This window comes from Streptomyces sp. NPDC005863 (assembly GCF_042871345.1).
Taxonomy (GTDB): domain Bacteria; phylum Actinomycetota; class Actinomycetes; order Streptomycetales; family Streptomycetaceae; genus Streptomyces.
Genome location: NZ_JBIAII010000003.1, coordinates 113110 through 569310, shown reverse-complemented (window position 1 = coordinate 569310; position 456201 = coordinate 113110). Strand labels below are relative to the sequence as shown.

Genomic DNA, 456201 nt, shown 5'->3' with positions numbered 1-456201 from the left:
ACGCGGTTGGCGGCCACCGTCCTCAGCTCGTCCAGGACCAGCGCGGTGGCCGGGATCCGCAGATGCTCCTTGAGGACGTACGCCGACACCTGGCGCCGCGACGCGGGGTCGAGGGCGCGGCCCGTCACCTTGCCGTGGCAGAGGAAGTTCAGGACGAGCCCCGGCATCATCGCGATGCCGAGCCCCTCGGCGACCAGGCTCTGCACCACCAGGTTGTCGTCGGTCGTGAAGGCGATGTCGGGCGCGAAACCGAGCTCGGCGCACTCGTGCAGGAAGTTGGCGCGACAGCGCGGGCACCCCGCGATCCACCGCTCCTCCGCCAGCTCGGCGAGCTTGACCGAACGCTGGCGCGCCATCCGGTGCCCGGCGGGCAGCAGCACGGTCAGCTGGTCCTCCATCAGCGGGATCTCCGCCAGCTCCTCCGGCACCTCGTCGTGCAGCCCTGGATAGGTGAAGGCCAGCGTGATGTCGCACTCGCCGCGCACCACGCGCCGCAGCGACTCGGGCGGCTCGTCCTCCAGGAGCTCCACGCGCACCCCCGGGTGGCCCGAGGCGAGCCGGGCCAGCGCCTCGGGGATGAGGGTCGCGTTGGCGCTGGGGAAGGCGCAGACGCGCACCCGGCCCGAGCGCAGCCGCGTGATCGCGTTCATCTGCTGCTGGGCGGCGGAGATGTCGTCCAGGATGATCCCGGCGTGCCGGGAGAGCGCCTCGCCGGCCTCCGTCAGCCGCATGCGGCGCCCGACGCGGGTGAACAGCGGGGTGCCGACGGACCGCTCCAGGGCCTTCATCTGCTGCGTGATCGCCGGCTGGGTGTAGCCGAGCGAGCGGGCGGCCGCCGAGTACGAACCGGAGCGGACCACCTCGTGGAACGTCTTGATGTGCCGTGAATCGAACACCGCTGAATCATAAGCAGATGTTGGAGGCGCGGAACAAGGCCGGGTCCGGGCTTTTGCCTCCGGGGCACGGGGCCGCCTAGGGCCTGTCCGGCGGTTCTTGTCGCGGGCGCGGGGCCTGCCACGCCGACCTGCGGCGTTGTCGTCGGTTGCCAACGCTCCGCGTTGTCGCCCTCCTCCGCCTTGCATCTCGACGCGCCAGACCCCGCTCACCGGCACGAAGACGTGCGGGCCACCCGTATGCGACCTGATCCGCCGGACAGGCCCTAGTCGCGCACCCCCACCCGCTGGAGCAGTCCCCACGTGAACTCCGCCGCGCAGTCCCGGAGTTCACCGTTCGCGTCCGGCGCCCGGAAGGCCAGGCCCCACCGCGTCGGTGCCGTCCCCTCCAGGGGCCGTGCGGGGGCGAAGGCGTGCGCGGCCTCGTCGATCGTGCAGGACCAGGGGGTCAGGTCGTCGAGCGTACGGAGCCGGGGCGCCGGAACGCCCGGCGCGCGGACCAGGTACTCGTTCCATACCGCGCCGTTCGGCGCGAGGAGCGCCTCGAAGCGCAGGTCGGGCCAGAGCGGCACCGGCCAGCGCAGCGCCTCGCACTCCAGGTCGCCGATGGTGCGGCGGACGGTCGTCTCGGGGACGCCGAGCACCGAGCGGTAGCGGGACGCGGCGCCCCGGGAGCGCGGGGAGCGGGCCATCGCCTGCCAGCGGCGGTTGGCCTCGCGCATGTCGGCGACGGAGACGCCCAGGTCACGGCGGGCGCCGTCGACCAGGCCGGGGTTGTGGTCGGCCATCCGGCGCAGCAGGACGAGCTGGAAGTCGAGCGGGGTGAAGGGGCCGGGGGCGCGGGACGGGCTAGCGGGCATGCGTCCCATCGTCGCGCACCACGCGCTCTCCCGGGCGGCGCCCGTCGGGCAGGAACAGCACCGAGTTCACGTACCGCGGGTGGCGCGGCGTGAGCGCCCGGCGCAGCAGGCCCTGCGCCACGACGTACGACGTGTCGCACTGGTGCGCCTCCAGGTCGAAGGAGGCCAGCGGCAGCCAGGTGCGGTGCGGCAGGACCCAGCCGCGGTAGCGGTGGTGGCGGGTCAGGAGCTCCACGATGGGGGCGATCGGCTGGATCCGGGACTCCAGCTCGATGAAGAGCGCGGGACGGTCGCGGGCGATCAGCTCGTGCGCGCCGCGCAGCACCGGCAGCTCGTTCCCGTCCACGTCGATCTTGATGAAGCCGACGTCGCGCAGGCCGAGCCCGTCCAGCGTCACGCACGGCACGTCGACGGCGGTGTCGTGGATGTCGCGGCGCACCAGCGACGAGACGCCGCGCCGCCCCTGGTCGCCGCGGGGCAGCCAGAGCCGGGCCGTCCCCGGCCGGTCCGTCGCCGCGCCCTGGACCACCCGGACGTTGCCGGGCGTGCTGGCGGCGAGCAGCCGCGCGAGGTGCGGCACCGGCTCCACGGTCACCACGTGCCGGGCGCGCGGGGCGAGCCTGCGCGACCACGGGCCGTACCAGCCGCCGACGTCGACGGCGGTCCCGCAGCCCGGCGGGCAGAGGTCGTCGAGCCGGGCCAGCTCGAGCTCGAAGCGGGGGTAGACGAGCCGGGCCAGGGCGGCGATCAGCCGGTCGGGCAGGTAGGGCGCGAGGCGGGCGGCGAGCGTCGGGGACGTCCCCTCACCCTCGACGAGCCTGCCGGCGGGCGCAGTCACGGGGACATCCGCCGGAGCAGCTGCTCGTGCTCGTCGTCCCCCACCTGCTCGCCGGAGGAGGGCAGCAGCTGCGGTATGCCGTCGACGACCGGATAGCGGCGGCGCAGCCGCGGGTTGTACAGCGCCTCCTCCGGTACGAGGGGGTCGGCCGGGGTCAGCAGGTGCAGCGGGCCCTTGTCCAGCGGGCACGCGAGGATCTTCAGCAGCGGGTCGTCGGGGTTCATCCGCTGGTCAACTCCTTGGGGGCGGGGGTGGGGTGGGGGGCGCTCCCGTCGTGCTTGGGCATGGCGAGGAGCACGCAGACGGCGAGGACCGTGCCCGCGATCCGCAGGCCGAGCCGCAGCGGTTCGTGCGGCAGCGCCTCACCGAACGCCAGCGTGCCGAGCACCGCGGTGAACAGCGAGGTCACCGTCGTGCACACCGGCACGATCAGCGAGGCCCGGCAGCGTTGCAGCGCCGCCTGCGACATGACCAGGCCGAACGCGCCCGTGAAGAGCAGCAGATAGGGGTAGGGCGAGCGCAGCAGGCCGCCGAGCGCGCCGCCGATGTCCTCGGTCGTCAGATAGCTGGAGACGCCCTTGATGGCCAGCGAGCTCACCCCGTACAGGAGGCCCACCGCGACGCCGTACTCGACGCCCGCCGTCGGCATCCGGTGCCGGTGCCTGGCGCGGCGCTCCGCGGAGCCGTACAGCCAGACGCCCGCCGCGAGCGAGGGCAGGCAGACGGTGAGGATCAGCGGTACGGGCGCGCTGTGGCTGACCGAGTCGCTGTCCTCGCTGAGCGAGAGGACCACCATGAGCAGCGCGAGCAGGATCGCGCCGACGGCGTACCGCTCGCGGCCCGAGGTCCGCTCGCCGAGCAGGACGGAGGAGAGCAGCAGGAGCAGGACGAGGCCGGAGACGAAGATGCCCTGGGCTGCGGCGATCGGCAGGGTGCGGTACACGGCGAGCTGGGCGCCGAAGCCCGCGGCCAGGGCGAGCGAGCCGCCGATCCACAGCGGACTGCCGAGGACCTGCCGCAGCAGCCGGGCGGGCCTGCGGACGCTGACCGACGGCATGGCCGTCAACGCCCGCTTCTCCAGGACGAATCCGGTGCTGTAGAGCAGGTTCGCGCAGAGGGCCGCGGCCACGCCCCACCACACGGGCTCAGACCTTCCGGGCGTGCAGCAGGAGGATCGAGGCGGCGCTGGGCACGGCGCAGGCCAGCCGGTCCAGGGCCCGCAGGGGGCGCGGCACGCCGTGGAAGGGGGCGCCCGTCAGGCCGACGACCTCGAAGCCGGCGGCGGCGACGAACGCGCGCAGGGCGCGGGCCGTGTACAGCCGCAGATGCCCGACGACCTCCTTGCCGGGGCGGCCGTGCACGGCGCGCAGGCTCACCTCGGAGAAGACGGGCTGCACGCCGGCGAGGAGCAGGCCGCGGTTGTACCAGGCGGCCAGGTTGGGGGTGGAGAGCATGAGGTGGCCGCCGGGGGCGAGGACGCGGCGCAGCTCGTCGAGGGCGCTGTCCGGGTCGACGAGGTGCTCGACGACCTCGCTGAACAGGACGGCGTCGGCGGCGCCGTCGGCGAACGGCAGCCCCCCGTCGGTGAGTTCGCCCCGTACGACGTACGGCAGCCGGGCGTGCGCGCGCCGCAGCGCGTCCTGCGACCAGTCCACGCCGACGACCCGGTGCCCGGCGAGGAGCGGCGCCGCGGTGGCCGCGGCGGTGCCGTCGCCGCAGCCGATGTCGAGCACGGTCGCGGTACGGGAGGTGGCGGGGCCGAGGGCGGCGGCGAGGACGCGGGCCTGCCGCAGACTGCGGGCGTCGCCGGAGGCCACGGGCACGGCGGGGTTCTCGTAGAAGTCCCGGAGCCGCGCGGGCGGCGCGGGCCGCGCGGCGGTCGTGGTTCGGGCGGTGGCGGTCACGTGCGGCCCCCATGGGTCTCGCGGGCTTCGGTGTGGTCCGTCGGGTGTTCGGTCGCCTGCTCCGTCGCGCGTTCGGTGGCGTGCAGATACTGCTCGAAGAGGTCCCGCAGACGCGCCCCGTCGCCGTGGCTGAGCAGCGTTCTGGACCAGCGCAGGACCAGGTGCAGCCGGCCGGCCGTCGACGCGGTGGTCACGGTGAGGCCGCGGGGCAGCCGGGCCGGTGCGGAGAACCACACGGCGTGGGCGCGGCCCGCGTCGCCGAAGTCCAGCGCGTACGGGACACGGCCGATGTTGCTCAGGAGCGTGGTGGACGTCCAGGGCGCGGCGGCCCGGCGCAGGCCACGGGTGACGGCGGCCCGGAGGACGACCGGGAGGACCGGCGCGGTCAAGAGGGCGGCGCCGCGGCCGAGTTGGGGCCGGGGGAGCGCCTTGAGGGCGCGGGTGCGGTCGGAGGTCCGGCGCAGCAGCCGGTGAATCAGTGCGGGAGTCCAGTCGTCCTCGCTCAACTCATCGGCCCCGAAGGGGACTTCCACGAGCCGGGTGCCGTTGCCGATGGGCATGGTGGCGTCGCGGGGCCGGTCGTCGACGGGCATGGTGATGCGGAAGGGGCGGGGGCGGGCGCCGTGTTCGCGGTTCCAGTGGGCGATCATCAGCGCGGTGGCGACCATGAGCTGGTCGTTCACGGTGAAGGGCGAGCCCTTGGGCCGGCGCGGTACGGGAAGCTCGGCGACGAGCATGCCGTTGCCGGGCGAGGGCTCGGGAGCCCCCCGCGCGACCCGCGCGGGCGGCGCCCACCCCGAGGCGACGTCGGAGACAGGCTCGGCCGCGACGGCCTGCCCCCCGACGGCCCCCCGCGACGGCGGAGCGGCGGCCGAGTTGTCCCGCCCCCCGTAGAGCTCGGCGGCGGTGGCAAGAACCCGTAGGCAGGCGGGCCCGTCGAGAGCGGTGTGATTGATGGTGAGCAGCAGAACACAGCCGGCGGCGACCTCGCGGGGGCGGTCGGACGGGGCGGGGTGGCTGGGGAGCCCGTCGGTGGTCCCGTTGGTGGGTGTGGGTGTGGGTGTGGGTGTGGGTGCGGGTGCGGGTGCGGCCGTGGCGCGGGCAGGCGTTTGCCCGCCGGAGTCGGCGTGCACGGCGGTGTGGTCCGTGGGCCCGGCGGTGGGTGTGGGTTCGGGTGCGGCCGTCTCGTCGGTGGGCGTTCGGCCGTCCGCCCCGCCGGACGCGGTCTCGCCGGGCGGCCCGTCGAGGGGCGTGTGCTCGGCCGTCCCGTGCTCGGGTGACGTTCCGTCCCCCCGTTCCCGCGAGCCCGTTCCCCGTTCTGTGGGCGGGACTTGGGGCGCTCCGCCCCCGTAAGGCGGGTCCGGCCGACCCCGGCTCCCCTCCCCGGACGGGGCCCGCGTCCGGATCACCTCAAGTCGTATCGGTGGGGACGCCGTCAGGGGCGGGGCCTCGGTCAGGGCGCGTTCGCGGGCCCGTTTGAGGGCGTCCGGGGTCACGGGCGGGAACGTCACCACCTCCGTGTCCGGGGCCTCCGTCAGCTCCCACTCGTAGCGGCGGCGGTACCAGGCGCCCCGCGCCTCCCGCATCAGGATGCGGGGGTGGCGGCGCAGGGCCTCCGTGAACGCGGCCCGCAGGCGGTCCGGGTCCGGGGTGCCCGGCAGGTGCACCTCGATGTGCACGGTCTCCGGCTCCTCCTCCTGGAGGCAGTGCCGGGAGACCTCGTCGACGACGGGGAACGGCACGCGGGCGGGCGGTCGCCCGGGGCCGTCCGCGCGTCGAGCCGGGTGTTCCAGTGCGGTCATCGCTGGGAGCCTTCTCCTGTCGTGGTCGGACGCCTGCGCCGGGCGAAGCGCACCGTTCTGCGGCCCGGCGGCGCCGGATCCGGCTGGGCCGACGCGGGACCCCGGGCCGAGACCGTCGGGCCCGCGTCACGGCGCGGCGCGTCCGGCGACACCTCCGGCGGGACCTCGGGCCCGCCCCGGGTACGGCGCGGCAGCGGAGGCGTCGCCGAGTCGGGAGCGCCGTGCGGAACGCCCCCCGGCTCCGGCGCGTGCGGCGGCGGATACGGCGGACCGAACTCCAACGTGTCGCCGGCCCGCGGCCGTCCCTCCCGTACCGACACCGTCACCAGCGCCGCGAACAGCGCGACGAGGGCGAGGAGTTGCGCCGCGCCCGAGAACGCCCCCTCGTCCGCGGCGACCGCCTCGCCCGCACCCGTCGCCGCCGCGATCCCCGCCCCCGCCATCGCCAGGAACGCGATCGGCACCAGGAGCGCGTGCCGCCACCGGGCGAGCAGCGCGAGCGCCGGGACCAGCAGGGCGAAGGGCCCCGCGATCACCACCGCCACCAGCGTGAGCGCCACCGTGCCGAGGATCAGGCCGGGAGCGGGCGGGGCGGGCGGCGGCGCGTCGTCGTCCGTGTCGCGGCGCCACAGCACGACCATGGCGACCAGGGCCAACAGGGCGACGACGGCCAGGATCAGGCCGATCTCGTAGATCTGCGACGGCTCGTAGCTCAGCTCGACCGTGCCGCCCGCCCCCTTCGGCACCAGCCAGCCCTGCTGCCAGCCGTCGAGCCGCACCGAGGTCAGCTCCTTGCCGTCCAGGGTCGCCTTCCACCCGTCGTTCACGTTCTCGTACGTCGTGAGGTACGAGGCCGCACCCGCGCCCACCGACACCTCGCGGCGGTCGCCCAGCCAGTCCTCGACCTTCAGGTCGCGCGAGGTCGTGTCGACCGCGTCCGGCGTGCCGAGCGTCAGCGACGCGTCCGTGACGGCGAGCGGACCCGCGTCACCCGTCTCCAGACTGTGCGCCCCCGCGCCGAGTTGTATCCCGGAGTCCTTCTCGCCCCGCTGGCAGAGCGTGATGTCGACCGGACGCCGCTCGGTGAGGTCGCGGACCTTCCCCTTCGCGCTCGTCCCGTACAGCTCGCCGTCGACCGACATGACGGGCCCCTGGCCGCAGGGCAGCGAGAAGCGCTCGTCGGCGTCCGGCCGCGGGGTGCGGTACTGGTCGAGGGCGGGGACGTACACCTCGGTGAGGCCCACCGGCAGCTGCAGGTCGGTGTCGGCGACGGGGTTGTGCACCGTCAGCGGGGCCGTCTCCGTGATGGTGATGTCCATCCGGTCCGTGGTGATCGGCGTGAAGCGCGCGTTGCCGTTCTCGTCCACGCCCGCCGTCGCCGCGCCGTCCGGCGAGCTGATCTCGATCTTCTCGGGACGGGTGGACAGGCCGCCCGCCGCGGGCAGCACGATCTCACCCACCGGCTGCTTGTCGGGCCACTTGAGGTGGATCACCGGCCGGTCGGCGGAGCCGGCGATCCACGCCGTCGTCAGGTCGCCGTCCGTGAGGTTGCGCGGCGAGAGCCCGCTGCCCAACCGCGCGGTGGAGTCGGCGGTGGCGATGATCTGCCGCTCCTGCTCGGGCGCCACCTTGTAGAGCAGCTCGTCGAGTTCGGCGCCCGGCACGGCCACCGCGCTCGCCTTGAACCGGTAGGCGCCGTCACCCGTCGTCGTGAAGCGCCGGTGCAGGCCCGACTCGACGTTCACCGGCGAGAGGGCGCTCGGGTCGGTGGAGCGGTGCATCGAGTAGGTGGTCGACCGGGCGTCCGTGGACTTGTCCGCGTCCGTGGGGAGCTTGAGGAGCCGGGTGACGGTCACGTCCGGGATGCTGATCTCCGAGAAGCCGGCGCCGGTCAGACCGGGCCGTGCCTCCTGGGTGTCCACAATGGTGATCTTGATCCACTTGGTGGCGCCCGCGTGCGCCCTGATCCGCTGGGCCATGCCGTTGGGCTGCAGATTGCTGGTCGTGCTGCCGTGCTCCGTCTCCACGCGGACCCGGGTGGCCGCGGCCCGCACCCCGTTCTGCGGCAGCGGCGTGACGCGGAAGGAGGACGGCACGTCGACCGCGTCGTTGAACTCGGCCTTGATCCATTCCCCGTCCGCCGAACCGGAGTTGCCCTCGACCCAGGCCGTGGCCGGATTGCCGTCGAAGGCGTTCACCGGGTCGTACTGCGGCAGATGGAAGAGCCAGTTGCCGTAGCTGGACGCGGAGACCGAACGGGCGCCGCGCAGCTCCGCCGTCGTCTGGTGCTCGATGCCCTTGGTCGGCAGGATCTGGTGCGGCTCGTCGCCGGGGTCCTGCTGCGCGTCGACCGCGTTCCGCTCGGAACGCGTGTACGTGTACGAGGTGTTGGTGTTGACCAGGCCGAAGCGGGTGTCGGCGCGGCGCAGCCCGTCACCGACCGCCTGCAGCCCCGGCGTGCCGATGCCCGGGTGGTTGTCGCCGGTCAGGACGGTCGGCCGGTCCCGCATCGACGGGTCGGCGGAGAGCGGGAGCAGCGACTCGGGGCCGCCGCTGACGACGGCCGTGTTGGACACCGGCTTCAGGCCGGCCTGTCCTGGCCGCTCGGAGCCCTTGCCGGGCGCGTAGATCTCCACGGCGCGCTCGCGCGGGTAGAGCCCCTCGATCTGGAGCGGGGTGTCCTCAGGGATCGTCCCCTCGGTCGTCGTCGGGCCGAGGCCCGTCACCCGGTTGAAGCCGGACTCCTCCAGGGTGCGCTTGACGGTCGAGGAGGGGACGTGGCCGACCTGGTCGGGGTCGAGGTCGTTGCGTACGACGACGTAGTGCAGCCCGGCACGCGACAAGTAGTCGCGCAGTCCCGGCACTTGGCCGCCGGTCAGCAGCGCCTGCTCGACGGCGTCCATCGCGCGCCGGTTGCCCGGCGTGCCGAACGGCACGTAGTCGCGCTGCGCCCAGCGGGAGTCGGCGAGCACGTCCAGGGGCTGGTCGATGGGCGAGCCCCAGGTGTAGATGCCGTGCGCGGTCGCGGGCACGACGAGGGCGCGGGAGTCGGGGGAGTACTTCTCCAGCCAGTCGGCCGTCGCCTGCCAGTACGTCGGCAGCTTCTTGAACGAACCGGACTGCAGGATCGAGCCGTTGAGGTACGGCCAGGCCAGGCCCGGCAGCACCAGGACCGCCGCGATCAGCGGCACGTACCGGCGGCCGCGCACCCGGCGGGCGCCGCGCGTCTGGGCGGCCACCCCCACCAGGTGCATCAGGCCGAGCACCAGCGCGAGGGCGAGCCCGCTCTGGAACTTGTAGACGTTGCGGAAGGGCACGAGCCCGCCGTCCAGCCAGGACCGGACGGTCCCGTGGAAGGGCGCCCCGAACGCCCCGCCGTACCCGGCGAGCGTCACCAGGACGACGGACAGCACCGTCAGGACCAGCCAGCGCCGCTCCGGCAGATCGCGCCGGGCGAGCCCGGCGAGGCCGAGCGCGGCGGCGAGCGCGGAGCAGAGGACGGCCACGACGGCCGTCGCCACCGTCCAGCCCGCGGGCAGCCAGGCCTCGCCGAAGTGCAGGTACGCGACCCAGTTGCCGGCGCCGCGCAGCATCTCGGTGGCCGACATGGTGCCCGTGGTGGTGGCCGCGTTCTCCACGTACGGCAGGAAGTTCTCGCCGTAGATGCCGAGCATCAGCAGCGGTACGACCCACCAGGCGGTGGCGAGGACGACGCCCGGCACCCACCAGAGGATCAGCTTCCGCTTGCGCGGCCCGTTCGGTCTGGAGAGCAGATACAGGCCCACGGGCAGCAGGGACGCGAGCGTCGCCGCCGCGTTCACGCCGCCCATGAACGGGATGATCAGCGCCGACCGGCAGGCGGCGAGCCGCGCGCTGATCCGCCGGTCGGTCAGCGGCAGCAGCACCCACGGCAGCACCGCGCCGGGCAGCGCGGCCGCCGACGTCGACCCGACCACCACGGTGAACGTCGGCCACAGCGCGTACACCACCGCGCCAAGCAGCCTGCTCGGACGGCTGCCGACCCCGAGCCGTTCGGCCAGGCGCATCGCGCCCCAGAACGCCGCCGTCACGATCAGCGAGAGCCACAGCCGCTCGGCCAGCCAGACCGGCACGTGAAGGAGCTTGGCCAGGCCGTAGTAGGGCAGCATCGGGAAGGCGTAGCCGGCGTACTGGTCCTGGATCCCGCCGAAGCCGCCCCGGTCGTGCCAGAGCTGGCCGAGATCGGAGAGGAACTGCCAGGGGTCGACGGTGACACCGAGCTTGGTGTCGAACGTCATCCGCCCCGGGTGCACCGCGAGGAACGCCACGAACACCACGGCCCAGAACCCCAGCAACCAGCGCCGCGAACGCGGCCCCCGCGCGGGTTCAGGGGCATCGGTCGTGGGCCGGACGGCCGCCGGGGGTGGGGCCTGGACCGTGGTCATGGACACCGCCTGAGGATGAGGAGGAGGTTCCAGGTCGCGACCTCGCGCACACCCGGCACCTTGGTGATCGCCCCGGCCAGGAACGGCCAGTAGCGGGAGCGCGCCGAGACGACGTCCACGTCGGTGCGCTCCCGCACCTGGCGCAGGGTCGCTCCGACGTGGTGCGCGAAGAGGTTCTCGCCGAGGGTGTGCTTGGCGGGCCTGCCGGTGCGCCGCTCGTAGCGGGCGCGGGCCCGCTCGGCGCCCAGGTAGTGCCAGGGCGCCCACTCGTGGCCGCCCCACGGCGAGAGCCAGTTGGTGAACGAGACGTAGATCAGCCCGCCGCTCCCGGTGACCCGGATCAGCTCGCTCAGGAACGTCTGGGGGTCGTCGACGTGCTCCAGGACGTTCGAGGAGAACGTGACGTCGGCGACGCCGTCCGCGAGCGGCAGCAGATACCCGTCGGCCACCACCGAACCCTCGGGCGGCTTGCTCCCCAACTCGGCCGGATCCGGCTCGAAGAGGAAGCACTGCGCGCCGCGCCGCCGGAACTCCTCGGTGAAGTAGCCGCCACCGCCGCCGACGTCGACGACGACCCGACCTTCGACCGGGCCGTACGCCTCGACCTGGTCGGCGGCGTCACGGGCGAGGAGCGTGTAGCACCGCTCGGGCTCCCGCTGCTCGCGCAGGAAGGCCCGGAAGAGGGTGGCGGAACGGCGCAGCGACGGATCCTTCACGCAGCCCCCTGGGGCGTCGGGGGCCCAGGTGTCGCCCGGTGTGCGGCGGCCGCCTCGGCGGCCACCGCCTGGAACTGCCGCACCGTGTTGCCCCAGCGGAACCGGGTGGCCCGCTCGCCGGCGGCCTTGCCGAGCGATCTGCGGCGCTCGGCGCTGAGCGCCAGCGTGCACCAGGCGGCGGCGAAGGAGCTCTCGCCCCGCGCGAGCAGCCCGGTCACGCCGTCCTCGACGGAGTCGCGCACGCCGGGCACGTCGAAGCCGATCGACGGCGTGGAGCGGGTCGCCGCCTCGGTGATGACGAGCCCCCAGCCCTCCACGGCCGACGGGTGGAGCAGCATCCAGGCCTCGCAGAGCAGCCGGTGCTTCTCCGCTTCGGAGACGTGGCCCCTGAACTCGACGCCGGGGCCCGCGAGTTGTTCGAGCCGCCGGCGCTCGGGGCCGTCGCCCACGATCACGAGCCGGCCGCCCGTGACGGGCCGGACGCGCTCCCACAGCCGCAGCAGCAGATCGATCCGCTTGTACTCGACGAGCCGGCCCATCGCCAGGAACAGCGGCTCGTCGGAGCGGGCGTGCAGCGGCCCCGGCTCCTCGACGCCGTTGTGCACGATGCGGATGCGCTCCCGCTCCACGCCGATGCCGCGCAACGCCGTGGCCGTCGACGGCGAGACGGCCACCAGCAGATTGCCGCGCTGGGCGCCCGCGAGGGCCCAGTGTTCGAGGCGCCGGCCGAGCCGGGCGGCGGGGGCGAGGGCGCCCTGGAACCGCATCCCCCACAGATCGGTGTGGACGTGGTTGACCAGGCAGAGGGTGGGCCCGCGGTGCCACAGCGGGGCCAGGTACGGCATGCCGTTGCAGACCTCGACGAGCAGGTCGCAGTCGCCGATCTGCCGGCTGAACGCGGTGCGTGCGCGCAGGTAGTGGCCCTTGTCGCTGCCCGCGGAGACCACCCGGTAGTCGCGGTAGGCGGCGGGGCCGCCGCACAACAGGGTGACCTGGTGGCCGAGGCCGCTGAGCCCCTCGGCGAGCCGGTCGACGAGGAGTTCGGAACCGCCCGCGGCCGGGTTGCCGAGGTCGCGGTGGGCGAGGAAGACGATCCGGCGCGGGTGTGGGGGAGACGCCGGGAGGTGCTCCGCGCGGCGTGGGGCGGCCGCGCGCAGCGAGGACGGTACGTGCTGGGGCATACGTGCTCCAACTCGTCTCAGGGTGCGGAACTGTGGGGGGTCCGGTCGGTGGAACGGTGCTGCGGGGTACTGCCGGGCGATGCGGGGTGTGCGGGGCGTGCCGGGTGTGCGGACGTGCCGGGTGGAGCGGTCCGGGCCGCGGGGGTGCGGGACCGTGCCGGTGGTACGGGGTGGTGCGCGGACTGTGCTTGGTGGTGCGGGGACCGTGCTCGGGCGGTGCGGGGGCCGTGCGCGGGTGGGGTGGACAGTTTTCGCCGCCCGGTACCGCGCGGCTACTCACCGAAGTGACAATTTCCGGGCTTTCGGGAGCTGACGCCTCATCACATCGTGCTGGACTGCAGGGCGGTCGGTGACGTACCAGCATGCGGACTGCCCGGCTCCGCCGATCCGCCCGGCCCTGAGGGACCGTGTGCCCCGTCCCCGCGCCGCCCGCGCACGACGAGTACGATTCCGGCCACCGCGAGCACACCGCCCAGCACGGCGGCGCCCACGGGCAGCGTCTCGCCGACCAGTTCCAGCCTGCTGCTGTCGTCGTCGGCCAGGTTCACCTGCTCCTTCTGGGTGGCCGGGGTGAACGCGATCCGTTCGCTGTCGAGCAGCACCGTCGCGTCCTTGTCCGAGCCCGGCGCGCGCAGCGTCTTGCGGGGACCGATCGCGGCGTAGATGATCCGGCCGGTGCGCTGATCGGCGACGAGCTCGATGCCGTGGTTGGCGTAGTACTCGTCCGCGATGACCTGACTCGTCTTCGGCTGACCGACCATGGTCCCCGGCACCTGGCGCGTCCCGGTCTTCGTCGCCTTCACCGTCGCCGTGAAGCGGTACCCCTCGTAGCCCTGGATCTTCTTCGTGCCCCGGTAGGTGAGCGGCACGGTCGCGCCGAGGGTGTTGTCCCACCAGCGGTAGGACCGCTTCTCCACGTCAAAGGGGAACTTCAGGTAGGCCTCGCCCTCGAAGTACGGCTTCTCGCCGCAGCAGTGCACCGGCGCGTTCGTCTTCCGGTCGGTGACCCAGCGTTCCATCGTCCACTGGAGCGAGTCGTGCGGGTCCGCCGCGGGCAGCGACTTGTCCGGATCCACTGAGGTGGACACGTCCCACACCGCGCGCCCGCTGTCCTCGCTGTCCTTGACGTCGCCCCGCACCTGCCGCGTGATGGTGAGGTTCTTGTCGTGGACGGTCTTGATCTTGTCGGTGTCGAAGTAGCTTCCCTTGCCCTTGAAGACGGTGACGGTGTCGATGTCGACCGGCGTGCGCTTCGCGCGCGGCTCGACGTACCAGGCCAGCATCGGTGCCAGGACCAGAAGGAACGCGCCGAGCCCGAGGAGGATCAGCGACAGGGGAGAGGCGGTGCGGCGCATGGGGTCACTCCTGGGCTGAGGGCGGGAGAGTGTTACCGAGCCGTATGGGCCGGGAACCGTAGGCGCACCCTTGACGAAGTGTCAATGCATTGCTGAGACTGGGCACTTGCCGGGCCGGGCCGGCATCAGCAGGGCGACCAGGGCGGTGCGGCGACGTCGCGCGCCCCGGCCGGGGGACCGCGTGACCAGGGTGGGGACGACCTCCGACAGAGAGGCTGACCCTCGCAATGCACCGACTGCTCGCCGCTTCACTCGCCGTCGCCGCCGGAGCGCTCATCGCCGTCGGGGCGGCCCTCGGCATCGTCGCGCTCCTGGACGCCACCCCGGACCAGCCCAACACCCCACTGGTGCACTACGAGGCACCGGCGCAGGGGCAGTGAGCCGCCGTGGCCGCGACCGGCATCCAGCCCGCAGAGACCGCAGCCCCCGCCATGTCCGCCGACGAGGACCCGGCCCGCCCCGCCGCCCGCTCCGCCTGGCGTGACGTACCGCCGCGCCAGGTGCGGGAGTTCGCCGCGCTCGCCCTGGAGGAGGTGCCCGCCCTCGCCCAGGACATCCTGCGCGAGATCCGCGCCGAGTACCCCGGCCTGCCCGTCGTCCTCGACGACTCCGGCGAGCCGATGGCGCTGATCGGCATCCGGCGCGCCCTGGAGGGCTTCGTCCAGCAGCTCGCATCACAGGAGGGGCGGCCGCGCTACCACCTGGAGGTCTTCCAGGAGTTCGGCCGGGGCGAGGGACTGCACGGCCGCAGCCTCGACTCGCTCCAGGCCATCTACCGCCTGGGCGTACGGCTCGCCTGGCGGCGTCTCGCCGAGATCGGCCAGCAGATCGAGATCCCGCCCCCGGCCATGTACGAACTCGCCGAGTCGGGCTTCGAGTACCTGGACGGACTCGTCGACCAGTCCGTACGCGGTTACGCGGAGGCCGCCGCCCGCGAGGCCGGTGAACGCCTGCGCCTGCAACGGAAGTTGCTGGAGCTGCTGCTCTCCGAACGGCGCTCCGACACCGGCGCAGGACCCGCGCACGCCACCGGCACGGGCGCGGGCCCGGCCCGCGGCGCCGGCCCCGCCTCCCACGGCAACCTCGGCGAACGCGCTGCCCGCGTCGGCTGGCAGCTGCCCGAACGCGTCGCCGTCGGCGTCCTGCTGCGCCCCGCGCGGGAGGCCGTGCCGCCCGCCGTCGGCCAGGGCGTCCTGCTCGACATGGAGGCCGAGCAGCCCCGCATGGTCGTACCCGACCCCGAGGCGGCGGGACGGCCCGAGCTGTTGCGCCGCGCGATGACCGGCTGGTCCGGCGCGATCGGTCCGCCGGTGGCGCTGGCCGACGCCGCGAAGTCGCTGCGCTGGGCGGAGGCGGCGGTCCGGCTGATGGAGCGCGGTCTGTTGCCCGCCGGTGAGGTGCTGCACTGCACGGAGCACACCGAGGCGCTGGTGCTCCTGCAGCCCGAGGAGCTCATCGAGGATCTGACCCGTCGCTGTCTGGCCCCGCTCGACCACTGCGGCCCCGCCCACGGCCGCCGCCTCGCCGAGACGCTCCTGGCCTGGCTGGAGACGCGCGGCGGCGCCCCGGAGGTGGCCGCGCGCCTTGGCGTCCACCCCCAGACCGTCCGCTACCGCCTCCGCCAGATCAGGGAACTCTGGGGTGACGAGATTGACGACCCGGATCGCCGGTTCGAGCTGGAACTGGTGCTGCGGGCCCGCCGGTTGAGGGGCCTGCTCGGCCGGGCCTGAGCCCGGACCGTTCGATTCCGCACACAACCTTCACAGCGCCGACTTCCTCTCGCGCCGACGCGGCACTTAGCCTCCATGCCTCATGGACTACTGCCACCCGTGCCGCAGGCACCTCAACGGCGCCCTCGCCTGCCCGGGGTGCGGCACCCCGGCCGAAGCGTGCCGGGAGTATGCGCGGTCCGTCGCGGTGTCGCCCCAGGAGCCGGACGCGTACGACGACGGGTTCGAGGAGTCGTCCCCGCGCACGCGCGGCCGCCGCAAGGAGCGCAGCCGCAGGGCGCACCGGCGCAGGCGCCGCAAGGTCCTCTTCGTCACCGCGGGCCTGGCACTCGCGGCGGGCGGCCTGAGCCTCGCGGAGCTGGGCACGGAGGGCGCGTCGGAGGACCCGGCGGCGGCGTCGGCGCCGGACGCCGGGGCGACGGAGACCTCACCGACGGGCTCCGCGAGCCCCGGCGCGGGCGCCGTGGGCGGCGCGACGGCGGAGGACGCGTCGGATGTGACGCCGGACCCGTCGGGCACGGCGACGGAGAAGACGGCGCGAAAGCCCAAGAAGGAGCGGAAGGAGCGGGAGGAGGCGGCGGAGGCCAAGAACCCCCACGAGGACAAGGCCGACACGACGGACACAAAGAACACCGCAAAGCCCCCACCCCCCGAGACCTCCCCCACCACCCCACCACCCGCCCCGCCCCACACATCCCGCCCCACCCCACCTCAGGACCCAACCCCCACCCCCACAAGAACCTGCGACCGCTTCCTGTGGTGGTGCACGTAACCCCGTGCGGGCAAGCCCCCTAAGGACCGCGAGGAACGCCGCGAGCAACCACACACATCCGGCGGAGGCCCCGAGAGACCAGCCCCCTCAGGGGCGCGGGGAACGGCGCGAGCAACCACACGCAACCGGCAGAAGAGACGCTAGGCTCAGCCCCCCTTCAGGGGCGCGGGGAACGGCGCGAGCAACCACAGGCAACCGGCAGGAGAGACGCCAGGCCAGCCCCCCCAGGGGCGCGGGGAACTGCGCGAGCACCACACACAACCCGCAGAGGCCCCGAAGGACCAGCCCCCTGAGGACCGCGGGGAACGGCGCGAGCAACCACACACAACCGGCAGAAGCCCCGAGAGACCAGCCCCCTCAGGGGCGCGGGGAACGGCGCGAGCAACCACACGCAACCCGCAGAGGCCCCGAGAGACCAGCCCCCTGAGGACCGCGGGGAACGGCGCGACCAGCCACAACCCACCCGCAGAGGCCCCGCTCAACCAGCGGAGCGCCTACTCGCCGACCATCCTCCGCAGCAGCCCCCGCAAAACCACCCGCTCCTCACGCGACAACTCCGCCAACGGCTCCCGCGCGAAGTCCAGCGACTCCCGCAGACTGCGGGCCACGGAGAGACCCTCATCCGTCGGCGCCGCCAGCTTCACCCGCCGGTCACCCGCGTCGGGCCGCCGCTCGACGAGGCCGCGCGCCTCGAGCCGGTCGACGATCCCCGTGATGTTCGACGGCTCACACTTCAGTTTCTGCGCGATGCGACGCATGGGCATCGGTTCGAGGGAGAGCAGACCCAGTACGCGGGCCTGCGCCCCGGTCAACGCGTGCCCGGCGGCAGCCTCCTCGTACTCCTCGTGGTAGCGCGCCACGACCGAGCCGATCAGCTCGACGACTTCGAGCGTCAGCGGGTCGGCGCGGGACGTGCGGGCACGTGCGCTGCGGGTGGCCATGACGACCAGGCTACCCGGTTGCTTGACATCATGAAATATTCAGGAGCATGGTTGTTTCACAACCTGAAGCATTTTCCGTACGCCCGATGCCGTAGGCAGCAGGCGGTAGGCAGTAGGAGGACACCCCCTCATGTCCGTCACCCCCGAACAGCTCCCCTCGGTCAGCCGTGAGTGGCACCTCGTGCGCCGCCCCGACGGCTGGCCCGTGCCGGAGGACTTCGCGCTGCGCGAGGCCCCCGTGGAGGCCCCGGCCGAGGGCCGCGTCCTGGTCCGCAACCTGCACTTCTCCGTGGACCCGTACATGCGGGGCCGGATGAACGACGTGAAGTCGTACGTCCCGCCGTTCCAGCTCGACCGCCCCATGGAGGGCGGCGCGGTCGGCGAGGTCGTCGCCTCGAACGCCGAGGGCTACGCGGTGGGCGACCACGTCCTGCACTTCGCGGGCTGGCGCGAGTACGCCTCCGTACCCGCCCAGCACGCCACCAAGGTCGACCCGCAGGCCGCGCCGCTCTCCGCCTACCTCGGCGTGCTCGGCATGACGGGCCTGACGGCGTACGCCGGCCTCCTGGAGGTCGCCTCCTTCAAGGAGGGCGACGCGGTCTTCGTCTCCGGCGCGGCCGGTGCCGTGGGCGGCCAGGTCGGCCAGATCGCCAAGCTGAAGGGCGCCTCGCGCGTCGTCGGCTCGGCGGGCTCCGACGGCAAGGTCAAGCTCCTGATCGAGGAGTACGGCTTCGACGCCGCCTTCAACTACAAGGACCCCAAGCCGGTCGCCGAGCAGCTCAAGGACGCCGCTCCCGACGGGATCGACGTGTACTTCGACAACGTCGGCGGCGAGCACCTGGAAGCCGCCATCAGCCGGATGAACGTGCACGGCCGCGCCACCATCTGCGGCATGATCGCCGGCTACAACGACACCGAGCCGACCCCGGCCCCGCGCAACCTCGCCCTGGTCATCGGCAAGCGCCTGCGGCTGCAGGGCATGCTCGTGCAGGACCACAACGACCTGCAGCCGCAGTTCGTGCGCGAGGTGGGCGGCTGGATCCGCTCCGGCGAGCTCAAGTACCGCGAGACGGTCGTCGAGGGAGTCGAGAACGGCGTGGAGGCCTTCCTCGGCATGCTCCGCGGCGAGAACACCGGAAAGATGATCGTCTCCCTCGGCTGAGCCCGGTCTCGGCTGAGCCCGGTTCTCTCGGCCGAGCCCGGCCGGGCTCCCCGGGACTCTTCCGGCATCCGATAACCTGATTCCACAAACCGTGGTTGTGGGCGCGCACCACGTCACATCTCAGGAGGAACAGACACATATGTCCATCCAGAAGATCGACGTCAAGTACACCGCCGTGGCCACCGCGGAGAACGGCCGTGACGGCCGTGTGGCCAGCGACGACGGCAAGCTCGACGTCGTCGTGAACCCGCCGAAGGAGATGGGCGGCAGCGGCGCGGGCACCAACCCCGAGCAGCTCTTCGCGGCCGGCTACAGCGCCTGCTTCCAGGGCGCCCTCGGCGTGGTCGCCCGCAAGGAGAACGCCGACATCTCCGGCTCGACGGTGACCGCCAAGGTCGGCATCGGCCAGAACGAGGCCGGCGGCTTCGGCCTGGAGGTCGCGATCACCGCCTCCATCCCGAACGTGGACGCGGCCACCGCGCAGTCCCTGATCGAGAAGGCGCACCAGGTGTGCCCCTACTCGAACGCCACGCGCGGCAACATCAAGGTCGAGCTCGCGGTCGCCTGACCCCGCTCGCCGTACGACGGAGGGCCGCACCCCGGCGGGGGTGCGGCCCTCCGTCGTGGTCGAGCCGGCCGCCTCAGCCCGTCGCGAGCGCCGCCGCGTGCACCGCCCGGGCCAGCCGCTCGTTCTCCGGCGCGGCGCCGCCGGGGAACACGTACCGCCGCCGCGTATACCCGTAGGCCAGGCCGCTGCGCGGGTCCGCGAACGCCTGCGAGCCGCCCAGGCCGCTGTGCCCGATGGCGCCCGCCCCGAGGAACGGATACACGGCCTCCGACGTGGCCTGGAAGCCGACCGCGTAGGCCTTGTGGGCCCGCAGGACCAGGTCGAACCCGGCCGACTGCACCTGACCGAACTCCGCGACCGTGTCCGCCGTCAGGAGCGCCGCGCGCCCCTCGACACCGGTGACCGCCGCCGCGTACATCCCGGCCAGGCCGCGCGCCGAGCCCACGCCGCCCGCCGACGCCGGGCCCTTGGCGCGCACCGCGCGGGAGTTGGGCAGGGACTGAGGGTCCGTGGGCCGCGCGGCGTTGCGGTTGAAGGCGATGGCGTTCAGGCTCTGCGGCCCGGTCTGCGACGCCGCCAGGATCTCCCGCTGCTCGGGCGTCGGGTCCATCGGCAGCACGGAGTGGAAGCGGCCCTCGTGCTCCTCGGGCAGGCCCAGGTGGAGGGCGAGGCCGTACGGCGCGCGCACCCGCTCCTCGTACAGCTCCTGGAGGGTCCGGCCGGTGGCGCGGAACACCACCTCGCCGCTGAGCGCCCCGATGGACAGGGCGTGGTAGCCGAAGGCGGTGCCGGGCCGCCAGTACGGGCGCTGCGCCGCGAGCCGCTCGGCGATCACCCGGTCGTCGGCGAGCTCCTCGGGGGAGAAGCCGGAGTCGGCGCCCACCACGCCCGCCCGGTGCGCGAGCAGGTCGCGCAGGGTGACGCCCGCCTTGCCGTGGGCGGCGAACTCCGGCCAGTAGTGGGCGACCGCGCGGTCCAGGTCGAGCGTGCCGTCCTGGACGAGCAGGGCGACGACGAGGTGCGCGGCGCCCTTGGTGGACGAGTACACCCCGTACAGCGTGTCGCCGTCGGTGTCCGGGCCCACCCACAGGTCGACGACCCTGCGACCCGCGACGTACGCGGCCAGCTGACCCGCGTAGCGCGGCTCCTGGGAGGCGAGGACGGCGGTGAACTCCTCGCGCACGGCCTCGTATCCGTCGGCGACGGTGCCCTGCACACGCACTTCACGGGTCATGCGGAACGGCCTCCGGGGCGGGTCGGGACATCGTCGACATGATCAACCCGCCCGCCCCGCCGGGTATTTCCCACCGCCGCGACCGGCTTTGTGCCCCGACCGCGACAGGCCGGTCACCCGCCCCGCGCGGACCCTCGCCCACCTGCGCCTGCGGACCCCCGCCCACCTGCGGCTAAGGTGTGCCGCATGCGCGATCTGGGTGTGGGTTTCGGCTACTTGATCAAGGGGCAGCGCTGGGTCGCCCAGCACGGCAGGCAGTACGGGTGGGGGCTGCTGCCCGGCCTCATCACCCTCCTCCTCTACGCGGCCGCGCTGGTCGCGCTCGCCCTGTGGGGCGCCGACCTCGTCGGCTGGGCCACGCCCTTCGCCGACGACTGGTCCTCGCCCTGGGCCGGCCTCTTCCGCGGGTTCCTCACCGCCCTGCTCTTCGCCCTCGCGCTGCTGCTCTCCGTCCTCACCTTCACCGCGATGACGCTCCTGATCGGCCAGCCCTTCTACGAGTCGCTGTCCGAGAAGGTCGACATCGCCGAGTCCGGCCACGCCCCCGAGTCGGGGCTGCCGCTCTGGCGCGACCTGTGGATCTCCGGGCGGGACAGCCTGCGCATCGTCGTGCGCGCGGCGCTGTGGGGCGTGCTGCTCTTCGCGCTCGGCTTCCTCCCGGTGGTGGGCCAGACGGTGGTCCCGGTGATCGGCTTCTGCGTGACGGGGTTCTTCCTGGTCGAGGAGCTCACGGCGGTCGCGCTGCAGCGCCGGGGTGTCCAACTGCGCGAGCGGCTGCGGCTGTTGCGCGCCCGCAAGACGCTCGCCTGGGGGTTCGGGGCGCCGCTCGCCGTCGCCTTCCTGGTGCCGTTCGTCGCGGTGTTCCTGATGCCGGGCGCGGTCGCGGGGGCGACGCTGATGGCACGGGACCTGCTGGGCGAGGACGGCACGGACGGCGACGGCGGCGGTCGCACACCGGGTGCGGATCAGGACGACGACGCGGCCACCCGGAGGATCCCCCGCACCTGAGCGATGATGTCGAGCCGGTTTTGCACGAACTCGGGATCGGTGACCTCACCCGTCGCCGGGTCGGTGTTGCCCGCGCCGAACTGCAGGACGGGCGTGTGCACATGGCCGCCCGGCAGCCGGTCGTGCAGCCCGAGCCGGTCGCGCAGCAGCGTCGCGCGGTAGGCGATCTCGTTCGACAGGTAGTTCCCGCCGCCGCCCTCGCGCGCGGTCGACCCCTCGGTGGGCCCGTCGGGCCGGACCACGGGCTCGGTGCCGCCCGCCGGGATCTCGGTCACCGACGTGTTGTCGTACACCGGGAAGCGCCCGGTCCGTGCTTCCGTGATCGCCTTGTACGGGAGGGTCGTCGACGTCCACTGGGGCTGCGTGGCGGGATCGGTGACCGGGGCGGTCTCGGTGCGCGACACGTTGTCGTTGTCGGGGAAGCCGCCGCGCCAGGCGCCGTTGGTCCGCTCGACGTCGAACTTGCCGACGCGTCCTTGGCTGATGGTGGTGAACAGGTCGACGTGCGGCAGGTGGGGCCGCAGCGCCCGCTCGACGGCGCCGTCGGCGAAGTCCTGCCAGCGTACGGGGAACGTCATCGCCTCGATGCGGGCGGGCCCGTCGGCGGTACGGATCGTGGTGCCGTCCAGGGCGAGCGCGGTGGCGCCCGAGGGGTTGCTGATGCGGACGTCCCGGTCGAGGGTGAACGGGTCGAAACCGGTGACGAGGATGCGCTTGACGTGCTTCCCGCCGCGGTACGAGACGGTGTCCTGCCCCCGCGACGACCGCTCCAACGCACCGATGATCGTGGCACGTTGGGGTGCGGTGAGCGTGAACCGGGTGGGCTCCCACCCGCGTAGCTCCCGCGTCATCCCGAGCCGGGCCCAGTACAACGGCCGGTCGTCGTCCCGGCTGAGCGCGTCCCGTCCCCCGGCGGGCCCGCGCCCCTGCGCCCGGTCGACGGCACGCCGCCACAGCGCCGCGCCTTCGCGTACGACGAGCCGCCGCGCCTGGTCGTAGGAGCGGGCGGTGCCGAGCGCGCGCTCCAACTCGGGCGCCACGGAGTCGAACCCGCTGCGCCGCAGGATCTCCTGCGGAGCGGCACGGTCGAGGCGGGCCTCTTCGGTGGTGGGGGCGGCGGGGCCGGGGGCGGGGCGGCCAGGGGCGGGGCGGCCGGGGGCCGGGGACGCGGCGGAGGCGGACGCCGGGAGCCCGAGCCCGGCGAGCAGGGCGGCGACGCCGAGGGCACCAAGTCGTATGTGCACGCGAGTCCTTCCGTGACGGGTGAGGTGGCGGAAGTATCGCGGGAGGGGTGGGGGTAGCGCCATGGGGGAGGGTTGGGGGGGAGGTTCCGAGGGCGCGCGGACGGGTGGACGGCTTTGGGGAGGCGGCAAGGGGATGGGTAAGACCGGGCCCGTCCGCGTAAATCGGTTGCCGGTCGCGCCCGGCTGACGGAACGCTCGGCCCATGCACCCGTTCCCGGCCACCGCCGCCCTCCTGCCCACCGCCCCCGCCCTCCGTTTGGCGCCGGCACAGCAGCAGGCCGGCCGATCGCGGAGGCCGATGCCCGCGCACGCATGAGCGCGGTCCTGGTCGCGGGGCTCCTCGCCGGGTACGGCATCGCCATGCCGGTCGGCGCCGTCGGGACCTACCTCGAGGCCCTCACCGCGCGCACGACCCTGCGCACCGGCGCCTGCGCCGCTCTGGGCGTCGCGACCGCCGATGGCCTCTACGCGCTCGTCGCGGCGGTCGGCGGCGCGTCGCTGACCGGTGTGGTCGAGCCGTTCCTGACGCCGCTGCGCGAGGCTTCGGTCCTGGTACTAGTGGTCCTGGCGACGTGGGGCGCGGCGACGGCGATCCGCCGCTACCGCGCACACGACGACATCGCCGCGAGGACCGACACGCTTCCCGGCCCCGCCCGAGCGTACGGGGCCCTGCTCGGCCTGACGCTCCTGAACCCCGCCACGGTCGTCTACTTCGCCGCGCTGGTCCTCGGCAGCCGGGCGACCGCTTCGCTGACGCACCTGGAACAGGGAGCGTTCGCGCTGGCCGCGTTCACGGCGTCAACAAGCTGGCAACTGCTGCTAGCGACCGGCGGCGCACTCCTGAGCCACACCTTGACCGGCCGCAGGGGCCGCCTACTCACGGCCCTCACGTCGAGCGCGCTGATCGCGGGGCTGGCGGCGCATTTGCTGGTGAGTTGAGGGAGGGGGAGGGGGTGCGGGGACGGTGTTGGCGGTGCCCGCGTCCGGCGCCTACGGGCCGGGGCCGACGGCGCCTGCGGTCGGCTGCCCGGCCACCCGCTCGGTGAGCCGCGCGATCACGCGGCACGCGATGCGCCGCGGGCCTGGCGGCGCATCTGCTGGCGCCCTGAGGACAGGGGAGGGCCGGGGCGCGGACGGTGTTGGCGGCGCTCAGCGCCTACGGCCTGTGAAGCGACGGCGCCTGCGGTCAGTTACCTGGCCACCTGTTCGGTCAGCCGCGCGATGACGCGGCGCGGAGCTGGAGGTGCCCAGCGCCCACGGTCCGGGAGCCGTCAGTGCCGTCAGTGCCGTCAGTGCCGACGGAGCCGTCCAGCCGTCAGGGCCGACGGCGCCTGCGGTCGGCTGCCCGGCCACTCGCTGGGTCAGTCATGCGATGACGCGGCGCGGGGCCGGCGGAGACCAGCGCCCACGGCCCGTGAGCCGACGGAGCCGTCAGCACCGGCGGAGCGACGGAGCCGCAGGTCGACGGAGCCCTCAGCCCACCGCCTCGGGTCGGCTACCCAGCCCACGCGCCTCCGGTCGGCTACCCAGCCCCCCGCCCCGTCAGCCGCGCGACAACGCGGCGCGCTATGCGGGCCATCACCGGGTTCGTCCGGTGGTAGTACGACAGTTCCATGAGGGCGATCGTCAGGGCCCAGCCCCGTCCCCGTGCCCACATCGCGTCGTCCGTCGCCGGGCCGAGCGTCGCGCGGAAGGACTCTCGGGCCTCGGCGTTCATCAGGTACCACGGGGAGATCAGGTCGACGGCCGGATCCCCCGTACCCATGCATCCGAAGTCGATGACCGCGCCGAGCCGGCCCCGCTCGACGAGGACGTTGCCCGGTTGTAGATCGCCGTGCACCCACACGGGCGGACCCGGCCACGCCGGGGCGCCGAGCGCGGTCTCCCACACCGCCGTCGCGGCGGGCCCGTCCACGGCGTCGCCCAGCGCGGCGAGCACCGCGCGTGTCTCGTCGTCGCGCTCCGCCAGCGGGCCGCTCCGATAGGCCGCCGGCGCCCCGGCCGGGTCCACCGCGCGCAGAGCGGTCACGAACTCCGCGACGTCCCTCCCGAACCGCACGGGCTCGGCGAGCTCCCGGTCCGGATCGGGCGTCCCACCCTCCAGCCACCGGAAGACGGACCACGGGTACGGGTACCCCTCGCCCGGCCGCCCCTTCCCCAGCGGTACGGGAATCGCGACGGGCAGCGCGGGCGCGAGCCGGGGCAGCCAAGCCTGCTCCCGCTCCACGTCCCGCGCCGCGCCCGCGACCCGCGGCAGCCGCACCACCATGTCCGCACCCAGCCGGTACATGGCGTTGGACGTCCCCGCGGAGTCCACGCGCGCCACGTCGAGCCCGCCCCACGCCGGGAACTGCGCCCCGACCAGCCGCCGCACCAGGCCCTCGTCGATGTCGGCCTCGTCGGCGTGCATCCTGCCCGTACTCATGGATCCCCCCATCGCTCAGTGCTGCCCCAACTCCACGTCGACCGCGCCCCGCAGCAACTCGTGGGCCCGGTCGAGCGGCAGCGACTCGCTCAGCCACCGCTCGCTCAACCCCTCGACCAGCGCGGTCAGCCGCTCGGCCGCGGCCTCCGCGTCGACCCCGGCACGGGCCTGCCCGGCGGCCACGGCCCGCCGTACGAGGTGCGCCAGGTCCTCGGCCCACTCCCGGGTGGCGGCGGCCAGCTGCTCGCGCAGGTCCGGGTCGAAGACGGCGGTGGCGCGCAGCTCGCCCCAGGCCGCGCTGTTCTCCCGTACGCGGGGGGTGTCCTGGAGCTCCAGGAGCAGCAGGTCGGTGAGCTGGGCGCGCGGATCGTGGTCCGGGGCGGTGTCGAGGGCCGGGTCGGTGTAGCGGACGGCGCGGCGGCCGATGAACTCCAGCGTGCGGCGGAGCAGCCCCGCACGGTCCTTGAAGTGGTAGTAGATCAGCGCGGTCGAGACGCCGGCCTCGGCGGACACTTCCTCCACCCGCAGCCCGCGCACGCCACGCCGCGCGATGAGCCGGGCGGCGGCTTCGAGGATCTGGGTGGGCCTGTCCGGCATCGCATACTCCACTGCCTGAGGAAACCGCCCGCGGAAAGACGGTGACGGTCGACGTGTCCGATGCCCGATCATGCCTTACGCTCGTACTGACCAAATTTTCAGTCAAGGTCAGTCAAGGGGATCGATCATGTCGTTCACGTTCACGCGGATGTCCAGGCGCCGGGCCGTGGGGATCGGGGGCCTCGCCGCCCTCGGCGTGACGCTGAGCGCCTGCGGGGGCGGGGGTATCGGCGGGCGGGGGAGGAGGGACCGCGCCGAGCCGGCCGCCGCGACCCCCGGCGGCGGCCGCCGCATGCCCGAGGAGTCGGCGCCGCACGAGCTGACGTACATGTCCTGGCCGACCCGCCGCATCTGGAGCTCGGACGTGCACGCCGTCCGCGAGGACATCGCGCGGATCGCCCGGACGATCGCCGAGTTCGAACCGGTGACCCTGCTGGCGAACGAGCGGGACGTGGCGGCGGCCCGGTGCGCCTGCGGCTCGGGCGTGACGGTCGTGCCGGTCCCGGTGGACGACCTGTGGATGCGGGACACCGGACCGAGCTTCGTCCTCGGCCCGGACGGCATCGCGGGCGTCGACCTCAACTTCAACGGCTGGGGCGACAAGCAGCAGCACGACCGCGACGGAGAGGTCGCGCGGGAGATCCTCGCGGACCGGCACTTCGCCAGGATCGAGGCGCCGCTCGTCGGGGAGGGCGGCGCGATCGAGGTCGACGGGGCGGGCACGCTGCTCGCGACCGAGAGCTCGCTGGTCAACGAGAACCGCAACCCCGGAAAGTCCCGCGCCGACATCGAGCGCGAGCTGAAGAGGCTCTTCGGCGCCACCGAGGTCCTCTGGGTGGACGGTGTCCGGGGCGAGGACATCACGGACTGCCACATCGACGCGCTGGCCCGGTTCACCGAACCCGGTGTGGTCCTCATGAGCACGCCGAGCCAGGCGGCGCCCGATGACGTCTGGTCGAAGGCGTACGCACAGGCGCGCGAGACCCTGGGCGCGGCGGAGGACGCCCGGGGCAAGCGCCTCGACCTCGTCTCCCTGCCCGAGCCGTCCGACATCGGCCGCCGCGGCGACGACTTCCTCGCGACCTACGTGAACTACTACGTGGCCAATGGCGCCGTGATCATGCCCCGCTTCGGCGACAGGAGGGCGGACGACGAGGCGGCGTCGATCGTGCGGGACCTGTACCCGGGCCGCAGGGTCGTCCAGGTCCCTGTGGACGCCCTGGGCGAGGGCGGCGGCGGCATCCACTGCGCGACCCAGCAGCTGCCGAAGAAGGGCTGAAGTGCGCCGAGGTGTGTGAGTGTGCTTCCGAGGAGCGCGGCACCCACCCGCGCCGTCACCCCGCCCGCCTACACCCCGCCGACCCGGCACAGAGCAGCCGGGACAGCCCACCCGGCGCAGAGCAGTCGGCGCAGGACAGCCGGCGCAGAACAGGAGCAGAGACCATGTGGCCGAGACACCGACCGCTGACGGACTCGCCCTCTCCGCACCGGGATTGACGCTGCGGCCGTGGCGCCCCGGCGACGCCCCCGCACTCCTCGCGGCCCACCGCCACCCGGACCTGCGCCGCTGGATCACGACGAACCTGGCGAGCACGGCCGACGCGCGCCGCTGGATCGACGAGCAGGGCGCGGCGTGGTCCGCGGGCACCCGGTTCAACTTCGCCGTGACCATGACCATGACCGAGGCGGGGGACCGGGGTGCGGGCGGCGATGACGTGGCCGGACGCCTCGTCGGCGAGGTGCTGCTCAAGGTCGTGCCCGACAGCGCGCGGCCCGGTGCCGCCGCGGAGGTGGGCTACTGGACCGTGCCCGAGGCCCGGGGCAAGGGCGTGGCCCCGCGCGCCCTGGAAGCCCTCTCGCGCTGGGCGCTCGCCGCACCGCACCTGACGCCGGCCGGCCGCCTTGAACTCCTCCACACCGTCGCCAATACGAGCTCCTGCCGTACGGCCCTGAAGTGCGGGTACGTCCTGGACTCCGTACTGTCGCCGTTCCCGCCCGACTACCCGGGTGAGGGCCACCTCCACGTCCGCACGAACGATGCGGCCCGAGCGCGGCTCGCCTAGCCCACTTTTCCCGCCGCCACGCGCAGCGCCGCCAGGAACGGGGACGTCGCGGGGGTCGGGGTCAGGGTTCTGGGGGTCGCCGCGTACACCGCGCGGGCGGGGAGGCCCTCGTCCCGTACGGGGACCAGGGTGATGTCCGGTCGTACGCCCTCCGCCGCGAGTGCGGGGACCAGGGTCACGCCGAGGCCCGCCGCGACGTAGCCCTGTTTGGCCGTCCACTCCGCGACGACGTGGGCGATGCGCGGGCGGAAGCCGTGGCGGAGTGCCGGGTCGAGGAGGGCGCGCTCGCCGTTGCGGGTGCCCGACACCCAGTCCTCGGCGGCGAGTTGAGGCAGGGACACTTCCGGCTCGGTCGACAGCGCGTGGCCCGCGGGCAGGGCGACGTACAACTCCTCGTCGAGCAGATGGTGCAGGTCGTACGCCTCGCCGGGCCGCGCGCCGCCCGTCGACGACACCACCGCCAGGTCGAGTTCGCCCTCCGCCAGGCGGGCCAGGAGGGCGGGCGTCAGGCCCTCCTCGCGGGTCAGGACCACGCCCGGGTGACGGGCCCGGAACCCGGCGATGGCCCGCGGCACCAGCCCCGCGTCCGCCGTCGCGAACGCCCCGACCCGCAGCGGCCCGCCCGACGCGTCCCGCAGGGCCGCCAACTCCCGCCCCACGGTGCTCAGTCGGGACAGGATGTCCTGCGCGTGCGGGAGCAGCGCCCGGCCCTGCGCGGTCGGCCGTACCCCGCGCGGCAACCGGTCGAAGAGCGGCGCCCCGCCCAGCGCCGCCTCCAGCGCGGAGATCTGCCGCGACACCGCGGACTGCGTCCACCCCAGCTCCCGCGCGGCCACGGTGAAGGAACCGTGCCGGGCCACGTCGAGGAACGTGCGGAGCCAGACGGTCGACAGTTCCGGGGGTGCCGGGTTCGGGGGTGAGGGGGCCGGGGGTGTGGTGGTGGGCCCGTGTGTGGCATGCGGGTTCGGCATGGCCCGCATGCTAGACATTCGCTTGTCGCATGACGGCGCCGGGCCTAGCGTCGACCGCATGGAAAAGATCGCATTCCTCGGCCTCGGCCACATGGGCGAGCCGATGGCCCGTCAACTCCTGGCGGCCGAGCACCCGTTGACCGTCTGGAACCGTACCCCGGAGAAGGCGGAGCGCCTCGTCGAAGCGGGCGCCACGGCCGCCGCGAGCCCCGCCGAGGCGGTGCGCGACGCCGACGTCGTCATCACGATGCTCGCGGGCCCCGACGCCGTACGCGAGGTCGCCGACGCCGTCCTTCCCGCGCTGCGCGCCGGCTCGTACTGGGTGGAGATGTCGACCGTCGGGCCCGAGACCGTGCGGGAGTTGGCGGACCGCGTCCCGGCCGGTGTCACCCTCGTCGACGCCCCCGTCATGGGCAGCACGGACAAGGCGGCCGAGGGGAGGCTCGGCATCCTCGCGGGCGGCGACGCGGCGGCCGTCGAGCACGTGCTCGCCCGCTTCGGTCCGGTCACCCGTACCGGGGTGCTCGGCTCCGGCGCCGCGCTCAAGCTCGTCGTGAACACGGCGGTCCTCGGGGGCGTGGCCCTGGTCGCCGAGGCCATGAAGCTCGCGGACTCCCTGGAGCTCGCGGAGGACACGGCGCGGGAGGCGTTGGCGGCGGGGCCGCTCGGTGGTGCGGTTGCCCGGGCCTTCGCGAAGGGTGTGCACTTCGCCAATGACTTGGCGGTCAAGGACGTCGCCCTCGCGACGGGGGTCGCGGGGCTCCCGGTGATGGAGGCGGTGCTTGACCATTTCAGGTCGGCGTGTACGGATCCGGCGGTGGCCACGGAGGACATCTCCCGAGCGGTCCCCCACATCCGGGCCCGGCCCTCCACGTGACGGTGGCCCCGGTGCGGGGTGGCTCGGCGCGCTGCCGGTTGCGGCCCGGTGGGGGCTGGTCGCGCAGTTCCCCGCGCCCCTAAACGGGCATCGCCCGTGAGGGGGTGGTTTCTTCGGCTGCGGCCCGGTGGGGGCTGGTCGCGCAGTTCCCCGCGCCCCTAAAACGGCACCTCCGGCGCGGCCCACGCCGCTGCCCCGTAAGGGGGTGGTTTCTTAAGGCTGCGGCCGGTGGGGGTTGATCGCGCAGTTCCCCGCGCCCCTAAAACGGCACCTCCGGCGCTGCCCACCCCACCGCCCCGTAAGGGACGCGGAGAACGGCACGAGCAACCCCCACGGGCCAGCAGGGAGACTGTCAGGGACGGCGGGGGATAGGGGCGCGGGGAACTGCGCAAGAAAACCCACCGGCCCGCACGCCAAAGACGGACCTCAGCCCCCAGATAAGGGGCGCGGGGAACTGCGCAAAGAACCCCCACCCGCCTAGTGCACGTCACCCTCCACGTCCAGCAACCGCAGAAAGTCCCGAAATGCCCCCGCCATATCCACCGAGCCGGGGTCCAAAAGCCACTGGTACTGCAACCCGTCCATCACCGCCGCAAGCAACACCGCCGCCGCCTCCGGCGTAAGCCCCCCCGGCAACCGCTCCCCGTACTCCGCCCGCAAAACCGCCGAGAAAGCACCCCGCACCGCCGCATACCGCCCCGCGAAGAAGCCCCGCGCCGGATGCCCCTCCGTCACGCTCTCGCCGAGCAACGCGGCGAACGTCTGCACGAGTCCGGGCCGCATCGCGTTGTACTCCACCAGTGAGCCGAGCAGATCGAGCCGCCACTCGCCGCCCGGCACCGCGTCCCACTGGTCGCGGGCCTCCAGGACGGCGACCAGCAGCGCCTCCTTCGTGGGGAAGTAGTGCAGCAGGCCCTGCTGGGTGAGCCCCACCCGCTCCGCGACCGCCCCGAGGCTCGCGCCCCGGTACCCGCGCTCGGCGATCACCTCGAACGCCGCCCGCAGAATCTCCGCGCGCCGCTCCTCGCCCCTGGCCGTCGCCACCATGGCCGTGCCCCTTCCGTACGTCCTCGCCCGGAGGACCGTACGACATGTTTAGGTAACGGGACCATAACAAAACCTACTCCTCTACAGGTTCAGCCCGCACGATGGAAGGGCGCGCCCGCCCCACAGACGCGGACCGGAACCAAACCGAACCGAACCGAACGGAAACGAGGAGGCACCCCATGGCGGGACCCGAACCCACCGAAGACGACCACGCCCGCACCCGACGCGACGCCGCCGTCGACGCCGCCCTCGCCGCGCTCGACCTGGACGCCAAGGCCCGCCTGCTCGGCGGCCGCACCATGTGGTCGCTGCACGCCCTGCCCGAGATCGGCCTGCGGCCCCTCGTGATGTCGGACGGCCCGATCGGCGTGCGCGGCGTCCGCTGGACCGCCGACGACCCGTCCGTCGCCCTGCCGTCCCCGACCGCGCTCGCCGCCACCTGGGACCAGGACCTGGCCCACCGCGTGGGCGCGCTGCTCGCGCAGGAGGCCCGCCGCAAGGGCGTCCACGTGCTCCTCGCCCCCACCGTCAACCTCCACCGCTCCCCGCTCGGCGGCCGGCACTTCGAGGCGTACAGCGAGGACCCGTATCTGACGGGCGTCATCGGCACCGGCTATGTGCGAGGCGTGCAGTCCGGCGGCGTCGGCACCACCGTCAAGCACTTCGTCGCCAACGACGCCGAGACCGACCGCTTCACCGTCGACAACAAGGTCTCCGCGCGCGCCCTGCGCGAGCTGTACCTGGCGCCCTTCGAGGCGATCGTCGCGAACGCCCGCCCCTGGGGCATCATGACCGCCTACAACCAGGTCAACGGCGTGACGATGACCGAGCACCACCAACTCGTCCAGGGCGTCCTGCGCGGCGAATGGGGCTTCGACGGCGTCAACGTCTCCGACTGGATGGCCGCCCGCTCCACCGTCGGCGCCGTCGAGGGCGGCCTCGACCTCGCGATGCCGGGCCCCGGGACCGTGTACGGCGCACCGCTCGCCGCCGCCGTCCGCGCGGGCGAGGTCGCCGAGGAGAGCGTCGACGCGGCCGTCCGCAACGTCCTGCGCCTCGCCGCCCGCACCGGCGCCCTCGACGGCGCCGAGCCGGCCGTCGCCCCGCGCGACCTGCCCGCCGCCATCGACGGCGAGGCGCTGGCCCGCGAGGTCGCCCGCCGCGCCTTCGTCCTCGTGCGCAACGAGAACCGGACCCTGCCCCTCACCGGCACTGGTGGAAGGGAAACAGACACCCCCACCGTCGCCCTCAGCGGCGCCGCCGCCCGTGACGCCCGCATCCTCGGCGGCGGCTCCGCTACCGTCTTCCCCGCGCACGTCGTCTCCCCGCTCGACGGCCTGACCGCCGCCCTGCCCGAGGGCGCCCTCTCGTACTCCGTCGGCGCCGACCCCAGCGACGAACTCGCCCCCGCAGGGCAGGGGTTCGCGCTCCACGCGGTCTGCCGCGACGCCGACGGCGCCGTCCTCGGCGAGGGCCGCCTCCCCTCCGGCCAGGTCCAGTGGATCGGCGACGACCTGCCCGAGGGCGTCACCCACGAGACCCTGGCGAGCGTCGAGGTGCGCGGCACCTTCACCCCGCGCGAGAGCGGCGACCACGCGTTCGGGACGCGCGGCCTCGGCGCCTTCACGCTCACCGTCGACGGCGAGACGCTCTATGACGACGTCCAGCGGATGGAGTCCGGGGCCGACCCCTTCGAGGCGTTCTTCGGCGCGCCCGTCGAGCGCGGCAAGGTGACGCTCACCGCGGGCAGGACCGTCGAGGTCTCCCTGCGCCACACCCGCGGCAAGGAGTCCGCGGCGCCACTGCCGGCCGTCATGTTCTCCCTCGTCCACCTCGGCCCGCGGCGCGACCCCGACGAGCTGATCGCCGAGGCCGTCGAGGCCGCCGGTGCCGCCGACACCGCCGTCGTGGTCGTCTCCACCACCGAACGCGTCGAGTCCGAGGGCTTCGACCGGCGTGACCTGCGGCTGCCGGGGCGCCAGGACGACCTGGTGCGCGCCGTGGCCGCGGCCAACCCCAGGGCCGTCGTGGTCGTCAACTCCGGTGCCCCGGTGGAACTTCCGTGGCGCGACGAGGTCGCCGCGATCCTGCTCGGCTGGTTCCCGGGACAGGAGGGCGGCGCCGCGCTCGCGGACGTCCTGCTCGGCGTCGAGGAGCCGGGCGGCCGGCTCCCCACCACCTGGGGCGACCTCGCGTCCGCCCCCGTCAGCCAGGTCACCCCCGAGGACGGCGAACTCGCGTACTCCGAAGGCGTGTTCATCGGCTACGCGGCCTGGGAGAAGGCGGGCGCCACACCCTCGTACCCCTTCGGCCACGGCCTCGGCTACACCGACTGGACGTACGAGTCGCTGCACGTCGAGGGCACCACCGTCACTGTCCGCGTCCGCAACTCCGGGGAGCGCGCGGGCCGCGAGGTCGTCCAGGTCTATCTGGCCCCCGCCCACCAGGACGGCACCCGCCCGGCCCGCCGCCTCGCGGGCTTCGCACTCGCCCAGGCGGCACCCGGCGAGACGGCCGAGGTGACCGTCGAACTCCCGCGCCGCGCCTTCGAGACCTGGGACGAGACCGCCGGCGCGTGGGCCTACCGGGAAGGCCGGTACGAGGTGGAGGCCGCCCACTCCCTCACGGACCGCCGCCTGAGCGAGACGGTGGTCGCCTGACGCCCGGCCGGACCACCGCCCCCCATGGGACTCACGTCACGGAGAAGCCGTACACCGTCTCCGACGCGAACACCTCACCCGGCCGCAGCACCGTGGAGGGAAACCCGGCCCGGTTCGGGGAGTCGGGAAAGCGCTGCGTCTCCAGCGCGATCCCCGCGCAGGGCGCGAACGGCAGGTCCGGCGCGAAGTGGTCGCCCGTGTAGAGCTGGAGCCCCGGTTCGGTCGTCGAGACCGTCAGGACCCGGCCCGAGCCCGGGTCGCGCAGCGCAGCCACCTCGACCGGCGCCGCCGTGACCCCCTTGTCCAGCGCGTAGTTGTGGTCGTAGCCGGGCCCGGCGCCGGCCGCCGCGCGGAAGTCGTACCGCGTCCCCGCCACGTCCTCGTACGCCCCGGTCGGAATCCCGTCGGCGTCCGTGGGCGTGATCCGGGACGCGGCGATCCGCACCTCGTGGCCGAGCGCGTCGCTCCCGCCGTCCGCGCCCGCCAGGTTCCAGTACGTGTGGTTGGTGAGGTTCACGACGGTCGGGGCGTCGGTGGTCGCCTCGTAGGCGATCCGCAGCGCGCCCGCCTCATCCAGCGTGTACGTCGCCGCGACCGCGAGCCGCCCGGGGTAGCCCTCCTCGCCGTCGGGGGAGACCCGCGAGAGCCGCACCCCGTGTCCACCGGCGGGCTCCGCGTCCCACACGTGCTGGTCGAAGCCGCGCTCGCCGCCGTGCAGGGCGTTGGGCCCGTTGTTGCGCGCGAGCCGGAAGGTCCGCCCTTCGAGCGTGAAGGAGCCGCCCGCGATCCGGTTCGCGTACCGCCCCACCAGCGCCCCGAAGTAGGGCCCCGGGTGCGCCAGATACCCCTCCAGGCCCCCGAACCCCAGCGCCACCGGTGTCGCCCCGCCGGATCCGTCCGGAACCTCCGCCGACTGCACGATCCCGCCGTACGTCAGGACGCGCACCCGCACCCCGCCCCGTTCCAGGGTCCAGCGGTGGACGGGCGTGCCGTCGGGGAGCGTCCCGAAGAGTTCACTGCGCATGATCGAGACCCTACGCCGGGCCGGTCGCGCCCGGCCCGGACGAGGGAGCTACGACGCCGACTTGCGCGCCGTCACCTTGCGGTAGGCGATCTCGGCGAGCCTCGCCTGGCCGTTCTTGCTCGGGTGGAACCAGTCCCAGTGGCTCAACTGGTCGCCGTCGAAGCGGTAGTCGAAGACCGCACCGCCGTCGTACCGGCACCGCCGGTCCTGGTCACAGACCTCTTCCAGGACGTCGTTGTACGCGACCACGCGGTCCCGCACCCTCGCCCGCCGCTCGGTCGCCGCGGCGTCCAGGTCATCGGGGTCGGACAGCATCGAGGCGCAGATGCCCAGCTTCCACACCTGCTTGCCCAGCGGGTTGGTCCGCCCCTGCGACCAGAGCCGCTTCAGGTCCGGCACCGACGCCACGTACACCTGGGCCTTCGGCAGCTCGCGGCGCAGGGCCCGCATCGCCCGCTCGAAGTCGGCGCGGAAGTCGGCGACCGGCGTCATCGAGGAGACCGAGTGGCGGCAGGCGTCGTTGGCGCCCGTCATCACCGTGACCAGCTCCGGCCGCTCGGCGGCGGCCTGTTCGACCTGCCGGGTCAGATCCGCCATCCGGGCCCCGGTCTTCGCGTGGTTCCAACTGTGCGAGGAGGCCCGTGTCTTCCCGAGCAGCCGGGTCGCCAGGCTGTCGACCTCGTTGTCGGTGCCGGTCGCCCAGGACGCCTCGGGGCAGTCGGAGAGCACCGAGCAGGCGTCGAAGCCACGGGTGATGGAGTCGCCGACGGCGGCCACCGAGCGGGGCGAGGTGTCCCAGACGGGGGTGGGTGAGGGGGAGGGCTTGGCGTGGCCGGGCGAACCCGGCGCCGGCGAGTTGCCGCCCTGCGCGTCACACGCGGTGAGCGCCCCGCCGCACAGAAGGGCCGCGGTCGCGAACGCGACCACGGCACGCGAGCGGCGCCTGCGACTGTGCATCCCTGCTCCCCTCGGTCGTTCAACGTGACGTCGTGCGCGCGGCCGGGGTTGCGCCCCGCCGGGTGAATGGTCGGCGTTTCCTGGCCTTCGGACCGACGGTACGTCACACTCCTTGCGCCGCCGCACGGTAGCCTCGGCCCCGTAGCCGCCGGGCCTGTCGCTGTCACGGCAGCGACAGGGCGGGTGTCCACCCGGTGGCGCCCCGCTGCAGTGGTTCCGCTAAATTACATCACGTCACATCTGTCCCCTTTTCCCAGGTTTATCTAGTATTTGGGAAAACTGCTCGGCACGGGCGCGAGGCCGCTGGGGAAGGCGAACCTCGACCCACACTGGAGGTCCCGGTGACGACACGTGGAGTTCTGTACGTGCACTCCGCTCCGCGCGCGCTGTGCCCACACGTCGAGTGGGCCGTCGCGGGCGTGCTCGGCGCGCGCGTGAGCCTCGACTGGATCAGGCAGCCCGCGGCGCCGGGCACCTGGAGATCCGAATTCTCCTGGCAGGGCTCGGTGGGCACCGCCTCCAAGCTCGCCTCCGCCCTGCGTGGCTGGGACCTGCTGCGCTTCGAGGTCACGGCCGAACCCTGCGCGAGCGCCGAGGGCGAGCGGTACAGCGCCACGCCCGAGCTCGGCATCTACCACGCCGTCACCGGCATCCACGGCGACATCCTGATCCCCGAGGACCGGCTGCGCGCCGCGCTCGCCCGCTCGCAGCGCGGCGAGAGCGACCTGGAGGCCGAGCTCGCCAAGCTCCTCGGCAAGCCCTGGGACGACGAGCTGGAACCCTTCCGGTACGCGGGTGAGGGCGCGCCCGTGCGGTGGCTCCACCAGGTGGTCTGACGCCCGCCTGCTCGCAGGCAATGCGAAGGGGCCCCACCGGGTGGTGGGGCCCCTTCGCGTGCGTGCGGGTGGACTCAGACGGTCCGGAACGCCAGGACGACGTTGTGGCCGCCGAAGCCGAACGAGTCGTTCAGCGCCGCGATCCGGCCCTCAGGCAGCGCACGGGCCTCGTCCCGGATGACGTCCGCGTCGACCTCGGGGTCGAGGTTCTCGATGTTGATCGTCGGCGGGGCCATGCGGTGCTTGAGCGCGAGGACCGTGGCCACGGTCTCCACGCCGCCCGCGCCACCGAGCAGGTGACCCGTCATCGACTTGGTGCTGGCGATCGCCATGTGGTCCACGTCGTCGCCGAACGCCTTGCGCAGCGCCTTGATCTCCGCGACGTCACCCTGCGGCGTCGAGGTCGCGTGCGCGTTCACGTGCACGATCTCGGCGGGCTTGAGGTCGGTCGTGTCGATCAGGTTCTGCAGCGCCGCGGCGATGCCGTTGCCGGACGGCTCGGGCTGCGTGATGTGGTGGGCGTCGGCCGAGATGCCCTGGCCGACGGCCTCCGCGTAGATCTTGGCGCCGCGGGCCTTGGCGTGCTCCTGCGACTCGAGGACGACGACGCCGGCGCCCTCGCCGAGCACGAAGCCGTTGCGGTCCGCGTCGTAGGGGCGCGAGGCACCCTGCGGGTCGTCGTTGTTCTTGGACATCGCCATCATGTTGCCGAACGCGACGATCGGCAGCGGGTGGATCGCCGCCTCCGTGCCGCCCGCGACGACGACGTCGGCGCGGCCGGTGCGGATCATCTCGATCGCGTAGCCGATGGCCTCCGCGCCCGAGGCGCAGGCCGACACCGGGGTGTGGACGCCCGCGTGGGCGCCCAGCTCGATGCCGACGTTGGCCGCCGGGGAGTTGGGCATCAGCATCGGCACGGTGTGCGGGGAGACGCGGCGTACGCCCTTCTCCTTGAGCACGTCGTACTGGTCGAGCAGCGTGGTCACGCCGCCGATGCCGGAGGCGATGACGGCGCCCAGACGGTGCGGGTCCACCGAGGTGTCCTCGCCCGCCTTCGCGGTGAAGCCGGCGTCCGCCCAGGCCTCCTTGGCCGCGATCAGCGCGAACTGCGCCGACCGGTCCAGCTTGCGGGCCTGCGGGCGGGGGATGATCTCGCCGGGCTCGACGGCGATCTGGCCGGCGATGCGGACGGGCAGCTCGGCTGCCCAGTCCTGCTCCAGCGCGCTGACGCCGGAGCGGCCCGCGAGCAGGCCCTCCCACGTCGACGCTGCGTCGCCACCCAGCGGTGTGGTTGCGCCGATACCGGTGACGACCACGGTGCGATTGGTCGAGTTCACAGGAAAATTCTCCACGGTGTTGAGGGGATCAGCGGCGCCACCGCCGGGTGGCGACAGAGCACGGGGCAGATCAGCCCTGGTGCTCGAGGATGTACTTGGTCGCGTCGCCGACCGTCTTGAGGTTCTTGACGTCGTCGTCGGGAATCTTGACGTCGAAGCGCTCTTCGGCGGCGACGACGACCTCGACCATGGACAGCGAGTCGACGTCCAGGTCGTCGGTGAAGGACTTGTCCATCTGGACGTCCTCGACCGGGATGCCGGCGATCTCGTTCACGATCTCCGCGAGACCGGCGACGATCTCTTCCTGAGTGGCGGCCATGTCGGCGCTCCTTCTTGTGTATCCAGAGGGTGTGGCGCCCGCCGCAGGAGCGGCAGGGTGGTTTACAGCCGTACGGACCGGATGGTCCGGACGGAGTGCCTAGGGGAGGGTAACGACCGTGGCGGCGTACACGAGACCCGCCCCGAAGCCGATGACGAGCGCGGTGTCGCCGCTCTTCGCCTCGCCGGTCGCCAGGAGCCGCTCCATTGCGAGCGGGATCGAGGCGGCCGAGGTGTTGCCGGTGGTGCGCACGTCACGGGCGACCGTGACGTGTTCCGGCAGTTTCAGAGTCTTCACCATCGAGTCGATGATCCGCTCGTTGGCCTGGTGCGGAATGAAGACATCCAGGTCGTCCGCGGTGATTCCGGCCGCGTCCAGCGCCTGCTGGGCGACCTTCGCCATCTCGAACACGGCCCAGCGGAAGACCGCCTGGCCCTCCTGCGTGATGGCCGGGAACTTGTCGAGCGTGCCGTTGCGGTACGCCTCCCAGCTCTCGGTCTGCTTGATCGTCCCGGCCTTGTCGCCCTCCGAGCCCCAGACCGTCGGGCCGATCTTCGGCTCCTTGGAGGGGCCGACGATCACGGCGCCCGCGCCGTCACCGAAGAGGAACGCCGTCGCCCGGTCGCTCAGGTCGGTGAGGTCGCTCAGCCGCTCCACGCCGATCACCAGGACGTACTCGGCGGAACCCTCGACGACCATGCCCTTGGCGAGGGTCAGGCCGTAGCCGAAGCCGGCGCAGCCCGCGGAGATGTCGAACGCGGCGGGCCTGCCCGCGCCGATCTTGTCCGCGATCTCGGTCGCGATGGCGGGGGTCTGCTTGAAGTGCGAGACGGTGGAGACGACCACGGCACCGATCTGCTCGGGCGTGATGCCGGCGTCGGCGATCGCCTTGCCGGAGGCCTCCACGGACATCGCGGCCACGGTCTCCTCCTCGGAGGCCCAGTGGCGGGTCGCGATGCCGGAGCGGGAACGGATCCACTCGTCCGACGAGTCGATCGTCTCGAGGATGACCTCGTTCGGCACGACGCGCGTGGGACGGTAGCCGCCGACACCCATGATCCGTGCGTACGGGTGGCCCTGGCCGGCCTTGATCTTCGACATGCGCTACGGCTCCTTGTCGCTCTCGGCTAGGAATGCTCGGCGACGAGCTCGCGGGCCGCGTCGAGGTCATCGGGGGTCTTCACCGCGAGCGTCTTGACGCCCGGCAGCGCGCGCTTGGCGAGACCGGTCAGGGTGCCGCCGGGGCACACCTCGATCAGCGCCGTCACGCCCATCTCCTTGAAGGTCTCCATGCACAGGTCCCAGCGGACCGGGTTGGCGACCTGACCGACCAGGCGCGTGATCACGTCGGCGCCGGCGTCGACCGCCCTGCCGTCGCGGTTCGAGACGTACGGGAATCGCGGGTCGCCGAGGTCGAGGCCCTTGGCGGCCTCCTCCAGCTGGGCCACCGCGGGAGCCATGTGCTCGGTGTGGAACGCGCCCGCGACCTTGAGGGCGACAACCTTGCGGACGCCCTCGGGCTTGTCCTCCGCGAGGGCGGCGAGCTGCTCCAGGGTGCCCGCGGCCACGATCTGGCCCGCGCCGTTCACGTTCGCCGGGGTCAGGCCCAGCTTCTCCAGGTGCGGGACGGTGACCTCGGGGGAGCCGCCGAGCAGCGCGGCCATGCCGGTCTCGGTGACGGCGGCGGCCTCGGCCATGGCCAGGCCGCGCTTGCGCACGAGCTTCAGGGCGGCGTCGTCGGTGAGCACACCCGTGTACGCGGCGGCGGTGATCTCGCCGACGCTGTGTCCGGCGACGGCGCCGGGCGTGATGTCACCGAGTGCCGCGGCGGAGAGCAGACCGGCGGCCACCAGCAGCGGCTGGGCCACGGCGGTGTCGCGGATCGCGTCCGCGTCGGCCTGGGTGCCGTAGTGGGCGAGGTCGAGCCCGATGGCGTCGGACCAGGCGGCGATGCGGTCCGCAGCACCGGGGAGGTCGAGCCAGGGGGTCAGGAAGCCGGGCGTCTGAGCGCCTTGGCCGGGAGCGACGAGTACGAGCACTCTTACACTCTCTCTTGTGGACGGTGGGGCCCGCCCGTGGGGACAGGGACGAAGAACAGCCGGGGTAATTGTAGGAGGCCGACAAAACCCCTACGACTGGGGATCCCCGTCGGCCAGCCGCCCCAGGATCAGCGCGATGCGCAGCGTGAACGCGGAGCGCACATCGGAAGGCGACCAGCCGGTGACGTCAGTCACACGTCGGAGCCGGTAGCGCACGGTGTTGGGGTGGACGAAGAGCATCCGGGCCGCCCCTTCGAGGCTGCTCGCCTGTTCCAGATAGACGCTGAGCGTCTCCAGGAGCGCGGAGCCCGCCTCCTCCAGCGGTCTGTAGATCTCCTCCACCAGCTGGTCGCGCGCTGCGGGATCCCCGGCCATCGCGCGCTCCGGCAGCACATCGTCCGCGAGGACGGGGCGCGGCGCGTCCTGCCAGGCGGCGCAGGCCTTGAGCCCGGCGGCCGCGGCCTGCGCGGAACGGGTCGCGGCGAGCAGGTCGGGCACGATCGGGCCGGCCACCACGGGCCCGGCCGCGTACGGCCCGATCAGGGACTTCGCCACGTGCAGGGGATTGTCGTTGCCACCCGCGATGACGACCAGGCGGTCGCCGAGCACACCCGTCAGGACCTGCAGCTTCGCGTGCCGGGCGGCGCGGCGGATGGCCTCGACGGTGAGTTCGCTGTCGCCGTCGGGTGCGGTCCCGAGGATGACGCAGACGTGCTCGGGGGAGTTCCAGCCGAGGGCGGCCGCGCGGGAGACGGCGCCCTCGTCGGCCTCGCCGGACAGCACCGCGTTGACGACGAGCGATTCGAGCCGGGCGTCCCAGGCACCGCGTGCCTCGGCGGCCTGTGCGTACACCTGAGCGGTGGCGAAGGCGATCTCACGCGCGTAGACGAGGAGCGCCTCGCGCAGCACGGACTCGTCCCCGGGGGCCGCCACCTCGTCGATCGCGGACTCCATCACCTCGATCGTGGTGCGCACCATCTCCACGGTCTGGCGCAGGGTGATGGCCCTGGTCAGCTCGCGCGGCGCGGTCCCGAAGACGTCGGTGGAGATGGCCTGGGGCGCGTCCGGGTGCCGGAACCACTCGGTGAACGCGGCGATGCCGGCCTGCGCGACGAGACCGATCCAGGAGCGGTTCTCCGGCGGCATCGCCCGGTACCAGGACAGCGTCTCGTCCATGCGCGCGATGGCCTGCGCCGCGAGACTCCCGGACGACTTCTCCAGACGCTTCAGCGTCGCGGCGTGGGCGTGGGCCCGCCGGGCGTCCTGAGCGGACTGCCGGTGCGGCTCCTGACGGAACTCCTGGGGGAACTCCTGGTGGGATTCGTTCGCTGAAGGTTCGGGCACGGGACAAGACTGCCTCATCGGGACGGGGACATGCGGTGCCGGGGCCCGGACAGGGCCTACCGTGGGGTGCGTGATCGACGTACGGCGCTCCGACGACCGGTACCGCGGCGGGGAGACCGCGGCCGGCATCGCGTCCTTCCACGCCCTCTCCTTCGGGCCGCACTACGACCCGGACAACCTCCGCTTCGGCGCGATCCTCGCCTGCAACGAAGAGCACCTCACGCCCGGCTCCGGCTTCGACGAACACCCGCACAGCCACACGGAGATCGTGACGTGGGTCGCCGAGGGCGAGCTGACCCACCGCGACTCCACGGGCCACGCGACGGTGGTGCGCCGCGGCGACGTGCAGCACCTCTCCGCCGCGGGCGGCGTGCGCCACGTGGAGCGCAACGACGGCCCGGCGCCGCTCGTCTTCGTCCAGATGTGGCTGGCCCCGCGCACCCCGGGCGGCGACCCGTCCTACGAGGTGGTCCGCGGCATCGCCGACTCCACCCCGTACGCGGTTCCCGGCGCGGGGGCGCTGCTCCACGTCCGCAGGCCGGCGGCGGGGGAGCAGCTCGGCATCCCGGACGCGCCCTTCGTGTACGTGCACGTGGTGCGCGGCGCCCTGGACCTGGCCGGCGAGCGCCTCGGTCCGGGGGACTCGGCGCGGATCACCGGGGAGCGGGGCCTGGAAGCGGTGGCGGCGGACGCCGCGGAACTCCTGCTCTGGGAGATGACGGACACCGCGTAGCGGACACCGTGCAGGGGTGGGGCGGGGCTTCTGGCGCAGGGGTACGGGGCGCAGCTTTTCGTATACGGGTACGGGGCGGGCGCTCAGCCGCGCAGTTCGGCGAGCACCGCGTCGGTGAACGGCGGCCACACCTCGGCGGCCCACGGTCCGAAGGGCCGGTCGGTGAGGGCGACGCAGGCGGCCCCCGCGTCGGGGTCGACCCACAGGAACGTGCCCGCCTGCCCGAAGTGCCCGAACGTCCGAGGCGAGGACGAACTCCCCGTCCAGTGCGGCGACTTGGCGTCCCGGATCTCGAACCCGAGCCCCCAGTCGTTGGGGTTCTGGTGCCCGTACCCCGGCAGGACGCCCTTCAGCCCCGGGTACGTCACGCTCATCGCCGCCGCCACGGTCCGTACGTCGAGCAGCCGCGGCGCCTGCACCTCCGCCGCGAACCGCACGAGGTCGTCGACGGTCGACACCCCGTCCTTCGCGGGCGACAGGTCCCCTTCGAGCGAGGTGGACGTCATGCCCAGCGGCTCGAGGACCGCCTGGCGCAGATACTCCGCGAAGGGAATGTCCGTCGCCTTGGCGATGTGGTCGCCGAGCACCTCGAACCCGGCGTTCGAGTAGAGCCGCCGCGTGCCCGGCGCCGACGTCGTCCGGTGCTCGTCGAACGCGAGCCCGCTGGTGTGCGCGAGCAGATGCCGCACCGTCGAACCCTCGGGCCCGGCCGGCTCGTCGAGCTCGACGGCGCCTTCCTCGTACGCGACGAGGGCCGCGTACGCCGCGAGGAGCTTGGTGACCGAGGCGAGGGAGAACCGCCGGTCGGTGGGGCCGTGTGCCCCGACCTGCGTGCCGTCCGCACGGACGACGGCGGCGGCAGCGGTGGGGACCGGCCAGTTTTCGATCAACGCCAGGCTTCGCATGGGGCCGAGCCTATGCGCCCTACAGGGTCAGCCGCATCGAGGGGTCGGGCTTGCGCACGAAGCCGAGCGCCACGTAGAGCGGCTCCGCCTCGGCCGAGGCGTTGAGGTCCACCTGACCCGTGCCCCGCGCGCGGAACCAGTCGAGCAGCGCCTCCATGCAGGCCCGCGCGTGCCCCTTGCGCCGCTGGTCCGGGTCGGTGGCGACGCTGAAGACATGGCCGACCCGGCCGTGCGCGTTGCCCACCCGCCCGATCCGGTACTCGATCGTCCCGACCACCAGCGCCGCCAGCCCGCCTGGCCGCTCCGGGTGATCGACGACGAACGCCGCGAAGTCCCCCTCCGGCTCCCGCAGCCTGCGCCGCAGGGTCACCAGGGACTCGGCGTGCCAGCTGGTGTCGGACTCGGCCCCGGAACGGGCGGCGAAGACCGAGTCGATCATCACCTGCCGCAGTCTGATCAGTTCTTCGGCATCCTCTGGCGTGGCACGGCGTACAAGGCTCATGTCCCGGACGGTAGTGACCACGGGCTGAGACGTCTCGCGATTTTCCCCGGATCTGCTTGCTTGGAGTCCACTCCAAGGTTTTAGCGTGAGGGCCATGACGGTGATGGAGACCAGGACGACGGTGACGGAGACCGGGACGACGGTGACAGGTATGCCGGCGACGGTGACGGAGGCCGGAGCAGCGCCCACCCGCCCCGCCGACCGCGTGGACGTCTGCGCCTCGGTGGTCGCCGGGCATCCGAGTCCGGACGGCCAGGACCACTACACGATCAGCGAGGTCGCCGCCCACACCGGCCTGAGCGCCTACACGCTCCGGTGGTACGAGCGGATCGGCCTGATGCCGCACATCGACCGCTCCCACACGGGCCAGCGCCGCTACCGCAACCGCGACCTGGACTGGCTCGCCTTCGTCGGCAAGCTGCGGCTGACCGGGATGCCCGTGGCGGACATGGTCCGTTACGCGGAACTGGTGCGCGCGGGCGAGCACACCTTCGCCGACCGGCAGGAACTCCTGGAGCAGACCCGGCGGGACGTCCGCGACCGCATCGCGGAGCTGCAGGGCACCCTCGCCGTCCTTGACTACAAGATCGACGTGTACGCGGGCGCCGGCAGGGTGACGGAGCGGGCGGTGTCGGACAGGCTCGCGTCGGAACGGGCCGCGGAGCGTGCGGCGTCGGAGCGGGCGGCGTCCTAGCGGGCCACGTCCTAGCAGGCCGCGTCCCAGCGGGCGGCGTGGGAGCGGATGGCGGCGGCTACTGCTCGCCCGGCGTGACCAGTCCCGACTCATAGGCGAAGATCACCGCCTGGGCCCGGTCCCGCAGGTCCAACTTGCTGAGCACCCGGCCGACATGGGTCTTCACCGTCTGCTCGGCGAGCACCAGATGTTCGGCGATCTCCTTGTTGGACAGGCCACGCGCGATCAGCGCGAGCACCTCCGTCTCACGCTCCGTCAGACCACCGAGACGCAGCGACTGGTGGCGCGGGGCGGTCCGCTGCTTGGCGAAGCCGGCGATCAGCCGACGGGTCACCGAGGGCGCGAGCAGCGCGTCGCCGGCCGCCACCACCCGTACCGCCGAGATGAGATCGGCGGGCGGCGCGTCCTTGAGCAGGAACCCGGAGGCTCCGGCGCGCAACGCCTCGTACACGTAGTCGTCCACGTCGAAGGTGGTGAGCATCAGGACCTTCGGCCGGTGCACCACACCGGGCGGCGGGTCCAACAGGGCGCGGGCGGCGGAGAGTCCGTCCAGCTCCGGCATGCGGACGTCCATCAGCACCACGTCGGGGTGAGCGCCGCGGCTGAGCTCGATGCCCTTCTTGCCGTTCGGCGCCTCGCCCACCACGTCGATGTCGCTCTGCGCCGCGAGCAGCGCGGCGAACCCCGCCCGCACCATGGACTGGTCGTCGACGATGATCACGCGAATGGTCATGCGGTGCCGGAGCCCTTCGGGACGAGGGGAAGTCGGGCGGCCACCCGGAAACCGCCGTCGGGAAGCGGGCCGGCGTCGACCGTGCCGCCGACCAACCGTACGCGCTCGCGCATGCCCACGAGGCCGTGACCGGTGCCCCCGCTCTCCACCAGCGGACCGGGTGACTCCGTCGGCGGGCCGTTGACCACGAGGACCAGCAGATGCGTGGAGTCGAGCGTCACGGTGATCTCGGTGCGTGCGCCCGGCGCGTGACGCATCACGTTCGACAACGCCTCCTGGACGATGCGGTACGCGGACAGGTCCACGGCGGGCGTCACCTCGGCCAGCTGCCGCAGGATCGCCAACTCGGGGCGTGACAGGTCGATCGGTATGCCCGCGCGCGCTGTCGCCTCGACCAGGTGGGGCAGGCGGTCGAGGCCCGGCTGCGGTGCCCGCTCGCCGTGCGCGTCCTCGCTGCGGAGCACCGCGAGCAGCCGCCGCATCTCGGTCAGCGACTCCCGCGCACTGGTCGCGATGGCCCCGAACTCCTCCTGGGCCGAGGCGGGCAGGCCCCGTAGCCGGTAGGGCGCGGAGTCGGCCTGCACGGTGATCACCGACATGTGGTGCGCCACGACGTCGTGCAACTCCCTTGCGATGCGGGCCCGTTCCTCGAGCAGGGTGCGCCGGGCGCGCTCGGCCTCGCTGATGGTCTCCTGCTCGACGAGTCTGCGCCGGGCTTCCGCGCGCTCCCGCAGCAGCGTGCCGAGCAGTAGCACGACCCCGCTCAGCACGGTCAGGACCAGACCGGTGTCCTGGCTGGCGTCGCCGCGGAACGCGCCGAGCACCAGCCCGGCGACGACGGTGACCAGCCAGACCCCGAGGAGCGTGCGCCTGCCCTCCCGCAGGGCCAGCGCACAGCAGAGGACCAGGTATCCCACGATGGTCACGGCGGTCCACGGGGCGAGGTGGCCGGGGTCGGCGGCCATCGTCACGACGGCCCCCGCCACGTCCGCGACGAGCACGATCCACCAGGCCCGCAGCGGCCGGGTGACCGCGAGGAGCAGCGGCGCGGACTGGGCGACCCCCAGCGCGCCGGCCATGGCGCCGTTGACGCCGTAGTCGTGGGTGAGCACCCGGACGGTGACCGGGATGAGGATGGCGATGAAACCGGCCGCGACCAGGACGGGCAGCCTCCGCACCCAGCGACGCGGGTCGTGCGCGAGCAGCGGGTCGGTCGACGGCGTGGGTTCCCACAGCGCTGTCCCCGTCGCACGCAGCCCGTCGCGGACGGTCGCGGCGGCACGGCGGAGGGGCCCCGGGTGTCCGTCCGGCTCGGGCGCGGGACGGCGGGGCTCTGCGGCGGAAGATGTCGATGCGCTGCTCATGGCCCGATCAGCGTAGGGTCGGGGCCCTCGCCGGCACGTCATACCGGGGAGCCGGAATCCGGCTCATACCCGGGTATGACTTCCGCTCGCGGGTATCACCAGCAGCCCCAGAATTCACACACGTACCACTGGGCTCAGACCTCACCCCAGTCCCCAGACCTGAGACCTCAGAGCTCCGCGAGCAGCTCGGCCTTCTTCATCGTGAACTCGTCGTCCGTGAGCAGCCCCGACTGATGGAGTTCGCCCAGGTGGCGGATGCGGTCCGCGATGTCCGCCGGATCGCGGCGCACGGACGGCGGCGCGGAGACGCTCGCGGCGACCCCGTCACCGTGCGCGGCCGGGCCCGACGCCCGCACCGCCGCGAGGACCGACGCGGCGAACGGCAGCGACTCGTGGACCGGCCCGTAACCGAGCCCGAAGACCACGGCCGCGGGGTCCTGGTCGGCCTGGCCGGGCTGCGCCACGGGGGTCTCACGGCGCAGCAGCCGCAGATGTCCCTCGAACACCTCCGGGGAGCGCCATTCGATGCCGTTCAGGTCCGTGACGAGGAAGCTCTGGTCCCCGGCCTTCCACTTCGCCGACGACGCGCCCGTCCAGAACCAGCGGAACGACACCGTCTTGCCGTCGAAGGAGGCCTTCCCGTCGTACGCCTTGAACTGCAGCGGAGCCTCCGGCGGGGCCACCAGGTACCCGTCCGCGGGCTCGCCGTCGTCCGCGGTGATCCGCGCCCGCAGCTCGTCCGCGTAGTACTCGGCGAGCGTCTCCCGCTCGGCGGGCAGCACGAGACGGTACGGGTCGCAGCCGTCCTTGAGCTGCCCCGCCGCCGCCTCCATCAGCGGATCGGCGCCCGGTCTCGGCACGGCATGCAGGACCACGGTCCCGCGTTTGCCGGGAGAGAGTGTCACCGCCGCGATCGCCTCATGCGGGATGCGCCGTTCACCGAGGGCCTGGAAGAGCTTCGGTGTGCGGATTCCCCGTTCGAAGCGGATGAGCACGGAGTCGGACTGAAACTCCCAGGCGGCATGAAATCCGGCCAGTACGTCACCCATGCGGCTCATCGTAGGCGGCACGAGCTCCTCCGTCCCTCCTGCTGCGGGCCGCTGTTTCATCGATTTCTACGCGCGTCAGGCCGCCGCCATGCCGGAAAAACCCTTCCGGCAGGCGTTGTCGTCGCTCGCGCATCGCACCCCGTCGTACGAGCCGGTACCGATTTCTGCGAAGTTGCGCAGGCTCTCCGTGCCCGGCTCGAAATAGCCGGTGTGCCCCCGCGCGCCGGCCGCGGAGAGCCTGCGCGCGCCGAAGCCGCCGGACACCGGGTCGGCGCCGTGGCCGAGCCCGCCGAATTCCATGTTCGGGACATCCTGGATCCAGTCGTCGCCGTCCCGGGTGGCCCAGATCCGGGCCCCCGTACCCAGCTGCGAGGCCGTGTCGGCGCGCATGCCGGGGCTGCCGGCCACGGCGATGTCGGTGACACGGTCGGGCAGCGTCCGCGCGGCCACACCGCACACCACGGAGCCGTAGCTGTGGCAGTACAGCGCGACCGGGGTGCGGCCGGGCAGGCCGCGCACCATGGCCTCGAGCCGCGTGGCCCCGTCCTCGGCCCGCATGGCCGTGGCCGCGTCGACGCCGATCCCGGCGGGCGCGGTGTAGTCGGCCCAGGCGATCACGGCGGTACGCGCGCGGGGGGCCACGGCGTGCTCCTCGCGGTAGAGCGACTTCGCCATGCCCACCGGAGCGGAGTACTTCTTGAACGTCCGCTCGAACGTCAGCACGTTGGTGTCGACGCCGGGGACGATCACCGAGACGCGGCGGGCCTTGTCGAGGTCTCCGAAGACCTCTGCCATCCGCCCGGATCCCATGGGGTCGAACGCGATGACCTGGCGTCCCGGACGCATCATGACCCCGAACCGCTTCATCCGGCGCTCGGCCTCCTGCTTCCCCAGCGGGGAGAGGCGGTCGTCGTGCATGCGCCGACGCTCGATCGTGCGGGCCTTCCCCAGGGCGATGCGGTTCGCGCGGTACCTGAGGTCGGCGGGAGCGCCGTTCATGTTGCCGACCGCAAGGGGATAGCGCGCGGCGAGCCGGTGGCGCTGCTGCGTGTCGAGCGAGGCGAAGAAGCGCGCCAGCCGGCCGGCCGGAGCGTCGGCGTCGGGCAGCGCGCGCTTGCCGATGTGCCCGTGCTCCCACGCGGAGCGCGAGGCCTCGACCGGGGAGGCGTCACCCTGGTTGTGCCGCACGGCGGTCCAGCCGGTGGTGGCGAGCATGACGAACACGACGGCGAGCGCAAGCAGAGCGCGCCAGGCGTTGAGTTGAGGCGATGAGTCGAAGGAAGTCACTACGGAACACCCTAGGAGAACCGTGATGTTTACCGTGCATCGCGTGAGGCAGATCACGTTTCTTGACGGGTAATTGAGGCAAAGCGGACGCACATTGGGTCCGCCGTCACGCTCCGTAGGTAACGGTCGCACGTATGAGGCAGAGGTGACAGTAACTCAGGGTGCGCCTCATATCGCTCAATGCGCGGAAGCGCCCCGCGGGTTGGGTGACGCTTCCGCACCCGTGTGCGATTGGGGTGCGTGCCAGTCCGCCGCCAACGCGGGCCCCAGATGGTCGAGATAGGTCTCCGTGAGGTCGCGGATCGACTCGACGCTGGCGTCCTGGCCCGCCCCCCAGAGCCGCCCGGTGACCCGCATGACGCCACTGAAGGCGGCCACCGCCACGCGCGGGCGGGGGTCCGTGTCGAGGTCGAGCCCCTCGCGCTCGGCGATCACACGGGCGACCACGTCCTCCGTCTCGATGGAGCGCCGCAGGTGCACGGCGAGCAAGGAGGGGGTCGACTCGATCATCTGGTAAGTGCGCATGTGCAGTTCGACCGGGACGACCTCCTCGATCGACTGGCCCATCGCCTGCCAGGCGCCGAGGACCGCGCCGCGCAGCGCCGTCATCGGGTCCTCGTGGGCCGGCCGGTCGCGCACCGCCTGCACGAACCGCGCCTCCACCATCTCCTGGACGGCGAAGGCGGCCTCCTGCTTGTTGGCGAAGTACCGGAAGAACGTGCGCTGGGACACGTCGACGGCCTCGGCGATCTCGTCGACGGTCGTCTCCTCGTACCCCTTGGTCGTGAAGAGTTCGAGTGCCACGCGCAGGAGTGCGTCCCGGGTGCGCTGCTTCTTGCGCTCGCGCAGGCCGGGACCGGTGGACCCGGAGGGGGCGCCCTCCAGGGTCTCCGACCGTGCCGCCGCGGCGTCGGTCGCTTGCCGCGTGGTCTTCACGCCATGGTCCTCTTTCCTGCCGTTTGCCCAGTTCACCATACCTGTGAGCCACGTGACAGTTACCGACTTGTGAAATGGTTTGTCAACTGTCAGAGGCTGTCACTAATCTCGAACGCATGACTAGTCAGACCACCGTCGACAAGGCGGACGAGGCGCCGGAGCCCGTCTCCGCTCCGGCCCCGGCCAAGGGGCTCCGCGGCCACCCCTGGCTGACGCTCTTCGCCGTCGCGATCGGCGTGATGATGGTCGCCCTGGACGGCACCATCGTGGCGATCGCCAACCCGGCCATCCAGAAGGACCTGGGCGCCACCTTCGCGGACGTCCAATGGATCACCAACGGCTACTTCCTCGCGCTCGCCGTCGCGCTGATCACCGCGGGCAAGCTGGGCGACCGCTTCGGCCACCGGCAGACCTTCCTCATAGGCGTGGTCGGCTTCGCCGCCGCCTCCGGGGCCATCGGACTGTCCGACAGCATCGCGCTGGTCGTCACCTTCCGCGTGCTCCAGGGCCTCTTCGGCGCCCTGCTGATGCCCGCCGCGCTCGGCCTGCTGCGCGCCACCTTCCCGGCCGAGAAGCTCAACATGGCCATCGGCATCTGGGGCATGGTGATCGGCGCCTCCACGGCCGGCGGCCCGATCCTCGGCGGCCTCCTCGTCCAGCACGTCAGCTGGCAGTCCGTCTTCTTCATCAACGTGCCGGTCGGCGTCATCGCCCTCGTCCTCGGCCTGGTGATCCTCCGCGACCACCGCGCGGAGAACGCGCCGAAGTCCTTCGACGTCGTCGGCATCGTCCTGCTCTCGGCGGCCATGTTCTGCCTGGTCTGGGCCCTCATCAAGGCGCCCGCGTGGGGCTGGGGCGACGGCATGACGTGGACCTTCATCGGCGCCTCGGTGCTGAGCTTCGCGCTCTTCGCAGTGTGGGAGTCCAAGGTCGCGGAACCGCTCATCCCGCTGGCGCTGTTCCGCTCCGTGGCGCTGTCGGCCGGCGTCGTGCTGATGGTGCTCATGGCCATCGCCTTCATGGGCGGGCTCTTCTTCGTCACCTTCTACCTGCAGAACGTGCACGGCATGAGCCCCGTCGACAGCGGTCTGCACCTGCTGCCGCTCACCGGCATGATGATCGTCGGCTCCCCGCTGGCGGGCGCGATGATCACCAAGATGGGCCCGCGCATCCCGCTCGCGGGCGGCATGCTCTGCACGGCCGTCGCCATGTACGGCATGTCCACGCTGGAGGCGGGCACCGGCAGCGGCCTCATGTCGCTCTGGTTCGCGCTCCTCGGCCTCGGCCTCGCGCCCGTCATGGTCGGCGCCACGGAGGTCATCGTGGGCAACGCCCCGATGGAGCTGTCCGGCGTCGCCGGCGGTCTCCAGCAGGCCGCGATGCAGATCGGCGGCAGCCTCGGCACCGCCGTCCTCGGCGCCGTCATGGCGTCGAAGGTCGACAGCGAGCTGCCCGACAAGTGGGCCGAGGCGAAGCTTCCGCCGCTCAGCGAGGCCCAGCTCGACAAGGCCGCGGAGGCCGTCCAGGTCGGTGTGGCGCCGGTGCCGCCGAAGGCGACGCCGTCCGTCGCCGAGCAGATCACCTCGGTCGCGCACGACACCTTCATGTCGGGCATGGGCCTGGCCTGCCTGGTCGCCACCGGCGTCGCGGTGGTCGCCGTCTTCGTCGCGTTCCTGACCAAGCGCGGCGTCAACGCCGAGGCGGGCGCGGGCGTGGGCCACATCTGAGCCACCGGACGCCGATGTCAGGGAAAGCCCCTCAGGGACAACCTGGGGGGCTTTCGCCTATCAGGGTGAGGCGCGGGCGTACCCCTTCCGACGGCCCGGCGGGCGGGTCCACAGTGCAGGAAGAAGATCCGCACGAGCACGGCACGGGCCACCGCGTCGAGCGACGTGCGGACAACTGCGCCACGCCACACGGGGGTTGAAGAAATGCCTACGACCATGCGTACGCCCACGTCCACGTCCACGCCCATGCCCGCGCCCAAGTCCACGCACAAGTCCGTGCCCATCAAGACGATCACGACCGTCGCGGCGGCCGCACTCGCCGCGGTCGTCCTCACCCCCGCCCACGCGGGAGCCACCGCCCCGCCGACACTCCGCGGCTGCGCCACGGGCGAGCTCTGCCTCTGGGAGCAGGCCGACTTCCGGGGCGCCCGGCATGTGTACGAGCTGGCGGACATCGACATCGAGAGCTGCGTCGCGCTGCCGGAGGGGGGCAGCGCGGAAGCCCTCGCCAACCGCACGGGACGGCCGGTCACCGTGTACCAGTCGGCGGAGTGCGCCGAGACCGGCGAGTTCAACACCTACCCCGGCAGCGGGACATGGGCCCCCGCATCGCCTTATCGGGTACGGGCGTTCAAGGTCTGGGAGCGTTAGGGCCTTTCGTCTGGCTCAGGCCGGGCTCGCGGGCCCTGGCACCGCGCCTCGCCGCGTTGTCGTCGGTTGCCATGGCTCCGCCATGCCGCCCTCCTCCGCCTTGCGATGCACGGCACCAGACCCCGCTCCCTGATCCAGCCTGAGCCAGACGAAAGACCCTAGATGGCCCCGGACCGCAAACGCCGGAGGGCGACGGGGCCCAAGGCCTGCCGCCGCCCTCCGGACGAGACACCCGCACATGACGCGCGACCTCACGCGTCACACGGTTCGCTACGCGTCGCCCCCGGCCGCGCCCGGGTCGGCGGCCGTGACGTCGAGGAGCTGGTAGCGGTCGATCGCCTGCTTCAGGACGGAGCGGTCGACCTTGCCCTCACGGGCCAGCTCGGTCAGCACACCGACCACGATCGACTGCGCGTCGATGTGGAAGAAGCGGCGGGCCGCACCGCGCGTGTCCGCGAAGCCGAAGCCGTCCGCACCCAGCGACTGGTACGTGCCGGGCACCCAGCGGGAGATCTGGTCCGGGACGCTCCGCATCCAGTCGGAGACGGCCACGAACGGTCCCTCGGCGCCGGACAGCTTGCGCGTGACGTACGGGACGCGCTGCTCCTCCTCGGGGTGCAGGAGGTTGTGCCGCTCCACCTCCACCGCGTCGCGGCGCAGTTCGTTCCAGGAGGTCGCCGACCAGACGTCCGCCTTCACGTTCCACTCGGCGGCCAGGATCTGCTGGGCCTCGACCGCCCACGGCACCGCCACGCCGGACGCGATGATCTGGGCCGGAACGGCGCCCTGCGCACCGGACTTGAGCCGGTAGATGCCCTTGAGGATGCCCTCGACGTCCACGTCGTCCGGCTCGGCCGGGTGCTGGATCGGCTCGTTGTAGACGGTGAGGTAGTAGAAGACGTCCTCGCTGTCGGGGCCGTACATCCGGCGCAGGCCGTCCTTGACGATGTGCGCGATCTCGTAGCCGAAGGCCGGGTCATAGGCGACGCAGGCCGGGTTGGTCGAGGCGAGCAGCTGCGAGTGACCGTCCGCGTGCTGCAGGCCCTCGCCGGTCAGCGTGGTGCGGCCCGCGGTGGCGCCGAGCACGAAACCGCGCGCGAGCTGGTCGGCCATCTGCCAGAACTGGTCGCCGGTGCGCTGGAAACCGAACATCGAGTAGAAGACGTACACCGGGATCAGCGGCTCGCCGTGGGTGGCGTACGCCGACCCGGCGGCGATGAGGGACGCCGTGCAGCCCGCCTCGGAGATGCCGTCGTGCAGCATCTGACCGGTCGGCGACTCCTTGTAGGCGAGCAGGAGTTCGCGGTCCACGGCCTCGTACTGCTGGCCGAGCGGGTTGTAGATCTTCGCGCTCGGGAAGAACGCGTCCATGCCGAACGTGCGGTACTCATCGGGCGCGATCAGTACGAACCGCTTGCCGATCTCCTTGTCCCGCATGAGGTCCTTGAGGATGCGGACGAACGCCATGGTGGTGGCGATCGACTGCTGACCCGAGCCCTTCTTCGCGGCCGCGTACGCCTTGTCCTCAGGCAGCGGAAGCGGCTTGGCGCGCACGACACGGGTCGGGACATAACCGCCGAGGCCCAGCCGGCGGTCGTGCATGTACTGGATCTCTTCGGAGTCGCGGCCCGGGTGGTAGTACGGCGGGGCGCCGTCCTCCAGCTGCTTGTCCGTGATCGGGATGTGCAGACGGTCGCGGAAGCCCTTGAGGTCGTCGACCGTCAGTTTCTTCATCTGGTGCGTGGCGTTGCGGCCCTCGAAGTTCGGGCCGAGGGTCCAGCCCTTGACCGTCTGGGCGAGGATCACCGTCGGCTGGCCCTTGTGGGCCTTGGCCGCGGAGAACGCCGCGTAGATCTTCTTGTGGTCGTGACCGCCGCGGCCCAGGTGCAGGATCTGGTCGTCGGTCATGTTCTCGACCATGGACCGCAGCCGCTGGTCCTCGCCGAAGAAGTGGTCGCGGATGTAGGCGCCGGTCTCGGTGGCGTAGGTCTGGAACTGCCCGTCGGGCGTCGTGTTCAGCTTGTTGACCAGGATGCCGTCGCGGTCCTGCGCGAGCAGCGGATCCCAGCTGCGGTCCCAGACCAGCTTGATGACGTTCCAGCCGGCGCCGCGGAACTGCGACTCCAGCTCCTGGATGATCTTGCCGTTGCCACGCACCGGGCCGTCCAGGCGCTGCAGGTTGCAGTTGACGACGAAGGTGAGGTTGTCCAGGCCCTCGCGCGCGGCGATGGAGAGCTGGCCGAGCGACTCGGGCTCGTCCATCTCGCCGTCGCCGAGGAACGCCCAGACGTGCGACTTGGAGGTGTCGGCGATGGAGCGCGCCTCCATGTAGCGGTTCATCCGCGCCTGGAAGATCGCGCCGAGCGGGCCGAGACCCATGGAGACGGTCGGGAACTCCCAGAAGTCCGGCATCAGCCGCGGGTGCGGATACGAGGAGAGGCCGTTGGGCGCCTTGGACTTCTCCTGGCGGAACGCGTCGAGCTGCGGCTCGCTGAGCCTGTCGAGGAGGAAGGCGCGGGCGTAGATGCCGGGGGACGCGTGCCCCTGGAAGAAGATCTGGTCGCCGCCGTCGCCCTCGTCCTTGCCGCGGAAGAAGTGGTTGAAGCCCACGTCGTAGAGGGAGGCGGAGGAGGCGAAGGTGGCGATGTGGCCGCCGACGCCGATGCCGGGACGCTGGGCGCGGGAGACCATGACCGCGGCGTTCCAGCGGGTCGCGTTCAGGACCTTGCGCTCGATCTCCTCGTTGCCGGGGAAGAACGGCTCGTCCTTGGTGGCGATCGTGTTGACGTAGTCCGTACTGCGCATCTCGGGCACGGCGACGCGCTTCTCGCGTGCGCGCTCGATCAGCCGGAGCATCAGATAGCGGGCCCGCTCACGGCCGCGTTCGTCGACCGCGGCATCGAGGGAGTCGAGCCACTCCTGGGTCTCTTCGGGATCGAAGTCCGGGACCTGACTCGGCAGGCCGCCAATGATGATCGGGTTGCGATCGGATCCGGAAGCCACGCTGTTCCTTCGCTGTCGGGGCTTTCGCCTGGGGTTCTGCCTGGCCGTGCACCGCTCCCCATCGTGTACCTCGTGAAGGCGCACGTCATGTCTACCGATAGGTAACCGAGACGTTCATCCGGCGACCCTGGGGTAGGCTCGGCCCAAATCGCAACGATACGCCCATCCTGCCTAGCCGCTTCGCAGAGCCGTTCGGTCTCGTACGGATGTGGCGACAGTTGCGGCGACACGGTCGGGAACGTCACCGTTTCGGCGGTCTCGACGGCTGGGTACTTGCGCGATCCGTCCCGCCCGTGTGGACTACGGCCAACGCCCCGCGCACGCGCGTGGCTGACAGGCATTCCCAAAAACATGATCAGGAGGCAATCCGTGAGCGCGACCGCGGACCACGCGGAGACGAACCTGGCCGTAAGGCTTGGTTTCCAGCCCGACCAGGTGGTCCAGGAGATCGGCTACGACGACGACGTCGACCAGGAGCTCCGCGAGGCCATCGAGGAGGCCACTGGCACAGAGCTCGTCGACGAGGAGTACGACGACGTGGCTGATGCCGTGGTGCTCTGGTTCCGTGAGGACGACGGGGACCTGACTGATGCGTTGGTGGATGCCATCGCGTACATGGAGGAGGGCGGCCAGATTCTGCTGCTGACTCCGAAGACCGGTCGTGACGGGTACGTCGAGCCGAGCGAGATCGGCGAAGCGGCCACCACCGCCGGCCTGTCCCAGACGAAGAGCACGAACGCCGGCAAGGACTGGAGCGGCACTCGCCTGGTCACGCCGAAGGCGGCCGCCAAGAAGCGCTAGGCCGCGGGCCGAGAGAGCGCCGGGCCCGCACGGCCCATGAGCGGCACTGAGCCGGAGAACGATCGTGAGGCCCCCACCGACCGGTGTCGGCGGGGGCCTCACGCGTGCGCGGGGGCGGAGATCGCCGGACGTAGGGTGTATGTCACCCGATCGGCCCCACCCGAGGGGCCCCGTCGAAGGGATGCGTAGTCATGGCGCTCGCTGGAATCGCGACCGGCACCAAGGCCCCGGAATTCGAGCTCAAGGACAACCACGGCCGGACCGTGCGGCTCGCCGACTTCCGCGGCGAGAAGAACGTGGTGCTGCTCTTCTACCCGTTCGCGTTCACCGGCGTCTGCACCGGCGAGCTGTGCGCGCTCCGCGACGAGCTGCCGACATTCGTCAACGACGACACCCAGCTGCTCGCCGTCTCCAACGACTCCATCCACACGCTGCGCGTCTTCGCCGAGCAGGAGGGCCTCGAGTACCCGCTGGTCTCCGACTTCTGGCCGCACGGCGAGGTCAGCCGCGCCTACGGCGTCTTCGACGAGGAGAAGGGCTGCGCGGTGCGCGGGACCTTCATCATCGACAAGGAGGGCGTGGTGCGCTGGAGTGTCGTCAACGACCTGCCCGACGCGCGTGACCTGAGCGAGTACGTCACCGCGCTCGAAACGCTCTGAGCGAACTTCGATTCCGCGCGCGGCCGGGAACCGGTCACTAGGATCCAGACGTTGATCCGATGGCAACGCAACGCTTGGGGCTCCCCGCCCCTGGACACCAATTGGGAGGACTCGTGGGAGTCAGCCTCAGCAAGGGCGGCAACGTATCGCTGAGCAAGGAGGCACCCGGCCTGACCGCTGTTCTGGTCGGCCTGGGCTGGGACGTCCGCACCACCACCGGTACGGACTTCGACCTCGACGCCAGCGCGATCCTGACGAACGCGGAGGGCAAGGTCAGCAGTGACCAGAACTTCGTCTTCTTCAACAACCTGAAGAGCCCCGACGGTTCCGTCGAGCACACCGGTGACAACACCACCGGTGAGGGCGAGGGCGACGACGAGGCGATCAAGGTCGACCTGGCCGCGGTCCCCGCCGACGTGGAGAAGATCGTTTTCCCGGTCTCCATCTACGACGCCGAGACCCGCCAGCAGTCCTTCGGCCAGGTGCGCAACGCGTTCATCCGCGTCGTGAACCAGGCGGGCGGCGCCGAGATCGCGCGGTACGACCTCTCCGAGGACGCCTCGACGGAGACCGCGATGGTCTTCGGCGAGCTGTACCGCCACGGCGCCGAGTGGAAGTTCCGCGCGGTCGGCCAGGGTTACGCCTCGGGCCTGCGCGGCATCGCGCAGGACTTCGGCGTCAACGTCTGAGCCGAGCGCATCCCGCTCTCCGTCCGGCGCCGCACCCACACGAGTGCGGCGCCGGACGCGCTCATCACCCAGGGCCCCCGCCACCGCGGGGCCCGGGGGTTTCCGGCACCCCGGAGCCCCTGCTCTCGTCACCTCGGGGAGGACCATCACCATGGGCGTCACACTCGCCAAGGGAGGCAACGTCTCCCTCTCCAAGGCCGCACCCAACCTCACCCAGGTCCTCGTCGGCCTCGGCTGGGACGCGCGCTCCACCACCGGCGCCCCCTTCGACCTCGACGCCAGCGCCTTGCTGTGCAACGCGGGCCGGGTCCTCGGCGACGAGTGGTTCGTCTTCTACAACAACCTCACCAGTCCCGACGGTTCCGTCGAGCACACCGGTGACAACCTCACGGGTGAGGGGGACGGCGACGACGAGTCGCTGCTGATCGACCTCTCCAAGGTGCCCGCCAACTGCGACAAGATCATCTTTCCCGTCTCGATCCATGAGGCGGACAACAGGGGGCAGACGTTCGGCCAGGTCAGCAACGCGTTCATCCGCGTCGTGAACCAGGCGGACGGTCAGGAGCTCGCGCGCTACGACCTCAGCGAGGACGCCTCGACGGAGACCGCGATGATCTTCGGAGAGGTGTACAGGTACGGGGGCGAGTGGAAGTTCCGTGCAGTCGGACAGGGGTACGCGTCAGGACTGCGCGGCATCGCTCTAGACTTCGGGGTCAACGTTTCGTAAAGCCGGGGACCGGCGCGGGGGAGACCGCTAAACGGGAGCCCGTACATACACGATTGGGTAGCCAGTGCTTCTGAAAACCTTCGGCTGGTCGTTCGCGGTCACCGCGATCGGCTTGGTCGCCGCGGTGCTCTACGGGGGGTGGACCGGCTTCGGCGTCGTGGCGATCCTGTCCATCCTCGAGATCTCGCTGTCCTTCGACAACGCGGTGGTCAACGCCGGGATCCTGAAGAAGATGAGTGCCTTCTGGCAGAAGATCTTCCTCACGGTCGGCGTGCTGATCGCGGTCTTCGGCATGCGGCTCGTCTTCCCGGTCGTGATCGTCGCCATCAGCGCCAAGATCGGCCCGATCGAGGCGGTCCGGCTCGCTCTCAACGAGAAGGACCACTACCAGCAGCTGGTCACCGACGCGCACCCGTCGATCGCCGCCTTCGGTGGCATGTTCCTGTTGATGATCTTCCTCGACTTCATCTTCGAGGACCGGGACATCAAGTGGCTGAACTGGCTGGAGCGTCCGCTCGCCAAGCTCGGCAAGGTCGACATGCTGTCGGTCTGCATCGCGCTCGTCGTGCTCCTGATCTCCGCGATGACCGTCGCCACCCACGCCCACCAGCACGGCGGCGCGCATGTGGACAAGGCGCAGACGGTCCTCATCTCCGGCATCGCCGGTCTGATCACGTACCTCGTGGTCGGCGGACTCTCCGGCTACTTCGAGAACAAGCTGGAGGAGGACGAGGAGCGCGAGCACGAGGAGGAGGAAGAGGCCAAGCGGACCGGCAAGAAGGTTCCCGCGGTCGTGATGGCCGGCAAGGCCGCCTTCTTCATGTTCCTCTACCTCGAGGTCCTGGACGCGTCCTTCTCCTTCGACGGCGTCATCGGCGCCTTCGCGATCACGAACGACATCGTTCTGATGGCGCTCGGCCTCGGCATCGGCGCCATGTACGTCCGGTCCCTGACCGTCTACCTGGTCCGCCAGGGCACCCTCGACGACTACGTCTACCTGGAGCACGGCGCGCACTACGCGATCGGTGCCCTCGCCGTGATCCTCCTGGTCACCATCCAGTACGAGATCCACGAGGTCATCACCGGCTCCGTGGGTGTCATCCTGATCGCCTGGTCCTTCGTCTCGTCCGTGATCCGCAACAAGCGGATGGCGGCGGCCGAGGGGCAGGGGAGCTCCGGTGAGAAGAGCGAGGTCTCGTCCGGGGTCTGACACCGGCTGATTCCCTCGCCGAGCTGTCCTGTTCCGGTTCCCGGAGTGTGACGGCGGCCAGGGTGAGGAACGCTCTGTGCGGGGCGGCCGTCGAGGAGATGTCCTCATGGCCGCCCCGTCGGTATTCGTAGTGGCACGAGGGCACTTGGGGGCGGGAATGTCCTTCTGGGACGGTCTGTGGCGTGGGCGTTCGATGGACTTCGAATCGGGCAGCGCCGCCACCAACTCCATCGAACTGACCAAACGGCACCCGACGGTCTCGCTCTCCAAGCAGGGCGCGGCCACCGGCAACCTGCGCGTCAACCTCTCCTGGCAGATGCGCACGTCCGACATCATCGGCAAGCCGAGCAGGGGCAGCGGCCTGCTGCGCCACCCCTTCAAACTCTTCCAGCCCGACGTGGTGCAGGCGCACACGCAGGGCGTGGTCAACGTCGACCTGGACATAGGCTGCCTGTACGAGCTGGTGGACGGCACCAAGGGCGTCGTCCAGCCCCTCGGCAGCTTCTTCGGGGACCTGAACGCCCCGCCGTTCGTGAAGCTCAGCGGCGACGACCGGTTCGGCTCCCCGTCCGGCGAGACGATCTACATCAACCTCGACCACCGCGAGTCCATCAAGCGGCTGCTGGTCTTCGCGTACATCTACGACCAGACGCCGGCGTTCGACCGTACGCACGCGAAGGTCACGCTCTACCCCAGCAACGGCCCGCGGATCGAGATCGACCTGGACGAGCGCCAGCCGCAGGCCCGGTCCTGCGCGGTGTTCACCGTGGAGAACGTCAAGGACGAGCTGGTCGTGCGCCGCGAGGTCAAGTTCGTCTACGGCTTCCAGGCCGAGCTCGACCGGCTGTACGGCTGGGGGCTCCAGTGGGGCCGGGGCTACAAGTCCAAGGTGGGCTGAGCGGGAGCCCCCGGTTCGGCCCCGGAGCTCCCGGCCCGGCCATCAGCGGGGCAGGAACTGCGGTCCCTGCGGGGGCAGCCGGAAGTTCGGGTCCGGCATCGGGGTCACCGGCTGCGGATAGCCGTACGACGGCTGCGCGACCGGGGCCGGCTGCACGATCGGGGTGGGCTGCGTGGGCGCCGCGGGCGGATAGCCGTACGCGGGCTGGGGCGCCGGGTGCCGGGGCGGCTCGGGCGGATAGCCGTAGGCGGGCTGCGGGGCCGAGGGCGGGGCGTGCTGGGCGGCGGACGGCTGCCCCGACGGCTGGTGCGGCATCGGCTGCTGCGGCGGCAGCGGGAAGGAGGCCGAGGGGGAGGGCTCGGGAGCGGCGGCGTCCGAGTCGTCCACGGAGATGCCGAAGTCGGAGGCGAGCCCCTCCAGGCCGTTGGAGTACCCCTCGCCGAGCGCGCGGAACTTCCACCCCTCGCCGCGGCGGTAGAGCTCCCCGCAGATCAGCGCCGTCTCCTCGCCGGTCTGCGGAGTGATGTCGAAGTAGGCGAGCGGCTCGCCGTCGGCGAGGGCGGCGTCGTACAGCAGGATCCGCAGCGCGGGCACGTGCTCGAAGGCGATGCCCTCCGCCGACGCGACGAGCAGCACCCGGTTCACCGCCGGGTCCAGGCCCGCCAGGTCCGTCTGGATCGTGTCCGTCAGGCCCTCGGCGACCCGCTTCTTGCCGAGCCGCCAGACCTGGCCCGCCGGATGGCGCGGCTGGTTGTAGAAGACGAAGTCCTCGTCCGAGCGGACCCGGCCGTCGCCGCCGAGCAGCAGCGCCGACGCGTCGACGTCGGGGACACCCTGCCCGGGGGTCCAGCGGAGCACGGCGCGGACGGCCGAGGCTTCGAGAGGGACGTTCGACCCCTTCAACATCGCGTGCGTCATGCGGTCATCCTGCCTTTCCCCGCGCGGGTGCGACAACGCGGGGGGTTTGTGGCCCCGACCGCGTCACCGGGCTCCTGACCTGCGGGTGGTGCGAGCGTGCGACGGTTGTGTGGTGAGCATGTGTGACATGGCCGGGTTACCTGAAGTTCATGCCCGCGGGGAACCCCCGGCACCCGTCTCTACGTACTATTACCGGCCACATCAAAACGGCCCACGTCGACAGACAGACGAGGCAAGGAGTCACATGCGTCATTTCGGGCACATCGCCCCTGAGGTGCGGCAGCGCCTCTTCCACCGGGAGCCGTGTGCCTTCACCGCGGACTCCCCGCCCCAGCTGCTCGCGTCCGCGCTGGGCGCCACGCTCTACAGTCCTGCCACCCGCCCCCGGCTCGCCGACGACATCATGAAACAGGCCGGACGTGGCGTGATCTCGATGGTCCTCTGCCTGGAGGACTCCATCGACGACGCCGAGGTCGCCGACGCCGAGGAGAACCTGGTCCGGCAGTTCGCCGACCTGGCCGCGCGGGACGTGGAGCCGCCGCTGCTCTTCATCCGGGTGCGCGCCGCCGAACAGATACCCGACCTGGTCCGCAGGCTCGGCACGGGCGTGCGGCTGCTCTCCGGGTTCGTGCTGCCCAAGTTCACCGAGGAGCGGGGCGTTCCGTTCCTGGAGGCGATGGTGGCCGCCGAGGCCGACCTGCCACCAGGGCTCGAAAAAACCGGTCGCCGGCTCTTCGCCATGCCCGTCCTGGAATCGCCCGAGCTGCTGCACCTGGAGAGCCGCGCGGAGACCCTCGCCGGCATCTCCCGCACCGTCGACAAGTACCGCGACCGCGTCCTCGCGCTGCGCCTCGGCGTCACCGACTTCTGCTCGGCGTACGGGCTGCGCAGACCGCCGGACATGACCGCCTACGACGTACAGATCGTCGCCGCCGTCATCGCCGACGTCGTCAACGTCCTGGGCAGGGCCGACGGCACGGGGTTCACCGTGACCGGACCGGTCTGGGAGTACTTCCGCGTCCAGGAGCGGATGTTCAAGCCGCAGCTGCGCCGCAGCCCCTTCCTGGAGGGCCGGGCCGACGAGCTGCGCCAGGCCCTCATCGAACACGACATGGACGGCCTGCTGCGCGAGATCGAACTCGACCGCGCCAACGGTCTGCAGGGCAAGACCTGCATCCACCCCTCCCACGTCCTGCCCGTGCATGCGCTCTCGGTGGTCAGCCACGAGGAGTTCAGCGACGCCGAGGACATCCTGCGCCCGGAGCGCGGCGGCGGCGGGGTCCTGCGCTCCTCGTACACGAACAAGATGAACGAGGTGAAGCCGCACCGCGCCTGGGCCGAGCGGACCCTGCGCCGCGCCGAGGTCTTCGGCGTGGCCAAGGAGGACATCGGCTTCGTGGAGTTGCTCACCGCCGGAATCCCCGGCTGATGAACCGGGATCCCCGGCTGACGAACATCGAGAAGGCACGCAAGGAGCATGACGTACGTGACTGAAGACGCGACGCCGGGGATACCGGGGATACCGGAGGCACCGGGGATACCGGGGATGCCCGAGACACGGGAGAGGCCCGTGTGGTCGGGGACCTGGGTCGCCGAGCGGCTCGGGGTCGGACTCGACGGCGATGAGGCGCTGCACGGCATGCTCGGCCTCGCGCTGCGCCGCAACCCCAAGCGGGCCCACCTCCTGGTGTCGAACGTCCTGGGCAAGCACGTGCCGCAGCGCCCGTCGGTCGTGTACGCGGCCGGGCACGGTCTCGGCGTGCGGGTGCGGGAGCTGCTCGGCGACGACGAGGCCCGGCGCGCCGTCGTCCTCGGCTACGCGGAGACCGCCACCGGCCTCGGCCACGCGGTCGCCGACGGCCTCGTCCTCGCGCCCTGCCTGCACTCCACCCGGCGCCCCGTCGAGGGCGTCGAGCGCGCGGGCGGCTTCGAGGAGTCCCACTCGCACGCCACGTCGCACCTGCTGCTGCCCGAGGACCCGCGGCTGCTCGCCGGGGACGGGCCGCTGGTCCTCGTCGACGACGAGTTCTCCACCGGCAACACGGTCCTGAACACCATTCGCGCCCTGCACGCCCGTTTCCCGCGCGAGCGGTACGTGATCGTGGCGCTGGTCGACATGCGCTCACCCGAGGACCGCGGCCGCCTCGACGCCTTCGCCCGCGAGATCGGCGCGCGCGTCGACCTCGTCGCCACGGCGTCCGGGACCGTGCGGCTGCCCTACGGTGTCCTGGCGAAGGGGCAGGCGCTGGTCGCCGAGTACGAGGGAGCCGCGGTTCCCCGGCCGCGTGCCGAGCCCGGGACCGTCGACCGGGTGGACCTCGGCTGGCCCGCGGGGGTGCCCGACGGCGGCCGGCACGGCTTCACGCCCGCACACCGGCGGGCCCTGGAGGCGGCGCTGCCCGGCATGGCGGCGAAGGTCGCGGCGGCGCTGCCGCAGGGCGCGCGGCGGGTGCTCGTCCTCGGCTTCGAGGAGCTGATGTACGCGCCGCTCGCGCTCGGCGTGGAACTGGAGCGCCGCACGGAGGCGGAGGTGCGGTTCTCCACCACGACCCGCTCGCCCGTGCTCGCCGTCGACGACCCCGGCTACGCGATCCGCACGCGCCTCACCTTCCCCGCGCACGACGCGCCCGCCGACGGCCCCGGCACGCGGTACGCGTACAACGTCGCGGGCGGCGGCTTCGACGCGGTCGTCGCGGTCGTCGACTCGGTCGCGGACACCCCTGAACTGCACGCGTCCGACGGCCTGTTGGCCCGGCTGGCCGCGCACACCGGACACGTCCTGCTGGCCGTCGTCCCCTCGTACGTCCCCGAAAGGCCCGCCATGCTGCCCGAGCCACTCCGTGGCCCCGCCTTCTCCTCGTACGCGCCCGAAGACGTCGGCTGGCTGCTCCAGGACCTCTCGGACGTGACGCTCGAAGCGCCCACGGAGGAGCGCGAGGAGGCGATCCAGAGCGGCGGCGCGCACTACGCCGAGTCGCTGCCGGTCGAGTACCAGCCGAGCGAGCGCTACCAGGAGCTGTTCCGCGCCGCCCTCGACACGTCCGCCGTCCGTATCGCCCAGGCCGTCGGCACGGTCACCGAGATCGTGCTCGCCGAGCGGTCGCCGCGCCCCGTCCTGGTGTCGCTGGCCCGCGCGGGCACGCCCGTCGGCGTCCTGATGCGCCGCTGGGCCGCCCACCGGCACGGCCTGGACCTGCCGCACTACGCGGTGTCGATCGTCCGCGGCCGCGGCATCGACGCCAACGCGCTGCGCTGGCTCGCCGCCCACCACGACCCCGCCGACGTCGTCTTCGTCGACGGCTGGACCGGCAAGGGCGCGATCACCCGTGAACTGGCCGACGCCGTCCGGGAGTTCGAGGCTTCCGGCGGTCCCGTCGGGTTCAGCGCGGAGATCGCCGTGCTCGCCGACCCCGGGTCGTGCGTGCGGACCTACGGCACCCGCGAGGACTTCCTCATCCCCTCCGCCTGCCTCAACTCGACGGTGTCCGGGCTGATTTCGCGTACGGTGCTCCGCGCCGACCTGGTCGGCAGGGACGACTTCCACGGCGCGAAGTTCTACCGCGAACTCGTCGGCTCCGATGTGTCCCGCGCCTTCGTCGACGCCGTCGCGGCCCACTTCGACGAGGCGGGCGACGCGGTGGACGCGCGGGCCAAGGAGCTCCTGTCCGCCGACCGGGCGCCGACCTGGGAGGGCTGGGCCGCCGTGGAGCGCATCAGCGAGGAGTACGGCATCCACGACGTCAACCTCGTCAAGCCGGGCGTCGGCGAGACGACCCGGGTGCTGCTGCGCCGGGTGCCGTGGAAGGTCCTGGCCCGCGCGGGCGCCGGGCCGGACCTCGACCACGTACGGCTGCTCGCCGAGCAGCGGGGCGTGCCCGTCGAGGAGGTCGCCGAACTCCCGTACACCTGCGTGGGGTTGATCCACCCCCGGTACACGCGGGGCGCGACGGGGGCGGACGGCAGGGCCGTCGCCGCTGCGGACGGGGCGGGGGTGGCCCAGTGACGCAGCTCGTCGCCAGCGACCTCGACCGCACCCTCATCTACTCCGCCGCCGCGCTCGGCCTGACCGTGCCGGACGCCGAGGCGCCGCGCCTGCTCTGCGTCGAGGTGTACGAGGGCAAGCCGCTGTCGTACGTCACCGAGACCGCCGCCGGGCTCCTCGACGAGCTGGCCCGCACCGCCCTCTTCGTGCCGACCACGACCCGCACCCGCGAACAGTACGGGCGCATCCATCTCCCGGGCCCCGCACCGCGGTTCGCGATCTGCGCCAACGGCGGGCACCTGCTCGTCGACGGCGTCAGCGACCCCGGCTGGCGGGCGGCCGTCGACCGCAGGCTCGCCGCGGAGTGCGCCTCGCTCGACGAGGTCCGCGCCCACCTGGTGCGCACCGCGGACCCGGCCTGGCTGCTCAAGGAGCGCGTCGCCGAGGACCTCTTCGCGTACCTCGTCGTCGAGCGGGCGCTGCTGCCCGCGCGGTGGGTCGAGGAACTCGCCGCGTGGACCGGGCCGCGCGGCTGGACGGTCTCGTTGCAGGGCCGCAAGCTCTACGCCGTACCGAAACCGCTCACCAAGAGCGCGGCGGTACGGGAGGTCGCGCGGCGGACCGGCGCCGAGGAGATCCTCGCCGCGGGCGACTCGCTCCTCGACGCGGACCTGCTGCTCGCCGCCGACCGCTCCTGGCGCCCGGGCCACGGCGAGCTGGCCGACACGGGCTTCACGGCGCCGGGCCTGACGGCGCTCGCGCGGCGCGGGGTCGCAGCGGGGGAGGAGATCGCCGGGGCGTTCCTCGCGGCGGGGCGTGCGGCTAGCCTGGGCGCATGCCTCGATACGAATACCGCTGCCGCTCCTGCGGCGACACCTTTGAACTGAGCCGCCCGATGGCCGAGTCGGCCGCGCCCGCGGCGTGCCCGGCCGGCCACGAGGACACGGTGAAGCTCCTGTCGACCGTGTCCGTCGCCGGCACCACCTCGGCGCCGGCCCCTGGCGGGGGCGGCGCCGGTGGGGGCGGCGGCGGTTGCTGTGGCGGGGGTTGCTGCGGCTGAGGCGGTGCGGCTGAAGGCGGTACGGGTCCGGCGGGTACGGGGCCTGCGGGTGCGGGTCAGTCCTCCATGCGGACCGGCATCAGCAGCGAGAGGGTGCTCTCGTCGTCGGGGCGGCGGATCGTGATCGGCGCCGTGGGGGCACCCAGCTCCAGAATCAGCCGGTCCCGGGCCCCGGCGCCCAGCGCGGCCAGCGCGTCCAGCAGGAACGCACGGTTCACCGCGACGCGGTCCGGGGCGTCGTCGGCGTCGGTGCAGAGGGTCACCGCGCCGCCGTCCCCCATCCTCAGCACGCTGAGGTCACCCGCTTCGGCGTCGACGGCACGGACGGGACCGGTCTCCAGGGCCCTTCGGAAGGCCGGCACGTCGAGGATCGCGCGGCGTTCGCCGGGCTCGGGCAGAAGACGTCGGTAGTCGGGGAAGTCGTGGTCGAGGCAGTGACCGGCCGCCTGCCTGTCCCCGGCCTCCAGGGTCACGCGGCCCCCCTCGACGGAGAGCCGCACGGACCCCTCGCCGTCCGAAAGGGCCCGCATGGCGTCGGCGAGCGCAGTGGGCACGATGATCTGCACTCGGCTCCCGTCGTGGCCCGTGACCGCGGCGTGCGCGACGGCCATGCGGTACCGGTCGGTGGCCACGGCGTGCAGGGTACCGCCCTCGATGTCGAACAGGACCCCGCCGAGCATCGGCAGCTCCGGGTCGGTGCTCGCCGCGAACCGGACGGAGTCCAGCGCGGCCGCCAACTCGGGTGCGGCGAGGGACAGTCGGGCAGTGACGGTGCGGAGCGAGGTCATGGCGTTCTCCCTGTGATCGGGCAGTGCGTGCTCTCTGTGGTCGAGCAGCGCTTGGAGGGTGGAGAACTCCCTGCGGGCCTCGGACAGCCCCCGTTCGAGATGGCGCAGGTGCGCCCCGAGCAGTTTCCGTACCAGATCGGTGTCCGCGCCGGACCAACTGGCCAGCACCAGCCGGGTGTCCGCCAGCGGCATCCCGGTCCGGCGCAGACCGGCGAGGAGCCGGGCCTCTTCCAGTTGCTCGGGCGCGTACCAGCGGTATCCGCTCACCGGATCCACCCAGGCCGGGACCAGCACACCGGCGCGGTCGTAGAACCGCAGGGCGCTCACGCCCAGACCGCTGTCGCGGGCCATGTCCCCAATGCTGCGCATGTCGTTCTCCACACCCGGCACTCTGGTCCCTCGACAAAGTCGAGGGTCAACCCGTCGCCGACCCCCTCGCCGTCGCCGGCGCCCTCGACGCCCCCCTCGCCATCCCTGCCGGGTGGACCTCCCGTCAGCGGACCACCGTGCCGGGACCCGCGCCCAACAGGCCCAGTTCGGCTCGTGTGGGGGCGCCCTCCCAGTCGCCGGAGGAGGCCACCGCGAACGCGCCCGTGGTGACCGCGCGGTCCAGGCGGGCCGCCACGTCCGCACCGTCGAGCAGGGCCGACAGATATCCGGCGACGAACGCGTCACCGGCCCCCACCGCGTCCACGGCCCGCACCTCGCGGGCGTGCGCGCGCAGTTCGGCGTCGGCCGTGTGGGCGACGGCGCCGTCCGCGCCGAGTTTGACCACGACTTCGCGTACGCCCTGCGCGATGAGGGACTTCTCCGGGGCGTCGGCCGGGGCGTCGGCCGGGGCCGGGTCCGGGAGGCACAGCGGGAGTTCGTCGTCGGAGGCGATGAGCACGTCGACGTACGGGATCCAGGTGCGCAGTTCGGCGGCCGCCTCCTGCGAACTCCACAGCCGGGAGCGGAAGTTGACGTCCAGGCACACCTCGGTGCCGTGCTCGCGGGCCAGCCGCAGCGCGCGGCGGCAGGCGTCGCGGGCCGAGGGGCCGAGCGCCGGGGTGATGCCGGTCAGATGCAGGACGCGCGGCGGGCGGGCGCCCGCGAAGGCGGCCTCGACCGTGTCCGCGCCGAGCCGCGAACCCGCCGAGTGCGCACGGTAGTAGTGCACCCGGGTCACCTCGGGCAGCCGCGGCTCGAAGAGGATCAGGCCGGTCGGGGCCCCGGCGTCCCGGGTCGCGGCGCTCACGTCGACGCCCTCCGCGCGCAGGGTGCGCAGGACCAGCTCACCGGCCTCGTCGTCGCCGACCGCGCCCGCCCAGCGGACGGGGTGGCCGAGGCGTGCCAGGCCGATGGCCACGTTGCTCTCGGCGCCGGCGACGGACACGTTCATCGTGCCGCCCAGCTTCAGCGGGCCGCTGCCGCGCAGGGCGACCATGGACTCGCCGAGGGTGAGGACGGGGGCGGGGGCGGGGACGGGGGTGGGGGTGCTCATCGGCGTACCGCTTGTGCGGGGGCGGCCGTTTCCGCGAGGTCGACCGCTTGTGCGGGGGCGGCCGTCTCCGCGCGTCCTGCCGTCTCCGCGACCCGTACGAACTCCGCCGCCCGGGTGCGCAGCGCGTTCAGGTCGCCGCCGTCCGCCGCGTCGCCGATCAGCGGCGAACCGACGCCCACGGCCACCGCGCCCAGCGCCAGATACTCCGCGGCGGCCACCGCGTCCACGCCGCCGACCGGGACGAACGCCGTGTCGGGGAAGGGCGCGCGCAGCGCCTTGAGGTACGCGGGGCCGCCCATCGCCGACGCCGGGAAGATCTTCAGCGCCGTCACCCCGGCCGCCTCGGCCGCGATGACGTCGGTCGGCGTCAGGACGCCCCCGAGCACCGGGAGACCGATCCGTACGGCTTCGTCGACGCCCGCGCCGAGCCCCGGCGTGACGATGAGGTTGGCGCCCGCGTCGGCGGCCCGCCGCGCGTCGTCCGCGGTGAGGACCGTGCCCGCGCCGAGCCAGGCGTCCGGACCCAGCTCGGCCCGCGCCCGGCGCAGCACGCCCAGGGCGTCGGCCCCGCTGAGGGACACCTCGACGAGCGGAACGCCGGACTCCACCAGCGTCATGACCGTGCGGAATGAGGCGTCCGGATCCGTGCCGCGCACGATGGCGACGAGGCGCCGCGTCCGGAGAGCCGTGGAAAAGTCGCGCATGCCCCCCAGATTCGCACAGTGGTTCAAGCCGGTGGGGGTGGGGGTTTCGGCCACGGGAGGGTGGACGGTACGGGCCGTCTGTCTTCTGTCGTCCGCCCCGGGGCCCGGCGGCCCGGCACGCACGGACAGCGCCTACGCGCGGGGAGCGGGTCGTCCCCGACGAGAACTCGGCGAGGGCTCGACCAGGACTCGGCCAGTGCTCGCTCGGCCGGCGGTCGGGCAGCGGTCGGCCCGGACCCCGTCAGGCCCCCTGCCCCCGCTCCTCCCGTATCCGCGCCACCACGCCCGCCACGGCCGTGCGGACCGCCTCGGTCTCGGTCAGGAAGTGCCAGTAGTCGGGGTGGCGGCCTTCCAGGGAGGCCACCGCGCGGTCCAGGCGCGCCACGGACTCGTCCAGCGGGCGGGCGTGGCGCGGCTCCGGGGTCTGGCGGCCCGCCATCGCGAGCCGCTGCGCGTCCCGGATCGCGAACCGCGTGCGCTCGATCTCCTGCTGCGGATCCTTCGCCACCGCGTTCAGCCGCTGCAGCCGGTCGCCGGCCGCCGAGACCGCCTCGTCCGTGGAGTTCAGCAGCGCGCGGACCGTGGAGAGCAGCGCGGTGGCGTCCGGCCAGCGCTGCTCGTCGCGTGCCCGCTGCGCTTCCTTCAGCTTGGCCTCGGCCTGGCGCACGCTGTCCGCCGCCTGGTCGGGGACGTGCTGAAGGTCCTGCCAGCAGGCGGCGGAGAACCGGCGCCGCAGCTCGCTGAGGACCGGCTCGACCTGCCCGCTGCGGGTGGTCAGCGCCTGGGCGCGGGTGCGCAGCGACACCAGGCGCCGGTCGATCTCGGCGGCGCGCTCGGGCAGCCGCTCGGCCTCGGTGCGCACGGCATCGGCGTCGCGAAGGACCCGGTCGGCGCGCTGCAGCGTCTCCGGTACGCCGTGCCGGCCGGCCCCCTGGTTGAGCTTGGTCAGCTCAGGGCCGAGGGCGGCGAGCCGGGCGGCGAGGTCGTCGGCCTTGAGCCCGGCCGCCCGTACGGAGTCGAGGGCGTTGCTCGCGGCGAGCAGGGTCTGGCGGGCCCGCTCCACGGCCGGGGCGAGCCGCGCCAGCTGGGTCTCGGCCTTGTCGAGCAGCGGGCCGAGGCCCTGCCGGAACCGCTCGAGTTCCTGCTGGACCCGGCCCAGCTCGTCCTTGGCCGCGGTGAGCTCGGTCTTCGCGCGGGCGGCGACGGAGGAGTCCAGGTCGTCCCGGTCGAGGTCGTGGGCGTCGACGGCGCTGATGTACTGGTGGCTGACCTCGTCGATACGGCGCCCGAGCGCCTCGAAGTCCGCGACGGTGCGCTGCGCGGCGGGCGAGGAGTCGACGGCGACGATGGTCTCGACGGAGATGCGCAGGTCGCGCTGGGCGGTGTCCAGTTCGTAGAAGGCGGCGGCAGCGGCGTCCTTGGCGGCCTGCGCCTCGGCGCGCAGGCTCTCGCCGCGCCCGCCGAACCAGCGCCGCGTGCCGCCCCCGGCGAAGGCGGCGGGGACGGTGGCGGCGAGCAGTGGCAGGGAGAGGGTGACGGCGGTGACGAGGGTGAGGAGGTCGCGGAGGGGCCCACGCTCGTGGCGGCGCGTGATTCCGCTGCCGCTTGTGCGGCTCCGACGGCTCGTGCGGCTCCGACGGCTGCTGCCGCTCCGACTGGTCCCGCCGCTCCGACTGCGCGGCCGGCCCTGGTCCGTACCCCCTGCCACAGCCCGCGCGGCGGCTCCCGCCCCTACCTCTGTCCCGTTACCTGCCTCTGCCTCTGCCTCTGTTTCTGTCCCTGTCTGAGGTCGGTCCGGCGTGTACGGCTGCGAAGGTGTCGCCGTCACTATCCCTCTCCCGTGCTGTGCGCCCTGCCCGGTGTCACATTCTCCCACCGGTTGAGGACGAATACACGGGCCGGTCAGTTCGCGGTGTGCACCTTGACGCTGCCGTCGGCGCTGCGGACGTTCACGCGGTGGGGGCTGTGGTCGTCGCGGGGGACCGAGACGTCGACGGAGCCGTCGTGGCTCTCGGTCCGCACGTCGTACGCGACCTGGGTCCCGCCCTTCCTGCCGGGCACCGCTATGTCGACGGAGCCGTCCTTGCTGTGCGCGTCGATCCGGTCGGGCACGGTGACCAGCTCCAGGTGGACGGAGCCGTCCTTGGAGTCGACGGCCACCTTTCGCGAGCGGACGCCGTCGGCGCGGATGGACCCGTCGGAGCTGCGCAGGTCGAGCGGTCCTTCGGCACCCTTGACGGAGATGGAACCGTCGGAGCTGTGCAGGTCGAGGGGCCCGCCGGCGTCCTTGACGCTGACCGAGCCGTCCTTCGTACGTACCTTCAGCGCTTCCCGGAACCCGGCCGCGGTGACCTGGCCGTCCTGGCTCTCGACGGTCACGGTGACGCCGCGGGGCACCTCGACGCGGTGCCTGGCCGAGCAGTCGGTGATGAGCCCGGAGCAGTTCATGTCGAGCGTGAGCCGGTTCCCGTCCATCTTCCAGGTGACCGTGGGGTCACCGCCGAGCACGGTCTTGCCCTTGAACCACCGGGTCACCCGCACGCCCTTGGCGTCACCGTCGGCCGGGACGAGTTCCAGCGCGGAGTCGTTGGAGTCGACGGTCAGGGTCTTCCCCGACAGGGCGAAGGTCCGGTGCTCCGGGTCGGTGTCCTCCCCGGCGTCGGCACCGCACGCCCCGGCGAGCAGCGCGACGACGACCACCCCACCCGTGGCGACGAGGACACGCGCCGGGCGGGGCGTGCGTGGGCGGCGGGTGCGGATGGTCATGACGGCTCCCCCTGGCTGTGATCTTGTGCGTCTCCGTCAGAGCGTACGGAGTCGCTCCGAGGGGGAGGATCCGGACGGCCACCGGATCGGGGGTGGGGTTAACCCCCGAAGGGGCCCGACTCTTCCGGCCAGCCCGGCTCTCCCGGCTTGGGACGGGCTCGGGACTGGCTCGGCCCGGATCGGGTTTGCGGGGCACTGCCTGCGGCAAGGTAGGCTGTCGACTCGTTCCCGGGCGCGTAGCTCAGGGGTAGAGCGCCTCCCTTACAAGGAGGATGTCGGCGGTTCGAAACCGTCCGCGCCCACCGGGTATGAACGTCAGCGGAGCCCCTTGCCGAGATCGGTAAGGGGCTCCGCTGCGATCGTTTAGGAGTCTTTGAGGAGATCAACCCTCCGGTAGATCTCCCGCGCCAATCGCCCAAGCCGAGTGCGCCGGCGAGGATCTGCCCACGCGCCGTCACTCGTCGGCCGCTCGTGCGGGAGGGCGGGTGGACGGCTGTCGAGGAGCTCGCCATATGACCAGGGTGCCGTCGGTCATCCGCCGCGGCATGTCGATCTCGCGTCCGGGCATCCGTGCGGTGAGCGCTGGGAGGCTGCCGTGATCATCGCCCTGTACGGAGGGACTGCCTACAAGGACATGCCGCTTTGGGGTTGGCTCGTGGTCATCGCCGCGTTCGCCGTGGTCCTCTTCACCATGGCCAGGCGGCGTTAGTCGAGCACGCCAAGTGGGGTGTCAGGTCGGCAGTGCGCACACGCCGCGGCCCGGCACGCGGCCGACACCTGCCGCGCTTGGTCGGCGGTGGCGCCGCGGGTGTGCTTGACCGCCATGTGGCAGCCGCTGCGGCGCCGGTTGGCCCGAGGGCCTATGCGTGGTCGACCAGTGGCTGAGGGGAATGATCGGCAGCCCGCCGCGAATACCGGACTCGATGGTCGGCCGGTGACGCTCAACGCGGTGAAGTTCGACGAGTCCTGCTGATCAGTCCTGAACCGGTCCAGGCGGGCGTGCGTGGTGTGAGCAGGTCGGACCGCCCCAGGCAAGGGGGTTCTCCGAGTACCTGGATCACCAGGGACTCCCGGACGTCCCGGGCGCCTGTCAGCCTGTCGATTCGGAAGCGCCGACAACGCATCTCGGCACATTCTTCCGCGACAGAAGGGGACGGAGACCAATGGCGGGCCAGCAATTCACGTCGCACACAGAGCTTTTCGATCTGAGGGGCAAGTACGCCCTTGTCACCGGCGGCACCAGAGGAATCGGGATGATGATCGCGCGCGGTCTTCTCCAGGCGGGCGCCCGTGTCGTCATCAGCTCACGCAACGAGGACGCGTGCGCGCAGGCGCAAGATCTGCTGTCCGAATTCGGCGACGTCCGAGCAATTCCCGCCGACCTGTCCAAGCGCGACGAGTGCCGGCGCCTCGCCGATCTCGTCGAGGCCGACTCGGAGCGCCTGGACATCCTCGTCAACAACGCGGGAGCGATGTGGCGCGAGCCGCTGGCGACGTTCCCGGACGAGGCCTGGGACACCGTGATCGACCTCAACCTCAAGTCGCCGTTCTGGCTGGTGCAGGCCCTGCTCCCCGCACTGCGCCGGGCGGGCACCACCGACGATCCCGCGCGGATCATCAACATCGGGAGTATCGCCGCCATCCACGTCGCCCAGGCGCCCAACTACTCGTACGCCAGCAGCAAGGCGGCACTCCATCAACTCACCAGAGTGCTGGCCAGGGAGCTGGGCCCGCAGCACGTCACGGTGAACGCGGTGGCGCCGGGCGTGTTTCCGTCGCGGATGATGACGGCCACGATCGACGCCGTCGGCGACACGATCGCGGCGGCGACCCCGCTGCGCCGGCTCGGCCGGGACGACGACATGGCGGGTACCGCCGTGTTTCTCGCCAGCCGGGCCGGGGCCTACCTCACGGGTGCCGTCATCCCGGTGGACGGCGGCACCGCGACGACCGCGACGGGCACCCCGCAGCTCGCGTGACGGGCTTACGGTGAGGGGATGGCCACGATGGATCCGCGCACCGAGATCAGGGAGTTCCTCAGCTCGCGGCGCGCCCGCATCACACCCGAGCGGGCGGGCCTGCCCGCGTACGGCCGCAACCGTCGCGTCAAAGGGCTGCGCCGCGAGGAAGTGGCGCTCCTGGCCGGGGTATCGGTCGACTATTACGTGCGCCTGGAGCGCGGTAGCCTCGCCGGTGCCTCCGACGGCGTGCTCGAGGCGTTGGCCTCCGCCTTGCAACTCGACGAGGCCGAGCGCGACCACCTCTTCCACCTCGCACGTCAGTCCGGCGCGCCCGGCGGCCCACGTCGGCGCAAGCCTGCCGTGGCGGTGCGCTCGTCGTTGCAGCAGGTGCTCGACGCGATCTCCGATGCGCCGGCCTGGATCGCTGACGGACGCTATGACGTACTCGCCATGAACCAACTCGCTCGCGCGCTGTATTCACCGATGCTGGCCGACCCGCGACGGCCCGCGAACACAGCGCGATTCGTCTACTTGAACCCCGAGGTGGCCGGAGAGTTCTTTGTCGACCGCGACCGGATCACCGGTGACGTCGCGGCGAAGCTCCGGATGGAAGCCGGCCGAAATCCGCACGACGAGGGGTTGATCGCTCTGGTCGGCGAACTGTCCACGCGCAGTGAGCTGTTCCGGCAGCGATGGGCGTCTCGGGACGTACGGCTGCACCGGTCCGGCCGCAAGCGGCTGCGCCATCCGGTCGTGGGCCGGCTCGACTTGGACGTCGAGTCCTTGGAACTGCCCGCCGAACCCGGCCTGCACCTCATCGTCTACACCGCGCCCGCGGGCACACCGACCGCCGACAATCTGGCGCTCCTGGCGTCGTGGGCGGCGACGCAGCAGCCGCTGGTGACCGAGTTCGAAGCGCACGACGGATAGCCCATCCGCTCGCACCCGCTCACACCCGCTCGCACCGGGCAGCGACCGGGCAGCGACCGCCGGATTCACGGCGGCGAGGGCGTCAGTGGCGAGGGCGTCAGTGGCAAGGGGGTCAACGGTCAGCGGCCCGACCCCGGGTGGGTCCTGCGGTAGCGGCGGTCCCAGCGTTCCTGGCGTTCCTTGCGCAGGCGGTAGTCGCGGTACGTCTTGGGGTATCCGCCGCCCCCGCTCCCGCCACCGCCTCCCGCGCCGCCGGCTCCCGCCCCGCCGGCTCCTCCCGCGCTGCCGCCCGACGCTCCGGCGCCGCTGCCCGCGGAGGCGTTCTTCTTGGCGGCCGAACCGCCGCCGTCGTAGAAGCGGACGAGGTAGAACGCGAGTGCTGCCGCCGCCAGCCACAGCAGCGGCTGGTCGAAACCCAGGCCGAAGAGGGCCAGGATCGCGACGACTATCAGGACGTTCATGGCTGCACCTCCCTGGCTCGAACTTTCTCGAACTGGCTCGCATGGCTCGAACGGCTCGCATGGCTCGAACGGAGCTCTTGTGCGCGGCTGGTAGGGAGTCAACGCCCGCCGTCCACGGCTGTCAATGGCTCGCGGGAAGAGAGCTCTCCGGTGTCTCGTGCACGTGTTTGAGGCGGGCTCTCGCCGTGACGGCGTCCGGGCCCGAGACCTGTTCCCAGTAACCGTGGCAGGTCACGAAGACCGCCAACTCCCTTTCTCGCCTGCGGAGTTTCTCGACCTCCGCCTGCTCGTCCGGGGTCCACCCCGGGGAGGCGGGACGCTCTACTTTGCGCCAGCCGCCGGTGTCGCTGAAGCCGTCGAGGGGCTCCACGGACCAGGGCAGGCGTTTGAGCAGGGCCAGGAGTACGGAGCGGACCTGGTGCAGCTCCTCCTGGCCGGCGAGGAGGTCACTTGGGAAGTCATGGGCTGGGGTGACGGGCACGTCGTAATGGTACTCCTGTTCGAATTAGGTGTGCGAGAGGAACACGGGGCCGTGTGGGAGGGGGGTGGCGGCGCCCTCGCCGGGGCGGGGTCCGCGGTGGGAGGCTGGAGGCATGTGCCGAAGCATCAAGACGCTCCGTCCGCCCGCCATCCCCGAGGACGCCACCGAGGAGGAGATCCGGGCCGCCGCGCTGCAGTACGTGCGCAAGGTGTCCGGCTTCCGCGCCCCGGCCGCGCACAACCGCGAGGTGTTCGACCACGCGGTGAACGCGGTGACCGAGGCGACGGCGGAACTCCTCGCGGGACTCGAAGTACGGGGGGCCAAGGCGGCGTCGTAGGGCGGGGCGTTGTACCGCCGGGGCCGTCGGGGCTGCCGAGGCCTGCCGGGGGCGCCGGGATTGCCGGGACCGCCGAGGCTGCCGGGACCGCTGGGGTCCGCTGGTCGGCCGGCTGCTGGGGCCGGCCCACCAGGCGTAACCGGTCGGCAGCTACGGCCGCCCCATCGGCAACGCAAGAGCTGGGCCAGGCGTCTACGGACGCCCTCGGGCGCCGGGCGCCCGCGCGCGTCTACGAACGACGCCGTCGGACGCGCGGGCGCGAAGCGGGCCATGACGAAGAGGATGCCGCCGCCCTTCGCCAGCACCGCGCCGAGCGCCTTCGGGCGCCGAGCGCCCGAGGTCCCCACGCGCACCCCGCCCCGGCCTGCCGCAAACGCCCGGACTCACGCCCGCCCAACACAACGCAGGCGCCGGGCCCGCACCCGTTCAGCCCGCCCTACGCGCCCGACTCGCGCCCGCTGATGTCGCCGCGAGCGTCCGACACGCCTGCTCAGCCCGCCGCTGGCATAGGCCCACCCCCGCTCGGCCCCGCCACAGGCGCCGGGCCTGCACCCGCTCGACCCGCCCGCAGGCGCGGAAGTTGCACCCACCCAGCCCGCCGCAGGCGCAGGGCCCCCCTACCCGGCCCCGCCGTAGCCCCCGCCCAGCCGGCCGCAGGCCCCCGTAGCCCCCCGCTAGGCCCGCCGCAGGCGCAGACGCAGCGCCGCACCCCCTCAGCTGGCCGCAGGCCTCCGTACCAAGAACGCCGCCCCCGCGCCCGCCGCGAACAACGCCAGCAGGGAGACGCCTGTGGCCAGCCATGTCGCTCCCAGCCACTGGCCGCCGAAGTAGCCGAGCGCCACGCTGTAGCCCGCCCAGGCCACGCCGGCCAGGGCCGACCACGGGAGGAACTCGCGGACCTTGCGGTGGGCCGCGCCCGCGCCGAGCGAGACGATCGAGCGGCCGGCGGGCGCGAAGCGGGCGATGACGACGAGGACGCCGCCGCCCTTCGCCAGTGCCGTGCCGAGTCGTTCCTGCGCGCTGGTCAGGCGGCGGGAACGGGCGATCGCGCGGTCGAGGCGTTCGCCGCCGCGCCACGCGAGGCGGTAGGCGACCATGTCGCCGAGGACGGAGGCCGTGGCCGCGCACAGGGTCAGGACCAGGATGTCGGGGACCGCGCGCGGCACGTGACCCGTCCCCGTTCCCGCCGCGGCCGCGGCCGTCGCGGACATGATCACGATGACGCCGCTCGGCAGCACCGGCACGAACACGTCGAACAGGACGGACAGGGCGACGACCGCGTAGATCCACGGACTCCCCGTCAACGCCCCCACAAGCTCAAGCACCGTAACTCCCCGTTACTCCCCGGTCGGCAGCGCGTTGCCGCTGATGTGTCGCGGAGTACGGCAGGGGCGGCCTGATGACAGCTGTACAGCGTACGCCGCGCGCGCGGCGGGAGATCCATTGGGGGCACGGATGTTCCCTACATCACGTTCACCCGGCTGCCTCCCCCGATGAGGCGTACGGCCCCGAAGTCCCGTACGAACAAGGGGTCTGGCGCGCGCACAAGCCAGTACGCACAAGCCAGTACGGCAAGTCAGTACCCAACTCACGTGTCAGCGACACGAAGGACGGAGCGGGCCATGGTGGCAGGAACGGCGGCAGGAATGGCGGCCGGTGCCGTCGCGGCGGTGGTCCTGGCCGCGGGCGGCACCCCGATCGACGCCACGGGGCCGGGGCTGGGACCGGAGCCGGGGCCGGGGTCCTCACGGATGCGGGTCGAGGCGCGGTTCGCACCGCCGACCGCCTTCGTCCCCTCGGCCGCGATCACGTACGACATGGACCTGGTCCCCGCGGGCTCCTGGATCCAGGTCACCCAGACCGGCCCACCCGGACCCGAGCGATCCGGCCCCGGGCGATCGGGCGGAGCCAAGGCGGCGACCACCGTCACCCTGCGGGTCAACGGCATGAAACCCGGCCACGCGTACGGCGTCCACGTCCACCAGAAGCCGTGCGGCGCCGCACCCGAGGACGCCGGCGGCCACTATCAGCACCGCGTCGACCCGGTGCAGCCGTCGAAGGACCCGGACTACGTCAATCCGCACAACGAGGTGTGGCTGGACTTCACCGCCGCGCCGGACGGTTCGGGCGAGGCGCGGGCGCGGCACCGCTGGGGGTTCCGGCCCGGCGAGGCCGGCTCCGTGGTCCTGCACGACGCGCCGGGCGGCGCGGGCGACCGGGCCGCCTGCTTCACGGTGCCGTTCGAACCCCGGGGCGAGGCGCGGCAGGGCGCCTGACTCCCCCCATATGCGACGGCGCCCCCTCCCTCGTACGTACGAAATTCGTCGTACGTACGAGGAAGAGGGCGCCCTCCGCCTGCGGGCCAGGCCTCCGCGTACAGCCCGGCCCGCCGTGTCAGGCCACGACCGGCGCGCGCTCGGAGTCGGCACCCTTGCCGCCACCGCCACCGCCACCGCCACCATCCGCGCCACCGGCCCCGCTCTCGGCCCGCGAGGCGAAGAACCGGTCAAGGCCGAACGCGCCGGGCCCGGTGAAGACGATGAGCAGCATCGCCCAGCAGAAGATCGCCGCGGCCTCGCCGCCGTTCTGCATGGGCCACAGGGCCTCCGGCTGGTGGACCTTGAAGTAGGCGTAGGCCATCGAGCCGGACGAGATGAACGCGGCGGCGCGGGTGCCGAGGCCCAGCAGGACCAGCGCGCCGCCGACGAGCTGGATGGCGGCCGCGTACCAGCCGGGCCAGGTGCCGGCCTCGATCGTGCCGCCGGTGCCCGGCGCGCCGCCGAGGACGCCGAAGAGCGAGGCGGCGCCGTGGCAGGCGAAGAGCAGGCCGATCACTATGCGGAACAGCCCGAGGGCGTAGGGCTGGGCGCTGTTGAGACGTCCAGTCATGGTGGGGGACTCCTTCGGTTGGGGGACGGTAACCGAGCGGAGGCCCAAGATTAGGGGAACCTAATTAGTGCTTGCAAGTTCAACATTCGGTCATCCGGAGATTCCGCTTCGGCTCTGGTCCGGTCCCGGCAGTGGCCCGGGGAGCGGCCGGACGGCCCCCGTGGCGGTCCGCAGTACGGCCCGCGCCACCGCGTCCGCGTCCGAGAGCGTGACCGAGTCGACCCCGGGCCTGGCACCGGCCGCGGTCACCCAGTGCACCCCTTCCGTGGGCACGCCGAACGCGAACCTCCGTGCGTGCGGGCGTCCCTGACGGTCGATCAGGCGGTACGGGCGCGGTGTCACGTCCACGCCTCCGGTTTCGTAGCCGTCGACCCGGTGGGGGCGGCACGCGCCCTCCGCCAGAAGCCCTCCGAGCAGCGCGTCCGCGGTGCGGCGCACGTCGGGCTCGGGCAGCCGGGCCTCGATCAGCGTGCCGACCCGCACGGCGGAGTCCGGTACGTCGGGGGAGTGCGCGAGGAACGCGCCGTCCTCGGTCCGCACGGTCAGGCGCGGGCCGACCACCTCCAGGACGCCCGCCTCGATCAGTGCCGTCATCTCCTCGATGCGGCGGCGCGGCGGGCCGATGGAGAGGAAGGCGTTGAGCGGCGTGTACCAGCGGTCGAGGTGGTCGCGGCGCGAGACGCCGGACAGGCCGCCGTGGTCGACGATCCCGCGGAGTTCGTTGCGCAGATCGCGCAGGACGTCGAGCGCGGCCTTCAGCGGGCCCGCGACGTTGCCGAGCGCGGCCTGTGCGGCGTCCTCGCGCAGCCGATCCAGCAGCCAGGTGCGGTGGGCGTCCGGCGAGGTGAAGGGGTGGTCCGGGTGCGGCCGGGAGAGCCGGTCCCAGCACCAGCGGTCGGCCTCGGTGACCCCGAACTCGCCCAGGACGACGGCCTCTTGAGGGCTGCGGTGGTCCGTGGCGAGAAACCGCTCACGGAAGTCACGGCCCCCGCGCCCGGCCCGGTCCCGGCCCTCCAACAGCGCCCAGTAATAGACGGTCTCCACCTCCTTCGCGATCAACGGCCATATCTCGGCGAGGAAGTCCGGGGCGTCACCGCTGTCCGCCCGCTTGCGGAAGCGGGCCACGACGTCGCCGGTGAGGACGGCCGGCTCGTGCCGCCCGTACGGGCCCTTCGCGTTGTCGCCCCGCGCCTGGTACGGGACGCCGCGCCGCGACCCGGCGTACAGCCGCGGCTCCCGCCCCGACGGCTCGTAGCGCAGGCCGCCCCCGGGTTCCCGCAGGTACCGGCCGCCGCGGCCGTCGGTCAGCAGCGCCATGTGGTCGAAGAAGGTGAGGCCGAGGCCGCGCAGCAGTACGGGTTCGCCGGGGGCGACGACCGACAGGTCCAGGTCGGCGGGGTTGGCCGGCGGGAAGTGGCGCAGGCCGTGCCGCGCCGCGTGGTCCGCCAGGCGCCGCTGTGCGTCGTCGGCGGCCGTCGGCAGATGACCCTGTGCGAGCACGACCGCCGCGAGCGCCGCCAGTTCGAGGCCGTTGTCGAGTACGAGGGTCTGCAGCCCGTCGGCCGTCTCGTCGAGCCGCAGGGCGCGCGCCGCGTGGACCCGGACGCGCACCGTGCCGGGAGCGCGGCGCACCGCTTCGGCGAAGACCCACTCCAGGTAGCGGCCGTAGCAGGCGCGGGTCGGATAGTCGTCGGGTCCGAGCCCGGGGGCGTGCCCGGCGGCGGCCCACTCGTGGAGGCTCGGACCCGGGCGTATCGGGCCGGAACAGTCGACGCTCGTGTCCGTGAAGAGGGTCACCTGGCAGGCGACCGTGTTCATCAGGAGCTCGGCGGGCTGCCCCGTCCGCCAGACGCGGCCCGCGCCCGGCGGGGAGGGGTCGACGACATGGACCGTCAGGGATGTCCCTGCCGGGATGAGTTCGACGGCGGACGCGCAGAGCCGTTCGAGCACGCTGGTGCCGCGAGGACCCGCGCCGACCAGGGCGATCGCGGGCGCGTCCGGGGCGGTCCCGGGCTGCGCGGGCGGGTGGGACGCGGGTACAGGGGCAGACAAAAGCGTGACTCCCGGGGCATAGAGAACGCTGGAACCAGACGGTCCGCAACATCATGCCGTCGAGATCCCCGGAGGCGTACCCCGGGCGGAAGATTCCATTCCGCGAGCCGGATCCGGAGCGGGGCGGGAGCCGGAGCCGGAGCCGGCCGGGGCAGGAGTCCGGGGGCCCACCGAGCCCTCGACCCTTGTTTCCCGGCACGCCTCACGTGACCCCCGGGGTACCCCTCACGTGACCCCCGGGGTACCCCTCACGTGACCCCCGGGGTACCCCTCACGTGACCCCCGGGGTACCCCTCACGTAACCCCCGGGGTACCCCTCACGCGAGTTCCCGCGCCTCCGCCGTCTCAAGCCGTACGCCCTCGCCCCGCACAGCCCGCGCCTGATCGAGCCGGAGCCGGGCCGAACGGCCGTGCAGCGTCAGGGTCATGAGCTGGTTGCCGAACCACGGGCCTCCCGTCCGGCGCCAGGCGATGCCCGCGTGCGACACCCCGCCGTGCCGTGCGAACCGCCGGCCGAGGGCGCGCCCCGCCCGGCTCCAGCCGAACCGGAAGCCGAACTTGATCGAGGCGGGGATGGAGTTGTGGACCGGCGAACAGGTCAGCTGGAACACCCGGGCGTCGGGCCCCTCGCCGCTCACCGGCCAGCTCGGCTCGGCGACGTAGGCGTGGTGGACGTCCCCGGAGAGCACGCACACCGTCGCGGGGGCCCGCGGGCCCGAGCCCGCCTCCGCGATCAGCGAGGTGAGCGCCTCGAAGGAGGCGGGGAACGCGGCCCAGTGCTCCAGGTCGGAGCGCCGGCGCAGGTCCTCGCCGAACCGGGACCACCGGGCGCCGCGCTCACCGCGGCAGAGCGCGGCGTTCCAGCCCTCGGCGTCATGGATGAGGTGGGGCAGGAGCCAGGGCAGCGAGGTGCCGATGAGGAGGTGGTCGTACCCGCCCGGATCCGCGAGGGCCTGCTCGCGCAGCCAGCGGGCCTCATCGGCGTCGAGGATGGCGCGCCGGTCCTCGTCCAGGACGCGCGCCGCACGGGTGTCGACCATCAGCAGGCGCACCCGTCCGAAGTCCCGCCGGTAGCTCCAGCGGGCGGCGGCCGCGTCCGCGTCGGAGGACGCGGCGAAGGCCCGCAACGCGTCCGTGCCGTCCGGCGCCGCGGTGACGGCGGCGTAGACCTCGTCGCGCGCCAGCTCGTCGGGCGGCAGATTGCCGATGTGCTGGTACACCCAGTACGACATCAGGCCGCTGAGTATCCGCTCGCGCCACCACGGCGTGGCCCGCATCTCGGCGACCCAGGACGCACTGGTGTTCCAATCGTCGATCACGTCGTGATCATCGAAGATCATGCAGCTGGGGACGGTCGACAGGAGCCAGCGGACCTCCGGGTCGAGCCACGATTCGTAGTAGAGGTGGGTGTACTCCTCGTAGTCCGCGACCTGGGCGCCCGGGGGCTCGGAGAGGTCACGGCGGGACGCGATCCAGCGCTCGGTGGCCTTGGAGGTCTGGTCCGCGTACACCTGGTCGCCCAGGAGCACCAGCACGTCCGGGCGCTCGGTGTCCGGGGCGGCGGCGATGCGCGCGGCGAGGGTGTCCAGGGCGTCCGGGCCCACGGGGTCGGCCTCGTCGGAGGGCGGCGCGGCCCAGCGGCAGGAGCCGAAGGTGACGCGCAGCGCCTCGTCACTGCCGTGTACGGGCGTACGGATCGTGCTCGGTGGGAACGGCGAGTCCGGCGGCGGCCAGACGGCGGCCCGCGCGCTCTCGCCGAGCCACACCTCGTACGCCGTCGTGGTGCCGGGGGTCAGCCCGGTGACCGGGACGAGCGCGTAGTGGTGGCCCGCGACCTGGAAGGTCCGCGCGGTGCCGCGCGCGCCGTCCGCGCACCGCACCTCGGCGGTGCAGGGCCGGTCGGTCTCGACCCAGACGGTCGCCGTCGACCCCTCGACGTACCTCAGCAGCGGACCCAGGCGCAGCCGTGCCACAGATGATCACCTTCCTCCGTCGCCCCGTAGGGTACGGAACGACGGAGGAGACCGGAACGGTTCCAGGATTTCCCCGGAGGTCCCTTACGGGTCGGGTGGACCCCTACGGGACGGGTGGACCCCTACGGGTCGGGCGGACCCTTACGGGTGGGTGCGGTCAGCAGCCGTTGAGGATCGAGGACAGCGCGCTCTTCTCCTCGGTGTTCACGTTGAGCTTGTAGTGGTGCTTCACGTCCACCCACATCCGGGCGTAGTAGCAGTGGTACGAGGCGGACGGCGGCAGCCACTCCGCCGGGTCCTGGTCGCCCTTGGCCTGGTTCACGTTGTCGGTGACGGCGATCAGCTGGGGCTGGGTCAGGTCGTTGGCGAAGCCCTCGCGCTGCGCGGTGGTCCAGCTGCTCGCCCCGGACTTCCACGCCTCGGAGAGCGGTACGACGTGGTCGATGTCCAGGTCGGAGGCGACGGTCCAGGTGGCGCCGTCGTAGGCGGACTTCCAGGTGCCGGAGGTGGCGGCGCAGCTGGAGTCCTGCTCGACGCCGGTGCCGTCCCGCTTGAGCACGACCTCGCGGGTGTTGCAGGCGCCGGACTGGGTGCTCCAGTGCGGGAACTTGTCGCGGCTGTAGCCGTCGGAGGAGCCCTCGGTCTTGACGGTGAGTTCGCCGAGGTAGGCGCGGGCCGTGGCGGCGCTGACCGGGGCCGGAGGAGCGGCCTGGGCGGGGGAGCCGGTGAGGAGGGCGGTGGCGGAGGCCAGGGCGACGGCCGCGGCGGCGAAGGCGGGACGACGGAAGGCGGAGCGGGACGTGGACCGGGGCGCGGGGCCGGACGTGGACCGGGGCGCGGGGCTGGTGTGTCGACGCGCGTAGACGACGGACATGCGAACTCCCTTGATGTGGAGGGAAGTTGACCGGTGGGGCGGTCATGGTTGCGGGTCGGGGTGTCCGGTGGATGTGCAGCTGGTGACAGGGTCGCGTCAAACAGGTGCGGAATTCAATGGTTTCGACGTCTTGCGGTGTGCGTTTCTGGTGCTCCGTCAGGCGGTGGACTTGGCACGGCAGTTGCGGTTCAGGTGACCCGGGTCATATCGACGCGCCACTTCGACGCGCCGCTTCCGCGCCGTCCACACGTTTCGCCGTCCGCACGTTTCACCGGGGCGGAAAGGCCCTGGCCGGGGGAGGCCGGAGGTCGCGTACCATGGACGGCGCAGAAGGGGAGTAGCTCTTCGCCGGACCGTCGACATACTGCTCAGCTCGTCTGAGCCGGCGCCCGGAGGCAGGCCCCATGGGGCAGGCCAGCGAGACCTTCGGCAAAGCAGTGCCCGGCGCGCGCATCCGCGTGCGTCGGAGGCGTACATCCGTGTGCGTCCGTTCGCGCTGCCGTGCCGAGGTGTCGTACGCGAAGCGGCGGAACACTCTCGGTGGGGCGGCCCCGACCGATTGAGGAACCTTGATCAGCATCAGCGTGACGGCGCTCGTCTTCGGCGTCGTCTTCCTGGCCGAACTGCCCGACAAGACGGCGCTCGCCGGGCTCGTCCTGGGTACGCGCTACCGCGCCTCGTACGTCTTCGCCGGTGTGGCGGCCGCCTTCGCCGTCCATGTGGTGCTCGCCGTGGCGGCGGGCAGCGTCCTGACCCTGCTGCCCCAGCAACTGGTGCAGGCGCTGACCGGCGTGCTTTTCCTGGCCGGCGCCGCGGTGCTCCTGCTCAAGGGCGGCGACGACGAGGAAGAGGTCAGGCAGCCGTCCGACCAGAGCTTCTGGAAGGTCTCCGGGGCGGGCTTCATGCTCATCCTGATCGCCGAGTTCGGCGATCTGACCCAGATCATGACCGCCAACCTGGCGGCCCGCTACGACGACCCGCTCTCCGTCGGCCTCGGTGCGGTGCTGGCCCTGTGGGCGGTCGCCGGCCTCGGCATCGTCGGCGGAAGGGCGCTGATGAAGCGGGTGCCGCTGGCGCTCATCACGAAGATCGCGGCCCTGCTGATGCTGGGGCTCGGCGTGTGGAGCCTGTACGAGGCGATCGCGTGACGGTGGCGGTGGCTTGGCGGTGCAGGGTTGCTCAGGGGGGGGCGGCTCAGCGGTGGCGGGTGGCTTGGCGGTGCAGGGTTGCTCAGGGACGGCGGGTGGCTCAGCGGTGGTGGGTGACTCAGTGGTGGCGGGTGGCCCGGAGGGCGGTGCGCGGCTGGACTCGCGCGGTCCCTTTTGTGCTGCTTGGCCGGTCTGACCTGCGGCGTTGGCTTTTGCCGCCCACGTTTTGTACCGTGCAGGAACAAAGTGGCTCCGCCCGTACTCCCTGACCGGCGGGCGGGGTCGCCTTGATCTTCCGCCGCCGCCGCGCACTGGAGCCCCCGATGACGGCCACGACCGCCGACCCCGTCGCACCCGTTCTGACCGCCGGGGCCGTCCTCCTCGACATGGACGGCACCCTCGTCAACTCCGACGCCGTCGTCGAGCGCTGCTGGCGGCGCTGGTCCGACCGGCACGGGCTCGACTTCGACGAGGTCATCAAGGTCGTCCACGGCCGACAGGGCTACGCGTCGATGGCCGTACTGCTGCCGGACCGGCCGATGGCCGAGAACCACGCGGAGAACCGCGAGATGCTCGCCGCGGAGACCTCCGACATGGAGGGCGTCGTGCCGGTGCCGGGCGCGCCCGTGTTCCTGGCCGCCCTTGCCGAACTGGGCCTGCCGCACGCGCTGGTGACCTCCGCCGACGTGCCTCTCTCCGCCGGCCGGATGGCCGCGGCCGGGCTCGCGCTGCCGGACGTACGGGTGACCGCGGAGAGCGTGGGCGCCAGCAAGCCGGACCCCGAGGGGTTCCTCAAGGGAGCGGCGGCGCTCGGCGTCGACCCCGCGGACTGCGTGGTCTTCGAGGACTCCGAGGCGGGCATACGGGCAGGTCAGGCGGCCGGCATGCGGGTCGTGGGCGTCGGCCCCCGGGCCGCGGAGTTCGGCCCCACGGTGCACGTCGAGGATCTTTCGGGGGTACGGGTCGCTGACGCGGGTGACGGGACGATCCGCCTGACGTTCTGACGTTCTGACGTTCTGACGTTCTGAGGTTCTGACGCTCTGAGGTACGTGATTCTGGGGTCCGTGGCGTTCTGAGGTGCCGGAACGTCAGGGTTCCGTCGTCTCCGCCTCCAGGCTGCGGCGCGTCTGTCGGCCGTACGCGCCCGGGGTGTCGTCCATGAGGCCGCGCGCCCACTGATAGCGGAGGACCGCCGCGGTGACCTCGGAGGTGTACGAGCCGTCCCGCTCGCCGACGTACAGGTACAACTGGGCCAGCCTGCCCTGCAGTTCCTCGACCTGCGGCCCCCTGTCGCCCTGACGCAGCGTCGAGTCGGGCGCCCGGCGCGAGGACGGTGACGACGTCGGCGTACGCGGACCCACCGACCCGGTCGCACGCGCCGTGGACGGTGGCGGCGACGACGGCGAACGGGGAGCCGAGCGCACGGCCGTCGAGGAGGACGACGTCGGGCTCGGTGGCGCGGACGGCGAGTGCGTGGGGGAGCCGGACGCCTTCGCCGAGGGCGGCGCGGGCTTCGTCGGGTCCGCGTACGCCGACGCGGGGTCGCCCGGGAGGGCCCGGTCCCGGGTCGGCCCGTCGGTGGCCGAGGAGAGGAGCCCGACCGCGAAGACGGTGGCGGCGGTCAGGGCGGCGACGGCGCCCGCTCCGGCGAGCAGCAGGCCGGCCGCGCGACGTCTTCGGGCGGGTTCGAGGTGGTCGCCGGGTCTTTCGTGGGTCTCGGGGTCCGGGAGGCCGAGGCCGAGGCCGTCGCCGTACGGCTGCCGTGCGGGCTCCGCGTCCGGGCCCGGGAGGGGTCTTCGACGGAGCGGGGGCGGTGGGGGCGCGGCCCCGGTCGGGTCCGGTGACGAGGCCGCCGAGGTCTCGGGGTCGGGCAGCGACACGTAGGGCCGTATCCGCAGCGGATCGAAGTCCTCGGCGACGGCGGCCTCGGCGGACCGGACGCGGGCGCGGGCCTGTGCTCGCGCGCGGTCGTCGCGTTCGCGGTCTGTTTGGCGGTTCCGGTCGCGGTCCGGCTCGCGGCCCCGGCCACCGCCGCCACCCTGCCCCTGCCCCTGCCCCTGCCCCAGCCCCCGCCCGTCCTCCCGCCCCCGCTCGCTCTCCCGACCTGCGTCTCGTTCGTTTTCTCCGGCCACCGGCCGTCCCTCCCTCCGATGTCCCGCCCGCCCCATGAGCTCCAGCGATTATGCAGACCCCCGCTTCAACAGGCCATAACCGGAGACACGGCCCAGGATGGAGAGGGACGGGAACGGAACCTCCAGGAGGTGTCCATGACGCATGACGTCGGCGCCCACCCGGCCGCACCGGAGCCCGAGCCCACGCCGGCTTCGGACGCGGAGCCGCGATCCGACCCCGCCCAGGACACGTACACGGGCGCGCACACGGGCGCGGGCCCGCACACGAGCTCGCCGCCGGGACCGGGAGCAGGCCCCGGCGGCAATGGCCACCCCCCGGGCAGCGTGCTCGTGTCCATCGGCGCCCTGCTGCTCGGCATGCTGCTCGCCGCCCTCGACCAGACCATCGTCTCCACCGCGCTGCCGACGATCGTCAGCGATCTCGGCGGCATGGACCACCTGTCCTGGGTCGTGACCGCGTACATGCTGGCCGCCACGGCCGCGACCCCGCTCTGGGGCAAACTCGGCGACCAGTACGGCCGCAAGAAGCTGTTCCTCACCGCGATCGTGATCTTCCTGGCCGGCTCCGCGCTGTGCGGCATGGCGCAGAACATGCCGCAGCTCATCGGCTTCCGCGCGCTGCAGGGACTCGGCGGCGGCGGACTCATGGTGCTGTCCATGGCGATCGTCGGAGACCTCGTCTCCCCGCGCGAACGCGGCAAGTACCAGGGCCTGTTCGGCGCGGTCTTCGGCGCGACGAGCGTCCTCGGCCCGCTGCTCGGCGGCCTCTTCACCGAACATCTCAGCTGGCGCTGGGTCTTCTACGTGAACCTGCCCATCGGCGCCATCGCCCTGCTGGTCATCATCACCACGCTGCACATCCCCGTGCGCGACACCCGGCACACCATCGACTACCTCGGCACCTTCCTCATCGCGTCCGTCGCCACCTGCCTGGTCCTGGTCGCCTCGCTCGGCGGCACCACGTGGGCCTGGGGATCGCCGCAGATCATCGGGCTCGCGGTGCTCGGCGTGCTCCTCGCCGTCGCGTTCGTGGCGGTGGAACGCAAGGCCGCGGAGCCGGTGCTCCCGCTGAAACTGTTCCGCATCCGCACCTTCGCCCTCTCCGCGGTCATCAGCTTCATCGTGGGCTTCGCGATGTTCGGGGCGATGACGTACCTGCCGACGTTCCTGCAGGTCGTGCAGGGCGTCACCCCGACCATGTCGGGCGTGCACATGCTGCCGATGGTGGCCGGCATGCTCCTGTCCACCACGGCGTCCGGCCAGATCGTCAGCCGCACCGGACGGTGGAAGGTCTTCCCCGTGACGGGCACGGCCGTCACCGCGCTCGGACTGCTCCTGCTGCACCAGTTGGACGAGCACAGCGGCACCTGGGAGATGAGCGCGTACTTCTTCGTCTTCGGCCTGGGCCTCGGCCTGGTCATGCAGGTGCTCGTCCTCATCGTGCAGAACGCGGTGAGCTACGAGGACCTGGGCGTCGCCACCTCGGGCGCGACTTTCTTCCGCTCCATCGGCGCCTCCTTCGGCGTCGCGGTCTTCGGCACCGTCTTCACCAACCGGCTCGGCGACAAACTCACCGACGCCCTCGCCGGACAGCGGCTGCCGCCCGGCCTGAGCGTGGGCACGCTGGAGGCCGACCCGCGCGGCATCTCCCGCCTCCCCGCCGACCTGCGCCCCAGCGCCCTGCACGCATACGCGTCGTCGATCACCGACGTCTTCCTGTACGCCACGCCGGTCGCCCTCGCCGCGTTCGTCCTCGCCTGGTTTCTGCGCGAGGACAAGCTGCGCGTCTCGGTGACGGCGCCCGACACCACGCAGACGCTGGCCAGCAACCCCGTGGAACGCTCGTCGTACGACGAGTGCGCGCGGGCGCTCTCGGTGCTCGGGACGCGTGAGGGCCGGCGGGAGATCTACGAGCGGATCACGGAGCGGGCCGGCTACGACCTGCTGCCCGCCTCCAGCTGGCTGCTCCTGCGCATCGCCCGGCACGGCTCCGTGGAACCCGGCGTGCTCGCGGAGCGCACCACGGTGCCGCTCACCGTCGTGACGGCGGCCGCACGCCAGGTCGAGGAGCGCCGCCTCGCCCGGCGCACGGGCCTGGAGATGGTGCTGACCGAGTACGGCCGCGAGGTCGCGGGCAAGCTCGCCGCGGCCCGCGAGGAGTCCCTGTCGGAGCTGCTCGGCGACTGGTGGGGCCCCGACCGCCCGACCGACCTGGTCCAGCTGGTCGGGGAACTCAGCGCGGAGCTGTGCGGTTCGGAGTCGGAGCGGCCGCGTGATGGCGCGACGGCGGTACGGCCGGTACGGGCGGCCTGAGCGCGCGCACGATCATGCGCGCACTCGATCATGCGCGCACTCGATGGTGCGGTGCTCAGAGCTGCTTGCCGTACCAATGCTCGGCGTACTGCCGCTCGGAATACGGCTCGATCTCCACGTAGCCGTGCCGGGTGTAGAGCGCACGGGCCTCCACCAGATCGGTACGGGTGTCGAGCACGATCCGCCCCGCCCCGAGCGCGCGGGCCGCGTCCTCGGCGGCGGCGAGGAGACGCGGGGCCCCACCCTTGCCGCGCATGTCCGCCCGTACGAAGACGCGCTTGAGCTCGGCGGTGGGGGTGGAGGTGCGGGCGCCGGTGCTGGTGCTGGTGCCGTCGTCGAGCAGCCGCACCCCCGCCGTGCCGACGGGCTCGCCCCCGTACCGCGCGACCAGCAACACCCCACGGGGCGGGGCGAGATCGCCCCCAGTCTCCGCCGCGATCTCGCGCTCCAGCTCCTCGGGGTCGGTGTCGCGCCCCTGATGCAGCTGGTACCAGCGGTCGCTGACCTCGGTGTAGTACGGACGCCAGAGCGCGGCGGCGATGTCCGAGTCGAACGGCTCGGGACGGACGGTCCAGACGGGACCGGACGCGACCTGGGACGGCCCTCGGACGGCATCGATGGCGGCATCATGCATGCCGCCATCTGATCGCGCGGGCCGATGCGGGGGCAACCGAATTGCCGCCTGCGCAGGGCTACCGCCCGTGAACGCGCCCGCCGCAAGCGCCCTACCGCAGCAACCGGAAGGCGGGGCAGGTGTCCGGGTCGTCCTCCGCGTAGAGAGAGGTGCGTCCGTCGCGCTCGGCGATCGACAGGGAGTCGAGGGTGTCCCCACCCAGGAAGCGCTCCGGTGCGGTGAAGGAGACGGACAGGTGGGCGAACTCGGTGGCGGAGGTGCCGCCCTGCACCACGGACCAGGTGCCGGACCCGTCGAAGGCCTCGCCGAGCTCGCTCCGGTACCAGTCACCGGTCGGCCAGTCGCGCACGGTGACCTTGCCGCCGCCCGGCTCGCTCTCCGACGCCTCCGGCGCCTTCAGGGTGAGCGTCACGCCCTCCGCGTCGCCCTCGCCCCGGTAGGTGCCGGCGAGTTCCCCGGAGGTCGCGCCGACCACCTGCGCCCCCACGCAGCCCTCGGCGGCACCGGACGCCGACGAACAGCCCGGCAGGCAGGCCAACAGAGCCACCGCGGCGGCGGCCGCGGACAGACGTGCTCGGAACATTCGGCTCACACTACCGAGGTGTTCGCCGACCTCGCAGGTAGGTGCGGCCTACTGGGACGGCCGGTCCAGGGGGTTCCCGCCCATGTAGTAAAAGGGGGCCTGCACCATATTCACCAGGGGTTCGATGCCACCGTGCGTATGCGGTGGCGGCGGCGGGTCCGCGGCGAGAGCGGTGGCGGGCGCGGAGAGCACGGCGGTAACCGCAACTGCTCCGAACAGCACAGAGATCAGACGACGCATGGGGCACCTTTCTCTTCTTCTAAGAGATGGACGCCTGCCGCCTGCTCGGCGATGACGGGCGTGCCGCCAAGCACGCCCGGTCGGTGATCCGGATCGGTACAGGCCCTAACGGGACCGAGATCTCACCCATGCGAGCAGCTGAAGCCCGCGTCACCCAGTGGGCATGGGCACCGCGACGCTGGAGGCCGATCGTAAGTCGCTGCCCTCTTTGCTCTTGGTCGCCAACGAGCTGGACAAGGAACTTCGATCCCGGTACCCGCGCGAGGCCGCTTCCCGCGACTTCCACGAACGCATCTTGACCATCATGCGAGGTCGAGTAGCACAGAACCCCCGTTCTGAATCCGCCTGCTTCTCACGAGCCGCTTGGCCCTGCATACACATACGTCTCCCCGCTCCGCAAGCCTTGGGCACGAGACACATGGTGTGAGACCGATGCAAGCTACCCCTTGCTGGACTCGGCCTTGTTGGGCGACCGTGAATGGCCAGGTCGAGGAGTCGTCGGCGGCATCCAAACACACCTGAGCCTTGACCGCTCAATCGTATGAGTATTTTTGATCTTGTCGCGCAGCGAGACACAGGCGATGAATATGGGCGCTGTGCATATGACTTGTGGGCGTGCACCTGAACATGAAACGAGGGAGTCGCATGCTGACCGTCTACAGCGCCTTGGCAGCTGGCCTCTGGGTGCTTGTACTTGGTTTGTCGATCATGACAGCTGGTGCAGGAGGGCGCGACACACTGACACTCTCGGAGCGGATGGCGCTCCCGGCTACAAGAAGTTTGGCCAAGCGTAGGGGCGATACTCTCGCCGAGAAGGTTGACAGCCTTGATGCGTCAATACGGCTGAGCCCGCAAGCTCAGAGGTACCTGCAACACGAAGACTTGCTTGCCATGGTCGAGATGTGGGGCATGGGCGTCAGATGGGTGCCAACAGGTTGCCTGGGCTTGGCCACGGGGGGGCTGCTGGCACTGCGGGTCAGCAGAAGTGAACTTGGCGTTTGGACGGACTCGCTCGCGCAATTTGTGTTCGTAGCAATCGCCTTTCTGACGATGCTTGTATTGCTTTGGACGAGCACACCCCAGAAGTCACGTTGGACGACGTGGCCTATGTCCGGTAATGCTCGCAGAGCTTTCATCACCCTACTCACTGAAATCCCGGGAAATGCAGACGTAAGTGATCTCGTGTTTCGCCAACCGCAGGCGCCTGCTGTTCGCGACCTAGAGAACCTCGCGTACTCCATGGAGCACTATGCACTGAAGAGGGCCTTGCCGAATACTCGGAATCCGATGATCGAGGTCGTGAGGATCTTCGGGTCGGCAGCTCAGGACGTCAGGTCACTTCGGGATGCCGTGGAGATCGATCGAGAGGGTGGGCGTGATCACGCGTTGCGTGAAGTCCGACGCATGATCGAGGTCCTGGCATCAGGTTCCGTCAGGGCTTTGGCGGCACCGATGGAGGACCCGTCCGCACTGCTCCAGCAGACTATGCAGCGCAGCTACCGTGCGCGTCGCGGCGTGTTCGTCGCTCTCTTCACCGTGGTTGCTTGCCTACTGGCTGTGGTACTCATCAGAGCTGAGCTCCCTGAGCCTGCGGCCGTTGTAATCGCCGCGGTTCTCGGGCTCTGGGTTCAGCAATTGAGGCTTACGGGCGACGCGGCGTAAGTCAGCGGGACGTGCACGCCCACTAATTTCAGTAGGGCCCGAGAGTGAGAGCTCTCCCTCATCGCACTCGTGGAAGCCTCGTCAGGATTCGCTCCCTCACCTGACTACGGAACATGCCCTCACGCCCACTGGGCGTGAGGGCACGCTCTGCCCGAGAGCTATTCGCCCTTCGGTGCCGCCATCTGGACGACCTCGAAGGACCACACCGTGGAGCCGCTCGCCGCCGGCTTCGGGCGGTCGCCGCCCGCGTCGCCGCCCTGGTGGGCCGCCTTCATCGGGCCCTCCATCCATGCCTGGAAGGCCGCCTCGTCGCGCCAGCGGGTGTAGACGAGGTACTGGTCGGTGCCCTCGATCGGGCGGAGCAGTTCGAACCACTCGAAGCCGTCGGAGTTCTCCACCGCACCCGCGCGGGACGCGAAACGCTTCTCCAGGACTTCGCGTTGCTCGTCGGGGACGGTGAGGGCGTTGATCTTCACGATGCTCATGCGGTCATCCTGCCGTACGGGCCGGGCGGGCCGGACATGCAGGGGCGCCGGGGCGGTGTGCGCCCCGGCGCCTTTCGTACAGGCCGTGTCAGGTGATTACAGGCGGAGCAGGCGTTCCGCCGTCTCGCGGTAGTCGCGCAGGGCGAGGCGGAGCTGTTCCGTGTCGCCGGTGGGGCCCGCCTCGGCGGTGGTCCTGGCGCCTCCGGGGGGCGGGGGCTCGCCGGGGACACCCTCCGCGGGGAGTGTCTCCCAGGAGGTGCGCAGGGTGCGGCGGCGCTCGGTGAGCAGGTGTGTCAGGTCGGCGATCGCTTCCTCCAGGACGCCGTCGGCGCTCTCGACGGCCGCGCGCGGACTGTCCACGAAGCCGTTGACCGCGTTCTGCAGGCGCAGCGTCAGCTTGTCGCGCGCGTCGGGCGGATAGAGGCTCGATACGGCGGAGGGGGCGGAGGGGGCGGAGTGCGTGGCGGGGGAGGGGGGGACGGAGTGCTCGGCGGGGGAGGAGGAGTGGGCGGCGGGGGCGGACGGCTCAGCCATGCTGAACTCCCTTCTGGGTGATGCCGGTCGAGCGCTTGGTGGTGTCGTGCCGGTCGGTGTGCGCGGTGTCGGCGTCGTGCCGCTGCTCGGCGACCAGGGCGTCGAAGAGGGCGCGCGCCTCGATCATGGCGGCACGCATCTCCTCGGTGCCGGTCGCGGCGTCGGTGTCGGTGCCGGAGAGGGTGGAGCCGAGGGTGCCGGTCCTGCCCTCCTCGGGGCCCGTCGTGCCGAGGGCCACGCGGTGCACCTTGCGGTAGCCGTGGACGTGGTAGGCGTGGTGCACGGAGAGCGCGTCGACCTGCTCCTCGTAGTGCCCCGCGTCCGGGAAGCCGCGGGCGCCGGCCAGCTCGGCGATCAGCCGGTCGGCCTCGACCACGGCCTCACGCGGCGAGTCGACGAAGCGCTCCTGGGCGACGGTCCAACGGGCCGCGTACTGCTCGCGCGCGGCGGGCTGCAAGGGGCGCGTGCGCAGCGCACCGTGCCGCTTCACCCGCTCGCCGAGGTCGCGTTCCGCGGCTTTCGTGTCGCCGTCGTGCCGGGCGACCGCGCGGTCGTACTCGGGCCCGAAGCGGCGCTTGAGGCCGCGCGTACCGCCCGCGCCCCGCTTGCCGTTCATCACGGCGACCGCGCCGACGGCGAGGACGGCGACGACGACCACGATCAGAGCGATGATCAGGACTGTGGACATGAGTGGGTGCCTTCTCGCTCGGGGATCGGCCTCGGGCGCGAAGCCCGGTGGGCCTCGGCACCCGTACGTCGAATCGGGTTGCCCGGAATCGGTCCCCCAAACAGCCGCCGGGCAGGGGCATTCCCCCGCCGGGAGCGGTGTCGTGCAGGGGATCAGGCCGAGCGGAGGGCCCGGCGGCGGCGTGCGCAGCGCCTCGTGGCAGGGGGCATTGTCGCAGGAGACCGTGCGCCTGGTCCGGGAGCCGCCTAGGATGCGGCAGCGCGCGACACACCAAATACGCTCGCCTCGGCGCGAGTTGAAGGAGCTGCCACGTGCTGGAGCTGACCATGGCCGCGGTGAGCGGGGCGGAGACGGGCGCGGGGGCGACCGCGGGCATGCTCATGGCCGAGACGCCGAGCGAGCCGGGCGCCGTCCTGTGCGTCGGGCGTGACCGGAACGTGTGCCGTCTCGTGACCCCCGACGACTGGCTCTTCGTCTCCCGTACCCACCTGGAGTTCCGCTGCGGGTCCGACGGCGCGTGGTCCGTGCGCTGGCTGCGCGGCTCGAACCCCGACCCGGCGTCCGAGGTCCGGGTGGTCTCCGGGGGCACGGCGCGGGCCCTCTCGTACGGAGGGTCCGCGCCGCTCGCCCGGGGCGGCTCCGGCGAGGTCGTCATCCAGGACCGGGCGGGGCCGCGCAGTGTGAACGTCGGCTATTTCCACGAGGGTTGAGCGTCCTGGGCGGTGTGGCCGTGTCGGGCGGCTTCGGCTGTGTCAGGTGGCCTCGGCCGGGTCGGTTCGGGTCAGGCGAGTACGCGGGCCAGCGCGAAGCCGTCGTATCCCTTCGTGCCCACCGTCTGTACGGCCGTGGCGCTCAGCCTGGGGTGCTCCGCCATGAGCTCCAGCGCGGCCCGGGTGCCGCGTACGGCGGGGTCGGTGCTCGAGCCGTCGGCGACGGCGCCGCCGCGTACGACGTTGTCGAGGACGATCAGGCTGCCCGGCCGGGTGAGTTTGAGCGACCACTCCAGGTAGTGCGCGTTGTTGGCCTTGTCGGCGTCGATGAAGACGAAGTCGAAGGGCTCGGGGTTCGCGGCGTGCTCGGCGCCCAGTTCCGTGAGCGAGTCGAGCGCGGGGCCCACGCGGACCTCGGCGGTCTTGTCGAACCCGGCGCGGGCGAGGTTGGCGCGGGCCACGTCCGCGTGTTCCGGGCTGTATTCGAGGGTGACGAGCCGGCCGTCGGCGGGCAGGGCGCGGGCCAGCCAGATGGTGCTGTAGCCGCCGAGGGTGCCGATCTCCAGGATGCGGCGCGCGCCCTGGATCTGGGCGAGGAGGTGGAGGAGTTTGCCCTGGTTGGGGGCGACGTTGATCTGTGGCAGGCCGGCGGTGTCGCTGTCGCGGAGGGCGGCGGTGAGGGTGTCGTCGGCGGGGGCGAGGAGGTCGGTGAAGTAGGCGTCGACGGTGGTCCACTGTTGCGGGTTCACGCGGGGCGTTCCCTTCGACGGTTTAGTTAGTCTCGCTAAAGAGTGTATCGCCGTGTGCGGGGTCTTGGCAGACGGCTTTGCGCGGTTACCGGTGGCCCGGAGCCTTTGTCCGCGGGGCGGCGGGTTGTTCGCGCAGTTCCCCGCGCCCCTTGTCTCGTGCCTGAGGTCGTTTCTTGTCTGCGGGTCGTGGGGGTTTTTGCGCAGTTCCCCGCGCCCCTTGACTCGTGCCGCGGTCGTTCCTTGCCTGCGGGGCGGTGGGGTTTTTGCGCAGTTCCCCGCGCCCCTGTATCTCGCGTCCCTGGCAGGTTTCCTGCGGGGCGGTGGGTTGCTTGCGCCGTTTCCCGCGTCTCTTGGCGGCGCCTTCGCCGCGGTCCATGCCAGTGCCCCGTAAGGGGCGCGGGGAACTGCGCGGTCAGCCACCACCGGCCCGCACCCGGGAGCACACCGTCTGCCGCCGGTCGGAAAACCGGTGGCAGGTCCGGCTCGACCGTGGCGAAGATCGCGGCATGGCCAACTTTCTGGAGACCGACCGGCTCGTCCTGCGCGCGTTCACGGCTGCCGACATCGACCACCTGCTCGCCCTGGACAACGACCCCGAGGTCATGCGCTTCATCAATGGTGGCCGCCCCACAAGTCGGGAGGCCATCGAGACGCGGACCCTCCCGCGGCTCCTGCACGACCACCCGTGCTGGGAGACCCGCGGTTTCTGGGCCGCGCAGGAGAAGCCCACCGGCACCTTCCTGGGCTGGTTCGAGTTCCGGCCGTTGGAGGAGCACAGCCCCGCCGTGGTCGAACTCGGTTACCGGTTGAACCGGGCGACATGGGGGCGCGGCTATGCCACCGAGGGGTCCCGGGCCCTGGTCCACAAGGGGTTCGCGGAACTGGAGGTCGAGCGGGTCACCGCGAACGCCATGGCCGTCAACACCCGCTCCCGTCGCGTGATGGAGAAATCGGGCCTGTCCTTCGTCCGGAGCTTCACCGGGGACTGGCCGGAGGCGATCGAGGGCTCCGAGCACGGTGAAGTCGAGTACGAACTCACCCGGACCGAGTGGGAGCAGCACCGATAGACATCGGCGGTCCAATCAGCGCCCAGCGCGAAGGCGCCGCCAAGGGGCGCGGGGAACCGCGCGACCAACCCCCACCGCCCCGCACCCGGGAAACGACCCTTCCGCTACACCGCCGGAGGCGACCCCGGCAACGGCCTGCGGGCCGATTCCGTCATGTACCAGACCGCGATGCCGCCCACCACCGCCGCCGCCATCATGTAATACGCGGGCATCATCTTGTCGCCCGTCGCGCCGATCAGCGCCGTCACGACCAGCGGTGTCGTACCGCCGAAGACCGAGACGGAGATGTTGAAGCCGATGGAGAGGGAGCCGTAGCGGACCTTCGTCGGGAAGAGCGCCGGCAGGGTCGACGGCATCGACGCCGTGAAGCAGACCAGGAGCAGGCCGAGCGCGCCGAGGCCGAGCCCGATCGCCCACAGCGAGCCCTCGCGGATCAGGAGCAGGGCGGGTACGGAGAGCAGGAGGAAGCCCGCGCAGCCCGCCGCGATCACCGGGCGGCGGCCGACCCGGTCCGTGAGTCCGCCCATGAACGGCTGGACGCACATCATCAGCGCCATCACGCCCAGGATGACAAGCAGCCCGTGCGTCTCGTCGTACTTGAGCTCGCTGGTCAGATAGCTCGGCATGTACGACAGGAGCATGTAGTCCGTGACGTTGAAGACCAGGACCAGGCCCATGCAGAGCAGCAGGGCCTTCCACTGGCCCGTGACCATGTCGCGCAGGCGGACCTTCGCGCGGGACTGCTCGTCCTTGTGGGCCTTTTCGAGCTGCGCGGCGAACGCCGGGGTCTCCTCCAGCCTCATCCGGAGGTAGAGGCCGATCAGGCCCATCGGGCCCGCGATCAGGAACGGGATGCGCCAGCCCCAGGAGAGGAGTGCGTCGGTCGAGAGCAGGGCCGTCATCAGGGTGACCAGGCCCGCGCCGCCGATGTAGCCCGCCAGCGTGCCGAACTCCAGCCAGCTGCCGAGGAAGCCCCGCTTCTTGTCGGGGGCGTACTCGGCGATGAACGTGGAGGCACCCGCGTACTCGCCGCCCGTGGAGAAGCCCTGCACCAGACGGGCGAGGAGCAGCAGGACCGGCGCCCAGACACCGATCACCGCGTACGAGGGGATCAGGCCGATCGCGAACGTGCCCGCCGCCATCATGATCATGGTGACCGCGAGGACCTTCTGGCGGCCCACGCGGTCGCCGAGCGGGCCGAAGACCATGCCGCCGAGCGGCCGGATCAGGAAGGCCGCGGCGAACGCGCCGAAGGTGGAGAGCAGCTGCGCCGTCGGGTTGCCCGAGGGGAAGAAGACCTTGCCCAGCGTTACGGCGATGTAGCTGTAGACGCCGAAGTCGAACCACTCCATCGCGTTGCCGAGGGCCGCCGCCTTCACCGCGCGCCTGACCATCGCCGGGTCGGTGACGGTCACCTCCCCGGGGCCGTACGCGGACTCCGCGGATCCCGACGACCCCGATGAGCCGGCGGCCCCCGAGGATCCCGAGGGCTTCGGTGGCTCCGCGGACCTCGAGGAACCGGGCTTCCGTAGTGCGGGGGTGGCGCTCGCCAAGGGTTCGCTCGCCTGCTCTCGATCGACGACATGGGCGGGGCCGCACCCGGTCACCGGCGCGGCCCGAAAAGCGACCATAGGTGCAAGGGCCATCATTACGGTCGGTGTCCGGTCGGCCGCACAGCGCGCAGAAAGTGCTTCTGTCCAGGTCAAACGACGTTTCCGCAGGTGGCAGGGGTGCGGCCCGGCTGTGATCTATGTCGCGGCCCGGGCCGGGAACCGCGCACCGGAGGTTCGGAGACCAGCCCCGCGGAAAGGCCGGCGACCGCCCCTGTTGAGCCAGGGAGCCGAAAAGCCGATGGAAAACGGTGTGGCCGCCAGGTGAAGTGGCGGTTGCGTGCGTCTCACAACAGGGCGCGGTCCGTACGAGCCGACGACTGAAGGCCGTGCCGGAACGTGCCGCACACATGACGGACCGGGCGGGAGGCCGACGGGGCGTGGTGGACGTCGAGCAGAGCGGAACGCACACGGCACCGGGCACAACCCTGGGAGCGGGGCAGGCCGGTGGCCCCGAGGCGCGGGTCGGAGCCGCCCGCGTCGCTCTCTGGCTGATCGCCGCCTTCCTCGCGGTCCGGCAGGTCATCGACGTGCTGCGGACGCCCGCGGGGGAGCGGTTCACCGATCTGGAGAGGTGGATCGGGCCGGACGGCGTCCTGCACGTCAACGGCTCCTTCTACGACGCGGACAAGTTCACCGGGCCGCCCTTCGCCGGCCTCGTCCTCAAACCGCTCGCGCGCACCGGGGAACAGGCGCTCGGCTGGGTCTGGACCTTCGGCACCCTCGGCCTGGTCGTCGTCCTGGGCCTCGTCGCCGCCCGCGCCCTGCCGCAGCCCGTCACCCGGCGCACCTCGCTGCTCGCCGCCCCCGTGGCGATCAGCCTGCTCATCCTGTCGCTGCCGGTGCGCAACACCCTGCACCTCGGCCAGACCAGCATCCTGCCGGTCCTGCTCGTCCTGCTCGGGCTCTTCGCGGTCCGCGGCGAACGGTCCTGCGGCGCCCTCATCGGCGTCGGCGCCGCCCTGCAGCCGACCGCGCTGCTCTTCGCCGCGCTGTTCTGGTGCACCGGCCGCAAGAAGGCCGCCGCGTCGACCGGCGCCGCCTTCGCCGCCTGCACCGTGCTCGCCTGGGCCGCGACGCCGGGCGACTCGTCCACGTACTGGTTCCACCACCTCGCGGGCGCCGGCCTGGGCGGGCGCGCGGACGCCACCGCCAACCAGTCGCTGCACGGCATGCTGCTCCGCCTGGGCCTGCAGGGCCCGCTGGAGACCGGCCTCTTCCTGGCCCTGAGCGCCGCCGTCATCTCCGTGGGCCTGCGCCGCGCCGTGCGCTACGCCCGGGACGGGCAGCTGCTCCTCGCCGTCGCCATCACCGGCTGCGTGGCGGTCGCGGTGTCCCCGACGACGTGGCAGCACCAGCTCCTGTGGGTGCTCTTCGCGGTGGTCGGCCGGGTCGGCACGCGCAGCTCCGACCGTTACGTGTGGCCGGTGGCCGTCGTCCTGGTGTCGACGCTGCCCGCCACGATGATGCTGCCGAACATGCCGGTCACCGAGCCGGTCCGGGACGACGTCGTGCTGATCGCGGCGCTCGCCGCGGCCGCCGTCGTGCCGTTCCTGTCCCGCGCGCACCCGCGCTACCGGCGGCCCGTCCCCACCGAGTACGCCGCGCCCGTGCCGGCCCGCTGGAGCAGGGTGCCGCTGGTGCCGTTCTGGCGGCGCGTCCTGACCCGCCCGAACCTGCTGCTCGAACTGCTCCTGATCCGCGTCGGCTACTCCGCGTACCAGCAGGTCAGGCTCGCGGCGACGGGCGGCACGATCTCCGGGGGGCGGGACGCCGCCGAGCGGCACGGCGCGCAGGTGCACGCGGTCGAGCGGTTCCTGCACATCGACGTGGAGCACTGGTTCAACCATCTGACCGCGCGGACCGGCTGGATGGAGGAGTTCTTCGACTTCTACTACACGTCGTTCCACTTCGTGGTGCCGCTGACCGTCCTCGGCGTCCTGTACGTGCGCAGGCCCGCCGACTACCGCTGGGCGCGCTCCGCGCTCGGGTTCGCCACGGTCCTCGCGCTCATCGGCTTCTGGGCCTACCCGCTCGCCCCGCCGCGGCTGATGCCGGGGCTCGGCTTCATCGACACGGTGCACGGCGTGCAGGACTTCACCCGGCCCGACTACGGCACGCTGACCGAACTCACCAACCAGTACGCGGCGATGCCCTCGCTGCACTTCGGCTGGTCCCTGTGGTGCGGCCTGGTCATCGCGGTCGTGGCGCCCCGGTGGTGGATGAAGGCGCTCGGCCTGCTCCACCCGTTCTTCACGGTCTGCGCGATCGTGGGCACCGGCAACCACTGGGTGCTCGACGCGGTGGGCGGCGCGGCCGTGGTGGGCGCGGGCTTCGGCCTCACCTACGCGCTGTCCGGACCCCGCGTGCGGCAGCCGCTGAAGGTGGCGACGGGCGGCGAGGCCCCTGCCGGTGCCGCCCCTGCCCGCGACCCCCTCAAGGGCACGTCGAGTGGCGGCCCGTGGAGCGGCGGTAGCCCGAGCTGATCTCGTACGTGCCGGGCGCGGGCACCGAGAGGCGGGTGAACTCGCCCTTCGGCGTCAGGCAGGCCCCCTCGGCCCGCAGCCACGGCGAGTACACCAGGCGCAGCGTCACCGAGCCCCGCTTCGGCACCCGCACCACCACGTTCGACCCCGTGGAGCGCACGACGGCCGCGGGCTCGGAGACCAGCGGCACCGCGTTCCGCACCCGGAAGATCTGCCAGTACGGGTCCCGCCAGACCGGCTCAAGCCACTTCGGCCCGCCCGCCACCAGCGCCGCCTCGTCCTCGGCGAAGCCGTCCGGTTTGCCCGCGGGCAGCACCACGTACCCGACGGCCCACTTGTCGAGCCACGCGCGGTAGGTGCCCGGCGAGAACGAGCCGTCGTAGAAGAGCCGGCCGCGCTCGATGTCGAGCTGACGGTTCCAGCCACGCGCCATGTTCACGTACGGGGCGAGCGCGGTGGCCTCGCGGTGGTTGCGGGTCGGCACCACCTCGACCCGGGTGCGGTTGGCCTCAAGACGCTCCAGCTCCCGCACCACGCCCTGGGTGTCGACCGCCCACTTCGGCACCTTCGTCGACACCACGAGGTCGTCGACGGTCTTCTGCGTCACCCACGCCGAGGACAGCACGAGCGTCACCGTCAGCGCGATCCTGCGGGCCCGGGTGAGGCCGGGGACGAGCAGCGCGGCGAGCAGCAGCGCGGGGCCGACCAGCTCGGCGAGCCGCTCCACGTTGGTGCCGATCGGAGAGGGGATGAGATACGTCAGGACGGTCCCGACGGCGTACACGCCCGCGCCCCACCGCACCACCCGCCACTCGCGCGGCCCGCCCAGGATGAGGGCCAGGCTGAAAAGGACCGGCGGGAAGATCCGGTCGAAGGGCATCAGATGCTCGCCGGTGAAGGGGAACAGCACCGTGGTCGCCGCCACGACGACGAAGGGCGGCAGGACCAGCGCCGCCGCGCGTGCCCAGTCGCGTACGAAGAAGTAGCCCGCGCCCGCCACCACCAGGAACAGCCCCGCGACGGGCGAGCCCATGGTGGCGAGGGCCGCGCACACCACCGCGACGACCACCCGCCGCCGGCGCACCAGCGCCAGACAGGCCGCGAGCCCGAAGGCGAGACCGAGCGCGAACGTGGTGCGCCCGGAGGCCACGTTGCACCAGATCGCGAGCGAGGCGAGCACCGCGGGCCACAGCGGCCTGCGGATGCCGGACCGGTCGATCAGCGCGGCGACCAGCCAGGCGCCCGCGACCCCGGACAGCACCGTCACCGTCCGCACGCCGAGCGCGGCCATCAGATACGGCGAGATCAGGCTGTAGTTGGCGGTGTGCATGCCGCCGTACCAGAACAGGTTGTACGCGGCCGTACCGTGCTCGGAGGCGAACCGCGCCCAGGCCTGCTGCGCCGCGAGGTCGCCGCCGCCCGTCGCGAGGAAGGCCACCCACACCGCGTACAGGGGAAGCGTGGGGACGGTGGCGAGGAGCGGGACGCGGTGACGGCGCAGGAAGGGACGCGGCGGCGCGTTCCGTCCGGCGGTCGCGCGGTCGGACGGCGTGAGCGTTACGTCGGCAGAGACCACGGCCACCGTTTCCGTTCGAGTCCTGGGGAGGCAAGGTTCACTTCTCAGGACGCTTCCTGCAACGGAAACGTTGGTTTCGTACACGTGATTGACCTGATGCCGCGCTTCCTCCGGGGGAGGCAGGGGCGGGGGCGTGAGAGGGATCGCCCCTGCCTCCCTGGAGGCGGGTCAGCCGCCGCGCTGATGTGTCCACCGGCCGCTGACCCGGCGTCCCTCAGGTGCTGACCTGCAGTTCCTTGATGCCGTTGAGCCAGGCGGAGCGCAGCCTGCGCGGGTCGCCGGTCAGGTGCAGACCGGGCATGGCGTCGGCGATCGCGTTGAAGATGAGGTTGATCTCCAGGACCGCGAGGGACTTGCCGAGGCAGAAATGCGGTCCACCGCCGCCGAAACCGAGGTGCGGATTCGGGTCACGGGTGATGTCGAACCGCTCCGGCGATTCGAACACGTCGGGGTCGTTGTTGGCCGACGAGTAGAAGATGCCGACGCGATCGCCCCGCTTGATCCGGGCGCCGCCGAGCTCGGTGTCCTCGGTGGCCGTGCGCTGGAAGGAGACGACCGGGGTCGCCCAGCGCACGATCTCCTCGGCCGTCGTCGCGGGGCGCTCGCGTTTGAAGAGCTCCCACTGGTCCGGATGGGTGAGGAAGGCGTGCATGCCGTGGGTGATGGCGTTGCGGGTGGTCTCGTTGCCGGCCACCGCGAGCAGGATCACGAAGAACCCGAACTCGTCGCCGGAGAGGTTGCCCTCGTCCTCGGCCGCCACCAGTTGGCTGACGATGTCCTTGGCGGGGCACTCCTTGCGGGCCGCGGCGAGGTTCATCGCGTACGCCACGATCTCCATCGCCGCCTCGGCGCCGACCTCCTCGGTGATCGCGTACTCCGGATCGTCGTACGCCGCCATCTTGTTGGACCAGTCGAAGATCTTGGAGCGGTCCTCCTGCGGCACGCCGATCAGCTCGGCGATGGCCTGGAGCGGCAGTTCGACGGCCACGTTCGTGACGAAGTCGAAGGAGCCGTCGGGGGCCGCGCCGGCGAGGGCCGCGTCGACGATGGAGCCGGCGCGGGCGCGCAGCGCGTCCTCCAGGGAGCGGATGGCGCGGGGGGTGAAGCCGCGCTGGACGATCTGGCGGACCCGGGTGTGCTCGGGCGGGTCCATGTTGAGCATGATGAGCTTCTGGACATCGATCTGGTCCCGGGTGATCGTCTCGTTGAAGCGGATGATCGCGGTGTTGAGGTTGGAGGAGAACAACTCCGGGTGCGTGGAGACGTACTTGACGTCCTCGTGCCGCGTGACGGCCCAGTAGCCCGCGTCGTCGTAGCCGGAGATGCGGGGCGGCTGGGTGATCCAGCGCACCGGCTCCGTCTGCCGCAGCCGGGCGAACTCCGGCAGCGGCACGCGGCTTTGCAGCAGGTCGGGGTCGGTGAAGTCGAACCCGTCGGGCAGCGCTGGACAGGTCATCGGCAACTCCAGGCGGTGAACTGAGTTCTGACGGACCATCAGGCAGTGGCTCGAAAGGTAGTAACGGGTTCTACAAGAGGCAAGGGCCTGGACCGGACGATTACGCGCGAGTCCCGCGCAAGGTGCGTGCAAGACCCTTGCGGCGCATGGGTCCGGCTCAGCAGACTGCTGCACAGAACTAGAACGCGTACTAGTTCCACTCGCGAGCCGCCGGGACGGCTCGCGGGACGTGGAGGGAGAGGACGAGCCCATGGCCGCGGAACCCGTCATCGTCGAAGCAGTACGCACGCCCATCGGCAAGCGCGCGGGCGCGCTCGCCAATCTCCACCCCGCCTATCTGCTCGGCGAGACCTATCGCGAACTCCTCGGCCGTACCGGCATCCACGCCGACTGCGTCGAACAGATCGTCGGCGGTACGGTGACGCACGCCGGCGAGCAGTCCATGAACCCGGCGCGCACCGCCTGGCTCACCATGGGACTGCCGTACGAGACCGCGGCGACCACCGTGGACTGCCAGTGCGGCTCCTCGCAGCAGGCGAGCCACATGGTCGCCAACATGGTCGCGGCCGGCGTCATCGACGTCGGGATCAGCTGCGGCGTCGAGGCGATGTCGCGGGTGCCGCTCGGCTCGGGGTCCAAGCACGGGCCCGGCAAGCCGTTCCCCGAGGAGTGGAACGTCGACCTGCCCAACCAGTTCGAGGCCGCCGAGCGCATCGCCCGCAAGCGCGGCCTCACCCGCGAGAACGTCGACTCCCTCGGCCTCATCTCGCAGGAGCGGGCGGCCGTCGCCTGGGCGGAGGAACGCTTCAAGCGCGAGACGTTCGCCGTGCAGGTGCCCACCACGGAGGAGGAACAGGGCGCCGGGCAGGGCATGTGGCGGCTCGTCGACCGCGACGAGGGGCTGCGCGACACCACGATGGAGGCGCTCGGCGGCCTCAAGCCGGTCATGCCGACCGCCGTGCACACGGCGGGCAACTCCTCGCAGATCTCGGACGGGGCGGCGGCCATCATGTGGGCGTCCAAGCGGATGGCGCGCGCCCTGAAGCTGAGGCCGCGGGCGCGGATCGTCGCGCAGGCGCTGGTCGGCGCGGACCCGCACTTCCACCTCGACGGGCCCGTCGACGCGACGCGGGCGGTGCTGGGCAAGGCGGGGATGTCCCTGAAGGACATCGACATCGTCGAGATCAACGAGGCGTTCGCCTCTGTGGTGTTGAGCTGGGCGCAGGTCTTCGGGCAGGACCTGGAGAAGGTGAACGTGAACGGCGGGGCGATTGCGTTGGGCCATCCCGTGGGCGCGACCGGGGCGCGGCTCATCACCACGGCGCTGCACGAACTGGAGCGCAGGGACAAGGAGTTCGCGCTGGTGACGATGTGTGCGGGGGGTGCGGTGGCGACGGGGACGATTTTGCAGCGGCTGTAGTCCGTGAGGTGGGCGTCTCACGTGGCTCGGTCTGTCACCGGCTTCGCCGAGTTCGTCCTCAAGCGCCGGACGGGCTGAATCTGTCCCGGGCTGTGGTCGGGCGGCGGGTTCGTGGTGGGCGTCTCACGTGGCTCGGTCTGTCACCGGCTTCGCCGAGTTCGTCCTCAAGCGCCGGACGGGCTGAATCTGTCCCGGTCCGTCGTTGGGTGCGGTCGTCCAGGGGCGTACGTACACCCCCCGTCGGGGGGCATGTCGGATGTCGTGGTGGGGCGTGGGTTCGTAGCGTCTTCGTATGACCAACTCGACTTGTCGCCATGGCCGTTCCGTACGACGAGGGGGCGCCGTTCTCCTCGCCCTCGTGCTCGGGGGGCTTGCTGTTGCGCCCGCCGGGCAGGCCGCGCAGGCCGCGCAGGCCGCGCAGGCCGCGCAGAGGGAAGGGCAAGGTGCCGTCGTCGTGCGGGGCGGGGGGCGGGGTGTGTTGCTGCGTGTTGTTCCCGTCGCCGATCTCAGCCGTGCCCAGGTCGTCGCCTTCCTCAAGGAGGGGGAGATCGGTACGGCCACCGTGCGGTACGGGGTGACGGCGTACCGTCTCACCTATCGCACCGTCGACACCCAGGGACGGCCCACCACCGCCACCGGCCTCCTCGTGCTGCCGAAGAGCCCCGGCGCCCGGCCTCTCGGGCTCGTCTCCGACACCCACGGCACCATGGTCCACCGCGACTACGCGCCCTCCGTGACCGAGGACTTCGGGCGGCTGACCCCCTATCTGCACGCCGCCGCGGGCAAGGCCGTCGCCGCCCCGGACTACCTCGGGCTCGGGCGCGGGCCCGGCCGTCACCCGTACATGGACACGCACTCCGCGGTGACCGCGTCCGAGGACATGCTGCGGGCCGCGCGCAGCGCCGCGCACCGGCAGGGGCGGACCCTCTCCGGTGACCTGTACCTCACCGGGTTCTCGCAGGGCGGGCAGGTGGCGATGGCGCTGGGCCGGCAGATGCGGGACAGGAGGGACGGGTTCACCGTGCGGGCCGTCGCTCCGGTCAGCGGGCCCTACGATCTGGCCGGCGAGGAGATGCCGGCCCTCCTCGACGGTCGGGTCAACGGCACGAGCGGCGTCTTCTACCTCTCGTACTTCCTGGTGGCCCAGAACCGTCTGCACCCGGTCTACCGGGATCCCGCCGAGGTGTTCCGCGCCCCCTACGCGGACCGGGTCGAGCAGCTCTTCGACGGGCGGCACGGGGAGGAGGACGTCGTCGAGGCGCTGCCCCGGTCGGTGAAGGAACTGGTCACGCCCGCCTTCTACGAGCGGCTGCGGCACCCGGCGGGCGGCCTGAAGGAGGCCCTGACCGTGAACGACGGGTCCTGCGACTGGAAGCCCGCGGCTCCCGTACGGCTCTACGCGGCGCGCGGCGACACCGACGTGCCCATCGGAAACGCCCGCAGTTGCGCGGCCGACCTCGCCCGGCACGGCGTGCGCGCCCCGGTCATGGACCAGGGCGACGTGCCGCACATGCGGTCGGTCCCGGTGGCGGCACCGAAGATCGCGCGGTGGTTCGCGGCGGTGCGCTGAGAGCCGAAAGAGGCGGCAACCCCTGAGTGAGGGGTTGCCGCCTCTTTCAGCGGCTCAGCGGCTCAGACGCTCAGCGGATATGCGGCTGCGGCTCAGTACCAGCCGTTCGCCTGCCAGTGGTTCCAGGCGCCGACCGGGCTGCCGTAGCGCTCGTTCATGTACTTCAGACCCCACTCGATCTGCGTCTCGGGGTTGGTCTTCCAGTCCGCGCCCGCGGAGGCCATCTTCGAGCCGGGCAGGGCCTGGACCAGGCCGTAGGCGCCGGACGCGGAGTTGGTCGCGCTCGCGTTCCAGCCGCTCTCGTGCGAGACGATCTTGTCGAACGCGGCGAACTGCGCGGGGTCGGCGATCTTCTTCTTGGCGATCGCCTTGGCGGAGGTCGGCGCGGCGGCGGGGGCGGCGGCCGGGGCGGCCGCCTTCGTGGTGGTCGGGGTGGCTGCCTGGGCCGGGGCCGCGGCGAAGACCATGCCGGAGGCGGCTGCGGCGACGAGGCCGCCGGTGAGGGCCTTCTTCGGGGAAGCGATGCGGCGGATGAGCGAGGCGGACACGGAGGACCTTCCGGTGGGGGACGGGGAGTCGCGGTGCACGCCATGGAACGTGGGGGACATGCGGCGGCGCCGCGTCCCCGGGGGGCGTCGGCGCCGTGCGACTCCTCCACAGAAACAGCCGCCCCCGGGTGAGTGCAATGTCCGTATTTACTAGTGGAAATCGCATCCGCGCCGAACGTCCGTCGTGTGACCTGTCTCTCAATGCGCAGGTCGGAGGCGGTTTTGATGTGGGCACACCAAGACGCGCGGTCTACGCCCCCGCTTCGTAGAGGACGAAAGACCTGTGGGCCGCCTCACGCCGAAGGGACCTCGAAGTGACGCGCGGCGACCGGCCGTTTACGGCTTCGGGGCGGTGAATGTGACGGGCGCCTCGAAGGCCGCCCGGCGCGTGGCCCGGCGCAGCGCCTTGAGGACGGCGGGACCGAGCGCGAGGCTCAGCAGCACGGTGACGACGGCGCGCGGCAGGTCCCAGCCGAGCGAGGTCGCCAGGCAGTACGCGACGAAGCGGCCGAGGTTGTCCGCCACCGGGTCGCCCGGCACGAAGGAGACGCCGGTGGCCAGGCCGCCCAGGTAGGGCCAGCCCTGGAGGTTCATCACCGTGCCGTACAACACCGAGGACACCGCCCCGTAGACCGCGAGCAGCCACAGCTCACGCCGTCCGCGCAGGGTGTCGGGGCCCGGCAGCAGCCCCGCGCCCATGCAGACCCAGCCCATCGACAGCATCTGGAACGGCATCCACGGCCCGACCCCGCCGGTCAGCAGCGCCGACGCGAACATCGACACCGCGCCGAGCACGAACCCGAAACCCGGCCCCAGCACCCGCCCGCTCAGCACCATCAGGAAGAACATCGGCTCGATGCCCGCCGTCCCTGCACCGAGCGGCCGCAGTGCGGCGCCCGCCGCGGCGAGGACGCCGAGCATCGCGATGGCCTTGGCGTCGAGGCCGACGTCCGCGATCGTCGCCACCACCACGGCGAGCAGCAGCGGGAGCAGCGCCGCGAACAGCCAGGGCGCGTCCTGCGCGTGGTCGCTGAGCCCGGAGCCGCCGCCCGCGAGCAGCGGCCACCCGAAAGCGACCACGCCGACCGCGCTGACCAGCGCGAGCGCGGCGATCGAGCGGCGGCCAAGGCGGATGGGCCGAGCCTGGCGCTGGGTCTTCGCGGCGGCCGTCACGACGGGCCCGTCCCGTCCGCGTCCAGCGCCTGCCGCACCTGCGTCACGGTCAGCCACTCCTGCGGCGCCAGGATCTTCGTGACCTGCGGCGCGAACGACGGCGACGACACCACGATCTGCTCGGTCGGGCCGTCCGCGACCACCTCGCCGTCCGCGAGGATCACCACGCGGTGCGCGATCTCGGCGGCCAGCTCCACGTCGTGCGTGGCGAGCACCAGCGCGTGCCCCGTGGCGGCGAGGTCGCGCAGGACGGTGACCAGGCGGGCCTTGGCCGCGTAGTCGAGGCCGCGGGTCGGCTCGTCCAGGAGGAGCAGGGGCGGCCGCGCGGTGAGGACGATCGACAGGGCGAGCGCGAGGCGCTGGCCCTCGGAGAGGTCACGGGGGTGGGTGTCGTCCGCGATGCCGGGCAGCAGCTCGCTGACCAGGTCCCGGCAGGTCCCCGGCGTCGCGTCGGCGTCGTGGTCGGCGGCCGCGCACTCGGCGGCCACCGTGTCCGCGTACAGCAGGTCGCGCGGCTCCTGGGGGACCAGGCCGACGTGCCGGATCAGCCGGCGCGGGGGCGTGCGGTGCGGGACCGCGCCGCCGACGCGGACCGTGCCGGAGGTGGGTTCGAGCAGGCCGACCAGGGTGGACAGGAGTGTGGACTTGCCCGCGCCGTTGCGGCCCATCAGGGCGACGGTCTCGCCGGGGGTCACGGTGAGGTCGACGCGGCGCAGCGCCTCGACGCGTCCGCGCCGCACGGCGAGACGGTCGACGACGCCGGCGGCCGCCGCCCCCTCGGACGCGCCGCCGAAGACCGCACGGCCCCCGGCTGCACGGTCCTCGGCCGTACGGTCTCCGGACGCAGGGTCCTCGCCCGTACGGTTCCTGCGCGGCCGGGACCACCGCCCGGACCTCTTCTCCGCCCTCTTCTCCGCGGCCCCGTGGGCCCGCTCCGGTGGGGTCTCCCGGGGCGGCCGGGGCGGCCGGGCCTCGGCGAGCCGCTCCCGGAGGGCGCCCGCCCCGCGCCGCGCGTCGCGCACGGTCAGCGGCAGCGGCGACCAGCCCGCGAGTCGGCCGAGCGCGACCACCGGGGGGAAGACGGGGGAGCGGGCCATCAGCGCGGCCGGGTCGCCGAGCACCGGAGGCTCGCCCGGCGCGGCGAGCAGCAGCACCTGGTCCGCGTACTGCACCACCCGCTCCAGGCGGTGCTCGGCCATCAGGACCGTGGTGCCCAGGTCGTGGACGAGCCGTTGCAGCACCGCGAGGACCTCTTCGGCGGCGGCCGGGTCGAGCGCGGACGTCGGCTCGTCGAGGACCAGGACCCGCGGGTGCGGGGTGAGCACGGAGCCGATGGCGACGCGCTGCCGCTGGCCGCCGGACAGGGTCGCGATGGGACGCTCGCGCAGGTCGGCGAGGCCCAGCAGGTCCAGGGTCTCCTCGACGCGGCGGCGCATCACGTCCGGGGCGAGGCCCAGCGACTCCATGCCGTAGGCCAGCTCGTCCTCGACGGTGTCCGTCACGAAGTGGGCGAGGGGGTCCTGGCCCACGGTGCCGACGACGTCGGCGAGTTCGCGCGGTTTGTGGGTACGGGTGTCGCGGCCCGCCACGGTCACGCGGCCGCGCAGGGTGCCGCCGGTGAAGTGCGGCACGAGCCCGCTCACGGTGCCGAGCAGGGTGGACTTGCCGACCCCGGACGGCCCGACGAGCAGGACCAGTTCGCCCTCGGGCACGGTGAGGTCGACCCCGCGGACGGTGGGCCCGGACGCCCCCTCGTAACACACCGAGACGTCCTCGAAGCGGATCATGAGGTCTCCTCGGGGGAAGCGGGGGAGGCGGGCGGAGCGGAAGAGGAGGCGGAGGGGGGTACGGGGGCGGCGGCCTCGTGCGGGGGTGGCGTGCGCCAGGCGGCGGAGGAGGGTTTCTCCGCGGGGTTGGGCTCGCGCGGGTCGGCGGGCGCGGACTCCGCCCCGCTCGCCGCACCGGCCGACCCCGTCGCAGTCGCCCCGGCCCGCTCACTCGCCGCTTCGTGCGGGGGTGGCGTGCGCCAGGCGGCGGGCGAGGGCTTCTCCGCGGGGGCGGGCTTCCGCGGGTCGGCGGGCGCGGGCTCCGACCCGTTCGCCGTCTCGTGCGGGGGTGGCGTGCGCCAGGCGGCGGGGGAGGGCTTCTCCGCCGGGGCGGGCTCCCGCGGGTCGGTGGGCGCGGACACCGAACCGTTCGCCGCTTCGTGCGGGGGTGGCGTCCGCCATGCGGCGGGCGAGGGCTTCTCCGCCGGGTTGGGCTCCCGCAGGCCGGCGGGCGCGGACTCCGACCCGCTCGTCGCCCCGGCCGGCCCCGTCGCAGTCGCCCCGGCCGACCCCCTCGCAGTCGCCCCGGCCCGCCCCCTCGCCGCCCCACCCCGCCCCGTCCCCGTCCCCGTCCCCGTCCCCTCGGACGGTGCCGGTGCCGCGAGCGCCGGCAGTAGTCCGAGCAGTACCGCGGCCGCCGGCCACAGCGGCAGGGTCGGTGTGACCAGCGGTACGACACCGGGCTGCAGCGCGGCCGGGTCGTATGAGGCGGCCCAGATCATCAGCCCCGCCACCGCGGCCCCCGACCCGGCGACCAGCCAGGCGCGCACGCCCCACGGGTCGGGCCGGTAGCGGGTGCGCACCGAGCGGCGGCCGCCGAGCCGCAGTCCCGCGAGCGCGGCGAGCAGGCCGGCGAGCAGTACGGGAAGGCCGTAGGTGGTGCCTTGCGCGGTCAGCAGTCCGTACGTCCCGACGCAGACGCCCATCAGACCGCCGAGGGTCAGCACCGCCGTGGCCCTGCGCACCCCGGCGGGGACCGGCACGACGCGGCCGAAGCCCCGCGCGTCCATCGCCGCCGCCAGCGCCACCGATCGCTCCAAGGCGCCCTCCAAGACCGGAAGGCCGACCTGCAGCAGCCCGCGGATGCCGCTGTCGGGACGGCCGCGCAGCCGCCGGGCGGCCCGCAGCCGCTGCACGTCCGTGATGAGGTTCGGCGCGAAGGTCATCGCCACGACGACGGCGACCCCCACCTCGTACAGCGCGCCCGGCAGCGACTTGAGCAGCCGGGCCGGGCTCGCCAGCGCGTTCGCGGCGCCGACACAGATCAGCAGCCCGGCGAGCCGGATGCCGTCGTAGAGCGCGAAGGTCAGGCCCTCGGCCGTGACCCGGCCGCCGATGCGTACGCCCTTGGCCCAGTCGGGCAGCGGCACCTCGGGCAGCGTGACGAGCGTGTGCGTGCCGGGGATCGGTGAGCCGAGCACGACCGCGAAGACCAGCCGGATCGCGATGACCACGAGCCCCAGCTTCACGAACGCGCCGTACGACTTCGCCCACGGCGCCGACGTCCGCCGCGCCGCCACCACATAGCCCGCGACGCCGATCAGCAGCCCGATGAGCAGCGGATTGGTGGTGCGGGACGCGGCGGTGCCGAGGCCGATGGCCCACACCCACCAGGCGCCCGGGTGCAGCGCGTTGCTCCGGTGCGCCTCGGGGGCGAGGCGGCGGCGCAGCGCTCCGGGCGCGCGCCCGCCGTGGTCGTCCGTCATGAGGCCGTCCGTGTCCGTCGTCCGTGCCGCGTCAGCCGCGCCGGCGCCGGGCCTGCCAGAGGGCGGCGCCGCCCAGCAGTGCGACGGCGACGACCCCGGCGATCAGGCCGAACGAGGGCCCGCCGGCGTCATCGTCCCGTCCGGAGAGTGCGTCGGCCGACTCCTTCTTGCCGGTGCCGGCCCCGGCGACCTGCTCGCCGCAGCCCGACTTCGGGTAGCCGTCGATGGCGCAGAGCAGCGCCTTGCTGTCGTAGCGCAGCGGCTCGGCGACCGAGGCGAGCGCCTCCGCGCTGGTGGCGTCCTCGCCGACCCGGGCGCAGGCGGTACGCGGCTTCGGCGGGGTCTCGCCGTCGGGGGCGTCGCCCGCCGTGCCGAAGTCGACGACGAGGGCGACGCGCTTGCGGCCGTCCTTGGCCGGGGTCTTCGCGCAGATGTCCCGGAAGCCGGCGGCCCCGCGCGGCTTCGCGGCGTCCTTGGAGTCCTCGGAGACCGCGAAGCGGAAGCCCTGCACGGCGCCGTCCTCGGGCCGCGCGGTGCCGGGGCCCTGACTCGCGTACGTCCACCCGGCGCCGTCCCGGTCCCAGAACGACCAGTAGCGGTAGCCGGCGGCCTGGGCGGGCGCGACGGCGAGGACGCCGAGGAGCGCGGCGAGGACGGTCCCGAGGGTCAGGGCGGCGCGGGCGCGCCGCCCGGCTCGCGCCGGGCGCCCGCGCCGCTCGCGGCCTCGCGTCACGGCTGCTTCTTCTTGCGGTTGCCGCTGTACAGGAAGCCGATGCCGATGCCGGCGACCAGGCCGACGCCGATGATCCACCAGACGCTGACGCCGCCGTCGTCGTCCTTCTTCTTGTCGTCCTCGTCCGAGGCGGTGGCGGAGTCCGACGCGCCCTGCGGGGCGGGGCCCTGCGCGTTCAGCTGCTTGACGAGGTCGGCGCCGCCGAAGTCGCGGGCGTCGAGGCCGGTCGCGTGCGCGGCGAAGATCAGCTGGGCGTACGCGGCGGGGCCCGACTCCTTCGCCCAGTCCGCGGAGTTCTCCGTCAGCCACTGGGCGGACTTCTCGGCCCGCTCCTTCTGCCCGGCGGCGGCGAGGGCGACCACGGCGTCCGCGGTGTTGCCGACGTCCGGCTGGTCGGTGGCGCCCGGCATCGAGGACATCAGGTGGTCCTCGGTCTTGCCGAGGGTCTTCAGGAGGTAGCCGGTGCCGTTGCTCGCGGCCTGCGCGGCGGTGTCGGGCTCCGCGCACTTCGGGGCGCCGGACGCGTTCTTCTTGGCGGGCGTCACGACCAGGCCCCGGCCGAGGCTGCCGAGCACGCCGGCCGCGGTGGCGTCGGCGTTCGGCGAGAGCTTGCCGGACTTGGCGTCGGCGAGGCCGAAGGCGCCGCCGTCCTTGCCGCAGTCCATCGCGAGCTTCGGCAGCGCGTCGTAGGGGGACTTGCCGTCGTGGGACTTGGCGGAGGCTGGGTTGCGGCCGGCCGCGACGAGCGCGCCGACGACGATGCCGGTGGAGTTCGCGTCGGAGGGCAGGCCCGGGTTGTAGCCCCAGCCGCCGTCCTTGTTCTGCACCGACGTCAGCCACTGGACGCTCTTCTTCACCGTCTTGTCCTGGCCGCCGAGGGCGGCGAGGGCCTGCACGGCGGCGGCGGTGGAGTTGCTGTCGACCTGGGTCTTGGAGCCGCACGGCTCGGTGGCGTCCGCGCGGAACGGCGCGAAGCCGCCGCTCGCGCACTGCTGCCCGGTCAGCCAGTCGACGGCCTTGGCGGCGGGCTGCACGCCCTCGGTGTGCTGGGCGAGCAGGGCGTACGACTGGCGGAAGACGCCGTCGAACTTGGGGTCCTTCGTGCCGTAGAGGCCCGAGGGGAGCGCGGTCGAGGGCGACGGGGAGGGGGCCGCGACGGCGGCCGGTGCGGCGGCCGAGCCCAGCACGGCGACGGCGGCCAGGACCGCGGCGCTGCGACGAACGTTCATGATGGGGCGGGTTGCCTCTCCCTGCGGGGAGCGGGGCGCACGGCACCGTGCGGGCACGGCCTCCGGGCGGCTCCGGCTCCGTATACCTCGACGGTGCCGCTCACCGGGGTCCGGTGACGCGAGCCGGTCACGTTCCGCGCCGGGCATTCCGGCTCACCACGTTGCGTGGTTCACGGATTGGGGTCTCCCCTGCTCGAGCGGAGCCGAGAGCTTGGGGAAGGGTCAGCGCCGGAATTGCACCGGCTTCCCCCTGCGCGGACGTGAGGACGACTTCCTCACTCTACCGGCCGGTCCGCGCGCCCTTCGGGTCACACCGCCACGAACGCGACCGGATCGCTCCCGGCCACGGCCTCCGCGCGCCCCAGCTTCACCAGGCGCCGGACGTGGGCCTCCGCCTCCGACACGGCGATGTTGCGCGAGCCGTAGGGGATCTGTGCCCAGGGCCGGTTCCACTCCATGCGTTCGGCGAGCTGCCAGGGGGTGAGGGGCTCGGCGAGCAGGGTGAGCAGGCCCGTCAGGCGCTCCTCGTGGTGGTCGAGGAGTTCGCGGACCCGGCCGGGGGCGTCGGTGAACGCGTGCTGGTGGGCGGGGAGCACCTCGGCGGGGGCGAGCCGGCCGACCCGTTCCAGGGAGTCGAGGTAGTCGCCGAGGGGGTCGGTCACCAGGTGGTCGTCGGGGTCCTCGTACAGGCCGATGTGCGGGGTGATGCCGGGCAGCAGGTGGTCGCCGGAGAAGAGCCTGCCGTTGCCCCGCAGGCCCGCCGGGTGGTCCTCCTCCAGGTGCAGGCAGACGTGGCCCGGGGTGTGGCCCGGTGTCCAGATCGCCCGCAGGCGCCGGCCCGGCAGGGCGAGCAGCTCGCCGGGCGTGATGTCCCGGTCGGGCAGCGCGGGGTCGAGGCCGGGCAGTCCGCGCGGCCTGCCCTCCTCGCGGGCGCGGATCAGCGGGGCGACGTGGTCGGCGGGGGCGCCCGCGGCGGTGAGCTTGGCCGCCATGTAGCCGTACCAGCGCTCGGGCGGGTTGGCGCGCGTGCGGCGTACGACGGAGGCGTCCGCCTCGTGCATCGCGATCCAGGCGCCCGAGGCCTCCCGGACCTTCGCGGAGAGCCCGTGGTGGTCGGGGTGGTGGTGGGTGATGACGACGCCGTGCACCTCGGCGACGGCGGTCCCGCAGGCGGCGAGCCCGGCGGTGAGGGTGGACCAGGAGGCCGGGTCGTCCCAGCCGGTGTCGATCAGGACCGGGCCCGCGTCGGTGTCCAGGAGGTGGACCAGGGTGTGGCCGAGGGGGTTGTCGGGGATCGGGACCTTGATGCTCCGGACGCCGCCGCCGTGCTCGATCACCGGCGGGCCGCTCGCCTGCGTGCCGCTCACCTGCGTCATGGGCGCCTCGTCTCTGTCGCTGGTGCCGCCACTATAACTAGAACTGGTTTCAATGGTCGCCCAAGTCGACAGACGTGGAAGCGAGTTGGCCCTTCCGTCCGTGGACTCCTCCAACTAGAACTGGTATCAGTTCTGAAACGGTGTCAGGAAGCGCTCCGCAGGAGGCAGTCAGCCATGACCGAGCTCGTGGAACACGGACAGCTGTTCATCGGCGGGGAGTTGGTGGACCCGCTCGGCAAGGGCGTCATCGACGTCGTCTCCCCGCACACCGAAGAGGTCTTCGCCCGCGTGCCGCACGCGGCGCCCGCCGACGTGGACCGCGCCGTCGCCGCCGCCCGGGCCGCCTTCGAGCACGGCCCCTGGCCCCGGATGACGCCGGACGAGCGCATCGAGGTCGTCACGAAGATCAAGGACGGCTTCGCGGTACGCCACGAGGAGATCGCCCGCGTCATCAGCTCCGAGAACGGCACCCCGTACACCTCCAGCGTGATGGTGCAGGCTCTCGCCGCGATGATGGTGTGGGACGCGGCGATCACCGTGGCCCGCGACTTCCGGTACGAGGAGGCGCGCGACGGTGTGCTCGGCCGCATCCTCGTGCGGCGCGAACCGGTGGGCGTCGTCGCGGCCGTCGTGCCGTGGAACGTCCCGCAGTTCACCGCCGCCGCCAAACTCGCGCCCGCCCTGCTCGCCGGCTGCCCGGTGATCCTCAAGACCTCGCCGGAGGCGCCGCTCGACGCGTACATCCTCGCCGAGCTCGCCGCCGAGGCCGGGCTGCCGGAGGGGGTGCTCTCGGTCATCAGCGCCGACCGCGAGGTCAGCGAGTACCTCGTCGGGCACCCGGACGTCGACAAGGTCTCCTTCACCGGGTCGGTCGCCGCGGGCAAGCGCGTCATGGAGGTCGCCGCCCGCAATCTGACGCGCGTGACGCTGGAGCTCGGCGGCAAGTCGGCCGCCGTCGTGCTGCCGGACGCCGACGCGGCGGCCGCCGTCGCGGGCATCGTGCCGTTCGCCTGGATGGTCAACGGCCAGGCCTGCGTGGCCCAGACGCGCATCCTGGTGCCACGGACCCGCTACGACGAGTTCGCCGAGGCCTTCGCCGCCGCCGCGTCCGCGCTCAAGGTCGGCGACCCGCTCGACCCCGCCACCGAACTCGGCCCGCTCGTCGCCGAGCGGCAGCGCCAACGCTCCCTCGACTACATCCGCATCGGCCAGGAGGAGGGCGCCAAGATCCTTGCGGGCGGCGGCCGCCCGGCCGGCATCGACCGCGGCTGGTACGTCGAGCCGACCCTCTTCGGCGACGTCGACAACTCCATGCGGATCGCCCGCGAGGAGATCTTCGGCCCCGTCATCTGCCTGCTCCCGTACGGCGACGAGAGCGAGGCCGTACGGATCGCCAACGACTCCGACTACGGGCTCAGCGGCAGCGTCTGGACCGCCGATGTGGAGCGCGGCATCGACATCGCACGCCGGGTCCGCACCGGCACGTACTCCGTGAACACCTTCAGCCTCGACATGCTCGGGCCCTTCGGCGGCTACAAGAACTCCGGCCTGGGGCGGGAGTTCGGCCCCGAGGGGTACGGCGAGTACTTCGAGCACAAGATGATCCACCTCCCGGCCGGTCATGAGGGGACGGGTGCCTGATGGGTGACCGCTGGCACGTCGAGGTCGACCGGTCGGTGTGCATCGGCTCCGGCATGTGCGTGCTCACCGCGCCCGGCCGCTTCGAGCTGGACACCGCCCGCCAGTCGCACCCCGCGGACGCCGAGACCGACGCCAACGAGAAGGTCCTGAAGGCCGCGGAGGGCTGCCCCGTCGAGGCCATCACCCTCACGCTCGCCGACGGCGGGGAGGTCGTGTTCCCGCCGGAGGATTAGGGCCCGCCCGCCGGACGCCCGTCGTCACCACCACATCGTCAACCACCGTGCACCCGCGCCCCTTTCAGCCGATGGGGGCGCGGGTGTCGCCATTTGTCCTACCCCTCGATACTCTGGGCTCTCGAACATGAGCGAACGTGACTTTACGCATGCGTTCCGCACGGCCATCCGATGACACTCGTGACTGTTCCGCCCCCCGGCGCCCTGGAAATCTCTCTGCCACGCCGAGCAGAGAGGGGACACCATGGACAAGCGGTACGAGGTCTACTGTCTCGCCGACAGACACTTCTACGAGACCCCGGACCGACTCTCGTCCACGGGCCCCGCGAGCGCCCCGGAATTCTCCGCGGCCCGCCGCCCCGTCCCCGCCGGCTGGCGTGCCGGCCGCATGGGTGACTGGCTCTCCCTCGTCCCGGTCGACGACAGCGGAGCCTCGCTCCCCGCCCCCCAGCAGGGCTGGAAGATCCACGTCTCCGCCACCCTGGAGAACGCGGACCGCGTCGCGGAGATCGTCCGGGACTACTGCGTGCCCCGCACGATCCCCTTCAAGTTCGTGCCGGCCAAGCACCTGCTGCACCTGCGCAACAGCAAGTACGCCGGGCGCGACCACAGCGGCAAGGCCGTCACCGTCTACCCGGCCGACGAGAAGCAACTGCAGGAGATCGTCACCGAGTTGGGCGAACTCCTCGACGGCTTCGAGGGCCCGTACATCCTCACCGACCTGCGCTGGCGGCAGGGCCCGCTCTACGTCAGGTACGGCGCGTTCACCCGCCGCATGGTCGACAACGGCAGGGGCACCCTGGTCCCCGCCATCGAGAACGGCGCGGGAGAGCTCGTCCCCGACCCGCGCGACCCGGCCTTCAAGGTCCCCGAGTGGCTGACGCTGCCCGCCTTCCTCGAACCGGCGCTCGAGGCCCGCAACACGTCGACCGTCGCCGACCTGCCGTACCGCATCGAGAAGGCCCTGCACTTCTCCAACGGCGGCGGCGTCTACGCGGGCACCGACACCCGCGACGGCAGCAAGGTCGTCCTCAAGGAAGGCCGTCCGCACGCGGGACTCGCCGCCGACGGCGCCGACGCCGTGGCCCGGCTCGAGCGCGAGAAGGACGCCCTGGAGAAGCTCTCCGGACTCGGCGTGGCCCCCGAGGTGCGCGACTGGTTCCTCCTGGACGGCCACCGCTTCCTCGTCATGGACTTTCTGGAGGGCTCCACCCTCAACTCCTTCTTCGCCCACCGGCACCCGCTGTGCACCAGCGATCCGGACCCGGCCGAGATATCCGAGTACACGGCCTGGGCGCTGCGCATGCACCGCGCCGTCGAGGAGGCCGTCGCCGCCGTGCACGAGCGGGGCGTCGTCTTCAACGACCTGCACCTCTTCAACATCATGGTCGCGCCCGACGAACAGAGCGTGCGACTCCTCGACTTCGAGGCCGCGACCGCCGTGGGCGACGCGGGACGGCAGGTCGTCGCGCACCCCGGGTTCCTCGCCCCGCCGGACCGCACCGGCACGGACGTCGACCACTACGCCCTGGCCTGTCTGCGCCTCGCCCTCTTCCTGCCGGTCACCACGCTGCTCTCCATCGACCGCGGCAAGGCGGCGCACTTCGCCGAGGTGATCGCGGCCGAATTCCCCGACGTACCGGCGGAGTTCCTCGCCGAGGCGGTCGCCGAGATCGAACACGGCGGACAGCGCGGGACGGCGGGCCACGAACCGGCGCCGGTCCGCGCGGCGGGAGACGCGGAGGCCCAGGAGGGGGGCATCCCGCAGGGGGGCGGGACCGGCGCCACCCGTCGGCCGGCCGGGGCGGCCGCACCTTTGGTCGACCCCGCCGACTGGCCCTATAGCCGCGACTCGATGGTCAAGGCGATCCTCGCGTCGGCCACCCCCGACCGCGACGACCGGCTCTTCCCCGGCGACATCGCCCAGTTCGCCGAGGGCGGCGGGCTCGGCCTCGCGCACGGCGCGGCCGGCGTCCTGCTTGCCCTCGCCGAGAGCGGCGCCGAACGGTACGAGGAGGGCGAGCGCTGGCTCCTGAAGCACACCGCGCCCGCCCCCACCGGCACCCCGCTCGGGCTGCACGACGGCCTCGCCGGCATCGCCCACGTGCTCGACCGGCTCGGCCACCGCACCCGCGCCCTCGACCTCATGGACCTCGTCCTCAGGGAGAAGTGGCAGCGCCTGCCCTCCGACCTGTACGGCGGACTCGCCGGCCTCGGCCTGGCCCTCGACTCGCTCGCGCACAGCACCGGCGAGACGACCCTGTCCCGGCACGCGGAACAGGCGGCGGAACTGCTCGCCGCGCGGCTCACCGAACAGGAGGCGGCGCCCGCCCCCAAGGCCGGGCGGCGCCGGGCCGGACTGCTGCGCGGGACCACCGGATCCGCCCTGCTCTTCCTGCGCCTGTACGAGCGCGGCGGCGACGCCGCCCTCCTCGACCTGGCGGCCCGCGCCCTGCGCGCCGACCTCGCCCAGTGCGTGACCCACGAGAAGGACGGCAGCCTCTCGGTGAACGAGGGCTGGCGCACCATGCCCTACCTCGGCGCCGGCAGCGTCGGCATCGGCATGGTCCTCGACGACTACCTGGCCCACCGGGACGACGCCGCGTTCGAGGCGGCACGGCCCGGCATCCTGGCCGCCGCGCGCTCCCGCTTCTGCGTACAGCCCGGCCTCTTCCAGGGCCGCGCCGGACTGCTGCTGCACGTCAGCCGCAGCACCACGCCGGGCATCACCCCCGACGACGTCGCCGCGCAGGTCGAGGAGCTCGGCTGGTTCGCGATGTCGTACGCGGGCCAACTCGCCTTCCCCGGCGAGCAGATGCTGCGCCTCTCGATGGACCTGCACACCGGAACGGCCGGCTGCCTCCTCGCCCTCGCCGGGGCGCTCGGTGACGGCACCGCGCACGTCCCCTTCCTGCCGCCCCTGCGGCGGCCCCAGACCCGGTCCCGTGACATCGCGGGGTCGTGACACCACACCACGGGGGGCCTCAACTCCCCTTACAGAGAGGGAATCTCATGGCACTTCTCGACCTTCAGAGCATGGAATCCGACGAGATGACGGGCGGCGGCGGCGGTGGCGGCGGCAGCCAGGCGAGCCTGCTGCTGTGCTGGAGCACGGCGAGCGTCGTTCTCTGCCTCTGATGCCTGACCGCTTCTGAGCGGAACGACATGAAGGCCCGGGCGGCACCCCGCAAGGGGCCCGCCCGGGCCCACCGCTGGTCGCTGGCCGCGGGGCTTGGCGGGACGTACGCGCCCGGCGAGGCGCACGTGCCGGACTGGGCGTGCGCGCCCGGCGGGGTTTCGGCACACGGTGAGGCGTACGCGCCCGACACGACGCACGTACCCGGCGAGGCCCACGCGCCCGGCGGGATGTGCGCGTCCGGCGAGGCGTACGGGCCCGGCGGGACGGAAACGCCCTGTGCGGCGCTCGCGCCCGAGACGACGCGCGCCCCTGCAAGGTCTACGCACCCGGCATGACGCACGCCCCCTGCAAGGTCAACGCACCCGGCACGACACGCGCCCCCTGCAAGGGTCACGCACCCGGCACGACCCCGCCCCCTGCAAGGGCCACGCACCCGACGAGGCGACGGAGACCCGCACCGCATGGCGACGACGACCACCCGCCCGCGCCGACCCGCCGCCGACACCCGCCTGCTGGGTACGGCGACCCGGTACAGCGCCGCCCGCTGCACGGCCCTCGCGCTGTGCGCCGTCGCGGGCTCGGGCGCGGCCCTGTTCCTGCCGTTCGCCATCGGCCACGCCCTCGACGCCGTCCTCACCGGCCACCTGACCGGACGGGACACCGACGCCACCCGCTGGATCCTGGTGTGCGCGGCGCTGATCACCGCGAGCGCCCTGCTCGACGCCGTCGACGGCGTCCTCACCGGCACCACCAACGCCCGCACCACCGCCTGGCTGCGCGGCCGCGTCGTACGCCATGTGCTCGCCGTCGGACCGCGCACCACCGCACGCTTCGCCCCCGGCGACCTCGTGGCCCGCCTCATCGACAACGCGGCCCACGCGGGCGTCGCGCCCGCCACCTTCGCCGCCCTGCTCGCCGCGCTGGTCACCCCCGTCGGCGCGGTGGTCGCGCTCGCCCTCATCGACGGCTGGCTCGCCGTCGTCTTCGTCCTCGGGGCGCCCGTCCTCTTCCTGCTGCTCCGCACCTTCGTCCGCGTCTCCTCCGACTGCGTCGCCCGCTACCAGCGCGTCCAGGGGGACATCGCGGGCCGCCTCGGCGAGGCGATCGGCGGCGCGCGGACCATCGCGGCCGCCCGCACCGAGGACAAGGAGGCGGCGCGCGTGCTGCGGCCGCTGCCCGACCTCAGCCACCAGGGCCACCGGATGTGGCGGGTCCAGGGCCGCTCCCAGGCCCAGGCCGTCGCCGTCGCCCCGCTCCTGCAGATCGCGGTCGCCGCCGTCGCGGGACACCTGGTGCTCCACCACCGCATCAGCGTCGGCGACCTGCTCGCCGCGTCCCGGTACGCGGTGCTCGCCACCGGCGTCGGCATGCTCGTCGGCCAGCTGAGCGGACTGGTCAGGGCGCGGGCCGCCGCGGGCCGCCTGGCGGAGGTCCTCGCGGAACCCGAGACCCGGTACGGGGAGGACCAACTGCCGCCCGAAGGCGGACTGTTGGAGGTGCGCGGGGTCAAGGTGAGCCGCGGCGGGCGCACCGTGCTCGACGGCGTCGACCTGACCGTGCCCGCGGGCGCCACCGTCGCCGTCGTGGGCCGCTCCGGCGCCGGCAAGTCACTGCTCGCCTCCCTCGCCGGACGGCTCGCCGACCCCGACGAGGGCGACGTACGCCTCGACGGCGTCCCGCTCACCTCGCTCAGCCGCACGGAGCTGCGCCGAGAGGTCGGCTACGCCTTCGAACGGCCCGCCCTGCTCGGCGGGACCCTGGAGGGCACGATCGGCTTCGGCGCCCCGCGTCCGACCCCCGCCCGGGTCCGCGAGGCCGCCCGCGCCGCCCGCGCCGACACCTTCGTCACCCGCCTCCCCGACGGCTACGCCACCCCCTGCGCCGACGCCCCGCTCTCCGGCGGCGAGGCCCAACGCCTGGGCCTGGCACGGGCGTTCGCGCGCGGCGGGCGGCTGCTCATCCTCGACGACGCGATGTCGAGCCTCGACACGGTGACCGAACACCACATCGCCGAGGCGCTGCTCGCCCACACCCCGCACCGCAGCCGCCTCGTCATCGCCCACCGCGCGGCGACCGCGGCCCGCGCGGACGCGGTGGCCTGGCTGCACGACGGCCGGGTCCGGGCGGTGGGCACCCACGCGGAACTGTGGCAACGGGCCGAGTACCGGGCGGTGTTCGGCGCGTGAGGTCCTCGCCGTCCGGCAAGCGGGCGCCGTCCGGAGCGAGCGGGGTGCCGCGCGGCCCGTACCGCCGTGGCGTGCGGTTCCTTCTGCGCCGTTGGCCGGTCGTGGTGCGGCTCGCGATCTGGTCCGTCCTGGAGACCGGACAGACCTTCCTCACCGGGTACGCCCTCGCCCGCGCCCTGGACGACGGGTTCCTCGACGGGCGCGAGGCGGTCGGCCTCGGCTGGCTTGGCGCGGCCGCGCTCGGCGTGCTCGTCGCCGCGTACGGCACCGGTCAGGTCTACCGCGCCGTCGCCGACCTGGTGGAGCCGTTGCGGGACACCCTGGTGCGGCAGGTCGTCGGGCGGGGGCTGCGCGAGGCGGACGGCGCCGCCGTCTCCCGGCTGACCCAGCAGGTGGAGATCGCCAGGGACACCTTCGCGGGCCTGGTGATGGTCTCCCGGTCCTTCGTCTTCACGGTGGCGGGCGCGCTCGTCGGACTGTTCTCGCTGGACCCGCGCCTCCTCCTGGTGGTGGGGCCGCCGCTCCTCGCCGGCATCGGCCTGTTCGTGGCGACGCTGCGCCCGCTGGCCCGGCGGCAGGAGGAGTTCCTGGTCGCGGACGAGCGCCTCGCGGGCCAACTGGGCCTCGTCTGCCCGGGGTTGCGGGACGTCGCGGCGGCCGGCGCGGAGGGCGACGTGGCCGACGACCTGGGCCGGGGCGTCGAGCGCGAGTACGCGACCGCGGGCGCCCTCGCCCGCTGGGGCGTCCTGCGCACGGCGGCCCTCGCCGTCGGCGGCCAGCTCCCGCTCGTGCTGCTGCTCGCCGCGGGCCCCTGGCTCCTGGACCGGGGCGTCTCCCCGGGCGCCCTGGTCGGCGCCCTCGCCTACGTCACCCAGGCCCTGCTGCCCGCCCTGCACAACCTGGTCCACGGCCTGGGCGCGAGCGGCTCCCGGCTGGCCATCGTCCTGCGCCGCCTGACGTGGGACCCGGCCCCCGAGTCCGCGCCCGAGCTCGCGCCCGCGCCCGAGTGCGGCGACGAGGCGGACGCCCACACCCCCGCCCTCCACGTCTCCGGCCTCACCTTCGCCTACGGCCCGCACGCCGAGCCCGTCCTGCGGAATCTGGGGCTCACCCTCGCCCGCGGCGAGCACCTCGCCGTCGTCGGGCCGAGCGGCATCGGAAAGTCGACGTTGGCCGGAATCATCGCAGGGCTCCTCGTGCCGGACGCGGGTGACGTGCGCGTCGCCGGGCTGCCGGTGCGGGGCGCGGAGGCGGTGGGGCGGCGCGTCCTCATCCCCCAGGAGGCGTACGTCTTCACCGGAACGCTCCGCGACAACCTGTGCTATCTGCGGGATCCGCGGACGGATCCGCCCGGGGAGGACGAGCTGCTCGCCGCCGCCGAAGCGGTCGGCCTGGCCCCGCTCGTGGCGCGGCTCGGTGGCCTCGACACCCCGCTCGTACCCGCGGAACTCTCGGCCGGTGAACGGCAGTTGATCGCGCTGACCCGCGCATGGCTGTCGCCCGCGCCGCTGGCCCTGCTCGACGAGGCGACCTGTCATCTCGACCCGGTCGCCGAGGAGCGCGCCGAGCGGGCCTTCGCGGCCCGCCCGGGCGGCACTCTGGTGGTGGTGGCCCACCGCATCAGTTCGGCCCGCCGTGCCGACCGCGTCCTGGTGATGGACGGAGCGCACGCCCTGTGCGGGCGGCACGACGAGCTGTTGGAGCGTTCGCCTCTCTATCGGGACCTCAACGGCGCGGGCGAGTGGGGGGAGGAGGGCGCCGCCTCACACCCACCCCTCGCCCTGCGAGATCCGTATCGCGTCGATCCTGTTCCGCGCCCCGGTCTTCCGGGTGATCGCGGCCATGTAGTTGCGCACCGTTCCGTTGGACAGATGGAGGCTGTTGGCGATCTCGGCGACCGACGCACCCCCGGCGGCGAGTGACAGCACACTCAACTCCCGTCGGGTGAGCGGCATCTGCGCCGCCTTGAGAAAGCCGAACCCCAGCGAGTCGTCGACGTACCGACGGCCCGCCGCCACCTGTCGTATCCCCGCGAGCAGCCGTTCCGGCGGGCTCGCCTTGTTCACATAGCCGAGTGCGTCCGCCTCCGCCGCCCGCCGCAACTGCCCCGGTCGGTTCGCGGTGGTGAGCACCAGCACCCGGCATCCCCTCCCCAGTGCCGAGGGCCCCGTCAGCTCGCCGAGCGGGGCCCCCGCGTAGGTCGCCTCGTCGTCGAGGTCGACCACACATAAGTCCGGCCGCACGCTGCGTTGACGGCCGCGCGCCTGCGACCACGGCGCGTGGAACACCTCCAGATCCGGCTCACGGGCGAGTTGTTCCGCCAGAGCCATTCGCAGTAGACAGGCGTCGTGCACGAGAAGGACCCGGATCACGCTCTTGCCCCTCCAGCTCCCCGCTCCGGTTGCTCCGTTCAAGCACGCAGAACATTCATAGCGGTGAGTACCCCCGTCGTGACGCTGAGAACTGGCCAAGGGGGGGTTCGGGGGCGCATTTGCCATACGACTGTGCGCCCCCTGTGCCCCGGACGGGAGGGCGAGACGATTACGTCCGCGGATCCACCGTGAGGTCGATGAGCCGGCACACCGTCTCGATGTCGATCTTGACCTGGGCGATCGAGGCGCGCCCGGAGAGCCAGGTGATCAGGGCGGAGTGCCAGGTGTGCTCGATGACCCGCACCGCGGAGAGCTGCTGCGCGGTCGGCGTCTCGGTCAGGCCCATCGCGTCCAGGATGATCGCCGTCGTCAGCCGCGAGACCGTGTCGACCTCCGGGCTCACCGAACGGTCCGCGAAGGTCAGGGCCCGCACCATCGCGTCGGCCAGGTGCGGCTCGCGCTGGAGCGCGCGAAAGGCCCGCATCAGCGTCTCGGAGACCCGCTCGGCGGGCGTCTCACCGGCCGGCGGCCGCTTCCGGATGGTCGTGTGCATGTGCTGCAGCTGGTCCTGCATGGTGGCCACCAGCAGATGGACCTTGGAGGGGAAGTAGCGGTACAGGGTGCCGAGGGCGACGCCGGCGGCCTCGGCGACCTCCCGCATCTGCACGGCGTCGAAGCCGCCCCTGCTGGCCAGTTGGGCGCTGGCGTGCAGAATGCGACGGCGGCGCGCCTCCTGGCGCTCGGTCAGGGCCGGCGCCGCCGGGTTCGCCGCCTTGGCATCCGCTGTCATGTCGTGGCCCCTTTTGGAAAACGCCTCCCGAGATCGCACAGCATGGCAGGGAGCCCGTCGTGGCGCGAATCACCTGATCCGGGCCGTACACCTCGCCTACCTGCCGGTAGATTCAGAGCTCGTTCAGCGATCATTCAGCGATCAAGTCTGAAACTTGTTCTAGATTACCGTCCCGGCGTAACCTCGCGGAGAACCGCAGGAAGAAGGGGGCCGAGAGTGACCGCTGAGGCCATGGAGGCAGGCCCCCGAAAGGGCTCTGACGGGGGCGGCGAGCGTCCGCTGCGCATCGCCCTCCTCACGTACAAGGGGAACCCGTTCTGCGGGGGACAGGGCGTCTACGTACGCCATCTCTCGCGCGAACTCGCCCGGCTCGGCCACAGCGTCGAGGTGATCGGCGCCCAGCCCTACCCCGTCCTCGACGAGGGCCCCGGCCTCGAAGGGCTGCGCCTCACCGAGCTGCCGAGCCTGGACCTCTACCGCTCGCCCGACCCCTTCCGCACCCCCAGGCGGGACGAGTACCGCGACTGGGTCGACGCCCTCGAAGTGGCGACGATGTGGACCGGTGGCTTCCCCGAACCCGTCACCTTCAGCCTGCGCGCCCGGCGCCATCTGCGCGCCCGGCGCGGCGAGTTCGACGTCGTGCACGACAACCAGACCCTCGGCTACGGCCTGCTCGGTGACCTCGGCGCGCCCCTGGTCACCACGATCCACCACCCCATCACCGTCGACCGGCGCCTTGAGCTGGACGCCGCGCCGGGCCTCAAGCGCCGCCTCTCCGTACGCCGCTGGTACGCCTTCACCCGCATGCAGAAGCGCGTGGCCCGGCGCCTGCCGTCCGTGCTCACCGTCTCCGGCAGCTCGCGCCAGGAGATCGTCGACCACCTCGGCGTCCGCGACGACCGCATCAGCGTCGTCCACATCGGCGCCGACACCGACCTCTTCTCGCCCGACCCGTCGGTCCCCGAGGTGCCGGGCCGGATCGTGACGACGTCCAGCGCCGACGTACCGCTCAAGGGCCTGGTCCACCTCATCGAGGCGCTCGCCAAGACGCGCACCGAGAACCCCGCCGCCCACCTCGTCGTCGTCGGCAAACGCGCCGAGGACGGGCCGGTCGCGCAGGCCATCGAGCGGCACGGCCTCGCGGGCGCCGTCGAGTTCGTCAAGGGCATCACCGACGCCGAACTCGTCGACCTCGTCCGCTCCGCGCAGGTCGCCTGCGTCCCTTCGCTGTACGAGGGGTTCTCGCTGCCCGCCGCCGAGGCGATGGCCACCGCCACGCCGCTCCTCGCCACCACCGGCGGGGCGATCCCGGAGGTCGCGGGCCCGGACGGCGAGACCTGCCTCGCGGTGCCGCCCGGCGACGCGGGGGCGCTCGCGCACGGCCTGAACCGGCTCCTCGGCGACGCCGCGCTGCGGGCCAGGCTCGGCGCGGCCGGGCGCGCCCGGGTCCTCGAACGGTTCACCTGGGCCCGCGCCGCCCAGGGCACCGCGGAGCTCTACCGCGCGGCGATCGACCGCTCCGCCGCGGGCGGCGCCGCCCCCGCGGCCGGGCGCGGCCTCGCCCTCCCGTCGGCCGCGGCCACGGCCGCCCCCGAAGTTGCAGGACCTCACCACGAAAGCAGGGCCACGTGCTGACCGTCGACTTCACCCGCTTCCCGCTCGCCGCCGGCGATCGCGTGCTCGACCTGGGCTGCGGCGCGGGCCGGCACGCCTTCGAGTGCTACCGGCGCGGCGCCCAGGTGGTGGCCCTCGACCAGAACGGCGAGGAGATCCGCGAGGTCGCCAAGTGGTTCGCCGCGATGAAGGAGGCGGGCGAGGCGCCGGCGGGCGCGACGGCCACCGCGATGGAGGGCGACGCGCTCAACCTGCCCTTCCCCGACGCCTCGTTCGACGTCGTGATCATCTCCGAGGTCATGGAGCACATCCCCGACGACAAGGGCGTCCTCGCGGAGATGGTGCGCGTCCTCAGGCCCGGCGGCCGCATCGCCGTGACCGTCCCGCGCTACGGCCCCGAGAAGGTCTGCTGGACCCTCTCCGACGCCTACCACGAGGTCGAGGGCGGCCACATCCGCATCTACAAGGCGGACGAGCTGCTCGGGCGGATGAGGGAGGCCGGGCTCAAGCCGTACGGCACCCATCACGCGCACGCGCTGCACTCCCCGTACTGGTGGCTCAAGTGCGCGTTCGGCGTCGACAACGACAAGGCCCTGCCGGTCCGCGCGTACCACAAGCTGCTGGTCTGGGACATCATGAAGAAGCCCCTCGCGACGCGCGTGGCCGAGCAGCTGCTCAACCCGGTCGTCGGCAAGAGCTTCGTCGCCTACGCCACCAAGCCGCACCTCCCGAAGGCCTCGGCCGGCGCAGGCGCGGACACGGCGGCGGGCGCCAAGTGACGAGCCCCGAGCGGACCGAACACCTCGTCCTGCCCGGCGTCCTGACGGCCGATCAGGCCATGGCGACGGTGCGCGGCATCCTCGCCGTGCAGCGCGAGGACGGCGCCATCCCGTGGTTCCGCGGCCACCACCTGGACCCGTGGGACCACACCGAGGCGGCCATGGCGCTGGACGCGGCCGGTGAGCACGCCGCCGCCGAGCGCGCCTACGACTGGCTCGCGCGCCACCAGAACCCGGACGGCTCCTGGTACGCGGCGTACGCCGACGGCGATCCCGACGACGTCACCGACCGCGGCCGCGAGACCAACTTCTGCGCCTACCTCGCCGTCGGCGTCTGGCACCACTACCTCTCCACCGGCGACGAGGCGTTCCTGGACCGCATGTGGCCCGCCGTGGTCGCCGCCGTCGAGTTCGTCCTCGCGCTGCAGCAGCCCGGCGGGCAGATCGGCTGGAAGCGGGAGGCGGACGGCACGCCGGTGACCGACGCGCTCCTGACCGGCTCCTCCTCCATCCACCAGGCGCTGCGCTGCGCGCTCGCCGTCGCCGAGCAGCGTGACGAGCCGCAGCCCGACTGGGAGTTGGCGGCCGGGGCGCTGGCGCACGCGATCCGCTGCCACCCCGAGCGCTTCCTCGACAAGGACCGCTACTCGATGGACTGGTACTACCCGGTCCTCGGCGGCGCGCTGACCGGCGCGGAGGCCAAGGCCCGCATCGAGGAGGGCTGGGACCGCTTCGTGGTGCCGGAGCTCGGTGTGCGGTGCGTGGTGCCCAACCCTTGGGTCACCGGCGGTGAGAGCGCCGAACTCGCCCTGGCCCTGTGGATCCTCGGCGAGTCCGACCGCGCCCTGGAGATCCTGCAGTCCATCCAGCACCTGCGCGATCCGAAGTCCGGCCTGTACTGGACGGGTTACGTGTTCGACGACAAGGCGATCTGGCCCGAGGAGCTCACCACCTGGACGGCGGGCTCACTGCTCCTCGCGGTGGCGGCCCTCGGCGGCGACGAGGCAACCTGCACTGTCTTCGCCGGCGACCGCCTGCCGCGGGGCCTGGCCCCGGACTGCTGCGGCTGACGCTTCGTGGGGCGCGGGGGAGTCCGCGGGCCCGGACGTGGCCGGTCGCGCAGTTCCCGCGCCCCTTATGGGGCCGACTTCGGCCCGGCCGCACAGGCCTTCGCGCTAAGCCGGGGTGAATGTGACGCCGCCGTTCAGTAGCGGCGCAGGCGGCCTGCCAGGGCGTGGCCGATCAGGAGGTAGACGACGGCGGCCAGGCCGTAGCCGGCGACGACCCGGGCCCAGTCCTCGTCGAAGGTGAACAGGTCGTGGGACCAGCCGGCCAGCCAGCGGGCCACGTCGTGGACGAACTGGACGAGGTCGTTGGCGCGGTTCGCGTCCAGGAGGTACATCAGGATCCACAGGCCGAGTATCGCGGCCATGATGTCGGCGACGAGCGCTATGACCCGTCCCGCGGTGCTGCCGTGGGAGTGCCGTGTGGGAGACATAAGGACCGTATACCGGGGAGTTCCCCCTTGAAACCCGTACGGGCCCGCTCCGCTGGCGGGGGTGCGACGGCCGGGTGAGGCTGCGGGAAGGACCGTCTCGTCCGGCGGCCCGCCCGCTCTCGTATGGAGGCCGTTCCCGTGCTCAGCCCCGTATCCGTGCGCCGTGCCGGCGTCTCCCTCACGCTCTGCTGCACCCTGCTGGCCGGCGCCACGGCCTGCGGCAGCAGCGACGAGAAGAAGACCGCGTCCGCGTCCGCGCCGTCCGCCAGCAGCAGCGCCGACCAGCACGAGAAGCAGAAGTTCGCCAAGACCCGCTTCGTCGCCAACGCGGGCCTCGCCGCCGGCGCGACCTACCAGTGGATCGTGAAGCCGTTCCGCGCCGGCAAGTTCAAGAAGGGCGCCCACGGCCGCAAGTTCGCGCTCGTCAAGGCGGGCCTCGCGGGGGCGTTCACGTACAACCGGCTGAAGGCCGCGACGAAGAACGCGCAGGGCGACCCGACCCTCGCCAAGGCGGTGGCCCCGCTCACCTCGGGCATCGACGCCCTCAAGGACCTCCCGTCCAAGCTCCGCAAGGGCGAGGGCACGGACTCGGTCGTGAACTCCTTCGACGGCATCATCAAGGACGTCAAGGGCGCGGGCAGCAGCGCGGGCGCGGAGGTCAAGGACAAGGTGCCGTCGGCGGGGGAGCTCAGCAAGGGATGAGGTCGCCGCCCTGCCGCCCCGCGGGCCCGGGGGAGGGGCGGCAGGGAACGTTCGCCGGCGTCACTCGGGACGTTCGCCGGCGCTACTCCGGCAGGCGGGCGAGGATCGCCTCGAGGCCGAAGGCGAAGCGGCTCTCGAAGGCGCCGTGCCGCAGGTGCGCGGCGACCCGGTGCAGCGCCGGATACGTACCCGCGTCCACGGCACGGTCCAGCCGGTGGTCGCCCTCGTCGGGAGCGGCCTGTTCCTCCTGGACGAGGCCCAGGAGGAAGTAGATGACCGTCCACGCCGTCCAGGCGGCCTGTTCCTCGTCCGCTCCCGCTGCCAGCAGGGCCTCGACGAGGCGGTCGGCGAACCGCAGGGTGTGCGGCTCGGCCGCGTAGGTCCCGGTCACCAGCGCGGCGCCGTCACGGTGCGCGAGCAGCGCCCGCCGGTAGCGGTGAGCCAGTTCCCGTACCCGCTCGCGCGGCGGGGCGGGCAGGTCCGCGCAGTCGACCTCGCCCACGATCGCGTCGGCCATGAGCTCCACCATGTGCGCCTTGGTCTTCACGTGCCACAGGACGGTGTTCATGCGCACCCCGAGGGTGTCGGCCACCGCCCGGGTCGACAGGCCCTCCCGTCCCCGGTCCTCCAGCACCCGGAGTGCGGCGTCGATCACGGCCGCGCGCGTGAGGGGGCCCGCGGCGTCTTCCCTGCCTTGCTTCTTGGTCACTGACCTAGTTTACTTCGCCGTACGTCTTGGTCACTGACCAAGAAGCGCTGGGCAATGCGCAGGGCGAACTGGGTGAAGGGGAAGCACCATGACCGAGCAGGCATCGAATTACGACGTCGTCGTCGCCGGAGGCGGGCCCGTGGGCCTGTGGCTGGCCGCCGAACTGCGCCGCTGCGGAACAACCGTCGCGGTCATCGAACAGCGCACCGAGCCCGACCCCCGCTCGCGCGCCCTGACCGTGCACCCCCGCACCATCGAGACGTTCGCCTCCCGCGGCGCGCACACCCCCTTCACCACCGAGGGAATGCCGCTGCCCGGCGGGCACTTCGGGGCACTGGACGCCCGCCTCGACTTCCGCCGCCTGCCCAGCCCCTTCCCCCACACGCTGGTCCTGCCGCAGCAGCGCACCGAGGAGCTGCTTGAGCGGCAGGCCCGTGAACTGGGGGCGACCGTCCTGCGCGGTCACGAGGTCACCGGCCTGAGCGAGGAGCCCGACGGCGTCCGTGTACGGATCCGCACCCCCGAGGGCCCCTCGACCTTGGCGGCGGCCTACCTGGTGGGCTGCGACGGTGCCCGCAGCACGGTGCGCGACGCGGCCGGCATCGACTTCCCCGGCACCCCGTCCACCGTGCTCGGCTGGCTCGGCGACGTCGTCCTCGACGAGCCCCCGGCCCCCGGCCGCGGCTGCTTCGGCCCGGCCGGCACCCTGATGGCCGCCCCGATGCCCGGCGGCCTGCACCGCCTCGTCGGCCTCACGCCCCGCGACATCACCACCACCTGGCCCGGCGACCTGACCCTGGAGGAGCTGCGCGAGAACGTCATCTCCATGGCCGGTACCGACTTCGGCATGCGCGACCCCGTCTGGCTCTCCCGCTTCGGCAACGCCACCCGGCTCGCCGCCCGGTACCGGAAGGGCCGCGTCTTCCTCGCCGGCGACGCCGCGCACCAGCACTTCCCCGCCGGTGGGGTCGGGATGAACGTCGGCATCCAGGACGCCGCCAACCTCGGCTGGAAACTCGCCGCCACCCTCAACGGCTGGGCCCCCGACACGCTCCTGGACACCTACCACGCCGAGCGCCACCCGGTCGGCGTCGACCTCACCGAGACCAGCCGCGCCCAAGTCGCCCTCATGACCGCCTTCACCCCGGAAGGGCTCGCCCTGCGCGGCCTGCTCAGCCAACTGATCACCGCCCTGCCCGAGCTCAACGACCGGCTCGCGGCGCAGGTCAGTTCCCTCTCCGTCACCTATCCGCCGGGCACGTCCGACGCTCGCCAGCTGACCGGCACCCGCGCGGGCGACCTCGCCGTCGGCGACAGCGGCCTGTTCGCCCTGTTGCGTGCCGACGGCTATCTGCTGCTCGACCTCACCGGCAGCCCGGACCGGCGCCTCCACCACCTCGCCCGGCGCGGCCTGCGCGTGCACCCCGGCACCCCGCACCTGCTCCCGGACGACTGGTCCGGCATACGCGCCGCCCTCGTCCGCCCCGACGGCCACGTCGCCTGGACCGGCGCGGACAGCGACGACAGGGCGCTCGTCGACGACCTCACCGCCGTCCTCGCCACCACCCACCGGGAGGGGCCGACGGCAGCCGCTAGGAGTTGAGCTCGGCCAGGACCCGCAGGGTGTGCGGATCCGGCGCGAGCACCAAGAGGTCCGTCACCGGGCCCGCACGCCACAGTTCGAGCCGCTCGGCGACCCGGGCGCGCGGGCCCACCAGGGAGATCTCGTCGGCGAAGGCGTCCGGCACGGCCAGCACCGCCTCCTCCCTGCGCCCCGCGAGGAAGAGCTCCTGGACGCGCCGGGCCTCCGCCTCGTATCCCATGCGCGCCATCAGGTCGGCGTGGAAGTTGCGCGCGGAGTGCCCCATGCCGCCGATGTAGAAGCCGAGCATCGCCTTGACCGGCAGCAGGCCCTCCGCGACGTCGTCGCAGATCTTCGCCCGTGCCATGGGGGCGATGGTGAACCCCTCCCGCAGGCCGGTCAGCGACGCCTCGTAGACGTCCGTGCGCAGCGGCGACCAGTACAGCGGCAGCCAGCCGTCCGCGATCCGCGTGGTCTGCGCGATGTTCTTGGGGCCCTCGGCGCCGAGCAGAATCGGCAGATCGGACCGCAGGGGATGGGTGATCGGCTTGAGGGCCTTGCCGAGTCCGGTGCCGTCCTCGCCTGCGTACGGGTGGGAGTGGAACCGTCCTGCCAGCTCCACCGGCCCCTCGCGGCGCAACACCTGCCGGATCACCTCCACGTACTCCCGCGTCGCGGTCAGCGGTGATCTCGGGAACGGCCGCCCGTACCAGCCCTCCACCACCTGCGGCCCGGAGAGCCCGAGGCCGAGCATCATCCGCCCGCCGGAGAGGTGGTCGAGGGTGAGGGCGTGCATGGCGGTGGTGACGGGGGAGCGCGCCGCCATCTGTACGACGGCGGTGCCGAGCCCGATCCGCGAGGTCTGCGCGGCGATCCAGGTCAGCGGAGTGAAGGCGTCCGAGCCCCAGGCCTCGGCGGTCCACACCGAGTCGTAGCCGAGCCGCTCGGCCTCCTGGGCGAGGGCGACATGGCCGGGGTCGGGGCCGCGCCCCCAGTAGCCGAGTGCGAGCCCGAGCCGCATAGGCCTGCCTCCCTGATGAACTGACGGTGCGTCAGATGCGGTGTGTAGGGGAGGGACTGTACGACAACGGCCCCCCGCCCGGAAGGGCGAGGGGCCGCGGTACCGCGATGCGTGGGATCAGCCGCGCTGGATCCCCGTGGTGTCCTGCAGGACGCCGCGACGGCCGTCCTGCGTCTGGGCCACCAGGCCGGGGCCGCGCTGCTCGACGGCCAAGTACCAGGTGCCGGGCGCCAGTTCGGCGATCGGCGTCGGTGAGCCGTCCTCCGCGTACAGCGGACGCGGCACCGGCACGGCGAACCAGAACGGCGAGAAGTCACCGGCCGGCTGCGCCTGCGCGGGCGGCGGGGTCTGACCGGCCTGCGGCTGCGGCTGCTGCCCGCCGAAGGACTGGCCCTGCGGCTGGCCCGGCTGGCCGCCGTAGGGCGCGCCCGGCTGCGGCTGACCCGCGCCGGCGCCCGGGTAGCCGTAGCCACCCTGCGGCTGGCCGCCGTAGGGCTGCGGGGCCATCGGCTTGGGGCCGCCCATGAGGGGGGCCTTCAGGGCCGGGACGAGCAGGGTCGCGACCGCCGCGCCGGCGAGCACCAGGGCGGCGATCAGGCCGAGGATGAGGCCGATACCGGCCTCGGGGCCGTCGCCGCGGGCGCCGAGAAGGTCGAAGTAGAAGCCGTAGGACTGGTCGGCGTCGAAGATCGCGCCGAGCGAGCTCCACGCGGCGGCGATGGCGAAGGCCACACCGAGCTGGCCCAGGTCCAGGCCCACGACCTTGCGCGGCTGCGGCAGCGCGCGGCCGATGACGATGAGTACCGCACCGATGATGCCCAACAGGTAGACGCTCATCAGGAGGTTGCCGTTTTCCCAGGCGTTCGGCAGCTTGTCGCTGTCGGCGCCGTCGGCGTCAAGGGTGTCGAGGAACGAGGCGATGAAGAGCAACACCGCTGCTCCGATCACCACGCCGTCGCCTCGAGTGAGGGAGCGGAAATTCACTTCAGGTCCTTCGTCAGTCGTCTCGTCAGTGGAGGCGTCGCTGTCGCCGTAGTCGCGTTCGTGTCGCGGTGCGCGAAGCGCGGGGGTGGCCCCTCATCGTAGGGAGGACAATATCGTCCGCACCCACGGGGTGTCTGCTCGGGATAAAGACGTGCACGCTTCGATACGAAGACGTTCACCGTCCGCCCCTGATCGCGTTCACGCTCACCCCCCGATGGCATTCGTGCGCTACCTCCGAAGGAATCCCGAGATTCCCTCATTGATCCCCTGCGCCGCCTTCTGCCGCCACGCGCCACTGGTCAGCAGGGCCGCGTCCTTCGCGTCCCGCATGTTGCCGCATTCGATGAACACCTTGGGAACGGTGGAGAGATTGAGGCCTCCGAGGTCCTTGCGGGTGTCGAGACCGGTGCCACCGCCCACGTAGTTCGAGGGGGCGCTGCCCGTCGCGCTCACGAACTTTCCGGCGATGCGCTCGCCCAACTCCTTGGAGGGGGCGACGATCGCGGAGGTGTCGGCGGCGCCGGACTTCACCTTCGCGGGCAGGATCACGTGGAAGCCGCGGTTGCCCGCCGCGGAGCCGTCCGCGTGGATGGAGATCACCGCGTCGGCCTTCGCCTGGTTGCCGATCCGGGCGCGCTCGTCGACGCACGGGCCCCAGGGGCGGTCGCCGTCGTGGGTGAACTTGACCGTGGCGCCCTGCTTTTCGAGGAGGGTGCGCAGCTTGCGTGCGACGTCGAGGGTGAAGGTCGCCTCGGTGTAACCCCCGTTGGTGGACGTGCCCGTGGTGTCGCACTCCTTGCGGTTCGTCCCGATGTCCACCTGGCGGTTGATCTCGCTCGGGTGGCGGAAGTTGCCGGCGTTGTGGCCGGGGTCGACCACGACGACCTTGCCCTTGAGCGGGCCGTCGGCGGCGGGACCGCGCCCCGGCGACTTCGTAGTCGAATCGTTGTCGGCGCCGTCCGCGCCCTTGCCGTCCTTGTCCTTTTCCTTCCCCTTGTCGGGCTTCTCGGAGCCCGAGGGGGAGGCGGGGGCTGACCCGGAAGGGGTGCCCTCGCCGGTGGACGCGGAGGACGAGGCCGGCAGCGCTCTCGCCGGGTCGCTCCCGTCCGGCCCACTGGTGGCCTGGTAGACGAGCCAGCCCGCGAGGCAGGTCGGCACCAGCGCGGCGACGGCCACCGTCAGCGGACGGCCGATGCGGCGCTTGGGCGGCTGGGAGGGATCGAATTCCGGACCTACGTACGACACGGGAGCGAGCCTATCCGCGCGGCCCGCCGCCCGCGCCCGTTGAGGTCAGATGGGGGACCCCTCCGGTCCGGGGAGGGGGACGAACCGTCAGATCCCCGGCCCCGTCCGGCGCAGCACCCGCAGCGACCCCGCCACCGCGACCTCGGTGAACGCGCCGGACCCCAGGGCCCGCAGGTACACCCGGTACGGCGCCTGCCCGGTCATGATGTCGACGGGGTCGGGGAACACGTCGTGGATGACGAGCAGTCCGCCCTCGGCGACGTGCGGCGCCCAGCCCGCGTAGTCGGCCGTGGCGTGCTCGTCGGTGTGGCCGCCGTCGACGAAGACCAGCCCGAGCGGGCCGCCCCACGCCTTCGCCACCTGCGGCGAGCGGCCGACGATCGCGATGACGTGGTCCTCCAGGCCCGCCTTGTGCAGCGTGCGGCGGAAGGTGGGCAGCGTGTCCATCCGTCCGACCTCGGGGTCCACCGTCTCCGGGTCGTGGTACTCCCAGCCGGGCTGCTGCTCCTCGCTGCCGCGGTGGTGGTCCACGGTGATCGCGGCGACCCCGGCCTGCCGGGCCGCGTCGGCCAGCAGGATCGTGGAGCGCCCGCAGTACGTGCCGACTTCGAGCAGGGGCAGGCCGAGCGCCCCGGCCTCGGTCGCCGCCGCGTAGAGGGCGAGCCCTTCGTCGTCCGGCATGAAGCCCTTGGCCTCCCGGAACGCGGCGAGGACCGCCGGCTTCGGCGTGGGCGTCGGGTCGGCGGCGGCCATGGGTTCCTCCGGGCGGTGCGGGTGGGTGCGGGCGGACACGGGTGCGGGCGAGCGCGGGTGTGGCGTGCTCGCGGGGCGCCCATGCTGCCGCACGCCGCCCCCGCCCGGTCGGCCGGGTCGGGGGCGGCGGGTCACCCGTGCGCTCGCGCGACAGGCTGTCAGGCCGGGACGTCGGTTCCCGCGGCCGCGACGTCGGTTCCGGCGGGCAGGGACAGGTCCAGCTCGACCGGGCGGTTCTGGCCGGGGTGGGCCGCCGCCGAGGCCAGCGGGCCGTGGCCGGTGGCGCGGACCGCCAGGACGTACGAGCCGTCGCCGGGTACGTCGAGCGCGTACCGGCCGCCCTCGTCGGTGAGGGCGGTGCCCGCCTGGCGCCCCCTGCGGTCGATCAGTGTGACCTTCGCGCGCGGGACGGGCGTCCCGTCCGCGTCCCGCACCAGGCCGTGGAAGCCGGCGAGCGCCCGCACCGCGCGCTCCAGGTTGGCGTCCTCCTCGCTGCTGGCGCGCAGCTGCGTGGTGGCCGGGCGGCGCGCGGAGGGCAGCATGAGGGCGAAGAGCAGGCCGACGACGACCGCGCCCGCGGCGATCAGGAACGAGACGCGGAAGCCGTGCATGGTGGGGACGGCGACGCCCCCGACGTGGTCCGCGGTGTTGGCGAGGACCATGCCGATCACAGCGCTCGACACCGACGTGCCGATCGACCGCATCAGGGTGTTGAGGCCGTTGGCCGCGCCCGTCTCGGACGGGTCGACGGAGCCGATGATGAGCGCGGGCAGCGAGGAGTAGGCGAGGCCGATGCCCGCGCCGAGCAGCACCGCGATGATGATCGTCTGCCAGGCGGCGCTCATCAGGCCGAGGCCTGCGCCGTAGCCGATCGTGATGATCAGCATGCCGAGGATGAGGGTCACCTTCGGGCCGTACTTCGCCGACAGGCGGGCGTAGACGGGCGCCGTGAACATCATCGTCAGGCCGAGCGGCATCACGCACAGGCCCGCGACGACCATGGACTGGCCGAGGCCGTACCCGGTCGCGGTCGGCAGCTGGAGCAGCTGGGGCAGGACCAGCGAGACGGCGTAGAAGGCGACGCCGACCATGATCGAGGCGAGGTTGGTGAAGAGCACCGAGCGGCGGGCCGTGGTACGCAGGTCCACAAGGGGGGCCTTCAGGCGCAGCTCCATCACGCCCCACAGGACGAGGACGACGGCCGCGGCGCCGAAGAGCCCGAGCGTGATCGGCGCGGACCAGCCCCAGTCGCTGCCCTTGGTGATCGGCAGCAGGAACAGGACGAGACCGGCGGAGAGCCCGATCGCGCCGAGCACGTCGAAGGTGCCCTCGGCGCGCACCGGGCTCTCCGGCACGAAGACGAGGGTCAGCAGGATGGAGAGGACGCCGAGTCCGGCGGCGCCGAAGAACAGCGCGTGCCAGTCGGCGTTCTGCGCGGTCAGCGCGGCGACCGGCAGGGCGAGGCCGCCGCCGACGCCGATGGAGGAGCTCATCAGGGCCATCGCCGAGCCGAGCTTCTCGCGGGGCAGCTCGTCGCGCATCAGGCCGATGCCGAGCGGGATGGCGCCCATCGCGAAGCCCTGGAGGGCGCGGCCGACGATCATCACGACGAGATCGTCGGTGAAGCCGCAGACCAGCGACCCGACGACCATCACGGCCAGGCTGGTGAGCAGCATCTTCCGCTTGCCGTAGAGGTCGCCGAGGCGGCCCATGATCGGCGTGGAGACGGCGCCCGCGAGCAGGGTCGAGGTCATGACCCAGGTGGCGTTCGACGGCGAGGTGCTCAGCAGCTCCGGCAGGTCCTTGATGACCGGCACGAGCAGGGTCTGCATCACCGCGACGACGATGCCTGAGAAGGCGAGTACGGGGACGACTCCGCGTATGCCGCGTGGGTGGGTCGTCGACATCGACATTGCTTGGGGCCTCCGGGCAGGAAGAGGGCTCGGCAGGAGCGCGTGGGGCGGGTACGTGTAGCTCGAACCCGTATCCCGGGGCGACTATTCCGACGGATGTCGTACGAGGGGAAGTCTTGACCTTCTGTTGACCGTTTCATCACCGGGGCGGGCGGGGGTGCCGGCGCGACGGGAGGGGTGGCCGCCGGGGCGCGAGCGGGTGCCGCGCACCCGGCCTTTTGTCCGGCCCTCCAGCCGCCCCCCATCTGACCCCCCATCTGACCTTCCGTCAGATTGGAACGTGTTCTACTCTTGCGCCGTCCCGGCAGCGGCTACCGGCGAGGATGCGCATGGGGATCGGAATCACGCGGGAACAACGGGAGTTGGCGTCGGCCGTACGCGGCTGGATCGCGCGCGCCGTACCGCCCGAGGAGGTGCGCCGACTGCTCGACGCCGTACCGGAACCTCCGCCCGGGGCGAGCGGAGGCGGCCCGCTTCCCGGTCGCGGCCGGCCCGCCCACTGGGACGGGCTCGCCGGGCAGGGGCTCCTCGGGGTCCACCTTCCCGAGGAGTACGGCGGCGGGGGCGGGGACCTCCTCGACCTGGCCGTGGTCCTGGAGGAGGCCGCGCGCGCCGCGCTCCCCGGACCCCTCGCGGCCAGCTCCCTCGCCTCGCTGGTCCTGCACCGCGCGGGCGCCGGGGAGGCGGTCGCGGCGCTCGCCGACGGCACCCGGATCGGCGCCGTCGCCCTGGACGCGGGCACGCTCACCGCCGTCGCCGGGCCCGACGGCTACGTCCTGGACGGCGCCGCGCCACCCGTCCTCTCCGGAGGCGAGGCCGACCTGCTGGTCCTCGCCGCCGCGTCCGCCACGGGCCCGCTCTGGCTGGCCGTCGACGCCGACGCGCTCACCGTACGTACGCACGAGAGTGCCGACCCGACCCGGCCCACCGCCGACGTGAGCGCACGGGCCGCGCACGTCCCCGCGGACCGGGTGCTCGCCGTGGACTCGGCGACCGTCCGCGACCTGGCCGCCGCCGTGCTGGCCGCCGACGCGTGCGGCACCGCGGCCTGGGCGCTGCACACGGCGGCCGAACACGCCAAGGTGCGCGAGCAGTTCGGGCGGCCCATCGGGCAGTTCCAGGGCGTCAAGCACCTCTGCGCCGACATGCTGGTCCGCGTCGAGCAGGCCCGCGCCCTCGCCTGGGACGCGGCCCGCGCGGCGGACGACCCCCAACTGCCCGCCGACGTACGGGGACTGGCCACCGCGCTCGCCGCGGCCACCGCCCTGGACGCCGCGTACTCCTGCGCCAAGGACTGCGTGCAGATCCTCGGCGGCATCGGCTTCACCTGGGAACACGACGCTCACCTGTATCTGCGCCGCGCGGTCGTCGCACGGCAACTGATCGGCGCGGGCGACGGGCACCGGCTGCGCGCCGTGCGGCTCGCCGAGGGCGGCGCCCGGCGCGAACTGCGCCTGGAACTGCCGGAAGAGGCGGAGGCGTACCGCACCCGGGCCCGCGCGGCGATCGCCCCCGCCGTCGGGCTCGACCCGGCCGCCGCCCGCAAAGCGCTCGCCCCCACCGGCTACGCGGCCCCGCACCTGCCCGAACCCCACGGCCTGGGCGCGGGGCCCGTCCAACAGCTGGCCATCCAGGAGGAGTTGAAGTCCGCCGGCGTCCGGCTCGCCGACCTCGGCATCGCCACCTGGGTCGTCCCCTCCCTCATCGCGTACGGCACCGACGAGCAGCGCGCCCGCTTCCTCGCGCCCACGCTGCGCGGTGAGTTGCTCTGGTGCCAGCTCTTCAGCGAGCCCGGCGCCGGCTCCGACCTCGCCGCACTGCGCACCCGGGCCGAGCGCGTCGAGGGCGGCTGGCGCGTGAACGGGCAGAAGGTGTGGACGAGCGCGGCACAGTGGGCGGACCACGGCATCCTCCTCGCCCGTACGAACCCGTCCGCGCCGAAACACCAGGGCCTGACGTACTTCCTCGTCGACATGAAGAACACCCCCGGCATCGACATCCGCCCGCTCAAGGAGATCACCGGGGAGTCCCTCTTCAACGAGGTGTACTTCGACGACGTCCTGCTCCCCGCGGACGCGGCCGTCGGACAGGTCGACGACGGCTGGCGCGCCGCCCGCCACACCCTGGGCAACGAACGCGTCCACATGGCCGACCAGGTGGCCTTCGACACCGGACTCGAAGCGCTCATCGCCCGCGCGGGCGAGCTCGACGGCGCCTGCCGGGCCCGCGTCGGCGCGCTCGCCGCGGAGGCGCACGCGCTCGCCTGCATCGGGCTGCGGACCACGATGCGGCAGGTGGCGGGGGCGGAGCCGGGCCCGGGAGCCTCCGTACGCAAACTCGTCCAGACCCCGCACCAGCAGAAGGTCGCCGAACTGACCCTGGAACTCCTCGGCCCGGCGGGCGCGGTGCGCGAGGGCCCGGGCGAGCGCGCGCTGCACGGCTTCCTGATGTCGCGCTGCCTGACCATCGCGGGCGGCACCACCCAGGTCCAGCTCAACGTCGTCGCCGAGCGGATCCTCGGCCTGCCCCGTGACTGAACCACCGGCCAGCGAAAGGGACATGATGAAGGCGTACGTCGTCGGCGTCGGGATGACGAAGTTCGAGAAGCCCGAGACGCGGGACTGGCAGTACTGGGACATGGCGAAGGAGGCGGGCGACAAGGCCCTCGCCGACGCCGGGATCGGCTACGAACAGGTCGAGCAGGTGCCCGTCGGCTACTGCTTCCAGGCCTCGACGGCCGGGCAGCGGGCCGCGTACGAACTGGGTCTGACCGGCGTCCCCGTCTACAACGTCAACAACAACTGCGCGACCGGATCGACCGCGTTGATGATGGCGCGGCAGTTCGTCGAGGGCGGCCTCAACGACTGCGTCCTCGCGCTCGGCTTCGAGAAGATGGCGCGCGGATCGCTCGGCGGCGGGGGAGAAGGGGACTTCAAGACCTCGCCGGTCGCCCGGCACTACGGGATCATGGCGGAGCGCCACGGCTTCGAGATGACCCCGCCCACCGCGCAGATCTTCGGCAACGCGGCCCGCGAGCACATGGAGCGGCACGGCACCACCGAGGCCCAGCTCGCCGCGGTCGGCGCCAAGAACCACCGGCACTCCACGAACAACCCGTACGCCCAGTTCCAGGACGCGTACACCGTCGACGAGGTCCTCGCCGCCAGGACGATCCACCGCCCGCTCACCAAGCTCCAGTGCTCCCCGACGTCCGACGGCGCCGCGGCGGCCGTCGTGGTCTCCGAGCGGTTCGTGGAGCGGCACGGCCTCGCCGGGCGGGCGGTGGAGATCGCCGCCCAGGCCATGACCACCGACACCGCCGAGTCCTTCGCCTCCGGCTCGTGCATCGACGCCGTGGGCCAGCCGATGTCACGGGAGGCGGCCCGCCAGGTCTACGAGACGTCAGGGCTCGGCATCGAGGACGTCGACGTCGTCGAGCTGCACGACTGCTTCTCGATCAACGAACTCCTGACGTACGAGGCGCTCGGCATGTGCGCGCCGGGCGAGTCGGGAAAGCTCGTCGAGAGCGGCGCGACGACGTACGGCGGGCGGTGGGTGGTCAACCCCTCCGGCGGCCTCATCTCCAAGGGCCACCCGCTGGGCGCGACCGGCATCGCGCAGGTCGCCGAGGTGACCTGGCAACTGCGCGGCGAGGCGGCGGCCCGGCAGGTCGAGGGGGCCCGGGTGGGCCTCGCGCACAACATCGGGCTCGGCGGGGCGGCGGTGGTGACGATGCTGCGGCGGCCCTAGGGCCTGGTGGGACAGGGGAGGTGGTCCTAGTCCCGACGGCCGAGGTCCCGTCCAGCGAATTTCCGATGCGTCGCTGGAGTCTCGCTTGAGAGGATGGCTGTCATGGTCCAGACGCCCTCCACCACTTACTCGTCCTCGTCGTCCCCGTCGTCGCCCTCATCCCCGTCGTCCCCGTCTTCCTCGTCCCCGGGCGGCCCGCCCCCCTCCGGGGCCGCGCGGGCCCGGAGGAAGAGGACCGTCCCGGTGTGGGCGGTGCTGCTCACCGCGTGCGCGGGCCAGTTCCTCGTCGTCCTGGACGTGTCCGTGGTGAACACCGCGCTGCCGTCGATGCGGTCCGACCTCGGCATGAGCGCGGTCGGCCTGCAATGGGTCGTCAACGCGTACTCCATAGCCTTCGCCGGGTTCATGCTGCTCGGCGGGCGGGCGGGGGACCTCTTCGGGCGCAAGCGGATGTTCCTCGTCGGCCTCGGCCTGTTCACCGCCGCCTCGCTGGGCGGCGGCCTCGCGCAGGCGGAGTGGCAGCTGCTCGTCGCGCGTGCCGTGCAGGGCCTCGGCGCCGCGGTCCTCGCGCCGTCGACCCTGACGATCCTCACGTCGGCGGTGCCCGAGGGCGCGGCGCGGGCGCGGGCGATCGGCGTCTGGTCGGCGGTCGGCGCGGGCGGCGGCGCGGCGGGCGGCCTGGTCGGCGGGGTCCTGACCGACCTGCTCTCCTGGCGCTGGGTGCTGCTGATCAACGTGCCGGTCGGCGCCCTGGTGATCGTCGCGGGTCTGGCCTGGCTGACCGAGAGCAGGGCCGACCGGACCCGCCGCCTGGACGTGCCGGGCGCGGTCCTCGTGACGGCGGGCCTCGCCACCCTCGCGTACGGCATCGTGCAGACCGAGGAGAAGGGCTGGACGGCGGCGGCCACCCTGGTGCCGCTCGCGGCGGGGCTCGCGCTGCTCGCGGCGTTCCTGGTGGTGGAGGCGCGCACGAAGATGCCCCTGATGCCGCTGAAGCTGTTCAAGGTGCGGACGGTGTCGGCCGCGAACGCCGCGATGTTCGTGTGCGGCGCCGGCATGTTCGCCATGTGGATGTTCATGACGCTCTACACCCAGAACGTCCTCGGCTACTCGCCGCTGAAGGCGGGCATCGCCCTCATGCCGTCCTCGCTCACGGTCGTCATCGGCTCGATGATGGCGCCGCGCCTGATGCCGGTGATCGGCGCGAAGAACGTCTCCGTGCTCGGCATCGTCGTGGCCGCGGCCGGCTTCGGCTGGCAGTCGACGATGACGGTGGACGGGGCGTACGTCACCTCGATCCTGCTGCCCGGCATGGTGATGATGCTCGGCGCGGGCCTGGCCACCACGCCGCTCGCCTCGCTGGCCACCTCGGGCGCCAAGGCGGACGACGCGGGCCTCGTCTCCGGCCTCGTCAACACCTCCCGCACGATGGGCGGCGCGCTCGGCCTCGCGGTGCTGTCCACGGTGGCGGCCGCGCAGATGCACGGCTCCTCGTCGCCGCAGGCGCTCACCGACGGCTACGCGATGGCGTTCCGGACGAGTGGGTTCATCCTGCTGGCGGGGGTGGCGGTACTGCTGGTGTGGATGCCGAGGCGGCGGGTTCCGGCGGAGGGCTGAGGGCGGGGGCCGAGGGCTGAGGGCCGGGGGAGGGGCTGAGCGCCGCGCTCGTTCGGGGCCCACTCCTGAGGGGAGCGGGCCACCGGCGGTCGTCCGGATCAGCGCAGTCCGGCGAAGAGGTCGTCCTCGCGAGTGTCCTCGGAGACGGCGACGGGGGCGCCGTCCTCGACCCGTACGAAGGTCTCCGTGCCCATCAGCTCGCCGAACCTCTCCTTGCCCATCTTGAGGAAGAAGATGTTCTCGCCCTGACTGGCGTGCGCGGCCAGCGAGTCGAACTTCTGGCCGCTGAACGCGGTGGTCTCCACCCACGTGCTGATCTCGTCGTCGGGCAGGCCGATGTCGGCCAGCGCGGCGGCCTCGGCGGGGTCCGGCTCCGGCATGTCCTCGCTGAACTCGCGCATGATCTCGCCGAACCGCCGCATCCCCGAGTGCGGCATCGTCGTCCAGTACACCTTGGGCGTCTGCCCGGTCAGCTCCAGCGCCGCCATCGTGATGCGGTGGGCCTGAATGTGGTCGGGGTGGCCGTAGAAGCCGTTCTCGTCATAGGTGACGACCACGTCGGGCCGGTAGTGCCGCATGAGCTCCGCGAGGCGGGCGGCGCCCTCCGCCACGGGCGTGTGCCAGAAGGCCCCCGGGGCGTCGTTGCTGGGCCAGCCCATCATCCCGGAGTCGGCGTAGTCGAGCGTTTCGAGATCGCTGATCTTCAGGACCTCGCAGCTCGCCTCCAGCTCCTTGCGGCGCATCGCGGCGACGGTGGCGGGGTCGTGCCCGGGGTCACCCGGCTTGGAACCTCCCGGCCCGTCCCCGCACCCGCCGTCGGTACAGGTGACCAGCACCGTGCGGATGCCTTCCGCCGCGTACCGGGCGAGGACCCCGCCCGTGCTGGTGGCCTCGTCGTCGGGGTGGGCGTGGACGGCCATGATCGTCAGAGGCCGGTCATTCATGAGGAAGTCCTCCTGCGGAATTACGTGAACGGCGTCGGCGCGACGCTGGTCCTTCGGTCGGTGCAACAGTTTTGGACGGACCGGGTGTTCCCCCGACGTGGGGGAGCAGCACGTGGCGTCGGTCGCCGGGCGGGTGGGGGGATTGCAAGCCCGTCCGGCGCTTGAGGACGAACTCGGCGGAGCCGGCGAGGAACGGCGCCCGCCCCGGGAGGGCACCCGCCCCGGGAGCGCACCCGCTAGAGCCACCCCCGCTGCCGCGCCTCCCGCACCGCCTCCATCCGGTTGCGCGTCCCCGTCTTGCCGATGGCCGCCGAAAGATAGTTCCGCACGGTCGACTCCGACAGATGCAGCTTGCCCGCGATGTCGGAGACGGTCGCGCCGTCCACGGAGGCCTTGAGGACGTCCGCCTCGCGGCCGGTCAGCGGGCTCGGTCCGGCGCTCAGCGCGGCCGCGGCGAGCGCCGGGTCGATGACCGTCTCGCCCCGCAGCGCCTGGCGGATCGCCTCGGCGAGGTCCTCGACCGGCCCGTCCTTGACCAGAAACCCGACCGCGCCGGCCTCCATGGCGCGGCGCAGATAGCCGGGCCTGCCGAAGGTCGTGAGGATGAGGACCCGGCAGTCGGGGCACTCCTCGCGCAGATCGGCCGCGGCGTCCAGGCCACTGCGGCCCGGCAGTTCGATGTCGAGCAGCGCCACGTCAGGCCGGGAGGACAGCGCCGCGTCGACGATCTGGTCGCCCGCGCCGACCTGCGCGACGACCTCGATGTCCTCCTCCATGCCCAACAACAGGGCGAGCGCGCCCCGCATCATGCCCTGGTCCTCGGCGAGGAGAACCCTTACGGACTTCACGGGGCGCTGGTCTCGCGGCATCTCGTCCATGGGCCAAGAGTACGGGCGGAGTTGCTGGTCAGAGCGGTAAGCGCCCACGCGGCGCAGGACTGGGCCGGCGGGGTCCGGTGGACGGTCCGGTGGACACATGGGTCGGGACTGGAAACACACCCCGCCCCGCAGAGGCTTGCCGTGCCGGCCGTTTCGCCTCGTCCCTGTCCACCTTTTCCTCCAGCGCTACTACCTGCACACCGGGTCTGCTGAAGCCCCGTAGAACTCCTTGGGTGCTCGTGCCGGACGCGAACTCACCTGCGCAGAAGGTCAGTTCACGTGCTTGGAGCGCGGCTTTCACGGTCTTGGCTGTGCAGAGTGTCAAAGTTCGTGCACGGGTTTTGTACACATACGGCTCATGACGGTCCCCGTACGCGGAGCGATAGCCTTGGGCCGTGATCAGCGCGATAAGTCCCGGGGGCGGCAACGCTCCCCGGTCCGCATCTCAAGCACCCGCGCGCCCAGGTCACCACCCCCATCAGCACTGACGGAGACGGCAACGACGACGGCCACGGTCCGGTGCCCTGGTGCGCACACCATGTCTGAAATCCGGCCGGTCATCATGTACCGCGGCATAACCACTCTCCCGACGTCATGCAACGGCGCGCGACAAGAGTCAGAGGACATGCGAACCCAACAGGGTTGCGCACAAGGAGAGGACGCCAAGATGAGCACGGAACCCGTCATACCGCCTCCGGCACTCGAACTCCGCTGTGGCGGGCTTCACGTGACCGTTCAGCGCGTGCCCGTATGGCTCATCTCGTTGCTCACCACGGCGGGCGGCATCGGAGGCACCTGGTGGGTACACCAGTGAGCGCCGGCCGACGGCGGGCAGCCGCGCGCCCGTTCACCGTGCGGTGGCCGTGGGAGAAGCCGTCGGACCCCGGTCCGGGTCCGAGTCCGAGTCCGGGTCCCGGCTCGGGTCGGTTGGCAAGGCGGCCTCAGTCACCGGGAGCGTCGCCGTGACGCGGAAGCCGGTGCGGGAGTCCGGGCCCGAAGTGAGGGACCCGCCCGCCGCGGCGAGGCGCTCGGCCAGCCCCTTGAGCCCGCTGCCCGGCGTGCCGGAGCCAAGCCCCTGGCTCCCGGAGCCCACCCCCTGGCCCCCGGAGCCAAGCCCGATGCCGTCGGCGCCAACCCCGTGGCCGTCGTCCGTGATGGTCAGGCGGGTTCGTTCGGAGGTGCCGGTCACCTCGATCTCGCAGTGGGCCGCGCCGGAGTGCCGTACGACGTTGGTGGCGGACTCGCGGACCACCCAGCCGAGCAGGGCCGCGGTCTGCGGGGCCAGCGGTGGGCCGGACTGGCGGACGACCGTGCCGATGCCGGCGGCCCCAAGGAGGTCACGGGCGCGGTCGAGTTCCGTGGCGAGGCTGCCCTCCCGGTAGCCGGTGACGGCCTCGCGGATCTCGGTGAGCGCCTGGCGGCCGACGGACTCGATGTCGGAGACCTGGGCGAGCGCCGCGTCCAGGTCGCGCGGGGCCAGGCGGCGGGTCGCCTCCGCCTTGACCACGATCACGGAGAGCGTGTGGCCGAGCAGGTCGTGCAGGTCCCGGGAGAAGCGGAGGCGTTCCTTCTCCACGGCGGTGCGGGCCAGTTCCTCGCGGGTGTCGCGCAGTTCGCGGACCGCCTCGGAGAGCGAGAGGATCGCGGCCGTCACCATGGTGGACAGGAACGTGCCGTAGGCGACGTTCACCGCCCCCCAGCCGTCCCTGAACCCGCCGATGACGCCCGCGAGCGCGCTCAGGGCCAGCCCGATCGGCCCGAGACCGCGCCCGCGCACGATCGCGCCCGCCGCGAGGCCGAGCAACGGGAAGAAGAGCAGCCAGTTGCCGCCGTACCCGGCGGCGAGCCCCACGGTCAGCAGGCCCAGCGCGATCAGCGCGACCAGCGTGGAGCGGTCCCTGCGCCTCTGCTTGTCGAAGGCGCGGAACGCCAGGAAGACGTAGAGGGAGTTGAAGACGAGGAGCCCGATGACGCCGATCCAGGGGTTCGGGGTCTCGCCCTGGAGCAGGTGGGAGACCGCGCCCAGACCCATCAACAGCCAGGGCAGCAGCGCGAAGCCGGTCGGCGGCGGCCCGAACCGGTCGACCTCCGAGCGCGGACCGCACCCCTTGCGCCGTGCGGCCTTGTCCCGCCGGTACTCCGCCTTCCACACGTCGCGGGCGCTCTTCCACTCGGTACGTGCGGCCTGCCACTCGCGCACACGGCGGCCGAGCCCGTACCTCTTGGCCCCGGGCCTCTTCTCGGACCTCGGCTCACCCTCGGACCTCGGCTCACCCTCGGACCTCGGCTCACCCTCGGACCTCGGCTCACCCTCGGACCTCGGCTCACCCTCGGACCTCGGCTCACCCTCGATCATCGGCTCACCCTCGGACCTCGGCTCATCCCCGGACATCGGCGTTCCCCGTTCTCGCTCCCCGCGCACAGTGTGCACGGCGTCCCTGCTGCGCACGCGTCGCACGGCGTCAGGCCGCCGCGGTGCGCGCGGATCGCCGGTACGAGACCACAGCGTACGAACCGAACGCCAGCAGCCAGCAGAGCAGTACCGCGACCGTGGCGAACCCCGGCGCGCCGCCGTCGGTGACCGCGACCCCGAGCTCCGCGAACCGGTGCGTGGGCGTGTAGTCGGCGACCGCGCGCAGCCAGTGCGGGAAGAGGGCGATCGGGAACCACAGCCCGCCGAGCACCGCGAGCCCCAGGTAGCAGGCGACGTTGACGACGCCGGTCGACTGGGCGGTGAGGCGGTAACCGTTGCCGAGCCCGAGGAGGGTGAAGGGCAGCGAGCCGAGCCAGAGCAGCAGTGTGGCCGCCGCCCACTGCCAGGCGTCCATGCGCACCCCGTTGACCAGGCCGCCCGCGGCGAAGACCGTGACGATCGAGGGGAGCACCGTGACGGAACCGTTCAGGGCCCGGCCCGCGACCACCGCACGCGACGACATCGGCGTGACCCGCAGCTGCCGCAGCCAGCCGATGGTCTTGTCCTCGGCGACGCCGGTACCGGTGTTCATGGCCGCGCCCAGCGCACCGTAGGCGGCCATGCCGATCATGGACTGCGCCTTCCAGTCGCCCTGTCCGTCGTCCCCGCCGATGTTGGTGAACAGCAGATACATCAGCACCGGCATCGCGACCGCCGAGATCACATATCCAGGGTCGCGCAGCGTCCTGCGGATCTCGAGCCGGAGATAGGCGAACATCAGAGCGCCTCCAGAGCGGTGGGGGTGGTCGGAGCGGCCGGGGCGGGGCCGTGGGCGGAGGTGAGCGCCAAGAAGGCGTCCTCCAGGGAGGCCGGCGCGACCGCGAGGCCGCGGATCGCGTCCCGCGCGGCGAGCGCCCGTACCGTCGCGTCGGAGTCGTCGCTGCGCAGCAGGGCCCGGTCGCCGCGCACCTCCAGGGCGAGCACCCCGGGCAGCCCGGTCAGCCCGGCCGTGCCCCCGCCCGCCAGGTCGAAGGAGACGAGGCTGCCGCCCGCCGCGCGCCGCAGCGCGTCCCCGGTGCCGTCGGCGACGATCCGGCCGCGGTCGATGACGACGATCCGGTCGGCGTGCGCGTCGGCCTCCTCCAGGTAGTGGGTGGAGAACAGGACGGTGTGGCCGCGTCGCGCGTAGGAGCGCATCGAGGTCCAGAAGGCGTGCCGCGCCTCCACGTCGAGGGCGGCGGTCGGCTCGTCGAGCACGAGCAGCGCGGGGTCCCCGGCCAGCGCCACGGCGAACCGCACGCGCTGCGACTGGCCCCCGGAGAGCCGGTCCGCGCGCCGGCCGCCTAGGTCGGCGATGCCCGCGAGGGCGAGGGCCCGGTCGACGGGCATCGGCGCCGGATACGTCTGCGCGACGAAGGCGACCAGTTCGCGGACGGTGACGCGCGGGACCTGGCGGCCCTCCTGAAGCATCGCCCCGACCTGCCCGGCGGCCACGGCCCGCGCCGGGGTGCGCCCGAAGAGCCGCACCGTGCCCGCGTCGGGCTCGTTCAGACCGAGCAGCAGGGAGAGGGTGGTGGACTTGCCCGCGCCGTTGCGGCCGAGCAGGGCGACGGTCTCGCCGCGCCGGATCTCCAGGTCCACGCCGTCCACGGCGCGTACGGGACCGAAGGTCTTGACGGCACGGTCGAAGGTGACGGCGGGCCCGGGGCCGTCGGGGTCGGGGCCCGTGCCGGTGCGAATGCCGGTGTCGGTGTCCGTGCCGGTTGTCTGCGTCATGCCACGACGGTACGAATCCGGGGCGGCCGGGCGGCAGAGCCGGCCGTACGGTCTCGACCGGTACAAATGTCACTGCCGCCGGACCACTGATCCACCGAGCAGCGGATCGACCGGGTGACGGGGCGGCGGGGTGACCGAGCAACCGAGTGATGGCGCAACAGATCTGACGTAACGTCAGGAGACTTCACAAGTCCTCGGGCCTCGGCTATACATGGGTGCGCCGGACTGGAACGCGTTCTAGAACCGGGTGGGCCCCGCGGGCCCGTCCTCCGGCCCAGATGCGACCTCGGTGCGGCCGACGGTGCGGACGGTCGCACCGAGGTCTTGACCAACGCGACGCACTGCGTGCGCTGTGTGCGCGCCGTCGGCCCCAAGGAGCTGCCACCACATGCCCATCGACGCAGAGAAGGCCGTGGCCGCCGAGCCCCGGTCCGCCGAGATCGCCTGGGACCACAAGGACGTCCAGCTCTACCACCTGGGCCTCGGCGCCGGACGGCCCGCCACCGACCCGGCCGAGCTGCGCTACACCCTGGAGTCCCGGCTGCACGTCCTGCCCAGCTTCGCCACCGTCGCGGGCGCGGGCATGGGCGTCGTCGGCGGTCTCTCCGCGCCCGGCATCGAGGTGGATCTGGCCGCGGTCCTGCACGGCGGACAGAGCATCACGCTGCACCGCCCCCTCCCCGTCGAGGGCGAGGCCGTCAGCACCGCCCGGGTCGCCGCGGTGTACGACAAGGGCAAGGCCGCGATCCTCGTCCTGCGGACCGAAGTAGCGGACGGCGAGGGGCCGTTGTGGACCAGTGACGCGCAGATCTTCGTGCGCGGCGAGGGCGGTTTCGGCGGCGACCGAGGCCCCTCGACCCGCCTGCCCGCCCCCGAGGGCGACCCGGACCTGGAGGTCGAGCGGCCGATCCGCGAGGACCAGGCCCTCCTCTACCGCCTCTCCGGGGACTGGAACCCGCTGCACGCCGACCCCGAGTTCGCCGCGCTTGCCGGCTTCGACAAGCCGATCCTGCACGGTCTGTGCACCTACGGGATGACCCTCAAGGCGATCGTCGACACCCAGCTCGACGGTGACGTGTCCCGGGTGCGCGGTTACAGCACCCGGTTCGCGGGCGTCGTCTTCCCCGGCGAGACCCTGCGGATCCGCATGTGGCGGACCCAGGGCCGGGTGCAGGCCACGGTCACCGCCGTCGAACGGGACGACGCGCCGGTCCTGGCCGACACCGTCGTCGAACACGCCTGACCCACGAATACGCCCGCCCGGTCGCACACGCCTGACCCGCCGAACACGCCTGAGTCAGCCCGGGTGTCCCCGAATCCGCTCGGGCCCGCCCGGATCTCCGTACGAGAGGAGCCGCACCATGCGCGCAGCCGTACTGCACGAGACAGGCCAGGACAAGCTCGAAGTGCTCGACGACATCGAGACGGTGGGGTTTGGGCCGGGCAAGGTGAAGATCCGGGTCCGGGCCACCGGGCTCTGCCACTCCGACCTCTCCGCGATGAACGGCGTGCTGCCGCAGCCCGCCCCCTTCATCCCCGGCCACGAGGGCGCGGGCGAGATAGTCGACGTCGGCGACGGCGTGACCGGCCTCGCCCAGGGCGACCGCGTCCTGCTCTGCTGGCTGCCCGCCTGCGGCGCCTGCCCCGCCTGCAAGCGCGGCCAGACCCAGCTCTGTCTCGCCGGATTCATGAACGCGGGCACCCCCAACTTCAAGCGCTCCGGCGACAGTTCCGACGTGTTCGGCTTCGCAGGCACCGGCACCTTCGCCGAGGAGGTCGTCGTCGACGCCGGGTGCGCCGTGCCGATCCCCGACGACGTGCCCTTCGACATCGCGGCGCTGATCGGCTGCGGGGTGACGACCGGGCTCGGTGCCGCCATCAACACCGCGGACGTGGCGGCCGGTTCGTCGGTGGCCGTGGTCGGCTGCGGCGGCGTCGGCATCTCCGCGATCCAGGGCGCCCGGCTCAAGGGCGCCGCGCAGATCGTCGCCGTCGACCCGGTCGCCTCGCGCCGGGAGGCGGCGCTCAGGTTCGGCGCCACCGAGGCGGTCGCGCCCGACGAACTCGCCGACGCCAAGCAGCGGATCACCGCGGGCGAGGGCTTCGACTACGTCTTCGAGGTCGTCGGCAAGTCGGCCACGGCCCGCACGGCGTACGAGACGACGCGGCGCGGCGGCACGCTGTGCGTCGTCGGCGCCGGCGCGATGGACGACCACCTGCAGCTCAACATGTTCGAGCTCTTCTTCGACGAGAAGCGCATCCTGCCCTCCATGTACGGCGGCGGCGACGTCCTCACCTCGTACGAGCGGGCCATCGCGCTCTGGCGGGCCGGCCGCATCGACCTGGCGGGCCTCATCACGCACCGCGTCCAACTCGTCGAGATCAACGAGGCGTTGGACCAGATGCGGACGGGCGCGGCGCTGCGTACCTGCATCGAGATCTGAGACGGCCACCGACGGCCACCGACGGCCACCGACGACCGCCGCCGCATCCAGCCAGCTTCGAAGGGACTTCGATGTCACTGCCACTTGACGGTCTGTCCGCGATCGTGACGGGCGCCGGCCGCGGCCTCGGGCGCGCCGAGGCCCTGGAACTGGCCCGGCTCGGCGCGAGCGTCGTCGTCAACGACTTCGGGCAGCCCGGCCGCGACGGCTCGGGCGAGGCGTCGGCGGCGCCCGCCGAGGAGGTCGCCGCGGAGATCCGGGCGGCGGGCGGACAGGCCACCGCCCACACCGGTGACGTCGCGGACCACGAACAGGCCCGTGCCCTCGTCCAGTTGGCGGTCGACACCTACGGAAAGCTCGACATCCTGGTCAACAACGCGGGCATCCTGCGGGATCGGATGATCTTCTCGATGAGCGAGGCCGAGTGGGACTCGGTCATCCACGTCCACCTCAAGGGCCATTTCAACACGACCCACTTCGCGTCGGCGCACTGGCGGGAACGTTCCAAGGCGGCGGGCGGCCCGGTCTACGGCCGGATCGTCAACACCTCCTCCGAGGCGTTCCTCGCGGGATCGGCGGGCCAGCCCAACTACGCGGCGGCGAAGGGCGGCATCGTCGGCCTGACGACGTCGACGGCGCTCGCCCTCGCCAAGTACGGGGTGACGGCCAACGCCATCTGCCCCCGGGCCCGTACGCGGATGACCGAGGACGTCTTCGCCGGTTTCGCGGAGCCGACGGACGGCCGCCTCGACCCCCTCGCGCCCGAGCACGTCGCACCGCTCGTGGGCTACCTGTCCTCGCCCGCCGCCGCCAAGGTCAACGGCCAACTGCTCGTCGTGCACGGCGGGATGGTCGCGATCGTCGAACGGCCGAGGGTGGCGGCGAAGTTCGACTCGGCGAAGGAGACGTTCACCTTCGACGAGCTGGACGAGGCGATCTCCCCGTACTACGCGGACCGACCGCCGAACGAGACGTTCGCGGCGGCGGAGGTGCTGGGGCTGAAGCGGGGGCAGTAGCGGGTGTGAAAAAGGGTCTCGCCCCTGGGCCGCTCGTGACGGCTCAGGGGCGAGACCTTTCTGCGGCATGTCGCCGCGACGCGTGGGTCAGGACTGATGGTCCTGCCTGCGGTGCCGCCCGCGCGGCGCCGTGGCCTCGTCGTGCTCGGCCACCGGGCCGCGGTGCCTGCCGGCCCCGTTCCCCGCGCCGATGGGCGTGGTCGAAGCCATCTGCCGTGCGGTGTTCCGCTGTGTCTCCGTGACGGTCTCGGTCGTCGTCAAGCCATTCACCCCGTAGTGAAGATCGTTCGTACAGCCGAGCGAGTCTAACCGCCCGCCTGCCGCCCCCCGAGGGGTGCCTGCTGCAGGGGTACGGGGCGTGCGGCGGCCGGCGCCGGGGGATCCGGCGGGGGATCCGCCGGGGGCGGTGCGGGGACGGTGGGCGGGGGTGCCTCCGCGGCGGTCGTCGACGGGGGCATCGTCATCCTCGCCACTGCGCACGGCGTCGCAGCCGTCGCGTACGGCAGGCACAGGGTCCCTTCCGGGGTCCACCAGCCGGATCCGGCCAACCACCCTTCGGGGGCCGGGGGTTGGTGCACCTGTCGGTCGGCGGGCCGCCAGAGCCCGAGCCAGGTTCCGCCACGCTCGGGGCCGCGGCCGGAGCCACCGCGATCCCCATCCCCATCCCCCTCCCGTCCCGCCACCGGCCCGTCGATCCGCAGCGCCACCGCGCACGATTCCGGCGTCAGCACCTGCCCCGGCTGGACGGCGAACGGCGTCACCGTCAGCTCCGGCAGCCGCAGGCACTCGGGGAACCGCACCGGCCGCGTACCGCCGAGGACGCCCCAGCCGAGCCGCCGCGTGCCCGGCGCGTCGGAGCGGATGAGGAGCAGGCCGCTGCCCGCGTCGGCCAGGAGCAGCCGGTCGTCGCTCTCCTCGGAGATCTGCAGGAGCGGGGAGACCTCGCCGCCGCGCTCCAGGTCCACCGCCACCGTCTTGGTGCGGCCGTCCAGCTCACGGTCGAGGGCGAGCATGCGGTCCGTACCGTCCAGCCAGACGCCGCCCGAGCAGCGGCCGGGCACCGCGGCGAGGTGCTCGGGCCCGAAGGAGCCGCCCGCCACCAGCCAGATGTCCGAGGAGCCCGCGCCGGGAGCCAGCGCGTACGCGCGGGTGCCGCCGGGCGCGGGCGGCAGCAGGTTCAACTCGCCGCACTCCACGGCCCCGAGCGGCACCTCGCCGGTGCCGGGGCCCGTTGGGTAGAGCAGGGTGAAGACGTGCCGCTCGCCCGCCACGCGGTGGATGAGGACCCGGCCGTCGCCCATCGGCAGCACCTCGGTGGACGGCTCCTCGGGCTGGTTGCCGGGCAGCGGCACCGCGTACGGCTCGTGGGGCCCAAGCGTCCAGCGCTCGGGGTACCAGGAGTCCGGGGCGCCGGCGGCGCGGGCGAGGCGTGCGGCGTACGACCCGTCCGCCGCGATCGTGCACCCCGCGGGACGGGCGGGTACGCGGACGCGGACGGGGGTCTGGATCGGTGGCGGCGCTGGTGGCGCAGTCATCGTGGGTGTCACCTCCGGCCCCGAAGCTAGTTTTCGTACGCACTGACGTGGCACCGACGGGCGTCCGCTTCACACAGAAGGGTGGCGATGCCCGGATTCGGCTGAACGGAAAGGGCGGGTTGTGCTGTGCCCCGCAAGGGTCGCGGCGCGGCTGTGCCCCGTAAGGGGCGCGGGGAACGGCGCGAGCAACCACGCCCCACCCGCAGCCGTGCGGCGCGGCTGTGCCCCGTAAGGGGCGCGGGGAACGGCGCGAGCAACCACGCCCCACCCGCAGCCGTGCGGCGCGGCTGTGCCCCGTAAGGGGCGCGGGGAACGGCGCGAGCAACCACGCCCCACCCGCAGCCGTGCGGCGGGGCTGTGCCCCGTAAGGGGCGACAGGAACGGCGCGAGCAACCACACCCCACCCGCAGACGCATAGCCACCGCTCCAGGCAGCCCCCTCCGCACGCAGCCCCCTCCGCACGCCGCCCGCGGCGCCCCGCGCCCGCGGACCGCACGCCGAGCGGACCACCCGCCCACCCCTGCGGGCGGAGCCAAGCGGTAGCAGCCCCGTAGCGGTAAGTGACGCCCGACATGCCGAGCGCAGCGGGAAGGTAGCCTTTCTCCGTGCCCCGTCTGTCTGAAGTCATCGCCGCGCTCGACGCCCTGTGGCCCGCCGATCTCGCCGAGAGCTGGGACGCGGTCGGCACGGTCTGCGGAGACCCCGAGGCGGAGGTCTCCCGGGTGCTCTTCGCCGTCGACCCCGTCCAGGAGATCGCCGACGAGGCGGTCGCACTCGGAGCCCAGCTCCTGGTCACCCACCACCCCCTCTATCTGCGGGGTACGACGACGGTCGCGGCGTCCACCTTCAAGGGCCGGGTCGTCCACGACCTGATCAAGCACGACGTCGCGCTGCACGTCGCGCACACCAACGCCGACCGCGCCGACCCGGGCGTCTCCGACGCCCTCGCCGGCGCGCTCGACCTGCGGATCCTGCGCCCCCTCGTACCCGACCCCGCCGACCCGCGAGGCCGTCGCGGGCTCGGCCGGATCTGCGAGCTCGAACACCCGCTGGCGCTGAGCGAGCTGGCCGAGCGCGCCGCGAAGCGGCTGCCCGCCACCGCCCAGGGCATCCGGATCGCCGGCGACCCGGACGCGCTCGTGCACACCGTCGCGGTCAGCGGCGGCTCCGGCGACAGCCTCTTCGACGACGTGCGCGCCGCGGGCGTCGACGCCTTCCTCACCGCGGACCTGCGCCACCACCCGGCGTCCGAGGCCCGCGAACGCACCCCCCTCGCGCTGCTCGACGCGGCGCACTGGGCCACCGAGTGGCCCTGGTGCGAGCTGGCCGCAGCCCAGCTCGACGAGATCTCCGACCGGAACGGATGGGACCTTCGCGTCCACGTCTCGAAGACGGTCACCGACCCCTGGACCGCCCACGCGGCCTCCCACGCCTCTCACCACGACTCAACAGGAGCCCCCAACTGAACGCCGCGCCCGCCGACCAGATCCGCCTGCTGGACGTCCAGGACCTGGACACCCGCCTGCAGCAGCTCGCGCACAAGAAGAAGTCCCTGCCCGAGCACGCCGAGATCGAGTCGCTGACCAAGGACCTCACGCAGCTGCGTGACCTGCTCGTCGCCTCGACCACCGAGGAGAGCGACTGCGCCCGCGAGCAGACCAAGGCGGAGCAGGACGTCGACCAGGTCCGTCAGCGCGCGGTCCGCGACCAGCAGCGCCTGGACTCCGGCGCCGTCACCTCGCCCAAGGACCTGGAGAACCTCCAGCGGGAGATCGCCTCGCTGGCCAAGCGCCAGGGTGACCTGGAGGACGTCGTCCTCGAGGTCATGGAGCGCCGCGAGTCCGCGCAGGAGCGCGTCGCCGAGCTCACCGATCGGGTCTCCTCGGTCCAGTCGAAGATCGACGACGCCACGGGCCGCCGCGACGCCGCGTTCGAGGAGATCGACGGCGAAGCCGCCACGGTCGGCAAGGAGCGCGAGGTCGTGGCGGGCTCGGTCCCGGCCGACCTGCTCAAGCTGTACGTCAAGCTGCGTGACAAGGAGGGCGGCGTCGGCGCCGCCAAGCTCTACCAGCGGCGCTGCGAGGGCTGCCGCCTTGAGCTCAACATCACCGAGGTCAACGAGGTGAAGGCGGCGTCCCCGGACACCGTGCTGCGGTGCGAGAACTGCCGCCGCATCCTGGTCCGTACGTCCGAGTCCGGCCTGTAGGGACCGGCCCGTCATGCCGTCCGAGCGGGACTTCTCCGAGCGGGAGCTCAGCGAGCGGGAGTTCATCGTCGAGGCCGACGGCGGGTCGCGGGGCAACCCGGGGCCCGCCGGGTACGGCGCCGTCGTCATCGACGCCGCCACGGGGGAGACCCTCGCGGAGGCCGCCGAGTACATCGGCGTCGCGACGAACAACGTCGCCGAGTACAAGGGCCTGGTGGCCGGCCTCAGGGCGGCCCACCACCTGGACCCGGCCGCATCGGTGCACGTCCGCATGGACTCCAAGCTCGTCGTCGAGCAGATGTCGGGCCGCTGGAAGATCAAGCACCCCGACATGAAGCCGCTCGCCGCCGAGGCCGCGGGGGTCTACCCCTCGTCCCGGGTGACGTACGAGTGGATCCCCCGCGCCCAGAACAAGCACGCGGACCGGCTCGCCAACGAGGCGATGGACGCGGGCAAGCGGGGCGAGCGGTGGTCGCCGTCGGAGTCGACGGCGGATCTGGACACGCGGGCGGCGCGGGCGGCGGCGGAGCCTGTGGGATCTGTGTCTGTGGGGACCGTGGGGCCTCCTGGGGACGCGGTGGCGGGTGCGGCACGGGTGCGGGCGGGTCTGGCTGCTACGCGTGCCGGTGCCGGTGCCGGTGCCGGTGCCGGTGCCGGTGCTGATACGGGTACGAGTACGGGTGCTGGTGCTGGTGCTGGTGCTGGTGCCGATGCGAGTACGGGTGCCCGTACCGGAGCCGGGGCGGACGAGGCCGGCGGCGCCGACGCCCGGGCCGCGCGCAGTGCCGCCGTTCCGCCGGTCGGCTGGGCCGCGCCCGCCGATCTGGGTGCCCCCGCGACCTTCGTCCTGCTGCGGCACGGCGAGACCCCGCTGACGCCCGAGAAGCGGTTCTCCGGGAGCGGCGGCAGTGACCCGTCCCTCTCCGACGTGGGCCGTGCGCAGGCCGAGCGTGCGGCGGCCGCCTTCGCCGCGCGTGGCACGATCCAGGCGGTCGTCTCCTCACCGCTCAGGCGCTGCCAGGAGACCGCACGCATCGTCGCCGCCCGCCTCGGACTCGACGTACACCTCGACGAGGACCTGCGCGAGACGGACTTCGGTGCCTGGGAGGGGCTGACCTTCGGCGAGGTGCGGGAGCGCGGGCCGCGGGAGCTGAACGCCTGGCTGGCCTCGCCGGACGCGGCACCGCCCGGCGGCGAGTCCTTCGCGGCGGTCGCCGACCGGGTCGCGGCGGCGCGGGACCGGCTCGCGGCCGCGCACGCGGGGCGTACGGTCCTGCTCGTCACGCACGTCACGCCCATCAAGACGCTGGTGCGGCTCGCGCTCGGCGCGCCGCCGGAGTCGCTGTTCCGCATGGAGCTCGCGGCGGCGTCGGTGTCGGCGGTGGCGTACTACTCCGACGGCAACGCGTCGGTACGGCTCCTCAACGACACGTCGCACTTGCGTTGACACAGGCGGCTGGCCGCTGGCCAGTTGGCCGCCGGCCGTCCTGGCGGAGGGCCGCCGCCTCGCGTGCCAGCGACTCGACGCGGGCCCAGTCCTTGGCCGCGACGGCGTCGGCGGGGAGCATCCAACTGCCGCCCACGCAGCCGACGTTGTCCAGTGCCAGGTACGAGGGCGCGGAGCCGGCCGTGATGCCGCCCGTCGGGCAGAACCGGGCCTGCGGCAGCGGTGCGCCGAGCGACTTGAGGTAGGCCGTGCCGCCGGCGGCCTCCGCCGGGAAGAACTTCATCTCCCGTACGCCGCGTTCGAGCAGCGCCACGACCTCCGAGGTCGTCGAGACGCCCGGCAGGAACGGCACGCCCGAGCCCTGCATCGCGTCGAGCAGCGTGTCCGTCCAGCCGGGGCTGACGAGGAAGCGGGCGCCGGCCTCCACGGAGTCGGAGACGTTGCGGGCCGTGATCACGGTGCCCGCGCCGACCACCGCGTCCGGTACCTCGGCGGCGATGGCCGAGATCGCGTCGAGCGCGACGGGCGTCCGCAGGGTCACCTCGATCGCGGGCAGCCCGCCCGCGACGAGTGCGCGCGCCATCGGCACGGCGTCGTCCAGGTCCGAGACGACGACCACGGGGACGACGGGGGCGAGGTCGAGCACGGAGGTGGCGGCGGGGGCGGGCGCGGGGGTGGACGCGGGGGTGGAGGAGGTCATGAGGGCATCCTGCCCCCAGGAGAGCAGCATGCGCAAAGGTCGTTGCGCATGCTGCAACACGTTGGGAGGGGGAGGGTGAGGGTCCGCCGGCTTCGTCAGTGGATCTCGCGCACCACCACGTCGAGCGCCCACGGCTTGCCCGCCTTGGCCGGGGCCTCCGCCTCGACCACGTGGCCCAGGTCCCGCAGCGCCTCGACCAGTTCGGCGGGGTCCTTGGGCTGGGTGCCGGTGGCCAGCAGCGAGCGGACGATGCGTCCCTTGGTCGCCTTGTTGAAGTGCGAGACGACGGAGCGCTTCTCGGTGCCGGTCTTCTCGTCGATCTGCGCGTGCAGCACGCGGACGGTGGCGGTCCGCCCGGCCACCTCGCCCTTCGGCTTCCACGCCGCCGCGTACGCGGACGACCGCAGGTCGAGGACGAGACCGTCGCCCGCGGCCTCGGGCATGACCTCGGCCATCGGCGCCCGCCAGTACGCGCCGAGGGCGCCGAGTCCCGGGAGCTTCACGCCCATCGAGCAGCGGTACGAGGGGATCTTGTCGCTCACTCCGACGGCGCCCCACAGCCCGGAGAAGACGAGCAGCGAACGGGCGGCGCGGCGCTTGGCGGCGGCGTCGAGGGTGGCGAGGTCGAGGGCGTCGTACAGGACGCCGGTGTAGATCTCACCGGCGGGGCGGGCGCCGGCCGTGCGCAGCTCGGTGTTCTTGGCGACTTCGGTGCGGAGGCCCTCGCTGAGGCCGAGTACGGTGCGGGCCTTCTCCTCGTCGGCGGCGCACAACTCGACGAGCTCGTCGAGAACGGCCTGCCGCGCGCCGGTGAGCCCGGGGAGGGAGAGGGACTCGGGCTTGAGCGGGGCACCCCGTCCGGAGGGGGCCTTGCCTTCGGAGGGCGGCAACAGGACGAGCACGATAGGACTCCTTGGACGTATGGGGGAGGGGGTGCGGCCCCTGCGAAAGGGTACGGGGGCGTGGGCGGCTGCGCTTTCGGTCCATCTCTGGGGGCGGGAGCGCGAGGGGTGAGGTCTGCGCCTTCGCTCCGGCTGTGGGTGCGGGGCGCGGGGCGGGTGCGGGTGCGTGGCGTCTGCGCCTTGGGTTCGTTTTTGGGTGCGGGGCCGCGGGGGTATGTGCGTACTCGCCATCCACTGTTCGCTGCGCCTCGTGAACGAGCGGGGCCACCGTGTGCTCGGTGCTCCGTGCGCACATACCCCCACGTCCCCTCCCGTCTCGTACGCGGGTGCGGGCCGGTGGGGCTGCTCCGTGTGCCGCGCCGCGTTCCCTCCCGGGCGTACGCGGAGCCGGCGTCGGGAGTGCGGGCTGGCAGGGCCCCGCGTGGGGCGTGCCATGTGACCGGGCGGGTCGGGGGGCCGGCGTCGGGAGTGCGGGCTGGCAGGGCCCCGCGTGGGGCGTGCCATGTGACCGGGCGGGTCGGAGGGCCGGCGGGAGTACCGGCCGGCAAGGCCCCGCGCGGGGGGCGCGCCACGTCACCGTTCAAGCCCGGCGCATGCCATACGCTCGGACGCATGCCCCGCCGCCACCTCCGCGTGACCGGCGCAGCCGAGGCCGCCCCCTTGCGGGCCGCCCTGCGCGCCCTGCGTACGGAACTCGACGTACCGGAAGAATTCCCCGCCGACGTCCTCGCGGAAGCGACACGCGCCGCCGCCTCGCCCCGGCTGCCGGCGTACGACGCCACCGACCTGCCCCTCTTCACCGTCGACCCGCCCACCTCCGTCGACCTCGACCAGGCCATGCACCTGGCGCGCCGCGACGGCGGCGGCTACCGCGTGTCGTACGCGATCGCCGACGTCGCCGCGTACGTCACGCCCGGCGGCCCGCTCGACGCCGAGGCGCACCGCCGCGTCACCACCCTCTACTTCCCCGACGCAAAGGTGCCCCTGCACCCCACCTCCCTCAGCGAGGGAGCCGCCAGCCTCCTGCCCGGCCAGACCTGCCCCGCCGTCCTGTGGACCATCGACCTCGACACGGACGGCCGCCCCGAGCGCACCGACGTGCGCCGCGCCCTCGTCCGCAGCCGGGCCAAGCTCGACTACGAAGGCGTGCAGAAGGCCGTCGACGACGGCACGGCCGAAGAGCCCCTCGCGCTCCTCGCCGTCATCGGCGCCCTGCGCGAACAGCAGGAGGTCGACCGCGGCGGCATCTCCCTGGACGTCCCCGAGCAGGAGATCGTCGAGCGCGACGGAACGTACGAACTCGCCTTCCGCGCCCCGCACCCCGCCGACGGCTGGAACGCGCAGATCTCCCTCCTCACCGGCATGGCCGCCGCCGACCTCATGATCGCGTCGGGCACCGGCATCCTGCGGACCCTGCCCACCGCACCGGACGGCGCCGTCGCCCGGCTGCGCCGCACCGCGGCGGCCCTGCGGATCGACTGGCCGCACCACGTCTCGTACGCGCAGCTCGTACGGTCCCTCGACCCGCGCCGCCCGCACCACGCCGCGTTCCTGCAGGAGTGCACGACGCTGCTGCGCGGCGCGGGCTACACCGCGTTCGCGGGCGGGCGGATCCCCGAGCTCACGACCCACGCCGCCGTCGCGGCCCCGTACGCGCACTGCACCGCCCCGCTGCGCCGCCTCGTCGACCGGTACGCCGCCGAGCTCTGCCTCGCGGCCTGCGCGGACGAACCGCCCCCGGAGTGGGTGCTCGCCGCCCTGGACCGGCTGCCCAAGGAGATGGCGGACGGCACCCGGCGCGGCAACACCGTGGAGCGCGAGTGCGTGGACATCGTCGAGGCGGCGCTGGTCAAGGGCCGGGTCGGCGAGATCTTCGACGCGGTGGTGGTGGACGTGAAGGACGGCGAACCGTCCGTCGGCACGGTGCAGTTGACCGATCCCGCGGTGGTCGCCCGCGTCGAGGGCGGCTCGACGAAGCTGCCCCTGGGGGAGCGGCTACGGGTCCGGCTCGCCCAGGCGGACCCCGGCACGGCGAAGGTTCAGTTCGCGCCGGTGTGAGGGCGGGGGAGTCGTTCGCGCAGGGCGGCGAGGAGCAGCGCGGGCTCGTCCGCGTGCAGTCGTACCGTCGACACCTCGCGCCGCCCGCCCAGGAAGCCGACGGCGATGACCGGCTCGGTCAGCTCCAGGGTGAGCGAGGTCGTCGAGGCCACCGGCAGGTCGAGCACTCCGTCGGCGGGCTCGTGCGTGAACCGCCGCTCAGCGCGTACGCGGGCGACCACCGCCAGCGGTATCCGCAGGTCACGGTGGGCGCCCTGGCGCACCCGGAGCCGTCGGGCGAGAGGACGTGCGGCCGGGTCACGGAGGCGGCGTGGATGCCGAGCAGCAGGACCGCGCCGTAGACGTCGAGGACGAGCGTCGCCAGGTGGAGGGCCGGCCAGTTCCGCAGCAGTACGGACATCCCGTACGCCTCGACGACGCAGACGAAGGTCAGCGCGTACATGATGGCTGCCTGGTCGCGGGCGTGCCCGAAGGCCCGGTCGTGCGGCCCGCGCACCCCGTGGACCCGCCGGGCAGGCCACCTCAAAAGGCTTGCCAGGACGCGCAGTTCATGCCCGACGGCCCGCCGGACGGGCACGGGAACGGCGCTCATTCGGCGGCCCTCCCGCGCTGTGCGAGGAGGGCCATCGCGCGACGTACGGCCTCGGCCTGCGCGGGCGCGAAGTCGGCGAAGAACGCGTCGAGGAAGCCGTCGTCGCGGACCGCGCGCCCCTCGGCGAAGGCCTGGGCGCCTTCGCTGCCCAGGTCGGTCAGGAGCGAGTCGGGCAGGGCGGCGGCGAGGGTCCGCGCGGCCTCGTCCACGGCGACCTGCGCGCGGGGATCCGCGAGGTCGGCGTCGGCGAGCGCGTCGAGCCGCTCGTACGCCGCGTGGGCACGCTCGACCGCTCCCGGCGAACCGAGGGCCGGACGCAGCGCGGTGAGGAAGGCGTCCCGGTCCTCGGGCGATGCGGTGGTGTCGAACAGCGCGAGGAACTCACGGTCCTTGGCGGCCATCACCGACTCCGCCCCCTCACGCCCGGCTGAGGCGCGCTCCATCTCCCGGAAGAAGGCGGCGAGTTCGGGCGAGACGGGCCCCTCGGACGAGAGTCCCCCGCGCCCGGCGTCGTCGAGAAGGGACCGCAGTCGCGCCCTGCGCTCACGGATGGCGGTCTCCTGCCGGGCGAGGTCCGCGTCGAGCTCGGCGAGCACCTCGGCGAGGTCGCGCCCCGCGTCGTCCGCGAGCACGTCCCGCACCTCGGCGAGCCCGAGCCCGAGCTCGGTCAGCCGCCGGACGCGGGCCAACGCGACGGCGTGCCGCAACCCGTACGACCGATACCCGTTGGCCCGCCGCTCCGGCTCGGGCAGCAGCCCCAGATGGTGGTAGTGCCTGATGGCACGCGTGGTGACGCCGACAACGCCGGCGAGCTCTCCGATCCGCATGGGGTCAGTAAAAACGTTGACGCTGCGACAAGGTCAAGCGGGCGCGCCCCGCGCGGGCCGTGGTTCTGCGCTCTTCGTTCGCGGAACACACTCCTCCTTTGCCCACCCCCACCCGCGAGTGACCCACGAGGCTTGACGTAGCGCATGATTCCGGCCGACTTGTGAGCTGCTCGAACGTGGCCTTCCGGCCCTCTGTCGGTCACCGACCTGCCCTGTTGCTGGTCAGTGAGGACTCGTGGCGCCGAGCGGAACGGCTTCGCAGTGAGCGTGGGCCGAATCACGCCCCTCAGGTCTCAACTTCGTTGCGCCTGCAATGTCTTATGGGAGAGTATGTTCGATGCGCTACGCGACGTAAGTGAATCGTGCGCGCGCTGTGATCGGAGTGGCGTGGGGGAACGACCGGTCGGCGCGCCAGAACTACGGGGTGGGTACATGAAGTTCGACATGGGTGACCAGACGCTCGCGGTGCTGGGCAAGAGCACCTCGGGGTCGAGCGACGATCTCGGCACGCTGATCCATCTGTTGATCCAGGCTGCCGAACCGCTGGAGGGGAAGTTCAACGGGGCGGGCAAGGTGACCTTCGACTCCTTCAAGGACCGTGCCGACGAGATCACCGCGGCACTCAACGGGTCCTTGGCCTCGATTCTCGGAGGCCAGTCCGGAATGGACGAGGCGTTCGGCTCCGGTGACCAGGAGCAGGCGGACAACGCCCACCAGCACATGGGACTGGCCAACTTCGAGGCCGCCCGCTTCTCCGGCTGACCCGGCCACAGCACGGACCTACCCGGCTCGCCCGGCCCCTCAGGGACGGGCGGCCGACCAGACATCGAACACGGGGAGTTCTCGTCATGGCAGCATCCCAAGACCGCCGCTCGTACGACACCGGTGCTTCCGGAGAGGTGCAGGGCAGCCTGCAGCTGATCATCGGCCACCTGGAGCGTGTGCTCGGGGACCGTGACAAAGCGGTGAAGGCCGCGATGGCCGACTACCAGGCCGACGGCGTCTCCGACGAGTACCACGGCAAGGAAGTGCGCTGGAACAAGGCCGCGCACGAGGTCCGCGAGATCATCCACCTCGTCCGCACCACGCTGGGGAAGAACGACGGAACCGCGCAGACGACGATCACCCGCGCGCGGGCCGCGGTCGACAACATCGGCTGAGTATCCGGCCGTTGAGGCCGACGAGGTGCCCGGGCCGTCAGGCGGCCGGCCGGGTGACGGGGATTGAAGGGCAAGAGGCAAGGGGGGGCTGTTGCGTGACTGCTTGGGATATTGATCCCGCCGGGGTGCGGGGTGTGCTGGAGAAGGCCGGGGGCGCTGCCGAGGGGCTGGGGTCGGCCGGGTCGACCGTGCAGGAGACGCTTCCGAAAGCTGCGGAGCACGCGGGCACGGCCGTTGAGGGGGGCGAGAAGGGTGACGGTACGCAGGGCCCGGTCGCCACGGCCCTGGGAGTGTTCCTCGCTCAATGGCAGAGGGACCTGCAGTACATCGCCGCGCGCGCCGACAAATCGCTGAACGGGGCGGCCGATGCTGCCGTGGCCTACTACCAGGGCGATCTGCAAATGGCCATCGACACACAGAACAAGGCTCTGGAAGAGCCTCATATAGACCTGCCTGGCGGCAACGGCGGCCACCGCCCGCGCACCGGAACGGACGGGCACGGATGAGCTGGGACGGCGCCATCGAGCCGGCGAAGATCCCCCAGTTCACCGGAGATCTCGAACTACTGGAAGAGAACTCGACCACCCTGACGGCCGGGGCGGCACTCTTCCGCATCGAGGGTGCTTTGGTCCACTCCGATTTCCAGGGGCTGGCCGCCTTCTACGAGACCCCGGAGGCGGACGACCTGTTCGCCACCACCAAGCCGGTGGCCACCATGAGTGATGCCTTCGCCGATGACCTGGAGAAGGTCGCCACCGCGCTGAGCGACTACGCCACCGAGGTCCGCCCGCTGGCCGCGAAGCTCGAGCGGCTCAAGGACGAGGCCGTCAAGTTCTGTTGGTCGGAAATCGCCGGTGACGACGACTGGCGCCAGGACGAGGACAAGCTCCACCGCAACAACGAGCTGGAGGAGGACGTCAAAGCCACCCAGCTCGCCTTCTGGGCAGCTGAGATCACCTGCCACAACAAGATCACCGCGCTGGTCGGCGGCGTCCAACTGCACCTCAGTGACGACGGCAGGACGGACTGCACCACCTACGGCTACACGGCCGACGTGCTCGACCAGGCCGAGCTTCCCTGGGGCACACCCGCGGAGCGTGAGTACACCGGCTGGGCCGCCTTCCGCCACAACCTCAAGTCCCTGGTGTGGGACGGCTTCATCATGGACGGTGTGGTCGGCACCGCCAAGGGCCTGGGCAGCCTCGTCGGTACCGACGGCTGGGACGGCATGAAGAAGTCCTGGACCGGCCTGGCGAAGCTCACGACCGGCCTGGCCCTCACCCTCAGCCCGCTCGGCGTCGCGTACTGGACGATGCCGGGGGACAAGCTCCCCTCCTGGCTCCGCGATTCACGCACGGCCGTGAAGGAGACCGGCAAGGCGCTGGTCGCCTATGACCAGTGGGGCAAGAACCCCGCCCGTGCCGCGGGAGCCGTCTCCTTCAACGTCATCACCACGATCGCCACGGGCGGCGCGGGCGCGGCGGCCAAGAGTGGTGCCGCGGCCAAGGCGATCGCCGCGGTGGGCAAGACCGGCCGCCTCGTCGACCCCGTCATGTATGCCGTCAAGGGCAGCCAGTTCGCGATCAAGGGCGGCAAGTACGCCATCAACACGGGGAAGATCGGCGCGCTCAAGGTCGGCGACCTCTTCAACACCCTGAAGGGTGCGGGCGCCGGGGGAGCGCGCATCAAGGTCCCCGGCGCCACCAGTACCACCTACACACTGGCTGACGAGGCGACCGCACGATCGGCGCGGTACGCCGACATGCCCGAAGGTGCGCTCCCTCTCACCGACAACCACGGCAGGCCCGCCTACATGGACGAGGGCGGAGCCATCCGCGACCTCGACCACAAGCCCCTCCAACTCCCCGACGAGGTCACCAAGACCCGCAACGCCGACATCAGCACGCACACCGACGTGACCTCCGTGCACGATCCGCATCACGATCCGGTCATGGCCGGCTCGCGAGCAGGAGACGGCGCGGGCGAGACCGCTGGACGGCCCGGGGGCCATCTCGGTGGCGGTGCGGGTCGCGATGCTGCGGGTGGCGCGGCGTCCCACCGACCTCATGGTCCGTCCGGCGGATTCACCCATGGCCCGTCCGCCGGCCACCAGAATCCGGGGTCGGGTCACCTTGCAGGGCCGGGCAACGGCGATCACGTGCCTGGCCACACCGACCTCGCCCCTCCACGTCCCCGCGGCACGGCAGGAGCTGGAAACTCTGGGCAAGGTCCGTACGGGGGCGGAGACGTGGCCACCTTCCATGAGGGAGATGAGGGGCCCACGTCTCACGGTGCATCATCCAACTCCACGTCGGACGAACACGCCGTGCCGCCAGGTGAGCACCCGGAAACCGATGCTCTGCCTAGAGCAGACGCGAGTGATGTCGCAGCAGCCAATGATCCTTACCATGGTCAAGAGCCCGACCATTCTCGGCCTGCACTACTTCCTGCCGACGGTCCTCTGACGTTGGACGGGGTGCGGCGGGCGCGTGACCCGCGGATGCGTTGGATGAATGGCGAGGAGTTCCACCGGCAGATGTACGGGGGCGGCCAGGAGCGACACTATCCCGTGCCCACCAACAGTGACCCTAAGTACCCGGTCACAGCGAAGGGGGGGCGTAAGGTCGATGTCCCAGTTGACATGCCAGATGGTCGAGTGCTTGCTGTCGAGGTCAAGACGTATCAGCAGTACAGGACGATCACCCTGCACGACGGAACGAAGCAGACCGTTAAGGGTGAAGTTCCCCTGAGCAAGCACATAAGGGAACAGGTTCATAAGGACATTGCTCTACGACGCATGAACCCGAGATATGATCCGAGGTGGTCATTCACACATGCAGGTCCGTCTCAGGAGCTGCGGAACTATCTCATCGAGGCCAGGATTACATTTATCGAATATGGTCCGACGCCGAAGAAATAGCATGCCCCGAATGAATCGAAAGGCAATTCATGCAGAGTGAGACCCCGGGCCAGGGAGCGGCTGCAGCCCTGGAGTGGGCTGAGGGCGCCCATCGGAACGCTTGCGATTTCGCGACGATGCTGGGGGTCGCGCCCGAGCGATTCGAAGAGGATACGCTGGCAATCCTCCCGCGCTTGGAAAATTACGTCGCGCGGCTGCCGCTCGATGAGTTTGAGGAATCGGACTGGATTACGCTCCACACGGATCTGACGTCGGTCCTCGGTGATTTCCTCGTTCGGCGTCACGGTGCCAAATGGATCAAGGTGTGCGACGCTGGCTCACCGGCCGGTTTCCGGTACTTCATCGAAGTGAGAGGGTTCGATGGCAAGTTGCATCGGGTAGAGCCGTACGACGTAGTGATGGACGAGTTCCACAACATGCCGATCGAAGTCACGCGTATGCTTGCCAATGCGGAATCCGAGTTGAAGTTGAGTCCAGAATTCAACGATTCCTGACGTTCAGGGTCTGTGCGGTAATATTGTGCTGCGAGATCCCCTTCGTCAAGATTCCGGCTTCATTGAGCAGCAGCTCAGGTGCTTCATCTTCGTAGAAACGAATCTGCCCGACAATTCCTTCGGATCCCGCAAAGGCGACCAGTCTACGCAGAAGGGAAATTACTTCGGGGAGGCTTTCTTCATGCACCTCCTGACGGACGGTGAGGTGCCAGGAGTCATCGGCGTGTGTCAGTTCGTTCACTAGGGTGCCGCCAATATATAACCCGGTTCCTCTAGCTGCCAGTAGTGGCCACTCGTCCTCAGTCTCGTCGCGGCTTCGCCCGGAGCTGATGCCAAGATGCCAGCACAGGTCGTCGATAAGCGCTGCCGGTGTCGACCCGGACAGGTCAAAGGCCAGGTCGAGGGCGTACACGTCACTCATGACCAGATTCTATGGCCCTATGGCCCTGATGCGATCAGCGATCAGGGTTTCCCGTACGAGGGTCGCTGTGCTGTACTCCGCACGCACCCTGACCGCCCCAAAACGAAAGGATTTCATGTCGGCCCAGGACTACGACAGTCAACTCTTGGAGTCGGTGTCGGTTCGGCGGCGGCGGCTTCGGGATGCTTTTTTGTTTGGTGCTCTGCGGCAACGGCGCACCGTCGACGAGCGGTTGGGGAAGGTGTTTGCCGGGGTGGTGATCGCCGCGGTGCTGTGCGCCGGGTGCGTGGGATGGTCATTCGTCTCGCACCGGCTTATCGGGAAGAGCCCCTATGGCACTTCCGCGCCCTCTTCTCCTGTCTCTCCCTCGCCTTCCGGCGCGTCTTCTTCTCGATGATAGGTTCGAACACGTGATATCTGCGGGGGACTTGAGTCGCACGGACGGCGTCGGTGCGAACACCACGCGTCGGACGATGTTGAGCCGGATCACCTTGGTGGGTGAGCGGCGGCGCGTGGATCTCGTGCTTCCGTCCCAGGAACCGGTCGGGCTGCTGCTGCCCGAGGTGTTGCGGCTGCTCGGCGATCAGGTGGGGGCGCGACCGGAGCTGCGGCATCTGGTGACCACGGACGGGTCGGCCCTGGCGCAGGACGGCACGTTGGAGTCGGCGGGTGTCGTCGACGGTGCGGTGTTGCGGTTGGTGCGGGCGGAAGACGCTCCGTCGGCGCCCGTGGTGCATGACGTCAGCGATGAGGCCGCCGAGGACTTGGACGTCAGGGCGTGGCGGTGGGGTGCTCGGGCCAGGTCCGTGGTCGCGGGACTGTTCACCGTCTTCTGGGCGTTGACCGCGGGAGTGTTGGCCCGGGGGCAGTTCGAGCTGTCCGCCGTGGGTGGCGGGGCGCTCGGCGCCGCCGCGGTGGGCGCTGTGATTGGCGCGCTGCTCGGACGGGCGCGGCGGCGCGATGTCGCCGTCACTTTGCTCGGAGTCGGCGGGGGCCTGGGCGTGCTGGGGGCTTGGACGCTTGCTGACGCGTACGACTGGACGGGCGCTCTGCGGCTCGCCGGTGTGGCCGGTGCCGTTGTCGTGACCTTGTTGATGCTGGGGTGGTTTTCGCCGCTGGGACGTGGTGCCCTGGTCGGTGCGGCCGCGGCCGCCTCCTGTGTCGTGGCCTGGCAGGTCGCCCTGGCCGCGCAGGCCGGGGCGGGCGACGTGAGTGAGCAGGCTCGGGTCGGCGCGGCGCTGGCCGCCGTGTCCTTGGTGGCGCTGGGACTGCTTCCCCGTCTCGCGCTGATGGCGTCCGGACTGTCGGGCCTTGACGACCGGCGTACGGGCGGAGCATCGGTGAGTCGGTACCGGGTGAACACGGCGTTGGCGGCCACGCATCGAGGACTGGTGTGCGCCACCGTCGTCGTCGCGGCCTCCGCCGCCGCGGCCGGTGTGCTGGTGTTGCGCGAAGTGACGGTGTGGACGGTGCTGCTGGGCGTCGCCGTCACCCTCGTATTGGGGCTGCGGTCCCGTGCCTTCCCCCTGACGGGAGAGGTCGTCGCGCTGCTTGTGTGCGCGGCGGTCGTCGCTGTCCGGCTGATCGTGGTGTGGCTGGAGCGCTCTGAGGTGCCCGCCGGCCCGATGGGCGTCCTCGGGGTGCTCGTCGTACTGCCGTTGCTGGCCTTGGCGGTGCGTCCCGCCGAGCACGTACGGGTCCGGGTGCGGCGTGCGGGGGACCTGGTGGAGTCGGTGGGGGTGATCTCCTTGTTGCCGTTGGTGCTCGGGGTCTTCGGCGTGTACGGGCGACTGCTCGACACCTTCGCGTAGGGGCGGGTCCCATGGCTGAAGCTGACTGGCAGCGGGATCTGTTGCGGGAGTTGGGGGCGGAGGACGGTACGCCCAACGGTAAGCCGACCGGGGGTACGCCCAGCGGCAGGCCGACCGACGGTACGCCCGGCGGCGAGCCGACCGCGCGGCTGCGGCTTGCCCACCCCGTGACGGTGGAGAGCCCAACCGAGGGTTCCGTGACGCCGCGTACTCGTACTGCCGACGCGGAGGATGCCGGACGGCGATCGTCCCCTCCTTCGACCGCCCCCGGCCACGGTCAGGGAGCCGTGCCCGCGCCTCGCGGTGTACGTGATCCTCGGATCCCCATGCCGGCCCCTGAGCCCGTGCCCACCGTCGACCCCCGGCTCGCCCTCGCCCTCGGCGGTCCCCAGCACGGCGACTCCGTGGTGCGGCGCACAGGCCGTTCGTTGCGCAAGCTCACCGCCTCCGCCGGTCGCGAGGTCGCCGAGCTGACACGGCTCGCCCACGAGGTGCAACAGCCGGTCACCACAGGGCGTGTCGTCGCCGTCACCTCCATCCGGGGCGGAGTCGGCAAGTCCACGGTGTCCGCCCTCCTCGCCCGTACGTTCACCCACTACCGCCACGATCCGGTGCTCGCTCTGGAGGCGGACGGCGCGCTCGGCACACTGCCGGTGCGCCTTGGGGCCGAGTCGGTGCGCTGGGCGTGTGCCGATCTCGCCCGCATCCTCAGCCCGGCCATGCAGCTCACCGACGTCACCGGCTATCTGGTCCCGGTCACGGATGGCGGATGGCTGCTGCCCGCGAGTCAGGGGAGGGTCGGCGCACCGCTGGACGTACCGACGTACCGGACCGTGACCCTGGCGCTGCGCCGCTACTTCGCCGTGTCCGTGGTGGACTGCGAGACCCTCCCCGGTGAGGTGGCCCGCACCGCCATGGACACGGCCCATGCACGGGTCGTGGTCGCCCCCATGACCGCCGAAGGCGTCAACGGCACCAGGGTCGTCCTGGACTGGCTCGCCCAGCTGCCCCACTCCGCGCTCGCCACCACCGTGGTGGCGCTCACCGCCAACTCGCCCGACATGACGCTCGACCTCAAGACGGCCGCCGCCCACCTGCGGGAAACCGGGGTCAGCGTCGTGCCGCTGCCCTACGACCGGCACTTGGCCCAAGGAGGCCCCATCCACACCGGCATGCTCGGCCAGACTTCCACCGAGGCGGCCGTCGAGCTGGCGGCCGAGGCGATGCGGCGGGCGGTGCGGGTGCGATGACCCAGCAACTCGTCCACCGGCCGGCCCGTTCGACCCGGCCCCTTCCGGGCGCCACCCGGCGCACCATCGAGCCGCCGCCGAATCTGCCGGAGGGCAAGACGGGCAACGCGGCCACCTCGCTGCTCCCCATGGCGGGCGTCATGGGATCGGTCGTGATGATGACGATCATCCGGAACAGCCAGTTCGCGGCCGTCGGCGCGATCGTGCTGGTCTTCGCCCTCCTCGGCGCGGTGGCGCTGTTCCTGTCCCAGCGGGGCAAGGCTCAGCGCACCCGGCGTACCCAGCGGGAGCGCTATCTGGAGTACCTGGAGGAGCAGCGCGAGGAGCTCGGTGACGTCGAACGTGAACTGCGGGCCCAGGCCCGGCTGTTGAACCCCCCGCCGCTCGCGCTCTACGACCTCGTACGCGATCCCGCCCGCCTCTGGGAGCGCCGGCGCGCTGACACCGACTTCCTGCGGGTGCGTCTGGGCACCGGGGACGTGCCGGTACAGGATCTGGACATCGAACAGAACTCGGGCAGCGGAGTGCTCACCCCGCCCGACCCGTTCATGCTCAACGAAGCCCGCGCGTTGCAGCACCGGTTCGCCACCACGACGGACTTTCCCCTCACCGCCGGACTCGACCGTGCGGGGAACGTCAGCATCGTCGGCGACCGTGACGGGGTGCTGCGGGTCACCCGAGCCCTGCTCGCCCAGACCGCCGTCACCCACGCCCCGGACGACGTGGCCATCGCTCTCGGTGTGCCCGGCGACCGGCTGGAGGCGTGGGAGTGGGCCAAGTGGCTGCCCCATGTCCTGGACACACCGGCAGGCGACGGCCCCGTCGCCGCCCGGCGGATCGCCCCGAGCCTCACGGAGCTGGCCCGGCACTGTGCAGCCGACCTGCGCCGCCGCTCCTCCTACGCCGCGGAGGTGCGCCGCGGCCTGTCCGGGAAGGACGCCCTGAAGCTCAGCGACCGTCTTCTCGTGGTCAGTGACGCCTACGGGAAGACGGCCGACGAACTGCCCCGCCCCGATGCCGCGGTGGGACTGTCCGACATGGGCGTGACCGTGCTGCACCTGCTCGCGGAGCAGATCCACGAACCGGACGAAGTGAGCGTGCGCATCACCGTCGTCGACGACGGGCAGGTGGTCGTCGAGGACCTGCGCACCCCGGACGCCGCCCCCGGCCGGGGCAGCTCGGACGAGCTGAGCGTCCCGGGAGCCGAAGGGCTCGCCCGCGTGCTGGCCCCGCTCAGGCTGTCCGCCGAGTCCGCGGCCGACGGCACACCGATCTCGGGTCCCGTCGACTTCCCTGAGCTGCTGGGCATCGACGACCCGGCCGACCTCGACCTCACCCGGCTGTGGGCGCCCCGCGGTGAGCGGGACTTCCTGCGCGTACCCATCGGCCTCAACGACCGGCACGAACCCGTTCTGCTGGACCTCAAGGAGTCCTCCGAGCTCGGCATGGGCCCCCACGGGCTGTGTGTCGGCGCCACCGGTTCCGGCAAGAGCGAGCTGCTGCGCACCCTGGTCCTCGCGTTGACCGCCACCCACTCGCCCGAGGACCTGGCGATGGTCCTCGTCGACTACAAGGGCGGCGCCACCTTCGCCCCCTTCACGGGGCTCCCGCACGTCGCCGGGGTCATCACCAACCTGGAGAACCAGGCCGGCCTCGTCGAGCGGGTCCACACCAGCCTCGCCGGCGAGGTCAAACGCCGCCAGCAGGTACTCAAGGACGCCGGGAACGTCGCCGACATCGGGCATTACGCGGCGCTGCGCGCCCGGCGCCCCGACCTCGAGGCCCTGCCGCACCTCTTCGTGGTCATCGACGAATTCGGTGAACTGCTCACCGCCAAGCCGGACTTCATCGACCTGTTCCTGTCCATCGGACGGATCGGCCGCTCCATCGGCGTGCACCTGCTGCTGTCCAGCCAGCGCATCGAGTCCGGCAAACTCAAGGGGCTGGAGACCTACCTCTCCTACCGGCTCGGGTTGCGCACCTTCTCCTCGGACGAGTCGCGCACCGTGCTGGACACGGTGGACGCCTTCCAGCTGCCGCCGCTGCCGGGCTTCGGCTACCTCAAGGTCGACACATCGACTTATCAGCGCTTCAAGGCCGGATACGTCTCCGGGGCCCACCGCGGTCCCTCGGTCAAGGCGGACGACGGTGACAAGCCGCTGGTGCACACGTATCCGACCTACAGCACGGCACCGCGGACAGCCGGCGGCGACACGGCAGGACAACCCGCGATGCGGGAACGGGAGACCGGCCCCACCGTCATGTCGACCATGGTCGACCAACTCTGCGCCGCCGCCCCGCCCGTACGCCGCATCTGGCTCCCCCCGCTTCCCGGCACCCTCACCCTGGACGAGGCAGCAGGCCCCCTCGCCGCCTCCGAACGGGGACTCCACCTCGCGCCGGGAACGCACAGCGCGGGCGGCGGCGCGATGCGCGTCCCCCTGGGCACCCTCGACGACCCGGAGAAGCAGTGGCAGGGCCGATGGATCCTCGACCTGACCGCGGCGGGAGGACACGCCGCCGTCATCGGAGGCCCGCAGTCCGGCAAGACCACGCTGCTGCGCACCCTCGCCCTCTCCCTCGCCCTGACGCACACCCCCGCCGAAGTCGGCATCTACGGACTCGACCTGGCGGGTGGCGGACTCGGCTCGCTGGCCGGTCTGCCGCACGTCGGTGGCATCGCCGGACGCGCCGACCACGAACGCGCCGCCCGCACCGTCGCCGAAGTCCGCACCATGCTGAACGAGCGCGAGACCCTCTTCCGCACCCACGGCATCGACTCCGTCGACCAGCTTCGTCACCTGCGGGCTCAGGGACGCGTGCCCGAACTGGCTTCCACCGACATCGTGTTGCTCGTCGACGGCTTCGGCGCCCTGCGTGACGAGTTCAACGAGCTCGACGACGACGTGGCCGACCTCCTCAAGCGCGGCGGCGGCTACGGCGTCCACGTCGTCGCGGGCATGCTGCGCTGGAACGACGTGCGCATCGCCACCCAATCCATGTTCGGCAGCCGCAGCGAGCTGCGCCTCAACGACCCGGCCGACTCCAGCATCGACCGCAAACTGGCCGAAACCCTCACGCCCGACACTCCGGGCCGGGTCCTGACCGAGGCGAAACTCTTCGCCCAGACGGCACTGCCGCGCATCGACACCACGCCGTCCACCGCCGACCTCGGCTCGGCCCTGGAGGACGCGGCGCGCACCATCCGCGCCACCTGGCACGGTGAACTCGCCGCGCCCGTCCGCGTCCTGCCCACCCAGCTGTCCGCCGCACAACTCACCGCGTCCTCGGACGGGCCCTCGGGCATCCCCCTCGGGGTGGACCAGGATGCTCTCGCGCCGGTCCTGCTGGACCTCTTCGGCCAGGACCAGCATCTGCTGATCCTCGGCGACAACGAATGCGGCAAGACCAACCTGCTCAAGCACATATCCCGTCAGCTCACCGCCCGCCACAGCGAAAGCGAGCTGGTCTTCGGCGTCTTCGACCCGCGCCGCGGGCTGCGCGGCGTCATCCCCGAGCCCTACCGGGGCGGTTACGCACACAACGCCAAGCTCGCCCAGGCCCTGGCCACCGGAATCGCCGGCGAACTCGAGAAGCGCCTGCCGGAAACCGCCGACCCCGACGCCGACACCCTCGAACCCGCCTTCAGCGGCCCGCGCATCGTCATCCTCGTCGACGACTACGACATCCTCACCACGGCGGGCCAGCAGCCGCTCGCGCCCTTCGTCCCGTACGTCTCCTCCGCCCAGGACATCGGCCTGCACTTCATCGTCGCCCGCCGCGTCGCCGGGTCCTCCCGCGCCCTGTACGAGCCCTTCCTCACCACCCTGCGCGAAACCGGAACCACGGCCCTCCTCATGACCGGCGACCGCACCGAAGGCCAGCTCTTCCCCGGCCTGTACGCCTCGCCCCAGCCCCCCGGCCGCGGCACCCTCGTCCGCCGGGGACGCCGCCACCAGCTCATGCAGACCGCCCTCAGCCACGAGACCGACGGCACCCCCGGCGCGGCCTTCGGAACAGGAACACCGTGACCAAAGACGTCATAGCCCTCAGCCACAAGATGCCCGACGCACCGGCGCTGCTCGCGGCCCTGCACGCGGGCGGCCCCGATCTCGGCATCGGCACCGAACACGACGGTGCGGTCATCCAGCTGCGCACCGCGGCCGGCCGTCCCCTGGTATCCGTCGAGGCGCCGCTCCTCGTCCAGGTACCCGGTGAAGCGCAGCGGCTCCTCGGCCCCGAGGCGCCGGTGCCCGGGGTGCCGTTCTGGTGGACCGAGGCACGGGCGACGACCGCCGTACCCGAGGCCGACCGGCTCGCGGGCTCTCTCTGCGGACGGCTGAGCACCCTGCTCGGCGGCACCGTGTGGCCCCCGGACGCGGCGAGCCTCGACGTCGTCGGGACACCTCTGGGCGACGAGGTCTCGGCGCATCCGGAACCCGCCGGGAACCTCCCCGCCGTCGACGTCCTCACCGACTCGACCGCCGTCGTCATCGCCGACCGCCCCGTCATCCCGCTGACCACCTGGCTGTCGCAGATCCTGCGCGCCACCACGGCCTCCGACCGCGCCTTGCACATCGTCACGCCACCGCACGTACGCCTCAGCCTGCCCTTGCGTACCGCGCTGACCGGTGCCCCCAACCGCTGGGTCGTCCAACACCCCGACTGCGGCTACTACGACGGCCTTTCGGGGGCTGTGCTGCGATGGCAGGACGGCACCTTCGCGCCCGCCCGTACGGAGGACGGGGAGACCGCCGTGGCCGAGGCCTTCACCACGACGGCCGCCGCACAGGTCGCCGAGCACCAACTTCTGGTCTCCTTCCGTGCCCATCACGAGGCCGACGCGGGCCTGGTGCTCGGCCGTGGTCTGGAGGAGATCTGGCAGCGCCTGACCGGCACGTCTCCCGCCGGGTGGGGCACCGCCGAACCCGTCAACCTGCCCTGGTCCACCCGCCAGCTGACGGACCTGGCCCGCGACCGCGCGCCTGGGGCAAGCCATCTGCTCGCGGTCGGCCACCCCGACCGGCCCGCCCTCGCCTCCCTGCGGGTCACCCGCACCGCGTCCGGCGTGGCCGAAGACGTGACCTTCGCGGTGGGCCACGCGGCCGACGAGGAGCCGCCTCTGCACTCCGTCGAGGCACTGGCGCGCACGCTCGTCGCCGGACACGACCTGGTGACCATGCTCGTCTCACTCCGCCGGGGCGACCGTGAGCTGACCGCCTCCCCGCGTTTCGAGGCACCGCCCGTCCCCGTCTCCTTCACCCTCGGCTCCTCCGGCGTGCGGGACACCGGCCTTGCGCGAGCCGGTCGACCGCCCCTCGGCGTCCGCCCGGTCCGGCTCGGAACGGAGGCCGCACCTGCCTTCCACTACCCCTTGGGTGATGGGACCGACGCGGAGGCCTGGAACACGCTCGGGCACCTCACGGAGCACCTCGAAGGCGCTGCTGACGTCGCGAACTGAAAGGCGGGGCGTGAGCGGCGTCGGCCTCGGGGGCGGGGCGGGGGTCCCGCCGGGTACCATGGTCCGCACGGCAGACGAGCCGGGCGGACGGTCGCGTGAAGGCTCCTTCGGGGGGCTTCCCGAGGAACGTCCGGGCTCCACAGGGCAAGGTGGTGGCTAACGGCCACCCGGGGTGACCCGCGGGACAGTGCCACAGAAAGCAGACCGCCCCGCGCTCCGGCGCGAGGTAAGGGTGAAACGGTGGTGTAAGAGACCACCAGCGCCTGAGGTGACTCAGGCGGCTAGGTAAACCCCACCTGGAGCAAGGTCAAGAGGAGCGCCGTGAAACGCGCTCTGCGCGGACGTTCGAGGGCTGCCCGCCCGAGTCCGCGGGTAGACCGCACGAGGCCGGCAGCAATGCCGGCCCTAGATGGATGGCCGTCGCCGCGACGTCCGCGAGGACCCGCGGTACAGAACCCGGCGTACAGCCCGGCTCGTCTGCCCCACCCGCTCCGGCCCCGGCCGGGGCCCGGCGTTCCGGCTTCGGTTGGGGCCGAGCGTTCCGGCTTCGGTCGGGGCACCAGCGTCACCCGGCCCCGGCCGGGCGAGGCACCCAGCGTCACCCCGGCTCCGGTCGGGACCACGCAGCGTCACCCCGGCCCCGGCCGGAGTACTGAGCGTCCCGGCTCTGGTTGGGGCGGCCAGCGTCACCCCGGCTCCGGTCGGGTCATGCACCGTCACCCCGGCCCCGCCGGACCCCGCACCACCCCGGCCCCGCCCGCGGGGCCACCACCTGCCGGGCCTTCCTCGGTGTGTCCGTTCCGGTCCCTTCGCGGAAGGCTCTTCATGACTCACTCCGATCACCACCACCCCGCCCAGCCCGACGTCGCCGCGCCGCCGTCCTTCGGTGATCTGGATCTGCCCGCCCCGCTCCTCCGTACCCTCGACGAGCTCGGTGTGCGTGAGCCCTTTCCCATTCAGGCCGTCACCGTGCCCACCGCCCTCGCCGGGCGGGACGTGCTGGGGCGGGGGCGGACCGGGTCCGGCAAGACGCTTGCCTTCGGGCTGCCGCTGCTCGCCCGTATCGCGGGGCGCCGTGCCGAGGCCAAGCAGCCGCTCGCCCTCGTCCTCGTGCCCACCCGCGAGCTCGCCCAGCAGGTCACCGAGGCGCTCACCCCGTACGCCGACGCGCTGCGGCTGCGGCTCGCCACCGTCGTCGGCGGCATCTCCATCGGCCGGCAGATCGCCGCGCTGCGGGATGGCGCCGAGGTCGTCGTCGCCACCCCCGGGCGTCTGCACGACCTGATCGAGCGCAAGGCCTGCCGCCTCGGCCGGGTCCGGATCACCGTCCTCGACGAGGCCGACCAGATGTGCGACATGGGCTTCCTGCCGCAGGTCACCGAGGCCCTCGACCAGGTGCACGCCGACGGCCAGCGGCTGCTGTTCTCGGCCACCCTCGACCGCGACGTCGACCAGCTGGTCGAGGGCTACCTCCGCGATCCCGTCGTCCACTCGGTCGACCCGTCCGCCGGCGCCGTCACGACCATGGACCACCACGTCCTGGTCGTCCACGCCCCCGACCGGTACGCCGTCACCACGGAGATCGCCGCCCGCGACGGCCGCGTCCTGCTGTTCCTCGACACCAAGCACGCCGTCGACCAGCTCACCCGGCACCTGCGCGCGAGCGGGGTGTCCGCGGCCGCCCTGCACAGCGGCAAGTCCCAGCCGCAGCGCACCCGTACCCTCGCCCAGTTCAAGAACGGCCAGGTCACCGCCCTGGTGGCGACCAACGTCGCGGCCCGCGGCCTGCACGTCGACGATCTCGACCTCGTCGTCAACGTCGACCCGCCGACCGACCCCAAGGACTATCTGCACCGCGCCGGCCGCACCGCCCGGGCCGGCGAGTCCGGCCGCGTCGTCACCCTCGTCCTCTCCGGTCAGCGCCGCGAGACCGGCCTGGTGCTGACCGAGGCGGGCATCGAGCCGACCGTCACCAAGGTGCGCTCGGGCGAGGCGGTGCTCAGCCGCATCACCGGGGCGCGCCGCCCGTCCGGCACCCCGCTCGACGGCGGCCCCGCCGCGGCCCGCCCCAAGAACACCAACAAGCCCTTCCGCGGCCTCGGCACCAGCAAGGACGGCAAGGACGCCGCCAGTGGTGCGGGCGGTACGGGCGGTACGGGGGGTACGGGCGGCAAGTCCCGCAAGAGCTCCGAGGCCCGCAAGCTCGCCGAGGCGCGCCGGGCGGCCCGGGTGCGCCGCGGGGGCTGACCCCGCCGAAGCGCGGTCCCGCCGCGTCCGCGCCCGTCAGCACTCCTTGCTGCCCGTCAGCACTCCTCGCTGCGGCTCAGATGGATCAGATGAGCCACCGTGGGCGCGGTGCGCTTGCTGCGGATACGGCGCAGATAGGTGCTCACGGTGTGCACGCTGATGCCCAGTCGTCTGGCGACCTGCTTGTGCGAGAGGCCTGCCGCGATGTGGGCCAACACCTGGCGTTCCCTGTGGGACAACGCCGGGGCGTTCTGCGCCGGTGCGTTCTGCGGGCGCCGGTCTACTGGCATCTTCCCTCCGGGAGGGACTGTCAACACGTACGACGGCTGTGGCCGCAACGTGATCTAACCACGGTCGTGGAGAAACAGAAAGGAAACCCCACGTACCCAGGGGAAATGCGTAGCTACTGAGCGCGATCGACGGTGTCAAGTCCCCAATTCGAGGGACTGTGGGCGCGCTTCGGGGCGGGTGAGTGTGAAGGCGGTCTCGGCTGAGCGCAGCCGTGCACGACCTGAATGGCAGCAGCCCGGCCCGGACCAGGGGGACGCTTGATCCACTTTCGCCTGCTCGTCGTGGGTAACGGCGTCTCCGCGTACGGCAGTTACCTCAACATGGTCGCCCTCAACGTCTTCGTCTACGAGGTGACCGACAGTGCCCTCGCCGCTGGACTCTTCATGGCGGTACGCCTGTTGACCAGTGTCGTCTCCGGCTTTGTGAGCGGACGGCTGGTCTCGGCGTACGACCGCAAGAGGTTGATGGTCGGCGCCGATCTGACGCAGTGCGCCGCCATGATAGCGCTGCTGATCGCGCCCGAGGCGGGGCGTGCGGGACTCCTGTACGTGCTGGCCGTCGTGACCGGCTTCTGCTCGACCCTGTCGGGCGTGGCGCTGCGCAGCAGCATCCCGGAGATCGTCGGCGCCGATCTGCGGATGCGCGCCAACTCCCTGCTCGCCACCGGGCGTTCGCTCGCGATGATCGCCGGTTTCGCCTCCGCGGGCGTCGTCGTCGCCCAGCTCGGCTACACCGCCGCCATCTCCCTGGACGCCGCCAGCTTCGCGGTGTCGGCGGGTGTGCTGCTCTCGCTGCCCATCCGTACGAGGGCCGAGGCGGCGGCCGGGGGTGAGGCGGTTGAGGGTGAGGTGGCCGGGGGTAAGTCGACGAAGTCAGCGAACTCCGGTGCGGAGAGCGGGGATTCGAAGGCGCGGGCCCGTCGCGGCGGCGCGCTCCTGCTGGTGCGGGCCACCCCCGTCCTCGCCGTCATGATCGCCCTGCGGGCCGCCGACGGGCTCGGCTCCTCGTCCCACAACGTGGCCCTGCCGGTCTACTCCAGCGACCTCGACCCGTCCCATCCGGCCACGTTCGTCAGCCAGTTCTGGGCCACGTGGGCCATCGGCAACATCGTCATGCAGCAGATCTGCGGGCGGTGGGCCGGGCGCGGCGGGCGGCAGGGGCCGGGGGAGCGGGCCTTCGCCGTCGGGGCCTGCGTGATGTCGGCGGCGTTCATCGTGGTCTTCGCCGGGCTGCCGACGGGGGTGGCGGTCGCGGCCGCGCTGGTGGCCGGCATGGCGGACGGCCTCACCGAGATCGCGTACGTCACCCGGCTCCAGGCCGCGCCCGACGAGGAGCGCGGCAGGCTCTTCGGGCTCTCCGCCTCGGTCGAGAACACCGGCTTCGGCCTCGGAATGCTGGTCAGCGGCGCCCTCCTGGACCGCTTCACGCCCCTGCAGGTCGTGGGCCTGCTGCATGGGTCGGCGATCTGTCTGTGCGTCGGGATGTTCGTCGTGCTGGTACGGCAGGGGCGTGGTGAAGGACCCGGTGAGGACAAGGACCGACAGCTGAGCCAGAGCCACAACGAGAGCCAAAGCCCGAGCGAGAGCCAGAGCCCGAGCCAGAGCGAGAGCCAGAGCCAGAAGGGGAGTGAAGTCCGGTGACCCGTACCGACCGTGACGCCGTCGCCGTCATCGGGCTCTCCTTCCGGCTGCCCGGCGCCGACACCCCGGAGGAGTTCTGGCGCACGATCCACGACGGCGCCGACCGCATCCGCCGCTTCACCGAGGCCGAACTCGCCGCCGCCGGGGTGCCCGAGGAGGCGTACCGTGCGGACGACTTCGTCGGGGCGAGCGGGGTGCTCGACGACATCGCGGGGTTCGACGCCGGTTTCTTCGGGATGAGCGCGCACGAGGCCCGCATCACCGACCCGCAGCACCGGCTGTTCCTGGAGTGCGTGCACCACGCCCTGGAGAACGCCGGGTACGCGGGCGGGCAGGCCGGCGATCCCGTGCGCGGCGGACAGGACACCTGGGACGTCGGTGTGTACGCCAGCACCGGCTACCACCTCTACTCCCTCCAGACGTATCTGCAGAACAACGTCCTGGAGGGCGGCGTCGCGGACTGGGTCGCCGGGCTGCAGGTCACCATCGGCAACTTCACGGACTTCACCGCCAACCGCGCCGCGTACCGCCTCGGACTGACCGGGCCTGCCGTCAACGTCCAGACGGCGTGCTCCAGTTCACTCACCGCGGTCTACCTCGCCGCGCAGTCGGTGGTCGCCGGGGAGTGCGACATCGCCGTCGCCGGGGCGGCCGCCCTCCACGTGCCGCAGGTGCTCGGCTACCGGTACGTGAAGGGGTCCATCCTCTCCAAGAGCGGCCGTCTGCGGCCGTTCGACGCCGACGCCGACGGCACGGTCGGCGGCACCGGCGTCGTGGCCGTCGTCCTCAAGCGCCTGGACCTGGCGCTCGCCGACGGCGACCACATCCACGGCGTCATCCGGGGCTGGGGCGTCAACAACGACGGCGCCGACAAGAGGGCGTTCAGCGCGCCCAGCGCGGACGGCCAGCGGGGAGCCATCCGCCGCGCCCTCACGCGCGCGGGCGTCGACGCGGGCACCGTCGGCTATCTGGAGACGCACGGCACCGGCACGTTCAAGGGCGACCCGATCGAGTTCGCGGGCGCCACCACCGCCTTCCGCGCCGACACCGACCGCACCGGGTACTGCGCGCTTGGCTCGGTCAAGGCCAACATCGGTCACCTCGACGTGTGTTCGGGCCTGGCGAGCCTCGTCAAGGCGCTCCTCGTCCTGCGGCACGGCGTCATCCCGCCCATGGCCAACTTCCGCCGCCCTAACCCCGCCCTCGACCTCGCCGCCAGCCCGTTCTACATCCCCGACTCCGCACGCCCGTGGCCATCCGGCGACCTGCCGCGCCGGGCCTGCGTCAGCTCCTTCGGCGTCGGCGGCACGAACGTCCACGTCGTACTGGAACAGGCCCCCGAGCCAGCCCCGGAGCACGCCACCGAGTCGGCTCCCGAGCTGGCCACCGAGCCGGCCCACCAGCCCGCGCCCCACGCGGCCGGCACCCCGCCGCCCCCGGGCGTCCTCGTCGTCTCGGGCCACACCGAAACCGCCCTGGCCGACAACGCCTCGGCCCTGCGCGACCATCTGCGCGCTCACCCCGGCACCCGCCCCGCGGACCTCGTGACCACGCTGGCCCTCGGCCGCGCCCACCGCAGACACCGGCTCGCGGTACGGGGCGACACCGTGGCCGCCCTCACCGCCGGCCTCGACGACTGGCTGGCGGGACCGCGCGTCAGCGGAACGCCGGTCGCGGGCGGGGCGTCCGGCGCGCCCGTCGGCACCGGGTTCCTCTTCACCGGGCAGGGCAGCCTCCACCGTGGCGCCGCCCGCGCCCTCCACCAGCGCTTTCCCGTCGTACGCGAGGTCCTGGACGCCTGCGAGCGCCACTTCGCCGAACTCACCGGCGGCGGCACCCTGCTCGACGCGCTCCTCGGCCCCGGCGAGGGCGGCGCGGCGGAGCCGGTCGGCGAGACCGACATCGCGCAGCCCGCGCTCTTCGCGCTGCAGTGCGCGCTCGTCGCCCTGTGGCGGGACGCCGGGATCGTGCCGGCCGTCGTGGCCGGGCACAGCGTGGGGGAGTACGGGGCGCTGTACGCGGCCGGGGCGCTCTCCGTCGAGGACGGGCTGCGCCTGACGGCGGGACGCGGCGCGCTCATGCAACGCCGTTGCGCGCCGGGCGCGATGGTGGCGGTCCCGACGGAACCGTACGCGGCGGAGAAGCTGGCCGCCGAGGTGCCGGGCGTGGAGCTCGCCGTCAGCAACGGCACGCACAGCCAGGTGCTCGCGGGCCCGGCGGCCGCCGTGCGCCGGTTGACGGAACTGCTGGCCGAGCGCGGCATCCCGGCCCGCGAACTCCCGGTGCGGCACGCCTTCCACACCGCCCTCATGGACCCGGTCCTCGCGGGGGTGCGTGAGCTGGTGGCGGAGGTCCGGCCGCGTCCCGTCGAGGTGCCGTTCGTGAGCGGCGTGGACGGGCGCACGCGGCCGGCCGGCTGGGTCCCGGACGCCGACTACCTCGTACGGCAGACGCGTGAACCGGTTCGATTCGCCGATGCGCTACGGGAGTTGGGGTCGGCCCACGACGGCGTGGGCGCGCTGGTCGAGGTCGGTCCGCACGCGACGCTCAGCGGGCTCGCCCGCCGCGCGCTGCCGGACCGGCCGGCTCTGGCGTCGCTGCGGCGCGGTACGGGACTCGAACCGCTGTGGGACGCGGCCGCCGGCCTGTACCGGGCCGGCGCGCCGCTCGACTGGCGACCCTTCATGGGCGGGGCGGGGCGGCGGATCCCCCTGCCCGGCTACCGGTTCCAGCACAAGGACTACTGGACAGGCCCGGGGAACCACCTTCCCCGGCGCGGACAACCCGTACAAGTACCAGCGGCAAGGGATGAGGCGGACGTGGCACAGGACGAGGCAGCGGTCGAGCGCGTGCTCCAGCACATCATCAAGGTCACCGCGGAGCATCTCAGCTACGACACGAGCGAGATAGCCGAGGACGCCTCCTTCTTCGACCTCGGCGCGGACTCGCTGCAAATGATCGGTGTGCTGCGGGAGTTGGAGGAGGAGCACCGGGTCAAGGTGTCGATGCGGGAGCTCTTCGAGGAGGCCGGCTCGGCGAAGGGGCTCGCGCTGATCATCGTGGACAAGATGGGGGGTGGGGGCGGGGGCGCGCTACGGGGCGCGGAGTCCGGGCCGGTGACGAAGGCTGCGTACGCGGAGCCGTTTACGGAGACGTATCCGGAGCCGGTCGCCGCACCCGTGACGACTCCCGTGCCGCCTCCGGTGACGCCCTCCGTGCCGGCGCCCCGGGAACCCGTACCCGCGTACCGCGACCCCGCGCCCGTATACCGCGACCCCGCCCCCGCGTACCGCGAGCCGGCCGCCCCCACCCCCACCCCCGCCCCTCCCGTCGAGTACGCCACCCGGCGCGAGGTCGACGACCTCGTGCGGCAGGTCCACCAGCTCTCCCAGATGCAGCTCCAACTCATGGGTCAGCTCTCGCAGTTGCTGGCCGCCAACGGGAAGGACGCACGGTGACCGGGACCGAATCCGTCGACCGTTCCGTCTCCGCGGCCGTCGACGAGGACCTCGCCGCGATGGCCGAGCTGTCGCAACGCATCTCCCGTCAGATGGGCGCACCCGCACCCGCACCCGCGCCGGAGTCACAGCCAGAGCCCTCAGGGTCGTCCCGTCGCCCCGCCCAGCACGGCCCCCGCCCGGAAGTCTCCCGCGGCTCGGGAATGCTCCGCGGCAACGCCTCCGACACGCAGCGGGCTCACCTCGACGACCTGGTGCGGCGCTACACCGCCAAGACGCCCACCTCCAAACGCGTCACCCAGCGCTACCGCCGCGTGCTCGCCGACAGCCGTGCCGCCGTCGGCTTCCGCAGCAGCACGAAGGAGATGCTGTACCCGATCGCGGGGCGGCGCGCGCAGGGCTCGTGGCTGGAGGACATCGACGGCAACCGGTACGTCGACATCACCATGGGCTTCGGCGTCCTGCTCTTCGGGCACGAGCCCGCCTTCGTCGCCGACGCGGTCCGCGAGCACCTCTCGCGCGGCATCCAGCTCGGCCCGCGCACCGTCGAGACCGGTGAGGCCGCCGAACTGCTCGCCGAGCTGACCGGCATGGAGCGCGTCGCGTTCGCCAACTCCGGTACGGAGGCGAACTCCGCGGCCATCCGGCTCGCCCGCGCCGCCACCGGCCGCTCCCGCATCATCACGTTCGAGGGCGCCTACCACGGTCACAACGACAACGTGCTCGGCCGTTCCCCGCGCACCGGCGGCGAGGGCCTCACCACCGTGCCGATGTCCGCGGGGATCCCGCCGGGCGCCGTCGCCGACCTGCTCGTCCTGCCGTACGGCAGTGAGGAGAGCCTCGACGTCATCGAGCGGCAGGCCGGGGACATCGCGGCGGTCGTGGTGGAGCCGGTGCAGAGCCGGCATCCCTCGCTCCGGCCCGCCGCGTTCGTCCGCCGGCTGCGCGAACTCACCGCGCGCCACGGCATCGTGCTGCTCTTCGACGAGATGCTGACCGGCTTCCGGCCCGCCGCGCGCGGCGCCCAGGAGCTCTACGGCGTCACGCCCGACCTGGCCACCTACGGCAAGCTGCTCGGCGGCGGCTTCCCGATCGGGGCCGTCGCGGGCCGGTCCGACATCATGGACGGCATCGACGGCGGCCACTGGAGTTACGGGGACGACAGTTACCCGGCGGCCGACACCACCTTCTTCGGCGGCACCTACATCCAGCACCCCGTGTCGATGGTCGCGACCCGTGCCGTACTGGCGCACCTCAAGGAGCACAGCCCCCGGCTCCAGGAGCGTCTGAACGCCCGTACGGACGAGCTCGCCGCCACCCTCAACGCCTTCTTCGAGGACGAGGGATTCGCCCTGAGCATGAGCCACTTCGGCTCGATGTTCCGCTTCGAGCACCGCGCGGACATGGAGCTGCTCTACCACCACCTCATGCTGCGCGGCGTCCACGTGTGGGAGTGGCGCAACTTCTTCCTCTCCACCGAACACACCGACGGCGACTGCGAGTTCATCGCGGAGGCGGTCAAGGACTCGCTGCGGGAGCTGCGTGCGGCCGGGTTCTCCGTCGGCGGTGCGAAGGCCAAGCCGCGGGTGCCGAAGCCGCAGATGTCGAAGCCGCAGGCCATGGCATGGAACAGCGCTGCGGCGGCGACCCGCACCGAGCCGCCGCGCGAGCCGGAACCGCCACGACCCGTGTCACCGCAACCGCACGCACGGCCACAACAGCCTTCCCGCACCCTCGACTTCGGGGTCTACTTCTTCGGCGACTACCCGCAGGACGACTCCGAGCCCCGGCACGGCAAGTACGACCACCTCTTGGAGACCGCCCGGTTCGCTGACCGCAACGGCTTCCACTCCCTGTGGATCCCCGAGCGGCACTTCCACTCCTTCGGCGGCCTGTTCCCCAACCCCGTCGTGCTCGCCGCCGCGCTCGCCAGGGAGACCGGCCGCGTCCGCATCAACGCGGGGTCCGTGGTGCTGCCGCTGCACGACCCGATCCGCGTCGCCGAAGAGTGGTCGATGGTCGACAACCTCTCCGGCGGCCGCATCGGCATCGGCTGCGCGAGCGGCTGGCACGCCAACGACTTCGTCTTCTTCCCCGAACGGTTCGGCTCCCACAAGGAGCTGATGTACGAACAGGTGGCGCAGGTGCGGCAGTTGTGGCGCGGCGAGCCCGTGCGCCGCACCACCGGCAAGGGCGAGAGCGACCTGCGGCTCTTCCCGCGCCCCGTCCAGGACGCGCCGCCGATGTACACGGCCGTCGTCGGCAACCCGGCCTCGTACGAACTGGCCGCCCGCCACGACCTGGGCATCGTCACCAACCTCATGACCCAGAGCGTCGAGCAGCTCCACGAGAACGTCGCGCTCTACCGCCGCACCCGCGCCGCCCACGGCCTCGACCCGGACGCGGGGCACGTGGCCGTCCTGCTGCACACCTACCTCGCCGAGGACCACGCGGCGGCGCGCGAGGAGGCCCGCGAACCCCTCGCGCGGTACATGCGCTCGTCGCTGTCCCTTTTCGGCGGCGTCGCCAACAGCCTCGGGCATCGGGTCGACCTGTCGGCGATGACCGAGGACGACCTGGACGTGGTCTTCCGCCGCGCCTACGACCGCTACTGCGACCAGCGGGCCCTCATCGGCAGCCCCGAGAGCGTACGGTCCGTCGCGGACGCCGTGCATGCCGCGGGCGCCGACGAGATCGTCGGCCTCGTCGACTTCGGTGTCACCCCCACGGCGCTGCGGGAGGGCCTGGTCCACTTCGACGCGCTGCGCCGCTCGTGCGGGGCGCCCGCGGCGGGCGTACGGGAATCGGCCGCCGGCGGCAGTGGGGCGGGGGCCCGACGGGAGCAGGGGGCGCCGCTCTCTCCCGGGCAGCAGCGCGTCTGGTTCCTGGAGCGCATGCTGCCGGGCCGCACCGCGTACAACGAGACCAAGGCCATCGAGCTCGACGGGCCGCTGGACGTCCCCGCGCTGCGCGCCGCCCTGCGCGAGCTCGCCGCCCGGCACGAGCAGCTGCGCAGCGTCTTCCGCGAAGTGGCGGGCCAGGCGCGGCAGTTCGCGTCGGCGCCGGGCGAGGTGGACTTCGCCGTCGTCGACGGCACGGGCGCGTACGTCGGTGACGCCGTCGCCGACACCCTCGCGGCCGAGAGCGGGCGCCGCTTCGATCTGGCGGAAGGCCCGCTGTTCGTGACGCGCCTCGTCCGTCTCGGCGCCCACCGGCAGGTCCTCGTCCTGTCCCTGCACCACATCGTCATGGACGCCGCGTCGGCCGCCGTGCTCGCCCGCGACCTCTCCGCCCTCTACCGCGCCCAGCTGCCCGGCGGGCCCCCTGCGGACCTCCCCGCCCTCACCCGCACCTACGCCGACCACGCCCGCGCCCAGCACGCCTCCCTCGGCGGAACCAAGGCGGCCGAGGACCTCGCGTACTGGAAGAAGGCGCTCGACGGCGAACTGCCCGTCCTCGCCCTGCCCACCGACCGGCCGAGGCCCGCCGTCATGACCTCGCGCGGCCGCGCCCTGTTCCGCACCCTCGACCCTGAACTGTCCGACCGCGTACGCCGGTTCGGCCGGACGCGGCGCAGCACCCTCTTCATGACGCTGCTCGCCGGCTACGCGGCCGCCCTGCGCCGCGTCACCGGCCAGGACGACCTCGTCATCGGCACCCCGATGTCCGACAGGACACCCGAGTACGCGGACGTCGTCGGCTTCTTCGTCAACACGCTGGCCCTGCGCCTTGACCTCTCCGGAGACCCGGACTTCGGCACGCTCCTCGACCGGGTGCGCGGGGTCGCCCTGGACGCCTACGACCACGCCGACGTACCCTTCGAGGCGGTCGTACGGGAGCTCACGCCGCCGCGCGCCCTGGACCGGACGCCGGTCTTCCAGACCCTCGCCGAGTTCGAGACCGACGACCCGTTCCGCTTCGACCTGCCCGGGGTGCGGGCGACGCCGCTCGACGCGGGTCCCGACAAGGCGCTGACGGACCTCGGCGTGTACTTCACCGACCTGCCCGAGGGCATCCGCTGCCACTTCGAGTACGCCACCGACCTCTTCGACGAGGCGACGATCGACGCGCTCTTCGAGACGTTCCGGGACGTCCTCGCGGAGGCGGCCGGGGAAGCGGCTCCGGCGGCCGTGGTGCCCCGGGCGTGGCGGCAGGGGCCCGTGCGGCAGCGGACGAGCAGCACCGTCGACGCGCTGGCGTCACGCTGGGCCGAGGTCGCTCCGGAGCGCACCGCCGTGATCAGCGGTGAAGTCGCGCTGACCTACCGTGAGTTGAACGAGCGCGCCGAACGGCTCGCCGCGACTCTGCGCACCGCAGGGGAGGCCTCAGGGGTGACGGCTGGGGGCGGAGGGCCCGGCCCCGTCGCCCTGTGGCTGCCCCGCGGCACCGACCTGGTCGTCGCCATGCTTGCGGCCCTCAAGGCGGGGCGCGGTTACGTGCCGCTTGACCCCGGCCAGGGCAGGGCGCGCGCGGAGGCCGTCCTGGCGGAGAGCGGGGCACGCGTCCTGGTGGTGAGCGAGGAGCGGGGCGCGGCAGCCGAGCGGCCCACGCCCCGGCCCGGGACCACCGTGGTCGACATCGGCATCGCGTTCGACACCGACACCGACACCGACGCCGTGGACGCCGGGCCGGACGCAGCCGTGCGGCCCGCCCCCGCCCCCTCCCACGGCCCCGAGTCCCTGTGCTTCGCCGTCTACACCTCCGGCAGCACCGGCGTGCCCAAGGGCGTCGCCGTCCCGCACCGGGCCGTCGTGGACCTGTGCCAGTGGCACCACGAGCGGTTCGGCTTCACCGCCGACGACCGTGCCGCCGCCGTCTGCAGCCAGGGCTTCGACGCCGCCGTGCTGGAGATCTGGCCGGCCCTGACGGCGGGCGCCACCGTCGTCGTGGCCGACGAGACGGTCCGCAAGGACCCCGCCGCGCTCGCCCGTTGGTACACCGAGTACCGCATCGGCTTCTCCATCCTGCCGACCGCGCTCGGCGAGGCGGTCCTCGCCCTCCCCGAGCGCCAACAGCCGCTCCTGCGGCACCTGTTGCTCGGCGGCGACGTGCTGCGCACCCGCCCGCGCCCCGGCGCCCCGTACGAGACGGTGAACGTGTACGGGCCCACCGAGGTGACCGTGCTGTGCACGGCGCAGACGGTCCTGGCACGGGAACCGGAACCGGGCGCCGACGCCTCCACCGCCCCGATCACCGCCCCGATCCCGATCGGCCGGCCCGTCGACAACGTCACCCTCCGCGTCCTCGACGCGCGGGGCCGCGAGGTGCCCGCCGGCGAGGTGGGGGAGCTGTACGTCGGCGGACCCGGCGTGGCCTCCGGTTATCTGGGCCGCCCGGACCTGACGGCGGAACGCTTCGTCGACGACCCACTGGGCGCCGACGGGCGCATGTACCGCACCGGGGACCTGGTGTGCTGGACCCGCGACGGGGCGCTGGAGTTCCGGGGGCGGGCCGACGACCAGGTGAAGATCCGCGGCCACCGCGTCGAGCCCGAGGAGGTCTCCCGGGCCGTCGGCGCGCTGGCGGGGGTCCGCGAGGCGCTCGTCCTGGCCCGCCGCGACCGGCGGGGCGAGGCGTTCCTCGCCGCGTACGTGGTGCCGTCCCCGGCCGGCGCCGAACCGGGGCAGGAACTCGCCGACCGGCTGACGGCGGAACTGGCGGCGCGGCTGCCCGGGCATCTGGTGCCGCACGCCTGGACCGTGCTGCCCGCGCTCCCGCTGTCCGCCAACGGCAAGGTGGACCGGGCGGCGCTGCCCGCACCTGCCCTGGTCACGTCGACGGCGCCGGTGCCCCCTGCGCCCGCCGAGCGTGAGCGTGACCGGAGCCGCGGGCGGTCGCGTCGGGCGGCGCGTGACGTCGAGGAGCGGCTGCGGCGGCTGTGGGCCGAGGAGTTCGAGGTCGACGTGGCGGCGATCGCCGACGACGCGTCCTTCTTCGAGCTGGGCGGGCACTCCCTCACGGCGGTCCGCCTGGCGAACGGCGTACGGGAGGAGTTCGGCACGGAGTACCCGATCGCCCGCTTCTACGAGGAGCCGGGCCTGCGGGCCATGGCGGCGTACCTGATCGGGGACCTCGAAGAGGCGTCCGTGGCGACCGCGTCGTCCGAGGCGTCCGGGGCGTCCGGGGCGGGCGAGGTTCCCGAGGCGGAGGCTGACGACAGGCACGACGCGGGCAGGAGGTCCGACACAGGCAGAGGGCCCGACGCCGACGCCGCCGCCGATGTCGTCGCCCGCGCCCCCGTCACCGCCCAGCAGCTCGCCTTCATCACCCGCCACCGCACGCACCCCCGCCCGCAGATCTACAACGTGGCCATGCGGATCACTCTGACGGGAGCCCTCGACGTACCGGCCCTGCGTGCCGCGCTCGGTCAACTCGTCGCCCGGCACGAGGCGTTGCGCACCCGCTTCGTTGCGGACGGCGACGCGTGGTGGCAGGAGGCGCTGCGGCCCCGGCCGGTGCCGCTGCCGGAGGAGGACCTCGTCGCCCTTCTCGGCTCCCCGGCCGCCGCCGAGGAGGAGGCGGAGCGTGTGGCCGCGGAGACGGCGGCCGTCCCCTTCGGCATCGAGGACGAACTCGCGCCGGTGCTAAGGCTGTTGCGGACCGGCCCGGACCGCTGGGTGCTGCTCTTCGTCCTGCACCACGCGACCTGCGACGGCTGGTCGGTCAGCGTCCTGTTGCGCGAACTGGCCGCGCTGTACCGGGCGGAGGTCACCGGCGTACCGCACGCACTGCCGGGCCGGGTCCCGCAGCCCGGCGAGTACGCGCGCTGGCAGCGCGAGCACGAGCGCACCCAGGACGGAAGCAAACTGGTCGACCACTGGGCGCGCGCCTTGGCGGGTGCGTCCTTCGACATGCCGCTGCCCCTGGACCGGCCGCGCCCCGCGGAGCTGAGCGGGGCGGGTGACGTGGTGCTGTTCACCGTCGGCCGGGCCGCGCGCGCCGATGTGGAGGAGCTGGCGCGCCGGCACCGTACGACACCCTTCGTGGTGACGGCGGCCGCCCTGGCGCGGCTGGTCGCGGAGGTGGGCGGCGCGCCGGACGTCGTGCTCGGCATCTCCCACGCCAACCGGGAGCGGCGCGAGTTCGAGGCGCTCGCGGCGTGCACGGTGTCGTCGTTCACGCTGCGGATACGGGGTGACGCGGCCGCGTCGTTCGGCGCGCTGGTGGACCAGGTGGCGCGCACTTCGGTGGACGCCCTCGACCACGCGGCTCCGTTGCGCACGGTGGCGGCGGAGGTGGGCGCGGTGCTCGGCACCGAGGTGCCGGACCGGCTGCCGCTCGGTTTCCAGTACCAGAGTTCGCTGCGGACGGAGGTCGACCTGCCGGGCGTGACCACGGCGGTCGAGGACCTCGCGGTGCCGGGCGCGCGCTCCGAGTTCAACCTCGGCCTGATCCCCACGGGTGACGTGCTCAGCGGCTATCTGGAGTTCTCGACCGATCTGTGGGACCGCGCCACGGTCGAGGCGTGGACGTCCGCGTACGTCGAGTTGCTGGCGAGGGAGGCGGGGGAGGCGCTTCGGGACGGGGACGGATAGGAGGGCGGGGGCAGGGGCTGAGGGCGGCGCCCCATTGCCGGGCGCCGCCCCCCTCACACGGCGACCAGCGGCCGCCAATACTGCTCCGCGCCCTCGTCCCGTACGACGAAACCGAGCCCCCGCACCGTCTGCGCCAGGTCCCCCGTGTCCCGCGGTGCCTTCCTCCGCAGCGCCGCCTTGCGTGCCGCGAGGAGTGCGTGGACCTCCGCGGGCAGGTCGGGGGTGCCGGGGATCCAGCGGCGGAACAGGGCGGCGTGCGGGTCGGAGTCGTGCCAGGGGTAGCCGTGGGCGCGGAAGGCGGCGGCGACCGCGGCGGCGCGTGCGCTGTGCTCGCCGCGCGCGAGCTCGCCCGAGTCCCGGTCCAGGAGGACCAGGTGCTTGCCGTCGAGGAACACCGCCGAGACGTCAGCCCGTTCGTAGGTCCGCGTCCGGTCGTTCCGTTCGACGCGCACCCGCTCGTCGGTCACCGTCAGCTTCATCGTCTCGGCGAGCGCCAGGAAGGCGAGGACGAGCCCGGCGACGAGCCCGACGGCCATGACGACGGCGGTCTGCCACGGCGCGTCGAGCCGCCCGACGAACTCGACGCCGGAGCGCCACGGCAGCACGGGCGACCCGGACGCCCAGCGGGCGAGCCGCGGCAGCGCGAGCCCGAGCAGCAGCCCGAGGGCCGGCAACCCGCAGACCAGCAGCAGCAGATCACCCCGCGGATGCCCGAGTTCCGTGCCCCTGTCGCCGGTCTTTCCGTCGTCGGTCGTGCCACCGGTCCTGCTGTGCCCGCTGCCCGGCATCGGCATCTCGTGGACTCCGTTCCACCCCGTGACGCCGACCGGGCGGCCGTCGTGGCCGCCGGCCGCCGCCGGTCGTCTGTCCCACGACGCTAGGAGCCGTGGACCGCCCCGCGCAGCCGCCGAAAGTCGCTCGCCGCCCTACTTCGGTAGCGGTTACGGTGCCGGTCATGCTGCCCGAGGTGAACACGGACGAGGAGTGGGACCGCGTCGTCGGTGACGAGGCGATCATGCGGCCCGCCGTCGAGGACCTGTGCGCCCGGCTCGGTCTCGCCGGTGCGCCGCTGACCCGCTTCCCGGCGGGCTCCCAGCCGGTCTACGCCGTCGGTGACGCGCACGTGCTCAAGCTCTTCCCCGGCGCCGCCGCCCGGGACGGCATCGCCGAGGCCCGCGTGCTGCGCCACCTGGCGGGCCGCCTCCCCCTCGCCACGCCGCGGGTGCACGACGCGGGACCGTACGAGAACGGCTGGCGGCACATCTTGATGTCCCGCCTGCCCGGCGAGGACCTCGCCGTCGCCTGGCCGCGCATCCCGCGCGCCGGCCGGGAGCGGATCGTCGCCGAGGCCGCCGGGACCCTCGCCGCGCTGCACGCACTCGACCCCGCGCCGCTCGCCGACGCCCTCGGCCCCGCCGACTGGAGCGGGTTCGTCGCGGAGCAGCGTGCGGGGGTGGTGGAGCGGCAGCGCGCCCTGGGGCTCGCGGAGCACTGGCTGGCGCAGATCCCCGCCTTCCTCGACGCGGCCCCGCCGCACGACAGGACCAGACCGATCTAACCCGCCCTGCTCCATACGGAGTTCATGCGGGAGCATCTTTTCGTCGAGCCGGGCGCCGGGCGGCGGCTCACCGGGCTCCTCGACTTCGAGCCGGCGATGATCGGCGACCGGGCCTACGACTTCGTGGCCGTCGGCCTCTACGTCACCCGCGCCGAACCGGGACTGTTCGACCTCTTCACGAAGGAATACGGCCGGACGTTCGACCCGCGTGAACTTCTCGCCTACACCCTGCTCCACGTGTACGGGAACCTCTCCCGGTACCTGCGGGAGCTGCCCGCGCCGCCCGAACCGACCCTCGGCGCGCTCGCCGAGACCTGGTTCGGGCGGTAGCCGCGTCGTACTCAGCCCACCGGCTCCACCGGCCCCACCGGCCCCACCGGCACCAGCGTCAGATACGCGATGCCGAGCACCCCGCGATAGCCGCGCAGCCAGGACGTGCGCTGGGCGTCCACGCGCTCGCGGGTCTCCGCGGCCAGCGGGTGGCCGGGGTGCGTGGCGAGCCACTCCTCGACGTCGGAGCGGTAGCCCGACTCGAACTCCTCCCACTCCTCCGCGCTCGCCGTCTCCACCCACTGCGGGCGGAACCCGGCCGCGATCGCCGCGTCCACCAGATCCCCCAGGTACAGGCACTCCCCGGCGTCGGCGTCCGGCCACATCCCGGCGAGTTCCCGCGGCGTCGGCTCGCGCTGCCAGAAGCCCTCGCCGAGCAGGACGCGACCGCCCGGGTTCACCAGGCGGCGCAGCACGTGCAGCGCCTCGACGGTCGCGCGGGGCGGTGGGGCGGAGCTGAGGGCGTGGCTCGCGCTGAGGCACATCACGAGGTCGGCGGGGCCGCGCGCGGTGTCCGTCGCCGACTCCTCGGCGAAGACGGCCCGTTCGCTGAGCCCGCGCTCCTTCGCCGCCGCGCGGCCGCGCTCGACGTCCTCGGCCTTCAGGTCGACGCCGACTCCGGTGGCCTCCGGTACGGACTCCAGGACCCGGAGCAGCAACTCGCCCCAGCCGCAGCCGAGATCGAGCACGGTACGGGGGCCTGCGGCGGCCAGCCGGTCGACGATGCGGTGCGCACGGGGCTCGGAGAGCGGGCCGTGGAAGGCGAGGCGGGTGAGGCGGGGCGGCCCGTCGGCGGCGGTGGAAGTGGTCATGACCGGCGACGGTATGCCGTCAACCCGTGGGCGGCGAAACGATTTTGGCGCGCGCGTCGACGTGGCGCAGGTGGGCGGCGAGGACGGCGGCCGCGTCCGGGGTGAGGGTGCGCAGGGCGACCATGGCCGTGACGATGACGTCGCAGAGTTCGGACTGCACGTCGTCCCAGGTGTGGGTGGTGCCCTTGCGGGGATTCTGCCCGGTGGCACCGATGACCGCCTCCGCGACCTCACCGACCTCCTCCGAGAGCTTCAACATCCGCAGGAGAAGGGCTTCTTGGGGCTCCCGATGATTGTGCGAGTCAAGCCACGCGTGCAGCCGTTCGACGGTGTCCCACGGGTCCTGGCGGGGCGCCTCGGGCGTGGGGGGTGCCTCCGGGGCGGGGGTCGCCCCGGGCGTGCGGGTTGCGTCGGGCGTGCGGGGCGCCTCCGGCGTGGGGGTCGCTTCGGGAGTGCGGGTCGCTCCGGGCGTGCGGGTTGCGTCGGGCGTGCGGGGCGCCTCCGGCGTGGGGGTCGCTTCGGGAGTGCGGGTCGCTCCGGGCGTGCGGGTTGCGTCGGGCGTGCCCTGCTCGTCGTCCATGGGCCGCAGCGTGCCATGGTGGGGGTCGACGGGGCGAGGTGATGGCAGACGCGCCGCCGACTCGGTGAGACGCCGGCCCCTCCTCGACAGCGTCTCGCGTCCACCGCCTGCCCTGCCCTGGGCGGAGTTGGGTGCCCTGCTCGGGCGGGGGCGCCCCGGCGCCCGTGGGCCCCGCCCGCAGCGTCGCGCTGCTCGCCCCGGGGCTCGCGGGTTCGGCTGAGGGCGTCCCGCGTCAGCCCCTGCCTCTCGTACCCCTGCCTCTCGTACGGGAGTGGCCGTACGTCCCGCGCTGTGCTGCTCGGCCCGGAGCCCTGGGCTCGCAAGCTCAGGTGAGGGCGTCTCGCGTCTGCAGGCTGTCCCCGTAGGGGAGCCGCCGTATGCCGTGGGTCGCGCTGCTCGGTCCAGGGGGCGCCCCGGGCTCGCGGGCTCAGCTGGCAGCTCTCGCGTCAGCCCCGGACCTCGTACGGAAGCGACCGTAAGCCGCGCATCGCGGGCCCGCGCGGGGCGTACGCCCTGGCCGGTCGGGGCCCCGCCGAGGGCGTCTCGCGGTCGTACGCGCCGCGTCGCACCGCCTGGGGGCGGGGGCCGCCCTGCCCTGCCGGGGCCCTCGCCGAGCGCGTCGCCCGACCGTGAGCCGCGCGCCGTGCAATCCGTGCGGGGGACCGCCCTGGCCGGCGCCTGGTCTCGCCGGGAGCGTCTCGCGAACGTACGCAATGCGCCGCGCACCGCCCCCGCGCGGGGTCCGCCCTCGCCGCCCGGCGCCTCGCCGGGCGCCTCTCTCGACCCGTAAGCCGCGCGCCGTGCAATCCGTGCGGGGGACCGCCCTGGCCGGCGCCTGGTCTCGCCGGGAGCGTCTCGCGAACGTACGCAATGCGCCGCGCACCGGCCCCTCGCGGGGTCCGCCCTCGCCGCCCGGCGCCTCGCCGGGAGCCTCTCCCCGACCCGTAAGCCGCGCGCCGCGCCTCGCGGGCCTCACCCCTCCGGCGTCCCGCCGTCCTCCTCCGCCGCGCGGACGTTCCTCATCCTTGCTCCCAGGGTCGCGAGTACGCCCACCGCCGTGCCTGCCAGTGCGGCCGGGACCATCCAGGCGCGGTCCAGGGTGTGGCCGAGTGCGTGGTCGGCGGAGTAGCGGCCGGGGCCCGCGACGGCCAGGGCCGCCGCGACCATGCCGAGGTAGGCCGGGTACTCGTAGCCACCGCCCTGGCTGAAGAACCCGTTCGGCGTGTGCACGGCCGTGGCGCCGGCCATCGCGCCCGCCGCCGCGGAGCCCGCCGCGGGCGTCGCGAGCCCGAGGGCGAGCAGCAGTCCGCCGCCCGCCTCGGCCAGCCCCGCCATGAGCGCGTTCAGGCGGCCCGGCGCGTATCCGACGGACTCCATGAAGGCGCCGGTGCCCTCGATGCCGCCGCCGCCGAACCAGCCGAACAGCTTCTGGCCCCCGTGCGCGACCAGCACGCCGCCGGTGCCCGCGCGGAGCAGCAGCAGTCCCAGGTCACGTCGGTCCAGGCAGGAGCAGGACGAGAAGGTGGTCATGGGGAACTCCCGGTTCGGCCCCTCGGCGGGGTGGCGGCTGCGTCCGCCTCCACCGTCCACCGGTCCCGCACCGGCCACCCGGCCCACGGGGCCGTACGGGTGACGCGCGGTGTGCGCCGCGGTGGCGCACCGGACCGCCCGGTGTGAACGTGGGCCCATGAGCATCCAGGTAAACCGGCTCGGCGACCCCACGGTCCGGGCCTTCGTCACCGCGGTGAACTCCCACGACAAGCCCGCCTTCGAGGCCGTGCTCACGCCGGGTGCCACGATGGCCGACGACGGCACCGACCGGGACGTCGCCGACTGGGCGGACCGCGAGATCTTCTCGTCCAACGGCCACATGGACGTCGAGTCGGAGTCGGACGGCGGCCGGGCGCTGCTCGTGACGTACCGGAACGACACGTGGGGCGAGATGCGGACGAAGTGGCGGTTCACCGTCGACGGCGACCAGGTCACCCGCTTCGAGACGGGCCAGGCCTGACCGCCGTCGTTCAGGACGGGACGGGATCACAAGGGACGGGAACACACGGGACGGGGCCCAGGCGTTCGGGACGGGCCGGGCCCGGCCGCTTCGCGCGGCGCCGGGCCCGGCCCCGTCCCTTCCCCTCCCCTGTGACAGTGGTCAGTGGCAGTTCTGGTGGCCCGAGCCGACCCGCGACCACGCGCAGGAGTCCTGCTGCGCGCCGCTCGGCTTGATGAGGCGCGCCTTGTCGCCGTCGTTGTTCCAGACGTAGTTGGTCCGGCCCCAGTAGCGCACGCCGGAGGCGTTGCCGCCCTTGCCGGTGCGGACCTTGACGGTCTTGCCGGCGCCGATCTTGTAGCTGCCGAAGGTGTACGTGTAGCCGGTGTCGTCCTTCAGCTTGTAGCCCTTGAGCTGGACCGCGGAGCGGCCGTTGTTGTGGATGTTGACCCACTCCGCGTTCAGCGAGGAGTTCGAGCGGGTGTCCCGGCCCGGGCTGTCGTACTGGATGTAACCGAGGTGCAGCCCGCCCTGGTGGCTCGCGGTCGCCGCCGACGCGGGGGACACGGCGAGCAGGGACACCGACAGGGCGGTGGCGGCGAGGACGGCGGGGGCCGCGGTGCGTATGCGCAAGGAGTGCTCCAAGTGTGAAGTTCTCGTGGAGAGGAGCCGAGCATACGGGGATCACCGTCCCCTTTTGCTGCGGTAGCTCCCATTCCACTTGTGGAGATTTACACACCGCGCTTCCGTGTCGCCAGGCGCGCGGCGTTAACCCCGCCCGATGTACGGCATGTTGGTCGCCAGCACCGTCGCGAACTGCACGTTCGCCTCCAGGGGCAGCTCCGCCATGTGCCGCACCGTGCGCGCCACGTCCGCCACGTCCATCACCGGCTCGCTCGCCAACTCGCCGTTGGCCTGCGGGATTCCGGCCTGCATGCGCTCGGTCATGTCGGTCGCCGCATTGCCGATGTCGATCTGTCCCACCGCGATCCGGTACGGCCTGCCGTCCAGGGAGAGCGACTTGGTCAGACCGGTCAGGGCGTGCTTCGTCGTCGTGTACGCCACCGAGTGGGGGCGCGGCGCGTGCGCCGAGATGGATCCGTTGTTGATGATCCGGCCGCCCTGCGGGTCCTGCTCCTTCATCAGCCGGAAGGCGGCCTGCGCACACAGGAACGCGCCGTTGAGGTTGGTGTCGACGACGTGCCGCCACGCGTCGTAGGGGAGCTCCTCCACCGGGACACCGCCGGGACCGAACGTGCCCGCGTTGTTGAAGAGGAGGTCCAGGCGGCCGAAGTCCTCGCGTACCCGGGCGAAAAGGGCGGCCACGTCGTCGGGGCGCGCCACGTCCGTCCGTACGACCGAGGTCGCGCCGTCCTTCGCCGACGCGAGGGCGGCCGTCTCCTCCAGCGTCTCGGGGCGGCGGCCGGCGAGCGCCACCGACCAGCCCGCGGCGAGCAGTTCGAGGGCGACGGCGCGGCCGATGCCGGAGCCCGCGCCGGTCACCACGGCCGTCTTCGATGGGGCAGTTTGCCATGCGTTCATGGCCCCGCAGCGTACGGGAGGGGCGTCCACGCGGACATCATCCGCCCGCCATGCGGCTGTTGTGTACGTGACAGGCTGACGTCGTCCCCCGGGACTTGCATCCCCCTGACAGCAATCGTCAGGGGAGGGCCACATGACACCCGCAGGCCAGCACCACGCACCCGAGATCCGCGCCGCCGCCCGCCACCTGGGCCGCCGCCGGTTCCTCACCGTCACCGGCGCCGCCGCCGCGCTCGCCTTCGCCACCAACCTGCCCACCGCGGGCGTCGCGGGCGCCGCGGAGCTCGACGCCCGGCGCATCCGGAAGAACCCCTTCACCCTCGGCGTCGCCTCCGGTGACCCGCTGCCCTCCTCGGCCCTGCTCTGGACCCGGCTCGCCCCGGCCCCCTACGAGCCCGGCGGCGGCCTGCCCCAGGAGCGCGTCACCGTCCGGTGGGAGCTCGCCCACGACGCCCGGTTCCGGCGCGTCGCCAGACGCGGCACCGTCACCGCGCACCCCGAGTTCAACCACGCCGTGCACGTCGAGGCGGACCACCTGGACGCCGGCCGCACGTACTACTTCCGGTTCAGGACCGGCAGCTGGGTCAGCGAGACCGGCCGCACCCGCACCGCGCCCGCCCCCGGCAGCAGGCCGGGCGGGCTCACCCTCGCCGCCGTCTCCTGCCAGGCGTACCACGACGGCTACTTCACCGCGTACAAGCACCTGGCGCAGGACGACGTCGACGTCGTCTTCCACCTCGGGGACTACCTGTACGAGTACGCGGTCAACGCCACCGGCGGCGCCCGCGGCTACACCGACCGCACGCTGCCCGCCCACTTCAACAAGGAGACGCAGACGCTGGAGGACTACCGGCTGCGGTACGCCCTCTACAAGTCCGACCCCGACCTGCGCGCCGCCCACGCCGCACACCCCTTCGTCGTCACCTGGGACGACCACGAGACCGAGAACAACTACGCCGGCGACGTCTCCGAGAACGACGACCCTCCCGGCGAGTTCCTGCTCCGCCGCGCCGCCGCCTACCGGGCGTACTGGGAGAACCTCCCGCTGCGCCGCCCGCAGCTGCCGAGCGGGCCCGACGCCCAGCTCTACCGGCGCCTGGTCTGGGGCCGCCTCGCCCAGTTCGACATCCTCGACACCCGCCAGTACCGCTCCGACCAGGCGTACGGCGACACCGCCCACGTCCCCGGCGCCGAGTCGGACGACCCGGCGCGCACCATCACCGGCGCCACCCAGGAGCGCTGGCTCCTCGACGGCTGGCGGCGCTCGCGCGCCCAGTGGAACGTCGTCCCGCAGCAGGTCACCTTCTCCGAGCGCAGGCTCGACCTCAACGCGCGGGCGAAGCTCTCCATGGACGCCTGGGACGGCTACCGCGCCTCCCGCAAGCGGGTCCTCGCCGGCGCGCGGGCCGCGGACCTGGACAACCTCATGGTCCTCACCGGCGACGTGCACGTCGGCTACGCCTTCGACATCAAGGCCGACTTCGACGACCCGTCCTCCAGGACCGTGGGCACCGAGATCGTCGCCACCTCCATCGCGAGCGGCAAGGACGGCGCGGACAAGCCGGCCAACTGGGACACCTACACCAAGGCCAACCCGCACCTGAAGTTCTACAACGGCCGCCGCGGCTATGTCACCGTCGCCCTCGGCCGCGAGGCCGCACGGGCCGACTTCAAGACGGTCTCGGCGGTCACGACGCTGGGAGCCCCGATCAGGACGGCGGCGTCCTTCGTGACGGAGGCCGGCGACCCCGGGCTGAAGCCGGCCTAGTCCCCGCGGAACCTGTCCGTACCACCCACCCCGGCCTGCGACCATGGAGAGGCATACGCAGCGACTGGGAGGGGCAGGATGCCTGAGCTCGGACAGGGCACGCGGACACATCCGATACCGAAGGCGGCGGAGCCACCGGGCCCCGCCGCCCTCCGCCGTACCGGCGCCCTCGTCACGCTCGTCCTCGGCGGCCTCACCGCCGTCCCCGCGCTCTCCATGGACATGTACCTGCCGGCCCTGCCGCAGGTCACCGACGCCCTGCACTCCCCGGCCGCCACCGTCCAGCTGACCCTGACCGCCTGCCTCATGGGCATGGCGCTCGGCCAGCTCGTCGTCGGCCCGATGAGCGACAAGTGGGGCCGCCGCCGCCCCCTCCTCATCGGCCTGCTCGTCTACGTCGTCGCCACCGCGACCTGCGCCTTCGCCCCCAACGCCGAGCTCCTCATCGGCTTCCGGCTGCTGCAGGGCCTAGCCGGTTCGGCCGGCATCGTGATCGCCCGCGCCGTCGTCCGCGACCTGTACGACGGCATGGAGATGGCCCGCTTCTTCTCCACCCTCATGCTGATCTCCGGCGTCGCCCCCATCGCCGCGCCCCTCATCGGCGGCCAGGTCCTGCGCTTCACCGACTGGCGCGGCATCTTCGTCGTCCTCACCGCCGTCGGCACCGCGCTGACCCTGCTGGTCTGGCGGCGGCTGCCCGAGACCCTCGCCCCCGAGCGGCGGCACAGCGGCGGCACCGTCGAGGCGCTGCGGACCATGCGCACGCTCCTCGCCGACCGCGTCTTCACCGGCTACATGGTCGCGGGCGGCTTCGCCTTCGCCGCGCTCTTCGCGTACATCTCCGCCTCGCCCTTCGTGATCCAGGAGATCTACGGCGCCTCCCCGCAGACCTTCAGCCTCCTCTTCGGCGTCAACTCCGTCGGACTGATCGCCGCGGGCCAGCTCAACGGCAAGGTCCTCGTCGGCAGGGCCAGCCTGAACAAGGTCCTCGCCGTCGGCCTCACGCTGATCGCGGCCGCCGCGACGGCGCTGCTGCTGATGACGGCCGGGGTCTTCGGCGACGTCGGCCTGTTCCCCGTCGCCGCCGGGCTCTTCGTCCTCATGTCGTCGATGGGCGTCACCATGCCCAACACCCAGTCCCTCGCGCTGACGCGCACCCCGCACGCCGCGGGCTCCGCGTCCGCGCTGCTCGGCACCTCCTCCTTCCTGGTCGGGGCCATCGCATCGCCGCTCGTCGGCATCGCGGGCGAGGACACCGCCGTCCCGATGGCCGTCGTCCAGCTGGCCTGTGCGCTGGCGGCCCTCGCCTGCTTCGTGGGACTGTGCCGCCCCTGGCAGCACCGGCCCACACAGGAGGCGGACCACTGAGCGCACCCAGGCTCCTGCGCCCCGGCTCGCCCGACCGGGCGGGCCTCGACCCCGACGAGATCGGGCGGCTCGTCGCCGACGTGCGCGACCTGACCCGCGGGAAGCGCCCCTGGTGCGCCGGCGCCGTGGTCGTCGCGGGCCGCGGCCCCGTCGTCGCGGCCGAGGAGGCGGCGGGCTGGGCGGTGCGCCACGCCGCGTACGACCCCGAGAGCGACACCGGCGTCGAGCTGCCCCGCGAGTGGCGGGTGCCGATGCGCACCACCACCCCCTTCGACCTGGCCTCGCTCACCAAGCTCTTCACCACGGTGGCCGCGGTGCAGCAGCTGGAGCGCGGCACGCTCGGCATCGACGCGCTCGTCGGGGCGTACGTCCCCGAGTTCACCGCCGCCGCCGAGCACGGCGTCACCGTCCGCCAGCTGCTCACGCACACCTCCGGCCTTCGGCCCGAACTGCCGCTGTACGACTGCCCCGACGACGCCGCGCGCCTCGCCGCCCTGCGCGCCGAGGCCCCGGTCACCGCGCCCGGCGACTACGTCTACTCCGACCTGAACATGCTGCTGCTCCAGCGCGTCCTGGAGCGGCTCACCGGGCGCCCCCTCGACGTCCTGGTCCGCGAGGGCATCACCCGGCCGCTCGGGATGACCGCCACCGGCTTCGGACCGCGCCCCGACGCCGCCGCCACGGAGGACCAGCGCACCCCCTGGGCCAAGGCCGACCGGGGCATGCTGCGCGGCACGGTCCACGACGAGAACGCCTGGGCGCTCGGCGGCGTCGCGGGGCACGCGGGCCTCTTCTCCACCGCGGGCGACCTGGCGGTGTTCTGCCGCACGCTGCTGTGCGGCGGCAATTACGGCCGGGCCCGCATCCTCGGCCCCGACTTCGTCGAGCTGATGCTGGCGGAGCCGGGCCTCGGCTTCCGCATCGACCAGCCGTGGTTCATGGGGGAGCTGGCGGGGCGCGGGGCGGCCGGGCACACCGGCTTCACCGGCACGTCCCTCGTCCTCGACCCGGCGACCGACACCTTCCTGGTGCTGCTCGCGAACACGGTGCACCCGCGGCGCAGGCCCGCCGACAACGGGCCGCGCGCGGCGGCGGGCACCCGGCTGGCGCGGGCGGCGCGGGGGCGGTAGCGCGTAGCGCGCCCGGGCGCGTGGGGGCCGGCGCCGGGTCGGTGCTGGGGCCTGCGCCGGGGCGGTGGCGCGGGGGCGTCCGCCGTCCCTCCAGCCCCCCGGCCCCCCGGGCCCCCGTAGACTCACGGGGTGAACGCCCCGATCCCCCCGGCAGCCCCCGCCGCCCCGGCCCAGACCCTGCGCGCCGCCCTCGCCGGACTCCTGGACGGCCTGCCGCCCAAGCAGGCGACCCAGGCCGTCGACCGGCTGATCGCCAACTACCGGGGCCGCACCCCGACCGACGCCCCGATCCTGCGCGACCGCGCGGACGTCGTCGCGTACGCGGCGTACCGCATGCCCGCGACCTTCGAGGCGGTCCGCTCCGCACTGGCCGCGCTCGCGGACGCCGCGCCCGCGGACTGGGCGCCGGGCAGCCATGTGGACGTGGGCGGCGGGACCGGCGCGGCGACCTGGGCGGTCGCCGCGACATGGGCGGGGGAGCGGCCGGTGACGGTCCTGGACTGGGCCGACCCGGCGCTGGCGCTCGGCCGTGAACTGGCGGGCGCGACCCCGCAGTTGAGCGGCGCCCGCTGGCAGCGCTCTCGGATCGGAGCGGCGCTCACCATCGAGAGCACCGATCTCGTCACGGTGTCGTACGTGCTCGGGGAGCTGACGGAGGCCGACCGGGGTTCGGTCGTCGACGCCGCGGCCGACGCGGCCGCGCAGGCGGTCGTCATCATCGAGCCGGGCACCCCCGACGGCTACGCCCGGATCATCGCGGCCCGCGACCGGCTGATCGCGCGGGGCTTCCGCATCGCCGCGCCCTGCCCGCACAGCGCCGCCTGCCCCATCGAGCCCGGCACGGACTGGTGCCACTTCTCCGCGCGGGTGAGCAGGTCGTCCCTGCACCGCAAGGTCAAGGGCGGCTCACTGGCGTACGAGGACGAGAAGTTCAGCTATGTCGCGGCGGTCCGCTTCGACGCGGACCCGGCGCCCTCCCGCGTGGTGCGCCGCCCGCAGATCCGCAAGGGCCAGGTCCTCCTCGACCTGTGCGGGGCCGAGGAGGTCCTGCGCAAGGAGACCGTGACCAAGCGCCACGGCCCCCTCTACCGCGCGGCCCGCGACACGGACTGGGGCGACGTGTGGCCGCCCCCGTCCGCGTCCGGGCCTTCGTCCGGGCCGCCGTCCGGAGACTGAGTCCCGGACCGTCGGCTCACGCGCCCCAGGTGCCCTGGTTGACGGCGCAGTTCCATCCGGTCCCGTGCACGGCGAACTTCACCTTGTAGGACCTGGTGTTCAGCAGGTGGGTGCGGACCTTGACGCCGAGCTTGGCCTTGCCCGCGAGGCTCTTGTCGTAGACCGAGACGGTCTTCGTCGTCCTGCGGGTGACCTTGCCGCCGGTCGGCGTGGCCTTGCCGAAGCGGATGTTCTTGACGTTGGTCACCGTGAACGTGACGTTCTTGATGGTCTTCGTGCTCTTGTTCTTCAGCCCGAAGTACAGCCCGCCGTTGGTCACCCAGCCGTTCCGGTCGATCTGGAAACGGGACGTGTAGACGATGTCGATCGGGCAGCCGCTGACGGCCCGCGGCGAGGCCTTCGGCGCGGACGGGCCGCTGGTCGCGGAAGCGGACCCGGCGAGCCCGAGCTGAGCGGCGGTGAGCGCCCCCGCGGTCGCGAGGACGGCGGCGGACGTGCGCATACGGTTCACTGCGCTGATACCTCTTCTTCCCCCTGGGCCCCGGTGGACCCAACTGTTTGGTTGTGGTGCTGCGTTCGCACAGGACGGTCTTGCACCCGTGCGTCCGTATTGTTAGCACGTCCTCGGCCACCTGGCTGAACTGCCCCTCTTCTTAGAAGGTTCTTAGGGGCGGTGACTATTCAGTTCTCCATGCCCACCAAGAGCAGCTCTCCAGGTCACGCCCGCAGGCGGTCGGAGACCCGTTTCCTCTCCCTGTCCATCGCGCTCGCGGTCGTCGCGGCCGGCGCCACCACGTACGCCTTCACCGCCGGCGCCGAGCAACCGCACGGCAAGCAGGTCGAGTTGGCGCTCGACGGCGGTACGGCCGTCGTCGACACCGCCTCCCTCGCCGTACGCGCCCACACCCGGGGCGGCCGCGACCTCACCCTCTCCGACGCCGCGGGCACCGACCTCGGCGCGCCGGGCCCGGTCCGCCGGCACGGCAGGGGCGAGGCGCGCTGGAGCTATCCCGAGCACGGCATCGACGTCACCGCCCGCACCGACCACGGCCGCCTCTCCCTCAAGCTGAAGGCCGACCGGTACACCTCCGTCAGCTGGCCCGTCACCGGCACCGACGCCACCGCGTCCGCGCTCCAGCTGCCGCGCGGCGAGGGCCTGGACGTCCCCGTGAAGGACGCCTTCTGGACCACCGGCAAGGGCGGCCTCGGCGGCAGCACCGTCGACGTCGGCGCCGACCTCACCCTGCCGCTGTGGGGCTACTCCCTGGGCGGCAAGGCCGGCGTCAGCTACCTCACCCCCACCGACATCGGCACCACCCTCGGCTTCACCACGCCCGGCGGCCGGCTGCGCACCACCGCGCAGCATGCCTTCGACCGGGGCGAGGGCACCCGCGACTACTCCGTCACCTTCGCCCTGACCGACGGCAACCCGGTGGCCCCCGCCGCCGACTACCGCTCCTACCTCGCCGAGCGCGGACAGCTCGGCAGCCTGAAGCGGAAGATCGCGAAGAACCCCGCCACCGGCAAGCTCCTCGGCGCCTTCCACGCCTACACCTGGGGCGACGCCCGCAAGGCCCCCGCCGTCGAGCAGCTCAAGAAGCTCGGCGTCGACCGGATGTGGCTCGGCTACGACGGCAAGCCCTACCCGGACCGGGCGGCGGTGGCCGCGGCGAAGAAGGCGGGCTACCTGACCGGCCCGTACGACTCCTTCGCCAACGGCCAGGACCCGAAGTCCGCCGACGCCCCGAACGCGATCTGGCCCGGCACCGTCTACCCGGACTTCTGCGTCCGCGACGCCGAGGGCAAGCCGGAGACCGGCTTCGGCGGCCGGGGCTGCTACCTCAGCTCCGCCGCCTTCGAGAAGGCCGAGCCCCGCAAGCACTACCTCGCCGAGCGCACCCGCTCGATGGTCGCCAACGGCTCCGACAGCTACTTCCTCGACGTCGACGCCACCGGCGAGCTCTTCCGCGACCACGGCAAGCGCCACCGGATGACCAAGGCCGAGGACCGCGCCCACCGCCTGGCGCGGATGCGGCGCATCGCGGGCACCGGCCTCGTCCTGGGCTCCGAGACGGCGCAGGCCTGGGCGAACGAGCCGCTCGCCTTCGACCACGGCGGCGCCACCCCGGTCGCCGACGGCATGTGGAAGCTCCAGAAGGACCGCGAGAAGTGGGGCGGTTACTACCCGGAGGAGGCCCCCGGCATCTTCTTCAAGCCGGTCGACCTGCCCGCCGATCTCGCCAAGGCGATGTACGACCCGCGCCACCGCGTCCCGCTCTACGAGACCGCGCTGCACGGCTCGCTGGTCAACACCGAGCGCTGGGAGATCTCCTACGAGAAGCTGCCGCGGCAGAAGACCGCCCGCGCCCTGCTCGCGATGCTGTACAACACCCCCCTCAACTACGTCCTCGACGGCCCGTCGCTGAAGCAGCACGGCACCGAACTGGCCGCCCTGCAGAAGTACTTCGAGCCCCTGCACAAGGCCGCGGGCACCGAGCCCCTCACCTCCTTCCGGCGCCTGACCGCCGACAGCACGGTCCAGCGCACGGTGTTCGGCAAGGGCACGCTGACGGTGACCGCGAACTTCGGCACCAAGGCGCACGACGGGCTGCCCGGCGGCTGCGTCGACGCCCGCCTGAAGGGCGACGACGCGCCGCGCCGGCTCTGCCCGGCGAAGCTGCACGCGAACTAGCCGCGCAGCTCCTGGGTGCAGCACTTCACGCTGCCGCCGCCCTTGAGCAGTTCGCTCAGGTCCATGGGGACGGGAACGTAGCCGCGCTCGCGCAGCGGCCGGAAGAGGCCCGCCGCGGCCTGCGGGAGCAGGACGTTGAGCCCGTCGGACACGGCGTTGAGCCCGAGCGCCACGGCGTCGGGCTCCTCGGCGATCAGCGCGTCGGGGAAGAGCCGGCGCAGGACCGCGCGGCTGCCGGGCGAGAAGGCGGGCGGGTAGTACATGACCTCGTCCGCGGCGTCGTCCAGGACGGCGAGCGCGGTGTCCAGGTGGTAGTAGCGCGGGTCGATCAGGTCGAGCCCGATCACCGGGCGGCCGAAGAACTCCTGGGCCTCGCCGTGCGAGAGCGGGCTGGCCCGGAAGCCGCGCCCGGCCAGGACGTAGGAGGCGGTGACCGCGAAGTCGCCCTCGCCCTCGTTGATGTGAGCCGGTTCGTGGATCTCGGTGAAGCCGTGCGCGCGGAACCACTCCAGGTGGGCCGCGGCCTCCGGCTCCCGCTCGCGGTAGGCGAAGCGCGCGCCGAGCACCCGGCCGCCCACGACGGTCGCGCCGTTCGCCGCGTAGACCATGTCCGGCAGGTCGGGCCGGGGGGTGAGCTCCTCGACGGTGTGGCCGAGGGCCCGGTACCGGTCGCGCAGGTCCTCCCACTGGGCGAGCGCGAGGGGGACGTCGACCGGCTTGGCGGGGTCCATCCAGGGGTTGATGGAGTAGGTGACCTTGAAGTGTGCCGGTGGGCACATCAGATAGCGCCGGGGTGTGGCGCACCGAGGAGAGCGAGGATTACGGGACAAAGAAGGCTCCTCACGTACCGCAGGACAGCTGCCGCCCTTGGTGGGGCAGTTGATGCCCATAGTGCGGTGCGAGGAGCCCTCTTTGCTGTGAACCGAACGGGTGGTTGCGGAGATGGTCATCCGGGCGCCGCCGTCCGGACCACCCCGGGCGCCGCCGTCCGGACCACCCCGGCCGCCCCGTCCGCGGTTCACCGTCCGCCGTGCGTCTCGCGTCCCTCCCGCAGCTTGCGCAGCAGCTCGCGCTTCTGTTCCTGGGGGCTGAGCGCGTTGCCGGCCCGGCCGCCGCGGCCCGCGCCGCGCAGCGCGGCACGGGAGAGGTTGCTGCGGGTGCCGCCGACGCCCAGCATGTTTCCGGATCCGCCTCGGGTCATGGTGTGCCTCCCGTTCTTCGTGGAGCGGCCGGGTCTCCTGTGGTCGGAAGGACCCCGCCTCGGCGAGACGGTTCGTCTCGCTTCGGACTCCACTATGAACGAGACGACGCGTCTCGTCAAGACGGTACGTCTCGGTTCGGTCGCTGCTACATTCGACGGCATGGCCCAGAAAACCGCCCCGGACTCCACGCGCCGCAGCGAACGCTCGCGCCGCGCGATCTACGACGCAGCCCTCGCCCTCGTCGACGAGGTCGGTTACGCCAAGCTGACGATCGAGGCCATCGCGGCCCGCGCCGGCGTCGGCAAGCAGACGATCTACCGCTGGTGGCCGTCGAAGGGCGCCGTCCTGCTCGACGCCTTCCTCGACCTAGGCGAGCAGGCGGCCCGGGAGGCGGGCGAGAAGGCCGGCTCCGAGGAGATCGAGACCGAGATCCCTGACACCGGGGACCTCGCGGCCGACCTCAAGTTCGTGATGCGGGCCATCGTCGACGAGTTCAACGACTCCAAGTACGACGCCCCCTACCGCGCCCTCGCCGCCGAGGGGCTGCTCCACCCGGAGCTGGGCGCCGAGTTCGTCGAGAAGCTCCTGGAGCCGCAGCTCCAGCTCTTCGTGACCCGGGTCCGGCGGGCCCAGGACGCGGGCCAGGTCGGCCCGGAGATCGACCCCCGCATCGCGCTCGAACTGTGGGCCAGCCCGATCGCCCAGCGCTGGCTGATGCGCTCGGGCCCGCTCACCCACGCGTACGCCGACACCCTCGTCGACTACGCCCTGCACGGGATCATGCGGCGCCCTTCCTGACCGGCGTCCGCGAGAGCAGGCCGGGGGCGTCCGTGATCACGCCGTTGCAGCCGAGCCGGAGCACCCGGTCGCGCTGTTTCGCGGTGGTCACGGTGTGCGCCCACACCCGCGGGATGCCCGAGTTCACCGCACGTACCAGATCGCCGTCGCGCGCCTTGTAGTCGACGTCCAGGACGTCCACGAACGGCGCCCAGCCCGCCGGCCGGTCCGTGCGCATCTGCCGCTTGGAGCGCCACAGCTGGGCCAGCAGCCCCAGCTGGTGCGCGCGCAGGGCCACCGCTGGGCTGTTGGTGTTCACGAAGACCGAGCGGGTCAGCCTGCGGGACCGGATGAGCCGGGCGAGCGGCTTGAGGCTCCGCGGGTCCTTGGCCTCCAGCATCAGCATGATCCGCCCGCCGAAGCGGTCGAGGACCTCCGCCACCGTCGGCGGCCGCTCCGGGCGCCAGTGGCCGGGCAGCGAGGCCCCCGGACGCAGCCGCACGCCCAGCCAGTCCCACCGGTCGAGGCGGCGCACCGGCCCCGTGGAGAACGTGGTCCGGTCCAGGGTGTCGTCGTGCATGACCACCAGGGTGTCGTCGCGCAGTATCCGGGTGTCGAAGTCGATGACCTGCGCGGTGCCGCGTTCGTACGCCGTCACCAGGCCCGACATGCTGTTCTCCGGAACCTCCAGGGCCCCGCCGCGGTGCGCCGTGTAGACCACGCGGGGGAGCGCGTCGACGGTCAGGGGGCCGCCGCCCCACTCGATCGGGGTGAGGAAACCGTTCGGTGCCGTGAGGGTCAGCGCCGTGAGGCCCGTCAGGACAGTCCTAATGACCATGACGACCACGGTAGGCGGGAAAATCACTATTTCAACCGGAATGACGCGCGATGGGGCCCGCCACCGGCCCCGCCCCGGCCACCCCGGATGTGGGCTCCGGCCCCCCGAGGCGCAGGATGGTGGGACCATGGGTCATGCTTTCGGCACAACGGCGAGGTGAGGGGCTAGATGGGCGCGGAGTTCGGCAGCCGGTCCGGCGGACAGGGCAAATTTTCCCAGTGGCTGCGTCGCCGCCCCAAGGACACGTCCGGGGATGACCGGGCCCGCGAGGACCTGCTGCTCTCCGCCGCGGCGGCCGGACTGCCGCTCGCCCCGGCCGCGTATCCGTCGGGGTACCGATGTTCCTGCGACCGCATCGGCTGCCCCACACCCGCCCGGCACCCCGTCTCCTTCGCCTGGCAGACGCAGTCCACGACCGACCGCGGCCAGATCGAGCGATGGGCCCGGCACCAGCCGCAGGCCAACTTCATCACCGCGACCGGCATGATCCACGACGTCCTCGACGTCCCGCTCGACGCCGGTCTGGAGGCCCTGGAGCGGCTGCTCGCCGCGGGCATCGAGGTCGGGCCCGTCGCGGAGTCGGGCGGCAGCAACGGCCAGAGCCGGCTGCTCTTCTACACCGCCACCCGCGGCACCCCCGAGGACGAGGACGAGTGGTGGCCCTGCGAGCTCGACTGCCACCCCGAGACGATGGACGAGCACCCGGGCCTGCGCTGGCACTGCCGCGGTTCGTACGTACTGGTGCCGCCCGCCCGGCTCCCCGACGACCGTGAGGTGCGCTGGCTGCGCGGCCCCGAGCATCCGCTGCCGGACCCGCTGACGCTCCTGGAGACGCTCACCGACGAGTGCGCCCGGGTCGCGGGCCAGCCCCAACAGGACGTCGCCGCCTGGCCGTTGCGGGGCTGACGAGACGGACCGGGGTGACGGGGTCGATACGGGTCACCGCGGGCCCGCCGTCTCCCGGCCCCGGCGTGCCTACTCGCCCTTGGCGCCCGTCAGGCCCTGGATGCGGCTGAGGAAGGCCACCTTGCCGCCGTCGGACCTCTTCGGGTCGACGACCACCTGGTTCGACACCCGGTCGAGCAGCAGGGTCTGCCGCACCTCGCCCTTGAGCAGGGCCTTCGCGTCCGCGTCGACCTTCGGGCTGAGCCCCTTGAACGCCGTCTGCTTCTCGAAGTGGCGCGTGGAGAAGAACACCATCGCGCCGCCGTCCACGGTGCGCAGCCCCAGCGGGGCGAACGAGCCGCCGTTCGCCGGCTCGTCGACGTACTGCACGGCCAGCCCCGCCCGCTTGGAGTTCTTGTCGCGGAACGCCTTCCAGACCGAGGTGTGGGGGCCCGGCGCGAAGGAGTCACCCCCCGACTTCAAGTACGAGGTGTACTCCGCCCCGAGCTTGGCGGGGGGCAGCGCGAGATCCTTCGCGGAAGCGTCCACCGGCTCGGCGAACCCGTCCGCGTCCTTCTTCAGCTCCGGCAGCTTCTTCGGCGACACCAGGTTCAGATAGGTGGCCCGCCACAGCTCGTCGGGGCCGCCCTTGGTGAACACCCAGAGCCAGCGCAGGTCCGAGCGGCGGTTGGCCTTCGTGTCGGCCACGAACCAGCGCGGCCAGCCCGCCTTCTTGGGGATGGTGTAGCTGACGTCGGTCAGCTCAAGAGGCACGTGCCGGGGGTTGCCGTCGGGGTGCTGCACGTGCCGGGAGCGCAGGCCGCCCTGGTTGATGGCGCCCAGCGGGCCGGTGATGCGTGCGGCGTCGGCGGACGGCTCGAAGGTCTTGTCCGCCTTGTTGTACGCGGCGAGGAAGTCCTTGAGCGCGCGGGCCGCCTCGGACTTGGTGGCCGCGGGCACCACCTCGCGCTCGCCGTGCACGGTCACGCAGCCGCTCGCCGACAGCGCCAGAGCGGTCACCGCCGCCGACGCCACGAGAGGCCGCTGGAGACCGCCGACCCTGCGAAGTCTGCTCATCGGAATTCCGTCACCTACCCCTTCCCGGGGCCGAACCTTATCGGGCCCGGGAAAGGGCCTGTGGCTCGGGTCAGCTCTCCTGGAGGAGCATGCCGTCGACCCAGCCGCGCTTGCTGGTGCCCGGCAGGTCGCCGTAGTACCACTGGGTGCCGCGCTTGACCGTGTAACAGCGGACGTAGACCTGGTCGAACCACTGCAGGCGCTTGACCTTGCTGTAGCTGCCGCCGGGGCCCGAGTGCGCGGTGGCGCCCACGTTGATGACCATCATGTTGTGGTTCTTGACGTTCTTGGTGCAGGCGCTGCCGCCGACCGCGGAGGCCGTGGGGGCGGTCATGAGGGAGACGCCGAGTGCCACGGCGGTCGCCGCGGTCAGCGTGGCGAGGCTCTTCCCGAAACGGGAGGTGTGCATGGGGGGATCCTCAGAGATCGGACAACGGGTCAACGAAGATCATATGCACGGCAGTTCGAGGCCGGGGAACCCCGCTCAACCCTGTTCCGGAACTGTTGCCTTGTCCGCCGCCGGGGCCTTGTCCCGGGAGGCCGGCCGCGTCGGCGCGAAGAAGAACGCCAGCGTCGGCACGAGGTAGAGCAGCCAGACCACGACCTGCAACACCGTCGGATCCGGCTGGAAGTTGAGGACGCCCTTCAGGAGCGTGCCGTACCAACTGTCCGGCGGGACGGTCGCGCTGATGTCGAACGCCTTGTCCCGCAGGCCGCCGATGAACTCCGCCTCCTGCAGGTCGTGCACGCCGTACGCGAGGACGCCCGCCGCCACCACGACCAGCATCGCGCCGGTCCAGGTGAAGAACTTCGCGAGGTTGATGCGGACCGTGCCCTTGTAGAAGAGCCAGCCGAGCGCGACCGCGGTGAGCAGGCCCAGGATCACGCCGAGCAGCGGGCCGTGCGACCCGTCGTGCGAGGCGCGCACCGAGGCCCACACGAACAGCGCCGTCTCCAGGCCCTCCCGGCCGACCGCGAGGAACGCGGTCGCGACCAGCGCGGCCGTGCCCATCCGCAGCGCCGAGTCCAGCTTGCCGTGCAGCTCGGCCTTGAGGTGCCGCGCGGTGCGCCGCATCCAGAACACCATCCACGTCACCAGGCCGACGGCGACGATCGACAGCGAACCGCCGAGCGCCTCCTGCGCCTCGAACGTCAGCTCCTGCGAGCCGAACGTCAGCGCGCAGCCGAAGCCGAGCGCGAGCGCCACCGCGACGCCGATGCCCGTCCAGATGGGCAGCAGGGCATCACGCCGACCCGTCTTGACCAGATAGGCGATCAGGATGCAGACGACGAGACTCGCCTCCAGCCCCTCACGGAGCCCGATCAGATAGTTGCCGAACATTGGCTCACGCCTCTCCGGTGAACAGGCCCCTGCCCCACCAGTCGTCCGCGCCGCGGACGCCCGGCGGGACCGCGAAGACCGCGGAACCCACGTGCTGGATGTACTCGTTGAGCGCGTCGGAGCGCGCCAGACTGCGCTGTACGGGGATGAAGCCCTTGCGGACGTCCCGCTGGTAGGCGAGGAAGAACAGGCCCGCGTCGAGCCGGCCGAGCCCGTCGGTGCCGTCCGTGAAGGAGTAGCCGCGGCGCAGGATCGTCGCACCGTCGTTGGCCGACGGGTGCGCCAGCCGCACGTGCGCGTCGGGCTTCATCGCCTTCAGGAACGGCTCGTCGTGCTCCTTGGCCTTGCCGACCGGGGCGCCCTCGCCCTTGTCGCGGCCGAACACGTCCTCCTGCTCGCCGAGCGAAGTGCGGTCCCACGTCTCGACGTTCATGCGGATGCGGCGCGCCACCAGGTAGGAGCCGCCGGTCATCCAGGCGGGACCGTCCTTCTCGCCGACCCACACGTGCTTGCCGAGGGCCGCCGTGTCGTCGCCGGAGACGTTGCGCGTGCCGTCCTTGAAGCCGAAGAGGTTACGCGGGGTCTGCGCACCCGGTGTCGTCGACGACGTCTTGCCGAAGCCGAGTTGGGACCAGCGCACGGCGACCTTGCCGAAGCCGATGCGCGCGAGGTTGCGGATGGCGTGCACCGCGACCTGCGGGTCGTCCGCACAGGCCTGCACGCACAGGTCGCCGCCGCTGCGCGCCTTGTCGAGGTTGTCGCCGGGGAATTTGGGGAGGTCCACCAGCGCATCGGGCCGCTTCCCGCCGAGCCCGAACTTCTCGAACAGGGACGGCCCGAAGCCGATCGTGAGGGTCAGCCGGGACGGCTTGAGGCCGAGCGCCTCGCCGGTGTCGTCCGGCGGCGCCTCGGCGAGCCCGCCGTACGCGCCCTCGCCGACCGTGCGGCCCGCCGTCATCCGCGCGGCGGCCCGGGTCCAGTCCTTCAGGAGCCGCACGAACTCCTCGCGGTCGTCGGTCGTCACGTCGAACGCGGCGAAGTGCAGCCGGTCCTGGACGGCCGTCGCGATCCCCGCCTGGTGCGCGCCGTGGAAGGCGACGGCCGCTCCCGTGTCGGCGGCGGGCGCCACCTCGTCGTCGGAGCGGGCCATCGCCACCGCGCCGCCGGCCGCGGCCGCGCCGAGCGCGAGCCCCGCGCCGCCCCAGCCGAGCAGCGAGCGCCGCGACGGCGCGGCGGCGCCGCCCGTGCCCGGGGCGGCGCCGGAGGTGTCACGGGCGTCGTCGCCCGCGGTGGTCTCAGCCATGGTGTCCCCTGCCGCTGCTTCCCTGCCGCTACTTGGCCTTGGCGACGGCGGCCGCCAGCTTGGACAACGGCTCGGCGAGCGCGTTCACGCCGTCGGCCAGCTCCTTGGTGTCCGCCTTGTCGAGCTTGTCGTACGCGGTGAACCGGTAGGAGCCCGCGCCGCCCTCGCGGTACTTCTCAAGGAGTTCGTCGAGCGCGGCGAACTGCTTGTCGAGCTCCTTGGCGAGCTTCGGGTCCTGCTCGGCGGCGACCGGCTTGAGCAGCTGGTACGCCTTCTCGGCGCCCTCGACGTTCGCCTTGAAGTCGACCAGGTCGGTGTGCGAGTAGCGCTCCTCCTCGCCGGTGACCTTGCCGGTGGCGACCTCGTCGAGGAGCTCCTTGGCGCCGTTGGCCATCGAGGTCGGGGTGATCTCGGCCCTGCCGACCCGCCGCTGCCAGTCGAGGAGATCCTTGTCGAGCCGGGTGGCGAGCGCCTTCTCCCGCGCGCCGATCTTCTTGTCCTTCCACAGGGCCCGCTCCAGGCGGTGCCAGCCCGTCCAGTCCTTCTCGGGGTCCTGGTCGTCGGCGAGGCCGTCCTCGCGGACGTCGACCTTCGGGTCGATGTTCCCGAAGGACTCGGCGACGGGCTCGGTGCGCTCCCAGCCGATGCGGGAGTCGGCGTACGCCTTCTTCGCGGCGGCCAGGTCGCCCTTGCGCACGGCGTCGGTGAAGACCTTCACCTTGGGCAGCGTCTCGTCGGCCTGCGCCTGCACGTAGGAGCGGTAGCCGGCGACGGCCTTGTCCAGGCGCGGGTCGCGCTTGGCGGTCGTGCCGCCCGCGACGGTGACCTTCTGCCGGATGCCGTCGCCCTTCATGCCGGGCTTGCAGGCGATCTCGTACGAGCCCGCCTTCACCTCGGCCGTCAGCCGCTGCTTGGTGCCGGGGCCGATGTTCTCGCGCTCGCCGACGATGCGGTCGTCGGGGAAGAGCAGGTAGACCTCGGTGACCTTGGAGCCCTTGTTCTCGATGGCCAGCTCGACGTGTCCGGCGGACAGCTTCGTCTTCGAGACCCGGCACGCGTCGTCGGTGGCGGTCACGCGCACGCTGCCCGCGCCGCCGCTCTTGCCGTCGCTCTTCTCCGTGCAGCCCGTGACGGCGGTCAGGGCCGCCACGGTGGCGACGGCGGTGACGGCGGACAGGCGGGCGGGTCGCACGGGTCGCATACGGGCTCCAAGGACAGGTCACGGGCGGGGCCGTCCCCACCGCAAGCCGGTGAGGCCGACCTAACTTAACCGACCCTTACCTCGGTGATACCCGCCTTTCCCGTGATTCAGCTCTCACGCCCCGCCCCCTGCTCACGGGCCGATCACGGGAGCCTGATGGCGGCCCCATGACCGGGTAAAGCACCGGTCAAGCGGGGGCCCGGCGCCGGTGGGGCGCCTGAGGGGCGCGATGCTTCAATGCACGGGTGACTGAACCACGCGACGCCCGTACGCCCTTCGACGCTCCTGGTCCCATCGACGTGGTCCGGGTCTTCTGCGGGCCCGACGGCCGGCACGGCAACGAACTCGGAGTCGTGCGCGACGGGTCCCGCACGCCCGCCCGGGAGGACCGCCAGACACTGGCGGGCAAACTCGGCCACAGCGAGACGGTGTTCGTCGACGACCCCGAGCGCGGCGTCATCGACATCTACACCCCCACCCTGCGCCTCCCCTTCGCGGGCCACCCCTGCGTCGGCACGGCGTGGCTGCTCGACGTCCCCGAACTCGTCACGCCCGCAGGGGTGGTGCAGGCCCGCCAGGACGGCGAGTTCACCTGGATCACCGCCCGCGCGGACTGGGCGCCGCCGAGAACGCTGCGGCGGTACGGGACGGCCGCGGAGGTCGACGCGCTCCCCGTGCCGGAGCCGGGCGAGTGGATCTACGCCTGGGCCTGGCAGGACGAGGCGGCGGGCCGCGTACGCGCGCGGGCCTTCCCCGGCCGGGACGACGGCATCGACGAGGACGAGGCGACGGGCGCGGCGGCGCTCCTGCTCACCCATGAACTGGGCCGCGCCCTCAACATCACCCAGGGCAACGGCTCCCAGCTCCTGACGGCACCGGGTCCGGGCGGGGTGATCGAGGTGGGGGGTCGGTGCGCGCTGTAAGGCTTCAGCTGAAATCCAGCCCCTCCGGCGTTTGAGGAGCGGGGGGCCGGGGGCAGAGCCCCCGAGACGGCTGCCCCGTCAGGCGCTCAACGGAAACTCGTCCCCGAGCTCCCGGAAGACCCCGGTATTGAAAGCGAAAGCGACCTTGCACTCGTCGACGATCCGCTTCCTCTCCAGCTCGTCCGGCACCACCGCGTCGATCCCGTCGAGCAGCGCGCGGTAACTCCGCTTGAACGCGGCCGGGTTGGCTATCCCCTCGAACACGTAGAACCGCACCCCGTCGCCCTTGCGGTCGAAGCCCCAGGTCCGCTCCGCCTTGCCGCGGATGATCTGGCCGCCGGAGAGGTCGCCGAGATAGCGCGTGTAGTGGTGGGCGACATAGCCGCCGGGCCAGGTGCGGGCGCACTCCTCGACCCGCGCCGCGTACGCCGCCGTGGCGGGCAGCGGGGTGAGTCCCGCGCGCCACTGCGGGCCCCGCAGATGCGTCAGGTCGCGCTCCAGCTCGGCCACCCGCTCCAGCTCGGGGCGGAGGAAAGGACCGGCGACGGGGTCGCCGCGCAGGGCCTTCGCGCCGTCCTCCAGGGCGCGGTAGACGAACCACAGCTGTTCCGTGTAGCGCGTATAGGCGTCGACGCCGAGCTTGCCGCCGAGCAGATCGCTCATGAAGGTCGAGGTCTCCGCCTCCGTGTGCTGTTCCTGCGACGCGGTGCGGATGGCGGTGGAGAAGGGTGTGGGCGCCGTGTCCATGCGGGCCTCCAGGGGGAGCCGGGGGTGACGGGATGGCGGAAACCGGTGCGACCCTGCAGATCATGGCAAGTTAGGCTTACCTAAGTCAACCGGTTCCCGACATCCTGTCGGTAAAGGAGCTACCCGTTCTCGGCCCCGCGGAACTCAGGGCAGCGTGAGGATCTCCGCCCCGGTGTCCGTCACCACCAGCGTGTGCTCGAACTGCGCGGTGCGCCTGCGGTCCTTGGTGACGACGGTCCAGCCGTCCTCCCACATGTCGTACTCGTGCGTGCCGAGGGTCAGCATCGGCTCGATCGTGAACGTCATGCCGGGCTGGATCACGGTCGTGGCGTGCGGGCTGTCGTAGTGCGGGACGATCAGGCCGGAGTGGAAGGACGAGTTGATGCCGTGGCCGGTGAAGTCGCGCACGACGCCGTAGCCGAAGCGCTTGGCGTACGACTCGATGACCCGGCCGATGATGTTGATCTGGCGGCCTGGCTTGACCGCCTTGATGGCGCGGTCGAGGGACTCCCGGGTCCGCTCGACGAGCAGCCTGGACTCCTCGTCGACGTCGCCGACGAGGTACGTGGCGTTGTTGTCGCCGTGCACGCCGCCGATGTACGCCGTGACGTCGAGGTTGATGATGTCGCCGTCGTTCAGGACGGTGGAGTCGGGGATTCCGTGGCAGATGACCTCGTTGACCGAGCTGCACAGCGACTTCGGGAAGCCGCGGTAGCCGAGCGTCGACGGGTAGGCGCCGTGGTCGCACATGTACGTGTGCGCGACACGGTCCAGCTCGTCGGTGGTCACCCCCGGCGCGATGTGTTTCGCCGCCTCCTCCATGGCGCGGGCGGCGATGCGACCCGCGGTGCGCATCAGCTCGATGGTCTCGGGGGTCTGCACCTCGGGCCCCGTGTACGGGGTCGGTGCGGGCTTGCCGACGTACTCCGGGCGCCTGATGTTGCCGGGTACGGAACGGGTGGGGGAGAGCTCCCCTGGGACGAGCAGTGACTGGCCAGACATGCGAGCGAGTCTAGCCAGCGGTGGTGGGGCAGCATGGCTCACAGGGAACGGGTAATGATCCGGAATCCGGACCGGACGGAAGGAGTGAGCGGGGATGGCGCTGTTCAAGAAGAAGACGGCCGGCAAGCCGGGCGAGTGGTTCTACTGCCTGGAGCACGGCAAGGTCGAGGAGGGCCCGGACTGCCCCGGCAAGGACCGCATGGGCCCGTACGGGTCGCGCGAGGAGGCGCAGCACGCGATGCGGACCGCTCAGGAGCGGAACCTTGAGTGGGAGACGGATCCTCGCTGGCACGATTCCGCTGCGCGGGGCGAGGACGATTGACCCCTTGCCGTGGTCGGGGGCGGGGGTTTTCGCCGCTCCGCGGCGGGGTTTCCCCCACCCACCCACCCGTTTGCCCCGCGACGTCGCGGGGGCGTGGGGGCCCGGTGCCTCGGGGCGGCGGGGGTGGGGGGCGTTTGCCCCGTGACGTCGTGGGGGCCCGGTGCGTCGGGGCGGCGGGGGCCGTTTGCCCGGTGACGTTGCGGGGGTGTAGGGGCCCGGTGCCTCGGGGCGCTGGGGTGGGGGCCGTTCGCCCCCCCCGCGAGGTTGCGTCGGCCCTGGGGCTCCTCGTCCGCGTGTCAGGGCGTTGTCGGTTCGGGGGTCGGGGGGTTTCGCCGCTCCGCGGCGGGTCTTCCCACCCACCCACCCGTTTGCCCCGCGACGTCGAGTCGGCGTAGGGGCCCGGTGCCTCGCGGCGGCGGGGGTGGGGGCCGTTCTTCCCCGCTACGTTGCGTCGGCCTAGTGGCCCGTCGCCCCGTGCCTCAGGGGGTTGCCGGTTCGGGGGTCGGGGGAGTTTGGATGGTTGCTCTGCGGCGGGTTGCGTCGGGGTCCGTTTTTGCGTCGTACGACATCAGGCGGGGGAGTGTCGTGGCCAGGACGGCCACCGAGGCCACGCAGGCCAGGCCGCCCGACCAGATCGCCGGGCGCGTTCCCGTCCAGCCCGCCGCCGCGCCCGCGCGGACCTGGCCCAGCTGGGGGCCGACGCTGTACGAGAGGACCTCGATGCCGGCGAGGCGGCCGCGCAGCTCGTCGGGGATGGTCTGGTTCCAGATGGTGGAACGGCCCAGGCCGCTCGCCATGTCGCCCGCGCCCGCCACCGCCAGACAGCCGAGCACCACCCAGATGTTCGAGAACCACCCCGCCGACGTGATCGCCAGACCCCAGCCCGCCGCCCCGAACACCACGAGCAGCCCGTGCCGCCGCACCCGTGACGTCCAGCCACTGGTGATGCTGAACAGCAGCGAGCCCACCGCCCCGGCCGCGTACATCAGGCCGAGCGCCCACTCCGCGTCCAGGTCGTCCGCGAGGAACGGGAAGATCGTGTTGGGGAAGGCGAAGAACATCGCCGCCATGTCGATCGCGTACGTACCCAGCAGCACCGGCCGCGACCACGCGTACCGCGCGCCCTCCGCCAGGCCCTTCAGCGACGGCTTCTCCGCGTCGTGCGCGGCGGGCGCGGGGGAGAGGCGGGTGCACAGCAGGACCGAGACGGTGAAGCAGGCGATCGTGATCGCGTACGCGGACGCGTGCCCGGCGTACGCGACGACCAGGCCCGCGAGCGAGGGGCCCGCGATGGCGCCCACGTTCCAGCGCAGCGAGTTCAGCGCGGCGGCCGCCGTCAGCTGGTCGTGCGGCACGATCCGGGCCATCAGCGAGTCCAGGGCGGGCCGCTGCAGCCCGGAGAGCGCGGAGACGCCGGCCGCGACCACGTAGAGCGGCCAGAGCATCGGGTCCGGCAGCAGCGCGTTCACCAGCAGGATCACCGCCAGCACGCCGAGCGCCGCCTCGGTCAGCAGGATCACCTTGCGCCGGTCGACGGCGTCGGCCAGCGCGCCGCCGTACAGCCCGAAGACGATCAGCGGGACGAGCTCGACCGCGCCCATCGCCCCCACCGCGACCGGCGAGTCCGTCAGATCCTTGATCTGCAGCGGCAGCGCGACCATCGCCATGAAACTGCCGAAGTACGTGACGAGACCCTGGACCCACAGCAGACGGAAGTCGCGGGTGGAACGCCAGGGGGAGAGGTCGGGCAGTATCGCGGAGAGTGGCACGAACAGTCATGTTCCGTGGCGGCGGACGCGCCGGGCAAATCAATTTCCGCGGGCCGGCCCGTGCGGGAGGCGGGGTGTCACCACCGGGTCGGCGGCGGTGACGTCAGCTGGTCGGCGAGGCGGGACAGGCGGTCGCGCAGACGCCGGCGGCCGCGCGGCTCCGGCAGCGCGTTCTCCCCCGCGGCCGCGCTCACCAGGTGCTGGACCGTGTCGAGGTCCAGGTCGGGGGTGTCCGGCACCGCGAGCGCCTCGTGCGACAGGGCGGCCAGGTCGCGGTCGCCGGAGCCGAGCGCGAGGACCGTCGTCCCGGCGCGGCGCGCGTCGTGCACCCGGGTGAGCAGCTCCGCGTCCGGCGCGTCCGGCGCCACCACGAGCAGCGTCTCGCCGCGCCGTGCCGCCTCGATCCGGCCGAGCCCGGTCGACAGATGGGCCGGATCCGCGGCGAGCACCCGGTGGCGTACCAGCGTCGGGGCGAGCTCGGGCGTGCCGGACCAGGCCGCCTCGTCCACCAGATGCGCGGCCAGGTGCCACGGTTCGTACGCCGCCGTGCCCACCAGGAGCAGCCCGCCGCCGTGCGGCACGACGGAGGAGCGCAGCGTCCCCGCGAAGCGGCGGGTGGCGCCGAGCCACTCGGTCCCGGCGAGCACTTCGCGCAGCAGCGCGACCCGTACGGCGTCCATGGCGTCGCATCCTGCCCCAACGGTCCACTCTTGGCCGGGAGTTCACCGCGAATTCCCCCGGAGCGGGGATGCGGAGGGGATGACCTTTGAGACGTCTGTTCCCTTCCGGGCCGGCCGCGAGGGCTACGCGAGCTTCCGCATCCCGGCCGTCGTCACCACCGCCCCCGGCACCGTCCTCGCCTTCTGCGAGGGCCGCGTCGGCTCCCAGGCGGACTCCGGCCACATCGACATCGTCCTCAAGCGCTCCACCGACGGCGGCCGCACCTGGGGCCCGCTCCAGGCCGTCGGCCGCAACGGCACCGACCTCGCGGGCAACCCCGCCCCCGTCGTCCTCGGCACCGGACGCGTCCTGCTCGTCCAGGTCAGGAACGCCGCCGCGGCCACCGAGGACGCCATCCGCCGCGGCACCGTCTCCGCGGCCGACGGGCGCCGCGTCTGGGTCCAGCACAGCGACGACGACGGCCTCACCTGGTCCGTGCCGCGCGAGATCACCGGGCAGGTCAAGCGGCCCGCGTGGCGGTGGTACGCGACCACACCGGGGCACGCGTTGCAGCTGGCCGGCGAGCACGAAGGCCGCACCGGCCGCGTCGTGGTCCCCGCCAACCACTCCCTGCCGCCGTCCGGAGCGGACAACGGCACCGAGGGCAAGTACAACGGCGGGCACTGCCTGGTCAGCGACGACGAGGGCGAGACCTGGCGGATCGGCTGTGTCGACGACAACACCGACGGCTACGTCAACGTGAACGAGACCACCGCCGCCGAACTCCCCGACGGACGCGTCTACTTCAACACCCGCAACGACTCCCCGTCCCCCGGTAACCGCGCCGACGCCCACTCGTCCGACGGCGGCGAAAGCCTCGTCAAGCCCTTCCGCCCGCAGGCCTCGCTCACCGGCCCCGTCGTCGAGGGATGCGTGCTGCAGCTCCGCGACCCGGACGTGCTCCTCTTCTCCGGCCCCGCCGACCCCGGCTTCCGCGCGCTGATGACCGTGCGCCGCTCCACCGACGGCGGCACCACCTGGCGGCCCGTCCACCCGGTCGACGGACTCCCCGCCGCCTACTCCGACCTGGTGCGCGTCGACCCGGAGACCGTCGGACTGCTCTACGAGACGGGGGACTTCGGCCCGTACGAGACCCTCACGTTCCGGCGTATCCCGGTGACCTGCCTGACCGGCGCGACCGATGAGTAAGGTCGCCCCATGACCTCTACAGACAGTGCGCAGAACACCTCGGAGAAGGCGCCCGGCAAGGCCCCGGCCAAGGACCCCTGGGAGCTGCCGGACGTGTCCGGGCTCGTCGTCGGAGTGCTCGGCGGCACCGGCGACCAGGGCCGCGGCCTCGCCTACCGGCTCGCCCGCGCGGGCCAGAAGGTGATCATCGGCTCCCGCGCCGCCGAGCGGGCCAGGACCGCCGCCGAGGAGCTGGGGCTCGGCGTCGAGGGCGCCGAGAACGCGGAGTGCGCGCGGCGCAGCGACATCGTGATCGTCGCCGTGCCGTGGGACGGCCACGGCAAGACCCTCGAAGCGCTCCGCGAGGAGCTGGCGGGCAAGCTCGTCGTCGACTGCGTGAACCCGCTCGGCTTCGACAAGAAGGGGGCCTACGCCCTCACGCCGGAGGAGGGCAGCGCCGCCGAGCAGGCGGCCGCCCTGCTGCCGGACTCCCGCGTCACGGCCGCCTTCCATCACCTGTCGGCCGTCCTGCTCCAGAACCCCGACGTCGAGGAGATCGACACCGACGTCATGGTCCTCGGCGAGAAGCGCGCCGACACCGACCTGGTCCAGGCGCTCGCCGGGCGCATCCCCGGCATGCGCGGCGTCTTCGCGGGCCGGCTGCGCAACGCCCACCAGGTCGAGTCGCTGGTCGCCAACCTGATCTCCGTCAACCGCCGCTACAAGGCGCACGCGGGGCTGCGGGTCACCGACGTGTAGGAGGGCGTACGGGGCGGTGCGGGGGCCGTACGGGGACGCGTGCGGGGGCGCGGCGGGCATGGGGGACACTGGACGGGTACGCCGCCCGGGTGCGCCCGTCACGGGTACGCCCGCCGCACGCTTCACCCGACAGGAGCCGACCCCCATGCCCCGCCTCGCCGTGTACGCCCTCGTCGTCTGCGCCCTCGCCGTCGCCGCGGCCGTGATCTCCTTCGCACAGGGCAGCTGGCTCGGCGTCGTATGGGTGCTGCTCGCGGGCCTGTCGTCGAACATGGCCTGGTTCTATCTGCGCCGGGCCAAGGCGCAGCGGGACGCGCGGCGCGGCGCGGCGGCCGCCGCCGGGCCGTCCGCGACGCCTACGAACTGAGCGCCGGCGGGGCCTCCTGGGAGCCGTCCCAGAACTGGTACAGCGAGTGGCCCCACGAGGTGTCCCACTCGCTGACGCCCAGGCCGCGCAGGATCGCGTCGACCGCGTCGAAGAACACGTGGTTGATCTCCGGGATCCACAGCACGGCGAAGACGGCGAGGAGACCGAACGGCGCGAACGGCTCCACCTGGCGGCGCACCCCGGGCGAGAGCCAGGGCTCGATCACGCCGTAACCGTCCAGGCCGGGGACGGGCAGGAAGTTCAGGATCGCCGCGGTCACCTGGAGCAGCGCGAGGAACGCGAGCGCGTAGCGGAACGCGGCCGGGACGCCGTCGAGGGCGTCGAGCCAGAACGGCGCCGTGCAGACCACCGCGAAGACCACGTTCGTCAGCGGGCCCGCGGCCGAGATCAGGCTGTGCTTCCAGCGCCCCCGGATCCGGCCCCGCTCGATGAAGACCGCGCCGCCGGGCAGGCCGATGCCGCCCATGATCACGAACAGTACGGGCAGCACGATGCTGAGCAGGGCGTGGGTGTAGGCGAGCGGGTTGAGGGTCAGATACCCCTTCGCGCCGATGGAGATGTCGCCGCTGTGCAGGGCGGTACGGGCGTGCGCGTACTCGTGCAGGCAGAGCGAGACGATCCAGGCGGCCGTCACGAACAGGAAGACGGCGATCCCGGGGTGGTCGGCGAAGCCGGTCCAGGCGGCCCAGCCGGAGACCGCCGCCACGGCGACGATCCCCAGGAAGACGGGGCTGATCCGCCGGTCGCTGCGGCGGACGGGGGCGGTGGTCATGGGGCGGGGCTCCTGGATTCCGACGGCCTGGAGTGCTCGACCGTACCGGTTGCACATGGCATTACCGATCGCACACGGTGGGAACGTCGTGCGGCGGGGCGCGGGTTCCGCTGGCGGGGGTCGCCTTGCTCCGGCGGGGCGGTGCGGGGCAGACGGGTGGGCGGATGGGAGAAATCCGCCGCGAAGCGGCGGGCTTGTGGCTCCTACGGCAAGAGGAAGACGCGGGGCCACGAGAACACCCGCCGCACCGGATCCGCGTCACGACAGGGACAATGGGCCAGTGCGTTACCGCGTCCTAGGGCCGACCCAAGCTGTCCGCCCCGACGGAACCCCCGTTCCCGTCGGCGGCGCACGCCTGCGCGCCCTGCTGGCGGCGCTCGCCCTGCGGGCGGGCCACACCGTGCCCGCCTCGGCCCTCGCCGACGACGTGTGGGCCGACGCGCCGCCCGCCGACGCGACGGGCGCCCTGCAGGCGCTGGTCGGCCGGCTCCGCAGGACCCTCGGCGCGGACGCCGTCGCCTCGGTGGACGGCGGCTACCGGCTCGACGCGCGCCCCGACGACGTGGACGTCTTCCGCTTCGACCGCCTGGTCGGCGAGGGCTGCCGCGCCCTCGCCGACGGCGACGCGGCGAAGGCCTCCGCCGTGCTGGCCGACGCGCTCGCCCTGTGGACCGGCGACCCCCTCGCCGACCTGCCCGAACGCGCCGCGGACGGCGCCCGCTGGGAGGCCCGCCGCCTCGACGCCCGGCGCGCGGGGGCCGGCGCCGCCCTCGCCCTCGGCCGGGCGGAACAGGCCCTGCCCGAGCTCGTCGAGCTCTGCGAGGCCCACCCCCTCGACGAGCCGCTGCAGGCCCTGCGGCTGCGCGCGCTGCGCGACACCGGACGCCCGGCGGAGGCGCTCGACGCGTACGAGCGGGTGCGCACCGACATCGCGGACCGGCTCGGCGCCGACCCGGGCCCCGAACTGCGCGCCCTGCACGAGGAGTTGCTGCGCGAGACCGTCGCCCCCGCGCCGCCCCGGGTGCCCGGCAACCTGCGCGCCCGCCTCACCTCCTTCGTCGGCCGCGAGGGCGACATCGACGCGCTGCGCGGCGACCTCGGCCGCGCCCGGCTCGTCACGCTGCTCGGACCCGGCGGCGCCGGCAAGACACGGCTCTCGCAGGAGGCCGCCGAGGCCGTCGGCGCCGGCCTCCCCGACGGCGTCTGGCTCGCCGAACTCGCCCCCGTCGAGGACCCCGACGACGTCCCCGCCGCCGTCCTCACCGCGCTCGGCGCCCGCGAGACCGTGCTGCGCGGCGCCGGCGCCGAGGAGATGCGCGTCATCTCGGAGCGCCAGGGCGAGAAGCCGCTCGCCCGCCTCGTCGAGCACTGCGCCGCCCGCCGCATGCTGATCGTCCTCGACAACTGCGAACACGTCATCGACGCGGCCGCCCGCCTCGCCGACGAGCTGCTCGCCCGCTGCCCCGGCCTCACCATCCTCGCCACCAGCCGCGAACCCCTCGGCGTACCCGGCGAGTTGCTGCGCCCCGTCGAGCCGCTGCCCGAACCCGTCGCGCTGCGGCTCTTCGCCGAGCGGGGCGCCGCCGCGCAGCCCGGGTTCACCGTCGACGCGGACCCGGCGGCCGCCGCCGAGATCTGCCGCAGACTGGACGGCCTTCCGCTTGCCATCGAACTGGCCGCCGCCCGCCTGCGGATGCTCACGCCGCGCCAGATCGCCGACCGCCTCGACGACCGCTTCCGGCTGCTCACCAGCGGCGCCCGTACCGTCCTGCCCCGCCAGCAGACCCTGCGCGCCGTCGTCGACTGGTCCTGGGAACTGCTCGACGAGGCCGAACGCACCGTCCTGCGGCGCCTCGCGGTCTTCGCCGGCGGCTGCGACCTGACCGCCGCGGAAGACGTCTGCGCCGCCGCGGGGAGCGGCCACGACGTCGCCGGTCTGCTCGGCTCGCTCGTCGACAAGTCCCTTGTCGTCGCGGCCCCTTCGCCCCAGACGGGCGGCGGCATGCGCTACCGGCTCCTGGAGACCGTCGCGGAGTACGCGGGCGAGCGGCTCGACGAGGCGGGCGACCGGGCCGCCGCGGGACGCGCGCACCTCGTGCACTATCGCGAGGTCGCGAGAACCACCGACCCGCAACTGCGCGGCCACGGACAGCGCGCCGCCGTGGAACGCCTCGAGACCGAGTACGAGAACCTGCGCACCGCCCTGCGGCACGCGATCGCCGCCCGCGACGAGCAGGAGGCGCTCTGCCTCGTCCTCTCCCTCTCCTGGTACTGGCAGATCCGCGGCCTGCGCCTGGAGACCCGCACCTGGTCCCGCGAGACCATGGCCCTCGGCCCCGACCCCTTCGCCCCGCCCGTCGCCCCCGCGCCCCCGCTGTACGAGCCGTGCACGGCCGCGCCCCCGCCGATGCGCCCCGAGGTCCTCGACGAGGCCCGCCGCGAGGTGCATCTGCTCCACCTGGCCTGCATGGACCTGGACGCGGTGGGGATGTGGCAGACGCCGGCCGCGGAACAGAAGCTGCGCGGCATCCGGACCGCCTACCGCCCCGGCCTCCCGCAGACCTGCCGGGCCCCCGGCAACCTCTGGTTCTTCGCCGTGCTCCTCGGCGGTGACATGGACGCGCTGCGCGTCACCGTCGACGAGACCGTGGCGGCCTGCCGCGAGCTGGGCCTCGGCTGGGAGCTCGCCGCGGCCCTGCAGATGCGCGCCAACATGCTCGCCAACCGCACCGACTGGGCCGGCGACGCCATCCGTGACGCGGACGAGGCGCTGCGGGTGTTCCAGGAGCTCGGCGACGTGTGGGGGGTCGCCGAGGCGCTCTCCGCGCGCGGCGAGGCACGCGAGCGGCGCGGCGAACTGGCCCTGGCCGCCGAGGACTTCTGGTCCGCCGTCGCCCACGCCGAGCGGCTCGGCGCCCAGGCCCAGGTCTCCCTGCTCAAGGCCCGGCTCGGTTCGCTCATGACGGACGCGCCGGAGCGGCGGGACGAGTTCGAGCGGGGCGAGGAGATGCTGCGGGAGATCATCGCCAACCCCGGCCGCCACCACGTGGGCGAGGCCATGCCCGCCGCCCGGCTCTTCCTCGCCATCGCGCTCGGCCGCACCGGCCGCTTCGGCGAGGCGCGCGAGCAACTCCGGCTGCTGGGGGAGGAGTTCAGCGCCATCGGCTTCGCGGTCTTCGAGGGCTCGGTGCTCGGCATCGGGGCCTGGCTCGACACCTTGGACGGCCGGTACGAGGAGAGCGTCGGCAAGGCGCGCACCGCCTTCGACAAGGCCCTCGACCCGCTGTCGCGGATGGTCGCCCCGAACATGGTCTCCGTCCATCTGTGGATCACGGCCCTCGCCCTCTCGGCCGCCGACGCGGCGCGCGCACGGGACGCGGCGCGTCTCCTCGGGACCGCCGACCGCGAGCTGCCGCCGTGGCACATCGCCAACACGATGGAGCGGGAGATCCGGGAGGGCGCGGAGCGGCAGGCGCGGGCCGCACTCGGCGCCGACGCGTACGAAGCGGCGTACGCACAGGGCGGCGGCCTCTCCCTGGAGGAGGCCGCCGCCCTGTGCACCCTGTGACGCCGCCCGTCGGCTCTTCGTGCGGAGCCGTCAGTTCTTCGTACGGAACTTGTGGATCGCGATCGGCGCCATCACCAGGGTGAGCGCCACCGACCAGCCGACCGTCACCCACAGGTCGTGGGCGACCGGGCCGCCGACCATCAGACCGCGCGCGGAGTCCGCGAGCGAGGAGAGCGGGTTGTAGTCGGTGAAGCCCTGCAGCCAGCCGGGCATCGACTGCGTCGGCGCGAAGATCGACGAGCCGAACTGCAGCGGCATCAGGACCAGGAAGCCCATCGCCTGCACCGACTGGGCGCTCTTCATCGCGACGCCGAGCACCAGGAAGATCCACATGATGGACGTGCCGAACAGCGCGGAGAGGCCCACGGAGGCGAGCAGTCCGCCCCAGTTGGTGATGTCGAAGCCCACCAGGACACCGACGATCATCATGATCGTCGTCGCGATGAGCAGCCGCATCAGCTCCACCACGATCTTGGCGAAGAGGACCGAGCCCTGGCCGATCGGCAGGGTCCGGAAGCGGTCCATGATGCCGTTCTGGAAGTCCTGGTTGAAGCCGGTGCCCACCGCCATGGCGATGTTCATGCTCATCATCGCCATCATGCCGGGCACCACGTACTGCACGTACTGGTCCTGACCGCCGCCGAGCGCCTGCCCGATGGAGCCGCCGAAGACGTAGACGAAGAGCAGCGTGAAGACGATCGGCATCAGGACGGCGTCGAACATCGACTCCGGGTCCTGGCGGATCCACAGCAGGTTGCGGCGGACCAGGGCGCCGGTGTGCCGGACGTGGGCGCGCAGACCGATGCGGGCGTCGTCCTGGCCCGCCTTGAGGGGGGCCGCGAGAGTGGTGGCGCTCATACGGCGACCTCCTCGAGTTCGTTCTCGGTGGGGCGGGCGTCCTGCGGGGCACTGGCCTTCTGGCCGGTGATGGAGAGGAACACCTCGTCCAGGCTGGGCAGTTCGGTGGCGATCGAGCCGATCGTGATGCCGCGCGCGGTGACCGCGCCGACCACGGCGGTCAGCTGCTCGTCGCTGAGGATCGGGACGAGGACCGTGCCGGACTCGACGTCGACCGTCGAGGTGGCGAGGCCGGTCAGGCCCAGGTCGTCGAGGGCGTTCGCCAGCGGGCGCAGCTCCAGCGGGTCGGCCGGGCGGATCCGCAGCGTGCGGCCGCCGACCTTCGCCTTCAGCTCCTCGATGCCGCCGTTGGCGATGACCTTGCCCCGGTCGATGACGGTCAGCTCGGAGGCCAGCTGCTCGGCCTCCTCCATGTACTGCGTGGTGAGCAGTACAGTCACGCCGTCGCCGACCATCCGCCTGACCTCGGCCCACACCTCGTTACGGGTACGGGGGTCGAGGCCGGTCGTCGGCTCGTCCAGGTAGAGCACGGCGGGGCTGCCGATCATGGACGCCGCGAGGTCGAGCCGGCGGCGCATACCGCCGGAGTACGTGCTCGCGGGCCGCTTGGCCGCGTCGGTGAGCGAGAACCGCTCAAGCAGGCCGTCGGCGCGGGACCGGGCCTCCTTGCGGGACAGGTCGAGCAGCCGCCCGATCATGTAGAGGTTCTCGCGCCCCGACAGCTTCTCGTCCACCGCGGCGTACTGGCCGGTCAGGCCTATCACGCGGCGCAGTTGGCGGGGCTGGCGGAAGACGTCGTACCCGGCGACCAGCGCGGTGCCGGAGTCCGGGGTGACGAGGGTGGAGAGGCAGCGGACGAGGGTCGTCTTGCCGGCGCCGTTGGGTCCGAGCACGCCGAGCACGGTGCCCTCGCGTACGTCTAGGTCCACGCCGTCCAGTGCCTTGGTCTCGCCGTAGTGCTTGACCAGTCCCCTTACGGTGACCGCGCTCCCTGCGCTGCCGGGGTTCATGTCGATTCGCGTCATGCGTCATAAGGTGCCAGCTGCCACCGACAAACCACCGACATCCTGCCGACAGTTCCCTGACAGGGGGTCTGGCCGATGGGGGCGGCCCCTCCTGGGCTCGGCGTGGTTTCCGGTCGCGCGCGCCCGATGGGCCGGCTCCTGTCCCACCGCGGCGGATGCGTCCCACCCCACCCGTTCACCCGGTACCGCCTGGTGTGGGTAGGGGCTCCCGCCCACCCGTCCGTTTGCCCGGCACCGTGTGGTGCGGGTAGGGGCTTTTGCCGCTTCGCGGCGGGTGTCTCCCACCCACCCACCCGTTCGCCCGGCAACGTGTGGTGTGGGTAGGGGCTTTTGCCGCTTCGCGGCGGGTTTCTCCCACCCACCCACCCGTTTACCCGGCACCGTGTGGTGTGGGTAGGGGCTTTCGCCGCTTCGCGGCGGGTTTCTCCCACCCACCCACCCGTTTACCCGGCACCGCCCGGTGCGGGTAGGGGCTCTCGCCGTTGCGCGGCGGATGCACCCCACCCCCCACCCGTTCACCCGGCACCGGCAGGGTGCAAGCACGCGCCCCTACGGCCCCGTGCGGTGCGGGGCAAACGGGTGGGTGGGTGGGAAAAAATCCGCCGCGAAGCGGCGGGACAGAACCGACCGAGCCGCAGGGTCACGGCAACCTTCCCGACCACCCCGGCCCCCGGCCCGCCCCCGTACCCCCCCACCGCCCAGGGGCGAGAAAAGGGCAGCCCGTCGACGGGGGAAATCGACGGGCTGCCGTGGTGCCGCGATGGTCACAAGGGGCAGGGGTCACCCTGCCGCGATGGTCAAAGAGGGGCAGGCGGCACCGAACACCGCCCGCCCCACGGCCTCAGTGCACCGCGTGTTCCGGCGCCGGGAACGCCCCGCCCACCACGTCCTCCGCGAACGCCTTCGCCGCGCCGGACATCACGCCCCGCAGATCCGCGTACTGCTTCACGAAGCGCGGCATCTTGCCGCCGGTCAGGCCGAGCATGTCCGTCCAGACCAGGACCTGCGCGTCGCACGCCGCGCCCGCGCCGATCCCGACGGTCGGGATGTGCAGGGAGCGGGTGACCTCGGCCGCCAGCTCCTCGGGGACCAGTTCCAGGACGACCGCGAACGCGCCCGCGTCCTGCGCCGCCTTCGCGTCGTTCAGGAGCCGGTGCGCCGCCTCGTCGCCGCGGCCCTGCACGCGGTAGCCCATGGTGTTCACGGACTGCGGCGTCAGGCCGAGGTGGGACATGACCGGGATGCCGGACTGGACCAGCAACTCGGTCTGGGCCAGGGAGCGTTCGCCGCCCTCCAGCTTGACCGCGCCGACGCCCGCCTCCTTCACCAGACGGGTCGCCGACCGCAGCGCCTGCACGGCGCCCTCCTGGTAGGAGCCGAACGGCAGGTCGCCGACGATCAGGGCGCGGCTCGTGCCCCGTACGACCGCGGCCGACAGCATGGTCATCTCGTCGAGGGTGACGGGCACGGTCGTCTCGTACCCGAGGTGGCAGTTGCCCGCCGAGTCGCCGACGAGCATGACGGGGATGCCCGCCTCGTCGAAGACGGACGCGGTCATCGCGTCGTAGGCGGTGAGCATGGGCCACTTCTCGCCGCGTTCCTTGGCGGCGGTGATGTCGCGCACAGTGATGCGCCGGGTGCCCTTGCCGCCGTACAGCGCCTTGCTGCTGTCGGGGCTCCGCCGGGCGTCGGCGCTCGTCTGGGCAGCCGAAAGTTGCGTCATCGCAACGGCTCCTTCTGTCATCTCGAGGCGCCCTGACGGCGTCCCCGGATCACCTCCATGGTGGCACCACGTGCCGCCCCGGGGCTAGTCCGTCGCCGGTCCTGCTTCCGGTCCTCCTTCCGGCCCTCGCTGTGGGCAAAGGTTTTCCCTTCCGTGCCCCAAGGCATTTCCAATACGAGACGGTCTCGTATCGAAATGCGTCTACGCTGGACCGCATGTCCTCCCCCGCCCCCTCCACCCCCAGCCCCTCCCGGATACCGGAAGCCGTGCACCGGCGCCGGTGGGCGATCCTCGGGGTGCTGATGCTCAGCCTGCTGATCGTGGTGCTCGACAACTCGATCCTGAACGTCGCCATCAAGACGATCTCCACCCCCGAACCCACCGGCCTCGGGGCCACCCAGAGCGAGCTGGAATGGGCGATCAACGCCTACACGCTCGTCTTCGCGGGTCTGCTCTTCACCGCGGGGCTCCTCGGCGACCGGCTCGGCCGCAAGAAGGTCCTGCTCGCCGGGCTCGTCGTCTTCGGCCTCGGTTCGGCGCTCGCCGCGGAGTCCGGCTCGCCCGTCGAGCTCATCGCGTTTCGCGCGATCATGGGCCTGGGCGCCGCCTTCGTGATGCCCGCGACCCTCGCCGTCCTGATGAACGTCTTCGAGCGCGACGAGCAGCCCAAGGCCATCGGCATCTGGGCGGGCGGCGTCGGCCTCGCCATCGCCATCGGGCCCATCACCGGCGGCGTGCTGCTCGACCACTTCTGGTGGGGCTCGGTCTTCCTCGTCAACGTACCCATCGTGATCATCGCCCTGGGGCTGATGATCTGGCTCGTGCCGGACTCCCGCGACCCGAGCCCCGGCCGCATCGACCTCTTCGGCGTCGCGCTCTCCGTCGTCGGCCTGGTGCTGCTCGTCTACGGCATCATCAAGGGCGGCCAGCTCGCCGACTTCACCGACCCGGCCGTCCTCGGGACCGTCATCGCGGGCGTCGTCGTGCTCGCCGCCTTCGTGCTCCACGAGAAGCGCAGCGACCATCCGTCGATCGACATCAAGTACTTCAAGAACCGGGTCTTCTCCGCGGCGATCTGCGCCATAGCGCTGGTCTTCTTCGCCCTCATGGGCGTGACCTTCTTCTCGGTCTTCTACACCCAGAGCGTGCGCGGCTACTCGCCGCTGCAGACCGGTCTGCTGATGCTGCCGCTGGCCGTCGCCCAGCTCATCTTCGCCCCGCGCGCCCGCCTCGTCGTCGACCGCTTCGGCGTCCGGGCGGTGACCACCGGGGGACTGCTCCTGGTGGCGGCGATGCTGACGGCCTTCACGCTCTTCGAGACCGACACGCCGATCTGGCTCCTGGAGGTCGTCTTCTTCCTGATGGGCACCGGCATGGCGCACATCATGACGCCCACCAGCGTCGTGATCATGCAGGCCCTGCCGCGCGAGAAGGCCGGCTCCGCCTCCGCGCTCAGCAACACCTTCCGCCAGGTCGGCGGCGCCCTCGGCATCGCGGTGCTCGGCTCCGTGCTCTCCACGGCGTACCGCAACGGCGTCGAGGACAAGCTGACCGTGCTGCCCGCCGGGCTCCGGCACACCGCGGGCGAGTCCATCGAGGCGACCCTCGGCGTCGCCGCGAAGCTCGGCCCCAAGGGCGAGCCCCTGGTGAGCGCGGCCAACGACTCGTTCCTGCACGCCATGCACGTCACGGCGGTGTGGGGCGCGGGCGTCGCCGTGATCGGCGCGCTGATCGTCTTCCTCTTCCTGCCGGGGCGCCCGCCCCGCGAGGAGGGGCCCGAGCAGGAGAAGGCCGAGCCGGTGGGCGCCACCGGGCGCTGAGGGAGAATCGGCGGGGCAGCCGGCGCGAGTGAGGGAGTGACGACGTGGTCCACAAGGGCGTGCGGGTCGCGGAGCAGGGCGACACCGCCAAGGGGGTGCCCGCCGCCCGGGCCGCCCGGACCGGCCGGGGCAGGCCCCGGAGCGAGGCCGTGGAGCAGGCGATCATCGAGGGCGTGGTCCGCCTCCTCGAGGACGGTGTGCCGCTCCCTGAGGTCTCCATCGAGCGGATCGCCCGCACGGCCGGCGTCGGCAAGGCCACCATCTACCGGCGCTGGGACGGCAGGGAGTCCCTCTTCGTCGACGTGCTGCGCGCCTTCGAGGAGCCCGACCCCGAGCTGCCGGGCACCTCGATGCGCGACGACCTCGTCCGCATCCTGGAGAGCCTGCGCAGGCGCGGCCTCACCCTGCGCTCCTCCGCGCTCCTGCACAACGTCTTCGCCCAGATGAAGGCCCTGCCCAAGCTCGCGGAGGCCTACCAGGAGACGGTCGTCGCACCCCGCCGTCGCATGATCCTCGACGTGCTGCGGCGCGGCGTCGCCAACGGCGAACTGCGCGCCGACGTCGACGTGGAGACCGCCAACGACCTCTTCGTGGGCCCCATGCTGCTGCGCACGCTCCTGCGGCCCGGCGCGCCGCTCGACGACCATCTGGCGGAGCGGATAGTCGACTCCGTGCTGGTCGGGCTGCGTCCCGCGGGCTGAACCGCACACGCCCGGCGGCGGCCGGTCACGGTTGTGCGCGTTTCGTCACAGAGGCCGCTCCCGCCCGCTGATCAGGAACCCGCCGCGCCGCCCTGTTCGTCCCAGAGCCTGTACGGCCGTCGTGGACGGCAGGGACGACACCCGATCATCGCCTAGGGTTTCAGGGGCGGGGCAGACGGTGTGCACGGCAGGCAGTGAGGCGACGAGAGCATGGCGCAGGCGTATATGACGGAGACCGGCAGCGACGGCTCGGGTCCCGACCGTCCGGGGTCCCGACTGCGCCGGCTGCTCGACGGCTGGCGGAACGACCCGGGCATCTGGCGGCGCGGCCTGGTCACGGCGGGAGCCGCGGTCCTGCTCGCCCTGGTGATGCTCTTCCACGCACAGATCCCCAACAACGTGGGCAACCTCGGCAGCCTCACCGAGACCTTCCTGCCCTGGCTCGGTCTGTTCATCCCGGTGCTGCTCGTCGTCGCGGTGGTGCGCAAGTCCGCCACCGCGCTGATCGCCCTGCTCCTTCCGCTGATCATCTGGATCAACTCCTTCGGCGGCCTGATCACCGGCAAGTCGGCCACCGGCGGCGACCTCACCGTGGCCACGCACAACGTCAACGCGGACAACCCCGACCCGACCGGCACCGCCCAGGACGTCGTCGCCTCCGGCGCGGACGTGATCGCCCTGGAGGAGCTCACCGCCTCGGCCGTCCCGACGTACGAGAAGGCCCTGGCGGGCGAGTACAAGTACCACGCCGTGAAGGGCACCGTCGGCCTCTGGAGCAAGTACCCGCTGAGCGACACCAGGCCCGTCGACATCAAGCTGGGCTGGGTCCGCGCGATGCGCACCACGGTCGACACGCCCAAGGGCCGGGTCGCCGTCTTCGTCGCGCACCTGCCGTCGGTGCGCGTGAAGCTCGATGCGGGCTTCACCGCCAACCAACGCGACAACAGCGCCGACGCGCTCGGCGAGGCCATCGGCGACGAGAAGCTCGGCAAGGTCGTCCTCCTCGGTGACCTCAACGGCACGATGAACGACCGCGCGCTGAACGGCGTGACCTCGCAGATGCGCTCCACGCAGGGCGCGGCGGGCGACGGCTTCGGCTTCAGCTGGCCGGCGTCGTTCCCGATGGCGCGCATCGACCAGATCATGGTCAAGGGCGTCGAGCCGGTCTCCTCCTGGACGCTGCCGGAGACGGCCAGCGACCACCTGCCGATCGCGGCCCGGGTCGACCTCTCGTCCTGAGTCGTTTCCGTAGCGGCCCCACGGAATACTCGGTACGGGGGAGTTTGTTCCGTACGTGAACTTACGGATGTCCCGCTCTCCGTACACCCCCTGTTTTCCGTGGAAGGTACTTCTTCATGCCCCTGGCCCTGCTCGCCCTCGCCGTGGGCGCCTTCGGCATCGGCACGACCGAGTTCGTGATGATGGGCCTGCTGCCCAACGTCGCCGACGACCTGCACATATCCATCCCCGTCGCGGGCCATCTGGTCTCCGCGTACGCGCTGGGCGTGGTCATCGGCGCCCCGCTGCTCGCCGCCGTCACCGCGAAGCTGCCGCGCCGCCGCGTCCTCATCGGCCTGATGGTGCTCTTCGTGGTCGGCAACGCCCTGTCGGCCGCCGCCCCCGACTACCACCTCCTGATGGCCGCCCGCTTCCTCAGCGGACTGCCGCACGGTGCCTTCTTCGGCGTCGGCGCGGTCGTCGCCACCGGGCTCGTCGGTCCTGAGCGCAAGGCCCGCTCGGTCTCCCTGATGTTCCTCGGCCTGACCGTCGCCAACATCGTGGGCGTCCCGGTGGCCACCGCCATGGGGCAGCAGCTCGGCTGGCGCGCCACGTTCCTCGCGGTGAGCGCCATCGGGCTCGCGGCCATCGCCGCCCTCGCCCTGCTGGTCCCCGCGGACCACGGGCACGGCGACGGGGCCGGCCTGCGCGGCGAGCTGCGGGCGCTGCGCAGCGCCCCGGTGTGGCTGGCGCTCGGCACCACGGTCGCCGGCTTCGGCGCGCTCTTCTCCGCGTACAGCTACATCACGCCGATGCTGACCGACGCGGCGGGCTACGCCGAGTCCAGCGTCACCCTGCTCCTCGCGCTGTTCGGCGTGGGCGCGACGGCGGGCAACCTGCTGGGCGGGCGCCTCGCCGACCACTCCCTGCGCGGCACGCTCTTCGGCGGCCTGATCTCGCTTGCCGTGGTCCTGGCCTTCTTCCCGCTGCTCATGGGCGCGGCCTGGAGCGCGGCGGTCGGCGTCGCGCTGCTCGGCATGGCGGCGTTCACGACGGGCTCGCCGCTGCAGCTCATGGTCATGGAGAAGGCGTCCGCGGCCCCCTCGCTGGCCTCGTCCGCCAACCAGGGCGCGTTCAACCTCGCCAACGCGGGCGGCGCCTGGATCGGCGGCCTCGCCCTCGCGGCGGGCTTCGGCGTCACGTCCCCCGCGGTGACCGGCGCCCTCCTCGCGGTCCTCGGCCTCGCGGTGGCGGGCCTGGCGTACGCGGTGGACCTGCGGAGGGGCCCCGTGCCGGGTGCGGAGCGCGTGGTGGCTTCATCGACGGAGCAACGCGAGCCGGCCCACCACTGACACCGGCGCCCCGAGAGCCCCGTGCGGTGCGGGGCAAACGGGCGGGCGGGCGGGAAGAAAAGTGGACCTGCGGAGGGGCCCCGTGCCGGGTGCGGAGCGCGTGGTGGCTTCATCGACGGAGCAACGCGAGCCGGTCCACCACTGACACCGGCGGCGCCCCTACGGTCCCGTGCGGTGCAGGGCAAACGGGTGGGCGGGTGGGAAAAGATCCGCCGCGAAGCGGCGGCTCAATAGACCGCCCACCTCAGCCGGAGGCGGCCTCGCGCCAGCGGTTGGTGATCGGCAGGCGGCGGTCCTTGCCGAAGCCCTTCGCGGAGATCTTCGTCCCCGGCGGGTACTGGCGCCGCTTGTACTCGGCCGCGTCCACCATCCGCAGCGTCCTGGTGACGAGCTCACGGTCATGGCCGGCGGCCACGATCGCGTCGGCGCCCTGGTCGCGGTCGACGTAGAGCTCCAGGATCGCGTCGAGGACCGGGTAGTCGGGGAGCGAGTCCGTGTCGACCTGGTCGGGGCGGAGCTCGGCGCTCGGCGGCTTGCTGATGGAGTTCTCCGGGATCGGCGGCGTCTGCCCCCGCTCCTGGGCCGCGCGGTTGCGCCACTTGGCGAGCCGGAAGACCGCCGTCTTGTAGACGTCCTTGATCGGGCCGTACGCGCCGACGGAGTCGCCGTACAGCGTCGAGTACCCCACCGCGAGCTCGGACTTGTTGCCCGGCGCGAGCACGATGTGGCCCTCCTGGTTGGAGAGCGCCATCAGCAGGGTGCCGCGCAGCCGGGACTGCAGGTTCTCCTCGGCGAGGCCGGTGAGCCCGAGCGAGCCCATGTACGCGTCGAACATCGGCGCGATCGGCACGGTGCGGAAGTTGAGGCCCGTGCGCCGGGCCAGTTCCTCCGCGTCGCCGATGGAGTGCTCGGAGGAGTAGCGGGACGGCATGGCGACGCCGTACACGTTCCGGGCCCCGAGCGCGTCGCACGCGATGGCGGCGGTGAGTGCCGAGTCGATGCCGCCGGACAGGCCGATCAGGACGCCGCCGAACCCGTTCTTCGCGGCGTACGCGCGCAACCCCACGACCAGCGCCGAGTACACCTCCTCGGTGTCGTCGAGCCGCTCGGCGTACCCGCCGGTGAGTTCGGCGTCGTACGCGGGCAGCGGCTCCGCGGAGAGCGTGACGTGCTCGATGCGCAGCCCGTCGTCGACGGCCCCGGCGGGCGGCTCGGGCGCGGCGGCCGGCAGCTCCAGGTCGAGCACGACGCACCCCTCGGAGAACTGCGGGGCCCGCGCGAGGACGTCACCGTCCTTGTCGACGACGATCGAGTCGCCGTCGAAGACCAGCTCGTCCTGTCCGCCGGTCATCGCGAGGTACGCGGTGGTGCAGCCGGCCTCCTGGGCCCGCTTGCGGACGAGTTCGAGCCGCTGGTCGTCCTTGTTCTGCTCGTACGGCGATGCGTTGACGGAGAGCAGCAGCCCCGCCCCCGCGGTGCGGGCCGCCGGGACCCGGCCGCCGTCCTGCCAGAGGTCCTCGCAGATGGCGAGCGCCACGTCCACGCCGTGCACCCGCACCATCGGCAGGGTCTCGCCCGGCACGAAGTAGCGGAACTCGTCGAAGACGCCGTAGTTGGGGAGGTGGTGCTTGGAGTACGTCAGGACCGCCTCGCCGCGGTGCAGCACGGCGCCGGCGTTGCGCGGGGCGCCGGCCGGCTGGCCGAACTTCGGCTTGGCCTCCTCGGTGCGGTCGAGGTAGCCGACGACGACCGGCAGCTCCCCGAACCCCTCGTCCCGCAGCCGCTCCGCGAGCGCGCGCAGCGCCCGGCGCGAGGCATGGACGAAGGACGACCGCAGGGCGAGGTCCTCGACGGGATAGCCCGTCAGCACCATCTCGGGGAACGCGACGAGATGCGCTCCCTGCTCGGCGGAGTGCCGGGTCCAGCGGACGATCGCCTCGGCGTTCCCGGCGAGATCGCCGACGGTGGAGTCGATCTGATTCAGGGCGAGGCGTAGTTGAGGCACGCGGCCAGTGTAATCGTCAGAGCGACGCGATGTCCTGGTGGACGGCGTGGGGGGCGGTGTGGGGCGCCCCGCGCGAGGCGCCCCGTTCCGTCCCCTCCGGGGGCTAGCGGCGGTAGCCGAGCACCGTCATCATGCCTGCCTCCGCGTGGTAGACGTTGTGGCAGTGGATCATCCACTGGCCCGGGTTGTCCGCGTCGAAGTCCACCGACAGGGTGCCGTTCGGCAGGACGATCGCGGTGTCCTTGCGGGGCCCGGCGGCCGCCCCCGCCAGGGCGAAGGTGTGGCCGTGCAGATGGACGGGGTGCCACATCGCCGTCGCGTTGGCGAAGGTGAGGCGGACCCGCTCGCCCGCGCGGACGGGGTGGCGCCGGCCGGGGGAGTAGGGCTTCCCGTCGAACGCCCAGTCGTACGCGGCCATGCCGCCCGTCAGCCGGAGCCTGATCGTGCGGTCGGGTGCGCGGGCCGGCAGGGCGACGGACGCGTGCGCCCGCAGCTTGTCGGCCGTCAGGAGCCGGCCCCGCAGCTCCGCGGGGCGGGTCGACGCCGTGGGCGCGCGGCCACCGCCCGTGCGCAGCACCGCGAGCGCCGCCGCCTTCTTGCCCTCGGCCACTGCCGTCAGCGGGAAGACGCCGTCCTTGGCGGTGACCAGGACGTCGTACCGCTCGCCCATGCCGAGGAGCAGCGCGTCCGTCGTCGCGTGCCGCACGGGCGAGCCGTCCGTGTGCGTCACCGTCATCTCGTGGCCGCCCAGCGCCACGCGGTAGGCGGTGTCGCCGCCGGCGTTGATGACGCGCAGCCGGATGCGGTCGCCGGGGCGGGCGCGGAACTGCGAAGGCGCCTTCGCCGTACGGCCGTTGATCAGGTGGTGCGGATAGGCGACGTCACCCGCGTCACCGCCGAGCAGCTCGCTCCGGGCGCCCATCATCATCCGGGAGGGACCGGACGGCGCGGACGGCGCGGACGGCGCGGGCGAACCGGGGGAGGGCGCGGTCCGCCGGGACATGTCCGCCATGTCGTGGCCGCCCCCGTGTCCACCGCCGGGTCCGCTGCCGTGACCGCCCCCGCCCATGTCGTGGTCCGGCATGCCGCCGCTTAGCTCCGCGAGGACGCCGTCCGGGGTCGAGCCGTCCACCCCGTCGACCCAGTCGTCCAGGACGATCACCCACTCCTTGTCGTACCGCAGCGGCTCCCTCGGGTCCTCGACGATCAAGGGGGCGTACAGGCCGCGGTCCTGCTGGGTGCCGGAGTGCGGATGGAACCAGTACGTCCCCGGGTGCGGCACCGCGAAGCGGTAGGTGAAGTCCGCGCCGGGGGCGATGCTCCTCTGGGTGAGGCCGGGGACGCCGTCCATGTCGTTGCGCAGGGCGATGCCGTGCCAGTGCAGGGACGTGGCCTGCGGGAGGTGGTTGGCGAGCGTGAGGGCGAGGGTGTCGCCCGCGGTGACACGGACCTCCCTGCCGGGGAGCCGGTCCCCGTACGCCCAGGTTTTGACCTCGGGGCCGCCCAGGTCGAGCCGCGTCTCCACGGCCGTCAGCCGCACCTCGCGGATCCGGCCGCCCCGGCCGCGCTTCCTCTCGGCCGCCGCGACCTCCGGGCCCGCCGGGTCCACATAGCCCTCGGGGCCGGGCGCGCCGCCTCGGTCGTGGTGCCCGGAGCCGCCGCCCGGGTCGGAGTCGGAACAGGCCGACAGGAGGCCGGCCCCGGCGACGGCCGCCGCGGCGCCGAACAGGGTGCGGCGTGCGGGGGCGTACGGGGCGCGGGTGACGTCTTCGTGCATGGCTGGCGTGGCGGACAGGACCGGCCTGTCTGGCGAAACGGGCATGACTGGTGACACCTCGTCGTGGTGGTGCGTGCAGACGGACGCATCTGCTGCTCCCGGCGCACCGCTCGACGCCCGCGGGTTCCCCTCGGGACCCCGCGCACTTCTGCGGGCAGCACGGAACAGCCGGTGCGCGGCCTAAATGCGCAGCACCGACAGGTGGGCGAGGAGTATGCGGGGCGGCGGCGGGTCGGGCCGCAGGGCGTGCCGGATGCGCCGGGGCGCGGGCGATGGGGCGAACGCTCCACCCGGGCGCAGCAGTCCGGCCCGTACGAGCAGGAGGAGCGTGACGGCGCCGAGCACCGCCAGACACACGGACAGCGGATCCATGCTCATTCCGCCGTGCGGCGCGGGGTCGGCCGCGACCGTCACCGCGACCCGGCCGCCGCGCTCACCGAGACCGCGCTCACCGAGAGCGTGGCCCCCGAGGCCGAGGCCACCGGGGTCATGCCCAGCACCGAGCTGCCGCCCCATCGCCATCGACGACGCCCCGGCCGCGGGGGCCGCGCCCTCATGACCGCCCGAGGGATGCCCCAACGTATGCATCGTCACGATCCCGAAGAGCAGCGCGGCGAGCAGCAGCAACTGCCCGTACCCCGTGCGGCCCCGCGTCCTCGCCATGCCGCGAACCCTACCCCCACCGGGTATCCGGCGACATGCGGCCCCCCGGCACTCCGACGATCATGAGCGCATGACAAGTCAGGACGAACCGGTGCGAATCCGTGAAGGGGAACTGCCGGAGCCGGACCCTGCCATTCCGCGGCAGTTCATCTCCTGGGTGACGCTCGCGCTCATGACCACCGCCTCCGTGGCCAGCCTGCGCCCGTCGCCCTCGATGGCCATCTACGGCCTCGCGGCGGTCTTCCTCTATCTGCTGCCCGCCGTGGTCTTCCTGCTGCCCACCGCGCTCGTCGGCGCCGAACTCGCCTCCGGGTGGCCCGGCGGCATCTACCGCTGGGTGAGCGAGGCGCTGGGCAAACCGCTCGGGTTCCTCGCCGTGTGGTGCCAGTTCGCCATGACCATCGCGTACTACCCGAGCCTGCTCGCCTACGTCGCCTCGACGTTCGCGTACGTCATCCATCCGGACCTCGCCGAGAACGGCCCGTACGTGGCGCTCGTCATCGTCGTCATCTACTGGACGGGCGTCTGGATCACCTGCCGGGGGACGCGGACCGTCGCCGGCCTCTCCTCCCTCGGTCTCGTCATCGGCACCCTCGTCCCCGGCGTCGTCCTGGTCGTCCTCGGACTCGTCTTCCTGGGGCAGGGCAACCCGTCCGCGGCCCCCATGAGCACCGACCACTGGCTGCCCCCGTGGACCGGCCTCGCCAGCCTGGTCCTCATCGTCAACAACTTCCTCTCCTACGCGGGCATGGAGATGAACGGCGTCCATGTGTCGTCGCTGCGCCACCCGCGCTCCCAGTACCCGCGCTCGATCTTCCTCGCCACCGGCCTGGTCCTGCTGATCTTCATCCTTCCGGCCCTGGCCATCAGCTGGGTCATGCCGTCGAAGGAACTCAGCCTCACCGCAGGGCTGATGCAGGCCTTCCAGGCCTTCTTCGACCACTTCCACGTCGGCTGGCTGACGAAGGTCGTCGGCGTGATGCTCGTGACGGCCGCGCTCGGCGGCATGCTGACCTGGCTGGCCGGGCCCGCGAAGGGGCTGGTGACGCTGGCGCGGCAGGAGGGTTATCTGCCGCCCGTCCTGCAGAAGTTCAACAAGGCGGGCGTCCCCCGGAACATCATGGTCGCGCAGGGCGTCGTGACGACCCTGATCGGCGTCCTCTACGCCTTCAGCTCCGACGTCTCCAGTGCCTACTGGATGTTCTCGGTCATCACCGTGCAGATCTACCTCATCGCGTACCTGCTGATGTTCGTGGCCGTCGTACGGCTGCGGAAGGCGCAGCCGGAGGTGGAGCGCGGCTTCGTGGTGCCCGCCGTGACCTTCGTCGCCACCGTCGGATTCGTCGCCTCGGTCGTGGCGCTGGCCATCGGCTTCGTGCCGCCCGACCAGTTCGGCGAGGGGCCCCTGTGGCGCTACCTGCTGATCGTCGGCGGCGGCCTCCTCGCGCTCGGCGTCCTGGCCCCCGCGGCCTTCCTCAAGTACCGCAAACCCAGCTGGATCCATCCCGAACATCGGTCGGCACATGCGCCTGAAAAGCATCTCTGACGCGTCCTCCCCCTCGACGACGGCAGCCGCGTCCATGACCCCGCAGCAACCGTGGCGAGCGGGGCGGGGGCTGCGGCGCGGCCCGGCACTCGCGCGCGTCCTCGCCGTCCTCCTCCTGGCCGGCGCCCTCGCCTACAGCGCCTGGCTCACCGAGACCTTCCTGCCGGCGGGGCTCTCACCGCGCACCTCGTACGTCAGCGAACTCGCCGCCTCCGACCAGCCGTACGGGTCCCTCTACCGCACCGCGGACCTCCTGGCGGGGCTCCTGGTCCTCGCGGCGGCGCTGGGCGCGCTGCGGTGGCTCCCGCGCGCGGGGCGGTGGTCCGCGGTGGGCTGGGCGGCCCTCGCGCTGTTCGGCGCCGCCACGGCGGCCGACTCGCGGCTGCCGCTGAGCTGTACGCCGACCGCCGACGCCGGGTGCGTGGCGCGCGAGGGGGCGGGCGCCGTCCCGTGGACGCACTCCGCGCACGTGGTCAGCAGCGGCCTGGCGGTCACGGTGGCGCTGGCCGCGATGGTGCTGCTCACGGTGGCCGCGCGGCGGGGCGAGGCAACGCCGTACGCACGTTCCGCGCGGGGTGCGCTCGCCCGTCTCGGCCCGGGCGTGGTCGTGCTCGAACTGGCCGCCACGTGCTGGACGCTGACGTCCATCGCTGCGTTCGAGGCGGGGCGGGGGACCTGGTGGCTCGGGATCGGACAGCGGCTCCAGGTGCTGGGCATCGCGGTGTGGCTGGTGGTGCTGGCGGGGTCGGTACTGACGACGACGACCGTGCCGAAGGGGCCCTCTTGAGGAGCGCGGCGGAGGCCCGGACGGCACGTCGCACCGCCCCATACGTCACGTCGCACACCCATCCCGGACGTCACGTCCCGGGCGCAGCCCTTCGTACGCTCTCCCTGATCACGATGTGCGTGCCCAGGACATGGCGTTCCTGGCCCGTCCTCGTCGTGCCGGCAAGCGCGCGGCGTACCGCCGTGCGGCCCATCTCCTCGGCGGGGATGTGCACGGTCGTCAGGCCGGGCGTGATGTCCGCCGCGACCGGATCGTCGTTGTAGCCGACCACCGACATGTCCTCCGGGACCCGCATCCCGTACTCCCGCAGCGCGATGATCGCCGCCGCCGCGGCCCGGTCGTCGCCCGCGAAGACCGCCGTGAACTCCGGCTTGCCGTCCGCCGCGGCGAGGAGCTCCCGCATCGCCTGGTAGCCGTGGTTCTGCCCGAACCCGGTCCCGTGCAGGACCGCGTCGGACCGGGGCACCCCGTGGTCGTCCAGCGCCCGGAGGAAGCCGGCGAGACGGTCCTCGCCGGTCGTGTTGCCCGGCTCGTAGCCGAGCAGCGCGATCCTGCGGTGGCCCGCGCCCAGCAGGTGGCTGGTGACGGCGTGGGCGCCCGCCTCGTTGTCGTATTCGACGACCAGCGCCGGCATGTCGGGCGTCGGCGCCGGGCGTCCGCACAGCACGAGCCGGGAGCCCGCCGCGGCGAGCGCCTCCGCGTACCGCGCCATCCGCCGCCGGTACTCGTCGTCCTGGACGGCGCCGCCCACCAGCATCACGGCCTCCGCGGCCTGCTCCCGCATCATCTGCACCAGCGCGAGCTCCCGCGCCGGATCGCTGCCCGTGGACGCGACCAGCGTGAGCCGGCCCCGCTGCGCGGCCTCCACCTCCACGCCCTGCGCGACCTGCGCGTAGAACGCCCCCACCACGTCGTACATGAGCACCGCGATCGTCTTGCGGCCCGCGCCCGCCAACGCGCGCGCGTGCGCGTTGGCGACGTAGTCGAGATCCTTGACCGCGCGCAGCACCTTGGCGCGCGACGCCGTGGACGTCGGGTAGTTGCCCGCGAGGACCCGCGAGACGGTCGCTACCGAGACGCCCGCGCGTGCGGCCACCTCGCGGATGGTGACCCGCTCACCCACTGTGTCTCCCTGGCCCGAACACCGACCGGCGGCCAACCCGCCGGTCCCGGGGCGCAGTTGCTCGCGCGGCACGCACCGCGCGGCGCCCCGCCCCGGACCCATCATCGCGCGCCCGACCGCCGGGTCAGTGCGCGGCCTCGTACTCCTTGAGGAACTCCTCCGCGGCCCGCTTGCCGCCCTGCGACTGCCACTTCGCGTAGATGCCGTCCCAGTCGGAGAGCTTCTTGCGGCCGGAGACGACCGCCGTCACGCCGTCCTCGATGACCTGCTGCATCGTGGCGCCCTGCCGGTTGAACGTCTCCGACATCAGACCCCAGTGGTCGTCCGGCACGAGGAGCGGGACGACCTTCTTCTCCCAGGCGTGCAGCCGCTTCGTGAGGTCGGGGAAGCCGGGGAAGTACAGCGGCTGCGGCGCGTCCATCAGGTAGGGGAAGGGCAGATTGGTCTTGGAGTCGATCAGGCCGGTCTCGGTGGCGACCGGGTCGCCGTCCTTGTTGTACGTGAAGTGGGTGCCCTCGACGCCGTAGTGCATCAGCTCGTACTCCTTCGAACCGAAGGGAGAGGCAAGCCAGTTGAGCACCCGCAGCATCAGCTGGACGCGGTCCTTGGAGGCCTTCTTGATGACGGTGTAGCCGAAGCAGCCGCGGTTCTGCTGGTAGACGGGCGTGGTGCCGTCGACCGCGTACGGCTCGGCGACGTCGAGGGTGAACTCGTCCTTGATCCCCTGGGCGTTGGAGATGACGGCGCCCCAGCCGTCCGTCATTGAGCGCACGGTGCCGTTGTAGAACTGGGTCTTCAGGTCCACCTGGGAGATCGAGGTGGCGTCGGGGTTGTACGAGCCGTCCTTGCGCAGCGCGGCCATGTACTCCAGGGCCGCCTTGAACGCGTCGGTGCCGTACATGTCGGTGGCCTTGCCGTTCTTGATCTGCCACTGGTTCGGCGCGCCGTGCCACATCGCGTGGTAGAGGTAGCCGTAGAAGCCGACGGTGGACGCGCCGAGTGCGGACTTCTTGTTCCGCGAGGCCTCCTTGGCCATCGTCCGGAAGTCGGGCGCGGACATGCCCGGCCGGTAGCCGGCGTCGTCGAACGCCTCGCGGTTGATGAACATCGCGCCCTGCACCTTGGCGCGCTCGATCGGCAGCCCGTAGAGGAGCCCGGCGATGCGGCCCATGCCCTCCCACGCGTACGTGGGGATGTTGGCGAGGTTGGGGTAGTCCTTCACCGCGTCGCCCGACAGGTGGTCGCTCAGGTCGGCGCACCGCGCCTTCACGAACTGCGACTCGCGCGGAAGGACGTACCCGCCGCCGAAGTTGATCATGTCGGGCAGGTCGTCGCCGGACATCAGCGTCGACATCTTCGCGCGGAAGTCCGCGTCCGGCACGACGGTGAACTCGACCTCGACGCCCAGGGCCTCGTTGACGGCCTGCCAGTACTTGTTGCGGCCGACCGGCTTCGGCGGGGTGCCGTAGGTGATGGTCATGACCCGGATCTTCTGCTTGCCGGTCCCCGGCTTCTCGGTCGACGCCCGCACCAGCTTCTCCGGGTACTTCGTGTACCCGGGCTGCACGCCCTCGCGGGTCGGGGCGAGGTCGGGGGCGGGGCCGTCGGCCGGTACGTACGTCGGCCAGGGCGTCACCTTCTTGCCCGCGTTGGAGACGTTGCCGCCGCCGCTGGAGTCGGTGGAGCAGGCGGTCAGGACGGACGGGGCGGCGAGCGCGGCGCCGCCGACGGCTATGGAGCGGAGCAGCGTGCGCCGCGACATCGAGGAACCGGACACGTGAAGGAGCCCTTCTGGAGGACGAGTTGAGGGATCAGCTCTTGATGGCGCCGGTGAGCACGCCCTTGGTGAAGTACTTCTGCAGGAAGGGGTAGACGAGCAGGATCGGCACGGTGGCGATCACCAGGACGGCCATCTGGGTCGTCTGCGGAGCGGAGACCATGCCGGCCTCGCTCAGACCGGTGTCGGCGATCTGGGAGCCGCCGATGACGTACGTGCGCAGGACCTGCGAGAGCGGCCAGTGGCCGGACTCCATGTAGATCGAGGCATGGAACCAGGCGTTCCAGTAGCACACCGCGTAGAAGAGGGAGACCACGGCGAGCGCCGCCTTGGAGAGCGGCAGCACGACGCGCCACAGGATGACCCAGTCACCGGCGCCGTCGAGCCGCGCGGCCTCGTACAGCTCCTCGGGTATCCCCTGGAAGAAGCCGCGCAGCACGATCAGATTGAAGACGTTGATGAGTACGGGCGCGACCAGCGCGGCATACGTGTCCATCATCCCCATGCCCTTGACCAGCAGGAAGGCGGGGATCATGCCGGGCGGGAAGAGGAACGTGAACAAGATCAGCAGCAGCACGGGCTTGCCCCCGAAGACACCGGGGCGGGCGAGGGCGTACGCGAGGAAGGTGGTGCACGCCAGCGAGAGGAGGGTGCCCACCAGGGTGAGCCCGACGCTGACGCCGAGCGCCTGGGTGACGATGCCGCCGTTGAGGATGGTGCGGTACGCGCGCAGCGTCGGATCGCCGGGCCACAGCACCCAGCCGCCGTTGTCCACGACCTCCCGGTTGGAGGCGAGCGAGGTCGAAATGATGACGAGGAACGGGATCAGTACGAGCGCGAGGACCACCGTCACCGCGACCGCCTTGGCGGCCTTGGTGGCGAACCGCGGCTTCTCCATCCAGGCGGGCCTGGTGACTTGACCGGTACTCACTTGTAGACCCCCTGTTCGCCGAGCCGGTGGGCGATCCGGTTGGCGGTGAAGACGAGCGCCGCGCCGACGACGCCCTTGAACAGACCGGCGGCCGCCGCGTATCCGGTGTCGCCGCCGACGATGCCCTGCCAGAAGACGAAGGTGTCGAGCACCTCGCCGACCTCGGGGCCCACCGACTGCCGCTGCAGCAGCATCTGTTCGAAGCCGACCGAGAGGATGTCGCCGAGCCGCATGATGAGCAGCAGGATGACGATGGGCCGGATGCTGGGCAGCGTGACGTGCCAGAAGCGCCGCCAGGGCCCGGCCCCGTCGATGGCCGAGGCCTCGTAGAGCTGCTCGTCGACCTGCATGAGCGCGGCGAGGAAGATGATCGTCCCCCAGCCGGCGTCCTTCCAGATCACCTCGATGACGACGAGCGGCTTGTACGCGTCCGGATTGCCGATGAGGTCGACGGTGTGCAGCCCCGAGTCGCTCAGGAACGTGTTCAACAGGCCCGTGTCGCTCAGCACTTGCTGGAAGAGCGCGACCACGACGACCCACGACAGGAAGTGCGGCAGATAGATCACGGACTGCGTGAAGCGGCGCAGCAGGTCCGAGCTCAGGCTGTGCAGGAGCAGCGCGAGGGCGAGCGGCGCGGGGAAGAAGAACACCAGCTGGAGCACGGCGATGAACAGGGTGTTCCAGGTGGCGTGCCAGAAGTCCGGGTCGCCGAACATCCGCGAGAAGTTCTCGGTGCCCACCCAGGGGCTGGCCCACAGGCCGTCGAAGGGGACGTACTCCTTGAAGGCGACCGCGTTGGCGACGAAGGCGCCGTAGTGGAAGACCAGGAAGTACACGAGCCCCGGCACCATGAGCAGCACCAGGACACGGGTGCGCTGAAACCGTTTCCACAGCTCACCGCGGACCGCTTTCCCACCACTTGACCCGCTATCGCGCCTGCCGGGCGGCTTCACCGCCTCGGTTTCCGCCCGTTCCTTCGTCACCGTCGGCACGGCAACCCCTCCGTCGTCGGAATAAGGTGCCCGGAATCTAAAGCGGTTACTGCGCCCGGTCAACCCCCCTTGTCTGCCTCTCTCTTGACCACGCTCCGGGATTGGTCCTAGCCTCCAGGCGCTGGTTGGTAATCGGTTACTACGAGGGACGGTCACGCGTGGCAGATCAGGCAGAGCGGACGGATCGACGAGAACGCCCCGGCGGCGCCCCACCGACCGCGACCCTGGCCATGGGCACGGAGGTGGCGGCCCGCGTCTTCCCCCAGGACCTACGCGAACGCCTTATGAAAACAGTCGAGTTGACGCGGCAAGCCCCCCTCTCCGGCTCGCTCACGACACCGGAGGCCAGGGCGGCCCTCGCCGAGACGGAAATCCTGATCACGGGCTGGGAATGCCCACCCCTGACCGCGGAGGTCCTGGCCCACGCCCCCCGCCTGAGGGCGGTCGTGCACGCCGCGGGCTCGGTCAAACCGATGGTGACGGACGCGGTCTGGGACCGCGGCATCGTCGTCTCATCGGCGGCGGACGCCAACGCGGACCCGGTGGTGGCGTTCACACTCGCGGCGATCACCTTCGCGGCGAAGGGCGCGCTGTCGACGGCGGCGAACTACTCCGCGGGCTGGCCCCCGTTCACCGAACGCACCGGCGCCGACGCCCGCACGATCGGCGTCATCGGCGCCTCCCGCATCGGCCGCAAGGTGATCGCGGCCCTGAAGACGTGGGACACGAACCCCCACATCCTGCTCACGGACCCCTACGTGAGCGAGGCGCAGGCAACAGCACTGGGCGTGGAACGGGTGGATCTCCCGGACCTGTGCCGCCGCAGCACGACAGTGACCATCCACGCCCCCCAACTCCCGGAAACGGACAACCTCCTGAACGGCGACATGCTCAAACTGATCCCGGACAACGGCACGGTGATCAACACGGCCCGAGGCGCCCTCCTGGACACGGAGGCGCTGGCACGCGAGTGCGGGGACGGCCGCCTGAACGCCTTCCTGGACGTGACACACCCGGAGCCCCTGCCCCCCGGCCACCCCCTGCTCCACCTCCCCAACGTCCTGGTCACCCCCCATATCGCAGGCGCACAGGGCAGCGAGGTACGAAGACTGGGCGAGTACGCGGTCGAGGAGGTGGAACGCTACGTATCAGGAGCGGGCCTGAGAGGCCGCCTACAACGCTCCGAACTCCACCGCCTGGCCTGAGGGCCAAACCAGGCACGGGAAACCCCGGCCGGCCGGCACCCGCGTACGAGACGGGAGGGGACGTGGGGGTATGTGCGCACGGAGCACCGAGCACGCTGTAGCAATGTTGTCCGCGAGGCGTGGCGAACAGTGGGTAGCGAGTACGCACATACCCCCGCGGCCCCGCACCCAAAAACGAACCCAAGGCGCGGACGCAAGCCCAAGGCGCCCCCGCCAGCAACCGCCCCGCCCCAGCACAGGAAACCGCCAAAGCAAGCGCGGCGCTACGGCTTGGCCCCCCGCCCCTTCAACATCCCCGTCATCAGCTCGATCTCCGACTCCTGCGACTCCACCATCCCCCGCGCAAGCCGCCGCTCCGCGGACACCTCACACCGCTCCACACAGCCCTGAGCCATGTGCACCCCACCCCGGTGGTGCCGGATCATCAGCCGCAGGTACAGGACCTCCGCCTTCTCGCCGCTCAGCTTCCCCAGCCGCTTGAGCTCCGCCCCCGTAGCCATGCCGGGCATCAACGCCCCGTCCTGCCCCGCCGGCATGTTGCCCATGCCCATCCACTCCATGGGCCCACCCTCGGGAACCTTCGGCAGCTCCCACAGATCGAGCCAGCCGAGCAGCATCCCGCGCTGATTGGCCTGCGTCTGCGCGATGTCGTACGCGAGCCGCCGCACCTCGACGTCGTCGGTACGGTCCCGCACGATGTACGACATCTCCACGGCCTGCTGGTGGTGGACCGACATGTCCTGCGCGAAGCCCGCGTCCGCGGACGAACGGGCGGGCGTGCCGCCGGAGTCGGAGTCGGTGGCGGCCACGGCAGCGGTGATGCCGCCCCCGGCGACGACCGCCGCGGCGACACAGCCGACGATCCAGTTCTTACGCAGTCTCACTACTGGGCCCGCCCCTGAGTGCACGCGGCCCCCGGCTCCGGCGTCTGCTTGCCCTGCACGTACGTGGAGAAGAACTGCGCGACCTTCGGGTCGTCCGCCCCGTCGACCGTGCGCTGGTGCGCCCACGCGGTCAGCATGACGGGATCCTTCTGGTCGGCGACGGGACTCATCAACGAGTAAGGCGTCGCCCGGACCTTCGCCTCGAGCTTCTTCAGGTCGCCCGGGTCCGCCTTGTCGTTGTAGGTGACCCACACGGCCCCGTGCTCCAGGGAGTGCACGGCGTTCATCTCCGGGATCGGCTTCTTGTAGACGTCGCCGTTGCAGTTCATCCACACCTGATTGTGGTCCCCGCCGACGGGCGGTGTCATGGGGTAGTCCACCGTCTTCGTGACGTGCGTACGGCCGAGTTTGCCCCACACCTTCTCGCCGTCCGAGGTGACCTTGTACTTGGGCCAGCCCTTCGCGTCGTCCTTGGAGCCGGAGTCGTCGTCGAGGGCGTTGGAGAAGAGGAAGAACCCACCCACGCCGAGCGCCGCGACGACGACCGCGCTGACGGTGATCATCAGGGCCCGGCCCCGACGGTCCCGTGCGCGCTCGGCCCGGCGCATCTCCTCTATCCGGTCCTTGCGGGAGACGTTGCTCGTGTTCTTGGCGGAACCCATGGTGTGTCCTCCTGCGACAGGGACGGACGGGACGACGGACGACGAACGGTGCGCTGATCGTAATGCGAGGGAGGGGGAATTTGAGGCCCGGATGCGCATTACCTAGGCTCGGCGGCATGCGGCTCCTGCGATCGACCGACCTGGCGTTGCGCACGCTCATGCGCCTCGCCGTGGCGCGGGGCACGGCGCCCACGACGCGTGAGGTGGCCGCCGACATGGCGGTGCCGTACACGCACGAGACCAAGGTCGTCGCCGAGCTCCAGAAGCTGGGCCTGCTCGAAGCTCGCAGGGGCAGGGGCGGCGGGCTCGCGCTGACGGAGAAGGGGCGCACCGCGTCGGTGGGGGAGCTGGTGCGGTTCTTCGAGGGTCCGGGCGACGTGGTCGACTGCGAGGGCGGCACCCCGTGCCCGCTGAACTCGGCGTGCCGGCTGCGCGACGCGCTCCGCACGGCGCAGGAGGCGTTCTACGCGTCGCTGGACCCGCTGACGGTGGCGGACATCGTGGCGGCGCCGACGGGCATGCTCCTGCTGGACATCACGGCCCGCGAGAAGGACTGAGCGACTGCGCGCCGAGCGCGCAGCGCCCCCGAAATCGTTACCGCCGCTACCCCCGCGCCAGCCACAGATCGGGCCCGAACACCTCGTAGTGGACGTCGGCCGCCCGCACCCCGCGCTCGATCAGCTGGGCGCGTACGGCGCGCATGAACGGCAGCGGCCCGCAGAGATACGCCCGGGTGCCGGCCGGCACCGGCGGAAGCGCGGCCAGGTCGGCGCGCCCGGTGAGCTCGGCGGGATGCCCCGGCTCCGGCCGCTCGTAGAAGAAGTACGCGCAACCGGCGGGGAGTTTGCCGGTGTACGCCTCGTGATCGGCCCGCAGCGCGTGCTCCGCGGGGGAGCGGTCGGCGTGTACGACGGTGACGGGGGCCCGGTGCCCCGTGTCGACGAGCCGCTCCAGCATGGCGATCATCGGGGTGACGCCGATGCCGGCGGAGGCGAGCAGCAGCGGAGTCTCACGGTCCGCCGCGGCGTCCGCCTCGGCGAGGACGAGGTCCCCGTACGGCGCGGACACCCGCAGCACGTCCCCTTCCCGCACCCGCGCATGCAGATGGTTCGAGACCTCCCCGTCGGGCACCCCCGCCCCGACGTCCCCCCGCACCCGCTTCACACTGATCTGCCGAACCCAGGAGCCACCGCCCCCGAGCCGAAGCCCCTCACCCGAGTCGCCCGCGCGCCCCGCACCCCCCGAGAGGCTGTACTGCCGTATCTGCCGCGCCCCGTCGTCGAGTTGGACCTGCACGGACACGTACTGCCCCGCCCGGAAGTCCGGCGCCGGCGCCCCGTCGGCGGGCCGCAGCCGGAACGTGGCGACGTCGACCGTCTCCTCGACGCGTTCGACGACCTCCCACTCCCGCCAGGTGCCGTCGCCCGCGACGAGCCCGTGCCCGGCATAGAGGCCGGCCTCGACGGCGATGAGGGCGTTCGCCATGAGCCAGTAGACGTCGTCCCAGGCCGCCGCCACCGCGGGCGTGACCGCGTCGCCGAGCACGTCGGCGATGGCGGCGAAGAGGTGCTGTTGCACGATCTCGTACTGGCCGGGCGCCACGCCGAGTGAGGCGTGCTTGTGGGCGATGCGGCGCAGCAGGACGTCCGGCCGCTCGTCGGGGTGGTCGAGCAGGTGCGCGGCGAAGGCGGCGATCGATCCGGCGAGCGCCTGTCGCTGGGTTCCCGCGGCCTGGTTCCCGCGGTTGAAGAGGTCCCGCAGGAGCTCCGGGTGGGCTTCGAAGAGCCGTACGTAGAAACGCTCGGTGATGTCACCGACGGCGGCTCCGACGACGGGGAGGGTGGCGCGGACGGTCGCGGCGGACTGTGCGGACAGCAACGGGAACGCCTCCAGGACGGTAAGGACAAGGAAGGGGGGATTCGCCGCCCTTGTCTGGTGCTGACCGTAGAAAAGTTGCATTTCATATGCAAGTTAAAGAGAGGGGGGCGGACGGGAGGGTGGAGTCGCGAGGGGTGGGTGGCCCGCTGTTACCGAGTGGCCGATCAGCAGGCACTATGGGCACAGGGAGACAAGGGCGGGCGGGAGTCCGCCGTACGCACGCCGCGGCACGCGCCGCAACGTGCTCGAAACCGGGAAATGGGATGCTCGGGTGCCCGAGTGTTCCGAGACGCGGGTGAAGGTGGCCTGACCAGCAAGGATGGGTGGAAGCGGAAGATGGACAAGCAGCAGGAATTCGTGCTCCGTACGTTGGAGGAGCGCGACATCCGGTTCGTACGCCTGTGGTTCACGGACGTCCTCGGCTTCCTGAAGTCGGTCGCCGTGGCCCCGGCCGAGCTGGAACAGGCCTTCGACGAGGGCATCGGCTTCGACGGTTCGGCGATCGAGGGCTTCGCCCGGGTGTACGAGTCGGACATGATCGCCAAGCCGGACCCGTCGACGTTCCAGGTGCTGCCCTGGCGCGCGGAGGCCCCGGGCACGGCCCGGATGTTCTGCGACATCCTGATGCCGGACGGCTCCCCGTCCTTCGCGGACCCGCGCTACGTCCTCAAGCGCGCCCTCGCCAAGACCTCCGACCTGGGCTTCACCTTCTACACCCACCCGGAGATCGAGTTCTTCCTGCTGAAGGACAAGCCGCTGGACGGCTCGCGGCCCACCCCCGCCGACAACTCCGGCTACTTCGACCACACCCCGCAGAACGTGGGCATGGACTTCCGCCGCCAGGCCATCACGATGCTCGAATCGATGGGCATCTCGGTGGAGTTCAGCCACCACGAGGGCGCGCCCGGCCAGCAGGAGATCGACCTCCGCTACGCGGACGCGCTCTCCACGGCGGACAACATCATGACGTTCCGCCTGGTCATGAAGCAGGTCGCGCTCGAACAGGGCGTGCAGGCCACCTTCATGCCGAAGCCGTTCTCCGAGCACCCCGGCTCGGGCATGCACACGCACCTCTCCCTCTTCGAGGGCGACCGCAACGCGTTCTACGAGTCGGGTGCCGAGTACCAGCTCTCCAAGGTCGGCCGCTCCTTCATCGCCGGCCTGCTGCGGCACGCCGCGGAGATCTCGGCGGTCACCAACCAGTGGGTGAACTCCTACAAGCGCATCTGGGGCGGCTCCGAGCGCACGGCGGGCGCGGGCGGCGAGGCGCCCTCGTACATCTGTTGGGGCCACAACAACCGCTCCGCGCTGATCCGCGTCCCGATGTACAAGCCGGGCAAGACGGGCTCGGCCCGCGTCGAGGTCCGCTCCATCGACTCCGGCGCCAACCCCTACCTGACTTATGCGGTCCTGCTCGCGGCGGGCCTCAAGGGCATCGAGGAGGGGTACGAGCTGCCGCCGGGCGCCGACGACGACGTATGGGCCCTGCGCGACGCGGAACGCCGCGCGCTCGGCATCGAGCCGCTCCCGCAGAACCTGGGCGAGGCGATCGCCCTGATGGAGAAGTCGGAGTTGGTGGCGGAGACGCTCGGCGAGCACGTGTACGACTTCTTCCTGCGCAACAAGAAGCAGGAGTGGGAGGAGTACCGGAGTGAGGTCACGGCCTTCGAGCTGAGGAAGAACTTGCCGGTGCTGTAGGCGCTGGGGGCGCCGTGGGCGCGGGTGAGGGGAGGGGCCGCCGAGGGGCGGCCCCTTTTCGCGTGGCAGGGGTGGGGCAGGTGCATCAACTCTTCTCGCCGGGTTGAACACGCGTGCCGACGCGGTGGGTTCGCGCAGGTGAGGCGGTACGAGCGGGCGGCTCGGGCAGCCGACGTGAACCGTCGCGGGCGCGGGACTGGGGCGGGGATGCATCAACTCCCGTGCCGGACCCGGGTTCGGTGCCACCATCGTCCCAACCGGGGCGTAACCGACGCCCAGTTGGCCCGACGCGATCCAGAGGTGTCCCATGCGCATGTACCGCCCTCCGACCCGTTCCGCGGTCGCCCGCCCGGACTGGAACCGGACCGTCATCGTCATCGTCGTCCTGGTGCTGGGCGGCGCACTCACCCGCAGCGGCCTGCCCGTGGTCGTGGTCGCCGAGGCCTTGACCACCTGCGGCCTGATCGGCGCCCACCTGGCGCGCCGGTCATCCTCCGGTTCCGGGCCCGCGTCCGCGCCCGCCCCCGAAGGGCTGTGACCGAGGACCGCCATGGCACGGCCGGAACAGTCGATCTCCACCGCCAACCCCCGCCTCGAGTACCTCGCGGAGTGGCTGCGGGGGCGCAGGCGGGCGGCGGGGCTGACCCACCGGGAGATGGCGGAGAAGTCCGGGCACGCCTTCTCCGCGACGACGTTCTCCCGTGCCACGAGCGGGGACCGGATACCCCGGCTGCCGGTGGTCGAGGCGTACGCCCGGGCCTGCGGCGCCCCGGCAGGCCAGGCCCGGCGGCTGTGGCGCGCCGCCCGCTGGGCCGAGCACCGGCGCAGGAATCCGGGGGCGCGCGAGCCCAAGCCGGACCGCGTGTACGACCGCGATCAGCTCGGTGAGGCGCTGCGGCAGCTCTACTACAAGGCGGGCGCGATGTCCGCCGGCGAGATGGAACGCCGGGCCGGCGGCCACGGGGAGCTGCCGCACAGCACGGTGCTGCGGATGCTGGCGGGCAGGACCGTCTTCGATCTGGCCCAGTTCCTGGCCTTCCTGCGGGTGTGCGACGTGACCGACGGCGTCGAATGGGAGCGCTGGCGGAGCGCCTGGTTCCGCGTGCGGAGCCATGAGGCGGTGGAACGTATGGCCGAGCACCTGAGCCGCACACACGAGGCGTCGGCGCGCAACCGCAGGGACGCGCGCGACAGGAACAACCCCGAGCCCGAGGCCACGACCACACCCCCGCGGCCCCCCGCCGCGCCCCCCGGCGGCGAGGAACCCCCCACATCCCACCCGCGACGCCCGCAGCCCTACCCCGCGGTATCCCTGGCAATGCCACGCAACCGGCGCCGTAGGTGAGGAGAGCTGTACCTCAAGCCTTGGGCACGATCGCCTCCCGTAGCGGCGTCGTCGCCCGGACCCCGTACTCCTGGATCGACCAGCCGTTGCCGTCCGGGTCCGTGAAGTACATGAACGTGCCGCCGTCCTGCGGGCCCAGTGCCACCGGCTCCGTGACGTCCAGGCCCCGGGCGACCAGTTCGGCGTACGCCTCCCGGGCGTCGGCCACGCACAGCTGCAGGCCCTGGTAGGAGCCGGGGGCCGGGCGTGGGCCGCGTACCGACTCCCAGATCGTGTCGCCCAGGGCGATCGAGCAGCCCGAGCCCGGCGGGGTCAGCTGGACGATGCGTACGCCCTCCAGGACCTCCGTGTCGATGTCCACGTGGAAGCCCACCTTGTCGCGGTAGAACTCCATCGACCGGTCGATGTCGGCGACGGGCAGCGGGATCACTTCGAGTGTGTATTCCATGGGGCGCAGTACAGCAGGGGCGCGGCCCCGTGTCAGCGCTCGTGGCAGGGTGTCACGCAGAACCACCGGCCGGCCCCCGGTCGAACCGCCACCGCGTCTGGCTGAACGGCTCGCCCTTGCCGAAGCCGAACGCCGTGCGGGGCGCCACCGCGAAGACGTGCGCGAAGCCGCCGCCGTGGTGGAAACCGCCGTCCCGTACCTCGTAGTGCCAGAAGTTGCCGTACTTCTCCGCCCAGGCCGCCGCCAGGCCCCGCAGCGCGGCCTCGTCGGTGACCCGCACCGCCGTGCCCTCGACGACCAGGTCATAGCCCTTGTCCCAGAGGTTGACGCCCGTGGTGAGGACGGTCTCGGGGTTGGCCGCCAGGTTGCGGGCCTTGCGCTCCTCGGGGCCCGTCGCGAAGTGCAGGGCGCCGTCGTGCCACACCGCGGGCAGCGGGGTGACGTGCGGGCGCCCGTCGGGCCGTACCGTCGAGATCCAGAACAGCTCGGCGGCCTCCAGGCGGGTGACCGCCGTCGACCACGGCGTGGGCTCCGCGCCCGCGCTGCTGTATCTGTCGTCCAGTTCCGTACGGGGCTCTTCGATCGGCATGATCCGTCCCTTCCGACGCTTCTTCGATACTCCTGCCCGGGAACGGACTCCGCACGTGCGCCGAGTCCACCGGCCAGGCCGTAGGCTCGGGCCGGAGGAGTGATCGAACGGAGGCTCGGCATGACAGTGCCGCAAGGACGACGGAGCAGCACGTTCACCCGGCTGCTGCGGCACGGTTTCACCGACCCGTCCGCCGCGGAGCGGTTCCTCGACGACCCCGCGCTCAGCGCCGTACGCGACGACCCGCTGCTCCTGGACGCCCTCGGCGCCACCGCCGACCCCGACCTGGCGCTGCTCGGGCTCGTCCGGCTCGTGGAGGGGCAGGAGGACGACCTCAGCCGGCGCGAGCTGCTCGACACCCTCGTCACCGCCAAGCCGCTGCGCGACCGCCTCCTCGGCGTGCTCGGCGCCTCCGAGGCGCTCGCCGACCACCTGGCCAGGCACCCCCGCGACTGGCGGGCCCTCGTCACGTACGAGTCGGCCGACCTGCACCCCGGCGTGGCGGAGTTCGAGCGGGGCCTGGCCGACGCCACCGACCCGGTCTCGCTCCGCGTCGCCTACCGCCGCTGCCTGCTCTCCATCGCCGCGCGCGACGTGTGCGGCACGACGGACGTCGCCGAGGCCGCCGCCGAGCTCGCCGACCTCGCGACGGCCACGCTGCGGGCGGCGCTCGCCATGGCCCGCGCCGACGCCCCGGACGACGCCGCGCAGTGCCGGCTCGCCGTCATCGCGATGGGCAAGTGCGGCGGCCACGAACTCAACTACGTCTCCGACGTCGACGTCATCTTCGTCGCCGAGGCCGCCGACGGCACCGACGCCGCCGACGAGGACAAGGCGCTGCGCGCCGCCACCCGGCTCGCCTCGCACATGATGCGGATCTGCTCCGAGACGAACGTCGAGGGCACCATCTGGCCCGTCGACGCCAACCTCCGCCCCGAGGGCAGGAACGGCCCGCTGGTGCGCACCCTCTCCAGCCACCTCGCGTACTACCAGCGCTGGGCGAAGACCTGGGAGTTCCAGGCGCTGCTCAAGGCCCGCCCGGTCGCCGGCGACCTCGCGCTCGGCGAGGAGTACGTCGCCACGCTCGCCCCGCTCGTCTGGCACGCCGCCGAGCGCGAGAACTTCGTGCCCGACGTGCAGAAGATGCGCCGCAGGGTGGTCGAGAACATCCCCGCGGGCGAGGTCGACCGGGAACTGAAGCTCGGGCCCGGCGGGCTGCGCGACGTCGAATTCGCCGTGCAGATGCTGCAGTTGGTGCACGGGCGCAGCGACCCCTCGATCCGCAGCGGTTCGACGCTGGTGGCGCTGCACGCGCTCGGCACGGGCGGCTACGTGGGGCGCGTGGACGCCGCCCAGCTCGACGACGCGTACCGCTTCCTGCGCTCCCTCGAACACCGCATCCAGCTCTACAAGTTGCGCCGCACCCACCTCGTGCCGGAGGGCGACGCGGACCTGCGGCGCATCGGCCGCTCCCTGGGCATGCGCACCGAGCCGATCACCGAGCTCGGCCGGGCCTGGAAGCGGCACACCTCCGTGGTGCGCCGCCTGCACGAGAAGCTCTTCTACCGGCCGCTGCTCGACGCCGTCGCCCAACTCGCCCCGGGCGAAGCGCGGTTGAGTACGGAGGCGGCCCGCGAGCGGCTCGTCGCGCTCGGCTACGCCGACCCCAGCGCCGCGCTGCGCCACCTGGAGGCGCTCGCCTCCGGCGTCTCCCGCAAGGCGGCCATCCAGCGCACCCTGCTGCCGGTGCTGCTCGGCTGGTTCGCGGACTCCGCCGACCCCGACGCCGGTCTCCTCGGCTTCCGCAAGGTCTCCGACGCGCTGGGCAAGACCCCCTGGTACCTGCGGCTGCTGCGCGACGAGGGCGCCGCCGCCGAGAACCTCGCCCGCGTCCTGTCCGCCGGGCGCCTCGCCCCCGACCTGCTGCTGCGCGCCCCCGAGGCGGTCGCTCTGCTCGGTGACGCCCGCGGTCTGGAGCCGCGCGGCCGCGGCGCCCTCGACCAGGAGATCCTGGCCGCGGTGCGCCGCGCGGACGGCGCCGAGCAGGCCGTGACGGCGGCGCGCGGCGTGCGCCGCCGCGAGCTGTTCCGCACCACCGCGGGCGACATCATCGGCTCGTACGGCACCGAGGAGAGCCCCGCCGAGGCCGACCCCGGCACGCTCGTCGACCGGGTGGGCGACGCGGTCACGAACCTGACGGCCGCCACCATCGCGGGCACCCTGCGCGCGGTCGTCCGCGAGGGCTGGGGCGACACGCTGCCCACCCGTTTCGCGGTCATCGGCATGGGCCGCTTCGGCGGCCACGAGCTGAGTTACGGCTCCGACGCGGACGTGCTGTTCGTGCACGAGCCGCGCGAGGGCGCCGACGAGCAGGAGGCGGCGAAGGCCGCGGCCAAGGTGGTCGCCGAGATGCGCCGGCTGCTCCAACTGCCCTCCGCCGACCCGCCGTTGCTCATCGACGCGGATCTGCGTCCGGAGGGCAGGAGTGGGCCGCTGGTCCGCACGCTGGGCTCTTACGCGGCGTACTACCGCCGCTGGTCGCTCGTCTGGGAGTCCCAGGCGCTGCTGCGGGCCGAACCGGTCGCGGGCGACGAGGAGCTGGGCCGCGCGTTCATCGACCTCGTCGACCCGCTGCGCTATCCGGTGGAGGGGCTCGGCGAGGACGCGGTCCGGGAGATCCGCCGCCTCAAGGCGCGCATGGAGGCGGAGCGGATGCCGCGCGGCGCGGACCCGACGCTGCACGCCAAGCTGGGCCGGGGCGGTCTCTCCGACGTCGAATGGACCGTGCAGCTCCTGCAGTTGGAGCACGGCTGGGCCGAACCGGGCCTGCGGACCACCCGCACCCGTGACGCGCTGGCGGCGGCCCGCGCGGCCGAGTTGATCCCGACGGAGGAGGCCGCGATCCTCGACGAGGCGTGGGTCCTCGCCGCGCGGGTGCGCAACGCGGTGATGCTGGTGCGCGGCCGCGCGGGCGACACGTTCCCCTCCGACGGCCGCGAACTCGCCGCCGTCGGACGGTACTTGGGCTACGACGCGGGCCACGTCGGCGACATGCTGGACGACTACCGCAGGATCACGCGCCGAGCGCGAGCGGTGGTGGAGGAGCGGTTCTACGGGGCGTAGGCCTTGGGCGGTTTTACGGGGGCGTAGGTGCCCCGCGCCGACGAGCTCTGCGGGGCGTAAGGCGCCGCGCTGCCCTCGGCCTGCGGTGCCGTCGTCCGGCGGTGCCTTTGGCCGGGCGCCGCCCTCGCCGCGTGTCGCCACCTTCTATCCGCGCCCCGCCACCGCCCCGCACCGCCGCAACGCCGCCCCCACTGCCCCATCGGGCACCGAACCCTGCCCTCGCGCACCTGGCCTTCGGCTCGCCCGTCACGTATCCAGGAAGAGTTCGAGTTCGTCTGTCTGGAGGCCACATGCGTGCCCGCGAAACCGTCCGACCCGTCGACGGGGAGCGGATCGACCGTGCGCCGGTCCGGGGCGTCGCCGTGCCGTCGACCGCGGAGGGCATGTCGGCGCGGGACGTGCTCGCCCTGCAGCGCACCGCGGGCAACGCCGCCGTCGCCGAGGTCGTCCAGCGGTCCGCCGTCCACGACGTGCTGCGCGCCGGCGGGCGTCCGCTCGACGCCTCGACCCGTACCGACATGGAGGCCCGGCTCGGCGCGGACTTCTCCGACGTCCGCATCCACGACGACAGCGCCGCGAAGGACTCCGCCGCCGAGGTGGGCGCCCGCGCCTACACCTCCGGAAGCCACGTCGTCATCGGTGACGGCGGCGCGGACCGGCACACGCTCGCCCACGAGCTGACCCACGTCATCCAGCAGCGCCAGGGCCCCGTCGCCGGCACCGACCACGGCGACGGCCTCAAGGTGTCGGACCCCTCCGACCGCTTCGAGCGCGAGGCCGAGGCCAACGCCCACCGGGTGCTGTCGGGGCCCGCGCCCGCCGCACACGACCACGCCGCGCACGATCACTCCGCACACGAGGCCGCCGCCCCCGTACAGCGCGTGGCCGACACCCAGGCCGCGCCCCGCGTCGGCTGGAACCAGCTCCTGGACATCATCGTCGGCCAGGACCGGACGCTCGCCGGGTTCCAGTTCGGGCCCGAGTGCCGCAACAACGGCGGCAACAACCTCATCTCCCGGCCCGTGACGGTGACCGTGCGCGACGGCGACCGTACGGTGCAACTCGCCGTCCACCTCAACGTGATGCTCACCAGCGGCGGCGAGGTCAGGGACCGCAAGACGGGCGACTCCTCGGCGACGATCAAGGGCTCGCTCTTCCACCTGACCGCGCGCCCCGTGGCCGGTCAGAACCTGATCCACGAGGCGGGCGCCTCCGCCCTCACCGCGGCCGAGTCCATCCACGTCGGCCGCAACAACGCCGGCGGCTGGAACAACCGCCCCGAGAACACCCAGCAGCTCGCCCGCGCGGTCGACGTCTCACCGGAGGCCCTGCTCGGCGCCCTGGACGGCAGGTACCCGCTGAGCGACGTGACGGGTCTGATCGACCGCTTCAAGAAGGACGTCGGCCGCGCGGTCCTGCACGGCCTGGCCCCCGAGGTCGTCCACGTGAACTGGGACGGCGACGAGTCGTTCGCCTAGTCGCGCTGGACGCGTTCGCGCGGGGGAGTCCCGCTCCCGGGCTCCCCCTCGGCCCCCGCCGCCCCCCGCACCGCCACCTCGCGCGTCAGCGCGTACGGCAGGGAGCCGTACCAGAGGCGGGCCACCAGGAAGCCGAAGGTCAGGCAGATCATGCCGCCGACCGCGTCCAGCCAGAAGTGGTTGGCGGTCGCCACGATCACGAGCAGCGTCGCCGTGGGGTAGAGCAGGCCGAGGACCCGCACCCACGGCACCGACGCCAGAGCGAAGATCGTCAGACCGCACCACAGGGACCAGCCGATATGCATGGACGGCATCGCCGCGTACTGGTTCGACATGTTCTTCAGGTCGCCGGAGGCCATCGAGCCCCACGTGTGGTGGACCACCACCGTGTCGATGAAGTCGGAGCCGTTCATCAGGCGCGGCGGCGCCAGCGGATACAGGTAGTAGCCGACCAGGGCCACCGCCGTCGTGGCGAAGAGGACCAGGCGGGCGGCCGCGTACCGCCCCGGGTGGCTGCGGAAGAGCCACACCAGGACGCCGAGGGTCACCACGAAGTGCAGCGTCGCGTAGTAGTAGTTCATGCCGACGATGAGCCATGTCACCGAGTCCACGGCGTGGTTGACGCTCTGCTCGACCGCTATGCCCAGATCCTGCTCGACCCGCCAGATCCAGTCCGCGTTGCGCAGCGCCTGCGTCTTCTGTTCCGGCACGGCGTTGCGGATCAGCGAGTACGTCCAGTAACTGACCGCGATGAGGAGGATCTCGAACCACAGACGGGGGCGGCGGGGGGTGCGCAGATCCCGGAGACGACGTGCGAGGCCCCGCCCATCGCGGCTGTTCCGCTCGGCCGCGCCGGGTGATGCCACGGGCCGTTGCCGGCCTTCAAGTGTCGTCACGGTCGTCTCACCCATAGGGACAGAGTCTGCCAGATCCACACCCTTCGACCGATCATCCCCTGGTCGGGTTCGGGCCGCATTCCCTACGCCGAAGGAAGGAGGCTGCGAGCGGGGTGTACCCCTAGGGGCGCCTGGGTCCCGAGGCCGTCGAACCGCGGACCACCAGCTCGGGCATGAAGACGAATTCGCCGGGCGGTGCGGGGGTGCCGCCGAGCTCCTCCAGGAGGGTGCGGACCGCCGCCTGGCCCATCGCGGGGACCGGTTTGCGCACCGTGGTCAGCGGCGGATCGGTGAAGGCGATCAGCGGGGAGTCGTCGAACCCGACCACGGAGACGTCGTCCGGCACCTCGAGGCCGCGCTGGCGCGCCGCCCGGATCGCGCCGAGCGCCATCATGTCGCTGGCGCACACGACGGCCGTGCAGCCGCGCTCCAGGAGCGCGTCGGCCGCCGCCTGCCCGCCCTCCAGCGTGTACAGAGAGTGCTGGACCAGATCCGTCTCGATGTCGGCGGGGGAGAGACCCACCAGCTCCTGCATCGTGCGGACGAAGCCCTCGATCTTCCGCTGTACGGGAACGAACCGCAGCGGGCCGAGGGCCAGCCCGATGCGTGTATGGCCCAACGAGACCAGGTGGGTCACCGCGAGACGCGTCGCCGCCCGGTCGTCGGGCGAGATGGCCGGCGCCCGCACCGCCGGCGCGAAGCCGTCCACCAGGACGAACGGGACGTCCTGGGCGCGCAACCGCTCGTAGCGCCCCATGTCCGCGGTGGTGTCCGCGTGCAGGCCCGAGACGAAGATGATCCCGGCGACGCCGCGGTCCACCAGCATCTCGGTGAGCTCGTCCTCGGTGGAGCCGCCCGGGGTCTGGGTGGCGAGCACCGGCGTGTACCCCTGCCGGGTCAGGGCCTGCCCGATCACCTGCGCGAGCGCCGGGAAGATCGGGTTCTCCAGCTCCGGGGTGATCAGCCCGACCAGGCCCGCGCTGCGCTGCCGCAGCCGCACCGGCCGTTCGTAGCCGAGGACGTCGAGGGCGGCGAGGACGGACTGGCGGGTGCCCGCGGCGACGCCCGGCTTGCCGTTGAGCACGCGGCTTACTGTCGCTTCGCTGACCCCCGCCTGGGCTGCGATGTCGGCTAGCCGTGCGGTCACAGGACCGGACTGTACCGGTCGTATCTCAGGCTGCCCACCAGACCGTTGAATCCGCCGGGAGTACGGTCCGCCCCGCGCCCGGCTCGGTCTCCGCGCCCGACTCGACCTCCGCGCCCGGCTCGGTGTCCGCGCTCGCGAGCAGCGGCGTGCCGGGGGTGGGCACCGCGAGGGGCGCCGCCGTGAGGTTGACCGTGCAGACGAACGCGCCGCCGGGGGCGGTGCGACGGAAGGCGAGCACGCCCTCGGGCGACGGCAGCCACGCGATGTCGCGCCCCGCGCCGAGCGCCGGATGGGCGCGGCGCACGGCGAGCGCCCGCCGGTAGAACTCGAGGGTGGACGCGGGGTCTCCGGTCTGCGCCGCCACCGTGAGGTGCTCCCAGGAGTCCGGCTGCGGCAGCCAGCTCGGACCGCCCGCCACGGGCCCGAACCCGAAGGGCCGGTGCCGCCCGGACCACGGCATCGGCACCCGGCAGCCGTCCCGCGTGCCGTCCTGTCCGGTGCTGCGGAAGAACGCCGGGTCCTGGCGCACCTCGGCCGGCAACTCCGTGACCTCGGGCAGGCCGAGCTCCTCGCCCTGGTAGAGGTAGGCGGAGCCGGGCAGCGCCAGCATCAGCAGGGTGGCCGCCCGTGCCCGGCGCAGGCCGCGGGCCGCGTCGCCGTCGGCCAGGCGCGTGCGGTGGCGTACGACGTCGTGGTTGGAGAGCACCCACGTGGCGGGCGCGTCCACGGCGTTCATCGCGGTCAGCGAGCGGTCGATGACGGCGCGCAGCGCGGCGGCGTCCCAACCGGTCGTCAGATACTCGAAGTTGAAGGCCTGGTGCAGCTCGTCGGGGCGGAGGTAGCGGGCGCTGCGCTCGACCGTCGGGGTCCATGCCTCGGCGACGGCGATGCGCTCGGCCCCGTACTCCTCCAGGATCCGCCGCCAGTCGCGGTAGATGGCGTGCACGCCGTCCTGGTCGAAGTACGGCACGGCCTGCTTGCCCAGCAGCTTGACCTGTTCGGCGTGGCCGATGTCGGGCAGCCCGGACGCCTTGACCAGGCCGTGTGCGACGTCGATGCGGAAGCCGTCCACGCCGAGGCCGAGCCAGAACCGCAGCACGGAGCGAAACTCCGCGTGGACCGCGGGGTGGTCCCAGTTGAAGTCGGGCTGCTCCGGCGCGAAGAGGTGCAGGTACCAGGCGCCGTCGGGCACCCGGCTCCAGGCGGGCCCGCCGAACACCGACTCCCAGTCGTTCGGCGGGAGTTCGCCCGCCGCGCCCGTGCCGGGCCGGAAGTGGAAGCGGTCCCGCGCCGCCGACCCCGGGCCCTCGCGCAGCGCCTGGCGGAACCACTCGTGCCGGTCGGAGCAGTGGTTGGGCACGATGTCGAAGATGACGCGCAGACCGAGGGCGTGGGCCTCGCGGAGGAGGGTCTCGGCGTCGGAGAGGGCGCCGAACATCGGGTCGACGGCCCGGTAGTCGGCGACGTCGTACCCCGCGTCGGCCTGCGGCGAGGCGTAGAAGGGGGAGAGCCAGACGGCGTCGACGCCGAGGTCGCGCAGGTGCGGGAGGCGGGCCGTGATGCCGGGCAGGTCGCCCATGCCGTCGCCGTCGCCGTCGGCGAAACTGCGCGGGTAGACCTGGTAGATGACCGCGTCGCGCCACCACTGGCGGGCGGACGCGGAGTCGGTGGCGGCGGGCGCGGCGGTGACGTTCTGGGTCATGAAGTCCCTCAGAGGTGCGGGAGTCGCGTGCGGGAGCGGGTACGGAGGGCGTGGGCGGACCGGTGGCGGGCCGGACACCCCGGTGAACGCCGTGCGGAACGCGAAGGTCACGAGAGCGGCCGCCCCACCGAAGCGCGGCGTCCCCGGGCCCCCGCGGCCCCGGCCCCCCGCGACCGCGGGTCCGGACGCGAGCCCCGGAGCGTACCGCACACACCCCGTCCCCGGACGGTCGAAGATCCTATCGTCAAGTCCGCGCCAGTCGTACGCAGTTCCGGGATCTTCACCGGTCCCGGTCGCAGCGGCGCCGTCATCTCCCGGAGCGCCCGCCGGGACGCTAATTTAAGGAGGCAGACCCGAGGGAGGTCTGCACCACCAGCCCCAAAGGGGCCCCGCGTGAGCGTCAACGGCAAGGCAGGCACCACGATTCTGGTGGTCGACGACGTCGCCGCCAGCCGATACGCACTGGGCGCGGTCCTGCGCAGGGACGGCCACCGGGTGGTCCTCGCCGCCAGCGCGGGCGAGGCCCTCGTCGAGCTCGACGCGCGCCGCCGCGCGGGGCACCTCCCCGACGTGGCGCTCGTCGACGTCGGCCTGCCCGACATGAGCGGCTTCGACCTGTGCCGCAGGCTCAAGGAGTCGCCGCCCTTCGCCGCCCTGCCCGTCGTGCACTTCTCCGCCGCCCGCACCGCCCCCGCCGACCGGTGCCGCGGACTCGACGCGGGCGGCGAGGCCTATCTGACGGTGCCCGCCGAGCCGGAGGAGATCCAGGCCGTGGTGCGCGCCGCGGCCCGCGGGGCCCGCCACCGCAGCGACGCCGAGGCACAGGCCGGCCATCTGACCCGGCTCGCCGAGACGATCCTCGCCGTGCAGTCGGCCCGCTGCCCGCGCGAGCTCGCCGAGGCCGCCGCGACCGGCGCCGCCCGGCTCACCCACGGCCCCGCCGCCGCGTTCATCGTCGGCGACGACGGCGAACTCCACCGGGGCCTGTCGCGGCGCAGGGCCGCCGCCGCGCTGCCCGACGACGGGGCGCACGCGACCGTCGCCCGGCTCATCCAGCGCGACATGACGGGCCGCGTCGGGGTCCGCGACACCGTCGTGCCCGCCGCCCTGTGGCCGTCCGGCTTCTTCCACACAGAACCGTCCGGCGGCGGCGAACTCCCCGAGGGCGCCCGGCTCGCCCTGGCCCGCTCCCGCGAGGGCTGCGCACCGGTGTGCCTCGCCACCCCCGCGTACGCCCGAGGGCCGCTGCCCGACACCGGCCGCCTGGTGGGGCGGCTCGCGCACGCCACCGCGGTCGCCGCCGAGCGACTCCTCATGTACGAGATGGAGCGCCACATCGCGCTGACCCTGCAGCGCAGCTTCCTGCCCGCGCACGTGCCGCAGACCCCCGGCACCGAAGTCGTCGTCCGCTACGAACCCGCCTCCCGCGACACGGAGATCGGCGGCGACTTCTACGCCTCGCTCGGCACCGCGCAGGGCCTCCTCACCGGCATCGGCGACGTCGTCGGCCACTCCCTGGAGGCCGCCACGGTCATGGTGGAGATCCGGCACGCGCTGCGCGCCTACTGCGTCGAGGACGCCGACCCCACGGCGCTCGCCCGCCGCCTCGACCGGATGCTGCAGCGCTACCACCCGGACGTGACGGCCACCCTCTGCCTGGCCCTCGTCGACCCGGCGACCGGCCGCACCCGTGTCGCCAACGCCGGACACATCCCGCCCCTCGTCGTCCGCGACGACGGCACGGCCGACTACCTCGGCGCGAAGGGCCCGCTGCTCGGCCTCGGCCTGGACAGACCGGCGCCGACCGAGACCGTGCTGCGCCCCACCGACCGGTTCCTCATGGTCACCGACGGGCTCATCGAGACCCGCGGCACGGACCTCGCCGTCTCCATGGAACACCTGCGCACCGTCGCGGCGGACGCGCCGCTCGGCGTCACGGCCCTGTGCGACACCCTGCTCGCCTGCCTGGGCCACGACCGCGAGGACGACATCGCACTGCTGGCCCTGCGGGTCTGCCCGGACGAACGGTCCTAGCCGAGCGGCTTCTCCAGCAGCAGCACGCCGTACGACGTACCGTCCGCGGCCGCCTTGTCGGCCAGTTCCCCCACGACCGCGTAACCGGCCGCCTCGTAGTACGTGCGCAGCCGGGGATTGGTCGCCACGCAGTCCAGCCGGGACAGGGTGCGCCCCGCCTCGGCGATGCGCCGCTCCGCGTCCCGGAGCAGGGCGCGGCCGGTGCCCGCGGGGGCGCCGCGGCGGGTCATCAGCCGGTGCACGTACCCGGCCACCGGCGCCCGCACGCCCCACGCCTGCTCGTCGGACCACCACAGCTCGTACGCACCGAGAGCGGTCCCGTCGTGGGCGATCCACACCTGCGCCGTCGGCGACTCGATCAGCCGGCCGAAGTGCCGCTCGTCCTTGGCGCCCGGCTGCCACTGGGCGATGCCGTGCTCCAGCATCCAGCGGGCCGCGCCCTCGTACAGGGAGACGAGCGTGTCGATGTCGTCGCCCGTCGCGCGGCGGACGGACAGGTGCGCGGTGGTCACGGGGCGAGTGCCACCAGCCGTTCGATCAGTTCGGCGAACGGGCCGTCCGACGGCTCCGCGGCGAGGATCGTGCGCAGCAGCTCCGCCATCTCAGGGTCGTACGCCGCGCTCACCGCGGTCAGCGCCGCGAAGTCGTGCACCAGTTGCAACTCCAGCTCCGCGCGCGGGATGCGCCGCCCGTCCAGCCAGATCAGCGCCGTCGACTCGGCCAGCGAGATCCACGACCGCACGACCAGTTCGAGCCGGGCGGGCGGGTCGGAGACGCCGAGGTGCGCGAGGATCTGGTCGTACGCCGCCTGCCGCACCGAGTCGATCAGCGCGTTCGTCGTCGAGACGGCCTCCTGCGCGTACGCGCCGCCCGCGGAGACCGCCGAGACCGCGGGGCCGCCCCGCATCAGCGCCGAGAACCCGGGCCCGTGCTCGTCGACGAAGGCGAGGAAGCGCCCCATCACCCGCAGCAGCCGCGCCCCGAGCGGACCCTCGTGCGGCTCCACGAACCGTCCCGCCAGATCCTCCGCCGCCCGGCGCAACGCCGCCTCGTACAGGCTGAGTTTGCCGGGGAAGTAGTGGTAGACCAGCGGGCGCGAGATGCCCGCGGCCGCTGCTATCTCGTCGATGGAGACGTCGTCGGGCGAGCGGTGGCTGAACAGTTCGAGCGCGACCCCGATCAACTGCTCCCGCCGCTCCTCGACACCCATCCTGCGGCGCACCCCGGTTGTCATACGAACACCTTACCGAGCGGAACCGGCCCCTCTACGGGCCGGTGCGCCCGCCGTCTCACATGTCGAGCACGAGCCGTTCGCCGCGCGCCCGCGAGACGCAGATGAGCATGGAGCGCGCCCGCTCGCCGTCCGTGAGGAGCTCGTCGCGGTGGTCGATCTCGCCCTCCACGACGCGCTGTTGGCACGTGCCGCAGAAGCCCTGCTCGCAGCTGTACGCGGTGTCGGGCAGCGCGGCACGCACCGCGGCGAGCACCGTGGTGTCCGCGGCGACCGCCACGGTGCGCCCGCTGCGCCGCAGTTCGACCTCGAAGGCGGTGTTGCCCTCGGCGTCGGCGCGCGGCGAGAACCGCTCCAGGTGCAGCGTGCACCCTTCGGGCAGCGCGGCGTCCACGGCCTCCATCAGGGGCTCGGGACCGCACACGTGGACGGCGGCCTCGCGCGGGGCACCGGCGAGGAAGGCGGCCACGTCCGGCAGCCCGTCCTCGTCCTCGGCGACCACGGTGACCCGCCCGCGCCCGGCGCCGCCGAGCTTCTCCACCTCTTCGAGGAACGGCATCGAGCCGCGCGAGCGGCCCCCGTACAGCAGCCGCCACGGAGCCCCGGCCGCCTCCACGGCGCGCAACATCGGCAGGATCGGGGTGATGCCGATGCCGCCCGCCACGAAGACGTACGACGCCGCGTCGGCGAGCGGGAAGCGGTTGCGCGGCCCGCGCACCTCGACCTCGACGCCCTCGCGCAGCCGCTCGTGCACCTCAAGCGAACCGCCCCGGCCGCCCTGCCCTGCGGCGATCAGCCGGGTTGCCACGGTGTACGAGGAGGAGTCCTCGGGGTCGCCGCAGAGCGAGTACTGCCGCACGAGCCCCGACGGCAGCACCAGATCGAGGTGGGCGCCCGGCTCCCAGGGCGGCAACTTCGCGCCTTCGAGCCGCAGTTGGACGACGCCCTCGGCGATCTGCTCGTGCCGGGCCACGGTCAGCCGCAGCGCACGCGAGCGCGGCCGGCCGGACACGGGCTCCTCCAGGGCGGGCAGCGGCCAGAGCGGGGAGGCCCCGATGCGGCGGCGCATCGCACGCCGGGTGAGCAGGGCGGCGCCGGTGACGAGGGCGACGGTGCGGATGCGGGGCATGTCAGAGCGACCCCTTCTCGGCGGCGGCCGCGGCGACGGCGGCGGGCGATGACGCGAGATAGGCGACGGCCTGCGCGGTGCTGCCCTCCTGCGAGGGGTGGTAGTCGCGGCTGAGATAGCGCGGGATGGAGCGGATCATCGCCCCGGTGGTGGGCAGCGTCCCCGCCCTGGTGCTCCGGTGGAAGTCCTTGAAGGTCGCCTTGCCGTCGGTCAGCGTCGGGTCGTTCTCCATGAAGAACCGCGCGCCGCGCTGCCAGAGGAAGACGAGCGCGGTGAACGCCGTCGCCCACGTCCTGGCCCGGCGCCGGTACCCGCCGTCGACGTGCATGAACAGCTCGAAGGCGACGGAGCGGTGCTCGACCTCCTCGGCGCCGTGCCAGCGCAGCAGGTCCAGCATCGTCGGGTCGGCGCCCCTGCGGTCCAGCTCCTCGGCGTTGAGCACCCAGTCGCCGAGGAAGGCGGTGTAGTGCTCGATGGCCGCGATGATCGCCACGCGCTCCATCAGCCACCACTTCCGGGCCTTGCCGGGCGGCAGCGTCCGGTCGCCGAGCAGCTTCTCGAAGAGCCAGTCGACCTGCGCGGTGTACGGGGTGGGGTCGAGCCCCTGCTCCTTGAGGTGCGGCAGGACCTCGTCGTGGGCCTGCGAGTGCATGGCCTCCTGGCCGATGAACCCGATGACGTCCTCGCGCAGCCGCTCGTCGCGGATGAGCGGCAGCACCTGCTTGTAGACGTGCACGAACCAGCGCTCACCCGCGGGCAGCAGCAGATGCAGCACGTTGATCATGTGCGTGGTGAACGGATCGTTCGGCAGCCAGTGGAGCGGGGTGTTCTCCCAGGAGAAGGAGACGTTGCGTGCCTTGAGCGGTATGTGCTCGGACGCGACGGGCCCGGGCACCCGGCTCTGCGTATTAGACATGGCGTCAATGTACTGACCGGTAGTTCCGCGGTACAGGGGTCTGCGCGGGGAACTTCGGGGCGGCTACCGCAGCGTCTGCACCTTCTTGCCGTTCGCGAGCTCGCCGCTCAGCCGCGCCTTGGCGGTCCGCTGCGTCGGGGCGGCCAGGGTGTTCCCGGCCGCGCGGGTGCCGCCGGACGCCGTGATGGAGGTGACGTCCTTGCTGCCCGCGCCGAGGAGGTACCAGCTGCCCGCCCGGGACTTCCACAGCACGCCCGCGAGGACGTGCGGGTCGCGGCCGCCGCACGCCGGGGTGTCCTCGGCCTTGGCGGCGACGGCGCCCACCGGCCCGTCGGCGGTCTGGAACTGGGCGAGGACCCGGGTGCCCTCGCCCTGCCAGGTGTCGGCGCGGGTGCAGACCCAGTCGGCGACGCCGTTGGCCTCGGGCAGCGCCTGACGGGCGTACGTCCAGGAGTTCACGGTCCGCACGCCGTGCGAGCGCACCGAGGCGAGGGAGCAGGCCGACTTCGACCACTCGGCGGGCGTGGCCTCGCGCGGGGCCTCGGGGCGACCGGCGGTCAGATGGGCGGGGACGAGCTCGCCGAGGTCGGTGGAGAGCCGGGCCGCGCCGGAGTGGTCGCGCAGCCGCAGCGCGTTCCACGAGGCGCACCGCCCGTCCTGCATCGGCCCGGCGAACGGGTCGGTGACGCCGTCCGCGGAGCGGTGCAGCGGGACCGCGGCCGCGGCGGGCTTCAGCAGGTTCTGCACTGACGCGGACTTGATCCACGGGGCGGTCAGATAGCGGATGTTGCCGTCGGCGCGGTCGACGACGACGGCGCCCGCCTCGGTGCCGTCCGCCCCGTCCACGCGGGCGAAGTCGAGCGCGGCGCCGCTGGTGCCCTCCCTGGGCTCGGCGTACCGCACGACGCGCAGGCCGTCGTAGAGCAGCACCACGCGCGCGGAGTCGACGTCGCCCGCGTAGAGCAGCCGGGCGGGTCCGGGCGGCGCCCCGGCCGGGGTGCCCGGCGTCGCCGAGACCTGCACGGACTCACCGGGCCGCGCCCACACGGCGAGGGCGCGGCGGAGCAGTTCCCGGTCGTCGACGAGGTTGCCGCGCGCGGGCCACACGGAGAAGTCGGTGCGCGAGGAACGTTTCCACGCCCCCGCGGTGGCCACGCTCAGCTTCCCCGGATCGAGCGCGGCCTGCGCCGCCGGGTTCTTCGCGTACGGGGGAGCGGCGGCGCCGTCGGGGCCCCAGCCGTCGCCGGGCAGCCCGAGCAGCGCCCCGCACACCAGCGCGGCGGCGGCCGCGACACCGGCGGCCTTCATGTGCTGTCTGCGCCGCATCAGGTCGGTCGGCCTGGCCTGCAGGGAGCAGGGGTCGAACTCGGGGGAGGCGAGGAGCGCGTGGCGGCCGCCGCTCTCGGCGCCTTCGGTGATGTCGTCGGCCTCGTCGAGCTCGTCGGCCTCGTCCAGCGCGTCCTCGGGGTCGTCGCAGCCGGCGGCTGCGAGCACCGCGTACACCGCGTCGTCGTCGAGTCCTTCGAGGCCGCGCAGCGCGTAGGCGGCGCGGGCCTCGCAGGAGAGCCGGGAGAGCGCCTGGTCCAGGGCGAGTTCGTCGGAGCCGCCCGAGCGCGGGAAGAGCCGAAGGCCGCGCACCTGCGGCAGCAGCGGCGGCAGCTGGGCCCGCTTCGGCCAGGCCGTCCAGCGCAGCGGGACCCCGGCCTCCAGGGCGCCGCGGATCACCTGCAGACGTACGTAGGTGTACGCGGGGTCGCCGTGCGGTCCGGGGCCGCGCTGCGCGGGGACGACCGCAGGGTCACCCGTCTTGCGGCCGCGCGGCAGGGCGCGCTGGGTCAGGGCGTGGGCGGTCAGGACCCGCCGGTTGCGGCCGAGGTGCGGCGGCAGCACGAGGTAGGCGAGCCGGACGAGCCGCGGGTAGTGCTCGACGAGGGCGGCCTCCGCCTGCTCCACGTCGACGACGGGGGCGGGGCCGCCGGCCCCGGGGGACTTCGAGGACTTCGGGGACTTCGCGGGTGACTGCACATTCGACGACACGTTCAGCAAAACGAGCGAATCGTCGGATGGTCACCTCGTGCCGGCGTGTCCGCCGCTCAGGCCGGGGCGTCCGCCACGAGCAGGCGGGCGTAGTTGGCCATCGACCGCTGGTAGCGCGGCAGGTGGGGCGCGAGGGCGCCGAGCACCAGGGCGAGCCCTTCCCGCTCGCGCCCGAGGTTCGCGAGACACAGTGCCAGGCAGGCACGCACGGCGTCGTCCAACGCGTCGGACGGCGCGTCCAGTTCGGGCGTGAGCAGGGCGACGCCCTCCTCGGCGCGGCCGGTGTTCCGCAGCGAGCTGGCCAGCTGGACGAGGGCCCGCCGCCTGCGGAGCCCCTCGATGCCGCGCTCCAGCGCCTCCCGGTAGAGGGGGACGGCACGGTCGGAGTGGCCCGTGGAGTCGAAGGCGCAGGCCCGCTCGAAGGGGGCGACCGGGTCTTTGGCGGGCAGCTCGGCGGCCAGCCCGTCGATCAGCGCGCGGAACTCGCCGGCGTTCTCCTCGCCGTACGCATCCAGGGTGTCCCACGCCGCCGCGAGCCGCTTCTCCCAGTCGTCATCCATGCCGCCACTCTGGCACCCCCCTCCTCGTACGTCACCCGCATTTCGGTGCGCGGTCGAGGACTTCGGTGTCCGCCGGGCCGGGGGCAGGCCGGAACCGTCGGTTCCGGCCCACCTCCGCGCACCCGGGCCCACCTCCGCGCGCCCGGGCCCTACGCCACGTCCCATCCGCTGAACTCCACCGTCCCGCGGCCCCCGTCACCCCCGTTCGTCGCGCTCATGAAGAGCCCCACGTCCTGCGCGGCCACCGCCCCGGCCACCCGCACCGACGCCACCGTCCGCCACGTCCGCCCGTCGTCCGTGGAGCACGCCCCGGTGAAGGAGTCGCCCGCGCGCGAGAGCCGCAGCAGCACCGGCGCCTTGATCCCGGTGAGCCGCTGGTACGTGTCCAGGGTGCCGTCGCCGTTCGTGTCGTACGACAGCACGACCCCGTTGGCCGGCGTCACGGCGAGGTCCACGAACCCGCGGGAGCCCGGTGTGCCCAGCGCCGCGCGGCTGATGAGGCCCGCCCGCGCCCACGGCCCGGTCACGGCCTGGGCGTCCACCCGCACCGTCACCGAGACTCCGTCCCGCAGCGCGCCCTCCCGGTACAGCGCCCCGAACTCCGTCGTGCCCTTCCACAGGTCGGCGCCGGCACCGTTGATCGCGTACCGCCCGTCCAGCTCCCCGAAGACCGCGGAGTTGTTGCTGTGCTTCTTCCAGCCGCCGCTCACCGGGCCCGCCTCGAAGAGGGTCCCGTCGTGGACGGTCCGCACCCGCGGCTCCCCGGCGGGGCCGTACGTGACGGCGATCTCGTACGGCAGCGGCCGCAGCGGCCGGTCGAGCGGGGCCTCGGGTGTCGTGGCCCGCCACGCCACCTTGCCCGTCCCCGCCGGCGCCACCCTCGGCAGCGAGACGGGGCCGGTGGGCTCCGCGTCGAGGCCGGTCAACGAGAAGTCGACGCGGCCGGTGGCGCGCAGCCCGTTGACGTTGCGGAAGACGGCCTCCAGACGGGCGGTGCCGCCCGGCGGGACGGTGGAAGGATCCGCGGTGACCGTCAGGGTGCCCTGGTAGGGCGCGCGGGCCAGGACGTCCCGTACCCGCGCCGCCGTCCGGTGCGCCGAGCCGACCGGGCGCAGCGGATAGTCCTTGCGCTCCCGCGTCCACGGCTCCTCGAACGCGAACCAGTCGACGGCCTTCGGCGCCCGCTCCGCGGCCAGCGCGTCGGACAGCTCGTCGAGCCACTTCTGCCAGCGGGGCACGTAGAAGTCGGCCAGCAGGCCGTGCCATTCGCGGTTGGCGTAGTCGTGCAGCTTCCCCGCGTCGGACGTGGCGCGGTCGCCCCAGACGGTGATGAGCACCTTGGCGGTCCGCTCGAACTCGGCGCTCTCGGCGGCGCTCGTCCCCATCCGCCGGGCGGCCTCGACGTACGGCCCGAGCAGGAACGCCGGGTCGGTGCCCGTCACGTCGTCCGCGAGCCGCATCAGGCGCAGCCACAGCTTCGCCAGCGTGTCGAAGGTCTCCCGGTCCTTGCGGGCGTACGCCGTCCGCAGCTGCGGCAGGAGCTGCCGGCTGCGGTGGGCGAGGGCCTGCCGGGCGACGTCCACCAGGTCGTAGCGGTAGGCGGCGCTGCCCCGCAGCTTGCCCGCCACCCCGAGCAGCCCGGCGAGCGCGGCGTCGAAGCGGCCCGGGTCGTAGGTGAGGGCGCGCGGCGCGTACTCGGCGGCGCGGGCGGCCGCGAGGTCGGGCCGGGCGGCGAAGAGCGAGTCGTGCGGGTCGCTGCGCTCGACGGCGGTGTGCTGGTAGGCGGTGTCGTTCAGCGCCCGCCAGGCGGCCCTTGCGCCGTGGTCCGGGCTGCCGTAGCGGAAGTCGGCGTACGAGGAGAACCACTCCGCCCGGTCCACCGGGCCCCGCGTCCAGGCCAGTTCCGAGAAGAGCTCGAAGGCGGCGGGGTCCCGGTCGGTGGCCTCCGGCAGGAAGGCCGTGCCGGTCAGCGCGCTGCCCGCCTTGTCGCGCCAGGCGAAGAACTTCTCGTTCCAGATGTGGGTGCGCGCCCCGATGGTGGTGCGCCCGCCGAAGTTGGGGATGGTCCCGAACGCGTACGGGGTGCCGCCCCAGTCCTTCTCCCGGTCCGTGACGCTCGCGAACCGGTCCGAGACGCCGTCGACGATCAGCATCCGCTCGCGGTCGACGGCGTCCAGCAGCGCGGGAAGCGGATTGGCCTCCCAGCCGAGAATCACCCAGGTGGCTCCGGGATGTGCCGCCTGCAGGGCGGCCTCCACGCCCCGCGCGGCGTCCGGCACGGGCACGTCGCCGGCCGTTCCGCCCTCGTGCAGCAGGTCCATCTTGAAGTGGGCGGCGGCCCCGAAGAGGTCCTTCTGGTGCCGGTAGAAGGAGGCGGCGACCTCTTTGAAGGCCGTGGTGCGCGGGTCGAGCCAGTCCGGCCGCGGGAACCCGTGCCAGACGCCCTGCGGCACCACCTTCGCGTCGCCGCCGTTGCGCTCGACGAACCCGTCGGGCACGCTCCCGTAGTAGCCGGGGAAGACCGGGGCGATGCCGAGCTCGCGCAGCCTGCGCACGATCCGCTGCCCCAACTCCACGCGCTCGGCGAGGAGTTCGTGGGAGAGCGGGCCGCCGTAGTCGGAGAGGTTCTGCAGCAGCCACCAGGGCTGGTGCGAGGGGGCGGGCAGCCAGGAACGGGCCTCCGCGTCGGAGTAGCCGAACTCCCGCAGCACCCGGTGGTACACGGCCTCCGCGCCCGCGATCACCATCACCTCGTTGCAGCCGTGCACCGCGAGCACGTCGATCATCCGCTCCCAGTAGGCCCAGTCGGCGTACGGCGCGGTGTACCCGTCGTTCGTGTCGTTCAGCGCGAACCGGTGCGGGAGCGAGGTGCGCCGCTCCAACGGCCGCGACGGCGCGGGCAGCCGGGCCGGCAGGTTCAACTGGCTGCCGTTCCAGGCGATATGGGTCCCGCACACGTACTTGAGGTACCAGTGGACGCCGGTGAGCAGGACCGCGGGCGTCGTGCCGGACACCTGGATCCGCCCGGCCGTGCCGGTGACGCGGAAGCGGTCCTCGGCGCCCCGTGCGGGGACGAGTCTGAGCCGGATCTGCTCCGCGTGATGCGGCAGGAGTCTGTTGAGCGCCGAGCGCGCGGAATCCGTATCGAGGGCGGGGCCCTTGGCGGGCTCCGCGGGAGCGGTGGGGCCGTCGGCGGCATGGGCCGGCAGCGCGGCCCCGCCGACGGCGGCGCCGAGGGTGAGGGCGCTGGCGGTGCCGAGCACGGAACGTCGGGACAGTTCGGACATGTGTACCCCCTGAGGTGAAGGCTGCGGCGCACGGTATCCGTGCGGCACCCCGTGCTCAACGGATGTGAGGGAGATGGCGTGTTCGAGTCGCAGCGAGAGGCTGGTGGGGCGATGAGGGCGGCACGGAGCGTGCTTTCGGGCATGGCGGTGGGAGGTCTGCTGATGCTGGTGACGGGGTGCGGCTCGGGGGGTGGCGGCGCGCCGGACACGGCGAGCGGCAGCCTGGAGCAGCTGGCGGCCGAGGCGCACTGCAGGGCCGACATCCAGACGGACGCGGCCGAACTGCGCCAGGCCACCTGTGAGAACGGTGCCCGGCGCTATGTCCTCGTAACCTTTACAAACGCGCGTGGCCAGGCCGAATGGCTCGACGAGGCGAACGACTACGGGGGTACGTATCTCGTCGGCGGCCGCTGGGTGGCGGTCGGCGGGGCCGCCGACATCGCGGCGCTGCGCGGCCGGCTCGGCGGGACCGTGGTGGACGCCGCGGGGAGGCACGGCGGCCACCACGGTCACCGCATGGGATGAACGGGCGCAGGGCCAGGTGCCGCGTCAGGTGCAGCGCTGTCCGGAGTTCACACACTTCGCGACGCGCCGCATCAGGCGCTCGTCGAAGACGTTGATGAAGTCGCCGTGGTCGGTGACGGGCTTGTGCAGCTGCTCGGGGAAGGAGTCGACGGCGAAGCCGGGGCCCGGCGGCACGTCGTACACGATGCGCTGCACGAGCTGGGGGATGGCGCGGAAGCCGCGCGGGCAGGCGCCGGAGCGGGGGTCGGCGAAGGCGACGTGGGTGCGGTGGTTGGCGCTGTCGGTGTTCCGGCCGTCCCAGCAGCTCTGGAAGCGGAACGTCCGTACGACCTTGCTGCCCGCGGGACAGATCGGGTACTTGTCCTTCAGCTGCCGGTTCTCGAACCCGGTGCAGCTCCACGAGGCGTTGGCGTTGGCGTCGCCGTTGGTGAAGGCCTTGGCGTCGCCGGTGATGATGCGCAGGAAGCGCGGCATCGCGGAGACCTTGCCCACCGGGTTCCCGGCGAACTTCAGCGTGACCGAGGCCGGTGTCTGGATCTCGCCGACGTTCTGGTCCTTGCCGCCGCCGTCGGCCTGGGCGTCGTTCTCGTCCCGGCCGTTCTGCAGCCGAAGGACGGGCCAGTAGTACGTCGACTTGTCGCCCTGGTTGCGGCAGGTGGTCCGGCCGTTCGCGAGGTCGTCGTCGCCGGAGAAGGCGTCCGTCGCCTGGTTGCCCACGTAGTCGTGCATGTGGTGGGCGCCGTTGCTCACGCCGGGGGCGGCGATGACGTTGTCCGGGTTGAACTTGCCGTTCTCGTTGCGTCCGCAGCTCGTGGTGAAGGTGCCGCGCGAGGCGTTCCGGCCGTCGCGGGGCCGGGTCACGTTGGGCCGGACGGACTTGATGTCGACGAAGTCACCGGCCTCGGGACCGTTGCCGTTCCGGCCCTGATCCTGTCCTTGCCCCTGCCCCTGCCCCTGGCCCTGCCCCTGCCCCTGGCCTTGGTCCTGCCCTTCCCCCTGCTCCTGCCCTTGCTCCTGGCCGGGCTGCTGGTCGTCGGCGCGCAAGGTGCACGGCGCCATGCTGTCGATGGTCCCGGGCCGCTCCCCGGCCCGCTCCAGCGCGTCGCCGATCCGGCCGATGGTCCCCCGCCGCTGCTCCTCCAGCGGGGGCAGGACGGATTCCTTGTCCCGGACCCGGCCGAACCGGGTGTACGCCCGGGTGATCTGGGTGTCCAGCTCGGCGAGCCCGCGGTCCACCTCCCCGCGCGCCGTCTTCGGCACCTCGGGGAGCTGGTTGACGACGTCCGGACAGCTGATGGTGGACACCTGCTGCGCGGCGTTCTGCGGAGGCGGCCGGTCCGTGCCCTCCTCGGCGTTCGCGTAGACGTTCACGGCGACGAGGGCGCCGCCGCCCAGCAGCAACGCCGCGGAGGCGGCGGCCGTCCGCCGCGCCAGTTTCGATCGTTTTCGTGAGGTGCGTCGTGGAGTGCGTCCCATGGGGCTACATACGCATCAGGGGCCCGGCGTGTTCAGCGCCCCTGGTCCAGATAGGCGAGGACCGCGAGCACCCGCCGGTTGTCGTCGTCGGAGACCGCGAGGTCGAGCTTGCCGAAGATGTTGGACGTGTGCTTGGCGATGGCCCGCTCGGTGACGACCAGCTGCGCCGCGATGGCCGCGTTCGACCGGCCCTGCGCCATGAGTTCGAGCACCTCGCGCTCGCGCGGAGTGAGCGCGCCGAGCGGCTGTTCGGCGGAGTGCCGCGACAGGAGCTGCTGGATCACCTGCGGGTCCATCGCGGTGCCGCCGGCCGCGACCCGCCGTACCGCGTCGATGAACTGCGCCGCGTCGAAGACCCGGTCCTTGAGCAGATAGCCGACGCCGCCGTTGCCGTCGGCCAGCAACTCCCGCGCGTACAGCTGCTCCACGTGCTGGGAGAGGACCAGGACGGGCAGCCCGGGGCGGGCCCGGCGGGCGGCGAGCGCGCACTGCAGGCCCTCGTCCGTGTGGGACGGCGGAAGCCGGACGTCGACGACGGCGACGTCCGGCTGCAACTCCGCGAGGGCCTTGGTCAGTTCGGGCCCGCTCTCCACGGCCGCCAGGATCTCGAAGTCGAACGCCTCCAGCATCCGCACCAGGCCGTCGCGCAGCAGGAAGAGGTCTTCGGCTAGGACAACTCGCAAGGGATCTCCATGGTCACCATGGTCGGACCGCCCGCGGGGCTGCTGACGGCCAGTACGCCGTCGAATGTACCGAGCCGGCGTTCGACCCCGCTCAGCCCGGACCCCGCCCCGATCGCCGCGCCGCCCTTGCCGTCGTCGGTGACCGCGATGCGCAGCATGCCGTCCGCGTGGTGCACGTCCACCCAGACGCGGTCGGCGCCCGCGTGCTTGATGGCGTTGGTCAGGGTCTCGCTGACGGCGAAGTACGCGGCCGACTCGACCGGCGCCGCCACGCGCCGGGGCAGGTCCACGTCGACCTCCGTGGCGATCGGCAGCCGCAGCGCGAGGGCCTTCACCGCGTCGCCGAGGCCCCGTTCGGCGAGGACCGGCGGGTGGATGCCGCGGACCAGGTCGCGCAGCTCGGTCAGCGCCTCCCCGGAGTTCTGCCGGGCCTGCGCGAGCAGCTGCTTGGCCTTGGCCGGGTCCGCGTCGACCAGCGCCTCGATGGTGCCGAGGTCCATGCCCATGGCGACCAGGCGGGCCTGCGCGCCGTCGTGCAGATCGCGCTCGATGCGGCGCAGCTCGGCCGCGGAGTTGTCGACGGCGTCGTGCCGGGTCTCGGTCAACCGGTCTACGCGCAGCGCCAGTTCACGCTCCCGCATGGTCGCGGTGGGCGCGAGGAAGGTGCGGGCGAGCAGGAAGTGGCCGCGGATCAGGGCGGGGTTGACGAAGACGCCGAGGACGAGGAGGGCGGTGCCGAGCGCGGCGGCCTGGTTGGCCGTGGACTGCGAGGTGACGTGGATGAACCCGTACCACTCGCCGCCGCCGGCGTTGTAGATCGGCTCCCATACGCCGACGGCGAGCACCACCCCGTACACCCAGTAGGCCAGCAGCACCGGGGCGAAGACCGCGGTGACGAAGCCGCCGATCATGTCGACGAACAGCCACTGCAGGTCGCGCCAGGTCGCCGGGTCCTTGAGCATCAGCGAGCAGCGCTCCACCTGCCCGGTGACGCCCGAGCGCACGTCGGCCGGGAACGGCCGGTAGGGGACCGGGATCGGCACGTTTGCCCACCGCCCCGCCTGGTCGCGCCGCAGGGTCGCCCAGTGCCGGACCGCCGTCAGGACGACCGGGGTGGTGAGGACGCCGACCCCGAGCAGGATGAAGGCGATCGACAGCACGGACAGCACGAAGAGGGTGATCGAGCCCGCGAGCGAGGCGATGGACAGATACAGCCCCCGCGCCCCCGCGACCACAGCGTTCCGCAGTCTGGTCATGACCTTGAGCCCCTCTCGATGTGTCCTGCTCCTCCGTCCGCTCCCCGCGACCGGTACACCGCCATTCTTGCTGGTGGCGGCGGATCGGGGCACGGGGTTCCGCACCCGGCCGCAGGTGTACCTGACGACACCCCCGCACCTCGCCCTGTGCTTCGCCGGAAGGGGGCCTCGGCGGCTGGGGCGGGCGGCCCGCGATTTCTAGCGTGGGACACGTCTTATCCGACGCATACGCAGACTTGATGGGGGCGGATCGCCATGAGGCGGAACCTCGCGGCACGACTCGGTGTGTGGAGCGCACACCACCGGAAGGCGGCCGTCCTCGGCTGGCTGGTCTTCGTGGTCCTCGCCACGGTCATCGGCGGGGGCTCCGGCATGGTCACGGCGTCCGACGACGAGATGGAGGTCGGCGACTCGGCGCGGGCCACCAAGATCCTGGCGGACGCGGACATCGACGAGCCGGCCGGTGAGCTCGTCATGGTCACCGCGCGCACCCCCGACGGATGGCGGGACGCGGCCGCCGACCTGTCGAAGGCGCTGACCGCGACCGGTGACGTACGCGGCCTCAAGGCGCCGCTGCCCTCGAAGGACGGCAAGGACGCGCTGCTGCGCTTTCAGATCAAGGGGGACTCCGAGGACGCCGCCGACCGGGTCCAGCCGGTCCTCGACGCGGTGGCGAAGGCGTCCGACGACGGGGCCCGACACGGCATCGCCGTCCACCAGTTCGGCGACGCGAGCTCCGCGAAGCAGCTGTCCGACCTGCTCGCCGACGACTTCAAGACGGCCGAGTTCACCGCGGTACCGCTTGCGCTCGGCATCCTCCTGGTCATCTTCGGTGCCGTGGTCGCCGCGCTGCTCCCGGTGGGCCTCGCCCTCACCGCGTGCGTGGCCGCCTTCGGCCTGCTCTCGCTGGCCAGCCATCAGCTGCACCTCTTCGAGACCACGTACTCCGTGATGTTCCTGATGGGCCTCGCGGTCGGTGTCGACTACTGCCTGTTCTATCTGCGCCGTGAGCGGGACGAGCGGGCCGCGGGCCGGGACGCCGAGACGGCCCTGCGGATCGCGGCGGCCACCAGTGGACGCGCCGTCCTGGTCTCCGGCCTCACCGTGATGGTCGCGATGGCGGGCATGTTCCTGTCCGGGCTGCTCCTCTTCAAGGGCTTCGCCGTCGCCACGATCCTGGTGGTGTGCGTGGCGATGCTCGGCTCCGTCACGGTCCTGCCGGCGCTCCTCGCCTGGCTCGGCGACCGGATCGAGGCCGGCCGCATCCCCTTCCTGGGCCGCCGCGCGAAGAAGCGCGCCCACGCCGGCGGCGGCTTCGCCGGCACCCTCCTCGAGCCCGTCCTGGCCCGCCCGAAGTTCTTCGCCGTCGGCGCCGCGGTGCTGCTGCTCGCCCTCGCCGCCCCCGCGCTCGGCATGAAGACCGAACAGCTGGGCCTGGAGAAGCAGTTCGGCTCCGACGCGCCGCTCTCCGTCTCGTACAAGAAGATCACCGAGAAGTTCCCCGGCGGTCCGGCCCCCGCCCGGGTGGTCGTGAAGGCCGACGACATCGGCGCGCAGCCCGTGCGGTCCGCCCTGGACGCGCTCACCCGGAAGGCCGGCGACGGCGCCGAACTCACCGTCCACAAGGCGGCGGGCGTCGCCGAGATCGCCGTACCGCTGCCGGGCAACGGCACCGACGCCGAGGCCAAAAAGGCCCTGCACACCCTGCGGGACGACACGGTGCCCGCGGCCTTCGACGGGGTGGACGCCGAGGCGTACGTGGGCGGTGACCTGGCCTCGTCGGAGGACTTCAGCGATCAGCTGGGCCGGGGCATCGGGCCGGTCCTCGCCTTCATCACCGCGGTGACCTTCCTCCTCATGCTCTTCAGCTTCCGCTCGGTGGTGATCGCGGTGACGTCGATCGTGCTGAACCTGCTGTCGGTGGGCGCCGCCTACGGCGTCATGACCGCCGTCTTCCAGCACGGCTGGGGCGCGGAGCTGATCGGCTCGGAGAAGGTCGGCGCGATCGAGAACTGGATGCCGCTCTTCGTCCTCGTCGTCCTCTTCGGACTCTCCATGGACTACCACGTGTTCGTGGTCTCCCGGATCCGCGAGTTCCGCGACCGCGGCCTGGACAACCGCTCGGCGATCCGCGAGGGCATCACGCGCACGGCGGGCGCGATCACCGGCGCGGCCGTGATCATGGTGGCGGTCTTCGCGGTCTTCGGCACGCTGTCCATGCAGGACATGCAGCAGATGGGCGTGGGCCTCGGCGTGGCGGTCCTCCTGGACGCGACGGTGGTCCGGATGATCCTGCTGCCGTCCCTGATGACGCTCCTGGGGGAGCGCAACTGGCACACGCCGCGGTTCCTGCGCAGGCTCCCGCAGCTCTCCCACGACGAGGGGGAGCCCGCCGGTCCGCGGACGCCGGACCTGCCCAACCCGCCGGTGCCGAGCGCCCGTTGACGAGCGCCCGCCGGACCTGACCCACGGATCCGGCGTACGGTTCCGGCGTAGGGACCCGGCGTACGGATCCGATGTATGAGACCGGCACGACGCGGCCCCGGTGCGGAACACCCGCACCGGGGCCACCCGGCGTCACAGTCCGAGCGCCTTCGCCTCCTTCTCGGGGGCGAGCCCGACCACCGGCCGGTCCGGCCGCTGCGGCGGCGTCCCGCCGATGGAGCGCAGCCACTCCCAGGTGTCCCGCACGGTCTCGGCGACCGGCCGGGTGGCGAGGCCCGCGGCGGCGGCCTTCGCCGCGGACGACCGGTGCATCGTGTCGTGCACCTCGCCCGGCGCCAGCCACACCGGCAGCTCCATCCACTGCTCGATGCCCGCGTCCAGCACCACCTGCGGGTCCGTCCAGCGCAGCGACAGGTCCGGGCCGCCCGCCACCTCGGCGCACGCGTCGAGCAGCTCGCCCATCGTGAACCGCCCCATCGGACTGACCAGGTTGTACGGTCCGTGCAGCCCCGCGGCGACCGCGTCGAGGATCCACTCGGCGAGGTCCCGCACGTCGACGTACTGGATGTCCAGGTCCCGCGGCCCGGGGGCGAGCACGGGGCCGCCGCGCGCGACCCGGTTCAGCCACCACGGCAGCCGCCCGATGTTCTCGTACGGGCCGAGGATCAGCCCGGGCCGCGCGAGCACCGTCCGCCCGGCCCCGAACGCGGCCAGCGCGGCCAGCTCACCGCCCCGCTTGTCCTGCGCGTACTCCGTCGCCTCCGCGTCCGGGTCGCCGTCCACCACCGGGAAGGTCTCGTCGGACCCGGCCTCGCCCGGGTAGCGGTAGACGGAGCTGCTGGAGACGTAGACGTACCGCCCGACGCGGTCCGCGAGCAGCCGCGCCGCGTCCCGCACCACCCGGGGCGCCGCCGACCAGGTGTCGACCACCGCGTCCCAGGTGCCCTCGGCGAGCGCGGCGAGGCCGTCCTCGGTGGTGCGGTCGCCGTGCACGACCCCGGCTCCCTCGGGAGCCGCGTGGTGGCCGCGGTGGAAGACGGTCACCTCCCAGCCCCGGGCGAGGGCCGCCTCGGTGACCGCACGTCCCACGAATTCGGTTCCGCCCAGCATCAGAAGTCTCATGCGGGCGACTCTGCCCGCACGGACCGCGCCGGGGAAGGCGGTTCTGCTCCCGGCAGAGCGGGGAACCGGGACGCGGCGCCGGGTCAGCGCGGGGTGGCCGGCGCGTACTTGTAGCCGACCCGGCGCACCGTCTGGATGGTCCTGCGGTGCTCGGCGCCGAGCTTGCGCCGCAGCCGCGCCACGTGCACGTCGACGGTCCGGCCGTCGCCCACGTGCCCGTACCCCCACACCGTGGTCACCAGCTGGTCGCGGGTGTGCACCCGGTGGGGGTGCGCGACGAGGTGCGCGAGCAGCTCGAACTCCAGGTAGGTGAGGTCGAGTTGACGCCCGTCGACCTCGACGGCGCGCTGCACGGCGTCGATCCTGATGGGACCGGCGGCGGGGGCGGGCACCGCCTCGGGCGGGGCGGGGTCGGCGGCGGGCGGCTCCTGGCCCGCGGGCACGAGGACGAGGTAGCCGACCATCGGCGGCTGGCCGGGCAGGGTGGGCAGGGTGTGCTGCGGGGCGGGCAGCCAGGTGGCGCCCGGCGGCAGGAAGTCGGGGATCCGGGCCACCTCGTCGGGTGCGACGGCCCGCAGCCGGCCGCGGCCCGGCGCCGGGGGAGGGGTGAGGGCGGTGGCGGAGAAGGATCGGGTGTTCGCCATGGGGGATCAGCTCTTTCGCGCGAAGGAGTCGTCGAGAAACGAGACGTACGTCGTGCGCGTCAGGCGAAGGCCGGGTGAACGGCTTTAGAGGGCCCGCGCGTTCATCGCGCGGCAACACACCCGGTCGAAGTCGTGATGCTGCCGGGAGGGCCAGAAAGGCTCGAGGTCATGACGACCTGTCGAGGTGTTCTGGTGGCTGCCCATGGCTCCATTGAATCAGATGAGAACGGGGTCGCCCACCGTAACCGGTGGACGACCCTTGGGTGCTGGGCGGGATCAGACCTGGCCGGCCTTCTCCAGGGCGGTGCAGCAGGTGTCGACGAGCAGCCGCGTCACGACGTACGGGTCGACGTTCGCGTTCGGGCGGCGGTCCTCGATGTAGCCCTTCTGCTCCACCTCGACCTGCCACGGGATGCGGACCGATGCGCCGCGGTCGGAGACGCCGTACTTGTACTCGTCCCACGGGGCGGTCTCGTGCAGGCCGGTGAGGCGGTCGTCGATGCCCGCGCCGTAGTTCTTCACGTGGTCGAGCGGCTTGGAGCCCTCGCCGAGGGACTCGCAGGCGGTGATGATCGGGGCGTAGCCCTCGCGCATCGCCTTGGTGGAGAAGTTGGTGTGCGCGCCCGCGCCGTTCCAGTCGCCCTTGACCGGCTTGGGGTCGAGGGTCGCGGAGACCTTGAAGTCCTCGGCGGTGCGGTAGAGCAGCCAGCGGGCGATCCACAGCTGGTCGGAGACCTCCAGCGGGGCGAGCGGGCCGACCTGGAACTCCCACTGGCCGGGCATGACCTCGGCGTTGATGCCGGAGATGCCGAGCCCGGCCGTCAGACAGTGCTCCAGGTGCGCCTCGACGACGTCACGGCCGAAGATCTCGTCCGAGCCGACGCCGCAGTAGTAGCCGCCCTGCGCGGCGGGGAAGCCGCCGACGGGGAAGCCGAGCGGCCGGTCGCCCTCGAAGAAGGTGTACTCCTGCTCGATGCCGAAGATCGGCTCCTGCGCGGCGAACCGCCCGGCGACCTCGGCCAGTTCGGCGCGGGTGTTGGACTCGTGCGGGGTCATGTCCGTGTTGAGGACCTCGCACAGGACGAGGAGGTCGGCGCCGCCGCGGATCGGGTCCGGGCAGGTGTAGACCGGCTTGAGGACGCGGTCCGAGGCGTGACCCGTGGCCTGGTTCGTGCTGGAGCCGTCGAAGCCCCACAGCGGCAGCTCGGCGCCCTGCGCGTCGTCCGCGAGGATCTTCGTCTTCGAGCGGAGCTTCGCGGTCGGGGCGGTGCCGTCGATCCAGATGTACTCAGCCTTGAAGGTCACGGGGCCTCATCCTTAAAACGTTCGGTACGGCGCAGAACGTGCGGGTGCTGCGGTGCCGTGGTGATGAGCGCAAGCGTGGCAACCGGCGATTTCCCGACCGTTGCTCTTGTGTGAACCCCGTGTTACCGGAAGGCGGCTGTGGCCGACGTCACCGTGTGGCCGCCGCCGGCCGTCACTTGATGACGGCGTTGGCGGCCGCGATGGCGAGCCCGATCGCCGCGTCGGCGGCGCCGATCAGGACGGCCGAGCGGCGCCGGTAGCCGACCCGCAGCGCGGCGAAGGTGCCCCAGCCGAGGAGGAGACCGGCGTTGAGGAGCAGCCCGGTGTACGTGACCGGGGGCTCGGGCCAGCCGAAGGCGCCCGCGAGCACCAGCAGCAGCACGGTGGGCCAGCAGGCCACGATCACCGGCCACTCGTCGGCGAGCGCCCGCACCAGCTGGCGCCAGCGGTGGATGCCGGAGCCGGGCCGGTGCGTGGACATGTGGTGGGCGTAGCCGTGCGCGAGCGCGGCCGTGCCCGCGGTGACGCTGACCCAGGCCGCGTCGTAGTACGGCGTGTAGCGCGTGCCCTCCGCCTGCAGCGCCGCGAGCAGCGCGCTCGCGAGGACCGTTCCGTATACGCCCCCGAACATCCAGCTCCGCACGGCGTGCTCCTTTCCGTGTGCCGGATCGGTGTCCGGTCGACGGCGTGTGGAGCACCCCACGCTAGGCAGGCGTATGTAACGGTTTGCCGGAGTTCGCCCATCAATGGGCGATCATCTGTGGGTTTGTATGTGCGTGTGAGTGGGGGGGGGCTACCGCTCGCGGGAGAGCGCGTCCCGTACCGCCTCCTCCGTGCGGCCCACCACCGCCGTGCCGTCGTCCGCCGTGATGATCGGGCGCTGGATCAGCTTGGGGTGGCCGGCGAGCGCCGTGATCCAGCGGTCGCGGGCCGAGGCGTCGCGGGGCCAGGCCGCGCGGTCCGCGAGGCCCAGCTCCTTCGCGGCCTCTTCCTGGGTCCTGGTGATGTCCCAGGGTTCGAGGCCGAGACGGTCGAGCACGCCGCGGATCTCGTCCTCGGACGGCACGTCGTCGAGGTAGCGGCGCACGGTGTAGTCGGCGCCCTCCGCGTCGAGCAGGGTGAGGGCGCTGCGGCACTTCGAGCAGGCGGGGTTGATCCAGATCTCCATGCCCACACGCTACCCCGCGAACCTCCCGTTCCAGGGGTCTCGGCAGCCCTCTGTTCGAATAGCCCAAAGCCCGTCTGGCCAGCGGCGATTGTCAGTGCCGGGGAGTAGAATCACAGTAGTGTTCGAGGGCGCCCGACGGGGGGTCCTGACCGCGACAGGAGGATGCCCGTGCCCGCTGCCGCACTCACATCGAAGCGTGTGTCCAAGGCCGCACCACAACCCGTCCTGATCGACCTGCCGTACGCACCGCGCGAGAAGAAGGCGCTGCCCGCCGGCCGCCCGCGCGAGTGGTACGTCAACCACAACCGCCGCCTCAAGGCGATGCGCCTGGCCATCGCCCTGCTCGACTCCGGCGTCCATCAGCCGAACCAGGCGAAGAACGGCACGATACGGCGGATGGCCGAGGAGGTCGGCATCCATCCGCCGTCCGACATCACCTGCCACATGGTGCGGGCGCTGATGCGGTACAGCCGCTGACCGGCCGGCGGTACGGTCGGTGACCGTCCGTTGACGGTGTGACGGACAAGTGCGGGGCCCGGGGCGGGAGTTGATGCCGCGGGCCCCGTTTCGGCGTGGGCCTGTGCCGCGCTGATGCGGTACAGCCCTGACCGGGTGGCGGTACGGTTTCTGACCGGCCGACGATGCAGCCGCTGACCGGCCGTTGACGGAGTGGCGGTCAAGTGCGGGGCCCGGGGCGGGAGTTGACGCCGCGGGCCCCGTTTCGGCGGGGGCCTGTGCGCTCACGCGTGCGATGGGACATGCTGAGCCCATGACCCAGCCGGACCTCGTCGGCGAACTGCCGCTTCTGACGACCGCCGAACTCCCGGACGGCACCCGCCTCCCGGTGCGCGGCCTGCGCGCGCCCGCACCGGACCGCTTCCTTCCGTCCGGCTCGGGCCCGGCGCCGGGCCCGCCGCCTGCGCCCGTGGTGCTCATCCTGCCCGCGATGGGCACACCCGCCCGCCACTACCGCCGTTTCGCCCGGCAGTTGCACGACGAGGGTCTTACGGTGCTCACCGTCGACCTGCGCGGCCAGGGCGAGGCCGCGCCGGACCCCGCGGGGCCGAGGCCGCTCGACCACGGTTACCGCGCGATCGTCGAGGAGGACCTCCCCGCGGTCGTCGCGGCGGTCCGGACCGAGCTCGGCCCCGAACCGCCGCTGCATCTGCTCGGTCACAGTCTCGGCGGACAACTCGCCCTGATCTACGCGGCGTTGACGCGCTCGCCCGAAAGGTCGGCGGGAGCCGGAGCCGGTGTCGGCGGCGGTAGCGGCGTCGGCGTGGACGGCGTGGCGATCGTCGCCACCGGCTCCGTCTGGTTCCGCGCCTTCGGCCCGCTGCGCGCCCCCGCCCGCTACCTCTTCCAGCTCCTGGTCACCGTCACGGCGACCGCGCTCGGCCGCTGGCCCGGCGCCCGGCTCGGCTTCGGCGGCGACCAGCCCAAGGGTGTCATGCGCGACTGGGCACGGCAGATGCGGACCGGCCGCTACAGCGCGAAGGGCTCCGCGCGTGACTACGAAACCGCCCTCCGCGCCCTGCGGTTGCCCGTCCTCGCGATCTCCGTCGACGAGGACACGTACGCCCCCGCGTCCGCCCTCGACCACCTCCTGGCCAAGGTTCCGCGGGCCCGTCTCACCCGCCGCCACTACACGTCGCAGGAGGCGGGCCGCAGGCTCGACCACTTCGCCTGGACCCGGGCGGGCGGCGCCCTCGCCAAGCGGGTGGCGGCGTGGACGGCCGAGGAGGAGACGGCGGGACGGGTCGCGCCGGGCAGCTGACGCGCTCGCCGCCGCCCGCTCCGTCACGGCCGGCCGACGAAGCCTCGCCCGAGGCCTCGGGCGAGGCCTCGCACGGGCCTCGGACGTCAGCCGATCTGATCCGGGGTGACCGTCAGCCACCGCTTGTCGGCGGTCACCTTCTGGCCCAGCTTCCGCTGCCGGTCGGCGTTCTTCTTCTTCATCCCGTCCAGCTGCTTCATGTACGCGTCCTTGCGGTTGACCCACACGCGCACACCGCCGTGCTCCACGTCGGCGGAGTGGAACAGCATCGGGCCGTCGCTGGAGGGCGTGTCGCCCGCGGCGAGGATCGGCTTCTTCCACTCGTCGATGTACGTGTTGATCGCCGCGGGCTTGCCCTCGTACCAGGTCAGCGGCGCCCACAGGTTCGGTGTCAGCTCGCGCTTCGCGAGCTTCGCGCGGTCCTTCTCGCCGAAGCGCCCCTCGGCGATCTCCTTGCGGGAGCTGGTCACCGCGCCGGTCTTGCGGTCCTTGAGCTGCATGGACACGCCGATGACGTTCTGCGGCTTCACGCCGTAGCCGTACTTCGGGTCCGCGAGGACCATCCGCACCAGGTCCTCACTGGCCGCGCTGACCACGTACACCTCGACGCCGTGCGCGCGCAGCGTCCTGTAGAGCTGCTGCATGCCGCGCGAGAACTCCGGCGGCTTCACCTCGGTCTTCGTGCGCTTGCCGTCCTCGTAGTACTCGGCCGGGATCGGCTTCTTGTACGCGAGGAGCTCGTCGACGTACCCCTTGAGCTCCTTCAGCGTGAAGCCGGAGAAGATCTGCGCGGCCCAGGGGTAGGAGACCTGGTCGTCCACGTCGCAGAGCCGCAGGTAGTAGCTGTAGAGGCTCTCCTTGTGACCGGGCTCGTCCTTGAAGGGGATGATCTTCAGGGACGGGTCCATCGTCTTGCGGGTGAGGACGCCCTTCATCTCCAGGAAGGGCAGCAGCGCCTCTTCGAGGTCGTTGCGGTACGTGGTGTTGTCCGCGTCGAAGACCGCGTACGCGCCCTTGTGGTCGTTCGCGGCGATGACCTTGCCGAGCCGCTTCGCGACCGGCTTCGGCCAGTGCGACAGCTCGCGTGCGGTGGCCGCCGAGGTGTCGGCGGCGCTCGCCTCGTCCGTCGGCCACAGGGCACTGCCCGCGAGGACGGCCGCGGCCAGCGCGCCGGTGGTGCCGATGAGGGCGAGCCTGCTCTTCGCCCGTACTGCCCGTGCGGCCTTCGCCGTGCGTACTGCCATGTCTCTACGTCCCTGCCGTTCCCTGAGAGCGGTGCGCGGCCCCGTCCGGAGCGGCGCGCAATGCTATGGGGCGCCACGCGCATTTCCCATGATCGAAGTCACCGTGCCGCGGGGGCATGCGGGAGATGAACAGGGGTAGGCACGAGGGGCGCCGATGCCGGGTTGCTGTATGCCCCCGGGGCCGGGTGCGGGGGCGTACGCCGCGACCGGACCGTACCCCGCCGCGCATACTGAACCCATGGGCACCCGAGAGTTCGTCCGGGCCGCGCCACGGCTCGACGGCATGGTCGTCTCCGCGGTCGGCTACCGCACCGCCGGGCAGCGCCCCGCCCTGCACCGCGGCCTGCCGTCGCCGTACCTGACGGTGATCTTCTCCCTCGACGGCGCCATCGCCACCGGCGACTCCCCGGACCGGGCCACGGGACCGGAGGCGGCGCGCACCGACATCGTGGTGGGCGGCCTGCACCAGAGCCCCGCCTACGTCGTCCAGCCCGAGCACGAGGCCGGCATCCAGCTCGCCGTGCACCCCCTCGCGGCCCGCGCGCTCCTCGGCGTGCCCGCGGCCGACCTGACCGGACAGCTCGTCGTCGCGGGCACGGACGTGTTCGGCGCCCGCGCGGCGGAGGTCCGCGAGCGGCTCTGCGAGCTGGACCGATGGGAGGACCGCTTCGCTCTCCTCTCCGGCTATCTGCGCCGGCTCGCGTCCGCCGACCGCGCGGCGGGCCCCGTACGGCCCGAGGTCGCCGAGGCCTGGGCGTGGCTGGCCCGGCACCGCGGCGCGGGCACGCTCGGCGGACTCTCCCGGCACGTCGCGCTCAGCGAGCGCCGGCTGACCGCGCTGTTCCGCGCCGAGACGGGACTCGGCCCGAAGCAGGCCGCCCGCCTGATGCGCTTCCAGCACGCGAAGGGCGCCGTGACCCGGGCCGTCGCGGCGGGCGACCGGCCCGACCTCGCCCGGGTCGCGGCCGACACCGGCTATTACGACCACTCCCACCTCGTCCGCGACTTCCGGCAGTACACGGGGGCGAGCCCGACCAGCTGGCTGGCCGAAGAGTGCCGGAATATCCAAGCCGGGGCCCATGGTGGAGGCGAAGACTCGAAGCCATGAACACCACACCGAACACACCGAACAGCCAGCCGGAACAGCGGCTGGACACCCCTGACACCCCCGACACCCCTGACACCCGCGTGACCCCCGCCCCCGCCATCTGGCCGGGCGTGCAGGCCGCGGACGCCCCCGCACTGATCGACTTCCTCGTCGGCACCGTCGGCTTCCTGCGCACGGCCGTCTACGAGGACGAGGGCCGCGTCGCCCACGCCCAGCTCGACTGGCCCGAAGGCGGCGGCATCATGCTCGGCTCGTACGACCCGGAGTCTGCGGCCACCTGCGGCAAGCCGGGCGGCGCGGGCGCCTACATCGTCACTGCCGAGGTGGACGCGCTGTACCGGCGCCTCACCGCGGCGGGCGTGGAGATCACCACCGAGATCGAGGACAAGCCGTACGGCAGCCGGGAGTTCGGCATCGCCGATCCGGAGGGCAACCGCTGGTCCTTCGGCACGTATCGCGGCGAGCCGCGCCCGGCGCCGACGGCCTGACCGAAGCCGGACCGACGGCCTGACCGTAGCCGGTCGGACGGCCTGACCGAAGCCGCACCGAACCGGGACCGGCGGCCGGAACGAGCGCGTGAAGGTGCGTGATAACTTGCGCAAGCCAGTCAAACCCACACCTGGGCCAGGGAATCCGGTGCGAATCCGGAACTGACGCGCAGCGGTGAGGGGGACGGGCGGGGCAACGGCCACTGGGCGTCTCAGGACGCCCGGGAAGGCGCCCCGCCCGGTCGATCCCGAGTCCGAAGACCTGCTGGCGCCTCCGTCCGCACACCGGGCGGCGGAGGTCGTGACGCAGGCCAGGCTCCGCGTATGAGCCGCGAGACCCAAGGGATCACGTGTCCTCGACAGCCCATATATCCGCGCCCGTGCGCCTGTCCGCCCTCCTCTGCGCCGCTCTGTTCACGCTCACCGCGTGCGGCGACGGCTCGGCGGGGAACACCGCGCGCTCCGGGAACGGGGACGGGGGCGGGGGCAAGAGCGCCGACGGCTATCCGGTCACGGTCGCCTCCTGCGGCAAGGAGGCGCAGGTCACGGCGCCGCCGCGACGGGCCGTCTCCCTCGACCAGGGTTCCACGGAGATCCTGCTCTCGCTCGGCCTCGCCGACCGGATGGCCGGGACCGGCACCTGGACCGACCCGGTCCTGAAGAACCTGGCGAAGGACAACGCGAAGGTCGAGCGGCTCTCCGACCGCTACCCCTCGCTGGAGAAGGTCCTCGACAAGGAGCCGGACTTCGTCAGCGCCTCCTTCCTCTTCACCGTCGGCAAGGGCGGGGTCGCCGACCGAGCGAAGTTCACCGAGCTCGGCGTCCCCGTCTACGTCTCGCCCAGCGACTGCGCGGGCAAGGACAACGACGGCGCCGGCGACGGCAAGCGCGTGCGGACCCTCACCATGGACACGGTCTACGGCGAGGTGCGCGACCTCGCCAAGATCTTCCACGTCGAGCGGCGCGGCGAGAAGCTGATCGCCGACATGAAGCGCCGGGTCACGAAGGCGACGAAAGACATCGACGCGTCCGACACGCGCATCCTGTACTGGTTCGCCAACTCCGACGCCCCGTACATGGCGGGCTGCTGCGGCGCCCCCGGCATCATCACCCGCGAACTCGGCGCGAAGAACGTCTTCGACGACACGCACGACGAGTGGCCGCAGATCAACTGGGAGACGGTCGCCGACCGCGACCCCGACGTGCTCGTCCTCGGCGACCTCACGCGCAAGTCGCAGTCGGCGGAGAGCGCGAAGGCGAAGATCAGGTTCCTGGAGACCAACCCTGCGACGAAGAACCTCACCGCGGTGAAGAAGAAGCGGTACGTCCTGCTCAGCGGCCAGGCGATGAACCCCACGATCCGTACGGTCGACGGCATCGAACAAGTGGCGGCGGGCCTGCGGAAGTTCAGGCTCGCCAAGTGACGGCGAGCGAGACGGCGCCGGGTACGGGAACGGGCACGGGTGCGGGCACAGGTACGGGTACGGGCACGGGCACGGGAGCCGTCCTCGATGACGCCGCCGGTGCCGCCCCCTCCCGCGTACGCCTGGGTCTGCTCTGGACGGCGGGCGTCGCCGCGCTCGTCCTGTCCATGTCCATGGCCGTCACCATCGGCCCCGCGGACATCTCCGTGCCCGACGTGTGGTCGACCGTCGCCGCCCACCTCGGCCTCGGCGACACCCCGCTCACCCCGATCAGGGACGGCATCGTCTGGAACCTGCGGATGCCCCGCACCCTGCTCGCCGCGGTCTGCGGCGCCGGCCTCGCGGTCTGCGGAGCCGTCATGCAGTCCCTGCTCCGCAACCCGCTCGCGGACCCCTTCGTCCTCGGGGTGTCCTCCGGGGCGTCCACGGGAGCGGTCGCGGTCGTCGTCCTCGGGGTCGGCGGGGGAGCGGTGTCGGTCTCGGCGGGCGCCTTCGTCGGCGCGCTCTGCTCCTTCGCGCTGGTGCTGCTCCTGAGCCACACCCTGGGCGACACAACGGACCGGGTCGTCCTGTCCGGTGTCGCCGCGATGCAGCTCTTCTCCGCGCTGACCTCGTTCGTGATCCTCACGGCGGGCGACGCCGAGACCACGCGGGGCGTGCTGTTCTGGCTCCTCGGCTCGCTCAGCGGAATCGGCTGGACCGACGTGTGGCTGTGCGCCGCGGTGCTCGCGGTGACGCTGCTCATCTGCCTCGCCCACGCCCGTACGCTCGACGCGTTCGCGTTCGGGCAGGAGGCGGCGGCGACGCTGGGCGTCCGGGTGGCCCGCACCCGGATCATTCTGCTCTGCACGACGGCGCTGCTGACGGCGGCGCTGGTCAGCTCGGCGGGCGCCATCGGCTTCGTCGGCCTGGTCCTGCCGCACGCGGCCCGCGCGTTCGTCGGCTCCGGGCACGCCAGGCTGCTCCCGGTCACGGCGCTGGCCGGCGCGGTCTTCCTGGTCTGGGTGGACACGCTGGCCCGCACGGCCCTGGACCCGCAGGAGGTCCCGGTCGGCGTGGTGACGTCGCTCATCGGCGTACCGGCGTTCGTGGCGGTGCTGTACCGGACGCGGAGGGTGTCGTGACGTACGACCTGGTCCGCACGGAAACGGCGGGCCCGCACACGGGGGTCCGCGCCGACCGGGTCAGCCGGGAGGCGGGCGGCCGCCTCGTGGTCGACGGCGTCAGCCTCGCCCCGCCCGACGGCGCCACCGTGGGGCTCCTCGGCCCCAACGGATCCGGCAAGTCCACGCTCCTGCGCATCCTCGCGGGCGTCCTCGCCCCGGCCTCCGGCGTGGTGACCCTGGACGGCCGCACGCTGGCCGACACGGGCCGCCGCGCGGTGGCGCGCCGGATCGCCGTGGTCGAGCAACACGCCACCACACAGGTCGAGTTGACCGTACGGGACGTCGTACGCCTGGGCCGAATCCCGCACCGCCGCGCGTGGTCCGCGCCCACGCCCCACGACGAGCGGGCGGTGCGCGAGGCGCTGGCGCGCACCGGGCTCACCGAACGCGCCGCGCAGGCCTGGCACACCCTGTCCGGCGGCGAGCGCCAACGCGTCCAGCTGGCCCGCGCACTCGCCCAGGAGCCCCGCGAACTCCTCCTCGACGAACCCACCAACCACCTCGACATCCAGCACCAGTTGGACCTGCTGGCCCTGGTCGCGGAGCTCCCCGTCACCAGCGTGATCGCACTGCACGACCTCAACCTGGCGGCGATGTTCTGCGACCACCTGCTGATCCTGAAGGACGGCACCGCGTACGCGGCGGGGCCCCCGGCCGAGGTGATCACCGAGAAACTGATCGCCGAGGTGTACGGGGTACGGGCGGTGGTGACCCAGGAGCCGGACGCGGGGGCGGGCCGCCCTTCGGTGCGGTTCCTGCGGGGCTGACGGCGGGACGAACCCGGGGCGCCACGCCCCCCGCAGACAGCAGGCCAAAGGCCGGCGGTTGGCTCTCCACCCGCCCCCTGCCCGCCCCATAGATTCGGGGCATGCCACTGCCCTCCGTGATAGCCCACCTGAGCGACACCCACCTCGACACCACCGCCCCCGACGCCGGCCGCAGCGTCGCCCGCACCCGCGCGGTCATGGACTACCTGAACGACCTCCCGTACGACCTGGACGCGGTGATCGTCACCGGCGACATCGCCGACCACGCCACCCCGTCCGAGTACGAGGCGGCCCGCAAGCTCCTGACGTCCCGTCACCCGTTGCTGACCTGCCCCGGAAACCACGACGAACGGCCCGCCTACCGCGAGCACTTGCTGGGTGAACCCGGTGGCGCGAGCGGGCGCACGAGGCCGATCAACACCTCCCACACCACGGACCGCTTCGTCCTGGCCCTGTGCGACACGTCCGTCCCCGGCGAGGACCACGGCAGACTGGAGGACGAGACCCTGACCTGGCTGTCGGACCTCCTCGCCGACACCCCGCCCACGCGCCCGGTCCTGATCGCCTTCCACCACCCGCCGGTCCCGCTGAACACGCCGTACGTGGACGGCATCCGTCAGCTCGACGAGGACCGCCTGGCCGACCTGACGTCACGCCACCCGAACGTCACGGCGTTCCTGGCGGGCCACGCGCACACGCCGGCGGCGACGACGTTCGCGGGCCGACCGTTGCTCGTGGCCCCCGGAGTGGTCTCCACGCTGCGCCTCCCGTGGGAGCACCAAACGGACCCGTCGCACCATGTGCACCGCGACCTGCCCCCGTCGGTGGCGTTCCATGTCCTGGACGACGGGGGCCGCCTGACGACCCACTTCCGCCCGGTCCCGCTCACGGGCCCCTGAACCGTCCCGTGAGCCGGGCTTCCGGTCACCGGAACTCGGCGACCCACGGGTCGGCGTCGGAGCCCGGCGGGGTGAGGTCCATCTCCCCGCCGGCGTCGTCGTAGGCGCCGGTTCCCCCGGTGACGACGCCGGTGACCACGGGTTGCTTCGCATCGGGCCCGTCCGTGACCGACCGGGAGGCCTGAAAGGCGATCTTCCCTTTCCCGGAGATCTCGATGATCCCGGAGCAGTACGCGGTGAGTGCCCGCCCCCCGACGAGCCCGTCGACGCACGACTCGTAGGCGCCGCCCACCGTCGCTCCGGAACGGTCCCGAACGACGAAGCGGTTGGCGAGTGGCCTGTCATGCGCGCCGGAGGACTCCGAGGAGGCGGTGGACGCCCGTTCCTGCGTCAGGAAGAGCGTAGGAATCGTCTCCTCCGGGCCGCCGGAGGGCCCCATGGTCACGTAACCGCACGTGGCGGCCACCAGAGCGAGTCCTCCGGCTGCCGCCGATACGCGAGCCACAGCGCCTCCAGGAAATTCGGGGAATCCGAAGGAGCCAAATTACCAACACCCGTACGCGCGACGGGAAAAGGGAAAATAGGCATAACGGCGCAACGGCCGCAGGGCCACGGCCCCGCTAAACGGCGGTGGCCCGAACGGCTGAAATATCGAACTGCAGTCGCACCTTCTCGCTCACCATGGTGCCGCCCGCGGCGAGCCGCTGGTTGTAGACGAGACCCCAGTCGGTCCGGTCGATGGTGGTGGTCCCGTCGAAGCCGACCCGCTCGAAGCCGAAGGGGTCCACCACCGAGCCCAGATAGTCGAGTTGGAGCTCGACGGGCCGGGTGACCTCGCGAATGGTGAGATCCCCCGCCATCCGGAAGGTCTCCCCGCCGTCGTGCACGGTGGCGGTAGAGCGGAAGACCATCTCGGGATAGCGGCGCGCGTCGAAGAAGTCGGCGCCGACGAGATGCGCGTCGCGCTGCTCGACGCCGGTGTCGACGCTGGCGATACGAATGGTGAGCTCGGCCCGCGAACGCGAGGGCTGCGCACCGTCGAAGTACAGGGCACTGTCGTAATCGGCGAAAGCACCGCGCACGGTGGTGACCATGGCATGCCGCACGGAGAACCCGATCCGGCTGTGCGGCCGGTCGATGGTCCACTGCCCCTCCAGCGAGCGAAGGGCGGGGTCGAGAGCGGCGTCGCCCCCCGCGGCCTGCGGATCGAGCGTGCCGAGGCCACCACCCGGCGCCCGCTCGGTGGTGCCGGTCTGGCGACGGCTGAAGATGCCCATGAGGCCGTACCTTCCTTCGGAAGCGATCACTCCGTGCTATCACGGCGTGCGCCGAGGCCACCCGGCAAGATGGGCGGCCTCGTCCGGCTTCCATGCGGCCGACGGCAAAGATGCACAGGATCAACATGATGTGGATGCACGAGGGGACGGCCGAACGTCACGGGCCGTGACAGCGGGCTCGCCCGGACACGTGCGTCACTCCGGGCGGCGGTTGTAACGGTCGAGGGTGGCCTTGCCGGTGGACGCGTCCATGAGCCGCAGCTCCCACGGCCCCGAATTGACCTCGTAATCCCGCCCGAAGCCAAGCCACTTGCCCGACATGCGACGCCCCGTCGGATCGACGAGCATCTGAAGGGCCCCGAAGTAGCGCGCCCCTCGGTAGTAGCCGTCGGCGGCCGTCTGCTCCGTCCACGTTCCGGTGATCGCACTGCCCTCGATCTGGAGGTCAAGGGTCAACGGGCTGTCCCGATTGAGCGACGCGTTCGGCAGACTGCGGGCGGTGAGCCTGTTCCCGTGCTGGAGAAGCACGACGAAGTGCTTGCCGGTGAAGACCTCGTTGTTCCGGCCACTGGAAACGAATTCGTACGTCGACAGCCAGACTCCGGAGTAGTTGCCGCGGGGAGCCGTCCGGGGGGTCGTTGCGCCGGCGGCCTCGGAGACGCCGATGGGGGACCCTTCGAGGTCGTGCCCGCCCCGGCCGTCGTCGGAGACGCGCGCCATGGGCACGTGGGCGGCGAACCCGAGAGCTTCGATGGGCATGCCCGTAACCGCCTCCAACGCCCTCGCGTAGAGCGGTCTGGGCGCTGTGGTGGTGCCGGCTTCCCAACGCTGGACGAGCCTCTTGGAGGCATCGTTGCGCTGACCGGCTCGGGAGCCCGCGTCCCGCAGCGCGCGGGCGAAGTCGTCCTGCGACATGAGCAGCCCCATACGGACCGCCCGAAGGGTGGCGTTCGGCGTGGTCATATACGCACGGTAGCGGAGCGGCCACGCGAATGACACCGAAATGACGCCCTAGGTGTTGCCGTCACGACGCCTCGACGGTCGTCGCGCGAGGGACCGCGCCACCGGCACCGTGGGCGGTGACGAAAGGTCCCGGAGGAGTGCGTGAAATCCCGGGACAGGGCCGTCCGAGAAAGCAGGAGACATGGCAGAAGCGCCCTCCGACGAGGAAGAGTTCCCCGTCGGTGCATTGGTCGTTGACAGCACAAGACAGCGCCTCGGACGAGTCATGGGACACGAGGGCCCGTACATCCAGCTGCGACCGCCGGGCGGCGGCCGTGAGTGGGACGTCCGACCGGAGTCCGTGCGTGGAGCCGTGGAGCACGAGATCCTCCGAGCGAGCAGGCCCGAGACCGGCGTGGCGACGGAGGGGCGACCATGACCCGGATCTGCCGCGAGTGCGACGAGCCGACGCCCGAGCCGATCCCCGTCGCACTCGAACACGTGGGGAGCACCGCGGGCCGCGTCGTCTACCTCTGCCCACTGTGCCGTCAGGGGCTCGGGTTGGTACCGCTGTACGAGCATCCCGAGGGAACTGACGGAAGCGTCCGTTACGAAGAGGAGAACTCCACCTAAGGGCTACGCCAACGCCGCCCTCATCGGCGGCTGTTGAGGGGGACCCTCCGCCTCATGAACGAAACTGATCTAACGGTCCTAACCGGCACCAGGACCACGTCTCCACCGGCACAGGCCATATGGTCGCTGCGCCCCGGCGCCAGCCGAAACGCACCATCTGTGCTGACCACGCTGGTGAACGGCTCGGCCAGCTCAACCGTCGGGCGCTCAGCGGTTCAATCGTCGAAGTCAGTGGCCGAGCCGACCCCGAACCCGCCGCTCGGCCCGTGACATGGGGCGTGGGGCGGGGCCGCGCCATGATGCAAGTGAGGGCCCTGACGCGGGCAGCGGCGACATCCATGAGGTCGGGGCCGTCGAGGAGGCGTGCCCCGACCTGGCTCGTCTCCTGGGGGATCCGGTAAAACATGGTTCACCCGAAAGCGGTCTTTGTAGAAAGTCGGGATTCAAGGGAACGCTGTCGCGCCATGCTCTTCTCGACCATCTGGCGAGAAAACAATTCTGAGGTAAGAACGTGTTGGATTCTTTTTCCTGTGTGGAGCGGTACGTTCTGGATGCGTTCGCGGGTGCTGAGGTCTGTGTGCATACGGGAGATGTGCGGGAGTGCACTGTCCAGCGGCATCCTGTATACCTGCAATTCCGTAGCGAGATGATGGGCGACCTGGTCAGAAACAGGGGTAGGCGATCAAAGCGGTGGGAGGCGCTCATTGCTATGGGAAGACTGGCCGACATGGCTGGTGACGATACGTGGAAAATGGCCTTTATTGACTGTCTATCACCCGTGCTTCGGAAACGTTCGCGTATTATTGCGCGAGATCTTCGCACCGATCTGGAGGATGTGCTCTCGGATATGTTCGAGGCCACGCTTGTCGCGTGGGCTGATACGGAGCGAGGGTGTCCGCCAGGCAGTGTGCGCCACCGTGTGGTCAAGAGTGCTTATGAGCTCGCCTACAAAAGAGCTAAGGCGTGTGGAGGTGAGCGGTCATCTGACGCCATGGATGATCTCCCATTGCTATCAGAGGTGTCTTCTGAGTTTACGATGAGAGCTTCGGGCGTAGTAAATTTTACTGATGTGCGCGATCCGGTAGTCGCTGAGCAGATTCGTGGTGAGCGCTTCGGTGCGCTCCTGCGGAAGATGGGTTACGTCGATCGCATGGCGTTGTTCCATCAGGAAATCCGTGACGGGCTCCATCCTGCAATTGCGCAGAGGGTGCTGAAGGGTGGAGCTGCGACGAGAGTGTGGGTCGACGGCGTTGAGCGATATTACTACGTGTCTGATTTCTACCCAAAATTCATGAGGCTACCTGAAGCCGCCAAAGTGTTGGGGGTCGCTGAGTCTGCCGCATACCGAAAGGTCAGGAATGGAAATTTCCCCTTTCCCGTGAACTCTTCTGGTCAGAGTTATCAGGTGTCTGTCGGGGCACTCATGCAGTACACGGACATCCCGGACGTGGTAATTCACATGGACGACGTGGAGAACGGGGCCGGATATGCCGAGTAGTTGGTCGCCTGGTCCGGTGCCAGCTACGCCTCGGTGAGCGGGTGCGATCCGGAACGGCCACCGCGTAGGCGATCCGTCCAACGACCGTGGGCCGTGTCCTCCTCCTCGACGAGGAAGGACACGGCCAATTCGACTGGCACGAAGCGGTCCTTTGGATCGTCATCCGTACCGCCCCTCGGAGGGGCTAAGCCCAGCGAGCCGCGGTCGAGGGTGATCCGGCGTCGTATGTGAACGGCCTTGTCCTTATGCGGCCAGTGAACGTCCGCGGGCCGAGCGGGAGCGGAAAGACTGAGAGAACGGTCAGTCCTATCTGCGGGGAGGTTGATCTCCTTGGGAGCAATGTGGGCGTGAATGTTCACCATCGGGGGCGCGGTGCTGGTCAGCGTCCAGCCGAGCGATATGTGAGCAGCCGTTCGGCGCCCGCTGGCTTGAGCGTCGCTGCGAGTCCGGCATGTTTCTGACCAGGGAAAATCAGATCCAGCGCGGATCTTATTCGTCACGATGCAAGCCCACGTAATGGCGGGTCTCGATGGAGTCGCGCCGTAAAACGCGTGAGGCCGCCACCCCGATGCGGGGTGGCGGCCTCACTGTTCCTGGGGCACCCGGGGCCGATCTTTAGATGTCGAAGTAAAGCTCGAACTCGTGCGGGTGCGGGCGGAGTTGGATCGGGGCGATTTCGTTTGTCCGCTTGTAGTCGATCCACGTCTCGATCAGGTCGGACGTGAAGACGCCGCCTGCCTGCAGGTACTCGTTGTCCGCCTCCAGGGCATCGAGGACCGCGGGGAGGGAGGTCGGGACCTGGGGGACGCTCGCGTGCTCCTCGGGAGCCAGCTCGTACAGGTCCTTGTCGATCGGCTCCGCGGGCTCGATCTTGTTCTTCACGCCGTCCAGGCCGGCCATCAGCAGGGCCGAGAACGCCAGGTACGGGTTGGAGGACGGGTCCGGCGCGCGGAACTCGACCCGTTTGGCCTTCGGGTTCGAGCCCGTGATCGGGATCCGCATGGCGGCCGAGCGGTTGCGCTGGGAGTAGACCAGGTTGACCGGGGCCTCGAAGCCGGGGACCAGGCGGTGGTACGAGTTCACCGTCGGGTTGGTGAACGCGAGCAGCGACGGGGCGTGCTTCAGGATGCCGCCGATGTAGTAGCGCGCGGTGTCCGACAGACCCGCGTAACCCTGCTCGTCGTAGAACAGCGGGTTGCCGCCTGTCCACAGCGACTGGTGCACGTGCATGCCCGAGCCGTTGTCGCCGAAGATCGGCTTCGGCATGAAGGTCGCGGTCTTCTCGTTGCGCCAGGCGACGTTCTTCACGATGTACTTGAAGAGCATCAGGTCGTCGGCCGCGGCGAGCAGCGTGTTGAACTTGTAGTTGATCTCCGCCTGGCCGGCCGTGCCGACCTCGTGGTGCTGGCGCTCGACCTGGAGGCCGTTCTTGTCCAGCTCCAGGGAGATCTCCGCGCGGAGGTCGGCGAAGTGGTCGACCGGCGGGGCGGGGAAGTAACCGCCCTTGTAGCGGACCTTGTAGCCGCGGTTGTTCTCGACCGCACCGGTGTTCCAGGCGCCCGCCTCGGAGTCGATGTGGTAGAAGCTCTCGTTCGCCGACGTCTGGAAGCGGACGTTGTCGAAGACGTAGAACTCCGCCTCCGGACCGAAGTAGGCCGTGTCGGCGATGCCGGTGGAGGCCAGGTAGGCCTCCGCCTTCTTCGCCACGTTCCGCGGGTCACGGCTGTACTGCTCGCCCGTGATCGGGTCGTGGATGAAGAAGTTGATGTTGACGGTCTTGTCGCGGCGGAAGGGGTCCACCCGGGCCGTCGACAGGTCGGCGCGCAGCGCCATGTCCGACTCGTGGATGGCCTGGAAGCCGCGGATCGACGATCCGTCGAAGGCCAGCTCCTCGTCCGGGTCGAACGCCGCCGCCGGGATCGTGAAGTGCTGCATGACACCGGGCAGGTCGCAGAATCGGACGTCGATGAACTTGACGTCCTCGTCCGCGATGAACTTCTTCGCGTCGTCGGCGTTCTGGAACAACATCCAACTCCTCCTACTCCCGCCCGGGGCGGGACGGGGTTGCAGCTCGTGGTGCGGCCGGTGCGGTGGCACACGCTGGGACCCGACCATAGGGACGGTCGATTTCTCAAGCGTGACCCATTTGTTTCGCCGAAGTTAACCGGCCCGGGTGTGCGGTGCCCCGTTTCCGCCGCACGACACCTGCTGCGCGGCGTAGTCCACGTCACCTTCCGGCCCGCCGGCACCCCCACCCGGGCACCCCGCACGCACCCCGCCCGTCCCCCCACGAATCGGGGCGCAGTACCTTTGTCGGGTGGACAAGAGGCAAGCAATCGGATCGTGGCTGTCCGGCCCGCGCGCGGCCGCGGAGGACGCCGGCGTCGACTTCGGGTACCGGGGCCAGCAGCTCGGGCTCCCGGAGGAGGGGCCGGGCGCGATCGCACGGCCGGGCCGCCGCATCGGCGCCCTCGCCGTCGACTGGGGCCTGTGCATGGTGATCGCATACGGCCTGTTCGCCCGCGGTGACCAGCAGGCGATGGGCAACTGGGCCCTCGGGATCTTCTTCGTCGTCAGCCTGCTGACCGTCGGCACGGTCGGCTGCACCCCGGGCAAGGCCCTCTTCCGGCTGCGCGTCATCGCGGAGGGCGGCGGCCGCCTCGCCCTCGGCTGGGTCCTGGTCCGCAGCGTCCTGCTCTGCCTCGTCATCCCGGCCCTGATCTGGGACCGCGACGGCCGCGGCCTCCACGACCGCCTCTCCCGCGCCGTACAGATCCGGATTTAGGCGCACCACACAGCGTCCGCGGTACGACGCCGAGGGTCCGAAACCAATCGGTTTCGGACCCTCTTTCGCGTGCGCTCTCCTGCGAGCGCAACCCTCAGCCACTTCCCACTCGCGCTACCGCGAGGCGTCTGCCCGCCCATCGGCGGCGGGTGCTCAGACAGCGTTCAGGCCGCCTTCAGCAGTGGTGTCTCCGCATTCACCGCCCCGTGAGGGGCGGGACGTCGGGCTGGTCAAAGGCAGTCTCGGCGCTGTTGCGCAACGAGCTGGGCAAGATCACCCGATCACCGGGGCGAACGGCGATCCCGGCGGATCTTTGCGCACGGCGGCAATGCGATGCCACGCACGTCGCGCGCCTCGCTGCCTCGACGCCCCACCTATGAATCGGAATGAGAACAGCGCATTACAAGCCATTTCATTCGAGAAGCGATTCCAGTTTCAACGTCTTGCCGTCGACGGGTGAGTCATGTAGCGCACGAAGAAACGGGCTGGCAAGTCAATTTATTCACGTGATCGAGGTCACATGTGACGGCCCCTTTTCAAATCGGTGTGCCTAACATACATTTTCCAACCAGTCCGGCCGCCAATTAGTTCACCTTCAATCATGTCGCGCGGATGTTTAGAGCAGCTTAAAGTTCAGATGGAGCGACAAATGGCAATCGCTATCCAATATGACCCTCTAAGCCCTCAGATGCTGGCCGACCCGTATCCGCTCTATGCGCAATTACGCGAGAAGCAGCCGATTTTTTGGCATGAGAAGATGCAGTCATGGGTGGTGACCCATTATCGTGACTGCCGCGAAGTCTTACGGAACAACGAGCTGTTCGCTCGTGATCGGCGTCGCGTCGGTCAAGCGGTCCCGGAATTCCAGCAAAGCGTTCAAACGCTTGATCCACCGACCCAGAAGCCTCTCAGAGGCCTGTTCGTCAACACTCTGCGCAACCAAGATACTGAGGCGATCGGGCAACGAGCTCGTCAACACGTCACCCGCATACTTGAGCGCAATCAGGGGAAGGCGAGCTTTGATTGGATGCGAGAAGTGGCCGCGCCCGTCTCGCTGCGCATAACTGCCGACCTCATGGGTGTCGTAGAGCCAGAATTAGCCCCTTACGTAGGGGTGTCAGAGGCTCTGGCGTACCGTATGGACGCCGGGTTGGACGCCTCAGTCATCACCCCGGGCGACGCGGCACGAAAGAAGTTCAACGCTCTGGTCGACTCATGGTTCGATACTCAGGACTACCCTGGGGCGTTGCGAAAGATTCGGGACGAGGCTGACCGTGCCAAGGTTCCCGAACACTACGTACGAAATACCACTGCCGTTACTTTCAATGCCAGCTTTGGCACGCTGTACGCCACGGCCGGCAACGTGGCATTGACTCTGCTCCAACACCCTGAAGTGCTCGGCAAACTTCAGGACGACAGTCTCGTTGCCCCCGGTGTGCACGAGCTTATTCGATTCGACGGTCCCGCCCAGGGAACCAGCCGATTCGCGATGACACAGACAGTCATTCAAGGCCAGGTCATCGAAGCAGGCCAGACCGTGCTCACGCTCACAGCGGCTGCCAACCGCGACCCTGCACAGTTTGAAACCCCCGACGCGATCGTTTTGGACCGCAGGCCCAATCAGCACCTGGGCTTCGGGTGGGGGCCGCATGCATGTCTCGGCCAGCTCTTCGGCGAGATCGCTGTCAGCGCCTTGGTCAGAGGACTTGTGGACGCTTCTCGACCGCTTCGCCTTGCGGGTGAACCGGTGCGTCGCCGCACCGCAACTGTGCGCAGCCTTTCTTATCTCCCGGTCACTTTCGAATAGGTCGAACGTTGAGTAACGCTCGCCACCCTGGCCGGCCTCATTCTCACGGGGTAAAGACGCTTTCCTGAAGGTCATGCTCCGTGTGCTCATGCAGCAGAGACCAGAATGGAGGGACAATATGAGCTACGACCACTGAAGTGTCAAGGACGCATCCAGAGCACTTTTCTTTGATCAAAATTACTATTAGGGGGCCATAATGAGCTACGACCACTGATCGGCGTTCTGTGCTGGGCCCCTTGCTCCAAGGGGCCCAGCACCATGAAAAACGAAGGGCTTACATCCGAAGTGCCAGAATCTGCTGCTGTAGATACCCGAATAAAACTGAGAAATAATAAACAGTACTTCTCCTTCGCCGTCGCGCGGACTCTGTCCACGGTGGGTGACGGGTTCGGTCCTGTCGCGATTTCCTTCGGGGTGCTGGGGGCCGTTGGTGGAACACCCAAAATCCTCTCGCTGGTCCTGTTCTGTCAGATCGTCCCGGCCGTCATGATGATCATCTTTGGCGGCGTCATAGGTGATCGCTTCTCGGCACGTATAGTGCTGTCCGGAGCCAGAATAGGGTCCGCAGTTGGTTACGCAGGCCTGGCGCTTCTCCTTATGGGCTCGCTGCGATCTCCCTGGTTGATGTGCGTGGCAGCAGGCATCACAGGATTGTCGCAGGCACTTTTTCTGCCGGCTTCACAGAAAGCCGTCACGGCGCTGGTGGAACCGGACCAGCTCCAGCAAGCCAATGGCAGCCTCCGCCTGTGGGCAAACATTGGCCGTATCGTTGGCATGTCCCTTGGCGGAATAGTTGTGCATGCCGTAGGCGCGTCCACTGCGCTGGGAATTAACTCGGCCACATTTCTGATCGAAGCAGTGATGCTTGCGGGAGCGTTTCCGGCCGGAACCCATACGCGCGCTCGGGGAAGTATCGTCGGCGACCTGCGACGAGGGTGGAAAGAGTTTTCGTCTCGCCAGTGGCTCTGGTCCGTGGTGCTTCAGTACACGGTAGTGGTGGCATCTTCGAATGCTCTTACCGGCGTACTTGGTCCTATGTCCGCCGGCTACCTCGGAGGCGCCGCAGCATGGGGCTTCGCCACCGCGGCTCAGGCCATCGGTCGCGTGGCCGGCGCCTGGACCACCTTACGTCTTCGCCCGAATCGCCCCATCTTCGTCGCAGTTCTGGCCACTTTCCCCACAGCTGCCCCCATGTTCGTGCTCGCCTTTCACGGAGACCTGATCTTTCTCATACTGGTCTTCTTTGCCGCTGGAGTCTGCTCCGACATCTACAACGTGCTATGGGGAACGACGATCCAGCGAGAAGTGCCGCAGGACTCCCTGGCCATGGTCAATTCGTACGACCTGCTCGGGTCTATCGCGATGGCCCCGATCGGACTTCTCGCCGCCGGCCCGGCTGCGGATACATGGGGTACAAAACCAGTGCTTCTCACGTGCGGTCTCCTGGTTACAGCCGCTACTGCGATCACCTTGAGTGTTCCCGGTGTACGGAACCTCAAGGCCCAGTCAACTCTGAAGGGAAACTCGTGAAGGTACTCGCTTTCGGCATGCATCCCGGTTTCGCCAAATTCTTCGAGAACAACCCCGAATACGAACTGTATGTCATCGACGAGCCCGACATATATGCGAATAGGCAAGAAGTCTTCGACAGTTTCCCGATACGCGAGATCAGGCTGGCCGAATACCAGCAGTCGAACGGGTTCGTGCCCGTGATCGAGCAGTGGCACAAGGAGGTCGGGTTCGACGCCGTCATCGCTTGTTGGGAGTACGCCGTCCGACCGGCTGGTGAGGCGGCCAGCCGTTTGGGGCTGAGGTCTGCCGGCCGCAAGGCGATCGAGGCTTGCACGGACAAACTTCTGCTCAGGCGTCGAGCTGCAGAGGCCGGCATTCCCCAGCCCCGCTACGCATCGGCCTCATCGGAATCAGATCTGCATGATTTCTACCGCGGCCGGCCTGTCATCGTAAAGCCGACCAACCGGCGGGCCTCTGTCGGAGTGGTGCGCGCGGATTCACCAGACGAATTCCGCGAGGCATGGGCCACTTCAGTGCAGGCGGATGAGTTGAGTGGCGTCGCATCCCGCCCCCTCAGCTGGCCCCATCTCGTCGAGGAATACGTGGAGGGAGTTCTGGTCTCGGTTGAGACCCTCTTCGTGGAAGGCAATCCGGTGTTCGACAATGTTACGAAGTGTGACACTCCCTCGGGTAGTCGCCGATTTCCCATCACCACGATCACCGTACCGGCATCGATATCGGCGGATGAGTACTCTCTGGCGATTCAGTCCTCGCATGACCTGCTTTCCGCACTGGACGCTGAAGACGGGATGTTCCATTCTGAATGGAAGATCAACAAGGATGGAGCCTTCCTGATCGAATCGGCCTGCAGGGCGCCTGGCATATGGATTCCAGAGCTAGTCTCCGAGACGTACGGATTCGACTTGTACGGCGCCTTCGTCCGGGTACACCTCGGGCTCTCACCGGACGTGGTAGAAAACCCGCAACTGGTGGGCGCTGTCCACTATTTGAACCGACCGTCGGGAGAGGTGGTGAGTGTCTCCGGAGTCGATTCCTTGAGTACACATCCCGCGGTCTTCATGTACCGGATCAAAGAAACGGTGGGTAGCCGGATAGTATCTCCTGCCGATTCGACAAAACGTGGCGGATACTTCGGAGTCCGAGCCAAGAACCACCTTGAACTTCAGCGACTCATATCTGAGGTCGACGAGTCTCTGGCCATCGTCGTCGATCAGTGACCTCATGAGGTGCTGCCAAGTAAGGAGTCATCGGAATGCCGAAGTCGCCGGACAGCGTTCTTTCAGCAGTTGACGTGAACGGTGATCCCATTGCCGACATTTCATTGTCGGCGACCTGTCGAAAAATGTTGGATCTCAACGGATATGTGCTTCTGACGAACCTCTCGCCCGGATTCGACCACGTGGGATTCCTGACGGGGTTCGGTCGCTTCATGCCGGCGGCAAACGGTACCTTGGTCGGCGATATCGCTCCGGAACCGAATATGGACGACGTTTACTACGGCGGGAACCGTAACGCGCTGGTTCCGCACACTGAAGGGTATGAATTTGCGGGACTACCGCCTCGGTACATGGCCCTGTGGTGTGTCAGGCCGGCAGCTGAAAACGGTGAGACAACTCTTTTCGACGGACGTCAGCTTTTGGAGCACCTCGACACAGAAGAGCTACAGCATCTGACGTCACAGGAGTACGAGTGGCGTTCGAGCGAGGGTCTGCGGCGTGAGGGCGTAGCGTACAGCGCTAAACATGCGATATTGGAGGAGAAGGATGGCACAGAGGTACTTCGTTTCTCCGCAAACAATATTGCGGTACCCGAGGATGATGGCATCACGCGTGAATTTCTGAGCAGGGGAGAAAAACTCTTCACGGACCATCACGTCAAGATTCGGTACTGTCGGCATGATCTGTTGCTCTGGGACAACTGGCGCATGCTGCACTCGCGTGACGAATTTAGCGACAGTCGTCGACATCTGAAGCGAGTTCAGATCGCACAAGGAGGGTGATGTCATGCGGGCGAGCGAAAGAAGTCCTCGAAGCCTTCTGATCGTTGATGTCGAAGGCCCAGATGTCGAGGCTTTGCTGTCCATCTGTGATGAGCAGAGCATTGCCGTCTATTTCGCGACGCTTCGCGGAGTTGCAGATGTGCTCGGCCAGACGACTCATGCGTGCGTCCGCGACGGAGTTCAGGTCGACTATTCCCTCCCCGAGGAAGCGGTCTCCAAGATCGTTTCCTTCTGTCGAGACGTCGGAGTGGAAGGAGTGCTGACCGTAAACGAGTTCCTTACGCCTGTTGCTGCTCAAGTATGCCACCGCCTTCGTCTCCCTGGGAATGATCCTCTCCTGGCGGGATCGGCCAGAAACAAGATCGAGATGTGGGAACGCTTCGGATCCGCAGGCATGGCGCGACCGAAGACCTGGATCGTGGACAACGAAGATGAGGTCAGTGAACTGATGTCGTCTGAATGTCTGGAATATCCTGTGGTGATCAAGCCGTGCGAGAATGCCGGATCCACAGGCGTCTCCATTGCTTTCAGTCGACAAGAGATCCTCGACTGTTTCAGACATGCCAAGAAACTCAACGAATCCGGCCCCTACAGTGGCTGGCTGGACAACCGGGTCCTGGTGCAGGAGTACCTGACGGGACCCGAATACAGTGTGGAGTCCGTGACTCGGAACGGGCACACCGAGCATGTATGTGTGACGGAAAAGGTGACGACGGGAAATGAGTTCCGTGTAGACCTTGGTCTGGGCGTGCCGGCCTCTCTGGACGACGCGACGCGGAAGTCGGTCCAGGAGCAGGCGACCAAGGCCGTCCAGGCGGTAGGGATCAGAAATGGAATCTCTCATACCGAGGTCAAGGTGGGCCCGTCCGGCAACTGCACGGTCGTGGAGGTGGCTGCCCGGATAGCTGGTGGCCGTATTGCATGGCTGGTCAGGAATGCTCTGGGCGTAGATCTCTGGCAGGCGTGCATAGATGTTGCCTTGGGTAACCCCGTGGAGGTATCAGCAACTTCTCACGGCTATTCTGCTGCTCGCTTCATCGTGGCCGGCAGCCCCGGCAGAATTGTGAAGTTGACGAATATTCCGGAAGTGGGCGGAAGCGTGTCCGAAGTGAACATACGCCGAGGACCTGGGCAGGACATAGCGGTCGACGGAAGCAGCAGCGGCAGGATCGGACACTTTATCGTCAATGGAAAGGACCGGGATCGTGTCAGTCAAGAAGCCGATTTGCTGCTTTCCCGGATCCTCGTAGAGGTGGCATAGGAGTAGAGGTGGCGTAGGCGCGCAACTCCTGGGCAGGCGGCCCGACAGAGCGACGAGGGCCCGGAACCGATTGGTTCCGGGCCCTCGTCGTTCGCGTACGTCCTCGACAGAGAACCGCTACTTGCCCTTCGGCCCGCCGCGAGGCATCCGCATGCCCTTCGGCATCGGACCCTTCGGCAACGGCATGTTCGACATGAGGTCCCCCATCGCGCGCAGCCGGTCGTTGGTCGCGGTGACCTGCGGGCCGGTGAGGACGCGGGGGAGCTTCAGAAGCGTCGTGCGGAGCTTCTTCAGCGAGACCGTGTCGTCCGTGGTGCCGACGATGACGTCGTGCACCGGGACGTCCGCCACGATGCGCGCCATCTTCCGCTTCTCGGCGGCCAGCAGGCCCTTCACGCGGTTCGGGTTGCCCTCGGCGACCAGCACGATGCCCGCCTTGCCGACGGTGCGGTGCACCACGTCCTGGCTGCGGTTCATCGCGACCGCGGGGGTCGTCGTCCAGCCGCGGCCGATCTTGTCGAGCACCGCGGCCGCCGCTCCGGGCTGGCCCTCCATCTGCCCGAAGGCGGCACGCTCGGCCCTGCGTCCGAAGACGATCGCCATCGCGAGGAAGGCGAGCAGGAAACCGAGAATGCCAAGGTAGACCGGGTGGCCGATCAAGAAGCCGATCGCGAGGAAGACACCGAAGGTGACAATTCCCACCGCCGCGATGATCAGGCCGATCTTGGAGTCGGCCCGCCGGGTCATCTTGTAGGTCAGAGCGATCTGCTTGAGTCGCCCTGGCTCCGCGGCCGCATCCGCCGCGGTGGATTCCTTCCTCGCCATGGTGCGAAGTCTACGTGCCCCCGGGCCCGGCTACGACGTGCGGGTCGCCGTCACGGACTCCTCGAGCACGCGCAGCGCCTCGACCCTGTCCTTGGCGCGGCGCCGGTCCTCCAGGACGGACGTCCAGGCGTTGCGCCGAGCCGTGCGCTGGCCGCCGCTCATCAGCAGCGACTCGACGGCGCGCAGGGCGTCGCCGACGGACGGGATGGCGGTGGCGCGAACGGAGGTGGCGGCGGTGGCGGTGGTGCGGACCTGCGTGGCGCGAGCGGGCGCGGCCTGCATGATGGGGCCCTCCTGGAGAGCGGCTCGGGTGGGGGAGCGGCTGGGGGTGATGCGGTACGTGCGGTGAGGCGATGGCGCCGGGAGCTACGTGCCGACGTCCACGTGCCGTAGTAACAGCGTCACTGACTGGTGTTACCAGCGCGTGACCGGACGGTCAAACGCCGATGAAACCCTGACGCGGGGCCCCAAAACACTGACGCGGCCCGTACACCCCCGTCACCTGCGGGATCGTACGGACCGCGTCGTTGCGGCTTGTACCAGTCGGTAGACTCTTGTGCGCCGATTCACACGGTGCGTCGCGCGCACCACACGTGCCACGGTCGCCGAGGCATGTGCCCGCGTCACACCGCCTGCGAAGCCACGTACTCCCCGCGCTTCTCGATGGCCATCTGGTAGAGGCGGCCCGCGCGGTACGAGGAGCGGACCAGCGGGCCCGACATGACGCCGGAGAAGCCGATCTGCTCGGCCTCGTCCTTGAGCTCCACGAACTCCGCCGGCTTCACCCAGCGCTCGACGGGGTGGTGGCGCGGCGTGGGGCGCAGGTACTGGGTGATCGTGACGAGTTCGGTGCCCGCCTCGTGCAGCTGGCGCAGCGCCTCGCTGACCTCTTCGCGGGTCTCGCCCATGCCGAGGATCAGGTTGGACTTGGTGACCAGGCCGGCCTCGCGCGCCTTGGTGATGACCTCGAGGGAGCGCTCGTACCGGAAGCCGGGGCGGATGCGCTTGAAGATGCGCGGGACCGTCTCGACGTTGTGCCCGAGCACCTCGGGGCGGGACGAGAAGACCTCGGCCAGCTGGTCCGGGTCGGCGTTGAAGTCCGGGATGAGCAGCTCGACCTTGGTGTAGCCCTCGGCGCGCTCCGCGGTCATCGCGTGGATCTGGCGCACGGTCTCGGCGTACAGCCAGGCGCCGCCGTCCTCCAGGTCGTCGCGGGCGACGCCGGTGATCGTGGCGTAGTTCAGGTCCATCGTGACGACGGACTCGCCGACGCGGCGGGGCTCGTCGCGGTCGAGGGCCTGCGGCTTGCCGGTGTCGATCTGGCAGAAGTCGCAACGCCGCGTGCACTGGTCGCCGCCGATGAGGAACGTGGCCTCGCGGTCTTCCCAGCACTCGTAGATGTTCGGACAGCCCGCCTCCTGGCAGACCGTGTGCAGGCCCTCGCTCTTCACGAGTTTCTGCAGGGCGTTGTACTCGGGGCCCATCTTCGCCCGGGTCTTGATCCACTCGGGCTTGCGCTCGATGGGGGTCTGGGCGTTCCGGACCTCCAGGCGCAGCATCTTGCGTCCGTCGGGTGCGACTGCGGACACATCGGCTCCCTGTTAGCTGGCGTAACTTCGATTCTGCGGCGCACACCAGGGTACGCCCGTGATGTCGTCGGTCTTACTACCGGCCAACCTCTGGCCAACGGGGTGCATTCCCGGGCCCGAGGGGCGCTCTCAGGCGGAGGCCGGCTCCGTTCTCCGGCGGAAGCCGCTCCGCGCTCAGGCGGAGGCCGGCTCCGCGGCCCGTTCGCCGTCCGCCGCCGGCTTCTCCACGAGGCGCGGCTTGAGCTCCGCGTTCTCCAGGACCTCGCGCAGATGCCGCTCGGCGACCGGCAGCACGTCGGCGATGGTGATCTCCCGGTCCAGTTCGTACGAGAGGGACGTCACGCCCGCGTCCCGGATGCCGCACGGGATGATCCGGTCGAACCAGGTGTTGTCCGGGTTCACGTTCAGCGCGAAGCCGTGCATCGTCACGCCCTTGGCGACCCGGATGCCGATCGCGGCGATCTTGCGGTCCTCGCGGCGCTGGCCCGCGTTGGACGGCGCGTACTCCGGACCGTTGAAGCGGGCGTCGAACTCGTCGTCCTGCAGCCGCGGGTCGAAGTGCAGGGAGAGCCCGCCGAGCGCCGGCCGCTGCTCCACCGGGTCACCGAGCACCCAGACGCCGCTGCGGCCCTCGACGCGGGTGGTCTCCAGACCGAACTCGGCGCACGTACGGATAAGTGCCTCTTCCAGGCGGCGCACGTGTGCTACGACGTCCACGGGGCGGGGCAGCTTCTGGATGGGGTAGCCCACCAGCTGGCCGGGACCGTGCCAGGTGATCTTGCCGCCGCGGTCCACGTCCACGACGGGGGTGCCGTCCAGCGGGCGCTCGCTGTCCTCGGTACGGCGGCCCGCCGTATAGACCGGCGGGTGCTCCAGGAGTAGGCAGGTGTCCGGCACCTCGTCCGCGAAACGGGCGGCGTGCACACGGCGCTGCTCGTCCCACGCCTCCTGGTACTCCACGGAGTCCGGGCCGAAGCCCAGCCGGACGAACCGAAACTCACTCACGGCAGGTGCCTCCCTGAACGTTCACCGTGCACATATCGCGCCCCAGCCACTGTACGGGCCCCGTCCGACGACAACCTCGGCCCGGGTTCCTCACACGATCGGATGAATGCCGGACGAAGGTGCGTCCAACGGCTGTGATGGCCGTTACATTCGCGCCGTTCACGAGGCCATAAGGGCTGCTCACAGCAGGTCCGGAAGGCAGGAGACCGCACAACCGATGACGGAACGACCCCCGCAGCGCACCCCGAACCGCCAGCTAGCCGCGCTCATCTCGGAAGCCGGATTCTCCAACGCGGGCCTCGCCCGCCGCGTCGATCAGCTGGGCCTCGAGCACGGCCTCGACCTCCGTTACGACAAGACATCCGTGACCCGGTGGCTGCGCGGTCAGCAGCCCAGAGGCACCACACCCGCGCTGATCGCCGAGGTCTTCACCAGACGGCTCGGGCGGCGCCTGTCCGCCCAGGACCTCGGGCTCGACGCCTGCGCCCCGGTCTACGCGGGCCTGGAATTCGCGGCCACCCCGGAGGAGGCCATCGACATCGTCGGCGGCCTGTGGCGCAAGGACTCCGGGAGCCACGCCGAGCTGCGGAAGATCGCCTTCACCCCGGCCGGGCTCGTGGTGCCGAGCCGGGACTGGCTGATCGGCCGCGCCGACGAACGCGTGGGGCGCGGGGAGACCGACCCGGCGCACGCCCGCGTACCCGCCCAGGGCCGCCCCGCGGTGCCCCGGCAGCGGCAGGGCCCCGACCGCGTCCCCGGCCAGCGGGTCAGCAACGGCGACATCGCGGCGCTGCGCTCCGTGGGCGAGCTGTTCCGCGCCCTCGACCACGCGTACGGCGGCGGGCACGCGCGCCAGGCCCTGGTCCGCTATCTGGAGCACGAGGCCGAGCCGATGCTGCGCGGCGTCTACGGCGAGCAGGCGGGCCGGCGGCTCTTCGCGGCCGCCGCCGACCTCACCCGGCTCGCCGGCTGGACCTCGTACGACATCGCGGCGCACGGCCTCGCCCAGCGGTACTACGTCCAGGCGCTGCGCCTCGCGCAGGCCGCCGGGGACCGGGCCTACGGCTCGTACATCCTGGTCACCATGAGCCGCCAGGCCGTCTACCTCGGGCACGGGCGCGAGGCCGTGCAGCTCGCGCGGGTGGCCCAGCAGGGCGTCGGCTCCGCGGCGCCGCACATCGTGCAGGCCCTGCTGTACGCGGCGGAGGCGCGCGGGCACGGGGTGCTCGGCGAGGTGCGGGCCTGCACGGCCGCCCTGGCCCGGGCCGAACGCTCGCTGGAGGCGGCGCGGCCGGGCGACGACGTGCCGCACTGGGCGCGCTTCTTCGACGAGGCACAGTTGGCGGACGAGTTCGGGCACAGCTACCGCGATCTGCAGCAGTACCGCGCCGCGGCCCAGTACGCGGAGCGCTCCCTCCAGCTGCGCGCCCCCGCCTTCGCGCGCTCGCGGCTCTTCTGCCGGGTGGTCCTCGCCACCGCGCGGCTCGGCCTCGGCGAGCTGGAGCACGCCTGCCAGCTGGGCGCGGAGGCCGCGCAGGCGGCGGGGGAGATGCGCTCGGCGCGCGCCCACGAGTACGTACGCGACTTCGAGCGGCGCCTGGAGCCCTACCGGGACGCGGCGCCGGTGCGGGGCTACCACGACCGGCTCGCGGCGCTCGGCTGAGGCGCCCCGGCGGGCCGGAGCCACCGGCCCGCCGGTCGAGGGGGTCAGGCCGCGGCGGGCAGTTGCTCCCGGGCGTACGCGGGGGTGATGCCGAAGTCCGTGAGGCAGGCGTGGGCCGCCCGCCGCCCCGAGTGCAGGGCGCCCTGGACGGTGCTGGTGTCCCGGTGGTCGCCGCACACGTAGAGCCCGGCGAGCAGCCGCACCGGGCGGCGCGCGTCGTGCGGGGGCGGCATCGCGGGCACGGCCTCGCGGGTGTGGTGGACGGCCAGCAGTTCCCAGCGGTGGGTCGGGGTGCCGTACAGCGCGGCGAGGTGGGCGCGGACGACGTGCTCCTGCGGTGGCGGGCCGAGCACCGTCGAGGAGATCAGGACACGGTCGGCGGGCGCGCGCGAGGGGTCGACCTGGCTGACGACCGCGGTGTGGGCGACCGGGCCCGCGCGGTCGGCGTCCAGGAGCAACGCGGGGCCCTCAAGCGGCGGTTCGGGCGCCGTGTGGTGCACCACCGTCAGCTCGTGGAAGGGCGGGACCCGCAGGCCCGGGAGCAGGTCGGCGGCGGCGCGGGCGTCGGTGGCCAGCAGCACGGCCCGGCACCGGAACTCCCCGTGCTCGGCTGTCCCGACGGTGCTCGTGGAGACCGAGGTGACGCGCACGCCGGTGCGGACGGTGCCCGGGGGCAGGGCGGCGGCGAGCAGGTCGGGCAGCACGTCGGCGCCGCCCTCCGGCAGGCAGAGGCGGCCGCGCGCGAAGGCGTGCAGGGCGAGGTCGGCGCACCGGCTCGACGTGGTCAGGCCGGGGTCGCAGAGCAGCGCGGAGAGCAGGGGGCGCAGAAAGCCGTCGATGGTGCGGGAGGGCAGTCCGCGGGCGGAGAGGGCGTCCCTGGCCGGGAGTTCGGGCCGGGACAGCAGGCGTTCGACGGGGGTCGCGGCGAGGCGGGCGAGGGCGGCGCCGAGCCGCGCCTGGTCGAGGGCGCCACCGAGCGGCGCGGGCCGTCCCGCCGTTCCCGAGCCGCTCCGCGCGGGCGTCAGGGCGGCCCGCGCGGGCCCGAGGGGGGCGCTCGCGAGGGCGCGCGCAGTGGTGAGTGCGCCCCTCGCGCTCCGTCCCGGCTTGGGCTCGGCGGCGCGGTGGTGGCGGCCGTCGCTGTGGACCAGGAGGCCGGGGGCGAAGGGGCGCAGCACGAGGGAGTCGAGTCCCGGGGTGCGGCGCAGTTCGGGATACGAGGTGGTGAGGAGCTGCCCGATCCGGTCGAGCCGGAATCCGTCGACCTTCTCGGTCGACATCCGGCCGCCGACGTAAGGGGCGGCCTCCAGGACCACGGTCGTTACACCGGCGCTGGTCAGCCGATGCGCTGCCGAGAGCCCCGCGGCCCCGGCTCCCACGATGACGACATCCGCATGGTGCGCAGGCTCTGGCACGTGCCCCTCCCGAGGTCGCGCGGCGTGTGGGGTGCTCATGCCCCCAACCGGGCTCTGGAATACCCGAGTTCGGCACGAGGGTAGGAGCGGTTCCGGTCCGGGGCAGTCGCGCACGCACCGGGCACGGGCGCACGCGGGTCGCACGGCGGGAAGCCACCGGAACGCGGGAGGCCGCTTCGTGGCGGGGCGCACGCTCCGTGGCGGAGGCACACGCCGGGACCGCGCCCGGGACCCCGGACCGCGCCCGCCACTGCACCCGACCCCGGCTCACCTCACCTCAGCGCCGCCCTGATCGCCTCGTCGATGCCGGGGAAGGTGAAGCTGAAGCCGGACTCCAGGAGGCGGGCCGGCCGGACGCGCTGGCTGCCCAGGACGTCACCCGCCATCTCCCCGAGCACCAGGCGCAGCGCGGGCGCGGGGGCCGGGAAGAGCGTCGGGCGGTGCAGCACGCGGCCCATCGCGGCCGTCACCTCGCGGTTGGTGAGCGGGTCGGGGGCCGTGAGGTTGACCGGGCCGGACAGCGACTCCGTGTCGATGAGGTGCCGCACCGCCGCCACCTCGTCGTACAGCGAGATCCAGCTCCAGAACTGCCGGCCGTCGCCGAGGCGCCCGCCGAGACCCGCCTTGAAGAGCGGGAAGAGGCGCCCCCAGGCCCCGCCCTCGCGGCCGATCACCAGGCCGTTGCGGGCCAGCACGGTACGGATTCCGGCGTCCCGCGCGGGCGCGGTCGCCTCCTCCCACTCCACGCACAGCGCCGGCAGGAAGCCCCGGCCCGCGGGGGCGCTCTCGTCCACGGCGCGCGTCCCGGTGTCCCCGTAGTAGCCGATGGCGCTGGAGTTCACGAAGACCCGCGGCGGCTCGTCGAGGGACGTCATCGCCGTGACGAGCGCCCGCGTGCCAAGGACCCGGCTGTCCCGCAGCTCCCGCTTGTACGCGGCCGTCCAGCGGTGGTCGCCGATGCCCGCGCCCGCGAGGTTCACGACCGCGGTGCAGCCGGCGAGGCCGGCCGTGTCGACGTACCCCTTCCGGGGGTCCCAGCGCACCTCGTCGGCCCCGCGGGGCTCTCTGCGCACCAGGCGCACCACCTCGTGCCCGTCGGCGGCCAGGGAGCGCGTGAGCGCCGTACCGATGAGCCCGGAGGAGCCGGCCACGGCGACGCGTGCCTGTGTGGTTTCCATGGGGCCATCCTGCCCCGCGGGCCCCGGAAGGTGCCCGTGCCGCCGCGCGGGCTCGGGGAGAGGTGTCCGCGCCGTGAAACGGGGGGTCGTCCGGTGCCCCGGCCGCCGTACAGTGGCGCCATGTCGGACATGCACATACGTACCGCCAGGCCCGAGGACGACGACGAGCTCGCGCGCCTCGACCGCGCCACCTGGTCCACGCTGCACGCGGTCCAGCCGCGCCCCGAGCCGCCGTACGAGCCCTTCTTCAACGACCGCTTCGGGCCCCACGACCACCTGGTCGCGGTCCTCGACGAGCGGATCGTCGGCTACGTGAAACTCGGCTTCCCCACCCCGCTGCTGGTCAACGCGCATGTGCGGCAGATCCAGGGCTTCGCCGTCGCCGAGGAGGTGCGCGGCCGGGGGGTCGGCCGGGCGCTGATCCGGGCGGCCATGGACGAGGCGCGCCGGCAGGGTGCGGTGCGCATCACGCTGCGCGTCCTCGGGCACAACGCGCCGGCGCGCAAGCTGTACGAGTCGGAGGGGTTCGTCGTCGAGGGGGTGCTGCCCGGCGAGTTCCTGCTCGACGGTGCGTACGTCGACGACGTCATGATGGGCCGCCTCCTCTGACCGCGTAGCCCTCTCCCCGCCACCTTTCCTGCCGTCCCGCCTCCTTTTCCTGCCTTCCTGCCTTCCTGCCTGCAACGACTTTCACCGGGCGTGGCGCCTTCCGGCGTGCCGCACCCGACGGACCGGCCCGGGGTGCGGGGTCGCCGAGCGCGTAGGAGCGTGAAGAGATGATCAGGGCTGCGGCCAGACGGCGCGACGCGGACCAGCGGGACTGGCTGCTGCGTGGGACGCCACCTCCGCGCTGGGTGCGCTGGCCCCCGCCGTTGCTGCTCGTCGCGATCTTCCTGGTCCAGCTGGTCACCCCGAAGACGGTCGACCTCAGCTTCCTGATCGCGGCCGTGCCGCCGCTGGCCGCGCTCTCCTACGGGCCCGGCGCGACCGCGGTGCTGGGCGGCGCGGTGGTCGGGCTGCTGTCCCTGCCGGACCTCGGCCTCGGCAGGCCGGGCAACAGCGACGAGCTGACGATCACCTTCATCGCGCTGCTCAGCGTGGTCTTCGCGTGGGTGCGCAGCCGCCGCGAGACGCAGCTCGTGACGGTCCGTACGGTGGCCGAGGCGGCCCAGTTCGCGGTGCTGCCCCCGCTGCCGGAGTGGGTGGGCCGGGTGCGGTGCGCGGGCCTGTACGAGGCGGCGCAGCACGAGTCGCTGGTGGGCGGCGACTTCTTCGACGTACGAAGGGGACCGGACGGCGTCCGCGCCCTGGTCGGCGATGTGCAGGGGCACGGGCTCGCGGCGGTCGGCACGGTCGCCGCGCTGCTCGGGGCGTTCCGCGAGGCGGTCCTCGACAAGGCGGACCTGGTGGGGGTCGCGGCCCAGCTGGACCGCAGGCTCGTGGTGGACTCGGCGGGGCAGGAGCACGCGGAGCTGTTCGCGACGGCGATGCTCCTGGAGTTCCCGGACGACGCCTCTGTCGTCCGCGTGGTCTCCTGCGGGCACCCGCCGCCACTGGTCCTGCGCGGCTCGCAGGTCGGCGAGCTGGACGTGGAGGCGGGCGCGCCGCTCGGCCTCGGCATCGCGGGGGTGGCCCCGCCGGAGCAGCTGACGGTGCCGCTGCTCGCCGGCGACCTGCTGCTCGGCCTGACGGACGGGGTGAGCGAGGCGCGGGACGCGACCGGCACGTTCTACCCCTTGACCGACCGCCTCACCGGCCTCCTCAAAACGGACCCGGCCCTCCTGGACGACCCGGGCGCCCTGGCGGAACACCTGTGGAAGGACGTCGTGGCCTACGCGGGCCGGATACGGGACGACGTGACGGTGATGGTCTTCGCACCGGGGCCGTGCGGGGGGCCGGGGCGGCCGGATGGGTTGCTGGGGAGTGGTCCGGGTGGCGACGGCGGTTCTTGAGGAGGGCGGCGGCCACCTCCCTCCCCCCTCAGGTCAGCAGCTCCATGCCGCCCGTGAGTTCCCGCAGGCACCGGGTCGCCAGGGCCGCCGGGGAGTCCGGGCCCCGTACATCGGCGTCCGTCTCCGCCCACGTCTCCAGGGCCAGCCGGATCGCGTCCGTCGCCGCGGCGGCCGCGAGGCGGACCGGCAGCGTACCCGCGTCCTCGCCCGCGAGCTCCGCGACGACCGGGCGGAGCTTGTCCTCCGACTCCTGGTTCACGCGGTACCAGACCGCCCGTAGCGCCGGGTCGTCCGCGGCCGCGCGGAGCAACCCGCGGGTCTGCCGGAGCCCCGCCGCGGCGGCCTCGTCCGGCGCGTCGAGCACCTGCGCCACCGCGCTCCGCAGCGCCCCCGCCAGATCCGCGCCCGGCTCGCTCGCGGCCAGCAGCGCCCGCCACCGGTCCCCGCCGACGGCGAGCAGCGGGCCCACCGCGTCCTGCTTGCCGCGGAAGTACCGGTAGAAGGTGCGCAGGGCGACCCCGGCCCGGTCCGCGATGGCCTCGGCCGTGGTGCCGTCCGTCCCGTGCGCCGTGAACAGCTCGGCCGCGGCGTGCGCGATCTCCAGCTGGGTGGCCTGCTTGCGGCGCTCCGTGAGGGTGAGGGGGCGGGTGCGGGTGTCCATTCTGCGCAGTCTAGGCCGGGGTACGTCAGGTAGGCATGAACGGCCATGCTGGCACAACATGCCACCCAGGCGTACCGTGGCACGCGACAGCCCACCCCGTACGGCGACAGCACACCCCGTACGGACCCCGTACGCACCCCGTACCGCCCCGAGAGCCGGAGAACGCCATGCAGAGCCCCGCACCGACCACCCCGAACCGCTACGAAGGGCGCCGCGCCCTCGTCACCGGGGGCGGCTCCGGCATCGGACAGGCCACCGTCCTGCGCCTGCTCGCCGAGGGCGGCCACGTCGTCGCCGCCGACGTCAGCGAGGACGGCCTCGCCGACACCCTCGCCAAGGCGGGCGCCGCCGCGCACCGCCTCACCACCCTCGTCGTGGACATCGCCGACGAGGCCTCCGTCCGCGCGGGCGTCGCCGCCGCCACCGCCGCGCTCGGCGGGCTCGACGTCCTGGTCAACGCCGCCGGCATCCTGCGCTCCTCGCACACCCACGAGACCACCCTGGCGGCCTTCAACCAGGTCGTCGCCGTCAACCTCACCGGCACCTTCCTGATGATCCGCGAGGCCATCCCGGCGCTGCTTGAGGGCAACGGTCCCGCCGTGGTCAACTTCAGCTCCACGTCCGCGGTGTTCGCCCACCCGTACATGGCCGCCTACGCGGCGAGCAAGGGCGGCATCCAGTCCATGACGCACGCCCTCGCCGCCGAGTACGGCAAGCAGGGCATCCGTTTCACCGCCGTGCAGCCCGGCTCCATCTCCTCCGGCATGACCGACGGCTCCGGCGCCAGCAGGCGCAGCGTCGGCCCCGGCCTGCCCGCGGACGCCGACATGAGCCTCTTCGTGAAGCTCGCGCCCGCGCTCGGCCAGGGCTTCGCGGGCCCCGAGACCGTCGCGTCCGTCGTGGCGATGCTCGCCTCGGACGACGGCCGCTTCATCACCGGCACCGAGATACGCGTCGACGGCGGCACCCACTTCTGAGCCGCGGGACGGCTCCCGCGCGGGCGCCGGGTCACTCCGCCATGAAGCGCTCCCACAGCTTCGGATAGCTCTGCGCCAGCACCGCCTCGTCCTCGAAGTCGAGCGGCGTGCCCTCCGGTTCCGCCGGGGCCGCCGGGATGCCGAGGTCGGGCGCGACGTCGCCGGTGAGCTGCTCGTACGCCTCGTCCGCCGCGTAGCCGAGCTCCTCGCCGTCGCCGTCCAGCTCCTCGTCGAAGTCGTCCAGGAGCTCGGCGAGCGCGTCCGGATCGTGCACGGCGCCCTCGAAGACCTCCCGGCCCTGCCCGATCAGCCAACACCGGAAGTAGTCGAAGGCGTCGTCGCTCGCGCCGCCGAGCAGCACCCAGGCCGCGCCCCACAGATCCCAGCGGTAGGCGCGGTTGTAGCGCGCCTCGAAGTGACGGGCGAAGTCGAGGACGGAGTCCGGGTCGGACTGCAGCAGTCTCTCGACGAGCAGCTCGGCGTGGTCCTCGGGGTCGCCGCCGGCGGCCTCGCGGGTGCTGTCCACGATCTCCCAGAACTCCGTCTCGTCCATCACGCGTCCAGCATCGGTCCTGGAGGGTGGGGGCGCACGCGGAGTGCGCCGGAATGCGGCTGTCTCGTTATCCGTGCACATGCCCGGGGAAAATCCGACAGGAGATGTCGGCTTTTGTTGGAAGCGTCAAGAACATGGACGCCAAGAGCCCGAACGCCGATAGCCCGAACACCGAGCAGCCCCTGACCGGAAAGATCGCCCTCGTCGCGGGCGCCACCCGCGGCGCCGGCCGCGCCATGGCCGTGGAGCTCGGCCGCGCCGGCGCCACCGTGTACGTGACCGGCAGGACCACCCGCGCGCACGTCAGCGAGACCGGCCGCAGCGCCGAGACCATCGAGGAGACCGCCGAACTGGTCGACGCCGCGGGCGGCCGGGGCGTCGCCGTGCCCACCGACCACCTGGAACCCGCCCAGGTCGAGGCCCTCGTGGCACGCATCGACCGCGAGCGGGGCCGCCTGGACATCCTCGTCAACGACATCTGGGGCGGCGACCTGCACGTCGAGTGGGACAAGAAGATGTGGGAGCACGACCTCGACAAGGGGCTGCGCATCCTGCGCCTCGGCATCGAGACCCACATCGTCACCAGCCGGTACGCGCTGCCGCTGCTCATCAGGAACCCCGGCGGCCTGGTCGTCGAGGTCACCGACGGGACGGCCGCGTACAACGGCCCCAACTACCGCAAGCCCTTCTACTACGACCTCGCCAAGGCCGCCCCGCTGCGCATGGCGCGCGGCCTCGCCGAGGAGCTCGCCGAGTACGGCTGCACGGCGCTCTGTCTGACCCCCGGCTGGCTGCGCTCCGAGGCGATGCTCGACACGTACTTCAAGGTGACCGAGGAGAACTGGCGCGCGGGCACCGCGCAGAACCCGCACTTCGCGATCTCCGAGACGCCGGCGTTCGTGGGCCGCGCGCTCGTCGCGCTCGCCGCCGACCCGGACGTGGCCCGGCACAACGGCGCCTCGCTCTCCAGCGGGGGACTGGCGAAGGAGTACGGCTTCACCGACGTCGACGGCTCCGCGCCGGACGCCTGGCGCTACCTCACCGAGGTCGACCAGGAGAGCCCGACCGCCGACGTCACCGGCTACCGATAGGACGGACCCGGGCCGCCGGAGCGCATCATGGGCGCATGCGCGCTGCCCGCCTCATCAAGATGGTGCTCCTGCTCCAGGCCCGGCCGTCGATGACCGCCGCCGAGCTCGCCGCCGAACTGGAGGTCTCCGAGCGGACCATCACCCGGGACGCGCAGGCCCTCTCGGAGGCCGGCGTCCCGGTCTACGCGGACCGGGGGCGGGCCGGCGGCTACCGGCTCGTCGGCGGGTACCGCACCCGGCTGACCGGGCTCGGGCGCAGCGAGGCCGAGGCACTCTTCCTCTCCGGGGTGCCGGGCGCACTGCGTGAGATGGGTCTGGAGGACGCGGCATCGGCGGCACGCCTGAAGGTGTCGGCGGCGCTGATGCCCTCGCTCCGCGACGCCTCGCAGAACGCGTCGCAGCGGTTCCACCTGGACGCGCCGGGGTGGTTCAAGGACATCCCCGCGCCGGAGCTGCTGCCCCCGCTGGCCGACGCGGTCTGGGACGACCGGCGCGTCACCGCCCGCTACCGGCGCGAGAACGCCGAGGTGGCGCGGGAGTTGGAGCCGTACGGGCTCGTGCTCAAGGCCGGCGTCTGGTACCTGTGCGCGCGGGTGCCCGAGGCGTCGGACGCGTTCCGCGTCTACCGCGTCGACCGCTTCACCGCCGTCGAGGCCTGTGCGGAACGCTTCGTACGCGACGAGGAGTTCGACCTGCCGGGCTTCTGGGACGAGCGTGCCGAGCAGTTCGCCCGCGCGATCCTGCGCGCCGAGGTCGTGGTGCGCCTCTCCGAGGCGGGCGTCCGCCACCTCCCGTACGCGGTCGACGCCGTCTCCGTACGAGAGTCCCTGGCGGCGGCGGACCCCCCGGACGACCAGGGTCGCGTGACGGTGACGCTCCCGGTGGAGAACGAAACGGTGGCCTACACCCAGCTCATGGCCTTGGGCCCGGAAGCGGAAATCCTCTCCCCACCGTCTCTGCGGGCACGCTTCACGGAGGCGTCCAGGCGGATGGCCGCCCGCTACCGGTGACGGGAACGGGCCCCCGTCCGCTCCCGGCGAGGGAGTGGACGGGGGCCCGCATCAGGCCGAAGGGCTACAGCCCGTACTTGGCGCGCGCTTCCTTGACCGCCGAGGCAGGAACCTCGCCGCGGCGGGCGAGCTGCGCCAGCGAGGCGACGACGATCGACTCCGCGTCGATGCCGAAGTGGCGCCGCGCCGCGTCCCGCGTGTCGGAGAGGCCGAAGCCGTCCGCACCGAGCGAGGAGTAGTCCTGCTCGACCCACTGCGCGATCTGGTCGGGGACCTGACGCATGTAGTCGGAGACGGCGAGCACGGGGCCCTGCGCGCCCTCAAGTGCCTGGCGCACGTAGGGAATCCGCTCCTCGCCGCGCAGGAGGGCCTCGTCGGCCTCCAGGGCGTCACGGCGCAGCTCGGTCCAGGAGGTCGCGGACCACACGTCGGCGGCCACGCCCCACTCCTCGGCGAGCATCTTCTGGGCCGCGAGGGTCCAGTGGATGGCCGTACCCGAACCGATCAGCTGGATGCGCGAGGCGTTGGCGGCCGGGGAAAGACCCGCCGACTCCGCCGTGTTGAAGCGGTACAGGCCCTTGACGATGCCCTCGTCGACCCCCGCGGGCTTCGCGGGCTGCGGCATCGGCTCGTTGTAGACGGTGAGGTAGTAGAAGACGTTCTGGTCCTCACCCGGGGCGGCCTCGCCGTACATGCGGCGCAGGCCCTCCTTGACGATCGCGGCGATCTCGTAGGCGAACGCCGGGTCGTAGGAGAGCGCGGCCGGGTTGGTCGCGGCGATCACCGGCGAGTGGCCGTCCGCGTGCTGCAGACCCTCACCCGTCAGCGTCGTGCGGCCCGCCGTGGCGCCGACCAGGAAGCCGCGGCCGAGCTGGTCGCCGAGCTGCCACATCTGGTCGGCCGTGCGCTGCCAGCCGAACATCGAGTAGAAGATGTAGAACGGGATCATCGCTTCGCCGTGCGTCGCGTACGACGACGACGCGGCGATGAAGTCCGCCATGGAACCGGCCTCGGTGATCCCCTCGTTGAGGATCTGGCCGTCCTTGGCCTCCTTGTAGTACATCAGCTGGTCGCGGTCGACCGGCTCGTACGTCTGGCCCTTCGGCGAGTAGATGCCGAGCGAGGGGAAGAGCGACTCCATGCCGAAGGTGCGCGCCTCGTCGGGGACGATCGGCACCCAGCGCTTGCCGGTCTGCTTGTCGCGTACGAGATCCTTGACCAGGCGTACGAACGCCATGGTCGTCGCCACCGACTGCGAGCCCGAGCCCTTGTCGAAGGAGGCGAAGGTCTTGTCCGCGGCGGCCGGCAGCGGCGCGAGCGGCTGCGTGCGGCGGGCCGGGGCCGGGCCGCCGAGCGCAGCACGGCGCTCCTGGAGGTAGCGGACCTCGGGGGAGTCGGTGCCCGGGTGGCCGTAGGGCACCTGGCCGTCGACGAAGTCGCTGTCCGGGATGGGCAGTTCGAGCAGGTCGCGCATGTCCTTGAACTCGTCCACCGTGAGCTTCTTCATCTGGTGGTTGGCGTTCTTGGACTCGAAGCCCTTGCCGAGGGTGAATCCCTTGACCGTCTGCGCGAGGATCACCGTCGGCGCGCCCGTGTGGGTCAGCGCCGCACGGTAGGCCGCGTAGACCTTGCGGGCCTCGTGGCCGCCGCGCGAGAGGTGGAAACACTCGCTGATCTTGTCGTCGCTCAGCAGCTTGCCCAGCTCGACGAGGGCGGGCTCGGCACCGAAGAAGTGCTCGCGGATGTAGGCGGCGTCACGCGTCGCGTACGTCTGGAACTGCGCGTCCGGCACCTCGCGGAGGCGACGGACCAGGGCGCCCGTGGTGTCGAGCTGGAACAGCTCGTCCCAGGCGTTGCCCCACAGGACCTTGATGACGTTCCAGCCGGCGCCGCGGAACTGCGCCTCCAGCTCCTGGACCACACGGAAGTTGGCGCGGACCGGGCCGTCGAGACGCTGCAGGTTGCAGTTGATGACGTACGTGAGGTTGTCGAGACCCTCACGCGCGGCCAGGGCGAGGGCCGCCGTCGACTCGGGCTCGTCCATCTCGCCGTCACCGAGGAACGCCCACACGTGCGAGGCGGAGACGTCCTTGATGCCGCGGTTGGTGAGGTACCGGTTGAAGCGCGCCTGGTAGATGGCGGAGAGCGGACCGAGCCCCATGGAGACGGTCGGGAACTCCCACAGCCAGGGCAGGCGGCGCGGATGCGGGTAGGAGGGCAGGCCGTTGCCGCCGGCCTCCTGGCGGAAGTTGTCGAGCTGCGCCTCGTTCAGGCGGCCGTCGAGGAAGGCGCGGGCGTAGATGCCGGGGGAGGCGTGACCCTGGATGTAGAGCTGGTCACCGGAGCCGGGGGCTTCCTGGGATTCCTTGCCCTTGAAGAAGTGGTTGAAGCCCGTCTCGTACAGCCAGGCCGCGGACGCGAAGGTCGCGATGTGGCCGCCGACGCCGTGCTTGGAGCCGCGGGTCACCATCGCGGCCGCGTTCCAGCGGTTCCACGCGGTGATCTTCCGCTCCATCTCCTCATCGCCGTCGACAGCCGGCTCGGCGGAGGTGGGGATGGTGTTGACGTAGTCCGTCTCGAGGAGCTTGGGCAGCGCCAGGCCCGCGCCCTCGGCGCGCTCCAGCGTGCGGCGCATCAGGTACGCGGCACGGTGCGGCCCGGCCGCCTCGGTGACGGCGTCCAGGGAGGCCTGCCATTCGGCGGTCTCCTCGGGGTCGCGGTCCGGGAGCTGGTCGAGCTCGCTCGGCTGGATTGCGGAGGGGTCGGTCATGTCGCCGCCTTCCTGAGTCGGAGGGGGTCCCCTGTTCGGTAAGGGGTGGGGGTGCCCGGTACTTGGCAGGACAGGGCGTGAAGCTCTGGTGAGAGCCCGTCGGAGACTCTAACTCCGTGATCGATGATCGATCAAAGGGTTGAAGGAGAAAAACCCTCCACAACGAGAAAGTAGGCATCCGGTGCCAGTAAAGCGGGCACGCGGTGCCTTTGATTTAAAGGTTTATGCAGGTGAGAGCACGTTTGGCGGCAGTGCGCCACGGATGAGCGTGGAGGTCACGGACGCGGTGCGCAGCCCAGCACATGCGACTTGACCAGCTCGGCGATGGCGGGATCCCGGCGCCGGAACGCGGAGACCAGGGCCTCGTGCTCCTCCGCGTACGACTGCTGGACCGTGCCGAGCCAGCGGATGGAGAGCGCCGTGAAGACCTCGATGCCGAGCCCCTCCCAGGTGTGCAGGAGGACGGAGTTGTCCGCGGCCCGCACCAGCTCCCGGTGGAAGCCGACGGTGTGCCGCACCTGAGCGGTGCCGTCGGCCGCCCGGTCCGCCTCGTAGAGCGCCGCGACGTGCGGCTCCAGGGCCGTGCAGTCCTCGGCAAGACGCTCCGCCGCCAGCTCGGCGGCGATGGCCTCCAGGCCCGCCCGCACGGGGTAGCTCTCCTCCAGGTCGGCGGCGGAGAGATTGCGAACGCGTACGCCCTTGTTGGGCGCCGACTCGATCAGCCGCAGCGTCTCCAGCTCCCGCAGCGCCTCCCGCACGGGCGTCTGCGAGACCTCCAGCTCGACGGCGATCCGGCGCTCCACGATCCGCTCGCCCGGCTTCCAGCGCCCGCTGACGATCCCCTCCACGATGTGCTCGCGGATCTGTTCGCGCAGCGAGTGAACGACGGGCGCGGTCATGTGGGCTCCTCAGGCAGGGGCAGGCAGGCGCCCCAGGGCGTGGTGACCCCTAGACAATACGGCGACGCCCCCGTCCGGATAACTCCGGACGGGGGCGTACGCGCTGATGAGACGAGTGTTACAACGCCTCCTCGATGCCTACAGGCCGAGCTCGACCTCGAACTCGCCGGCCTCCAGGATCGCCTTGACCGCGGTCAGGTAGCGGGCGGCGTCCGCGCCGTCCACCAGACGGTGGTCGTAGGAGAGCGACAGGTACGTCATGTCACGGACGGCGATGGTCTCGCCGAGGTCCGGGTGGTTGATGACGACCGGGCGCTTCACCGTGGCACCGATGCCGAGGATCGCGGCCTGGTTCGGCGGCACGATGACCGTGTCGAACAGGGCGCCGCGCGAACCGGTGTTGGAGATCGTGAAGGTGGCGCCGGACATGTCGTCCGGGGTGAGGCCACCGCCACGGGCCTTGCCGGCCAGCTCGGCGGTCTTCTTCGAGATGCCGGCGATGTTCAGGTCGCCCGCACCCTTGATGACCGGCGTCATCAGACCCTTCTCGGCGTCCACGGCGATGCCGATGTTCTCCGAGTCGAAGTACGTGATGGTGCCTTCGTCGTCGTTGATCCGGGCGTTGACGACCGGGTGGGCCTTCAGCGCCTGGGCGGCGGCCTTGACGAAGAACGGCATCGGCGAGAGCTTGACGCCCTCGCGGGCCGCGAAGGAGTCCTTCGCCTTGGCGCGCAGCTTCATCAGCTTGGTGATGTCGACCTCGACGACCGAGGTCAGCTGGGCCTGCGAGTGCAGGGCCTTCATCATGTTGTCGCCGATGACCTTGCGCATGCGGGTCATCTTGACCGTCTGGCCACGCAGCGGCGAGGCCTCCAGGGCCGGAGCCTTCGAGGCGGCCGGGGCGGCGGCGGCCGGGGCCGGCGCCGACTTCTTGGCCTCGGCGGCGGCGATGACGTCCTGCTTGCGGATACGGCCGCCGACGCCGGTGCCCTTGACCTCGGAGAGGTTCACGCCGTTCTCGGACGCGAGCTTACGGACCAGCGGGGTCACGTAGGCGCCGTCGTCGGCCGGGGTGGACTGCGCCGGGGCGGCGGGCGCGGCCGGGGCCGGCTGGGCCGGAGCCGGCTGCGCGGGGGCCGGGGCGGCAGCGGCGGGCTTGGCCGAGGCGGCCGGAGCCTGCGCGGGGGCGGCGGGCTGCGCGGGAGCCGGGGCGGCCTCCTGCTTCGGCGCCTCCTGCTTGGGGGCCTCCTGCTTGGGGGCCTCCTGCTTCGGGGCCTCCTGCGCGGGGGCGGCCGGGGCCTCCTCCTTGACCGGGGCCGGGGCGGCACCGGGCGCGCCGATGACGGCGAGCTTGGCGCCGACCTCGGCGGTCTCGTCCTCACCGACGACGATCTCGAGCAGCACGCCCGCGACCGGCGAGGGAATCTCGGTGTCGACCTTGTCCGTCGAGACCTCCAGGAGGGGCTCGTCGGCCGCGACCTCCTCGCCGACCTCCTTCAGCCAACGGGTGACGGTGCCCTCGGTGACGGACTCGCCGAGCGCGGGCAGGGTGACCTCGGTGCCCTCGGCGGAACCGCCGGACGGGGCGGGGGCGGCGGGCGCCTCGGCCTGGGCCGGGGCCTCCTGCTGCTGGGGGGCCTCCTCCTGCGCGGGGGCGGCCGGGGCCTCCTCCTGCGCCGGGGCGGCCGAGCCGCCCGCGTCGCCGGAGCCGTCGTCGATGACGGCGAGCTCGGCGCCGACCTCGACCGTCTCGTCCTCGGCGACCTTGATGGAGGCCAGGATGCCGGCGGCAGGGGAGGGGATCTCGGTGTCGACCTTGTCGGTCGACACCTCGAGCAGCGGCTCGTCGGCCTCGACGCGCTCGCCCTCGGCCTTCAGCCAACGGGTGACAGTGCCCTCGGTGACGCTCTCGCCGAGCGCCGGAAGGGATACGGAAACCGCCATGGTTTCAGGTGCTCCTTACAGAATTGCGGAAGTCTTGGTCGTCGCGCCCGATGACTGAGATCAGTCGTGGGAGTGCAGCGGCTTGCCCGCCAGGGCGAGGTGGGCCTCGCCGAGCGCCTCGTTCTGCGTCGGGTGGGCGTGGATGAGCTGGGCGACCTCGGCCGGCAGCGCCTCCCAGTTGTAGATCAGCTGGGCCTCGCCGACCTGCTCGCCCATGCGGTCGCCCACCATGTGGACGCCCACCACGGCACCGTCCTTGACCTGGACGAGCTTGATCTCGCCCGCGGTCTTGAGGATCTTGCTCTTGCCGTTGCCCGCGAGGTTGTACTTGAGGGCGACGACCTTGTCCGCGCCGTAGATCTCCTTGGCCTTGGCCTCGGTGATGCCCACGGAGGCGACCTCGGGGTGGCAGTACGTCACCCGGGGCACGCCGTCGTAGTCGACCGGCACCGGCTTGAGGCCGGCCAGGCGCTCCGCCACCAGCATGCCCTCGGCGAAGCCGACGTGCGCGAGCTGGAGGGTCGGCACCAGGTCGCCCACGGCCGAGACGGTCGGGACGTTGGTCTGCATGTACTCGTCGACGAGGACGTAGCCGCGGTCCATCGCGATGCCCTGCTCCTCGTACCCGAGGCCCTGCGAGACCGGGCCGCGGCCGATGGCGACCAGGAGGACCTCGGCCTCGAAGGTCTTGCCGTCGGCGAGGGTCACGCGGACGCCGTCCTGCGTGTACTCGGCCTTCTCGAAGAACGTGCCGAGGTTGAACTTGATGCCGCGCTTGCGGAACGCGCGCTCAAGAAGCTTGGAGCTGTTCTCGTCCTCGACCGGGACGAGGTGCTTGAGGCCCTCGATGACCGTGACGTCGGCCCCGAAGGACTTCCACGCGGACGCGAACTCGACGCCGATGACGCCGCCGCCCAGGATGATCGCGGACTTCGGCACGCGGTCCAGGGTCAGGCCGTGGTCCGAGGAGATGATGCGGTTGCCGTCGATCTCCAGGCCCGGCAGCGACTTCGGCACGGAGCCGGTCGCGAGCAGGACGTGACGGCCCTGGACACGCTGACCGTTCACGTCGACCGAGGTCGGCGAGGAGAGCTTGCCCTCACCCTCGATGTACGTCACCTTGCGGGAGGCCACGAGGCCCTGCAGGCCCTTGTAGAGGCCCGAGATCACGTCGTCCTTGTACTTGTGGACGGCCGCCATGTCGATGCCCTCGAAGGTGGCCTTCACGCCGAACTGGTCGGCCTCACGCGCCTGGTCGGCGATCTCGCCGGCGTGCAGCAGCGCCTTCGTGGGGATGCAGCCGTTGTGCAGGCAGGTGCCGCCGAGCTTGTTCTTCTCGATCAGTGCGACGTCCAGGCCCAGCTGCGCTCCGCGCAGCGCCGCGGCGTAACCGCCGCTGCCGCCGCCGAGGATCACTAGGTCGAAAACAGTGCTGGCGTCGTTCGCCACGTCACGTCCTCCATGCATGTGCGCCGTACGCCGGACCCCTGTTCTCGGGGGACGACCGGTCGGTCGGCTGGTATTCGGCCGCTCTTTTTTCGGCCCTGTGGTGGGGGCCCTGTCCTGCCGAGAACCCATCTTCGCACTTGTCGGCGGGAGACGGGACGCCGGGCCGGGCCGTGAGACGTCGGAGCCACCGCCCCGGCGGGTTTGTGCCCCGTACGGACGTACGGATTTCGTCGAGGGCGAAATCGGGCGGGGCCCCGGACGCGTGAAGCGCCCGCGACCCCGCCCGGAGGGTTCCGATCGGCTGATCAGCCCAGGTCGCCCGCGGCGGTGTGCTCGGCGAGCCGCACCAGGGTGCGGACCGCGGTGCCGGTGCCGCCCTTGGGGATGTAGCCGTAGGGGGCGCCCTCGTGGAAGGCCGGGCCCGCGATGTCCAGGTGGGCCCAGGTGATGCCCTCACCCACGAACTCCTTCAGGAACAGACCGGCCACCAGGCCGCCGCCCATGCGCTCGCCCATGTTGGCGATGTCGGCGGTGGGGGAGTCCATGCCCTTGCGCAGGTCGGCGGGGAGCGGCATCGGCCAGGACGGCTCGCCGACCTCCTCGGCGATCTCGTGGACCGAGGTACGGAAGGCCTCGTCGTTGGACATGATGCCGAAGGTGCGGCTGCCGAGGGCCATCATCATGGCGCCGGTCAGCGTCGCCACGTCGACGATCGCGTCGGGGGTCTCCTCGGAGGCCTTGGCGATGGCGTCGGCCAGGACCAGGCGGCCCTCGGCGTCGGTGTTCAGGACCTCGACGGTCTTGCCGCTGTACATCCGCAGGACGTCGCCGGGGCGGGTCGCGGAGCCGGACGGCATGTTCTCGGCGAGCGCCAGCCAGCCGGTGACGTTCACCTCCAGGCCCAGGCGCGCGGCGGCCACGACAGCGGCGAAGACGGCGGCGGCGCCGGCCATGTCGCACTTCATGGTCTCGTTGTGACCGGCGGGCTTCAGCGAGATGCCGCCCGAGTCGTAGGTGATGCCCTTGCCGACGAAGGCGAGGTGCTTCTTCGCCTTGGAGCTCGTGTACGAGAGCTTCACCAGGCGCGGCGGGGCGTCCGAGCCGACGCCGACGCCGAGGATGCCGCCGTAGCCGCCCTTGGTCAGCGCCTTCTCGTCGAGGACCTGCACCTTGATGCCGTGCTCCTTGGCCGCGGCCTGGGCGACGGCGGCGAAGGCCTCGGGGCTGAGGTCGTTCGGCGGGGTGTTGACCAGGTCGCGGGCGCGGTTGAGCTCCTCGGCGACGGCGGTGGCGCGCTCGACGGCGGCCTTGTGCGCCTTGTCGCGGGGCTTGCCGCCGAGCAGGGCGACCTCGGCGAGCGGCGCCTTGGCGTCCTTGCCGTTCTTCTTCCCGGACTTGGCGTCGCCCTGGTCCTTGTAGGCGTCGAAGGAGTACGCGCCGAGCAGCGCGCCTTCCGCGATGGCGCCCAGGTCCTCGGCGGCCTCGACGGGCAGCGCGAACGCGGCCTTCTTGGAGCCGGTGAGGGCGCGCGCGGCGACACCCGCGGCGCGGCGCAGCGCGTCGGTGCCGTACGTCTCGTCCTTCTCCGGGACCTCGCCGAGACCGATCGCGACGACGACCGGCGCCTTGAAGCCGGACGGCGCGGGAAGCTTCGTCACCTCACCCTCGCCGCCCGAGGCGCCGAGGGTCTCCAGGACGGACGCGAGCTTGCCGTCGTACGCCTTGTCCACGGCCTCGGCGCCGGGGGCGACGACCAGGCCTCCCTTGGATCCAGCGCCCTTCGCGACACCGACGACGATCGCGTCGGCGCGCAGGCCGGTCGCGGCGGCGGTGCTGAGAGTCAGAGCAGTCACGGTGGTGAGGTCCTCTTTCAGTGAGTTCGGCGGGCTGTCGGGGTGGTGAGCCCGTCGCGAGCCTACGCCCGTGAGCGCTGCGGTGCGCCTCACTGTGTGTGTTCGGCGCGGTGTCAGCCGAGGGCGAGCACCACCAGGGCGCAGGTCGCCGCCGTCTCCGCGAGGCCGCCGAAGACGTCTCCGGTGACCCCGCCGAACCTTCGTACGCAGTGCCGCAGCAGCAACTCCGCGGCACTCAGGGCGAGGACGACGGACGCCGCGGACCGTACGACGTCGGCCGCACCGAGCGGCGCGCCCGCGGCGGCCGCGGCGAGCACCACGGCCGCGGCGACGCCCAGCGCCCGGCCGCGCGGGACGACCCCGGCGACGGCGGCGCCGAGCCCCTCCGGGCGGGCCGGGGGCACGCCGTCGCGGGCGGCCAGCGTCAGGGCGAGGCGCGCGGCGGTCGCCGAGACGACGGCGGCGAGGGCGCCGCGCCCCCACGCGTCCTCGTACAGCTGGAAGAACACGGCGACCTGCGCGAGCAGGACGAGGAGCAGCGTGATGACGCCGAAGGGGCCGATGTCGGACTGCTTCATGACGCGCAGCGCGTCCTCGGCGGGCTTGGCGCTGCCCAGGCCGTCGGCGGTGTCGGCGAGACCGTCCAGGTGCAGGCCCCGGGTGAGGGCGGCGGGGACCGCGGCGGTCGCGACGGCGGCGAGCAGCGGGCCCGCGCCGAGCAGCGTCAGCGCGCCGCCCGCGCCCGCCGCGCACAGGCCGATCACCAGACCGGCGAGGGGGGCGGACTGCATGCCGCCGCGCGCGGCCTCGCGGTCCCAGCGGGTGACCCGGACGGGGAGCGCGGTGAGGGTGCCGAAGGCGAAACGTATGCCGTCGGCGGGGGAGGTTCTGGGCACCGCGGAAGGCTACCCCGGGGGAACCTCCCGCTCTGCGGATCACTCTTCGCGGACGGAGGATGGGCGCATGGACGACTGGTGGTACCGGAACATCGTCGAGCCGGGGAAGCTGCCGCTGCTGCTCGCGCTGCTCTCGTTCGTCGGGTCGTTCCTGGTCACCCGGACGATCACCCGGCTGATCCGGGCGGGGCGTGGGCCGTTCCGCAACATCAGCACCGGTGAGGTCCACATCCACCACGTCGTGCCGGGGATCTTCCTGATGCTGGTCGGCGGGTTCTGGGCGGTGGCCGCGGGGCGGCACGGGGTGGGGCCGCTGTACGCCGCGGTCATCTTCGGGATCGGCGCGGGTCTGGTGCTCGACGAGTTCGCGCTGATCCTCCATCTCGACGACGTCTACTGGAGCGAGCAGGGCCGCAAGAGCGTGGAGGTCGTGATGCTCACGGCGGCCCTGGTGATGCTCGTCCTCACCGGCTTCACCCCGCTCGGCGTCGACGACCTGACGCCCGACGAGCGGCAGAACCGCGCGGCGGTCGCGCTGAACATCGGCGTCAACTGCGGGTTCGCGGTGATCGCGCTCGTCAAGGGGAAGCTGCGCACCGCTTTGATCGGCATGGTGGTGCCGTTCGTCGCGCTGGTCGGCGCGATCCGGCTGGCCAGGCCCGGCTCGGCGTGGGCCCGGCGGTTCTACCGCGGGCGGCCCAGGGCCCGTGCGCGGGCGGGGCTTCGCGCCTTCCGGCACGACCGGCGCTGGTCGGGGCCGCGCCGCAGGATTCAGGACTGGATCGGCGGCTTCGTGCCGGATCCGCGGCCGGGGCCGGATCGGGTGCCGCCGCGCCGCTGACGTACCGCGGTGACCGCGCACAGCGCGAGCGCGACGAGGATGGCGGCCAGGTGCTCCATGCCGGCGAGGTTGTCCTTGACGATCACCTCGACGACCATCAGGGCGCTGACCAGGACGGCGGTGACGTACGCGCGGTGCAGCCAGCACACGTAGACGGCGAGGGCGACCACGGCGGCCGACGGGCCGGTGTCGACGACCTGTGCGTCGGAGGCGGGCAGGCCGAGCGGGTGGCCGGGGCCGAGCGCGATGCCCACGCGCGCGTAGAGGGTGCCGGCGAGCGTGGCCGCGTACGCGAGGAGAAGCGTGCGCCACCGGCCCAGGCAGATCTCCGCGATGCCGAAGACCAGCAGGATCTGCGCGAGCGCGCCCCACACCGGCAGGTCGAGGGCGGGTACGAAGAGGGAGAGCGGGGTGCGCAGCAGGGCGAGCCAGAGCGGGTCCTCGGCGCGTACGCAGCCGGTGTTCTGCACGAACTGATAGCCCCAGGGCTGGTTCTGCACGTACTGGCAGACAGCGGTGAGACCAACCGCGGCCAGCGTCATGGGGACGGCCCGCCATCGTCGGGCGACGAGCGCCCCGCGCACGGTGGAGAGGAGTGACCCCCACTCGGCGCGGGCCAGGCGGGCCGGGGTGCTCATCGTCTGGACTCCAGGTGTTTGCGGTGCAGCCACTTCGGCAGACCGGGCGCTTCGAGGAACCCCTCCGCGCGGGCGGACGCGATGCCGATGCGCGGCAGGTCGCCGCTCTTCTCGAAGAGGAGGAAGCGGGGCTCCCAGATCGGCCGGTACTTGGCGTTGGCCCGGTAGAGGGACTCGATCTGCCACCACCGCGAGAAGAAGCTGAGAAGCGACCGCCACAGACGAAGGACCGGGCCCGCGCCGAGCCGTGAGCCACGTTCGAAGACCGACCTGAACATCGCGAAGTTGAGTGAGACCTGCGTGATCCCGATCTCGGGGGCCCGTTGCAGTAGTTCGATGACCATGAACTCCATCAGGCCGTTCTCGGAGTCGCGGTCACGCCGCATCAGGTCGAGGGAGAGCCCGTGCGGTCCCCACGGCACGAACGAGAGCACCGCCCGCAACCGCCCGTCCCCGTCGGTGCATTCGAGCATCACGCACCGTCCGTCGCCCGGGTCGCCCAGCCGGCCGAGCGCCATGGAGAAGCCGCGCTCGGTGGCCCCGTCGCGCCAGTCGTCGGCGTGCTCAAGGAGGGCCGCCATCTCGTCGGCGGGGATGTCCTCGTGGCGGCGGATGCGGACCGTGTAGCCGGCCCGTTTCACGCGGTTGTACGCCTGCCGGACGGTGCGCATGGCCCGCCCCTCCAGGGTGAACTCGGCGATCTCCACCAGGGCCTCGTCGCCCAGCTCCAGGGCGTCCAGGCCATGGCGCGCGTAGACCGTGCCGGCCTCCTCGCTCGCCCCCATCACGGCCGGGATCCAGCCGTGCTCGCGGGCCTCCGCCAACCAGGGCTCGATGGCGCCGGGCCAGGCCTCCGGGTCGCCGATGGGGTCGCCGGAGGCCAGCGAGACGCCGCCGACGACGCGGTAGGCCACGGCCGCCTTGCCGGTCGGCGACCACACGACGCTCTTCTCGCGGCGCAGCGAGAAGTAGCCGAGCGAGTCGCGCTCGCCGTGCCGCTCAAGCAGCGCCCGCAGCCGCTCCTCGTCGCCCTCGGTGAGCGGGTCGACGGCCCGGCGGGAGCGGAAGGCCGCGTACAGGACCGCGCAGAGCAGCAGCGCGCTCAGGATGTTGATGGCGACGTTGACCCAGCCGGGCGTGGTGATGCCCTCGAAGCGCTTGTCGTCGGCGGCCAGCGAGACCAGGCGCATGGTGCCGTAGCGCCAGCGGTCCAGGAACGTCGAGCGGTAGTCGTCGTGGGCGCGGTTGGTGACGGTGACGAGCAGGGTGGCGATCAGCGAGGCCACCAGGAGCCCGCCGGCCGCGACGGCCGACGCCAGCTTCGGGTTGGAGCGGTCGCCCTTGGCGTAGAACTCGCGGCGCCCGACGACCAGCGCCGCGACGAACGCGGCGGTCAGTACGAGCGAGATCCAGTTCTGCGCGTACGCGCGGATCTCCGGGAAGACCATCGCGAAGGCGAAGAGCAGCAGGAAGAGGCCGCCGAGCACGGTGTTGAGGATCCACGCGGCGCGCTTGCGGCGCCGCATGGTGATCGCCAGGAAGAGCGTGAACGCCCCCGACGCGAAGCCCGCGGTCAGCAGGTACGGGGTGAAGTAGTTCTCCGTGTTGTGCTGGCGCAGGTCCTGTCCGAGCGAGACCCAGACCGCGCTCAGGAAGTTGATGAACGTGACGGCCCGCAGATACCAGACCGCGAACCCGGCGGCGCGGCGCTGTATGACGGTCGGTTTCTTCTGTCGCCCGGCGACGACCTGCTCATCTCCCATGAAAAGGGATCATATGGGCAACGAGGGTCACCCTCCGCATTGTGGGCGGGCGGGCCACCGGTGCCGGGCGCCGTTGACGGTGCGTCAACCGGCGCCCGTGCGCGGGGCACTTACTCGGCGGACGGCACCGAAGGCTCTGTCTCCGAAGCCGTAGGCACAGGATCGGACTCGGGCTCGGGTTCCGCCTCGGGCGCCGCGGGCTCCGGCTCCCGCTCCGGCAGCTCCGCCGACAGTGCCGCCGCCGCCCGTACCAACGGCAGCGCGAGCAGCCCCCCGGCGCCCTCGCCGACCTTCACGCCGTGCGCGAGCAGCGGGTCGAGTGCCATCCGGTCGAGCGCCTTGGCCTGCGCGGGCTCCCCGCTGTCGTGGCCCGCCAGCCACCAGTCCGGCGCCCGGAACGCCACCCGCTGGGCCACCAGCGCGGCCGCCGACGCCACCACGCCGTCCAGGATGACCGCAGTGCGCCGCACCGCGCACTGCAACAGGAACCCCGTCATCGCGGCCAGATCGGCGCCGCCCACCGTCGCGAGCAGCTCCAGCTGGTCGCCGAGGACCGGCCTGGCCCGCCGCAGCGCGTCCCGTACCGCCGCGCACTTGCGCATCCACGCCAGGTCGTCGATGGGCTCGCCGCCCCGCCCGGTCACCACGGACGCGTCGGTCCCGCACAACGCGGCGACCAGCGTCGCGGCGGCCGTCGTGCCGCCCACGCTGACGTCGCCGAGCACCACCAGATCGGTGCCGGAGTCCGCCTCCTCGTCGGCGACCGCCATGCCGGCGCGCAGCGCCTGCTCCGCCTCGCCGGACGTCAGCGCGTCCTCGGTGTCGATGCGTCCCGAGCCGCGCCGCACCCGGTGCCCCGCCACCTCGGCGGGCAGCTCGGCCGGGTCGCAGTCGAGGGCCATGTCGACGACCCGCACGGGCACGTCGAGGCGGCGCGCGAGGACGGCCACGGGGCTCTCGCCGGCCAGAACGGCCCGTACGAGATCGGCCGCGCCGCCCGCGGGACGGGCCGACACACCCTGCGCGGCGATGCCGTGATCGCCCGCGAAGAGCACCACGCGCGGCCGCTCGACCGGCCGCACCGGCACCGAGGACTGGGCCGCCGAGAGCCACTCGCCGAGTTCGTCGAGGCGGCCGAGGGCGCCGGGCGGCAGGGTCTGCCGCGCCCTGCGTTCCTCGGCGTCGCGGCGCACCCCGCCGTCGGGCCGCTCGATCAGGTCGGTGAAGTCGTCGAGATTCAGCGAGCTCATTCGCCGAACAGTACCGGGAGCGGCGGCGGCATCGCTCGAACGGTCCTGCGGGCCGCACCGCCCCGCAACTGACGGCCGGTCAGGCCGCGCGTCCGCCGGTCGCGTCGCGTGAGGGCTCACGTGCATGGCGTGACCCATGGCGCGGGAATGATCCTTTGTGTTCCTGTTTGTGTCGCCTTGTCATATCACGTACGGCATCGGCGGGAACCGCAGTCCCTGTCCCCCCGCTCCACTCCTCCGACCCCGGGAGTACGCCCATGACCACGGATGCCGCCCAGCAGGTCGCCGCCCGGCGTCCCGCCTACCTCGCCGAACTCGCCCGCGGCACCGAGCGGTTCCACGAACCCCGCCGCACCGACTGCCCCTGGTGCGGCTCCGAACGGCTGCGGGTGCGGCTGCGCACCACCGACCTGGTGCAGCACAAGCCGGGCAGCTTCACCCTCGACCGGTGCGGCGACTGCGCCCACTGCTTCCAGAACCCCCGGCTGACCCCCGAGGGCCAGGACTTCTACCGCAGGGACTTCCGCGACGGTCCCGGCGGCCGGGAGCCGGTGAAGCCGTTCGGCGCCGGCGCCGCCGCGAAACGCCGGCTCGCCGCCGTCCGGGCGCTCGCCGCCCTCGACGAGCCCGAGTGCTGGCTGGACGTCGACACCGGCGCCGCGCACTTCCCGGCCCTGGCCAGGCGGGTCCTGCCGTACACCTCCTTCGACGGCACCGACCGCGGCGCCGGACTCGAACGCGGGGTGCGGCGCGGCCGCATCGAGGAGGGCCACCGCGGCTCCCTGCCCGAGCTCGCCGGGCGGCTCGCGGGCCGCTACGACGCGCTGAGCATGTTCCACACCCTGCAGCGCAGCCCGGACCCGCGCGCGGAGCTCGGCGCCGCGCGCACGGTGCTGCGCCCCGGCGGCCACCTGCTGATCGAGGCACCCGACCCCGAGTGCCGCGCCGCCCGGCTGCTCGGCAGATGGTGGGCGTCCCACCGCCAGCCGCGCACCCTGCACCTCGTGCCGCTCGCCAACCTCCGCCAGGAACTGACGGCGCTCGGCTTCACGGTCGTCGCCGTCGAACGCCGCACCGCGCACGCCCCCGTCGACCTCGGCGCGGCGGTGGCGCTCTTCCTCAACTGCCGCATGCCCGCGGCCGACGTGCCGTGGCGCCCCGGGCCAGCCACCCCGCTCCAGCTGAAGCTGCGCCGCGCCGCGCGGTGGGCGTCGGTGCCGCCGGTGGTGCTCGCCCGCGCGCTGGACGTCGTCCTCGCTCCGCTGCTCACCCGCGTCGGCTTCAGCAACACCTACCGGGTCATCGCCCGCCGCGGCCCCGACCCGACGGCCCCGGCCGCCCCGTGAGCGCGGCCGGACGTCAGCCGCGCAGCGGGAGGGCCTGGCCCGCCACGACGAGCAGGACGTGTTCGCACTCGTTCGCGAACGCGGTGTTCAGGCGGCCCAGTTCGTCGCGGTAGCGGCGGCCGGAGGCGGTCGCGGGGACGATGCCGGAGCCGACCTCGTTGGAGACGGCGACCACCGTGCGCCGGGTCGTACGGACCGCCTCCGCGAGCTCGGCGACCCGGGCCCGCAGCGCGCGCTCCCCGCCGCCCGCCCACTCCGCGTCGTCCCACGCCTGCACCTCGTCCATGACGTGGGTCAGCCACAGCGACAGGCAGTCGATGAGCAGCGGCGGCCCGTCGTCGCCGAGCAGCGGCACCAGGTCGCAGGTCTCGGCGGTCCGCCAGGAGCCGGGGCGCCGCTCGCGGTGCACGCTCACCCGCCGGGCCCACTCCGTGTCCCCGCTCCTGGTCCCGCCGGTGGCCACGTACAGCACCTCGGGAAAGGCCTCCAGGCGCCGCTCGGCCTCCACCGACTTGCCCGAGCGCGCGCCGCCGAGGACGAGGGTGCGGCGCGGCACGTCGGGGACGTCCTCGTAGGCGCCGACCACGAGCGTCGACCCGTCCGGCACGGCCCGCGCCCCGGCGGCCGCGAGGCGGCGCGTCAGCTCACCGCCGGGCGGCGCCTCGTGGCCGATGTGCACCGCGATCACGTCCGTGGTCGGCCCGACGGCCCCCGCGGCACGGAGTCGGGCGAGCCCGTCGGGACGCCCGATGACGTCCGCGACGACCATCTCATACGGGCGGTCCCTGCCGTGGCCCGCCGCGGCGCCGTTCCCCTCGGTGAGCCCCGCGGGCGCGCCGCCCGGCGGCAGATACAGCAGCCGCTCCCCGTCGGTCCCGGTCACCTCGTACCCGGAGCCGGGCGCGTCCAGGGCCACCGCGCGCACCCGGTGCCCGGTGAGCAGCGCGAGCTCGCGTCCGTCGGCGACCCGGCCGGGCTGCGGCAGCCCCGCGGGCACCTCGACGGCGGGCCCGTCGTGCGGGTGGGAGAGCAGCACCTGGCGCACTGAGCCGAGCGAGTGCCCGGCGCGGGCGGCCGCGAAGGCCGCGCCGGGGGTCAGGTCGAGCAGCAGCACGCCGTCCACGAGGAGCGCGGTGGCGGCGCGCGCCGCCTCGCCCAGCGCGGTCGCGCAGACCGCGCAGGGACAGTCGGGGAGGGGCAGACCGCCGGGGGCGCCGGTGCCGAGCAGAGTCAGTTCCACACGAAGATCCTCCCGCGTCGGGTCGGACGCCGCGCGCCCGGCTAGGCTTCAAGCGGATCGAGGCGGTGGCGACACCGCCACAGGACCCTCGGGAGGCTGACATGGCGGCATGGACGTGGCGGTTCGAGAAGGCGGACGGGACGGAGGTCCAGCCCGCGGTACAGCCCGAGGAGTTCACCACCCAGGGCGACGCGGAGTCCTGGGTCGGTGAGTACTGGAAGGAGCTGTCCGAGGGCGGCGCCGACCAGGTGACCCTCTTCGAGGAAACGACCAAGATCTACGGTCCGATGAGCCTGCACGCCGACGAGGCGCAGGACACGGAGGACGCGTCGGCGTGAGCTGAGCGGTGACGTCCCGCGGCGCGCCGCGCGGGCGCACGCGACGGGAGGCGGTGACCGGACGACCCGGCCACCGCCTCCTGTACGTACGGGCTGGGGCTCCCGTACGAGCCCGCCGCCGTGACCCTCACATCTCGCCGAGCGTCACGTCCGCCTTCTTGTCGGCGCCGTCCCGCACGTACGTGACCTGCGTCTTCTGGCCGGGCTTCGCGGCGGCCAACGCCTCGGAGAGCGAGTTGATCGTGGTGACCTCGCTGTTGCCGAGCCGCGTGATGATGTCGCCCGCCCGCAGCCCCGCGTCGGCCGCCGCGCCGCCCTGCCGGGCCTCGACCACGGCCACGCCCGCGGGCCGGTAGTCGTCGTCCAGGACGGTGCGGCCGGTGATGCCGAGCGCGGCCCGGCCCGAGTCGGTGACCCGGCCGTCCTTGATGATCTGGTCGGCGACGGTCTTCACCATCGAGGAGGGGATCGCGAACCCGATGCCGGGCGCGGCGCTGTCCCCCATCTGCGGATCGCTCGCGGCGAGGGTGGGGATGCCGATGACCTTCCCGTCCAGGTCGACGAGGGCGCCGCCGCTGTTGCCCGGGTTGATCGCGGCCGACGTCTGCACCATGTTGGCGATGGTGGCCCCCGTGCCGCCGCCGGAGCGGCCCTCGCTGACGGTGCGTCCGGTGGCCGAGACGATGCCCTGGGTGACGCTGGAGGACAGGCCGAGCGGGGAGCCCATCGCCAGCACGATCTGGCCGACCTCGGCCTTCGTGGAGTCGCCGAACTTCGCCGCCTTCAGGCCGTCCGGCACGTCGTCCAGTTTGATGACCGCGAGGTCCTGCTCGGGATAGCTCGCCACCAGGTCGGCGGTCAGCGCCTGCTCGCCGGTGGCGGTGGTGACCTTGAACCGCTTCTCCTTGCCCACGACATGGGCGTTGGTGACGATGTGCCCCTTGCCGTCGTAGACGACCCCGGAGCCGAGACTGTCGCCCGCGTCGACCTGGACGACCGACGGCAGCACGTCCTTGATCACCCGCTGGTAGTCGTCCTGCAGGTCACCGGCGGCGGCCGGCGCGGCCTGCGCGGTCGACCGGTCCGGGTCGCCGGGCCCGGACGAGGAACACCCGCCGACGAGCGCGACGGCGCCGAGGACGGTGAGGGAGGCGGCGAGCGGCACGGAGACGGCACGGGAACGGGTACGGCGAGTACGGCGACAGGCACGGGTACGCGAGGCAGTCATGCGCCGAGTGTGCTTTTTGTCCGTTCCCGGCGCCTGTGCTGCGCGGTAAACGGGTGGGTGACCGCGTCAGTCCCGTACCCCGCCCCGCTCCGTCAGTCCCGTACCCCGCACAGATGCAGCAGCGCGGCGACCCGGCGGTACGGGTCCGTGCGCCCCGCACGCTCCTCGGCGGCGAGCAGCGCCTCCAGCTCCCACTCGGGAGGCAGCGCCGCACTGTCGGGGACGGTGTCCGTGAAGACCCGCACGCCGTACCAGGCCTGCAGCGGCGCGGCGAGCCCCGCAAGCGACGAGGTCAGCGCGTCGAGCCGGTCCGCGCGGGCGTCGATGCCGAGCCGGTTGCGGTACGTGACCGAGTCGAAGGCGGCGATCGCCCCCGCCCAGTCGCCCGCGAGCCCCGGCCGCATGGCCAGCGCCTCCGCGTTGCGCACCAGGAGCGAGAGGAGCCCGCCGGGCGCCAGCATCCGGGCGAGCCCGGCGAGGAGCGCGTCGGGGTCCTCGACGTACATCAGGACGCCGTGGCAGAGCACCACGTCGAAGCTGCCGGGCAGGAAGTGCACCCCGGTCTGGTGCCCGTCGCCCTCGACGATGCGCACCCGCCCCTGGATGCCCTCGGGCTCCGCCGCGAGCGAGGTGCGCGCGGCGGCGATCATGGCGGGATCCTGCTCGACACCCGTCACCTTGTGGCCGGCCCGGGCCAGCCGCAGGGCCTGCGTGCCCTGGCCCATGCCGACGTCGAGTATCCGCAGCCGCTGCCCCACGGGGAAGCGGCCGACTATCTGCTCGTCGAGCTGGCGGGCCACCAGCTCCTGGCGCACGGCGTTGCGCAGGCCGCCCAGCTTCTCCAGCCAGGCACCGGCCCCGCCGGTGAATCCGCTCAGGGCCGCTCTCCGCGCTTGACCTGCGGCTTGGGCAGCCGCAGCCGGCGCATCTGGAGCGTACGCATCAGGGCGTACGCGACGGCGCCCTTCCGGTTGTCGCTCGGGAAGCGCTCGGCGAGCCGCTTCTTGAGCCGGAAGGCGGTGACGACCGAGTCGACGATGATCAGGACGATCACGAAGAGCCAGAGCAGCAGCGCGATGTTCTGCAGCTGCGGGATCCGGACGATGCTCAGCACCAGGATGATCACCGCGAGCGGCAGGAAGTACTCGGCGATGCAGAAGCGCGAGTCCACGAAGTCGCGCGCGAACTTGCGCACGGGACCCTTGTCACGGGCGGGCAGGAACCGCTCGTCACCGCTGGCCATCGCCTCGCGCTGCTTCGCCATCTGGGTGCGGCGCTCGTCGCGCTGGCGCTTGGCGGCCTCCTTGCGCGTCGTCGGCGTGTTCGTCACGCTGCGGCGCTGGGTCTGGGCCAGGGCGCGCTTGGGGGTGGGGCGGCCCTTCGGGGCCTGCGGGTCACGGGGCTGCTTGGAGTCGGTCACCGGCGCCTGCGCGGCCGGGGCCTTCTCTTCCTTGGATCGGCTACGGAACACAAAATCCAAGGGTACGGGGTGCGGACGCATGGGCGTCCGCCGGGCGGGGAACGATCCGGCAACGCCGGGCGTCTTGATTTATGTGCCTAAGGGGCCGTAGCAGGCGGAAAGCGGCGGACCCCGGCCGGCGCACCCGGATGCCTCGGGGCCGGTTCACGGGGGAGCACCTACTCCTTACGCCGGAGCGGCGGGGGACGCAGTCGTCCTTGGGGATGAGCGCATCCGCCCGCGAACAGTGCGGTAATGGATGCAGGGCCCGTACTGTGGGTTCTGAGCAGTACCTGGAGCTGGAAGTCCGTCAGAAGGGGGCGCGCGAAGCCCATGAGCGGTGTCATGAAGCGTATGGGGATGATCTTCCGCGCGAAGGCGAACAAGGCCCTTGACCGGGCCGAGGACCCGCGCGAAACCCTCGATTACTCGTACCAGAAACAGCTGGAGCTGCTGCAGAAGGTCCGCCGTGGCGTCGCCGACGTGGCGACCTCCCGCAAGCGCCTGGAACTGCAGCTGACCCAGCTCCAGAAGCAGTCCTCGACCCTGGAGGACCAGGGCCGCAAGGCGCTCGCCCTCGGCCGCGAGGACCTGGCCCGCGAGGCCCTGTCCCGCCGTGCCGCGCTCCAGCAGCAGGTGACGGACCTGGAGACGCAGCACCAGACACTCCAGGGCGAGGAGGAGAAGCTCACCCTGGCGGCCCAGCGGCTGCAGGCCAAGGTCGACGCCTTCCGTACGAAGAAGGAGACCATCAAGGCGACGTACACCGCCGCCCAGGCCCAGACCCGCATCGGCGAGGCCTTCTCCGGCATCTCCGAGGAGATGGGCGACGTCGGCATGGCGATCCAGCGCGCCGAGGACAAGACCGCGCAGCTCCAGGCGCGGGCCGGCGCGATCGACGAGCTGCTCGCCTCCGGTGCCCTCGACGACTCCTCCGGGCTCGCCAAGGACGACATCCAGACCGAGCTGGACCGGCTCTCCGGTGGTACTGATGTAGAGCTGGAACTGCAGCGCATGAAGGCGGAGCTCGCCGGAGGCCCCAGCAGCCAGCAGGCGATCGAGGGCGGCCAGGGCCGTCCCCAGTCGCAGCAGCCGCAGGACACCCCGCGCTTCGACAAGCAGTAGCGCACGCAGCAGCAGCTCACGTCCGAGGAGGGCGACATGATCGTACGGATCATGGGGGAGGGGCAGGTGAAGCTGGCCGACAGCCACTTCGCCGAACTGAACAAGCTGGACGACGACCTGCTCGCGGAGATGGAGAGCGCCGACGAGCCGGCCTTCCGCCGCACGCTCCACGCACTCCTGGACAAGGTCCGCGAGCTGGGCACGCCCCTCCCCGACGACGCCCTCGAACCGTCGGAACTGATCCTCCCGTCCCCCGACGCGACGCTGGACGAGGTCAGGGACATGCTGAACGACGACGGCTTGATCCTAGGCTGACCCGAGGGCGCAGCCCAGGGACGAAGCCCCAGGGGCGCGGGGAACGGCGCGCCCAGCCCCAACGGACCCGCACCCAAGGGCGCAGCCAAGCGGCGCAGCCAGGGGCGAAGCCCCAGGGGCGCGGGGAACGGCGCGCCCAGCCCCAACGGGCCCGCACCCAAGGGCGCAGCCAAGCGGCGCAGCCAGGGGCGAAGCCCCAGGGGCGCGGGGAACGGCGCGCCCAGCCCAAACGAACCCGCACCCGAAGGCGCAGCCAGGGGCGCGGGGAACGGCGCGCCCAGCCCCCACAAGCCCGCAGACAAAAGACGACCCAATCCGCCCAGGGCCCCCGGCCAGCCCCCGTAACGTTGAGGCGTGACCACACTCGTGCGAGGCCGCGGCTGGGCCAGAACGCATCCGCTCGCGGTCGACGCCGCACTCGCCACCGCCGTCCTCGTCTGCATGGTCGTCGGCTCCTTCGCGGAGCCCTACGGCGAGCACGGCCCCACCTGGGGCACCCGCACCCCCGACGCCCCGAGCCTGCTCCTGATGGCGCTCGGCGCGCTCGCCCTGGTCTTCCGCCGCCGCGCCCCGTGGTCCGTGCTCGCGGCGACCTGCGCCGCCTCCATCGTCGAGCTGCTGACCGGCCAGCCCCGCGCCCCCGTCGTGATGTGCGCCGTCATCGCGCTGTTCACCGTCGCCGCCCGTACCGACCGCTCCACGACCTGGCGGATCGGCCTGGTCACGATGACCGGGCTGACCGGCGTCGCGATGCTCTCGGGCCCGCTGCCCTGGTACGCGCAGGAAAATCTCGGCATCTTCGCCTGGACCGGCATGGCCGCCGCGGCGGGCGACGCCGTACGCAGCCGCCGCGCCTTCGTGGACGCCATAAGGGAGCGCGCGGAGCGGGCCGAGCGCACCCGGGAGGAGGAGGCCCGGCGCCGCGTCGCCGAGGAGCGGCTGCGGATCGCCCGCGACCTGCACGACGTGGTCGCCCACCACATCGCCCTGGTCAACGTGCAGGCCGGCGTCGCCGCCCACGTCATGGACCGGCGGCCCGACCAGGCCAAGGAAGCCCTCTCGCACGTACGCGACGCCAGCCGCTCCGCGCTCAACGAACTGCGCGCCACCGTCGGCCTGTTGCGGCAGAGCGGCGACCCCGAGGCGCCCACCGAACCCGCCCCCGGCCTGCACCGCCTCGACGAGCTCGTCGAGACGTTCCGCAACGCCGGCCTGCCCGTGGAGGTGGCCCTCGGCCAGGTCGGCCTCGACCTGGCCGCGGCCGTCGACCTCGCCGCGTTCCGGATCATCCAGGAGGCGCTGACCAATGTGCAGCGGCACGCGGGTCAGCAGGCCAAGGCCGAGGTGAGCGTCGTCCGCGTCGGCCCGAACGTGGAGGTCACCGTCATAGACGACGGCCCCGGCCCCGAAGGGAACGGCAGGGAGGCCGGCGGCGCGGAGTCCGGCGACAGGGCGGCCGGTGACGGGGAGGCCGGGCCGGGGGAGTCCCGCGGCGGCCACGGCCTCATCGGCATGCGCGAGCGCGCCACGGCCCTCGGCGGCAGCTGCTCGGCGGGGCCCCGCTACGGCGGCGGCTTCCGCGTCCATGCGATCCTGCCCGTCACCACGGCAAAGGGAGGGACCGCGTGACGATCCGCGTACTGCTCGCCGACGATCAGGCCTTGCTGCGCAGCGCGTTCAGGGTGCTCGTCGACTCCGAGTCCGACATGGAGGTGGTCGGCGAGGCGTCCGACGGGGCGGAGGCGGTCGCGCTCGCCGCGTCGGAACGGGCGGACGTGGTCCTCATGGACATCCGGATGCCCGGCACCGACGGCCTCGCCGCCACCCGTCTGATCAGCGCCGACCCCGCGCTGGCCCATGTGCGGGTGGTCATGCTGACGACGTTCGAGGTCGACGAGTACGTGGTGCAGTCGCTGCGCGCGGGCGCCTCCGGGTTCCTCGGCAAGGGCGCGGAACCCGACGAACTGCTCGGCGCCATCCGGATCGCCGCGGCCGGCGAGGCGCTGCTCTCCCCGGTGGCCACCAAGGGCCTGATCGCCAAGTTCCTCGCGCAGGGCGAGGGCCTGGACGGCGACGCCCCGGCGCGCGGCGAGCGCCTCGACGCGCTCACCGGCCGCGAACGCGAGGTGCTCGTCCAGGTCGCGGGCGGCCACTCCAACGACGAGATCGCCGAGCGCCTCGAAGTCAGCCCGCTCACCGTGAAGACCCATGTGAACCGCGCGATGGCGAAGCTCGGCGCCCGCGACCGGGCCCAACTCGTCGTCATCGCGTACGAATCGGGCCTGGTACGTCCACGGGTGGAGTGACACGGAAGGCGGTGTACTGCGCCCGCAGTACGCGCCCCGCGAGAAATGGTCCTGCGAGCGAGGTGCCGGGGCCCGGCCATGGCTGAGGGTGTGAGGGACGTACGAAGCTTGCCGCAGGCACCCATTTTCCGGGTCCCCCTCTGCGGCCTGCCCGGCCTCGTGCGTTCCCCCCGCGCACGCCACAGAGAGAGACCTCCATGTCCTGGCTGTCCAGGTTCAGCCTTGCCCAACGGGCGCTCGTCGGGCTGATGTCGATCATCGCGATCGTCTTCGGCGCCATCGCGATACCGCAGCTCAAACAGCAGCTGCTGCCCTCCATCGAACTGCCCATGGTGTCCGTCCTCGCGCCCTACCAGGGCGCGTCCCCCGACGTCGTCGAGAAGCAGGTCGTCGAACCGCTCGAGAACACCATCGACGCCGTCGACGGCATCACCGGCATCACCGCCACGGCGAGCGAGGGCAACGCCGTCATCATGGCCCGGTTCGACTACGGCAGCGGCTCCAAGCAGCTCGTCGCCGACGTCCAGCAGGCCGTGAACCGCGCCCGCGCCGAACTCCCCGACGACGTCGACCCGCAGGTCGTCGCCGGCTCCACCGACGACATCCCGACCGTCGTCCTGTCCGCCACCTCCGACGAGGACCAGCAGGCCCTCGCCGACCGGCTCGACCGCACCGTCGTACCGTCCCTGAAGGACATCGACGGCGTCGCCCAGGTCACCGTGGACGGCGTGCGCGACCTCCAGGTCGACGTCACGCCCGACGACCGGAAGCTGGCGAAGGCCGGCCTGACGCCCGCCGCGCTCGGCAAGGCACTCCAGGCGGGCGGCGCCACGCTCCCCGCGGGCTCCTTCGACGAGGCGGGCAAGAACCGCACCGTGCAGGTCGGCGGCGGCTTCACCTCGCTGAAGCAGATCGAGGAGCTGCGGGTCGCGCCCGAGGCGGCGCCGGGCGAGCGGGCGGGCAAGCCCGTACGCCTCGGCGACGTCGCCACCGTCGCGCAGAAGCCGGCCACCGCCACGTCCCTCACCCGCACCGACGGCGAACCCAGCCTCGCCGTCGCGATCACCATGGACCAGGACGGCAGCGCCGTCGCGATCTCCGACGCGGTGCAGGACAAGCTCCCCGGCCTGCGCGAGGATCTCGGCGCCGGATCCGAGCTGACGGTCGCGAGCGACCAGGGCCCGGCCGTCGCCGAGTCCATCGAGGGCCTCACCACCGAGGGCGCCCTCGGCCTGGTCTTCGCCGTCGTGATCATCCTGGTCTTCCTGGCGTCGATCCGCTCGACGCTGGTCACCGCGGTCTCCATCCCGCTCTCGGTCGTCCTCGCCCTGATCGTCCTGTGGACCCGCGACCTCTCGCTCAACATGCTCACGCTCGGCGCGCTGACCATCGCGATCGGCCGCGTCGTCGACGACTCGATCGTCGTCCTGGAGAACATCAAGCGCCACCTCGGCTACGGCGAGGAGCGCGAGCAGGCCATCATCAAGGCCGTGCGCGAGGTCGCGGGCGCCGTCACCTCCTCGACGCTGACGACCGTGGCGGTGTTCCTGCCGATCGGCCTGGTCGGCGGCATGGTCGGCGAGCTCTTCGGCTCGTTCTCGCTGACGGTCACGGCGGCGCTCCTCGCCTCGTTGCTGGTCTCGCTGACGGTCGTGCCGGTCCTGTCGTACTGGTTCCTGCGCGCCCCCAAGGCGATCCAGGGCGTCGACCCGGAGGAGGCCCGCCGCAAGGCCGAGGAGAAGGAGAGCCGCAGCAGGCTGCAGCGGATGTACGTCCCCGTCCTGCGCTTCGCCACCCGCCGCCGCCTCACCAGCCTCGGCATCGCGCTGGTGATCCTGGTCGGCACCTTCGCCATGGCGCCGATGCTGAAGACCAACTTCTTCGACCAGGGCGAGCAGGAAGTGCTCACCATCAAGCAGGAGTTGAAGCCCGGCACCAGCCTGGCGGCGTCGGACGCCTCGGCGAAGAAGATCGAGAAGATGCTCTCCGGCATCGACGAGATCAAGGACTACCAGGTCACGGTCGGCTCGTCCGGTTTCATGGCGGCCTTCGGCGGCGGCACGGACACCAACCAGGCCTCGTACACCCTCACCCTGAAGGACAAGTCGTCCTACGACCGGACGCAGGACCGCGTCGAGGAGGGGCTCGGCAAGCTCTCCGGGATCGGGCAGACCACGGTCTCCGCCGGTGACGGCTTCGGCAGCCAGGACCTCAGCGTCGTGGTGAAGGCCGGCGACGGCGACGTGCTGCGCACGGCGTCCGACCAGGTGCGCGACGCGGTCGCGAAGCTCGACGACGTCACCGACGTGCAGAGCGACCTGTCGCAGAGCGTCCCGCGGATCTCGGTCCGCGCCAACTCCAAGGCCGCAGCGGCCGGTTTCGACGACACCACCCTCGGGCAGGCCGTCGGCCAGGCGGTGCGCGGCACCACCAGCGGCAAGGCGATACTCGACGACACCGAACGCGATGTCGTCATCAAGTCGGCGAAGCCCGCGACGACCCTCGCCGAACTGCGGAAGCTGCCGCTCCGGCCGGGCGTACGGCTCGGCGACATCGCCGACGTCGAGCTGGTGGACGGGCCGGTCTCCATGACCCGGATCGACGGCGCCCGCGCCGCGACGATCACCGCGAGGCCGACCGGCGAGAACACCGGCGCGGTCAGCGCCGACCTCACCAAGAAGCTCGACGCGCTGAAGCTGCCCGACGGCGCCACGGCGTCGATCGGCGGCGTCTCCCAGGACCAGGACGAGGCGTTCGGATCCCTCGGCCTCGCGATGCTGGCGGCGATCGCCATCGTCTTCATGCTCCTGGTCGCGACCTTCCGCTCCCTGGTGCAGCCGCTGATCCTGCTCGTCTCCATCCCGTTCGCGGCGACGGGCGCGATCGGCCTGCTGCTCGCCACCGGCACCCCGATGGGCGTCCCGGCGATGATCGGCATGCTGATGCTCATCGGCATCGTGGTCACCAACGCGATCGTGCTGATCGACCTCATCAACCAGTACCGCGCCCAGGGGTACGGCACGGTCGAGGCGGTCGTCGAGGGCGGCCGGCACCGGCTGCGCCCGATCCTCATGACCGCCCTGGCGACGATCTTCGCCCTGCTCCCGATGGCCCTGGGCATCACGGGCGAGGGCGGCTTCATCGCCCAGCCGCTCGCGGTGGTGGTGATCGGCGGTCTGATCACCTCGACGCTGCTGACCCTCCTCCTGGTCCCGACGCTGTACGCGATGGTGGAGCTCCGCAAGGAGCGCCGGCGCGCCAAGCGCGAGGCCAGGCGGGCGAAGAAGGCGGCCTTCTAGCCCCGCGGCGCCTTCTCACCTTGCGGTAAGGGGCGCCCGCAATAGCGGACGCCCCTTACCCGGTGCACGGATTACCCGGTGCACGGCACAGCTACGGCAGCGCCAGCATCCGCTCAAGCGCCAGCTTGGCGAACTGCTCGGTCTCCCGGTCGACCTCGATCCGGTTGACGAGATTGCCCTCGGCCAGCGACTCCAGGGTCCAGACCAGGTGCGGCAGGTCGATCCGGTTCATGGTCGAGCAGAAGCAGACCGTCTTGTCGAGGAAGACGACCTCCTTGTCCTCGGCGGCGAAACGATTCGCCAGGCGGCGGACCAGGTTCAGCTCGGTGCCGATGGCCCACTTGGAGCCGGCCGGCGCCGCCTCCAGGGTCTTGATGATGTGCTCCGTCGAGCCCACGTGGTCGGCCGACGCGACGACCTCGTGCTTGCACTCGGGGTGCACCAGGACGTTGACGCCGGGGATCCGGGCGCGCACGTCCGCCACGGACTCCAGCGAGAAGCGGCCGTGCACCGAGCAGTGCCCCCGCCACAGGATCATCTTCGCGTCGCGCAGCTGCTCGACGCTCAGGCCGCCGTTCGGCTTGTGCGGGTTGTAGACCACGCAGTCGTCGAGCGACATCCCCATGTCGCGCACCGCGGTGTTGCGGCCGAGGTGCTGGTCGGGCAGGAAGAGCACCTTCTCGCCCTGGTCGAAGGCCCACTCCAGGGCGCGCTTCGCGTTCGACGACGTACAGATCGTGCCGCCGTGCTTACCGGTGAAGGCCTTGATGTCGGCGGACGAGTTCATGTACGAGACGGGCACGACCTGCTCGGCGATGCCGGCCTCGGTCAGCGCGTCCCAGCACTCGGCGACCTGCTCGGCGGTGGCCATGTCGGCCATCGAGCAGCCGGCCGCCAGGTCGGGCAGCACGACCTTCTGGTCGTCCGTCGTCAGGATGTCCGCGGACTCGGCCATGAAGTGCACACCGCAGAAGACGATGTACTCGGCGTCCGGCCGGGCCGCCGCGTCGCGCGCCAGCTTGAAGGAGTCGCCGGTCACGTCGGCGAACTGGATGACCTCGTCGCGCTGGTAGTGGTGGCCGAGCACGAAGACCTTGTCGCCGAGCTTCTCCTTGGCGGCGCGGGCGCGCTCCACCAGGTCCGGGTCGGAGGGGGACGGCAGGTCGCCGGGGCACTCCACGCCGCGCTCGCTGCGCGGGTCGGCCTCGCGGCCGAGCAGCAGCAGGGCGAGCGGCGTGGGCTGTACATCGAGGGTCACGCGGTCCACGGGGGACTGGGCGGTGGTCACGACACGCACCCTTTCTCATCTGTGTATGCGCGGCGAAGCCGCTCCGGTGGAGCCGCGGAGGCGTGCACCGGGGATCCTTTTCGTCGAATTGACGTTATCTATCATAACCGCTTCACGTCAGTTTGACGATGGCCATAGTGTCGATGTGACGCATTCGCCGTCCGGCGGCCCGCTGTCCCGCGCGCCGCCATGTGCGAGCATGAAGAGGCAAGGACGAAGCACTCGGCCCGGAATGAATCCGCGGCCCCGCCGGTTGCAACCGTCGGCAAGCAGTCTCCGTACAACCCGGGAGAGAAGCAGATGTCCGTATCGGACGAGACCACCACCGTGAGCGACGGCATCCTCCTGTCGGACGCCGCCGCGGCCAAGGTGAAGGGCCTCCTTGAGCAGGAGGGCCGGGACGACCTGGCGCTGCGCGTCGCCGTTCAGCCCGGTGGCTGCTCGGGCCTGCGCTACCAGCTGTTCTTCGACGAGCGCTCGCTCGACGGCGACGTCGTCAAGGACTTCGACGGCGTGAAGGTCGTCACCGACCGGATGAGCGCTCCCTACCTGGGCGGCGCCTCCATCGACTTCGTGGACACCATCGAGAAGCAGGGCTTCACGATCGACAACCCCAACGCCACCGGCTCCTGCGCCTGCGGCGACTCCTTCAGCTGAGCCGTGGCCTGACGGCACGGCAGACGTACGAAGGCGGCGGCCCCCTGACAGTTCAGGGGGCCGCCGCCTTCGTACGTCCCGGCGCGGGCGAACCGGCCGTGGCCGCCCGCTACTTCTGGCGGACCGTCCCGCCCGTCGTGTCCACGACCCTGCGGTCATCGAGCGGCTTGTCGAGGCGCACCGTCTCCGAGAGCTTCTTGGCGACCTTGACGCACATCTTGCCCTCCGGCGCCGGCGTCTCGGTGACCTTGACCCGCACCTGCTCGCCGTCCTCCTGCGCGGACGCGGCGTACGTGCCGCACACGCCGCCCCAGAAGTGCACGGTCAGCGACCGGCCGTCGGCGCTGTAGGACTCGACGCGGGCCGTGCGCTGCTCGTCCCCGCCGGGCTTCTCGCTGGGCGTGGCCGTCCCCGGCGTGCGGGGCGAGGTCAGATACTCGGGGGCGACGGCCGGATGCGTGACCGTGAAGGTCTCCTTGGCGCCCTGCGGCCGCACGTCGAACAGCCAGGACGGCACGAGGGTCCGCTTCCCCGCCACGAAGTGCGTCGCGAGCCCGAACGTGGCCCCGCTGACGGCGACCGGCCGCGGCTTCTGCGGCGCGGACGACGGCCCGCAGGGCTGCTGCTCCGGTCCGCTGCCGCCCTCGCTCTTCGTGCTGTCGTCGGCGTGCGGCACCGGCTTCGCGCAGCCGCCGACACCGACCCGCCCGTGGCCGCCGCCCGACTTGTTCAGCAGGTCGAGCGTCTCCGCTGCGCTGATCACCGGGTACGTGGCGCCCTTGACCGGCGCCTTCAACTGGCCGCTGCCGCCGACCACTTCACCGCCGGCGCCGACCTGGATGCCTGTCGACCAGCCGTACGTCGGCAGACCGTCGACCTTCGGGTCGGCGTTCACCACCCGTACGGCGCCCATCAGTTGGCCCGCGTCCAGCTTGGCGTCGTCCTGGCCGAGCGCCTTCAGGACGGGGGCGGCGGCCGCCTTCGCCGCCTTCTCGCTCACCGCGTCGCCCAGCTCGCCGTCGGGCGCGGTCGAGGTGGCGGAACAGAGCTTTCCCTTGGGGCAGTTGTCGGTGCCACCGGTGGCGTGCGCGGTGTACGTCCAGGTTCCCGGCGCCTGCTTGTCGACCTGTAGGGAGGGTCCCGAGCCGTCGTTGCTGGGGCCCACCCGCCAGGCGCCGTCCCGCGAGGTCGGCGTGCCGCTCACGCCGAGCGCGTCGGCCAGCTCGGTGACCTCGCCCCGGGTGACCTGGCCCCGCGCGTGGTAGACGGCCGCCGAATCGGGGCCGTCGGGCAGGTCGCCGGTCGCCCGGTACGTCGCGCCGTGCGGGTCGGGCTCACCCGGCGCGATGCCGCTGGTGCCGCCGTCCTGCCGGTCGTCGCCCGGATAGCCGTCCAGGGCGAGCGGGGGAGGCGTGCCGCCGTCCCCCGCCGGGGCCCCGTCGCCGCCGCCGTTGCCGCCACCGCCGGACGCGGTCGCCGCGACGTACGCGCCACCGCCGCCGACCAGCAGCACGGTGGCCGCGACCGAGACGACGGCCAGACGCGAACGCCGCCGCCGGGGCTCGGTTGCCTCATGATCGGATCGCTCGGTGCTCACCGCATCGCTCCTTCGACTGCACTGCTGTCCCTGACATCCCACGGGGGACATCCCACGGATGGGCTTCGTCGTATCCCCCTTCCCCTTGACGGGGGACGGCGATGGGACGCAGCGGGGGAGCGCACGGTTCCCTGCGCGCGCCGGTGCCGACGTCAGTCCCCGTACTCCGACATCCCGGCGATCACCCGCGCCGAGGCCGGCGGGACGGTGATGCCGTGGATGAGCGAGGGCGGCACGGGAGCGGCGGCGGCCGCGGCGGGCACCGCCCAGTGCGGCGCCATACGGGCACTGTCCCCGCGCAGCGTCTCCATGGTCTCCGGAGCCTCGGTGGGCAGCGCGGCGCGGCGCCGCAGGACGACATCCTTCGGGATAACGGTCATAACGGCACCGTATGCATCACCCGGCGTCGGAAAAAAGCCCTACTATTGGGTAGTTTTGGCACTTCAGAGACGGTGCGTCGACCCGGTAGCGTGAACTGTCAATCCCGCCTCTCCTCCACAGGGAGCATCCAGCCGTGCGTATCGCAGTCACCGGCTCCATCGCCACCGACCACCTGATGACCTTCCCCGGCCGCTTCGCCGACCAGCTGGTCGCCGATCAGCTGCACACGGTCTCCCTCTCCTTCCTCGTCGACGCCCTCGATGTGCGCAGGGGAGGCGTCGCCGCCAACATCACGTTCGGCATGGGCCAGCTCGGCACCCGCCCGATCCTGGTCGGCGCCGCCGGCTCGGACTTCGACGAGTACCGCGCCTGGCTCGACCGGCACGGCGTGGACACCGCGTCGGTCCGGATCTCCGAGACCCTGCACACCGCGCGCTTCGTCTGCACCACGGACGCCGACCACAACCAGATCGGCTCCTTCTACACGGGCGCGATGAGCGAGGCACGCCTCATCGAGCTGAAGACGGTGGCCGACCGCGTCGGCGGTCTCGACCTCGTCTCGATCGGCGCCGACGACCCCGAGGCGATGCTCCGCCACACCGAGGAGTGCCGCAGCCGCGAGATCCCCTTCGCCGCCGACTTCTCGCAGCAGATCGCGCGCATGCAGGGCGACGAGATCCGCACGCTCCTCGACGGCGCCACGTACCTCTTCTCCAACGAGTACGAGAAGGGGCTCATCGAGTCCAAGACCGGCTGGAGCGACGCCGAGATCCTCGCCAAGGTCGGCCACCGAGTGACCACCCTCGGCGCCAACGGCGTGCGCATCGAGACCGCGGGCCAGGACCCGATCGAGGTCGGCGTCCCGGAGGAGGAGGCGAAGGTCGAGCCGACCGGCGTCGGCGACGCCTTCCGCGCGGGCTTCCTCTCCGGCCTCGCCTGGGGCGTCTCGCACGAGCGCGCCGCGCAGGTCGGCTGCATGCTCGCCACCCTGGTCATCGAGACCGTCGGCACCCAGGAGTACGAGCTGCGCCGCAGCAACTTCATGGACCGTTTCACCAAGGCGTACGGCCACGAGGCCGCCGCGGAGGTCCAGCCGCACCTCGGCTAGCCCGTCACGACCAGCCGGTCACGAAGAACCGGTCACGAACAGCAGGTCACGAGCTCCGGCGGACCACATAGGCCACGCCCTGGTCCGCCGGCCGCTCGCCCACGTACTCCTGCTGCCGCGTCCAGCACCACGCCGGGATGTCCACCGCCGCGACCTCGTCGTCGGCCAGCACGGTGACGGTGCCGCCCACCCGCACCCGGCCGATCGCCCGCGCCAGTTCGATGACCGGCTGCGGGCAGCTCATCCCGAGCGCGTCGACGGTCACGGCCTCCTCCGACCCGCTCCCGCCCGCCACGGGCGCCCCCAGTGTCTCGCGCACCCCGCGCACCACCCCCGGCAGCACGTCGAGAAACCGCTCGACCTCCTCGGCCCCGGTGCCGGCGGGCAGCGAGATCCGTACGTTGCCCTCGCTCAGCACACCCATCGCCCTGAGCACATGGCTCGGCGTCAGCGTCGAGCTGGTGCACGAGGAGCCGGACGACACGGAGAAGCCCGCCCGGTCCAGCTCGTGCAGCAGTGTCTCCCCATCGACATAGAGACAGGAGAAGGTGACGAGGTGCGGAAGGCGCCGCACCGGATCGCCCACCACCTCCACGTCCGGCACGAGAGAGGGCACCCGCGCCCGGATCCGCTCCGTCAGCTCCCGCAGCCGCGCCCCCTCCGCCGCGGCCTCGGCCCGCACCGCGCGCAGCGAGGCCGCCGCCGCCACGACCGCCGGAATGTTCTCGAACCCGGCGGCCCGCCCCGACTCCCGCTCGTCGGCCGGACCCTGTGGTGCGAACCGCACCCCCTTGCGTACGGCGAGGATGCCGACCCCCGCGGGCCCGCCCCACTTGTGGGCGCTGCCGGTGAGCAGCGACCAGGGCCCGTCGACCGGTCCCCAGGCCAGCGACTGCGCGGCGTCCACCAGGAGCGGCACCCCGGCGGCGCGGCAGACCTCGGCGACCTCGGCGACCGGTTGCTCGGTGCCGACCTCGTGGTTGGCGGACTGCAGACAGGCGAGCGCGGTGTCCTCGCGCAGCGCGGCGGCGTACCCGTCCGGGGTCACCGCCCCACCGCGGTCCACCGGCACCCGGGTCACCGCGCCGCCGCCCTGCTCATGCGCCTCCGCCGAATGGAGCACCGACGAATGTTCGACGGCCGACACGATCAGGTGGTCTCCGACGCGCCGACGTGCGGTGAGCGCACCCGCGATCCCGGAGTGCACGGCACGGGTGCCGGAGGCGGTGAAGACGAGCTCGTCCGGCCGGCACCCCACGGCCTCCGCGGCCGCCTCACGCGCGGCATCCAGCAGCATCCGGGCCCGCCGCCCCTCCCGGTACAGCCGCGCGGGATCGGCCCACCCCTCGTCGAGCGAGGCCACCAGGCCCTGCCGGGCAACGGGATGCAGCGGAGCGGACGAGGCAACATCGAAGTAGGACACAAGCCAACGCTAAGACGTCCCCCCACCACCGTCCCCGAGGGGCCGCCCCGCAGGGGCGCCCCTCCAGGGGCGCGGGGAACCGCGCGCCCAGCCCCAGCGCACCCGCACCCGCGGACGAGCAGATTCCGCCGAGCTCGTAGGAGTTCCAAGGCTCCGTCAGAAACCCGTCGACGGGCGGCCGTCCCACCCTTCGGAGTGACCCGCGGCGCGTTAGGCACCCTCCCCGCGCGACCCCAAATAGCGTCCAGTAGGGTTTGGTCCGCATAAACATCCAAACCCCTGCCCGACGCAGGGCGGCGACCGACCAGCGTGGAGGCCGCAGCCGACCGCGCGGGCGAGACTCTCGGGAAGGCGCTACGTGAGTCCCAACGGCTCCGACCGCTCGTCGCGGCGCCCGATGCGGCGGAAGCTGCCGCAGGTGCTGACTGCGGGCCTGATCCTGGCGACCGCCACCGGTTGCACATACAAGGATTTCCCCCGCCTTGGAATGCCAACGCCGGTAACGGAAGAGGCTCCGCGGATTCTCTCCCTCTGGCAGGGCTCGTGGGCGGCAGCGCTCGCCACGGGCGTCCTGGTGTGGGGTCTGATCCTGTGGAGCGTGGTCTTCCACCGGCGCAGCCGCACCAAGGTGGAAGTACCGGCGCAGACGCGTTACAACATGCCCATCGAGGCGCTGTACACGGTGGTGCCCCTCATCATCGTGTCGGTGCTCTTCTACTTCACGGCACGTGACGAGTCCAAGCTCCTCAAGCTCGACGCCAAGCCGGCCCACACGGTCAACGTGGTCGGCTTCCAGTGGAGCTGGGGCTTCAACTACGTCGAGAACGTTCCGGGCGGCGGCAAGGACAACGCCAAGACGTCCAAGGACCTCTCGGCCATTCCGGACAAGTTCCGCAAGGACTTCCCGGCCAAGGCCAACGGCGTCTACGACGTCGGCACGCCCGGCCAGCGGAACCCCCAGAACGGCAACCCCGGCCCGACCCTCTGGCTCCCCAAGGGCGAGAAGGTCCGCTTCGTGCTCACCTCGCGTGACGTCATCCACTCCTTCTGGGTGGTGCCGTTCCTCATGAAGCAGGACGTCATCCCGGGCCACACCAACGCCTTCGAGGTCACTCCGAACAAGGAGGGCACCTTCATGGGCAAGTGCGCCGAGCTCTGCGGCGTCGACCACTCCCGGATGCTCTTCAACGTCAAGGTCGTCTCTCCCGAGCGCTACAAGCAGCACCTCGAGGACCTGGTGAAGAAGAACCAGACCGGTTACATCCCGGCCGGCATCGAGCAGACGCCCCACGAGAAGAACCGGGAGACGAACAACCTGTGAGCATCCTCAACGAACCCCAGGGTGCCGCGGCAGCAGAAGACTCGTACGAGAACGAGCTGCCGGTCAGGCGCAAGCAGCCGGGCAACGTCGTCATCAAGTGGCTGACCACCACTGACCACAAGACGATCGGCACGTTGTATCTGGTCACGTCGTTCGCGTTCTTCTGCATCGGCGGTGTGATGGCGCTCTTCATGCGCGCCGAGCTCGCCCGTCCGGGTACGCAGATCATGTCGAACGAGCAGTTCAACCAGGCGTTCACGATGCACGGCACGATCATGCTGCTGATGTTCGCGACGCCGTTGTTCGCCGGTTTCGCGAACTGGATCATGCCGCTGCAGATCGGCGCGCCCGACGTGGCGTTCCCGCGGCTGAACATGTTCGCCTACTGGCTGTACCTCTTCGGCTCGCTCATCGCGGTGGGCGGCTTCCTCACGCCGCAGGGCGCGGCGGACTTCGGCTGGTTCGCCTACAGCCCGCTCTCCGACGCGGTCCGCTCGCCGGGCATCGGCGCGGACATGTGGATCATGGGTCTGGCCTTCTCCGGCTTCGGCACGATCCTCGGCTCGGTCAACTTCATCACCACGATCATCTGCATGCGCGCTCCGGGCATGACGATGTTCCGTATGCCGATCTTCGTGTGGAACGTGCTGCTGACCGCGGTGCTGGTCCTGCTGGCCTTCCCGGTCCTGGCCGCCGCGCTGTTCGCCCTGGAGGCGGACCGAAAATTCGGTGCGCATGTATTCGACGCGGCCAATGGCGGCGCATTGCTCTGGCAACACCTCTTCTGGTTCTTCGGCCATCCAGAGGTGTACATCATCGCGCTACCATTCTTCGGCATCATTTCCGAGGTCATTCCGGTCTTCTCCCGCAAGCCGATGTTCGGCTACATGGGCCTGATCGGCGCGACCATCGCGATCGCGGGCCTGTCCGTGACGGTGTGGGCGCACCACATGTACGTCACCGGCGGCGTGTTGTTGCCGTTCTTCTCCTTCATGACGTTCCTCATCGCCGTGCCGACGGGTGTGAAGTTCTTCAACTGGATCGGCACGATGTGGAAGGGGTCACTGAGTTTCGAGACCCCGATGCTCTGGGCGGTCGGCTTCCTGATCACCTTCACCTTCGGTGGTCTGACGGGTGTCATCCTGGCCTCGCCGCCGATGGACTTCCACGTCTCGGACTCGTACTTCGTGGTGGCGCACTTCCACTACGTGGTGTTCGGCACCGTCGTCTTCGCGATGTTCTCCGGCTTCCACTTCTGGTGGCCGAAGATGACCGGCAAGATGCTCGACGAGCGCCTGGGCAAGATCACCTTCTGGACGCTGTTCGTCGGCTTCCACGGCACCTTCCTCGTCCAGCACTGGCTGGGTGCCGAGGGCATGCCGCGTCGTTACGCGGACTACCTCGCCGCCGACGGCTTCACCGCGCTGAACACGATCTCCACGATCTGTTCGTTCCTGCTCGGTCTGTCGATCCTGCCGTTCTTCTACAACGTCTGGAAGACGGCGAAGTACGGCAAGAAGGTCGAGGTCGACGACCCGTGGGGCTACGGCCGTTCGCTCGAGTGGGCGACGTCCTGCCCGCCGCCGCGGCACAACTTCCTCACCCTGCCGCGCATCCGCTCCGAATCGCCGGCGTTCGACCTGCACCACCCTGAGATCGCCGCGATCGGGCACATCGAGAACGACGGACAGAAGGACACCGCTCTGTTCGGCGGCGACAAGGAGACCGCGAAGTGAAGATCCAGGGCAAGATGTTCATCTGGCTGAGCGTCTTCGTCCTCGCCATGGCGATCGTCTATGGCGTGTGGTCGAAGGAGCCCGCCGGTACCACGGCGCTCTTCCTGGCCTTCGGCCTGTGCATCATGATCGGCTACTACCTGGCCTTCACGGCCCGGCGGGTCGACGCCTCCGCACAGGACAACAAGGAGGCGGACGTCGCGGACGAGGCCGGCGAGGTCGGCTTCTTCAGCCCGCACAGCTGGCAGCCGCTCTCCCTGGCCATCGGTGGCGCGCTCGCCTTCCTGGGCGTCGTCTTCGGCTGGTGGCTGCTGTACTTCTCGGCCCCGATCCTCCTGATCGGCCTGTGGGGCTGGGTCTTCGAGTACTACCGGGGCGAGAACCAGACGCAGTGAGCCGGTAGTTCCCGTACAACGCCGAGGGGCCCGGACATTCCTGAGGGAGTGTCCGGGCCCTTCGGCGTGTCGGTACCCCGGACGGGTGACTTCGGCGCGCCGAACCCACCAAATCTCCATACCGTGTGTCTATGAGCCACTCACCGCGAATTCGCACGGTACTGAGCTGCACGATGCTGGTGGCCGCACTCGGTGCGGGGGCCACGGCGTGCGGCAGCTCCGACGGCCACCCGCTCTCGGCGAAGCCGTACGACGCGGCCGGCCAGATCGCCTTCAACGGCCCCACGGGCACCCAGAAGGCGGACCCGGACAAGCCTCTGGAAGTCACCGCCCAGGGTGACGACGGACGCATCACGGACGTGACGGCCACCGACGCGACGGGCCGGTACGTGGCGGGTGAACTCTCCGCCGACGGCGCCCGGTGGCACAGCACCACCCCGCTGGCGGCGGACGCCCACTACACGGTGCGGGTGAGCACCGAGGACGAGGACGGGGCGCCGGGCCGCAAGGTGCTGGCCTTCGACACCACCACCCCGGACGACAAGAAGCGGCTGAAGGTCACCTTCGGCCCCGAGGCGGGCAAGTACGGCGTCGGGCAGCCCGTCACGGCCACGCTCAGCCGCGCGGTGAAGGACAAGAAGGCCAGGGCGGTCGTCGAGCGCGCGCTCAAGGTCCGCTCGACCCCCGCCACGGAGGGCTCCTGGTACTGGGTGGACAGCAAGACCATGCACTACCGCCCCAAGGAGTACTGGCCCGCGGGAGCGAGCGTCAGCGTCTCCAGCAACCTCAAGGGCCTCAAGGTCGACGACAAGTTGTGGGGCGCCGAGACCAAGCCGCTGGAGCTCACCATCGGCGACCGCGTCGAGGCCGTGACGGACGCCGGCTCGCACCAGATGACGGTCTACCGCAACGGCGAGGAGATCAACTCCATGCCGGTGACCACCGGCAAGCCCGGCTACTCCACGCGCAACGGCGTCAAGGTGGTGCTGGGCAAGGAGTACTCCGTACGCATGACCAGCGCCAGCATCGGGTCGTCGGACTTCTACGACAAGCAGGTCTACTACGCGACGCGTGTCACCGACTCCGGCGAGTACGTGCACGCCGCGCCCTGGTCGGTGGGTTCACAGGGGTACGCCAACACCAGCCACGGCTGCACCGGCATGAGCACCTCGGACGCCGCCTGGTTCTACGAGACCGTCCGCCAGGGCGACCTGGTGAAGGTCGTCAACAGCGCCGGCGAGGACATGCCGACGTTCGGCAACGGCCTCGGCGACTGGAACATGGGCTGGAAGAAGTGGCGCAAGGGCAGCGCGCTGCTCTCCGGGGCCAAGGAAGGCCCGTCGGCGGCCGAGGCGGCCAGGCTGCGGCCCGCGGTCTGACGGAGCCGCAGAGAGGCTGTCAGGGACGCACGAAGGGGCCCACACCGCGGTGTGGGCCCCTCTCGTGGATCACGGGGCCCGACGGACGGGCCCGCGGCCCCTCAGGCCTCCACGGCCGCCTTGTCGCGCAGCAGCGCGGCCAGGGCCCCGGCGAACTCCACCGGCTCCACCGGCAGCGTCACAGCGGCCTCCGCACGGCTCCAGGTGGCCAGCCAGGCGTCCTGCGGGCGCCCGATGAGCAGCAGGACCGGCGGCGCCTGGAAGACCTCGTCCTTGATCTGCCGGCAGACGCCCATCCCGCCGGGCGCCGACTCGCCGTCGAGCACACAGACGTCGATGCCGCCGTGGTCGAGCTCCTTGAGGACCGCGTGCGGGGTCGCGCACTCCACGAACCGGACCTCGGGAACGTCCGTCGCCGGCCGGCGACCGGTGGCCAACCGGACTTGCTCGCGGGTGCCGGCGTTGTCGCTGTAGACCAGCACCGTGGCGGTCGGCTGCATTGTTCCTCCAGTACGTCAGTGCGTCGAGCAGTGCTGAGCTGAGCTGGGCTGTGCCGTCATGGGTCGGGAACCGATGCGCGGATGCTACTCCTCCCGACACCCCGTCAACACCGGTTCGCAGCGGCCTCCGATGGGCCATCCGGGCAGGACACACCCCGTAGACACTCCGAACGGCACCCCCCGGGGTGAGGGCGGGATAAGCGACCGACATAATGTCGGTCGTGGCGACAGCAACGACAGTAGATACCGGGCACGCGCACCCGCCGGTCAATCGACCGAACCTCACCAGCGTCGGAACCATCATCTGGTTGAGTTCCGAGCTGATGTTCTTCGCGGCCCTCTTCGCGATGTACTTCACCCTGCGATCGGTGACAGGTCCTGATCACTGGAAGGAAATGGCCTCGGCCCTTAACTTCCCGTTCTCGGCGACGAACACCACGATCCTGGTGCTCTCCTCCCTCACGTGTCAGCTGGGCGTGTTCGCAGCTGAACGCGGGGATGTGAAGAAGCTCCGGATGTGGTTCATCGTCACCTTCATCATGGGTGCGATCTTCATCGGCGGTCAGGTGTTCGAGTACACCGAGCTGGTCAAGAAGGATGGGCTCTCGCTCTCCTCCGACCCCTACGGCTCGGTCTTCTACCTGACCACCGGCTTCCATGGACTGCATGTGACAGGCGGCCTCATCGCCTTCCTGCTGGTCCTTGGACGCACCTATGCGGCCAGGAGGTTCACCCACGAACAGGCGACCGCAGCCATCGTCGTGTCCTACTACTGGCACTTCGTCGATGTGGTCTGGATCGGCCTCTTCGCCACGATCTACATGATCAAGTAATCGGCGGGGTCGCTCCCGCGACGCATCCGACATCTTCCAGAAGCATCGACGCAGAAGATCCTGACACCGGGGTAATCCGTGAAAAAGCTCTCCGCACGACGACGCCATCCGCTGGCGGCGGTCGTCGTCCTACTCCTCGCGCTGGCGGCCACCGGGGGGCTGTACGCCGCGTTCGCGCCGGCGGACAAGGCGCAGGCCGATGACACCGCCCAGTCCCTCGCCATCGACGAGGGCAAGAAGCTCTACGCCGTGGGCTGCTCCAGCTGCCACGGAACCGGCGGTCAGGGCTCCTCCGACGGTCCGAGCCTGGTCGGCGTGGGCGCCGCCGCTGTCGACTTCCAGGTCGGCACCGGGCGCATGCCGCTCCAGCAGCCGGGTGCCCAGGCGCCCAAGAAGAAGGTCATCTACAACCAGGCCCAGATCGACCAGCTGGCGGCGTACATCTCGTCGCTGGGTGCCGGTCCCTCGGTCCCGACCGAGAAGCAGTACAGCCCGGACGGGGCGGACATCGCCAAGGGTGGCGAGCTGTTCCGCACCAACTGTGCCCAGTGCCACAACTTCACCGGTGAAGGTGGTGCGTTGACGCACGGCAAGTTCGCGCCTTCGCTGGAGGGTGTCGCGCCGAAGCACATCTACGAGGCCATGCAGACCGGCCCGCAGAACATGCCGTCCTTCCCCGACACCACGATGCCGGAGAAGAACAAGAAGGACATCATCGCGTACCTCGACGCGGTCAACGGTGAGAAGACCGAGAGCCCTGGCGGTCTCAAGCTGGGTGGTCTGGGTCCGGTCAGTGAAGGCCTCTTCGGCTGGATCTTCGGTCTCGGCTCGCTGATCGCGGTCGCCGTGTGGGTCGCCGCTCGGACCGCAAAGGCCAAGAAGTCATGAGTAGCCAAGAGATTCCAGAAGAGAACCTGCCCAGCAAGCAGGAGACCGAGCACGGCTCGGTGGCCGTGACGGAAGAGAACCCGTTCGCCGACCCGGGGCTGCCGCCCCACGAGCACCGCGTCCAGGACATCGACGAGCGGGCCGCCAAGCGGTCCGAGCGTGCCGTGGCGTTCCTGTTCACGCTGTCGATGATCGCGACCGTGGGCTTCATCGCCTCGTACGTGGCGATCCCGGCCGACAAGAGCATCTACGTCTTCCCGATCGGTCACCTCAGCGGCCTGAACTTCGCCCTGGGTCTGACCCTCGGCGTGGCCCTGTTCTGCATCGGCGCGGGCGCGGTCCACTGGGCCCGCACCCTGATGTCCGACGTGGAGATGACCGACGAGCGGCACGAGATCGCGGCCGAGCCCGAGGTCCGCGCCAAGGTCATGGCCGACTTCAAGCAGGGTGCGGCGGAGTCCGGCTTCGGCCGGCGCAAGCTCATCCGCAACACGATGTTCGGCGCGCTGGCCCTGGTGCCGCTCTCCGGCGTCGTCCTCCTGCGTGACCTCGGTCCGCTGCCCGAGGACAAGCTCCGCCACACCAAGTGGGGCCGGGGCAAGATGCTCGTGAACATGAACACCCACGAGCCGCTGCGTCCCGCGGACGTCCAGGTCGGTTCGCTGACCTTCGCGATGCCCGAGGGCATGTCGGAGCACGACCACGACTTCCAGACGCAGATCGCCAAGGCCGCCCTGATGATCGTCCGGATCCAGCCGGAGAACATCAAGGACAAGCGCGAGCTGGAGTGGTCGCACGAAGGCATCGTGGCCTACTCCAAGATCTGCACCCACGTGGGCTGCCCGATCTCCCTGTACGAGCAGCAGACGCACCACGTCCTCTGCCCGTGCCACCAGTCCACCTTCGATCTCTCCGACGGTGCCCGAGTGATCTTCGGCCCGGCTGGTCACGCCCTGCCGCAGCTGCGCATCGGCGTGAACGAAAAGGGCTACCTCGAGGCGCTCGGCGACTTCGAAGAGCCCGTCGGTCCGGCCTTCTGGGAGCGCGGATGAGCACCACCAATTCTTCGAACGACAACCGCCAGAAGGCGCCCGCCGGTGAGCGGGTCGCGGACTGGGCGGACGGCCGGCTGGGGATCTACTCCCTCGCCAAGGCCAACATGCGCAAGATCTTCCCGGACCACTGGTCCTTCATGCTCGGCGAGATCTGCCTGTACAGCTTCCTCATCATCATCCTCACGGGTGTGTACCTGACGCTGTTCTTCCACCCCTCGATGAACGAGGTGGAGTACTCCGGCAGCTACATCCCGATGCAGGGACAGCTGATGTCGGAGGCGTTCAACTCGACCATGCACATCTCCTTCGATGTGCGCGGTGGTCTGCTGATCCGGCAGATCCACCACTGGGCGGCGCTGATCTTCCTCGCCGGCATGTTCGTGCACATGATGCGCGTCTTCTTCACGGGTGCGTTCCGCAAGCCGCGTGAGGTCAACTGGCTGTTCGGCTTCCTGCTGTTCGTCCTCGGCATGTTCACCGGCTTCACCGGTTACTCGCTCCCGGACGACCTGCTCTCCGGCACCGGTGTCCGCTTCATGCAGGGCGCCATCCTCGGGGTGCCGATCGTCGGCACGTACCTGTCGATGTTCCTGTTCGGCGGGGAGTTCCCCGGCGGCGACTTCGTGGCCCGGTTCTACTCGGTGCACATCCTGCTGCTGCCGGGCATCATGCTCGGCCTCGTGGTGGCCCACCTGATCCTGGTCTTCTACCACAAGCACACGCAGTACGCGGGCGCCGGCAAGTCCAACAAGAACGTCGTCGGCATGCCGCTGCTGCCGGTCTACATGGCCAAGGCCGGAGGCTTCTTCTTCCTGGTCTTCGGTGTCATCGCGGTCATCGCGGCGATCGCCTCGATCAACCCGATCTGGGCCATCGGCCCCTACCGTCCGGACCAGGTGTCCACCGGCGCCCAGCCCGACTGGTACATGGGCTTCGCCGAGGGTCTGATCCGTGTGATGCCGGGCTGGGAGATCAACCTCTGGGGCCACACGCTGGTCCTCGGTGTGTTCATCCCGCTGGTCGTGGTCTTCCCGCTGGTCCTCGTGGCCATCGCGGTCTACCCGTTCATCGAGTCCTGGGTCACCGGCGACAAGCGCGAGCACCACATCCTGGACCGCCCGCGCAACGCCCCGACCCGTACGGCCTTCGGTGTCGCCTGGCTCACCGCGTACATGGTCATGCTCGTCGGTGGCGGCAACGACCTGTGGGCCACCCACTTCCACCTGTCGCTGAACGCGATCACCTGGTTCGTCCGGATCGCCTTCTTCGTCGGGCCGGTCGTCGCCTTCATCGTCACCAAGCGGATCTGCCTGGGTCTGCAGCGGCGCGACAAGGACAAGGTGCTGCACGGCCGCGAGTCGGGCATCATCAAGCGGCTGCCGCACGGTGAGTTCATCGAGATCCACGAGCCGCTCAGCCAGGACCAGCTGCACACGCTCACCGCGCACGAGCAGTACAAGCCGGTCGAGATCGGCCCGTCGGTCGACGAGAACGGCGTCGAGCGCAAGCTGTCCGGTTCGCAGAAGCTCCGGGCGAAGCTCTCCAAGGGCTACTACGGGGAGAACAACCAGATCCCCAAGCCCACCGCCGAGGAGTACAAGGAGATCACGAGCGGCCACGGCCACCACTGATCCACCCGAGCTCCGAAGCTCCGACCCCCGAGGTCGCCACGGCAAGAGCCCCGTCCAGTGCATGGACGGGGCTCTTCGCCGTCCCGGGGCTGGATAGGGTGGTGTCACCCCGGCGCGCCGGGGCGTTTCCCCACCCACCGGACAGACCAGGAGCAGCCATGAACGCTGTGACCCCCGCAGGAGGCGACACCGCGGCGGCCCGTTCCTGGCCCGGCGTGCTGAACGGTCTGCTCGACGGACGGGACCAGAGCGCCGACGACACCGCGTGGGCGATGGACCGCATCATGCGCGGCGAGGCCACCGACGCGCAGATCGCGGGCTTCGTGGTCGCGCTGCGCGCCAAGGGCGAGACCGTCGCGGAGATCTCCGGTCTGGTACGAGCGATGTACGCGCACGCCAACGTCATCGAGGTGCCGGGCCCGAGCGTCGACATCGTGGGCACCGGCGGCGACGGCGCCAAGACCGTCAACATCTCCACCATGTCCGCGATCGTCGTCGCGGGAACGGGCGCCAAGGTCGTCAAGCACGGCAACCGCGCCGCCTCCAGCGCGTCCGGCGCCTCCGACGTCCTGGGGAAGCTCGGCGTCAACCTGGACCTCACGCCCCGGCGGGTCGTCGAGGTCGCCGAGGAGGCCGGCATCACGTTCTGCTTCGCCGTGAAGTTCCACCCCGCGCTGCGGCACGTCGGCGCCGCCCGCAGCCAGCTGGGCATCAGGACGGTCTTCAACCTGCTCGGCCCGCTCACCAACCCCGCGCGGGTGCGGGCCCAGGCGGTCGGGGTCGCCGACCCGCGGATGGCGCCCGTCGTCGCCGGGGTCTTCGCCGAGCGCGGGCACTCCTCGCTCGTCTTCCGCGGCGACGACGGACTCGACGAGCTGACGACGACGTCGACGTCCCGGGTCTGGACCGTGCGGGACGGCGCCGTGCGCGAGGAGCCCTTCGACCCGCGGGACGTCGGGATCGACCTGGTGCCCGTCGAGGCGCTGCGGGGCGCCGACGCCTCGTACAACGCCGAGGTGGCGCGGCGCCTCCTGGACGGCGAGAGCGGGCCGGTGCGGGACGCGGTGCTGCTGAACTCCGCGGCGGCGCTCGTGGCCCTCACGCCGACCGACGAGCCGCTGGTGGAGCAGATCCGCGCCGGGATGGCCCGCGCGGCGCAGGCGATCGACTCCGGCGCCGCCAAGCGGGCCCTGGAGCGCTGGGTGTCGGCCAGCAACCGCTGAGCGGCCCCCTGTGTGACGCAAGGCGCAGTCCGGATTTTGGACTGCGCCTTGCGCGCCGAAGATCGTATGGCAGGATGCTGCACAGGTCATGAGTGACAGCGACTACGGCCCCGGCCCGCTGTCCGGCAACCCTCCGTCCGTGGCGGGGTGCCCCGGGTGAAGACCAGGTCGTACGCAGCAAGGCGTATGGCAAGCGCGGACCCCTGCAAACCCTGGGGTCCTGGTCCTCAAGGGAGCAGTCTCGTGAGCAAGCGAATGTGACAGGGCTTCACGCCCCGCCTCCGCACACCCTTCTTCACCTTTCTCCCGCGCCGTCGACATCGTTGTGGCGCGGTGAATTCGCCTGCCTCTCACGGGAGTTCGCCATGTCTGTTTCCGCCGTTGCCGTCGACGCCTCCGTCTGTGCCCCGCTGGCCGTGCTCGGCCGGGACGTCACCGTTCCGCTGGTCACCGGCGGCGAGGTGACGTACGCCGCGCTCGACTACGCGGCGAGCGCGCCGGCCCTGCAGCGGGTCTGGGACGACGTGGCCGCGTACGCGCCGTACTACGGCAGCGTGCACCGCGGCGCCGGCTACCTCTCGCAGCTCTCCACCGACCTCTTCGAGAACTCCCGCACCACCGTCGCCGACTTCCTCGGCTGCCGCGAGGGCGACCAGGTCGTCTTCACCCGCTCCACCACCGACTCGCTGAACCTGCTGGCAGCCGCCCTGCCCGCCGGCTGCGAGGTCTTCGTCTTCGAGACCGAGCACCACGCCTCGCTGCTGCCGTGGCGGGACGCCCGCGTCACCTACCTCGACGCGCCGCGCACCCCCGACGAGGCCGTCCACACCCTGGAGCGCGCCCTCGCCGACCGCGAGCCCTACGGCCCCGCCCTGGTCTGCGTGACCGGCGCCTCCAACGTCACCGGCGAGATCTGGCCGGTGCGCGAGCTGGCCGCCGCCGCCCACGCGCACGGCGCCCGCATCGTCCTGGACGCCGCGCAGCTCGCGCCCCACCACCCGGTCTCCATCGATGAGTTGGACGTGGACTGGGTCGCCTTCTCCGGTCACAAGCTGTACGCGCCGTTCGGTTCGGGTGTCCTCGCGGGCCGCTCCGACTGGCTGCGCGCCGCCGAGCCCTACCTCGCGGGCGGCGGCGCCTCGCGGAAGGTGGCGCGACGCCCCAAGGAAGCGGGCGGCGGCGTGGACGTGGAGTGGCACGACAGCGCGGCCCGGCACGAGGCCGGCTCGCCCAACGTCATCGGCGTCTACTCGATCGCCTCCGCCTGCAAGGCACTCACCGAGGCGGGCTTCGACGAGCTGGTCGCCCGTGAGCAGTACCTGATCGCGAAGGTGCGCGAGGGCCTCGCCGAGGTGCCGCAGGTGCGGGTCCTCTCGCTCTTCGGGGACGACGCGCCGCGCGTGGGCGTCATCTCCTTCGTCGTGGACGGCTGGAACAGCTCGCACTTCGCCGCCGCGCTCTCCGCGGAGTACGGGATCGGCGTACGGGACGGCCTGTTCTGCGCCCACCCGCTGGTGCGCACCCTGCTCGGCGGCGAGCCGGACGAGCCCGGCGAGTGCGGCGCCCCCGAGGCCGCGCCCGGCGAGAAGTCGCTGAACGCCATCCGGGTGAGCTTCGGCGCGGGCACCCCCGACGAGCACGTCGAGCGTTTCGTGCGCGCGGTCAAGGAACTGGTGGCGGACGGCGCCCGGTGGAACTACCGCACCGAGGACGGGCGTTGCGTCCCGGACACCGGCGCGGCCGCCTGACCGGACGGGAGCGGACGGGAGCGGACGGCGCCTAGGAGTCGAGGCCGATCGCGAAAGCGGCCTCCAGGTCGTGCTGCGAGTACGTGCGGAACGCCACGTGCGTGTCGGTCCCCTCGACGCCGGGGATCTTGCTGATCCGGCCGGGGATGACGTCCGCGAGGTCGTCGTGGCGCGGCACCCGCACCATCGCGATGAGGTCGTACGTGCCGGTGACGGAGAAGACCTCGCTCACGGAGTCGAGGGCGGCGATCGACTCGGCGATCTCCGGGATCCGGTCCACGCTGGTCTTGATGAGCACGATCGCGGTGATCACGGCTTGCAGTCTCCCTCGGTGGCCGGTGCGGTGGCCCTCACTCTAGTCGTCCACACCCGCCACCCCCACGCGCAGACGAAGCCCAGCGAGAAGCCCACCAGGTGCGCCAGATAGGCGACCCCCGTCCCCTTGCCGTCCTGCCCCGCGGCCAGCCACTGCAGCGTCACCCAGAACGGCAGCACCACCCACGCCGGGAAGCGCAGCGGCAGAAAGAAGAGGAACGGGAAGAGGCTGGTGACGCGCGCCCTGGGGAAGAGATACAGGCAGGCACCGAGGACGGCGGAGATCGCGCCGGAGGCTCCCACGAGCGTCTGGTCGGAGCCCGCGTGCGCGGCGGCGTAGGCGAGCAGGGCGAGATAACCGCAGCAGAGGTAGAAGCACGCGTACAGGAGGTGGCCCATGCGTTCCTCGACCATGACGCCGAACACGTACAGGAAGAGCATGTTCCCCAGCAGATGAAGCCAGCTTCCGTGCACGAAGAGAGCGGTGAACGGGCCGAGCGCGGCGCGCGGGGCACCGCTGAACAGTTCGACGGGTACCACCCCCCACTGCTCGAAGTAGGCCTGCTGGGCGCCGATCATCTCGTCGCCCCGGCCGTAGGAGGGGTTGAACCCGGACATCGGTGAGATCAGGAAGACCACGCAGCAGACGGCGATCAGTCCGTACGTCACCGGGGCGGTCCGCGCCCCGAGCAGCCGGCCCGCCTTCGCACTCCATGTTCGGATCATGGACGAAGCATGACGTAACGGGCGCTACCTGCCCAGGCCGCCATGCCGCTCCGCGGGCCGCAGCGTCGCGCCCCTTACAGGCCTTAGGGTTACGGGCAATACGCACGAGGAAGCCTGCGTAGACCCCTCGGTCGCCGAAGACGTCGCCGGACAAGTCACCGAAGAAAGCGAACAGCCACGATGACGGTTCCCCTGCCGACCGCCACCACCCGGTGGCGCTGCACGCTCTGCGGCAATCTCACGCGTTTCGATGTGACCCGCAGCTCGAAGGTCGTCGAGTATGTCCATCTCGACCTGGCCGGAGAGTCGAACGTCGAGGAACGCGAGGTGGTCAGTGAGACCATCGAGTCCGTGCGCTGCCGCTGGTGCAACGCCGTGGATCAGGTCGAACTCGTGGACAGGCCGGGCACCGACTCCTGAGGGAGCGGGGCCCGCACAGCTAGTGGGGTGACGGATGGTGGAGAGCTCAGGCGGGGAGCCGGACGACGGCACCGCTGAGGTGCTCGACCGTCCGCTGCCCGACGGGGTGCGGCGGCGGGTCGTCCACCTCGTCTCGGACGGCTTCGGCGGGCTGACCCTGGCGGAACTGCCCGCCCAGCTGCGCCAGTACGCCCGCTTCACGCCGACCCGGCGCGCGAAGTTCGCGGGCAACGCCATGGCGGCGGCGCTGGAGCACGACACGCTCTTCCGTCAGCGCATCGGCGAACGCCTCAGGGAGGCGCAGCCCGAGCTCGCCGCCGCCCTGGACGCGGGCTCACCGCCGCCGGCCGCCGATCCGCTGGACGTGGCGGCCGCGGCCTATGTGCTGCGGCCCACCGGCTGGGTGAAGCTGGTCACCGCGGCGGGCGAGGAGGCCCAGCGGGCGGACGCCGAGCGCGCCGACGACGAGACCAGGGCCGAGCTGGAGCGGCTGCGCGAGGAGCTCGCCGCGGCCCGCGGCCAGACCAAGGCGGAGACCGAGCGGCTGCGCGCCGAACTGGAGACGGTGCGCAGGGAGGCCGAGTCGACGCACCGCAAGCTGCGCGGCGCGCTCAGCGACGTCAAGCGCGGCGAGGCCGCGCTGCGCAAGGCCGCCGCCGAGATCGAGGCGGTGCGCGCCGAGGGCCAGACCCAGCTGTCCGCCGCCGAGAGCGAGAGCCGGCGGCTCAAGGCGCGGCTCGGCGAGACGGAGGCCGCCCTTGAGGCCAGCCGCCGCGCCGCCCGCGAGGGCCGCAGCGTCGAGGACATGCGGCTGCGGCTGCTGCTCGACACGGTCCTTGACGCCGCGCAGGGGCTGCGCCGCGAGCTGGCGCTGCCGCCCGTCTCGGTGCGGCCCGCCGAGACCGTGGACGCCGTCGAGCCCGGCCGGATGTCGCCCAAGGACATCGCCGCCCGCGCGCTCTCGGAGAACGATCCGGCCATTCTGGACCAGCTGCTCGCCCTGCCGCAGGCCCATCTGGTGGTCGACGGGTACAACGTCACCAAGACCGGCTATCCGACGATGCCGCTGGAGAAGCAGCGGCTGCGGCTGCTCGGCTCGCTCTCGCAGCTCGCCCTGCAGTCCGGCGCCGAGGTCACCTGTGTCTTCGACGGCGCGGAGCTGGCCGCGCCGGTGCTGCTCGCGCCGCCGCGCGGGGTGCGGGTGCTGTTCTCCAAGCCCGGTGTCACCGCTGATGAGTTGATCCGCCAGCTGGTGCGCGCGGAGCCGCCGGGCCGTCCCGTGGTCGTCGTCTCGACCGACCGCGAGGTGGCCGACGGGATCGCCAAGGCGGGGGCGCGGCCGGTGGCTTCGGCGGTGCTGCTGAAGCGGCTTTCGCGGAGCTAAGTGACGTCCCGTAACTCCTGGGCCCTATGCCCGAATTGAGTCACGCGATGGGCGACGTAGCGTCAGAAGATCATTACTGGCTGTGCGTTATCGGTAAAGAATGCGCTTCGCGACCGATTTTTTACTGATGAGATTTGTACTGATCACAAGAAGGTCACTAAGGTCTCGCCTCGAACCCCCGCTCGGTTGATCACCCATCCGGGGTGGCGGCGGTGGTACCCGCCCGCCGCGTCCCGGTAGGCGGCCGGAGGAAGAAGGAGCCGCCCGCGTGGCGTCCCACCGTCGACCCAAGCAGCCGAGCCGCACCCGCGTGACCGTGCTCACCGCGACCGCCGCCGCTGCCGTGGCCCTCACCTCGCAGGGTGCCGCCCAGGCCGCCCCGAAGCCGAGCAAGGACGAGGTCAAGTCCAAGGTCGACAAGCTCTACGAAGACGCGGAGCGGGCCACCGACAAGTACAACGGGGCCAAGGAGAAGCAGGAGAAGCTGGAGAAGCAGATCGGCGACCTCCAGGACAAGGTCGCCCGCGGCCAGGAGGACCTCAACGACCTGCGCGACGGCCTCGGTTCGATGGCCAGCGCCCAGTACCGCTCCGGCGGCATCGACCCCTCCCTGCAGCTCTTCCTCTCCTCCGACCCGGACGACTACCTCGACAAGGCGTCCACCCTCGACCAGCTGAGCAGCCAGCAGGTCGACGCGCTCAAGAAGATCCAGAAGAAGCAGCGGGACCTCGCGCAGCAGCGCAAGGAGGCCTCGGGCAAGCTGGACGACCTCGCCGACACGCGCGAGGAGCTCGGCAAGAAGAAGAAGGAAGTCCAGGGCAAGCTCGGCGAGGCGCAGCGGCTCCTCAACTCGCTGACCGCCAAGGAGAAGGCCGCCCTGGCCGCCAAGGAGCAGAAGCGCGCGAGCCGCGCCGCAGGCGACCGTGCCGACCTCGGCGACGAGAAGCCCGCCTCCGGCCGTGGCGCCGCCGCCCTCAGCGCCGCCGCCACCCAGATAGGCAAGCCCTACGTCTCCGGCGGCACCGGCCCCAACTCCTACGACTGCTCGGGCCTGACCCAGTGGGCGTTCGCGCAGGCCGGCGTGCACATCACCCGGACCACGTACACCCAGCAGAACGACGGCACGAGGATCGGCCGGGGCGAGCTCAAGCCCGGCGACCTGGTGTTCTTCAACAACCTCGCGCACGTCGGCTTCTACGCGGGCAACGGCCAGGTGCTGCACGCCCCGCACCCCGGCGCGTCGGTGCGCTACGAGTCGATGTCCTACCTCGGCTCCTTCCAGTTCGGCGTCCGCGTCTGACGTCAACGCCGTGCCGACACCGCCCAAACGGGCGAATTCCGGCAACTCCCGCTGACCCCACGCCCCGTTGGTGACCTGGTCCGAGACGGGGCGTCGGGCTGTCCACGCCCGTCGTGCACCCCGCGAGGTCTTTGGCCGCCGTGTGTCCGCACGGCTACTGTCGGCGCGCATTCCCCCGGACAGCCGGGGGTTCGTCAGCGGAAGGGAGAGCGGCTTCCCGTGGGGTTCCATCGCCGTCCCGCACAGCCCGGTCTCGACCGGAGCACGCGCGTGACCGTCCTTTCAGCGGCCGCCGCCACCGCGGCGGCGGCCCTCGGTGCCGCGCCGGCCGGCGCCGCGCCGCAGGACAAGCCGTCCGACACCCGGGCCACCGTGGACCGGCTGTACGAGCAGGCCGAGCAGGCAACCGAGCTGTACAACAAGGCCGATGAGCGCGCCGACAAGCTCCGTGCGCAGGTCGGCCGGGCCAAGGACAGCGTCGCGCGCGGCCAGGAGCGCATCAACCGGATGCGCGGGGCGCTCGGCGCGCTCGCCGGCGCCCAGTACCGGTCCGGCGGCATCGACCCCTCACTGGCCCTGCTGCTCTCCTCCGACCCGGACGGCTACCTCGACCGGGCCTCGGTCCTCGACCGCGTCGGCGCCCGTCAGGCGGGCGAACTCGCCGATCTGCAGCGCGCCCAGCGCACGCTCGCGCAGGAGCGCACGGAGGCGGGCCGCAAACTCGCCGAGCTGGAGAAGAGCCGCACCGCCGTCGCCCGCCACAAGCGCACCGTCGAGCACAAGCTGGCCAAGGCCAGAAAGCTGCTCAACTCCCTGCCGAGCGGGGAGCGCGGCGCGTACGGGAGATCCTCGCGCTCCGGTGAGCGCGCATCCCTGCCCGAGCTCGGCGGCGCCCCGGCCTCCTCGCGGGCCGCCGCCGCCATCGCGGCCGCCCGCTCAGCGGTCGGCCGTCCGTACGTGTGGGGCGCCAGCGGGCCCTCCGGATTCGACTGTTCCGGCCTCATGCAGTGGTCGTACGCCCAGGCCGGCGTCGCCCTGCCGCGCACCTCGCAGGCCCAGCGGTACGCCGGGCGCCAGGTGTCCCTGTCCGAGGCCAGGCCCGGTGACCTGGTCGCCTACCGCGACGACGCCAGCCACATCGGGATGTACATGGGCAACGGCCAGGTGCTGCACGCCCCCTACCCCGGGGCCGCGGTCCGCTACGACCCCGTCGGCATGATGCCGGTCTCCTCCGTGACGCGGGTCTGACCGGCGGGCGACCGGGACCGCCCCGTACGATCGGGAAGGTGGCTGGTCGCGGACGCGGGTCGTGGGTGGTGGCGCTGTGCGGCACGCTCTGCCTCGCGCTGCTCGCCCTGCTGGCCGGCTGTGGCGGCGACCCGGTCCCGGACGCCGCCGCCGACGACGTGCGCAGACTCCTTGAGCGGCGCGCGCGGGCCGTCCTCGCCGACGACGCGACGGCGTACGAGCGGACCGAGCGGCCCGCGCAGGGCGCCCCCGACCTCTTCGACCGCGTCGACGACGTGCCGCTGGACTCCTGGGAGTACCGGCTGACCGGGCTGGAGCGCACCGGTGCCGAGGCCACCGCGAGCGCCGAACTCCTCTACCGCATCAAGGGCCAGGACCGCGCCCCGGTCACCGCGGAGCGCACGCTCTCGCTGCGCCGCGGCGACGGCCGGTGGTACGTCACCTCCGAGCGCCCCGCGAAGAAGTCCGGCCAGCAGCTCTGGGACCAGGGGCGCGTGCGCGTCGAGCGGGGGGCGCACAGCCTCGTCCTCGGCGTCGGGCAGAGCGCCGCGGAGCTGCGCGCCCACCGTGAGCTCGCCGACCGGGCGGTGCGGCACGTGCGGGACGCCTGGCCGGGCGGCTGGCCGGGGAAGGTCGTCGTCCTGGTGCCGCACTCCCTGGACGACATGGCGGGGCTGCTCGGGGCGTCCGCGTCCGGGTACCGGGGGATCGCGGCGGTGACCACGGGTGAGGCGGGCGGCTCCGGCCGGGCGCCCGCCGACCGGATCATCGTCAACCCCGACGCGTACGGCGTCCTCGGCGACTTCGGCAGGCAGGTCGTCCTCACCCACGAGGCGACCCACGTGGCGACCCGCGCGCAGACCTCCGCGGCCACCCCGCTCTGGCTCTCCGAGGGCTTCGCGGACTGGGTGGGCTACCGCGGCACGGGGCGCACCGCGGCGCAGGCCGCGCCCGAACTGCGGCGTGCGGTGCAGCGCGGGCAGGCGCCGGACGCGCTCCCCGAGGACGACGACTTCGGCTTCGCGGGGGACGCGACGCGGCTCTCGGGGGCCTACGAGGGCGCCTGGCTGGCCTGCCGGATGATCGCCGAGCAGTGGGGCGAGCGGAAGCTGACGGACTTCTACCGGGCGGTGGGCGCCCACGACAAGCGGGCCGGCGCGGTCGGGGACGCGCTGCGGGACGTCCTGGACACCACGCCCGGAGACTTCACGGCGCGCTGGCGTACGTATCTGCGTGCGGAGCTTGGCTGAGCTGGTCCGGCGCCGGGTACCGCTGCGCCCGGTACGGTTCGGACACGGTCTGCCGCCACAGGTTCCGGCAGGCCAGCAGGGTCGCCGCGACCAGCAGGCCGTTGCGTACGAGGAGCAGCGCCACGCCCAGCGGATCGCTCGCGACCACGTGCGAGAACCAGACCGGGAACTCCAGGAACGTGACGAACGTGGCCGCGAGCACCAGCCGCGCCGGGACCTCCATGCGGCTGCCGCGGAACACCAGGCAGACCGCGCCGACGCCGACCAGCCAGAGCATGTACTGCGGGCTGATCACCCGGCTCGTGGTGGTGAAGAGCAGCACGGCCACGAAGGCCGCGTCCGCCGGCGTGCTCGCGACCCGGGTCGTGGCCCGCAGCCGCCATACCAGGAGCCAGCAGAACGCGGCGGCCGTCAGCGCCTGCGCCGCGGTGCTCACCAGCGACACGTACGGGCCGAGGAACTCCACCGAGCCGTAGTTGAGCCGCACTTCGCCCCGCCAGCCGAGGTGGCGCCCGATGTGCAGGACGAGGGCGCCGAGGGACTCCACCTCGGTGCCGCGGTCGCGCTGGAAGGTGAGGAAGGCGAGGGCGCCCGGCATCGGCACGACGAAGGCCAGGGTGAGGGCGCAGGCCGTGCCCGCCGCCGCGGCCCAGGACCGCCGGGTCGCCCGCCCGCGCGGGGCGCCGACGAGCAGCAGCACCGGCCACACCTTGAGCAGTGCCCCGAACCCGGCGAGCACCCCCATGGTGCGCGGGTGCCGCGCCCCGGCGAGCAGCGCGGCGACCGCGACGGCGACGACCATCACGTCGTAACGGGCGTACACGGTGGGCCCCAGCAGGGCCACGCCCGCGACCCACGTCCAGGCGCCGCGCGGCGACTTGCCGGGGCGCCGGCCCGCGTACAGGAGCAGTCCGCACACCGTGGCGTCGCAGAGCAGGGCGAGGACGAAGAAGGCCGTGTCGTAGCCGAGGAAGGGCAGCAGGGCGGGGGAGAGGACCGCGAGGGCGGCGGCGGGCGGGTACTGCCAGGTGACGTCGTCGAGCGGGAAGGTGCCGGTGCGCAGGACCTCGTACCAGCCCTGGTAGATGACGGAGACGTCGCTGGTCACGTCCGGGCCCGGACCGGCGAGCACATGGAGGACGCACAGCAGCAGGACGGTTCTGGTCAGGACCCAGACGGTCAGGATGCGCATCATGTGCACTTCGCCCCTTTCCCGCTATTTCATTGCGATTCGGGGAGTCATGATGCCGGGCCGGGCCGGGCGAGGGCGAAGAGGCTGGGCCGTGCGGCGCCGCGGAGGGGTCCGGTGGCCCGGAGGGCACTCCGTGCCGCGGCGCGCCTTTCGGTACTGTCGTGCGCGATGCACAAGACCCTGATCGTCACGAACGACTTCCCGCCCAGGCCCGGTGGCATCCAGGCGTTCCTGCACAACATGGCGCTGCGCCTGGACCCCGAGCAGATCGTCGTGCACGCCTCCACCTGGAAGCGCGGCCGCGAGGGCGCCGAGGCCACCGCCGCCTTCGACGCCGAGCAGCCCTTCCAGGTCGTACGCGACCGTACGACGATGCTGCTGCCGACCCCGCGCGTCACCCGGCGCACGGTCTCGCTGCTGCGCGAACACGGCTGTACGTCGGTGTGGTTCGGGGCGGCCGCGCCGCTCGGTCTCATGGCGCCCGCGCTGCGCAGGGCGGGCGCGCGCCGGATCGTCGCCACGACCCACGGCCACGAGGCGGGCTGGGCCCAACTGCCCGCCGCGCGCGGGCTGCTGCGGCGGATCGGCGAGTCGACGGACACGATCACCTATCTCGGCGAGTACACCCGCTCACGGATCGCCGGGGCGCTGACCCCGGTGGCGGCGGGCCGCATGGTCCAACTGCCGCCCGGCGTCGACGAGAAGACCTTCCACCCCGGCTCCGGCGGCGCGGAGGTACGGGCCCGGCTCGGCCTCACCGACCGGCCCGTCGTGGTCTGCGTCTCGCGTCTTGTGCCGCGCAAGGGGCAGGACACGCTGATCCTCGCCCTGCCGAGGATCCTCTCCGCACAGCCGGACGCGGTGCTGCTCATCGTGGGGGGCGGCCCTTACGAGGAGGACCTGCGCCGGCTCGCCGCCGAGACGGGAGTGGCCGATTCCGTGCGGTTCACCGGGGCGGTGCCGTGGGGGGAGCTTCCCGCGCACTACGGCGCGGGCGACGTCTTCGCCATGCCCTGCCGGACCCGGCGCGGGGGCCTGGACGTCGAGGGCCTCGGCATCGTCTACCTGGAGGCGTCCGCGACGGGCCTTCCGGTCGTCGCCGGCGACTCCGGCGGGGCGCCGGACGCGGTGCTCGACGGGGAGACGGGGTGGGTCGTCCGCGGCGGGGCGCCGGAGGAGGCGGCCGACCGGATCGTCGCCCTGCTCGGCGACGGGGCGCTCCGCGCGCGGATGGGGGAGCGGGGCCGGGCGTGGGTGGAGGAGAAGTGGCGCTGGGATCTCCTGGCGGAGCGGCTCAAGGAGTTGCTCTAGTCGCCTGAGGGGTTGCCGCGACGGGACGGAGGGCGGCTGCGGGTCGGGGTGGGTTGCTCGCGCAGTTCCCCGCGCCCCTAAAAGATTGCGCAGTTCCCCGCGCCCCTAAAAGCCCCTGCACGCCCGCGGTCTGGAGGCGGCGGAGCCGGCTTTCAGGTGCGCGGGGAACTGCGCGAGCAACCACGCACCACCCGCACTCGCGACGGAAGAAGCCCGCCCATGGCGCGTGGGCGCCCCCGTTCGCGCAGCCCGAGGCTAGCCGCGATAGATCGACTCGATCTCGTCCGCGTAGTCCTTCGCCACGACATTCCGCTTCAGCTTCAGCGACGGCGTCAGATGGCCCGACTCCTCCGTGAACTGCGAGCCGAGCACCCGGAACTTCCGTACGGACTCCGCCTTGGAGACCGCCGCGTTGCCGTCGTCCACCGCGCTCTGGATCGCCGCGAGCAGATCCGCGTCGTCCCGCAGCGACGTCGCCGTCGACCCCGCGGGCTTGCCGTGCTCCGCGGCCCAGCGGCCGAGGAACTCGTCGTCGACCGTGACGAGCGCGCCCACGAAGGGACGGCCGTCGCCGACGACCATGCACTCGGCGACCAGCGCGTGCGCGCGGATGCGGTCCTCGATCACGGCGGGGGCCACGTTCTTGCCGCCCGCGGTGACGATGATCTCCTTCTTGCGGCCGGTGATGCGCAGATAGCCGTCCTCGTCGAGCGTGCCGATGTCACCGGTGTGGAACCAGCCGTCGGCCAGCGCCTCTTCGGTGGCGCCCTCGTTGTTCCAGTACTCCTTGAACAGGTGCTCGCCGTGGAGCAGCACCTCGCCGTCGTCGGCGATGCGGACCACCGAGCCGGGCAGCGGCTGGCCGACCGTGCCGATCTTCTGGCGGTCCCACGGGTTGAAGGCGGTGGCCGCGCAGGACTCCGTCAGGCCGTACCCCTCAAGGACCGTGAAGCCGATGCCGCGGAAGAAGTGGCCGAGGCGCTCGCCGAGCGGCGCGCCGCCGGAGATCGCGTACTCGCCGCGACCGCCGAGGACCGCGCGCAGCTTGCTGTAGACCAGCTTGTCGAAGACCTTGTACTTGACCTTCAGGCCGAGCGACGGGCCCGCGGTCGTGTCGAGCGCGCGGCTGTACGCGATCGCCGTGTCCGCCGCCTTGTCGAAGATCTTGCCCTTGCCGTCGGCCTGCGCCTTGGCGCGCGCCGAGTTGTAGACCTTCTCGAAGACGCGCGGGACGCCCAGGACCATGGTCGGCCGGAAGGAGGCGAGTTCGTCCGTGAGGTTCTTGACGTCGGGCGCGTGGCCGAGCTTGATCGGCGCCATCAGCGCGGCGACCTCGACGAGCCGTCCGAAGACGTGCGCGACGGGCAGGAAGAGCAGCACCGAACACTCGCCCGTACGGAAGAGCGGCTTGAGGCGCTCCACCACGTTGCCGCACTCCGCGAAGAAGCTGCGGTGGGTGAGCACGCAGCCCTTGGGGCGTCCGGTGGTGCCCGAGGTGTAGACGATGGTGGCCGGATCGTCGGCGCCCGCGACCGCGCCGCGCTCGTCGACGATCGCGTCGGCGACCTCCGCGCCGGCGGCGTGCAGCTCGTCGACGCCGCCCTTGTCGATCTGCCAGACGTGCGCGAGGCCGGGCAGCCGGTCGCGCACGGACTCGACGGCGCCGGCGTGCGCGTCCAGCTCCACGACGCAGGCGACGGCGCCGGAGTCGCCGAGGATCCACTGGATCTGCTCGGCCGAACTCGTCTCGTACACCGGCACGGTGACCGCGCCGGCGCTCCAGATGGCGAAGTCGAGGAGCGTCCACTCGTACCGGGTGCGGGACATCAGGCCGACCCGGTCGCCGGGGCGCACGCCCGCCGCGATCAGACCCTTGGCGGTGGCGCGCACGTCGGCGAGGAAGGCCTTGGCGGTGACGTCCTGCCAGCGGCCGTCGACCTTGCGGCCGATGACGGCGACATCCGGGTGCTGCGCGGCATTTCTGCGGACGATGTCGGTCAGATTGCCGTCCGCAGGGACCTCGTACAGGGCCGGAAGGCTGAACTCGCGCAAGACTGCTGCTCCTACATAAGGGCGCCGGCGCCACGACGTTGTGTGCTGCGACGGTGCGGTCCAAGATCGGGCAGGTGCTCAGTCGAGATGGGGGGCTGAGCACTACTGGACTGCCCGGACGTTACCCACCGGTATGGCTTGTTCGGTAGGGGGGCAGGCCCAGATGTTCGGTGCGTCACACGTCGCTGTGGTCTGCATCGCACAGTACGCCACCGTCTTCCCGACTCGGAAGTAACCGCAGGTCCGGCCGGTGGACGGGCGCCGGGCGGTGGCCCCTACCCTCCGCGGGGCCGCCGTCCTAGGGTGATCGGCATGCCAGCTTTCCGGGTCAACGTGGTCAGTGACGTGCACGGCAACGCCGAGGGGCTCGCCCGCGCGGGGGAGGGCGCGGACGCGCTCGTCTGCCTGGGCGACCTCGTGCTCTTCCTCGACTACGCCGACCACTCGCGCGGCATCTTCCCCGACCTCTTCGGCGCGGAGAACGCCTCACGGCTTGTGGAGCTGCGCACCGCCCGCCGTTTCGACGAGGCCAGGGAGTTCGGGGGGCGGCTCTGGGGGGAGGTCGACCGGGCGGCCGCGATCGAGGGCGCGGTCCGCAAGCAGTACGCCGAATTGTTCGCGGCCTTCCCCACGCCGACCTACGCCACCTACGGCAACGTCGACATCCCCGCCCTGTGGCCCGAGTACGCGGGCCCCGGCACCACCGTCCTGGACGGCGAGCGGGTGGAGATCGGCGGCCGCGTCTTCGGCTTCGTCGGCGGCGGCCTGCGCACGCCGATGCGGACGCCGTACGAGATCAGCGACGAGGAGTACGCGGCGAAGATCGAGGCGGTCGGCGAGGTCGACGTGCTGTGCACGCACATCCCCCCGGACGTTCCCGAGCTCCTCTACGACACGGTGGCGCGCCGCTTCGAGCGTGGCAGCGGCGCGCTGCTCGCGGCGATCCACCGGACCCGTCCGAAGTACGCGCTCTTCGGCCACGTCCACCAGCCGCTGGTCCGGCGCATGCGCATCGGCGCGACGGAGTGCGTGAACGTCGGGCACTTCGCGGGGTCGTCGCGGCCCTGGGCCCTGGAGTGGTGAGGGCGAACCGCGCGGTAGCCTTCACGCGGTAGGACCACCTCGGACACCCCCGTACCGGACCGCATCTGGAGGAGCCACGGCCATGGCCGAACACACCAGCTCGAGCATCACGATCGAGGCGGCACCGGCCGAGGTCATGGGGGTGATCGCCGACTTCGAGCGCTACCCCGACTGGACGGGTGAGGTGAAGGAGGCCGAGGTCCTCGCCACCGACGAGCGGGGCCGCGCCAAGGAGGTCCGCCTCGTCATGGACGCGGGCGCGATCAAGGACGACCAGACGCTCGGCTACACCTGGACCGGGGACGACGAGGTGAGCTGGACCCTGGTGAAGTCGCAGATGCTGCGTTCCCTGGACGGCTCCTACCTGCTCCGCCCGGCGGGGACCGGCACCGAGGTCACGTACCGGCTGACGGTGGACGTCAAGATCCCCATGCTCGGCATGATCAAGCGCAAGGCAGAAAAGGTCATCATCGACCGAGCCCTCGCGGGCTTGAAGAAGCGAGTCGAGTCGAAGGAAGCCTGAGCTAGGGGGCAGGGCGAAGCCCGCCCCAGGGGCGCGGGGAACGGCGCGAGCAACCACACTCGACCGAGAGCCGCGAACAGGCAACGTCCCCACGGCGAGTGGGCGCCCCACCCTGGAGCCAAGGGGGACGTGGGGCGCAGCCTCCGCTCCCCAGGGGCGCGGGGAACGGCGCGAGCAACCACACTCGACCGAGAGCCGCAAACGAAGCAGCCCCCCCACGGCGAGTGGGCGCCCCCGTCCAAGCCCGCGCAGCCTCCCGTACCGTTCACCCACATGCGCACCCTCCTAGTCACCGGCCCCGGCGGCTCCGGACGGACCACGTTCGCGGCGGCCACCGCACTCGCCGCCGCGCGCGCGGGCCGGCGGACCCTGGTGCTCTCCGCCGACCGCACCGACACCCTCGGCGCAGTGCTCGGCGCCCCCGGCGCCGACGCGCACCCCGGACTCACCGTCCGACGGCTCGCCCCCGACACCCGCTTCCGCGACGACCTGCTCGCCGTGCAGGAACGTGCCGCCTCCGCCCTCGACCTGCTCGGCGCCGAGCGGCTCGACGGCGAGGAGCTCACCCCGCTGCCCGGGGCCGAGGAGCTGGCCCTGCTCCGCGCCCTGCGCGACGCGGCCCGCGAGTCCGGCCGGGACGGCGGCCACGACACCGTGATCGTCGACCTGCCCGCCGCACCCCGCGCGCTCGCGGTCCTCGCGCTCCCCGAGCAGCTCCGCCGCTATCTGCGCCGGCTCCTGCCGCCCGAGCGGCAGGCCGCCCGCGCCCTGCGCCCCATGCTCGGCCGGCTCGCCGGTGTCCCGCTGCCCGCCGCCTGGCTGTACGAGAGCGCGGCCCGCCTGGAGGACGAACTCGCCGCCGTCCAGCGCGTGATCGAGGCCCCCGGCACCACCGTCCAGCTGGTCGCCGAGCCCGGCCCCGCGGGCGCCGACGCCGTCCGCACCACCGCCACCGGCCTGGCCCTGCACGGCCTGCGCACCGAGGCCCTGATCGCCAACCGCGTACTGCCGGACGCGAGCGCCGACACCTGGCTCGCCGGGCTCGCCGCCCAGCAGCACAAGACGCTCGACGCCTGGGAGTCCGCGTACGGCCGCGTCGGCAGGGTCCCGCACCTCGGCCGCGACCCGCGGGGCCCCGACGACCTCGCCGCCCTCGGCCTGCCGGCCCCCGCCGCCGCCCCCGCCCCCGTCGCCTGGCCCGTCACCGAGGCCCCGGCAGAGGAGGCGGACCACCGGTACGTCTGGCACATCCCGCTCCCCGGCGTCGCCCGCGACGAGCTCGGCCTGATCCGGCGCGGCGACGAACTCGTCGTCACCGCGGGCCCCTTCCGCCGCATCGTCACCCTGCCGTCCGCGCTGCGCCGCTGCACGGTCGCCGGGGCGGGGCTGCGCGAGGGCGAGCTGCGGGTACGGTTCGCGCCCGACCCGGGCCTCTGGCCGCGCGGGAACTGAATCCGCCGCGACCCGGCCCGCCCCCGCACGGACGGTGAACGCGTGACCGCCATTCGGGTAACGTCGAGTGGCATGAGCGATGCCACCGAGCGCGAAGCCCCCGAAGCCGACGCGGACGCCTGGGAGAAGGCCTGCGCCGAGGATCTCGCGGCCGAGCGGGCCCGCCGCCGCGACCGGTACGGGGCCCCGACCGGGTCCGCCGCCGAGGAGCTGCGCAAGCTCGTCGACGCCGTCTCGGAGAAGCTCTCCGGGCTGCAGTCACCGCTGCTCGGCGCGGTCGCGCAGGGCGCCGTCGAGCAGACGGTCAAGCAGGTCGTCCGGGAGGCGAAGGCCGCCGTCGAGCCGGTCATCGAGCGCAATCCGGACGTCTTCGACCACCTCGCGGCGGCCGGCTCCGAGCTGCTCGCCGCCTACCGCTCCGCGGCCCGGGGCCAGGAGGGCCGGTGGACCCGCGGCGACGGACGGGCCGGCGACGCGAAGGACGGGCCGAAGAGCGGTGCCGAGGACGGCGCGCAGGGTGACGCACCCGGCGGCGCGCAGGCCCGGGACCGCCGGGACGAGGGCCCCGCGGCGGGGGAACACATCGATCTGGACTGACCCCCCTCGGGTACGGTGGGCCGTAGCGGGGCTCGATCGAACTGAGGGATTCATGGGACTCACCATCGGCGTCGACATCGGCGGCACCAAGATCGCGGCCGGAGTGGTCGACGAGGACGGCAACATCCTCTCGACCTTCAAGGTGCCGACCCCTGGTACTTCCGAGGCCATCGTCGACGCGATCGCCTCCGCCGTCGCGGGCGCACGGGCCGGGCACGAGATCGTCGGCGTCGGCATCGGCGCCGCCGGATACGTCAACCGCCAGCGCTCCACGGTCTACTTCGCGCCGAACATCGACTGGCGCCAGGAGCCGCTCAAGGAAGAGGTCGAGAAGCGCGTCGGCCTGCCGGTCGTCGTGGAGAACGACGCCAACGCCGCGGCCTGGGGCGAGTACCGCTTCGGCGGCGGCAAGGGCCACCGCAACGTCATCTGCATCACGCTCGGCACCGGCCTCGGCGGCGGCATCATCATCGGCAACAAGCTGCGCCGCGGCCACTTCGGCGTGGCCGCCGAGTTCGGCCACATCCGCATGGTCCCCGACGGCCTGCTCTGCGGCTGCGGCAGCCAGGGCTGCTGGGAGCAGTACGCCTCGGGGCGCGCCCTCGTGCGGTACGCGATGCAGCGCGCCAACGCCACCCCCGAGAACGCCGAGTACCTGCTCTCGCTGGGCGACGGCACCCCCGAGGGCATCGAGGGCAAGCACATCTCGATGGCCGCCCGGCAGGGCGACGCCGTCGCGATCGACTCCTACCGCGAGCTGGCCCGCTGGGCGGGCGCCGGCCTCGCCGACCTGGCGTCGCTCTTCGACCCGTCCGCGTTCATCGTCGGCGGCGGCCTCTCGGACGAGGGCGAGCTGGTCCTCGACCCGATCCGCAAGTCCTTCAAGCGCTGGCTCGTCGGCGCCGCCTGGCGCCCCGAGGCCCAGGTGATCGCCGCCCAGCTGGGCAACGACGCGGGGCTCGTCGGCGCGGCCGACCTGGCGCGGGAGCCGGATCCCGTCATGTGACCCCGGCCCGTACGGCGCACCGGTGCCCGTCGCGTCCCCTCCGGGAGCGGCGGGCACTGTCGTATCTTGATCGCCATGGCCAGCGAACCGCTCCCCAACTCCCGCACCGAACCGGACGGTTCGGCCGTCATCCGGGTGCTCAGCTACAACATCCGCTCGATGCGCGACGACACCGCCGCGCTCGCCCGGACCATCTCCGCCTGCGCTCCCGACCTCGTCCTGATCCAGGAGGCGCCGCGGTTCTTCCGCTGGCGCAAGAAGCTGGCCCGCCTGGCGCGCGCCGCCGACCTGGTGATCCTCTCCGGCGGCGGCAGCGCGGCGGGCCCCGCGCTGCTCTGCTCGCTGCGCGCCACCGTCGAGCGCACCGAGGACGTGCTGCTGCCGCTCACCCCCGGCCTGCACCGGCGCGGCTTCGCCACCGCCGTCGTCCGCCTCGGCGGCGCCAGGATCGGCGTCCTGAGCTGTCATCTGAGCCTGCGGAGCGACGAGCGGTACGAGCAGGGCGGCATGCTGCTCGACCGGCTCGCAGGGATGGGTGTGGAGCACGCGGTCGCGGGCGGCGACCTCAACGAGCGGCCCGACGGGCGGACGTTCCGCAGGCTCGCCGGCGCGCTGACGGACTGCTGGGCGGCGAAGCCCTGGGGGAGCGAGAACACCTCGACGCCGGCCGATCCGCACCAGCGGATCGACGCGCTCTTCGCCACTCCCGGCATCGAAGTCCTCGGCTGCGGCGTGCCGTTGGGGCTGCCCGGGGTGAGCGAGGAAGACCTGAGGGCGGCCACGGACCACCTGCCGGTCCTGGCCGCCCTCAGGGTTCCCGCGCCCCGTCGGGGTGACGAGGCCCGGTGAGGTCTACGGTCGCTGCTTCACCTTGTCGACGACCGCCCACTCGACGGTGTGTGACAGCTGGGTGTACGTCTTCTTCCCGTCGCGCGAGACCCGCTCATCACGAAAGCCCAGGAACGCATAGGACTTCGGGTCGAAGATGAGGTACCTGCCCTTGAACCGGGAGGGGTAGGCGATCCCCACACCGGGACGCCCGGCGGAGTCCTCGACCCCTTCGACCGTCTTGACGCCGGGCACGAGCGCCAGTCCTTCGTAGGCCGCGGCGCGCAGTCCTCCGGGCAGCGTCGGAGCCTTCAGGAGCTCGCCGAGCAGGAAGTAGGCCTGCCACCGGTCGTCCTTGGTGAGTGCGCTGATCGGGGTGTCGCTGCTGCCCATGGACACGATGGCCGGGACGAGCCTCTCGGGGTCGGTGGGCAGCTTCTTCAGCTCGGCCCACCGGCGGGGCGGCCACACCCCCTCGCCCTTGCCCATGGGCTCCTCCCACATGACCCTGCCGAGCTCCATGGACAAGGAGCGCTTGGAACCATCCACCGAGTCCCACATCTCATCGGTGTAGGTCCTGACCTCGCCGGTCTTCTGCTCCGTTTCCTTGATGACCCGCTTGGAGTAGAGGAACTGGTCGTCGCGGGGCACCACGGTCCGCTTCTCGTGCCTGCGCTCCCGGGCCGCCGCGCCGCTGAGCACCTTCGCGGCGGCGACGGTGGCCGCGCTGGGTGAGTCGACGGCGGGCGGCTTCGCCTGCTGCCGCTCATTCGTACCGTCGCCGGTGACCAGAAGGGTCGCGGCCACCGCCGCCGCCACCAGGCCGGTGACGGCGATGCGCAGCACCGGCCGGCGCCTGGACGGCCGTACCGCCGTGGGCCGTTCGTTCATCGCGGCGAACAGCCGCACGCGTGCGCGGTGGCGCGTGTCGTCGTCCAGCGGGGGAGCCCCCGCCTCCCAGCCGCGCAGTTCATCGAGCTCATTCATGGGCGTGTGCCTCCTGGAAAGCTGTCGGATCGGACCCGCCCAGTGCTTCGCGCAATGCGCTGCGAGCCCGGTGCAGCCGTGATCTGACGGTGCCGACGGGCACCCCCAACGCCTGCGCCGCCTCCTCGTAGCTGAGGTCGGCCCACGCCACGAGGAGGACCACGTCGCGGTGGCGGGCGGACAGCCCGGCCAGCGCCGCAGCCAGGTCCATGCGGACCCCCGCGGCGCCGGCCCGGGCCACCGCGCGGTCGGCGACCGGCTCCTCGTGCGGCACCGGCGAGGGCACCCGTGCCAGCGCCTTGAAGCGGCGGGCCTCGGCCCTGCGGTGCCGGCCGATGAGGTTGGTCGCGATGCCGAACAGCCAGGCGCGGGCGTCGGCCCGCGCCGGGTCGTACCGGTGGCGCTGCCTGAAGGCGGTGATGAAGGTGTCGGCCATCAGATCCTCCGCCGCCTCCAGGCCGAGCCGGCGTGCCGCGTACCGGTATACGGAGTCGGCGTGCCGGTCGTAGAGGACGGCGAACTGCTCGGGCTCGTCCCGGGACCGTTCGATGGACCGGGCGTCACTCGGCTCGGGCTGCCCGGCAGGCGGCTCGTGCTCTCCCCTGTGGAGCACGTGCGAACCGGCGCGGGCCTCGGGGTGGTGCGCGCCGAGGGGGACGCCGGGATCGACGGTCATCGGGGCTCCTTTCGTTCGTCTGAACGCCTCGAAGGCTTGGGCTCGTTCGGTGGTTCACCCCTTCTTCGCCGCCGGCCGTGATCGGGTTCCATCCGGGTGCGGGCACACGAAAGGCCCGCCCGGAGCTGTCCGGACGGGCCCTCTCGTTGGTGCCCTCGCTGGTGCCTGGGTCAGACGACCGCGCCGCGCCCCGGGTCGTCGTCCTCCTCGTCGTCGCCGCCCATCCGCATCACGAGCGTGGCGAAGCCGCCGAGGAAGCCGCCGATGCCGAGCGTGGTCAGCCACCACGTCATCTGCCAGCCGAACAGCACCGCCAGCAGGATGAGCAGCGGCCCGCCGAGCACGGCGAGCCAGGCGAACCTGGCGGTCACGTCCCCCTCGGGGAGCGGCGGCGGCTCCGGCGGCACGAAGTGGCCCTCGTCGTCGGCGTCGAAGTCGGACTCGGAGGGCTCAGGGGTGGTGTAGTCGCGGGGGCCGCCGACGCCGGGTGCGAACGAGACGGAGCTGCCGAGCGGCTTGCCGACGCCCGGCTTGTCCTCGGCGTCCTTGGCCGGGCCGACCGCCGGGCCGCCGCCCGCGGGCCCGTTCGACTCCGTCTCCAGGAGCGCCAGGCCGTCGACCGACTTGAAGGGCTTGGCGCCCGGCGGGTCCGCGGGCTCCTCGCCGTACCCCGCGACGATCGCCTGCCAGGCGGCGTCCTCGTCCAGGGGCAGGCCCTCGGGCGGCTCCTCGCTCTTGCCGGGAACCTTCTCGGGCTCGCGGCTCTCCTCGCGGTCCGCCTCGTGCTCAGCCACCGGTGGCCGTCCCTTCCTTGCCGAAGCTGGGGGCGAGCCGGTCGATGAACGTGTGGCTCTCCTCGAAGATCCGGTCCGCGTCGTAGTCCAACGTCGCGACGTGGTAGCTCTGTTCCAGCAGGATCTCCGTGACGTCCCTGGAGGAGACGCGGCTGAGGATCCGGGCCGAGTCGGCGGGCGGCACCACGTGGTCGCGCGGGCTGTGCAGCACCATCAACGGCTGCGTCACCTGCGGCAGTTCGGCGTCGACCAGGCGGAAGAAGCGGCGCAGCGAGTGGGCGGCGTGCAGCGGGATGCGGTGGTAGCCGATCTCCTCGGAGCCGGGCTTGGCGATGTCGCTGACGATGCCCTTGGTGCTCGGCACCAGGTGCCGGGCGACCGGCAGGGCGTGCGCCGCCGCGCCGTGCACCTTGTTCCCCGGGTTGACCAGGACGAGGCCGCTGATCGCGTCGCCGTGCTTCGCGGCGAGCCGCAGCGCGAGCGCACCGCCCATCGAGAGCCCGAAGACGAAGACCCGCTCGCACCGGTCGACGAGGCCGCGCAGCTCGCGCTCCACCTCGGCGTACCAGTCCTGCCAGCCGGTGATCTGCATGTCCTCCCAGCGGGTGCCGTGCCCGGGCAGCAGCGGCAGCGAGACGGTGAGGCCGCGCTCCGCCAGATGCTCGGCCCAGGGGCGCAGCGACTGCGGGGATCCGGTGAAGCCGTGGCAGAGGAGGACGCCGACCTCGCCGCCTTCGTGGCGGTACGGCTCGGCTCCGGGGAGGACCGGCACTTCGGTCTCCTTCGTGAGAGGTGGGAGTACTTCACCGTACGCGACCGGACTGACACCGACCAGGGTCGTCGGGCCCATTGGCGGTACCCCGGGTTAAGGTCTGATCCACAGAAACAGGAGGCACTCGGTTTGATCTACGGCGCAATGAAGGTTGCCATCGGAGGGCCGCTGAAGCTCGGCTTCAGGCCCTGGGTGGAGGGCCTTGAGAACGTCCCCGCCGAAGGCCCAGCGATTCTGGCCAGCAACCACCTCTCGTTCTCGGACTCCTTCTTCCTCCCCGCGGTCCTCGACCGCAAGGTCACCTTCATCGCCAAGGCGGAGTACTTCACCTCGCCGGGGGTGAAGGGCAAGTTGACCGCGGCCTTCTTCAAGGGCGTGGGCCAGCTCCCGGTGGACCGCTCCGGCGGGCGCGGCGCGGGTGAGGCGGCGATCAAGAGCGGCATCGAGGTCCTGGAGCGCGGCGAGCTCTTCGGCATCTATCCCGAGGGCACCCGCTCGCCGGACGGACGCCTCTACCGCGGCAAGCCCGGCGGCCTCGCGCGCGTGGCGCTCGCCACCGGCGCCCCCGTGCTGCCCGTCGCGATGATCGACACGGAGAAGATCCAGCCGCCCGGCAAGGTGCTGCCCAAGCTGATGCGGCCCGGCATCCGCATCGGCGAGCCGCTCGACTTCCGCCGCTACCAGGGCATGGAGCAGGACCGCTTCGTGCTCCGTGCGCTGACCGACGAGGTCATGTACGAGATCATGAAGCTCTCCGGCCAGGAGTACGTCGACATGTACGCGACGGCCGCGAAGCGCCAGATCGCGGAGGAGGCCAAGGCCGCCAAGGCCCTGGAGAAGAGCGCCGAGAAAAGCACGGAGAAGAGCGCGGGCGACAAGGAACGTTCCGGCGCCTAGCCGCGTCCGTTCAGGGGCGGGGAACGGGTGGGAAGACGGCGGTGGGGGACATGGCCAAGCGCGAGAAAGTCATGAGGATGTCGGTCGAGCAGCCGCTGTGGCGCGCGCTCACCGCCTACCGCGTCCTGACGATGCTGTACGCGATCGGCCTCTTCGTCGCGGCGCACGAGAAGCTGGACCGCCCCTGGCTCGCCGTCGCCTACTACGCGGTGCTCGCCCCCTGGACCCTGGCCACCCTGCCCCGCGTCGCGAACGCGGCGAGCTGCACCCGGCGCTTCCTCTTCGCCGACCTGACCGTCGCGATCGTGGGCATCCTGCTCACGCCGCTCGCCGACTCCCAGCAGCGGATCGTCGACGGCGGCCCGACGCTGCCCTCCATATGGACCGCGGGCTCCGTGCTCGCGTTCGCGATCAAGGGCGGCTGGCGCTGGGCGGCCTCGGCGTCGCTGCTCGTCGGCGTCGCCAACGTGGTGCAGCGCGGCGCGTTCAGCCGCGACACCCTGCACAACGTCCTGCTGGTCTGCATCGCCTCCATCGCCATCGGATACGTCGTGGAGCTGGCCCGCGCCTCCGAGCGCACCCTGGCCCGCGCCCTGGAGATAGAGGCCGCCACCCGCGAGCGCGAACGGCTCGCCCGCGACATCCACGACAGCGTCCTGCAGGTCCTCGCCATGGTGCAGCGCCGCGGCACGGCCATCGGCGGCGAGGCCGCGGAGCTCGGCCGGCTCGCGGGCGAGCAGGAGGTCGCGCTGCGCACCCTGGTCGCCGGGGGCCTGGTCCCCGCGTCGCACGCGTCGGAGGACGTCTCGCAGGGCGCGGTCGTACGCGAGGTCGAGGTGCCGGACGACGAGCCGGACGACACGGCGCCGTGCGATCTGCGCTCGCTCCTCGCCCCGCACGCCGGGTCGAAGGTGACGCTCTCCGAGCCGGGCGCGCCGGTCCTCCTCGCGCCGCGGGCCGCGCGGGAGCTGGCGGCCGCCGTCGGCGCCGCCCTGGACAACGTCCGCAGACACGCGGGTGCCGACGCCCGCGCCTGGATCCTGGTCGAGGACGAGCCGGACGACGTGATCGTGACGGTCAGGGACGACGGCCCCGGCATCCCGGAGGGGCGGCTCGTGGAGGCCGAGGGGGAGGGGCGGCTCGGGGTCGCGCTGTCGATCCGGGGGCGGCTGCGGGACATCGGGGGCACGGCCGAGCTGATCTCGGTGCCGGGCCAGGGGACGGAAGTGGAACTGAAGGTGTCGCGCGCGCAGGCGCGGGAGGCACGGGGGAAGGCGGGAAAGGCGAGATGAACGAGCACCAGAGGCAGAATCCGGCCACGGAGGCCACCGGGGCAGTCGAGGTCACGGAGGCCACCGGGACGGCCGAGGTCACCGGGACGGCCGAGGTCACCGGGACGGCCGAGGCCACCGGGACGGCAGCGGCCACCGGGACGGCAGTGGCCACGGGTACGGAAGGGGCCGCCGCGGTCGCCCCGACCAGGGTCATGGTCGTCGACGACCACCCCATGTGGCGCGACGCGGTCGCCCGCGACCTCGCGGAGGCCGGCCTCGACGTGGTCGCCACGGCAGGCGACGGCGAGCAGGCGGTCCGCCGCGCCCAGGCGGTCACCCCCGACGTCCTGGTCCTCGACCTGAACCTCCCGCTGAAGCCGGGCGTGCAGGTCTGCAAGGAGCTCGTCGGCGCCAACCCGGCGCTGCGCGTCCTGGTCCTGTCCGCGAGCGGCGAGCACGCCGACGTCCTGGAGGCGGTCAAGTCCGGCGCGACCGGCTACCTCCTGAAGTCGGCGTCCACCGAGGAGCTGATCGACGCGGTGCGCCGCACGGCCGTCGGCGACGCGGTCTTCACGCCCGGTCTCGCCGGCCTGGTCCTCGGCGAGTACCGCCGCCTGGCCACCGAGCCCGCCGCCGGCACCCCCGACGACCCGAAGGCCCCGCAGCTCACCGACCGCGAGACGGAGGTCCTGCGCCTGGTCGCCAAGGGCCTGAGCTACAAGCAGATCGCCGAGCGCCTGGTCATCTCGCACCGCACCGTGCAGAACCACGTCCAGAACACCCTCGGCAAGCTCCAGCTGCACAACAGGGTCGAGCTCGTGCGGTACGCGATCGAGCGGGGCCTGGACGACGCGTGACCCCGAGGCAGCCGTCGCGTGCCCCTCGTACGAGTGAAAGCACGTGATCAACTTGCCTGCGCAGTACAGGAATTGACCGTTCGCACCGTCCCGGAGTGACCTGGGTCACCATTAGCGTGACTCGCATCAGGTCACTGAGGCGAAGGGACTTTTCCTATGGGGGCCAAGAAAATTGGCGTACTGACCGGAGGCGGCGACTGCCCCGGGCTCAACGCCGTCATCCGGGGCATCGTCCGCAAGGGCGTGCAGGAGTACGGCTACGACTTCGTCGGGTTCCGGGACGGCTGGCGCGGTCCGCTGGAGGGCGACACCGTCCCGCTCGACATCCCCGCGGTCCGCGGCATCCTGCCGCGCGGCGGCACCATCCTCGGCTCCTCGCGCACCAACCCGTTCAAGGCGGAGAACGGCGTGCGCCGCATCAAGGAGAACCTCGCCAAGTACGAGGTCGACTCCCTGATCGCCATCGGCGGTGAGGACACCCTCGGCGTCGCCGCCCGGCTCACCGACGAGTACGGGATCCCGGTCGTCGGCGTCCCCAAGACCATCGACAACGACCTCTCCGCCACCGACTACACCTTCGGCTTCGACACCGCGGTCGGCATCGCCACCGAGGCGATCGACCGTCTGCACACCACCGCCGAGTCGCACATGCGCGTCCTCGTCGTCGAGGTCATGGGCCGCCACGCGGGCTGGATCGCGCTCCACTCGGGCCTCGCGGGCGGTGCCAACGTCATCCTCATCCCCGAGCAGCGCTTCGACGTCGACCAGGTCTGTGCCTGGGTGACCTCACGCTTCAAGGCGTCGTACGCCCCGATCGTCGTCGTGGCCGAGGGCGCGATGCCCAAGGACGGCGAGATGGTGCTCAAGGACGGGTCGCAGGACTCCTTCGGGCACGTCAGGCTCTCCGGGGTCGGCGAGTGGCTGGCCAAGGAGATCGAGGGGCGCACCGGCAAGGAGGCGCGCACCACGGTCCTCGGGCACGTCCAGCGCGGCGGCACCCCGAGCGCCTTCGACCGCTGGCTCGCCACCCGCTTCGGCCTGCACGCCATCGACGCGGTACGGGACGGCGACTTCGGCAAGATGGTCGCGCTGCAGGGCACGGACGTCGTCCGCGTCCCGATCGCGCAGGCCACGGCGAAGCTGAAGACGGTCGACCCGGCGCTGTACAAGGAGGTCGGCGTCTTCTTCGGCTGACGCCACCGCACACAGGGACGGCCCCCGGCCCCGGGCGCCGTCCCTTCCTGCTCCGGGTGCCGTCCCTGCGCGCGGTACCTAGACTCGCGCCCATGGAGATCCTCGCGTTCGGCGTGCAGGCGGACGAGAAGCCGCTGATCGAGAAGGCCTTCGCGGGACACCACGACGTCCGCTGCCTCGACGTGTTCCTGAACGAGGACACCGCGCCCATCGCCGCCGGTTACGAGATCATCTCCTCCAGCGTCAACGCGACCCTGAACAACCACGTCCTGCAGACCCTCGCCGCCGGCGGGACGCAGATGATCGCCCAGCGCTCCACCGGCTTCAACAACATCGACCTGCGGGTCGCCGAGCGGCTCGGCCTGACCGTCGCCCGCGTCTCGGCCTACTCGCCCTACTCCGTGGCCGAGTTCGCCTGGACCCTGGCGATGGCCGTCAACCGCCGCATCGTCCGCGCCAGCAACCGCACCCGCGACTTCGACTTCCGCCTCGACGGGCTGATGGGCCGCGACCTGCGCGGCCGCACCGTCGGCGTGCTCGGCACCGGCAAGATCGGCGAGGCGTTCACCCGCATCGCGCACGGCTTCGGCATGCGGCTGCTCGGCTGGGACGTCGCCGAGAACCCGGCCTGCGCCGCCCTCGGCATGACGTACGTGGAGAAGGACCGGCTCCTCGCCGAGGCGGACCTGGTCAGCCTGCACGTGCCGCTGCTCCCCTCCACCCGGCACCTCATCGGCGCCGACGCGCTGCGCACGATGAAGGACGACGCGATCCTGGTGAACTCCAGCCGGGGCGGCCTGATCGACACCCACGCCCTGGTCGGGGAGTTGCGGGCGGGCCGCTTCACGGGCGTGGGCCTCGACGTGTACGAGGCGGAGGCCGGGCTGTTCTTCCTCGACAAGTCCCTGGAGGTCGTCGAGGACGACACCCTGGCCCGCCTCGTCACGTTCCCCAACGTCGTCGTCACCTCCCACCAGGCGTACTACACGACGGACGCGGTCGGCCAGATCATCGACACCACGGTGCGCAACGTCCTCGACTACAGCGCGGGCCGCCGCTCCGAGAACGTCCTCGTGCCCGCCGAGGCGAGCAGCTGACCGAGCAGGTCGCGCACGATGCCGGTGCCGCGCAGCGTCAGCACCGACTCCGGGTGGAACTGCACGCCCGCGAAGGAGGGGCCGCGCACGGCGTGCACCTCGCCGCCGGCGCCGTCCACGGCGACCTCCACGTCGTGCGCGGCCAGCTCCGCCCGCGTCTCCGCGTCGCACCGCGCCACGAAGCTGTTGTAGAAGCCGACGGTCTCCGGCCGCCCGAACAGCTCGACGCGGGTCTGCGCCCCCTGGTACGGCACGTCCTTGCGCACGATCTCCAGGCCCAGCTCCGCCGCGATCAGCTCGTGCCCGAGACAGACGCCGAGCACGCCGTACGGGTGGGTGCGGATCACCTCGGCCGCCAGCGACCGCAAGAAGCGCATCTTCGGGTCGGTGAGGTCGGACGGGTCACCGGGGCCGGGGCCGAGGACGACGGGACCCCGGTGCGCGAGCACCGTCTCCCGCAGCCCCGCCTCGTCGTAGCGCCGCACCGACACCCGAAGGCCCAGGGAGCGCAGCACGTGCGCGAGCATCGCGGTGAACGTGTCCTCGCCGTCCACCACGAGCGCGTGCCCGGCCAGCTCGTCACGCGGCTCCTGCATCCGCAGCCAGAACGGCGCAAGGGAGGCCCGCCGCCCGTCGAGCGCCGCCCGCACCCGCGGATCGTCGGCGAGGGCGGGCCCGGCGCCCTCCTCGCGCGGGCGGCCCGGCCGGACGCCCAGCGCGGCGAGGACCCCGGCCGCCTTCGCGTGGGTCTCGGCGACCTCGCCCATCGGGTCGGACCCGCGCACCAGCGTGGCGCCCACCGGGACCCGCAGCCGTCCGGCCGCACCGATGTCGGCCGTACGGATCAGGATGGGGGAGTCCAGGGTCTGCGCGCCGCCCGCGTCGCGGCCGATGAGGGCGAGGGCGCCCGCGTAATAGCCCCGGCCGCCGGCCTCGTGCCGCTCGATCACCCGGCACGCGTTCTGCACGGGCGAGCCGGTGACGGTCGCCGCGAACATCGTCTCCTTCAGGACCTCCCGCACGTCCAGCGACGACCTGCCGCGCAGCTCGTACTCGGTGTGCGCGAGATGGGCCATCTCCTTCAGGCGCGGCCCGACCACCACGCCGCCCATGTCGCCGACGGTGCACATCATCTTGAGCTCCTCGTCGACGACCATCGACAGCTCCTCGATCTCCTTGCCGTCGGAGAGGAAGGACAGCAGGTCGTCGGCGGTGGGCCCGGCGGCCGGGTAGCGGTAGGTCCCGCTGATCGGGTTCATCACGACGGTCCCGCCGGACATCCGGACATGGACCTCCGGGCTCGCCCCGACCAGCGTCCGCTCCCCGGTGTGCACGACGTACGTCCAGTAGGCGCCCCGCTCGCCGACGAGCAGCCGCCGGAAGAGCGCGAGGGCGTCGGCCCTGCCGAAGTCCGGGATGTGCCCCTCGTACGTACGCCGGATGACGAAGTTGGCGCCCTCGCCCCGGCCGATCTCCTCGCGCAGCACCCGCTCCACGATGCCCGCGTACGCGGTGTCGTCCACGTCGAAGGCGCCGCCCTCGACCCGCACGTCGTGCGCGGGCAGCGCGGCGAGCGCCTCGGCGAGCGGCACCTCGTGGCGCACCTGCGGCATCAGGACGGTGAGCGGCGTGCCGTCGTCGCGGACGTCGAAGCCGCGCTCCCTGATCTGCCGGAAGGGCACGAGCGCGAGCCCTTCGGGGATGTCCGCGAGCCGTTCGTACGTGCCCGTCGGGCCGATCAGGACCTCGACCGTGTCGTGGTCGTGGCCCGGGGTGCGGCGGCGCAGCAGGGCGAAGGGGCGGTCGTCGGACAGCAGGTCGGTGAGGTGCATGGATGGGGTTCCTTCTCACTGGGAGAGGAACGGCCCGGCCCGGGAAGTCCCGGAAAACACTGAAGGCCGCCCCTCGGGCGGCCTTGGCGAGTCTGTGTGCGCGCAGAGTCAGTGGGCCGCCGGGAGAGCGGGCCACCACCAGTTCTGGTTCGTCGTCTGCGTACGCATGTCCGGCACCCTAACGCATCGCCGGGACGCCGGGTGTTTCCTCCGTCTCACTTGGTGAGCGGGTGAATGGACGGAGCCCCGCACCCCGTAATGTTGACGAGGTGACCGTGAACGCTAAGACCACCACCACCGGTGGCAACACCTGGCGAAACCTGCCCGCGGCGCAGCAGCCCGAGTACCCCGATGCCGAGGCTCTGCGCGATGTGATCGCGGACCTCGAGTCGTATCCGCCGCTCGTCTTCGCGGGCGAGTGCGACCAGCTGCGCGCCCGACTGGCGTCCGTCGCCAAGGGAGAGGCGTTCCTGCTCCAGGGCGGCGACTGCGCCGAGGCCTTCGACGCGGTGTCCGCCGACCACATCCGGAACAAGCTGAAGACCCTGCTCCAGATGGGCGCCGTCCTCACGTACGCGGCGTCCGTGCCCGTCGTGAAGGTGGGCCGCATCGCGGGGCAGTACTCCAAGCCGCGCTCCAAGGGCACCGAGACCCGCGACGGCGTGACCCTGCCGACGTACCGCGGCGACTCCGTCAACGGCTTCGACTTCAACGAGAAGGCCCGCATCCCGGACCCCGAGCGCCTGAAGCGGATGTACAACGCATCCGCCTCCACGCTCAACCTGGTGCGCGCCTTCACCACCGGCGGCTACGCCGACCTGCACCAGGTGCACGCCTGGAACCAGGACTTCGTGAAGTCGTCCCCGTCCGGCCAGCGGTACGAGCAGCTGGCCCGCGAGATCGACAACGCGCTCAACTTCATGAAGGCCTGCGGCACCGACCCGGAGGAGTTCAAGACCGTCGAGTTCTACGCCTCCCACGAGGCGCTGCTGCTCGACTACGAGACGGCGCTGACCCGCGTCGACTCACGCACCGGTCGGCTGTACGACACCTCGGGCCACATGGTCTGGATCGGCGAGCGCACCCGGCAGCTGGACCACGCGCACATCGAGTTCGCCTCCCAGGTGCGCAACCCCATCGGCGTCAAGCTCGGCCCGACCACCACGGCCGAGGAGGCGCTGCAGTACATCGAGCGCCTCGACCCCGACCGCGAGCCCGGCCGGCTGACCTTCATCGTCCGGATGGGCGCCGACAAGGTCCGCGACAAGCTGCCCGAGCTCGTCGAGAAGGTCACCGCCTCCGGCGCGACCGTCGCCTGGATCACCGACCCGATGCACGGCAACACCTACGAGGCGGCCTCCGGTCACAAGACCCGCCGCTTCGACGACGTGCTCGACGAGGTCAAGGGCTTCTTCGAGGTCCACAAGGCGCTCGGCACGCACCCCGGCGGCATCCACGTCGAGCTCACCGGTGACGACGTCACCGAGTGCGTGGGCGGCGGCGACGAGATCTTCGTCGACGACCTGCACCAGCGCTACGAGACGGCCTGCGACCCGCGGCTCAACCGCAGCCAGTCGCTCGACCTGGCGTTCCTGGTCGCCGAGATGTACCGCGACCAGTAGTTCTCCGCCGTACGCACGAGTGGGGCGCGGATCCATGTGATCCGCGCCCCACCGGCGTATCAGGGCTTTTGTGGACTCGGGGCCATGGGTAAGGTTAGGTTAGCCTCACCGATCAATCGGGACGGCGCTGCCGATGAGTCCACTCCGGGAGGTGAACCGCGTGTACGTCTGCAACTGTTTCGGGGTCACCGAAGCGCAGGTGAAGAAGCACGCGGAGGACGGTGCCTGCACCCCCCGCCAGATAGCGTCGGCCTGCAAGGCCGGCACGGACTGTGGTTCGTGCGTGCGGCGCATCCAGGCCCTGCTCGGCCGGGGCGCCTGCCCCCGCCGTGAGCTGGTGGACCAGGGAGAACCCGCGATGGAGCCCCTGACCGACACCCGGCTTCCCGAGGCCGCCTAGCTCTCCGGCTGCTCGATGAGCTGCGCGATGTAGAGCGCCTCACCCAGCTTCTCGACGAGCTCCAGCTGGGTGTCCAGATAGTCGATGTGGTGCTCCTCGTCCTCGAGGATCGACTCGAAGATGTTCGCGGACGTGATGTCGCCCTTGGTCCGCATCACCTCGATGCCGCGCCGGAGACGGTCGATCGCCTCCACCTCGACCTGCCGGTCGGCCTGGAACATCTCGGTGACCGTCTGGCCCACCCGGACGTGGAAGAGCCGCTGGTAGTTGGGCAGACCGTCGAGGAACAGAATCCGGTCGGTCAGCACCTCCGCGTGCTTCATCTCGTCGAAGGACTCGGACCGGGTGTACTTCGCGAGCTTCGTCCAGCCGAAGTTTTCCTGCATCTTGGCGTGGAGAAAGTACTGGTTGATCGCCGTGAGTTCGGCGGTCAGCTGCTCGTTGAGAAATTCGATGACCTCGGGGTCGCCCTGCATCGCAGAGGCTCCTTCCGCGCGGGTTACTGGGCAGGTAGCGCGCATCCTTGCACCGGCGTTCGGAGGCCGTCCAGTAAGTGCACGCTTAGTAGGAGTTGCCCCGATCGGTGACCCCGGGGCCGCGGCTGGTCACGGCCACCGTCCCGGGTCTGTCAGGATGGAGCCATGGGTCAGCCGGCGGAACGCGCATCTCGTGAGGCAGCGGAGCCGGAGCTTCCGCCGGGTCAGCGGCTGCAGCGCGGCTGGCCGGTCACGCACTACGGCCCGGTCCCGAAGTTCCGCCCCGAGCGGTGGGAGTTCAGGGTCTTCGGCGCCACCGCCGACCAGGAGAAGCACTGCTGGACCCACGAGGAGTTCTCCGCGCTGCCGTACGACACGGTGGTCGCCGATCTGCACTGCGTGACCAAGTTCAGCATGCTGGGCGCCGAATGGGGCGGGGTCTCCGCGCGAACGCTCCTGGAGATCGCGCCGCCCGCGCCGAGCGCGACGCATGTGATGGTCTGGGCCGAGTACGGCTTCAGCTCCAATCTGCGGATGGCGGACTTCGACTCCGACCGCACGATCTTCGCCACCCACAAGGGCGGTGAACTCCTCACCGCGGAGCACGGTTTCCCGCTCCGGCTCGTGGTGCCCCACCTGTACGCGTGGAAGGGCCCCAAGTGGGTCCGCGGCATCGAGTACATGACCGCCGACCGCCGCGGCTTCTGGGAGGAGCGCGGCTATCACAACCTCGGCGATCCGTGGCAGGAGCAGCGCTACTCGTACCAGGAGGAGCCCGGGGACGGCCCCGAGCTCTGACCTCCTGGCGGCTCCCGTCAGTGGTATTGGTGCACCACCGCATGACCCTTGCCGCGGCCGATCATCCACTTGTTCACCGGTGTGGTGACCACGAACGCCAGGGCCAGTGAGGCGGCGAGGACCCACCAGAACATCGCGTCCGCCAGGTGCGCGTCCATGGCGCCGGGCCACAGCGCGATCACGCCGTTGTCGATCAGCTCCATGACCGCGATGGACAGGGTGTCGGCGGCGAGCGCGACCCGGACCGCCGTCCTGAAGTCGACGCCGGCCCCGAGGATGCCGCGCAGCGTCAGCGCGTAGCCGAAGACGAAGGCCAGGACGATCGCGAGGGCCATCGTCGGCACGTTGCCCCAGCCGAACGCGGTGCCGACGACCATGCCGAGCACCTCGCCGATGGCGCACCCGGTGAGGCAGTGGAGGGTGGCCTGCGCGGCCGTGCGCCAGCTGACCTTGCCGAGGGCGGGGGCGTGATGTTGGTGGTGATTCGCCTGCCCCGAGTGACCCACGTGCCCCGCGTGATCCCCGTGCCCTGTGTGCGTCTCGTGCTGCATGGTTTCCCCCGACGTCGAATGGCGGTCCCTGTCGTATGACAAGAACCGCATACCCCCCTGGGGTATTCCTGGATCTGACGGTCTGAGGGGCGTGAGGGCCGCGCGGGGTGCTAGATGCTCCTGAGCTCCTTCAGGCGTGCCACGTCCGCCGCGTGCCCCTCCTTGCCGCCCGGCGTCTCGATCACCAGCGGTACGCCCTCCGTGGCGGGGTGGAGCATCAGTTCGCGGAAGGGCTCCTCGCCGATGTGGCCGGTGCCGATGTTCTCGTGACGGTCCTTGTGGGCCCCGGCGACGTCCTTGGAGTCGTTGGCGTGCACGAGCTTCAGACGGCCCTCGCCGACCGTGTCCACCAGGAGGTCGAGGGTCTGCTTCATGCCGCTCGGCCCTGTCAGGTCGTGGCCCGCGGCGAAGATGTGGCAGGTGTCCAGGCAGACGCCCAGCTTGGGGTGGGCGTCCAGCGCCTCGAAGTACGGCCCGAAGTCCCAGGTGCGGGAGCAGAGCGAGGCGCCCTGGCCCGCGGTCGACTCCAGGAGCAGGAAGGGGTCGTCGTCGTGCGTCAGCTCGTCCAGCAGCGGCAGCATCCGCTCGCGCACCTGGTGCAGGGCGACGGCGCGGTCCCGGCCGCCGGTCGCCGAACCGGTGTGCACGACGACGCCGAGTGCGCCGATCTCGCGGGCCCGGCGCAGCGAGTGGCGCAGGGACTCCACGGACTTCTCGACGGTCGCCTCGGTGTGCGAGCCGAAGTTGATGAGGTACGGCGCGTGCACGTACGCGGGGATCCGCTCGGCGGCGCAGGCGGCGCGGAACGCCTCGTCCTGCCGGGGGTTGCCGGGCGGGGTGGCCCAGCCGCGCGGGTTGGCGACGAAGACCTGCACGGCTTCGGCGCCGAGGTCACGGGCGTACGAGAGGCCGACCGTGGCGAGGCCGCCGGCCACGGGGACATGGCCGCCGACGGGATTGCGGGACGGCACGGGGGAAACGCTGGGGGACTTTTCGCTGCTCACGCCGTCCAGGGTGGCACGGGCGCGGGAGTGCTCGGTCAGCGGTTCCGGGTGGGGTGCGGGGGACCCGTACCGACAGCGGGCCGGGGCGCCCGGCCCCGGCCCGCGTCTCAGCGGATGGTGATCGTGATCGTCGAGTTCTTGGGCGCCTGGTCGCCGCCGTCCACCGACTGCTTCTTCACGGTGTCGCCGAAGAGGCCCAGCAGCCCGCGGTCCTCGTCGACCTCGAAGCCGGCGGCCTCCAGCTTGTCGCTGGCGTCGTCCACGTTCATGCCGGTGACGTCCGGGACCTCGATCATCGGCGGGCCCTTGGAGATGGTCAGGGTGACCGTGTCGCCCTCGGCGAGCGAGCGGCCCTCGGCGGGCGACTGCTTGGCCACATCGCCCTTGTCCTCCTCCTCGGAGGTGACCCACTTCTCGGCGATCTCGACCTTGAGCCCGGCGTCCTCCAGGTCGGCCGTGGCGTCGGCCCGGGACTCTCCGACCACCCCGGGGACCTCGACCGCGCGGCCCTTGCTGACGACGAGCGCGACGGCCGAGCCCGCCTTGCGGGTGAAGCCGGTGCGCGGGTCCGTGCTGATCACGGAGCCCTTCTTGACGTCGTCGCTGAAGCCCTTGGTGACCATGCCCGGCGCGAGCCCCGCGTTCTTGAGCTCCCTCTTCGCCGTGTCCAGCGGGATGTTCTTCACGTCGGGGACCTTGACGGTGTCCGGGCCCATCGAGACGGTCAGCGTCACCTTGTCGTTCTGCCGGATGCGGTCGCCCGCGGCGGGGTCGCTCGCCATGACGGTGCCGCGCTTGTCCGTGTCGCTGTACTTGCGCTTGATGTCGCCCACTTCGAGCCCGGCCTCGTCCAGCCGCTGCTTCGCCTGCGCCTCGGTCTTCGAGAGGACCGGCGGGACCTTCGTGAACTGGCCGGAATTGATGTACCAGATGCCGGTGCCGAGTCCGAGGACGAGCAGGACGCCGGCTATCACGGCGATCATGCGGCGGCGCGGGTCGAACCGGCGCCGGGAGGTCCGGTGCGCGGCGGGCGGCGCGGGCGGTGCGGGCGGCGGGGTCGCGAGGATGCTGGTGCGGTTCAGCTCGTCCTGACCGCCTTGTCCGGCGTGACCGCTTTGACTGCCCTGATCGTCCCGTCCGCCCTCCGCGGGCAGCGGGAGCCGGCCGGAGCGGGCCGCGCGCGGGATCACCGTCGTGCGGTCCTCGGCGTCGTCGTGCGCCGTCGCGTGCGCCTGCGGCGGCACCGCGTCGAGCTGCTCCTCGGTGAGGGTCGCTCGCGCCTCCCTGAGCTGGGCGAGGAGCGCCACCGCGTCGTACGGACGGACGTCCGGGGTGCGCGCCGTGGCGGAGGCGACCAGCTCGTCGAGCGCGAAGGGCAGCCCCGGGACGGCCGCCGACGGGGGCGGTACGTCCTCGTTGAGGTGCTGGTAGAGGACCTGGGCGGGGGAGTCCCCGGAGTGCGGCTTGGCGCCGGTCAGCATCTCGTAGAGCACGACTCCGCAGGCGTACACGTCCACGCGGGTGTCCGACGTGCCGTGCTCGATCTGCTCGGGGGCGAGGTAGGAGACGGTGCCGAGGATCGTGCCGGTGGTGTTGGTGACGGTGTCGACCGCGCGTACGAGGCCGAAGTCGGCGACCTTGACCCGGCCGTCGTCCCCTATGAGGACGTTCTCCGGCTTCATGTCGCGGTGCACGAAGCCCGCGCGGTGCGCGGCGCCGAGCGCGGCGAGGACCGGTTCCAGGATGTCGAGCGCCGCCCGCGGCTGCAGGGCCCCGCGCTCGCGCAGCACGTCGCGCAGGGTGCAGCCCGCGACGTACTCCATCGCGAGGTACACGTACGACCCGTCCGTGCCCTGGTCGAAGACGCCGACCACGTTCGGGTGCGAGAGGCGGGCCACCGACTTCGCCTCGCGGATGAAGCGGTCGACGAAGGAGGCGTCGGCCGCCAGCGTCGGATGCATCACCTTGAGCGCGAGCACGCGGTCGAGGCGGGTGTCCACGGCCCGGTAGACCGTGGCCATCCCGCCGACCGCGACGCGTCCGTCGATGCGGTAACGGCTGTCGAGCAGCTGCCCGACGAGCGGGTCCTGAAGGGTCGTGTCCACGCAGGGGAGTCTACGAGGCGCCGCCGACGCCTCCAGCGGCCCGGGCGCTTCCGGGCGGGACTGCAGCCGAGCTGTGACGCTCCCGCCCACACCGTACGGGCCGCTGCCATCGAGGTCGGCAGGCCCGCCGCTCCGGACCGAGGTCAGAAGGCCGGCCGCTCCGGATCGAGCCGGGCCATGCCCGCCACGGGCGAGGACGCCTCCGCGAAGTGCCGCCGCGGGATCCGCCCGGCCCGGTGCGCGAGCCGCCCCGCCTCCACGCCGTGCCGCATCGCCTCCGCCATCAGCACCGGCTCCTGCGCCCGGGTCACCGCGGAGGCGAGCATCACACCCGCGCACCCCAGCTCCATGGCGATCGTCGCGTCGGACGCCGTGCCCGCGCCCGCGTCGAGGATGACCGGCACGCGCGCGTGCTCCACGATCAGCTGGAAGTTGTGCGGGTTGCGGATGCCGAGCCCGGAGCCGATGGGCGAGCCGAGCGGCATGATCGCCGCGCACCCCACGTCCTGCAGCTTCCGCGCGAGCACCGGGTCGTCATTGGTGTACGGCAGCACGGTGAAGCCGTCGTCCACCAGGATCTCGGCGGCGTCCAGGAGCTCGACGGGGTCGGGCAACAGGGTGCGCTCGTCGGCGATCACCTCCAGCTTCACCAGGTCCGTGCCGAGCGCCTCACGCGCGAGACGTGCGGTCAGGACGGCCTCGCCCGCGGTGAAGCAGCCCGCTGTGTTGGGCAGGACGCGGATGCCGAGCCGGTCGAGGACGGAGAGCACCGAACCCTGCACGCCCGGGTCGAGGCGGCGCATCGCGACCGTGGTCAGCTCGGTGCCGGACGCGACGAGGGAGCGCTCGAGGACGTCGAGGCTCGGCGCGCCGCCCGTGCCCATGATCAGGCGCGAGGAGAAGGTGAGCCCGCCGATGACGAAGGGGTCGTCTGCCATGGTTCAGCCTCCCTGGACGGCGGTGAGTACTTCGACGCGGTCACCCTCGGCGAGCGGCGTGCGGGGCCACTGCGCGCGCGGGACGACGGTTTCGTTGACGGCGGCGGCGACACCGGAGTGCGCGGTGGAGAGCGTGGCGACGAGGGCGTCGAGCGTGGTGCCCGAGGCCACCTCCCGTGCTTCTCCGTTGACGGAAACGGCGAACGGCGTGCTCATACGGGCTGCTCCGTGAAGGACTGCGGGCGGGGCGGAAGGGGTGCGGGGCTCTCGGCGGCGGCGCCGTCGAAGCGGCGCGGGGTGAACGGGCGCGCCTCCTCGGGCAGTTCACCGGTGGTCAGCACGTGCGCCATCACGTCCCCCGTGAGCGGCGTCAGCAGGACGCCGTTGCGGTAGTGGCCGGTGGCCAGGTGGAGGCCGGGCAGCCGCGTGGGACCGAGCAGCGGCGCGTTGTCGGGCGAGCCGGGCCGCAGCCCCGCGAGGGTCTCGGTGAGCGGCAGCTCCGTGATGCCGGGCACCAGCTCGTGGGCGTCCCGCAGCAGCTCGTACACGCCGCCCGCGGTGACCGTGGTGTCCCAGCCGAGCTCCTCGGTGGTCGCGCCGACGACGAGCTCGCCGCTCTCGCGCGGTACGAGGTAGAGGTGGCTGCCGCGCACCACGGCCCGCACGGTGCGGCTCAGGAACGGCGCGTACGCCTTCGGCACCGTCAGCCGCAGCACCTGTCCCTTGACCGGGCGGACCGGCGGCAGGACGTCGTCCGGGACGCCGGCGAGGCGCCCGCTGAGGCTGCCCGCCGCGAGCACGGTCTGCGCCGCGCCGAGCTCGGTGCCGTCCGCGAGGACCACCCCGGCCGCCCGGTCGCGTACGACGCACAGGCGCTCGGCCCGGGCGCGGTGGAAGACCACACCGGCCCGCTCGCAGGCCACCATGAGCGCCGCGGTGAGCCGGCGCGGGTCGACCTGATGATCGCCGTCGACGCGCAGCCCGCCGCGCACACCCGGCGCCAGCATCGGCTCAAGGCGGCGGCACTCGCGGCCGCTCAGCCACTGCGACTCGAGACCCGAACGGTGCTGCAGGGCGAGCAGTTCGCGCAGGTGGGCGCGGTCGTCGGAGTCGAGCGCGACGGCGAGCGTGCCGCACGCGCGGTAGCCGAGGTCGCGCCCGCTCGCCTCGGCCAGCTCCGCGGCGAAGGCCGGATAGCGGCGCGCGGAGGCCAGATTGAGGGCGAGCAGCGTCTCCTCGCCGTAGTGCAGCTCGGTGACGGCGGCCAGCATGCCCGCCGCGACCCGCGCCGCGCCGCCGCCGGGCTCGGGGTCGACGACCGCGACGGAGAGCCCGCGCTGTGCGGTGCGCCAGGCCGTGACCAGGCCGATGACACCGCCCCCGACGACGAGGACGTCACAGGTCGCGGACGACGCGGTCGTACGGGGATGTGTCGTCTGTGGTGGATGCATGGGCGTCCAGCCCCTCCCTTCGCCGGCATGACCCGGATCAGGTTCGTACGGTCGGAGGCCGTCCCAGCCTCCCTCTCAGCCCGGTGCGTCCGGGCTCCCGCGAGTGCTCTGCACCGGCCACCCTAGCCCGTCGCCCCGCGCGGCAGTAGGGGAGCCGTCCGGGTACGGGCGGTGACGGTGTGTCAGAGATCTCCTGCCCCGCGCCTGCGGGCGCTCTTGCCCGCCGCCCTACAGTGATCGGGTGAGCGACCAGCAGAGGCAGAGCGCGAATCAGGGGCAGTCGGAGCGGCGCGTCGTCATCGTCGGCGCGGGGATGGCCGGCGTGCAGACCGCGGTGGCACTGCGCGAGCAGGGGTTCACCGGCGCGGTCACCGTCGTCGGGGCCGAGCCGCACCAGCCGTACGACAGGCCGCCGCTGTCCAAGGCGGTGCTGCTCGGCAAGGCGGAGGGCTCCGCCTTCGACATCGACTTCGAGGCGCTCGGCATCGAGCTGAGCCTGGGCCGCACGGTCACCGGGGTCCGCCCCGCCGACCACGCCCTGGACACCGCGGACGGCCCCCTCGGCTACGACGTCCTGGTCCTTGCGACCGGCGCCGAGCCCATCACGCTGCCCGGCACCGAGGGCGTGCCCGGCGTCCATCTGCTGCGCACCCTGGACGACGCCGCGCGGCTGCGCCCGGTCCTCGCCGAGCAGCACGACGTCGTGGTGGTCGGGGCGGGCTGGATCGGCGCCGAGTTCGCGACGGCCGCGCGCGAGGCGGGCTGCGCGGTCACCGTCGTGGAGGCCGCGGCACGGCCCCTCGCCGGGGCGCTCCCCGAGGCGGTCGCGGCCCCCATGGCGGGCTGGTACGCGGACTCCGGAGCGGTGCTGCGCACCCGCGCGCGCGTGGCCCGCGTCGAGCCGGGCGCGGTCGTCCTGGCCGACGGCACCCGGCTGCCCGCGGGCGCCGTGGTCGTCGGCATCGGGGCCCGCCCCGCCACCGGCTGGCTGACCGGCTCCGGCATCGAGCTCGGTGCGCACCGCGAGGTCGTGACCGACGACCGCCTGCACACGTCGGCGCCCGACGTGTACGCGGTCGGCGACTGCGCGTCCTTCCCCTCCGCGCGGTACGGCGAACGCCTCCTCGTGCACCACTGGGACAACGCCCTGCAGGGCCCGCGCACCGTGGCGGCGAACATCATCGGCGAGACGCCGGCCCCGTACGACCCGGTGCCGTACTTCTGGTCGGAGCAGTTCGGCCGCTTCGTGCAGTACGCGGGCCACCACGAGGGCGCCGACGAGCTGGTGTGGCGGGGCGACCCGACGGGCATGGCCTGGTCGGTGTGCTGGCTGCGGGACGGCGCCCTGGTCGCGGTCCTCGCGGTGGGCCGCCCGAGGGACCTGGCCCAGGGCCGCCGGCTCATCGAGTCGTCGACGCCGCTGGACCCGGCCCTGGTGGTGGACGCGTCGGTGCCCCTGAAGAAGGCGGCCCTCTGAAGCGGGCGTCTGAAGAAGACAGTCCTGTGAGGCGGGCGTCAGAAGAAGGCGTCCGCCCCCGCCATCCGCCCAAGGCCCCCGGCCAGAGATACCCTGGGCCTGTGACCGAGATTGACACGAAGACCGACGCGCTCGTCCCCGCCTGGCTGTACCTCCCCGACATCGCGGAAATGCTCGATGTCGAGGTGACCCGTGTGCGCCAGCTGGTCAAGGAGGGCACGCTGATCGCCGTACGCCGTGGTGAGAACCGCGCGCTGCAGGTGCCGGCGGCCTTCATCGACGGCGACAAGGTCGTCAAGGGCCTCGCCGGGACCCTGACGCTCCTGAGGGACGACGGTTTCTCCGACGAAGAGATGATCGAGTGGCTCTTCACCCCCGACCCGACCCTGCCCGGCACCCCCGCGCAGGCGCTGAGCGAGAATCGCGGCACGGAGGTGAAGCGCCGCGCCCAGGCGCTCGCCGTCTGACCTGAACACACCGTCCGGAGTGCGGGGCGCGTGACCTCACACGCCCCGCGCCCCCGGACGCCACCGACAACGGGGGGACTTTCCCATGGCTGCCGCTGCCGCCGATCACCGCGCTCAGCTCGCCGACGCCCGGCTGTACCTGTGCACGGACGCCCGCAAGCGCCAGGGTGACCTCCCCGAGTTCCTCGACGCCGTCCTCGCGGGCGGCGTCGACATCGTGCAGCTGCGCGACAAGGGCATGGAGGCCGCCGAGGAGCTGGAGCACCTCCAGGTCTTCGCCGATGCCGCCCGGCGGCACGGCAAGCTCCTCGCTGTGAACGACCGCGCGGACGTCGCCCACGCGATCGGCGCCGACGTGCTGCACCTCGGCCAGGGCGACCTGCCCGTCCCCGCGGCCCGCGCGGTCCTCGGCGACGACGTCCTCATCGGCCGCTCCACGCACGCCGACGAGGAGGCAGCCGCGGCCGCCGTCCAGGCCGGCGTGGACTACTTCTGCACCGGCCCCTGCTGGCCCACCCCCACCAAGCCGGGCCGCCACGCCCCCGGCCTCGACCTGGTCAGGTACACCGCCTCCCTCGGCACGGACCGCCCCTGGTTCGCCATCGGCGGCATCGACGCGGGCAACCTGGACGAGGTGCTCGACGCCGGCGCCCGCCGCGTCGTCGTCGTCCGGGCGATCACCGGGGCCGACGACCCGGGCGCCGCGGCGGCCGACTTCGCGAAGCGGCTGCGTACGTCCGACTGAGCGGCCTCCCGGGGTGTCCGATCCGTGGACAACAAACCGGCAAACCGGCCAAATTCCCCCGGCCCGGTTGGGGGACCGCCGCAGCCTGGCTAACCTGCCCATATGGCCTCAGGCACAGCTTCGACCAGGACTGACCGTGCGCGCACGGTTCGCGACATGCTCGCGACCGGGAAGACGACGTTCTCGTTCGAGTTCTCCGCCCCGAAAACCCCGAAGGGCGAGCGGAACCTCTGGAACGCGCTGCGGCGGGTCGAGGCGGTCGCCCCGGACTTCATCTCCGTGACCTATGGCGCGGGCGGCTCGACCCGCACCGGCACGGTCCGCGAGACCCAGCAGATCGTCGCCGACACCACGCTCACGCCCGTCGCCCACCTGACCGCGGTCGACCACTCGGTGGCCGAACTGCGCAACATCATCGGGCAGTACGCGGACGCGGGCATCAGGAACATGCTCGCGGTCCGCGGCGACCCGCCCGGCGACCCGCTGGGCGACTGGATCGCGCACCCCGAGGGCCTCACCTACGCCGCCGAACTGGTCGAGCTCATCAAGGAGTCCGGGGACTTCTGCGTGGGCGTCGCGGCCTTCCCCGCGATGCACCCGCGCTCGGCCGGCTGGGAGTCCGACACCCGGTACTTCATCGACAAGTGCCGGGCCGGCGCGGACTACGCGATCACGCAGATGTTCTTCGACCCCGAGGAGTACCTGCGGCTGCGCGACCGGGTCGAGGCGGCCGGCTGCGACACGCCGATCATCCCTGAGATGATGCCGGTCACCAACGTCCGCCAGCTCGACCGACTGCCCCAGCTCAGCAACGCCGTGTTCCCGCCCGGGCTGAAAGAACGGATGCTCGCGGCCAAAGACGATCCCGCCGCTGTACGCTCCATTGGCATCGAGTTCGCGACGGAGTTCTGCGCGCGGTTGCTGGCCGAAGGTGTGCCGGGACTGCACTTCATCACGCTGAACAACTCCACGGCGACGCTGGAGATCTACGAGAATCTGGGCCTGCACCGGCAGGCCTGAAACGGTCGTACCCCTGGGGCCGCGGCCGTAGGGGAGAGGGGCGTACATGGGCTGGACGGTCCTCTACATCGCGTTCGGATTCGTCGCGCTGTGGCTGCTGGGCGAGGTGCTGCTGCAGTACAAGGCCAGGCTGCGCTGGCGCCTGCTGGCGTTCGGGGGCTTCCTCGGGGTCGTCATCGGGGTGGTGATCCCCTCGGTGTGGATCATCGGCCTCGGCGCCATCGCCTTCGCCACCGGGCAGACGTACGTGACGCTGTCGTTCCGCCGGGGCTTCTCCACCGGCTGGGCGCTCGGCGGGCAGCCGGGCCTGAGCAGGCGGCGCAAGGCGCCGGCGAGGCGGGGCGGCACGGCGCCGGAGCCGACGCTGCAGGTCTCCGACCTGGAGTACGAGGTCCCGCCGCCGCCCGCACACGGCCCGGACGTCCCCCCGCACGGCCCGGACGTCCCCGCCCACGGTCCCGACCTCACCGGGGAGGGCGTCTACGCCCCCGAGCCGCTCCCAGACGACACCGGCCAGTACGGCGTGTACAGCGACGCGCCGTACGCCCCGCAGGACGCCGGCGACGCCCGCCAGAGCGACGCCTTCGGCTACGACACCGCCGCCTTCGCCGGCTATGACCAGCAACAGCAGGGATACGGCTACGAGGAGACCGGCGGACAGCAGTACGCCGCCTACTCCGACCCCTACATCGGCACCCAGACCTACGGCGCGCAGGGTTACGAGGGCTACGGCGACCAGCAGCAGTACGCCCCGTACGGCGGCGACACCTACGGCGGGCTCGGCGAGACGTACAACGACACCCCGCCCGGCGGCGTCTGGGTGCCGCAACAGCGCAGCACCGACGCGTCCCACGGCGGCGAACTCCCGCCGGAGCAGCCGTATCCCTACCAGGAAGGCAACGCCGGGGGATACGACGGCTCGGGCCACAACGAGCAGCAGTACCGGTACTGACAGCCTGCCTTCGAACCCCCGTCGCTCACTGCGAGCCGCGGAAGCTCACTGCGAGCCGCGGAACTCCGGCCCCTCCACGATCAGCCCCGCGACCAGCGTGCCCGACATGCCCGCGTGGGGGAGGCCGCCGCCCGGGTGCGACCAGCCGCCGACCGTGAACAGGCCCGCGAGGCCGGTGGTGTTGGACGGGTGCAGCAGCCTGCCGCCGGCCGCGGCGAGCGCCGGGGGCGGGACCGCGCCGCCGTCGGCGCCGGTGGACTCCGCGACGTCGGCCGGGGTGCGGACCTCGTGCCACAGGAGGCGGTCGCGCAGCCCCGGGAGCACGCCCTCCGCGCGGGCGATCACGCGCCGCACGTCGTCCTCGGTGACCTCCAGGTGCGCGGGCACCGTCGCCGTCAGCGTCACGGCTTCGTGGGCCGCGTCCGGCGTCGCATCGGGGTCGCCGGGGCGGAGCACCGCGAGGGTGGGGGAGCCGGGCAGCCCGGGGCGCTCGCCGAAGACGCGGTCGAGCTCGTCCTGACGGTCGGCGGAGTGCAGCACCGTGCGGTGCGGGGTGCCTTCGGGGCGGGCGCCGGAGAGGGCGAGCAGCACCGTAAGGCGGCTCGGCAGGCCGGTCCGCGCGGGGACCCCGCCCGGCGCCCGCACCTCGGCGCCGGACAACAGGGATTCCAGGGCGGTCGGTGCGACACCGGCCACGACGAAGTCCGCCTCCGCGGTGGTGCCGTCGGCGAGCTCGACGCCCGCCGCGCGGCCGTCCTTCTCGACGACCCGCGTCACCGCCGCCTCGAACACGAACTCGACCCGCCGGGCCAGACACCGCTCGTACACCGCGCGGGCCAGCGCGCGCATCCCGCCGCGCACCGACCAGACGCCGAACGTCTGCTCCAGATACGGCAGGACGGCGGCGCTCGCCGGTGTCGTACGGGGATCGAGGCCCTGGGCGAGCGCGAACTGCTCCAGGAGCGCCACCAGACGCGGATCGCCGCCCAGTTCGAGCTCGCCGACCTCGGCCAGGGCGCTCGCGCGGCGCTCACGGCGCAGCAGCCGCTTGTGCGGCACCGACGGGTACGGCTCGCGCTCGGCGAGCACCTCCCAGTTCGGCCAGAGGGGCTCTTCCAGGAGGGGGCGGCGGGTGCGGTCCCAGGCCTCTCGCGCGCGGTCCATGAACGCCGCCCAGCGGGCGCCCGCGCCGTCCCCGAGGGCCGCGTCAAGGGCCTCGCCCACGCCCGCGCGTGAGGCGTTCGGCAGGTCCGCCGTCGTGCCGTCCGCGAAGACGTGCCGCACGGCGGGCTCCACCTGGGAGAGCTCGACGCACTTCTCCAGCGGCTCCTTGCCCGTCTTGACGAACAGGTCGCGGTAGACCGCGGGGAGCTGGAGCAGCGCGGGTCCGGTGTCGAAGGCGAAGCCGGCGCGCTCGACGCGGCCGAGTGCGCCGCCGTACGTCCCGCCCCGTTCGTACACCACCACCCGGTGGCCCGCGACGGCCAGCCGGGCGGCCGCCGTCATCGCGCCCATCCCGGCGCCGATCACCACAATCCGTGCCATGCCAGGGACTTTATCGGCTGCCACTGACAGTCCCTCCCGAGGCCCCACCCGGGCGGGGCCTCGGAACGGCTGGGCCTCAGAACGGCGGTGGTCCGGCGCGGCCCGCGAGCCGTCTCTCCTCGCGCCGCTGCGCCCGGCGCCGCAGGAAGCGCCGGATCCGCGAGACGAGGAAGAACAGCAGGAACAGGCCGAGGAGCAGGAGCACGGCCGCGATGATCGCGGCGGCCTCCGGATAGAACATCGCGAAGCTGATGATGCCGCCCACCCCGAGGTCCTCGGCGGTGCTCAGCACGATGTTGCTGAACGGCTCGGGCGAACTGTTGACCGCCATCCGCGTGCCGGCCTTCACCGCATGGCTGGCCAGCGCGGTCGAGCCGCCGACCGCGCCCGCGGCCAGATCCGGGAGGGAGCCGCTCTGCCCCGCGAGGAGCGCCCCCACCACGGCGCCGGAGACCGGACGGATCACGGTGTGCACCGCGTCCCAGACCGAGTCGACGTACGGGATCTTGTCGGCCACCGCCTCGCACAGGAAGAGCACGCCGGCGGCGATGAGGACGTCGGGCCGCTGGAGCGCCTCGGGGACCTCGTCGCTGACACCGGTCGCTCCGAAGACGCCGAGCAGCAGGACAACGGCGTACGCGTTGATCCCGCTCGCCCAGCCGCTGGTGAAGACCAGGGGGAGTACGGACACGGACGTGATCGTAACCAGTTCAGGACGGTCCGGGCCGGGGTTGAGCACCCACGTCTGAGTATCCGTACTCAGGGGGTGAGATGAGTACGCGCGCGGATGGGGCTTCACCTGCGCAGACGGAAGAGTGTGGGGCACGGAGAAGGGCGCGGCGCCGGTACCGCCGACACGGGGCGGCGGAACCGTGCCGCGCCCTTGACCGCTCCTCCCGTCGCACGTCGGCGGGAGCGAGACACGGGGGTGACTCGGGGGCGACCACACGGGGGTCGAACGGGGGGTCGCGGGGGGACCGGAGAGGCGCCGGGCCGGTGCCGCCAGGGAACGGGCGGCACCGGCCCGGCGCCTTTCGCCTGCGTGCCGCGGCCGCCGGCCGCCGCGGAAAACGTCGGCTACGCGCGCGTGCCGCTCACCCGGCCCTGCAGCAGCCGCGAGAGCGCCGCGTGCACGTCGTCCAGCGAGCGCTCCGGCTGGAAGGCCTGCCAGTCCAGCGCGGCCACCAGGACCATGCCGACGAGCGCGGCGGCCGTCAGCGGGATGTCGATCTCCTCGCTGAGCTCGCCGCCCTCCACGCCCGCCCGCAGCACGTCCTCGACCACCGCGACGGCCTGCTGCCTGACCACGAGCAGGGTGGACTGCCAGGCCCGGTTGGTCCGCCACAGCTCGGCCACGTACAGCTGGGTGAAGGCCGGATAGCGGTTGATGAAGACCAGTCCGGCCCTGATCATCGCGTCCAGGGCGTCGACCTTGCTGCCGCCGCCGCGGTCCGCCTCCTCGGCGGCCTCCCTCAGGGAGGCGGCGAGCAGGCCCACACCGTGTCGCAGCAGCTCTTCGAAGAGGACCGACTTGCTGGCGAAGTTGTAGTAGACGGTGCCCTTCGCGACCCCGGCCCGTTCGGCGATCTCGTCGACCGTCGTGGCCGAGAAGCCCTGCTCGGCGATGAGCGTGACCGCGGCCTCGTAGAGCTTCTGCCGGGTGGCCTCGCGACGGGTGCTGCCCGTACTGCTGTCCATGGCCCCGATTCTCACAGGTTCCGCGGGCCGGCCGGGCGCCGCCGCCCGGCTCACAGGGTCAGCTCCGGGTGCAGCCGGTCCAGCGTCCACACCTGCTTGCGGCGGGCGGAGAGCGCGGTGAGCGCGAGGGCGCCGACGGTGAAGGCCGTCAGGACCGCGCAGCCCTGCCAGACGGGGCCGAGGCCGCCGCCCGTGATGAGTCTCCGGAGGGCCTCGACGACGTAACTCATCGGCAGGAACGGGTGGATCGCGCTGAAGAAGCCGGGACTGGTCTGGACGGGGTACGTGCCGCCCGCCGACGTCAGCTGCAGCATCAGCGCTGCCAGGACGAGGATCCGCCCGGCCGCCCCGAAGCGGGCGTTGAGCCACTGCACGATCGCCGCGAAGCACGCCGTCACCAGGCACAGGAAGCCCACCGTGCCGGCCGCCCTGGCCATCTGCAGGCCGAGCCCCCAGTGCAGGACCGAGAGGAGCGCCGCCGTCTGGAGCACCCCCAGGGCGGCCACCGGGAGCCAGCCCGCGAACGCGATCCGCCACGCGGAGGCGCCCGCGGCGAGCGCGCGCCGGTTGAGCGGCTGGATCAGCATGTACGCCACCATCGCGCCGACCCACAGGGAGAGCGGGATGAAGTACGGGGCGAAGCCGGTGCCGTAGTTGGGCGCCTTGTGCAGGGACTGGGAGGCGAGCTGCACGGGGTCGGACATGACACCGGTGCGCTCGTCGCGGTCCTTCTTGTCGTAGTCCGGGATCTTCTTGACGCCGTCGTGCAGCCCGCCGGACAGCTTCGCGGAACCGTCGGCCAGCTTGAACAGGCCGCCCTTGAGGTCGCCCGCGCCCGTCTCCAGCTTGCCGAGGCCCGTGTCGAGGTCGACGGCGCCGGTCTTGGCCGTGCCGAGGCCCGTGTGCAGCTTCTTGGCGCCGTCGGCCACCTTGCCGGCGCCCTTGTTGAGCCGGTCGATCTGGGAGACGGCCTTCTCCAGGTCCTCGTCGAGGTGCGGGGCGCGGTCGGCGAGAGCCTGCGACTTCTTCTGCAGCGCGGTCAGATTCCTGTCGAGCTGCTTGACATCGCTGTTGTGGTCCTTGATCACGGTGTTCATGTCGTCCGCGATGGTCGACACGTTCTCCGCGGCCTCCTTGGCCTCCTTGATCCGCGGGCAGAACGGGTCGGGCACCGGGGCCTTCACACAGCGGTCCGTGTAGAACCTGCCGATCGCCCGGGAGCCGTCCTTCGCGCCCTTGGCCGCGCCGGGCGCGAGCCTCACCCAGTCGTCCAGGTTGCGGTGCAGCGCCTTGGCGGAGTCGGCGACGAGCTGGGCGGTGTCGCCGATGGTCTTGCCGTTGTCCTTGAGGAACGGCCGCACCTGGCCGGCCGCGCCGTCGACCTTGTCGGCCAGCTTCTGGGTGCCGTCCGCGACCCGCTTGGAGCCGTCCTCCAGGTCGCCCGCGCCGGTGTGCAGCTTCTTGATGCCCCCCGCCAGGTCGCCGCTGCCCTTCTTGGCCTTCGTCAGACCGTCCGCGAGGTCCTTGGAGCCCTTCTTCGCCTTGCCGATGCCGTCGTCCAGCTTGTCGGCGCCGTCGGCGGCCTTCTTGGTCGCGCCGTGGATGTCGGAGAAGGAGATGAAGATCTTGTCGAGGAAGGAGCGTGACGCCTTCGTGGAGGCGGCCGAGCGCACCTCGGAGAAGACCGTCCGCGAGATCTGCCCGACGATGTAGTTGTTGGCGTCGTTCGTCTTCACCTGGAGAGCGCCCGTCTCCGGAGAGGAGCCGGAACTCGACGCGATGCGCTTGCTGAAGTCCTCGGGCATCGTCAGCGACAGGTAGTACGTGCCGTCCTCGACGCCCTCGCGCGCCTCGGCGGAGCTCACCTCGTGCCACTCGAAGGACTTGCTGTCGCGCAGCCCCTCGACGATGTTGTCGCCCGCCGCGAGCTTCTTGCCCTGCGCGGTGGCCCCCTTGTCGTCGTTGACGAGCGCCACGGGTATCCGGTTCAGATGGCCGTACGGGTCCCAGAAGGACCACAGGTACAGGGCGCCGTACAGCAGGGGCAGCAGCAGGAGCGCGACGAGCGCGGCGCGCGGCAGCTTCCCCCTGCCGAAGCGCCTGAGCTCAAGCGCGGCGAGCTTCGGCGAGCGCATCCGCCGTCTCCTTGTCGTCGTGGGAGGCCGAGGCGGCGTCCGAGGTCCTGGCGGGGCCGGTGCGGACCACGACCGCGCCCTCGGGCGCCTCGCTGCACACCGCGAGCACGGTCGTCCCCGAGCCGGTGAGGGAGGTCAACATGGCCCAGGCCTCGGCCCGTTCGGCGTCCGAGAGCTTCAGGTCGGCGTCGTCGACGCCCAGCACGCGCGGACGGCCGATCAGGGCCAGGGCCACCGAGAGCCGCAGGACTTCGAGCCGCTCCAGGTCGCGCACGGAGGTCCGCCGGCCCTTGGGCAGCGTCTCCAGGTCGAGTCCGGCGGCCGTCAGCGCGGCGTCCACGCGCACCCGCAGCTCCTGCCGCCGCTCGGCGCGCGGCCTGAGGAGCCCGCGCAGCGGCCCGCCGAACCGCCGCTCCAGGAGCGCCCGTTCACGCAGGTGCTCGGCCACGGTCAGGGCGGGGTCGAGGTCGGTCACGCCCGGCACGGGACCGAGCCCGCTGATCCGGCGCACCGCCGCCGGCTGCCCGGGCAGCCGGAAGCGGCCGACGGAGGCCTCGCCCTCGGTGGCGCGCATACGTCCCGTCAGCGCGAGCAATAGACAGGTGCGGCCCGTCCCCGACGGACCCTCGATCGCGATCAGGGACCCGGGCTCCGCGGCGAACGTGACGCCGCGGAACGCCCAGCCCCGCGGCCCCTTGAGCCCGAACTCCTCGGCGGTGACGGCGGCCATGGGCACGCCGGCGGTCGGACCGTTCACAGTCCCCCCTGCCCCTCCTTTTGAACTGACTGGTCAGTACAAAAGTAGGCCGGAATCGTGCATCAAGGCAAAGGCCCAGGTCAGAGCCGATTGTCAGTGGCGTACTCCACGATGGGCACATACGGCCACTGTGCCGTCACACGACGACAGGAGGTTCGTCATGGCCAGCACGTCAGCAGCAGCCGCCCGACGGCACCGCGCCGCCGGCCCTGCCTCCTCACCCAGCGGCCCGGCGAGCGATGTCCACCCCGTCCTGCGCCGCGCCACGGCCCCGCCGGCCGCCCTCGAACTGCTCGCCCAGGCCCGCGCCGGAGTCGACGAGGCCGCCCACCTGGACGCGCCCAACGAGCGGTACGCCACCGCCCACCTCGCCGCCCTGCGCACCGCCGCCGCCGTCCTCGCCGCGCGCGGGCGCCCCGAGACGACCCCGCGCCGCAGGCAGCGCATCCGCAGCGCCTGGGAAGTCCTCCCCGAGATCGCCCCCGAACTGACCGAGTGGAGCGCCCTGTTCGCCTCCGGTGCCGCCCGCCGGGCCCGCGCCGAGGCGGGCATCAGGGACGCCGCCACCACCCGCGACGCCGACGACCTCCTCCGCGACGTCGCCATGTTCCTGCGCATCGTCGAGCGGATGCTCGTCCTCCAACCCGTGCTGCCCCAGCCCCGGCAGGAGTCGCCGGACGCCGGCCGCCGGCCCCCGGACGCGGGCTGACCGGCGTGTCCGCACCCCGAGGCGGGTGGCCGGGGCACGGTGCGGCAGGCAATAGGGTGGAGGAAACAGCACCCCACGCGCCGAGGAGACAACTGCCGTGTCGGACCCGATGCGCCCGCCCGCCTCCCCTCACCCGTCCCCAGCGGCGTCGTTGCGCTCCGACCCCCCTCGTCCGCGCGCCTCCCTCCGTACCGCCGTGGTCTGGGACGTCCTGAAGGACGCCCTCGACCGCCGGGTCAAGGCCACCGGCAGGGAGGCCGACGCCGGGCTTGACGTGCTCGACACCGGCGGCGGCAGCGGCAACTTCGCGGTGCCCGTCGCCCGCCTCGGCCACCGCGTCACCGTCGTCGACCCCAGCCCGAACGCCCTCTTCGCGCTCGAGCGCCGGGCCGCGGAGGCCGGGGTCGCCGAGCGGGTGCGCGGCGTCCAGGGCGACGTGCTCGGCCTCTTCGACGTCGTCGAGCGCGGCGGCTTCGACGCCGTCCTGTGCCACGGCGTCCTGGAGTACGTGGACGACCCCGCCGAGGGCGTGCGGCTCGCCGTCGACGCGCTGCGCCCCTCCGGCATCCTCAGCCTGCTCGGCGCCGGCCTCGGCGGCGCGGTGCTCGCGCGGGCGCTCGCCGGGCACTTCACCGAGGCGCAGACGGCGCTCACCGACCCGGCGGGCCGCTGGGGCGAGGGCGACCCGGTGCCCCGGCGCTTCACCGCCGAGCAGCTCACCGGGCTCGTCGAGGCGGCGGGCGTCCGCGTCGACGCGGTGCACGGGGTCCGGGTCTTCGCCGACCTGGTCCCCGGCGTCCTGGTGGACACCGAGCCGGGCGCCCTGGAGGCCCTCCTCAAGCTGGAGGCGGCCGCCGCGGAACTGCCCGCGTTCCACTCCGTGGCCACCCAGCTGCATGTGCTCGGCGAGGCGCGGGGTGCCGCGGAGGCCTGAGGTGCTCCCGCGGCCGCCCGGCTGATCAGGGGCGCAGCCGCACATGGAGTACGCCACAGGCCCCCGAACGGGCTACGGGCGCCGTATGATCGAGGGACACCGTTCTGCATGACGGTTCGGCCGCTGGGGAATGCACGCTTCAGCGAGCCGGGGCGGCGTGGAGGTCCGGTTTGGCGAAGTTGGCGTAGAGGGGCGGGTTTCACGGGGGCGATTCCCTGCCTATCCTGAAGGGGACCCCCGGTCGCCCCGGCGACTGCACGATGAGGAGGACTCCGTGCCGCTCTCGGAGCACGAGCAGCGCATGCTCGAGCAGATGGAGCGAGCGCTGTACGCCGAAGATCCCAAGTTCGCGACAGCGCTTGAGGGAAGCGGGCTGCGTACGTACACCCGGAAGCGGGTCTACCAAGCGGTCGCGGGCTTCCTGGTGGGTATCGCCCTTCTCATGGCCGGAATGGTCGCCCAGCAGATCTGGATCAGCGTGGTGGGGTTCCTCGTCATGCTGGGCTGCGCGGTGCTCGCCGTCACCGGTTGGCGCAAGGCGCCGAAGCCGGGCGAACAGCCTTCGGGCACGGCCGCCGGGCCAGGCGGGGCACCGACCCGCCGACAGGCGAGGCAGCGCCGGTCCGTCATGACCCGCATCGAGGAGCGGTGGCAGCGCCGCCGCGACGAACAGCAGGGTGGTCAGTGAGCCCAACGGCTCACGACTGACCGAACAGACATACGCATCCGTAAGGGGTGGCCGCCATCGGGCGACCACCCCTCACGCGTGCGTGGGGCCGGACGGCCGGTCGCGGGGTGGTGGAGCGCCGGTGGATTGAGGGCGCGTCGGCCGGGGCGGCGCTTGGTGGTGCAGCAGCTTGCCGGGGCGGCGCCTGGTGGTGCGGCGGCTGGTGGGACCAGCTGTTGGCGGTGAGCCAGCGGGGCGGGTCGGCCCCCCGGTGGTGCAGCGGCTGGGCGCCAGCCTCTCGCGGCGAGCCAGCCCGTCGAGTCTGCCCAGCCGGTCAGGTCAGCCCCGGCGTGCAGCAGCCGGCGGGGCCGGTCGCCGGTGCCGTCCAAGGGCCCCCACCGGGGTCGTCGGAGCCGTCCAGGCCCCGCCGACCGCCCCCGGCCCGCTCCCGTCCGGCGGGGACTCAGCCGCCCTGCCCCGCCCGTCGTGGCAGTCTGCGGGTGAGGGCTGCCCACTGGTGGGCGGTGCGTTCGCGTCGGCGTGTGTTGAACGCCGCCCAGCGGTCGGAGACCGCCCACGCCACCCGCGCGGCCGAACGCGGCGCGAGCAGCACCCGCAGCCGCGTGGCCCGGCCCACCGGGGCGTTCAGGCCCTCCCTGACCCGCTGCACGTCCTCGGCGAGACCGGTCGCCAACTGCGGGCGCGGGGCGTAGAGCACCTGCTCGACCGCGGCCGCCAGCCGGTGGACGGCCGCCGCGGGCCCGGCGGCCAGCTGCCCGACGCGGACGATCCGCTCCGCCGCCTTGCGCGGGGTCTGTGACTCGTCCGGCGCAATGCCGTGGTCCCAGGCCGTGTCCGTCACCTCCAGCCAGGCGGCCAGGGTCCGCGCCGCCGCGTCCGCCTCGGTGCGGCCGCGGGCGCCGAGCCGGGCCGCCCGCACCCGGTTCCGCCACAGCAGCGGCAGCAGTGGCAGCACGATCAGGAGCAGCGCCGCCAGGGTGAGGCCCACGATCGTCCCGAGGGGCGGGCCGTCACCGCCCGAACCGGCCGCGATCTGCGGGGCGGCACTCTCGCAGCCGCCCTGCTTGCGCAGGTCCGGCGGGCAGGTGTCCGACGCGGAGGGCGCCGCGGACGGCTCGGAGGAGGTGGCCGGCTCCGGGGTGTCCGGGTCGCTCGCGCCGCCGGACGGCGTGTCCGGGCGGGCGTACTCGGGGACCGTGCCGCGGCGCGGCGTCGGCTCGAAACGGGTCCAGCCCACGCCCTCGAAGTAGAGCTCGGGCCAGGCGTGCGCGTCGCGCAGCCCCACCGACATCGAGCCGTCGCTCTGCGCGGTCCCCGGAGTGAAGCCCACCGCGACCCGGGCCGGTATCCCCAGCGTCCGGGCCATGGAGGCCATCGCGAAGGAGAAGTGGACGCAGAAGCCCTCCTTCTGCTTGAGGAACCGCTCGATCGCGGAGGGACCACTGCCCGCGCGGACCTGCGTGTTGTACGAGAACCCGCCGTCCGAGGCGAAGTAGTCCTGGAGCTTGACCGCCTGCTCGTACGGGTTCGCGGCGCCCTTGGTGACCTGGCGTGCGGTGTCCTCGACCATCCGGGGGAGCGAGTCCGGCACCTTGGTGAACTCGCGCCGCAGGCCGTCCGGCGGGGCCGGGGCGGCCGCGAGCTGCTGGGCCGTGGGCGCCACGACCAGACTCTTCACCTGGTACCGCGCGCCCCGCGTGGTCTGGCCCCGGTCGCCGACCAGGGAGCGGCCCACCGGCTCGTACCGCCACCGCCCGTCGATCTTCACCTGGCTGGCCGGGAACGGCATGGGCAGCCAGTTCTGCACGTAGTTCTGCGCGGCCGTGAGGTTGGTCTGGATCTCGGTCCTGCGGACATCGGGACTCAGCCCCCGCGGGTCCGGCAGCGGCGTCCGTACGTCCTCGATGCGCCGGACGGTGGTCTTCCACGTCGTGCCGTCGAACTGGTCGAGCGAGACGATCCGCAGGTACAGGTCGTCGGTCGTCTCGGCGTTCGTACGGTACGAGAGGACCTCGCGGTCCTCCGGCTGGTTCAGGCTGTCCTGCAGCGCGACCAGCGGGTTCACCGCGGAGATCGTGCCGCCGCCGCCCGAGCCGTCACCGCCGGGACCGCCGTTGCCGTCCAGGAGGCCGCCGTCCAGGGCGGGCAGCGCCAGCGGCACCACCAGGGCGATGCCCAGGGCGAGCGCTCCGATGCGCCGTCCCGTACGGACCGGGGCGAGCGCCCCGCTGCTGCTCTCCAGGCCCGCGGAGACCTTCCCCGGCGCGCGCGCCGCGCCGCCGAAGACCCGGCCCCACTGGGAGAGTCGGTCCCGGCCCTCCGCCAGGAGCAGCAGCAGATAGCCGGCCGCGGCCAGCAGGAACCACAGCCAGTCGGCGGCGCCGCTCCCGGAGAGCCCCGCCGCGACCGAGTACAGGGCGAGCAGCGGAAGTCCGGCCGGGGCCGCCGTACGGAACGTCACCGCCAGCGCGTCCACCGCAAGGCCGACCAGCAGGACGCCGCCGACCAGCATCAGCCGGATGCCGTCGCTCAGCGGCGCCGGGATCATGTAGCGGCTGACGTCCGCGCCGCCCGCCTCCAGGAGCACGCCGAACCGCTGGAAGACCTCGGGCCCCGGCACGATCCCGCCGAGGGCCTGCTCACGGGCGAACACCAGGGTCAGCAGGAGCAGTGTCACCAGCGCCTGCACCGCCACGGTGAGCGGCCGGGCCAGCGGCACCCGCCGGGCCAGCGCGCCCACCCCGCTCTGCAGCATCAGCAGGATCACGGCCTGCAGGAACCACGTCGCAGGCTCGACGAGCGGCATCAGCGCGCTCGACGCCATCAGGGTGGCCGCGGTGGCACACACCGCGAGCCGTGCGCGTCCGCTCATGCCCAACCCCCGGTCGTCGTGCCCGCGGCGGGCGCCGGGCCCGCGCTCGTACGGGCGTGGTCCGCCTGCTGCCACAGGTCCTCCAGGCGTGCCCCGGGGGCCACCGCGAGCGCCGTCCAGCCCGCCTCACGGAGCATCCGCACTCGCGCCTGCCCGGCGTCGGAGGGGCCGGTGCCCGGCCCTGTCGCCCAGGCCGCGCCGTCCAGCACGAAGGCCACCGCGGCGCCGCTGCGCTGACGCATCTTGGCGACCACCGCCGCCTGGTCCTCCGCCAGATCGCCGAGGAAGGCGACGAGCAGGCCTTCGTTCCCCCCGCGCAGCACGTCGTAGGCGCGGGAGAGACCGGCGCCGTCCGAGTGGTCGATCACCGCGAGGGTGTCCATCATCAGTCCGGCGGCGTCCGCCGACTCCTGGCTCGCGCCCGCGAAGCCGTCTGAACCCTCGCCCGGCACGGAGGTGCCGGTGTCGGTCAACAGACGGACCGAGAAGCCGCGTTCGAGCATGTGGACCAGGGCGGACGCGGTGCCCGAGACCGCCCACTCGAAGGCCGAGTCCGGCCCCGCGCCGTGGAAACCCACGCCCCGGGTGTCCAGGAGCACCGTGCAGCGGGCCCGCTGCGGCTGCTCCTCGCGGCGCACCATCAGCTCGCCGTACCGCGCGGTGGAGCGCCAGTGCACCCGGCGCAGGTCGTCGCCGTGCCGGTACCCGCGCGGGATCACGTCGTCCTCGCCGGCCAGCGCCAGCGAGCGGTTGCGCCCGTCGCCGTACCCCTTCGCCTCCCCGGTGAGCCGCACCGGGGGCAGCGCCTCCACGCGCGGGATGACGGTGAGGGTGTCGTACGTCGAGAAGGAGCGCGTCAGTTCGCACATGCCGAACGGGTCCGTCAGGCGCAGCTGCAGGGGCCCCAGCGGATAGCACCCCCGCAGGTCGGAGCGGACGCGGTAGGACACCTCGCGGCGGCCGCCCGCCTCGACCCGGTCGAGCACGAAGCGGGGGCGCGGCCCGAGCACGTAGGGCACCCGGTCCTGGAGCATGAGCAGCCCGGTAGGCAGCCGCGAGATGTTGTCTATCCGCAGATGGACGCGGGCCTCCGAAGCGGCGGGCACGCGCGCGGGGGAGAGCCTGCGGCTGCCCGCGACCCGGTAGCGGGTGCGGAACAGCACGGTGGCGCACACCAGCGGCAGCACGGCGAGCAGCAGGCCGACGCGCAACAGGTCGCCCTGGCCCAGGACATAGGCGCAGATGGCCGCGGCGACACCGGCCGCGAGGAAGGAACGTCCGCGGGTGGTCAGCCCCGCGAGAGCCGTGCGCAGCCCGCCCTTGTCGTCCTCGGCGGGGCTCGCCGGCGGCCCCCCGGCCGCCATCAAAGCCTCCGGGCGCCGGGCGGCTGCTGGTTGAAGTAGGCGCCGGTGCCCGGCTGGTGGGCCGCGGGCACCGGGGTGCGCTGCAGGATCTCCAGGACGACGGACTCGGCCGTACGACGGTTCAACTGGGCCTGCGCGGTGGGCAGCAGGCGGTGCGCGAGTACCGCGACGGCCAGCGCCTGCACGTCGTCCGGCAGCGCGTACTCCCGGCCGCTGAGCGCCGCGGAGGCCTTGGCGGCGCGCAGCAGGTGCAGGGTCGCGCGCGGGGACGCGCCGAGTCTGAGGTCGGGGTGGCTGCGGGTCGCGGCGACCAGGTCCACCGCGTACCTGCGGACGGGGTCGGCCACGTGGACCGTGCGCACGGCGTCGATGAGCTTCACGATCTCGTGCGCGTGCGCCACCGGCTGGAGGTCGTCCAGGGGGGAGACGCCGCCGTGGATGTCGAGCATCGCCAGCTCGGCCTCCGGGCCCGGATAGCCGATCGAGACGCGCGCCATGAAGCGGTCGCGCTGCGCCTCGGGCAGCGGGTAGGTCCCCTCCATCTCGACCGGGTTCTGGGTGGCCACCACCATGAAGGGACTGGGCAGTTCGTAGGTCTGCCCGTCGATGGTGACCTGGCGCTCCTCCATGGACTCCAGGAGCGCGGACTGCGTCTTGGGCGATGCGCGGTTGATCTCGTCGCCGATCACGATCTGCGCGAAGATCGCTCCCGGCTTGAACTCGAAGTCCCTGCGCTGCTGGTCGAAGATGGACACACCGGTGATGTCCGAGGGCAGCAGATCCGGTGTGAACTGGATCCGTCGCACGGAGCAGTCGATGGACCGCGCGAGCGCCTTGGCGAGCATGGTCTTGCCCACCCCCGGCACATCCTCGATGAGCAGGTGCCCCTCCGCCAGGAGCACGGTCAGCGAAAGCCGTACGACCTCTGGCTTGCCCTCGATCACACCCTCCACCGACCTGCGCACACGCTCCGCAGTAGCGGTCAGATCTGTGAGGCTCGCTCGATCTTCATAGGTCGTCACCCGGCCCTCCTCGGCCCTTTCCCACGCTCTTGAGGAGCAGGGAATCCCCATGACCGGGCCGCCATGACAGCGCGCGACCCGGTACACCCCGAATTCACGGACATCACGCGTGAAAGCTTCTGCGGGATGTCACCCCCGCATTGTTGTTGGGCATACCGGGTCGTGTCACTTGCCTGTGGATAACTGGCGCCGATTTGTCGGGTCTTACGCCTTTTTGTCAGTCACGCAGGGTCGATCTCCCGCAGCAGACCCGAGGTCACGTCGAACACGAATCCGCGGACGTCGTCGGTGTGCGGCAGGAACGGCGAGGTCCGCACGCGCGCCATCGACTGCCGCACGTCCTGCTCGACGTCGGAGAACGACTCCACCGCCCACGACGGACGCTGGCCGATCTCACGCTCCAGCTCCTGCCGGAAGTCCTCGGTGAGGGACTCCAGGCCGCAGTTGGTGTGGTGGATCAGGACGACGCTGCGGGTGCCGAGCGCCCGCTGGCTGATGGTCAGGGAGCGGATCACGTCATCGGTGACCACACCGCCGGCGTTGCGGATGGTGTGGCAGTCGCCCAGTTCGAGACCGAGCGCGCGGTGCAGGTCGATGCGGGCGTCCATACAGGCGACGACGGCGACCTGGAGGACGGGGGCGGCGCCCATCCCCGGGTCGGTGAACTGCGCGGCGTACTTTTCGTTCGCCTCGACGAGGCGGTCGGTCACCGTACCGACGGTTATGCCGCCGGTGGGCTCAGCGGGCGTGGGATCCGAGGAGGCTGCGGAAGTCGACATAGTCATGACGTTAATGGCCGCCGATCGCCCGGGCCCGCTGTGAGAAGGGACAAAGAACGCCAAAAACTCTTGTTGTGAGCTAACCCACAGAGGCGGCCGACCTGCGGCCGAACGGGTGATTCCACCGGATGCGCACCCCCGCCGACGACCGGCCCGCGACGCGCAGGCCGGTTGATTGACCGGGCGACACCGTGGACTAAAGTGACGCGAAGCGGGAGACGTGACCTGCTCCCCGCTGGACCGCACATCCCGGGGATTCCCTGAATCCCCCCACGTGCGCGGCGCGTACGTACGGCTCGGCCTCCTCCCGCTCCCGGTCGGCTGACGCCACTTCCCCGGCGCCAGCAGTCCATTCCCCTTCACGGAGCGGGTGGGGACCCGGCGGTGCGTGCGCACCCGCGCCGGACCTGAGAGGGCCCCTTGAGCGACAACAGCCGACACGTCCCGGTGATGCTCCAGCGGTGCCTGGACATGCTGGCCCCCGCGCTCGCCGAGCCGGGCGCCGTCGTCGTCGACTGCACCCTGGGCCTCGGCGGGCACAGCGAGGCACTCCTCGCCACCTTCCCCGCCGCCCGCCTCGTCGCCCTGGACCGCGACAAGGAGGCGCTGCGCCTGTCCGGCGAGCGCCTCGCCCCCTACGGCGACCGCGCCACCCTCGTGCACGCGGTCTACGACGAACTCCCCGACGTCCTTGACCGCCTGGACATCCCGCGCGTACAGGGCGTCCTCTTCGACCTCGGCGTCTCCTCCATGCAACTCGACGAGGCGGACCGGGGATTCGCGTACGCCCAGGACGCGCCCCTGGACATGCGCATGGACCAGACGACCGGCATCAGCGCCGCCGAGGTCCTCAACACCTACGCGCCCGGCGAACTGGTCCGCATCCTGCGGGCGTACGGCGAGGAGAAGCAGGCCAAGCGCATCGTCGGCGCCGTCGTGCGCGAGCGCGAGAAGGAGCCGTTCAGCAACAGCGCGCGGCTCGTCGACCTCATCCGCGACGCGCTGCCGCAGGCCGCCAAGCGCACCGGCGGCAACCCCGCCAAGCGCACCTTCCAGGCCCTGCGCATCGAGGTCAACGGCGAGCTGAGCGTCCTGGAGCGGGCCGTGCCCGCGGCCGTGCAGGCGCTCGCCGTCGGCGGGCGGATCGCCGTCCTGTCGTACCAGTCGCTCGAGGACCGGCTGGTCAAGCAGGTGCTCGCGGCGGGTGCCGCGACGACCGCGCCGCCCGGCCTTCCGGTCGTCCCCGAGCGCTACCAGCCGCGCCTGAAGCTCCTGACGCGCGGCGCGGAACTCCCCACCGAGGAGGAGATCGCCGAGAACCGCCGGGCGGCCCCGGCGCGGCTGCGCGGCGCGGAACGCATCCGTGAGGACGTCGGGTGACCTCCAGGGCCTGTCCGGCGGGCAGGCCGTGGCCCCCACCGGCCCCCGGGCACCGCCCGCCGAGCAGAACCCGCTGATCAGAGTCCGCGAGGAGGCTCCATGAGCAAGAAGCCCGAGTTGCGGGGGAGGGCCGCCCGCCTCGCGCGGCTGCTGCCGCAGGGGCCGAACCAGGCCGCGCGCACCCCCTTCGTCCTCCTCGTCGTGCTGCTCCTGGGCAGCGGCCTCATCACGCTGCTCATCCTGAACTCCGCGCTCAACGAGGGCTCGTTCCAGCTCAGCGAGTTGAAGAAGCAGACCAAGGACCTCACCGAGGAGGAGCAGGAGCTCCAGCGCGACGTGGACGGCTACGCCGCACCCGAGGCCCTGCAGCGCCGCGCCCGCGAGCTCGGCATGGTCCCCGGCGGCGACCCGGCCTTCCTCGACCCCGACGGCACGGTCCGGGGCGTGCCCGGCGCCGCCACGGCCAAGCCCTCCTCGTTCGGCTACCCGGCGCCGCGCCCGCAGGAGGTGGCGTCCCCCGCGGCCACCGTCTCGGTCCCGGCCGCACCACCCGGCGCACCGCAGGGACCCGGCCCCATCCCCGACCCGCCCGCCCCGGCGCCCGGCGCCCAGCCGCCCGCCCCGCCCACCGCGCCCGCGCCCGACCCCGCCGGTCAGGCGCCCGCCGCCCCCGCGCCCGCCCCCACGACGACCTCCGGCAGGTGACGCACGTGTCCGACAGGGAACCCCCGCGACGCCGGGTGCCCAGGCCCGCGAAGCCCGCCCCCTCCGCCCGGTCCGGCGCCCCGCGCCGCCCGACGCCGGGCGGCCGACCCGCGCAGCGCAGGACCGCGGGCAAGGGCAAGGCGCGCACCATCCGCCTCGGCAGCCCCCGGCCGAGGCTGCGCATGGTCAGCCTCGGTCTGACGCTGGTGATGCTGGCGTTCGTCGTACGACTGCTCCAGGTGCAGGCCGTCGATGCCAGCGCGTACGCGGCCAAGGCCGAGAAGAACCGCTACTTCACGCACACCCTGGCCGCCGAACGCGGCCGCATCACCGACCGCGGCGGCGTCGAACTGGCCGCCAGCGTGGACGCGTACGACATCACCGCCGACCCCACGCTCTTCACGCCCAAGGAGATGAAGACCGAGGACGCGCCCGAGCAGGCGGCCGCGCTGCTCGCCCCGATCCTCGGCAAGTCCGTCGACGAGCTGACGAAGAAGCTCAAGACCCCGGACACCCGTTACGTCCTGCTGGCCCGCCGCCAGACCCCCCAGGTGTGGAAGCAGATCAAGGACCTGCGCGGCGCGCTCGCCGAACGGGCGGGCACCGACCCGGACTCCCCGAACGTGCTGGCCGGCGTCCTCGCGGACCCGAGCAGCAAGCGGGTCTACCCCAACGACGAGCTGGCCGCCGGGATACTGGGCTGGGTCAACGCCGACGGCAAGGGCGCGGGCGGCCTGGAGCAGCAGCTCGACAAGCGGCTCGCGGGTGAGGACGGCAAGATCAAGTACGCCCAGTCCGGCGGCCGCAGGGTGCCGACCGCGGGCTCCACGGAGACGCCCGCCGTGCCCGGCTCGGACGTCGAGCTCACCATCGACCGCGACATCCAGTGGGCCGCGCAGAACGCCATCACCGAGCAGGTCGAGAAGTCCAAGGCCGACCGCGGGTACGTGATAGTGCAGGACACGCGGACCGGCGAGGTGCTGGCGATGGCCAACGCCCCGGGCTTCGACCCGAACGACCTCTCGGAGGCGAACAGCGCCGCGCTCGGCAACGCCTCCCTCCAGGACGCGTTCGAGCCCGGCTCCACCGCGAAGGTCATGTCGATGGCCGCCGTCCTGGAGGAGGACGCCGCCACCCCCGGCACCCATGTGACGGTGCCCAACCGCCTGCACCGGGGCGACCGGCTCTTCCAGGACGACATCGACCACCCGACCTGGCAGCTGACGCTCAACGGCGTGCTCGCCAAGTCCTCGAACATCGGCACGATCCTCGCCACCGGCGAGCTGGGCAAGACGCAGAAGGAGGCCAACCAGGTCCTCTACTCGTATCTGCGCAAGTTCGGCATCGGCAAGGAGACCGGGCTCGGCTTCCCCGGCGAGACCTCCGGCATCTTCGCGCCCGCCAAGAAGTGGTCCACCTCGCAGCAGTTCACCATCCCGTTCGGCCAGGGCTTCTCGATCAACGCCATGCAGGCGGCCTCGGTCTACTCGACCATCGCCAACGGCGGCGTACGCGTCGAACCCACCCTGGTGCGCGGCACGAAGGGCCCCGACGGCCGCTTCGCGCCCGCGCCCCGGCCGAAGAAGACCCGGGTGGTCAGCGAGAAGACCGCGAAGAGCGTGTCGCAGATGCTGGAGTCCGTCGTCGACGACGAAGAGGGCACCGGCACCAAGGCCCGCATCCCCGGCTACCGCGTCGCGGGCAAGACCGGTACGGCCAACCGGGTCGATCCGGCGACCGGCCGCTACAAGGGCTACACCTCGTCCTTCGCCGGTTTCGCCCCCGCCGACAAGCCGCGCGTCACGGTCTACTGCGCGATCCAGAACGCCACCAGGGGCAGCTACTTCGGCGGCCAGATCTGCGGCCCCATCTACAAGGAAGTCATGGAGTTCGCCCTCAAGACGCTCCAAGTCCCGCCCACCGGAGGAGCCCCGGCCCGCCTCCCGGTGACCTTCAAGCCCTGAGACCGACGGACCACCAGGAACCGCCCGTGACAACGATCACCCCGGACCCGGGGAACCACCCCGCGCCACGCCCCTCACTTCGCCCCACGGGGGGTGCGCCCGGTACGCTCACCGCCGTGCCACACGCTGATCAGTCCCAAACCACCCAGAAGGGCGCTCCCGTGACATATCCGGGACCGCCGCGGCCCGTCCAGGTCTCACCGGCCGCACTGACGGAGCTCGCAGCACAGCTGGGCGTCGCCGAACCGGGAACCCCGGGAGCCCCGGCCACCGCCGGCAGCACGGAGATCACCGGCATCACGCACGACTCCCGCGCGGTGCGCCCCGGCGACATCTACGCGGCGCTGCCCGGCGCCCGGATGCACGGCGCCGACTTCGTCGCGCAGGCCGCCGACCTCGGTGCCGCGGCCATCCTCACCGACCCGACCGGCGCCGACCGCGCGGCCGCGACCGGCCTGCCGGTCCTGGTCGTCGACAGCCCGCGCGCCCACATGGGCGAACTGGCCGCGACGGTCTATGGCCACCCCGGCCGCGACCTGCTGCAGATCGGCATCACCGGCACCTCCGGCAAGACGACCACCGCGTACCTGATCGAGGGCGGCCTCAAGGGCGTCCGTTCGACCGGGCTGATCGGCACGGTCGAGATGCGCATCGGTGACGAGCGCATCAAGTCGGAGCGGACGACCCCCGAAGCCACCGATCTGCAGGCCCTGTTCGCGGTGATGCGCGAGCGCGGCGTCGAGGCGGTCGCCATGGAGGTCTCCAGCCACGCGCTGGTGCTCGGGCGGGTGGACGGCTGCGTCTTCGACGTCGCCGTCTTCAACAACCTCAGCCCGGAGCACATGGAGTTCCACTCCGGCATGGAGGACTACTTCCAGGCCAAGGCGCAGCTGTTCACCGAGCGCCGCTCGCGGCTCGGGGTGGTCAACTTCGACGACGAGTACGGGCGTCGGCTCATCACCGAGTCGGAGGTGCCCGTCACCACCTTCTCCGCGGAGGGGCACCCGGACGCCGACTGGCGCGCGGAGGACGTCGACGTCCGGCTGTTCGACTCCACGTTCGTCGCGGTCGGCCCCAAGGGCGAGCGGATCACCGCCACGTCGCCGCTCGCGGGCCCCTTCAACGTCGCCAACACGCTCGCCGCGATCGTCTCGCTGGCCGTCGCCGGGATCGACCCGCAGCAGGCCGCCGACGGTGTCGCCGCGGTGCCCGGCGTCCCGGGCCGCCTGGAGCGCATCGACGCCGGCCAGCCCTACCTCGCCGTCGTCGACTACGCGCACAAGACGGACGCCGTCGAATCGGTCCTGCGCGCGCTGCGCAAGGTCACCGAGGGCAAGCTGCACATCGTGCTCGGCTGCGGCGGCGACCGCGACAAGACCAAGCGGATGCCGATGGGCGCGGCCGCGGCCCGGCTCGCCGACACCGCCGTACTGACCTCCGACAACCCCCGTGGCGAGGACCCCCTCGCGATCCTCGCCACGATGCTCGCCGGCGCCGCCGAGGTGCCGGCCCACGAGCGCGGCGACGTCGCCGTGTTCGAGGACCGGGCGGCCGCCATCCGCGCGGCCGTCCGCCGCGCGGAGCCGGGCGACACCGTCCTCGTCGCCGGCAAGGGCCACGAGCAGGGACAGGACATCGCCGGGGTGGTACGTCCCTTCGACGACCGCCAGGTGCTTCGCGAAGCTATCCAGCAAACCCAGGGATGAAGTTGTGATCGCCCTCTCCCTCGCCGAGATCGCAGACGTCGTCGGCGGGCAGACGTACGACATACCGGATCCGGCCGTCCAGGTCACCGGACCCGTCGTCCGGGACTCCCGTGAGGTGGAGCCCGGAAGCCTCTTCGTCGCCTTCGTCGGCGAGCGTGTCGACGGCCACGACTACGCGGCCGACGTGGTCGCCGCCGGCGCCGTCGCCGTGCTCGCCGCGCGGCCCGTCGGCGTGCCCGCGATCGTCGTCGACGACGTCCAGGCGGCGATCGGCGCCCTCGCGCGCCACGTCGTGCGGCGACTCGGCGCCACCCTCGTCGCGCTGACCGGCTCCGTCGGCAAGACCAGCTCCAAGGACCTGCTCGCGCAGGTGCTGCGGCGCAAGGCGCCCACGGTCTTCACGCCGGGCTCGCTGAACAACGAGATCGGCCTGCCGCTGACCGCGCTCAGCGCCACGGACGAGACGCGGTTCCTCGTCCTGGAGATGGGAGCGCGCGGAATCGGCCACATCCGGTACCTCACCGAGCTGACGCCGCCGAAGATCGGCCTCGTCCTGAACGTCGGCACCGCCCACATCGGCGAGTTCGGCGGCCGCGAGCAGATCGCGATCGCGAAGGGCGAGCTCGTCGAGTCGCTGCCCGCGGACGGCGCCGCCGTGCTCAACGCCGATGACCCCCTCGTCCGCGCGATGGCGTCGCGCACGAAGGCCCGCGTGCTCCTCTTCGGAGAGGCCGACGACGCCGACGTACGCGCGGAGAATGTCCGGCTCACAGAGAACGGACAGCCCGCTTTTACGCTGCACACACCCTCCGGGTGCAGCGACGTGACCTTGCGGCTGTACGGTGAGCACCACGTGTCGAACGCGCTTGCCGCGGCCGCCGTCGCCCATGAGCTGGGCATGTCCGTGGACGAGATCGCCCTCGCGCTCTCCGAGGCGGGCACGCTGTCCCGCTGGCGGATGGAGGTCACCGAGCGCCCGGACGGCGTGACGGTCGTCAACGACGCCTACAACGCGAACCCCGAGTCCATGCGAGCCGCCCTGCGCGCGCTCGCGGCCATGGGCAAGGGACGCCGTACGTGGGCGGTGCTCGGTCAGATGGCCGAGCTCGGGGACGAGGGTCTCGCCGAACACGACGCGGTCGGACGCCTGGCCGTCCGGCTCAACGTGAGCAAGCTCGTGGCAGTCGGGGGCAGGGAAGCGTCCTGGCTCCAACTGGGCGCATACAACGAGGGTTCGTGGGGTGAGGAGTCGGTGCACGTGTCCGACGCACAGGCGGCGATCGACCTGTTGCGCAGCGAGCTGCGCCCGGGAGACGTCGTGCTGGTGAAGGCGTCCAGGTCGGTCGGTCTAGAGAAGGTCGCCACGGCGCTGCTCGACGACGGCGCAGGGTCTTCCGAGGGGCAGGTCTCCGGCCGATGAGGCAGATCCTCTTCGCGGGCGTGATCGGGCTCTTCCTGACCCTGGTCGGCACCCCGCTGCTGATCAAACTCCTGGCCCGCAAGGGCTACGGCCAGTTCATCCGGGACGACGGCCCGCGCGAGCACCACAGCAAGCGCGGTACGCCGACCATGGGTGGTATCGCCTTCATCCTGGCCACGCTCATCGCCTACTTCCTCACGAAGATCATCACCGGCACGGAGACCACGCTCTCCGGCCTCCTGGTGCTCTTCCTGATGGCGGGCATGGGCCTCGTCGGCTTCCTCGACGACTACATCAAGATCGTCAAGCAGCGCTCGCTCGGTCTGCGCGCCAAGGCCAAGATGGCGGGCCAGCTGATCGTCGGCATCGGCTTCGCCGTGCTCGCGCTGAACTGGCCGGACAACCGCAACCAGACCCCGGCCTCCACCAAGCTGTCGTTTGTCACGGACTTCGGCTGGTCGATCGGCCCGGTCCTGTTCGTGGTCTGGGCGCTGTTCATGATCCTCGCGATGTCGAACGGCGTGAACCTCACCGACGGCCTGGACGGCCTCGCCACCGGCGCCTCGGTGATGGTCTTCGGCGCCTACACCTTCATCGGCGTCTGGCAGTACCAGGAGTCGTGCGCCAACGCGGTCACGCTGACCAACCCGCAGGCCTGCTTCGAGGTCAGGGACCCGCTCGACCTCGCCGTCGTGGCCTCCGCGCTGATGGGCGCCTGCTTCGGCTTCCTGTGGTGGAACACCTCGCCCGCCAAGATCTTCATGGGTGACACCGGCTCGCTGGCCCTCGGCGGCGCGCTCGCCGGCCTCGCGATCTGCTCGCGCACCGAGCTGCTCCTCGCGCTGCTCGGCGGCCTCTTCGTGATGATCACCATGTCGGTCGTCATCCAGGTCGGCTCGTTCAAGCTGACCGGGAAGCGCGTCTTCCGGATGGCGCCGCTGCAGCACCACTTCGAACTCAAGGGGTGGTCCGAGGTCCTTGTCGTGGTCCGCTTCTGGATCATCCAGGGCATGTGCGTGATCGTCGGCCTCGGTCTCTTCTACGCGGGATGGGCAGCCGAAAAGTGACCACTGTGTCCGAGTGGCAGGGCAAGAACATCACCGTCGCCGGTCTCGGCGTGAGCGGCATCAGTGCCGCCCGCGCCCTGGCCGGCCTCGGCGCGTCGGTCACCGTCGTCGACGGCGGCGCGGGAGCGGCCCACGAGGAGCGCGCCGCGGCGCTGCGGGCCGACGGCGTCACCGTACGGCTGGGAGACGCCGAGACGCTGCCCGATGGCGCCGACCTGGTGGTCACATCGCCGGGCTGGAAGCCGTCCTCGCCGCTCTTCGCGGCGGCCGCCGAGGCAGGCGTGGACGTCATCGGCGACGTCGAGCTCGCCTGGCGGCTGCGCGGCCCCGGCGCGGCGCCCTGGCTCGCCGTCACGGGCACCAACGGCAAGACCACGACCACACAGATGCTCGCCTCGATCCTGCGCGCCGGCGGCCTGCGCACGGCCGCGGTCGGCAACATCGGCACCCCGATCGTGGACGTGATCCTTGAGGGCGACGACGCGTACGACGTGCTCGCCGTCGAGCTCTCCTCGTACCAGCTGCACTGGGCGCCCTCGCTGCGCGCCCACTCCGCGACGGTCCTCAACCTCGCGCCCGACCACCTCGACTGGCACGGCTCCATGGAGGCGTACGCCGCCGACAAGGGCCGCATCTACGAGGGCAACCAGGTCGCGTGCGTCTACAACGTCGATGCCACCGACAAGCCGTCCACCGAGGACCTGGTCCGCGAGGCCGACGTCGAGGAGGGCTGCCGCGCCATCGGTTTCACGCTGAACGCGCCCGCGCCCTCGCAACTCGGCGTCGTGGACGGCATCCTGGTCGACCGTGCCTTCGTGCCGGACCGCCAGAAGCAGGCGCAGGAGCTCGCCGAGGTCACCGACGTCCGGCCGCCCGCGCCGCACAACATCGCCAACGCGCTGGCCGCGGCGGGCCTCGCGCGCGCCTTCGGCGTCGAGGCCACCGCGGTCCGCGACGGGCTGCGCGCCTTCCGCCCCGACGCCCACCGCATCGAGCACGTCGCCGACGTCGCGGGCGTCGCCTACATCGACGACTCCAAGGCCACCAACACCCACGCCGCACAGGCGTCGTTGGCGGCGTACGAGCCGATCGTCTGGATCGCCGGCGGCCTCGCCAAGGGCGCCACCTTCGACGAGCTCGTCGGCGCCGCGGCGAAGCGGCTGCGCGGCGTCGTCCTCATCGGCGCCGACCGCGCGCTGATCCGTGAAGCCCTCGCGCGACACGCCCCCGAGGTCCCGGTCGTCGACCTCGACCGGACCGACACTGGGGCGATGTCCGAGGCGGTACGGCGGGCGGCGGAGCTGGCCCGGCCGGGGGACACCGTCCTGATGGCCCCGGCCTGTGCGTCGATGGACATGTTCACCAACTACAACAAGCGTGGTGAAGCGTTCGCGGACGCCGTCCGCGAACTCGGCGCCACGCGCGCCTGACCGGGCCGACCGCCCGGCGGGGCGCCGGGCACACCCTTGGGAGGGGAACGTGGCCAGGTCTTCCGTGCGGGTCGCCAAACGACCGGCTCCGGTGCGTGCCAGAGGAGCCTCCCACCCTCCGGGCGAGAGCGGGCCCCGGCGGCTCTACGCCCGGCTCAGGCGGGCCTGGGACCGGCCGCTCACCGCGTACTACCTGATTTTCGGCAGCAGCCTGCTCATCACCGTGCTTGGCCTGGTGATGGTCTACTCGGCGTCGATGATCCAGGCGCTGCAGCTGAACCTGCCCGCCTCGTACTTCTTCCGCAAGCAGTTCGTGGCGGCCGTGCTCGGCACCGGTCTGCTGCTCGTCGCCATGCGGATGCCCATCAAGCTGCACCGCGCGCTCGCCTACCCGATCCTCGCGGTGACCGTCTTCCTGATGGTCCTCGTACAGATCCCGGGGATAGGGCGCAGCGTCAACGGCAACCAGAACTGGATCTATCTGGGTGGCCCGTTCCAGCTGCAGCCCAGTGAGTTCGGCAAGCTCGCCCTCGTGCTGTGGGGCGCCGACCTGCTCGCCCGTAAACACGACAAGCGGCTGCTGACCCAGTGGAAACACATGCTGGTGCCGCTCGTCCCGGTCGCCTTCATGCTGCTCGGACTCATCATGCTCGGCGGCGACATGGGCACCGCGATCATTCTCACCGCGATCCTCTTCGGACTGCTCTGGCTCGCGGGCGCACCCACCCGGCTCTTCGCCGGTGTGCTCAGCATCGCGGCCCTGCTCGGTGTGATTCTCATCAAGACCAGCCCCAACCGGATGGCCAGGCTCGCCTGCATCGGCGCCACCGATCCGGGTCCCGGAGACCAGTGCTGGCAGGCGGTGCACGGCATCTACGCCCTTGCCTCCGGCGGATTCTTCGGTTCCGGACTCGGCGCCAGTGTGGAAAAATGGGGTCAACTGCCCGAACCGCACACCGACTTCATCTTCGCCATCACAGGGGAGGAACTCGGCCTGGCAGGGACACTGTCGGTGCTCGCCCTGTTCGCGGCTCTAGGCTATGCGGGTATCCGCGTGGCCGGACGCACGGAGGACCCCTTCGTGAGGTATGCCGCGGGAGGCGTGACCACCTGGATCACGGCGCAGGCCGTGATCAACGTCGGTGCGGTGCTCGGTCTGCTGCCGATCGCCGGTGTCCCGCTCCCGCTGTTCTCCTACGGGGGTTCGGCCCTGCTGCCGACCATGTTCGCCATCGGACTCCTCATCGCCTTCGCGCGATCGGACCCGGCGGCGAAGGCGGCCCTGGCCATGCGGCAACCTCGGGTGAGATGGAACACGATGAGACGGCGCGTCACGGCGCGTTCGTCCGGAGAGCGGTGAATTTCGGTGCATGTCGTACTCGCCGGTGGGGGGACCGCCGGCCACATCGAGCCCGCGCTCGCCCTCGCGGACGCCCTGCGGAGGCAGGACCCGACCGTGGGCATCACGGCCCTGGGCACGGAGCGTGGACTCGAGACCCGACTCGTACCCGAGCGGGGCTACGAACTGGCGCTGATCCCGGCCGTACCCCTGCCGCGCAAGCCCACCCCTGAGCTGATCACCGTCCCGGGGCGGCTGCGCGGCACCATCAAGGCGGCCGAGCAGATCCTGGAGCGCACCAAGGCGGACTGCGTCGTCGGCTTCGGCGGCTACGTGGCCCTGCCGGGCTACCTCGCGGCCAAGCGGACCGGGACGCCGATCGTGGTGCACGAGGCCAACGCGCGGCCCGGCCTCGCCAACAAGATCGGCTCGCGGTACGCCCACGGGGTGGCCGTCGCCACCCCCGACAGCAAGCTGCGCAACTCCCGCTACATCGGCATCCCGTTGCGGCACACCATCGCGACGCTGGACCGGGCCCGGGTCCGCCCGGAGGCGCGCGCCGCCTTCGGCCTCGACCCCAACCTGCCGACGCTGCTCGTCTCCGGCGGCTCACAGGGCGCACGGCGGCTCAACGAGGTCGTCCAGCAGGCCGCTCCGGTGCTGCAGCGTGCGGGCATCCAGATCCTGCACGCGGTCGGCCCGAAGAACGAATTGCCGCAGGTGCAGCAGATGCCGGGGATGCCCCCGTACATCCCGGTACCGTACGTGGACCGGATGGACCTCGCGTACGCCGCGGCCGACATGATGCTCTGCCGCGCGGGCGCGATGACCGTGGCCGAACTCTCCGCCGTCGGGCTGCCCGCCGCGTACGTCCCGCTGCCGATCGGCAACGGCGAACAGCGGCTCAACGCCCAGCCGGTGGTCAAGGCGGGCGGCGGACTCCTCGTCGACGACGCGGAACTGACCCCGGAGTGGGTCCAGGGCAACGTCCTGCCCGTACTGGCGGATCCGCACCGGCTGTACGAGATGTCCCGCGCCGCTTCGGAGTTCGGCCGCAGGGACGCCGACGACCTCCTCGTCGGCATGGTGTACGAGGCGATTGCGTCACGCCGCAACGCGTGAGAAGGCAGGGGACCGTGGCCGGACCGACCACCGCCGAACGGCAGAAGAAGAAGTCCGGCCCGCCCCGCCCGCCGCGCGTCCGCCGCCCGGCACTGCGGCGGCTGCCGCGCTCGCGCACCCTGATTGTCATTCTGGTGCTCGTCGTGCTGCTCGGCGCCGGCGGCGTCTGGGTGCTCTACGGCTCGCAGTTGCTCCGCCTGGAGCACGTGAAGGCGTCGGGCACCGAGGTGCTGACGCCCCGCGAGGTGCGCGAGGCGGCCGACGCCCCCGTCGGGGCACCACTGATTTCGGTCGACACCGAAGCCGTCGAAGACCGGTTGCGATCGAAATTGCCCCGCATCGACTCGGTTGACGTCGTCCGGTCCTGGCCGCACGGAATCGGACTCAAAGTGACGGAACGCAAGCCCGTTCTTCTCATCGAAAAGGGCGGAAAGTTCGTCGAAGTGGACGCCAAGGGAGTGCGATTCGCCACGGTCGATCAGGCGCCGAAGGCGGTGCCGCGGCTCGAATTGGCGCCGGACCGGGAGAGCGGGGCGGCGAGCCTGCGCCGGTTCGGCACCGACCGGCTGCTGCGCGAGGCGGTGCGGGTCGCGGGCGATCTGCCCCCGACGGTCGCCGGGGCCACCCGGACCGTCAAGGTCCGCTCGTTCGACGCCATCTCGCTGGAGTTGAGCGGTGGGCGCACCGTGGCATGGGGCAGCGGCGAGAAGGGCCGGACGAAAGCCGGCACCCTCATCGCACTCATGAAAGCAGCTCCGAAGGCAAGCCACTTCGATGTGAGCGTCCCCACCGCCCCTGCATCGTCGGGGAGTTGACGCATATCGTCGCAGGCCAGCACCCTGGTTCGGCAGCGCTACGGCTGATCACATAGGGTGAAAAGAAAAACGGGAGGTTCGGCGTGTTCGTTGAACGTGCGCCACTTGTCGACTTAGTGTCCTGTTCGGAAGAGTCCAAGGAACAGACACACTGGTAACCCTAAACTTCAGCGTTAGGGTTCGGGTCGGCGTTCGGACCGTCCCATTCGGCATCAGTCGCCGCATCGCATCGATGCGAAACGGCGACACGTAACTCGAGGCGAGAGGCCTTCGACGTGGCAGCACCGCAGAACTACCTCGCAGTCATCAAAGTCATCGGTGTCGGCGGCGGTGGTGTCAATGCCATCAACCGGATGATCGAGGTCGGTCTCAAGGGCGTCGAGTTCATCGCCATCAACACCGACGCGCAAGCCCTGTTGATGAGCGACGCCGACGTCAAGCTCGACGTCGGCCGTGAACTCACCCGCGGCCTCGGCGCCGGGGCCAACCCGGCCGTCGGCCGCAAGGCGGCGGAGGACCACCGCGAGGAGATCGAGGAGGTCCTCAAGGGGGCCGACATGGTCTTCGTCACCGCCGGCGAAGGCGGTGGCACCGGCACCGGCGGCGCACCCGTCGTCGCCAACATCGCGCGCTCGCTCGGCGCCCTCACCATCGGCGTGGTCACCCGGCCGTTCACCTTCGAGGGCCGGCGCCGGGCCAACCAGGCCGAGGACGGCATCGCGGAGCTGCGCGAAGAGGTCGACACCCTCATCGTCATCCCCAACGACCGGCTCCTGTCCATCTCGGACCGCCAGGTCTCCGTCCTCGACGCCTTCAAGTCGGCGGACCAGGTCCTGCTCTCCGGTGTCCAGGGCATCACCGACCTCATCACCACACCCGGCCTGATCAACCTCGACTTCGCCGACGTCAAGTCGGTCATGTCCGAGGCCGGTTCGGCGCTCATGGGCATCGGCTCGGCCCGCGGCGACGACCGCGCGGTGGCCGCCGCGGAGATGGCGATCTCCTCGCCGCTCCTGGAGGCGTCCATCGACGGAGCACGGGGAGTCCTGCTCTCCATCTCCGGCGGCTCCGACCTCGGCCTCTTCGAGATCAACGAAGCGGCCCAGCTGGTCAGCGAGGCCGCGCACCCCGAGGCCAACATCATCTTCGGCGCGGTCATCGACGACGCGCTCGGCGACGAGGTCCGGGTCACCGTCATCGCGGCGGGCTTCGACGGCGGCCAGCCGCCGTCCAAGCGGGACACCGTCCTCGGCTCGACGTCCGGCTCGGCCAAGCGCGAGGAGTCGGCCCCGTCCGCCGCCTCGACGCCGTCCCGGCCCGCCGAATCGTCCCGCCCGGCCTTCGGCGGCCTCGGCAGCGTCACGCCGCGCGACGAGCCCTCGACCCCGGAGCCGGCCGAGTCGGCCCCGGCGAACGAGGCCCCGTCCGCGCCGTCGACCCCGCCGCAGGTCCCGCCGGCCCGTCCCTACCAGGACAGCCAGGCCGAAGAGCTGGACGTGCCGGACTTCTTGAAGTGATAAGCAAGCACAGCACCGTGAGCGGCGCGCACTTCGCCTTCACCGACAGGTGGGGCGGGGTGAGCGCCGTTCCGTACGAAGAGCTCAACCTCGGCGGCGCGGTCGGCGACGACGCCGAAGCCGTGCGCACCAACCGCGCGCTGGCCGCCACGTCCCTCGGCGTCGAACCGGACCACGTCGTCTGGATGCACCAGGTGCACGGCCGCGAGGTCGCGGTGGTCGAAGGGCCCTGGGGCCCGGACGCCGAGCTCCCCGCCGTCGACGCGGTGGTGACCGCCCGCGTCGGCCTCGCCCTCGCCGTCCTCACCGCCGACTGCACGCCCGTGCTGCTCGCCGACCCGGTCGCCCGGGTCGCGGCCGCGGCGCACGCGGGCCGGCCGGGCATGCTGGCGGGCGTCGTGCCCGCCGCTGTCGAGGCGATGGTGGAGCTCGGCGCGGACCCCGGGCGCATCGTCGCCCGCACCGGACCCGCGGTCTGCGGCCGGTGCTACGAAGTGCCGGAGGCGATGCGCGCCGATGTCGCCGCCGTCGAGCCGACGGCGTACGCCGAAACCAGTTGGGGCACGCCCGCGGTCGACGTGACCGCCGGGGTCCACGCCCAGCTGGAGCGGCTCGGGGTGGTGGACCGGGAGCAGTCGCCGGTGTGCACCCTGGAATCCGGTGACCACTTCTCGTACCGCCGCGACCGGACCACCGGTCGTCTCGCGGGCTATGTCTGGCTGGACTGATAGGGCATGACGGAGCGCAAGTCCCAACTCGCGGCGAATCTCGCCGAGGTCGAGGAGCGCATCGCCGCGGCGTGCGCGGCGGCCGGGCGCAAGCGGGAGGACGTGACCCTCATCGTGGTCACGAAGACCTACCCCGCGAGCGATGTGCGGTTCCTTTCGGAACTCGGCGTGCGGCACGTCGCGGAGAACCGTGACCAGGACGCGGCGCCGAAGGCGGCCGAGTGCGCGGATCTCCCCCTCACCTGGCACTTCGTGGGCCAATTGCAGACCAACAAGGTCCGTTCCGTGGTCGGTTATGCCGATCTGGTGCAGTCGGTCGATCGTCCCAAGCTCGTCACAGCTCTGTCGGCGGCCGCGGTGCGCGCGGAGCGTGAGGTCGGCTGCCTCATCCAGGTCGCGCTCGACGCCGAGGAGAACGGGCGGGGCGAGCGGGGCGGGGTGGGGCCCGGCGGAATCGAGGAGTTGGCCGACCTCGTGGCGGCGGCGCCGGGGCTGCGGATCGACGGTCTGATGACCGTCGCCCCGCTCACCGGGCCGTACGCGGGGCGGCAACAGGCGGCGTTCGAGCGGTTGATGGAATTCTCAACCCTCATGCGCGCGGCTCATCCTGCTGCGAACATGGTGTCGGCAGGGATGAGTGCGGACCTCGAGCAGGCCGTTTCGGCCGGGGCGACACATGTGCGCGTCGGTACGGCGGTACTCGGAGTCCGACCCGGGCTCGGGTAACGTCGCCAAGAAGTCGGACCACAGCAGAAAATATGGTCATTCTCGCTGTTGGGCGGGGATACCTCGTGGATCGCGGGCAGTTGGTGACGACAGCCGATCCACCACAGAGCGGAGGACTCAGAGCATGGCCGGCGCGATGCGCAAGATGGCGGTCTACCTCGGCCTCGTGGAGGACGATGGGTACGACGGTCCGGGGTTCGACCCCGATGACGAGTTCGAACCCGAGCCGGAGCCCGAGCGCGACCGCAGGAGGCACGAACCGCCCCATCAGTCGCACCAGTCCCATCAGTCACAACGGGACGAATCGGTACGAGTGGTGCAGCCGCCCGCCCAGCGTGAACCGGCGCCGCATTCCGCTTCGCTGGCCGCGGAATCCGGACGTCCGGCACGAATCGCCCCCGTGGCATCCATCACACCTGAACGCCAGAGCCTGGAGAAGAACGCACCGGTGATCATGCCCAAGGTCGTGTCCGAGCGGGAGCCCTACCGCATCACCACATTGCACCCCCGGACCTACAACGAGGCCCGTACCATCGGGGAACACTTCCGCGAGGGCACTCCGGTGATCATGAATCTGACGGAGATGGACGACACGGATGCGAAGCGACTTGTCGACTTTGCCGCCGGTCTGGTCTTCGGTCTGCATGGCAGCATTGAACGAGTGACGCAGAAGGTGTTCCTGTTGTCGCCTGCTAACGTCGATGTAACGGCGGAGGACAAGGCTCGCATCGCAGAGGGCGGGTTCTTCAACCAGAGCTGAGACGCAAGTGTTGCCGTAGACGCAGTACCGGAACGACGAGCACGGGAAACAGGGGAGAGGGAACCGCGGACATGAGCGTGGTCGGGCAGGTGCTTTACATCGCGCTGATGTGCTTCCTCATCGTGCTGATCTTCCGGTTGGTCATGGACTACGTCTTCCAGTTCGCCCGCTCATGGCAACCCGGCAAGGCGATGGTGGTCGTTCTGGAGGCCACCTACACTGTCACTGATCCACCGCTCAAGCTTCTGCGGCGGTTCATTCCGCCGCTGCGTCTCGGGGGCGTGGCGCTCGACCTGTCCTTCTTCGTACTGATGATCATCGTCTACATCCTGATCACCGTAGTGAGCTGGCTGTGAACGATACGGTCTTGCCGAATGCCGACGACTACGTTGAGGTGAAGAGATGCCGTTGACCCCCGAGGACGTGCGTAACAAGCAGTTCACGACCGTCCGCCTCCGAGAAGGCTATGACGAGGACGAGGTCGATGCCTTCCTCGATGAGGTCGAAGCCGAACTGACCCGCCTCCTCCGTGAGAACGAGGACCTGCGCGCCAAGCTCGCGGCGGCCACCCGTGCCGCCGCGCAGAACCAGCAGCAGGGCGGCATGCGTAAGGGCCCCGGCCCCGACGGGCCGCAGGACCAGCGCGGTCCCGGCGCCCCCGTGCCCGCCGCAATATCGGGTCCGCAGCCGGTCCCGCCGCAGCAGCAGCAGCAGATGGGCGGCCCCATGGGCGGCCCGCCGCAGCTGCCCGGCGGTGCGCCGCAGCTGCCCGCAGGCCCCAGTGGGCACGGCCCGCAGGGCGGTCCGCAGGGTCCCGGTGGCCCCATGGGCCAGGGTCCGATGGGTGGCCCGATGGGCGGTCCCATGGGCCAGGGTCCGATGGGTGGCCCGCAGATGCCGCAGCCCGGTCAGGGCCCCGGTGGCGACAGTGCCGCCCGTGTGCTCTCCCTGGCGCAGCAGACCGCGGACCAGGCGATCGCGGAGGCCCGTTCCGAGGCCAACAAGATCGTCGGCGAGGCCCGTTCGCGCGCCGAGGGCCTCGAGCGTGACGCCCGTGCCAAGGCCGACGCCCTGGAGCGGGACGCGCAGGAGAAGCACCGTGTCGCGATGGGCTCCCTGGAGTCCGCCCGCGCCACGCTGGAGCGCAAGGTCGAGGACCTGCGCGGCTTCGAGCGCGAGTACCGCACGCGTCTGAAGTCGTACCTGGAGTCGCAGCTGCGCCAGCTGGAGACCCAGGCCGACGACTCGCTGGCCCCGCCGCGCACTCCGGCCACCGCCTCGCTGCCGCCGTCCCCGGCGCCGTCGATGGCTCCGGCCGGCGCGGGTGCCCCGTCCTACGGCGGCAACCAGTCGATGGGCGGCGGCAACCAGCCCGCCGGTGGCCCGTCGTACGGCGGCCAGCAGCAGATGTCGCCGGCGATGACCCAGCCGATGGCGCCGGTGCGGCCGCAGGGCCAGCAGCCGATGCAGCAGGCCCCGTCGCCGATGCGTGGCTTCCTCATCGACGAGGACGACAACTGACGGGCGATCCCACGCCGTAGCGGCGTCGGCAGCGTTCAGGGCCGGGCCCCCAGACATCTGGGGGCCCGGCCCTTTTGTGCGCTTCGGTGCGCCGTACGCGAAAGGCCCGGCCCCTGAGGGGACCGGGCCTTTGCGTGTGCGTTTACGCCTTGCGGAGGCGGAACGTCAGCTTCAGGGCGTCGTCCGTGAACGGCTCCCCGAAGGTGTCGTCGGCCTCGCCCTCGGCGAAGTCCGTGGCGAGGACCTCGTCCGCGATCAGCTCGGCGTGGTCGGACAGGGCGGTGACGACCACCGGGTCCGGGGAGGTCCAGCGCAGGGCGATGCGGTCCGCGACGTCCAGGCCGCTGTTCTTGCGGGCCTCCTGGATCATCCGGATCGCGTCACGGGCCAGGCCGGCCCGGCGCAGCTCCTCGGTGATCTCCAGGTCGAGGGCGACCGTGGCGCCCGACTCGGAGGCCACCGACCAGCCCTCGCGCGGGGTCTCCGTGATGATGACCTCGTCCGGGGCCAGCGTCACGCTCTCGCCATCGACCTCGACCGAGGCCGTGCCCTCGCGCAGGGCCAGGGAGAGCGCGGCCGCGTCGGCCTCGGCGACGGCCTTGGCGACCGCCTGGACGCCCTTGCCGAAGCGCTTGCCGAGGGCCCGGAAGTTCGCCTTGGCGGTCGTGTCCACCAGGGAGCCGCCCACCTCGGAGAGGGTCGCCAGGGAGGAGACGTTCAGCTCCTCGGTGATCTGGGCGCGCAGCTCCGGGCCCAGCTTCTCGAAGCCCGCGGCCGCGATCAGCGCGCGGGAGAGCGGCTGACGGGTCTTGACGCCCGACTCCGCGCGCGTGGCGCGGCCCAGCTCCACCAGGCGGCGGACGAGGAGCATCTGCCGGGACAGCTCCGGGTCGATCGCGGAGAGGTCCGCCTCCGGCCAGGAGGAGAGGTGCACCGACTCCGGGGCGTCCGGGGTGACGGGCACGACCAGGTCCTGCCAGACACGCTCCGTGATGAACGGCGTCAGCGGGGCCATCAGGCGCGTGACCGTCTCGACGACCTCGTGCAGGGTGCGCAGGGCCGCCTTGTCGCCCTGCCAGAAGCGGCGGCGGGAGCGGCGCACGTACCAGTTGGAGAGGTTGTCGACGAAGACGGACAGGAGCTTGCCCGCGCGCTGGGTGTCGTAGCTCTCCAGGGCCTGGGTGACCTGGTCGGTCAGCGCGTGCAGCTCGCTGAGCAGCCAGCGGTCCAGGATCGGGCGGTCGGCCGGCGCCGGGTCGGCCTCGCTCGGGGCCCACGCCGACGTACGCGCGTACAGCGCCTGGAAGGCGACCGTGTTCCAGTACGTGAGGAGCGTCTTGCGGACGACCTCCTGGATGGTGCCGTGGCCCACCCGGCGGGCCGCCCAGGGGGAGCCGCCGGCCGCCATGAACCAGCGGACCGCGTCGGCGCCGTGCTGGTCCATGAGCGGGATGGGCTGCAGGGTGTTGCCCAGGTGCTTGGACATCTTGCGGCCGTCCTCGGCGAGGATGTGACCGAGGCAGACCACGTTCTCGTAACTCGACTTGTCGAAGACGAGGGTGCCCACCGCCATCAGCGTGTAGAACCAGCCGCGCGTCTGGTCGATGGCCTCCGAGATGAACTGCGCGGGGTAGCGGCTCTCGAAGAGCTCCTTGTTCTTGTACGGGTAGCCCCACTGCGCGAACGGCATCGAACCGGAGTCGTACCAGGCGTCGATGACCTCCGGCACGCGCGTGGCGGTGCTGCCGCAGCCCTCCTGCGGGCACGCGAAGGTGATCGCGTCGATGAACGGGCGGTGCGGGTCGAGCTCCGACTGGTCGGTGCCCGTCAGGTCGGTGAGCTCGGCGCGCGAACCCACGCACGTCAAGTGGCCTTCCTCGCAGCGCCAGATGGGCAGCGGGGTGCCCCAGTAGCGGTTGCGGGAGAGCGCCCAGTCGACGTTGTTGGTCAGCCAGTCGCCGAAGCGGCCGTGCTTGACCGAGTCCGGGAACCAGTTGGTCTTCTCGTTCTCCTGGAGGAGCCGGTCCTTGATGGCCGTCGTGCGGATGTACCAGGACGGCTGCGCGTAATAGAGCAGCGCCGTGTGGCAGCGCCAGCAGTGCGGGTAGCTGTGCTCGTACGCGATGTGCTTGAAGAGCAGCCCGCGCTCTTCCAGGTCCTTGGTGAGGGTCTCGTCGGCCTTCTTGAAGAAGACACCGCCGACGAGCGCCACGTCCTCCTCGAAGGTGCCGTCGGGACGGACCGGGTTCACCACCGGAAGGCCGTACGCGCGGCAGACCTTGAGGTCGTCCTCACCGAAGGCGGGGGACTGGTGGACCAGACCGGTGCCGTCCTCGGTCGTGACGTAGTCGGCGTTGACGACGTAGTGCGCCGGAGTCGGGAACTCGACCAGCTCGAAGGGACGTTGATAGGTCCAGCGCTCCATCTCGGCGCCGGTGAAGGTCTGTCCCGTGGTTTCCCAGCCCTCGCCGAGGGCCTTCTCGACGAGCGGCTCGGCGACGACGAGCTTCTCCTCGCCGTTCGTCGCGACGACGTACGTGACGTCGGGGTGCGCGGCGACGGCGGTGTTGGAGACGAGGGTCCACGGAGTGGTCGTCCACACCAGGAGGGCCGCCTCGCCCGCCAGCGGGCCACCGGTGAGCGGGAAGCGGACGTAGACGGAGGGGTCGACGACCGTCTCGTAGCCCTGCGCCAGCTCGTGGTCGCTCAGGCCCGTGCCGCAGCGGGGGCACCAGGGGGCGACGCGGTGGTCCTGGACCAGGAGGTCCTTGTTGAAGATCTCCTTCAGGGACCACCAGACCGAGTCCACGTACTCGGGGTTCATCGTGCGGTACGCGTCGTCGAGGTCGACCCAGTACCCCATGCGGGTCGTGAGGTCGGCGAAGGCGTCGGTGTGCCGGGTCACGGACTCACGGCACTTGGCGTTGAACTCGGCGATGCCGTACGCCTCGATGTCCTTCTTGCCGTTGAACCCGAGCTCCTTCTCGACCGCGAGCTCGACCGGGAGGCCGTGGCAGTCCCAGCCGGCCTTGCGGGCGACGTGGTAGCCCCGCATGGTGCGAAAGCGCGGGAAGACGTCCTTGAAGACGCGGGCCTCGATGTGGTGGGCGCCCGGCATGCCGTTGGCGGTCGGCGGGCCCTCGTAGAACACCCACTCGGGGCGGCCCTCGGACTGCTCAAGGCTCTTGGCGAAGATCTTCTGCTCTTGCCAGAAGTCGAGCACGGCGTGCTCGAGGGCGGGCAGGTCGACCTGGGCGGGCACCTGGCGGTACTGCGGCGGCGTCATCGACGAACTCCTCCAACGGATGTGCTGCCTTCCGTCGGAGGGACGAGAGCTGTGTGCGCCTGGTGCGGCGCGCTCCCGCGGTACCACCCTCCTTGGCCCTCCGGAACGGGGTTTCGTGCCGGTGAGCCCCCTCATTGGGGTCGCGAAACCGGGTCTACCGGCCGGGCCCGAGGGCTGCGGCTTTCTTCCGGCGGCTCCGGGGTGATCTTCACGTCGCGCTGGCCCCCGGGCTCACACCGTCCCCGGGTCGCTCATGGCTGCGTACGCCGCTACTCGTCCCCATCCACGCTTCTCGCTGCCGCCCAGTGTACGGCGCCGGTGCGGGGGCGGCCGACCGCTTTTCCGGGAGCCGTGGGGCGGGTGGGAGAGCGGGGGCGTACTGACCCGAATGGCGACATGCGGGTCGGCCGGTTCCGGGCGGGTGGCGGGCGGCGGATTACCCGGCAGGGAGTTGGGCACAACGCATGCAGACTCGCCGCGCGGTACCCGCGGGGCGGGCGGATCGGGCGGCGTGCCCCGTTGCCGCGGGCCTGGAGTCGATTTATCGTCCCAGCACGATTCGCGAGCAAGATCACAATATGTGAAGGGGCCGCGGCCATGGTGGCGAAGAAGACCGCCGTACAGCAGTCGGCGTCCGGCAGATCCACCGGGGCGGCCGCGGTGACGTCCAAGGATGTGAGCGGCAAGAAGAGCACGCACGGGGCCAAGGCGGCGCAGGTGTCCGACACCGCGCGGGCAGGCGGCGAGGACCCGTCCCAGGAGGCGGGGCCGAGCGGGCCGAAGGCCGCGGCGAAGAAGGCGGTCGCCAAGGCGAAGAAGGCGGTGGCCAAGAAGACCGCGGTCAAAAAGGCGGCCGCGAAGAAGGCGGTGACCAAGGTCGGCGAGCCCGAGAAGACCGCGGCCACGGATGCGCCCGCCTCCGAGGCCCCGCCTTCGAAGACGGCGACCAAGAAGGCCGCCAAGAAGGCCACCCCCAAGAAGACGGCGACCAAGAAGACGGCGACCAAGAAGGCGGCCGCGAAGAAGGCGGCTGCCAAGAAGCCCCCGGCAAAAGCCGAGCCTCCGGCAGAAGCCCCGGCCAAGAAGAGCGCCGCGAAGAAAAGCGCGACCAAGAAGACCGCGGCCCACAAGCGCGCGACCAAGAAGAGCACCAGCACGGTCAAGGAGACGGCCGCGTCTGCGGCCGAGGACGCGGCTGAGGCCGCGGAGACGACGGGAGCCACGACGGTGGTTGCGAAGAAGACTCCGGGCACGGCGACAGCGGCGAAGACGGCGACGGCGTTGCCCAAGGCGCGCGGGACCGCGGCGGTGCCCGGCGAGCTCGCGGTCCGGCCCGGCGAGGACCCGTGGACCCCGGCAGAGGTCGCGGAGGCGCGCACGGACCTGCAGAGCGAGTCGCTGCGGCTGCGCAGCGAGATCGCCGCCTCCGAGGAGGCCCTCGCGGGGTTGATGCGGGACTCCGGCGACGGGGCGGGCGACGACGAGGCGGACACCGGCACGAAGAACATCACGCGGGAACACGAGATGTCGCTGGCGGCCAACGCGCGCGAGATGCTCGAACAGACCGAGCGCGCCCTGGAGCGGCTCGACGCCGGGACCTACGGGCTCTGCGAGAACTGCGGCAACCCGATCGGCAAGGCACGGATGCAGGCCTTCCCGCGCGCGACGCTGTGCGTGGAGTGCAAGCAGAAGCAGGAACGCCGCTACTGAGCCCGGCCTGGGCGCCGGGCACCGTACGCGTGTGCCGTACCCTCGTCCCCAGTCAGGTACCTAGGTCGAGGGACTCACGTGGCAGAGGCGGAGCGCATCATCGGTACGCCGGACATCCCCGAGGAGGCCGGGGCGGAGCCGGAGCAGTCCGGTGCCGCCGCGGATCGGGACGGTCCGGCGGACAACGGCTCGGCGGACAAGGGCACGGGCCCGGGCAAGGGCAGGCGCCGGATCGCCGTGCTGTTCGCGGTGGCCGTCGTCGCGTACGCCCTGGACCTGGTCAGCAAGATGATCGTGGTCGCGAAGCTGGAGCACCACGACTCGATCGAGCTCGTCGGGGACTGGCTGCGCCTCTCCGCCATCCGCAACGCGGGCGCGGCCTTCGGCTTCGGCGAGGCCTTCACCATCATCTTCACCTGCATCGCCGCGGCGGTCATCGTGGTGATCGCGCGGCTCGCCCGCAAGCTGTACAGCCTGCCGTGGGCCATCGCGCTCGGCCTGCTGCTCGGCGGCGCGCTGGGCAACCTCACCGACCGCCTCTTCCGCGCGCCCGGCGTCTTCGAGGGCGCCGTGGTCGACTTCATCGCCCCGAAGGGCTTCGCGGTCTTCAATCTCGCGGACTCGGCGATCGTCTGCGGCGGCATCCTGATCGTGCTGCTCTCCTTCCGCGGCCTCGACCCGGACGGCACGGTCCACAAGGACTGAGACCCCGGGCCCGGGGCGGTACGAAGGGCTGTGGTGCGGCAGTGTCGGTGGGCTCCTGCATACTCAATGGGTGAGCACGATTCCCGAGATCCGAACCCTGCCCGTGCCGGACGGCCTGGAGGGCGAGCGCGTCGACGCCGCCATCTCGCGCATGTTCGGGTTCTCCCGTACGAAGGCCGCCGAGCTCGCCGCGGCGGGGAAGGTCGCGGTCGACGGCTCGGTGGTCGGCAAGTCCGAGCGGGTGCACGGCGGCGCCTGGCTGGAAGTGGAGATGCCGCAGGCGCCCGCTCCGGTGCAGATCGTCGCCGAGCCCGTCGAGGGCATGGAGATCGTGCATGACGACGACGACATCGTCGTGATCGTCAAGCCGGTCGGCGTGGCCGCGCACCCGAGCCCCGGCTGGACCGGCACGACCGTGATCGGCGGCCTCGCGGCGGCGGGTTACCGGATCTCCACCTCCGGCGCCGCCGAGCGCCAGGGCATCGTGCACCGCCTGGACGTCGGCACCTCCGGTCTGATGGTCGTCGCCAAGTCCGAGCGCGCGTACACCTCCCTGAAGCGCCAGTTCAAGGAGCGCACGGTCGACAAGCGCTACAACGCGCTGGTCCAGGGTCACCCCGACCCGATGAGCGGCACCATCGACGCCCCCATCGGCCGCCACCCGAACCACGACTACAAGTGGGCGGTCACCGCCGAGGGCAAGCCCTCCGTGACGCACTACGACCTCATCGAGGCGTTCCGGGCGGCCTCGCTGCTCGACATCAAGCTGGAGACGGGCCGCACCCACCAGATCCGCGTGCACATGGCGGCGCACCGGCACCCCTGCGTGGGCGACCTGACGTACGGCGCGGACCCCACCCTCGCCAAGCGCCTCGGCCTCACCCGCCAGTGGCTGCACGCCGTCCGGCTCGGCTTCGAGCACCCGGGCGACGGCCAGTGGGCGGAGTTCGAGAGCCAGTACCCCGACGACCTGCAGCTGGCCCTTGACCGGGTGCGCGCGGAGAGCTCGTGACCGCGGTGACCGTCCGGGTCGCGGCGGGCACCGACGACCTGGAGGCCTGCTTCGCGGTCCGCAAGGACGTCTTCGTGGCCGAGCAGCAGGTGCCGGAAGAGCTGGAGTACGACGCGTACGACGCCGGGGCGGTGCACGTCCTGGCCGTGCGCGAGGACGGTGTCCCGCTGGGCACCGGACGGCTCCTGACCGGCGCGGCCGCCGCCGCGAAGAACGGCGGGGACGCCGGAGTGGGCGCCCTCGGCCGGCTCGCGGTGACCCGGGCCGCGCGCGGGCTCGGCGTGGGGGCCGCTCTGGTCCGCGCCATCGAGGACGCGGCTCGCGCGCGCGGCCTGACCGCCGTGGACCTGCACGCACAGACGCACGCCCTGGGTTTCTACGAACGCCTGGGGTACGAGGTGTACGGACCGGAGTTCCCCGACGCGGGGATCCCGCACCGGGCGATGCGCAAGCCGCTGGACCGCTGACGGCGACCCCGCCGCGCGAAGGCGCCGAAGGGCATTGGTCCGGGTTGGCGGTGATTGCGTGGCAGGGTTGAGGTCTTGATCGTTCGAATCTCGACCCGGAGTGCACACCGTGGACCAACTGGCGCTGGTGCTCATCTTGCTGCTCGGTGCCGTGATCACGGTTCCGCTGGGCGACCGGCTCGGGCTGCCCGCGCCGGTCCTGATGACGCTCGCGGGGATCGGCATGGCGCTGCTGCCGTTCGTGCCCAACGTCGAGATCCCGCCCGACTACATCCTTCCGCTGGTCCTGCCGCCGCTGCTCTACGCCTCCGTGCAGCGCACCTCCTGGCGGCAGTTCACGGCCAACATCCGGCCCATCTTCCTGCTCGCCGTGGCGCTGGTGTTCGTGACGACGGCGGCGGTCGCGGCGATGGCCAACGCCATAGTGCCGGGCCTGCCGCTCGCCGCCGCCGTGGCGCTCGGGGCGCTGGTGGCGCCGCCCGACCCGGTCGCCGCGACCGCCGTCGCCGGGTCGCTCGGGCTGCCGCGCAGGCTGGTGTCGATCCTGGAGGGCGAGGGGCTCTTCAACGACGTCACGGCGATTGTGCTCTACCACGTGGCCATCGCGGCCGCGGTGAGCGGCACCTTCTCGCTGCCGTCCGCCGTGGGCCTGCTCGTGCTGTCCGGCGTGGTCGCCGTCCTCGTCGGCCTGGTGCTCGGCTGGCTCACCAACAAGCTGATGGGGCTGCTCGGCGACGCCACCCTGCAGACCGGCCTCACCCTCCTCGTGCCGTTCGTCAGCTATGTGCTCGCCGAGGAGCTGCTCGGCTCCGGCGTGCTCGCCGTCCTCACCACGGCGCTCTACCTCGCGGAGAACGCCGTCGACGCCGACGACGTGCTCGGCCGGATCACCGGACAGACCTTCTGGCAGATCGTCGACACCCTGGTCACCGGCATCGCGTTCGGCCTCATCGGCCTCGAACTGCACAACGTCTTCGGCATCGCGAAGGGCCACCAGTGGCAGATGTACGGCTGGGGCGCGGCGATCGTCGCCGTCGTGGTCGGCGTACGACTGCTCTGGCTGCTGCCCGCGACCTGGCTGGCCAAGCGGCTGCACAAGCGGCGGGACGTCGACGAGGAGATCCCGACCACCTGGCGCGAGACCGTCGTGATGTGGTGGTCGGGGATGCGGGGCGTGGCCTCCGTCGCGCTGGCCCTCGCCATTCCGCTCAAGACGGACGACGGGAGCCCGTTCCCCGGCCGTGACGAGATCATCTTCATCGCGTTCTGCGTGATCATGGCGACCCTCGTCGTCCAGGGGCTCACCCTGCCCTGGCTGGTCCGCAAGCTCAACGTACGCGCGGACGCCGACGCGGAGCGCGAGCTGGAGCGGACGCTCGCGCTCCGCGCGGCCAAGGCCGCCAAGCGGCGCCTCAAGGAGATCGAGGACGTCGAGGAGCTCCCCGACGATCTCTCCGAGCGGCTGCACCGCGGCGCCCTCGACATCGGCGCCAGGATCAGCCCCGACCTCCTCGACGACGAGCGGCGCGCCCGGTACGCCAAGCGCGTCGACCGCCTCAAGGCCGTCCAGCGCATCCAGCGCGACATGATGTCGGCCGCCCGCCACGAGGTGCTCGCGGCGCGCAGCGAACCCGGCGCCGACCCGGAGGTCGTCGACCGGGTCCTGCGCCACCTCGACGTACGCAGCCTGCGCTGAGCACCGGGCGGACCGGCCGGCGGCGCCTCAGCCGCGGCCCGTGCGCGGCACGTCCGGCGAGAGCGGCTCGTACCGCGGCCGGTGGCCGTTGGTCAGCGGCTCGACGGCCGAGACGGTGGTGACCCGCGGCAGCGCGTAGGAGTGGTGGTCGGTGAGCCAGCGGATCATCTGCTCGCGCACCGTGACCCGCACCGTCCAGATGTCGTCCGCGTCCTTCGCGGTCACCAGGGCGCGTACCTCGATGGTGCTCGTGGTGGTGTCCGTGACCGCGAGGCCCCAGTCCCTGCCGTCCCACGCCGCGCAGTCGCGCAGGATGTCGTGGAGCTGCTCGCGCATCAGTGCGATCGGCGCCGAGTGGTCCAGCTGGAAGAAGACGGTGCCGGTCATCTCCGCGCCGCCCCGCGACCAGTTCTCGAAGGGCTTCGCCGTGAAGTACGACACGGGCATGGTGATCCGGCGCTCGTCCCAGGTCCGGACGGTCAGGAAGGTCAGCGTGATCTCGTCGACCGTGCCCCACTCGCCGTCCACCACCACCGTGTCCCCGAGCCGCACCATGTCGCCGAAGGCGATCTGCAGCCCGGCGAAGAGGTTGCCGAGGGTGGACTGGGCGGCGACACCGGCGACGATGCCCAGGATGCCGGCGGAGGCGAGCAGCGAGGCACCCGCCGCCTGCATGGCGGGGAACGTGAGCAGCATCGCGGCGACGGCCACCACACCGACGATCGCGGTGACCACCCGCTGGATGAGGGTCACCTGGGTGCGGACCCGACGGACCCGGGCCGGGTCCCGGTGCATGGCCGCGTACCGGGCGTACGACGACTCGACGATCGCCGCCGCGATCCGGACGACCAGCCAGGCGGTGGAGCCGATGAGGACGAGGGTGAGGATCTGGCCGGTCACCGCCGAGTGGTCCTTGGTGAGCTCGGCCTGGCCGTAGGAGCCTCTCAGCAGGGCGGTGCACAGGACGACCTGGAAGGGGACGCGGCCACGGCGGAGCAGACCCCACAGCGGGGTCTCGTGGTGCCGCTCGTCGGCCCGGCGCAACAGCACGTCGACCAGCCAGCCGACGATCACCGTGAGCACGACCGAGCCGCCGATCACGATCAACGGACGCAGTACGTTCTCCATGCCGCCGAGGGTAGTGGGCGGGGCCGAATGGCACGATGGCCCCATGAACATCATGCTTTTCCACTCGACGTACGGGTTGCGGCCCGCGGTGCACGCGGCGGCCGACCGCCTGCGCGCCGCGGGGCACGAGGTGTGGACCCCGGACCTCTTCGAGGGCCGCGTCTTCGACGACGTCGAGGAGGGAAGGGCCTTCCAGGACGAGCTCGGCAAGGACGAGCTCCTGAAGCGGGCGATCCTGGCCGCCGCGCCCTACTCGGAGCGCGGCCTGGTCTACGCGGGCTTCGCGCTCGGTGCCGCGACCGCGCAGACCCTCGCCCTCGGCGACGAGCGGGCCCGCGGCCTGCTGCTCCTGCACGGCACCTCCGACATCGCGGAGAACGCGTCCGTGGACGAGCTGCCGGTGCAGCTGCACGTCGCCGAGCCCGACCCGTTCGAGTCCGACGACTGGCTGAGCGCCTGGTACCTGCGGATGGGGCGGACGGGGGCCGATGTGGAGGTCTACCGCTACGCGGGCGCCGGACACCTCTACACCGACCCGGACCTGGACGACTACGACGCGCAGGCCGCCGAGGCGACGTGGCGCACGGCGCTCGGCTTCCTGGAGACGCTCTAGCCGTCCCTCTGGCCGTCCCTCCGGCCGTCTCCCCGACCGCCCCCGCGCGTCAGCGCACCGGGGCGTCCGCCCGCTCGACCTTCTGCGTGCCGCTGAGCGTGCGGTAGGAGCGGACCCAGGACGAGGTCGCCCCGGGGTCGGCCCGGTCGGAGATCACGTAGTAGTCCATCTGCGAGCGCTCGGCGGTGACGTCGAGGACCCCGTAGCCGTGCGAGTCCATGTCCAGCCACTTCACATGGCGGTTGGCGGCCTTGATGGCGCCGACGGCCACGAGCGAGAGCGTGTGCGGGGCGACGTGCAGCAGGTCGTCGACGTTGTCGGAGCTCACCGACGTGACCACGAACTCCGTGGCGGCGGAGGCGGAGAGCGGGTATGTGGCCGCCTTGGCCGGCACGTCGTTCGCCCAGGCCATGTGGATGTCACCGGTCAGGAAGACGGTGTTCTGGATCTTCCTCTCGCGCAGGTGGGCGATGAGTTCCTTGCGGTCGTCGGTGTAGCCGTCCCACTGGTCGGTGTTGATGGCCACGCCCTCCTCCGGCAGGCCGAGCAGCTTCGCGAGGGGCTTCAGCAGGTGGGCCGGCAGGGAGCCGAAGGCGACCGGCGAGATCATCACCGAGGTGCCGACCAGCTTCCAGGCCGCGTCCGAGGCGGCGAGGCCCGCCTTCAGCCAGTCGAGCTGGGCGCGGCCGGTGATCGTACGGTCCGGGTCGTCGACCGAGCCGCTGCCGGCGCCCGCCTGCTCGGAGCGGAAGGACCGCAGGTCGAGCAGGTGCAGATCGGCGAGCTTGCCGTAGCGGACGCGGCGGTAGACGGTGCCCTCGGTGGAGGGGCGCACCGGCATCCACTCGAAGTAGGCCTGCTTGGCGGCGGCCATGCGCGCGGCCCAGCTGCCCTCCGTCCCGTCGGTGTGGTTGACCGCGCCGCCCGACCAGGCGTTGTCGGCGAACTCGTGGTCGTCCCAGATGGCGATGACGGGGTGCGTGGCGTGCATCGCCTGCGCGTCGGGGTCGGTCTTGTGGGCCCCGTGCCGGACGCGGTAGTCGGCGAGCGTGGTGATCTCGTGCCGCGGCTCGTGCGGGCGCACCACGTACTCGGCGGCCGGGTACTCGCCGCTCTTGTACTCGTAGATGTAGTCGCCGACGTGCAGCACGGCGTCGAGCTCGGTGCGGGCCGCGAGGTGGCGGTACGGGGAGAAGTACCCCGCCTCCCAGTTGGCGCAGGACACCACGCCGAAGCGGATGTTGTGCGCGGAGGCGTCGGGCGCGGGGGTGGTGCGGGTGCGGCCCACGGGGGAGTGGACGTCCCCTGCGGAGAACCGGAAGTAATAGGTGGTCGCCTGGCGCAGGCCCCTTACGTCGGCCTTCACGGTGTGGTCGGCGGACGCCCGCGCGGTGGTGCTGCCGTGGCCGACGACGCGGGTGAAGCCCTTGTCCTCGGCGACCTCCCAACTCACCGCGGTGTCCGGCCCCTTGCCGGAGCCCGGCACGGCGTCCGGCACGGGCGTCACCCGGGTCCACAGCAGGACTCCGTCGGGCAGCGGATCCCCGGAGGCCACCCCGTGGTGGAACGCCGGCCCCTCGGCGGCGTGCGCGGGTATCGCGGCGAGCGGGGCGCCGAGGGCGGCGGTGGCGGCCGCGGCCTTGACGACGGTGCGGCGGCTGGGAGCAGGGGAGTTGAGCGACGACTGCAGATCGTTTCGACTGGTCACGGGTGATCACGATACTGAGCGGTCATCGCACGAGGGGGCGAACCCGATAAGCCCGCCCCCCCCGGGACGAGGTGCTCAGCTCGCTACTTCGTGACGCCCGCCTTCTTCAGGGCCGCCTTCCAGGCGTCGGGGGTCTTCGGCGTATCGACCACCTTGTCGTTGATCTTGATGGTCGGGGTGGACTCCACGCCCTTGGCCGACTGGAAGGAGTCACTCATCTTCATGGCCCAGGGGTCGAAGGTCCCCTTCTCGACGGCGCTCTTGAACTTCTTGTTGCCCTTGAGGGCGTCCACGGTGTTCGCGACCTTGATGAGGTAGTCGTCCTCGGCGAAGTCGTCGGCCGTCTCCTCGGGGTGGTACTTCGTGGAGTAGAGCGCGGTCTTGTACTCCAGGAACGCGTCGGGGCTGACGTCGAGGGCGGCGCCGAGCGCGCTGAGGGCGTTCTTCGACCCTTCGCCCGAGAGGTTGTTGTCGAGGAACGTTCCGAGGGTGAAGGTCAGCTTGTAGTCGCCGTCCTTCATGCCCTTGTCGATCGCGGAGCCGATGGACTGCTCCATGGCCGCGCAACCGGGGCAGCGCGGGTCCTCGTACAGATGGACCGTGTTCTTGGCGGACTTGCCGATCGTGACCGTGGTGCCGTCCTTGCCGGAG

At 72.0% G+C, this 456201-nt stretch carries 396 protein-coding genes, 1 tRNA gene, 1 other RNA gene, 3 pseudogenes and 3 riboswitches (2 of these 404 cut by a window edge); of the genes and pseudogenes, 201 read left to right on the top strand and 200 right to left on the bottom strand.

Features of this window, described 5'->3' with window-relative positions; all coding sequences use genetic code 11:
- The 11 genes from ACFYO9_RS14900 to ACFYO9_RS14850 form a co-directional block, all read right to left on the bottom strand.
- Window positions 1-896 carry the 5' portion of a LysR family transcriptional regulator gene (locus ACFYO9_RS14900; protein ID WP_355808697.1) on the bottom strand. 10 nt of this gene lie to the left of the window's left edge, so 896 of the gene's 906 nt are visible here — the first part of the coding sequence; the start codon lies at window positions 894-896; its stop codon lies beyond the left edge, outside the window.
- 263 nt (window positions 897-1159) lie between these two features.
- Window positions 1160-1762, bottom strand: a complete 603-nt coding sequence (locus ACFYO9_RS14895; RefSeq protein WP_358773224.1) for a hypothetical protein — start codon at window positions 1760-1762, stop codon at window positions 1160-1162.
- A complete protein-coding gene (locus ACFYO9_RS14890; protein WP_358773222.1) occupies window positions 1743-2591 on the bottom strand; it encodes an FkbM family methyltransferase in 849 nt (282 codons plus the stop codon). The genes ACFYO9_RS14895 and ACFYO9_RS14890 overlap by 20 nt, the downstream gene beginning before the upstream one ends.
- Window positions 2588-2815: a Trm112 family protein gene (locus ACFYO9_RS14885; protein WP_355808705.1), complete on the bottom strand. Its 228-nt coding sequence runs from the start codon at window positions 2813-2815 to the stop codon at window positions 2588-2590. The genes ACFYO9_RS14890 and ACFYO9_RS14885 overlap by 4 nt, the downstream gene beginning before the upstream one ends.
- Complete coding sequence (locus tag ACFYO9_RS14880) at window positions 2812-3720, bottom strand: hypothetical protein (RefSeq protein ID WP_358773220.1); 909 nt, start codon at window positions 3718-3720, stop codon at window positions 2812-2814. The genes ACFYO9_RS14885 and ACFYO9_RS14880 overlap by 4 nt, the downstream gene beginning before the upstream one ends.
- A 16-nt stretch (window positions 3721-3736) precedes the next feature.
- Window positions 3737-4495 (bottom strand): methyltransferase domain-containing protein, encoded by a 759-nt coding sequence (locus ACFYO9_RS14875; RefSeq protein ID WP_358773218.1) that lies wholly within the window; start codon window positions 4493-4495, stop codon window positions 3737-3739.
- Entirely contained in the window at window positions 4492-6297 is a 1806-nt protein-coding gene (locus tag ACFYO9_RS14870) for a condensation protein (protein ID WP_358773216.1), read from the bottom strand. Before ACFYO9_RS14870 ends, ACFYO9_RS14875 begins: the two co-directional genes overlap by 4 nt.
- Entirely contained in the window at window positions 6294-10721 is a 4428-nt protein-coding gene (locus ACFYO9_RS14865; RefSeq protein ID WP_358773343.1) for a DUF3367 domain-containing protein, read from the bottom strand. Before ACFYO9_RS14865 ends, ACFYO9_RS14870 begins: the two co-directional genes overlap by 4 nt.
- Window positions 10718-11437 (bottom strand): class I SAM-dependent methyltransferase, encoded by a 720-nt coding sequence (locus ACFYO9_RS14860; protein ID WP_358773214.1) that lies wholly within the window; start codon window positions 11435-11437, stop codon window positions 10718-10720. The genes ACFYO9_RS14865 and ACFYO9_RS14860 overlap by 4 nt, the downstream gene beginning before the upstream one ends.
- Window positions 11434-12618, bottom strand: a complete 1185-nt coding sequence (locus tag ACFYO9_RS14855) for a glycosyltransferase family 4 protein (protein WP_358773212.1) — start codon at window positions 12616-12618, stop codon at window positions 11434-11436. Before ACFYO9_RS14855 ends, ACFYO9_RS14860 begins: the two co-directional genes overlap by 4 nt.
- Before the next feature lie 320 nt (window positions 12619-12938).
- Window positions 12939-13973 carry a DUF3068 domain-containing protein gene (locus ACFYO9_RS14850; protein WP_358773210.1) on the bottom strand — a complete coding sequence of 345 codons (1035 nt, stop codon included), beginning with the start codon at window positions 13971-13973 and terminating at the stop codon, window positions 12939-12941.
- A 227-nt stretch (window positions 13974-14200) separates the two neighbouring features.
- Between ACFYO9_RS14850 and ACFYO9_RS14845 the strand changes: the two genes are divergently transcribed.
- The 3 genes from ACFYO9_RS14845 (at window position 14201) to ACFYO9_RS14835 (ending at window position 16475) form a co-directional block, all read left to right on the top strand.
- The gene (locus ACFYO9_RS14845) at window positions 14201-14353 is read left to right on the top strand and encodes a hypothetical protein (protein ID WP_355808718.1); all 153 of its coding nucleotides are present in this window, start codon (window positions 14201-14203) and stop codon (window positions 14351-14353) included.
- Window positions 14354-14404: 51 nt separating this feature from the next.
- Window positions 14405-15703 (top strand): helix-turn-helix domain-containing protein, encoded by a 1299-nt coding sequence (locus ACFYO9_RS14840; protein WP_358773341.1) that lies wholly within the window; start codon window positions 14405-14407, stop codon window positions 15701-15703.
- A gap of 82 nt (window positions 15704-15785) precedes the next feature.
- Window positions 15786-16475, top strand: a complete 690-nt coding sequence (locus ACFYO9_RS14835; protein WP_358773208.1) for a hypothetical protein — start codon at window positions 15786-15788, stop codon at window positions 16473-16475.
- Between the two features lie 494 nt (window positions 16476-16969).
- Here the strand turns inward: ACFYO9_RS14835 and ACFYO9_RS14830 are convergent, their stop codons facing one another.
- Window positions 16970-17416, bottom strand: coding sequence for a MarR family transcriptional regulator (locus ACFYO9_RS14830; RefSeq protein ID WP_358704988.1), 447 nt, complete (start codon window positions 17414-17416; stop codon window positions 16970-16972).
- Between the two features lie 130 nt (window positions 17417-17546).
- Between ACFYO9_RS14830 and ACFYO9_RS14825 the strand changes: the two genes are divergently transcribed.
- On the top strand, window positions 17547-18578 hold the full coding sequence (locus ACFYO9_RS14825) for an NADP-dependent oxidoreductase (RefSeq protein WP_358773206.1): 1032 nt from the start codon (window positions 17547-17549) through the stop codon (window positions 18576-18578).
- A gap of 139 nt (window positions 18579-18717) precedes the next feature.
- Window positions 18718-19146 carry an organic hydroperoxide resistance protein gene (locus ACFYO9_RS14820; RefSeq protein ID WP_355808728.1) on the top strand — a complete coding sequence of 143 codons (429 nt, stop codon included), beginning with the start codon at window positions 18718-18720 and terminating at the stop codon, window positions 19144-19146.
- Between the two features lie 73 nt (window positions 19147-19219).
- On the opposite strand, the gene ACFYO9_RS14815 is transcribed toward ACFYO9_RS14820, so the two are convergent.
- Window positions 19220-20380 carry a serine hydrolase domain-containing protein gene (locus ACFYO9_RS14815; RefSeq protein ID WP_358773204.1) on the bottom strand — a complete coding sequence of 387 codons (1161 nt, stop codon included), beginning with the start codon at window positions 20378-20380 and terminating at the stop codon, window positions 19220-19222.
- Between the two features lie 186 nt (window positions 20381-20566).
- Here ACFYO9_RS14815 and ACFYO9_RS14810 point away from each other — a divergent pair, with 186 nt between their 5' ends.
- Entirely contained in the window at window positions 20567-21388 is an 822-nt protein-coding gene (locus tag ACFYO9_RS14810; protein ID WP_355808733.1) for an EI24 domain-containing protein, read from the top strand.
- Here the strand turns inward: ACFYO9_RS14810 and ACFYO9_RS14805 are convergent.
- The gene (locus tag ACFYO9_RS14805; protein ID WP_358773339.1) at window positions 21346-22626 is read right to left on the bottom strand and encodes a pyroglutamyl peptidase; all 1281 of its coding nucleotides are present in this window, start codon (window positions 22624-22626) and stop codon (window positions 21346-21348) included. The genes ACFYO9_RS14810 and ACFYO9_RS14805 overlap by 43 nt on opposite strands.
- Window positions 22627-22944: 318 nt before the next feature.
- On the opposite strand from ACFYO9_RS14805, the gene ACFYO9_RS14800 reads away from it, so the two are divergent.
- Window positions 22945-23571 (top strand): LysE family transporter, encoded by a 627-nt coding sequence (locus ACFYO9_RS14800; protein WP_358773202.1) that lies wholly within the window; start codon window positions 22945-22947, stop codon window positions 23569-23571.
- A gap of 583 nt (window positions 23572-24154) precedes the next feature.
- On the opposite strand, the gene ACFYO9_RS14795 is transcribed toward ACFYO9_RS14800, so the two are convergent.
- Both ACFYO9_RS14795 and ACFYO9_RS14790 read right to left on the bottom strand, forming a co-directional pair.
- Window positions 24155-25057 carry an aminoglycoside phosphotransferase family protein gene (locus ACFYO9_RS14795; protein ID WP_358773201.1) on the bottom strand — a complete coding sequence of 301 codons (903 nt, stop codon included), beginning with the start codon at window positions 25055-25057 and terminating at the stop codon, window positions 24155-24157.
- 15 nt (window positions 25058-25072) lie between these two features.
- Entirely contained in the window at window positions 25073-25654 is a 582-nt protein-coding gene (locus ACFYO9_RS14790) for a TetR/AcrR family transcriptional regulator (protein ID WP_355808742.1), read from the bottom strand.
- A gap of 127 nt (window positions 25655-25781) precedes the next feature.
- On the opposite strand from ACFYO9_RS14790, the gene ACFYO9_RS14785 reads away from it, so the two are divergent.
- Both ACFYO9_RS14785 and ACFYO9_RS14780 read left to right on the top strand, forming a co-directional pair.
- Window positions 25782-26933 (top strand): agmatine deiminase family protein, encoded by a 1152-nt coding sequence (locus tag ACFYO9_RS14785; RefSeq protein WP_358773199.1) that lies wholly within the window; start codon window positions 25782-25784, stop codon window positions 26931-26933.
- A 166-nt stretch (window positions 26934-27099) separates the two neighbouring features.
- Complete coding sequence (locus ACFYO9_RS14780; protein ID WP_358773197.1) at window positions 27100-27717, top strand: GNAT family N-acetyltransferase; 618 nt, start codon at window positions 27100-27102, stop codon at window positions 27715-27717.
- Here ACFYO9_RS14780 and ACFYO9_RS14775 read toward each other — a convergent pair.
- The gene (locus ACFYO9_RS14775; protein ID WP_388666289.1) at window positions 27714-28697 is read right to left on the bottom strand and encodes a LysR family transcriptional regulator; all 984 of its coding nucleotides are present in this window, start codon (window positions 28695-28697) and stop codon (window positions 27714-27716) included. The two genes, ACFYO9_RS14780 and ACFYO9_RS14775, sit on opposite strands and share 4 nt — an antisense overlap.
- Before the next feature lie 49 nt (window positions 28698-28746).
- Here ACFYO9_RS14775 and ACFYO9_RS14770 point away from each other — a divergent pair, with 49 nt between their 5' ends.
- A complete protein-coding gene (locus tag ACFYO9_RS14770) occupies window positions 28747-29565 on the top strand; it encodes an NAD(P)-dependent oxidoreductase (protein WP_358773193.1) in 819 nt (272 codons plus the stop codon).
- Window positions 29566-30042: 477 nt separating this feature from the next.
- Here the strand turns inward: ACFYO9_RS14770 and ACFYO9_RS14765 are convergent, their stop codons facing one another.
- Window positions 30043-30612, bottom strand: a complete 570-nt coding sequence (locus ACFYO9_RS14765) for a helix-turn-helix domain-containing protein (protein WP_355808757.1) — start codon at window positions 30610-30612, stop codon at window positions 30043-30045.
- 179 nt (window positions 30613-30791) lie between these two features.
- Here ACFYO9_RS14765 and ACFYO9_RS14760 point away from each other — a divergent pair, with 179 nt between their 5' ends.
- Window positions 30792-33272: a glycoside hydrolase family 3 C-terminal domain-containing protein gene (locus ACFYO9_RS14760; protein ID WP_358773191.1), complete on the top strand. Its 2481-nt coding sequence runs from the start codon at window positions 30792-30794 to the stop codon at window positions 33270-33272.
- 31 nt (window positions 33273-33303) lie between these two features.
- Here ACFYO9_RS14760 and ACFYO9_RS14755 read toward each other — a convergent pair whose 3' ends face one another.
- Both ACFYO9_RS14755 and ACFYO9_RS14750 read right to left on the bottom strand, forming a co-directional pair.
- Complete coding sequence (locus tag ACFYO9_RS14755) at window positions 33304-34296, bottom strand: aldose epimerase family protein (protein ID WP_358773189.1); 993 nt, start codon at window positions 34294-34296, stop codon at window positions 33304-33306.
- Between the two features lie 48 nt (window positions 34297-34344).
- Window positions 34345-35253 (bottom strand): SGNH/GDSL hydrolase family protein, encoded by a 909-nt coding sequence (locus tag ACFYO9_RS14750; RefSeq protein WP_358773187.1) that lies wholly within the window; start codon window positions 35251-35253, stop codon window positions 34345-34347.
- 341 nt (window positions 35254-35594) lie between these two features.
- On the opposite strand from ACFYO9_RS14750, the gene ACFYO9_RS14745 reads away from it, so the two are divergent.
- Window positions 35595-36089, top strand: a complete 495-nt coding sequence (locus tag ACFYO9_RS14745) for a DUF3145 domain-containing protein (protein WP_055564346.1) — start codon at window positions 35595-35597, stop codon at window positions 36087-36089.
- A 74-nt stretch (window positions 36090-36163) separates the two neighbouring features.
- Here ACFYO9_RS14745 and fabF read toward each other — a convergent pair whose 3' ends face one another.
- The 5 genes from fabF to fasR form a co-directional block, all read right to left on the bottom strand.
- Window positions 36164-37426 carry a beta-ketoacyl-ACP synthase II gene (gene fabF, locus ACFYO9_RS14740; RefSeq protein ID WP_355808768.1) on the bottom strand — a complete coding sequence of 421 codons (1263 nt, stop codon included), beginning with the start codon at window positions 37424-37426 and terminating at the stop codon, window positions 36164-36166.
- Window positions 37427-37496: 70 nt separating this feature from the next.
- Entirely contained in the window at window positions 37497-37745 is a 249-nt protein-coding gene (locus tag ACFYO9_RS14735; protein WP_355808770.1) for an acyl carrier protein, read from the bottom strand.
- Between the two features lie 99 nt (window positions 37746-37844).
- Window positions 37845-38846, bottom strand: coding sequence for a ketoacyl-ACP synthase III (locus ACFYO9_RS14730; RefSeq protein ID WP_355808772.1), 1002 nt, complete (start codon window positions 38844-38846; stop codon window positions 37845-37847).
- 26 nt (window positions 38847-38872) lie between these two features.
- Complete coding sequence (locus tag ACFYO9_RS14725; RefSeq protein ID WP_358773185.1) at window positions 38873-39784, bottom strand: ACP S-malonyltransferase; 912 nt, start codon at window positions 39782-39784, stop codon at window positions 38873-38875.
- A 90-nt stretch (window positions 39785-39874) separates the two neighbouring features.
- Complete coding sequence (gene fasR / locus ACFYO9_RS14720) at window positions 39875-41128, bottom strand: fatty acid biosynthesis transcriptional regulator FasR (RefSeq protein WP_358704956.1); 1254 nt, start codon at window positions 41126-41128, stop codon at window positions 39875-39877.
- Window positions 41129-41198: 70 nt separating this feature from the next.
- On the opposite strand from fasR, the gene ACFYO9_RS14715 reads away from it, so the two are divergent.
- Entirely contained in the window at window positions 41199-41861 is a 663-nt protein-coding gene (locus tag ACFYO9_RS14715) for a pirin family protein (protein WP_358773183.1), read from the top strand.
- Window positions 41862-41944: 83 nt separating this feature from the next.
- Here ACFYO9_RS14715 and ACFYO9_RS14710 read toward each other — a convergent pair whose 3' ends face one another.
- Together ACFYO9_RS14710 and ACFYO9_RS14705 are read right to left on the bottom strand one after the other, a co-directional pair.
- Complete coding sequence (locus tag ACFYO9_RS14710; RefSeq protein ID WP_358773182.1) at window positions 41945-42766, bottom strand: serine hydrolase domain-containing protein; 822 nt, start codon at window positions 42764-42766, stop codon at window positions 41945-41947.
- A 19-nt stretch (window positions 42767-42785) separates the two neighbouring features.
- Entirely contained in the window at window positions 42786-43268 is a 483-nt protein-coding gene (locus ACFYO9_RS14705) for a GNAT family N-acetyltransferase (protein WP_358773180.1), read from the bottom strand.
- Between the two features lie 151 nt (window positions 43269-43419).
- Here ACFYO9_RS14705 and ACFYO9_RS14700 point away from each other — a divergent pair, with 151 nt between their 5' ends.
- Window positions 43420-43962 carry a MerR family transcriptional regulator gene (locus ACFYO9_RS14700; RefSeq protein ID WP_358773338.1) on the top strand — a complete coding sequence of 181 codons (543 nt, stop codon included), beginning with the start codon at window positions 43420-43422 and terminating at the stop codon, window positions 43960-43962.
- A 58-nt stretch (window positions 43963-44020) separates the two neighbouring features.
- Here the strand turns inward: ACFYO9_RS14700 and ACFYO9_RS14695 are convergent, their stop codons facing one another.
- The 5 genes from ACFYO9_RS14695 to ACFYO9_RS14675 form a co-directional block, all read right to left on the bottom strand.
- A complete protein-coding gene (locus tag ACFYO9_RS14695) occupies window positions 44021-44695 on the bottom strand; it encodes a response regulator transcription factor (RefSeq protein WP_355808787.1) in 675 nt (224 codons plus the stop codon).
- Window positions 44692-46059, bottom strand: coding sequence for a sensor histidine kinase (locus ACFYO9_RS14690; protein ID WP_358773178.1), 1368 nt, complete (start codon window positions 46057-46059; stop codon window positions 44692-44694). Before ACFYO9_RS14690 ends, ACFYO9_RS14695 begins: the two co-directional genes overlap by 4 nt.
- A 167-nt stretch (window positions 46060-46226) precedes the next feature.
- Window positions 46227-47117 (bottom strand): DUF4429 domain-containing protein, encoded by an 891-nt coding sequence (locus ACFYO9_RS14685; RefSeq protein ID WP_358773336.1) that lies wholly within the window; start codon window positions 47115-47117, stop codon window positions 46227-46229.
- Between the two features lie 66 nt (window positions 47118-47183).
- The gene (locus ACFYO9_RS14680; RefSeq protein WP_358773177.1) at window positions 47184-48395 is read right to left on the bottom strand and encodes an alpha/beta hydrolase; all 1212 of its coding nucleotides are present in this window, start codon (window positions 48393-48395) and stop codon (window positions 47184-47186) included.
- 177 nt (window positions 48396-48572) lie between these two features.
- Entirely contained in the window at window positions 48573-49280 is a 708-nt protein-coding gene (locus tag ACFYO9_RS14675; RefSeq protein WP_388666348.1) for a TetR/AcrR family transcriptional regulator, read from the bottom strand.
- Between the two features lie 167 nt (window positions 49281-49447).
- Here ACFYO9_RS14675 and ACFYO9_RS14670 point away from each other — a divergent pair, with 167 nt between their 5' ends.
- On the top strand, window positions 49448-51058 hold the full coding sequence (locus tag ACFYO9_RS14670) for an MFS transporter (RefSeq protein WP_358773175.1): 1611 nt from the start codon (window positions 49448-49450) through the stop codon (window positions 51056-51058).
- A gap of 246 nt (window positions 51059-51304) precedes the next feature.
- Entirely contained in the window at window positions 51305-51709 is a 405-nt protein-coding gene (locus ACFYO9_RS14665; RefSeq protein WP_358773332.1) for a peptidase inhibitor family I36 protein, read from the top strand.
- Window positions 51710-51979: 270 nt separating this feature from the next.
- On the opposite strand, the gene aceE (ACFYO9_RS14660) is transcribed toward ACFYO9_RS14665, so the two are convergent.
- A complete protein-coding gene (aceE, locus tag ACFYO9_RS14660) occupies window positions 51980-54712 on the bottom strand; it encodes a pyruvate dehydrogenase (acetyl-transferring), homodimeric type (RefSeq protein WP_358773173.1) in 2733 nt (910 codons plus the stop codon).
- Window positions 54713-55081: 369 nt separating this feature from the next.
- Here aceE (ACFYO9_RS14660) and ACFYO9_RS14655 point away from each other — a divergent pair, with 369 nt between their 5' ends.
- The 6 genes from ACFYO9_RS14655 to ACFYO9_RS14630 all read left to right on the top strand — a co-directional run bounded on the left by ACFYO9_RS14655 (window position 55082) and on the right by ACFYO9_RS14630 (window position 59696).
- Window positions 55082-55513, top strand: coding sequence for a DUF3052 domain-containing protein (locus tag ACFYO9_RS14655; protein WP_355808804.1), 432 nt, complete (start codon window positions 55082-55084; stop codon window positions 55511-55513).
- Between the two features lie 191 nt (window positions 55514-55704).
- On the top strand, window positions 55705-56172 hold the full coding sequence (locus ACFYO9_RS14650) for a peroxiredoxin (protein WP_358773171.1): 468 nt from the start codon (window positions 55705-55707) through the stop codon (window positions 56170-56172).
- A gap of 113 nt (window positions 56173-56285) precedes the next feature.
- On the top strand, window positions 56286-56861 hold the full coding sequence (locus tag ACFYO9_RS14645) for a TerD family protein (RefSeq protein ID WP_062781869.1): 576 nt from the start codon (window positions 56286-56288) through the stop codon (window positions 56859-56861).
- A gap of 151 nt (window positions 56862-57012) precedes the next feature.
- Window positions 57013-57588: a TerD family protein gene (locus ACFYO9_RS14640; protein WP_358704938.1), complete on the top strand. Its 576-nt coding sequence runs from the start codon at window positions 57013-57015 to the stop codon at window positions 57586-57588.
- A gap of 64 nt (window positions 57589-57652) precedes the next feature.
- Complete coding sequence (locus ACFYO9_RS14635) at window positions 57653-58798, top strand: DUF475 domain-containing protein (RefSeq protein WP_355808814.1); 1146 nt, start codon at window positions 57653-57655, stop codon at window positions 58796-58798.
- A gap of 157 nt (window positions 58799-58955) precedes the next feature.
- Window positions 58956-59696, top strand: coding sequence for a Tellurium resistance (locus ACFYO9_RS14630; RefSeq protein WP_355808817.1), 741 nt, complete (start codon window positions 58956-58958; stop codon window positions 59694-59696).
- A 42-nt stretch (window positions 59697-59738) separates the two neighbouring features.
- On the opposite strand, the gene ACFYO9_RS14625 is transcribed toward ACFYO9_RS14630, so the two are convergent.
- A complete protein-coding gene (locus tag ACFYO9_RS14625; RefSeq protein WP_358773169.1) occupies window positions 59739-60614 on the bottom strand; it encodes a TerD family protein in 876 nt (291 codons plus the stop codon).
- 244 nt (window positions 60615-60858) lie between these two features.
- Between ACFYO9_RS14625 and ACFYO9_RS14620 the strand changes: the two genes are divergently transcribed.
- The 4 genes from ACFYO9_RS14620 to ACFYO9_RS14605 all read left to right on the top strand — a co-directional run bounded on the left by ACFYO9_RS14620 (window position 60859) and on the right by ACFYO9_RS14605 (window position 65656).
- The gene (locus ACFYO9_RS14620) at window positions 60859-62043 is read left to right on the top strand and encodes an HpcH/HpaI aldolase/citrate lyase family protein (protein WP_358773167.1); all 1185 of its coding nucleotides are present in this window, start codon (window positions 60859-60861) and stop codon (window positions 62041-62043) included.
- 117 nt (window positions 62044-62160) lie between these two features.
- Window positions 62161-64617 (top strand): phosphoribosyltransferase, encoded by a 2457-nt coding sequence (locus ACFYO9_RS14615; protein ID WP_358773166.1) that lies wholly within the window; start codon window positions 62161-62163, stop codon window positions 64615-64617.
- Window positions 64614-65483, top strand: a complete 870-nt coding sequence (locus ACFYO9_RS14610; RefSeq protein WP_358773164.1) for an HAD family hydrolase — start codon at window positions 64614-64616, stop codon at window positions 65481-65483. Before ACFYO9_RS14615 ends, ACFYO9_RS14610 begins: the two co-directional genes overlap by 4 nt.
- Window positions 65432-65656, top strand: a complete 225-nt coding sequence (locus ACFYO9_RS14605; RefSeq protein WP_355808830.1) for a zinc ribbon domain-containing protein — start codon at window positions 65432-65434, stop codon at window positions 65654-65656. The genes ACFYO9_RS14610 and ACFYO9_RS14605 overlap by 52 nt, the downstream gene beginning before the upstream one ends.
- Before the next feature lie 56 nt (window positions 65657-65712).
- On the opposite strand, the gene ACFYO9_RS14600 is transcribed toward ACFYO9_RS14605, so the two are convergent.
- From ACFYO9_RS14600 to ACFYO9_RS14580, 5 genes are all read right to left on the bottom strand, one after another.
- A complete protein-coding gene (locus ACFYO9_RS14600) occupies window positions 65713-66813 on the bottom strand; it encodes a MerR family transcriptional regulator (protein ID WP_358773162.1) in 1101 nt (366 codons plus the stop codon).
- 124 nt (window positions 66814-66937) lie between these two features.
- On the bottom strand, window positions 66938-67927 hold the full coding sequence (locus ACFYO9_RS14595) for a sugar kinase (protein ID WP_358773160.1): 990 nt from the start codon (window positions 67925-67927) through the stop codon (window positions 66938-66940).
- Complete coding sequence (locus tag ACFYO9_RS14590; protein WP_358773158.1) at window positions 67924-68631, bottom strand: bifunctional 4-hydroxy-2-oxoglutarate aldolase/2-dehydro-3-deoxy-phosphogluconate aldolase; 708 nt, start codon at window positions 68629-68631, stop codon at window positions 67924-67926. Before ACFYO9_RS14590 ends, ACFYO9_RS14595 begins: the two co-directional genes overlap by 4 nt.
- A 241-nt stretch (window positions 68632-68872) precedes the next feature.
- Entirely contained in the window at window positions 68873-70225 is a 1353-nt protein-coding gene (locus ACFYO9_RS14585) for a hypothetical protein (RefSeq protein WP_358773330.1), read from the bottom strand.
- Between the two features lie 308 nt (window positions 70226-70533).
- On the bottom strand, window positions 70534-71397 hold the full coding sequence (locus tag ACFYO9_RS14580) for a DUF4097 family beta strand repeat-containing protein (RefSeq protein ID WP_358773157.1): 864 nt from the start codon (window positions 71395-71397) through the stop codon (window positions 70534-70536).
- A 230-nt stretch (window positions 71398-71627) separates the two neighbouring features.
- On the opposite strand from ACFYO9_RS14580, the gene ACFYO9_RS14575 reads away from it, so the two are divergent.
- Window positions 71628-71699: transfer RNA gene (locus ACFYO9_RS14575), tRNA-Val, on the top strand.
- Window positions 71700-72102: 403 nt separating this feature from the next.
- Here the strand turns inward: ACFYO9_RS14575 and ACFYO9_RS14570 are convergent.
- Complete coding sequence (locus ACFYO9_RS14570) at window positions 72103-72531, bottom strand: DUF6233 domain-containing protein (protein WP_358773155.1); 429 nt, start codon at window positions 72529-72531, stop codon at window positions 72103-72105.
- 29 nt (window positions 72532-72560) lie between these two features.
- Here ACFYO9_RS14570 and ACFYO9_RS14565 point away from each other — a divergent pair, with 29 nt between their 5' ends.
- Both ACFYO9_RS14565 and ACFYO9_RS14560 read left to right on the top strand, forming a co-directional pair.
- Complete coding sequence (locus ACFYO9_RS14565) at window positions 72561-73376, top strand: SDR family oxidoreductase (RefSeq protein WP_358773153.1); 816 nt, start codon at window positions 72561-72563, stop codon at window positions 73374-73376.
- Window positions 73377-73403: 27 nt separating this feature from the next.
- Window positions 73404-74288, top strand: coding sequence for a helix-turn-helix transcriptional regulator (locus tag ACFYO9_RS14560; protein WP_358773328.1), 885 nt, complete (start codon window positions 73404-73406; stop codon window positions 74286-74288).
- 119 nt (window positions 74289-74407) lie between these two features.
- Here ACFYO9_RS14560 and ACFYO9_RS14555 read toward each other — a convergent pair whose 3' ends face one another.
- Both ACFYO9_RS14555 and ACFYO9_RS14550 read right to left on the bottom strand, forming a co-directional pair.
- On the bottom strand, window positions 74408-74749 hold the full coding sequence (locus ACFYO9_RS14555) for a hypothetical protein (protein ID WP_358773151.1): 342 nt from the start codon (window positions 74747-74749) through the stop codon (window positions 74408-74410).
- 121 nt (window positions 74750-74870) lie between these two features.
- Complete coding sequence (locus tag ACFYO9_RS14550) at window positions 74871-75230, bottom strand: hypothetical protein (RefSeq protein WP_355808851.1); 360 nt, start codon at window positions 75228-75230, stop codon at window positions 74871-74873.
- 112 nt (window positions 75231-75342) lie between these two features.
- On the opposite strand from ACFYO9_RS14550, the gene ACFYO9_RS14545 reads away from it, so the two are divergent.
- On the top strand, window positions 75343-75567 hold the full coding sequence (locus tag ACFYO9_RS14545; RefSeq protein WP_358773149.1) for a DUF2277 domain-containing protein: 225 nt from the start codon (window positions 75343-75345) through the stop codon (window positions 75565-75567).
- A gap of 713 nt (window positions 75568-76280) precedes the next feature.
- On the opposite strand, the gene ACFYO9_RS14540 is transcribed toward ACFYO9_RS14545, so the two are convergent.
- Window positions 76281-76892: a VTT domain-containing protein gene (locus tag ACFYO9_RS14540; protein WP_355808857.1), complete on the bottom strand. Its 612-nt coding sequence runs from the start codon at window positions 76890-76892 to the stop codon at window positions 76281-76283.
- Between the two features lie 297 nt (window positions 76893-77189).
- Here ACFYO9_RS14540 and ACFYO9_RS14535 point away from each other — a divergent pair, with 297 nt between their 5' ends.
- Window positions 77190-77843 (top strand): superoxide dismutase family protein, encoded by a 654-nt coding sequence (locus tag ACFYO9_RS14535; RefSeq protein WP_358773326.1) that lies wholly within the window; start codon window positions 77190-77192, stop codon window positions 77841-77843.
- Window positions 77844-77961: 118 nt separating this feature from the next.
- Here the strand turns inward: ACFYO9_RS14535 and ACFYO9_RS14530 are convergent, their stop codons facing one another.
- The 4 genes from ACFYO9_RS14530 to ACFYO9_RS14515 form a co-directional block, all read right to left on the bottom strand.
- Window positions 77962-78456, bottom strand: coding sequence for a DoxX family protein (locus ACFYO9_RS14530; RefSeq protein WP_358773148.1), 495 nt, complete (start codon window positions 78454-78456; stop codon window positions 77962-77964).
- A 90-nt stretch (window positions 78457-78546) separates the two neighbouring features.
- Window positions 78547-80508: an FAD/NAD(P)-binding protein gene (locus ACFYO9_RS14525; RefSeq protein ID WP_388666287.1), complete on the bottom strand. Its 1962-nt coding sequence runs from the start codon at window positions 80506-80508 to the stop codon at window positions 78547-78549.
- 317 nt (window positions 80509-80825) lie between these two features.
- On the bottom strand, window positions 80826-82481 hold the full coding sequence (locus ACFYO9_RS14520; RefSeq protein ID WP_358773147.1) for an alkaline phosphatase D family protein: 1656 nt from the start codon (window positions 82479-82481) through the stop codon (window positions 80826-80828).
- A gap of 157 nt (window positions 82482-82638) precedes the next feature.
- Entirely contained in the window at window positions 82639-83355 is a 717-nt protein-coding gene (locus ACFYO9_RS14515; protein WP_358773146.1) for an HNH endonuclease family protein, read from the bottom strand.
- 569 nt (window positions 83356-83924) lie between these two features.
- Between ACFYO9_RS14515 and ACFYO9_RS14510 the strand changes: the two genes are divergently transcribed.
- The gene (locus ACFYO9_RS14510; RefSeq protein ID WP_355808872.1) at window positions 83925-84503 is read left to right on the top strand and encodes a TMEM165/GDT1 family protein; all 579 of its coding nucleotides are present in this window, start codon (window positions 83925-83927) and stop codon (window positions 84501-84503) included.
- A gap of 323 nt (window positions 84504-84826) precedes the next feature.
- Complete coding sequence (locus ACFYO9_RS14505) at window positions 84827-85507, top strand: HAD family hydrolase (protein ID WP_358773145.1); 681 nt, start codon at window positions 84827-84829, stop codon at window positions 85505-85507.
- A gap of 84 nt (window positions 85508-85591) precedes the next feature.
- Here ACFYO9_RS14505 and ACFYO9_RS14500 read toward each other — a convergent pair whose 3' ends face one another.
- Window positions 85592-86635, bottom strand: a complete 1044-nt coding sequence (locus ACFYO9_RS14500) for a peptidoglycan-binding domain-containing protein (protein WP_358773143.1) — start codon at window positions 86633-86635, stop codon at window positions 85592-85594.
- A gap of 135 nt (window positions 86636-86770) precedes the next feature.
- On the opposite strand from ACFYO9_RS14500, the gene ACFYO9_RS14495 reads away from it, so the two are divergent.
- Window positions 86771-88948: an MFS transporter gene (locus ACFYO9_RS14495; protein ID WP_358773140.1), complete on the top strand. Its 2178-nt coding sequence runs from the start codon at window positions 86771-86773 to the stop codon at window positions 88946-88948.
- A gap of 55 nt (window positions 88949-89003) precedes the next feature.
- Here ACFYO9_RS14495 and ACFYO9_RS14490 read toward each other — a convergent pair whose 3' ends face one another.
- Both ACFYO9_RS14490 and ACFYO9_RS14485 read right to left on the bottom strand, forming a co-directional pair.
- A complete protein-coding gene (locus tag ACFYO9_RS14490) occupies window positions 89004-89582 on the bottom strand; it encodes a GNAT family N-acetyltransferase (RefSeq protein ID WP_358773138.1) in 579 nt (192 codons plus the stop codon).
- A 91-nt stretch (window positions 89583-89673) separates the two neighbouring features.
- Complete coding sequence (locus tag ACFYO9_RS14485) at window positions 89674-90165, bottom strand: hypothetical protein (protein ID WP_358773137.1); 492 nt, start codon at window positions 90163-90165, stop codon at window positions 89674-89676.
- Between the two features lie 885 nt (window positions 90166-91050).
- Here ACFYO9_RS14485 and ACFYO9_RS14480 point away from each other — a divergent pair.
- Complete coding sequence (locus ACFYO9_RS14480; RefSeq protein ID WP_358773135.1) at window positions 91051-92067, top strand: hypothetical protein; 1017 nt, start codon at window positions 91051-91053, stop codon at window positions 92065-92067.
- 158 nt (window positions 92068-92225) lie between these two features.
- On the opposite strand, the gene ACFYO9_RS14475 is transcribed toward ACFYO9_RS14480, so the two are convergent.
- The 3 genes from ACFYO9_RS14475 to ACFYO9_RS14465 all read right to left on the bottom strand — a co-directional run bounded on the left by ACFYO9_RS14475 (window position 92226) and on the right by ACFYO9_RS14465 (window position 93774).
- Window positions 92226-92552 (bottom strand): antibiotic biosynthesis monooxygenase, encoded by a 327-nt coding sequence (locus ACFYO9_RS14475; RefSeq protein ID WP_358773133.1) that lies wholly within the window; start codon window positions 92550-92552, stop codon window positions 92226-92228.
- 96 nt (window positions 92553-92648) lie between these two features.
- Window positions 92649-93086, bottom strand: a complete 438-nt coding sequence (locus tag ACFYO9_RS14470; RefSeq protein WP_358773131.1) for a hypothetical protein — start codon at window positions 93084-93086, stop codon at window positions 92649-92651.
- A complete protein-coding gene (locus ACFYO9_RS14465; RefSeq protein WP_358773129.1) occupies window positions 93079-93774 on the bottom strand; it encodes a hypothetical protein in 696 nt (231 codons plus the stop codon). The genes ACFYO9_RS14470 and ACFYO9_RS14465 overlap by 8 nt, the downstream gene beginning before the upstream one ends.
- Window positions 93775-94085: 311 nt before the next feature.
- Here ACFYO9_RS14465 and ACFYO9_RS14460 point away from each other — a divergent pair, with 311 nt between their 5' ends.
- Entirely contained in the window at window positions 94086-94484 is a 399-nt protein-coding gene (locus ACFYO9_RS14460) for an FHA domain-containing protein (RefSeq protein ID WP_358773127.1), read from the top strand.
- Window positions 94485-94555: 71 nt separating this feature from the next.
- On the opposite strand, the gene ACFYO9_RS14455 is transcribed toward ACFYO9_RS14460, so the two are convergent.
- The gene (locus tag ACFYO9_RS14455) at window positions 94556-95233 is read right to left on the bottom strand and encodes an O-methyltransferase (RefSeq protein ID WP_358773125.1); all 678 of its coding nucleotides are present in this window, start codon (window positions 95231-95233) and stop codon (window positions 94556-94558) included.
- Between the two features lie 506 nt (window positions 95234-95739).
- Here ACFYO9_RS14455 and ACFYO9_RS14450 point away from each other — a divergent pair.
- Entirely contained in the window at window positions 95740-96300 is a 561-nt protein-coding gene (locus ACFYO9_RS14450; protein WP_358773123.1) for a GNAT family N-acetyltransferase, read from the top strand.
- A gap of 104 nt (window positions 96301-96404) precedes the next feature.
- Here ACFYO9_RS14450 and proP read toward each other — a convergent pair whose 3' ends face one another.
- Window positions 96405-97931, bottom strand: coding sequence for a glycine betaine/L-proline transporter ProP (gene proP, locus ACFYO9_RS14445; RefSeq protein WP_388666284.1), 1527 nt, complete (start codon window positions 97929-97931; stop codon window positions 96405-96407).
- A 329-nt stretch (window positions 97932-98260) separates the two neighbouring features.
- Between proP and ACFYO9_RS14440 the strand changes: the two genes are divergently transcribed.
- Window positions 98261-100396, top strand: coding sequence for a bifunctional glycosyltransferase 87/phosphatase PAP2 family protein (locus tag ACFYO9_RS14440; protein WP_388666281.1), 2136 nt, complete (start codon window positions 98261-98263; stop codon window positions 100394-100396).
- Here the strand turns inward: ACFYO9_RS14440 and ACFYO9_RS14435 are convergent.
- Both ACFYO9_RS14435 and ACFYO9_RS14430 read right to left on the bottom strand, forming a co-directional pair.
- Window positions 100347-101972: a hypothetical protein gene (locus tag ACFYO9_RS14435; RefSeq protein ID WP_358773119.1), complete on the bottom strand. Its 1626-nt coding sequence runs from the start codon at window positions 101970-101972 to the stop codon at window positions 100347-100349. The genes ACFYO9_RS14440 and ACFYO9_RS14435 overlap by 50 nt on opposite strands.
- Window positions 101973-102186: 214 nt before the next feature.
- Window positions 102187-103428, bottom strand: a complete 1242-nt coding sequence (locus tag ACFYO9_RS14430) for a cytochrome P450 (RefSeq protein ID WP_358773117.1) — start codon at window positions 103426-103428, stop codon at window positions 102187-102189.
- A 250-nt stretch (window positions 103429-103678) separates the two neighbouring features.
- Here ACFYO9_RS14430 and ACFYO9_RS14425 point away from each other — a divergent pair, with 250 nt between their 5' ends.
- Window positions 103679-104848, top strand: coding sequence for a steroid 3-ketoacyl-CoA thiolase (locus ACFYO9_RS14425; RefSeq protein ID WP_355808915.1), 1170 nt, complete (start codon window positions 103679-103681; stop codon window positions 104846-104848).
- 292 nt (window positions 104849-105140) lie between these two features.
- The gene (locus ACFYO9_RS14420) at window positions 105141-106418 is read left to right on the top strand and encodes an alpha/beta hydrolase (RefSeq protein WP_358773115.1); all 1278 of its coding nucleotides are present in this window, start codon (window positions 105141-105143) and stop codon (window positions 106416-106418) included.
- Window positions 106419-106510: 92 nt separating this feature from the next.
- Here ACFYO9_RS14420 and ACFYO9_RS14415 read toward each other — a convergent pair whose 3' ends face one another.
- The 7 genes and pseudogenes from ACFYO9_RS14415 to ACFYO9_RS14385 form a co-directional block, all read right to left on the bottom strand.
- Window positions 106511-106966 carry a transglycosylase SLT domain-containing protein gene (locus tag ACFYO9_RS14415; RefSeq protein WP_388666278.1) on the bottom strand — a complete coding sequence of 152 codons (456 nt, stop codon included), beginning with the start codon at window positions 106964-106966 and terminating at the stop codon, window positions 106511-106513.
- Between the two features lie 336 nt (window positions 106967-107302).
- Window positions 107303-108139, bottom strand: coding sequence for an ECF transporter S component (locus ACFYO9_RS14410; RefSeq protein WP_358704886.1), 837 nt, complete (start codon window positions 108137-108139; stop codon window positions 107303-107305).
- A complete protein-coding gene (locus ACFYO9_RS14405; protein WP_358773113.1) occupies window positions 108136-109926 on the bottom strand; it encodes an ATP-binding cassette domain-containing protein in 1791 nt (596 codons plus the stop codon). Before ACFYO9_RS14405 ends, ACFYO9_RS14410 begins: the two co-directional genes overlap by 4 nt.
- Window positions 109927-110537: 611 nt before the next feature.
- Window positions 110538-111671 (bottom strand): annotated as a pseudogene (locus tag ACFYO9_RS14400) (energy-coupling factor transporter transmembrane component T); the annotation flags it as partial.
- A gap of 31 nt (window positions 111672-111702) precedes the next feature.
- Window positions 111703-112404 (bottom strand): SCO2322 family protein, encoded by a 702-nt coding sequence (locus ACFYO9_RS14395; RefSeq protein ID WP_388666275.1) that lies wholly within the window; start codon window positions 112402-112404, stop codon window positions 111703-111705.
- The gene (locus tag ACFYO9_RS14390) at window positions 112401-113633 is read right to left on the bottom strand and encodes a prenyltransferase/squalene oxidase repeat-containing protein (RefSeq protein ID WP_358773111.1); all 1233 of its coding nucleotides are present in this window, start codon (window positions 113631-113633) and stop codon (window positions 112401-112403) included. Before ACFYO9_RS14390 ends, ACFYO9_RS14395 begins: the two co-directional genes overlap by 4 nt.
- Window positions 113634-113941: 308 nt before the next feature.
- Complete coding sequence (locus ACFYO9_RS14385) at window positions 113942-115009, bottom strand: MBL fold metallo-hydrolase (RefSeq protein ID WP_358773110.1); 1068 nt, start codon at window positions 115007-115009, stop codon at window positions 113942-113944.
- 174 nt (window positions 115010-115183) lie between these two features.
- Between ACFYO9_RS14385 and ACFYO9_RS14380 the strand changes: the two genes are divergently transcribed.
- The 6 genes from ACFYO9_RS14380 (at window position 115184) to ACFYO9_RS14355 (ending at window position 124130) form a co-directional block, all read left to right on the top strand.
- Complete coding sequence (locus ACFYO9_RS14380; protein ID WP_358773108.1) at window positions 115184-116650, top strand: aldehyde dehydrogenase; 1467 nt, start codon at window positions 115184-115186, stop codon at window positions 116648-116650.
- The gene (locus ACFYO9_RS14375; RefSeq protein ID WP_358773106.1) at window positions 116650-116883 is read left to right on the top strand and encodes a ferredoxin; all 234 of its coding nucleotides are present in this window, start codon (window positions 116650-116652) and stop codon (window positions 116881-116883) included. The genes ACFYO9_RS14380 and ACFYO9_RS14375 overlap by 1 nt, the downstream gene beginning before the upstream one ends.
- Before the next feature lie 244 nt (window positions 116884-117127).
- Complete coding sequence (gene lanKC, locus ACFYO9_RS14370) at window positions 117128-119848, top strand: class III lanthionine synthetase LanKC (RefSeq protein ID WP_358773105.1); 2721 nt, start codon at window positions 117128-117130, stop codon at window positions 119846-119848.
- Between the two features lie 47 nt (window positions 119849-119895).
- The gene (locus ACFYO9_RS14365; RefSeq protein WP_355808946.1) at window positions 119896-120021 is read left to right on the top strand and encodes a SapB/AmfS family lanthipeptide; all 126 of its coding nucleotides are present in this window, start codon (window positions 119896-119898) and stop codon (window positions 120019-120021) included.
- A gap of 462 nt (window positions 120022-120483) precedes the next feature.
- A complete protein-coding gene (locus ACFYO9_RS14360; protein WP_358773104.1) occupies window positions 120484-122208 on the top strand; it encodes an ABC transporter ATP-binding protein in 1725 nt (574 codons plus the stop codon).
- 71 nt (window positions 122209-122279) lie between these two features.
- Complete coding sequence (locus ACFYO9_RS14355; protein ID WP_358773102.1) at window positions 122280-124130, top strand: ABC transporter ATP-binding protein; 1851 nt, start codon at window positions 122280-122282, stop codon at window positions 124128-124130.
- On the opposite strand, the pseudogene ACFYO9_RS14350 reads toward ACFYO9_RS14355, so the two are convergent.
- Both ACFYO9_RS14350 and ACFYO9_RS14345 read right to left on the bottom strand, forming a co-directional pair.
- Window positions 124056-124538 (bottom strand): annotated as a pseudogene (locus ACFYO9_RS14350) (LuxR C-terminal-related transcriptional regulator); the annotation flags it as partial. The gene ACFYO9_RS14355 and the pseudogene ACFYO9_RS14350 overlap by 75 nt on opposite strands.
- A gap of 211 nt (window positions 124539-124749) precedes the next feature.
- Window positions 124750-125370, bottom strand: a complete 621-nt coding sequence (locus ACFYO9_RS14345) for a TetR family transcriptional regulator (RefSeq protein WP_355808952.1) — start codon at window positions 125368-125370, stop codon at window positions 124750-124752.
- Between the two features lie 216 nt (window positions 125371-125586).
- Here ACFYO9_RS14345 and ACFYO9_RS14340 point away from each other — a divergent pair, with 216 nt between their 5' ends.
- Genes ACFYO9_RS14340 through ACFYO9_RS14330 form a run of 3 tightly spaced genes read left to right on the top strand, consistent with a single transcriptional unit; the run spans window position 125587 to window position 128833 of the window.
- A complete protein-coding gene (locus tag ACFYO9_RS14340) occupies window positions 125587-127005 on the top strand; it encodes a glycosyltransferase family 4 protein (protein WP_358773100.1) in 1419 nt (472 codons plus the stop codon).
- Window positions 126999-127763 (top strand): class I SAM-dependent methyltransferase, encoded by a 765-nt coding sequence (locus tag ACFYO9_RS14335; RefSeq protein WP_358704860.1) that lies wholly within the window; start codon window positions 126999-127001, stop codon window positions 127761-127763. The genes ACFYO9_RS14340 and ACFYO9_RS14335 overlap by 7 nt, the downstream gene beginning before the upstream one ends.
- Window positions 127760-128833 (top strand): prenyltransferase, encoded by a 1074-nt coding sequence (locus ACFYO9_RS14330; protein WP_358773098.1) that lies wholly within the window; start codon window positions 127760-127762, stop codon window positions 128831-128833. The genes ACFYO9_RS14335 and ACFYO9_RS14330 overlap by 4 nt, the downstream gene beginning before the upstream one ends.
- A 134-nt stretch (window positions 128834-128967) precedes the next feature.
- On the opposite strand, the gene ACFYO9_RS14325 is transcribed toward ACFYO9_RS14330, so the two are convergent.
- Window positions 128968-129261, bottom strand: a complete 294-nt coding sequence (locus ACFYO9_RS14325; RefSeq protein WP_358773096.1) for a hypothetical protein — start codon at window positions 129259-129261, stop codon at window positions 128968-128970.
- A 123-nt stretch (window positions 129262-129384) separates the two neighbouring features.
- On the opposite strand from ACFYO9_RS14325, the gene ACFYO9_RS14320 reads away from it, so the two are divergent.
- On the top strand, window positions 129385-129963 hold the full coding sequence (locus ACFYO9_RS14320; protein WP_355808968.1) for a hypothetical protein: 579 nt from the start codon (window positions 129385-129387) through the stop codon (window positions 129961-129963).
- A gap of 82 nt (window positions 129964-130045) precedes the next feature.
- Here the strand turns inward: ACFYO9_RS14320 and ACFYO9_RS14315 are convergent, their stop codons facing one another.
- Complete coding sequence (locus tag ACFYO9_RS14315) at window positions 130046-130672, bottom strand: TetR/AcrR family transcriptional regulator C-terminal domain-containing protein (protein ID WP_355808971.1); 627 nt, start codon at window positions 130670-130672, stop codon at window positions 130046-130048.
- A gap of 88 nt (window positions 130673-130760) precedes the next feature.
- Between ACFYO9_RS14315 and ACFYO9_RS14310 the strand changes: the two genes are divergently transcribed.
- On the top strand, window positions 130761-132275 hold the full coding sequence (locus tag ACFYO9_RS14310; protein ID WP_358773094.1) for an FAD-dependent monooxygenase: 1515 nt from the start codon (window positions 130761-130763) through the stop codon (window positions 132273-132275).
- Here ACFYO9_RS14310 and ACFYO9_RS14305 read toward each other — a convergent pair.
- The 5 genes from ACFYO9_RS14305 to ACFYO9_RS14285 all read right to left on the bottom strand — a co-directional run bounded on the left by ACFYO9_RS14305 (window position 132265) and on the right by ACFYO9_RS14285 (window position 138170).
- Window positions 132265-133275, bottom strand: coding sequence for an LLM class F420-dependent oxidoreductase (locus ACFYO9_RS14305; RefSeq protein WP_358773092.1), 1011 nt, complete (start codon window positions 133273-133275; stop codon window positions 132265-132267). The genes ACFYO9_RS14310 and ACFYO9_RS14305 overlap by 11 nt on opposite strands.
- 117 nt (window positions 133276-133392) lie before the next feature.
- The gene (locus ACFYO9_RS14300; RefSeq protein ID WP_358704850.1) at window positions 133393-134259 is read right to left on the bottom strand and encodes a hypothetical protein; all 867 of its coding nucleotides are present in this window, start codon (window positions 134257-134259) and stop codon (window positions 133393-133395) included.
- Between the two features lie 228 nt (window positions 134260-134487).
- Window positions 134488-135504 carry an N-acetylmuramoyl-L-alanine amidase gene (locus tag ACFYO9_RS14295; RefSeq protein WP_358704848.1) on the bottom strand — a complete coding sequence of 339 codons (1017 nt, stop codon included), beginning with the start codon at window positions 135502-135504 and terminating at the stop codon, window positions 134488-134490.
- Between the two features lie 87 nt (window positions 135505-135591).
- Complete coding sequence (locus tag ACFYO9_RS14290; protein WP_358773090.1) at window positions 135592-136257, bottom strand: class I SAM-dependent methyltransferase; 666 nt, start codon at window positions 136255-136257, stop codon at window positions 135592-135594.
- Between the two features lie 158 nt (window positions 136258-136415).
- Window positions 136416-138170 carry an MFS transporter gene (locus tag ACFYO9_RS14285; RefSeq protein ID WP_355808988.1) on the bottom strand — a complete coding sequence of 585 codons (1755 nt, stop codon included), beginning with the start codon at window positions 138168-138170 and terminating at the stop codon, window positions 136416-136418.
- A 329-nt stretch (window positions 138171-138499) separates the two neighbouring features.
- On the opposite strand from ACFYO9_RS14285, the gene ACFYO9_RS14280 reads away from it, so the two are divergent.
- The 3 genes from ACFYO9_RS14280 to ACFYO9_RS14270 all read left to right on the top strand — a co-directional run bounded on the left by ACFYO9_RS14280 (window position 138500) and on the right by ACFYO9_RS14270 (window position 143537).
- Window positions 138500-140707, top strand: a complete 2208-nt coding sequence (locus ACFYO9_RS14280) for an acyl-CoA dehydrogenase (protein ID WP_358773089.1) — start codon at window positions 138500-138502, stop codon at window positions 140705-140707.
- A gap of 25 nt (window positions 140708-140732) precedes the next feature.
- On the top strand, window positions 140733-141920 hold the full coding sequence (locus ACFYO9_RS14275; RefSeq protein ID WP_358773320.1) for a lipid-transfer protein: 1188 nt from the start codon (window positions 140733-140735) through the stop codon (window positions 141918-141920).
- Window positions 141921-142022: 102 nt separating this feature from the next.
- The gene (locus tag ACFYO9_RS14270) at window positions 142023-143537 is read left to right on the top strand and encodes an MFS transporter (protein ID WP_388666272.1); all 1515 of its coding nucleotides are present in this window, start codon (window positions 142023-142025) and stop codon (window positions 143535-143537) included.
- A 98-nt stretch (window positions 143538-143635) separates the two neighbouring features.
- Here the strand turns inward: ACFYO9_RS14270 and ACFYO9_RS14265 are convergent, their stop codons facing one another.
- Together ACFYO9_RS14265 and ACFYO9_RS14260 are read right to left on the bottom strand one after the other, a co-directional pair.
- Window positions 143636-144481 (bottom strand): PIG-L family deacetylase, encoded by an 846-nt coding sequence (locus ACFYO9_RS14265; protein WP_358704838.1) that lies wholly within the window; start codon window positions 144479-144481, stop codon window positions 143636-143638.
- Between the two features lie 236 nt (window positions 144482-144717).
- Entirely contained in the window at window positions 144718-145359 is a 642-nt protein-coding gene (locus ACFYO9_RS14260; protein ID WP_355817361.1) for a response regulator transcription factor, read from the bottom strand.
- A gap of 667 nt (window positions 145360-146026) precedes the next feature.
- Between ACFYO9_RS14260 and ACFYO9_RS14255 the strand changes: the two genes are divergently transcribed.
- The gene (locus ACFYO9_RS14255) at window positions 146027-146173 is read left to right on the top strand and encodes a hypothetical protein (RefSeq protein WP_358773086.1); all 147 of its coding nucleotides are present in this window, start codon (window positions 146027-146029) and stop codon (window positions 146171-146173) included.
- 33 nt (window positions 146174-146206) lie between these two features.
- Here the strand turns inward: ACFYO9_RS14255 and ACFYO9_RS14250 are convergent, their stop codons facing one another.
- The 3 genes from ACFYO9_RS14250 to ACFYO9_RS14240 form a co-directional block, all read right to left on the bottom strand.
- Complete coding sequence (locus tag ACFYO9_RS14250) at window positions 146207-147559, bottom strand: sensor histidine kinase (protein WP_358773318.1); 1353 nt, start codon at window positions 147557-147559, stop codon at window positions 146207-146209.
- Between the two features lie 262 nt (window positions 147560-147821).
- Window positions 147822-148550 (bottom strand): ABC transporter permease, encoded by a 729-nt coding sequence (locus ACFYO9_RS14245; protein WP_358773084.1) that lies wholly within the window; start codon window positions 148548-148550, stop codon window positions 147822-147824.
- Window positions 148550-149548 (bottom strand): ABC transporter ATP-binding protein, encoded by a 999-nt coding sequence (locus ACFYO9_RS14240; protein ID WP_358773082.1) that lies wholly within the window; start codon window positions 149546-149548, stop codon window positions 148550-148552. Before ACFYO9_RS14240 ends, ACFYO9_RS14245 begins: the two co-directional genes overlap by 1 nt.
- A 388-nt stretch (window positions 149549-149936) precedes the next feature.
- On the opposite strand from ACFYO9_RS14240, the gene ACFYO9_RS14235 reads away from it, so the two are divergent.
- The 3 genes from ACFYO9_RS14235 (at window position 149937) to ACFYO9_RS14225 (ending at window position 153008) form a co-directional block, all read left to right on the top strand.
- Window positions 149937-150791, top strand: a complete 855-nt coding sequence (locus ACFYO9_RS14235; protein WP_358773080.1) for a MaoC/PaaZ C-terminal domain-containing protein — start codon at window positions 149937-149939, stop codon at window positions 150789-150791.
- A 118-nt stretch (window positions 150792-150909) separates the two neighbouring features.
- Window positions 150910-151992, top strand: a complete 1083-nt coding sequence (locus ACFYO9_RS14230; RefSeq protein ID WP_358773078.1) for a Zn-dependent alcohol dehydrogenase — start codon at window positions 150910-150912, stop codon at window positions 151990-151992.
- A 71-nt stretch (window positions 151993-152063) separates the two neighbouring features.
- Window positions 152064-153008: a 3-oxoacyl-ACP reductase gene (locus tag ACFYO9_RS14225; RefSeq protein WP_358773076.1), complete on the top strand. Its 945-nt coding sequence runs from the start codon at window positions 152064-152066 to the stop codon at window positions 153006-153008.
- A gap of 87 nt (window positions 153009-153095) precedes the next feature.
- Here the strand turns inward: ACFYO9_RS14225 and ACFYO9_RS14220 are convergent, their stop codons facing one another.
- Together ACFYO9_RS14220 and ACFYO9_RS14215 are read right to left on the bottom strand one after the other, a co-directional pair.
- Window positions 153096-153269 carry a hypothetical protein gene (locus tag ACFYO9_RS14220; RefSeq protein ID WP_358773074.1) on the bottom strand — a complete coding sequence of 58 codons (174 nt, stop codon included), beginning with the start codon at window positions 153267-153269 and terminating at the stop codon, window positions 153096-153098.
- Window positions 153270-153313: 44 nt separating this feature from the next.
- Window positions 153314-154543: a hypothetical protein gene (locus tag ACFYO9_RS14215; RefSeq protein ID WP_358773073.1), complete on the bottom strand. Its 1230-nt coding sequence runs from the start codon at window positions 154541-154543 to the stop codon at window positions 153314-153316.
- Between the two features lie 605 nt (window positions 154544-155148).
- On the opposite strand from ACFYO9_RS14215, the gene ACFYO9_RS14210 reads away from it, so the two are divergent.
- The 3 genes from ACFYO9_RS14210 to ACFYO9_RS14200 are packed head-to-tail and all read left to right on the top strand — an operon-like array spanning window position 155149 to window position 158196.
- Window positions 155149-156009 carry a Nif3-like dinuclear metal center hexameric protein gene (locus tag ACFYO9_RS14210; RefSeq protein ID WP_358773071.1) on the top strand — a complete coding sequence of 287 codons (861 nt, stop codon included), beginning with the start codon at window positions 155149-155151 and terminating at the stop codon, window positions 156007-156009.
- The gene (locus tag ACFYO9_RS14205; protein ID WP_358773317.1) at window positions 156006-156749 is read left to right on the top strand and encodes a C4-type zinc ribbon domain-containing protein; all 744 of its coding nucleotides are present in this window, start codon (window positions 156006-156008) and stop codon (window positions 156747-156749) included. Before ACFYO9_RS14210 ends, ACFYO9_RS14205 begins: the two co-directional genes overlap by 4 nt.
- 13 nt (window positions 156750-156762) lie before the next feature.
- Complete coding sequence (locus ACFYO9_RS14200; protein WP_358773069.1) at window positions 156763-158196, top strand: bifunctional RNase H/acid phosphatase; 1434 nt, start codon at window positions 156763-156765, stop codon at window positions 158194-158196.
- Here ACFYO9_RS14200 and eda read toward each other — a convergent pair.
- Together eda and yaaA are read right to left on the bottom strand one after the other, a co-directional pair.
- Window positions 158171-158896 carry a bifunctional 4-hydroxy-2-oxoglutarate aldolase/2-dehydro-3-deoxy-phosphogluconate aldolase gene (gene eda, locus ACFYO9_RS14195; RefSeq protein ID WP_358773067.1) on the bottom strand — a complete coding sequence of 242 codons (726 nt, stop codon included), beginning with the start codon at window positions 158894-158896 and terminating at the stop codon, window positions 158171-158173. The genes ACFYO9_RS14200 and eda overlap by 26 nt on opposite strands.
- A 95-nt stretch (window positions 158897-158991) precedes the next feature.
- Entirely contained in the window at window positions 158992-159798 is an 807-nt protein-coding gene (yaaA, locus tag ACFYO9_RS14190; protein WP_355817394.1) for a peroxide stress protein YaaA, read from the bottom strand.
- Between the two features lie 612 nt (window positions 159799-160410).
- Between yaaA and ACFYO9_RS14185 the strand changes: the two genes are divergently transcribed.
- Entirely contained in the window at window positions 160411-161856 is a 1446-nt protein-coding gene (locus ACFYO9_RS14185; RefSeq protein WP_358773065.1) for an RNB domain-containing ribonuclease, read from the top strand.
- Here the strand turns inward: ACFYO9_RS14185 and ACFYO9_RS14180 are convergent.
- From ACFYO9_RS14180 to ACFYO9_RS14170, 3 genes are read right to left on the bottom strand one after another with little or no spacing between them, the layout of a single operon-like run.
- Window positions 161838-162008 carry a hypothetical protein gene (locus tag ACFYO9_RS14180; RefSeq protein ID WP_358773063.1) on the bottom strand — a complete coding sequence of 57 codons (171 nt, stop codon included), beginning with the start codon at window positions 162006-162008 and terminating at the stop codon, window positions 161838-161840. The genes ACFYO9_RS14185 and ACFYO9_RS14180 overlap by 19 nt on opposite strands.
- On the bottom strand, window positions 161975-162448 hold the full coding sequence (locus tag ACFYO9_RS14175; protein WP_358773061.1) for a hypothetical protein: 474 nt from the start codon (window positions 162446-162448) through the stop codon (window positions 161975-161977). The genes ACFYO9_RS14180 and ACFYO9_RS14175 overlap by 34 nt, the downstream gene beginning before the upstream one ends.
- Window positions 162445-163275, bottom strand: coding sequence for a MerR family transcriptional regulator (locus tag ACFYO9_RS14170; protein ID WP_358773059.1), 831 nt, complete (start codon window positions 163273-163275; stop codon window positions 162445-162447). The genes ACFYO9_RS14175 and ACFYO9_RS14170 overlap by 4 nt, the downstream gene beginning before the upstream one ends.
- Before the next feature lie 432 nt (window positions 163276-163707).
- On the opposite strand from ACFYO9_RS14170, the gene ACFYO9_RS14165 reads away from it, so the two are divergent.
- The 5 genes from ACFYO9_RS14165 to ACFYO9_RS14145 all read left to right on the top strand — a co-directional run bounded on the left by ACFYO9_RS14165 (window position 163708) and on the right by ACFYO9_RS14145 (window position 167849).
- Window positions 163708-164037 carry a hypothetical protein gene (locus ACFYO9_RS14165; protein WP_355817405.1) on the top strand — a complete coding sequence of 110 codons (330 nt, stop codon included), beginning with the start codon at window positions 163708-163710 and terminating at the stop codon, window positions 164035-164037.
- Between the two features lie 86 nt (window positions 164038-164123).
- Window positions 164124-164435 (top strand): pore-forming ESAT-6 family protein, encoded by a 312-nt coding sequence (locus ACFYO9_RS14160; RefSeq protein WP_355817408.1) that lies wholly within the window; start codon window positions 164124-164126, stop codon window positions 164433-164435.
- Window positions 164436-164530: 95 nt separating this feature from the next.
- Complete coding sequence (locus tag ACFYO9_RS14155) at window positions 164531-164941, top strand: DUF6507 family protein (RefSeq protein ID WP_358773058.1); 411 nt, start codon at window positions 164531-164533, stop codon at window positions 164939-164941.
- Entirely contained in the window at window positions 164938-167355 is a 2418-nt protein-coding gene (locus ACFYO9_RS14150; protein ID WP_358773056.1) for a hypothetical protein, read from the top strand. The genes ACFYO9_RS14155 and ACFYO9_RS14150 overlap by 4 nt, the downstream gene beginning before the upstream one ends.
- A gap of 29 nt (window positions 167356-167384) precedes the next feature.
- Complete coding sequence (locus ACFYO9_RS14145; protein WP_358773054.1) at window positions 167385-167849, top strand: hypothetical protein; 465 nt, start codon at window positions 167385-167387, stop codon at window positions 167847-167849.
- Here the strand turns inward: ACFYO9_RS14145 and ACFYO9_RS14140 are convergent.
- The gene (locus ACFYO9_RS14140; RefSeq protein WP_358773053.1) at window positions 167836-168270 is read right to left on the bottom strand and encodes a hypothetical protein; all 435 of its coding nucleotides are present in this window, start codon (window positions 168268-168270) and stop codon (window positions 167836-167838) included. The genes ACFYO9_RS14145 and ACFYO9_RS14140 overlap by 14 nt on opposite strands.
- Before the next feature lie 115 nt (window positions 168271-168385).
- On the opposite strand from ACFYO9_RS14140, the gene ACFYO9_RS14135 reads away from it, so the two are divergent.
- From ACFYO9_RS14135 to ACFYO9_RS14105, 7 genes are all read left to right on the top strand, one after another.
- Window positions 168386-168667: a hypothetical protein gene (locus ACFYO9_RS14135; protein ID WP_358773315.1), complete on the top strand. Its 282-nt coding sequence runs from the start codon at window positions 168386-168388 to the stop codon at window positions 168665-168667.
- A 76-nt stretch (window positions 168668-168743) separates the two neighbouring features.
- A complete protein-coding gene (gene eccD, locus ACFYO9_RS14130) occupies window positions 168744-170081 on the top strand; it encodes a type VII secretion integral membrane protein EccD (RefSeq protein WP_358773051.1) in 1338 nt (445 codons plus the stop codon).
- A gap of 326 nt (window positions 170082-170407) precedes the next feature.
- A complete protein-coding gene (locus tag ACFYO9_RS14125) occupies window positions 170408-171331 on the top strand; it encodes a type VII secretion protein (RefSeq protein WP_355817424.1) in 924 nt (307 codons plus the stop codon).
- Window positions 171328-175362, top strand: a complete 4035-nt coding sequence (gene eccCa / locus ACFYO9_RS14120; RefSeq protein WP_358773049.1) for a type VII secretion protein EccCa — start codon at window positions 171328-171330, stop codon at window positions 175360-175362. The genes ACFYO9_RS14125 and eccCa overlap by 4 nt, the downstream gene beginning before the upstream one ends.
- Window positions 175359-176792, top strand: coding sequence for a DUF6177 family protein (locus tag ACFYO9_RS14115; protein WP_358773047.1), 1434 nt, complete (start codon window positions 175359-175361; stop codon window positions 176790-176792). The genes eccCa and ACFYO9_RS14115 overlap by 4 nt, the downstream gene beginning before the upstream one ends.
- Before the next feature lie 75 nt (window positions 176793-176867).
- Window positions 176868-177272: RNase P RNA component class A (gene rnpB / locus ACFYO9_RS14110), an RNA gene on the top strand.
- A 345-nt stretch (window positions 177273-177617) separates the two neighbouring features.
- Complete coding sequence (locus ACFYO9_RS14105) at window positions 177618-179039, top strand: DEAD/DEAH box helicase (protein ID WP_358773045.1); 1422 nt, start codon at window positions 177618-177620, stop codon at window positions 179037-179039.
- 56 nt (window positions 179040-179095) lie between these two features.
- Here ACFYO9_RS14105 and ACFYO9_RS14100 read toward each other — a convergent pair whose 3' ends face one another.
- The gene (locus tag ACFYO9_RS14100) at window positions 179096-179329 is read right to left on the bottom strand and encodes a helix-turn-helix transcriptional regulator (protein ID WP_355817435.1); all 234 of its coding nucleotides are present in this window, start codon (window positions 179327-179329) and stop codon (window positions 179096-179098) included.
- A gap of 258 nt (window positions 179330-179587) precedes the next feature.
- Between ACFYO9_RS14100 and ACFYO9_RS14095 the strand changes: the two genes are divergently transcribed.
- Genes ACFYO9_RS14095 through ACFYO9_RS14085 form a run of 3 tightly spaced genes read left to right on the top strand, consistent with a single transcriptional unit; the run spans window position 179588 to window position 191963 of the window.
- Entirely contained in the window at window positions 179588-180970 is a 1383-nt protein-coding gene (locus ACFYO9_RS14095) for an MFS transporter (protein ID WP_358773043.1), read from the top strand.
- On the top strand, window positions 180967-184428 hold the full coding sequence (locus tag ACFYO9_RS14090; protein ID WP_358773041.1) for a beta-ketoacyl synthase N-terminal-like domain-containing protein: 3462 nt from the start codon (window positions 180967-180969) through the stop codon (window positions 184426-184428). Before ACFYO9_RS14095 ends, ACFYO9_RS14090 begins: the two co-directional genes overlap by 4 nt.
- Window positions 184425-191963, top strand: a complete 7539-nt coding sequence (locus ACFYO9_RS14085; protein WP_358773039.1) for a MupA/Atu3671 family FMN-dependent luciferase-like monooxygenase — start codon at window positions 184425-184427, stop codon at window positions 191961-191963. Before ACFYO9_RS14090 ends, ACFYO9_RS14085 begins: the two co-directional genes overlap by 4 nt.
- Before the next feature lie 53 nt (window positions 191964-192016).
- On the opposite strand, the gene ACFYO9_RS14080 is transcribed toward ACFYO9_RS14085, so the two are convergent.
- Window positions 192017-192757, bottom strand: coding sequence for a hypothetical protein (locus ACFYO9_RS14080; protein WP_358773037.1), 741 nt, complete (start codon window positions 192755-192757; stop codon window positions 192017-192019).
- Between the two features lie 161 nt (window positions 192758-192918).
- Here ACFYO9_RS14080 and ACFYO9_RS14075 point away from each other — a divergent pair.
- Window positions 192919-193851, top strand: a pseudogene (locus ACFYO9_RS14075) (phosphotransferase family protein).
- 11 nt (window positions 193852-193862) lie between these two features.
- Here the strand turns inward: ACFYO9_RS14075 and ACFYO9_RS14070 are convergent.
- The 3 genes from ACFYO9_RS14070 to ACFYO9_RS14060 all read right to left on the bottom strand — a co-directional run bounded on the left by ACFYO9_RS14070 (window position 193863) and on the right by ACFYO9_RS14060 (window position 196773).
- Window positions 193863-194663, bottom strand: coding sequence for a class I SAM-dependent methyltransferase (locus ACFYO9_RS14070; protein WP_358773035.1), 801 nt, complete (start codon window positions 194661-194663; stop codon window positions 193863-193865).
- 19 nt (window positions 194664-194682) lie between these two features.
- Window positions 194683-194982, bottom strand: a complete 300-nt coding sequence (locus ACFYO9_RS14065) for a MazG-like family protein (protein ID WP_358773313.1) — start codon at window positions 194980-194982, stop codon at window positions 194683-194685.
- Between the two features lie 1233 nt (window positions 194983-196215).
- Window positions 196216-196773: a DoxX family membrane protein gene (locus ACFYO9_RS14060; protein ID WP_358773034.1), complete on the bottom strand. Its 558-nt coding sequence runs from the start codon at window positions 196771-196773 to the stop codon at window positions 196216-196218.
- A gap of 157 nt (window positions 196774-196930) precedes the next feature.
- Here ACFYO9_RS14060 and ACFYO9_RS14055 point away from each other — a divergent pair, with 157 nt between their 5' ends.
- Entirely contained in the window at window positions 196931-197254 is a 324-nt protein-coding gene (locus tag ACFYO9_RS14055) for a nuclear transport factor 2 family protein (protein WP_358773032.1), read from the top strand.
- A gap of 141 nt (window positions 197255-197395) precedes the next feature.
- On the opposite strand, the gene ACFYO9_RS14050 is transcribed toward ACFYO9_RS14055, so the two are convergent.
- Together ACFYO9_RS14050 and ACFYO9_RS14045 are read right to left on the bottom strand one after the other, a co-directional pair.
- Entirely contained in the window at window positions 197396-197866 is a 471-nt protein-coding gene (locus ACFYO9_RS14050) for a lamin tail domain-containing protein (RefSeq protein ID WP_358773030.1), read from the bottom strand.
- 135 nt (window positions 197867-198001) lie between these two features.
- Window positions 198002-198775 (bottom strand): SDR family oxidoreductase, encoded by a 774-nt coding sequence (locus ACFYO9_RS14045; protein WP_358773028.1) that lies wholly within the window; start codon window positions 198773-198775, stop codon window positions 198002-198004.
- A gap of 133 nt (window positions 198776-198908) precedes the next feature.
- On the opposite strand from ACFYO9_RS14045, the gene ACFYO9_RS14040 reads away from it, so the two are divergent.
- From ACFYO9_RS14040 to ACFYO9_RS14025, 4 genes are all read left to right on the top strand, one after another.
- Window positions 198909-200543 (top strand): alkaline phosphatase D family protein, encoded by a 1635-nt coding sequence (locus tag ACFYO9_RS14040; RefSeq protein WP_358773026.1) that lies wholly within the window; start codon window positions 198909-198911, stop codon window positions 200541-200543.
- A gap of 78 nt (window positions 200544-200621) precedes the next feature.
- A complete protein-coding gene (locus ACFYO9_RS14035; RefSeq protein WP_358773024.1) occupies window positions 200622-201911 on the top strand; it encodes a multidrug effflux MFS transporter in 1290 nt (429 codons plus the stop codon).
- On the top strand, window positions 201866-203041 hold the full coding sequence (locus ACFYO9_RS14030; protein WP_358773022.1) for a serine hydrolase domain-containing protein: 1176 nt from the start codon (window positions 201866-201868) through the stop codon (window positions 203039-203041). Before ACFYO9_RS14035 ends, ACFYO9_RS14030 begins: the two co-directional genes overlap by 46 nt.
- Before the next feature lie 129 nt (window positions 203042-203170).
- Window positions 203171-204217, top strand: coding sequence for a small ribosomal subunit Rsm22 family protein (locus tag ACFYO9_RS14025; RefSeq protein ID WP_358773020.1), 1047 nt, complete (start codon window positions 203171-203173; stop codon window positions 204215-204217).
- A 16-nt stretch (window positions 204218-204233) separates the two neighbouring features.
- On the opposite strand, the gene ACFYO9_RS14020 is transcribed toward ACFYO9_RS14025, so the two are convergent.
- Window positions 204234-204719, bottom strand: coding sequence for a hypothetical protein (locus ACFYO9_RS14020; protein WP_358773018.1), 486 nt, complete (start codon window positions 204717-204719; stop codon window positions 204234-204236).
- Between the two features lie 189 nt (window positions 204720-204908).
- On the opposite strand from ACFYO9_RS14020, the gene ACFYO9_RS14015 reads away from it, so the two are divergent.
- Window positions 204909-206909 (top strand): glycoside hydrolase, encoded by a 2001-nt coding sequence (locus tag ACFYO9_RS14015; RefSeq protein ID WP_358773016.1) that lies wholly within the window; start codon window positions 204909-204911, stop codon window positions 206907-206909.
- Here ACFYO9_RS14015 and ddaH read toward each other — a convergent pair.
- Window positions 206906-207799, bottom strand: a complete 894-nt coding sequence (gene ddaH, locus ACFYO9_RS14010; RefSeq protein WP_358773312.1) for a dimethylargininase — start codon at window positions 207797-207799, stop codon at window positions 206906-206908. The genes ACFYO9_RS14015 and ddaH overlap by 4 nt on opposite strands.
- A 128-nt stretch (window positions 207800-207927) precedes the next feature.
- Window positions 207928-208110, bottom strand: a complete 183-nt coding sequence (locus ACFYO9_RS14005) for a DUF6243 family protein (protein ID WP_355817481.1) — start codon at window positions 208108-208110, stop codon at window positions 207928-207930.
- Window positions 208111-208270: 160 nt separating this feature from the next.
- On the opposite strand from ACFYO9_RS14005, the gene ACFYO9_RS14000 reads away from it, so the two are divergent.
- A complete protein-coding gene (locus ACFYO9_RS14000) occupies window positions 208271-208909 on the top strand; it encodes a TetR/AcrR family transcriptional regulator (protein ID WP_355817483.1) in 639 nt (212 codons plus the stop codon).
- On the opposite strand, the gene ACFYO9_RS13995 is transcribed toward ACFYO9_RS14000, so the two are convergent.
- A complete protein-coding gene (locus tag ACFYO9_RS13995) occupies window positions 208890-209726 on the bottom strand; it encodes a glycerophosphodiester phosphodiesterase (protein ID WP_355817486.1) in 837 nt (278 codons plus the stop codon). The genes ACFYO9_RS14000 and ACFYO9_RS13995 overlap by 20 nt on opposite strands.
- Window positions 209727-209894: 168 nt before the next feature.
- On the opposite strand from ACFYO9_RS13995, the gene ACFYO9_RS13990 reads away from it, so the two are divergent.
- Window positions 209895-210632, top strand: coding sequence for a bifunctional DNA primase/polymerase (locus ACFYO9_RS13990; protein WP_355817489.1), 738 nt, complete (start codon window positions 209895-209897; stop codon window positions 210630-210632).
- A 69-nt stretch (window positions 210633-210701) separates the two neighbouring features.
- On the opposite strand, the gene ACFYO9_RS13985 is transcribed toward ACFYO9_RS13990, so the two are convergent.
- From ACFYO9_RS13985 to efeO, 5 genes are all read right to left on the bottom strand, one after another.
- Entirely contained in the window at window positions 210702-211688 is a 987-nt protein-coding gene (locus ACFYO9_RS13985) for a hypothetical protein (RefSeq protein ID WP_358773015.1), read from the bottom strand.
- A 70-nt stretch (window positions 211689-211758) separates the two neighbouring features.
- Window positions 211759-212097: a hypothetical protein gene (locus ACFYO9_RS13980; RefSeq protein WP_355817494.1), complete on the bottom strand. Its 339-nt coding sequence runs from the start codon at window positions 212095-212097 to the stop codon at window positions 211759-211761.
- A 75-nt stretch (window positions 212098-212172) separates the two neighbouring features.
- On the bottom strand, window positions 212173-213030 hold the full coding sequence (gene efeU / locus ACFYO9_RS13975; protein ID WP_358704765.1) for an iron uptake transporter permease EfeU: 858 nt from the start codon (window positions 213028-213030) through the stop codon (window positions 212173-212175).
- A 4-nt stretch (window positions 213031-213034) separates the two neighbouring features.
- Window positions 213035-214333, bottom strand: coding sequence for an iron uptake transporter deferrochelatase/peroxidase subunit (gene efeB / locus ACFYO9_RS13970; protein ID WP_355817500.1), 1299 nt, complete (start codon window positions 214331-214333; stop codon window positions 213035-213037).
- 28 nt (window positions 214334-214361) lie between these two features.
- Complete coding sequence (gene efeO, locus ACFYO9_RS13965; RefSeq protein WP_388666345.1) at window positions 214362-215525, bottom strand: iron uptake system protein EfeO; 1164 nt, start codon at window positions 215523-215525, stop codon at window positions 214362-214364.
- 254 nt (window positions 215526-215779) lie between these two features.
- On the opposite strand from efeO, the gene ACFYO9_RS13960 reads away from it, so the two are divergent.
- Complete coding sequence (locus ACFYO9_RS13960) at window positions 215780-216457, top strand: PhzF family phenazine biosynthesis protein (protein WP_358773012.1); 678 nt, start codon at window positions 215780-215782, stop codon at window positions 216455-216457.
- Between the two features lie 78 nt (window positions 216458-216535).
- Here ACFYO9_RS13960 and ACFYO9_RS13955 read toward each other — a convergent pair whose 3' ends face one another.
- Window positions 216536-217204, bottom strand: a complete 669-nt coding sequence (locus ACFYO9_RS13955; RefSeq protein WP_358773011.1) for a biliverdin-producing heme oxygenase — start codon at window positions 217202-217204, stop codon at window positions 216536-216538.
- A gap of 144 nt (window positions 217205-217348) precedes the next feature.
- Window positions 217349-218206 carry a type I methionyl aminopeptidase gene (gene map / locus ACFYO9_RS13950; protein ID WP_355817510.1) on the bottom strand — a complete coding sequence of 286 codons (858 nt, stop codon included), beginning with the start codon at window positions 218204-218206 and terminating at the stop codon, window positions 217349-217351.
- A 94-nt stretch (window positions 218207-218300) separates the two neighbouring features.
- Here map and ACFYO9_RS13945 point away from each other — a divergent pair, with 94 nt between their 5' ends.
- Window positions 218301-218528 (top strand): hypothetical protein, encoded by a 228-nt coding sequence (locus ACFYO9_RS13945; protein WP_355817513.1) that lies wholly within the window; start codon window positions 218301-218303, stop codon window positions 218526-218528.
- 479 nt (window positions 218529-219007) lie between these two features.
- On the opposite strand, the gene ACFYO9_RS13940 is transcribed toward ACFYO9_RS13945, so the two are convergent.
- Both ACFYO9_RS13940 and ACFYO9_RS13935 read right to left on the bottom strand, forming a co-directional pair.
- Window positions 219008-220297, bottom strand: a complete 1290-nt coding sequence (locus tag ACFYO9_RS13940) for an MFS transporter (protein ID WP_388666269.1) — start codon at window positions 220295-220297, stop codon at window positions 219008-219010.
- A 77-nt stretch (window positions 220298-220374) separates the two neighbouring features.
- Window positions 220375-220977 carry a hypothetical protein gene (locus ACFYO9_RS13935; RefSeq protein ID WP_358704756.1) on the bottom strand — a complete coding sequence of 201 codons (603 nt, stop codon included), beginning with the start codon at window positions 220975-220977 and terminating at the stop codon, window positions 220375-220377.
- A 79-nt stretch (window positions 220978-221056) separates the two neighbouring features.
- Here ACFYO9_RS13935 and ACFYO9_RS13930 point away from each other — a divergent pair, with 79 nt between their 5' ends.
- From ACFYO9_RS13930 to ACFYO9_RS13920, 3 genes are read left to right on the top strand one after another with little or no spacing between them, the layout of a single operon-like run.
- On the top strand, window positions 221057-222166 hold the full coding sequence (locus ACFYO9_RS13930; RefSeq protein ID WP_358773009.1) for a sialidase family protein: 1110 nt from the start codon (window positions 221057-221059) through the stop codon (window positions 222164-222166).
- Between the two features lie 9 nt (window positions 222167-222175).
- Window positions 222176-222904, top strand: coding sequence for an NADPH-dependent F420 reductase (gene npdG / locus ACFYO9_RS13925; RefSeq protein WP_355817521.1), 729 nt, complete (start codon window positions 222176-222178; stop codon window positions 222902-222904).
- Window positions 222905-222962: 58 nt separating this feature from the next.
- Complete coding sequence (locus ACFYO9_RS13920; RefSeq protein ID WP_388666267.1) at window positions 222963-223271, top strand: hypothetical protein; 309 nt, start codon at window positions 222963-222965, stop codon at window positions 223269-223271.
- On the opposite strand, the gene ACFYO9_RS13915 is transcribed toward ACFYO9_RS13920, so the two are convergent.
- Window positions 223261-224064 carry a site-2 protease family protein gene (locus ACFYO9_RS13915; RefSeq protein WP_358773007.1) on the bottom strand — a complete coding sequence of 268 codons (804 nt, stop codon included), beginning with the start codon at window positions 224062-224064 and terminating at the stop codon, window positions 223261-223263. The two genes, ACFYO9_RS13920 and ACFYO9_RS13915, sit on opposite strands and share 11 nt — an antisense overlap.
- A 280-nt stretch (window positions 224065-224344) precedes the next feature.
- On the opposite strand from ACFYO9_RS13915, the gene ACFYO9_RS13910 reads away from it, so the two are divergent.
- Window positions 224345-227632 carry a BTAD domain-containing putative transcriptional regulator gene (locus ACFYO9_RS13910; RefSeq protein ID WP_358773006.1) on the top strand — a complete coding sequence of 1096 codons (3288 nt, stop codon included), beginning with the start codon at window positions 224345-224347 and terminating at the stop codon, window positions 227630-227632.
- 30 nt (window positions 227633-227662) lie between these two features.
- Here the strand turns inward: ACFYO9_RS13910 and ACFYO9_RS13905 are convergent, their stop codons facing one another.
- The 3 genes from ACFYO9_RS13905 to panB all read right to left on the bottom strand — a co-directional run bounded on the left by ACFYO9_RS13905 (window position 227663) and on the right by panB (window position 231238).
- Window positions 227663-228490 carry an ABC transporter permease gene (locus tag ACFYO9_RS13905; RefSeq protein ID WP_355817531.1) on the bottom strand — a complete coding sequence of 276 codons (828 nt, stop codon included), beginning with the start codon at window positions 228488-228490 and terminating at the stop codon, window positions 227663-227665.
- Window positions 228487-229515 (bottom strand): ATP-binding cassette domain-containing protein, encoded by a 1029-nt coding sequence (locus ACFYO9_RS13900; protein ID WP_358773004.1) that lies wholly within the window; start codon window positions 229513-229515, stop codon window positions 228487-228489. Before ACFYO9_RS13900 ends, ACFYO9_RS13905 begins: the two co-directional genes overlap by 4 nt.
- Window positions 229516-230356: 841 nt before the next feature.
- Entirely contained in the window at window positions 230357-231238 is an 882-nt protein-coding gene (panB, locus tag ACFYO9_RS13895) for a 3-methyl-2-oxobutanoate hydroxymethyltransferase (protein ID WP_355817537.1), read from the bottom strand.
- A 215-nt stretch (window positions 231239-231453) separates the two neighbouring features.
- Between panB and ACFYO9_RS13890 the strand changes: the two genes are divergently transcribed.
- The 4 genes from ACFYO9_RS13890 (at window position 231454) to ACFYO9_RS13875 (ending at window position 236329) form a co-directional block, all read left to right on the top strand.
- Complete coding sequence (locus ACFYO9_RS13890) at window positions 231454-233058, top strand: MFS transporter (protein ID WP_355817540.1); 1605 nt, start codon at window positions 231454-231456, stop codon at window positions 233056-233058.
- A 95-nt stretch (window positions 233059-233153) separates the two neighbouring features.
- Window positions 233154-233759 (top strand): TetR/AcrR family transcriptional regulator, encoded by a 606-nt coding sequence (locus ACFYO9_RS13885; protein ID WP_355817691.1) that lies wholly within the window; start codon window positions 233154-233156, stop codon window positions 233757-233759.
- Window positions 233760-233969: 210 nt separating this feature from the next.
- Window positions 233970-234998, top strand: coding sequence for an endonuclease/exonuclease/phosphatase family protein (locus ACFYO9_RS13880; RefSeq protein WP_358773002.1), 1029 nt, complete (start codon window positions 233970-233972; stop codon window positions 234996-234998).
- 116 nt (window positions 234999-235114) lie between these two features.
- Window positions 235115-236329 (top strand): MFS transporter, encoded by a 1215-nt coding sequence (locus tag ACFYO9_RS13875; protein ID WP_358704743.1) that lies wholly within the window; start codon window positions 235115-235117, stop codon window positions 236327-236329.
- Window positions 236330-236573: 244 nt separating this feature from the next.
- Here the strand turns inward: ACFYO9_RS13875 and ACFYO9_RS13870 are convergent, their stop codons facing one another.
- The 3 genes from ACFYO9_RS13870 to ACFYO9_RS13860 all read right to left on the bottom strand — a co-directional run bounded on the left by ACFYO9_RS13870 (window position 236574) and on the right by ACFYO9_RS13860 (window position 240774).
- Window positions 236574-238334 (bottom strand): NAD+ synthase, encoded by a 1761-nt coding sequence (locus tag ACFYO9_RS13870; RefSeq protein ID WP_355817549.1) that lies wholly within the window; start codon window positions 238332-238334, stop codon window positions 236574-236576.
- A gap of 103 nt (window positions 238335-238437) precedes the next feature.
- On the bottom strand, window positions 238438-240111 hold the full coding sequence (locus ACFYO9_RS13865; protein ID WP_355817693.1) for a multicopper oxidase family protein: 1674 nt from the start codon (window positions 240109-240111) through the stop codon (window positions 238438-238440).
- Window positions 240112-240291: 180 nt separating this feature from the next.
- Window positions 240292-240774 carry a hypothetical protein gene (locus tag ACFYO9_RS13860; RefSeq protein ID WP_355817551.1) on the bottom strand — a complete coding sequence of 161 codons (483 nt, stop codon included), beginning with the start codon at window positions 240772-240774 and terminating at the stop codon, window positions 240292-240294.
- 70 nt (window positions 240775-240844) lie between these two features.
- Between ACFYO9_RS13860 and ACFYO9_RS13855 the strand changes: the two genes are divergently transcribed.
- Window positions 240845-242320 carry an APC family permease gene (locus tag ACFYO9_RS13855; protein WP_355817554.1) on the top strand — a complete coding sequence of 492 codons (1476 nt, stop codon included), beginning with the start codon at window positions 240845-240847 and terminating at the stop codon, window positions 242318-242320.
- A 34-nt stretch (window positions 242321-242354) separates the two neighbouring features.
- Window positions 242355-243107 carry a DUF998 domain-containing protein gene (locus ACFYO9_RS13850; protein ID WP_355817557.1) on the top strand — a complete coding sequence of 251 codons (753 nt, stop codon included), beginning with the start codon at window positions 242355-242357 and terminating at the stop codon, window positions 243105-243107.
- A gap of 70 nt (window positions 243108-243177) precedes the next feature.
- Here the strand turns inward: ACFYO9_RS13850 and ACFYO9_RS13845 are convergent, their stop codons facing one another.
- The 4 genes from ACFYO9_RS13845 to ACFYO9_RS13830 all read right to left on the bottom strand — a co-directional run bounded on the left by ACFYO9_RS13845 (window position 243178) and on the right by ACFYO9_RS13830 (window position 247789).
- Window positions 243178-244230 (bottom strand): LacI family DNA-binding transcriptional regulator, encoded by a 1053-nt coding sequence (locus ACFYO9_RS13845; RefSeq protein WP_355817560.1) that lies wholly within the window; start codon window positions 244228-244230, stop codon window positions 243178-243180.
- A gap of 124 nt (window positions 244231-244354) precedes the next feature.
- Window positions 244355-246007: an extracellular solute-binding protein gene (locus ACFYO9_RS13840; protein WP_388666264.1), complete on the bottom strand. Its 1653-nt coding sequence runs from the start codon at window positions 246005-246007 to the stop codon at window positions 244355-244357.
- 34 nt (window positions 246008-246041) lie between these two features.
- The gene (locus tag ACFYO9_RS13835) at window positions 246042-246905 is read right to left on the bottom strand and encodes a carbohydrate ABC transporter permease (protein WP_355817696.1); all 864 of its coding nucleotides are present in this window, start codon (window positions 246903-246905) and stop codon (window positions 246042-246044) included.
- Window positions 246906-246934: 29 nt separating this feature from the next.
- A complete protein-coding gene (locus tag ACFYO9_RS13830; RefSeq protein ID WP_355817698.1) occupies window positions 246935-247789 on the bottom strand; it encodes an ABC transporter permease subunit in 855 nt (284 codons plus the stop codon).
- Between the two features lie 299 nt (window positions 247790-248088).
- Between ACFYO9_RS13830 and ACFYO9_RS13825 the strand changes: the two genes are divergently transcribed.
- Window positions 248089-249135: a hydroxyacid dehydrogenase gene (locus tag ACFYO9_RS13825; RefSeq protein WP_358772999.1), complete on the top strand. Its 1047-nt coding sequence runs from the start codon at window positions 248089-248091 to the stop codon at window positions 249133-249135.
- Window positions 249136-249398: 263 nt separating this feature from the next.
- Here ACFYO9_RS13825 and ACFYO9_RS13820 read toward each other — a convergent pair whose 3' ends face one another.
- Complete coding sequence (locus ACFYO9_RS13820) at window positions 249399-250019, bottom strand: DUF305 domain-containing protein (RefSeq protein WP_358772997.1); 621 nt, start codon at window positions 250017-250019, stop codon at window positions 249399-249401.
- Window positions 250019-250681 (bottom strand): DUF3105 domain-containing protein, encoded by a 663-nt coding sequence (locus tag ACFYO9_RS13815; protein WP_355817569.1) that lies wholly within the window; start codon window positions 250679-250681, stop codon window positions 250019-250021. The genes ACFYO9_RS13820 and ACFYO9_RS13815 overlap by 1 nt, the downstream gene beginning before the upstream one ends.
- 116 nt (window positions 250682-250797) lie before the next feature.
- Between ACFYO9_RS13815 and ACFYO9_RS13810 the strand changes: the two genes are divergently transcribed.
- Window positions 250798-251238 (top strand): Rrf2 family transcriptional regulator, encoded by a 441-nt coding sequence (locus ACFYO9_RS13810; protein ID WP_355817572.1) that lies wholly within the window; start codon window positions 250798-250800, stop codon window positions 251236-251238.
- Window positions 251239-251284: 46 nt separating this feature from the next.
- On the opposite strand, the gene ACFYO9_RS13805 is transcribed toward ACFYO9_RS13810, so the two are convergent.
- Entirely contained in the window at window positions 251285-252559 is a 1275-nt protein-coding gene (locus ACFYO9_RS13805; RefSeq protein ID WP_358772995.1) for a globin domain-containing protein, read from the bottom strand.
- 336 nt (window positions 252560-252895) lie between these two features.
- Here ACFYO9_RS13805 and ACFYO9_RS13800 point away from each other — a divergent pair, with 336 nt between their 5' ends.
- The 3 genes from ACFYO9_RS13800 (at window position 252896) to ACFYO9_RS13790 (ending at window position 255602) form a co-directional block, all read left to right on the top strand.
- Window positions 252896-254257: a glutamine synthetase family protein gene (locus ACFYO9_RS13800; protein WP_355817577.1), complete on the top strand. Its 1362-nt coding sequence runs from the start codon at window positions 252896-252898 to the stop codon at window positions 254255-254257.
- Window positions 254258-254570: 313 nt separating this feature from the next.
- The gene (locus tag ACFYO9_RS13795) at window positions 254571-254795 is read left to right on the top strand and encodes a hypothetical protein (protein WP_355817579.1); all 225 of its coding nucleotides are present in this window, start codon (window positions 254571-254573) and stop codon (window positions 254793-254795) included.
- A 12-nt stretch (window positions 254796-254807) separates the two neighbouring features.
- The gene (locus ACFYO9_RS13790; RefSeq protein ID WP_355817581.1) at window positions 254808-255602 is read left to right on the top strand and encodes a helix-turn-helix transcriptional regulator; all 795 of its coding nucleotides are present in this window, start codon (window positions 254808-254810) and stop codon (window positions 255600-255602) included.
- A gap of 13 nt (window positions 255603-255615) precedes the next feature.
- Here ACFYO9_RS13790 and ACFYO9_RS13785 read toward each other — a convergent pair whose 3' ends face one another.
- Both ACFYO9_RS13785 and ACFYO9_RS13780 read right to left on the bottom strand, forming a co-directional pair.
- Window positions 255616-256050 (bottom strand): VOC family protein, encoded by a 435-nt coding sequence (locus ACFYO9_RS13785; RefSeq protein ID WP_355817584.1) that lies wholly within the window; start codon window positions 256048-256050, stop codon window positions 255616-255618.
- A gap of 52 nt (window positions 256051-256102) precedes the next feature.
- Complete coding sequence (locus tag ACFYO9_RS13780; protein WP_355817586.1) at window positions 256103-256639, bottom strand: pyridoxamine 5'-phosphate oxidase family protein; 537 nt, start codon at window positions 256637-256639, stop codon at window positions 256103-256105.
- Window positions 256640-256759: 120 nt separating this feature from the next.
- Between ACFYO9_RS13780 and ACFYO9_RS13775 the strand changes: the two genes are divergently transcribed.
- Entirely contained in the window at window positions 256760-259762 is a 3003-nt protein-coding gene (locus tag ACFYO9_RS13775) for a bifunctional [glutamine synthetase] adenylyltransferase/[glutamine synthetase]-adenylyl-L-tyrosine phosphorylase (RefSeq protein WP_355817589.1), read from the top strand.
- A gap of 290 nt (window positions 259763-260052) precedes the next feature.
- Window positions 260053-261240 carry a DUF4157 domain-containing protein gene (locus ACFYO9_RS13770; RefSeq protein WP_388666261.1) on the top strand — a complete coding sequence of 396 codons (1188 nt, stop codon included), beginning with the start codon at window positions 260053-260055 and terminating at the stop codon, window positions 261238-261240.
- On the opposite strand, the gene ACFYO9_RS13765 is transcribed toward ACFYO9_RS13770, so the two are convergent.
- The 3 genes from ACFYO9_RS13765 to ACFYO9_RS13755 form a co-directional block, all read right to left on the bottom strand.
- Complete coding sequence (locus tag ACFYO9_RS13765; RefSeq protein WP_358772994.1) at window positions 261237-262151, bottom strand: phosphatase PAP2 family protein; 915 nt, start codon at window positions 262149-262151, stop codon at window positions 261237-261239. The genes ACFYO9_RS13770 and ACFYO9_RS13765 overlap by 4 nt on opposite strands.
- A 106-nt stretch (window positions 262152-262257) precedes the next feature.
- Entirely contained in the window at window positions 262258-263283 is a 1026-nt protein-coding gene (locus ACFYO9_RS13760) for a LacI family DNA-binding transcriptional regulator (protein WP_358772992.1), read from the bottom strand.
- Between the two features lie 25 nt (window positions 263284-263308).
- Entirely contained in the window at window positions 263309-264985 is a 1677-nt protein-coding gene (locus tag ACFYO9_RS13755) for a glycoside hydrolase family 13 protein (protein WP_358772990.1), read from the bottom strand.
- Between the two features lie 393 nt (window positions 264986-265378).
- On the opposite strand from ACFYO9_RS13755, the gene ACFYO9_RS13750 reads away from it, so the two are divergent.
- Window positions 265379-267019 (top strand): fused response regulator/phosphatase, encoded by a 1641-nt coding sequence (locus ACFYO9_RS13750; protein ID WP_358772988.1) that lies wholly within the window; start codon window positions 265379-265381, stop codon window positions 267017-267019.
- Here the strand turns inward: ACFYO9_RS13750 and ACFYO9_RS13745 are convergent.
- From ACFYO9_RS13745 to ACFYO9_RS13715, 7 genes are all read right to left on the bottom strand, one after another.
- The gene (locus ACFYO9_RS13745; protein WP_358772987.1) at window positions 267016-267531 is read right to left on the bottom strand and encodes an N-acetyltransferase; all 516 of its coding nucleotides are present in this window, start codon (window positions 267529-267531) and stop codon (window positions 267016-267018) included. The two genes, ACFYO9_RS13750 and ACFYO9_RS13745, sit on opposite strands and share 4 nt — an antisense overlap.
- Entirely contained in the window at window positions 267528-268253 is a 726-nt protein-coding gene (locus tag ACFYO9_RS13740; protein ID WP_358772986.1) for a TetR/AcrR family transcriptional regulator, read from the bottom strand. Before ACFYO9_RS13740 ends, ACFYO9_RS13745 begins: the two co-directional genes overlap by 4 nt.
- Window positions 268254-268308: 55 nt before the next feature.
- Window positions 268309-269379 carry a PDR/VanB family oxidoreductase gene (locus tag ACFYO9_RS13735; RefSeq protein ID WP_358772984.1) on the bottom strand — a complete coding sequence of 357 codons (1071 nt, stop codon included), beginning with the start codon at window positions 269377-269379 and terminating at the stop codon, window positions 268309-268311.
- Between the two features lies 1 nt (window position 269380).
- Window positions 269381-270295: a metal-dependent hydrolase gene (locus tag ACFYO9_RS13730; RefSeq protein ID WP_358772982.1), complete on the bottom strand. Its 915-nt coding sequence runs from the start codon at window positions 270293-270295 to the stop codon at window positions 269381-269383.
- A gap of 63 nt (window positions 270296-270358) precedes the next feature.
- Complete coding sequence (locus ACFYO9_RS13725) at window positions 270359-272320, bottom strand: hypothetical protein (protein ID WP_358772980.1); 1962 nt, start codon at window positions 272318-272320, stop codon at window positions 270359-270361.
- A 68-nt stretch (window positions 272321-272388) separates the two neighbouring features.
- On the bottom strand, window positions 272389-272892 hold the full coding sequence (locus ACFYO9_RS13720; protein ID WP_358772978.1) for a tetratricopeptide repeat protein: 504 nt from the start codon (window positions 272890-272892) through the stop codon (window positions 272389-272391).
- Window positions 272893-273041: 149 nt separating this feature from the next.
- Window positions 273042-276179 (bottom strand): alpha-N-acetylglucosaminidase, encoded by a 3138-nt coding sequence (locus tag ACFYO9_RS13715; RefSeq protein WP_358772976.1) that lies wholly within the window; start codon window positions 276177-276179, stop codon window positions 273042-273044.
- A gap of 141 nt (window positions 276180-276320) precedes the next feature.
- Here ACFYO9_RS13715 and ACFYO9_RS13710 point away from each other — a divergent pair, with 141 nt between their 5' ends.
- On the top strand, window positions 276321-276704 hold the full coding sequence (locus tag ACFYO9_RS13710) for a hypothetical protein (protein WP_355817621.1): 384 nt from the start codon (window positions 276321-276323) through the stop codon (window positions 276702-276704).
- Window positions 276705-276728: 24 nt separating this feature from the next.
- Here the strand turns inward: ACFYO9_RS13710 and ACFYO9_RS13705 are convergent, their stop codons facing one another.
- Genes ACFYO9_RS13705 through ACFYO9_RS13695 form a run of 3 tightly spaced genes read right to left on the bottom strand, consistent with a single transcriptional unit; the run spans window position 276729 to window position 280119 of the window.
- On the bottom strand, window positions 276729-278180 hold the full coding sequence (locus ACFYO9_RS13705; RefSeq protein ID WP_358772974.1) for a DUF1996 domain-containing protein: 1452 nt from the start codon (window positions 278178-278180) through the stop codon (window positions 276729-276731).
- A 32-nt stretch (window positions 278181-278212) separates the two neighbouring features.
- Window positions 278213-278863 (bottom strand): response regulator transcription factor, encoded by a 651-nt coding sequence (locus ACFYO9_RS13700; RefSeq protein ID WP_355817627.1) that lies wholly within the window; start codon window positions 278861-278863, stop codon window positions 278213-278215.
- Window positions 278848-280119, bottom strand: a complete 1272-nt coding sequence (locus ACFYO9_RS13695; RefSeq protein WP_358772973.1) for a sensor domain-containing protein — start codon at window positions 280117-280119, stop codon at window positions 278848-278850. Before ACFYO9_RS13695 ends, ACFYO9_RS13700 begins: the two co-directional genes overlap by 16 nt.
- A 255-nt stretch (window positions 280120-280374) precedes the next feature.
- Between ACFYO9_RS13695 and ACFYO9_RS13690 the strand changes: the two genes are divergently transcribed.
- A complete protein-coding gene (locus ACFYO9_RS13690) occupies window positions 280375-282564 on the top strand; it encodes an MMPL family transporter (RefSeq protein WP_358772971.1) in 2190 nt (729 codons plus the stop codon).
- 132 nt (window positions 282565-282696) lie between these two features.
- Here the strand turns inward: ACFYO9_RS13690 and ACFYO9_RS13685 are convergent, their stop codons facing one another.
- The 5 genes from ACFYO9_RS13685 to ACFYO9_RS13665 form a co-directional block, all read right to left on the bottom strand.
- Window positions 282697-283686, bottom strand: coding sequence for an NAD-dependent epimerase/dehydratase family protein (locus ACFYO9_RS13685; protein WP_358772969.1), 990 nt, complete (start codon window positions 283684-283686; stop codon window positions 282697-282699).
- Window positions 283687-283769: 83 nt separating this feature from the next.
- Window positions 283770-284330, bottom strand: coding sequence for a winged helix-turn-helix domain-containing protein (locus ACFYO9_RS13680; RefSeq protein ID WP_355817636.1), 561 nt, complete (start codon window positions 284328-284330; stop codon window positions 283770-283772).
- A gap of 276 nt (window positions 284331-284606) precedes the next feature.
- Complete coding sequence (gene glnII, locus ACFYO9_RS13675) at window positions 284607-285635, bottom strand: glutamine synthetase (protein ID WP_355817638.1); 1029 nt, start codon at window positions 285633-285635, stop codon at window positions 284607-284609.
- 172 nt (window positions 285636-285807) lie between these two features.
- Window positions 285808-286278: a hypothetical protein gene (locus ACFYO9_RS13670; RefSeq protein WP_355817641.1), complete on the bottom strand. Its 471-nt coding sequence runs from the start codon at window positions 286276-286278 to the stop codon at window positions 285808-285810.
- Between the two features lie 150 nt (window positions 286279-286428).
- Window positions 286429-286803, bottom strand: a complete 375-nt coding sequence (locus ACFYO9_RS13665) for an arsenate reductase family protein (protein WP_355817643.1) — start codon at window positions 286801-286803, stop codon at window positions 286429-286431.
- A gap of 168 nt (window positions 286804-286971) precedes the next feature.
- On the opposite strand from ACFYO9_RS13665, the gene ACFYO9_RS13660 reads away from it, so the two are divergent.
- Together ACFYO9_RS13660 and ACFYO9_RS13655 are read left to right on the top strand one after the other, a co-directional pair.
- Complete coding sequence (locus ACFYO9_RS13660) at window positions 286972-287280, top strand: hypothetical protein (protein WP_355817646.1); 309 nt, start codon at window positions 286972-286974, stop codon at window positions 287278-287280.
- 292 nt (window positions 287281-287572) lie between these two features.
- The gene (locus ACFYO9_RS13655; protein WP_358772967.1) at window positions 287573-288580 is read left to right on the top strand and encodes an alpha/beta fold hydrolase; all 1008 of its coding nucleotides are present in this window, start codon (window positions 287573-287575) and stop codon (window positions 288578-288580) included.
- 86 nt (window positions 288581-288666) lie between these two features.
- On the opposite strand, the gene ACFYO9_RS13650 is transcribed toward ACFYO9_RS13655, so the two are convergent.
- The gene (locus tag ACFYO9_RS13650; protein WP_358704638.1) at window positions 288667-289824 is read right to left on the bottom strand and encodes an HAD family hydrolase; all 1158 of its coding nucleotides are present in this window, start codon (window positions 289822-289824) and stop codon (window positions 288667-288669) included.
- Between the two features lie 238 nt (window positions 289825-290062).
- Here ACFYO9_RS13650 and ACFYO9_RS13645 point away from each other — a divergent pair, with 238 nt between their 5' ends.
- The 6 genes from ACFYO9_RS13645 (at window position 290063) to ACFYO9_RS13620 (ending at window position 295676) form a co-directional block, all read left to right on the top strand.
- The gene (locus ACFYO9_RS13645) at window positions 290063-290932 is read left to right on the top strand and encodes a helix-turn-helix domain-containing protein (RefSeq protein WP_358772965.1); all 870 of its coding nucleotides are present in this window, start codon (window positions 290063-290065) and stop codon (window positions 290930-290932) included.
- Entirely contained in the window at window positions 290929-291420 is a 492-nt protein-coding gene (locus ACFYO9_RS13640) for a VOC family protein (RefSeq protein WP_358772964.1), read from the top strand. The genes ACFYO9_RS13645 and ACFYO9_RS13640 overlap by 4 nt, the downstream gene beginning before the upstream one ends.
- A 99-nt stretch (window positions 291421-291519) precedes the next feature.
- A riboswitch (cobalamin riboswitch) is annotated at window positions 291520-291705 on the top strand.
- A 65-nt stretch (window positions 291706-291770) separates the two neighbouring features.
- Complete coding sequence (locus tag ACFYO9_RS13635) at window positions 291771-292844, top strand: ABC transporter substrate-binding protein (RefSeq protein ID WP_358772962.1); 1074 nt, start codon at window positions 291771-291773, stop codon at window positions 292842-292844.
- 167 nt (window positions 292845-293011) lie between these two features.
- The gene (locus ACFYO9_RS13630) at window positions 293012-293968 is read left to right on the top strand and encodes an iron chelate uptake ABC transporter family permease subunit (RefSeq protein ID WP_355817708.1); all 957 of its coding nucleotides are present in this window, start codon (window positions 293012-293014) and stop codon (window positions 293966-293968) included.
- Entirely contained in the window at window positions 293965-294777 is an 813-nt protein-coding gene (locus ACFYO9_RS13625) for an ABC transporter ATP-binding protein (protein WP_358772960.1), read from the top strand. Before ACFYO9_RS13630 ends, ACFYO9_RS13625 begins: the two co-directional genes overlap by 4 nt.
- A 101-nt stretch (window positions 294778-294878) precedes the next feature.
- Window positions 294879-295676, top strand: a complete 798-nt coding sequence (locus ACFYO9_RS13620; protein WP_358772958.1) for a metallophosphoesterase — start codon at window positions 294879-294881, stop codon at window positions 295674-295676.
- Between the two features lie 25 nt (window positions 295677-295701).
- On the opposite strand, the gene ACFYO9_RS13615 is transcribed toward ACFYO9_RS13620, so the two are convergent.
- From ACFYO9_RS13615 to ACFYO9_RS13605, 3 genes are all read right to left on the bottom strand, one after another.
- Window positions 295702-296142 carry a hypothetical protein gene (locus ACFYO9_RS13615; RefSeq protein WP_358772957.1) on the bottom strand — a complete coding sequence of 147 codons (441 nt, stop codon included), beginning with the start codon at window positions 296140-296142 and terminating at the stop codon, window positions 295702-295704.
- 154 nt (window positions 296143-296296) lie between these two features.
- Entirely contained in the window at window positions 296297-296953 is a 657-nt protein-coding gene (locus ACFYO9_RS13610) for a YceI family protein (protein ID WP_355817671.1), read from the bottom strand.
- 195 nt (window positions 296954-297148) lie between these two features.
- Window positions 297149-297916 (bottom strand): XRE family transcriptional regulator, encoded by a 768-nt coding sequence (locus ACFYO9_RS13605; RefSeq protein WP_355817674.1) that lies wholly within the window; start codon window positions 297914-297916, stop codon window positions 297149-297151.
- 181 nt (window positions 297917-298097) lie between these two features.
- Between ACFYO9_RS13605 and ACFYO9_RS13600 the strand changes: the two genes are divergently transcribed.
- From ACFYO9_RS13600 to ACFYO9_RS13590, 3 genes are all read left to right on the top strand, one after another.
- Window positions 298098-298334: a hypothetical protein gene (locus tag ACFYO9_RS13600; RefSeq protein WP_358772955.1), complete on the top strand. Its 237-nt coding sequence runs from the start codon at window positions 298098-298100 to the stop codon at window positions 298332-298334.
- On the top strand, window positions 298331-298528 hold the full coding sequence (locus ACFYO9_RS13595; protein ID WP_358772953.1) for a hypothetical protein: 198 nt from the start codon (window positions 298331-298333) through the stop codon (window positions 298526-298528). Before ACFYO9_RS13600 ends, ACFYO9_RS13595 begins: the two co-directional genes overlap by 4 nt.
- 646 nt (window positions 298529-299174) lie before the next feature.
- Complete coding sequence (locus ACFYO9_RS13590; protein WP_358772951.1) at window positions 299175-300026, top strand: hypothetical protein; 852 nt, start codon at window positions 299175-299177, stop codon at window positions 300024-300026.
- 615 nt (window positions 300027-300641) lie between these two features.
- Here the strand turns inward: ACFYO9_RS13590 and glnA are convergent.
- The gene (glnA, locus tag ACFYO9_RS13585; RefSeq protein ID WP_355813900.1) at window positions 300642-302051 is read right to left on the bottom strand and encodes a type I glutamate--ammonia ligase; all 1410 of its coding nucleotides are present in this window, start codon (window positions 302049-302051) and stop codon (window positions 300642-300644) included.
- A gap of 292 nt (window positions 302052-302343) precedes the next feature.
- Here glnA and ACFYO9_RS13580 point away from each other — a divergent pair, with 292 nt between their 5' ends.
- The 6 genes from ACFYO9_RS13580 (at window position 302344) to ACFYO9_RS13555 (ending at window position 309411) form a co-directional block, all read left to right on the top strand.
- On the top strand, window positions 302344-302811 hold the full coding sequence (locus ACFYO9_RS13580) for an RDD family protein (RefSeq protein ID WP_355813858.1): 468 nt from the start codon (window positions 302344-302346) through the stop codon (window positions 302809-302811).
- A gap of 649 nt (window positions 302812-303460) precedes the next feature.
- Window positions 303461-304618 (top strand): cytochrome P450, encoded by a 1158-nt coding sequence (locus tag ACFYO9_RS13575; RefSeq protein WP_355813855.1) that lies wholly within the window; start codon window positions 303461-303463, stop codon window positions 304616-304618.
- Between the two features lie 258 nt (window positions 304619-304876).
- Window positions 304877-306148 carry an MFS transporter gene (locus tag ACFYO9_RS13570; protein ID WP_358772949.1) on the top strand — a complete coding sequence of 424 codons (1272 nt, stop codon included), beginning with the start codon at window positions 304877-304879 and terminating at the stop codon, window positions 306146-306148.
- The gene (locus ACFYO9_RS13565; RefSeq protein ID WP_358772947.1) at window positions 306145-307368 is read left to right on the top strand and encodes an ATP-grasp domain-containing protein; all 1224 of its coding nucleotides are present in this window, start codon (window positions 306145-306147) and stop codon (window positions 307366-307368) included. Before ACFYO9_RS13570 ends, ACFYO9_RS13565 begins: the two co-directional genes overlap by 4 nt.
- Window positions 307369-307403: 35 nt before the next feature.
- Window positions 307404-308150, top strand: a complete 747-nt coding sequence (locus tag ACFYO9_RS13560) for a TauD/TfdA family dioxygenase (RefSeq protein ID WP_355813847.1) — start codon at window positions 307404-307406, stop codon at window positions 308148-308150.
- Between the two features lie 4 nt (window positions 308151-308154).
- The gene (locus ACFYO9_RS13555; protein ID WP_358772945.1) at window positions 308155-309411 is read left to right on the top strand and encodes an ATP-grasp domain-containing protein; all 1257 of its coding nucleotides are present in this window, start codon (window positions 308155-308157) and stop codon (window positions 309409-309411) included.
- Between the two features lie 117 nt (window positions 309412-309528).
- Here the strand turns inward: ACFYO9_RS13555 and ACFYO9_RS13550 are convergent, their stop codons facing one another.
- The 4 genes from ACFYO9_RS13550 to lipB form a co-directional block, all read right to left on the bottom strand.
- A complete protein-coding gene (locus ACFYO9_RS13550) occupies window positions 309529-310236 on the bottom strand; it encodes a DUF4191 domain-containing protein (RefSeq protein ID WP_355813841.1) in 708 nt (235 codons plus the stop codon).
- 30 nt (window positions 310237-310266) lie between these two features.
- A complete protein-coding gene (locus ACFYO9_RS13545) occupies window positions 310267-310518 on the bottom strand; it encodes a hypothetical protein (protein ID WP_358772943.1) in 252 nt (83 codons plus the stop codon).
- Between the two features lie 341 nt (window positions 310519-310859).
- Window positions 310860-311825 (bottom strand): lipoyl synthase, encoded by a 966-nt coding sequence (locus ACFYO9_RS13540; RefSeq protein ID WP_355813835.1) that lies wholly within the window; start codon window positions 311823-311825, stop codon window positions 310860-310862.
- A gap of 174 nt (window positions 311826-311999) precedes the next feature.
- Complete coding sequence (gene lipB / locus ACFYO9_RS13535; protein ID WP_358772941.1) at window positions 312000-312830, bottom strand: lipoyl(octanoyl) transferase LipB; 831 nt, start codon at window positions 312828-312830, stop codon at window positions 312000-312002.
- A gap of 217 nt (window positions 312831-313047) precedes the next feature.
- On the opposite strand from lipB, the gene ACFYO9_RS13530 reads away from it, so the two are divergent.
- Window positions 313048-314493 carry a regulator gene (locus ACFYO9_RS13530; RefSeq protein WP_355813830.1) on the top strand — a complete coding sequence of 482 codons (1446 nt, stop codon included), beginning with the start codon at window positions 313048-313050 and terminating at the stop codon, window positions 314491-314493.
- A 44-nt stretch (window positions 314494-314537) separates the two neighbouring features.
- Here the strand turns inward: ACFYO9_RS13530 and ACFYO9_RS13525 are convergent, their stop codons facing one another.
- Both ACFYO9_RS13525 and ACFYO9_RS13520 read right to left on the bottom strand, forming a co-directional pair.
- The gene (locus ACFYO9_RS13525) at window positions 314538-315905 is read right to left on the bottom strand and encodes an NAD(P)/FAD-dependent oxidoreductase (RefSeq protein WP_358704619.1); all 1368 of its coding nucleotides are present in this window, start codon (window positions 315903-315905) and stop codon (window positions 314538-314540) included.
- Window positions 315906-316177: 272 nt separating this feature from the next.
- Window positions 316178-317083: a TIGR01777 family oxidoreductase gene (locus ACFYO9_RS13520; RefSeq protein ID WP_355813824.1), complete on the bottom strand. Its 906-nt coding sequence runs from the start codon at window positions 317081-317083 to the stop codon at window positions 316178-316180.
- A 120-nt stretch (window positions 317084-317203) separates the two neighbouring features.
- On the opposite strand from ACFYO9_RS13520, the gene ACFYO9_RS13515 reads away from it, so the two are divergent.
- Complete coding sequence (locus ACFYO9_RS13515) at window positions 317204-317692, top strand: GNAT family N-acetyltransferase (protein ID WP_358772939.1); 489 nt, start codon at window positions 317204-317206, stop codon at window positions 317690-317692.
- A 167-nt stretch (window positions 317693-317859) separates the two neighbouring features.
- Complete coding sequence (locus ACFYO9_RS13510) at window positions 317860-319035, top strand: PP2C family protein-serine/threonine phosphatase (RefSeq protein ID WP_358772938.1); 1176 nt, start codon at window positions 317860-317862, stop codon at window positions 319033-319035.
- Between the two features lie 28 nt (window positions 319036-319063).
- On the opposite strand, the gene ACFYO9_RS13505 is transcribed toward ACFYO9_RS13510, so the two are convergent.
- Entirely contained in the window at window positions 319064-319696 is a 633-nt protein-coding gene (locus tag ACFYO9_RS13505) for a TetR family transcriptional regulator (RefSeq protein WP_358772936.1), read from the bottom strand.
- A gap of 167 nt (window positions 319697-319863) precedes the next feature.
- Between ACFYO9_RS13505 and ACFYO9_RS13500 the strand changes: the two genes are divergently transcribed.
- The gene (locus tag ACFYO9_RS13500; protein ID WP_355813813.1) at window positions 319864-320673 is read left to right on the top strand and encodes an SDR family NAD(P)-dependent oxidoreductase; all 810 of its coding nucleotides are present in this window, start codon (window positions 319864-319866) and stop codon (window positions 320671-320673) included.
- A 31-nt stretch (window positions 320674-320704) separates the two neighbouring features.
- On the opposite strand, the gene ACFYO9_RS13495 is transcribed toward ACFYO9_RS13500, so the two are convergent.
- Complete coding sequence (locus ACFYO9_RS13495; RefSeq protein WP_358773305.1) at window positions 320705-321226, bottom strand: DUF4240 domain-containing protein; 522 nt, start codon at window positions 321224-321226, stop codon at window positions 320705-320707.
- Window positions 321227-321360: 134 nt separating this feature from the next.
- Here ACFYO9_RS13495 and ACFYO9_RS13490 point away from each other — a divergent pair, with 134 nt between their 5' ends.
- Together ACFYO9_RS13490 and ACFYO9_RS13485 are read left to right on the top strand one after the other, a co-directional pair.
- The gene (locus tag ACFYO9_RS13490; RefSeq protein WP_358772934.1) at window positions 321361-322317 is read left to right on the top strand and encodes an SDR family oxidoreductase; all 957 of its coding nucleotides are present in this window, start codon (window positions 321361-321363) and stop codon (window positions 322315-322317) included.
- Window positions 322318-322352: 35 nt separating this feature from the next.
- Entirely contained in the window at window positions 322353-323327 is a 975-nt protein-coding gene (locus ACFYO9_RS13485) for a WYL domain-containing protein (RefSeq protein WP_358772932.1), read from the top strand.
- Between the two features lie 64 nt (window positions 323328-323391).
- On the opposite strand, the gene aceE (ACFYO9_RS13480) is transcribed toward ACFYO9_RS13485, so the two are convergent.
- The 6 genes from aceE (ACFYO9_RS13480) to ACFYO9_RS13455 all read right to left on the bottom strand — a co-directional run bounded on the left by aceE (ACFYO9_RS13480) (window position 323392) and on the right by ACFYO9_RS13455 (window position 333138).
- Window positions 323392-326097, bottom strand: coding sequence for a pyruvate dehydrogenase (acetyl-transferring), homodimeric type (gene aceE / locus ACFYO9_RS13480; protein ID WP_358704607.1), 2706 nt, complete (start codon window positions 326095-326097; stop codon window positions 323392-323394).
- 275 nt (window positions 326098-326372) lie between these two features.
- Window positions 326373-326996: a GntR family transcriptional regulator gene (locus tag ACFYO9_RS13475; RefSeq protein WP_355813802.1), complete on the bottom strand. Its 624-nt coding sequence runs from the start codon at window positions 326994-326996 to the stop codon at window positions 326373-326375.
- Between the two features lie 138 nt (window positions 326997-327134).
- Window positions 327135-328940: a 2-oxoglutarate dehydrogenase, E2 component, dihydrolipoamide succinyltransferase gene (gene sucB / locus ACFYO9_RS13470; protein ID WP_358772931.1), complete on the bottom strand. Its 1806-nt coding sequence runs from the start codon at window positions 328938-328940 to the stop codon at window positions 327135-327137.
- A 60-nt stretch (window positions 328941-329000) separates the two neighbouring features.
- Window positions 329001-330389, bottom strand: a complete 1389-nt coding sequence (gene lpdA / locus ACFYO9_RS13465) for a dihydrolipoyl dehydrogenase (protein WP_355813796.1) — start codon at window positions 330387-330389, stop codon at window positions 329001-329003.
- A gap of 305 nt (window positions 330390-330694) precedes the next feature.
- Window positions 330695-332242, bottom strand: coding sequence for a leucyl aminopeptidase (locus ACFYO9_RS13460; RefSeq protein WP_355813793.1), 1548 nt, complete (start codon window positions 332240-332242; stop codon window positions 330695-330697).
- A gap of 113 nt (window positions 332243-332355) precedes the next feature.
- On the bottom strand, window positions 332356-333138 hold the full coding sequence (locus ACFYO9_RS13455; RefSeq protein ID WP_358772930.1) for an adenosylcobinamide-GDP ribazoletransferase: 783 nt from the start codon (window positions 333136-333138) through the stop codon (window positions 332356-332358).
- Window positions 333139-333205: 67 nt separating this feature from the next.
- On the opposite strand from ACFYO9_RS13455, the gene ACFYO9_RS13450 reads away from it, so the two are divergent.
- Complete coding sequence (locus ACFYO9_RS13450) at window positions 333206-333979, top strand: hypothetical protein (protein WP_355813787.1); 774 nt, start codon at window positions 333206-333208, stop codon at window positions 333977-333979.
- Here ACFYO9_RS13450 and ACFYO9_RS13445 read toward each other — a convergent pair.
- The 3 genes from ACFYO9_RS13445 to cobT all read right to left on the bottom strand — a co-directional run bounded on the left by ACFYO9_RS13445 (window position 333910) and on the right by cobT (window position 337630).
- A complete protein-coding gene (locus ACFYO9_RS13445) occupies window positions 333910-334617 on the bottom strand; it encodes a hypothetical protein (RefSeq protein WP_358772928.1) in 708 nt (235 codons plus the stop codon). The genes ACFYO9_RS13450 and ACFYO9_RS13445 overlap by 70 nt on opposite strands.
- Window positions 334614-336380 (bottom strand): phosphatidylglycerol lysyltransferase domain-containing protein, encoded by a 1767-nt coding sequence (locus ACFYO9_RS13440; protein ID WP_355813782.1) that lies wholly within the window; start codon window positions 336378-336380, stop codon window positions 334614-334616. Before ACFYO9_RS13440 ends, ACFYO9_RS13445 begins: the two co-directional genes overlap by 4 nt.
- A 110-nt stretch (window positions 336381-336490) precedes the next feature.
- The gene (gene cobT / locus ACFYO9_RS13435) at window positions 336491-337630 is read right to left on the bottom strand and encodes a nicotinate-nucleotide--dimethylbenzimidazole phosphoribosyltransferase (protein WP_358772926.1); all 1140 of its coding nucleotides are present in this window, start codon (window positions 337628-337630) and stop codon (window positions 336491-336493) included.
- Between the two features lie 257 nt (window positions 337631-337887).
- On the opposite strand from cobT, the gene ACFYO9_RS13430 reads away from it, so the two are divergent.
- Entirely contained in the window at window positions 337888-338976 is a 1089-nt protein-coding gene (locus tag ACFYO9_RS13430; protein ID WP_358772924.1) for a class I SAM-dependent methyltransferase, read from the top strand.
- A gap of 13 nt (window positions 338977-338989) precedes the next feature.
- On the opposite strand, the gene ACFYO9_RS13425 is transcribed toward ACFYO9_RS13430, so the two are convergent.
- On the bottom strand, window positions 338990-340216 hold the full coding sequence (locus ACFYO9_RS13425) for a bifunctional adenosylcobinamide kinase/adenosylcobinamide-phosphate guanylyltransferase (RefSeq protein WP_358772922.1): 1227 nt from the start codon (window positions 340214-340216) through the stop codon (window positions 338990-338992).
- Window positions 340217-340317: 101 nt separating this feature from the next.
- Here ACFYO9_RS13425 and ACFYO9_RS13420 point away from each other — a divergent pair, with 101 nt between their 5' ends.
- Entirely contained in the window at window positions 340318-340554 is a 237-nt protein-coding gene (locus ACFYO9_RS13420; RefSeq protein ID WP_358772921.1) for a hypothetical protein, read from the top strand.
- Between the two features lie 127 nt (window positions 340555-340681).
- Here ACFYO9_RS13420 and ACFYO9_RS13415 read toward each other — a convergent pair whose 3' ends face one another.
- From ACFYO9_RS13415 to ACFYO9_RS13405, 3 genes are all read right to left on the bottom strand, one after another.
- A complete protein-coding gene (locus ACFYO9_RS13415) occupies window positions 340682-341782 on the bottom strand; it encodes a trypsin-like peptidase domain-containing protein (protein WP_358772919.1) in 1101 nt (366 codons plus the stop codon).
- Window positions 341783-341874: 92 nt separating this feature from the next.
- Window positions 341875-342582, bottom strand: a complete 708-nt coding sequence (locus ACFYO9_RS13410; protein ID WP_358773303.1) for a class I SAM-dependent methyltransferase — start codon at window positions 342580-342582, stop codon at window positions 341875-341877.
- Window positions 342583-342656: 74 nt separating this feature from the next.
- Window positions 342657-343283, bottom strand: coding sequence for a DUF3043 domain-containing protein (locus tag ACFYO9_RS13405; RefSeq protein WP_358704587.1), 627 nt, complete (start codon window positions 343281-343283; stop codon window positions 342657-342659).
- 291 nt (window positions 343284-343574) lie between these two features.
- On the opposite strand from ACFYO9_RS13405, the gene ACFYO9_RS13400 reads away from it, so the two are divergent.
- The 5 genes from ACFYO9_RS13400 to ACFYO9_RS13380 all read left to right on the top strand — a co-directional run bounded on the left by ACFYO9_RS13400 (window position 343575) and on the right by ACFYO9_RS13380 (window position 350286).
- Entirely contained in the window at window positions 343575-344366 is a 792-nt protein-coding gene (locus ACFYO9_RS13400; protein ID WP_355813762.1) for a PspA/IM30 family protein, read from the top strand.
- Window positions 344367-344402: 36 nt separating this feature from the next.
- Window positions 344403-344681: a hypothetical protein gene (locus tag ACFYO9_RS13395; protein WP_358772917.1), complete on the top strand. Its 279-nt coding sequence runs from the start codon at window positions 344403-344405 to the stop codon at window positions 344679-344681.
- Between the two features lie 354 nt (window positions 344682-345035).
- Entirely contained in the window at window positions 345036-346310 is a 1275-nt protein-coding gene (locus ACFYO9_RS13390; protein WP_358772916.1) for a histidine kinase, read from the top strand.
- Window positions 346307-346987: a response regulator transcription factor gene (locus ACFYO9_RS13385; RefSeq protein ID WP_355813753.1), complete on the top strand. Its 681-nt coding sequence runs from the start codon at window positions 346307-346309 to the stop codon at window positions 346985-346987. The genes ACFYO9_RS13390 and ACFYO9_RS13385 overlap by 4 nt, the downstream gene beginning before the upstream one ends.
- A gap of 197 nt (window positions 346988-347184) precedes the next feature.
- Window positions 347185-350286, top strand: a complete 3102-nt coding sequence (locus ACFYO9_RS13380; RefSeq protein WP_358772914.1) for an efflux RND transporter permease subunit — start codon at window positions 347185-347187, stop codon at window positions 350284-350286.
- A 91-nt stretch (window positions 350287-350377) separates the two neighbouring features.
- Here ACFYO9_RS13380 and nadA read toward each other — a convergent pair whose 3' ends face one another.
- Window positions 350378-351583: a quinolinate synthase NadA gene (nadA, locus tag ACFYO9_RS13375; RefSeq protein ID WP_388666258.1), complete on the bottom strand. Its 1206-nt coding sequence runs from the start codon at window positions 351581-351583 to the stop codon at window positions 350378-350380.
- A 291-nt stretch (window positions 351584-351874) separates the two neighbouring features.
- Here nadA and ACFYO9_RS13370 point away from each other — a divergent pair, with 291 nt between their 5' ends.
- Window positions 351875-352231 carry an iron-sulfur cluster assembly accessory protein gene (locus ACFYO9_RS13370; RefSeq protein WP_030933606.1) on the top strand — a complete coding sequence of 119 codons (357 nt, stop codon included), beginning with the start codon at window positions 351875-351877 and terminating at the stop codon, window positions 352229-352231.
- Window positions 352232-352340: 109 nt separating this feature from the next.
- Here the strand turns inward: ACFYO9_RS13370 and ACFYO9_RS13365 are convergent, their stop codons facing one another.
- Together ACFYO9_RS13365 and ACFYO9_RS13360 are read right to left on the bottom strand one after the other, a co-directional pair.
- The gene (locus tag ACFYO9_RS13365; protein ID WP_358777455.1) at window positions 352341-353828 is read right to left on the bottom strand and encodes a hypothetical protein; all 1488 of its coding nucleotides are present in this window, start codon (window positions 353826-353828) and stop codon (window positions 352341-352343) included.
- 152 nt (window positions 353829-353980) lie between these two features.
- A complete protein-coding gene (locus ACFYO9_RS13360) occupies window positions 353981-354208 on the bottom strand; it encodes a hypothetical protein (RefSeq protein ID WP_355813903.1) in 228 nt (75 codons plus the stop codon).
- A 134-nt stretch (window positions 354209-354342) separates the two neighbouring features.
- On the opposite strand from ACFYO9_RS13360, the gene ACFYO9_RS13355 reads away from it, so the two are divergent.
- Window positions 354343-355317 carry a carbohydrate kinase family protein gene (locus ACFYO9_RS13355; RefSeq protein WP_355813742.1) on the top strand — a complete coding sequence of 325 codons (975 nt, stop codon included), beginning with the start codon at window positions 354343-354345 and terminating at the stop codon, window positions 355315-355317.
- 46 nt (window positions 355318-355363) lie between these two features.
- On the opposite strand, the gene ACFYO9_RS13350 is transcribed toward ACFYO9_RS13355, so the two are convergent.
- A complete protein-coding gene (locus ACFYO9_RS13350; protein WP_358777454.1) occupies window positions 355364-356740 on the bottom strand; it encodes an aminotransferase class V-fold PLP-dependent enzyme in 1377 nt (458 codons plus the stop codon).
- Window positions 356741-357098: 358 nt separating this feature from the next.
- On the opposite strand from ACFYO9_RS13350, the gene coxB reads away from it, so the two are divergent.
- The 4 genes from coxB (at window position 357099) to ACFYO9_RS13330 (ending at window position 361571) form a co-directional block, all read left to right on the top strand.
- On the top strand, window positions 357099-358061 hold the full coding sequence (gene coxB / locus ACFYO9_RS13345; RefSeq protein WP_355813736.1) for a cytochrome c oxidase subunit II: 963 nt from the start codon (window positions 357099-357101) through the stop codon (window positions 358059-358061).
- On the top strand, window positions 358058-359797 hold the full coding sequence (gene ctaD / locus ACFYO9_RS13340; protein ID WP_355813733.1) for a cytochrome c oxidase subunit I: 1740 nt from the start codon (window positions 358058-358060) through the stop codon (window positions 359795-359797). The genes coxB and ctaD overlap by 4 nt, the downstream gene beginning before the upstream one ends.
- Window positions 359794-360192 carry a cytochrome c oxidase subunit 4 gene (locus ACFYO9_RS13335; protein WP_355813730.1) on the top strand — a complete coding sequence of 133 codons (399 nt, stop codon included), beginning with the start codon at window positions 359794-359796 and terminating at the stop codon, window positions 360190-360192. The genes ctaD and ACFYO9_RS13335 overlap by 4 nt, the downstream gene beginning before the upstream one ends.
- A gap of 131 nt (window positions 360193-360323) precedes the next feature.
- Window positions 360324-361571: an Ig-like domain-containing protein gene (locus ACFYO9_RS13330; protein WP_355813727.1), complete on the top strand. Its 1248-nt coding sequence runs from the start codon at window positions 360324-360326 to the stop codon at window positions 361569-361571.
- Between the two features lie 101 nt (window positions 361572-361672).
- Here the strand turns inward: ACFYO9_RS13330 and ACFYO9_RS13325 are convergent, their stop codons facing one another.
- Entirely contained in the window at window positions 361673-362071 is a 399-nt protein-coding gene (locus ACFYO9_RS13325) for a hypothetical protein (RefSeq protein ID WP_355813724.1), read from the bottom strand.
- A gap of 212 nt (window positions 362072-362283) precedes the next feature.
- On the opposite strand from ACFYO9_RS13325, the gene ACFYO9_RS13320 reads away from it, so the two are divergent.
- The 6 genes from ACFYO9_RS13320 (at window position 362284) to ACFYO9_RS13295 (ending at window position 369449) form a co-directional block, all read left to right on the top strand.
- Window positions 362284-362904, top strand: a complete 621-nt coding sequence (locus ACFYO9_RS13320; RefSeq protein ID WP_355813721.1) for a heme-copper oxidase subunit III — start codon at window positions 362284-362286, stop codon at window positions 362902-362904.
- A gap of 78 nt (window positions 362905-362982) precedes the next feature.
- Entirely contained in the window at window positions 362983-363792 is an 810-nt protein-coding gene (locus tag ACFYO9_RS13315) for a cytochrome c (RefSeq protein WP_355813718.1), read from the top strand.
- Window positions 363789-364844 (top strand): Rieske 2Fe-2S domain-containing protein, encoded by a 1056-nt coding sequence (locus ACFYO9_RS13310; RefSeq protein ID WP_355813715.1) that lies wholly within the window; start codon window positions 363789-363791, stop codon window positions 364842-364844. The genes ACFYO9_RS13315 and ACFYO9_RS13310 overlap by 4 nt, the downstream gene beginning before the upstream one ends.
- Window positions 364841-366478: a cytochrome bc complex cytochrome b subunit gene (locus tag ACFYO9_RS13305; protein ID WP_358704571.1), complete on the top strand. Its 1638-nt coding sequence runs from the start codon at window positions 364841-364843 to the stop codon at window positions 366476-366478. Before ACFYO9_RS13310 ends, ACFYO9_RS13305 begins: the two co-directional genes overlap by 4 nt.
- Window positions 366479-366636: 158 nt before the next feature.
- Entirely contained in the window at window positions 366637-367701 is a 1065-nt protein-coding gene (trpD, locus tag ACFYO9_RS13300; RefSeq protein WP_358777453.1) for an anthranilate phosphoribosyltransferase, read from the top strand.
- Window positions 367702-367785: 84 nt separating this feature from the next.
- Window positions 367786-367903: riboswitch (SAM riboswitch) on the top strand.
- A 163-nt stretch (window positions 367904-368066) separates the two neighbouring features.
- Window positions 368067-369449 (top strand): aminotransferase class V-fold PLP-dependent enzyme, encoded by a 1383-nt coding sequence (locus tag ACFYO9_RS13295; RefSeq protein WP_358777452.1) that lies wholly within the window; start codon window positions 368067-368069, stop codon window positions 369447-369449.
- Between the two features lie 31 nt (window positions 369450-369480).
- Here ACFYO9_RS13295 and ACFYO9_RS13290 read toward each other — a convergent pair whose 3' ends face one another.
- Together ACFYO9_RS13290 and ACFYO9_RS13285 are read right to left on the bottom strand one after the other, a co-directional pair.
- Window positions 369481-369762 carry an Lrp/AsnC family transcriptional regulator gene (locus ACFYO9_RS13290; protein ID WP_055566223.1) on the bottom strand — a complete coding sequence of 94 codons (282 nt, stop codon included), beginning with the start codon at window positions 369760-369762 and terminating at the stop codon, window positions 369481-369483.
- Window positions 369759-370490 (bottom strand): rhomboid family intramembrane serine protease, encoded by a 732-nt coding sequence (locus ACFYO9_RS13285; RefSeq protein WP_355813703.1) that lies wholly within the window; start codon window positions 370488-370490, stop codon window positions 369759-369761. The genes ACFYO9_RS13290 and ACFYO9_RS13285 overlap by 4 nt, the downstream gene beginning before the upstream one ends.
- Window positions 370491-370670: 180 nt before the next feature.
- Between ACFYO9_RS13285 and ACFYO9_RS13280 the strand changes: the two genes are divergently transcribed.
- The 5 genes from ACFYO9_RS13280 to ACFYO9_RS13260 all read left to right on the top strand — a co-directional run bounded on the left by ACFYO9_RS13280 (window position 370671) and on the right by ACFYO9_RS13260 (window position 376092).
- Window positions 370671-370910 carry a hypothetical protein gene (locus ACFYO9_RS13280; RefSeq protein ID WP_355813701.1) on the top strand — a complete coding sequence of 80 codons (240 nt, stop codon included), beginning with the start codon at window positions 370671-370673 and terminating at the stop codon, window positions 370908-370910.
- A gap of 34 nt (window positions 370911-370944) precedes the next feature.
- Window positions 370945-372294 carry an NYN domain-containing protein gene (locus tag ACFYO9_RS13275; protein ID WP_355813698.1) on the top strand — a complete coding sequence of 450 codons (1350 nt, stop codon included), beginning with the start codon at window positions 370945-370947 and terminating at the stop codon, window positions 372292-372294.
- A 268-nt stretch (window positions 372295-372562) separates the two neighbouring features.
- On the top strand, window positions 372563-373594 hold the full coding sequence (locus ACFYO9_RS13270) for an NlpC/P60 family protein (protein ID WP_355813695.1): 1032 nt from the start codon (window positions 372563-372565) through the stop codon (window positions 373592-373594).
- Between the two features lie 219 nt (window positions 373595-373813).
- Window positions 373814-374842, top strand: coding sequence for an NlpC/P60 family protein (locus tag ACFYO9_RS13265; protein WP_355813693.1), 1029 nt, complete (start codon window positions 373814-373816; stop codon window positions 374840-374842).
- A 38-nt stretch (window positions 374843-374880) separates the two neighbouring features.
- On the top strand, window positions 374881-376092 hold the full coding sequence (locus ACFYO9_RS13260; RefSeq protein WP_358777451.1) for a hypothetical protein: 1212 nt from the start codon (window positions 374881-374883) through the stop codon (window positions 376090-376092).
- Here ACFYO9_RS13260 and ACFYO9_RS13255 read toward each other — a convergent pair.
- Complete coding sequence (locus ACFYO9_RS13255; protein WP_358777450.1) at window positions 376049-377287, bottom strand: glycosyltransferase 87 family protein; 1239 nt, start codon at window positions 377285-377287, stop codon at window positions 376049-376051. The genes ACFYO9_RS13260 and ACFYO9_RS13255 overlap by 44 nt on opposite strands.
- Window positions 377288-377452: 165 nt before the next feature.
- Between ACFYO9_RS13255 and ACFYO9_RS13250 the strand changes: the two genes are divergently transcribed.
- Window positions 377453-378595, top strand: coding sequence for a glycosyltransferase family 4 protein (locus ACFYO9_RS13250; RefSeq protein ID WP_358777449.1), 1143 nt, complete (start codon window positions 377453-377455; stop codon window positions 378593-378595).
- Window positions 378596-378850: 255 nt separating this feature from the next.
- Here the strand turns inward: ACFYO9_RS13250 and ACFYO9_RS13245 are convergent, their stop codons facing one another.
- Complete coding sequence (locus ACFYO9_RS13245; RefSeq protein ID WP_358777448.1) at window positions 378851-380647, bottom strand: AMP-binding protein; 1797 nt, start codon at window positions 380645-380647, stop codon at window positions 378851-378853.
- A 333-nt stretch (window positions 380648-380980) separates the two neighbouring features.
- On the opposite strand from ACFYO9_RS13245, the gene ACFYO9_RS13240 reads away from it, so the two are divergent.
- The 6 genes from ACFYO9_RS13240 (at window position 380981) to ACFYO9_RS13215 (ending at window position 386157) form a co-directional block, all read left to right on the top strand.
- Complete coding sequence (locus tag ACFYO9_RS13240) at window positions 380981-381730, top strand: metallophosphoesterase (RefSeq protein WP_355813892.1); 750 nt, start codon at window positions 380981-380983, stop codon at window positions 381728-381730.
- Between the two features lie 82 nt (window positions 381731-381812).
- Window positions 381813-382253 (top strand): SRPBCC family protein, encoded by a 441-nt coding sequence (locus ACFYO9_RS13235; protein ID WP_355813677.1) that lies wholly within the window; start codon window positions 381813-381815, stop codon window positions 382251-382253.
- A 273-nt stretch (window positions 382254-382526) separates the two neighbouring features.
- Window positions 382527-383705, top strand: a complete 1179-nt coding sequence (locus tag ACFYO9_RS13230) for an ArsA-related P-loop ATPase (RefSeq protein WP_358777447.1) — start codon at window positions 382527-382529, stop codon at window positions 383703-383705.
- A gap of 72 nt (window positions 383706-383777) precedes the next feature.
- Complete coding sequence (locus ACFYO9_RS13225; protein ID WP_358777446.1) at window positions 383778-384302, top strand: DUF5304 domain-containing protein; 525 nt, start codon at window positions 383778-383780, stop codon at window positions 384300-384302.
- 52 nt (window positions 384303-384354) lie between these two features.
- Window positions 384355-385308: an ROK family glucokinase gene (locus ACFYO9_RS13220; RefSeq protein ID WP_355813669.1), complete on the top strand. Its 954-nt coding sequence runs from the start codon at window positions 384355-384357 to the stop codon at window positions 385306-385308.
- Window positions 385309-385383: 75 nt separating this feature from the next.
- Entirely contained in the window at window positions 385384-386157 is a 774-nt protein-coding gene (locus ACFYO9_RS13215) for an endonuclease/exonuclease/phosphatase family protein (RefSeq protein ID WP_358777445.1), read from the top strand.
- 3 nt (window positions 386158-386160) lie between these two features.
- On the opposite strand, the gene ACFYO9_RS13210 is transcribed toward ACFYO9_RS13215, so the two are convergent.
- The 4 genes from ACFYO9_RS13210 to ACFYO9_RS13195 form a co-directional block, all read right to left on the bottom strand.
- Entirely contained in the window at window positions 386161-387123 is a 963-nt protein-coding gene (locus tag ACFYO9_RS13210; protein ID WP_358777444.1) for a CU044_5270 family protein, read from the bottom strand.
- Window positions 387116-387799 (bottom strand): RNA polymerase sigma factor, encoded by a 684-nt coding sequence (locus tag ACFYO9_RS13205; protein WP_358777443.1) that lies wholly within the window; start codon window positions 387797-387799, stop codon window positions 387116-387118. Before ACFYO9_RS13205 ends, ACFYO9_RS13210 begins: the two co-directional genes overlap by 8 nt.
- Window positions 387800-387969: 170 nt before the next feature.
- A complete protein-coding gene (locus ACFYO9_RS13200; RefSeq protein ID WP_358777442.1) occupies window positions 387970-388593 on the bottom strand; it encodes a hypothetical protein in 624 nt (207 codons plus the stop codon).
- The gene (locus ACFYO9_RS13195) at window positions 388586-389365 is read right to left on the bottom strand and encodes an alpha/beta fold hydrolase (RefSeq protein ID WP_355813655.1); all 780 of its coding nucleotides are present in this window, start codon (window positions 389363-389365) and stop codon (window positions 388586-388588) included. Before ACFYO9_RS13195 ends, ACFYO9_RS13200 begins: the two co-directional genes overlap by 8 nt.
- A 144-nt stretch (window positions 389366-389509) precedes the next feature.
- Here ACFYO9_RS13195 and ACFYO9_RS13190 point away from each other — a divergent pair, with 144 nt between their 5' ends.
- The 5 genes from ACFYO9_RS13190 to ACFYO9_RS13170 all read left to right on the top strand — a co-directional run bounded on the left by ACFYO9_RS13190 (window position 389510) and on the right by ACFYO9_RS13170 (window position 394684).
- Complete coding sequence (locus tag ACFYO9_RS13190; RefSeq protein ID WP_388666255.1) at window positions 389510-390262, top strand: lysophospholipid acyltransferase family protein; 753 nt, start codon at window positions 389510-389512, stop codon at window positions 390260-390262.
- Window positions 390263-390312: 50 nt separating this feature from the next.
- The gene (gene macS / locus ACFYO9_RS13185) at window positions 390313-391554 is read left to right on the top strand and encodes a MacS family sensor histidine kinase (RefSeq protein ID WP_358777441.1); all 1242 of its coding nucleotides are present in this window, start codon (window positions 390313-390315) and stop codon (window positions 391552-391554) included.
- 194 nt (window positions 391555-391748) lie between these two features.
- The gene (locus ACFYO9_RS13180) at window positions 391749-392393 is read left to right on the top strand and encodes a response regulator transcription factor (RefSeq protein WP_355813886.1); all 645 of its coding nucleotides are present in this window, start codon (window positions 391749-391751) and stop codon (window positions 392391-392393) included.
- 156 nt (window positions 392394-392549) lie between these two features.
- Window positions 392550-393587, top strand: a complete 1038-nt coding sequence (locus ACFYO9_RS13175; protein WP_358704534.1) for a 6-phosphofructokinase — start codon at window positions 392550-392552, stop codon at window positions 393585-393587.
- A gap of 92 nt (window positions 393588-393679) precedes the next feature.
- The gene (locus ACFYO9_RS13170; protein WP_358777440.1) at window positions 393680-394684 is read left to right on the top strand and encodes a 2-hydroxyacid dehydrogenase; all 1005 of its coding nucleotides are present in this window, start codon (window positions 393680-393682) and stop codon (window positions 394682-394684) included.
- On the opposite strand, the gene ACFYO9_RS13165 is transcribed toward ACFYO9_RS13170, so the two are convergent.
- Complete coding sequence (locus tag ACFYO9_RS13165) at window positions 394627-396516, bottom strand: anthranilate synthase family protein (protein WP_358777439.1); 1890 nt, start codon at window positions 396514-396516, stop codon at window positions 394627-394629. The genes ACFYO9_RS13170 and ACFYO9_RS13165 overlap by 58 nt on opposite strands.
- Window positions 396517-396785: 269 nt before the next feature.
- Between ACFYO9_RS13165 and ACFYO9_RS13160 the strand changes: the two genes are divergently transcribed.
- Together ACFYO9_RS13160 and ACFYO9_RS13155 are read left to right on the top strand one after the other, a co-directional pair.
- Entirely contained in the window at window positions 396786-398138 is a 1353-nt protein-coding gene (locus ACFYO9_RS13160; RefSeq protein ID WP_355813642.1) for a class II 3-deoxy-7-phosphoheptulonate synthase, read from the top strand.
- Between the two features lie 133 nt (window positions 398139-398271).
- Window positions 398272-398538 carry a (2Fe-2S)-binding protein gene (locus ACFYO9_RS13155; RefSeq protein ID WP_355813639.1) on the top strand — a complete coding sequence of 89 codons (267 nt, stop codon included), beginning with the start codon at window positions 398272-398274 and terminating at the stop codon, window positions 398536-398538.
- Here the strand turns inward: ACFYO9_RS13155 and bfr are convergent.
- Window positions 398535-399014, bottom strand: a complete 480-nt coding sequence (bfr, locus tag ACFYO9_RS13150; protein WP_355813637.1) for a bacterioferritin — start codon at window positions 399012-399014, stop codon at window positions 398535-398537. The genes ACFYO9_RS13155 and bfr overlap by 4 nt on opposite strands.
- 165 nt (window positions 399015-399179) lie before the next feature.
- On the opposite strand from bfr, the gene ACFYO9_RS13145 reads away from it, so the two are divergent.
- Window positions 399180-399812, top strand: coding sequence for a sulfite oxidase-like oxidoreductase (locus ACFYO9_RS13145; protein WP_358777438.1), 633 nt, complete (start codon window positions 399180-399182; stop codon window positions 399810-399812).
- A gap of 17 nt (window positions 399813-399829) precedes the next feature.
- Here the strand turns inward: ACFYO9_RS13145 and ACFYO9_RS13140 are convergent, their stop codons facing one another.
- From ACFYO9_RS13140 to thiO, 6 genes are all read right to left on the bottom strand, one after another.
- Window positions 399830-400363, bottom strand: coding sequence for a DUF4396 domain-containing protein (locus tag ACFYO9_RS13140; protein WP_358777437.1), 534 nt, complete (start codon window positions 400361-400363; stop codon window positions 399830-399832).
- Window positions 400364-400473: 110 nt separating this feature from the next.
- Window positions 400474-401367: a deoxyribonuclease IV gene (locus ACFYO9_RS13135; RefSeq protein ID WP_358777436.1), complete on the bottom strand. Its 894-nt coding sequence runs from the start codon at window positions 401365-401367 to the stop codon at window positions 400474-400476.
- A 107-nt stretch (window positions 401368-401474) separates the two neighbouring features.
- Window positions 401475-403472: a Stk1 family PASTA domain-containing Ser/Thr kinase gene (pknB, locus tag ACFYO9_RS13130; RefSeq protein WP_358777435.1), complete on the bottom strand. Its 1998-nt coding sequence runs from the start codon at window positions 403470-403472 to the stop codon at window positions 401475-401477.
- A 143-nt stretch (window positions 403473-403615) separates the two neighbouring features.
- Window positions 403616-404410, bottom strand: coding sequence for a thiazole synthase (locus ACFYO9_RS13125; RefSeq protein WP_355813626.1), 795 nt, complete (start codon window positions 404408-404410; stop codon window positions 403616-403618).
- Between the two features lie 3 nt (window positions 404411-404413).
- Window positions 404414-404626, bottom strand: coding sequence for a sulfur carrier protein ThiS (gene thiS, locus ACFYO9_RS13120; protein WP_355813624.1), 213 nt, complete (start codon window positions 404624-404626; stop codon window positions 404414-404416).
- A complete protein-coding gene (gene thiO / locus ACFYO9_RS13115; protein ID WP_358777434.1) occupies window positions 404623-405861 on the bottom strand; it encodes a glycine oxidase ThiO in 1239 nt (412 codons plus the stop codon). The genes thiS and thiO overlap by 4 nt, the downstream gene beginning before the upstream one ends.
- A riboswitch (TPP riboswitch) is annotated at window positions 405859-405972 on the bottom strand. It overlaps the preceding gene by 3 nt.
- A gap of 130 nt (window positions 405973-406102) precedes the next feature.
- Here thiO and ACFYO9_RS13110 point away from each other — a divergent pair.
- From ACFYO9_RS13110 to ACFYO9_RS13090, 5 genes are all read left to right on the top strand, one after another.
- The gene (locus tag ACFYO9_RS13110; protein WP_358777433.1) at window positions 406103-407338 is read left to right on the top strand and encodes an FAD-dependent oxidoreductase; all 1236 of its coding nucleotides are present in this window, start codon (window positions 406103-406105) and stop codon (window positions 407336-407338) included.
- A 101-nt stretch (window positions 407339-407439) separates the two neighbouring features.
- Window positions 407440-407805, top strand: coding sequence for an Rv2175c family DNA-binding protein (locus ACFYO9_RS13105; RefSeq protein WP_355813619.1), 366 nt, complete (start codon window positions 407440-407442; stop codon window positions 407803-407805).
- Between the two features lie 85 nt (window positions 407806-407890).
- Window positions 407891-408550: a thiamine phosphate synthase gene (thiE, locus tag ACFYO9_RS13100; RefSeq protein WP_355813618.1), complete on the top strand. Its 660-nt coding sequence runs from the start codon at window positions 407891-407893 to the stop codon at window positions 408548-408550.
- 102 nt (window positions 408551-408652) lie between these two features.
- Window positions 408653-409570, top strand: a complete 918-nt coding sequence (gene metF / locus ACFYO9_RS13095) for a methylenetetrahydrofolate reductase [NAD(P)H] (protein ID WP_355813615.1) — start codon at window positions 408653-408655, stop codon at window positions 409568-409570.
- A gap of 46 nt (window positions 409571-409616) precedes the next feature.
- Complete coding sequence (locus ACFYO9_RS13090; protein WP_358777432.1) at window positions 409617-410522, top strand: hypothetical protein; 906 nt, start codon at window positions 409617-409619, stop codon at window positions 410520-410522.
- 45 nt (window positions 410523-410567) lie between these two features.
- Here the strand turns inward: ACFYO9_RS13090 and ACFYO9_RS13085 are convergent, their stop codons facing one another.
- From ACFYO9_RS13085 to ACFYO9_RS13065, 5 genes are all read right to left on the bottom strand, one after another.
- On the bottom strand, window positions 410568-412067 hold the full coding sequence (locus ACFYO9_RS13085; protein ID WP_358777431.1) for an NAD(P)/FAD-dependent oxidoreductase: 1500 nt from the start codon (window positions 412065-412067) through the stop codon (window positions 410568-410570).
- Window positions 412068-412143: 76 nt separating this feature from the next.
- Window positions 412144-412758 (bottom strand): DUF4126 domain-containing protein, encoded by a 615-nt coding sequence (locus ACFYO9_RS13080; protein ID WP_355813606.1) that lies wholly within the window; start codon window positions 412756-412758, stop codon window positions 412144-412146.
- Between the two features lie 386 nt (window positions 412759-413144).
- Window positions 413145-413765: a TetR/AcrR family transcriptional regulator gene (locus ACFYO9_RS13075; protein WP_358777430.1), complete on the bottom strand. Its 621-nt coding sequence runs from the start codon at window positions 413763-413765 to the stop codon at window positions 413145-413147.
- A gap of 50 nt (window positions 413766-413815) precedes the next feature.
- A complete protein-coding gene (locus ACFYO9_RS13070; protein ID WP_358777429.1) occupies window positions 413816-415900 on the bottom strand; it encodes a YhgE/Pip domain-containing protein in 2085 nt (694 codons plus the stop codon).
- Entirely contained in the window at window positions 415872-416630 is a 759-nt protein-coding gene (locus tag ACFYO9_RS13065; RefSeq protein ID WP_358777458.1) for an ATP-binding cassette domain-containing protein, read from the bottom strand. Before ACFYO9_RS13065 ends, ACFYO9_RS13070 begins: the two co-directional genes overlap by 29 nt.
- Before the next feature lie 187 nt (window positions 416631-416817).
- Here ACFYO9_RS13065 and ACFYO9_RS13060 point away from each other — a divergent pair, with 187 nt between their 5' ends.
- The 3 genes from ACFYO9_RS13060 (at window position 416818) to ACFYO9_RS13050 (ending at window position 418988) form a co-directional block, all read left to right on the top strand.
- Window positions 416818-417366 (top strand): SAV_6107 family HEPN domain-containing protein, encoded by a 549-nt coding sequence (locus ACFYO9_RS13060; protein WP_355813598.1) that lies wholly within the window; start codon window positions 416818-416820, stop codon window positions 417364-417366.
- A gap of 97 nt (window positions 417367-417463) precedes the next feature.
- On the top strand, window positions 417464-418300 hold the full coding sequence (locus ACFYO9_RS13055) for a methyltransferase (RefSeq protein ID WP_355813595.1): 837 nt from the start codon (window positions 417464-417466) through the stop codon (window positions 418298-418300).
- Between the two features lie 274 nt (window positions 418301-418574).
- Window positions 418575-418988 carry a DUF3040 domain-containing protein gene (locus ACFYO9_RS13050; RefSeq protein WP_355813593.1) on the top strand — a complete coding sequence of 138 codons (414 nt, stop codon included), beginning with the start codon at window positions 418575-418577 and terminating at the stop codon, window positions 418986-418988.
- A 442-nt stretch (window positions 418989-419430) separates the two neighbouring features.
- On the opposite strand, the gene ACFYO9_RS13045 is transcribed toward ACFYO9_RS13050, so the two are convergent.
- The 4 genes from ACFYO9_RS13045 to ACFYO9_RS13030 all read right to left on the bottom strand — a co-directional run bounded on the left by ACFYO9_RS13045 (window position 419431) and on the right by ACFYO9_RS13030 (window position 425031).
- A complete protein-coding gene (locus ACFYO9_RS13045) occupies window positions 419431-421860 on the bottom strand; it encodes a DUF3488 and transglutaminase-like domain-containing protein (protein ID WP_358777428.1) in 2430 nt (809 codons plus the stop codon).
- Entirely contained in the window at window positions 421857-423224 is a 1368-nt protein-coding gene (locus ACFYO9_RS13040) for a DUF58 domain-containing protein (protein WP_358777427.1), read from the bottom strand. The genes ACFYO9_RS13045 and ACFYO9_RS13040 overlap by 4 nt, the downstream gene beginning before the upstream one ends.
- The gene (locus tag ACFYO9_RS13035; RefSeq protein WP_358704506.1) at window positions 423224-424246 is read right to left on the bottom strand and encodes a MoxR family ATPase; all 1023 of its coding nucleotides are present in this window, start codon (window positions 424244-424246) and stop codon (window positions 423224-423226) included. The genes ACFYO9_RS13040 and ACFYO9_RS13035 overlap by 1 nt, the downstream gene beginning before the upstream one ends.
- Before the next feature lie 221 nt (window positions 424247-424467).
- Window positions 424468-425031 carry a beta-class carbonic anhydrase gene (locus ACFYO9_RS13030; protein ID WP_388666252.1) on the bottom strand — a complete coding sequence of 188 codons (564 nt, stop codon included), beginning with the start codon at window positions 425029-425031 and terminating at the stop codon, window positions 424468-424470.
- Between the two features lie 414 nt (window positions 425032-425445).
- Here ACFYO9_RS13030 and rsmH point away from each other — a divergent pair, with 414 nt between their 5' ends.
- From rsmH to ACFYO9_RS12950, 16 genes are all read left to right on the top strand, one after another.
- Window positions 425446-426405, top strand: a complete 960-nt coding sequence (gene rsmH, locus ACFYO9_RS13025) for a 16S rRNA (cytosine(1402)-N(4))-methyltransferase RsmH (RefSeq protein ID WP_355813578.1) — start codon at window positions 425446-425448, stop codon at window positions 426403-426405.
- A 99-nt stretch (window positions 426406-426504) separates the two neighbouring features.
- On the top strand, window positions 426505-427110 hold the full coding sequence (locus tag ACFYO9_RS13020) for a septum formation initiator family protein (RefSeq protein WP_358777425.1): 606 nt from the start codon (window positions 426505-426507) through the stop codon (window positions 427108-427110).
- A 5-nt stretch (window positions 427111-427115) separates the two neighbouring features.
- Window positions 427116-429074, top strand: coding sequence for a penicillin-binding protein 2 (locus tag ACFYO9_RS13015; RefSeq protein ID WP_358777424.1), 1959 nt, complete (start codon window positions 427116-427118; stop codon window positions 429072-429074).
- 26 nt (window positions 429075-429100) lie between these two features.
- On the top strand, window positions 429101-430780 hold the full coding sequence (locus ACFYO9_RS13010; protein WP_358777423.1) for a UDP-N-acetylmuramoyl-L-alanyl-D-glutamate--2,6-diaminopimelate ligase: 1680 nt from the start codon (window positions 429101-429103) through the stop codon (window positions 430778-430780).
- Window positions 430781-430784: 4 nt separating this feature from the next.
- A complete protein-coding gene (gene murF, locus ACFYO9_RS13005) occupies window positions 430785-432200 on the top strand; it encodes a UDP-N-acetylmuramoyl-tripeptide--D-alanyl-D-alanine ligase (RefSeq protein WP_355813567.1) in 1416 nt (471 codons plus the stop codon).
- Complete coding sequence (gene mraY / locus ACFYO9_RS13000; protein WP_355813563.1) at window positions 432197-433267, top strand: phospho-N-acetylmuramoyl-pentapeptide-transferase; 1071 nt, start codon at window positions 432197-432199, stop codon at window positions 433265-433267. The genes murF and mraY overlap by 4 nt, the downstream gene beginning before the upstream one ends.
- A gap of 5 nt (window positions 433268-433272) precedes the next feature.
- Window positions 433273-434697, top strand: coding sequence for a UDP-N-acetylmuramoyl-L-alanine--D-glutamate ligase (gene murD, locus ACFYO9_RS12995; RefSeq protein WP_355813561.1), 1425 nt, complete (start codon window positions 433273-433275; stop codon window positions 434695-434697).
- 49 nt (window positions 434698-434746) lie between these two features.
- On the top strand, window positions 434747-436057 hold the full coding sequence (ftsW, locus tag ACFYO9_RS12990) for a putative lipid II flippase FtsW (RefSeq protein ID WP_388666249.1): 1311 nt from the start codon (window positions 434747-434749) through the stop codon (window positions 436055-436057).
- 6 nt (window positions 436058-436063) lie between these two features.
- Complete coding sequence (gene murG, locus ACFYO9_RS12985; protein WP_355813558.1) at window positions 436064-437158, top strand: undecaprenyldiphospho-muramoylpentapeptide beta-N-acetylglucosaminyltransferase; 1095 nt, start codon at window positions 436064-436066, stop codon at window positions 437156-437158.
- Window positions 437159-437172: 14 nt separating this feature from the next.
- Complete coding sequence (locus tag ACFYO9_RS12980) at window positions 437173-437973, top strand: FtsQ-type POTRA domain-containing protein (RefSeq protein ID WP_358777422.1); 801 nt, start codon at window positions 437173-437175, stop codon at window positions 437971-437973.
- A 275-nt stretch (window positions 437974-438248) separates the two neighbouring features.
- Window positions 438249-439490: a cell division protein FtsZ gene (ftsZ, locus tag ACFYO9_RS12975; protein ID WP_358777421.1), complete on the top strand. Its 1242-nt coding sequence runs from the start codon at window positions 438249-438251 to the stop codon at window positions 439488-439490.
- A complete protein-coding gene (pgeF, locus tag ACFYO9_RS12970) occupies window positions 439487-440218 on the top strand; it encodes a peptidoglycan editing factor PgeF (RefSeq protein WP_358777420.1) in 732 nt (243 codons plus the stop codon). The genes ftsZ and pgeF overlap by 4 nt, the downstream gene beginning before the upstream one ends.
- A 6-nt stretch (window positions 440219-440224) precedes the next feature.
- Window positions 440225-440944, top strand: a complete 720-nt coding sequence (locus ACFYO9_RS12965) for a YggS family pyridoxal phosphate-dependent enzyme (protein WP_355813548.1) — start codon at window positions 440225-440227, stop codon at window positions 440942-440944.
- Between the two features lie 124 nt (window positions 440945-441068).
- On the top strand, window positions 441069-441704 hold the full coding sequence (locus ACFYO9_RS12960) for a cell division protein SepF (protein ID WP_355813545.1): 636 nt from the start codon (window positions 441069-441071) through the stop codon (window positions 441702-441704).
- Between the two features lie 71 nt (window positions 441705-441775).
- The gene (locus ACFYO9_RS12955) at window positions 441776-442060 is read left to right on the top strand and encodes a YggT family protein (protein ID WP_355813542.1); all 285 of its coding nucleotides are present in this window, start codon (window positions 441776-441778) and stop codon (window positions 442058-442060) included.
- A 46-nt stretch (window positions 442061-442106) separates the two neighbouring features.
- Window positions 442107-443225: a DivIVA domain-containing protein gene (locus tag ACFYO9_RS12950; protein WP_358777419.1), complete on the top strand. Its 1119-nt coding sequence runs from the start codon at window positions 442107-442109 to the stop codon at window positions 443223-443225.
- Between the two features lie 142 nt (window positions 443226-443367).
- Here ACFYO9_RS12950 and ileS read toward each other — a convergent pair whose 3' ends face one another.
- Window positions 443368-446511, bottom strand: coding sequence for an isoleucine--tRNA ligase (gene ileS / locus ACFYO9_RS12945; protein WP_358777418.1), 3144 nt, complete (start codon window positions 446509-446511; stop codon window positions 443368-443370).
- A gap of 597 nt (window positions 446512-447108) precedes the next feature.
- Here ileS and ACFYO9_RS12940 point away from each other — a divergent pair.
- The 5 genes from ACFYO9_RS12940 (at window position 447109) to ACFYO9_RS12920 (ending at window position 452101) form a co-directional block, all read left to right on the top strand.
- Window positions 447109-448221: a TraR/DksA family transcriptional regulator gene (locus ACFYO9_RS12940; RefSeq protein WP_358777417.1), complete on the top strand. Its 1113-nt coding sequence runs from the start codon at window positions 447109-447111 to the stop codon at window positions 448219-448221.
- Between the two features lie 78 nt (window positions 448222-448299).
- On the top strand, window positions 448300-448926 hold the full coding sequence (gene lspA, locus ACFYO9_RS12935; protein WP_358704486.1) for a signal peptidase II: 627 nt from the start codon (window positions 448300-448302) through the stop codon (window positions 448924-448926).
- 70 nt (window positions 448927-448996) lie between these two features.
- On the top strand, window positions 448997-449938 hold the full coding sequence (locus ACFYO9_RS12930) for an RluA family pseudouridine synthase (protein ID WP_355813528.1): 942 nt from the start codon (window positions 448997-448999) through the stop codon (window positions 449936-449938).
- Entirely contained in the window at window positions 449935-450405 is a 471-nt protein-coding gene (locus tag ACFYO9_RS12925; protein ID WP_355813525.1) for a GNAT family N-acetyltransferase, read from the top strand. The genes ACFYO9_RS12930 and ACFYO9_RS12925 overlap by 4 nt, the downstream gene beginning before the upstream one ends.
- Before the next feature lie 109 nt (window positions 450406-450514).
- Window positions 450515-452101, top strand: coding sequence for a Na+/H+ antiporter (locus ACFYO9_RS12920; RefSeq protein ID WP_355813523.1), 1587 nt, complete (start codon window positions 450515-450517; stop codon window positions 452099-452101).
- Window positions 452102-452128: 27 nt separating this feature from the next.
- On the opposite strand, the gene ACFYO9_RS12915 is transcribed toward ACFYO9_RS12920, so the two are convergent.
- On the bottom strand, window positions 452129-453229 hold the full coding sequence (locus ACFYO9_RS12915; RefSeq protein WP_355813521.1) for a mechanosensitive ion channel domain-containing protein: 1101 nt from the start codon (window positions 453227-453229) through the stop codon (window positions 452129-452131).
- Window positions 453230-453272: 43 nt separating this feature from the next.
- Here ACFYO9_RS12915 and ACFYO9_RS12910 point away from each other — a divergent pair, with 43 nt between their 5' ends.
- Window positions 453273-453842, top strand: coding sequence for a dienelactone hydrolase family protein (locus ACFYO9_RS12910; RefSeq protein WP_358777416.1), 570 nt, complete (start codon window positions 453273-453275; stop codon window positions 453840-453842).
- A 49-nt stretch (window positions 453843-453891) separates the two neighbouring features.
- Here ACFYO9_RS12910 and ACFYO9_RS12905 read toward each other — a convergent pair whose 3' ends face one another.
- The gene (locus tag ACFYO9_RS12905; protein WP_358777415.1) at window positions 453892-455550 is read right to left on the bottom strand and encodes an alkaline phosphatase D family protein; all 1659 of its coding nucleotides are present in this window, start codon (window positions 455548-455550) and stop codon (window positions 453892-453894) included.
- Window positions 455551-455633: 83 nt separating this feature from the next.
- Window positions 455634-456201, bottom strand: the 3' portion of a protein-coding gene (locus ACFYO9_RS12900; protein WP_355813514.1) for a DsbA family protein. It continues 230 nt past the right edge of the window; only the last 568 of its 798 coding nucleotides appear in the window; its start codon lies beyond the right edge, outside the window; the stop codon is at window positions 455634-455636.

Excerpts from the sequence above, each read along its gene's own strand:
- ACFYO9_RS13850 (WP_355817557.1), top strand. The coding sequence starts at position 242,355 with ATGACCCCGCAGCAACCGTGGCGAGCGGGGCGGGGGCTGCGGCGCGGC.
- ACFYO9_RS14360 (WP_358773104.1), top strand. The coding sequence starts at position 120,484 with ATGGCGACGACGACCACCCGCCCGCGCCGACCCGCCGCCGACACCCGC.
- ACFYO9_RS14690 (WP_358773178.1), bottom strand. The coding sequence starts at position 46,059 with ATGAGCAGCGCATCGACATCTTCCGCCGCAGAGCCCCGCCGTCCCGCG.
- ACFYO9_RS13085 (WP_358777431.1), bottom strand. The coding sequence starts at position 412,067 with ATGGCACGGATTGTGGTGATCGGCGCCGGGATGGGCGCGATGACGGCG.
- ACFYO9_RS14150 (WP_358773056.1), top strand. The coding sequence starts at position 164,938 with ATGAGCTGGGACGGCGCCATCGAGCCGGCGAAGATCCCCCAGTTCACC.
- ACFYO9_RS13040 (WP_358777427.1), bottom strand. The coding sequence starts at position 423,224 with ATGGCGGCCGGGGGGCCGCCGGCGAGCCCCGCCGAGGACGACAAGGGC.
- ACFYO9_RS12955 (WP_355813542.1), top strand. The coding sequence starts at position 441,776 with ATGAGCGTGGTCGGGCAGGTGCTTTACATCGCGCTGATGTGCTTCCTC.
- ACFYO9_RS13065 (WP_358777458.1), bottom strand. The coding sequence starts at position 416,630 with ATGGCCGCCGTCACCGCCGAGGAGTTCGGGCTCAAGGGGCCGCGGGGC.
- ACFYO9_RS13830 (WP_355817698.1), bottom strand. The coding sequence starts at position 247,789 with ATGGTGCCGGGGCTCGTGTACTTCCTGGTCTTCCACTACGGCGCCTTC.
- thiS (WP_355813624.1), bottom strand. The coding sequence starts at position 404,626 with ATGAGCACGCCGTTCGCCGTTTCCGTCAACGGAGAAGCACGGGAGGTG.
- ACFYO9_RS13905 (WP_355817531.1), bottom strand. The coding sequence starts at position 228,490 with ATGAGCGCCACCACTCTCGCGGCCCCCCTCAAGGCGGGCCAGGACGAC.
- ACFYO9_RS13310 (WP_355813715.1), top strand. The coding sequence starts at position 363,789 with ATGAGTAGCCAAGAGATTCCAGAAGAGAACCTGCCCAGCAAGCAGGAG.
- ACFYO9_RS14425 (WP_355808915.1), top strand. The coding sequence starts at position 103,679 with ATGGCCGCGGAACCCGTCATCGTCGAAGCAGTACGCACGCCCATCGGC.
- ACFYO9_RS13205 (WP_358777443.1), bottom strand. The coding sequence starts at position 387,799 with ATGACCGTCGATCCCGGCGTCCCCCTCGGCGCGCACCACCCCGAGGCC.
- ACFYO9_RS13595 (WP_358772953.1), top strand. The coding sequence starts at position 298,331 with ATGACCCGGATCTGCCGCGAGTGCGACGAGCCGACGCCCGAGCCGATC.
- ACFYO9_RS13320 (WP_355813721.1), top strand. The coding sequence starts at position 362,284 with ATGTCGGTCGTGGCGACAGCAACGACAGTAGATACCGGGCACGCGCAC.
- ACFYO9_RS14870 (WP_358773216.1), bottom strand. The coding sequence starts at position 6,297 with ATGACCGCACTGGAACACCCGGCTCGACGCGCGGACGGCCCCGGGCGA.
- ACFYO9_RS13280 (WP_355813701.1), top strand. The coding sequence starts at position 370,671 with ATGACGGTTCCCCTGCCGACCGCCACCACCCGGTGGCGCTGCACGCTC.
- ACFYO9_RS14695 (WP_355808787.1), bottom strand. The coding sequence starts at position 44,695 with ATGACCATTCGCGTGATCATCGTCGACGACCAGTCCATGGTGCGGGCG.
- ACFYO9_RS13955 (WP_358773011.1), bottom strand. The coding sequence starts at position 217,204 with ATGGACACGGCGCCCACACCCTTCTCCACCGCCATCCGCACCGCGTCG.
- ACFYO9_RS14320 (WP_355808968.1), top strand. The coding sequence starts at position 129,385 with ATGGAGGCCGTTCCCGTGCTCAGCCCCGTATCCGTGCGCCGTGCCGGC.
- ACFYO9_RS14240 (WP_358773082.1), bottom strand. The coding sequence starts at position 149,548 with ATGACGCAGACAACCGGCACGGACACCGACACCGGCATTCGCACCGGC.
- ACFYO9_RS12960 (WP_355813545.1), top strand. The coding sequence starts at position 441,069 with ATGGCCGGCGCGATGCGCAAGATGGCGGTCTACCTCGGCCTCGTGGAG.
- ACFYO9_RS13640 (WP_358772964.1), top strand. The coding sequence starts at position 290,929 with ATGAACACCACACCGAACACACCGAACAGCCAGCCGGAACAGCGGCTG.
- ACFYO9_RS14595 (WP_358773160.1), bottom strand. The coding sequence starts at position 67,927 with ATGAGCACCCCCACCCCCGTCCCCGCCCCCGCCCCCGTCCTCACCCTC.
- ACFYO9_RS14730 (WP_355808772.1), bottom strand. The coding sequence starts at position 38,846 with ATGTCGAAGATCAAGGCCGGCCAGGGCCACCCGTACGCACGGATCATG.
- ACFYO9_RS13755 (WP_358772990.1), bottom strand. The coding sequence starts at position 264,985 with ATGACCCAGAACGTCACCGCCGCGCCCGCCGCCACCGACTCCGCGTCC.
- ACFYO9_RS14100 (WP_355817435.1), bottom strand. The coding sequence starts at position 179,329 with ATGCCAGTAGACCGGCGCCCGCAGAACGCACCGGCGCAGAACGCCCCG.
- ACFYO9_RS13785 (WP_355817584.1), bottom strand. The coding sequence starts at position 256,050 with ATGGAATACACACTCGAAGTGATCCCGCTGCCCGTCGCCGACATCGAC.
- ACFYO9_RS13045 (WP_358777428.1), bottom strand. The coding sequence starts at position 421,860 with ATGAGCGGACGCGCACGGCTCGCGGTGTGTGCCACCGCGGCCACCCTG.
- ACFYO9_RS14170 (WP_358773059.1), bottom strand. The coding sequence starts at position 163,275 with ATGCGGATCGGAGAGCTCGCCGGCGTTGTCGGCGTCACCACGCGTGCC.
- ACFYO9_RS14620 (WP_358773167.1), top strand. The coding sequence starts at position 60,859 with ATGCGTCATTTCGGGCACATCGCCCCTGAGGTGCGGCAGCGCCTCTTC.
- trpD (WP_358777453.1), top strand. The coding sequence starts at position 366,637 with ATGAACGCTGTGACCCCCGCAGGAGGCGACACCGCGGCGGCCCGTTCC.
- ACFYO9_RS14515 (WP_358773146.1), bottom strand. The coding sequence starts at position 83,355 with ATGTCCGTCGTCTACGCGCGTCGACACACCAGCCCCGCGCCCCGGTCC.
- ACFYO9_RS13220 (WP_355813669.1), top strand. The coding sequence starts at position 384,355 with ATGGGACTCACCATCGGCGTCGACATCGGCGGCACCAAGATCGCGGCC.
- ACFYO9_RS14590 (WP_358773158.1), bottom strand. The coding sequence starts at position 68,631 with ATGCGCGACTTTTCCACGGCTCTCCGGACGCGGCGCCTCGTCGCCATC.
- ACFYO9_RS13145 (WP_358777438.1), top strand. The coding sequence starts at position 399,180 with ATGGGTCAGCCGGCGGAACGCGCATCTCGTGAGGCAGCGGAGCCGGAG.
- ACFYO9_RS14885 (WP_355808705.1), bottom strand. The coding sequence starts at position 2,815 with ATGAACCCCGACGACCCGCTGCTGAAGATCCTCGCGTGCCCGCTGGAC.
- ACFYO9_RS14495 (WP_358773140.1), top strand. The coding sequence starts at position 86,771 with ATGACGCATGACGTCGGCGCCCACCCGGCCGCACCGGAGCCCGAGCCC.
- ACFYO9_RS13600 (WP_358772955.1), top strand. The coding sequence starts at position 298,098 with ATGGCAGAAGCGCCCTCCGACGAGGAAGAGTTCCCCGTCGGTGCATTG.
- ACFYO9_RS14420 (WP_358773115.1), top strand. The coding sequence starts at position 105,141 with ATGACCAACTCGACTTGTCGCCATGGCCGTTCCGTACGACGAGGGGGC.
- ACFYO9_RS14480 (WP_358773135.1), top strand. The coding sequence starts at position 91,051 with ATGCTGACCGTCTACAGCGCCTTGGCAGCTGGCCTCTGGGTGCTTGTA.
- ACFYO9_RS13500 (WP_355813813.1), top strand. The coding sequence starts at position 319,864 with ATGCAGAGCCCCGCACCGACCACCCCGAACCGCTACGAAGGGCGCCGC.
- ACFYO9_RS13545 (WP_358772943.1), bottom strand. The coding sequence starts at position 310,518 with ATGCAGGCCGCGCCCGCTCGCGCCACGCAGGTCCGCACCACCGCCACC.
- ACFYO9_RS14285 (WP_355808988.1), bottom strand. The coding sequence starts at position 138,170 with ATGTCGATGTCGACGACCCACCCACGCGGCATACGCGGAGTCGTCCCC.
- ACFYO9_RS13900 (WP_358773004.1), bottom strand. The coding sequence starts at position 229,515 with ATGACGCGAATCGACATGAACCCCGGCAGCGCAGGGAGCGCGGTCACC.
- ACFYO9_RS14820 (WP_355808728.1), top strand. The coding sequence starts at position 18,718 with ATGTCCATCCAGAAGATCGACGTCAAGTACACCGCCGTGGCCACCGCG.
- ACFYO9_RS13715 (WP_358772976.1), bottom strand. The coding sequence starts at position 276,179 with ATGTCCGAACTGTCCCGACGTTCCGTGCTCGGCACCGCCAGCGCCCTC.
- ACFYO9_RS14165 (WP_355817405.1), top strand. The coding sequence starts at position 163,708 with ATGAAGTTCGACATGGGTGACCAGACGCTCGCGGTGCTGGGCAAGAGC.
- ACFYO9_RS14855 (WP_358773212.1), bottom strand. The coding sequence starts at position 12,618 with ATGCCCCAGCACGTACCGTCCTCGCTGCGCGCGGCCGCCCCACGCCGC.
- ACFYO9_RS14430 (WP_358773117.1), bottom strand. The coding sequence starts at position 103,428 with ATGACCTGTCCAGCGCTGCCCGACGGGTTCGACTTCACCGACCCCGAC.
- ACFYO9_RS14570 (WP_358773155.1), bottom strand. The coding sequence starts at position 72,531 with ATGTGCCGAGATGCGTTGTCGGCGCTTCCGAATCGACAGGCTGACAGG.
- ACFYO9_RS14565 (WP_358773153.1), top strand. The coding sequence starts at position 72,561 with ATGGCGGGCCAGCAATTCACGTCGCACACAGAGCTTTTCGATCTGAGG.
- ACFYO9_RS13555 (WP_358772945.1), top strand. The coding sequence starts at position 308,155 with ATGCGGGCGAGCGAAAGAAGTCCTCGAAGCCTTCTGATCGTTGATGTC.
- eccD (WP_358773051.1), top strand. The coding sequence starts at position 168,744 with ATGTTGAGCCGGATCACCTTGGTGGGTGAGCGGCGGCGCGTGGATCTC.
- ACFYO9_RS14265 (WP_358704838.1), bottom strand. The coding sequence starts at position 144,481 with ATGAATGACCGGCCTCTGACGATCATGGCCGTCCACGCCCACCCCGAC.
- ACFYO9_RS13325 (WP_355813724.1), bottom strand. The coding sequence starts at position 362,071 with ATGCAGCCGACCGCCACGGTGCTGGTCTACAGCGACAACGCCGGCACC.
- ACFYO9_RS14835 (WP_358773208.1), top strand. The coding sequence starts at position 15,786 with ATGGACTACTGCCACCCGTGCCGCAGGCACCTCAACGGCGCCCTCGCC.
- ACFYO9_RS14615 (WP_358773166.1), top strand. The coding sequence starts at position 62,161 with ATGCCCGAGACACGGGAGAGGCCCGTGTGGTCGGGGACCTGGGTCGCC.
- ACFYO9_RS13685 (WP_358772969.1), bottom strand. The coding sequence starts at position 283,686 with ATGAGACTTCTGATGCTGGGCGGAACCGAATTCGTGGGACGTGCGGTC.
- ACFYO9_RS13295 (WP_358777452.1), top strand. The coding sequence starts at position 368,067 with ATGTCTGTTTCCGCCGTTGCCGTCGACGCCTCCGTCTGTGCCCCGCTG.
- ACFYO9_RS14630 (WP_355808817.1), top strand. The coding sequence starts at position 58,956 with ATGTCCTTCTGGGACGGTCTGTGGCGTGGGCGTTCGATGGACTTCGAA.
- ACFYO9_RS14810 (WP_355808733.1), top strand. The coding sequence starts at position 20,567 with ATGCGCGATCTGGGTGTGGGTTTCGGCTACTTGATCAAGGGGCAGCGC.
- ACFYO9_RS14040 (WP_358773026.1), top strand. The coding sequence starts at position 198,909 with ATGACACCCGCAGGCCAGCACCACGCACCCGAGATCCGCGCCGCCGCC.
- ACFYO9_RS14375 (WP_358773106.1), top strand. The coding sequence starts at position 116,650 with ATGGGTGACCGCTGGCACGTCGAGGTCGACCGGTCGGTGTGCATCGGC.
- ACFYO9_RS13520 (WP_355813824.1), bottom strand. The coding sequence starts at position 317,083 with ATGGAAACCACACAGGCACGCGTCGCCGTGGCCGGCTCCTCCGGGCTC.
- ACFYO9_RS14005 (WP_355817481.1), bottom strand. The coding sequence starts at position 208,110 with ATGACCCGAGGCGGATCCGGAAACATGCTGGGCGTCGGCGGCACCCGC.
- ACFYO9_RS14270 (WP_388666272.1), top strand. The coding sequence starts at position 142,023 with ATGGTCCAGACGCCCTCCACCACTTACTCGTCCTCGTCGTCCCCGTCG.
- ACFYO9_RS13735 (WP_358772984.1), bottom strand. The coding sequence starts at position 269,379 with ATGCCCCGCATCCGCACCGTCGCCCTCGTCACCGGCGCCGCCCTGCTC.
- ACFYO9_RS14760 (WP_358773191.1), top strand. The coding sequence starts at position 30,792 with ATGGCGGGACCCGAACCCACCGAAGACGACCACGCCCGCACCCGACGC.
- ACFYO9_RS13445 (WP_358772928.1), bottom strand. The coding sequence starts at position 334,617 with ATGAGCACCCCGGCCCGCCTGGCCCGCGCCGAGTGGGGGTCACTCCTC.
- ACFYO9_RS14200 (WP_358773069.1), top strand. The coding sequence starts at position 156,763 with ATGCCGTCCGAGCGGGACTTCTCCGAGCGGGAGCTCAGCGAGCGGGAG.
- ACFYO9_RS13720 (WP_358772978.1), bottom strand. The coding sequence starts at position 272,892 with ATGGATGACGACTGGGAGAAGCGGCTCGCGGCGGCGTGGGACACCCTG.
- ACFYO9_RS13090 (WP_358777432.1), top strand. The coding sequence starts at position 409,617 with ATGGGCTGGACGGTCCTCTACATCGCGTTCGGATTCGTCGCGCTGTGG.
- ACFYO9_RS13730 (WP_358772982.1), bottom strand. The coding sequence starts at position 270,295 with ATGTCTAATACGCAGAGCCGGGTGCCCGGGCCCGTCGCGTCCGAGCAC.
- ACFYO9_RS14325 (WP_358773096.1), bottom strand. The coding sequence starts at position 129,261 with ATGTCTCCCACACGGCACTCCCACGGCAGCACCGCGGGACGGGTCATA.
- bfr (WP_355813637.1), bottom strand. The coding sequence starts at position 399,014 with ATGCAGGGCGACCCCGAGGTCATCGAATTTCTCAACGAGCAGCTGACC.
- ACFYO9_RS14055 (WP_358773032.1), top strand. The coding sequence starts at position 196,931 with ATGAGCATCCAGGTAAACCGGCTCGGCGACCCCACGGTCCGGGCCTTC.
- ACFYO9_RS14135 (WP_358773315.1), top strand. The coding sequence starts at position 168,386 with ATGTCGGCCCAGGACTACGACAGTCAACTCTTGGAGTCGGTGTCGGTT.
- ACFYO9_RS13125 (WP_355813626.1), bottom strand. The coding sequence starts at position 404,410 with ATGGCAGACGACCCCTTCGTCATCGGCGGGCTCACCTTCTCCTCGCGC.
- ACFYO9_RS13370 (WP_030933606.1), top strand. The coding sequence starts at position 351,875 with ATGTCCGTATCGGACGAGACCACCACCGTGAGCGACGGCATCCTCCTG.
- ACFYO9_RS13575 (WP_355813855.1), top strand. The coding sequence starts at position 303,461 with ATGGCAATCGCTATCCAATATGACCCTCTAAGCCCTCAGATGCTGGCC.
- ACFYO9_RS14045 (WP_358773028.1), bottom strand. The coding sequence starts at position 198,775 with ATGAACGCATGGCAAACTGCCCCATCGAAGACGGCCGTGGTGACCGGC.
- ACFYO9_RS14070 (WP_358773035.1), bottom strand. The coding sequence starts at position 194,663 with ATGACCACTTCCACCGCCGCCGACGGGCCGCCCCGCCTCACCCGCCTC.
- ACFYO9_RS14605 (WP_355808830.1), top strand. The coding sequence starts at position 65,432 with ATGCCTCGATACGAATACCGCTGCCGCTCCTGCGGCGACACCTTTGAA.
- ACFYO9_RS13170 (WP_358777440.1), top strand. The coding sequence starts at position 393,680 with ATGGAGATCCTCGCGTTCGGCGTGCAGGCGGACGAGAAGCCGCTGATC.
- ACFYO9_RS14290 (WP_358773090.1), bottom strand. The coding sequence starts at position 136,257 with ATGGCCGCCGCCGACCCGACGCCCACGCCGAAGCCGGCGGTCCTCGCC.
- ACFYO9_RS13915 (WP_358773007.1), bottom strand. The coding sequence starts at position 224,064 with ATGACCACCGCCCCCGTCCGCCGCAGCGACCGGCGGATCAGCCCCGTC.
- ACFYO9_RS14260 (WP_355817361.1), bottom strand. The coding sequence starts at position 145,359 with ATGGACGAGATGCCGCGAGACCAGCGCCCCGTGAAGTCCGTAAGGGTT.
- ileS (WP_358777418.1), bottom strand. The coding sequence starts at position 446,511 with ATGACGCCGCCGCAGTACCGCCAGGTGCCCGCCCAGGTCGACCTGCCC.
- cobT (WP_358772926.1), bottom strand. The coding sequence starts at position 337,630 with ATGAGCTCGCTGAATCTCGACGACTTCACCGACCTGATCGAGCGGCCC.
- ACFYO9_RS14775 (WP_388666289.1), bottom strand. The coding sequence starts at position 28,697 with ATGCGGGCCATGCCGAACCCGCATGCCACACACGGGCCCACCACCACA.
- ACFYO9_RS13380 (WP_358772914.1), top strand. The coding sequence starts at position 347,185 with ATGTCCTGGCTGTCCAGGTTCAGCCTTGCCCAACGGGCGCTCGTCGGG.
- ACFYO9_RS12915 (WP_355813521.1), bottom strand. The coding sequence starts at position 453,229 with ATGGAGAACGTACTGCGTCCGTTGATCGTGATCGGCGGCTCGGTCGTG.
- ACFYO9_RS14505 (WP_358773145.1), top strand. The coding sequence starts at position 84,827 with ATGACGGCCACGACCGCCGACCCCGTCGCACCCGTTCTGACCGCCGGG.
- ACFYO9_RS13215 (WP_358777445.1), top strand. The coding sequence starts at position 385,384 with ATGGCCAGCGAACCGCTCCCCAACTCCCGCACCGAACCGGACGGTTCG.
- ACFYO9_RS14310 (WP_358773094.1), top strand. The coding sequence starts at position 130,761 with ATGACCGAGCAGGCATCGAATTACGACGTCGTCGTCGCCGGAGGCGGG.
- ACFYO9_RS14125 (WP_355817424.1), top strand. The coding sequence starts at position 170,408 with ATGCCGGCCCCTGAGCCCGTGCCCACCGTCGACCCCCGGCTCGCCCTC.
- ACFYO9_RS13405 (WP_358704587.1), bottom strand. The coding sequence starts at position 343,283 with ATGCGTCCGCACCCCGTACCCTTGGATTTTGTGTTCCGTAGCCGATCC.
- ACFYO9_RS13495 (WP_358773305.1), bottom strand. The coding sequence starts at position 321,226 with ATGGACGAGACGGAGTTCTGGGAGATCGTGGACAGCACCCGCGAGGCC.
- ACFYO9_RS13570 (WP_358772949.1), top strand. The coding sequence starts at position 304,877 with ATGAAAAACGAAGGGCTTACATCCGAAGTGCCAGAATCTGCTGCTGTA.
- ACFYO9_RS12950 (WP_358777419.1), top strand. The coding sequence starts at position 442,107 with ATGCCGTTGACCCCCGAGGACGTGCGTAACAAGCAGTTCACGACCGTC.
- panB (WP_355817537.1), bottom strand. The coding sequence starts at position 231,238 with ATGACGCAACTTTCGGCTGCCCAGACGAGCGCCGACGCCCGGCGGAGC.
- ACFYO9_RS13880 (WP_358773002.1), top strand. The coding sequence starts at position 233,970 with ATGGCGCAGGCGTATATGACGGAGACCGGCAGCGACGGCTCGGGTCCC.
- ACFYO9_RS14600 (WP_358773162.1), bottom strand. The coding sequence starts at position 66,813 with ATGCGCAGCATTGGGGACATGGCCCGCGACAGCGGTCTGGGCGTGAGC.
- ACFYO9_RS13530 (WP_355813830.1), top strand. The coding sequence starts at position 313,048 with ATGACGGAACGACCCCCGCAGCGCACCCCGAACCGCCAGCTAGCCGCG.
- ACFYO9_RS14175 (WP_358773061.1), bottom strand. The coding sequence starts at position 162,448 with ATGAGCGCCGTTCCCGTGCCCGTCCGGCGGGCCGTCGGGCATGAACTG.
- ACFYO9_RS13395 (WP_358772917.1), top strand. The coding sequence starts at position 344,403 with ATGATCGTACGGATCATGGGGGAGGGGCAGGTGAAGCTGGCCGACAGC.
- ACFYO9_RS13690 (WP_358772971.1), top strand. The coding sequence starts at position 280,375 with ATGAGGCGGAACCTCGCGGCACGACTCGGTGTGTGGAGCGCACACCAC.
- ACFYO9_RS14580 (WP_358773157.1), bottom strand. The coding sequence starts at position 71,397 with ATGACCATCCGCACCCGCCGCCCACGCACGCCCCGCCCGGCGCGTGTC.
- ACFYO9_RS14785 (WP_358773199.1), top strand. The coding sequence starts at position 25,782 with ATGTCGTTCACGTTCACGCGGATGTCCAGGCGCCGGGCCGTGGGGATC.
- ddaH (WP_358773312.1), bottom strand. The coding sequence starts at position 207,799 with ATGGGCATCAACTGCCCCACCAAGGGCGGCAGCTGTCCTGCGGTACGT.
- ACFYO9_RS13450 (WP_355813787.1), top strand. The coding sequence starts at position 333,206 with ATGGACGACTGGTGGTACCGGAACATCGTCGAGCCGGGGAAGCTGCCG.
- ACFYO9_RS13835 (WP_355817696.1), bottom strand. The coding sequence starts at position 246,905 with ATGGAGAAGCCGCGGTTCGCCACCAAGGCCGCCAAGGCGGTCGCGGTG.
- ACFYO9_RS14770 (WP_358773193.1), top strand. The coding sequence starts at position 28,747 with ATGGAAAAGATCGCATTCCTCGGCCTCGGCCACATGGGCGAGCCGATG.
- ACFYO9_RS13765 (WP_358772994.1), bottom strand. The coding sequence starts at position 262,151 with ATGGGTGAGACGACCGTGACGACACTTGAAGGCCGGCAACGGCCCGTG.
- eda (WP_358773067.1), bottom strand. The coding sequence starts at position 158,896 with ATGACCTCCTCCACCCCCGCGTCCACCCCCGCGCCCGCCCCCGCCGCC.
- ACFYO9_RS14475 (WP_358773133.1), bottom strand. The coding sequence starts at position 92,552 with ATGAGCATCGTGAAGATCAACGCCCTCACCGTCCCCGACGAGCAACGC.
- ACFYO9_RS13490 (WP_358772934.1), top strand. The coding sequence starts at position 321,361 with ATGGACGCCAAGAGCCCGAACGCCGATAGCCCGAACACCGAGCAGCCC.
- ACFYO9_RS13810 (WP_355817572.1), top strand. The coding sequence starts at position 250,798 with ATGCGGCTCCTGCGATCGACCGACCTGGCGTTGCGCACGCTCATGCGC.
- ACFYO9_RS13020 (WP_358777425.1), top strand. The coding sequence starts at position 426,505 with ATGAGCAAGAAGCCCGAGTTGCGGGGGAGGGCCGCCCGCCTCGCGCGG.
- ACFYO9_RS13740 (WP_358772986.1), bottom strand. The coding sequence starts at position 268,253 with ATGACAACCGGGGTGCGCCGCAGGATGGGTGTCGAGGAGCGGCGGGAG.
- aceE (WP_358704607.1), bottom strand. The coding sequence starts at position 326,097 with ATGACCGACCCCTCCGCAATCCAGCCGAGCGAGCTCGACCAGCTCCCG.
- ACFYO9_RS13665 (WP_355817643.1), bottom strand. The coding sequence starts at position 286,803 with ATGGAGATCTGGATCAACCCCGCCTGCTCGAAGTGCCGCAGCGCCCTC.
- ACFYO9_RS13060 (WP_355813598.1), top strand. The coding sequence starts at position 416,818 with ATGGCCAGCACGTCAGCAGCAGCCGCCCGACGGCACCGCGCCGCCGGC.
- ACFYO9_RS13855 (WP_355817554.1), top strand. The coding sequence starts at position 240,845 with ATGACAAGTCAGGACGAACCGGTGCGAATCCGTGAAGGGGAACTGCCG.
- ACFYO9_RS13190 (WP_388666255.1), top strand. The coding sequence starts at position 389,510 with ATGAAGGTTGCCATCGGAGGGCCGCTGAAGCTCGGCTTCAGGCCCTGG.
- ACFYO9_RS14230 (WP_358773078.1), top strand. The coding sequence starts at position 150,910 with ATGCGCGCAGCCGTACTGCACGAGACAGGCCAGGACAAGCTCGAAGTG.
- ACFYO9_RS14015 (WP_358773016.1), top strand. The coding sequence starts at position 204,909 with ATGCCCACCAAGAGCAGCTCTCCAGGTCACGCCCGCAGGCGGTCGGAG.
- ACFYO9_RS13175 (WP_358704534.1), top strand. The coding sequence starts at position 392,550 with ATGGGGGCCAAGAAAATTGGCGTACTGACCGGAGGCGGCGACTGCCCC.
- ACFYO9_RS13655 (WP_358772967.1), top strand. The coding sequence starts at position 287,573 with ATGACCCAGCCGGACCTCGTCGGCGAACTGCCGCTTCTGACGACCGCC.
- ACFYO9_RS14390 (WP_358773111.1), bottom strand. The coding sequence starts at position 113,633 with ATGAACGTTCGTCGCAGCGCCGCGGTCCTGGCCGCCGTCGCCGTGCTG.
- ACFYO9_RS13860 (WP_355817551.1), bottom strand. The coding sequence starts at position 240,774 with ATGGCGAGGACGCGGGGCCGCACGGGGTACGGGCAGTTGCTGCTGCTC.
- ACFYO9_RS14060 (WP_358773034.1), bottom strand. The coding sequence starts at position 196,773 with ATGACCACCTTCTCGTCCTGCTCCTGCCTGGACCGACGTGACCTGGGA.
- ACFYO9_RS13550 (WP_355813841.1), bottom strand. The coding sequence starts at position 310,236 with ATGGCGAGGAAGGAATCCACCGCGGCGGATGCGGCCGCGGAGCCAGGG.
- ACFYO9_RS13070 (WP_358777429.1), bottom strand. The coding sequence starts at position 415,900 with ATGCGCTCGCCGAAGCTCGCCGCGCTTGAGCTCAGGCGCTTCGGCAGG.
- ACFYO9_RS14710 (WP_358773182.1), bottom strand. The coding sequence starts at position 42,766 with ATGCGAAGCCTGGCGTTGATCGAAAACTGGCCGGTCCCCACCGCTGCC.
- ACFYO9_RS13650 (WP_358704638.1), bottom strand. The coding sequence starts at position 289,824 with ATGGCAGTACGCACGGCGAAGGCCGCACGGGCAGTACGGGCGAAGAGC.
- ACFYO9_RS14555 (WP_358773151.1), bottom strand. The coding sequence starts at position 74,749 with ATGAACGTCCTGATAGTCGTCGCGATCCTGGCCCTCTTCGGCCTGGGT.
- ACFYO9_RS14160 (WP_355817408.1), top strand. The coding sequence starts at position 164,124 with ATGGCAGCATCCCAAGACCGCCGCTCGTACGACACCGGTGCTTCCGGA.
- ACFYO9_RS13605 (WP_355817674.1), bottom strand. The coding sequence starts at position 297,916 with ATGACCACGCCGAACGCCACCCTTCGGGCGGTCCGTATGGGGCTGCTC.
- ACFYO9_RS14275 (WP_358773320.1), top strand. The coding sequence starts at position 140,733 with ATGAAGGCGTACGTCGTCGGCGTCGGGATGACGAAGTTCGAGAAGCCC.
- lanKC (WP_358773105.1), top strand. The coding sequence starts at position 117,128 with ATGGACAAGCGGTACGAGGTCTACTGTCTCGCCGACAGACACTTCTAC.
- ACFYO9_RS14560 (WP_358773328.1), top strand. The coding sequence starts at position 73,404 with ATGGATCCGCGCACCGAGATCAGGGAGTTCCTCAGCTCGCGGCGCGCC.
- ACFYO9_RS14235 (WP_358773080.1), top strand. The coding sequence starts at position 149,937 with ATGCCCATCGACGCAGAGAAGGCCGTGGCCGCCGAGCCCCGGTCCGCC.
- ACFYO9_RS14845 (WP_355808718.1), top strand. The coding sequence starts at position 14,201 with ATGCACCGACTGCTCGCCGCTTCACTCGCCGTCGCCGCCGGAGCGCTC.
- ACFYO9_RS13440 (WP_355813782.1), bottom strand. The coding sequence starts at position 336,380 with ATGGGAGATGAGCAGGTCGTCGCCGGGCGACAGAAGAAACCGACCGTC.
- ACFYO9_RS12965 (WP_355813548.1), top strand. The coding sequence starts at position 440,225 with ATGACGGAGCGCAAGTCCCAACTCGCGGCGAATCTCGCCGAGGTCGAG.
- ACFYO9_RS13505 (WP_358772936.1), bottom strand. The coding sequence starts at position 319,696 with ATGGACACCCGCACCCGCCCCCTCACCCTCACGGAGCGCCGCAAGCAG.
- ACFYO9_RS14795 (WP_358773201.1), bottom strand. The coding sequence starts at position 25,057 with ATGAGTACGGGCAGGATGCACGCCGACGAGGCCGACATCGACGAGGGC.
- ACFYO9_RS12940 (WP_358777417.1), top strand. The coding sequence starts at position 447,109 with ATGGTGGCGAAGAAGACCGCCGTACAGCAGTCGGCGTCCGGCAGATCC.
- ACFYO9_RS14665 (WP_358773332.1), top strand. The coding sequence starts at position 51,305 with ATGCCCGCGCCCAAGTCCACGCACAAGTCCGTGCCCATCAAGACGATC.
- ACFYO9_RS13815 (WP_355817569.1), bottom strand. The coding sequence starts at position 250,681 with ATGGGTTCCGCCAAGAACACGAGCAACGTCTCCCGCAAGGACCGGATA.
- ACFYO9_RS14625 (WP_358773169.1), bottom strand. The coding sequence starts at position 60,614 with ATGACGCACGCGATGTTGAAGGGGTCGAACGTCCCTCTCGAAGCCTCG.
- ACFYO9_RS14245 (WP_358773084.1), bottom strand. The coding sequence starts at position 148,550 with ATGTTCGCCTATCTCCGGCTCGAGATCCGCAGGACGCTGCGCGACCCT.
- ACFYO9_RS13285 (WP_355813703.1), bottom strand. The coding sequence starts at position 370,490 with ATGATCCGAACATGGAGTGCGAAGGCGGGCCGGCTGCTCGGGGCGCGG.
- ACFYO9_RS13475 (WP_355813802.1), bottom strand. The coding sequence starts at position 326,996 with ATGACCGCGCCCGTCGTTCACTCGCTGCGCGAACAGATCCGCGAGCAC.
- ACFYO9_RS14865 (WP_358773343.1), bottom strand. The coding sequence starts at position 10,721 with ATGACCACGGTCCAGGCCCCACCCCCGGCGGCCGTCCGGCCCACGACC.
- ACFYO9_RS14825 (WP_358773206.1), top strand. The coding sequence starts at position 17,547 with ATGTCCGTCACCCCCGAACAGCTCCCCTCGGTCAGCCGTGAGTGGCAC.
- ACFYO9_RS13945 (WP_355817513.1), top strand. The coding sequence starts at position 218,301 with ATGGCGCTGTTCAAGAAGAAGACGGCCGGCAAGCCGGGCGAGTGGTTC.
- ACFYO9_RS14385 (WP_358773110.1), bottom strand. The coding sequence starts at position 115,009 with ATGACGCAGGTGAGCGGCACGCAGGCGAGCGGCCCGCCGGTGATCGAG.
- ACFYO9_RS14470 (WP_358773131.1), bottom strand. The coding sequence starts at position 93,086 with ATGGCTGAGCCGTCCGCCCCCGCCGCCCACTCCTCCTCCCCCGCCGAG.
- ACFYO9_RS13680 (WP_355817636.1), bottom strand. The coding sequence starts at position 284,330 with ATGGCGAACACCCGATCCTTCTCCGCCACCGCCCTCACCCCTCCCCCG.
- ACFYO9_RS14215 (WP_358773073.1), bottom strand. The coding sequence starts at position 154,543 with ATGACTGCGCCACCAGCGCCGCCACCGATCCAGACCCCCGTCCGCGTC.
- ACFYO9_RS13775 (WP_355817589.1), top strand. The coding sequence starts at position 256,760 with ATGACAGTGCCGCAAGGACGACGGAGCAGCACGTTCACCCGGCTGCTG.
- ACFYO9_RS14185 (WP_358773065.1), top strand. The coding sequence starts at position 160,411 with ATGCCCCGCCGCCACCTCCGCGTGACCGGCGCAGCCGAGGCCGCCCCC.
- ACFYO9_RS13875 (WP_358704743.1), top strand. The coding sequence starts at position 235,115 with ATGCCCCTGGCCCTGCTCGCCCTCGCCGTGGGCGCCTTCGGCATCGGC.
- ACFYO9_RS13800 (WP_355817577.1), top strand. The coding sequence starts at position 252,896 with ATGGACAAGCAGCAGGAATTCGTGCTCCGTACGTTGGAGGAGCGCGAC.
- ACFYO9_RS13180 (WP_355813886.1), top strand. The coding sequence starts at position 391,749 with ATGGTCGTCGACGACCACCCCATGTGGCGCGACGCGGTCGCCCGCGAC.
- ACFYO9_RS14485 (WP_358773137.1), bottom strand. The coding sequence starts at position 90,165 with ATGTTCCGAGCACGTCTGTCCGCGGCCGCCGCCGCGGTGGCTCTGTTG.
- ACFYO9_RS13510 (WP_358772938.1), top strand. The coding sequence starts at position 317,860 with ATGATCAGGGCTGCGGCCAGACGGCGCGACGCGGACCAGCGGGACTGG.
- proP (WP_388666284.1), bottom strand. The coding sequence starts at position 97,931 with ATGGTCGCTTTTCGGGCCGCGCCGGTGACCGGGTGCGGCCCCGCCCAT.
- ACFYO9_RS13590 (WP_358772951.1), top strand. The coding sequence starts at position 299,175 with ATGATGGGCGACCTGGTCAGAAACAGGGGTAGGCGATCAAAGCGGTGG.
- ACFYO9_RS13420 (WP_358772921.1), top strand. The coding sequence starts at position 340,318 with ATGGCGGCATGGACGTGGCGGTTCGAGAAGGCGGACGGGACGGAGGTC.
- ACFYO9_RS13430 (WP_358772924.1), top strand. The coding sequence starts at position 337,888 with ATGACCACGGATGCCGCCCAGCAGGTCGCCGCCCGGCGTCCCGCCTAC.
- ACFYO9_RS14490 (WP_358773138.1), bottom strand. The coding sequence starts at position 89,582 with ATGCATGATGCCGCCATCGATGCCGTCCGAGGGCCGTCCCAGGTCGCG.
- ACFYO9_RS14800 (WP_358773202.1), top strand. The coding sequence starts at position 22,945 with ATGAGCGCGGTCCTGGTCGCGGGGCTCCTCGCCGGGTACGGCATCGCC.
- ACFYO9_RS13560 (WP_355813847.1), top strand. The coding sequence starts at position 307,404 with ATGCCGAAGTCGCCGGACAGCGTTCTTTCAGCAGTTGACGTGAACGGT.
- ACFYO9_RS14670 (WP_358773175.1), top strand. The coding sequence starts at position 49,448 with ATGACTAGTCAGACCACCGTCGACAAGGCGGACGAGGCGCCGGAGCCC.
- ACFYO9_RS14700 (WP_358773338.1), top strand. The coding sequence starts at position 43,420 with ATGCCGGCGACGGTGACGGAGGCCGGAGCAGCGCCCACCCGCCCCGCC.
- ACFYO9_RS13935 (WP_358704756.1), bottom strand. The coding sequence starts at position 220,977 with ATGGACGCCGTACGGGTCGCGCTGCTGCGCGAAGTGCTCGCCGGGACC.
- ACFYO9_RS14750 (WP_358773187.1), bottom strand. The coding sequence starts at position 35,253 with ATGCACAGTCGCAGGCGCCGCTCGCGTGCCGTGGTCGCGTTCGCGACC.
- ACFYO9_RS13485 (WP_358772932.1), top strand. The coding sequence starts at position 322,353 with ATGCGCGCTGCCCGCCTCATCAAGATGGTGCTCCTGCTCCAGGCCCGG.
- ACFYO9_RS14305 (WP_358773092.1), bottom strand. The coding sequence starts at position 133,275 with ATGCGGCTCGGGCTCGCACTCGGCTACTGGGGGCGCGGCCCCGACCCC.
- ACFYO9_RS13620 (WP_358772958.1), top strand. The coding sequence starts at position 294,879 with ATGCCACTGCCCTCCGTGATAGCCCACCTGAGCGACACCCACCTCGAC.
- ACFYO9_RS13645 (WP_358772965.1), top strand. The coding sequence starts at position 290,063 with ATGGGCACCCGAGAGTTCGTCCGGGCCGCGCCACGGCTCGACGGCATG.
- ACFYO9_RS13235 (WP_355813677.1), top strand. The coding sequence starts at position 381,813 with ATGGCCGAACACACCAGCTCGAGCATCACGATCGAGGCGGCACCGGCC.
- ACFYO9_RS14365 (WP_355808946.1), top strand. The coding sequence starts at position 119,896 with ATGGCACTTCTCGACCTTCAGAGCATGGAATCCGACGAGATGACGGGC.
- ACFYO9_RS14705 (WP_358773180.1), bottom strand. The coding sequence starts at position 43,268 with ATGAGCCTTGTACGCCGTGCCACGCCAGAGGATGCCGAAGAACTGATC.
- ACFYO9_RS13225 (WP_358777446.1), top strand. The coding sequence starts at position 383,778 with ATGAGCGATGCCACCGAGCGCGAAGCCCCCGAAGCCGACGCGGACGCC.
- ACFYO9_RS14530 (WP_358773148.1), bottom strand. The coding sequence starts at position 78,456 with ATGACTGGACGTCTCAACAGCGCCCAGCCCTACGCCCTCGGGCTGTTC.
- ACFYO9_RS14685 (WP_358773336.1), bottom strand. The coding sequence starts at position 47,117 with ATGAGCCGCATGGGTGACGTACTGGCCGGATTTCATGCCGCCTGGGAG.
- ACFYO9_RS14545 (WP_358773149.1), top strand. The coding sequence starts at position 75,343 with ATGTGCCGAAGCATCAAGACGCTCCGTCCGCCCGCCATCCCCGAGGAC.
- ACFYO9_RS14440 (WP_388666281.1), top strand. The coding sequence starts at position 98,261 with ATGACGGACCGGGCGGGAGGCCGACGGGGCGTGGTGGACGTCGAGCAG.
- ACFYO9_RS13630 (WP_355817708.1), top strand. The coding sequence starts at position 293,012 with ATGTCCATGGCCGTCACCATCGGCCCCGCGGACATCTCCGTGCCCGAC.
- ACFYO9_RS13305 (WP_358704571.1), top strand. The coding sequence starts at position 364,841 with ATGAGCACCACCAATTCTTCGAACGACAACCGCCAGAAGGCGCCCGCC.
- ACFYO9_RS14650 (WP_358773171.1), top strand. The coding sequence starts at position 55,705 with ATGGCGCTCGCTGGAATCGCGACCGGCACCAAGGCCCCGGAATTCGAG.
- ACFYO9_RS14225 (WP_358773076.1), top strand. The coding sequence starts at position 152,064 with ATGTCACTGCCACTTGACGGTCTGTCCGCGATCGTGACGGGCGCCGGC.
- ACFYO9_RS13210 (WP_358777444.1), bottom strand. The coding sequence starts at position 387,123 with ATGAATGAGCTCGATGAACTGCGCGGCTGGGAGGCGGGGGCTCCCCCG.
- ACFYO9_RS13770 (WP_388666261.1), top strand. The coding sequence starts at position 260,053 with ATGCGTGCCCGCGAAACCGTCCGACCCGTCGACGGGGAGCGGATCGAC.
- ACFYO9_RS13275 (WP_355813698.1), top strand. The coding sequence starts at position 370,945 with ATGGTGGAGAGCTCAGGCGGGGAGCCGGACGACGGCACCGCTGAGGTG.
- ACFYO9_RS14020 (WP_358773018.1), bottom strand. The coding sequence starts at position 204,719 with ATGCGCACGTCCGCCGCCGTCCTCGCGACCGCGGGGGCGCTCACCGCC.
- sucB (WP_358772931.1), bottom strand. The coding sequence starts at position 328,940 with ATGGCGGTTTCCGTATCCCTTCCGGCGCTCGGCGAGAGCGTCACCGAG.
- ACFYO9_RS14255 (WP_358773086.1), top strand. The coding sequence starts at position 146,027 with ATGAGCACGGAACCCGTCATACCGCCTCCGGCACTCGAACTCCGCTGT.
- ACFYO9_RS13705 (WP_358772974.1), bottom strand. The coding sequence starts at position 278,180 with ATGGGACGCACTCCACGACGCACCTCACGAAAACGATCGAAACTGGCG.
- ACFYO9_RS14450 (WP_358773123.1), top strand. The coding sequence starts at position 95,740 with ATGGCCAACTTTCTGGAGACCGACCGGCTCGTCCTGCGCGCGTTCACG.
- ACFYO9_RS13980 (WP_355817494.1), bottom strand. The coding sequence starts at position 212,097 with ATGCACACCTCCCGTTTCGGGAAGAGCCTCGCCACGCTGACCGCGGCG.
- mraY (WP_355813563.1), top strand. The coding sequence starts at position 432,197 with ATGAGGCAGATCCTCTTCGCGGGCGTGATCGGGCTCTTCCTGACCCTG.
- macS (WP_358777441.1), top strand. The coding sequence starts at position 390,313 with ATGGCCAAGCGCGAGAAAGTCATGAGGATGTCGGTCGAGCAGCCGCTG.
- ACFYO9_RS13710 (WP_355817621.1), top strand. The coding sequence starts at position 276,321 with ATGGCGGTGGGAGGTCTGCTGATGCTGGTGACGGGGTGCGGCTCGGGG.
- map (WP_355817510.1), bottom strand. The coding sequence starts at position 218,206 with ATGTCTGGCCAGTCACTGCTCGTCCCAGGGGAGCTCTCCCCCACCCGT.
- ACFYO9_RS14640 (WP_358704938.1), top strand. The coding sequence starts at position 57,013 with ATGGGCGTCACACTCGCCAAGGGAGGCAACGTCTCCCTCTCCAAGGCC.
- efeB (WP_355817500.1), bottom strand. The coding sequence starts at position 214,333 with ATGGCTGAGACCACCGCGGGCGACGACGCCCGTGACACCTCCGGCGCC.
- npdG (WP_355817521.1), top strand. The coding sequence starts at position 222,176 with ATGACCTCTACAGACAGTGCGCAGAACACCTCGGAGAAGGCGCCCGGC.
- ACFYO9_RS13255 (WP_358777450.1), bottom strand. The coding sequence starts at position 377,287 with ATGATGCGCATCCTGACCGTCTGGGTCCTGACCAGAACCGTCCTGCTG.
- ACFYO9_RS13610 (WP_355817671.1), bottom strand. The coding sequence starts at position 296,953 with ATGGGCATCTTCAGCCGTCGCCAGACCGGCACCACCGAGCGGGCGCCG.
- ACFYO9_RS14830 (WP_358704988.1), bottom strand. The coding sequence starts at position 17,416 with ATGGCCACCCGCAGCGCACGTGCCCGCACGTCCCGCGCCGACCCGCTG.
- ACFYO9_RS14405 (WP_358773113.1), bottom strand. The coding sequence starts at position 109,926 with ATGATCCGCTTCGAGGACGTCTCGGTGTGTTACGAGGGGGCGTCCGGG.
- ACFYO9_RS14080 (WP_358773037.1), bottom strand. The coding sequence starts at position 192,757 with ATGCCGATGCCGGGCAGCGGGCACAGCAGGACCGGTGGCACGACCGAC.
- ACFYO9_RS13995 (WP_355817486.1), bottom strand. The coding sequence starts at position 209,726 with ATGGTCATTAGGACTGTCCTGACGGGCCTCACGGCGCTGACCCTCACG.
- ACFYO9_RS13415 (WP_358772919.1), bottom strand. The coding sequence starts at position 341,782 with ATGACTGCCTCGCGTACCCGTGCCTGTCGCCGTACTCGCCGTACCCGT.
- ACFYO9_RS14345 (WP_355808952.1), bottom strand. The coding sequence starts at position 125,370 with ATGACAGCGGATGCCAAGGCGGCGAACCCGGCGGCGCCGGCCCTGACC.
- ACFYO9_RS13865 (WP_355817693.1), bottom strand. The coding sequence starts at position 240,111 with ATGCACGAAGACGTCACCCGCGCCCCGTACGCCCCCGCACGCCGCACC.
- ACFYO9_RS13515 (WP_358772939.1), top strand. The coding sequence starts at position 317,204 with ATGTCGGACATGCACATACGTACCGCCAGGCCCGAGGACGACGACGAG.
- ACFYO9_RS13795 (WP_355817579.1), top strand. The coding sequence starts at position 254,571 with ATGTACCGCCCTCCGACCCGTTCCGCGGTCGCCCGCCCGGACTGGAAC.
- metF (WP_355813615.1), top strand. The coding sequence starts at position 408,653 with ATGGCCTCAGGCACAGCTTCGACCAGGACTGACCGTGCGCGCACGGTT.
- ACFYO9_RS14735 (WP_355808770.1), bottom strand. The coding sequence starts at position 37,745 with ATGGCCGCCACTCAGGAAGAGATCGTCGCCGGTCTCGCGGAGATCGTG.
- eccCa (WP_358773049.1), top strand. The coding sequence starts at position 171,328 with ATGACCCAGCAACTCGTCCACCGGCCGGCCCGTTCGACCCGGCCCCTT.
- efeU (WP_358704765.1), bottom strand. The coding sequence starts at position 213,030 with ATGTTCGGCAACTATCTGATCGGGCTCCGTGAGGGGCTGGAGGCGAGT.
- ACFYO9_RS13695 (WP_358772973.1), bottom strand. The coding sequence starts at position 280,119 with ATGACCAGACTGCGGAACGCTGTGGTCGCGGGGGCGCGGGGGCTGTAT.
- ACFYO9_RS14815 (WP_358773204.1), bottom strand. The coding sequence starts at position 20,380 with ATGACCCGTGAAGTGCGTGTGCAGGGCACCGTCGCCGACGGATACGAG.
- ACFYO9_RS13155 (WP_355813639.1), top strand. The coding sequence starts at position 398,272 with ATGAGTCCACTCCGGGAGGTGAACCGCGTGTACGTCTGCAACTGTTTC.
- ACFYO9_RS14755 (WP_358773189.1), bottom strand. The coding sequence starts at position 34,296 with ATGCGCAGTGAACTCTTCGGGACGCTCCCCGACGGCACGCCCGTCCAC.
- ACFYO9_RS13030 (WP_388666252.1), bottom strand. The coding sequence starts at position 425,031 with ATGACTATGTCGACTTCCGCAGCCTCCTCGGATCCCACGCCCGCTGAG.
- ACFYO9_RS13165 (WP_358777439.1), bottom strand. The coding sequence starts at position 396,516 with ATGCACCTCACCGACCTGCTGTCCGACGACCGCCCCTTCGCCCTGCTG.
- ACFYO9_RS14465 (WP_358773129.1), bottom strand. The coding sequence starts at position 93,774 with ATGTCCACAGTCCTGATCATCGCTCTGATCGTGGTCGTCGTCGCCGTC.
- ACFYO9_RS14105 (WP_358773045.1), top strand. The coding sequence starts at position 177,618 with ATGACTCACTCCGATCACCACCACCCCGCCCAGCCCGACGTCGCCGCG.
- ACFYO9_RS13360 (WP_355813903.1), bottom strand. The coding sequence starts at position 354,208 with ATGACCGTTATCCCGAAGGATGTCGTCCTGCGGCGCCGCGCCGCGCTG.
- ACFYO9_RS14850 (WP_358773210.1), bottom strand. The coding sequence starts at position 13,973 with ATGCGCCGCACCGCCTCTCCCCTGTCGCTGATCCTCCTCGGGCTCGGC.
- ACFYO9_RS13790 (WP_355817581.1), top strand. The coding sequence starts at position 254,808 with ATGGCACGGCCGGAACAGTCGATCTCCACCGCCAACCCCCGCCTCGAG.
- ACFYO9_RS13330 (WP_355813727.1), top strand. The coding sequence starts at position 360,324 with ATGAGCCACTCACCGCGAATTCGCACGGTACTGAGCTGCACGATGCTG.
- ACFYO9_RS13985 (WP_358773015.1), bottom strand. The coding sequence starts at position 211,688 with ATGAGCAGACTTCGCAGGGTCGGCGGTCTCCAGCGGCCTCTCGTGGCG.
- ACFYO9_RS13890 (WP_355817540.1), top strand. The coding sequence starts at position 231,454 with ATGTCCTCCCCCGCCCCCTCCACCCCCAGCCCCTCCCGGATACCGGAA.
- ACFYO9_RS13230 (WP_358777447.1), top strand. The coding sequence starts at position 382,527 with ATGCGCACCCTCCTAGTCACCGGCCCCGGCGGCTCCGGACGGACCACG.
- ACFYO9_RS14765 (WP_355808757.1), bottom strand. The coding sequence starts at position 30,612 with ATGGTGGCGACGGCCAGGGGCGAGGAGCGGCGCGCGGAGATTCTGCGG.
- ACFYO9_RS13400 (WP_355813762.1), top strand. The coding sequence starts at position 343,575 with ATGAGCGGTGTCATGAAGCGTATGGGGATGATCTTCCGCGCGAAGGCG.
- ACFYO9_RS12910 (WP_358777416.1), top strand. The coding sequence starts at position 453,273 with ATGAACATCATGCTTTTCCACTCGACGTACGGGTTGCGGCCCGCGGTG.
- ACFYO9_RS14035 (WP_358773024.1), top strand. The coding sequence starts at position 200,622 with ATGCCTGAGCTCGGACAGGGCACGCGGACACATCCGATACCGAAGGCG.
- ACFYO9_RS14380 (WP_358773108.1), top strand. The coding sequence starts at position 115,184 with ATGACCGAGCTCGTGGAACACGGACAGCTGTTCATCGGCGGGGAGTTG.
- thiE (WP_355813618.1), top strand. The coding sequence starts at position 407,891 with ATGGCTGCCGCTGCCGCCGATCACCGCGCTCAGCTCGCCGACGCCCGG.
- ACFYO9_RS13920 (WP_388666267.1), top strand. The coding sequence starts at position 222,963 with ATGGGGGACACTGGACGGGTACGCCGCCCGGGTGCGCCCGTCACGGGT.
- ACFYO9_RS13075 (WP_358777430.1), bottom strand. The coding sequence starts at position 413,765 with ATGGACAGCAGTACGGGCAGCACCCGTCGCGAGGCCACCCGGCAGAAG.
- ACFYO9_RS14280 (WP_358773089.1), top strand. The coding sequence starts at position 138,500 with ATGGGGATCGGAATCACGCGGGAACAACGGGAGTTGGCGTCGGCCGTA.
- ACFYO9_RS14000 (WP_355817483.1), top strand. The coding sequence starts at position 208,271 with ATGGCCCAGAAAACCGCCCCGGACTCCACGCGCCGCAGCGAACGCTCG.
- ACFYO9_RS14840 (WP_358773341.1), top strand. The coding sequence starts at position 14,405 with ATGTCCGCCGACGAGGACCCGGCCCGCCCCGCCGCCCGCTCCGCCTGG.
- ACFYO9_RS13780 (WP_355817586.1), bottom strand. The coding sequence starts at position 256,639 with ATGCCGATCGAAGAGCCCCGTACGGAACTGGACGACAGATACAGCAGC.
- ACFYO9_RS14790 (WP_355808742.1), bottom strand. The coding sequence starts at position 25,654 with ATGCCGGACAGGCCCACCCAGATCCTCGAAGCCGCCGCCCGGCTCATC.
- ACFYO9_RS14140 (WP_358773053.1), bottom strand. The coding sequence starts at position 168,270 with ATGAGTGACGTGTACGCCCTCGACCTGGCCTTTGACCTGTCCGGGTCG.
- ACFYO9_RS13140 (WP_358777437.1), bottom strand. The coding sequence starts at position 400,363 with ATGCAGCACGAGACGCACACAGGGCACGGGGATCACGCGGGGCACGTG.
- ACFYO9_RS14895 (WP_358773224.1), bottom strand. The coding sequence starts at position 1,762 with ATGGGACGCATGCCCGCTAGCCCGTCCCGCGCCCCCGGCCCCTTCACC.
- ACFYO9_RS13250 (WP_358777449.1), top strand. The coding sequence starts at position 377,453 with ATGCACAAGACCCTGATCGTCACGAACGACTTCCCGCCCAGGCCCGGT.
- ACFYO9_RS13990 (WP_355817489.1), top strand. The coding sequence starts at position 209,895 with ATGGGCGCGGAGTTCGGCAGCCGGTCCGGCGGACAGGGCAAATTTTCC.
- ACFYO9_RS14145 (WP_358773054.1), top strand. The coding sequence starts at position 167,385 with ATGCAGAGTGAGACCCCGGGCCAGGGAGCGGCTGCAGCCCTGGAGTGG.
- ACFYO9_RS13930 (WP_358773009.1), top strand. The coding sequence starts at position 221,057 with ATGACCTTTGAGACGTCTGTTCCCTTCCGGGCCGGCCGCGAGGGCTAC.
- ACFYO9_RS14535 (WP_358773326.1), top strand. The coding sequence starts at position 77,190 with ATGGTGGCAGGAACGGCGGCAGGAATGGCGGCCGGTGCCGTCGCGGCG.
- thiO (WP_358777434.1), bottom strand. The coding sequence starts at position 405,861 with ATGCATCCACCACAGACGACACATCCCCGTACGACCGCGTCGTCCGCG.